Origin of the sequence: Bacteroides sp. HF-162, from assembly GCF_015679285.1 — a bacterium.
Taxonomy (GTDB): Bacteria; Bacteroidota; Bacteroidia; order Bacteroidales; family Bacteroidaceae; genus Bacteroides; species Bacteroides uniformis.
In genome coordinates, this window is sequence record NZ_CP064937.1 from 2,133,844 (window position 1) to 2,595,216 (window position 461,373).

Genomic DNA, 461,373 nt, shown 5'->3' on the forward strand with positions numbered 1-461,373 from the left:
GTGAATACGAGGGTGATTTGCTTTTTTGAGGGATCGGTGCGGATAATGCCTCCGTCCACATATACATTCTTGTCATTTGGGATACCGGCTTGCTTCATTCCATCCTTCTGCATGGCAGAGAGGTAGTACGTGAGGCAGGCGGTTCCGTCCATGGTAGGCTCATTGGTGGAATAGTCGTGGATGGCGTCGTGATATACCATCAGGTCTGGCTGGAAGCGTTCGTAGTCTTGTCCGGGAGTTCCGGGAATTCCCGTCATATTGACACCGCGCAGGCTTTCGAAGATGGTACGATAGACAGGACCGTCCACCAGTCCGCCGGTAGTATTGCCCACGCCTGCATTCAGCAGTGAGGAGTGGGGTTGCGAGGGATAGTCTCCGTAAAGGGGAAGTTCCACAATCATGCTGGTTCCCCAAGGGTTACAGCCGAACAGCCAGTCGCGCAGGGAGGCTTCCATTTCGGCGTATGTGTCATCGCCGGTGGTTTCACGGTACAGCCGGCATTGGGTTAGCATGGCGGTAGTCAGATTGTTGGAACACCAGATGTAGGGTATACCGTGCAGAAAGGGGCTTTCTACCGCTTTCTCGTACGTGCGTTCAATGCCCGTACGCATGTTGCGGATGAATTCCTTGCTGATGCGGCTGTTGTCCACTTTGGCAAGATGGTAGTGCCCCATGTTCATGAACGGATACCATTGGTAGTGGCGTGCACTGTCGGCGCCCATCCAAGGAGTCACCGGTTCGCGACGTCCGTATTCAAGGGCTTGGGCCAGGTATTTGTTGTCGCCGGTGGCTTTGTACAGTTCCATGGCTCCCAGTTCCATATCGTCCACCCAGTTGTCCTCTTCGTAAATGTAGGGAGACAAGACAGAGGCAGTCTGGCATGCTCCCGGTTTCTTTACGCCTTCCTGATAGGCGGCATCGGCCTTGGCTTCGATTTCTGCTGCAAATTTAGGATAGTAGTCTTTCAGTATCTTGGCGCCTAAAGCGAAGCAGGAGGCAAACTTGCCGGCAGTGCTTGCCACTCCGGTCGTTGCATTCTTGAACTCTCCACGTACTTGCGGTTCGCCACTGCAAAAGTAAACGGGGCGTCCTTTACCCGGTCCGTAGCCGTAATCCACCAGGTCTTTGTTAGGTAGGCGCATTCCGGCATGGTCACGGTCGTCGGCTATCTGGTTGTACAGCTCGCCCGGAGCAGGATTCATCCGGTTCAGCCAGTCCAGTCCCCACTTGATTTCGTCCACGATGTCGGGAATGCCGTTGGCTCCCGGATGTCCGGCTGCATCATAGGCGTCACCGAATGATTCCGGATTTTCCTGATAGGCAAACATCATCTGGTAGATGGCATTGGCGGAGGTGGTGGTGTATTGCAGATAGTCCGTAGCATCGTGCCAGCCTCCGCGGACGTCTATATGTTGTCCGGTTTTGGTGGGATGATAGACGATGTAGCCGTCGTGCACGTGGCAGCTGTCTTTCAGGAACGGATTATAGCCGCAGCGTTGCTGCCGCATGTAGTGCAGCAGGTAGTCTGCGGTACCGTTGTAGACTTGTGCATTGATGGGGAAACGGGGGGAGACCGCTTTGCCTGCTTTCAGATAATACGTGCCCGGTTCTGTGAAATCACTGAAGTTCAACCGGTAGGTACTCTTCATGCCTCCCATCTTGCCGGTGGCCTTGGTTGTGTTGAAGGTACGCACCACCTTTCCGGTGAAAGCGTCAATCAATGAATAATTTTCTACGTTTGTTCCTTCCTCGCTCATGAATACAGCGACTTTGACGGATTGCGGCAAATAGCCGAGTTGGTTGATTCTGATCCATTCGCCTGCTTTGCCCGGTAGGGCTACGAGAGCGAATATTACCGTTAGGAGCCAATAATTACTTTTCATAATGGGGGTTTTTAATCTAAGGTTGGGGATTATATATAAAACAAATTTTCCTTATTACAAATAAAGCATTTTCTGTCAATTTTAGGAAGATTTAGGATGAATAATTAGACGATATTAGGTGTCGTTTACACTATTTTGGTATTTTATAGACGTGAAATAAGTGTCTGGTTGAAACTAAATGTTTGTTTATCACGTAATTATTATGCTTGATGATGCTTTTTAATTTTCGTTTACCTATTTTAGTAATGCGTAAAACAAATTGGCGTGTTATTTGTTTTATGGTATTTAGACAATAAAACTAATAGACTATGGCTTATATTGATTACTATCAGGTCCTTGGAGTGGACAAAAAGGCATCTCAGGATGACATCAAGAAAGCGTTCCGCAAGTTGGCGCGCAAGTACCATCCTGACTTGAATCCGAACGATGCTACGGCCAAGGATAAGTTTCAGGCTATCAACGAGGCGAATGAGGTGCTGAGTGATCCTGAAAAGAGAAAGAAATATGATGAATATGGTGAACACTGGAAACATGCCGACGAGTTTGAGGCGCAGAAGCGGGCACAGCAGCAAGCTGGGGGCTTCGGGGGATTTGGCGGTGCCGGTTTTGGAGGTTCCGGTGCGGGATTTGGTACGGACGGAGGCGGTACGTATTGGTATTCTTCCGACGGTCAGGAATTTTCGGGCAGTAATGCCGGTGGTTTCTCAGACTTCTTCGAACAGATGTTCGGTCATCGTACGCGCAGCGGAGGCGGTGCCAATGCCGGTTTCCGCGGGCAGGATTATCATGCGGATTTGAACCTATCGCTTCGTGAGGCTGCGAAGACCCATAAACAGATATTGACGGTGAATGGTAAGCAAGTGCGTATTACCATTCCGGCCGGTGTGGCCAACGGACAGGTCATCAAACTGAAAGGCTATGGTGGCGAGGGTATCAACGGAGGTCCTGCTGGTGACTTGTACATCACGTTTGTGATTCCGGATGACTCGGTATTCAAGCGTTTGGGAGATGATTTGTATGTAGATGTGACCGTTGACCTTTATACAGCCCTGCTGGGTGGCGACCAGTTAGTGGATACTTTGGATGGTCAGGTGAAGCTGAAGGTGAAACCCGAAACCCAGAACGGGACTAAGGTACGTCTGAAGGGCAAGGGCTTTCCCGTATATAAGAAGGAGGGACAGTTTGGCGATCTCATCGTGACTTATTCCGTGAAGTTGCCGACGAATCTGACGGAACAGCAGAAAGAGATGTTCCGTAAAATTAAGGGTATGAACTAATGAAAGGAGAACGGAGTATGCAGAACGAATGGATTGTCATCAGCGAATATTGTGACAAGTGTCATATAGAGCCCACTTTTATTGATATGTTGTGCGAAAGTGGGCTGATAGATGTGGAGCAGGAAGGTGGAGAACGTTATCTTCCTTTCTCCGAGTTGCCGGATGTGGAACGGTACAGCCGTATGTACTACGACCTTTCTATCAATATGGAAGGGATTGATGCCATCCATCATCTGCTGGCAAGGATGGAAGAGATGCAGCGGGAGATACACTCGCTGCGCGGCAGGCTGAGGCTGCACGGAGAGTATTAATTTTCCTTTCGTCTCTTTGAGAGCTTTTGTCCCTTTAAGAAGGAGCAAGCAGGAAATTTTTCAGAAAAAACAAGCGGGCATCGGAGAGTTTAGCTACTCCGGTGCCCGCTATATTTGTCTTGTCAAGCAATGCGTTTATTTGCGGTAGCTTTCCAGCTCTTCTGCTTTGAACTTACGGATGAAGTTAAAGTGTTTTTCCACTTCGGCTTCTGCATAGTTCACATACACCAGAGCCGATTTGCCGAACAGTTCGGGAGCCTTTGTCGCATCCTGGATGATGAGATGCGACATGATACATACCGCAGCCATCTCATAGAGGCGACGTGCCACGAAGTCCAGTAATTCTTGGTTCTGTGCCTCTTTTACCGCATTGGTGCAGGCTTCGAACTTGTTGGTCATCTCTTTGATGCGGTCCATCAACGGTTGCATTTTTTCGCTGCACGGCACTTGCTCGTAGTCGCGCAAGGTGGCAGAGTATGAGCCGTTTGTTACATAACGGATAGCAGCTACGGTCTGCAACTGAGTAGTACCTTCGTAGATAGAAGTAATACGTGCATCACGATAGATACGTTGGCAAGCATACTCCAGCATGAAGCCTGAACCGCCGTGAATCTGAATACTGTCGTAAGCATTCTGATTGGCATATTCAGAGTTCATACCTTTAGCCAGCGGAGTGAAGGCGTCGGCAAGTTTGGCATACTTCTTTTGTTCCTGGCGTTCTTCCGGAGTCAGTTTGCGTTCGCGGGCAATGTCGTCCAGCGCTTTGTAGATGTCCACGTAGCGGGAAGTCTGGTACAGTAAGGAGCGTCCTGCATCCAGCTTAGCTTTCATAATAGCCAGCATGTCATATACAGCTGGAAATTCGATGATAGCCTTGCCGAACTGCTTGCGGTCTTTGGCATAAGCCAGACCTTCGTTGTAGGCAGCTTGTGAAAGACCTACTGACTGTGCGGCAATACCCAGACGGGCACCGTTCATCAAAGCCATAACGTATTTAATCAAACCAAGCTTGCGGTCGCCGCAGAGCTCTGCCTTTGCATTCTTGTAAACCAGTTCGCAGGTGGGAGAGCCGTGGATACCCAGCTTGTTCTCGATGCGGCGCACGTCTACACCGCCTTCATTCTTGTCGTAGATGAACATGGACAAGCCACGTCCGTCTTTCGTTCCTTCTTCTGAACGTGCCAGTACGAGGTGGAGATTGGCATCACCGTTAGTGATGAAACGCTTCACACCGTTCAGGCGCCAGCAGTTGTTGGCCTCGTCATAGGTCGCTTTCAGCATTACGCTCTGTAAGTCGGAACCGGCATCCGGTTCTGTCAGGTCCATAGACATGGTTTCTCCGGCACAGACACGTGGTATAAAACGGCTGTGCTGGTCTTCGTTACCGAATTCGTAGAGCGTTTCGATGCAGTCTTGCAGTGACCAGATGTTACCGAAACCGGCATCGGCGGCGGCAACGATTTCCGCACACATGGTGTACGGAGTAATCGGGAAGTTCAAGCCACCGAAACGGCGCGGCATGGTCATACCGTTCAAGCCAGCTTTTACCATGGCGTCGAGGTTCTGCTTAGTGCCGCTGGCATATTCCACGCGGCCGTTGGCACAGTGGGGACCTTCTTCGTCCACGCCTTCGGCATTGGGAGCAATAATCTCTCCGGTAATCTCTCCGGTGATTTCAAGTACCTTGTCAAAAGAGTCCATAGCGTCCGCATAGTCCTGCGGAGCATAGTCATACTTGTCTTTGTCTTGGTAACCGCGTTCTTTCAGTTCGCAGATACGTTCCATCATCGAGTTGTTCAGATGATACTTCAATTCGGGAACTTCGGTATAAAAATTTGCCATAATTTCTTGGTTATTTAGGTATTCTGAAGTATAGGGGCATTGTGAATTTCACTCGCTTGGCCTCTCCGTCCTGATAGCCGGGCGACCAACGGTAGACGTCGGCAATGGCCTTGAAAGCACGTATGGCTTCTTTATCGATGTCATAGCGCACGGACTGGAGGATTTTTGGATAGGTCATCTTGCCTTCTTCGTCTACAACAAACTGCAGGATTACCCTTCCTTCTGCCTTTTGCTTCCAGGCGTCTTCCGGATATTTGGTAACATTGGCCACCAGTTTCATGAGGTTCTCTATTCCTCCGGGGAAGGATGGAAATACGAAATACGGCTGATGTGCCATTTCAGTTCCGTGCTTGTCGAACATCTTTCCATCGGTGCACTGATTCTCTGAATAGTGTTCCTTTCTACGAAGTTTTCCATCGGGATAGTATTGCAGGAGTGTTCCGTCAAGTTTCCCATCACTGTAGCTCCGGGCCAGATGTATGGCACCGTCGGGATAATACACCATGGTTTGCCCCTCCAAGCGATTGTCTCTATATACTTCTGTCAGGCTGTCCTTGCCGTTTGCATAGAATGATGTATGCAAGCCTTCCCTTATCCTTTTGCGGGGATTGCTTTTGTATTCGGAGAAATGCCAGACATCCTTCTTTTGTCCTTCCAAAGCATACTCTTCCACCTTGATGCACTTTTTGTTTATCTTGGAAACAAGAGCATACCTGACTGCTTGGATGGGGTCGTCCGTCCATTGGTAATTCTTGTCCAACCAGAGTTTCTCTTGAGCGATAGCGGAAGATATACCTGAAAGAAGAACAAATATAAGAATCAGCCCTTTCATGATTACCTTTATTGTTATTTACTGTGTGATTTATAATATTTTATCATCTTCGGGATAACCTCTTCCACCGTACCGTTGATGACGTAGTCGGCAATCGTATTGATGGGAGCGTTCTCGTCATTGTTGATGGAGATGATAATACCACTTTCCTGCATACCGGCAATGTGCTGGATTTGTCCGCTGATGCCGCAAGCAATATACAGTTTGGGGCGGACAGTGACACCGGTCTGGCCAATCTGGCGGTCATGGTCGGCATAACCGGCATCGACGGCAGCACGGCTGGCGCCTACCTCAGCATGGAGTTCTTTGGCAAGCTCGAACAACATGTCAAAACCTTCCTTGCTTCCCATGCCGTAGCCTCCGGCAATCACGATGGGAGCGCCTTTCAGGTTATGTTTTGCCTTTTCTACGTGGCGGTCGATGACTTTTACCACATAGTCCGTCTCGGGCACGTACTTGGCAACGTCGTGGTTGATGACTTCGCCCTTATAGTCAGCGTCCAGTATCTCTTTCTTCATCACACCTTCGCGAACGGTTGCCATCTGCGGGCGGTGTTCGGGATTCACAATCGTGGCAACGATGTTACCGCCGAATGCGGGACGGATTTGATACAGTAGGTTCTCGTAGGTCTTACCTTCCTTCTTGTCTTCGTGGTTGCCGATTTCCAGTGAGGTACAGTCGGCGGTCAGTCCGCTGGTCAAAGCGGAAGAAACGCGCGGACCGAGGTCGCGACCGATAACGGTGGCGCCCATCAGACAGATTTGCGGCTTTTCTTCTTTGAACAAGTTGATGAGGACAGAGGAGTGGGGAAGGGAAGTATAGGGGAACAAGCCCGGAGCGTCGAATACGTGGAGTTTGTCTACTCCGTAGGGTAATACTTGCTTTTCAATGCCTGCCAGATTGCTTCCGGCAGCAACTGCCTCCAGTTGGCAGCCCAACTGATTGGCTAATTTACGACCTTTGGTCAAGAGTTCGAGACTGACGTCGGCAACTGTTGTGCCTTCTATCTCTAAATATACAACTACATTATTCATAATCTTATCCTATCGTATGGTTGGCTAACAGTTCAACAATCAAATCTTCCACATCCTTGTCGCTGCCCGTCAGCGTTTTGCTTTCTTTGGCTTGGAATGAGATGTTCTGAATGGTCTTCACCTTGGTAGGCGAGCCGCTCAGACCGCATTGTGCAAGGTCGCCGTTCACGTCGGCAACGCTCCATTCCGTGATGTTCAGATAGGGATATTTCTCGTAGAGGTCGGCGTAGGCAAGCTCAGCGCCTTCCTTGGTGATGGCAGCTTTTTCCTGGGCACCGAGGGCGCGTTTGTACTTCTGCACCAGTTTGGCATTGCGTGGGCGGCAGGGGGCGGCACTTCCGTTTACGGTGATGACGATGGGCAGGGGAGCCTCAACGGTTTCCACACCACCGTCGATATGACGTTTCACGGTAATCTTCTTGGCAGCTTTGTCCACGTTCAGAATCTCTTCTGCGTAGGTCACTTGCGTCAGTCCCAGTTTTTCGGCAACTTGCGGACCTACTTGGGCGGTATCACCGTCGATGGCCTGGCGTCCGCCGATGATGACGTCATAGTCGCCTATCTTCTTGATGGCTGTGGCAAGGGCATACGAAGTGGCAAGTGTATCGGCACCTGCAAAAGCGCGGTCAGTCAGCAGATAGCCGTTGTCGGCACCACGGTAAAGTCCTTCACGAATAACTTCGGCTGCACGTCCCGGTCCCATGGTCAGGATGGTAACGGTGGAGCCCGGATGTTCATCTTTCAGTCGGAGAGCCTGTTCAAGAGCGTTCAGATCCTCGGGGTTGAAGATGGCAGGGAGTGCCGCGCGGTTGATGGTTCCGTCGGCTTTCATGGCATCTTTCCCAACGTTGCGTGTGTCGGGAACTTGTTTTGCCAATACAACAATTTTCAAACTCATGCTATTAATTATTAGTATTAGTATTTCTTTGTATGTCAGTGCCGGGAATAGGAGTAGTAGAATCCTGCTACTGAAATTGGCCGGTTAACTCATTATCAGCCTGCAAATTTACGGAAAGAGTTGGGTTTGACAAGAAAATGGGGTGAAAAATGCACAAGTTGAGAGATTTTGCGCAAATATCAGTTGGCTCTATATCTGTAAAAAAGGTAATAAAACCGGTAATTTATCTACCTTTCCGTTCCCGTTTCCTCTGTACTTTTGCAGCGTCCGGATGAGGCCTGCACGACGGGCGGCATCGGATAAACAAGTATCGCTACTTAAATGCTATTATAGAATATGTATATTGAAAAAGTAAATTCCCCTGCTGACGTGAAAAAGTTATCAGTCAGCGAAATGAACGGATTGGGTGGAGAAATCCGCCAGGTGTTGTTAAACAAGTTGAGCTCCCACGGAGGACACGTAGGTCCCAACCTGGGAATGGTAGAAGCCACCATAGCCCTGCATTATGTGTTCGATTCACCAACGGACAAGATAGTTTATGACGTGTCCCATCAAAGTTATACCCATAAGATATTGACAGGCCGCCGGGCAGCGTTTATGAATGCGGACGAGTATGACGAAGTCTCCGGATATTCCGAACCGTCGGAAAGCGAGCACGACTTCTTCGTCATCGGGCATACCTCTACCTCCGTCAGTCTGGCAAGCGGGCTTGCCAAGGCGCGTGACTTGAAGGGGGAGACGGGTAATGTGATTGCCGTCATCGGCGATGGCTCGCTAAGTGGTGGCGAAGCCTTCGAAGGATTGAATGTAGGTGCCGAACTGGGCACGAACTTCATCGTCATTGTCAACGACAACCAGATGTCCATTGCCGAGAATCATGGCGGGCTATACCGCAATCTGCAACAGTTGCGCGAAACGGAGGGTCAGGCTCCCTGCAACTATTTTAAGGCAATGGGATATGATTATCTCTATGTGAAGGATGGCAATGACGTGGAGCAATTGATAGAGGCTTTCCGTGAAGTGAAGGACAAGAAGCATCCGGTTGTGGTACATATCAATACCTTGAAAGGTAAGGGATACAAATTGGCGGAAGAGCAGAAAGAACGTTTCCATTACAGTGTTCCGTTCGACCTTGAGACCGGCAATCTGACCGGTGAGCCTGGGAAGGGTGAAGACTATGCCGACCTTACCGCCGGTTATCTGTTGCAGGAGATGAAGAAAGACCCGACTGTGGTGGGTATCACCGCAGGTACACCTACGGTATTTGGCTTTACACCGGAGCGCCGCAAAGAGGCAGGGCGGCAGTTCATTGATATGGGCATTGCCGAAGAGCAGGCTGTTGCCATGGCTTCTGCCATTGCTGCCGGAGGTGGAAAACCGGTATTCGGGGTTTACAGCACCTTTATCCAGCGCGCCTACGACCAGTTGTCCCAGGATCTTTGCATCAACAATAATCCTGCACTGATTCTTGTCTTCTGGGGAAGCTTGTCGAGTATGAATGACGTTACCCATCTTTGTCTTTTCGATATTCCGGTTATCGGCAATATTCCGAATATGGTTTATCTGGCACCTACTTGCCGTGAGGAGTATATGGCAATGCTGGAGTGGGGCATCCGTCAGACGGAACATCCGGTTGCCATTCGCGTGCCGGCCAATGGGGTTGTCCGCAGGAATGTAGAACCAGAGAAGGATTACGGCAAGACGCTGAACCGTTATGAGGTGTCTCATCGTGGAGAGAAGGTCGCCATATTGGGACTGGGCTCTTTCTATCAGTTGGGCGAAGCTGTGGCTGCCCGGTTGAAGGAAGAGAAAGGAGTGGATGCCACGCTTGTCAATCCCCGCTACATCACGGGTGTGGACGAGGCTTTGCTCGATGACCTGAAGCTCGACCATACACTGGTCATTACTCTTGAGGACGGAGTGCTGGACGGTGGCTTTGGCGAGAAGATTGCCCGTTACTACGGTCCGTCGGATATGAAGGTACTGAACTATGGTGTGAAGAAAGAGTTTATCGACCGTTACGATGTGGAGGAACAGTTGAAGAAGAACCGGTTGACGGTTCCGCAGATTGTGGAAGATATCTGTAGGATTTGTTAAGAATTGAAAAAGGAGATGCAGTTTGATGCATCTCCTTCTTTTATTTATTTAATACCCAGTTTCTTGGCAATATCCTTAGGCAGTGCATCCTTGTGCACAATGATGTTCATTGTTTTATAGCGCACGAAAGCTTTGGAAGCATACCACAAACCTTTGTACTTTCCGGCTTCACCCCAAGAGTTCTTTACCATATAGTATTCGTTGCCTTCCTGGTCTTTGGCTATACCGTAAATCAGCATACCGTGGTCGTCAGTAGTTTCCCAGTTGTCGTATGCCAGCTGGCGCTCTTCTTGTGTGCACCACTTCTGCGGTTGAGGCTTGCTGTTCAGTTTCTTTTCTTCGGGTTTCATTTTCAGCCAGTGTGCCATGTCAGAACCGCTCAGTTCTTGCACCTTTTCTGCATCGGGCATTACGGCTATACCGTCGCGTGTGAAGCCTTGTTCGCTTACGTCACTACCCCATGCAATGGTGTAACCCTTATTGATAGCGTTGTCAAACACTTCCATCAACTCGTCGATAGGCAAGTTGTAGGAAGAAGCCCAACGCCAGTTGTCTTGTATTTCTAGGACGAACGGCTGGTAGAAGGGATGGTGGGTATAGGAAGTCAGTGAGATATAGTCATCTGCATTCAGTCCGGTAGATTCATAGAAAGACTTCGGAGTATATTCCTTGCCTTTGTAGGTGAACTTCTCGGGACGTTCGCCCAGATAAATATCGTGGATAGCGGTAATGGCTTTCTTCCAGAGCGGATTCTTGTCTTGGTCTGTTTGCAGGCTGCGGTGTTTTCCCTTGGCAATGGCTGCCACTACGGCATCAGATACGGCTGTCAATTCGGTGTGGTTGCTTAGCGTGTCGCCATACATAACGCCCGGACGCATTTCCTCTTCGGGCACCAGACCGAAAGTTTTCATACCATAAATTACATCGTAGAACGAACCGCCTTGTGAGAACGAAACGTCACCATGTGTACGCACTGCCTTGTCGGCACGGTCCAGATAGGTGTTGTGTACGATAAACATTTCAGAAAAGTCGTATTCGCCTTTGCCCATGCGGAGCAGTTCGGATTCGATGAATGCCAATCCGGAATAGCACCAGCATGTACCGGCGCGGTTCTGGTTCTTAACAGAAGTGATCGGATTTTCTTTTACGGTCGTAAAGATGAAACCTTCCTCTTTCAGAGTGTCTTGTGCTATTGTGTTTAAACTTAATAAACCCAATGCAGCCATCAGTATTGATTTCTTCATCATAATTAAAATGTTATAGATTTATTGTTGCAACTGCAAATATAGGTAGAATATCGTAAACAAAAGCTATCTTTGAAGCGTTAATTCCGACACTTATGGAGAAAATAATACGTATCGACGACCATAGCGGTCTTGTTTTGGAGGGTGGCGGTATGCGCGGCGTCTTCACTTGCGGTGTGCTCGACAACTTTATGGATCGTGGCATTCGCTTTCCCTATACCATCGGCGTCAGTGCCGGAGCCTGCAACGGACTTTCCTATATGTCCGGTCAGCGCGGGCGTGCCAAGTACAGCAATATCGACTTGTTGGAAAAATACAATTACATCGGATTGAAGTATCTGTTGAAGAAGCGGAATATCATGGATTTCGACTTGTTGTTCCAGGAGTTTCCGGAACACATACTTCCCTACGACTACGAGGCATACTTTCATTGCCCCGAACGCTATGTGATGGTAACTACCAACTGCGAGACGGGCGAAGCGAACTATTTTGAGGAGAAGCGGAGTAAGGAGCGCGTCATTGATATTGTACGTGCTTCGAGCAGTCTGCCGTTTGTCTGTCCCATTACCTACGTGGACAACATCCCGATGCTGGATGGAGGTATTGTGGACAGTATCCCTTTGATGCGTGCCCGTCAGGATGGATTTACCAATAATGTGGTAGTATTGACGCGCAATCATGGATACCGTAAGGAAATTCAGGGAACGAAGGTTCCACCTTTTATATATAAGAAATATCCGCTATTGCGTGAAGCTATCAACCGCCGCAGCATTGTCTATAATCAACAGTTGGAGCAGGTGGAACGGATGGAAGCCGCCGGGGAAATCGTTGTGATCCGTCCACAGAAGCCGGTAGTGGTAGACCGCATCGAGCGTGACATCAAGAAGCTGACGGAGCTTTATGAAGAAGGATATCGGTGTGCGGAACAGTTTGTTTTTCGTTTTTGACAGTTCTTGTTTCTTGTTCGTATAATGGATACCTTTTTTTGTGTGTCCTAATTTGCTAAAATCGTTTGTTATCGATGATGATTGTTGTTTTGTTTCTATCGGAGAACTAATCCACAGACCGTGGGAGAACGCTGTCTGGTAGGCTTGGATTGTATTATTTTAGACTGAATGTAACATTTGTAGTATGCTTTGAAACAAAAAAGATAGTCTCCTGCTGCTTGGTGGCGTATCTTTGCATGGTAGAAAAACATAATTAATTTAATACCAACGGAAACATGATTCATTTAAAAGACTTTTGGCGGACAATCAGAAGGACGCTTACCGTATTTATATTAGGAACTACCGTGGCTGTCTTCACATGCCAGGCCATAAATCCTCCTTTCGTGATTAAACATCTGGGTGACGGACAGAGTATCGTCCAAATTGACGAGCAGAAGAAGTTTTTGCTGCTGCCGGTGGAAGAGGCTTCTCCGGAGGCAAAATTGTATATGATAGCGGACAATGATGTTGTACGCAGTATGAACGTGCGATTGGCAGTCAATAAGGTTGACTATTTTGTTCCGGTCGATTTGACCGGCTTCGATAATAAACATCTCTCTTTCAACTTCCAGCTTATTCCGGATTCGGCCTTATGCTGGGAAGAAATGAAACTGTCGGATGAATTCGATGTTTCGAACCGGGAGAAATTCCGTCCGGTGTATCATTTCAGCCCGGCTTACGGTTGGATGAATGATCCTAACGGAATGTTCTACAAAGACGGGGTCTACCATTTGTTCTACCAGCATAATCCCTACGGCTCCATGTGGGGGAACATGCATTGGGGACATGCCACCAGTACGGACCTCGTCACTTGGGAGCATCACGGAGATGCCATTTCGCCCGATGCGTTGGGAACAATTTTCAGTGGCTCTTGTGTTGTCGACAAGGATAATACGGCCGGGTTCGGTGCCGGTGCCGTCATTGCTTTCTATACATCGGCAAGCGACCGCCAAGTGCAGAGCATGGCCTATAGCCTTGACAACGGAAAAACCTTCAAGAAGTATGCGCGAAATCCCATCCTGACTTCCACGCAGCGCGACTTCCGTGACCCTAAAGTCATCTGGCACGAAGATACCAAGAAATGGATCATGGTTCTTGCCGTAGGGCAGGAAATGGAGATATACTCTTCTGCCGACCTGAAGAACTGGACGCTGGAGAGCAAATTCGGTGAAGGACAAGGTGCTCACGGCGGAGTCTGGGAGTGTCCCGACCTGCTTGAACTGCCGGTTGAAGGTACGGAACTGAAGAAGTGGGTACTCGTCTGTAACCTCAATCCGGGTGGACCGTTCGGTGGCTCTGCCACACAATATTTCGTGGGGACATTTGACGGAAAGAGATTCGTGAACGAGTCTCCCGCAGTGACGAAATGGATGGACTTGGGAAAAGACCATTATGCAACTGTCACTTGGAGCAATGCTCCTGCAGGACGTGCCATTGCATTGGCATGGATGAGCAACTGGCAATATGCCAACGATGTGCCCACCCGCCAATACCGTAGTGCCAACTCCGTGCCGCGCGACCTTTCGCTCTATACCTCGGAGGGTGAAACCTATGTAAAGGTAACCCCGTCTCCCGAATTGCTGAAACTGAGGGATAAAGGCAGCAAGAAGCGTGCTTTCAAGGTAGACCGCACGTATAATCTGGACAAACTGCTGAATGACAATTCCGGAACGTATGAAATCGAAATGACCATCAAGAACAAGGATGCGGATGTGATAGGATTCCAGCTCTTTAACTCGAAAGGCGAGGAGGTGGAGATGTACTATAACCTGGCGGAAAAGACGTTCACCATGGACCGTACCAAGAGTGGTGAGGTGTCGTTCAGCAAGGACTTCCCTGCAGTGACCGTGGCTCCTGTCGAGGGTGGCAATGAAATGAAACTCCGCTTGTTCGTAGACAAGTCGAGCATTGAAGCGTTTGGCAACGACGGACGTTTTGCCATGACAAATCTTGTATTCCCGTCGGAACCTTACAACCGCATCAGTTTCTATGCTAAAGGTGGAAGCTGCAATGTCACCTCGTTTACTGTGTACAAACTCGGATTAAAATAACAGATAATAATCTTCAGCATGGAAAATACTAAGAATTCTTCCTTGGCAAAGCTCTTTCCGGTCATGCTTTGCTTCTTCGCCATGGGCTTTGTGGATTTGGTGGGCATCGCCTCCAACTACGTGAAGGCCGACTTGAACCTGACCGACTCGCAAGCCAACATATTCCCGTCTCTGGTGTTCTTCTGGTTCCTCATCTTCTCCGTACCTACGGGTATGCTGATGAACCGCATCGGACGCAAGAAGACGGTGCTTCTCAGCCTTGTCATCACGTTTGCCTCTTTGCTTCTCCCGGTTTTCGGAGACGGCTATGTGCTGATGCTGCTCTCGTTCTCATTGCTGGGCATCGGCAATGCGCTGATGCAAACGTCGCTCAACCCGTTGCTTTCCAATATCGTAAGCGGCGAGCGGCTGGCAAGTTCGCTCACCTTCGGACAGTTTGTAAAAGCCATTGCTTCGTTTCTGGCTCCATACATCGCCATGTGGGGAGCTACGCAGGCCATTCCGTCTCTGGGCATGGGCTGGAGGGTGCTGTTCCCGGTCTATATGGTCATTGCGGTGATTGCCATTCTCTGGCTGAGCGGTACTTCCATCCGCGAGGAAAAGGAAGAGGGACGCCCTTCCACCTTCGGGGAGTGCCTCGCCCTGCTGGGCAAGCCGTTTATCTTTCTCTGCTTCCTGGGCATCATGTGCCATGTGGGCATTGATGTAGGTACGAATACCACAGCGCCCAAAATCCTGATGGAGCGTCTGGGCATGACGCTGGCCGATGCCGGCTTTGCCACCAGCCTTTACTTCATTTTCCGCACGGCGGGTTGCTTTCTCGGCGCCTTCATTCTTCAGAAGATGGCTCCCCGAACCTTCTTCGGCATCAGCGTGTTATGTATGTTGGCTGCGATGGTAGGGTTGTTCGTTTTCCATGAAAAGACAATGATATACATTTGCATTGCCCTTATCGGTTTCGGCAATTCGAACATCTTTCCGGTTATCTTCTCTCAGGCGTTGCTTGCTATGCCACAAAAGAAGAACGAGGTTTCCGGTTTGATGATTATGGGGCTCTTCGGCGGTACGGTATTTCCGATAGCAATGGGCTTGGCAAGTGATGCTGTAGGACAAAGCGGTGCCGTGGCTGTGATGACGGTAGGGGTAGTGTACTTGTTCTTCTATATGCTGCGTATGAAGCGGTAATCTTTGTTCGCAGGCTGCGGACACATATCCCAAGGCTGCGGATATCTGTCCCAAGGTTGCGGATGTCTATCCCAAGCCTTGGGATAGAGATAATCCTTAGTTCTTAGAGACTTTTTAATAGATAATTGGCAACTTTTCATTCTATAGTTAGGAACTTTTTTATTAGGTTTGCAGTGGGTAGGACATTGAGTTTGCCGTGAATAAAATATATCATTCATTAAACAATATAATATTATGAATAAGATAATAGTAGGTATGGGCGAGGCTCTGTGGGACTGCCTCCCCGAAGGAAAGAAGATAGGCGGTGCTCCGGCAAACTTTGCTTACCATGCATCGCAGTTTGGTTTCGACAGCCGTGTGGTCAGTGCCGTAGGTGCCGATGCGGATGGGGACGAGATTCTGGATGTGTTCGCCCGGAAGGGGCTGCGCACGCAGATTGAGCGCGTGCCTTACCCCACGGGAACGGTGCAGGTGACGCTCGATGCCGTGGGCGTGCCGTGCTATGAGATAAAAGAAGGCGTGGCCTGGGACAACATTCCCTTTACCGACGAACTGAAGCGTCTGGCACTGAACACGCGTGCCGTATGTTTCGGCTCTTTGGCGCAACGCAGTGAAACAAGCCGCATCACCATCAACCGTTTTCTCGACACGATGCCCGATGCGGAGGGGCAACTGAAGATATTCGACATCAATCTCCGCCAAGGGTTCTATACCAAAGAGATACTCTGCGAATCCATGCGCCGCTGCAACATCCTCAAGATAAACGATGAGGAGCTGGTGACCATCAGCCGTATTTTCGGCTACCCGGGCATCGACTTGCAGGACAAATGCTGGATTCTGCTGGCTAAATATAACCTGAAAATGCTTATCTTGACTTGTGGAACGAACGGCAGCTATGTGTTCACTCCGGGAGTGGTTTCCTTCCAGGAGACGCCCAAGGTACCGGTGGCGGACACCGTTGGAGCCGGTGACTCGTTCACGGCAGCCTTCACCGCTGCCATTCTCAGCGGGAAGCAGGTGCCCGATGCCCATAAACTGGCGGTGGAAGTCTCTGCCTATGTATGTACCCAGAGCGGTGCCATGCCGGAATTGCCGGTGGCCTTGAAAGAAAGGCTGGCATAGATTTTTCTTATTCTTTTCACATTTTTCGTTATCTTTGCTCATCTGCAATCTTAAATCAGAGGAAAGTGAAGATGAGACAGCATAACCTTCGGATTTTATTCTTTCTGCTCGTGCTTTGGGGAGTGGCGGTTGCCTGCTCCCGGCGCGAGGCACGTTTCCGTATCGGCGTTTCCCAATGTAGCGAGGATGAATGGCGGCGCCAGATGAACAGTGAGATACTCCGTGAAGCCCATTTCTACGAGGATGTGGAGGTGGACATCCGTACTGCCGTCGACGATAATGACCGTCAGGCAAAAGATATTCGTGAACTGATAGCCGAAGGGGTGGACCTGCTGATTGTGGCCCCTAATGAAGCCACTCCGATAACTCCGGTTGTGGAGGAGGCATACAACCGGGGCATTCCGGTGATTGTAGTGGACCGTAAAATCCTTTCGGACAAATACACGGCCTACGTCGGTGCAGACAACTACGAGATAGGGAAAGCTGTGGGAGAGTATGTGGCCAATGTGCTGCATGGGCAGGGAGATGTGGTGGAAATCTCAGGTTTGGTGGGCTCCACACCTGCCGTAGACCGTCATCAAGGATTTGTGAAGGCTATATCCGCTTATCCCGGTATCCGGTTGCTGGCCGTTGAAGACGGTGCCTGGTTGCAACTCAAGGCCGGAGAGAAAATGGATACCCTGCTGAGCCGCTTTCCGCATATCGACCTGGTGTATGCTCAGAATGACCGTATGGCGGCCGGAGCCTATGCTGCCGCTGCCCGAGAGGGGCGGGAAAAGGATATGCGGTTCATCGGCATAGATGCCCTGCCCGGCAAGGACTATGGAGTGGAGAAAGTGCTTGCCGGCGAACTGGATGCCACGTTTATATATCCTACCGGTGGTGACCGCGTGATGCAGATTGCCATGGATATCCTGAACAAGCGTGATTTTCCCCGTGAAACTATCCTGGGCACTTCCGTCGTCGACCGCGACAATGCTCTCATCATGAAGATGCAGACCGCCCACATCGGCACCCTAGATGGAAAGATAGAAACCCTGAACGGAAAGATAAACCAGTATTTGGCCAGTTATGCCACGCAGCAGGTTGTCTTGTACGGTAGTCTGTCCGCCCTATTGTTGCTGGTCGGTTTGTTGGTGGCTGTCTACCTCTCCTTGCGTGCCAAGAACCGGTTGAACCGTGAGCTGTCCATGCAGAAAAAGAAACTGGAAGAACAGAAAACTCAGTTGATACAGCAGAAGGAACTGTTGGAAGTGCAGAAGTCGCAGTTGGAACAGCTTTCCCATGAACTGGAGGAGGCTACGCACGCCAAGCTGGTGTTCTTCACGAATATTTCACACGATTTCCGTACTCCGCTGACGCTGATAGCCGATCCCATAGAGCAGCTTCTTGCCAACCGCACCCTCGACGGACAGCCGCGCCAGCTCCTCGAGCTGATGAAAAAGAATGTGCATATCCTGCTTCGCCTGGTCAACCAGATACTTGATTTCCGGAAGGTGGAGAACGGGCGCATGGAGCTCCATCTCGAACCTTTTGATTTGCTCGACAGCTTCCGGGGCTGGAACGACTCTTTCCGCATGGCGTTGCTGAAGAAACATATTGCTTTCAGCTTTGAGGCATCTCCCGATACGGACTTCCGGATGATGGCAGATGCGGAGAAGATGGAGCGCATTTACTTCAATCTCTTCTCCAATGCCGTGAAGTATACGCCGGAGAATGGGAAAGTCATCGTACGGTTGTTAAAGTCGGAACAGAACTATAGTCTGTCCGTCTTCAATTCCGGCAGCTACATTTCTTCGACCGATGTGGAAGCTATCTTCGAGCGCTTCTATCAAGTGGACGGGCATCAGGCCGGTACTGGTATCGGACTGGCGCTGGTACGTGCCTTTGTAGAGATGCATGGCGGTAACATTGCGGCACGCAGTGACGAGAAAGGTACTACTTTCACCGTCACTTTCCCACAGCAGGATGTTTCGCAGTACCATCCCACCATAGTGACGTTGCCTGCCGAAGAGCAGGACGTGTCGTCCACCCTGATAGATACGGAAGTGAAGGCAGGCGAAGAGGTGGTTGAGGCCGATTGTCCTACTGTGCTGGTAATTGACGATAATGCGGATATCCGCAGCTATGTGAAGTCGCTGTTGTCGAACGAATTCCGTGTATTGGATGCGGCGGACGGGGCAGAGGGTATCAGGCTGGCCATGAGGTATGTGCCGGATGTGATTATCTCGGATGTAATGATGCCCGGTATGGATGGTGTGGAATGTTGCCGCCGTTTGAAGAGCGAGTTGCAGACATGCCATATCCCGGTGATTCTGCTGACGGCCTGCTCGCTGGACGAACAGCGTATCCAGGGCTATGACGGTGGTGCCGATTCTTATATTTCCAAGCCGTTCAATTCGCAGCTGCTCTTGTCTCGTGTCCGCAATCTTATTGCAAACCGCCGTCAGTTGAGGCAGTTCTTCGGAGATAACCAGACTATCGAGAAGGAAGCCATCAGTGATTTGGATAAGGGTTTCGTCTCCCGCTTCAAATCGCTTGTCGAGGAGAGGATGAAAGATGCGGAACTCAATGTGGAGGATTTGGGACGGAATATGGGTATGAGCCGTGTGCAGCTTTACCGTAAGCTGAAATCGCTGACCAACTATTCGCCGAATGAGCTGCTGCGCCAGATGAGGTTGAAAAAGGCTGCCTCACTGCTTGCCTCCTCTGATATGACAGTAGCGGAGATTGCTTATGAAGTAGGCTTTTCGTCACCTTCCTATTTCACAAAATGCTATAAGGAACAGTTTGGGGAGAGTCCTACCGAGTTTCTGAAAAGAAGGGGATAGCTATTGCCTATCCCCTTGTTCTTAATACACGTTTGTTTACTTCTGTTTGATGATACCGGAACTTATTTCAGTATTTGGGGCAGGTTTTCTCTTCCCCAGAAGTAGTAAACACAGATTCCAATCCAGCTTGTGAGCAGGATGATGATTGCGACCAAGAGCTTCTTTACTCCGTCTACCGGCCATCTCATGATTTCGAGTACAGCCTTGACTGCAAGGACCACCCCAATAACCCAAATAATAAATCCGATCATAACTTTTTGATATTTAATGTTTTTATTTAAAACAAATAGAGGCTGCATCCGGTTCGGGAACAGCCTCTATTTTCTATTTAGTAATTAAGGAATTACTCTGTAACTTCAGCGCCCCAGTTTTCTTTGGAAAGACGCTTGTAGCTGTTGTAGCGCCATTTAGCGTTTTCTTCGGCGGCCTTGAACAGCTCTTCGGCTTCCTGCGGATATTGCTTCATTACGGATGCGTAACGAACTTCACCCTTCAGGAAGTCTTGGAATCCGCTCCAATCCGGTTCCTTGCTATCCAGCGTGAACGGATTCTTGCCTTCGGCTTCCAAAGCCGGGTTGTAACGCCACAAGTGCCAGTAACCGCACTTAACGGCCTTTTCCTCTTCTGCCTGGCTCTTGCCCATGCCTGCCTTCAGACCGTGATTGATACACGGAGCGTAAGCGATGATGAGTGACGGGCCGGGATATGCTTCTGCCTCGCGGATAGCCTTCAAGGTTTGAGCCTGGTCGGCACCCATAGCGATTTGAGCAACATATACATAACCGTAAGTAGTAGCCATCAGACCGAGGTCTTTCTTACGTACGCGTTTACCGGCAGCGGCAAACTTGGCGATGGCGCCTACCGGAGTAGCCTTGGAAGACTGACCACCTGTATTGGAGTAAACCTCAGTATCCAGTACGAGGATGTTGACGTCCTTACCGCTTGCAATTACATGGTCGAGACCACCGTAACCGATGTCGTAAGAGGCACCGTCACCACCGATAATCCACTGGCTGCGTTTAACCAGGTATTGAGACAGACCGGCGATAGTCTTGCAGCTGTCGCATTTGTCTTTGGCTGCTTCTACCATCGGGATGATCTTTTCGGCCAGTTCCTTGGTCTTGTCTGCATCGTACATGTTTTCAATCCAAGCCTGGAATACTTCTTTGTATTCAGCCGGAGTTCCTTCTGCTGCGATGGCATCTTCCATAGCCTTCACGATACGAGCGCGCATCTTTTCGTTGGCAAGCTCCATACCCAAACCGAATTCGCAGAAGTCCTCGAACAATGAGTTTGCCCAAGCAGGACCGTGACCCTTTTCGTTCTTAGTATAAGGAGTAGAAGGTACTGAACCGGAGTAGATGGAAGAACATCCTGTTGCGTTGGCTACCATTTCGCGGTCACCGAACAACTGGGAAATCAGTTTAACGTACGGAGTTTCACCACAACCGGAGCAAGCGCCTGAGAACTCGAACAACGGAGTAGCGAACTGGGAGTTCTTCACGTTGGCCTTGATGTCAACCAAGTGTTGTTTGCTTTTTACGTTTTCAGCACAGTAGGTCCAGTTAGCAGCTTCCGGCAATTGGCTTTCGAGGTGTTTCATAGTCAGAGCCTTGCCACCCTTCTTCGGGTTGCCCGGACAAACATCGGCACAGTTGCCGCAACCCAGACAGTCGAGAACGTCTACTTGAATACGGAATGTCATACCGTCGAATGCTTTACCTACAGCCTTCAGTTGAGTGAAGTTGGCACCCTTCTGCTCTTCAGCATCGAGTACGAACGGACGGATGGAAGCGTGAGGACAAACGTATGCACACTTGTTACACTGGATACAGTTTTCAGCGTTCCATTCGGGAACGAATGCAGCTACACCACGTTTCTCATATTTGGCAGTACCTTGTTCCCAAGTACCGTCTTCAATACCCTTGAATGCAGATACCGGCAATAAGTCACCGTCTTGTGCGTTGATAGGACGAACCACTTCGTTGATGAATGCAGGATCGTTGTTTTCAGCCTTGGCGTCGTCTGCCAAATTGGCCCAAGCCGGGTCAACGGTCAGTTGCTTGTATTCGCCGCCACGGTCAACTGCTGCGTAGTTCTTGTTGACAACGTCTTCACCCTTCTTGCCGTAAGACTTAACGATGAACTTCTTCATCTGTTCTACAGCCAGGTCAACCGGAATAACGCCGGTGATACGGAAGAATGCGGATTGCAGGATGGTGTTGGTACGGTTGCCCAAACCGATTTCTTGTGCAATCTGAGTAGCATTGATATAGTAAACAGTGATATTGTTCTGTGCAAAGTACTTCTTCACCTTGTTAGGCAGGTTCTTGGCCAGCTCTTCGCCTTCCCAGATGGTGTTCAGCAAGAAAGAGCCGTTCTTACGCAAGCCGCGGGTTACGTCGTACATGTGCAGGTAAGCCTGAACGTGGCAAGCCACGAAGTTAGGCGTGTTTACCAGGTATGTAGAGCGGATAGGAGTATCACCGAAACGCAAGTGTGAGCAGGTGAAACCGCCTGATTTCTTGGAGTCGTAAGAGAAATAAGCCTGGCAGTGCTTGTCGGTATTGTCACCGATAATCTTCACAGAGTTCTTGTTGGCACCTACTGTACCGTCAGCGCCCAAACCGTAGAATTTGGCTTCGAACATGCCTTCGCCGCCCAATGCGATTTCTTCTTCCTGGGGCAGAGAAGTGAAGGTAACGTCGTCTACGATACCGATAGTGAAGTGGTTCTTCGGCATCGGCATAGCCAGGTTCTTGTAAACGGCGAGGATTTGCGCGGGAGTAGTGTCCTTGGATCCCAAACCGTAACGGCCGCCTACGATAACCGGAGCATTCTCTGCACCGTAGAAGCAGTCTTTTACGTCGAGGTACAACGGTTCGCCGTTAGCACCCGGTTCTTTCGTACGGTCCAGTACGGCAATCTTCTTGGCTGTCTTGGGAACGGCGGCAAGGAAGTGCTTGGCAGAGAACGGACGATACAAGTGGACGGCAACCAAACCTACCTTTTCGCCATTGGCAACGAGGTGGTCGATAGCTTCGCGGGCAGCTTCTGTTACAGAACCCATGGCGATGATAACGCGTTCTGCATCTTCTGCACCATAGTAATCGAACAAACCGTACTTGCGGCCTGTGATTTTGGAAATCTCGTTCATGTATTCCTCAACGATAGCCGGAACTGCTTCATAGTAGTTGTTGCAAGATTCACGGTGTTGGAAGAAGTGGTCAGGATTTTCGGCCATACCACGGGCAACCGGGTTCATCGGGTTCAATGCACGTGCGCGGAATTCAGCCAAAGCTTCCTGGTCGATAAGCGGAGCGAGGTCTTCGTTCTCCAGCATTTCAATCTTCTGGATTTCGTGAGAAGTACGGAAACCGTCGAAGAAGTTGACAAACGGAACACGGCTCTTGATAGTAGCCAAGTGAGCTACACCGGCCAAGTCCATAACTTCCTGTACAGAGCCTTCGGCCAACATGGCAAAACCGGTCTGACGGGTAGACATTACGTCCTGGTGGTCACCGAAGATACACAGTGCATGGCTTGCCAATGTACGTGCTGATACGTGGAATACACAAGGCAGGAATTCACCGGCAATCTTGTACATGTTAGGGATCATCAGCAACAGACCTTGTGAAGCTGTGTAAGTGGTAGTCAGCGCACCGGCTTGCAGAGAGCCGTGAACGGCACCTGCAGCACCGCCTTCTGACTGCATTTCCTGTACCAATACTGTTTCGCCGAAGATGTTCTTGCGACCTGCGGCAGCCCATTCGTCTACGTATTCAGCCATCGTAGAAGAGGGGGTGATGGGGTAGATGGCAGCTACTTCGGAGAACATATACGAGATATGTGCAGCAGCCTGGTTACCATCACAAGTAATGAATTTCTTCTGTTTAGTCATAACTAAATTGAATTATTTATTTAAGTGAAAAAATCTCTCTCTTAATACAAGAAACCGAATAACCAGAGAGGTATTTGGTTGCCTCGGCCTATTTCCGCCTTATGCAGTACATAAGTAACTCCCGGATTATTCTTTATCTTTGTTCCTTCCGGACAAATCTTGAAAGGCATCACCTCATCTACCATGAATGAGATGTTCTTGTCGCCCTTGTTCACTTTGTGGTCCTTCCACATTGTGTTGGCAAAGAAAGTGTCCAATACGTCTTGTTCTTCCACCTTGACGGGATAGATGGAATACATCAGATTTGAATTGTGCATCATTATCTTCGACGGCTTCTTGGGGAATTCTTCTCCCTTAGGATAGACCATATTGATGAGCCGTGCGTCTGCCAGATACTTGATGTAATTCATTACTGTGGCGCGGGAGGTCTGTATGTCGTTTGCCAGTTGGCTGACATTCGGCGCTTTCGGCCCGTCCACGGCCAACAAATATAGTAATTTCTTTATCTTCGAAAGGTATTTCAGCTCAATTTGTTTGATAAGCAGGATGTCTACTTCCACCATCATGTTCATCGTCTTGAGCAGATTCTCCGAAAAGTTACGCTTTTCAAGGAAGAATGGGTAGAAGCCGTGGTGCATATAGTCTTGCATGTAGTCCAATGGACGTACTTTGGAGAGGATGCCTTTGGCTATCTGTTCGTGGTTGCTCAGAATTTCTTCCAGCGGATAGGCATGGAACTTCATGCCCGTCTGCAAGTTCAGGTATTCGCGAAAGGAGAAGCCGCGCAGGTTGTAGCTTTTCACAATGTCGCGCAACTCCAGATTCTCTTCTTTCAGGCGCATTACGGAGGAACCGGTGAATACGATTTTCAAGTTGGGGAAACGGTCGTAGCATATGCGCAGCTCCTTGCTCCACTCCGGGTATTTGAATACTTGGTCTATCAACAGCACTTTTCCTCCGCGGCGCTGGAATTCGGCGGCGAACTCCACGATGCCATGTCCGGAGAAGTAGAAGTTGTTCATGTTGATGAAGAGGCAGGAGCGGTCTGTGCCGAATTTCTCTTTGGCATATTGCAGCAAGAAAGTAGTCTTACCTACGCCTCTTGTGCCTTTGATACCGATAAGACGGTCATTCCAGTCTATTTCGTCCATTAGGTCGCGGCGTACGGGGGCATTGGTATGCTCTACGAGATAAGCGTGTGTACGGTAAAATGCTTCCATGCTTTAAATTCGGTTTATCGGGCGACAAATATACGGCTTTTTTATAGATTTGCAAAGTAGAGATGGCAAAATATTATATAACTTTGCACTCTCATACAAAACGTGAGTAATTGGTTAACATTTGAAAGATGAAACTTTATGTGTTCAATCCTGATGCAGATATGGCATTGGGAAATAATGAAGAAAATTATATGGCGCCCGCTACCATCCGCCGTATGGCTGAAGACCTGGCTTTGTTACCGATTTGGTATGCCCGGCCGGGTAGTGGGGTACTGGCCCCTTCCGCCTATAATGCAGATTATCTGAAACAGATGCAACAGTTGTTCCGGCTGGATGTACATTTGGTGACAGAGCCGGAGCTGCCCGATTATGCTGATGTGCGGGTAATGCCTTGGGGATGGAATCCCGCTATCCGTAAACGGATGTTGAAAGGCGGTGTTCTGGAAAGGAATCTTCCTACGCCGGATGCTTTGGATAAATATCGTATGAAGGCTGCCCGTAGTAACGCTTTGGCTTTTCGTGCACTTTTCTATTCCAATAAAATAGATTATACTTGTGGTGACGGTTGTTGCTTGGTGGAGGCTGATGGTGGAACTACGGCTATCTCTCTGGATATTATTGGTCGTTACAAAGAGGGATGTGTGTTTAAATCACTTTGGTCGGGAAGTGGGAAGGGATTGTGTTGGTGCCGTCATGGCTTTACGAAAAATGTTTCCGATTGGTGTAGTAGGGCGCTGAAAGAAAATGGAGGTTTTGTGATGGAGCCTATATTTGATAAGGTGGAAGATTTTGCCATGGAATTTTATTCGGATGGCCGGGGAAAGCTTCTTTTTGTCGGCTATTCCCGTTTTGTTACGGATGACAAGGGGGCTTATCGTGGTAATATCCTTACTTCAGATGGGCAAGTGGAGGAATGGATTCAGCAATATGTGCCCTTTGAAGCATTTGTGCGCATACGCAATATGATGCAGAAGGCATTGGAAACGGGTTATGCTACATCTTATACGGGTTTTTTGGGTGTGGACATGATGGTCTGCCGTCAGAAGGAAGGGCATCCGTATGCCATCAACCCCCATGTCGAAATAAATCTACGGATGAATATGGGAATCGTTTCCCATGTGCTTAGTGATCATTTCATTGTCCCCGGTGGGGAGGGACATTTCTCCATCGATTGCTTTCCGACCCATGAAGCTTTGATGGAGCGGCATGAGCAGGATGCGCAAAGTTATCCGCTGGTGGTGAAGGACGGCAGGGTTGTTTCCGGCTATCTGCCTCTGGTTCCGGTCACTCCGAAGAGCCGTTACCGGGCTTTTGTCTGTGTCACTGCTGCTGAATAGCTTTGCTTTCGTTTCCGCAACGGTCTATGGCTGTCACGGCAAAATATTTTCGGGCAGTCCACGGGCGGATGGGGGCATAGGTATATTCCGTGCCTTGTACTCGTTGTGCCAGGATATTCTCCGGATTGGAGGTATCTACGGGATAGGTGTCCGAACCGTAGATTACATACATCGGAACATTCCGCTTGTCATTATCCGTGGCGGGTTGCCAGCTTAGTTTCCAATAGCCGTTTTCCGGTGTTTCCACCGTGAGTCCGGCGGGAGGTGTAGGAGCTACATTGTCTATCCACGGCATGGCGGGCTGCAGGGCCGGGGCGGTATAGAAGTCTTCTTCCAGCGCATCATAAAGCCCTTGCGTATTGTCCATCAGATACTTCACGCGGTAGTGTGCCTCGCCCGCCAGACCGTGGGCGCGGATAAAGTGCATCTGCCGTTCAATCTCGTCCAGCGTCCAGTTCCCTTCGCTGGGGTCGAGGAAGTAGATGCCCAGACCGGGAATGATTTGGCGTCCGTTACTTTGTTCCTGCCAGTCAAGGGCAAAGGGATAGAAATGATTGCCACGGAAATAGAGCATCGGATAAATCTGGTCCTGGATGCCCTCGCCCAGCCAACCCTGCACGTCCTGATAGACGGTGTGGAAGGCATTCCAGCCACGGGAAGGGTAGCGGGAAGTGTCTTTGTATTTTCCTACCGGGCAGGTGCTGACTTTTACCCAGGGTTTCATGGCTTTTACACCTTTATATATATAGCGCACTATTTCCGTCAGGTTGTCTCTGCGCCATTGGGCAAGGCTGCGTCCTTTGCTGTATTTGCGGTAGTCGTAGCTGTCGGGAAAACGGGGGGCGTTTTCCGGATAGCGCAGGTAGTCGAAGTGTACCCCGTCTACATCGTAGCGTTCCACCACTTCGCGGACAAGGCTCATCAGGTACTCTTTGGTTTGCGGATGTCCGGGATTCAAGAAGTATTCGCGTTTGTAGGGTACGCAGATGGCGCGTTTCTTTTTGGTGACGGACTCTTTACCGAGGGCTGCCACATGCTTGCGGTTGCCCAGAGGAATGGTCACCATCCAGGCATGGCACTCCATGCCGCGCTTGTGGCATTCGGCTATGGCAAAAGCCAGCGGGTCGTAGCCGGGGTCGCCGCCTACCTTTCCGGTCAGTATGGAGTTGTAGGGCTCGATGGCCGATTTGTAGAGGACATCTCCCCGTGTACGGGTCTGGAACAGTACGGTGTTGAAGTTGGCGGCTTTCAGTCTGTCCAATATTTCAATCAGTTCGGCCTGCTGCTTGCGGATGCTTTCGGGCGAAGTGGCGCGTGTCTGCGGCCAGTCCAGCCCATAGACGGCGGTTATCCAGGCGGCACGTACTTCATGTTTGGGCGGTTGTGCGGCAAGCGGCAGCAAGATGGCTATATATAGTAAAATGGAAATAATTCGTTTCATTTTTCTCTTTTCTTCTTTATTTCTATCATTTTTCTCGGCGAAGATAAGCAAAACACCCGATTATTTTGTGCTGTTTACTTGGAAACTGTTACATTTGCATAGATTAAAGATATTAACACGCCATGATTACATTTACGCTTTGCCTGCTGGCGTTGATAGCCGGCTATTTTATCTATGGACGCTTTATAGAACGCGTCTTCGGTCCCGATGACCGCAAAACACCTGCCCTTACAAGAGCCGATGGTGTGGATTACATTCCACTGCCTACTTGGAAGATTTTCATGATACAGTTTCTTAATATAGCCGGACTGGGACCTATCTTCGGCGCCATCATGGGAGCCAAGTTCGGCACGGCATCCTATCTGTGGATTGTACTTGGCAGTATCTTTGCCGGTGCAGTGCACGACTATCTTGCCGGTATGCTCTCCTTGCGGCATGACGGGGAAAGCCTGCCGGAAATCATCGGACGTTATTTGGGGTTGACCACTAAGCAGGTGATGCGTGGCTTCACCGTTGTCCTGATGATATTGGTGGGAGCTGTCTTTGTGGCAGGCCCTGCCGGACTGCTTGCCAAGCTGACCCCCGACAGCTTGGATACCACTTTCTGGATTATTGTAGTATTTGCTTATTATATTCTGGCTACCTTGTTGCCAGTAGATAAGATTATCGGCAAGATATATCCGTTGTTTGCCATAGCCTTGCTGTTTATGGCTGTCGGTATTTTGGTGATGCTCTATGTCAACCATCCCGAGTTGCCTGAAATATGGAACGGCTTGCAGAATACACATCCCAATGCGGCTTTGTTGCCTATCTTCCCTATTATGTTTGTCAGTATAGCTTGTGGTGCAATCAGTGGCTTTCATGCTACTCAAAGCCCTCTCATGGCACGCTGCATGACAAGTGAACGCCACGGACGTCCCGTCTTCTACGGAGCCATGATAACCGAAGGCATTGTAGCTTTGATTTGGGCTGCCGCCGCCACTTACTTTTTCCATCAGAATGGCATGGAAGAGACGAATGCCTCCATTATTGTAGATGCCATTACAAAAGACTGGCTGGGCGCCGTAGGTGGAGTATTGGCTATTCTGGGTGTCATTGCCGCCCCTATTACCAGTGGTGATACGGCTTTCCGTTCGGCACGTCTTATCGTGGCTGATTTCTTGGGAATGGAACAAAAATCCATGCGTAGTCGTTTATATATCTGCATACCGATGTTCCTGGTGGCCATCGGGTTGTTGCTTTACAGCCTGCGCGACAAGGATGGCTTTGATATGATTTGGCGCTATTTTGCTTGGGCCAACCAGACTTTGTCTGTTTTCACCTTGTGGGCAATTACCGTTTATCTGGTGCGTGAGAAAAAAGGGCATTATTTTTATATCACCTATTTTCCCGCATTGTTCATGACGGCTGTATGCACCACTTATATTTGCATTGCTCCCGAAGGACTCGGACTTCAGCCGCAGTATGCGCTGCCGATAGCTCTTTTGGCTGCTGTATTGGCCGGCTTCTGGTTTAATATCTGGTATTTCAAGACGACTAAAAAACTTTGGTAATGAAAAAAATAAAGAAATCTACCGGGCTTACGTTGGCCCTGCTTATTTACGTTTCTGCTACTGCCGCTTATTTCCTTCCCCGCAATACGGAAATCAGCGATACTGAGAAGTATGTCACTGTAGCTGCCTCGTATCTCATTGTATTTGTGTTGTGGCTGGTACTTCGTAAGAAGGAGGCGCTACAACGCAAACGATTCGAAGAAGACAATAAACAACATTGATTATTCACTCAAAAAACAGAACAAGATGAAAAAACTGGCATTATTCGTTTGCTTGCTTGTTGTCACAGTGGCAGCTCAGGCACAGTTTGAAAAAGGTAAGTGGATTTTGAATCCGTCCATCACCGGTTTGGAATTCTCTCATGACACGGGAACCGACAAGACAAGTTTCGGGCTTGAAGCCAAAGGAGGTGCTTTCCTGCTCGACAATGTGGCTTTGCTGGTGCATGCCGGAGCTGCTTGGAATTCCGGAGGGTCTGACCTCGATGTCTATACGTTGGGTGTAGGCGGACGTTATTATTTCGACAAGATTGGCGTGTATCTGGGTGCCGATGTCAATGTAGACCGTTGGGACTGGGGACATGATTTGGATGATACCAAGTTCTCTTTCGGTCTGGAAGCCGGTTATGCTTTTTTCCTGACGCGTACGGTGACCATCGAACCTGCCGCTTACTGGAATATTAACGACGACCGTTCTAAATTCGGCCTGAAGGTAGGTTTCGGATTCTATTTCTAATCTCATTTTGCTACTCCTCCACAGAGTTTGTTTTTGCAAAACATCTGTCATGCTATCACGCGAGGGGGGTATTCGCCTGACTACAAATGGCTTGTCGCGTGATAGATGGGTGTGATAGATAAATATTCTTACAAGTATCTATCACGCCCATTTTCGTTCCCATTCCGATTGTACTGCATACGTCTTTCATTGATGCTATTATCTTAGTTATCAGCTCTTTCTTACTGCAAAGTCCTGCCAACTTTTTGCAATGCCACTGCAAAGGTGTTGCAGCGTCACTGCAAAGGTGTTGCAGCATCACTGCAAAGGTGTTGCAGTATCACTGCAAAAGGAATGCAGTAACTTTGCAGTGGCGATACAGTGCCGATTTAGCCGTTATCTTTCCTTTTCTCATGCCGCTATTGCATGTATTCCTTCTATAGTCTTACGAAATTAGGAGTTTTCTTTTTGATTGTGATTGCAGGAATGAGTATATTTGTATCTGATGCTATGAACTTGAAATACAAAATGCCATGAACAGAGTTTGTTTTCTCCTATTGCTTTGCTGCTTGTCATCTTGCCGAATGAATAAAACGGAACGTATGGAAACGCTTGAAGATTCCGTAGGTACAGTAAGGATAGGCCAATGGATGGGAGAAAAAATAGTGAGCGATAGCCTCAAGATAGGGATTGCGGATGATGGTGACTGCTTGCAAAGGCAATTGCTTGCCATTCACGAAGAACTAGGAAAAAGATTGAATAATACACCATATATACACATTCAGAGGAATGTGACCGGATATGGGGTGGGGTTGCATTGCATCGATATAGATTTGATGGTGAATACTCCCGAGCGGCGGAAAGAGTTCCGGGAGAAAATAATGGACTCCCCCGTTTTCTGTTTTCATGGTGTAGAAGTCCCCGTCATCAACGAGAGAGTAGGCAGGAATCATATTCGTGGCATCCATATCCGTCCCGAATATCCGGTCTTTTCAACGAAAGCGACTCAGGCGACATTCATCCTCAGCAATCACAGCGGCGGAGATTTGACCTGCGGCGAGCATTATTACCTGACGTTCGAAGACGAAAAAGGTACCTGGCGGGAATTGCCGATAAACGCTGTCTTTTGGAACATCGCCTATGTGCTGCGGGATGGGGAGGAAAGGGTTATGAAAGCCTCCCTTTATCCGGATGTGCATCCCAACAAGCCGGGACGCTACCGTTACTTTTATGAGATAACCATCAGGAGGAAACCTGTCTTGATGATGGCTGAGTTCAGACTGACGGACAATGAGGAAGAATGGAGAACGGCGGAAAAGACATCTCTTCCCCCTTATGTTTCGGATGCAGGGAAGGGCGGGAGCCCACAATTGATAACGGAAGAGCCAATGGAAGAACCGGTCTATAAAGTAGTGGAAGTGATGCCCGAGTTTCCGGGAGGCATGAAAGCCTTGATGGATTTTATTCAAAAGAATGTCCGTTATCCAGAAGAAGCCCGTAAGAATGGCATTCAGGGGAGAGTTATTGTCAGCGTGGTGATTGACGGGAATGGTCGTGTGGTGGACCCCGTTATTATGCGCAGCAGGTATCCTGCCTTGGATGAGGAAGCATTACGGATTGTAGGATTGATGCCACAATGGAAGCCGGGGATGCAGCAAGGTAAAGCCGTGAAGGTGGAATTTACTTTTCCGGTTACTTTTAAATTGGAGTAGTGGCACCCGGTAAGATTAAGCACAAAGACACGGAGGCATGGAGTTTTATTCTTTTTCCTTGAATTTAATATCTCTGTGTCTCCGTGCCTCTGTGTTCTATTTAAGGAAGAGAGGGGTGTAATTTCTCTTGCAAGAACTGCCCTGTATAACTTGCCGCACACTTCGCCACTTCCTCCGGTGTACCGGTAGCTACGATGTTTCCTCCTTTGTCCCCTCCTTCGGGTCCCAGGTCTATCACATGGTCTGCACACTTCACCACATCCAGATTATGTTCGATGATGACAATGCTGTGCCCGCGGCGTATCAGGGCATCGAAGGCTTCGAGCAGTTTCTTGATGTCATGGAAGTGTAGTCCGGTAGTCGGTTCATCGAAGATGAACATGGTCGGGTCCGCTTTCTCCTGGCTGAGGTAGAAGGCGAGTTTCACGCGCTGGTTCTCTCCACCGGAGAGGGTGGAGGAGGCTTGCCCCAATTTGATATATCCCAAACCTACATCCTGCAAGGGTTGCAGCTTCTTCACAATCTTTTTCTGTCCGTGTTGCGTAAAGAATTCGATGGCTTGGTTTACGGTCATCTCCAATACGTCGTAGATATTCATGTCGTGGAACTTCACTTCCAACGTGTCTGCCTTGAAGCGTTTGCCGTGGCAGGATTCGCATTCCAGTACAAGGTCTGCCATGAATTGCATCTCCACAGTGATGGTGCCTTCACCCTTGCACTCCTCGCAACGGCCGCCTTCGCTGTTGAAGCTGAAGTATCCGGCACTGTATCCCATCTGCTTGGCAAGTGGCTGGTCTGCCCATAGTTTACGGATTTCGTCGTAGGCCTTGATGTAGGTCACGGGATTGCTTCTCGATGACTTCCCGATAGGATTCTGGTCTACAAACTCTACATTGCGCAGGTTCTGCAAATCTCCTCCGATGGAGGTGAACTCGCCCGGGCGTTCGCTGCATTCGTCCAACTCGCGTTTCAGGGCGCGGTAGAAGATGTCGCGCACCAGCGTACTCTTGCCCGAACCGCTGACACCGGTCACCACGGTCATTACATTCAGCGGGAAGCGTGCCTCCACACCTTTCAGGTTGTTTTCGCGGGCCCCCTTTATTTCTATATAGTTGTTCCACGGGCGACGGTGTTCCGGCAGTGGGATTGTCTCTTCCCCCAGCAGATAGCGCACGGTATAACTGTCACTGTTTTTCTGAAGGTCTTTCATGTCTCCCTGATAGACCACCTCTCCTCCCAAGCGGCCTGCCCGGGGACCGATGTCGATGATATAGTCGGCAGCACGGATAATCTCTTCATCGTGTTCCACTACCACTACCGTATTGCCCAACTGTTGCAGCTGGCGGAGCACGTGTATCAGTTTGTCCGTATCGCGGCTATGCAGGCCGATACTCGGTTCGTCAAGAATATACAGGCTGCCCACCAGACTACTTCCCAGCGAGGTGGCTAGGTTGATTCGCTGGCTTTCACCGCCGGAGAGCGAGTTGCTGAGGCGGTTCAGCGTGAGGTATCCCAAACCGACATCCAATAGGAACTGGATGCGGCTGTTGAGTTCTGTCAGGATGCGGCGGGCTATGTCGGCGTCATGTGGGTCTAGCTGCAGGTTGTCGAAGAAGAGCTTCAACTCAGTGATGGGCAAATCTACCAGTTCGGAGATGTTGCGTCCTCCCACGCGTACGTAGTTTGCTTCGGGTTTCAGGCGGGTGCCGTGACATTTGGGGCAGAGCGTCTTTCCGCGGTAGCGTGCCAGCATCACACGGTATTGTATCTTGTACTGGTTTTCCTGCACCATCTTGAAGAAGGCGTTGATGCCCTCAAAGTAGGGTGTCCCTTCCCACAGCATCCGGCGTTGCTCGTCGGTCAGTTCATAATAGGGAGTGAAGATGGGGAAGTCGGCTTTCTCGGCTCCGTGTATCACCATATCCCTCCATTCGCCCATCTTTTCGCCCCGCCAGCATACTACAGCGCCGTCATAGACGGACAAGGAGCGGTCGGGTATCACGAGATGCTCGTCGATGCCGATGACTTTCCCGAATCCCTCGCATACGGGGCATGCGCCGATGGGAGAGTTGAAGGAGAACATCTGGTCGTTCGGTTCTTCGAAGGTGATGCCGTCTGCTTCGAACTTGGTGCTGAAACGATAGAGGCAGGTACTCCCGTCAGGCTGGTAGAAACGCAGTAGGCAGGCACCGTCTCCTTCGTACATGGCTGTTTCGGCCGAGTCGGTGAGGCGGCTGACGGAATCCTTTTCTGAAGAGGCTGTCATACGGTCAATCAACAGAAAAACTGTGTCTCCGGCTTTCGGCTTGTATTCGTCGATGCGCATCATTTCACCATTCACTTCCAGACGGGTGAAACCTTGCTTCATGTCTATCTCCAGTTGTTGTTGCAGCGTGCGGTCTTCGCGCAGCAATATCGGGGCGAGTACGGTATATCTGGTTCCTTCCGGATATTCCAGCATGCACTTCACGATGTCTTCCGCCGAGTGCTTCTTCACTTCCAGTCCGCTGACCGGGCTGAAGGTTTTCCCTACGCGTGCGTAGAGCAACCGCAGATATTCGTATATTTCGGTGGAGGTGCCAACGGTGGACCGCGGATTGCGGCTGCTTACTTTCTGCTCAATGGCAATGGCAGGTGGAATCCCTTTGATGAAATCGCATTCAGGCTTGCTCATACGTCCCAGAAACTGGCGGGCATAACTGCTCAAGCTCTCCACGTAGCGGCGTTGCCCTTCGGCATATAATGTATCGAAAGCAAGTGAGGATTTTCCGGAACCGGACAGTCCGGTGATGACTACGAGTTTGTTACGGGGAATCTCTACGTCAATGTTCTTGAGGTTATTGACACGGGCCCCTTTTATGATAATCGATGTATTTTCTGCCATATCTGTAGGTTGGTTCGGTGGTTTACAGAATGCAAAGATAATGTTTGCTATCCGAATTGTAACAATCAGGCAAGGCAAAAGTGGATTTATTGGGGAGGAAAGATACCCTTGGTTAAGATTTGTTATACTTTCCGCTTTTTACCGGTATACTTAGGACAAAAGAATTAATTTCGCTTTTTTAATAAAAGCTATTGACCGGAATATGAGAATAAAATCCATTTTATGCCTATGTCTTTTGTCACTGATGGTGGCAGGAGGGGCATTTGCGCAAGTGCAGACCGGGTCTGCCTATCCTAAACGTGAATTTCGTGCAGCATGGATACAGTCAGTAAACGGACAGTTCCGTGGAATGCCGACCGAAAAGCTAAAGCAGAATCTGATCGGGCAGTTGAATTCCTTGCAGAAGGCAGGAATCAACGCCATAATTTTCCAGGTACGTCCCGAAGCGGATGCTCTGTATGCTTCCAGACTGGAACCGTGGAGTCGTTTCCTTACCGGAGTGCAGGGTAAAGCGCCCGAACCTTATTGGGACCCTATGCAGTTTATGATTGATGAATGCCATAAACGTGGCATGGAGTTTCATGCATGGATTAATCCGTATCGCACGAAGACGACCTTGAAGAGTGAGTTGGCTCCCAATCATGTGTACAATATCCATCCGGAATGGTTTGTCACTTATGGCGACCAGTTGTATTTTGACCCGGCACTGCCTGAGAGCCGCCGACACATCTGCATGGTGGTGAGCGACATTGTTTCCCGTTATGATGTGGATGCTATCCATATGGACGATTACTTTTATCCTTATCCCATTAAGGGAAAGGATTTCCCCGACGATGCAAGTTTTGCACGTTTTGGTGGAGGATTCAGCAATAAAGGAGACTGGCGCCGGAGCAACGTGAATGTGTTGATTAAAAAACTGCATGAAACTATCCGTGAAATCAAGCCGTGGGTGAAGTTCGGGATTTCTCCGTTTGGTATTTACCGGAACGAAAGCAGTGACCCGCTTGGCAGTAAGACCAAAGGCCTGCAAAACTACGATGACCTTTATGCGGATGTACTGCTATGGGCCCGTGAAGGTTGGATAGACTATAATATTCCGCAGATTTATTGGCATATAGGACATCCGGTTGCCGACTATGAGACACTGGTGAAGTGGTGGGCTAGGAATACGGAAAACCGTCCCTTGTTTATCGGTCAGTCCGTAATGAATACAGTGCAGAATGCTGACCCCAAGAACCCCTCAATAAATCAGCTTCCCCGCAAGATGGCCTTGCAGCGAGCTTATCAAACCATCGGTGGCAGTTGCCAGTGGCCCGCCAGTGCAGTGATTGAGAATGCGGGCAAGTATCGCGATGCTTTGATTGCCGAATATCATAAATATCCGGCATTGCCTCCCGTTTTCGATTTTATGGATAACGAAGCTCCAGGAAAGGTGCGTAAGATGAAACCGATATGGACGGAAGACGGATATATTCTTTTTTGGACAGCACCCAAGTATAAAGAGGAGATGAATCGTGCTGTCCAGTATGTAGTTTATCGTTTTGATGCCAAAGAGAAAGTGAATATAGACGATCCTTCCCATATTGTAGCCATCACGCGTGATAATTTCTATAAACTTCCTTATGAAGACGGAAAGACAAAGTACCGCTATGTGGTGACAGCCTTGGACCGTCTGCATAATGAATCGAAATCCGTTGGAAAGAAGATTAAACTTTAAAAAGAAAATTAAGGATTAGGGATTAACGTCTAATCCTTAATCCCTAATCCCTAATCCTTAATTTCCCTCCTTAATAAAGTATCAACCCTGCTATTCCACAGGCTACAATCATTCCTATCGGGTTCAGTTTATATTTTTTGGTGCCTACAAATGCCACGAGGAAAATGAGGCAGCTGATGACGAAGGAATATGTGTCTTCTTTGGGAGAACTGAAGTTTTCCGAATTCATCAATACCAGCGCGGCTGAGGCCAGCAGACCGACCACTGCCGGGCGGAGCCCGCTGAATACCGCTTCCACGGAAGGATGTTTCTGGTATTTCAGAAAGAATTTGCTGATGATCAGCATCAGTAGGAAAGAGGGGAGCACTACGGCAAAAGTGGCGGTAATAGATCCCCATACACTACCGGTGACAGTAAAACCTACATAGGTTGCCGAATTGATACCTATCGGACCGGGTGTCATTTGGCTGATTGCCACGATATCAGTAAACTCTTGAGGGGAAAGCCAGCCATGACGGGTGACTACTTCGCCTTGTATCATAGACAGCATGGCATATCCGCCGCCAAAGCCGAAAAGGCCGATTTTAAAGAATGTATAGAATAGCTGTAAGAAAATCATGGTTAGTGATTAATGATTAGTGTTATTGCACCTTTCATTTTTTAATTCTTTCATTTTTAATTCTTCGATGTTTCCGACGTCCGAAGGCATATCCCCCTGCACCTGCTGCAATGATAATCCAGATGGGGGAGAAGTCCAGCAGCCAGATGAGCAGTGCTGAAACCACCGGTATCCATATATTGTATCGGTTTATCCGGGCCGATTTGGCCATGCTGAATGTAGGGGCGGCAATCAATGCAACCACTGCCGGGCGGATGCCTTTGAATATACGTTCCACAATGGTGTTGTCCTTGAAGTTGTGAAAGAACAACGCTATGGCGAGGATGATGAGAAACGAAGGAAGTATGGTTCCCAATGCAGTGATTATGCTCCCTCGTATTCCCCGTAGCCGGTACCCTATAAAAATGGATATATTGACGGCAAGAATGCCCGGAGCGGACTGTGATATAGCAAGCAGGTCAATGAAATCTTCTTTGGCTATCCAGTTTCGTTTGGTTACGATTTCGTTTTCTATCAGTGGTACCATGGCATAACCGCCGCCGATGGTAAAGGCTCCTATCTTAAAGAATATGGAGAATGCTTCAAGATATATATTCATATTCAAAATGTTGTAATTTACTTTATTTCTTTATCATCTTTCCCTTCTTTCCCTCTCTTGGCATATTGGCTTGGGCTCATATCGAAATGTTTCTTGAATACTTCACGGAAATATTTCGCATCACTGAAACCGGTCAGCTCTGAAATCTCGGTGATGGTATGCTTTTGTTCTTTCAGAAGTTGGGCAGCATGTTTCAGTCGAATCAGCCGGATGTAGTCAGCCGGAGCTTGGTCGGTCAGTGCCTTTATTTTGTTGTAGAAGCTGGTTCTACTCATATTCAGCAGGTTGCAGAGCACGTCGACGTTGAAGCTTGGGTTGTCCATATTGTCTTCGACACTCTTTTTGACGGTTGCAATGAATTTCCAGTCCAAGTCGTTGGAGCAGTTGATGCAATCCGTATTGTTTTTCTCGTCGTTCAGGTCCAGGCTGGCATATTTGTGGCGCAACAGTGTCCGGTTAGTCAGTAAGTTGGCAATGTTTGCCCGCAATATACCGATATTGAAGGGTTTCACAATATATTCATCTGCTCCGCTTTGCAGTCCCTCGATGATATTCTTGTCGGTATTCAGTGCTGTGAGCAGGATGATGGGGATATGTGATGTCTCGATGTCGTTCTTCAGGATATGGCACAACTCGTCTCCTCTCATTTCCGGCATCATGATGTCTGAAATGACTAGGTTAGGCATATACTCCTTGACAATGATCAGTGCCTCTTTTCCATTGGAGCATACTTGTATGTTGTACTGTTCAGACAATGTTCTGCGCAGATATTCCCTTAATTCGTCATTGTCCTCTACAATAAGAATTTTCTGGTGGCTACTATTGTTTTGCGACTGTTGCTGCGTCTTGTCGTAGATGCCGCTGGAAGCAGGGGACGGTGTGGCGGAGGCATTGATGGGCACTCCGGAAGCCGAATAAACAATCCGTTCGTTTTGGGGTTGAGGGCGTTGGATTGCCTTGCGGAAATGCTTGTTCCCTTTGGGGAACGTGATTTTGATGCAAGAGCCTTTTCCTTCCATACTGCTGAAGTTGAGCTTTCCTTTATGTAAGCGTACAAGTTTCCCAACCAAGAGTAGTCCGATGCCGCTGCCGGTAACTTTGGAATTGATAGCATTGCTGCCGCGGAAATGCATCTTGAACAGCTTTTTTTGTTCCGAGGCCGGAATTCCGATACCGGTATCTTTCACCTCAATACTCCAGGTATCTTCCGTCTCGGAAGTAAAGACATGTACATTGCCGCCGTCCGGTGTATATTTCAATGCGTTGGATATGATATTCTTCAAAATGGAATCCATCTTGTCCTTGTCCAACCATACGTTCAGATAACGGAAACTGCTTTCGTAGGTCAGGTTGATGTGTTTTATGTTTGCGTATGGACGGAATGCATCGATTGTCTCCTCCATATATGTGCTCAGTTCGTATTCGGATACGTATAGACTTCCGGAATAGGTGTCTGCTCGTTCGAAATTAATAAGATTGGTGGTCAGGCGCAACAAGGCATTTACGTTTCGCAGAGCTGTGTTGATGTTGCTCTGTCCGCTGGAAGTCAGTTGTTCGCGTTCGGTGATTTCTTCCAAGGGTGCTTTGATGAGCGTCAGTGGAGTACGTATATCATGTGCCGTGTTGACGAAAAAGCGTATTTTCTCGTCGGATTCTTTCCGCTGTTTTCTCAAGGCTATGATTCGCAGGGCGATGCTTGCAATGGATATGATAATCACTGCATAGAGTATTAATGCCCAAAAACTGAGCCAGATGGGTTGTTCGATAATGATGTTCATACTACGTTCCTCCAGGACAATACGGCGGTCTTCGTTGGAGATGGCACGTACGCGGAGGGTATAGTTACCCGGACTCAGATTGGTAAAACGAATGACATTTTCCTGTCCCGGGCGGCTCCAGCCCTCATAGAATCCTTCCAGCTTCCAAGAGTACAGAATCAGGGAAGGGTAGTCATAGTTTATATCGGAAACTTGCAATGAGAAGATGTTCTGGTTGTACTTCAAACGCAAGGTTTCTGTCTCGTCTATATCCTGAATAAGTGGGGAACCTTCATCTTTGGGATAAACGGTCTGATAGAAAACCCGCAGGTCGCTGAATACCATTTTGAATTTATAGTCACGTGGCAGGACCATGTCCTTATCGAACTCTATGGCTCCGTCCGTACTGCCGAAAATGAAATTGCCGTTTCCTCTTAAGGTGCCTGAAGCTGCATTGAAATGATCTGACTTCAGTCCTTGTTCTTTGGTCCAGTTATGGAATGTCTCTTCGGCAGGATAGAAGGTGGACAGACCGTGTTCTGTACTCAGAAAGATATTTCCTTTTCCATCAGACAATAGTGTATAGATATTATTGGAAATCAAGGCACAGTTGTCTCTATGATAGTGTCTGAATGTATTTTTGGCCGTATCATATACCAGTAAACCGGCATTGTTGGTACCGATGTACAACATTCCGTCAGAGGTCTGGCATAGAGAGTAGATATAGTATGATTCTACTGGCATTCGGATATAGGTGTACTTGCCGGTTGCTTTTTCTAATAAGTATAGGCCGGTTGCAGTGCCTATCCACATATGTGTGGAGTCTTTTTCTATAATGGCGGTAATGCCGTTCAGACCGGGGAAATGCCGTATGCTTTTGCTGGAATAGTCTATTTCCTTCAAGTTATAATACCCTCCGGACCAGATGTTTCCTGAAGAGTCTTTCATGATAGAACGGATATACTTGTCCGGCCGGATATTGAGGTTGCTGAATAAGGATGGAGTGAAGAAATCTACGGACTGTTGCTTCTTGTTTATCTGATAGATGCCTGAACTGTAACCTCCGGCCCAGATGATACCAGGCTCAACCTCGCATAGTGAGATAAAGGTGTGGTTTTTACTGTGGCTTGCAGGATCGAAGGTACTGAGAAAAGAATGCCATTGGTTTGTTTTACTATTATAAAGGCTGATGCCGTTGTTGGTGGCAAACCATAAATCTCCGTCATGATCTTCGATGATGGCATTTACTTGGTCATTGATGAGTGACTGTTTATTACCGATAGAGTGTTTTATCCATTGGTAATCGGCATATCGGTTGTCGCGTACGGTGATACCGATGGGATAATTGGCTATCCAGATGCGTTGTTCGCTGTCAATGTAGATGTCGTTGATGGTATTCCCGTTCATAGAGTTGTGCCGGTTGTAGTCGGCAACAATGTATGGTACGGACTCATAAGTAGCAGCGTTCATTTTGTAGATGCCGGCTCCGTCTGTTGCAATGAGAATTTCATTGTCAGTGTAGGCACGGATGCAGTTGATGCTGACATCCATCAGGCCGGACGGTATATGCATGACTTTATGTTTGTTCAAGTCATAGACAAATATTCCTCGTTGAAAAGTACCGATAAAAACCTTACGGGACGGTTTGTGATAGTATAATTCGTTGATTTGTACCTTTAAGGTATCCAATTGGTCGCAGGGACTCAAGGTGAGTACATTGTTTTCCAATTCGGCATAATGTATGCCGATGTCGGTTCCGATAAAGAAATGAGTTGAGTCAATCTGTACGATGTTCGTGATTCGTTCTTTTATTTCATTTTGAATGAAGGTCACTTTTTGAGTATTACTGTCGTACAGATATAGGGCATCTTCATTGCAAAGCCATATTACGCTGTTGGCATCCACAAAACCATAGCTGATGGGAGTAGGACGTCCTTTTACTTCATTTTCGGGTAGCTTGTATACTAAGACAAAACGGTCGTGTCTTGTGTCGTAGCGGAACACACGTCCTTTTTTGCCTATTTCCCATATGGTTCCTTTAGGATCCACATAGAGCCAGTTCAGATTCATCATGGAATTTACTTCTTCATCTCCGTCCATCAGTTTGTAAGACTTGAAATCTTTTCCGCTATATCGGTCGATGCCGTCGTGGGTGAGAAACCACATGTAACCTTTGGGGCCCTTTTGAATGGCATATACCCGTCTGTTGCTCAAACCGTCTTCCACATCGATGTACTTGTATGTTTGCGCAATGCCTATAATTGGCAATAATAGTAGTATGTAGAAAAAGAAGTACTTTTTCATAATTGTCGAACGGTTTTTGAATGTTGTACTGAGGGAGAGTTGAAAATAAACACAAAAGTAGTGCTTTTGTTCGAGAAAAGCAAAAGGAAGGCAAAGAATGGAAAAAATGAACAAGCGCGGATTTATTTGTCAACCCGCGCTTGTCACATTTCTATTAAGAAGGAAGTTCTGTTTATTTTTTATTGGCTTCCACCCACTTGCGTGCATTGACAAACGCTTCTATCCAAGGAGTGATTTGGTCGCTGTTTACGCGGTCTGCGGGGTAGCAACCATTTTGCCAGGGGAAGATAGCACGTTCCAAGTGGGGCATCATGGCCAGATGACGTCCGTCAGCACTTGCCAATCCGGCTATGGAATAATCCGAACCGTTGGGGTTGGCAGGGTATTCGTCGTATGAGTATTTCAGCACAACGTTGTATTTGTCCTCATCGTACGGCAAAGAGAATTTGCCTTCGCCGTGGGCCACCCAGATACCCAGTTTACTGCCGCTCAAAGACCCGAGCATTACACTGCGGTTAGTGGGAACGGTAACACCGAGGTATCTGGATTCGAATTTGTGGGAATCGTTGTGCAACATCTTGCCTTTCTTTTCAAGCTCGGGATTGATAAGGTTGAGTTCCATCATAAGCTGGCAACCGTTGCAGACGCCTAGCGAAAGCGTATCCTTGCGTGCATAGTACTTATCGAGCGCTTCTTTGGCTTTCGGATTGAAAAGGAAGGCACCGGCCCAACCCTTAGCAGAACCAAGCACGTCGGAATTGGAGAAACCACCGCAGTAAACAATCATGTTTACATCTTCCAGCGTCTCGCGGCCGCTGATAAGGTCGGTCATTGTAACATCTTTCACATCGAAGCCTGCCAAATAGAGCGAGTAGGCCATTTCGCGTTCGCCGTTAGTCCCTTTTTCACGGATGATTGCAGCGCGTATACCGGAAGGTGTGCGGCGGTCCGGGGTAATGCCGTATTGTGAGAACTTGCCTTTGAAGTCCGGCATGAAGGCGAATTCCACCGGTTGCATCTTGTAGTTCTCGAAACGCTTCTTGGCACAGCCGTTCATGGACTGTTTACGATCAAGGAGATAAGAAGTGGAGTACCATACATCACGCATATAGTCGATGCCGAACTGATAAGTAGCATCGCCTTTTGATACAAGAATATGGCGTTCGTCTGTCGGTTTACCGAGTTTCACATAACCTACGCCTGCATCTTCCAGGATTTGCTTTACTGTTTCCTTATGCTTGTCACTCACCTGAATAACGATACCCGGATTCTCTGCAAACAGAATCTTGATAAGGTCTTGCTCCTTGATTTTATCCAGGTTGATTTCCATACCGCCCTCCACATTGGCAAAGCACATTTCAAGCAGTGTAGTGATAAGGCCACCGGCAGAAATATCATGTCCGGCAAGAATCAGTCCCTTGTTGACCAGCTCCTGCACGGCAAGGAAAGCATCGCGGAAGTATTCGGCATCCTGCACGCTGGGAACTTCGTCACCCACTTTGCCCAGGGTTTGGGCGAAGGCGGAACCACCGAGTTTCAGGTTGTCGAAACTGAAGTCTATATGATAAATGGTAGTTTTTTCATTGTTGACCAGCACTGGAGAAACGACCTTCTTGACATCGGAAACTTCTCCACCGGCAGAAACAATTACCGTGCCCGGAGAAATGACTTTGCTGCCGTCGGGGTATTTCTGTGTCATGGAAAGAGAGTCTTTACCAGTCGGTACATTGATTTGCAGGGAACAGCAGAAGTCGCTCAATGCCTTTACTGCCGTGTACAGACGGGCATCTTCACCTTCTTGCGAACGACAAGGCCACATCCAGTTGGCAGAAAGGGAAACGCTGTCCAGACCTTCGGCAAGCGGTGCCCAAACCAAGTTGGTCAAGGCTTCGCTGACGGAAAGAACGGAGCCGGCTGCCGGGTCGGCAAGTGCCGCCTGGGGAGCATGGCCCAGAGAGGTTGCGATACCCTTTTCGCCGCGATAGTCCAAAGCTACCACACCACAATCGCTCAGAGGCAACTGCAATTCACCCTGGCACTGCTGGCGAGCAATCTTGCCTGTTACAGAACGGTCTACCTTGTTTGTCAACCAGTCTTTACAAGCCACAGCTTCCAGTTGGAGCACATTGGTGAGGTATTCATGTAGTTGGGAAAGTTCGTATTGGGGCATTTTGTAATGACGTTCCACGGTCTTGTCCACCATATAGGTCTTGGGGGAAGAGCCGAACATCTGTTCTACGGCGAGGTCGAACGGACGTACACCGTCAGCTTGCTGGAAGGCAAAGCGATGGTCACCGGTGGTTTCACCTACTACGTACATCGGAGCGCGTTCGCGTTCGGCTACCTTGCGTACATGTTCGATGGCCTCTTCCTGAATCAGCAAGCCCATGCGTTCCTGGCTTTCGTTGGCTATGATTTCCTTGGCAGACAGCGTGGTGTCACCGATGGGTAACTTGCTCATGTCAATCAGGCCGCCGCATTCCTCTACCAATTCAGACAGACAGTTAACATGTCCGGCAGAGCCGTGGTCGTGGATGGAGACAACCGGATTGGTCTCTTCCTCACAAAGTGCGCGTACCACGTTGTAGGCACGTTTTTGCATTTCGGCGTTGGCGCGTTGCACGGCATTCAGCTCGATGCCACTGCTGTAGCGTCCGGTATCTACGGAAGATACGGAGCCGCCGCCCAGACCGATGCGGTAATTGTCTCCACCGATAACAACCACTTTGTTTCCGGCTTCCGGTGTACCTTTCAAACAGTCGCGTTGGGTACCGTAGCCTACGCCTCCAGCAAGCATAATCACTTTGTCGTAACCATAGACTTCATCATTTTCCTTATGTTCGAAAGTGAGCACGGAACCGCAGATTAGCGGTTGACCGAATTTGTTTCCGAAATCACTGGCACCATTGGAGGCCTTGATCAGTATTTGTTCGGGAGTCTGATACAGCCATTTGCGTACCGGCAGAATCTCTTCCCAAGGACGTCCTTCTTCCGTACGGGGGTAGGAGGTCATATAGACGGCTGTTCCGGCAATCGGCCAAGAGCCCTTACCGCCGCCCATACGGTCGCGGATTTCACCGCCCGTACCGGTAGATGCACCGTTGAACGGTTCTACGGTAGTGGGAAAGTTATGTGTTTCCGCTTTCAGGGAGATGACACTCTTGATGTCTTTTACTTGGAAATAGTCGGGCTTGGAGTGGTCTGCCGGAGCAAACTGTTCGATAACCGGACCTTCGGCAAAGGCCACATTGTCTTTGTAGGCAGAGATAATCTTATTGGGATTCTCTTGTGTGGTCTTCTTTATCATTTGGAAGAGTGAAGATTCCTGTTCTACTCCATCGATGATGAATGTCCCGCCGAAGATTTTGTGACGGCAGTGCTCGGAGTTGATTTGCGCAAAACCGAATACTTCGGAGTCCGTCAGAGGGCGCCCAAGATCTTTTTCTACCTTCTTGAGGTAGTCCATTTCCTCTTTGGAAAGTGCCAGCCCTTCCTTCTCATTGTATTCCTCCAGGTCTTCGATGTGTACAATCGGTTCCGGTTGCCGGTTGGTTGTAAATACATTCTGGTCCAGCCCCTTGTACATACGTTGCAGCATCGGGTCATGGTCTGCATTCTCATCTTTTACGGGGAAATACTCCTCGATGCGGATAATGCCGTCCAGTCCCATGTTCTGGGTGATTTCTACGGCGTTTGTACTCCACGGAGTAATCATCTCGCGGCGCGGGCCGACGAAATGTCCTTTCAGGTTGTCTTCACTTTCGGGGGTGGCTTCTCCAAAAAGCCAGCAGAGTTTGTCGCTGTCTGCCTGGGGGAGTTCATGATTACATTCTACGGCAATCACACTCTTGGATGGTGTTCTGAAAAAAAGAATCATAGTTATATTTACGATTTTACGATTTACGATTTTACGATTGAAGTTACTTCTTTGAATATCTTCATCTTTTCTTCTTGGGGACAAAGATACAAAAAATCGGTGGGGAGGAGAAAAAAAGGAAAACAAAAAACGCATGCAATTTTACTTGTATGCGTTTTTTATTCTGTTTTATAAAGCCGGATGTATATTATTGTATGACGATTTCATCCGTAAATAAGAATTGTTTCTTCCTTTGTATGGCGTGGAAGCGTACATACCGTGCTTCAGTAGGGGTGCCGGTCCATCCGAAATCTCTGAAAATCACGTCTTTTCCGGCATCCTCCTCGCTGCAAGTATCACTGCCCAGCAGGGAGAATTCTTTGCCGTCCACTGATGCCCACACTTCTACTTTGGCTGGAAGAAAAACCTGCGGGGTACGGATTTGCATGAAGTTGGCCATGACCCGGTGTATAGCGGTCACTTCGCCCAAGTCGATGGTGGCATCCAAATCATTGGGGCAGAATCCCTGCCAACGCCCGTCCATGTAGCTTTTACCGCCGCGAAGTCCGTCGAGGAGACCGGTGTCACCGCCGCCTTTGTATACTTCTTTATGCTGATAGTATCCGCCGCCCGGTGCATAGGTTATCTTTTTGCCTATGCCTTTGTGATAGTCGGTGCGCAGGTGAAGGCTTTTTCCGATAGGCTTTTCTCCATCGAAAAGACGTGCGGTCAGCAATATGGAGTCTTTTACGGCAAACGGTTTCTTGTATAACTTGGAAGACGCAGTCGGTTCGGAACCGTCCGTTGTGTAGCGGATGTCAATCGGATGTTTTTCGGAGGTGAGGGACAGCATGATTCTTTTCTTGGCATAGTCAACGGTCTGGCTGGTCTGCACTAGTTCCGACAAGGTGAACGGGTTGTAGCCTATTGCTTTGATATGGCGTATTTCGTTGTTGATACGTCTCTTGAAACTTTCTGAATGCTTGTTCTTCATGGGAGTCCATCCTACTTCTGCCAGAGCGATGATGCGCGGGTATATCATATATTCGGCATGTTCGTAAGTGGGTAGATATTCGGCCCATACATTGCCTTGCACGCCTAATATGTATTTGCAGATATCACTTTCCAATGAGTCGGGAGCCGGGTCGTAGGAGTAGGTCTGTCCGATGGGGACGCAGGCGCCGAACGCCAGCGGCTGTGTCTCGGGGTCATCCTGGTAGTGGTCCAGATAACAGTGGCTCTCCGGTGTCATGATGGCGTAATGCCCCATGCGGGCGGCGGCAATGCCACCTTCCGTACCCCGCCACGACATGACGGTTGCGTTGGGGGCCAGGCCTCCGTCCAGTATCTCATCCCAGCCGATGATTTCACGCCCTTTGTCGTTGAGGTACTTCTCTATGCGGGCTATCATATAGCTTTGCAGCTCACTTTCATCTTTGAGCCCTTCTTCCTTCATGCGCTTCTGGCATTTGGGACATGCTTTCCAGTGGCGTCTGCTGGCTTCATCGCCTCCAATATGGATATAACGGGAAGGGAACAGCCGTATCACTTCATCCAGCACATCTTCGAAGAACTTGAAGGTCTCTTCGTTGCCGATACAGACTTCACCGGATGTATAAGGCTCGCCGGTACAGGACAGCTGTGGATAGGCTGCCAGTACTTCTCCTGAGTGTCCCGGCATTTCTATTTCGGGGATGACAGTAACATGCCTCAAGCGGGCGTATTCTAAAACTTCGCGTACATCTGCTTCTGTATAGTAGCCTCCATAGGCTCCTTCTTCATCCTTTTCGCAGAAGCGGTGGTTATATTTCCCCCAATCCTGCAGATTGGCGGCTTTTCTCCAGGCTGCGAATTCTGTCAGGCGGGGATAGCCCGGAATCTCCAGCCGCCATCCGGCACCGTCGGTCAGATGCCAATGCAGGCGGTTAATTTTGTAGGTGGCTACCAGGTCTATTTGTTTCTTGACATAGTCCGTGTTAAAGAAGTGCCTTGAAACATCCAGGTGCAGCCCACGGTAGGGGAATCTGGGTTCGTCCTTGATGGTCGTGACTGGCAGTTCCTTCCCGTTACGGGCAAGTTGTGCCAGGGTTTGCAGTCCATAGAAGGCACCTGCTGCGGAGGAGGCCTGAATATTTACACCTTGTTTGCTGACTGTCAGGTTGTAGCCTTCGGCGGCGATTGGATTGTCCGTCTCGTCCGTTATTTCTATCGTTACAAAAGGATTCTTGTCGACAAGCTTCATGGGGATGGCAAAGTCCGGCAGATAGGCCAGCAGGTCATTCATGTCGGATTTCGCCAAATTGGTCGAGAAGGTTACCGTAGATGGCAGTTCGACTGTTTTTGACGTAGTTTGGGCATACTGCGGATATGGAATCACACCGAGTTCCTTGGGAGCTTCGCATGCCGTCAGTAGTAAGACGGTCATGGAAACGAGTGCTAGAGTTTTTTTTATTCGTTTCATTAGGGGGTATTGTTAAGTTCGGAGGTAAATATACGGAATAATATGTAAAATGGATAATCTTTACTTCTTAAAATCCTTTTCCGTCGAAAAAACGTTAACACTATTCGTTCGTCTCATAAAAAAGTCCGATATTTGCAGCCATGATTCAGATAGAGACCATATTTGACATATTGTGGAAGGGGTTCATTATCGGCGTCATTGTGTCCGCGCCATTGGGTCCTGTAGGAGTATTGTGTATTCAGCGTACTTTGAATAAAGGACGGTGGTATGGTTTCGTAACGGGGATAGGAGCTTCGCTGAGCGATATTGCATATGCCTTGCTGACGGGCTACGGGATGAGTTTCGTTTTTGATTATGTCAACAAGAACATCTTTTACCTGCAGCTTTTCGGAAGCATTCTTCTGTTGGCATTTGGCATTTATACGTTCCGCAGCAATCCGGTACAGTCCATCCGGCCGGTATCCACCAATAAGGGTTCCTATTTCCATAACTTCATAACGGCGTTTGCCGTCACACTTTCCAATCCACTGATTATTTTCCTTTTTGTAGGCCTTTTCGCCCGCTTTGCTTTTGTAAGTGAGGGCGTGCTGGTGTTTGAGGCTGTCACCGGATACCTGGCCATCGCATTGGGTGCTTTGGCTTGGTGGTTTGGCATAACCTTTTTTGTCAATAAGGTCCGTACACAATTCAACCTGCGAGGTATCTGGATACTGAACCGTATTATCGGGAGCATTGTCATTGTGGTGTCTGTGATGGGACTGGTGTTTACGCTGATGGGTGAATCGCTGTATTAATGGATAATCGATAGTGGATAAATTGATAATGAAGTCATAAATCTAAGGTTATAAATCATACATTTTATCGTGAAGATTGCGCAACAACTGAAAGAGAAGAATATAGCCGAATACCTTATATATATGTGGCAGGTGGAGGACTTGCTCCGTGCCAACGGCTGTGACATAGACCGGATACGCCAGAACATCATCTTGCGCTATCCGGAGGAGGAACGGCCTGCGCTGGAAGAATGGTATGGAAACCTGGCAGATATGATGCGTGCGGAAGGCGTAACGGAAAAAGGGCATCTGCAAATCAACCGTAATGTCATTCTGAATCTGACGGAACTGCATGGCGAATTGCTGGCTTCTACGAAATATCCGTTCTATAATGCGGCTTATTTCAAGGCACTGCCTTTTATCGTGGAACTGCGTCAGAAGAACGGCCGGAAAGAGGAGTCTGAGGTAGACACTTGTTTCGAGGCGCTTTATGGAGTGTTGCTGTTACGCTTGCAGAAGAAGGAAATCAGTCAGGGCACGGCAAAGGCTATGGAGGCCATCAGTGGTTTCATCTCGTTGCTTGCCAACTATTATGACAAGGAGAAGCGGGGAGAACTGGAGTTGATGGATAATTGATAGTGGATGATTGATAATTATGAAGGAAAATATTGTTCATCGTAACATTCTATATATAAGTGTAACTTTATTAAATGAATATTCTGATAACCGGTGCCAACGGTCAACTTGGCAATGAAATGCGAGTGTTGTCGAAAGAAAACGGACAACATGCTTATTTTTTCACTGATGTGCAGGAATTGGACATTTGCGACGAACAAGCTGTGCACAGGTTTGTGAAGGGTAACCGGATAGATGTGATTGTGAATTGCGCTGCTTATACGGCGGTGGACAAGGCGGAGGACAATCAGGAACTTTGCGACAAGCTGAACCATGTCGCTCCTGGCTATCTGGCTGCCGCTGCCGAAGCTTGCGGTGCTGCCTTGATACAAGTGTCCACCGATTATGTTTTCGACGGAACCGGACACACTCCTTATACGGAAGAGGCGTCCACTTGCCCCAATTCGGTATATGGCTCTACTAAACTGGCAGGTGAGCAGGCGGTGATGAAGCATTGCAGCCGTGCCATGATTATCCGTACAGCATGGCTCTATTCCATTTACGGGAATAATTTTGTGAAGACGATGCTTCGTCTGGGGCGTGAGCGAGAGACGCTGGGGGTTGTCTTCGACCAGATAGGTACGCCGACATATGCCAATGATTTGGCACGTGTCATTTTTGCGGCTGTCAACCGGGGGATTGTTCCCGGTATCTATCATTTCAGCAACGAGGGTGTGTGCTCGTGGTATGATTTCACTTTGGCTATCCATCGCCTGGCCGGCATAAAGACCTGCAAAGTAAATCCACTACATACGGACGAATTCCCTGCCAAGGCGCCGCGTCCGCATTATTCCGTACTGGACAAGACAAAGATAAAGAAGACATTCGGCATCGATATACCCCATTGGGAGGAGAGCCTTGCCGTTTGCATGAAGAATTTGGAAGAGTGATTATTACTGACTAATTGATATATGGCCAATAACAACGAAATAGAAAGACGGAGAACGTTTGCGATTATCGCGCATCCGGATGCCGGTAAGACGTCATTGACCGAGAAGCTGTTGCTTTTTGGTGGACAAATCCAGGTGGCGGGTGCCGTAAAGAGCAATAAGATAAAGAAGACAGCAACGTCGGACTGGATGGATATTGAAAAACAGCGTGGTATTTCCGTCACCACTTCTGTAATGGAGTTTGACTACCATGACTACAAGGTCAACATCCTCGATACTCCGGGTCACCAGGATTTTGCCGAAGATACCTACCGCACGCTGACGGCTGTGGACAGCGTTATTATCGTGGTGGACGGTGCGAAAGGTGTGGAAACGCAGACACGCAAGCTGATGGAGGTCTGCCGTATGCGTAATACGCCGGTGATTATCTTCATCAACAAGATGGACCGTGAAGCCAAAGACCCGTTCGACCTGCTGGACGAGCTGGAGGAGGAACTGCACATCCACGTGCGCCCTTTGACGTGGCCTATCGAGAGCGGTGTCCGTTTCAAGGGTGTCTACAACATCTACGAGCATAATCTTAACCTCTACCAGCCCAGTAAGCAGGTGGTGACAGAGAAGGTGGAAGTGGATATCCATACCGAGGAGCTGGACAACCGGATTGGTGCCCAGCTGGCCGACAAGCTGCGCGGAGAATTGGAACTGATAGACGGTGTTTACCCCGAATTTGATAAGGAGGAATATTTGAAAGGGGAGCTTGCTCCCGTATTCTTCGGTTCGGCACTGAATAATTTCGGTGTGCAGGAACTGCTGGATTGCTTTGTGGAGATTGCTCCCAGTCCCCGTCCCGTGAAGGCGGAAGAACGTGAGGTGGAGCCGGAAGAGCCTAAATTTACCGGATTCATCTTCAAGATAACCGCCAACATCGACCCGAATCACCGTTCATGTATCGCTTTCTGCAAAATCTGCTCCGGGAAGTTTGTACGCAATGCCCCGTACTTGCACGTACGTCATGGCAAGACGATGCGTTTCTCGTCACCTACGCAGTTCATGGCGCAGCGCAAGACGACTGTCGATGAGGCTTGGGCGGGAGATATTATCGGTCTGCCGGATAATGGTACGTTCAAGATTGGCGATACGCTGACCGAAGGCGAGGTGCTCCACTTCAAGGGACTTCCAAGTTTCTCGCCGGAGATGTTCAAGTACATTGAGAATGCCGACCCGATGAAGCAGAAACAGCTTGCCAAGGGTATCGACCAGTTGATGGACGAAGGTGTGGCTCAGTTGTTCGTCAACCAGTTTAACGGGCGTAAGATTATCGGTACGGTGGGGCAGTTGCAGTTCGAGGTCATCCAGTATCGTCTGGAGAACGAATACAGTGCGAAGTGCCGTTGGGAGCCGCTCAGTCTGTATAAGGCCTGCTGGATTGAGAGCGATGATGCGGCGGAGCTGGAAGCCTTCAAGAAGCGCAAATACCAGTACATGGCCAAAGACCGCGAGGGTAGGGATGTGTTCCTGGCCGACAGCGGATATGTGTTGCAGATGGCGCAGATGGACTTCAAGCATATCAAGTTCCACTTTACGAGTGAGTTCTAAGCTATATGATTTTGCTGACTCACGGCTGTAAATGATGCAGGTTGAAGAAAAAGAGGAGGTACAAAGTAATAAAAAACTTTGTACCTCTTTATTTATTGTGGGAAGAAAGTGTTACCTTTGTTTCTATTAATATGCATTGATTATGAAGACACTTGAAGTAAGCTCGTTCCTTACCGACTTTACACCTTACTTATTATAAACACAAAATTTCAAGATGAAACATACCTTCCTTTTTCTCCTGCTGACCTTCCTTTTAGGGCTGACAGCCTGCTCGAAACCTGCCGGTAGAACTTTGATGAACTACGAACAGGCCCTTTCTCATGCTGACTCGTTGGTGCAATGCGGTGCTGTCGACAGTGCCCGGGCCGTCCGCCTGATTTCCGGTTTGCACCGTGAATACAGTCAGATAAAGGAGCTTTCCGATGGCAGGCATGTGCGGCTGAAGCCGGTCAGTGGTTACGAACGTTTTTTCTGGGGAGTGTTTTCTGTGATTATGTTCAGCATTTCCGGTGCTATGCTGTTCAGCCTTGTCCGGTTCAAGAAAGAGCGCCACCACCGCAACTACCTTATCACCTTGAGCGAAAACGAACAGCGCTTGCGCAACAATGAACGCGAGCGCGAGGAACTGGAAGAATGCCTGAAGGAGATGTCGCTGACCGACGAAGAGCGCGAAGAAGTGCATAGCTCGCTGACGAACCTCATGGAACATGGCAGCCGTCTGGATAAGGAAAACGAGTCACTCCGCGCCCGTCTCAAGGAGTATGAAGACAACCCCCGTGCCCCGCGAACTGGAACTGTTGAGGAAAGAGGGCGAGCGTGTCCGGATGCTCGACGGGCAGGTGCAGGCGCTTGCTTCTGCCGTGATAGACGCAGACGAAGTGGTGAAGCAGTTGCGCATCCAGCCCAAATTCCTTGCGGACAGCCAGTGGAACTACTTGCAGAAGCTTACTGACAGAGTATACAAGGGCGCTTCCAAACGCCTTGTCATGCGCTTTCCCCAGCTTACGCCTGCCGACAGCCAGCTTTGCATGCTTATCCGCCTGCACTTCAGCAATGCACAGATTGCCACGCTCATTGCCGTGTCTCCCGCTTCCGTGTCCCAGCAGAAGTTTCGCCTGAAGAAACGGATGATGCAGGCAGATGGTGGACTGTTTGCTGATGGAGAGACGCTGGATACAGTAGTGTGCCATGTCTGAAATTTCGGATTGCAAGACAACAGTGACAAGGGTATGAAACTATTAGGTGGCATTAAGATAAATTAGGCCCGTAATTTCTTTACGGAAATCCTTTTCCGTATCTTCAAGTGGAATTTGTCAAGTCCGGCTAATTATGAGTTCATAAAAACGCTATCAAAGACGGTATCATAAAAAATGGTATTGTATATGGACCGAACGGATCGGGTAAAACAAACTTCAGTTTGGCCTTATTCGATATTGAGAACCATTTGTCGCCCAAATGGAAGAAGATAGATCATTATGTGAATTTTATTTATGCTGGAAAGAAGGAGGGAGTAGTCGGGTTCGAATATACATTTAGGTTTGAGAACGGGACAGTTGTCTATGCCTATTCTAAAAATGCCGGTGGTATATTAGTGTCCGAATCGCTTCGGGTGGACGATAATTTGGTTTTTGAACGGAAGAATGGTTCTTTTTGCATAAACAAGCAACAGTTTCCTATGGAAGAAACCATAGAGAATAACCTCGGAAGTAATGCAAATAACGGGTCGATAGTCAATTTCTTATAGACTTCCTACCCGTTGGGCAAAGAACACTGCTTGATTCCGATATTTTTATATGATTATTTTAGGGATATAGCCAATTTGTGTTGATTTATTAGGACAAAAAGTCGGTGATTTCCCTTGTTCTCAATCTGTTTTGCTACTAATATAACCTCGGTCTTATACTGAACCCTATTCAGTCGTATACTGAATGCCATTCAGTCTTATATTGAATCCTATTTAATCGTATACTGAATTACCCCCACTTCAGAAGGTGTTCTGGGAGGGGATGGACTGTGACGGTTTGATGGCTTGAAACGGATGCTTTTGGGATTTGAAATGTTGTTACAAAATGAAATAAGAAACTGATTGGTGACTTAAAAAATATTGTTATTCCTTGTTATTTCAATAGTTCGCTTTCTATTGGACTGCTAAAGAGTTGAATTGATTACGGATGAGAGCATAGAATCAAATTGCTCCATAATTAAAAATATCCCTCCAAAAGAAGTGAGTTTACCGGATTTTATGCTTATTTTTGTCATGCTTGTTGAGGATTTCTTGTGCTTTTTTTGCAGCACTAATTTAAGTGAATCTTCTGACATGGCAAAGTACTGGGCAATATTTTATTGCTCAGTATTTTAAATAATTGTTTTGTAAAGTGCCGCGGAACTAAGGTCTGATAGAACGAGGATGAAACATTCCAAATTAATAAACAATATAAACGAACGTGTAGTGGATGACATCAAAGGACGGTTATCCAAAGGTACTTTTGTGTCTATTGCTGCGGCTTCATTCTCCATCTATGCCTACGAAGCATTGAAAGAAGAATTGGAGCAAGTGGAACAATTGCGTTTCATTTTCACGTCTCCTACTTTCATCAAGGACAAATCAAAGAAAGAGAAACTTAAAACATTAGAAAACAATTAAGAAACAAGATATATGACTGACATATTAAAACATTTGGATTTGAACTCCGCAGACGGAACGCAACTCAATCTTGATGCGCTCTATCAGATAGCACCTTCGGCATTTACCGAAGTACGTGATGACAAGACTGGTGAAATCTCCCGAAAGGTAAACTTCGAGGTGCTTCGCCGGTTGCTTGGCGACTATGTCACAGACGGCGATGGCGAGATGTATCAGTTTACATGGGTAGGTAAGAATGCCGCTCGTGCGGAGGCTGCCAAACCAACCGATAAGACATTACGCCCGGTGGTGGAAGATTCCGTGGATTGGGACAATACGAAGAATATCTATATCGAAGGTGATAACCTGGAAGTGCTCAAACTCTTGCAACGCTCATATATGGGTAAGGTGAAGATGATTTATATCGACCCACCCTATAATACTGGCAATGACTTTGTGTATCATGACGACTTTGCTCTCACTGCTGCCGAAGAGGATTTCAAAGCCGGCAATGTGGACGAGTTGGGCTATCGCTTCAGGAAGAATTCCGATACGAATGGTAAGTTTCATTCGGATTGGTGCAGTATGATTTATAGTCGTCTGCTGGTGGCTCGTTCTCTGCTCACGGAGGATGGAGTTATCTTTATTTCGATAGGTGATGATGAGAATGCAAATCTCATCAAAATATGTGATGAAGTCTTTGGCGAGCATAATTTCATTGCTGATATTTGCCATAAGCATAGAGCCTCTGTTTCTAATGATAGAATAATATCTGAAAATCACAATCACATTGCGTTTTATGCCAAAGAAATAAATGAGGTGTTTGCTCAACAAAAGAATATAGGAGAAGACCCAGTATTAGACGGATTTGATCGAGAAGACGATAAGGGAAAATATAAATTGGCACCTGTAGATGGTCCTGGTGGAGCAAAGAAAGGTAATCCTTTTTACGAATTTATGGGTGTTGAAGGATATTGGAGATATTCAAAAGAGACCATGCAGAAACTGTATGATAATGGACTGCTTATTGTCACAGAGAACAATCTCCAGAAGAAGTATTACGAAGAACAGGCTCGACAATCAAGAAAAAAAGTTACGACTTGGTGGGATACAGATTTCTTAACTTCTTCCGCAACTTCATATCTTCAGAAATTAATGGGCTGCAAAGCATTCGACAATCCCAAAAGTATAAATCTCTTGATAAGGATGCTCAAGATGATGACTCATTTTGATAAAGATGCACTTATTCTCGATTTCTTCTCAGGCTCTGCCACCACTGCCCATGCTGTAATGCAACTCAACGCCGAAGACGGAGGTAACAGAAAATATATCTGCGTTCAGCTTCCCGAAAAAACACCAGAAGATAGCGAAGCACGTAAGGCAGGCTACGCCACTATCCCTGAGATAGCCAAAGAACGCATCCGTCGTTCCGGTGCAAAAATAAAAGCAGATTCCTCGCTTACTACCCAAAACCTCGACACTGGTTTCCGTGTCTACCGCCTTGACGAAAGCAACTACGAGAAAGTATCACTTTCACCCAAGGAATACAAGCAAGACCAGCTTGACCTCTTTGCCTATAATATCAAGCGCGATCGTACTGACCTTGACCTACTCTATGGTTCGATGTTGGCATGGGGTGTTCGCTTGGATTTGCCCTTGCAGACAGAAACCATGGACGGTTGTACCATCTATACTGTCAACGAAGGTGAACTTGTGGCTTGCTTTTCCGAGGGCATTACCGATAAGGTAGTAACTGCGATGGCCGACAAGAGTCCCTTGCGTGTACTTTTCCGTGATGCCTGCTTCAAGGAAGATGCTCAGAAAATCAATATTTATGAGCAGTTCAAGCAATCCTTGGATTGGTCGGATAATGATGCGTTTAATAATATCAGAGTAATTTGACGTGTCCATGGAAGAGAACAACAAAATACTAATCTATACAGACAATGGCGGTCTGACAAAGATAGATGTGAAACTTGAGGAAGATCCTTTATGGCTTACTCAAGCGCAGATGTGCGAGCTGTATCATACGAGTAAATCAAATGTAAGTGAGCATATTAAGCACATTTTCGAAGAAGGCGAACTACAAGAGGACTCAGTTGTTCGGAAATGCCGAACAACTGCCACAGATGGTAAGTCATACATGACAACCTTCTATAATCTTGATATGATTATCGCTTTACTTGATTTCGCAGAAAGCCAAGCCGAGAAAGAGCAACCCATGACCATGAACGATTGGGCAAACTATCTGGATCGCATACTCACCTCAACTGGAGAACAACTCCTACTGGATGGAGGCCTAGTATCCCATCAAGAAGCGATGGATCATGCCGCTACTGAGTATCGTAAATATAAACAGCGCACACTCAGCGATGTGGAGCAAGATTATTTGAACGCTATCAAGGCGATTAGTGACAAAAGTAAGAAAGGAGGCAAAAAGTGAAAATAAGATATAAACATCAACGCTTTCAAGCGGAAGCTGCCAAATGCGTGAGCGATGTGTTTCAGGGGCAACCCAAACACGATGGCAGCCGCACCTTCTTGAACAAGTTTGGTGCGCTCAACTTCGACGGTTTCGGCAATTTTCCCCTTGTACTTGACAATGAAAGCATTTGCGAGAATGTGCGTGGCATACAGATGGCAGAAGGATTGAATCCCGTGGAGCATCTGGAGGGAGACGGACGTACCTTTACCATCGAGATGGAAACAGGTACGGGTAAGACCTATACCTACATCAAGACCATGTATGAGCTGAACGCCCGCTATGGCTGGTCGAAATTTGTGATTGTAGTGCCAAGTATTGCCATCCGCGAAGGCGTGTTCAAGAGTTTTGAGAGTATGGCAGAGCACTTTGCTGGAGAATATGGTAAGCGCATGCAATACTTCATCTACAACTCGAAGCAGCTCGCTAAGATTGATGCCTTTGCTTCGGATAACGGCATTCATGCAATGATTATCAATACGCAGGCTTTCAATGCTTCGCTTAACGAGGATAAAAACAAGGAAGGTCGCGCAGGTGATTCCGCAGCCCGTATCATCTTCTCACGTCGTGATGAGTTCGGTTCGCGAAAGCCTATTGACATCTTGGCAAAAACGAATCCCATCCTAATTATTGACGAGCCGCAAAGCGTGTTGGGTACGGACAAAGGCAATGCCACACGAAAAGGTATCAAACTGTTTAACCCGCTCTTTACCTTACTTTATAGTGCCACGCACCGTGAAATATTCAACCAAGTATATCGCCTCGATGCCATCGACGCTTACAACAAGAAGCTGGTGAAAAAAATAGAGGTACGCAGTGTGCATCAAGTGGGTTCTACAGCTACCAATAGCTATGTCTATCTGGATGAAATCGTCATTAGCAAAGGCAATCCACAAGCTCGATTGGGCTTCGATGTCAAGACTGCCAATGGCACACGCCAGACCATTCGCTTGGTCGGCGAAGGGTTCGATCTTAAAGAGCAAAGCGGTGGTTTGCAGGAGTATGCCAATAACTTTAAAGTGGAATGTATAGACGGATTGACCAATACCGTGCATTTCCTCAACGGACTGACGCTTCATCCCGGTGAGGTGGTGGGCAGCGTGAATGAGGATATTCTCCGTCGCCACCAGATACGTGAAACCATCAAGACTCATTTGGAACGTGAACGCCAACTTTTTGCTCGCGGCATCAAGGTGCTTTCGCTCTTCTTTATCGATCATGTGGATAGTTACCGCATCTACGGTAAGGACACGGCAGAGAAGGGGAAATTTGCACGGATGTTTGAAGAGGAATACCAACGTGCCTTGCAAGAGCTTATGTCTACCTTTAAGGATACCGCCTACACTCGCTTCCTTTCCAATCCGAAGAATGCGCCCGAAAACATTCACGATGGTTACTTTTCTATTGATAAAAAAGGGAAGAACGTGGAATCGAAGAATAAGGAAGGCGAAAACGAAGAACGTGGTTTCGACCTTATCATGAAGGATAAGGAACGCTTACTTAGCCAAAGTTGCCCCATTCGCTTCATCTTCTCTCACTCGGCCTTGAAGGAAGGTTGGGACAATCCTAATGTGTTCCAGATTTGTACGTTGAAAGATACCTCCAACGAAATCAAGAAACGTCAGGAGGTGGGTCGTGGTATGCGCCTATGCGTCAACGATAAGGGCGAACGTCAAGATGCCGACGTATTGGGTGACCATGTGTTCGACACCAATATCCTGACCGTTATTGCCAGCGAGAGCTATGACGACTTTGCCAAGAAGCTGCAAACCGATATGGCAGAAGCCTGTGCCAGCCGTCCGGTAGTGGTGACAGCCACACTGTTTGCCGACCAACTGGCACAGACACAAGATGGATACAGCATAAAGATTACGACCGAACAGGCCGTGGAAATCCACGAAGAACTGATAGTCCAAGGTTACATCAAGAAGGGCAAGCTCACGCAAAAGTACTTTGACGAAAAGAAAGCCGATTCGCTCCAGTTTGGTGAGGTGGAAAATCTACATTCGTTTATCATCAAACAGTTGGATAAAGTGTTCAATCCCGATGCCTTCAAACCAGCCAATGGACGTAATAAAACGGAGGCTCACTTAGTGAAAGACAACTTCAACAAAAAAGAGTGGCAAGAGTTGTGGCGGCGCATCAATACACGTACTTACTATAACGTGAGTTTTGAAACGTCAAAACTCATCAAGAGTGCCATTGATGCACTCGACAAGCACCTGAATGTGACAGAAATCCGTATTGTAGTGGAGAGTGGCGGTATGGAAAGCATCCGTGACCGCGAAGAATTGGAAGCCGGAGCAGCCATGAGTGCCGCTACAGTGAAAACCATTCGGGTAACGGAAGTTATTGGAGCAGAAGTAACTTACGACTTGGTAGGTGAACTCGTGCAATCCACCGGTCTAACTCGCCGCACCATTGTAGAAATGCTGAAAGGCGTTAATCATGCGACTTTCCATCAGTTCAAGCTGAATCCAGAAGAGTTCATCATCAAAGCCGGTCGCATCATCAACGATTGTAAGGCTATCTCGCTCATCCAACACATCCAGTATGAGAAATGTGCTGGAACTTTTGGTACTGGCATCTTTGAGGAAGCTACGCTGCGTGGTACACTTGGCAAGAATGCTATCGAAAGTACCAAGTCGCTTTACGATCTTGTAGTGGTAGATAGTGAAGGTATCGAAAAGAGTTTTGCCGAGTCGCTGGAAGCTGAGGATGATGTGGTGGTATATAGCAAACTGCCCGGTGGATTCTACATCAACACTCCGATGGGCAAATATAATCCCGACTGGGCTGTAGCTTTTCGAGAAGATTCCGTGAAGCACGTCTATTTCGTGGCAGAAACCAAAGGCAACGACATCGAAGTATCACAACTTCGCCGTGCCGAGGATGCCAAGATAGAGTGCGCCCGTCGCCACTTTGCAGCTATCAGCACTGGCGATGTGGCGTATAGTGTGGTGAAAACCTACCAGGATTTGTATAATGCAGTAACAAAGTAAAATCAGCCAAACACGTAGAGAGGCACATTCTCTCTATGTGTGCATTCTTTCTTTTCACTGGCATAAACTCTAAATGATGTCATATTGCAAAGAATAGCTTATGGTAACTATCTTGTAGAGACCGGAAGATATAGGTGCCTTCATTATCAGAAGTTTGCGTGTATAGCTTGTAGAGATTATCACCTTATTCTTCTTATTTCAGCTTTATTTCCCCCTTCTTCTTGTAGAGATGTTATTTTTGTAATTGTTTGTATTTGAGTGATTTATGAAAATTGGTTGTAGATGCCATTTTCTTGTTTTCCCTTGTTTCCCGCCCTAACTTTGCAACATCGAATTTGAGAAAAGCAGACGGCTGAATCGTTGAGGCCTCACGATGAAAACTTCTGCTTCTCGGGTGAGACAAGAGAAACCGGATATACATTATTAATTAATCATTTAAAACATTACGATTATGGCATTTTTTAAAAGAGTTCAGAAAAAAGTAAACGATTTGTGGTATCCTCAATCAGTAACCTGGGGCAAGGCGGTTACTACCCGTGAAGTGGCAGACGAGCTGTCTGTTCTTTCTACCGTGACCCGTGGTGACACGTATGCGGTGATGGAGAACTTGGGGCGTGTATTGAGCAATTTCATGGGGCAGGGACGTACTGTGAAGATAAACGGTGTCGGCACCTTCTACTATACTGCCACCTCTACTAAAAGAGGAGTGTCGACGGCTGCGGAGGTAAGCGCTTCGCTGATTAACGGAGTACGTGTCCGTTTTTTGCCCGAAGTGGAGCGTAATAGTGGCCGTCAGGTGATTACCCGCAGCATGGTGAATACGAAGATTGTTTGGGAAGAGTGGGGCAAGCTTCCTTCTTCTGACAGTGGCAATCAAGGTGGCAGCAACCAGGGCGGCAACGACGGCGATCAGGGAGAGAACCCGCTGGGCTGATTTTTCCCATCCCGCCAATTGCCTCTTTTCTTGACATAAATGGGGCATTATACACTTCCCGTACCACCTCTCCGGTAGTGCGGGAAGTGACGTTTTAGCATCTTTTATTATTTTTTACCACCTTTCTTTAACGGATAATCGCTAATTTCGAACGATTTTTTTTAAATCCTACGGAATAACTAATAATTTATAATATGGAAAACTTGAACATAGCACTTCTGCTAATGGTGGTAGGTATGGCAACAGTCTTTGCTATCCTGCTGATTGTTATCTACTTAGGAAAATGTCTCATTGCACTTGTGAACAAATATGCACCCGAAGAAGTGGTACCGGCCAAAGCTGCAGCAAATGGTCCTGCACCTGTCCCCGGTAATATTCTGGCAGCTATCAGTGTAGCCGTAACAGTAGTGACACAAGGTAAGGGTAAAGTTGCTAAGGTAGAAAAAATCTGAAATAATAATCTTATATAAAAACACACCGAATAATTTAGTATGAAAAAGGAAATTAAGTTCAGCTTGGTATTCAGGGACATGTGGCAGAGTGCCGGAAAATATGTACCCCGTGTTGACCAGCTGGTGAAAGTAGCTCCCGCTATCATTGAGATGGGTTGTTTTGCGCGCGTGGAAACCAATGGCGGAGGTTTTGAACAAGTAAATCTGCTGTTTGGGGAGAATCCGAATAAAGCCGTGCGCGAATGGACGAAGCCGTTCCACGAAGCCGGTATCCAGACTCACATGTTGGACCGTGCCTTGAATGGCCTCCGCATGAGTCCCGTGCCCGCCGATGTACGCAAGCTGTTCTATAAGGTGAAGAAAGCGCAAGGTACGGACATCACGCGTACTTTTTGCGGTCTGAACGATACTCGCAATATCATTCCTTCCATTGGTTATGCACACGATGCCGGAATGATTTCCCAATGTTCGCTCTGCATCACCCATTCACCTATCCATACCGTAGAATACTACACGAACATGGCTTTGAAGCTTATCAAGGCTGGTGCCGATGAAATTTGCATCAAGGATATGGCAGGCATCGGACGTCCGGTTTCCCTGGGTAAGATTGTGGCCAATATCAAGGCGGCACATCCCGATATTCCTATCCAGTACCATAGTCATGCGGGGCCCGGCTTCAATATGGCAAGCATTCTTGAAGTGTGCGAGGCAGGTTGCGACTATATTGATGTAGGTATGGAACCGCTTTCATGGGGTACAGGACATGCAGACCTGCTCAGCGTGCAGGCTATGCTGAAAGATGCAGGCTTCCAGGTGCCCGAAATCAACATGGAGGCATATATGAAGGTACGTGCCCTCATCCAGGAATTTATGGATGATTTCCTTGGCTTGTACATCAGCCCGCGTAACCGTTTGATGAACTCCCTGCTGATTGGTCCTGGACTTCCGGGCGGCATGATGGGCAGTTTGATGGCAGACCTGGAGTCCAATTTGGAATCCATTAACAAATATAAGGCAAAACGCAACCTGCCCTTCATGAAGCAGGATGAATTGCTCATCAAGTTGTTCAACGAAGTGGCATACGTCTGGCCGCGTGTAGGTTATCCGCCATTGGTGACTCCGTTTAGCCAGTATGTCAAGAATCTCTCCATGATGAACGTCATTGCTATGGAGAAGGGCAAGGAACGCTGGGGCATGATTGCCGATGATATTTGGGATATGCTGCTGGGCAAAGCCGGTAAGTTGCCGGGTGAATTGGCTCCTGAGCTTATTGAGAAAGCAGAGCGCGAAGGACGTAAATTCTTCACCGGCAATCCGCAAGACAACTATCCCGATGCTTTGGACAAGTACCGCAAGCTGATGAAGGAAAACAAATGGGAATTGGGCGAGGACGACGAAGAGCTTTTCGAATACGCCATGCACCCGGCTCAATACGAGGCTTACAAGAGTGGCAAGGCCAAGCAGGACTTCCTGGAGGATGTGGAGAAACGCCGTGCTGAACGTGACAAATCTCCGCTGGACGATGCCAAACCCAAGACGCTCACCGTGCAGGTGGACGGTCAGGCCTACCGCGTAACGGTGGCTTATGGTGACATTGACCTGCCCGCTTCGGCTACCGAGAAGGTGACTGCTCCTCCCGTAGGCGAAGGTCAGGATATTCCGGCTCCGCTCGAAGGCAAGTTCTTCTTGACGAAGAATGCACAAGAAACCCCGTTGAAAGTGGGTGACAAGGTGAAGAGTGGCGATCTTCTCTGCTATATCGAAGCTATGAAGACATACAATGCCATCCGTGCAGACTTTGATGGAACGGTTGTTGCCATCTGTGTCAATCCGGGTGACTCTGTTTCTGAAGATGATGTATTAATGAAGATAGGATAATGGAAGATATATTTGCAAAACTCTATGATATGACGGCCTTCAGCAATATCATTGCTGATCCGTCGTTCCTCGTGATGTATGCCATCGCTTTTATCCTGCTTTATTTGGGCATCAAGAAGCACTATGAACCATTGTTGCTGGTACCCATCGCTTTCGGTGTACTCATCGCCAACTTTCCTGGCGGCGAGATGGGTGTGATTCAGGCGGATGAAAACGGAATGGTCATGGTAGGCGGGGTGATGAAGAATATCTGGGAGATGCCGTTGCACGAAATAGCGCACGACCTTGGACTGATGAACTTCATCTATTATATGCTGATTAAGACCGGATTCCTGCCACCTGTCATCTTTATGGGGGTGGGTGCGCTGACGGACTTCGGTCCGATGCTCCGTAACTTGCGTCTCTCCATATTCGGTGCGGCTGCGCAGTTAGGTATTTTCACCGTACTGCTTTGTGCTGTGATGATAGGGTTCACTCCGCAGGAAGCGGGTGCGTTGGGCATTATCGGTGGTGCCGATGGCCCTACGGCTATCTTTACTACCATCAAGCTGGCTCCCCATCTGTTGGGACCGATTGCCATTGCTGCTTATTCTTATATGGCGCTGGTACCGGTCATCATTCCGATGGTGGTGAAGTTGTTCTGTACCAAGAAGGAATTGATGATTAACATGAAGGAGCAGGAGAAGCTGTATCCTTCGAAAATCGAGATTAAGAATCTGCGTGTATTGAAGATTATCTTCCCGATTGCAGTGACTACGATTGTTGCTTTATTTGTGCCTACGGCAGTACCTTTGATTGGTATGTTGATGTTCGGTAATTTGATTAAGGAAATCGGTTCTGATACAAGCCGCTTGTTCGACGCTGCTGCTAATAGTATCATGAATGCAGCTACCATCTTTTTAGGATTGAGCGTTGGCGCCACGATGACTAGTGAGGCATTCCTGAATTGGACAACCATCGGTATTGTGATTGGCGGTTTCCTGGCATTTGCATTGTCCATTACGGGAGGTATTTTCTTTGTGAAGCTGTTCAACCTATTCAGCAAGAAGAAGATCAATCCACTGATTGGTGCTACCGGCCTGAGTGCCGTGCCCATGGCAAGCCGCGTCTGCAATGAGATTGCAACGAAATATGACCCGAAAAACCATGTGCTGAATTACTGTATGTCCAGTAATATCTCCGGTGTAATCGGGTCGGCTGTTGCGGCTGGTGTATTGATTTCATTCTTGGGATAAACCTGGTCAGTAGGGGAAAGATAAAGAAACTCCGGCATGGCTTTACAAAGCCATGCCGGAGTTTCTTTATCTTTTTCGTTGAGGGGCATTTCATTCGCTGACCACTTTCCAATATTCAGCTACCGCCATCTTTTCCGCGAGATACGCATCAATCAGGTTGGTGTGTGCTTGTGTCCATGAGAGTTGTGCGGACAGTACATCTACCATGCTGGCTTTTCCTTCATTATAAGAGAAGGTGACAAGGTCTAGATTCTCTTCGGCAAGTGTCATATTCTCCCGGGCCGTCTTGACTTGCTGTTCAGTTTCCGTTAGCTTTGTGGTGGCTGCGGAGAGCTCTTCCAGAATATTGTCCGTTACATAGCTTTGTTGCAGCTTCTGTATGCCGATATAGGCTTTCTGTTGGCGGTTTGTCTTGAAGCGGGCTCCCCAACGGAAGATGGGGATGCTGACGTTGACCCCTGCGACGGGAGTATGAGGTACATTCTGCCCCATATAGGCGATTCCCGTATCCCAACCGGTAGCGAGAAACATGCTGACTTGTGGATTGTAGCGGCTGAGGGCGGCATGCCGTTGCGCTTCACTGCGGGCGATGTTCACGGAGGTACTGGCATATTCTGCCCGGCGGGGCAGCACATCATCCAGGCCCAAAGGGATGATGGAGGCAGTCGGTATATCTATTTCGGCTATGCTGTCTATGGGAGCGTCCGGTTCCGAGCCCATAAGGATATTCAGTTTTTGCAGGGCAAGGGTATGGTTTTGGCGTGCCTTGATGTACTGTAATTCGGCCTCCTTACGCCGGGTGGAAATCATCAGCAAGTCTGTGCGGCTGATGGCGCCGTCATCGAAGCGGTCTTGGATGATGTCGTACTGCTGTTGTACAATATCCTGAAAGGTAGCCGCGGCTTTCAGACCGGCACGGGCGGCAGAGGCATTCCAATAGACGGCGTCACTTTGATAGTGTATCTGGTCGAGGGTCAGTTCTGTGGTTAGTTGCTCCAGTGCCTCTTCGGTTTGCGCCACTTTCTTTTGGGCTATTAGGGAACCTCCGGTATAAAGCGGCTGCGTCAAGGTGGCAAGTGCCTGATAGGTATAAGGGCGGTAGTCTCCTTTCGGACTGTTCCATTGGTCCAGATGATTGAGATTGGCGGTACCCTCGGCGATGATGTCAATCTGGGGCAGGAAACCGGTGGAGGCAATCTTGCGTGCCTCGGTACTGGCGAATGTTTTCAGATGCTGTTGTTTCAGAATCTGGCTGTATGCTTCTACCTTGTCGCGGTATTCTTCGCGGCTCAGATATGCTTGTTGTGCCCCGGCATTCAGTCCGGAGCACAGTAATGATAGAATAAGTATCTTTGTTTTCATCATTCAATTGGTAAACTGTAAATTGTTGAATGTTCTCTCACTTGATTTTATGAATGGCGCAATAAGCCACCGGCAGCACGAATAATGTCAATGCCGAGGCTACCAGCAAACCACCCATAATGGTTGCCGCCATGCCGCCGAACATGGCGTCGAACAATAACGGCAACATTCCCAGGATAGTGGTACCCGATGCCATAGCCACCGGGACAATACGGGTGGTCGTTGCACTGATAACGGCTTCACGCGGTGCTTTCCCGGCAGCGGTTTCCGTATCAATCTGGTCCACCAGCACGATGGCATTCTTGATATTCATTCCAATCAGCCCCAGCAAGCCGAGGATGGAGAAAAAGTCGAATGATTTTCCCAATACCACCAGTCCCAGTACAATACCTATAAAGATAAGCGGCAGCATCAGCAGGATAACAATCGGTTTCCGGTAGCTGCGGAACAGAAACAGCAAGGTGACGAACATAAGGAAGAATGTCAGCGGCAGGTTAGCTGCCAGTGCGGCATTGCTTTCTGCCTGGCTTTCCTGCTCTCCGAAGTATTTCATGGTGTAACCTTCGGGCACTTCAATCTCCTTCTGCACTTGCTTCCATATACGGTTGAAGGCGGCAATGGCATTCACACCGCGGCGTGGGTCGGCCTGCGCCATCATCACCATCTGCCGGTTGTAGTCTTTCACATTGGAGAACTTGTACTGGAAGTCGAACCGGCTGACGACTTGTTCCAGAGTGGTTGTTTCGCGTGCAGTGCCGAATACGGGGAGTGTACGCAAGTCGTTGATACGGAAAGAGTCGATGGTTTTATCCTTCAACAGAATGGGGAGTACTTGGTCTCCTTCCCTGTATTCTCCAAGTGTCATGCCGTTCGTACCGATCTGGATACTCTGTGCCATGCTTTGACGGGAGATACCCAACGGTTGTGCACGTTCCTGACTGTAAACGGGATGCCATACCGGTATCTTATTGCCCCAGGAGTTGCGCACGTTGATAAGTTCGTCGTTACGGTGCATGATGTCCAGAATCTTGTTGGTCAGCATGACCAGCGTATCCGTGTTATTGCCGATGAACCCGATTTCAATGGCGGCATCTACGGCAGGGGAGAGCTTGAACAACATGGTACGGGTGATGGCATTGGGATAGTTGGCCTTCATGTAGGCATCAAGGTTCTTTTCCTGTTCCTTGGTATATTTGCTGTCCGTTACTTCCACCAGGATATTGGCGAAGTTAGGTTTGGGGCCGACGGAAGTGGAGGCCAGATAGTAACGCAACGGTGTGCTGCCGAATGTGACGGATACCCGTTTCACTTCCGGCTGCTGCATCAGATGGGCTTCCACCTTTTTCATTTCGGTTTCTACTTCGCGGATGCTGTACCCGTCCGGATAGAATACATCTGCCCGAAAGTAGGGTTTGTCCAGAGAAGGGAAGAAGTTCTGGGGCATCAGTCCCATGACGAAAAGGGAGAGGATGAACAGTGCTGTAATGCTGCCAAGGGTCAACGCCTTCTTGCGTATCAGTGTGCCGAGGATGGAGGCGAATTTATGGTAGAAAGGCTTGTCGTATGGGTCTTTACCACCATCTTTTGCCTTTGCTTTCAGTATGAAGTTGCCGAATGTAGTGGTTTGTGTCAACGCCAGCACCCAACTTAATCCCAGGGAAATGGCCAGCACTACGAATAGCGGTTTCACGATTTCGGCTACGGAAGAGGGAGCCAGATACAGTGGCAGGAACGAACAGATGGCAATGAACGTTGCTCCCAGTAATCCCCATTGGGGACTGGTGGCACCGTCTATCAGCGCTTTCCGGCGGTCGATGCCGCGGGCAATGGCAATCTGGGCATTATCTGTCACCACGATGGCATTGTCCACCAGCATTCCCATGGCTATGATAAATCCGGCGAGGGAGGTCCGGTTCAGACCTACGCCAAGAAACGACATAATGAGCAGTGTGCCTCCGATAGAGAATATAAGGGAAGAGCCAATCAGTACTCCTGCACGCATGCCCATCACCAGCATGATGATTACAATCACAATCAGGATGGATTCTATCAGATTGATGATGAACCCGTTGTTGGCTTCTTGGGCAATCACGTTTTCGGGATACAGACTTTCCAGTTCCAGCCCCACGGGGATGAGGGGCATGAGTTCGGCAAGCCTCCGGTCTACCAGTTCACCGGTTTTTACCACATCCTTTGTAGGGTCTGTGGAGATGCCGATACCGATGGCGCGCTTTCCGTTGACGTGCATGATATTGCCGGGAGGTTCCATGTATCCCTTTTCAATGATGGCGATGTCGCCTAGCTTGACTTGTCCGCCGGAGGTAGTGATAACCTGGTTGCGGATATCATCGACAGTCGTGTAGGTACCGTTGGCCACGATGCGTAACTGTTGTTCTCCAGCACTGATTTCACCCGTATTGATAATCTGGTTCTGCGATTGCAGCAGGCTGGCCAGCTGCTTGGGGGCGATACCCATTCCTGCCAGCTTGTTTACGGAGATGAATATATGGATGACCTCTGTCTGTGTACCGAAAAGGGCTACCTTCATCACACCGTCTGCCGTGATGACTTGTGTCTTGATTCGTTCCGCCCAGTTTCTCATTTCTTCATAAGAGAAACCGTCGTCACCCACCAGGCCGTAATAGATGCCGAAAACGTCTCCAAAATCATCCGAGACGGTCGGCACAGAAGAGCCTGCGGGCAGTTGGGGCTGTATGTTGAGCACTTTGCGCCGCAGTTCGTCCCACTTCTGCGGAATGGATGCGGCAGAGAGTGACGGTTGCAGTTCGAAGGTTATCTTGGAGAGTCCGTACATAGACTCTGACTTTATCTTGTAGACGCCGCTCATCGACTGTATTTCTCGGGAGATGGGTTCGGTGACGAGCCGTTCCACTTCTGCCGGCTCCGCTCCCGGGTAGCGTGTCATGATGACTGCCGACTTGATGACGAAAGGTGCGTCTTCCTTCTTTCCCAACCTGCCGAATGACAGTATGCCGCCGATAAGCAGCACAGCCAGAAAGAAGTAGACTATCTTCGTGTTGTCTAATGAATATTTGGCTAGATTCATGTTGTTTAATTATCAATTATCAATTTTTACCTTTTCTCCTTCTGTCAGCTGGTATACTCCGGCCGTCACAACGGTTTCTCCCGGTTCCAGCCCTTTAGAGATAAGCAGGTTTGCCTCTCCCGTTGGAGAATAAACGCTCACTTCGCGACGGCTGACTTTATTACCTTCCACCACCCATACATACGTTTTCTGGTTTTCACTGTTACCGAATACGGCACTTAACGGTACATTCATCAGCTTTTCTTCCAGGAAGGGAGTGACATCCGATGCCAGCTTTATTTTGCATGTGAATCCCGGTTTTACGTCATAACGTGCACGGTCAAAGTGCGGGTCGTCAATTGTTATTGTCACCGGAATACCCGTTCCTGCTGTGGAGATGTCAAGATACTCTTCCATTCTGGCATCGAAAGCCTCTGCGGGGTAGCTATCGAACACCACCTTGAACTTTACGTCCTTGGCACGGAGCAGATAGAGATAATCATCCGGTACGGTGAACTTGACTCGTAGTTTCTGTGTATTTACCAGTAGTACAACCCCTTCTCCCGCATTGACACGCTGATAGTTCTCTACCAGCCGTTTTTCGATGGAACCGTCGAAAGGGGCTGTCAGCCGCGTATCCCGTATATTGTTGCCGGACAACTCGTAGGCGGATTTTGCTTTCTGATAGTTGGCTACGCTGATTTCGTATTCCTGCACGGAGATAGCCTGGCGGCTAAGTAGCCGTTTGTTACGTTCCACTTGTGCGGCAGCTGTTTCGTAGGCAGCTTTGTCGGCTGCATATTGCAGGGAGATGTCGCGTGGGTCGATGGCGGCAATCAGTTGCCCCTTCTTTACCCGCTGTCCCTCTACAACCGGGAGGTTGATGATTTGTCCGCTGACGCGGAAGGCAAGTCTCACATATTCCACGGCTTCCACCATTCCGGAGAAGTCTTTGTGGATAACCGACTGTGAACTGACTTGTGCAGTCTTCACCGGTCGGATAAGGGTATTGCTACCCTTTTGTTTTTGCCCGCACGACGTGATGAGCAACGTCGTGACCAGGGCGAAAAGAAACATTTTTTTCATTGGTAAACAAGTATATAGTTATTCGTTCAGGTATATATAAAAACATAAAACCGGGAAAACAACCAAATGTTCTCCCGGTTATAGGATAAATGATGATTTAATGTGCCAATATGGTTAATTACATGAGCACATTAATTTTTAATTCCGTCCCCCGTTCCAGCGTATATGGGTGTCCGTAGACTTGTATGTCCACTTTGCTGCCTGCTGTAAGCGAGATTTCGATTTCTTTTCCTACCCGTATGTGAAGTGTGTTTTTCAGATAATTCACCTTGAATGAATAGCTGTCCCATTTTTGCGGTATGACGGGGGAGAAACACAATGTCTCCTTCAGCACCTGCATACCTGCAAATCCGCGTACAATGGCCAGCCAGCTGCCGGGCATACTGGTTATGTGCAGACCTTGGTCCGCTTCGTTGTTGTAGTCGTCCAGGTCAAGCCGCGTGGCATGCAGGAAAAGCTGGTAAGCTTTTTCCACTTTGCCGATGCGTGCAGCCAGGATGGAATGGATGTGGGGAGAAAGGGAGGATTCGTGTACGGTCATCGGCTCATAGAACTCGAAATTGCGGCGGACGGTTTCCGTGTCGAAATAGAAATAATAAAGGTAAAGTCCGAGCAACACGTCGCTTTGCTTGATGTAGCAAGAGCGCAGAATGCGATCCCATGACCAATGTTGGTTGATGGGGCGTTCTTCGGCAGGAATGTTATCTGTACTTTCCAGTACTTTATCCATATAGCCGTCATTCTGGATAAAAATTCCCCGTTCCTTGTCTTCCGGCAGATACATGTGTTCGATGATGTCTCTCCACCGGGCGCTTTCCTTTACTTGGTCGAGATTGGTGATGCGGCGTATGCGGGCATATTCGTCCGGATATTGCTGTGCTATCATTTCCAGAAAACGGAGGGTCATCTTGAGGCATTGTATGCAGGAATAGTTGGTGTACCAGTTGTTGTCCACATTGTTTTCGTATTCATCCGGGCCGGTAACTCCCAGTATGACATATTTCTGTTTGGGTTGGGAGAAGGATACCCGTTGGCTCCAGAAGCGGCTGACGGCAATCATAACTTCCAGGCCATATTGGGCGATATAGTCCATATTACCCGTCAGTACTGCATGCTGAACGATGGCATAAACAATGATATTGTTGCGATGGATTTCCTCGAAGGTTATTTCCCATTCGCTGTGGCATTCCTCTCCGTTGTTGGTTACCTGCGGAAACAACGCTGCACCGTCCTTGAAACCCAGTTTGCGGGCGTTTTCTATGGCCTTGGGAAGCTGGTTGTGCCGGTATGCCAGCAAGTTCTTTGCAATCTCTTTGGGAGTGGAGAGCAGAAAAAACGGTACACAACACAATTCCGTGTTCCAATAGGTATTGCCGCCATATTTTTCTCCGGTGAATCCTTTGGGGCCGATGTTCAGGCGCGGGTCATCTCCCCGGTAAGTCTGATACAGCTGGAATATGTTGTACCGGATACCTTGCTGTGCTTCCGGGTCCCCTTCGATGACGACATCCGTTTCGTCCCAGATTTCCTGCCAGGCCCTTCGATGCTCTTCTACCAGCGTATTCCAGCCTATGTTCTTGGCTTCGCGTGCCTCGGTCATGGAGTGCTCCACCAATTCACTCCGTTCGTGGTAAAGAGAAGAAGCGATGGCGGTGTATTTGATGAGTGTCACGTTGTCTCCGGGTTTTACGTCGGCACCTACGCTGAAACCGGTCTGCTTTTCCTTTTCTATCCGTATGGGATTGGCAGTGGTTTCCTTGTTGTTTTTGAAGAATTGGTAAGTCATGGCGTAGCACACTTGTGCATCTTCCCGGCGGGTCTGTGTCCAGAGGTAGGCACAGTCGCTGGTAGAACCGGAACGCAGGATGTTCCATATTTTCAGGTTCGGCAGGTCGGCATCGTCCACGATATTCCCGTCAAGGATGGGCACGAGTGAGATTCTACCGGTATAGTTGATGGAGGACACACTGTACTTGATGAGACAGAGGTTGGGTCTTGCCATATCCGTGATGTGCTCTATATGGATGCGGAGCTGGTTTCCCCGGGGAGAGGTCACCTCCATGTCCCGGTAGGAGATACCCTCTTTCATGTCGAGGCGGCGGTTGAAGCTGTCGACATCCCAGCCTGCCAAATCGAGTTCCTCATCGATGAGGCGCAGGTTGATACGGCTCCAGTCGGCAGCCTTGGGTATGCGGGTGTAATATGGGGGAAATCCGTTCTTCCACCATCCTACGCGGGTTTTGTCCAGGAAAGTGATGCCGGCCACAAATGAACCACGGTAACTGTCACTGCTGTAAGGCTCCTCAAAATACCCCCGTTGCCCGAAACGTCCGTTTCCGAGACTGAATATACTTTCCGACATCCGTTGACGGTCGGGGTGGAATTGGTCTTCGATGATATTCCATTCATCGGTCTTGAGGTATTTCTTCATGACGACGTGTTTTCTGTAGTTATCGCCGTAAAGTTAAGCAATATGCGGAAATAAAGAAGAAAAGTAAGGACAAAAATAAAGAAAGGCAAGGAAAGACATCAAAAAGACACCGGGAAAGTATCGTTCCTTGGTACCGAACGATGCTTTCCCCGGTGTCAGGTGGAATGTTGCCCGGTGTCGGTCAATATTTCCGTCTCAGAGTACTTCGGGGGTGATTCTTAGTTTGCTTTCTCTCCTTTGGTCTCTTTGATTAAATATACACAGAAAGCACCGATTATCAGCATGACTCCTGCTAACACAAGCATATTGATTTCAGGAGGCAGTCCTCCTTTGGGAGTAAACAAGGCAAGGATGATGCCGCCCAAGGCTGCCGCTATAATCTGCGGGATACAGATAGTTCCGTTGAAAAGTCCCAGATAAGTACCCATGTGTCCTCCGCTCAGTGCGTTGGTTAGGATGGTGAACGGCAGTGCCAGCATGGCAGCCCATGCGCACCCTATCAGCAAGAAGGAAATGAAGAGCATATAAGGGTCGTGTATGAAGTAGGTGGAAATGAAACCTATACCTCCCAGAACAAGGCTGAGTGAGTAGACGCAGCGGCGGTCCTTGAACATCGGTATGCAGATGGCCCAAAGCACAGAGCCGATGGCTTGCACGGCAAACAGTACGCCTACCCAGTCGGCGGCATTCTGATATTGCAGGCTCTTGGTGTCGAGTACTATTTTGGTCACACCATCTACCAGGTGCTCTACTGTAGGAGCGTCGAAAGCATTGGCAGCGATGCTGCCGTTGGTATAAGTCCACATGAACATAAAGGCAAACCAGCAGAAGAACTGTACCAGTCCGATAGTCCAGAATGCTTTCGGAGCGTTGATGAGCAGCTTCAGCATGTTGGTCTTTTCATGTTCCTCTTCTTCGGTGATGCCGTGATACTCTGCATATTCGGCAGGCGGCATCTCTTTTACTTTGATCGAAGTGTAGATGACGCAGAAGATAAGGATGGCCGCTCCGATGTAGAATGAGTAAATAACCGAGGCGGGGATTACTCCTTGGGGAGCTGTATTGCTGATGCCAATCCATGCAAAGATGAACGGGAAGAGATAACCCACCAGGCTACCTGCATTGCATAGAAAACTCTGGATGGAGTAGGCGAGTCCTTTTTGTTTCTCATTCACCATGTCGCCCACCATCATTTTGAAGGGCTGCATGGCCATATTGATGGAGGTATCAAGGAACATCAGCGATACCAGACCGAAAATCATGGCTGTACTTACTGCCATGCCGAAGCTTCCGGCATTGGGTAGCAGGCACATGACGAGTACGGCCACCAACGAACCTATAAACAGATAAGGAATGCGCCGTCCGAAGCGTGTCCAGGTCTTGTCACTGGCGGCTCCCACAATGGGTTGTACAATGATACCTGCCAACGGCGGCAGGATCCAGAAATAACTCAAATTATGCGGGTCTGCACCCAAAGTGGAAAAGATACGGCTGATGTTTGCACTCTGCAAAGCATATGCAATCTGCACGCCGAAAAAACCAAAGCTGATGTTCCACAGCTTCCAGAAACTTAAATCGGGTTTTACTTTCATGATGGTTCAATATGTTTTATTATTTCGTTGTTCCTCTTATCACCAGATTGGTACGTACTATCTTGTTGTTGCTTTTCTCTTCTCCCTCCAGCTTTCCGATTAGAATGCTGAAAGCGCTTTTACCTACTTCCTCGCCATGTTGCTCCACAGTAGTCAGCTTCGGGTCGGTGCTTTGGGCAATGGCTCCGTCGGTGAATCCGCAGATGGATACTTCATCGGGAACTTTTATGCCGACCAGTTTGCAGGCATACAGTATGCCTGAAGCTGTCTCGTCGTTGATGGCGAAGAAACCGTCAGGGCGGTTTTCGCTTTCCAATAGGTCGGGAGTGATGGAGATGGCGCGTTCACGGGTGTCGCACAACAGAATCATGCTGTCGTCCACTGGAATTTTATACTTCTTCATGGCATCCAGGTAGCCGTTCCGGCGATTCTTGGTAATCTCCAGGTGGGGAGCCGCACTATAGAAAAGAATACGCTTGCATCCGGTCTGTATCATGTATTCCACGGCCGCAAAGGAGCCGGCATAGTCGTCCACCACCACTCGCTCGGTTTTCAACCCCGTACATATACGGTCGTAAAAGACGATGGGAATGTCGTTGTTCAGCAGCTCCTGATAATGGTCGTATTTGGAAGTATCCTTGGCAAGTGAAGCGATGACTCCGCAGACACGGGCGGCAAGGAAAGAATGCACAATCTTCACTTCCTGCTCGTACGATTCGCTGCTCTGCGCCACTATGATATTATATCCGGCATCCGCCGCTGCTTTCTCAATTCCACTCAATACGCAGGAAAAGAAGTGGTGTACCAGTTGGGGAACAATGACGCCGATGGTATTGCTGCGGCTTGCGCGGAGGTTTACAGCCAGTACATTGGGCTTATAGCTATGTTCGCGCGCATAGGCATGGACAAGATCACGAGTTTCCTTGCTGATGTCCGGATTGTCTTTCAGCGCTCTTGACACGGTAGAAGGGGAGACATTCAGCGCCCGGGCAATATCCTTGATGGTAATCTGCGGTTTATTCATGGTATAGTTTTGAGGACAAAGATAAGGTAAACTTCCCTAATCCGATTGCAAAAATAACGTAATATGGTAAATTGGGCTTATTCGTTGAGGTTTATCGGGTTGTAAGTTTGTGCAAACGATTGCAGACACCCGTATTTTGACAAATAGAGGTGATATATAGTTCTATATTCCCTAAATGCTTATATTTGCAGTATGCAATTAATGATGATAACGCCATGAAACACATGAAGTTCTTGACTTTCTTTTTTTGTATTGCCTTTGCCGTATTTGCATGCAGCAGCAATAATGAGACAGACCCCAACGCCGGTGGACTTCCCGATAAGGAGGAACCTCTGGTTACGGACTTTGCTAAAGGTGCCGACATCAGTTGGGTGACGGAGATGGAACATAAGGGTATGAAATTTTACAATACCTCCGGTGTGGAGACCGATTGTTTCCAGCTGATGAAGGATTTGGGCCTGAATGCGGTTCGACTCAGAGTATGGGTCGACCCCAAAGAACACGATAACTGGTGCAATATGGCCGATTTGGTGACGAAAGCCAAACGTGCCGCAGAGCTGGGCATGGACGTAATGGTAGACTTCCATTACAGTGACTGGTGGGCCGACCCTGGACAGCAGCATAAGCCTGCTGCATGGAAAGGACTGAACTTGGCCGACTTGAAGAAAGCCATCGCCGACCATACTGCCGATGTACTTAATGCGCTGAAAGCGGCAGGAGTTACTCCCAAGTGGGTTCAGGTAGGTAATGAAATCCGTCCGGGGATGCTTTGGGATGAAGATGCTGCGTTGAGCGGTGCGTCCTATGATGTGAGGGAATGTGATGTAAAGGGTTCCAACAGCACTTCCGAGAAAGTGAAATACCGTAAGAACTTTGCCAACCTGGATACGATGCGGTAAAGTCCGTCTTCGACGATGCCATTGTCATCGTCCATCTGGACAATGGATATGACAACGAATTGTATACCTGGTTCTTTAATGAACTGAAAGCCAATGGCGGTAAGTGGGATATGATAGGCATGTCGCTCTATCCTTACTGGACGATGCTCGAGCACAAGGAATATACAGCTGATAGAACTATTACCGAGTGCATTGCCAATATTAATAGTGTAGCCCGGAAATACAACTGTGACGTGATGGTGGTGGAAACCGGCATGGAGTGTGCCGACGACAAAGGGAATCTGGCAAGTGCTTCCGTGCTGGCAGAAGGGAAACGCCAACTGGCCCGTGTCCTGAAAGAGTGCAAGGAGAATACCGGCGGACGTTGCAAGGGCGTGTTCTACTGGGAACCGGAATGCAGGCCGAACCAATATCGGCTGGGGGCATTCACTGAAGATGGTCGCCCCACTGTGATAATGGATGCTTTTAAATAATTATATTAACAAAATCTTTTAAAGAAGAATGAGAAAGACAATACTTATCTTTTCCTGCTGCGCCAGTTTTGCCTTGGCGGCAATGGCGCAGCGTACAGAAGCATTGTTGGAAAAGAACTGGAAGTTCACCAAGGGAGATGTTCCCGAAGCAACACAAACAAATTTCGACGACAGTAAGTGGGAAACAGTGACCATTCCTCATGATTGGGCCATCTTTGGTCCGTTCGACCGCAACAACGATTTGCAGGAGGTAGCGGTTACGCAAGACCTTGAAAAGCAAGCTTCCGTAAAGACCGGGCGTACCGGAGGGTTGCCTTATGTGGGTGTCGGTTGGTATCGTACGGCTTTTGATGCTCCTGCCGACAAGCAGGTCACTCTGGTTTTCGACGGTGCTATGAGTGAGGCTCGGGTCTATGTCAATGGGAAAGAAGCTTGTTTCTGGCCTTTCGGATATAACTCTTTTCATTGCGATGTTACCGGTTTGCTGAATGCCGACGGTAAAGACAATGTGCTGGCTGTCCGTCTGGAAAACAGACCCCAGTCCTCCCGTTGGTATCCGGGGGCGGGATTGTATCGCAATGTCCGCCTGGTTACTACGGAACGTGTCCATGTTCCGGTTTGGGGTACACAGCTCACCACACCGCATGTCTCTGCTGAATACGCTTCCGTGCGTCTGCGTACTACAATACGGAATGCCGGTGATGCGGATGTTCGTATTTCTACTGATATTATTGCGCCGGACGGTAAGATAGTAGCCCGTAAGGATAATAGCCGGAAAATTAATCACGGACAGCCATTTGAGCAGAATTTTCTGATAAATGCTCCGTCTCTGTGGTCCCCTGAGACACCTTATTTATATAAGGCAGTATCTAAGATTTATGTAGATGGCAAACAGACTGACGAATATACCACGCGTTTTGGTATCCGCAGCATTGAGATTATAGCTGATAAGGGATTCTTCCTGAATGGTAAGCACCGTAAATTCCAGGGGGTATGCAATCACCACGATTTGGGCCCGTTGGGTGCGGCTGTCAATGTGGCTGCTCTTCGCCGTCAGTTGACATTATTGAAGGATATGGGATGTGATGCAATCCGTACCTCCCACAATATGCCTGCCCCCGAATTGGTGGAACTCTGTGACGAGATGGGCTTTATGATGATGTTGGAACCTTTCGATGAATGGGATATTGCCAAATGTGAGAATGGTTATCACCGCTATTTCAACGAATGGGCAGAAAAGGATATGATAAATATGCTGCATCAGTATCGGAACAATCCTTGTGTGGTAATGTGGAGTATAGGAAATGAGGTTCCTACCCAATGTAGTCCCGAGGGCTACAAAGTGGCTTCTTTCCTGCAGGATATTTGCCACCGCGAAGACCCTACACGCCCCGTTACTTGCGGTATGGACCAGGTGACTTGCGTGCTTGCCAACGGGTTTGCGGCAATGATTGATGTACCTGGCCTTAATTATCGGGCTCACCGTTATGTGGAGTCTTATGAGACTCTTCCACAGAATATAGTGCTCGGTTCGGAGACAGCTTCCACTGTAAGTTCCCGTGGTGTCTATAAATTTCCCGTACAGAAGGGGGCAAGTGTGATGTACGATGACCATCAGTGTTCCGGTTATGATGTGGAGTGTTGTTCCTGGTCGAATCTTCCCGATGAGGATTTTGCTTTGGCTGATGATTATGACTGGACAATCGGACAGTTCGTCTGGACGGGCTTTGATTATTTGGGTGAGCCTTCTCCTTATAGTACGGATTCCTGGCCCAGCCACAGCTCCGTTTTCGGTATCATAGACTTGGCAAGCCTCCCCAAAGACCGTTTCTATCTGTACCGCAGCCTATGGAACAAGCAGGCAAATACCCTGCATGTCCTTCCGCACTGGACGTGGCCGGGCAGGGAAGGGGAGAATACTCCGGTTTTTGTTTACACCAGCTATCCCAGTGCCGAACTGTTCGTCAACGGAAAGAGTTATGGCAAACAACGGAAACTTACTGCTGATGAAAGCCGTGCTTTGGAAGGTCAGGACTCCCTTGCTTTGCAGCGTCGCTATCGCTTGATGTGGATGGATGTTCCTTATGAACCGGGCGAAGTGAAAGTGGTGGCTTATGATGCTTCCGGTAAGCCTGCAGAAGAAAAGATGATTCGTACCGCTGGCAAGCCCCATCACCTGGAGCTGGTTGCCGACCGCACCCGCTTGTCTGCCGATGGTAAGGACCTGGCATATATCACAGTCCGTGTCGTGGATAAGGACGGTAATCTTTGTCCGGCAGACAGCCGCATGGTAAGCTTCTCGGTGAAGGGTGCTGGAAAATATCGCGCTGCTGCCAATGGAGATGCTACCAGCCTCGATTTGTTCCATCTGCCCAAGATGCCGGCTTTCAGCGGTCAGCTGACGGCTATTGTGCAGAGTGGCGAGCAAGCCGGTGAGATTGTGTTTGAGGCAAGGGCTAAAGGATTGAAGTCCGGAAAGCTGGTACTTTATACTTCAGAGAAATAAATAGCACTATTTGCTTCCACTCTACCACACCTGCTCTGTAACCCTTTGTTCATCGATGTTTGAGGTGCGGTGGAAGCAACAGAAAAAGGTGGAAGCAAATTTTGCTTCCACCTCTGTTTTTAGGGCCGACATGATGTTAACTTGTTGTAATGTAGTAAGTTAATATCATGTCGGCCATTTTGTTAATATCGTGTTAATGGCATATTAATATTGTGCAGACACGTTATTCATATCCTGAAAGTATGTTGCTTGGTTTATACATGTATGGCATTTCTTCAGTAAAAGCTTTGTGTTTCTTTTGTTTTGTCTTGATGTTGTGTAGTGCTTAACGGTCGTAAAGCGATTTGTTGACGGCCGTTAAGCGATCTGCCAACGGCCATCGACAAATCGCCTAACGGTCGTTAGGCGGTGAAAATATCTGTAGTTCAGTAGAATAATCATATATGTTATGTGCAAGAATGCTACATGTGTAGTGGAAAGAAACGCTGTATTATGATATATCAAGTGATTTCTCTATCTTGTGCAACCGCATGCAATCGTTTGCACTGTTCGTTTCTCACATTTTGCTCTTTCTTTATACTTTACTAAATTAATAAAGCATATTTTTGTTGCGTCATGCTTTAGGTACTTGAAAGACGTTAGAAAACAAAAGTACGAAAATTATTTTTCGAATAATATATATAGGTAATTAATATTGTTAACTTTAATTTATTAAATGCATGAAGCAAGTTAATCTTAGAATCTGTCAAACGATTCTTACCCTAATGTTGGGGTTGTTCTTGTCAGTTGGCGCTTATGCACAGAACATTACCGTGAAAGGGCATGTGAAAGATGCCACGGGATTGGAAGTGATTGGTGCAAATGTCGTAGAAAAGGGTAATACCACAAACGGTACGATAACCGATCTTGATGGTAATTTTACGCTGACAGTTCCTCAGGGAGCTACACTAACAGTTTCCTTTATTGGTTATAAAGCACAAGAGGTAGCTGCGGCTCCTTCGGTGGTTGTGACATTGCAGGATGATTCACAGTTATTGGATGCAGTTGTTGTTATTGGTTACGGTACTGTTAAGAAAAATGACTTGACTGGTTCTGTATCTACTGTTGAAGCTGACCAAATAAACAAAGGTGTAGTTACATCTCCTGCTGACTTGTTAAGAGGTAAATCTGCAGGTGTTGTCATTACTTCAGGTAGTGGTCAACCTGGTTCAGCTTCTACTATTCGTATTCGTGGTGGTTCTTCTCTGAAAGCTACGAATGATCCGTTGATTGTTATTGATGGATTACCAATCAGTAATGAAAGTATTAGTGGTATGGGAGATCCATTGGCTAGTATCAATCCTAATGACATTGAAAGTTTCACGGTTTTGAAAGATGCATCAGCCACTGCCATCTATGGTTCCCGTGCTTCCAATGGTGTTATTGTAATTACTACTAAAAAGGGTTCTAAGGGAGGAAGTGCCATACCTAAGATAAATTTAGATTTTTCCGCATCTTTGAGCCAAGTTCCTCAATATGTAGATGTAATGAGTGCAGATCAATTACGTTCTGCTGTTGAATCCTATCTCGGTAAGGAGTCTGATGCTTACAAAGCATTAGGTAAATCTGACACAGATTGGCAGAAAGAGATTTATAGACTGGCACAAACTTATGAGGCAAATTTGAGTTTTAATGGTCAATTGGGCTTAGGAAAGGTTGGAAGCATACCTTATCGTTTATCTGGTGGATACTTGAGTCAAGAAGGTGTCTTGAAACGTTCTAAAATGGATCGTGGAACAATGTCACTAAATCTTGCACCTTCTTTACTTGATAATCACTTGACAATTAACATGAATGCTAAAGGTATGATTACCAACAGCGACTTTGCCAACCAGGATGCTATAGGTGCTGCTATCCATATGGATCCTACTCAGGCGATTTATGATAATTCTGATAGAGGTAATCATGGTTATTATATGTGGCGTGGTTTAGATGGTAATTGTAATACTATGGCTACACAGAATCCAGTTGCTTTACTAAATGAGAAGAATGATATTGCTGACGCAAAACGTTTTATAGGTAATGCTCAACTTGATTATCGTTTCCATGGTTTTGAGGATTTACGTTTTAACTTGAATGTTGGTTTGGACTTTTCTAAGAGTAGTGGAACAAAAGACACTCCTGAAGGTTCTGAACAATCTTTGCATAATACAACAGAATCCGGTTCTGGACGGCATGCAAATTATGATTATATGAGACGTGACCAGACTTTGGAAAGCTACTTTAATTATAATCATGCTTTTGGTGACCATCATGTGGATGCTATGGTGGGTTATTCTTGGCAACATTTTTATAAGGCAGAGAACTCTTTAGATGTTAAACAAAATGACAGAACAGCTGTGTTGGCTCAAAAGAATTCAAGAACAGAATATTATTTGGTATCTTTCTTTGGACGTGCCAATTATACCTATTCAGACAAGTATATGTTCACCTTTACATTGCGTCGTGATGGTACTTCCCGTTTCCAGAATAATAAATGGGGTACTTTCCCATCTGTAGCTTTAGGATGGAACATTGCCAATGAGGACTTTTTGAAAGAGAATAAAATTCTTTCTAATTTGAAATTACGTTTAAGTTGGGGACAAACAGGTCAGCAAGACTTGAATGAAGGTAACTATCCTTCACTTGCGACATATTATACTAACCAATTGGGTAGCTATTACTATTTCGGTAATGAACTTATTAATCCAGTTACAGCCTTAGGATATAATGCTGACTTGAAATGGGAAACAACTACTACATGGAATGTCGGTTTGGATTATGGATTCTTGAATGGTAGAATTTCCGGAGGCATTGATTTCTACTATCGTAAAACAGATGATTTGATAAATAAAATACCGGTTTCAGCCTTATCTAACCTAACCAATTATCTGACTTCCAATATTGGTAATCTGGAGAACACGGGTGTTGAATTTGAAATCAATACTGTTCCGGTAGAGACCAAGGATTGGCACTGGGAATTAGGAGCCAATGTAGCTTGGAATAAAAATAAGATTACTAAGTTGACTGCCAGTGAAAGTGATAAATCTATGGTAGAAAGTAATGGTATCAGTGGTGGTGTTGGAAATATCCTTCAATATCAGCAGGTTGGATATCCTACAAATTCTTTCTATGTATATGAACAGGTTTATGATAAGAATGGAAAACCTATTGAGGGGGCTTATGTAGATCGTAATAAAGATGGTAAAATTGATGCAGAAGATAAATATTTCTTCCATAAGCCGGCTCCTGATGTAACGTTGGGTTTCAATACTTCTTTGCGCTATAAGAATTGGAATTTGGCAGCTTCAGCTCATGCTAATATTGGTAACTGGGTGTATGACAATGTCTCTTCAGATAATGAAATGTTGGCTGATTTGTGGACAAACAATTTTGTATCCAATCGTATGTCTTCAGCAATGAACACTAATTTCAATCAAGCTCAATATTTGTCTGATTATTATTTGCATAATGCCTCATTCTTTAAGCTGGATAATATAACATTAGGTTATACATTCAAGGATTTATTGAAGGCTAAAGATCGTAATATGAATCTGAATTTGTATTTTACAGTTCAGAATGTATGTACCTTCTCTAAGTATGACGGCATCGATCCCGAAATATCTAATGGTATAGACAATAATCTTTATCCTCGCCCAAGAACTTTCATATTGGGAGCTAAGTTTAATTTCTAAGAATAACCTAAAAGAATTGAAATTTGGTATGAAACTATATAAGAATTTGATATATGTATTGTTGCTTTCTGCTGGTTTGACTGCAACATCTTGTGTGGGTGACTTGGATGTTACTCCAATTGATCCTAGTACAAATACGTCAGATAAAGCATTGAATTCGGCTGCTGACTTTAAAGCCTTTTTGGCACAGTGTTATACTGGATTTGCTACAAGTGGATCTTATGGTCCTGATGGGGATTCTAACATTTCCGGTATGGATGGTGGGCAAAGCCAATATTTTCGTGGTTTGTTCCATTTGAATGAATATACTACGGATGAATGTGTTGTAGGCTGGAATGACCAGACTATTCAAGATTTGCATGGCTTAGCTTGGACTACTTCTGATACGTTTATCTTTGCACTTTACTCTCGTATTTTTTATCAGGTATCCATGTGCAATGAATTTATTCGTCAGGCAAATGCTTCTTCTCTTGATTTTCCGGAGAAAGCAGCATATATAGCAGAAGCTCGTGCTTTGCGTGCATTGGCTTATTACCATGCTATAGATATGTTTGGTAATGTTCCATTTGCTGATGAAACATCTTCTGTTAGTTCTGTTGCTCCACAACGTATTACACGTAGTGAATTGTTCACTTGGCTTGAAACAGAATTGAAAGATTTGATTGGTGCTAATAGTGCATTGGCTGAAGCTCGCCAGAATGAATATGGCCGTATTGATAAGGGAGGCGCCAGCATGATTTTAGCTAAATTGTATTTGAATGCTGAAGTTTATATCGGTACTGCCAAATACAATGAATGTGCTCAGATTTGTAAAGAAATTCAAGGAAAGGGTTATTCTTTGCATCCTAAATACGAAGAACTGTTTATGGCCGATAATAATGAAACAAGTACAGATGAAATTATATTTGCAGTAGAGCAAGACGGCATCAATACTCAAAGTTATGGTGTAACTAATTTCATTATATTTGCTTCTGTTGGTGGTAAGATGGATGCTGCTGCTATGGGTATTTCTTCTGGTTGGGGAGGTATTCGTGTAACTCCGGAGTTCTATGATTCGTTTGTTACGGGAGATCAAAGAGCAATGTTCTTTACGACGGAACAGCAAAAAGAAATTGATGATATTGCTAATTTTCAGCATGGCTATGCATTTACTAAATTTAAAAATGTGCGCAGTGACGGAAAGGCTACTTCCAATGTGGGATTTGTAGATACAGATTTTCCTGTATTCCGTTATGCGGATGTTTTGTTGATGTTGTCTGAATGTGCTGTGAGAGGTGCATCTACCGTTACAGTAAGTGAAGGCGCTGCTGCTTTATCATTGGTTCGTGAGAGAGCCGGGCTTTCTGCTGTATCTGCCTATACCTTGGATGATATATTGAGAGAGCGTGGATGTGAGTTATATCTTGAATGTTGGCGTCGTTCTGATTTAGTCCGTTTTGGAAAATTTACTTCTGACTCTTATGTTTGGTCTTGGAAAGGTGGCATTAAAGCTGGAAAAGGTGTAGATAGTCGTTATAATCTGTTTCCTATTCCAGAACGTGATTTGAATGCTAATCCTAATTTGATTCAGAATGAAGGTTACTAAATAAAATAGTATTGTTGATTATGAAAAAAATATATTATACACTTTTTGTTTGTTTGATGGGATTGTTGACATTCTCTTGCAGTGAAGATACTGATCCTATCCATAATAGTGAGGATACTACACCTAGTACCCTGAATGCCATCAATGATTCATATACGTTGGAAGCGACGAATTCACAATTTGCTACTTTTAAGTTTACAGCAACAAATTTTGGTATTTCAACTTCCATTCTATATGCACTGGAAGCCTCTTTGGATAATAATTTTGGTTCTGTTTCCGAGTTGGGAAGTGCTACAGATGTGGATAGTGGTATTGAAATTGCTGCAGAAAAAATGAATTCAGCAATGCTGGGATGGGATGCGGTTCCTGAAACTCCAGTGACAGTATATTTCCGCATAAAGGCTTATGTACAGAATCTTTCTTCAAAGCCTACTGCGATGGTAGCTTATTCTAATGTAATATCTTCAACCATTTCACCTTATAGTGGTGAAAGAGAGTATCCTAAAGTTTGGGTTATCGGTGATTATTGCGGTTGGAGCCATGATGCAACTCAATTCTTGTTCTGCTTTGAAGAAGATGATAAGAATTATCAAGGAATGGTTGACTTTGGAGAGAAGGCTGCAAGTGGATTTAAAATTACAGGTATTGCAGGCTGGCAAGATGATTGTAACTGGGGTACTGATAGTAGCGCTGCGGCTCCGGAGGCAGAAGCATCAACTGTCCAATTGATTAGCTCAGGTGGTTCTGGTAATATTAGTTGTTACTCTAAGCGTTTCTATCATTTAAGTTTTGACAAAACTTCTTTGGTCCTGAAAAAAGGTAATTCATTTACAACATTGAGTATTATTGGTGATGCAGGCGCTCAAGTAAGCGGTTGGGGAACAGCTGAAGTTGATATGAATTTTGATACAGCAAAACAACGTTTCTGGGCAGATGTAGAATTTGCAGAAGGTGAAGTTAAGTTCCGTGTTGATCATGATTGGGGAACAAGCTTTGGTTCTGCAACGGAAGGTAAGTTGGATAGTGGTGATAATATTAAAGTACCGGCCGGTAAATACCGTGTGTATGTAAATATGAATAATGCTAATGATATGACTTATGAACTGAATGAAAAAGATTTTGGTAAGTAAATTGTAGCATGATACGATGAGGGCTGTTTCATAGCGAGGCAGCCCTCATTTTTTCTTAATAGATAATATAACAATAGTGAGCTGTGAAAATAAGGACTTTATTTGTATTGTTTATTTTGTTGGGGCATCAATGGAGTGTTGCACAACAAACTGTTTCATCTGGAAAACTCGTGGAGTATCCTCTGTTCAAATCGGCCATTGTAGCTCCTCGTGATGTTTTTGTTTGGCTTCCTTCAGATTATTCTCCAGAAAACAGATACGATGTCATTTATATGCATGACGGACAAATGCTTTTTGATGCTGCTTCCACTTGGAATAAAGTAGAATGGGGAGTGGATGAGGTTTTGGGAGAACTGTTGGAAGAGAAAAAGATAAGGCCATGTATTGTGGTTGGTATTGCTAATATCGCTCAAAGCAGGTATGAAGATTATTTCCCACAAAAAGCTTTGAAATATCTGCCTAATGGAAACATACCTGAAAACATTCACTTTAATGCGGACAATTATCTCCGTTTTTTAGTAGAGGAAGTCAAACCCTTTATTGATAAGGAGTATTCAACTAATAAGGGAGTAGAGCATACGTTTGTAATGGGTTCCAGTATGGGTGGGTTGATTTCTCTGTATGCAATATGTGAATATCCTGAGATTTTTGGTGGAGCAGCTTGCTTGTCTACCCATCTCACCATGATTATCAGTAGTACACAGCCTACTAAGGAGCAGACTGATTTGTGGTTTTCTGCTTTTGAAAGTTATCTTGCCGATCATTTGCCGAAAGCTAATAGCAGACTGATTTATATGGATAGGGGAGACGCGACATTGGATGCTTTTTATCCTCCTTATCAAGACAAATTGGATAAGCTGATGAAAGAAAAAGGATGGACCAAGCCTATGTGGATATCCAAGGTCTTTCCGGGAGCTGCGCATATAGAAACGGATTGGATGAAGCGTTTGGAATATCCGGTGAAATTTTTGATAGGAACTGAGAGATGATGATGAAAGGAATGTATTGTTTTTGATTTATAAGTATGATTCGTAAAGTTTTTAATTGTATTTTGTTTTGCCTGTTGTTTCTTTTGTTGCCATTGAGTGCGCAGGATAAAATTCAGGAGGTTGCCCTCGCCTATTTGCATGATGAGGCGATGTCGCCTGATGACTATCTGGTAGCCAAATTCCGGAAGGCAGATATTGTGTTATTAGCAGAAGACCATGGGGTGAAAGAAAATCTGGACTTTGTTTGTAATTTGATACCTAAGTTATACGAGAATAATATTGTACTGGGTATGGAGTTTGGGGCATACGAAGATCAGCGACGGTTGGATTCTCTAATCAATGCTCCGAAGTATGATGAGCAAGTGGCTCGCGAACTGATGTTCAATTATAATACCCGATGGGCGATTACTGAATATATGGAAATTTATAGGGCTGCATGGAAATGGAACCGTTCACTGCCCAAAGATGCAAGGAAATTCCGGATATTGAATATCAGTTATCATTATAACTGGCAGAAATTCTCCGGAGTTAGAACTCCGGAAAATATGCATGAGGTATTTCCATTGGGAAATACAGAAGACTTTCGGTGTGGATTGCTGGAACGGGAAGTTCTGGCGTCAGGACAGAAGATATTAGTATTGACCGGAACTCCCCATGCTTTTACTTTTTATCATTTTCCCTACTATGATTATACGTCTCCGGGTTATGTACGTTACGAACAGAATTTTCTTGGAAATTTGTTGTACTCTAAATATGGATCGAAAGTAGTTGCAATAGCTTTGCATCAACCTTTCCCGAACCGTTTAAACCGTCAGCCGGCATTACTTTCTCCTGCTTTAGGTAGATTGGAGGCCATAATGGGGAGGATGGACAATAAACCTATAGGGTTTGATTTAAAAGGTACACCTTTAGGTAAGTTGGATGATGATAGCTATTACTCAATGGGATATAATGATTTTACGTTGGCAGACTTATTTGACGGATATATATTCCTTAAGCCGATTAGTGGATTGTCCTCTTGTAGTATAGACTATAAGTTTATGGATGATACTAATTGGAATGAGGCTGTCAGCAATAATCCGGATCCGGATTGGCATCCTCGTCCCCAAACCAGGGAACAATATTGGGAGATGATAAAAGATTTCGTGGATATCAGAAGACGGTATACAGATGTTCAATAGATGTGTTTGGGAACTATGCAAACGTTTTCGTCCTTTAACTCCACTTTTTCATTATAGTCTGTCTATCAGCTATTTTATCTTCCTTATCTTTGAATCATAATAATTTGAAAATCTAATGATATGAAGACAATAAAGCTTCTTTCTTTTTTTTTATTTTGTGTGTTATCATTCTGCTTGGTAGCTTGCAGTGATGATAATGGTACTACACCAACGCCGGAACCGGAGCCGGAGCCAACGCCGTCAGAATGGACTGTGATAACTGCAACTCCTACAGATTGGGATGGGGAGAAACGTGCGGACATCTCTTATCAGTTACTGGTCTACTCCTTTTCCGATGGCGATGGTGACGGTTATGGCGATATTAATGGCTTAATTTCTAAACTGGATTATATAGATGCTTTGGGTGTGAAGGCTATTTGGCTTTCTCCTATTCATCCATCTCCTTCGTATCATGGCTATGATGTGACAGATTATACGAGGGTGAATCAGAAGTTCGGCACGGAAAGTGATTTTGACCGATTGGTTGCCGAGGCTCATAATCGGGGCATTAAAATTTATCTGGATTATGTCTTGAACCATACGAGTGTGGAGCATCCGTGGTTTTTGGCTGCAAAATCTTCTACTGACAGTGAATATCGCAATTACTACATATTCTCTCAAGACCCGGAAGCTGACATCAAGGCGGGAAAAATTGATATGATTTCCAGTGAAGGGGGAAACGGATATAATTCGGGAGAATGGTATTCTACGACAGCTTCAACAGATGTCGTAAGCGGATGTTATAAATTTGTACTCGATTGGTCGAATGCTTCAAAACCTACGGTGACGGTGAGCGTTGCAGAAAAGGCGGATACGGATAATACAGACCAGACAACTACTGGTGCCAAGTATCTTTATTATGGTGACCCTGCTGTTTGTAAGAAATTTTATGATAAGGGAAATGGTATTTATGAATTGACAGTGGACTTCTCTTCACCTTGGGGATTCTTGATTCGTACCAGCAATACAGATTGGGGCAACCATAAATATGGTGCTGCCTCTACCAGTACTCGTCTGAAATATGGCGAACCTTTTGCTTTAAAGCAAGGTGAGGATGCAGAAGATATTATGTTTGAGTCTATGAACCTATGGTATTATCACTCTCATTTCTATACAGCCTCCTTTGCCGACCTTAATTACGGTAAATTGTCTGATTTGAAAAGTTCTCCGGCATTCAAGGCTGTGGTCGCAGCAGCTAAGGGATGGATAGACCGTGGAGTAGATGGATTCCGTCTTGATGCAGTGAAACATATCTATCATAATGCTGGAGGTTCAGAAAATCCGACTTTCTTGAGAACTTTCTATGATGAACTGAATGCTTATTATAAACAGAAGGGTAAGACGGAAGACCTTTACATCGTGGGTGAAGTTCTTTCGGGTGCTAGTGAAGTAGCCCCTTATTATCAAGGGCTTCCCGCACTGTTTGAGTTTGACTTTTGGTATCGTTTGGAGTGGGCCATTAATAACAGTACGGGTTGTTACTTTGTAAAAGATATCATGAGCTATCAACAGCTTTATGCTGCTAACCGGACAGATTACATAGAAGCTACCAAACTTTCGAACCATGATGAAGATCGTACTGCTTCCAAACTGGGTAAATCCATTGATAAGGAGAAACTGGCGGCAGCTGTCTTACTGACCGGTCCGGGCGAACCTTATATCTATTATGGTGAAGAACTGGGACTCTATGGAATGAAGGACAATGGTGACGAGTATGTGCGCGGTCCGATGTTGTGGGGAGATAATACGGTGACTGCCTATACGGATAAGATAGACAAGGGGGTAGCTTCCAGCATAAAGTCTGTGGTGGAACAGCAGAATGATGAAAGTTCTCTGTTGAATGTTTATATTCGGTTTGCCAAACTACGTAATACTTATCCTTCATTGGCTGAAGGAAAGATGTCAAAACATGGCATTTACAATGAAAATAATACCACTGCCGGTAAGACTATTGCTGCTTGGTATATGACGAAGGATACAGAGAAAATGTTGGTAATACATAACTTTGGTGTCTCTGCCACTGAAATTACACTGACGGATAAGATAGAGAAAGCCGTCGGAGTAAATGGGGATATTCAGCAGAAGAAGGACGGTGATGACATTATGGTAAAAATGGGCGCATATAGCACTGTCGTATTTAAAATATCCCAATAAAGCCGTTTTTATTCATACATCTTTATCAGCACCCGATTCAGCCAGTTCCAACGGAAACGGAACCAGCGTCGGGTGCTGCTTTGTTTTCCTCCAAAGCGGAGAACGAACTCACGGTAGCCATGTTTACGGAAGGGAAGTCCCACATCCATGAACTCTAAGTGGCGGTATCCGCGTTGTTTGGCATCATCCAGTGCTTTCCATACAGCAAGAATACCCGGATATTGCAGGGCATAAGTCTTGCGCATGCCACCGGAGAACCACAGGTAGGCGCTATCATCTGAATAAATGCATGCACTGCCACCGATAATCTTCTCTTTATAAGTGACGATGAAGATTTTGCTTTGTTGCCCTTTTGTCAATTGGTTTTCGAGATGCTGAAAGAACTTGATGCTGGGGAAGTGGCGCCGTATCTTGGAAGAATATACGTGGCGCAACATCTGGGCAAAACAGAGAATCTCCTCTTTGGTACGTGCTTCCCGCACTTGGGCACCGTTTTTGAGGCCTTTCTTTATTTGCCGGATACGTGACGGGCTGAAACGCTCTTCCACCTTTTCGACGCTGTGCAGTGAGTTGCGCACCCGTAGCCAATTGATGGCGATGTATTGGTTGGCCCGGAAAGATTTGTATCCGAACATGGCATTTTCCAGGTTGCGGAACTCGATGAGAAAAGAATCGCGCAATGCTTCATTGGTAAGCCTTTGCAACATGTCACTGAAGATAGCCTCTTTGTCTGCCTCGTTGTCGAAATATTCTCCCATACCGTACACCTCACATCTTTTGATGATGCCGGGGGGAAACATGCGGATACTTTTACGTATGGCGGCAAGCAGTTTCGCAACGGGCTTGTCATCTTCAGATGCCACAATGAGTATGGGGGTATACCCCGGAGTTTCCTCGTAGATTCGGAACAACTCCGTGGAATGGAAGGTGTTGGTCCCCGGTAGGTCAGGAACCTTGCTCCCACGGTAATATGTAGTGAGTTTGAGGGGCATTGCTTGCAAACTTAACAAAAAAACTGAAATTTCGGTTGGCATGGGTAGGCTTTTTTATTAAATTTGTCACTATAGCTGAAGTCTTACATAAAAAGAATGGATATGATTTTTAAGAAAAAGAAAACGGTTTTCGAAGAACAGCCGCTGTGCTACTGGGAAGAGTCCTCTTATATGATGGCAGTGCCTAAGGAGGGTGGAATGGATTTGTCGGTACGGCTTTTTGAGCGCGTGGCTGCTATCTCTGGAGTGGAATTGTTGAAAAAACGTTTGCCTGATGAAGACGAACCGGGATATATGGAAGTAGGATATGATGGCGAAGTGTATGAAATAGGCTTCTATGAAGGTGATTTTTCAATGCCTGATATGTTTAATCGTCGGGATTATTATTTCACTGACGAAGAACTATATGCTATTGGCAGAGCCGATAGGGCACTTACGGTGTTCATGAAGTTCGGCGTTGACGGGCAGAAGTCCTACCATCTGCAACTGAAGATTGCTGTAGCTATGGTGCCCGACCTGCTTGCCATTGTGGACGAAAGTGCCGAGAAACTGGTTTGTGCTCGGTGGGCCACTCTAGCTGCCGACTCGGCGGTAGTTCCCGGAACGAGTGTTTTGTTTACGGTACATGCTGTGACTGATGAAGGAGGCGAGGTGTGGTTGCATACGCACGGATTGAACCGTTGCGGTTTGTATGAACTTGAGATTCTGAAATCAGACAAGGAGAATTACAACAACCATTATTACTTGATTTCCACCCTTGCCAGTCATCTGCTCGATAAAGACGATAGGACTCCCGAACCAGGTGCTGGCGTATATATCGGAATGTTGAATGACCGTTTGCCGATAGTGGCCACCTACGTTTCGTGGACAAAGGCGCTGGATGAGTACCGAAGCCTCGCTCTTGGCAGTGCGGACGACCGTGAGGAAGGACACAACGGCCGCACGGCACCCGTGTTCATCTATACGAGTGAGGACGACGAGAAAAAGGGCAGACTGCGGAAGGTGTCCGAATACGATAGCATGTGGGGTGAGAATCCACTATTCTTTATTAGTACCCGTGAGACCAATCGCATGAGTGCGTTGGCTCGCGAGCGTTTCGGTCTTGTGAAATACATGGCAAAGAAGGACGAAAGCTCTATCTTGCTTAAAATTGGCTTGAAGACAGACAGTGCCGAGCAGGCTGACGACCGCGAACATATTTGGTTTAAGCTGTTGGAGTTTGATGGAGAACGCTTCAAGGGACAGCTTATACAAGAACCTTACGACGTCAGCCACATGCACGAGGGTGATGAGGCGTGGTTTACGGTAGAGGATGTGACCGACTGGATAATCTATTTAGAGGAATTTTCGGTTGCTCCGGATACCGCCTATCTGCTTGTCTGATACAAAAGGAAGCGGGGAGAAGATTGTAAGGGCTTTTATTCGCCATTCCCGGATATTTTATCTAAATTTGCCTTCGCTAAACACGAATATGTTATGGAAAGTTTCAGTGAATTGATAAAAGCCCGCCGCAGCATGCGGAAGTTTACAGAAGAAGAATTGACACAAGAACAAGTCGTTACTTTGATGAAAGCTGCTTTGATGGCACCCACGTCGAAGCGTAGTAATGCATGGCAGTTTATAGTGGTAGACGAGAAGGATAAATTGAAGGAATTGTCCTATTGCAAGGAGCAGGCATCGCAGTTCATTGCCGATGCGGCATTGGCAGTAGTGGTTGTTGCCGACCCGTTGGCAAGCGATGTGTGGATAGAGGATGCCTCCATTGCCTCCATTTACCTGCAACTTCAGGCCGAAGATATGGGACTGGGAAGCTGCTGGGTGCAGGTGCGAGAACGTTTTACGGCTTCCGGTATGCCTTCAGGCGAGTATGTGCACGAGGTGCTGGATATTCCTTTGCAGCTGCAGGTGCTCAGTGTTATTGCTATCGGTCATAAGGGGATGGAGCGTAAGCCTTTCAATGAAGACAATCTGCAGTGGGAAAAGATACATATCAATAAATACGGAGGAAAGTAACAGTGAGTGCAGCAAAAGCAAACAATAACCGTGATACGTATAAGGCCACTGCCATCACACTGATTGTATTCGGTATTCTTTATTTGGTAGACAAATTGGTGCATTTCTCTGCAATCGGCTTGCCGTGGGTGATGAATAAGGATAATTTTCTGCTGTATACCGCAGTGATTTTTTTGCTGTTCAAGCATGACAAGTCGGTGGGATTGGTATTGATAGGCTTATGGCTGATATTGAACTTCGGATTGATAACGGCTTTGCTCGGTACGATGTCGGCTTATCTGTTGCCACTGGCATTGCTGGTATTAGGGGCTATTCTGTATTGGTTGGCAACAAGATAAGTGTATGGCGGGAAGAAGTATAGAAGATACGTCTATTGCCTTTATCGGTGCCGGAAATCTGGCTACTAATCTGGCAAAGGCTCTTTATCGGAAAGGGTTTCGTATTGTGCAGGTCTACAGCCGTACAAAAGAATCGGCGCAGGGATTGGCACAGACGGTGGAAGCTGCATATACCACGGAGCTGCAGGCGGTTACGAAGGAGGCGCAGCTTTATATCGTTTCGCTGAAGGACGCGGCTTTTGTAGAATTATTACCCCAGATTGTTTCTGGAAAGGAGAATGCTTTATGGGTGCATACAGCCGGCAGTATTCCTATGAATATTTGGCAGGGGCATGTTGCGCGTTATGGAGTGCTTTATCCGATGCAGACTTTCAGTAAGCAGCGTGAAGTGGATTTTGGACAGATACCGTGTTTTGTGGAAAGCAACTCGGAAGAGGATGTGCAGCTTCTGAAGGACATTGCTTCCGCCCTATCGGAAAAAGTGTATGAAGCAAGTTCTGAGCAGCGCAAAAGTTTGCATCTGGCGGCTGTGTTTACGTGCAATTTTACCAATCACATGTATGTGTTGGCTGCTGAACTGCTGAAAAAGTACGGGTTGCCGTTCGAGGCAATGCTCCCCTTGATAGACGAGACGGCCCGCAAGGTGCATGAGCTGGAACCGCTTGCCGCACAGACAGGACCGGCTGTGCGCTATGATGAGAATGTCATTGACGAGCATCTGCGGATGCTTGCCGATGAGCCGCAAATGCTGGAACTATATCGGGAGATTAGCGAGAATATACATCGGTTGGCAATAAGATAACCGGATGCCGATGCTTGCCTCTTTTGAACTAATGTTTTGCTGCATATAGGTATATTATAATGAACAAGAAAAAAGTGCAATGAGTACCATAAACTATGATTTGAAAAAGATAAAAGCCCTTGTTTTTGATGTGGACGGTGTACTGAGTGCCAATGTTATCCCTATGAGTTCGGAGGGTGAACCTCTGCGTACGGTCAACATAAAGGATGGTTATTCCCTGCATCTGGCCGCTAAGCAAGGTGTGTTGCTGGGTATAATTACGGGTGGACGTACAGAAGCAGTCCGCAAGCGTTTTACTTCTTTAGGTTTTGAGGATGGAAATATCTATATGGGTTCTTCTGTTAAAATCCATGATTACCATGACTTCCGTGACCGTCATGGCTTGAAGGACGAGGAAATATTGTATGTAGGTGATGATATTCCCGACTTGGAGGTGATGCGTGAGTGTGGTTTGCCGTGTTGTCCTAAGGATGCTGTGCCTGAGGTAAAGGCTGTGGCTCGCTATATTTCGTATGCAGAAGGCGGTTATGGCTGTGGTCGCGACATTGTGGAACAGGTATTGAAAGTGCAAGGGCTTTGGATGGCAGATGAAAAAGCTTTTGGTTGGTAGTTGTTTCAATCGTTAAATTGTAAATCGTCAAATCGTAAATGATATGATGTTAGATAATCTGAAGAAATATAAGGTGATTCTTGCCTCTAACTCTCCGCGAAGGAAAGAATTGCTGGCTGGTTTGGGAGTGGAATATGAAGTAAGAACTTTGCCCGATGTGGACGAGTCTTATCCCGAAACGTTGCGGGGAGCGGATATTCCTCTCTACATATCCAGGGAAAAGGCAGATGCCTACCGTGATATGATGCATCCGGACGAATTGATGATTACAGCAGATACCATTGTCTGGCTGGATGGACAAGTTCTCGGAAAACCCAAGAATAGGGAAGAAGCTATGCAGATGTTGCGCGACATGTCCGGACGTACCCATGAAGTGTTTACCGGTGTATGCATCACTACCACTGAGTGGCAACGCAGTTTTGCGGCGGCAACAGAAGTGCGTTTTGCCAAACTGAACGAAGAGGAAATTGCCTATTATGTGGACAAATACCACCCCATGGATAAAGCCGGAGCTTATGGTGTACAAGAGTGGATTGGATTCATCGGGGTGGAAAACATATCCGGGAGTTACTATAATATAATGGGGCTCCCCGTACAGAGGCTGTACAGGGAGTTGTTGGAGGTCTAAACCAGATCCATCATTAGAGGGATATCTTTTTCACTGATTCCTTGTCTGACAAGTGTTTCTTTGTCTTTACCGAACATTTCTCTAAAAATCTCCTGCCCGCCATATTCCAAAGCTGCTTTACTGTAAAGTTCTGCAGCTTTTTCTATTTTGCCCGTTCTCCAAGCAACATGTCCGGCATTGAGATAGTCTGCTGCGAGTGGTTTGGAGGCGAGTATCTTTTCGTAATACTTCATTGCTTGCTCATACTTGCCGTTGACAAACGAACACCAGCCTATAGCACGCCATGCTTTGATACAATTGCTTTCGATGAAATCAAGCTTGAAGAAATATTGCAGAGCCTCTTCATATCTTTCCAGTTCGGCAAGGCAGCTTCCGGCGTAGAAAAGGATATTATGGTTTTCCGGCTGGATTGCCTCCACTTTCTTGTAGTATTCCAGTGCAGAGGCAAAGTCCCTTATCTGCCTGTAGCACGTAGCGAGATGGCGGATTGTCCAGACATGGTCGGGCTTTAGTACATCGGCTTTCAGGTAGGCGTCTATCGCTTCCTTATACCTCTTTTCCTTTTGCAGGCAATAGCCAGCCTTTTGGAAAATGTCTGCATTTGCATGGTTCAAGGCTATCAATTCCTTATAAAGCTCCAATGCTTCTGCCGGGTGTTCTTTGCGGAAGTGGAAATCGGCGATGGTAATCAGCAGCTCGGGTTTGCACAGAATATCTTTGAGTGCCGGGATACGGTGCAGGGCAATCTCTTCCTTGAAGATGTCACGGAACTCGTGTCTGCGCTGGCTTAACTTGAAGAAACGGTATAAGTCGTGGACATACTGGTTGCTGATGACATCCGGTCGTTCGGCATACTGCCGTAAAGCGGAAGATTTGCTTTCGTCCATGAGTGCATCCAAATCCTGGGAAGTCATCTGGCTGAGCATCATCGTACGCTGTGACTGTGGTATATGTGCCATTGTAAAGCAAAGGGAATACTTGTCACTATTGCAGAAGAAACCGGATTGGAGGATAAGGGAGAGGATGGCATTGTCTCCGGTAGGCTTGAATCCGAATTCCTTGATGATGCTGGAGTGATGCATGTCGAACGGATAGAACCAGTTGTACGGTTCCTTAAAGAACGGATAAGTCTTGAGTTGTGCAAACGTACTCATATAGACGTCAGCGCCTTCCAGCTGTAATTCGTTCATCTCCCGTATCTTGTCTCCCAGTCCGGAACTTTCAAAAGCTTTCTCCCAATCTGGATTAAGATCGTTTTCCTCAGGGTTCTCTTCAAAACCGAACTTCATGTTGCGCATGATGTTCACATTCCTCATCATCTCCGGAATGATTTCTTCACGCATCTTCTTGTCTATCTTTTCCGTTTCCTGGCTACGGAGCAGCTCGATGTAAATACGGTTCAGTTGCTTGCCGAAACTGCCGTCTTCGTTGAGCAGGGAAAGGCGGGCTGTCAATTCGGGATAAAGCGACAGACGGGTGGGATGAAAAAGAAGTGCGAAAGCGATACCTACCAAAGCCCGTTGGTTTACTTGCGTATTTGCATGCGTTACGGCGTCTAGCAACCATGAGAATTTGCGGGTATCGAAGCATTCCATCAGACTGAGCATGACGGCACTGGTGAACAGGCACAAATCATTGACGGGAAGCATTTCTGATTCCAGTAATCCTTTGGCTTGCTGTTCGTCTTCTGCAGACCAGTCACTGTTACTCCATGTGGAAAGGAAAAGAACCTGGGCGGTTTGTTCGTGCCGTTGCAGTACGGCGTCCATGCCTTGGTTATCCGGCATCAGCTGACAAACGGCCAGGTCATCAGGGAAAGATTCCAATACCTTCTGCAGTGCGGCAATATTGTATTCTTTGGGGAGGCGTTCCCGGTTATTGCGCAGGGAATGGTAATAGTGCGTGGAAACTCCGTCAAGGAGAGACAGACGTGCCTGGTCAGCGACTTCCCAAGTTTCGGTCAGAATCTGGCGATATAGTTTCTGTCGTTCAGGATCGTCGATTCCCTGGCGCATGTATTGCAGCATGTACTGATAGGATGTCTGAGCTTGTTCCAAGCGGTTGCGGAGTGTCCAGTCACCGCTGTTCCAAAGAAAGGCTTCCAGTTGGGATTGTGCTTCCTTCAGCCGTTGCTGCTTGAGTAGAGTAACGATATGCTGATATTGTTCTTGTATGGCTTGTTCGTTCATAAATCAGTCTCTTTTTGGGTATGTATCTTATAAAACTACAAAAAGGATGCCAAAAAGTTCATAAATTTCCATTTCCCCAGCTCAGAAACGAACTTGCAACTGTGCTTGAAGCAGGTTTGAGTTTTCTCCTTTATGGCGGTTACAGTATGTATACTGGGCTTGCAGACGGCATTTGGGATAGAACCAACACTGTACACCTGCTACATAATTGGTCTGTTTATCGGAAATAGTTTTATTTTTGTTGAAATAGTCATAAGAGGCTATTACGTCAAATTTGGGAAGCACATGGGCAGATACGGTTGCATAGTAACCGTCACTTTTAACGTGTCCGTCTTTTCCGGCCAAGTATTCTGTACGTACATCTACGGATTTTGTTTTGATGGTGGCACCTGCCGACCAGCGGTTTCGGGTGTAATTCTCTCCTATGGCTATGTCTGGATTAATGGAAGAAACGGCTACGGCGCATCCTTTCCCTTTAACAAAGGAACCGCCGACGGACAACCATTTCAATGGATGTACCATAAGGCTGCCTACAATATCTTTCTGATTGTTTTTATCTTTTAGGTTGATGCCTTGTCCGTTCATGATGGCAAGGTTATAAGTCATCAAAGAGTCGAACAAGTCTCCATAAATTAACAATCCCATATCACGACCGCTTGCAGAGCCATACAACGGATCACTGCCATTGATACCGGCCAGGTAATTGACGGCTTGAGAATAACAGTTTATTAATTCGACAAAGCAGGGAGACATTGGGTTCTCAATGGTATACATGGTTTTGAACTGTCCGATACGTGCTGTGAGTTGAGGGAGAAAGCGGTATTCCGTGTAGGCTTCCAGAATTTTTCCGGTATTGGCAAAGCTGTACATGAAGTAAGCCGACCATTTATCGGTGATTTTACCGCGCGCCATAAAGATAACTCTCTTTATATCGAAAGTATTGCTGGTACCTTCGCCCGCATCATCGTATGTATATCCCACTTGGGCATAGCCGGAGAGTGAAATGCGGTCTTTTAAAGTGTTGACTACATCATTCAGACAAGCATCTTGTGCTTTCAGGATGCATGTGGCTGATAAAAGGATGCAGGATAGTAGAATTCGTCTCATTATAGGGATGGATAGTAGTAAAAAAGGCAACCCTTTTTTCAAAGAGCTGCCTTTGGGTGTTATTTTGCTTGTTTTTATTCGTTGATAGCAGCGATACCCGGAAGGATTTTTCCTTCGATTGCTTCAAGCAATGCACCGCCACCGGTAGATACGTAAGACACGCCGCTTGCCAAGCCGAACTTGTTGACACAAGCTACAGAGTCACCGCCACCTACGAGTGAGAAAGCACCGTTCTTGGTAGCTTCTACGATAGCTTCGCCTACAGCGCGTGAACCGTGAGTGAAGTTCTCGAATTCGAATACACCCGTCGGACCGTTCCAAAGGATAGTCTTGGAGTTCTTGATGACATCTGCAAAGATCTTTTCAGTCTCAGGACCGATATCAAGACCTTCCCAGCCATCAGGAATTTCGTCAACCGGGCAGAACTTGGTGTTGGCATCGTTGGAGAAAGAATCGGCAATCTTGGCATCAACAGCCAAAACAAGGTTTACGCCTTTTTCTTTTGCTTTCTTCACCAGGTCAAGAGCCAAATCCAGTTTGTCATCTTCGCAGATAGAAATACCGATTTTGCCGCCCATGGCTTTGGTGAAAGTATAAGTCATACCGCCGGCAATAATCAGGTTGTCTACCTTGTTCAGCAGGTTTTCAATGATTTCAATCTTGGAAGAAACTTTGGAACCACCCATGATGGCAGTAAACGGACGTTGGATATCGTTCAAAACTTTATCAACAGCCTTTACTTCTTTTTCCATCAGGTAACCGAACATTTTGTTGTCCTTGTCGAAATATTTAGCGATCAATGCAGTAGAAGCGTGTGCACGGTGAGCGGTACCGAAAGCGTCGTTTACATAGCAATCTGCATAAGAAGCCAATTTCTTGGTGAATTCTTTCTGGCTTTCCTTAACAGCAGCTTTGGCAGCCTTCTTTTCTTCGTCTGTAGCATCTTCAGCCAAACCGCGGGGTTTGCCTTCCTCTTCAGCGTAGAAACGGAGGTTCTCGAGCAACAACACTTCACCCGGTTGCAGAGCAGCAGCCTTTACGGCAGCTTCTTCGCCCATACAGTCGTTAGCAAATTGCACCTCAACACCCAACAACTCTTCGAGATGCTTCAGAATGTGCTTCAAGGAGAACTTGTCAGCCGGGCCTTTCGGACGACCGAGGTGAGAACCGATAATTACACTACCGCCATCGGCCAAAATCTTCTTCAATGTAGGAAGAGCGGCACGCATACGGGTATCATCTGTAATGTTGAAGTTTTCGTCCAAGGGTACGTTGAAGTCCACACGAACGAATGCCTTTTTTCCGGCAAAGTTAAATTGATCAATTGTCATAATACTCTATTTTATTTAAAAGTGTTACTAATTTCTTTTTAGTGAGCGCAAAGTTAGCATTTATTTCTTTTTTTTGCTATGAAACCGTTGTTTATTCTTTGTCTTTGCCGCTCTCTTTGCTAACTTTATATTTCTGGCAGTAATATTTGCACATTAATTGCAAACCGCAGGTATCACATTGTGGAGTACGTGCCTGGCATACATAGCGACCGTGCAGGATAAGCCAGTGGTGAGCTATGGGGATGTCTGTTTCCGGTATATGTTTTACCAATTCTTTTTCGACACTGAACGGAGTTGTACATTTATCTGATACGAGACCCAGGCGATGGCTGACGCGGAACACGTGTGTGTCTACTGCCATAGCCGCTTTATTGAAAACAACGGATTGGATGACATTGGCTGTTTTGCGGCCTACGCCGGGCAGTTTTACCAGTTCTTCAAGGGTATCGGGTACCTCACTGTTGAATTCTTTCACCAACATCTGTGCCATGCCTACAAGATGTTTAGCTTTGTTGTTGGGATAGGAGACGCTGCGGATATACTCGTATACCACGTCGGGAGTAGTAGCGGCGAGTGCTTCGGGAGTAGGGAAGTCCCGGTAAAGGGCGGGGGTAATCATATTGACGCGTTTGTCCGTACATTGTGCAGAGAGAATAACTGCTATCAACAGCTCGAACGGATTGTCATAATGCAACTCTGTTTCGGCTACGGGAACGTTCTCCCTAAACCAAGCAAGGATTTTTTCATAACGCTCTTTCTTTCTCATCTTAATTTGTTTTTATGATAGTGAGGAGATACTTTCAGATTGAAATAGAAGATGGAGATAACCGTGAGGCAGGCTCCGAAAAAATATGCCATATCGAATGAGGTAATCTGTGCGATATAACCTCCTGCTGTCAGACCTATACCAATGCCTACATCCCATGAAGTCAGGTAGGTAGAGGTGGCTGTTCCGCGCTGGTTGTTGGGGGCCAGGTTTACGAACAGCGTATTGAAGGCGGGGAACATCGTCCCGAAGCCTACTCCCAATAGGAGGGCAACCATAAAAAACAATATGTTTGTCAGTTCCGGGACGGTCTTCATCAGTAGTCCGCAAGCGGACAATATGAAGAAACAGCTACATACCAGATATAGTCCTAAAGTTATGACTTGGGTGATACGTCCTTTATCCACTTGTTTGCCGGAGAACATACGGGACACTGCCATGCCGACGGCCATAAAAGTAAAAAACAATCCGGAATTCAAGGTAATTCCTATTTCTTTGGCATACATGGCTACATAAGTGCTTGTCATGCCATATGGTATGGAGAGCAATAGCAGTGCGATTCCTGCCGGGATACCTTTCAGCAGCACAAAGCGGTCCAATGAGATAGGTTCTCGTTTGACTGGTTGTTTGGGTGGGGTCTTGACGAGGCATGCGGCAACAAAACCGATAGTTCCTGATATGAGCGAGCAGGCAAAAATCGTTTCAAAGGAATATATGTCATGCATGAAAAGACCAATCATCGGGCCGAAGCTCATGGCTGTATTGTTCATCAGTCCATAATATCCTACGGCTTCGCCGCGACGGGACGAAGGGGTAATGTCAATCACAATTGTATTTCCCGCTACGGTCACCATTCCAAATGCAAGGCCGTGGACAACCCGCAACATGATGAATAAAGATAGGACTCCCGCTAACATGTAACCTGCGAAAATGGTGATAAAGATGAAGTATGCCACCAGATAAAGAGGCTTGCGGGCTAGCGTGTCGAGCAGGTATCCCGAAAACGGGCGTATGCAGAGCGAGGCAATGGTGTAGCATGACAAGATGACACCTACTGCTGCATTTCCGGTATGGAATACCTCAGTCAGGTAGAATGGAAGAACCGGTAGTATCAGATAAAAGGCAAAATACAAAAGGAAATTGGCAGCCAGGATAAGGCAATAGCCGGAAGTTACAAGTTTGTCTTTTGCCATAGCGAAAAATAGTGGTTAGCGATGAGTGGTTAGCGATGAGTGATTAATGATATGCTGAAAATGCGCAACTTATTAATCACTAATCACTAGCCGTTATTCACTATATTTAGTAAGCGCTCTCGAATTCTTTCAGGAAGCGTGTGTCATTTTCAGAGAACATACGAAGGTCTTTCACCTGGTATTTCAAGTTGGTGATGCGTTCTATACCCATACCCAGGGCATACCCGCTATACACTTTACTGTCTATTCCGTTCAGCTCCAATACATTCGGATCTACCATACCGCATCCCAGAATTTCTACCCAACCCGTATGTTTGCAGAAAGGACAACCCTTGCCGCCGCAGATGTTACAGCTGATGTCCATTTCGGCACTCGGCTCGGTGAAGGGGAAGTAGGAAGGACGCAGACGAATCTTGGTGTCACTGCCGAACATCTCTTGAGCAAAGAGCAATAAGGCCTGCTTCAAGTCAGTGAAAGACACATTGCGGTCTACGTATAAGGCTTCTACCTGATGGAAGAATGCGTGTGCACGGTAGCTGATGGCTTCATTACGGTATACACGTCCCGGACAAAGCACGCGGATAGGAGGCTGTGTAGTCTCCATAACACGGCTTTGCACGCTGGATGTGTGTGTGCGAAGAATGATGCTGTGCGATACGTTTTCTGTATCATTTTCGATGAAGAATGTATCCTGCATGTCGCGTGCCGGATGGTCTTCGGCAAAATTCATGGAGGAGAATACGTGCCAGTCGTCTTCCATTTCCGGTCCATCGGCGATATTGAATCCCATACGGGCAAATATATCGATGATTTCGTTTCTCACGATGGAGAGCGGATGGCGGGTTCCTAATTCTATCGGGTAGGCTGAACGGGTCAAGTCAATATCGTCACAGCCGGTATCTTGGCTTTCGAACTGTTCTTTCAAAGCGGCAATCTTTTCTTGTGCTTTGTTTTTCAGTTCGTTCAAGCGCATACCCACCTCTTTTTTCTGTTCGGCGGCTACATTGCGGAAATCTGCCATCAAGTCATTGATGGCTCCTTTTTTGCTGAGGTATTTGATGCGGAGTGCCTCTAATTCCTCGGGGTTAGCGGCTTTCAGTGCCTCTACTTCCTGCAGAAGCTGATTGATTTTAGCTATCATATCGTTGTTATCTTATTTATTTTCTAAGTTAAAAACGGTGCAAAGATACAATATTATCATTGTTTTGCCGCCAATTGGGGAAGATTATTTGGTGTCAGTGGTACAAAATTTCATGTGAAGAAGCAATGATAAAGGATTGGAGAAAAAATAATAATATATAAAAGTCTTCATATTGTTTATGGAAAAAACATAAATGAGCGTTGTTTAGTGACTTTTAAAATATACTTTTTGTATCTTTGCGCCCCGTTTACCGTTCTATGGAGGTAGAACAAACTGGCGGTTGGTATTTATTAACATACGTCAAAGAGAGAGAGTTAACGGAGTAATTGTTGCATTAAAGTTAGAGTTTGAATTGATGAAATTGAAGACAATCCTGCCAGTCGTGGCAGTTGCGGGAGTACTCATGTGTGAGCCTGCCGTATTGTTGCATGCCGGTACATCTGATTTTGCTTCTCCCGAAGCTATGGGATGGTTCCGTAAGAAAAAGAAGAGTGAAACCAAGGACAGCGTTCAATCCAAGAGCGACTACGAAAAATTGACTGGTTCCGATGCTATTGCCCGCAAGGGAATGTTCAATGTTTACCAGAAGAAGAGCGATTATTACTTTGAAGTGCCGGCAAGGCTGTTGGGACGTGATATGCTGGTAGTAAATAAATTACAACGTGTGCCTTCCGAACTGAATGAGGCGGGTGTGAACCGTGGTACGAATTACGAAAATCAGATGGTGCGTTTTGAATTGGACAAGGCTGCCAACAAGCTGTTGGTACGTCAGAGCCGTCCTCTTCCATTGGCGCCGGATGAGGATGCCATACGGCAGTCCGTACTGGATAATTATATTTCTCCGCTGATAGCCGGTTTCAAGATAGAAGCATTCAATAATGACTCTACCATGATAGTGGTCAAGGTCAACGATATTTATGATGGTACGGAGACGAGTATCAATAATGTCTTTACGAATATCAACCTGGGAACTTCGGCCATCAAGAATCTCTCCCGCATTTTATCTATCAAAGCTTTTGAGAACAATGTGGTAGCTACTTCCGAGCTGACAACTAAGGTGACTGAGGGAACAACGACTGTGTTTGTTACGGTCGAAGTCAGTTCCTCTCTGTTGCTGTTGCCGGAGAAACCGATGATGGGACGTCTGGATAGTCCGCGTGTAGGTTATTTTACTAATCCGTTATTAAATTACAGTGACGGTCAGCAGCGTGTAGACAAGAAACCGTTCATCACCCGCTGGCGTCTGGAACCGAAACCGGAAGACCGGGAGCGTTACCTTCGCGGTGAATTGGTGGAACCGGCCAAACCGATTGTGTTCTACATCGAGAACTCCACTCCCAGTCGTTGGCGGAAATATATCAAGCAGGGAATCGAGGATTGGCAGGCTGCTTTTGAACGTGCCGGATTCAAGAATGCCATCGTTGCAAGGGAGTTGACGGACAGCATGAATGTGGATAAGGATGACGTGAACTACTCCGTGCTGACCTATGCCGCCTCCACCAAAGCCAATGCCATGGGCCCCTCTATCCTCGACCCCCGTTCGGGTGAGATATTGGAAGCGGACATCATGTGGTGGCATAATGTGCTGGGCATGCTTCAGGAATGGATTACAGTGCAAACCGGTGTCGTACGTCCCGAAGCAAGAGGAGTAAGGCTGCCGGATGAACTGATGGGTGATGCCATGCGTTTTGTGGCATGCCATGAAGTGGGTCACTCGCTGGGCTTGCGTCACAATATGATTGCTTCCTGGACTTTTCCGACAGATTCCCTGCGTTCCAAAACATTTACGGACCGTATGAATACCACTTCCTCCTCTATTATGGACTATGCACGTTTCAATTATGTGGCACAGCCGGGTGACGGCGTTACGGCACTTTCTCCCCATATAGGCCCGTATGATATGTTTGCCATAGAATACGGTTATCGTTGGTATGGTAAAGAAACCCCAGAAGCAGAGAAGGACTTGCTTGCCGACTTTCTGAGCCGTCATGCAGACCGTTTATATAAATATAGTGAGGCGCAGGATGTACGTGATGCCGTAGACCCGCGTGCGCAGAATGAAGATTTGGGCGATGATGCTGTCCGCTCGTCTCTGCTGGGTATTGAGAACTTGAAGCGTATTGTTCCTCAAATCATCCAATGGACTACTACCGGCGAGAAAGGACAGACTTATGAAGAAGCTTCCCGCCTATACTATGCGGTTATCAACCAATGGAACAATTATCTTTATCATGTATTGGCAAATATCGGTGGTATCTATATAGAGAACACGGTTGTGGGAGACGGACAGAAAACCTATACCTTTGTGGAGAAAGAGAAGCAGCAAGCAGCCTTGAAGTTCCTGCTGGATGAAGTGCTGACCTATCCCAAATGGCTGTTCGACACAGAAGTGGGAGAGTACACCTACTTGCTGCGCAACACTCCGCTGGGCGTAGTGGAAAATGCACCGACACAAGTGTTGAAGAATGCCCAATCCTATATCCTTTGGGATTTGCTGGGCAACAACCGCCTGATGCGTATGTTGGAGAACGAATCGGTGAACGGCAAAAAGGCTTTCACGGTGGTAGAGCTGATGGATGGCCTGCATCGCAACATCTTTGCCACTACGGAACGCGGTGCCTTGCCGGACGTCATGACACGCGCCTTGCAGAAGAACTTCGTAGATGCACTGATTACAGCAGCTGCCGAAAGCGAAGGAGTGAAAATAAACAAAAAACTGATGGACAACCACTTCTTGCTGGACCATCAGACTGCCCTTTGCAGCTGTGACGAGCATGCCGGTAAGACTTTGGATGCCGACCGTATGGGTGCACACCGCGAACTGAACTTCTACGGTTCGCAGATAAACCGCGTATCTGATGTCATCTCCGTGAAGCGTGGTGAGTTGCTTCGCATCAAAGAATTGCTCCAAAATCGTCTGGGTGCATCGGATATAGCCACTAAATATCATTATAAGGATTTGATTTTGCGTATCAATACTGCATTAGGAGTAAAGTGATTTTTCTTTTCAATAGAGTATTAATTAATTTTATATGTAACGCATGAAAAAACGTGTATTAATCGTTTTGCTATGCTTTGTAGGAGCTTTGTCATCTGCTTTTGCTGCAGAGAAAAAAGTCCAGGGCGTAGTAATATCTTCAGAGGATAACCTACCGCTTATCGGTGCTTCCGTTTATGTGACTGCGGAAGACTTGAAAAAGGCGGGGAGTGCTCAGACTACAATGGGGGTCATCACTGATGTGGATGGTCAGTTCTCTATCGCTATACCTGCGGGGATAACCCGTTTCTTTTGTAGCTACGTGGGATATGACGTATTGGAAGTGAAGCTTGTTCCGGGAAAGGAACATTATGAAATAACACTTCATGCATCTTCCCAAATGCTCGATGCCGTTGTTGTGACGGGTTACCAGACAGTGGAGCGCCGCAAGCTGACGGCAGCGGTATCCAAACTGGATATATCGGACGAGACCATCGGTGCAGTAAAAAGTATCGACCAGGCACTTGCCGGACAAATTGCCGGACTTTCTGTCAGCCCGACTTCCGGTGCTCCGGGTGCTCCGGCAAAGATACGCATTCGCGGTACTGCTTCATTGAATGGTACACAAGACCCTTTGTGGGTGCTGGACGGCATTCCTTTGGAGGGAACGGATGTTCCCGAACCGGATGAGCTGAATGACATCACCAACATGAAGCAATCTTCCATTGCAGGCCTGAATCCGGCAGATATTGAGAATATCACCATCCTGAAGGATGCGGCAGCCACTGCCATCTATGGTGCGAGGGCAGCCAATGGCGTCATTGTGATTACAACAAAGAAGGGTAAGGTCGGTAAACCGGTTATCAATTTCTCGTCCCGGTTTACCTATACTCCTACATTGAGCCTTGACCGGTTGAACTTGCTGAACTCAGCGGAGAAAGTAGGATTGGAAATGGATATGATCCGTAATAACTATTCTCCGGACAATCATAAAGGAGGCGTATATAATATTCTTTCCAATTACAATGAGTTGTCTGCTTTTCAGAATGGAGGATGGGATGCCTTGAGCAGTGATACACAAGCTGCCATCAACCGTTTGAAGAGTGTTAATACAAACTGGGGAGATATCCTTTTCCGCGATGCTTTCAGCCAGGAATATAACTTGAGCCTTTCCGGCGGTACGGAAAGGGTTACGTATTATACCTCTTTCGGCTATTATAAAGAGGATGGAAATGTGGACGGTGTGGGTATGGACCGTTTCAACTTGGTAGGAAAGACTTCCTATAAGGTGAACAGTATACTGAAAGTGGGTGCCTCCATGTTTGCCAACCGTCGCAAAAATACCAATTATCTGACAGATGCATACGGTATGTCGAATCCCGTGTTCTATTCACGCAAGGCTAATCCGTATTTTGAACTTTATGACAAGAATGGCAACTATAATTACGACTACGATATTCAGAACAACACTGATAAGGATTTAGGATTCAACATCTTTGAAGAACGGCAGAACACGTCTAATGAAAGCGTGGTGAATTCTTTTTCATCTATATTTGATGCGGAGCTACGGTTCAATGACAAGTGGAAGCTGACTTCCCAGTTTGGCTATCAGTTGGAAAAGACTTCCAGAGAAGAAATAGCGGACTGGGAAAGCTATGCCATGCGCTATTACTATAAGTTGAGCGAATACTCCCAGGGCGGAGAAACCAAACACTTCCTGCCCGAAGGAGGTATGCAGAAGTCTTATGAAAACTCCAATTCACAGATTACTTGGAAGGCGATGGGAGAATATCGCGACAGTTTCAATGATATTCATGAACTGGAAGTGATGGCGGGTACCGAGCTGCGCAAGACCTGGTATGAAACCTTGTTCTCGGCAGGGTATGGCTTCGACCGCAAGACGTTGACGACCAAACCGGTGATTTTCCCCAACGAAAGTTACGCCACGTCTTTCCCGCTCCATCAGACAACGTATAAGGAGAATGCTTATGTATCTTTCTACTCTACGGCCTCTTACTCTTTGTTGAACCGCTACACGGTGGGAGGAAGTATCCGCTTTGACGGTTCCGACCTTTTCGGTGTGGATAAGAAGTACCGCTATCTTCCTCTTTATTCTGTCAGTGCCTTGTGGCGTCTGTCACAAGAACCGTTTATGCAGCAGGCCAAGTGGGTGGATAACCTGGTGTTCCGTGCATCTTACGGTCTGCAGGGAAATATTGACAAGAATACTTCTCCGTTCCTGTTGGGTACATATCGGTCGGAAAGTATTTTGCCCGGAGTATCGGAAGATGTAATTATTATTAATTCCGCTCCCAACAAGAAGTTGCGTTGGGAAAAGACGCAGTCTGTCAATGCCGGCTTTGATTTTTCTGTATTGAACCAGGCTATCAATCTGAGCGTGGACTATTATTATCGTAAGGGTACCGATTTGATAGCTTTGCGCATGCTTCCTCTGGAGACGGGCTTTACTTCAATGAACGTCAACTGGGCAAGTATGGAGAACAAAGGTGTGGAAATCAGCTTGTCTACCCGTAACATAACGACAAAAAACTTCTCCTGGTACACAAATTTCAATTTTGCCTATAACGGTAATAAGGTATTGCAGGAAAACATACCGGAGCAGCAGACCACTCCGGGACGTGAAGGCTATCCCGTAGGGGCAATTTTCGCACTGAAGACTGCGGGAGTGAATAAGGAAACCGGTAATATGATGTTCTATAATCCGGAGGGAGAGAAAGTGACCTTGAAGGAGCTTTACCGCCTGAAGGACGAGTGGGGGATAGGTATTGCCTCTTCCGATGTAACTGCAGCCGAAGAGAGAACCTTTTATTCGTATATCGGGAGTAGCGATGCTCCTTATACGGGAGGTTTGATTAATACCTTCAGCTATAAAAACTGGGAGCTGAATGTCAATTTCTCTTTGACGTTTGGCGGGTACGTACGTACGCAGCCCTCTTATGACATCATTAATCCGGATTATGGCAAGAACTATAATGCGGATGTGCTGAACCGCTGGACTCCGGAAAACCCGAATGCGGAGCTTCCGGCATTTATGCTGAGTGCTTCCAACCCGGAAGAGTACTCCTGGTATGATTCTAAAACCATCTGGAGGGATTTGGATATCTGGGTGAAGAAGCTGAACTACGTACGTTTGCAGAATCTGCGTCTGGGTTACCGTATCCCTGAGCTCCTGACAAAGCGTTTGGGAATGAACTCGGCAACGGTATCTATTGAAGGACGCAATCTCTTCGTGTTTGGTTCGGGATATAATAACTACATGGATCCGGAGTCGATGTACAATCCTTATGCAACTCCCGTACCCAAGTCGGTTACATTCAGTTTGAACTTGAATTTCTAACTTCAAAAGCAGAAAGAAAATGAAGAAAACAATAAGTCTGATGATAATGGCCTGCATGCTTCTGCTTGCGGCATGCGACAACTATCTGGATATACAGCCTACCGGTAGTGTCATTCCCAATTCTTTGGCTGAGTATAGAGCGTTGCTTGCCCGTTCTTATAAGGACGTGAGTAAATTCAGTGACCGGGGAATGGCTTGTTTCCGTTCCGACGAGATGCAGGTTCGGGATAATGAATATGACCAAAATTATTATATGGATATAGAGCGCTGGAACGACCTTGCTCCCAATGCCTATACCTCATCGTTTGAATGGGCCAAGTATTACAATGTGCTTTTTATTGCCAATCACGTTATTGAGAGCAGAAGTGATATTAAGGAAGGCACTGAGGAAGAGATAAATCAGCTTGTAGGAGAAGCGTATATGCTCCGTGCTTATGTACATTTCTTATTGGTAAATCTTTATGGACAGCCCTATACTAAGGAGGGAGCTTTGGATACCAAATCGGTACCGCTGAAATTGGATACGGATTTAGAGAAAGTCCTGAAACGCAATACGGTGGAAGAAGTTTATACTTCCATCCAAGCAGATATTGACGAGGCACGCAAACTGGTCATGAAGGCAGAATGGGAACAGAGATATTCATATCGTTTCAATGCGGCTTCGGTAGAGGCGTTTCAATCACGCGTATCCCTTTATAAGGGCGAGTGGCAGGCGGCTTGGGATGCTGCTGAGGCAGTGCTTGCCGTGAAGTCTGTATTGGTAGATTTGAATGATGCCGCTGCAACTCTTCCTAACAGTTATAATTCCGTGGAAAATATTACTCCACTGGAGACACCTCTGAGCAGTACAATCAATGGGGCTGCTCTGGCTACTCCGGTTTTTCTCTCCCTTTATGCTGAGAACGACCTTCGGCTGGACAAATATTTTGCTGAAACGGATGAAAAAGGTTTCCGGAAGAATAAGAAGGCGGGAAGCAATAACTACTTGTGTACTTTCCGTGTGGGTGAAATATATCTGACGGCTGCTGAGGCTGCTGCTCAACTAGGACAACTGCCTCAGGCACGTACCCGCCTGCTGGAATTGATGCGGAAACGTTATGCACCGGAGGCTTACGAAGCAAAATCTATTGCTGTCAACGCTATGGATAAGGAAGCGTTGGTACAGGAAATATTGGATGAGCGTGCCCGTGAACTTGCTTTTGAAGGACATCGTTGGTTTGACCTTCGTCGTTCCACTCGTCCACGTTTGGAGAAAGTGCTTGGTGGTACGCGTTATGTACTCGAAGAAGATGATGCCCGTTATACATTGTCCATTCCGAAAGAAGCCATAGAAGCCAATCCGGGATTGCTGAACTGATAAAGATGACCGGTAAAGATTAAACTCCCCGATTCTCGGCTGAACAGCGCAGGGAATCGGGGAGTTTTGTCTTAATGTGGATTGGATATATGTTTTTTACGTACCTTTGCACCGTTTTTGTAATAGACAATATAAGATGATACAGAATCAGAGACCTCCTATCCGTAGAATTGCTTTTCCAATTCTTATAGCATTGAGTATTTCGCATTGCTTGAACGATATGCTGCAATCGGTCATTTCGGCGATATACCCTTTGTTCAAGGAGGATTTATCCTTGAGTTTTGCCCAGATTGGTCTGATTACGTTGGTGTATCAGATGTCGGCGTCCGTGTTTCAGCCTCTAATGGGATTGTTCTTTGATAAGCGCCCCATTGCCTGGTCATTGCCAATAGGTATGTGCTTTACTTTGGTCGGCATTATGAATCTGGCTTTTGCAACTAATCTGTATTGGCTGCTGGCTTCGGTATTCATTGTGGGTATCGGTTCATCTGTACTCCATCCAGAGGCGTCGCGCATTGCCTTTCTGGCTTCTGGCGGAAAACGCGGACTGGCGCAGTCTCTGTTTCAAGTGGGTGGGAATTTGGGAGGCTCGCTTGGACCATTGCTGGTGGCTTTACTGGTAGCTCCTTATGGGAGGCGACATATTGCTTTTTTCACGGCTTTTGCCTTGATTGCCATCGTGGTGATGATTCCTATATGCCGTTGGTTCCGTTCCTACTTGAACCACATCAAGAAAAGCCCGATGCTCGTGGCAGGAAAGATAGAACGTCCCCTTTCTTCAAGGATGACGGTGTTTGCCATAAGTATTCTGCTGATACTTATCTTCTCCAAATATATCTATATGGCAAGTCTGACGAGTTACTATACATTCTATCTGATCCATAAATTTGGTGTCACTGTTCAGGACTCACAGCTCTTTTTGTTTGTCTTCCTGGTAGCCACTGCCATCGGAACATTGGTGGGAGGCCCTGTAGGTGATAGAGCTGGGCGTAAGTATGTTATCTGGGCTTCCATTCTTGGAACGGCTCCATTCAGTATGATGATGCCTCATGTAGGGCTTGCATGGACGGTAGTGCTGAGTTTCTGTGTCGGTCTGATGCTTTCTTCCGCTTTTCCTGCCATATTGCTGTATGCACAGGAATTGCTGCCTAATAAGTTGGGTTTGATTTCCGGGTTGTTCTTTGGTTTCGTTTTTGGAATTGCCGGTATCGCTTCGGCTATATTGGGAGGTATGGCAGATAAGTATGGTATAGAGGCTGTTTATAATGTATGTGCCTTTATGCCTTTGTTGGGGTTGGTGGCTTGCTTTCTGCCTAATTTGAAAAAGAGATAGAGGTTTTGTATTCCCATTGTCAGCCATGCAGAGAGAACGAAAGGTGCAGTCAATGTAGTGAGTCCTCAGTTAATTCCTACAATTTACAAGGCTACAGAGAGTAAAACGAAATACACTGCCCATATTCAGCTCATCCAATTTTGGTCTTCTAGAGCAATGGTACACAAGATAGGAGAGGAATAACTCCCCCAATATATGGTATATATTGCTGCATTCCGGGAATTTACGAGGGTGCCTGCAAGGAAAAATAGTCTGGTCATAATGTTTCCTTGAAACATCACCTGGTTTATATCCATACTGAAACATTGTAAGTAATCGATGTAGGAAGTAGAAATGAATAGCATGTTAGGCATCAGCTAACTGCACAATCCTAGCAGTAGCTATACAGAAAGGATAAAAGGAACAGTGAACCCGGGTAACACGCGTTGCATGTTGAAAAAAACGTGTATGTAGATAGATATAGATGCGTACGAGGCAATAGTTATCAGCATCAAGGATCCATTTGCATGAATGGCAGAATGTGCTTTGCTCCCCCTCCTTTTTGTGTGGCAACTCAAACGTAACTAAAGGGCTGATATCTCAAAAGAGATACCAGTTCTATTTTTGTATTAGCAAAAAGTTTTAGCGGACAGTCATGTTTAATAAATTATCTTTATTGATATTGGTTACAGTGCAGTTTGTCATTTCTCTGTTAAGCGGTAAATTGGTTTCCCCAACAAAAGACAAGACGGTATCTTTACCTTCAGTTGATTTTGCTCCCGATATCGAACTTGGCACTAAACGTACAGTCTAGTGATAGTCACCGAAGGATATTCAGATTATCGGTCTATTCTTTCAACCGGCACGAATATGCAATCCAAATTCTTAATTGCCATTGATCTTTGTCCTTGCAATTTTTATATGAAGAATCTTTTGGAAAAATGTTTTGAAGCTTGTTTTTTCGTTATCTTTGAGCACAGAAAGCTTTTGATTTGCACGAATATACACTTTATAATTACGCCATTAAAGCGACGTTTTTTTAGATAAAGCATCTTTTATCAGTCAAGAATAGTTTAGCAGGAAGTATACATAACAGTTTGAAGTATTTTGAATTGCTTCTTGTTTTTATAATTCTGTATTAAACTAATAATTGATTGTTTATGACTAGTGTAAAAGTAAAATTCAGCCCTTCATCCATTATCCTCAAAGAGGGAACGCTTCATTATCAAATAATCCATCATCGTAAGGTACGACATATCCGTACCGGTTACAAACTGTTTTCAAGTGAGTGGATTTCTGCTTCCGGTGAAATCGATGTCTCGGCAGGAAGTGGAGAAGATCGAAAAAACTATCTTATTGCGTTAAAAAAGCAAATTGATAAAGACCTTGTTAAAATAGAGAAATGCATCAACCGTTTGGTTCAGGAAGATGCTCCTTTCACTGTGGAACGCATCATAGAGCTTTACACTGTTCCTGAAGGAAATTACACTTTCCTTTTATACGGAAAAGAACTGCTGGTTGAATTGAGGAAAATAGGCAAGGTACGTACAGCGGGTACCTATCAGAGTGCCTTGAATAGCTTTGAACGTTACTTGAATAACCGTGGTGATGTCTCGTTGGATGCACTGGACTCCAATCAGATGATAGCTTATGAAAGCTGGCTCAAAGGGAATGGCATTTGTCCGAACACCAGTTCCTATTATATGCGTAATCTCAGAGCTATCTATAATCGTGCGGTAGAACAAGGTTTTGTTGCCCAACAAAATCCTTTTAAGCATGTATATACTGGCATTGATAAAACAAGGAAACGTGCTGTATCCTTAGATGTGGTTAGGGAAATACGAGACTTAAATTTGACGAAAAAATCACTGGTCTTTGCCAGGGATATCTTTTTATTCAGCTTTTATACACGTGGAATGTCCTTTGTGGATATGGCATTCTTGAAAAAGAAAGACCTGCAAAATGGGATCCTTACTTACCGGAGACATAAAACCGGTCAGCAATTGTTTATCAAATGGGAAAAACCCATGCAGGAACTCATTGATAAATACGACACCTCTGATATTCCCTACCTACTACCGATTATTCGAAATAATGGTATGGACGAATGGCATCAATACCAAAATGAAGCGCACCGTATCAACAGAAATTTGAAACACATTGGCAAACAGATGGGTTTGGGTATTCCACTTACTACTTATGTTGCCCGCCATGCATGGGCCAGTATTGCTCAAAGTAAAAATGTCTCTTTATCTGTTATCAGTGAAGCATTGGGACATGATTCGGAGCAAACCACCCGAATTTATCTTGCCTCTTTAGATGCATCTATTGTAGACACGGCAAATAGTCTCATTTTGATGTCTATATGAATAAAGTGATTTATATAATAATCATTAACGAATATGACAAAAGAATATCAAAGCCATTCAAAAAGATACATATCTTCATAAGAGAGGTCTATTTACCATGGAGAATTGGTGGAGTAAATATGCCTAAGTCATGAGAAAACAGCTTGTAAAAAGCGAAGGTGTTTTGGTAAAATGTCATAAGCACTTCAAAGTATATGCCCTCCACAAAATAAACAGTGATGCTTTTCTCCTAGAGGTGTATTGGTAATGTGTACACAAATATGGAATCAATATGAAAGCGAATAAAATCTTACTTGTATTCCTGATATTTTATGTAGGCCATATCCAGGCACAAGAGATACAGGATTCGGTAAAAATCTATTTCAGACAAGGATATTCTGTATTGGAACCATCCCATAGAAACAACAGAGAAGCGTTGGACCGGATAGCAGACAGTCTGCGGACAAGCTATGCGGACTCTGTTTACCAACTGAAACGTATCCAGGTAGTGGGTGGAGCATCACCGGAAGGCAGCATTCTCCTAAACAGACGTTTATCTGTAAAGCGAGCCAATGTGCTGTTTGACTATCTTTCACGTTATGGAGAACTACCCGACTCCTTGAAAACGAACGTGTTCCTCGGGAGAGACTGGAACGGTCTAATCCGTTTGGTGAGTGATGACTAGGAACTACCCTACCGGAAAGAAACGCTACATTTATTGCATGAATTGGCAGAGGATGCGGCAAATGACAATCTTACAAAAGGTGACCATCTGCGACGGATACAGCAACTGCATGGTGGGGCACCTTATCGGTATATGTATAAAAAATATTTTCCGGAGTTGCGCGCCTCCCGGTTATATCTATGGTATGAGAAAGTATGGAATCCTATTGCCCCCATGCCAATGCCTCCCTTCAAGCTTCCTATACCCGAACCAAAACCGACAGAACCTCTCCCCCTTGTCCCATACATACCTACGCAGCCACGTAAGCTGTATCTTGCTGTAAAGACAAATATGCTGTACGACGCATTGCTCGTACCGAATATCGGTGTGGAATTTTATCTTGGCAAAGACTGGAGTATGAGTGCTAACTGGATGTATGCCTGGTGGAAAACAGACCGGCGGCACTGGTACTGGAGAACTTATGGCGGTGACATAGCCATTCGGAAATGGTTCGGTAAGGCCGCCACGGAAAAGCCTCTTACGGGACATCATGTGGGACTCTACGGGCAGATTTTTACTTATGATTTTGAAACAGGGGGAAAAGGCTATATGGGTGGAAAACCCGGAGGAACACTCTGGGACAAAATGAACTATTCCACAGGTGTGGAATACGGCTACTCGTTGCCGGTGGCATACAGACTGAATATTGACTTCACTATCGCTGTCGGGTATTGGGGGGGGACCTATTATGAATATACCCCCATAGACAACTGCTACGTATGGCAGGCTACCAAGGAGCGGCACTGGTTCGGCCCTACTAAGGCGGAAATATCGCTGGTATGGCTGATTGGCAGGGGAAACTTCAACAAAGGGAAAGGAGGCAGACGATGAAAACCGGAATACGAATGACTGTTTACACACTGCTGACCATGATTCTTTTCTCATGCGAGCACAAGGAACTCTGTTTCCATCATCCGCATGTGGCTACGGTCAGAGTGGATTTTGATTGGAAGAACGCTCCGCAGGCCAATCCTGAGGGAATGTGCGTGTATTTCTATCCTGAAGAAGGCGGATATCCGGTTCGGTTCGATTTTGCAGGGAAAGACGGAGGACCGGTAGAGATTAAAGTAGGAAGGTACCGGATACTCTGTTACAATAATGACACGGAGTCTTTACTGTTCAGAGGAATGGAAGGATTTGACACCCATGAGGGATATACGCGGAACGGTAACGTTTTTGAGAGTATTTACGGTAACGGTGCCCATTATGCGCCTCCGGCCAAAGGTTCGGAAGACGAGCGTGTCGTCATCTGCCCTGACATGATGTGGGGAAGTAACGCCCGAAATGTGGAAATCACCGAATCAGGGCTAAGTTATGAATGTGTTCCCTTTACAGACAAAGACAAGGTCGAATGGATAGAAAGTAGCGAGCATGTCATCAAGCTTTATCCTGCCGAACTGATATGTACCTACACCTATGAGGTCCGTAATGTCAAGAACATGGAGTATATGACGCAGGCTTGCGGGTCATTGTCGAGCATGGCTCCCTCCATGCTGTTTGCCAACGAGGAACTGGACAGGGAGTGTGTCACAGTCCCCTTCGAAACAGAACTCCACCCCGAGAGTTCGAAAATGACCGGTAAGTTTTATACGTTCGGTCATCATGAAGAGAATGCCCGTCCGCACAAAATGATGTTTTATGTATGGTATTCCAATAAGGAGAAATTCTATACAACCTTTGATGTGACTGACCAAGTACATAAAGCACCGGACAGGAAGCATGTGCACATCATCATTGATAATGCGGACTTTCCGGAACCGCTTCCGGACGAGGGGGGATTTGATGTGGAGGTTGATGATTGGGTGGAAGTCGAAAACGATATCATTATGTAGTTTTTTATATCTTTTAATGTTATGCAGACGAAATCAATTCTAATGGCACTATTGGCCATGGCATTGGTAACGGCATGTACCAATGATGAAACAATAGAAATGAACCAGGGTGAAGGCATCAGTTTGAGTGCGATAGCAGGAAAGGCAATCCGTACGGGAAGCGAAGCCACCACAACCAACAGCATAGACAAATTCCATGTATTTGCCTTTACCCAAGAAGCAGAATACATGAATCACGATGTCCGGAGACAAGGGAACGTATGGTCGTATGGCGATACCAAATTCTGGCCGGAAACAGATGTGGACTTCTATTCGTATAGTCCGACGGATACGAAGAATGGTAATGTTGACATTACAGTAAATGGCGACAAGAAAATTACCGGCTATGAGGTACCCGGCGATGAGGACCTGCTTTATGCCTTGAACCTGGCTGAAAAGAAAGCCGAACATGAGGGCAAACAACCGGTTACGGTCAACTTCCGCCATGCCCTGTCACAGATTGTATTCAGAATCAAGAACACCAGTTCCAACCTGACAGTGTTCGTAGACGCAGTGAAAGTGGAGGGAATAGAGAAACAGGGTACATTCTCCTGGCCGACTTTGAGCACTACTACCCAATGGCAGGGAACTGAAAAGGATACGGAAACTGACAAGTCATGGGGAACATGGGATATCGCATATAACAAAGAGAACGCAAAGCAGAACAGCTATGCCGCTGAGATTACTCCGATTATGGAACCAGGCTTTACAGGTTCCAAAGATGCATCTGTGTGGGACTTGACTGTTAAAACAGGCAATGGCTATAAGGGACTGCTCCTTTTGCCGCAGACATTGAATCCCTGGATTACGAAGACCGGTGGAACAGATGAAAATCCGGAGTACAAAATCACGGGGACAGCACGTGTGCTTGTTAAATGCAAGCTGGTAGATACGGCATCTGATGTACAATTGTGGCCAGACAAGGACTCACAAGAGGAAACCGCATGGGTGGGCGTCTCCCTGGTAGGAGAACCTAAGGACATAAGCGGAAAAAACGAACAAGTCTGGAAGCAGGGCAAACGCTATGTTTATACCCTTATCTTTGGTGAGGGCGGCGGCTTTAACCCTGATCCCGAAAATCCGGATCCTGAACCTGTTTTGGTTCCTATCACATTCGACGTAACTGTGGATAACTTTGTTGAATATCCTCAGGACCTCGATGTAAGCGTTCCTGATTCAAACCCCGGAAAATAAACTGAACCACCGCAAACCTGTCTTTTCCATCCGTCGGGTTGCGGAAATATAACAGACCGGGCGGGGTTGAATGTTCCCCTCCCGGTCACTACTTATTCAAATAAAAAATAAATGCCTATGCGACTTAATTTTAAAAAGGATTTTCTTCTTGTTACGGCCATGCTGGTCGCTGCCGGCTGTTCCGATAGCATGACGGGAGAAAACAATCCGGAACAACAGGTGCCGATTGCCTTTGGCACACAAGTTGCCACCCGCGCCGTGGTGGAAAGTGACAAGGAGGGCATGGATAATTTCACACTGTGGGGATGGGTACGGGAAAGCGACGGGCCGAAACTGTTTTTCGATGCCGCTTCGGTTACTCCGTCGGGAAACTATGGCGAGAAACGTTTCTGGGCTGTAGGCAGGCCTTATGACTTTTATGCGGTGCATCCGGAAGAAATGAAAGAGATTGGTGTCGCTACCGAAGTTTCCTGCAACGACAAGGGCGAACTCAGGGTTACGGGTTTTGATTCTTCCGGAATGGGGAAGGATGCCGTGGATTTGATGACGGCAACAGAGACAGACGTGACTTATGAGGGTGGCGGAACGATGGCGCCTGTGCTTCTGGCATTCAAACATGAACTGGCACAGGTGAAATTAACTGTCCGTACCGGAGAGAAGCAGGCGGAAGTGTCGGACATCAGACTTTTCGGTGTGGACTATAAAGGTGACTTGCTGTGGACGCCGGAAAACTCGACATGGCAAAACCGGGTGAAATGTACGGAAGAGAAAACTCCTTTCGTACGCAGCGGGAGCGTGCGGATAGAAGCCGGAAGCAGCGCTACCGTGCTGGATGGCGTATTGCTGTTGCCGCAGCCGGTGACGGAGGATGTGGCGGTAACCTTTAAGTATGCCTATGCCGGCAAACCGCTGTCGGAGGCAAAAGAAGCGATGGTATACCTGGATGCGGCCCTGACAACGGAATGGATAAAGTCGAACACTTACCATTATAAAATAACGCTGCCTGCTGCCGATGCCGACATTACTGTCAAAGTGAACGTGGGCGATTGGGACAGCAAGGATATTTCGGCAGATTGGTAATCTCATAAACAGGAAGGAGAAGATATGAAAATCCTGAAATACTCATATATATGTATGTTTTCCGCAACGGCGGGGATAATGACGGCTTGTGCACCGGACGGGCAGGAAGGGATGTTTCCCGGAAAGGGAGAACCGGTGACGGTGAAATTTTCAATCGATACAAGGGCGGCAGAAACGGATGATTTCGACTCGCAGGTGAAGACGCTCAGGGTGTATGCTTTCCAGAATGGCAGCCCGGTGGGGTATTATTATGGCGGGGAGGATGTGCCGGCTCATACTTTTAAATGGAAATTGCCGAAAGGAGAAGTCTGGTTTTATGCAGTGGCCAACGAGCAGGAGGCCGGAGAACTGCTTTGCGAAAACAAGGGAGACATTTTTGTACTGCCCGGTGAGACTGTCGGGGGAGTACATCCGGTCGAAGGCTTGGAAGTAGTGCCGGACAGACTGGAGTCTTTGACTTTCAGCCGGCTGCCGGAAGCGGAATATGTGTCGGGCGGAACGGCAACAGACAAGGATGAAACGGGAAAAAAATACCGCTCTGCCATTGTGCCAATGACCTGTAAGTATCGTGGAACAGTTACGCACGATAATCAGGAGATAAACCTGGAACTGAAACGCAGCATAGCGAAGCTACAGCTTTACTTTGCCAAGGCGGATGTGGCAGACGCCGGAGAGGGGCAGCTCTATATGGGGCGCGGGTTGTATCTCTACAATATGCCGGAATACGGGTATCTGTTTCCGAAAGAGAAGTACGAATATACGGGAGATTTCAATTTTCTGGAGGGAGCCGGTGAAAATTCCGACTCGAAGAATCAGAAGAACGGCAAGGTAATTCTGAGTGCGGGATGGCCGGAGGAACCGGAAATCGCTCCGCAAGAAGGGACACCGGAATATGAGGAGTATGAAAAGAACTTGCAGGAGAAGACCCATATCAACGAGATTAAGGCTTTGGCACATGCCGGGAATACAGACACGAAAAACTTTCAGTGGATGCCAGCCAAACCGATTTATCTGTTTGCCAACTCCAATGAAATTGCAGACCGTTATCCTGAGAATCCGTCAGCTGAGAGTTCAAGGGGATATTATCTGAAAATACTGTCGCATGAACATAAAGTGGGAAGTGACGGTACGGAAGGACATGAGGCTGATATGCAATATGTAGCTTTGCCCGAAGTGGAAGCCAACATGAACCTGCGGCTGTTTTCCGTTATTTCCATGCACGGACACGTGGCTATGACAGCACATTGGATGATTGTTCCGTGGGAAACCGGAGGCGGAGATGTGGAATTTAATTAGGCAGACGAATAACAGACAAAAATATACAGCATGATGAAAAAAACAGTGAATCATATTCTAGTGGCGGGACTGTTGGCGCTCCTGTCGCTTGCATCTTGCACCGATGAGTTCATCGAAGGAAACTACTTGCAGGGAGTAGACCGTGACAAGCGGGTGGAGGTGAGGCTTCCGTTCGGTGTGGGACGTGGCATCACTACCACGATTACAACCCGTGCGGCAGGTGGAGAGATTGATTATGACTCCCAGCTTTCGGGCGTGATGGCTTTTGTATATGAAGCGAAGAGCGACAATCCGGAAGAAAATGAGTTGTTGGCCTATCATCTGTTCTCCAATCCGTCCAATAAGCCGCTGGAAGGTGCTACCGGCGGATGGATCGCCGATAATGACGACCCTACATGCGGTGAAATCAAGTTCTATGTTCCGGTGGGTGATGTATACATCTATCTGTTGGGCAATGCGCAAAGTTCGTTCCTTAATTTCTTTCCGGGAGTATCGGGTGGGGATGCGCTGGGCACTCAGGCGGAGTTTTTTGAAAAAGCAACCCCGAAGTGGAACGGAAATATACACAGCGTAGACGGTTATCTGCCGCTTACGGGTATGGTGAACAACAATACAGGATTATGTCATGTGAACGAACAGGGACAAATCAGTTATACGGATGAAGAGGGAAAAACTCATATACTGTTGCCGGACGGTAAACACGATGAAGACAATTCGTTTGTGCTGAAACGCCTGATGAGCAAGATTACAATGAATATCAGGGAAGGTAAAGGAGTGAAGTTTACGGCGCGAGATTACACGGTTCGCCATATACCTCATTATGTGTCGCCCACCGCACAGGCGTGGACGGAAGAAGAGCGGGACCGTATCCTGGTGGAAGATGCCAAGCCGGTGAATTTCGGTTTACTGGATTCTCTCACTTTTACTATATACCTGCCGGAGAACATACGCAAGGTAAGATCCGGCGTGGAGATTACCGAATACAGGCAGCGGGATAAGGTGGTGAAGACTGCCGACAATAAAAATACGGAAGAGACCGCTCCCGATGATTTTCATGCTGATAATGCCGATAATCACAAAGGGCACTACAAGTTTGAGTTTGCTCCGAAAGCTTCTACTTATATTGAACTGACCGGATGGTTTGAAAATGCAGACAAGACGGTTGCTGCCGATGTCCGTTATTATATCCATTTGGGTAATTTCGGGAAAGACCTCAATCACTTCAGCGTGGAGCGCGACCATCACTATACGTATAATGTAACCATCAACGGAGTGGATGATATAGTGGTGGAAGTGGAAGATGAGAACGAAAAGACTCCGGGAGCGGAAGGAGTGGTGTTCAAGCATGAGGCTTTCGCACATATCGATGCCCATTTTGACCAGGTGGAGATGAAATTCATGCGGAAAGACATTGAAAATGGTGTCTATCTGTATACCGACACACCTTTCGGGGTCATGGGGGTGATGTATTATCCTAAAGGTACCCCCGACGGAGGTGCGGAAGGCAAATGTGTATCCGTGAGCAGTTTCGGTATTACCAAAGATGTGGCACAAGGCTATCTGGCGTGGCTGGAGTTTGCGAGAGAGAAGACACCGGATAACTATTTCTATAATGGAACAAAACCGGATAAAGAAAGCCCCTATCTCCTGGAATACTATCATCCTGACAAGGTGAAAAGTGTGTTCGATGCGCTCGATGAGTTTTATGCAAGCAAGGAGGATTCGGCGTACTACACCTGCTTTGTGGATGAGAACTTTTATGAGAAACATCCCGACCCGCGTATTACGGCATCGGTGCATCTGAAAGATTTTATCAACTGCAAGGACCGTATCTTCTCGCTTGCTACGGACCTCAAGTTCAGCCAAGATGGTAAGAGCGCGGTGTCGCAGTCGGTTTATACGCTGAAACAACGTTCCATTGCCTGCTTCTATGATATGAACGATGAGACTCTCAATAAATTCGGCTTGGAGTCGGTGGAAGAGCAGACGGCCATCCTGTATGAGCCAGAATCGGACCAGAGGGAAGTTTGGGACGGCAGAAAGAATACTTGGCAAAAGCTGGATGGTCAGGTTGGAAATTGTAATATACATGGTATGGAATGGGGGCTTAAAACATCACCTTTCCTATCCGGTTTTATACTGAGGAAAGATGGAAGTCTGAAGGAATCCCGACCGATTAGCGGACAGGCCGACGATCCGGTTATCATGCTGATACGTAACCGTGATTTGAACGGCAACGGCTATCTGGACGAGGAAGAACTGCGCTGGTATGTACCTGCCATAGGGCAATTGGTGGGTATGTGGCTGGGAGAGCCTGCCATGGCAAAAGAAGCCGCCTTGTGGAAAGCGTCTTTCGATATATATATAGGAGCGGAAGGGAAAGAGATAACCGACAATCCCGTACAGGGATATACGGCCAGTACACACGGTTCTTATTCCACAATATGGTCGGAACTGGGAGGATACATAAGTCATACGTATCTGAGACACATGATTAGTGTGAGGAGCTTGGGAAGCGGAGTCGTGAGTGGCAGGATGGACAGGGAAGTTTCGTCTCCTTATTACAAATACGATGAAGCAAGCCGTACGCTGGAAGTCTTTTTGGCGGACGAAGCCATGCGCTCGTTCAGTTACCGGGAGCTTCAGCCCCATAACGAACGCGATACGCAGAACCGTCTGTACAAGAAATTCCAGCTGGCACAAGAACCCATGCTGATGGATACGATTGCGGAATTTGAGTGCACTGACCCGAGTCACCTGAGATTTGATAAAGATACTCCCAGTAAGGTAACATGGACAGGTACGACATTGAAACTTATTGAGATAGACAATGCCAAACGAGATAAGTTTACCATAGCCCAAGACTATCACGAAGCAGGAGACGGAGTGACCCCCGCCGGAGCGTGGCGCTTGCCCAATGAACGCGAACTGACATTGATTCAGCTGGCATTCAACTTCTTCCAGGATGAGGACAACCTGCCTTTCTCGCCCATGGTGAAGCCGGGAGACGAGGATGCCGTAGGTGATGCTTACGGCTGGTACAACCCACTCAGTCTGACATGCGATTTAAGTGATAAAAGGAATCATAACTTTAAGCACCGGCTTTGCGCCGTGTTCCATTGCCGTACGGCGTATTCTTACAGCCGCTATTATCCCGGTAGACACGAATATACGCCTACCGGCTACATACTGAACTATTGGAAGACCGATTCGGAAGGGGAGTTGCTGAAAATTCGCCGGGTAGAAATGCATATGATGCGCTACTATTCAGATGAGAGAGGCATGGTGGAGGAAGACAAGGAAGAACGGAAAAAATACGGCAGAGCCGGTGTGTTCTGTGTGCGCGATGTGAGATACTGATCTGTAGGAATAATCGGATAGTTTTCCTTCAAAGAATCTATTCGAAAATGCCAGAGATTGTCAAATTGCATATTTGGTAAAAGATTGTGGGTTTAAGTATGCCGATGAAACATTCCATCATCGGCATACTCATTTTTTAAAAGCATACTTTTTAGCATGATTAATTTGTAAAGTATCAATAGATACGCTACACTTTTTCTTTTCGTAGGCAAATCTTAATCCGTATCTTCGTAGCATGAAAGAAGATATACGGAAAATACGGATGCGCCAAAAATGGCTTGAGCTATATGGTTAAACGGGTTCTATGACAAAGACTGCCCTTCGGCGAGGGATTCCTGTTTCACGTTATACCCTTGGATAAATCGTGAGAAAGAACAAGGCAAGTCGGATTTGTCCGATAAGTCTAAACGTCCATCAAGACTTGCCAATGTGAAGATAACACCTGAAATTGAAACCACTATCCTTAATCTGCGTGAGACGAGAAGATGGGGGAGCGCAACGGATTGCCAACTATCTGCTTAGGAAGAGAATAAAGCTCTCAGCCATGACGGTGTGGTATGTGTTAAAAAAGCATCAAGTCAAGACTGTTGTGAAACGACGTAAAAAGTCAGCCTGTACACGATACAGTAAAGAAATTCTAGGAGAGAGGGCTCAGCTGGATGTAATGAAAGTACGAAACGGGGCATACCAGTTCACAGCCATAGATGGTTGCACCCCTTTGAGAACTATTCGTGTATATCCCAATAAAAAAGCAGAAAGTACAATTCATTTTTAAATTCATAAAACATAGAAACAAGAAAACTCTTATTCAATAAGCTGTGAACAATCAAAATATATCGCGGATTGTTTTACGCTTTTAAATTCATCGGTCGGGGAACGGCCAGCGCTCTTGTCGGGACCACCCGTCCCGACAAGAATAAAAATTCGCTAATGTAGCAAATCTGTTGTTATGGCACAGATAAAACTTACATCAATGATATTTTGATTTGGTTATTAAGGATCATATTATTATTTGATTCTAGTTTAGGAAGCAGTTTACTTACTTTGGCTTTATTCTTCTCCCATTGATTGGGGTACCTTACATCTTGTAGATGTACGCACTTGTTCGTTTTTGATTTTTACTATGAAGTAAAACATTATTGATTTTGTCTCTTTAGGTTTTACTAGGTTATGGTAGGGGGGTATCTTTTGGACAAAACATTGTTTGATTTCATTGTTTGAAATCATTGTTTCAGCTTTCTTAATAGAATCATTATTTGATGTTTCAGAATGTGCCATAATAGGGTGTTCTAGGCATATAGGCATAAAATAAGACACACAACTATTGCTGTATGTCTTACTCGTGGAGCGTATGAGACTCGAACTCATCACCTCGACACTGCCAGTGTCGCGCTCTAGCCAGATGAGCTAACGCCCCGTTGCCAACGTTTGCAGGCTTGCTTTCGTTTTTGATGGTGCAAATATAATGCATTATTCTGAAATAATTGCTATGTTTGCGAAAGAATTTGAAAAAATAAGTTATGCTGATATATAATACCACTTATCATGTAGAGGAAGGAGAAGACAAAAACTTCCTGATATGGATGCAGGAACACTATCTTCCCGAGGTAGAAAAGAACGGAACATTGTATGCTCCACGTATAGCCCGTATCTTGAGTCATATTGAAGAAGGAAGCATCTGCTATTCTGTTCAGTTTGAGGTGGAAAACTCTGCCAAACTGCATCGTTGGCATCAAGAGCAAGGAGTGAAACTGAACGAGGAATTACTGAATATCTTTAAAGATAAAGTGATTGGCTTTCCTACATTGATGGAGGTAATAGTGTGATACAACCGGTCAAAGAGAAAATAATATTGGGTATAGACCCTGGTACCACCATTATGGGGTATGGAGTATTGCGTGTGGCAGGTGTCAAGCCGGAAATGATAGCCATGGGAATTATCGACCTCCGCAAATTTGGAGACCACTATCTGAAGTTACGCCATATTCATGAACGGGTACTGAGTATCATAGAGAGTTATTTGCCTGACGAGCTCGCTATTGAGGCCCCTTTCTTCGGAAAGAATGTACAGTCCATGTTGAAGTTGGGGCGTGCGCAAGGCGTAGCAATGGCAGCTGCTTTGAGCAGGGATATTCCCATTACGGAATATGCTCCTTTAAAAATAAAGATGGCTATCACCGGAAACGGACAAGCATCCAAGGAACAGGTGGCGGACATGTTGCAGCGTATGCTGCATTTTCCTAAAGAGGATATGCCTACTTTTATGGATGCAACGGACGGGCTTGCTGCTGCCTATTGTCACTTTCTGCAGATGGGGCGTCCCACGGTGGAGAAAGGCTATCATGGCTGGAAAGACTTTATTGCCAAAAATCCGGATAAGGTGAAGAAGTGATAAGAATTGAAATGTAGAATCTAAAAATAATATCATGAAATTGAATGAACTTGCTATCATTGGAGTGGCTGCAACGACGATTGTAAGCTGCACTCCCGCGAAGACGGAGTATGCTTCGTACGAACTTTACCCTGTCCGTTCGGGTAGTCTGACAGAGATGGAATATACACCTGCTGCCACGCAATTCACATTGTGGGCACCTACGGCAGATGAAGTTCGCCTGATGTTGTTCGAAGCAGGAGATGGAGGGCATGCCTATGAAACTATTTCAATGGAACCCTCTGAAGAAGGAACTTGGAAAACTAAAGTTGAAAAGGACTTGATGGGTAAATTCTACACATTCAATGTGAAAATCAATGATAAGTGGCTGGGGGATACTCCGGGTATCAATGCCAAAGCTGTAGGGGTGAATGGAAAACGTGCCGCCATCATCGACATGAAATCCACGGACCCCGAAGGATGGGCAGATGATAAACGTCCGGCATTGGCCTCTCCTGCCGATGTGATTCTTTATGAAATGCACCATCGTGATATGTCCATCGAACCGTCGTCGGGCATTGAGCATAAAGGAAAGTTCCTGGCACTGACAGAACAAGGAACGGTAAGTCCCGACAAGCTGGCAACCGGCATTGACCATCTGAAAGAATTGGGGGTGACACATGTACATCTCCTTCCGTCTTATGACTATGCCTCCGTTGATGAGACAAAGCTGGACGAGAACAAGTATAATTGGGGATATGATCCGCAGAATTACAATGTGCCTGATGGCTCTTATTCTACCGACCCCTACAAACCGGATGTTCGTATCCGGGAATTCAAGCAGATGGTGCAGGCTTTGCACAAAGCAGGTATCCGTGTTGTTCTGGATGTGGTGTATAACCATACTTTCAATACATCCGACAGTAATTTTGAACGTACAGTGCCGGGATACTTTTACCGTCAGCGACCAGACGGAACGTATGCAGACGGTTCGGCTTGTGGCAATGAAACTGCCAGCAACCGTCCGATGATGCGTAAATACATGATAGAGTCTGTATTACATTGGATTAATGAATATCACATTGACGGATTCCGTTTTGACCTGATGGGTATTCATGACATCGAGACAATGAACGAAATCCGTAAGGCGGCAACGTCTGTAGATCCGACTATATTTATATATGGTGAAGGATGGGCGGCATCGGCTCCACAGATGGCGGAAGATTCTCTGGCAATGAAAGCCAATACTTATAAGATGCCGGGTGTTGCTGCTTTCTCTGACGAAATGCGTGATGCTTTACGCGGTCCGTTTAATGACAATCATCAAGGTGCTTTCCTTGCTGGATTGCCGGGAGGAGAGGAGAGCATAAAGTTTGGTATTGTAGGAGCCATCAGGCATCCGCAAGTAAATAATGACTCTGTGAATTATAGTAAGGCTCCGTGGGCGGAACAACCTACACAGATGATCAGCTATGTTTCCTGCCATGATGATATGTGCTTGGTGGATAGGCTGAAAGCAAGTATCCCGGGTATTACTCCCGTAGAATTGGCAAAGCTTGACAAACTGGCGCAAACAGCCGTATTCACTTCCCAAGGTGTACCGTTTATTTATGCCGGTGAGGAAGTGATGCGTGACAAGAAGGGAGTACACAATAGTTTTGAGAGTCCCGATTCCATCAATGCGATTGATTGGAGACGAAAGGCGGAGCATGCAGATGTATTTGCTTATTATAAAGGGTTGATACAGCTTCGTAAGAAGCATCCGGCTTTCCGTATGGGTGATGCGGATTTGGTGCGTAAGCATTTGGAATTTCTACCGGTTGACGGCAGCAATGTGGTGGTTTACCGTCTGAAAGAAAATGCCAACGGTGATGCATGGGGAGATATTATACTAGTCTTGAATGCCCGTAAGGAGCCTGCCAAACTTACCGTACCCGAAGGTAAATATACAGTGGTCTGCAAGGATGGCTTTATCAATGAACAAGGTTTGGGCACACTGTACGGCCCCGAAGTTGTTGTTCCGGCCCAATCGGCACTGATTATGTATAAATGATGATTGGATGATGCAACAACATACAATACACATAGCGGGGGGCGTAGTACGCAACCCGCTTGTTCGTTTGACAGAGCCTGTCACCCTTGATTTCCTGGCAGGAGAACACATTGCCATTGTAGGACCGAACGGAGCCGGAAAGAGCCTCCTGGTGGATATGCTGACGGAAAAGTATCCTTTGCGTGATGGTGAGCTTACCTATGATTTCTCTCCCTCCCTCACGAAAACTGCCTATGACAATATCAAATACATTGCTTTCCGTGATACTTACGGTTCTGCCGATGCCAATTATTACTATCAACAGCGTTGGAATGCCCACGACCAGGAGGATGCTCCGCTAGTACGCGAAGTGCTGGGAGAGGTAAAAGACGATGTCTTGAGGCGGCAGCTATTTGAACTTTTCAGCATAGAGCCGATGCTTGACAAGAAAATCATTCTTCTCAGCAGTGGGGAGCTGCGCAGGTTTCAGTTGACTAAAGCTTTACTGACTGTTCCCCGAATTCTTATCATGGACAATCCTTTCATAGGGCTGGATGCGCCTACCCGTGAACTGCTTTTTAATTTGCTGGAGCGGCTTACCCGGCTGGGCGAGTTGCAGATTGTCCTTGTGCTTTCCATGTTGGATGACATACCTTCATTTATTACACATGTTGTGCCGGTAGAGGACATGAAGGTGGGCGAAAAGATGGAACGTGAGGAGTATGTGCAGGCATTCTGTGCGGGCAATCAGATGCGTATTCAGGAAGAGGCCGGAGCGTTGGAGGAATTGCAGCGGTGTATTCTCGATTTGCCCTACGAACATGCGAATTTCACTTCGGACGAAGTGGTGAAATTGAACGGGGTTAGCATCCGTTACGATGACCGTACCATTCTGAAGGAGCTGGATTGGACAGTGATGCGTGGTGAGAAGTGGGCGCTGAGTGGCGAGAACGGTGCCGGCAAGTCTACCTTGCTTAGTTTGGTTTGTGCGGATAATCCGCAGTCATACGCCTGCGATATCAGTCTTTTCGGACGGAAGCGCGGAACGGGGGAGAGTATTTGGGAAATCAAGAAACACATCGGTTATGTCAGTCCGGAAATGCATCGTGCTTATCTGAAGAATCTGCCTGCCATAGAGATTGTCGCTTCCGGTCTGCACGACAGCATCGGATTGTATAAACGTCCTCATGCCGAACAGATGTCGGTATGTGAGTGGTGGATGGAGATTTTCGGTATTGCCGCCTTGAAAGACAATCCTTTTCTGCAACTCTCCAGCGGGGAACAGCGTCTGGCATTATTGGCACGTGCTTTTGTCAAGGACCCGGAACTGCTGATATTGGATGAACCGCTTCATGGACTCGATACATACAACCGCCGTCGGGTTAAGAAGATTATAGAGGCATTCTGCCATCGTCGGGATAAAACGATGATTATGGTAACCCACTATGAGAATGAATTGCCGCAAACAATTACTAACCGTTTATTCTTGAAGCGAAACCGCTGACCGGATAATAATTACGTCAAGCAAAGATAATAAAGGACTGGCGGGAACCATTTATGGTGTAAATCGTTATATTTGTAATATCAACCATCTAAACATTTATATCATGAAGTTTTTTATTGATACGGCAAATTTAGAACAGATTCGGGAGGCCTATGACTTGGGCGTACTCGACGGAGTTACCACTAATCCTTCGCTTATGGCAAAAGAAGGTATCAAAGGAGTGGAGAACCAGCGTAAGCACTATGTGGACATCTGTAATATTGTGCAAGGCGATGTGAGTGCCGAGGTGATAGCTACCGACTATGAAGGCATGATTAAAGAGGGTGAAGAATTGGCAGCCTTGAATCCGCATATCGTAGTGAAGGTGCCTTGCATTGCAGAAGGTATCAAGGCCGTTAAATACTTCTCGGGCAAAGGTATCCGTACAAATTGTACTCTGGTATTTTCTGTCGGTCAGGCATTGCTTGCAGCCAAGGCAGGTGCAACGTATGTTTCTCCGTTTGTGGGGCGTCTCGATGATATCTGTGAGGATGGCATTGCATTGGTTGCGAAGATTGTAGAGATGTACCGTTATTATGGATATACCACCCAGGTACTTGCCGCCTCTATCCGTCATACGGCACATATCATGCAGTGTATAGAGGTGGGTGCTGATGTGGCTACTTGTCCGCTTTCGGCCATTAAGGGTTTACTTAATCATCCGCTGACCGATTCCGGTCTGAGGAAGTTCCTTGAAGATTACAAACGCGTGAACGGATAAACTTAAAATATCCTATAAGCCTATCTTTCAATGTAATTATTGACTAATATTGGTGAGAAATAGAATAAAAAGATTTATTTTTGCGCCTTATATTTAGATATACAATAAGGCACCGATGAAAGATAGGCTCATAGGATTTATTAAGACATACTGCTTGTTTGTCTGCATTTTTGTGTTGCAGAAACCACTGTTTATGCTGTTTTACAAATCGCTGTACCCGGATGTCTCGTGTGCGGACTGGTTCAGTGTCATTTGGCATGGGTTACCTTTAGACCTATCTCTGGCTGGTTATCTGACAGCTATTCCCGGTTTTCTTTTCATAACCTCTGTATGGACACTTTCTAAATCCCTTCATCTCATCTGGTGCGGCTATTTCCTCTTCATTTCTGTTCTTCTATCCATTATTTTTACTGTAGATTTAGGATTATACGAGTATTGGGGATTTCGTTTGGATGCCACACCGTTGTTCTATTTCTTTTCTTCTCCTAAAGAAGCAGTGGCCAGCGTCAGTATCTGGATGGTGCTGGGGGGAATTGTTGCAATGGCTGTTTATGCTGTCGTGCTGTATGTTGTTTTCTACAGCATCTTGTTGCAGAAGAAACTGTTGCTGCAGATGAAACTGCCTTATCGTCGCCTGAAGGTGTCAGGTATATTGTTGCTGATGACGGGGCTGCTGTTTATTCCTATCCGTGGAGGCTTTACAGTATCTACCATGAATGTGGGGAAAGTCTATTTCAGTGCCGAGCAGCGTCTGAACCATGCAGCTATCAACCCTGCATTCAGTCTGATGGAATCTCTTGCCAAGCAGAAGGACTTTAGCAAGCAATACCGTTTTATGGAAGCTGCGGAGGCCGACCGGCTTTTTAAAGACATGCTTGAACCCGCAGTTGCCGGTGGTCAAACGGAAGAGACGGATTCTGTGCGGCAATCTGCCGATTCGCTGCATACTTTATTCAATACTCAGCGTCCCGATGTACTCTTTGTGATTCTTGAGAGTTTTTCCTCTAGGTTGATGACAGCTTTGGGAGGTGAGCCGAATATTGCCATTCATCTGGATAGCTTGAGTAAGGAAGGGGTGCTCTTTACGAACTTCTACGCCAACAGTTTTCGTACGGACCGTGGACTGGTGGCTATCTTGAGTGGCTATCCTGCCCAGCCCACTACGAGTATTATGAAGTATCCCCGTAAAACGCAGTCCATTCCTGCCATTGCAGGCAGCTTGCGGAAGGCGGGTTATGGTACCAAGTATTATTATGGCGGTGATGCCGACTTTACCAATATGCGTTCCTACCTGATGTCATCGGGCTTTGAAGATATTGTTTCCGACCAGGACTTTCCCGTAACGGAACGTTTAAGTAAGTGGGGGGCGCACGACCATCTCGTATTCAACCGTCTGCTGGAAGACTTGAAAACCGAAGCTGCCGAAGGAACTGCAGAAGAGAAAACTCCTCATTTCCGTGTCTTGCAGACCTCCAGCAGCCACGAGCCTTTTGAAGTACCTTTCCGTCGTCTGGAGAATGACCGGCTGAACGCCTTTGCCTATACGGATAGTTGTGCAGGCGATTTTGTAAGACAGTTCCGTGAGCTCCCCCAGTGGAAGAATACGGTGATTGTGTTTGTTCCAGACCATTTGGGAGCTTATCCCGAACATATCGACAATTTGTCGGTAGAACGCTACCGGATACCTCTGTTGATGGTGGGCGGTGCCGTCCGAGAGCCGAGGCGCATTGACGTCTATGGCTCGCAACATGACATTGCAGCCACGTTGCTGGCCCAATTGGCGCTGCCCCATGAAGAGTTTGTCTTCAGTAAAGATATGCTTAATCCCGCTTCCCCTCATTTCGCGTTCTTTACCGTACCCGATGCTTTCGGTATGGTGACAGCAGACAACCAGGTGATATTCAATTGCCAGGCAGGTGCTGTGGTAGTGGATGAGGGCACGGCAAAGGGAAAGAACTTGCCGTTGGGCAAAGCCTATCTGCAGAAATTGTATGACGATATAGCAAAAAGATAAAGGAAGATAATTAAAGTATAAGAGTATAAAGTATAAGAGTATAAAGTATGACAGCACTTATGGATGTCTTGCAAGGGGCGATAGATATAGACACAAACATATTCCTTTTCATCAATGGGATGCACAACACCTTTTTCGATTACTTTATGAGTGCCTACAGCGGTAAGTGGGTCTGGGTGCCGATGTATGCTGCCATTTGGTATGTGATGCTGCGCAACTTCCATTGGAAAGTGACTTTGTTCTGCATGGTCGGTCTGGCACTCGTAATTACCATTGCCGACCAGACGGGGGCAACATTGATACGCCCGTATGTGGAACGCCTTCGTCCCGCCAATCTGGAAAATCCCATATCCGATATGGTGCATATCGTAAACGGACATCGAGGAGGGCGTTATGGATTCCCCTCCTGTCATGCTGCTAATACTTTTGGCCTGGCATTCTTTGTCTGGTTTCTTTTCCGTAAACGATGGCTCACTGTGTTTATGATGGGATGGGCGTTGCTGACCTGCTATTCACGTGTCTACTTGGGAGTGCATTATCCGGGCGATCTCATCGCGGGAACATTGGTTGGATTGATTGCCGCATACATTGTATATCGCCTTTTCCTGAAAGTCAGCGGGTATAAGACCATGAAGAAAGTCCCCCATATTTATGCTCCCATATTGGTGGGCGGATTGACGATAGTTGGGATATTGATATATTCCACGGTGATGATATTGCAGGCTCAGAACTGATGATTTATCGTCACCATTGCTTCCCTCGGACGTATATTTAGTCGTGAAGTGTAGCTTTGCGTGGTGGAATACGTTGTGTAAGCATACTCTTTTTTGTTGAACAGGTTGTTGAGGCTTGCTTCCAATCTCCATTTTTTTCTTTTATAGATAAGGGATGCATCTGCGAACACGGTGTTGAGATGTGCGTCCCCTCCTAAGTCATTCCGGTAATGCTCGCCGGATAGCCGTAGGTCTACCTGCCCGATACTGAATGTGAGATGTAGCCGTTGTATGAAGTCCAGTAACGGGGTGAGACGGGTATCACTTCCTATCTTACTGCCGCCATAGCCTAATGTGGCATGATATTCCGCTTCAAAAATATCTGCGGGAGACCAGATTATTTTAGGCTCTGCTTTCAGATAATCATAACGATAGGTCTGCAGAAGACTTTGCCGGTTACCCTCGCTGTCAGCCAGGCGGGTAAGCTGTTCGCCATTGCTGCGACTGAGTAGTAGGGTGAGTGAGGTTTTCAAATGCCAGTCGTATATACCTTTGGACAAAGTACTGCTGAGATTCCAGCTATCGTTATGGTTCGGTAGTTCACGACGAGTGTAGACAATGGCATTTTCGGAAACACTCTGTTCGAAAAGAGTATTCCGGTTGCTGCGGCTGTAGGTTAGTGCGGCAGTGATGAAAAATTCCTGTACAGTGTTTTTGTACTCTCCGTAGAGATTGTAGGTTTGCGTGAGGCTGGTAGGGAAAAGTCCGTTGCCGTCTCGCCAGGTGCGGTAATCAGTTTGGTAGAGTCCCGGATACAAGTCGGAGAAGTCTTCTGCCGAGCGTTTCAGACTGCCATAAAGGGAGAACGTCCAATGATAATCCAGTTTATAGCGCAAATACATGGACGGATTGAAGAACAGGAACGAACGCTGTTGTGAGAAATACCGATCTGCTTTCAGAGGAAGCGAAAGTGTAGCCAGCCATTTTCCACGTTCCAGCTGGAAGTAGGGGGTAATATACAATGACAGATGCGAAGCATTGAAATCATTGGGCTGTCTTGTCGGAGTATATTTCAGGGTAGCCCGTTCTCCTTGTATTCCTGCCTTATATTGTTGGGTAAATCCATCATACTTTCGTAGATATGCGGCACTGTTATCTGTGTAGAAGTTGTGCTGGTTGAATTTACTTTTTCCTTCTTCGAGTAGTAAGGATGCAGGCTGGTAAGCATACTGTGTCGTCGAACGAAATTCCCAGGTTCCGCTTTCCCGGTTTCGGATAAGATTGAAGTAGTTTCCGGCACTTAGCTGTGACGTTTGCAGAGTTTGTCCCAGTTCCTCCGAACATCCGCGATTTATTTCTCCGTCTACGGTGAAGCGGTTGGATATATAATTCCGGCTGCTGTTATCTTCATAACGCAGTTCCAGATTAGCGATGTCACTTCTCAGACGATAATGGTAGGTTTCGTCTATTTGTATGGTATCTGTCGGTTGATAATAGATTTGGGTATTTCCCCGTTGCTGTCGGATTAGCTCATGAGTATATCCGGCTTGCAGGCGTAAGCTGCGGTCATCATTCCATTTGTACATACGGTTGCCGTTCAGGGTGTGGGTTTCATTGAATAATAAGCGATTCTTGTCTAATGGTGCGCTGATGCCCGGCTGGGAGAGAAAACCGGAAAGCGGAACTTGTTGCTGGCCATTTCCGGTCAGTTTGGTTTGCTCGTTGCTGAGGTCCTTGCCATTGTTATTTGTCTTGTAATTATAGACACTCTGTTTTCCTTTACCCAGTTGAAGGGCATTCAGTCTGCCTTCCCACAGGATTTTGTTGTTGTCACTCCATCCGGTTCCCAGAGTACCGTTTGCTATCCATTGATCGCGTGCTTTCGGATCCAGTTTCAGGTTCAATGCCACCTCATCGGAATTGATTTTTCCTTTCAAGGCCTTTACTGACTGATAGTTCTCCATGATTTCCGCACTCTTTACGGCTTTGGCACTCAGGTTGTTGTTGATTTGGTTATAACGTCCGCCTGTCACGTCCATTCCTTCCACAAAGTAGTGGTCGATGGCTTTCCCTTTATACTTAACCTGTCCGTTTTCATCTACATCCACGCCCGGAAGTTTCTTCAATACATCCTTTATGTGCACATCTTTAGATGAAGCAAACTGTGCCAAGTCATATCTCACCGTATCTTTTCGGGTATTGATACGTCCGGGACGTATTTGTACTTCTTTTAATACGATGGCTTCCGGTTGTAGGCTGAGATTCAGGATTCCTGCCGCATTGATATTCCGCATTTCTCTCTTATAGCCTAACAAAGAAATATTGAGTTGCAGCATTCCGCTATGCTTCCACGGCAAAGAAAATTGTCCTTTGGCATCGGTCAATGCATAGTCTATCGTTGTGTTTCCGCGTAATACACTAATCATTACAGCTTCCAGCGGTTGATCGGTTTCTGCATCTGTTATCTTGCCGCTCAACGTCTGTGCGTAGGTAGGCGACAAGAAACGAAAGAGAAACAGGAAAAATAGAATGATAGTTTTTTTATTCATACACTGCAATAATTGATTGTTTGGCAATTGAAGTTTGTTGAATTTTTTATACGATTATGGTGATTTTGTAATTTGTTGATTATCAATGCGTAAAAAGAGGATATTTAAGTATACGACTGAATGGCATTCACTATACGACTGAATAGGGTTCAGTATACGACTGAAATGCATTCAGTATGCGATAGATTTCACGAATGCTTACGGGTGTGGAGAAATATTATCGTTCCAGTGGATTATAAGGAATGTTTTTCGGGTTCTTGGTTGCATTGCCGTGTTCATCACTAACCTTGACGGTGACGTTCGGCATGCTTCCGGTGATAAATCCTACCGGATCGGCATAATAACGTTCGTGCACTTTGTTGTATGCTTTGCGGTTCATCGGTTCGTGCTTCTTTCCGTCGAAAAGTATCGGCCGATATGTGTGGCATTGCTCTACACCTGTGGCAGTGAATGAATAATGCCCTTCACTGTCTTCGGCTTTCAGTATCAGTCCGGGCAGTCCGCAAAGCTTCCACGGACCTTCGCTGACGGGTATTTCTGCAGTAAACCATGCTGTCCATGTACGGCCTTTTAATTGACATTCGGCTTTGCTGCAAAGGTAGGAGAGGACACTATCGTTTTCTGCCAGTATCTTCCACTGCGGACGTTCATCCGTTTCTTCGCAACGCAGGCGCGTCATGCCTGCCACTTCATCGAGGGTCGTTACTTTTCCGGCAGGATAACCTCTGAAGGTTTGTTCGCTCAGTTTGCTTGTTCCGTATTGTTTCAGATGTTCATTAATCGTTTCCTGCGAGGCTTTATTGGCGAAGTCTACTGCCAGTACAGAGTCGCAAACATACTTGGTGTAACTGTAGAACTTAGAGAGATTTTTACCGACTTCCAGCATCATGGTTTCTTCCGTAACATTTTCCGGCTTTTCCGTATTACTGATACAGCGCGTTTCATATTGCACAAGGATTTGTGCTTCACCGATGGTATCATTCTGTATTTTCGTTCCATCAGAAACGATGATTTGTGCCTTCGCTTGTGATGCGAACAATATAGCGAGACACAGATTGAGGAAAATAATTCTTGCACTCATAGTTTTTACATTTTTAGAGGTTTTACATATTGCTTCCAGCGATTATTGTACTGCAAAACTATGCGGATTTTGCTTCAGAAGAGGCTGAAAGTTATTACTGAAATATTACTCAATGCATAATATCTGCCTCGCACGTACCTATATTTGCAAGCTAACTTCTACCTTTGCCGGTACTAAATGAAAGTCTTTCTAACTAAGTGAGACTAAAAAAGAACAATTATGGAACAACGGATTAAGATCGTTTGGATATTCTCCATCGCATCGATACTGCTTATTACCTGCGGACAGGTCTACTGGTTGCGTAATCAGTATCAGTATATGAATGATGAACAAATCAATGGTATTTATGATTGCATCTTGCAGACCGCCCAACAGTATGACTCTATCCGTACTCCCCAACCCAAAAAGGTGCTTAGCAATACCAATATGTTCTTCTATCAGCTTAGCAAATCCATTGATTTGGAAAAGCGGACCACTATCGACGAATTAATTTGGGGTGTTCTGAAAGGGCGGGACTTGAAGAGCTTGGGCCAAAAGAATATAGAAACTCTCAAAATAGAGCAGCAGGACTCTGCCAGTACAGATGATAAAGAGAGAGAGGCAAAGCGTAGGGAATGGGCATTGGCGTTAGACACCCTTTTGCCGGAAGAGCGGCTCATTGCGAAGGATTCATTCAAAATCAATATGTCCGATAAAGATGCTCCTAATTTGAACTCTATTATTAATCTTTATCGTTTGGAGTTGGATGTGCCTTTTGCGTTGCAGCAATTTGATTCCTTGCTTGCCATACGTTTGGACAAACAAACGTTTACTACGCATCTGGTGGTTTCCGAAGATTCCATTTACCAGTGGAATGCGGAACTGAAACGGCAAGGTACATTGTTCAATCCATATATAGAAGTAATGTATCCTTATAATCCCCTGAAGCGCCAGTTTGTGCTTGTTTCCGTGAAGGTTTCACCTCATGTGGTACTTGTGCGTATGGGTTGGCAGTTAGTGGGCAGTACATGCCTGATATTTCTGCTGGGGCTTTGTCTGCTGTTTCAGATAAAAACCATCTTGAAGCAACGGCGGATAGACGAACTGCGAAAAAGCTTTGTAAACACTATGATACATGAACTGAAACGTCCCGTCCAGGCTCTGAAAATGTGTATAGCCTTTCTCAATGACAAGTCTATGCGAACAGATGAGAAAGCGATGGATGAAGTGATTCACGATTCCATGTCCGAGCTGGATAACTTGTCGGCCTATCTTTCAAAACTACGTGATATGACGCGTGCCGATGATGAACACACGCAGCTTTCCGTCCGTACATTTGATATAAAGACGAGTTTGGAAAAGCTTGTCCGGCTTTACCATGTTCCTGAGGGTAAGGATGTTGCTATTGAAACCCATTTCAGTTCGGAGACTCAGGTAACGGCAGACCCGGTGCATGTTTCTAATATTATCAGTAATTTGATAGAGAACGCCGTAAAGTATTCGGGCAAGTCTGTGCATATTGTTGTAGATTGCCTTTTGCAGGATCACCAATTGACGATACGGGTGTCTGATGATGGCATCGGCATTCCGGTTTCCGAACAGAACCGTGTATTCGATAAGTTCTATCGGGGCAGTAATCTTCCAGACCGTTCATTGCCCGGCATTGGTCTGGGGTTGAGCTATGTAAAGTTGCTGGTAGAGGCGCATCATGGGAGCATTTCTTTAAATAGTCAGGCAGGCAAGGGAACAATGATTGAAATTAATATTCCCCAATAAGTCCGTGCTAACCCGCATAATCCCTACTCTAAAATAACCAATGATATGAAAGCCTTGAAAATACTTTTTGCCGATGATGATTTGAAATATTCAATGCTGCTGAAGCGCTTTCTTGAGAAGGAAGGCTATGAAGTGACTTATGCCGGAAACGGGAAAATTGCTCTGGAACAATTTCCGCTCATAAAGCCTGATTTGGTATTGCTCGATATCAATATGCCCGGTTACAATGGCTTTGAAGTGGCTGAACGCATCCGCGAGACGGATAAACACGTCCTGATCTTTTTCCTTTCCGACCGTAGCGATAAGGCCGACCGCCTGCAAGGATTCCAACTGAAGGCGAACGATTATCTTGCCAAACCTTTCTATCCGGAAGAGCTGACAGCGCGTATCCGCGAGCGTTTCACTTCGCAGTTGTCCGGCGTGGCGGAGGATGAGATGTATGCTTTCGGCCATTCCGTATTCAATTACAGTACGAACGAGATTCGTACGGGAAATAGTAAGGTGCTGATTACTTCCCGTCAAGCCGATATCCTTCGCTTGCTGGCGCTGAATGTGAATAAGACTGTCAGTCGCGATACGTTGCTGGATGCTGTGTGGGGCACTGCCTCGTATGCCAACTCCCTTGCCTTGAATGTACAGATGTACTATCTGCGGCGGTCGCTAAAAAACGACCCGAGCGTGAAGATTGAGTCGTTGATGAAAAAAGGGTATATGCTTGCCGTTCTCTGAAAACATCTTTATCTTTGGATTGTTATACAAACAAGACACTTCAAAAAAAAGAGAGCTTATGATGAGTTTAGGAGGATGGATGAATAAAGTCCTGATAGGTTGGGGGATAGACCCGAAGTTTGCCGATATGTTTGACGAGACGATTATTGCACTGCTGATGGTGGGGCTTTCGATAGGGCTGGACTATTTGTGCCAGGCAATCTTCGTTGGCGGTATGAAGCATTATACCCGGCGCTCTCCCCATCAGTGGAATACGTTGCTGATGAAACGCAGGGTGATACACCATTTGATACATATTCTGCCCGGAATCCTCATTTACTACCTGCTGCCCATGGCCTTTGTGCGTGGAAAGGAGATGCTTGAGTTCTCACAAAAGGTGTGTGCTGTCTATATCATTGTGGCGGTGCTGCTTACTATCAATGGCTTGTTGCTGGTGATGCTCGATGTTTATAACATGAAGGACAAGCAGAAGAACCGTCCGCTGAAAGGCTTTGTGCAGGTATTGCAAGTGCTACTGTTTTTTATCGGAGGTATCATAGTGGTTTCAGTGCTGATAGGCAAGTCTCCTATGACCTTGTTTGCCGGTCTGGGCGCATCTGCGGCTGTACTGATGCTGGTATTTAAGGACAGCATTCTGGGGTTTGTGGCCGGCGTGCAGCTCTCTGCTAACGACATGTTGCGGATAGGGGACTGGATAGCGCTGCCGGGTGGCGTTGCCAATGGAGTTGTAGAGGAGATTACGCTGAACACGGTCAAGATACGCAACTGGGATGAAACCATCTCGACCGTACCGCCGTATACCCTGGTGAACAACTCCTTCCAGAACTGGCGCGGCATGCAGGAAAGTGGCGGGCGACGGGTAAACAAGAATATCTTTCTGGATATGACTACCCTGAAGTTCTGCACTCCGGAAATGCTGGATAATATCCGCAAGGAAGTCCCCTTGATGGCCGACTATCAGCCAGCAGAAGGAGAGGTGCCAACCAATGCACAGCTCTATCGTATCTACATCGAACGCTATTTGTGCAGCCTGCCGGTGGTGAACCAGGAGATGGACTTGATTATCAGCCAGAAGGAACCCACGACGTATGGGGTACCCATCCAGGTATATTTCTTCTCTCGCAACAAGGTATGGAAAGAGTACGAGCGCATTCAGTCCGACATCTTCGACCACTTGCTGGTGATGGTACAGAAGTTTGACTTGAAACTGTATCAGTATTCCGACTAATATATCAACCGGAACTCCGCATATACAGGCAAGTGGTCGCTGTATCCTCCTTGATACTTCATCCCGTAGTAGGTGCGGAAGGGTTGCTGCCCTCCGTATTTCTTGTCTCTTGTCAGTAGGAAGGGCAGGCAGAATACGTCTGTCTTCGCTTCCTCTGTATATAGCGGTGCGTGTTCTTGCAGCAACGTACCTGATACGATGATGTGGTCTAGCAGTCCCCATTCTCCTTGATACTTGTAGCTGCCGAAGTGCTTGCGTGTCTTGGCTTTTTTTGCCAGTAGATGGTAACGTTTTTGTGGACGTAGAGAGTCTTGCAATGTTGACGGTGCTGCTGCCTCCAACACCTCCTTTACCGATTTATTCTCCGGATAATCGTTGAAATCCCCTAAAAGGACAATTTGCGGATGTCGGCGTATCGTGTATAGGCTGTCTATGGCATGCTTCACCTTTCGGGCAGCCAGTAGCCGGTAAGGTTCAGACTCTCTTGCCCCTCCCGAACGGGATGGGAAGTGAGCTACCAGTACATCAAGCGTATCCCGGTTCAGCAACAATCCGCTGACGTGAAGAATGTCCCGTGTGGGACGGCTATTCTTCCGGGGCTTGTCTACGGGGAGGCTCTGATAGGAAAGCAGTTTGAAAAGATTACGTTGATACAACAGCGCTACGTCGATGCCGCGTTCGTCGGGAGATTGTGTCATCACATACCGGTAGTCTGCTTCGCGCAAGGCAGAGTAGCGGGTAAGGTCGCGCATCACACTGTCATTCTCCACCTCACACAAGGCAACAAGGGCGGGCGGCGTCCATCCTCCGGTGGCGATGATGACGCGGGCTATATTATCCAGTTTCTTTCTGTATTTAGAGTAATTCCAATGCCGGGTGGCATCCGGCAGGAACTCGTAGTCATTCTTTAGTGTGTCATGTCGGGAGTCGAATAGGTTTTCTACATTGTAGCTTACTATCCGAAACGTGAGGGTATCTTTTCCTTCTTGCCCGTACAGACTGATGTACGGGCAGAGAAGGAAGAGTATAACTCCTATCTTATGGATAACGTTCATACAAACGATTCCCGTTCCCCTTTAAGGAACGCGGGATATTTATTTCACCGGAATGTGCTTCAGTATATCCAGCAGATGGTCCCAGAACTTCTGTACGGTAGGAATCAGCATCCGTTCGTCGGGAGAGTGCACACCCTGCAGGGTAGGTCCGAAGGAAATCATGTCCAGTGCCGGGTATTTGTCAAGGAACAGTCCGCATTCCAGACCTGCATGGATAGCTTTTACCTTGGCATCTACACCGAACAAACGTTTGTAGGACTCAACAGCCACTTCCAGGATTTCTGAATGCGGGTTGGGCTTCCAGCCCGGATACCCGTCGCCGAAGGATACGGCTGCTCCACCCATTTCGAATACAGTACGCACCATATTGGCAATGTCTTGTTTGGAGGAGGCGGTAGAGCTGCGCTGGCTGGTCTCGATGCGGATGATATGGCCGGGTTTCATCTTTACGGAGGCCAGATTGGTGGAGGTTTCCACCAGCCCCGGAATGTCTTGGCTCATGGCATACACACCGTGAGGTGCGGCATAGATGGTTTGCAGCAAGCGCTTGGCGGTATCTTTGTCAATGGCTTTGGGACGGGCTGCTTCCGATTCGAGTACGAATTGGAGGTCCGGGTCAACGACGGCATATTCTGCCTCCACTTCGGCGGCAAAGACATTCAAGTCTGTGCGCAGGGCATGCTTGTCGGCATCGGGTATGGCAATTACCGCGTGTGCTTCGCGGGCAATGGCGTTGCGCAGGTTACCGCCGTCTATTTCGCAAAGGTACATGTCGTACTTCTGGGATGTCTGGCTCAGGAAGCGGTTCAGCAGCTTGTTGGCATTGCCGCGCCCCAGGTGTATGTCGCCGCCGGAGTGTCCGCCTTTCAGCCCCTTTACCTGCACTTTGCAGCAGAAATACCCTGTCGGTACGTCCACTTCCCGGTAGGTGAATTCGGCAACGGAATCTATACCTCCTGCACAGCCGATGAAGAGCTCGCCTTCATCCTCGGAATCGAGGTTCAACAGAATGTCTCCGTTCATGAAGCCTTCTTTCAGGGCGAAGGCACCGGTCAGTCCGGTCTCCTCGTCTACGGTGAAGAGGCATTCGATAGGACCGTGCTCGATGCTGTCGTCGGCAAGGATAGCCAGTTCGGTGGCTACACCGATGCCGTTGTCGGCTCCCAAGGTTGTACCTTTGGCTTTCAGCCATTCACCGTCAATTTCGGTTTCGATAGGGTCGGTCAGGAAGTCGTGCTTCACGTCGTTGTTCTTTTCACATACCATGTCGATGTGCGATTGAAGTACGACAGTCTTGCGGTTTTCCATACCCGGAGTAGCGGGTTTCTTTATCAGAACGTTTCCGGCTTCGTCCACCTTCGTTTCCAACTTATGTTTTTCTCCGAATGCTTTTAAGTAAGCAATGATTTTCTCTTCCTTCTTCGAAGGGCGCGGCACTTGGCAGATTTCCTCAAAATAGTGAAATACACCAGCCGGTTTCAAGTCTTTTTTTTCCATAATTATCTGAATTAGCGGCTGCCTTACATGTGTTTATGCAGCCTTCATTATCAATTGTCAAATATCAATTCTCCATTAAATTAACCACTTATTGCTAAATATGGTTAAATTGATTGACTATTTTATTCCCCTTTCTCTTTTTTTAGAGTAAAAAAGGCGAGTTAGTCCAACCAAAGCCCTATATTTGCACCCACAAAAATAGTAAAAACACTATTTTCATGTAACAAAATTAATGGAAATGCTTGATACAATATTGATAACTCTGTTAATAGTTGCTATTTGCATTGTTTTATTGGGTGTGAAGGTCTTTTTTGTGAAAGGCGGGAGATTCCCTAACGGGCATGTCAGTGGCAATAAGGCAATGCGCGATAGAGGTATCGGTTGCGTGCAGTCGCAGGATAGGGAAGCGCAACGCAAGTCCCGTTTTTCCATTGATGAATTGGAAAAAGCCTTAAACGATAGTATGAACTAATTTTAAAAAACAATATTTATCAATTATGAAGAGATTAAACTACCTCATGAACGGTCTGGCAGCTCTCGCACTGATCGTTTTATTTGCTCAATGTGCCGGCAATACTGATAAACAGACAACAAACGCTCCTGCACAAGCCGGCGGATTATCGGAAATGAAGATTGCTTATGTTGAAATAGATACGCTTTTGGCAAAATACAACTATTGCATAGACTTGAATGAGGCTATGGTGAAGAAGGGCGAGAATGTCCGTCTGACATTGAACCAGAAAGCCAGCGAACTGGAGAAGCAGAAGCAGGAATTCCAGACAAAGTATCAGAACAACGCTTATCTTTCTCAGGAGAGAGCGCAGCAGGAATACAACCGCATTGCAAAGTTGGAGCAGGATTTGCAGAACCTGAGCAACAAGCTGCAGTCTGAACTGATGAGTGAGAATGAAAAGAACAGCCTGCAACTGCGTGATTCTATCAACGCTTTCTTGAAGGAGTACAATAAGACAAAAGGTTACAGCATGATTATCAGCAATACGGGTTTTGACAATCTGCTCTATGCAGACAGTGTCTACAACATCACTCGTGAGATTCTGGATGGCCTGAATGCAAGATACTCTTCTCCGGTGAAGAAATAATATTTATCCTATGATATAAAAAAGGATGTACTGAAAAGTACATCCTTTTTTTATAGGCCTCTTCCCCCGCCTCCTCCCTACGGGGGAGGGGCTAGGGGAGAGGCTTTTAATAATGCTCCGATTGTACGCTTTACCCGCTCCGCAGTAGTGACGGTATGTGTATATTCATCAATATGTACCGTTCCTCCCATAGAGACGGCGGAATTATGATAGAGCATGGAGCTCTCGATATTTTCCCTGGCGGAGAAATGAAATTCGCGGATGCCGGTTTCTCGGGCAATGTGGGCTATGTTGGCTTCATTCACCCCACAGCCTGCCAATAGAATGATTCGGCCTGATGCTTGTTGTTGGAGCTCTTTCAAAAGGGGAATGCCTTGCTCTGCTGTAGATTGCTGTCCGGAAGTTAGGATGCGGTTGCATCCTAATGCGATAATATCTTCTATTGCTTTTTGTGGATTTCTGCATACATCGAAAGCACGGTGGAAGGTGACGGACATCCCTTGTGAGGCTTTCATAAGCTGCTCCATCAATGGAATGTCTACATCTCCTTCTGCCGTCAGGCAACCGAACACGACTCCGTCAGCGCCTAGGCGGCGGGCATTCTCTATGTCTTTCAGCATGATGCGCTGTTCGGTGGAGGAGTAAAGGAAGTCTCCTCCACGGGGACGGACAATGATATGCAATTTGGTCTGCTGCAATACTTCCCGTGCGATGAGGATATCGCCGTATGAGGGGGTTGTCCCTCCCTCGGGGATGCCTGCGCATAGTTCCACCCGGTCTGCTCCGCCGGCTTGTGCGGCAATACAACTCTCTACGGAGTTGGCACAAACTTCAAACTGATAATCTTTCATTTTGTAAAGTTATGGTTGTGGTGCAAAAATAAGAAAAGGGTGAATACGAATTCACCCTTTTCTGCATTTATTTTCTTTTCTGATGTTACTTTGCGTAGCTCACCGCACGTGTCTCACGGATAACGGTAATCTTCACCTGACCCGGATAAGTCATTTCGTCCTGAATCTTCTTGGCGATTTCACCGGAAAGGTTCTCCGTCTGCTTGTCGTCAATCTTGTCTGCACCGACAATGACACGCAACTCACGGCCTGCCTGGATGGCATATGTCTTTGTCACTCCCGGATAGGACATGGCCAGTTGCTCAAGGTCGTTCAGGCGCTTGATGTATGCTTCTACAATTTCGCGGCGTGCTCCCGGGCGTGCTCCTGAAATGGCATCGCATACTTGTACGATTGGGGCCAGCAGGCTGGTCATTTCCACTTCGTCGTGGTGGGCACCGATGGCGTTGCAGATGTCTGGCTTTTCCTTGAACTTTTCTGCCAGCTTCATACCATAGAGTGCATGCGGCAATTCCGGTTCCTCATCGGGTACCTTACCTATATCATGCAGCAGTCCGGCACGTTTTGCTTTCTTCGGGTTAAGTCCCAGCTCTGATGCCATCACAGCGCAAAGATTGGCTGTCTCGCGTGCATGCTGCAAAAGGTTCTGGCCGTATGAAGAACGGTATTTCATCTTACCGATAATGCGGATAAGTTCCGGATGCAGACCGTGGATGCCCAGGTCGATAGTAGTACGTTTACCGGTTTCGATGATTTCCTCTTCTACCTGCTTGCGTACTTTGGCAACTACCTCTTCGATGCGTGCCGGGTGGATACGTCCGTCTGTTACCAACTGGTGCAATGCCAGGCGTGCAATCTCACGGCGAACCGGGTCGAAAGCTGACAATACGATAGCTTCCGGAGTATCGTCTACCACAATTTCCACACCGGTGGCAGCTTCCAGGGCGCGGATGTTGCGGCCTTCGCGACCGATGATACGTCCCTTGATTTCATCTGATTCGATGTGGAATACGGTTACTGAGTTTTCAATGGCTGTTTCCGTAGCCACACGTTGGATGCTCTGTATCACGATGCGCTTGGCCTCTTTGCTTGCCGTCAGCTTGGCGTCGTCCATGATGTCGTTGATGTAGGACTGGGCTTGCGTTTTGGCTTCTTCCTTCAGGGATTCCACCATGCGCTCTTTGGCTTCTTCGGCAGAAAGTCCGGAAATGGCTTCCAGCTTTTCTATTTCCTGGCGCTGCATGTGCTCCAGTTCTTCTTTCTTCTTGTCTACGATGGACAGTTGGGCTTCCAGATTTTCTTTCACGGCTTCTGCTTCCATCTTCTTGCGCTGGATTTCTTCCTGGCGTTGGTTCAGTACCAATTCACGTTGTTTCAGCTTGTTTTCTGCCTGCTGTATCTTTTGGTTACGTTGGGCCACTTCTTTTTCCAAGTCTGCCTTCTTGTTCAGGAATTTTTCCTTTACTTCCAGCAACTTATTCTTCTTAATCACTTCCGCTTCCGCTTCCGCATCTCTCAGGATACCGTCGTATTTGTTTTTCAGCCCGTGCTTGAAGAACAAGTACGAGGCAAACCCTCCGACAATGAAGCAGGCAATGGATAATACTATTGTAACTACTGTCATTTTATTAATTTGTTTTTAGTATATAAATAAAAAAGCACTGCATAAAAGCTTGCTTTGATGAAGGGCAAACTTTTGTACAGTGCGCGAATTTCTCTCTTTTACCGACCCGACGGAGGGATTACAGCTTATTGTTCCTTGAAATAGGTCTCCAATACCTCTGTCAGTTCCTTTATTTTGCTGGTATAGGGTTCAGTATCATTACGGTCCTTCAACTGAAGGTTTTCTAAAGCGAACTGATAGGCCACCATGGCTATAATTCTCTCTAGAGACACATTCAGATAATGCTCCCGATACGCATTGAGCCTGATATCTACCTGCTTGGCGGCTTCTCTTACCATTTCCTCGTCCTCACGGTTGATTGTGAGAGGGTAGGAGGCTCCTGCCATCTGCAGGTTTATCTTTATCTTATCGTTCATACATCCTCTTCTCTTTATTCATTCAACAAAGCGATGCATTTATCGACTTCACGCACTAATTTGGACAATCGCAGTTTCGTCTCTTTCACGTCGCTGCCGTTAAGGCTGATTGTCGTAGCTGTTTTTAGGTTCGTGTAGTTAAGTTCCAGTTCCCGGTATTCAGCTTGTACCTTCCCGTATTCCTCCTCTTTGGCTTCAAGAAGTTGCTTTAGCTCAGCATTTTCGCGTTTTAATTCATCGTGCAGATAGATTAAATGCCGCAGTCTGGCTTCAAAGGTACTTAATAGCTTCTTTTCTTCGTCTGTCATCACTACACCAAAATTGTACACAAAAATACAATTTACTTGGAGATTACAAAAACTTTTCGGGGAAAATATGCTGTAGAAGTGCCGAAATAACCGAAGTGGCCTATGAAGTACTGGTTTTGAGGGATTGAAAAAGGGTGGCGGAGGCTGGCTTTTCAAGAGATGTGGATAGGTATGGAACAATTTGCTTTTTAGAAGGATTTTATTTCTTGCTTTTCGAAAGCTTAGTATCTCCGTTACTAAATAGTAATCGTCCGACGCTTGTTTAATTATCGTCCAACAACTGTCGGACGATAATTAAACAGATGTTGGGCGATAATTGAACGGTTGTTGGACGATTACTGTTTAGTAAGGCCGAAATTACTTTTTGCTGTTTTAGGCACTACTCTTTAGGTGCGGTTGGAATAGTATGTAGTAAAGGAAGGAGGAGATGCTAAGAAATAAATAAAATAATTTATATAATAATTTGGTTTATAAAATAAACCTTCTATCTTTGTATCGGAGTTCGAACCCGAAATGTGATTTTGGTATGTATAACTTAAGGAGAATGATTATGAAAACGATTGTTTGTAGAAGTATGGCGGCAGCTCTTCTTTGTGTATTTGCATTGGGGGTGTCTGCGCAAGATGTTCTGAAAGTGAAGGTGATGAACATACCTTCTGCTGTGGGAAAGATAATGATTGCCACTGACAAGGGGCAGTATGGTATGGTAGATGCCAAGGGCACGGAGGCGGTACTGGAACTGAAAGATGTGACAGTGGGTAAATATAAGCTTTATGTCTATCATGATGAAAACAACAATTATCAGTTGGATAGGGAAGACGGAATTCCATCTGAGTATTGCGCGATAGCGGATGTGGAGGTGAGCGCCGACACGAAGCAGGTGGAGATAGCACTTAAGCGGGTATTAAAAGGAAGCAACAAATAAGGCGGCAGGAAAATGGAAGAAAGAAAATTGAATGAGAAAGAGAGTTTAGAACTCATCACTCGGATGATACAGAACACGAAGGACAGAATGGCGGAAAATTCAGGGACACCTTTTTTGCTGTGGGGATATGTAACGGTAATTATCTCGTTGCTGGTTTGGTTTCTATTGAAGGAAACGGGCAATAACAATTGGCAATTCCTATGGTTCCTGCTTCCAGTCATAGCCTTTCCTGCTACGTTGTGGAGTCAGCGGAAGGCTCGGAAAATGTTGAAGACCTACATAGACCGTGTTGTGGATTATGTGTGGACGGTATTTGGACTGGGTGCTTTCTTGGTATCGTGTACCGCCATATTTGTATGGAAGATTCCTATTCTGTTTGTCATTTTGCTGATGATGGGGATGGGAACTGCCCTGACGGGACTGATTGTGAACACGAAAGTGGTTACGATAGGGGGAGTGCTGGGAGCCTTGCTCTCGTTGGGATGTTTCTATATGCCCGGCATAGACCAGATACTGTTTTTTGCATTGGCGTTCGTCTTTATGATGGTGATTCCCGGACATTACATGAACAGTGTGGCGAAGCGTCACAAACAATAAAAGAAGAGGATGATATATGTTTAAAGAACTGAACCCTTTGCTCCATAGCGAACTGCGGCTTGCGGTGATGTCGTTGCTTATTAGTGTCGAGGAGGCGGACTTTGTCTATATCCGCCAGCAGACCAAAGCTACGGCAGGAAACCTGAGCGTGCAGATAGACAAACTCAGCAAGGCGGGATATGTGGAGGTAACAAAGACTTTTAAAGGAAAGATGCCTTGTACGATTTGTAAGATCACTCCGCAAGGAGTAGACGCATTTGAGGAATATGTAGAGTCATTGAAATCTTATCTGGCAGGGAGGTTGTGAGTGTGGGTGACTTTACATTTATGGGGCAAAGATGGAAATCTTCTGAAAAAGGTTTCTATCTTTGCCTTTTTCATGAGAAGGAGAAGGGTGTGTCATCTGTGTGGCATCAACCGTTTTGCACACCCTCATGCCGGACAAAATTTAAACAGACTCTAAAAAGATAGAATGATATGAGAATTTTAGTCACTTATGCCGTACAAGGCGAATTTACTGAATTGAAATTTCCCGGACTGATAAGGGAGGAAGAGGTGCAGATAGGCTATCTCCGTACCGGTGTGGGAAAGGTGAAATCGGCTTTTTATCTTTCTGAAGCGATAAGCCATGCGCAACCGGACTTGGTGGTCAATGTAGGTACGGCAGGGACTATCCGTCATCGGGTAGGAGATATTTTCGTATGCCGTCATTTTGTGGACCGTGATATGCAGAAGCTGGTGGAGCTTGGTATGGAGTATGAGATTGATTCAATGGATTTGTTGTCCCAAAAAGGTTATTGTTTACACTGGCCGGCCGGTGGTGTATGCAATACGGGGGATACTTTCTTGACAGAACTCTCGGATGTGTCCGGTGATGTTGTGGATATGGAAGCCTATGCCCAGGCTTTGGTATGCCGTGCCAAGAATGTTCCTTTCATTTCGGTGAAGTACGTGACGGATATTATCGGGCAGAACTCCGTGAAACATTGGGAAGACAAGCTTGCCGATGCTCGGAAGGGGTTGGGAGAATTCTTCGAGAAGTTAGGAGGAGTTTAGCACATCATTTCAACGTCTTGAATGACAGTATATGCCAAGTCACCCCCACAGCGACAAGGAACAATACTATCTTTATTTCTGTTAGTGGAATCAGGAAGAAGATGCAGTAAACCATTGTTCCCCACATCAGCAGTAGAGAGATGATTTTAGCACGTAGAGGGATGGCTTTGTTCTCGCGGAAGCTGCGGATATAGGGACCGAGGCATTTGTGGTTCAGCAGCCATTGGTACAGTCTGGGTGAGCCTCTGAAGTAGAGTGCTGCCGTGAGCAGCAGGAAAGGCGTGGTGGGCAGCAACGGCAGGAAGATGCCGATGATGCCGAGTGCCAAAGAAACTGTTCCCAAAATGATGCAGACGGTTTTCATGCGGCAAATGTAGGAAAAATAATAATATAGATAATATGTATGCGAATAAAGTAAAGAAGGTTGTTGCCGTCCACGACTTGTCGGGAGTCGGACGGGTGTCTCTGACGGTGGTCATTCCCATCCTTTCGTCTATGGGCTTTCAGGTGTGTCCGTTGCCTACAGCCGTATTGTCGAGCCATACCCAGTATCCGGAGTTCTCTTTTCTGGACCTGACGGATGAAATGCCGAAGATTATTTCCGAGTGGAAGAAGCTGGAAGTACAGTTTGATGCCTTTTATACCGGCTATCTGGGTTCTCCGCGGCAGATACATATTGTTTCTGACTTTATTGATGACTTCCGCCGACCGGACGGTCTGGTTGTGGTAGACCCGGTGTTGGGCGATAACGGACGGCTTTATGCGAACTTCCACGAGTCCATGATTGATGAAATGAAACATCTCATCACCAAGGCCGATGTCGTTACTCCCAATTTGACGGAGCTGTTCTATCTGCTGGGTATTCCTTATAAGGAGATGAATACGGATGAGGAATTGAAGTCATACCTTCGCCGGCTTTCCGATTGTGGTCCCGAAGTGGTGATTATTACCAGTGTGCCCGTACGGGATGATAAGCATAAGACGTCCGTGTATGCCTATAACCGGAACGGTAACCGCTACTGGAAGGTTACGTGTCCTTACCTGCCGGCCCATTATCCCGGAACGGGGGATACGTTTACCAGTGTCATCACCGGAGCACTGTTGCAAGGCGACAGCTTGCCCATTGCCCTGGACCGTGCCACGCAGTTCATTCTGCAAGGTATCCGTGCTACTTTCGGATACGAGTACGACAACCGTGAAGGTATACAGCTTGAAAAGGTGTTGCATAATCTCGACATGCCGATTCAAATCTGTAGCTATGAATTAATTTAAACCAATCCCATCTATATGAAAAAGAAAATATTCCTGGCAGTGTTTCTCTGTTGCGGCATGTTTGCAGCAATGGCGCAGACTGCTGCCGACTCTCTTGCCATCGTTTCTGCCGATTGGCAGACTGAGCCCCTGCAGAAAGGGATGCTTTATAAAAAGGCAGTATTCAGTTCTTTGTATGGAGTTCCTCAGGAAGTGTCTATTTTTGAAATATCCCCGAAGCGCTACCGTTTCGATGTGCTCGTCCACAATCCCAAGGAGGAGACCAGTATAGCCGCCCGGCATGCAGGTGCGGTGGCGGCCATCAATGGCTCCTATTTTGATATGAAAGCCGGAAATTCCGTCTGCTATCTGCGTAAGGACGGGGTGGTGATAGATACTACCTCTACTGGGGTTCTGGCAACAGTGTCCAATGGAGCTGTACTTATAAAGAAGGGCAGGCTGGAACTGATTCCCTGGAGCAAGCAGGAAGAAAAGGCATGTACTTTGAAAAAAGGCACTGTGCTGGCTTCCGGTCCTTTGATGCTGAAGGACGGGCAAGTGTGCGACTTGTCCGGGACTAACCGGAATTTTGTAGATACCAAGCATCCCCGCAGTGCTGTGGCGCTGACAAGAGAAGGAAAAATCCTGCTTATTGTCGTTGACGGACGTCGGAAGGGAAAAGCGGAAGGCATCAATATACCCGAGCTTGCCCATATGATTCGTGTATTGGGTGGGGAGGATGCGTTGAATCTGGACGGTGGCGGTTCTTCTACGCTGTGGAGTGGGGAGTTGCCGGATAAGGGAATAGCCAATACCCCGAGTGGCAGCGCAGAGCGTAAGGTTGCCAATTCTCTTTGTGTGTACGAATAAGTTAGGGAAGTGAATGGATAAATCTTAATTTTTTGTAATTTTGCCGTCGCATCGAGGTGACATTAGATGCGGCAACTTATTATATTAATTAGCGTATTAACAATATGTACACAGTCATCAAACGCATGGAAGTGTCGGCTGCCCATAGCCTGAAACTTTCTTATCGCAGCAAGTGTGAGAATCTGCACGGTCACAACTGGATTATCACTGTCTATTGCCGTTCCAAAGAGCTGAATGCGGACGGAATGGTGGTAGACTTCAGTCACATCAAGCAGGTGGTAAAGGAACAGCTGGACCACCATAATCTTAATGAAGTGCTGTCCTTCAATCCCACAGCCGAGAACATAGCCCGTTGGATATGCGACCAGATACCCACTTGCTTCAAGGTAGAGGTGCAGGAGTCGGAATCAAACATTGCCGTCTATGAGGAAGATTAATGAGATATTCTACAGTTTGCAGGGAGAAGGATACCATACGGGTACCCCGGCTGTCTTTATCCGTTTTTCCGGTTGCAACCTGAAGTGCTCCTTCTGTGATACGCAGCATGAGGACGGCATACTGATGTCCGATGAAGATATCGTAACAGAAGTCAGTAAATACCCTGCCGCTACCGTGATATTGACCGGTGGAGAACCCTCCCTTTGGATTGACCGTGAATTTGTGGATTGTCTGCACCAGGCGGGAAAGTATGTCTGCATTGAAACAAACGGTACCCGTCCGCTGCCGGATAATATAGATTGGGTGACCTGTTCTCCCAAGCAGGGGGCAAAGCTGGAAATTACGCGTATGAATGAAGTGAAGGTAGTGTATGAAGGGCAGGATATTACTGTTTATGAGCAGCTGCCCGCCGGGCATTTCTTTCTTCAGCCTTGCTCTTGCAGCAATACGGCCGAAACGGTGGATTGCGTGATGAAGCATCCTAAGTGGAGGCTTAGTTTGCAGACACATAAGCTGATAGATATCCGGTAGGCATTTATAAAACGAATAATGGCTGTAAGCAATACTTACAGCCATTATTCGTTCATGCACGGGAGGAGAGGCTCGAACTCCCGACACCCGGTTTTGGAGACCGGTGCTCTACCAACTGAGCTACTCCCGTGTTTGCGGCTGCAAAGGTAATGCAAACTTTCAAATATGCAAGTAACGGACGTACTTATTTTCTAAAGAAAGTTGCTTACAACATCTGTAAGTCCTGATACATAATGCGATACGCTGCTGCTTTTTTTTCCAGTGCCAGCGGGTAGGCTCTTGAGGAAGAAGGCATCCGGTAGAGGCGCATCGGATGGTTTTCGAAAAGAAACTCCGTGAAGTCGCCTACTTTGGGCTTGTCGATGGAGAACTGCGTGCACAGTGTGTCCGTAGCCTTCTCGCCGGTAGTGACGATAGCCTTGCATTGCGGTATCCGGTGTAGCAGGGCAGGGACGTCCGTGGGTTGCACCACTTCCAGAAACTTATCCGAGGCGTTGTCCTGCAGGCGCCGTATGGCAGAGGCTGTGTCGAACAAGGCAATACCCTTTTCCTGCAGGAAACTGATGAGACGTTCTTTGCAGAAAGCCTTCTTCGTTTTGTCTACAAAATAATCCTTGTCATTGAAGAAAAGGAACCCGGTAATCCTCCACATGTCATTGTTCCAGTTGGGGTAGTAAAACTCCATGGACCACCGCTTTTTCTGCGGAGGAAAGCTTCCCAGCATCAGCAGACGGGCGTTGCCGGGAAGGAAGGGTTCTAAAGGGTGTTGTTCTATTTCCATACTTTCCAATTTCATTGTTCTGCCTGCAAAAGTACGGAATATATCTTGGATATGCTATCCTACAATGTCCTGATTGCTCATTCTGTCGGTGATTTGGAAGGGGAAATCAGGATATTCGTAGAGGCTGAACCGGGATTCCGTCTTGCCTTCCGTATAGTTCCAGATGGTGGCATATTCTTCGGCGTCTTCTCCCATGGCTTGCAGCTGACGGAGGTAGGAGGCTATGGACTTGTTTTCTACGATATATATTTGTCCCAGCTGGTCTATTATAGGGCTGTGGCGCCGGGTGCCGTCATGGTCGAACCGTAGGATGCGCTTGCCTTCGGGGGTGATGCCTACCATGTTGAAGGTCATGCTCTTGCCGATGGCGGGCAGATTGAGTACATTGCGGTCGGTGGCGAGGAAAGGCAGGTGGTGCGTTTTCAGGAAACGCCGGATGCAGGCTGCCGGGTCATGGACGGTTCCAAGCAGTACGGACAGATTATGGGCATCTTCCTTGGTCAGCTTCCCGAAGCGCTTTTCTTCCCGTTGCTCTTGTACGGAACGGCTGTTGGGAGTAAACACGGCATTGTTTTCTTCAAAACCTTTCACGGAGAAGGTGTAGTAGCAAACCACTCCCAACTGATTGAGCACTTGGCGCAGGCGGGTGGTATGCCCCCGGCGGGATGCAGCTACGTTGTATACCAGTTGGTTGTCAATGAGCCAGCCTGCCGCCAGCAGTTTGCGTATTCCTTCGGCAGCTTCCGGAGTGACTTCGAGCGGGGTTTGGAAATGTGTCTGGATAATGAACTGGCGGATACCGATGGTAGACGCCTTTTCCTTGAATTCCCTTAGAATCTCCACCAGCCCGTCATTGATGCGCATGGGCAGGTAGGCGGGGAGGCGTGAGCCGAGGCGTACGCGTTGCAGCTCTGCATACTTTTCTCCTTCGGGCCGTTCCTGATTGGCTTTCCGCTTGCGGACTGCCATGCGGTAGACGGCATCCAGAATATTGCCCAGCGTCTTGTTTTGGCTCATCAGTGCGTCACCGCCGGTGATGAGAATGTCCCGTAGTTGCGTGTCTTCCTCAAAATAGGCCATCAGCCGGCGCAGCTTCTTTTCCCATGTCTCCTTGGGGCGCAGGGTGTCAAACTCAAAATTGAGCCGTTTGCTTTGAAAGTCGTACATACGCTGACAAGATGCGCAGAGTCCTCCGCAGGCGCGTCCCATGGTGTCGGGGATGAGGATGGCCACTTCCGGATAACGGCGGTGGATGTTATGCCCGTCGGGCAGCAGCCAGCCGGCGGCGTTGGGTTTACCTGGTTCTACGATATCCTCCCGTTCCCAGGCACGTATCTGTCCGTAGGTTTCCACCAGTTGGGGTGAATAGAGTATATAGCTGCGCAGGGCCTCGTCGTCGTATCCGCTGCCGGTGCAGTTCAGCAGTGACAGATAATAGGGGGTGGCGAAGAAAGGCATTCCCTTCTTACGGGCTTTTGAGAGCAGGTACATGGTTTCGGCAGAAAGGGAGTTGCCGAGAAGACGGTTTAGCTCCGTAGGGCTTTTGACGGCCATGGCAAGATGGAAACGGAAGTCATTCCACCATTCGCTGACGAGGTTGAACTTCTCCTCGTAGCTGAGTCCCTCTTCGAAATGGAAGCGGGAAGCCGGGGTCTTGCGGTGCTCAATCTTCTGCACCAGTGCATGCAGGATGCGTTCCTTGTTCTTTGCACGGATATGCTGCACGTCTTCATCCAGTCCGCTGGGCCAGCGTTCGGTCAGGGTTTTGATTTTCTGTGCGGAGGGCAGGGTGGGGGCTGGTTGGTGGAGGCGTTTGAACTGCTGGAACAAGTCGATGAACAGGTCCGTTTCCGTTTCCTCTTCCCATTGTCCCGTGAGGAAGGAATGCAGCATTGATAAAGTTGATATGGGCAGCTGTTCTCCGATGGAGAGCTCGTGTACTTCCTGCCCGTCAAATTCAATCAAGAGTCGAATTTGCTTACCGGCCTCGCTGTCCACTTCCGGATGTCCGGCAATGTACTCCGTCAGGTTGGCCTTGAAGGCTTCCGTATCGTCGCTTTGAACGGCGATGCTGACCAATTCAGGGAGTTCGTGCCGATAAAGTTGTTCCAGTTGTGAGAGAGTGAGTGCAAGCATTTTCTTTTGTTTCATAAGCGGTTGTTTTTTTGAAGTTAATATTTATGATGGTTGACGCGGGGTGCGTCCTTGTGTTCCGTGAGGGGAAAATGATTTCATTTGCTAAAAATAACAAAAAAAAGCGGGAAATTTCTTTCCCGCCTTCTTGTTTCTAAAGTTCTTTAGAATTCTTTTTCTTTTATTTCTCTTCGTTGGCTTTCTGTTTCGGTTCCTTTTTGGCCAGCATCACTACGTTGTAAACGTACTCGGTCATCCATTGTTCCGAATATCCCAGACGCTCTTTGTACTGGCGTACTGCCGCTGCCGTTTTGTGTACATCGTCCTTTTTCCATACGGTTTTTGTACAGACGTCGTGTACGGTTTTTTCGGTCATGCTGCGCAGTGCTCCCTTGAAGATGGAAGGCATGCGGAATTTCCACTGCATCAGGTTTCCCATCAGCATCATCAAGTCATTGGAGAAGCCTTGATACATAAAGAGATAACCTTGTACGTCGTTCTGCGTACGGCAGTGCTTCTTGACGGAAGTATCAATTTCCTTGAAGAAGTTTTCACTGATGCCGTAGTCCTGCATCAGCATCTTGCGCGAAGCGGCCTTTTCCGCTTGTCCCAGGCGGCCTCCCTGCGTGGGGATTTTGAACAGACGCTTGAAGTTGGCTACATCCGGCACAAAGCGGATATTGGTGATGCCCAGGTTGGCGGCTATTACAGACTGGAAGTAGACGCGTGTCAGTGACACGAAGTCTTCCACATTCTTCGAAGATACTTCTCCGGTATTCTTGTTGAATAGTTTGGCAAATAAACTCATATCAAATTACGAATTACTGATTACAAATTACAAGACCGCGGGTCATCCGGCGGTTCCGGCTGCAAAAGTACGAAATAAGTTGGTTATCACCAGCACTCTATGTCTTTTTCTACCTCTTTCAGGCGGTTCTTGGTGAAAACGGGGTCTTTGATACCGGCGCTTTTCTTTGTGCGGTAGTCTTCAAGCAGCCTGAAAGCGTATTTTCCGAGCAGGCTGATGGCAATAAGATATACTTTTCCTTGGCATCGCCTTTCCCGTCTGAGTCACCCAGCAGACGTACCATTTCCTTTATCATCCGGAACTGTACAAAGCGGGTTCTCAACGTAAACCATACGGTGCATCCCAATTTAGTAAAAAACTCACATAAAAAAAGTGCTATCCTCTGTCGTTATTCAAGGCTACCTCTGTCGTTAACTGAGATAGATACCTTGCAAGTTGATGATAACAACGTAGTATGAACTCGCATGCTGCAATTTGTACCATGGACAAATCTGGAAAACCTGACGGAATCTCCTTGCCTATTTCAGCCTGAAGTGAAATTTGTGTCCTTCAAACACCGGTTCCACTATGTCGTAACGAACAAACTTTGCCAGCAGATGTTCGGCGGCGCGTCGGGAAAGATGCGCCAGGCGGCAGTAACGGTTCAGTGAAAGGCGGTCGTTTTCTTCCAGCAGATTGAGCAACAGTTGTTCCCGTTCGGTATATTCTATCAGTTCTCCTTTCGGACTTCCGCTTTGCTGCCAGACGCGCAGATGGACGGGAGTAGCCAGGATGTTTTCATCCTTGATGCGGAGATAAGCCAAGTATTTTCCTGTTTCGTCCTTGGCATATACCGGCTTCCGGTCACTTTCCTCGATTTGTACCACCAGCACACTGCGGCCTTCCACCAGATAGGTCTGCATGGTGTAGCTCACTTCGGGGCTGCAATAAAGTCCGGCAGCCGCTTCTATCATATATTGTTCTTCGTCCGAACGGACACCGGCAATTTTCCCGTTATCTTTCACTCCGATGAGCAGTTTTCCACCGTCTGTATTGGCAAAGGCTGAAAGGGTTTTGGCTATCTTGCGGGCGTCGGATATTTCGAACTTGAAATCCTGCTGTTGGTGCTCTCCTTCGGCTATGAGAGCGTGTATATATTCGGTGTCAGTAAGCGTTTTCATGCTTGCAAAAGTAGATAAAAAACGCGTAAGAGCCCCTTTTTGCGGCGATTTTACCGAATATTTCAAAAAAAATATCGTTTTTCTGCATTTATTTCAAGAAAGAATGTATTTTTGCCAGACATTATTAACGAAGTAATTTGAAAAGGATTATGAAAGAATTAGTTGAAAAAGTAGCTGCATTGTATGCAGACTTCTCAAAAGATGCAAATGCTCAGTTGGAAAACGGTAACAAGGCAGCAGGAACTCGCGCTCGTAAGGCTTCCTTGGAAATCGAAAAAGCTATGAAGGAATTCCGCAAAGCATCTTTGGAAGCTTCTAAGAAGTAAGAAAAAAAGCATATTTGATGCTGCGAAAGACTGCCACTGCTGGCGGTCTTTTTTGTTTTTGAAAAGTATTATTGCTACTTTTGACGCAGGTATTATGGATGAAAACGTTCTCAATAAATTGAAGATACTGGCAGAGTCGGCAAAGTATGACGTCTCTTGTTCCTCCAGTGGTACGGTGCGCTCCGGCAAGGCGGGTATGCTAGGGAACACTGTGGGTGGTTGGGGTATCTGTCACAGCTTTGCCGAGGACGGCCGTTGCATTTCCCTGCTTAAAGTGATGCTTACCAATTATTGCATCTACGACTGCGCCTACTGCATCAACCGCCGCAGCAACGACCTGCCGCGTGCCACGCTGTCGGTGACCGAGCTTGTGAACCTCACCATGGAGTTTTATCGCCGCAACTACATCGAAGGGCTTTTCCTGAGCAGTGGGGTGGTGCGCAATCCCGATTACACGATGGAGCGTCTGGTGCGTGTCGCCAAGGACCTCCGTACTATCCATCGTTTCAACGGATATATCCATCTGAAAAGCATTCCCGGCGCCAGCCGCGAACTGGTGAACGAGGCGGGGCTTTATGCCGACCGTCTCAGCGTCAATGTAGAAATACCGAAAGAGGAGAATCTGAAACTGCTTGCGCCGGAGAAAGACCATAAGAGTGTATATGCGCCGATGCGCTACATCCAGCAAGGGGTGCTGGAAAGTTCGGAAGAACGCAAGAAACACCGCCACGCTCCCCGTTTCGCTCCTGCCGGACAAAGCACACAGATGATAGTAGGCGCTACCGCCGAGACGGACAAGGATATTCTGTATCTTTCGTCAGCTCTCTACAAGGGGCCTACGATGCGGCGTGTCTACTATTCGGGCTATATTTCCGTCAATACCTACGATAAGCGCCTGCCGGCATTGAAACAGCCCTCTTTGGTGCGCGAAAACCGCCTTTACCAAGCTGACTGGCTGATGCGCTTCTATCAGTTCAAGGTGGAGGAAATAGTGGATGATGCCTATCCTGACCTTGATTTGGAGGTTGACCCCAAGCTGTCCTGGGCTTTGCGCCATCCCGAGCAGTTTCCGATTGATGTGAACAAGGCGGATTATGAGATGTTGCTCCGCGTGCCGGGCATCGGCGTGAAGTCTGCACGGCTGATAGTGGCTTCCCGGCGTTTCTCCAAGATAGGTTTCTACCAATTGAAGAAGATAGGGGTGGTGATGAAGAAGGCACAGTATTTCATTACCTGCTGTGAGTTGCCTATGCACACGGTCAACGAACTGACCCCACAGGGGGTACGCAGTCTGCTGCTGCCCAAGCCTGACCGTAAGAAGATGGATGAGAGACAGTTGGTACTTAATTTTGAGGAATGAATATTTTTCTGTATGACCATACGTTTGAGGGATTGCTGACTTCCGTGTTCGAAGCCTATTCCCGCCGTACCTTTCCCGATGCGCTGCTTCAGGAAGGAGAGCCGCTTCCTTTGTTCTACGACGGGCTGTTTACCGTGGTGACCGATGAGGAGAAGGCTGGTCGTGTCTGGCGGGGATTGCAGAAGAAGCTGTCGTCTACGGCACTTGCTTGTCTGGCCCAGTGCTGGCTGGCCGAGGAGCCGGAAACTCCCATGCTCCTTTTCCGCTATATTCGCAAGGCAATAGATGCTCCTCGTTCCATTGAAACAAACTTTGCCGACCTTGATGTGCTGGAGTTCTCCCGTATGTGGAAGCGGGTGGATTGGGAGCGTATACGCCTGCTTCAGTTTGTCCGTTTCCAGAAAGCTGCAGACGGTACTTTCTTTGCGGCTGTCGAGCCCGAGAAGAATGCCCTTCCCCTGGTGACGGAGCATTTCAAGGACCGTTTTTCCGACCAGCGTTGGCTGATTTATGACATCAAACGCGCCTATGGATACTATTACGACTTGAAGGAGGTGCGCCAAGTGACTTTTGGTGAGGACAGCCGCGAAGGGCATCTTGTCACCGGCATGCTCGACGAAAGTCTGATGGACAAAGACGAACGGCTTTTCCAATCTCTCTGGAAAACCTATTTTAAGGCAATCTGCATCAAGGAACGCCTCAATCCCCGGAAGCACAAGCAGGACATGCCCGTGCGCTATTGGAAATATCTGACGGAGAAACAAGTTTAATGAAGAATAAGGAATGAAGAATGAAGAAATTAGCCGCGCTGTGGTACCGAATGGTAATTCTTCATTCCTCATCCTTCATCCTTTTAGTTGATAACCCAGTGCTTGTCGTGGGGTACTGTTTTCTTGGGGTCGTAATGCATTCCGTCCTGCGTAGGTATCTTCAGTGTATAAGTACGTCCGCTTTTATTCATCAGCGAGGTGTCTCGCAGCCAGGGGTTGGCATCTTTCAGTTGGGCATAGGTGATGCCTTTCCCTTTGGCGAACTGTGCCAGGTTGGCAATGCCCGTTGTGACGGTCACTTCCGTGTAGGGGATGGGCGGATAAAGATGTTCCCGTTTCAACAGAAAACCGTACTGTTGCGGATTGCTGATGACGGCTTTGGCTGCCAGCAGGCGAAACATGTAGCGTGAAGTTTCTTCTACCAGCCATAAGTCGACAGCCTGGTCTACCATTTGCTTCTGTAGCTGTGTGGAGATGCGTCCTTGCCCGGCATTGTAGGCAGCGGCTACGCACAGCCAGTTCCCGTATTTCTGATAGGCATCTTTCAGGTACTTGCAGGCTGCTTTGGTCTCTTTCTCGATATGGTATCGTTCGTCGATGTTGCTGTTCACCTCCAGTCCGAATTCGCGTCCGGTGGCAGGCATGAACTGCCATAGGCCGGCGGCACTCGCAGGCGATTTGGCAAGCGGGTTCAGGTTGCTTTCTATCACAGCGAGGTACTTGAAGTCATCGGGAAGGCCGTTGGCTTTTAGTATAGGCTCTATGACGGGGAAGTAGCGGTTGGCACGCTTCACCATGAGCATGGTGGTGGAGTGCATGTAGGTGAAGGACATCAGTTCGCGGTCCATACGTTCGCGGTGGTCGTAGCGAAGCAGGTCAATAGCTTGTCCGGCAAAAGTGATCTTGTCCGGTACGCTGGGGGAGGTTATGCAGTAGGGAACTTCGGATTTCACGGAATCGCGTTCGGGATTCAGCGTACTGCTGCCTGCGAGGAAGGGGAGGCTGGAACCAGCGCACAGTGCAATGGCAACGGTAAGCACGATATATTTTGAGTTTTTCTTCATGTCTGTATGCCTATTTCTGTTTGGAGACGTGAAGATACGAAATCAATTCGTTATAGGCAACCTTTCCCATAGCCATCGTGGAATCATACGCCAAAAAAACACCACTACCCGGTAGCGTCCGTCAATGACAACTACCCGTCTCTTTTCTCTTAAAGCCTTGATTATGTGCTGTGCTACACGGTCTGCTTTCATCAGCATCGGGTATTTTCCGCTTTTCAGTAAATCGGTGGCAACAAATCCCGGACGGATGTCGGTGAAGTGTATATCAAGATGCTGCATCCGGGCAAGTTGTGCCAGCGCTTCGATATAGGTATTCTGGAAGCGTTTGGTGGCAGAGTAGGCCGGTGCAACGCCCAGTCCTTTGGTACCTGCAATGGAGCTGATGACGGCAATATGCCCGGAGCCTCTTGTCTTGAAATAGTTGAAGGCGGCAGTCACCATGCGGGTAAATCCCTCTACATTGGTACGTGCCGTGTTCAGTTCGATGTCCGGTTGTAAGTCCCGGTTTTGATGTCCCACGCCGGAACTGAGGAAAAACAAGTCCATGCCTCCCAGCTTTTCTATCAGGTTATGGAGGTGTAGGGGCGCGGTCTCTTCCGTAACGTCCAGTTGTTCCGTGACTATCCGGTCGGGTGCGGTGGCTTGCAGAGCATGCAATGCCTCTTTCCTTCTGCCGGCAATGCCTATATGCCAGCCTTGCTGTACAAGTATCCTGGCTACTTCTTGTCCGATGCCTGAAGTGGCACCGATGATGATGGCTTTCTGCATGATGATAGGGGATTATCCGATGACGGTTGCTACAATTCTTCTTCCTCCGCCCCGATTGCGGAACTCGCAGAGATAGATGCCTTGCCAGATACCCATGTTCAGACGCCCATTGGTGATGGGGATGGTGAGGCTGGTTCCGCTGAGGGTTGCCTTGGCATGGGCGGGCATATCGTCATCGCCTTCGCATGTATGTTGGTAATAAGGTTCTCGTTCTTTTACGAGGCGGTTGAAGATGGCTTCCATATCTGTCTGTACGTCAGGGTCTGCATTCTCGTTGATGGTGAGGCCTGCGCTTGTATGCTTGATGAACAGATGCAGGATTCCGGCAGGCGGAAGCGGCGGAAGGTTGCGTATAATCTCCTCTGTCACCAGGTGAAAGCCACGTCGGCGAGGGGTCAGGGTAAATTCTTTCTGTGTGGTCATAAATCATTGTTTTTTGTTTGTTGTTAGGAATGGCCTTGTCCGGCAGGGCAGTTCCACGGTGAATGTGCTTCCCACTCTCATTGTCGAATTTACGGTAATCACTCCGTTCATTTTCTCAATGATGGATTTGCAGATGGAGAGTCCTAATCCGGCACCTTGGGCAAAGGAGTCCACCTTTTCGAACCGTTCGAATATCATTCCCAGTTTGTCGGGGGGAATACCGCATCCAGTATCGGAAACACTGATTCTTATGCCGTCTGTGTCCGTTTCGTAGTACACTTCGATATGTCCCTGCACGGTGTTTTTTAGTGCATTCGATATGAAGTTGTTCAGTATCTGTTTGATGCGCATAGGGTCGTGCTCTATCTGGCCGGGGGCTGTCGGATGCCTGGCAAAGAGTTTCACTTTTGCCGGAACGTTCCGTTCGTACTCGGTAATACTTTCCTCGATGAGTTCTGCCGGATTGAACCATTCGGAATGGAGCTCTATATGTCCGGCCTCTATCTTGGAAAGGTCCAGAACGTCGTTGATTAGTTTGAGCAACAGTTGGTTGTTGTGGTTTATCAAAGAGATGTACTGTTCCCTTTCCTGCTCGTTTTCCACATAGTGCAGCAGGCTGGAGAAACCGATAATCGCATTTAGCGGCGTGCGGATTTCATGGCTCATATTGGCAAGGAAAGCGGATTTCAGCCGGTCTGCCTCTTCGGCCTTTTCCTTGGCTTGTATCAGCATTGCTTCCGTCTTCTTTAATTGGGTGATGTCATAATTGATGCAGATAATCTCTATGATGTTCTGTTCAGGCATGTAGCGTTCTACAATGATGTTGACGTGGGTCCACATGAAAGAACCGTCTTCTTTAAGAACACGTACTTCCCGGCTGAGCTTGTGTGCCAGTCCTCTCTTTACGTTCTGTAGGAAGTCAAGCATGATAGTACGGTCGTCTGGGTGGAGATGATTGTAGGTTCCGATGATTTCGGACAACGGTGTTTCTGTTTTCTCACCCAAGTTCTTGTACCAGCTGCGTTGGGCATAGCCTTGCTCATTAAGAAGGTCATAATTGGCATATCCCACTTTGGCATAGTCACCTATAAGCTCAAAGTGGCTCTCGAACTCTTGTATTTTGTTGTAAGCGACGGTCGTTTCCGTTTTGTCTGCGTTGATTAGCAGATAGTTGGTCAGGTTGTGATTATCGTCGTAAAGGCTTGTGACTTTGGTTACAAGGTCTATGGTGCCCGTCTTCTTCTGTGTCTTGTAGTAATTGCCTATTTTAGAGAAGTCATACCGGAAAGTGAAGTCTGCATTTTCATGTTTTCTTAACTTACTTTTCATCTCTTCCGGGAAAATCGGATTCTCGAAAATATTGATTCCAAGTAGATCTTCTTTCTGTTTGAGATGGAACATTTCCTGCTCTTTGTCATTCATATCTATCAATATTCCCTCTCGGTTATAGAGCTCAATTCCTACCGGAAGATATTTATAAATATTATGGAGGAGACGGTTACGCTCTTGTAAGGCTTGGGATGCCGATGACATGTCGGGACCGTCTTGTGTTTCGGCAATGCCGTAGATTTTGACATTATCGTTTTCGTCGGTTCTCTGTAGGCATACCTTGCTTCTTATCCACGTTGGACCCTCTACTGTGTTGAGCAGATATACAGTCTCTTGTGCCTGCCGGATATTGTTGAAGGAATGTGTGGTAGTATGCCGTTGTTCCTCTTTCAAAATACGTTTGTTGAAATCTTTAAAGCTGATGGTTCCATTCTCATCCAGTCCCAGCAACCGGGAGATATATCCGGAGCAAATGTAGCTTTCGGTCTTTAAATCAGCTTCCCACCATCCCATATTGGCATTGGTCATCATTGCTGACAGTAAGTCATAATCAAATTTAGAATTCATACCGGAATCTTTAATAGTGGTGTTTTTGTTCTGTCACAACAATTAAGATATTGACAAAGATACATTATTTCCAAATTAATATGTGATGAACGGAAATAAAAATAAGGGTTATATGTGTTTTGGGGAAATGGGAAAAAGGTACCCGAGTTTTTGTACTTGCCGGAATAAGACGTATATTTGTTGCAATTTTTACATCTTAACAAGAAAATGCCATGAAGCGTATTGGACTCTTTGTAATAGTTTTTTTCTGCATATCACTCTTACTCCATGCAAGCGGCCCGCGTGTCTTGTTTATCGGAGATTCTATCACGGACGGTAACTGGGGGAATGCCTGTGGGATGCCCAAACCGACTGCGGAGCGAAGTCTTTGGGATATGAACCATATTTATGGTAGCGGCTATATGTATTTGTGTGCAAGTCATTATCAAGGAGATTTCCCGGAAAAGGAATATGCTTTTTTTAATCGTGGCATCAGTGGAAACACTCTCAGGGATTTGGAGAAACGCTGGGAAGAGGATGTCATTGGAATGAAACCGGATGTGCTTTCCGTCTTGGTGGGGACAAACGATGTACATTACTATCTGCAGGGTGACAAAAAAGAGCCTTTTGATTTTGAAGGATGGGAGAAATGTTACCGTTCCTTGCTTGACCGTTCTTTGCAGGTCAATCCGGAATTGAAGATAGTGCTGGGCGCTCCTTTTGTTGCCAATGTCGGCAATATGCGCAAGAGTGGGGATTTTGCAGAACGTGACAGTCTGGTACGTCGCTGTGCCGCCATCGTAGAGAGGATAGCGAAAGACTATCAGACGGTATTTCTTCCTTATAATGCGATGTTCGATGAAATTCTCGGCACTGCTCCGGCTTCTCAAGGCACCTATTGGATTTGGGACGGTATCCACCCCACTCCTGCAGGGCATAAACGAATGGCTGATATGTGGATAAAGCGCGTGAATTTATAATTTATCAATAAAATAGAGAGTAATGGAAAAAGTGATTATCAACTCGTACGAGGATTTTGAAAAGCTGGTAGGCCAGCAAATCGGTGTTTCGGAATATGTAGAGCTTCCTCAGGAGCGTATCAATCTGTTTGCTGATGCGACATTGGACCATCAATGGATACATGTCGATACGGAACGTGCCAAAGTGGAAAGCCCTTTTAAGAGCACCATTGCACATGGGTATCTCACCTTGTCCATGTTGCCATATCTGTGGAATCAGATTATTGAAGTGAACAACCTGAAGATGATGATTAATTATGGTATGGACAAGATGAAGTTCGGTCAGGCGGTATTGTCCGGACAGAGCATCCGGCTGGTTGCCCATTTACAATCTCTGTCGAATCTGCGCGGCGTGGCAAAGGCGGAAATAAAGTTTGCCATCGAGATACAAGGTGAAAAGAAGAAGGCACTGGAAGGGGTAGCTATATTTTTGTATTATTTCAATTGATTATGCGTAAGATGGTATGCCCTCAATGCAAAGTGGGGGCATTTTTTGTGATGAATGGACAAGGTGAGCGCCTGCCGGTCTATATCTCTGACAAAGGCGAGATTGTGCCTAAAGACAGCACCTCTTCATTGGAAGGATACGACCTGGATACGGTTTATTGTTTGTGCTGTTCCTGGCGCGGGACTCCGAAGCGTTTGGTGAGATACTGATGGACATACTCCTGCCACAAATGGCAGAGTGCCGCTACGGGATGATATAACAGCATCCGTGGTCCGGCATACCGCATGACTTCACGCATCCGTTCTTTCATTTTGGGCTTGTAGCAGTGAATGCTGCATTGCCTGCAGGTGGATTTATTCTCACCGAAAGGACAGCGTGAAAGACGAGTGCGGGCATACCCCAGCAGTTCCTCGCATTGGGGACACAATTGCTTGTTACCTTCCTTTTTCCGGCAGTAGAGGCGGACCATCCGTTCTACTGTCCGTTTTTCCTGCTCGATACGGGACGGCATGTTTATTGTTTGGACTGCCAGCGTTTCAAGGTCGGGAAGAATTCTTTCATACCGGCAATGGCTTCCTCTTTAGTGAAATTCATTCCGGAATTCTTGTTGAATTCGTCGGTGAACTGTGCACAGTGTTCTATCATTTCGTCCATAGTGCAGTCTTGTGCAAAATTGCCGTGCTGGTAGCAATAGGTGCAATATTCCTCGTTGAGGCTACCGTCGGCATTGGTTCCGAGTACTTCTGCAGATGACAAGGGCATTCCGCAGCTTTGGCAAAGTTTAGCTTCCATAATGTGTGGAGTTAAGTGATATGCAAATATAGGATATTATTTTGGTTGAAGCGTCCTTTTCAGATAAATCATGTCTTTCAGTTGCTTGCCTCCTTCAAATATGGGGTGGTCGTAATTATCGATAAAGAAATCGGGTACCCGGTGTGAGTATGCAAATCCGCAGCTTTCATAGAAGGGGATGGTTAGCGGACTGTCTCCAGTGCCGACAAGCATAGTATGGCACCGGTCTTTATAATGTTCAAGAACGAATGCTATCAGTTGTCTTCCATATCCCTGGCGCTGGTATTCCGGATAGACAGCTATGCTCTTTATTTCGTAGATTCCTTTATCCTCGCAGGTGATTACACAAGACGCTTTGACTGTATCATTATCGGATAGGATGAACATCTCTCCCCGTTCCAGATAACGGTCAATCATGGACTCTTGTTCGTCGGCAAGCAGCAGCAGGTCAAGATATTGCTTTTTGTTGCCGGATATGGGATGTATTCTTATCATATTTCTGAATTTCTGGTGTGAAGTTAGTCATTTTCTATTGAATTACAATGGATATCTCTTTTTAACTGTTGAATGGTTGAGAGTTGCCGGTGAACAAAATCTGCCATACGCCGTTCTTCTCATAATATGATAATCTGATGAAGTTATGAGTAAGTTGAAATTCTCTTTTCTGGTTTTGATGCTGATGGTATCAGTCTCGGCTTCTGCCGATTGGGCACCTGCTGATGTACAAGCTGCACTGAAGAAAATGTATCCTACGGCAGATGATGTTGCCTGGTCGCATGATGAATCTTATTATGTGGCAGATTTCCTGATGAACGGTTTTGATACGAAAGTCTGGTTTGACGGGCAGGCGCAATGGGTAATGCAACAGACGGACTGGGAGACAATGGACGAAGTGCCCCCTGCCGTTTACAATGCTTTTGCCGCCAGTGAATATTCCGGAGGGATGGTGCAGAATGTCACTTGGGTACAGTTTCCCAAATGGCAGTCCATCGTGGCGGTAGAGGTAGGGATGGCAAATCTCCAGACGAAATATCAGATATTGTTTACCCCGACGGGCGAAATCATCCGTGCCCGTAATGTCACCTATACATACAATCCGCTCGGCGCAGCCACTTTCTTGTAACGTCTGTTCGCATACCTGCTGAATTTATCATATCTTTGCCTTCCCAAACCAGACTTTTATGGACAAAGACACTTTTCAGCAGGAGGTTTATAATGTAGTGGCCGCAATCCCTCCGGGGCGGGTGGTGACGTACGGACAGATAGCCTATCTTGTCGGAAGACCTCAATGTTCGCGCATGGTGGGACATGCTATGCACGATGTGCCCGACGGCATGTGTTTGCCCTGCCATCGGGTAGTGAACAGCCAGGGCAGGCTGGCACCGTGCTGGGCGGAACAGCGGGTTTTGCTGGAGGCAGAGGGCGTGACGTTCAGAAAGAATGGGTGTGTGGACATGAAAAAATGCCAGTGGGAATTCATGAAAGAGCAAATACAATAAGATTATGAAATTTATAGGTGCACATGTATCGGCCAGTGGGGGAGTGGAAGCGGCTCCCGTCAATGCCAGTGAGATAGGGGCAAATGCTTTTGCCTTGTTTACCAAGAACCAGCGTCAGTGGGTGGCAAGGCCGCTGACGGAGGAGAGTATCAGGGTGTTTAAGGAAAATTGCGGGAAGCTTGGCTTCGATTCCCGCTATATCCTGCCTCACGACAGTTATCTGATAAATTTAGGGCATCCCGAAGAAGAAGGGTTACAGAAAAGCCGTGCCGCTTTTCTGGATGAGATGCAGCGCTGCGAACAATTAGGGCTGAAGTTACTGAATTTTCATCCGGGCAGCCATCTGAATAAGATTTCCGTGGAAGAGTGTCTGGACAAGGTCGCTGAATCCATTAATCTTATATTGGGCAAGACGCACGATGTGGTGGCTGTCATAGAGAACACAGCCGGGCAGGGTAGCAATGTGGGAAACGAGTTCTGGCAGCTGGGACATATCATTGACCGGGTGGATGACAAGTCTCGCGTTGGAGTTTGCCTTGATACCTGCCACACGTATACAGCAGGCTATGATATAGTGAATGAGTATGACAAGGTGTTTGAGGAGTTTGACACAGCGGTAGGTTTCGGCTATCTGCGCGGTATACACCTGAATGACTCCAAGAAAGCACTCGGCTCCAGAGTAGACCGTCACGACAGCATCGGCAAGGGGCTGATAGGTATGGATTTCTTCCGGCGCTTTATGCAAGATGTGCGTTTTGACGGTATACCTATTATTTTGGAGACGCCCGATGAATCGCTTTGGGCAGAGGAGATAAAACTGTTGAGAAGCTTTGTCTCCTCTGATTGAGAGACTATGCCCTGAATACACATTCTATACGGTTGCCGTCCGGGTCGAGGACGACACTTTCAAAATATCCGTCGCCGGAGGTACGGGGCTCTCCTGCGATGGTATATCCCGCTGTGCGTAGCCGTTCTGTCTGTCGGAGGACAGCTTTCTGGCTGTCGAAGGCAAAGGCAAAGTGGGTCAGTCCCAGTCTGTTTTCCTCAATAGGGGTATTCTGTATGTCTGTACGGCTCATCAGTTCCAAATCCGTTCCTTCATCGAAGTGAAGGAAATAAGATTCGAGTCCTTTTTGGGGGTTGATGTACTTTTCATTGCTGCTCCCGTTGAAGTAACAGGTGTAGAACTCTTTCATCTCTTCCAGTCGGAAGGTCCAGATGGCGATATGATGTATTCTCATGAGTCTGATTATTATGGTTTATAGGATCATCATTTATTGTATTACTTTGCTGATTATAAATCAGCAGACGGTCAGAATTCGGCTTCTTTGGTAATCTTTAGGGTTTCTCCCGTGATAGGATGGGTAAATTCCAAATACTCGGCATGCAGATAAAGCCGTTCTGCTTTCTTCCCGTAAAGTTCATCACCGATGATGGGGCAGTGCAAGCCAAGCGGGTGTGCTGCATGTATACGTAGCTGATGGGTTCTTCCCGTGCGCGGATAGAAAGCGATACGGGTCCGCTTTCCGTCCAGACGTTCCAGAACTTGATAATCGGTGATGGCGGGCTTCCCGTGTTCGGTGTGTACCATTTGCCGTGGGCGGTCAAGTGGATTCAGGCAAAGCGGGAGGTCGACCGTACCTTTGTCCTCTGGGACGATACCTTCGAGCAGTGCGACATAACGTTTCCTGACCAGGCGGTTCTTGAATTGGGCTTGAAGGTTCTGGTGTACGCGCTTGCTCTTGGCAATGAGCATTAAACCGGAAGTGCCCATGTCGAGACGATGTACCGTCAGGGGACCGTCAGCTTCGGGATATTGCCTGCGCATCAGGCTATAGACGGAGACTGCATCTTCCTTGCCGGGAACAGACAGCATTCCTGCCGGTTTGTTGATGACCGAAAGCCATGGGTCCTCATAAACAATCTCCAAATTTTGGGAGGGTACCTGCATTCTTTTCAACATGGGGTTTTCCTCTACTTGTAGACCTTGCAGCATGTGTTGCAGTATAGGTTCGCACTTTCCTTTGCAAGCCGGATAATAGTGGCCGTGATGGCGTATCTCTGTCTTGGGGGAATCACCCCACCAGAACTCGGCCATGGCAATAGGTTTCCATCCGTGCAGATAAGCTTGTTGCAGCAGTTTGGGGGCTGCGCATTCACCCGCACCGGCAGGAGGTGTCTTGTGCACGGTCTGCCCGAATATCTCACAGAGATTCTTGACTTCTCCCCGGTAGTTCAGCATCCCGAACTGTTCGAATAGCTTTTGCTGCAATGCTGCAGAGCGGGTTTTACGTTCAGACTTCAATGCTGAAATCCGTCTTTCCCAGTCTTCTGTCTGCGTTTGTAGTGTGGTAATCCTTGCTTTCCATGAACGTTCCAGACGTTTATATTCCGCCTTTTGGAACTGGCTTTCCCGTATCAGTTCGGCTTCTTCCTGCGCATTGAGTTCTTTTTCTTTTCTGCGCTGTTCTCTGGCTGTTTTGGCTTCTTTCAACTGTGCTTTGGCTGTTGCCAGTATGTCTTCTGCCGACCGGATGGTTCGGGCAAGCTCTGCTGATAAGGCAGCATATGCTTTGTCATTTTCCAGTTGCCGGATGTTGCGGTTGATGGAAGATATGTTTTCTTCTTCTATCTTGAAAAAGCCTTGTGGCTGTAGCAAGTCATATACGGGAGGAACAAAAAAGGAGTGTAGGTTCTTTCCGGCCAATATGCCTGAGAATGCGGCTAAATATCCGGTTTCTCCATGCTCGGTCTGTACAATCAGCACCCCGAACATTTTGCCTTGGCGCAATTCGTCCTTCCATGCAGTTTGCCGGGTAAGATAGCTTTGTACTTCTTTGGTTGCCAATATACATAACGGGTGTGGAGTATAGCAGAAAGGATAGGTGAACCTTTCCGGAAGCGGAATGTCGGTTATGGGAGTAGTAAAACGGTGCAACATGATGTTGCAAAGATACTACTTTTCTCTTATAACGGCCGTTTGTACTGCAAATCTTTCTTTCGTTATTATTTTTAGAAGCGGTAGTCTTGTTCGATGTATGTCATATATTCGTCGTAACTGATGTGCCTGCCTCCCATTGTCTTGAGGTGAGAAGTTTCGAACTGGCAATCTATCATGACGCCTCCATGTTCCCTGAAGAATTGGGCAAGATGGATGAGGGCCAGCTTCGAGGCGCTGGGGACGAGTGAGAACATGCTCTCTCCAAAGAAACAACGTCCTAAGGTCACCCCGTACAGTCCGCCGACCAGTTGTTCTCCTTCCCATACTTCTACGCTGGCAGCGAGACCTTGCTCGTGAAGGTGCGTGTAGGCTTCCATCATCTTCTTTCCGAGCCAGGCTCCTTCCTGTTCCATCCGCAATTCTCCGCAGGTTTGTATGACGTCTTCGAAAGCTTCGTTGAAGGTGATTTCGTACTTTCCTTTGTTGATGAGCGTACGCATGGAGTGGGAGATATGGATTTCGTCCGGAAAGATGACGAAACGGTCCATCGGGCACCACCATTGTATCAGTTCTTCCCGAAATGCGTACCAGGGGAAGATGCCGTTGGAGTACGCCAGGATGAGGCGGTCAATGGATAGGTCACCGCCCACAGCGAGCAACCCGTCGGGGTCGCCGTAGTGAGGGTCGGGGAAAGCAAGTTTATCCGTCAGTTGAAAGACCATATCGTTATTCGGTTGCGGGTTGTAGTTTCAATGCTCCGTTTTCCACTTGCACGCGGACTTTTCCTCCTGCCTTCAATGTACCGAACAGAATTTCGCGCATCAGCAAGGGTTTCAAGTGGGCGGCTATCACGCGGTCCATCTCCCGGGCGCCGTATTCGGGAATAAAACCCCGTTGGAGCAGCCATTCGTGTGCTTCCTGGCTCAATACCATTTCCACCTGGCGGGAAGACAGCTTGCTGCCTAGTTCTCCGAGTTTCTTGTCGAGGATAAGTGATGCCATCGGGCGGTCCATGTCATGGAAGACCACCGTGGCAGAGAGGCGGTTGATGAATTCGGGCTTAAAGGTTTTCTTGACTTGTTTCAGCATGGCTTCTCCGGCGGTGACCTGACTGTTGAAGCCGATGGACGCTTGGCGGGCATATTGTGCTCCGGCATTGGAGGTCATGATGAGGACCACGTGTCGGCAGTCGGCTTTCCGCCCTTTGTTGTCGGTCAGTACGGCATAGTCCATTACTTGCAGCAGGATGTTGAATACGTCGGGATGCGCTTTTTCTATTTCATCGAGCAATAGTACGCAGTTTGGAGTCTTGCGTATGGCGTCGGTCAGCAGGCCGCCGTCCTCGTAACCCACGTAGCCGGCAGGCGAGCCAATCAGTTTGGCTACGGTATGCTTTTCGGTATATTCGCTCATGTCAAAACGTTGCAGGGCAATACCCAGCTCGGCGGCGAGCACTTTGGCAACTTCGGTCTTTCCTACTCCGGTGGGGCCTACAAAGAGCAGGCTTGCCAGCGGTTTGTTTTCGTCCAGCAGTCCGGCTTTGGACATTTGCACAGCTTCCACCACCTGACGGACGGCTTCTTCCTGCCCGTAGATGCGGGAGCTGATGCGTTCGTGCAGGCTTTCCAAGGCGACGGTGTCCTCCTCTTTCATGGCGAGGGCATTGACTTTGCAGGTACGTGCCAGTATGTCGGTTATCAGTGCCTTGTCCACGGTCTGTTCTCCGGAGTCTGCGGGGTGTATTTCCCGGTAAGCTCCTGCTTCGTCCACCAGGTCGATGGCTTTGTCGGGCAGGAAACGGTCGCTGATGTAGCGGGCGCTTGCCTTTACGGCGTAGGGGATGACGTCGGGCTCGTAGGTGACGCCGTGGTAGGTTTCGTATTTCTCTTTCAGGCCTTCTACGATATGTATGGCTTCTTCAATGCTCGGTTCCAGTATGTCTATCTGCTGGAAGCGGCGTACTAGTCCCTTGCTGCGTGCGAAGTAGCGGTTGTACTCGTCGTAGGTGGTAGAACCGATGAAACGTATTGCCCCGGTTTCCAGATAGGGTTTCAGCATGTTGGAGGCATCCATAGAGCCTTCGCCCGTGCGTCCGGCGCCTATCAGGTTGTGTATCTCGTCGATGTAGACGATGGCGTTTCCCTCACGACCGATGCCTTCCATGATACTTTTCAGCCGCTTCTCGAAATCGCCGCGATATTGTGTGCCTGCCAGTAGACTGCCCAAGTCCAGCTCATAGATGCGGAAGCCGGCAAGCCGTTCGGGGACGTTGCCCGCTTCGATACGGGCGGCAAGCCCATAGGCAAGGGCTGTTTTGCCTACACCGGGTTCGCCTACATGCAACGGGTTGTTCTTTTCTTTGCGGCAGAGCACTTGTATGGTTCGCTCCAACTCCATCTCCCTGCCGATAAGCGGGTTGTGGTCTGCCAGATGGTCGTTGAGGCAGGTCACGTAGTTACGCCACGGTTCTGTTTTCTCTTGTTCATCGGGAGATGGCGTACCGCCTGCTTCTTCTGCCAGCTCCGCTTCTTCGTAGTGGGTAATGAGCAGACTGAGGAATTCGGGCAGGTCGCCGCCGACTGCTTCCTTTAGGAAATGGCATGCCCAGGAATCTTCCAGTTGCAGCAAGCCTTGTATCAGATGAGGAACATCCAGCTCTTCGGCGCTGGAATACTCTGTCACCGTATAGGCATGTTGCAGGAGTGAGCTGAGCTGGACGGAAAGTCCCAACTCGTATTCCACATTGTCGGGGACAGTGTCCACTTCTTCCGTCAGATAGTTTTCCAGCGAGATGCTGAGCTCCACATAATTGTAGAAGGTATCTTGCAGGGTGTGGATAAAGGGTTCCTGCTCTATAATGGCGCTCAGCAGATGTTCGGGCATGATGAACTCGTGCCGGTAAGACTCGGCCTTTCTTTGTGCGGAAGCGAACGCTTGGTTTACGAATATCGTATTTTTTATATCCATATTGTTTCTTTCTTCTTATTCTTCTTCCTCCGGGGTGACGGTGAGCCGGAGGGGGAAACCTTCATTGCGTGCCATGCGGGTGGCTTTCTGTACTTTGGAGTGGGCGATGTCGTATGAGTAGATGCCCACTACCGCGGAGTTGCTCTTGTGCACCTGCAGCATCAGTGTTTCCGCTTCTACCGATGATTTGTAAAAGACGGTGGTGAGTACTTTTACCACAAACTCCATGGTGGTGAAGTCATCATTGTAGATGGTGACTTTAAAGCGTCGGGGTTCCCGTAATTCTATGCGTTCTTTTTCTTTGAAAGAAGATTGCTGTTGTTCCATTTCTTTTTAAAAACTACTGTTAAGACATTGTTCTACCGTTGTGTGGGCAACGAAAACTCCTGCCAGTCATATTCGTCTCCGTACTCGTCGGCTATGGCTATGCGTATGGTGACGTTACCCGTCTTTATCCGTTCTCCGGCACTGATGTTGGCGGTGTATTTCACACCGTTGCGCGGAGTTATTTGCTCTATCATGACCGACGGCGATATGTAAATACGCTTCATGCCCGTGGTTTCCGCCACCACCGGCACTACGTTGTAGGCTGTTTTGTTTCCTTCGTTCATGATTTCAAAAATCACTTTACAGTTTTCGCCCGAATTGATGACGTGGTTGCGGCTGTCGTCAATGAAACGTATATTCCGTATCCTCAAGTGGTCGATGGCCGATGCTTGCGGCTGTCTTCCGGATTGCGGGGGATAGGGCTGTGTCCTTTCTATCCGGTAGCTGTACTCCTCCTGCTTTTTGGGGGCTGTGGCTGCATTGGCAATGGCAGCTCCCGCAATGGTTCCTATGATGGTGCCGATGGCAGAACCCCGGTATCCTCCTCGCCAGCCTCCGTTACTGTCACCTATCAGCCCGCCGATGGCACCGCCTACATTACTTCCGATGGCAGCTCCTGCGAGCACTGCGTTAGGGTCGCCTGCAGCCATCTGGCTTGTGCCGCATCCGCTGAGGATGATGGTTGCTGCCAGGATTCCTATAAAAGACTTTTTCATGTTCATATCCTATAATTATTATGTTGGGCAGATTGTTTTATAAAAGGGCTATTCCCAGTAAATCATCTTTTTGGTCATGCCTCCGTCAATGGTTATGTTTTCGCCATTGATGAAGTCGTTTTCGTCTTGACATAGGAATACGCACATACGGGCAATATCTTCCGGTTTACCAACCCGTCCGGAGGGATGTTGCGAATGGTCTTCTGCCCGTAATTGTTCATAATCGTGTGTCTGAATCCAGCCCGGAGAGATGGAGTTGACCGTGATGTGCCACTCTGCAAGCGATAAAGCCAACGCATGCGTCAACGAATAGATGCCTCCTTTGGAAGCTGCATATCCTTCACTGCCCGGTTCACTCATCAGATAGCGCGTAGAACAGAGATTAATGATTCTTCCGTAGGTATTCGTGTTGTTTTGACTTTTGCGGTGTACTGCCAACGCATGTGAAGTAATGAACACCGGACGTAAATTCACAGACAATATTTTATCGAAAGTCTCCACACTCGTTTCTGTGATGGGAGAGAATTCACTGATGCCGGCATTGTTTATAATGATGTCAATATCCCCCCATTCCTTGAAAATATTTTGCAGGCACAGTTCCAATGCTTCTTTGCTGTTTAGGTCGACGGGATAGAATTGTGCTCCGGTGGCTTGGGCGGTTTGCTGCCCTTTCAGTTCATTCTTGTCACAAAAGGCTACTTGGTAATTAAGCTTGCAGAAAGCTTCTACAATGGCTTTGCCAATACCCCCTGCACCTCCGGTAACGAACACTTTCTTTCCACCTTTTTTGAGGGGAAGTGTCGGCTTATGTAGCGTTTGTGCCTTACCGGATTTTTTCGCTTTCTCCCAAGCTGCTTTGCGTGCCCGGTATTGCTCGTACTGATTTTCAAGATAATTATCGGCCATATATGTTTCCGGTTTTATTGTTTAACTGTCTTTTCTCCGAATAAGTTCACTATATTGATACAAGCCTTCATCTCTCTTCCTCCTTTTTTCCTTGAATTCTCTTTACTTGTTCCTCTATTTCCTCAATCGAAGGCAGTTGACTTTTAATATCTTCGGGAATCAGCTTAGACAGCTCATACTCTGATATGCCGATAGGCTGATTTGTTGATTCCAGTGCATATTGCGCCATTACTTGGTTTTTTGTCTTGCAGATAAGCAAGCCGATGGTGGGGGTATCGCCAGGTTTACATTTTAGATGGTTTACGGCACTGATATAAGTACCGAGTTGACCTATAAATTCAGGTTTGAACTTCTGCACTTTTAGCTCGATTACGCAATAACAACGCAGTTCCAAGTGGTAAAAAAGCAAGTCGGGATAGATTGTTTCATCGCCTACTTCCAAAGGCATTTGACGCCCTACGAATGCAAATCCTTTACCCAATTCTTATGCCAACAAATTTATTATGCAAAGTGACTTAAACTAAATCGCAGCTACAAAAGTAATTATAAAAATATAATCATTTATTTCTTTACATAAGAATTTCATTAATTTAAGTGCGGTGATATTGCCACAACTTAAATTAATGACGTATGAATGATCACTCAACAACTTTTGAAGCAGTCACATCCTCTATGCTGAAAATCTTAAAAGAGGATTTTTCTCGTACAGATAGTACATTGGAAGGCTATGCATGGAAATGGAATCAATTAAGGCAGTTCATGGAGAACAATGATTTGCATTCCCTCACCCCTAAAGTCTGCGATGATTTTTTATCTTCTCTTTATGGTTCTAAAGATTTAACTTCATTAAAATCTGGTGACAAGAAATTTTTATCCGCTATCTTACTCCTGAAAAATTACCTCATTACAGGCCAAGTTATTCCAAGAAAAGTTCCGGTAGAATTGAAAGGAGAGATTGGCAGTTTGATGATGCAATATATATTATCTCGAAGTCAAGAACGCTTGTCCGGACACACTATCTACAATCACAAACAAATATTCCATCGTTTCCTTGATTTTCTAACATCTGCAAAAGTAGCCTCCATAGAACAAGTTGAGATTACCCACATCATTAAATATCTTAATACCATTGGTACTAAATATAAATCTGTAGCAAGTATATCCATCCATATTCTACGTAACTTTTTCCGATATCTATATGAACACAAAATTATAGATATGGATTTAGCGGCATTTATTCCAAAAGATAATTATAAGAAACAGCCTAAGCTACCGTCAGCTTACACTTCTGAAGAAATAAAAAAGATAGTGTCTTCTGTGGATAGAAGTACGACTACAGGAAAACGTAATTACTCAATTATTCTATTAGCCACAATGCTTGGTTTGAGGGCTTCTGATATAGCAAATTTAAAGTTTGAAAATATATTGTGGGAGGATAATGCCATACGTTTAATCCAGCATAAAACAAATAAGGAATTAGAACTGCCACTTCTACCGGAAATAGGCAATGCTATTATTGAATATCTACGGTATGGACGTCCAAAGTCCCAGTCATCATATATATTTCTCTTGGCACGTTCTCCCTATACTCACATAAACCAACCGGTCATATCCCAGATAGCCAAGAAATATTTTCTTAAAGCCAACGTAAATATAAAGAACAAGCATCATGGCGCACATGCCCTTCGACATTCCTTAGCGACACTTCTTTTAGAAGAGCAGGTAAAGCTCCCTGTTATAAGCGAAGTTTTAGGGCATGAGAACACGGAATCAACAAGTTATTATCTAAGAATAGATATCCAATCACTGAAAAAATGCTCCCTTGATGTATCACCTGTATGTGAAAACTTTTATACCCAGAAAGGAGGCTATTTTTATGAATAGAAATTTTAAAGGCATTTACGCCTCATTGATAAGAGAGTTTGTGAGCTTGAAGCGCAGTATGGGATTTAAGTATATTGGGGGAGAGTTTGTCCTGACTTTATTTGATAGATTTACTATTGAAAGAAATGAGACTGCAATAGGTATTACCAAGGAGTTGTCAGATGCATGGTGCAAGGAACGTGACAATGAATCCAATAGTTACCATTATCGTAGGTGCTATATTTTAGGTGCTTTCTCTTCGTTTCTTAACAAAAAAGGAATCCGCTCATATATACCAAGAACCCCGTCATTGAGAAATACCTTTATCCCTCATATCTTTTCATCAAAAGAGATAGAACGAATTTTTACGACATGTGATAATATGCAAAGTGGAAATAATGATATGAGATCCTCTTTTTTTATAATGCCTTCACTGCTTCGCATGTTATACGGAACAGGAATACGCATAGGTGAAGCCTTGTCTCTGCTCAATGAAGATATTAATCTTGAGGAAGAATACTTCATTTTACGAGATACAAAAAACGGCAAAGACAGGATTGTCCCATTTTCCACTTCTTTAGCAGAGGTTCTTAAAGATTATGTTGTACATAGAAACAGATTACCCGTAAAGATATCAGATACTACTCCCTTTTTTATCACACTTAAAGGAAGGGCTTGTGACAGGGATAGCATATATCGTCGATTTTGCAAAATACTCATTCAAGCAAACATTCCCAAAGACCGCATACGTCTGCATGACTTGAGACATACATTTGCCGTTCACTCTCTTGCTAAAATGGCTGAAGAAGGTATGGATTTATATTGTTCTTTGCCGATCCTATCAACTTACCTTGGACATCAATCTTTGCGGGCGACGAATAACTATGTTCGGCTTACGTCAGAGATGTATCCCGAATTAATTAGAAAAATAGATATCATTGGTTTTGATATTTTCCCTAAAATGTGACATTTATGAAACCTACAAATTTTTCAAAATATCTAACAGACTTCCTTCTCCGGTATTTGCCCCATGAAAGAGGAGCAAGTACTAATACGATCCATTCATACAGGGACACATTTACCTTATATCTGGTATACATGGAAAGTAAAGGTGTAAAAGCTGAAAAACTGACAATGGAAAGTATAACAAAAGAGAATATCTTGTCCTTCCTTGATTGGTTGGAAACAAAAAGAAGTTGCTGTACATCAACACGTAATCTTCGCCTTGCTGCCATACAATCATTTTTTAAGTACCTCCAATATCAGAGTTCAGACCATCTATACGAATATCAAGAAATAATGGCTATAAATATAAAAAGAGTGTCAAGCCTATTATGAACTATCTAACGGTAGAAGAGATGAAGATTCTTCTGCAACAACCAGATACGACCAAACCTAAAGGTCGTAGGGATCTGGCGTTATTGTCACTTATGTATGATACAGCGTGTAGAGTGTCAGAAGTAATAAGCCTAACTCCGCAATGTGTTCGATTAGATGAACCATATACTGTAATAATCACGGGAAAAGGGAATAAAAATAGAGTTGTACCAATGCTTGAAGAACAGTTGGATATACTGAAAATATATATGAAAGAGAATGGATTGTTGAGATCAGAATGTCTACAACATCCGCTATTTACAAACTGTTGGGGCGAAAAGCTGACAAGAGCAGGGGTGGCGAATATACTGGATAGATACATCAAAAAGGCAAAGCTACTTCATCCCACGTTAATGAAGGGGAAAATAAGCTGTCATAGTCTTAGGCATAGTAAGGCAATGCATCTGTTACAAGCTGGGGTTAACTTAGTTTATATTAGAGATATTTTGGGGCACGTGAATGTGCAAACTACAGAAATTTATGCAAGAGCGGACTCAAAAGTGAAACGGGAGGCTATAGAAAAAGCTTATATTAAAGTTGTTCAGGAGGTGGATACTAAACCTATGTGGCAAGGAAATGAAAAGTTAATGGATTTTTTAAAGTCTTTCTGATGAAAATATTATGCAAAGTGATGGAGATAAATCTTTTTATAATTACTTTTGTAGCTGTGATTTAGTTTAAGTCACTTTGCATAATAAATTTGTTGGCATAAGAACTTTTATGCAAACCTTTACATAACATTTCAAGCAGAAAACGAGTGATATTTTGTGTCAAAACCTTTTCTAACTCTAATTCTTGAAAATCTTTGGTAATGGTCAGGAAATCGAAGTTATAGGGGTCTTTGAGTGTCTGTAGAGCTAGGTCACTTTGCGGTTTTGGTAGCAGACGACTGAAATTGTTTACCGCTTTGCCTTGCCGCTCATAGAGATTGGTATCAAGAAAGTTGAGCAAAACGGCACGACTCCAGCCGTTTTCTACAGTTTCATTCAGATAGAATAGAGCCTTATCCACTTCCTTGCATTGGGAGATGATATAGAGATGATGCCCCCAAGGGATGGAGAAAAATTTCTCTTCACCTAATTTGGAAACAACTTGTTGCCAAATTGTATATGGCTCATTATAAAATAGATACCACTGCTTTATACTGCGTATGTTTCTATATGAGAACCCTTTCATATCAGGAAATTCTGCCATCAGCTCACGACTCAACTCTTCGAGAAATCCGCTTCCCCAAGTCATTTCTTTCTGCCGTTCTATAATTTCTGCCCCCAGTTGCCAGTAAAGGTGAAGCAGTTCGCTGTTCACGCGTACAGCCGCTTTAATCTGTGCACTACGAATGTCTTGTTTTAGGTGGTTTACCCAATCCTTGAACGGTTGATTTATAGATAGTGCTGTTTTCATATTTTTATTTTCTTCATCGTCATATTCGATGTTTCTATTTCACAAAGTTAAGAAAAAGAATTTATTTCAACTGTAATCCTTTCCGTCTTTTCTACCTCTCCACTTTTACCACACAATATACCATCTCCCCCTCTCTTTCCTTTACCTCATCCCGTGTTGCTGCAATATCCTTCCGAACACGTTCACCCGTTTTGCAGAGAATAGGTATCGCACTATGTCGCTGTATTTCCTCCTATATTTTCGCAGGCGATAATTATTCCCCTTGTAGGGCTTCAAAAGGGAATCCGCCTGTTTCCCTAAGGAGAACGGTTTGTTTCAATATGGAGAACAGTTTGTTTCATTAGTAGGAAACAGTTTGTTCCGTTAAAGAAAACAGTTTGTTTTATTGAGTGCGAACAGTTTGTTTCATAGTATGTGAACACTTTGTTTCTTACTGTTGTAACAAAGTGTTCACCGTTGTGAACTAAAGTGTTATCTATATTTTCAGTGATAAAATGACATGAAAAGGGGGCTGAAGATTACCTTTCTACCATTTGTATTCCTCGCTGTAAGAGTCGAAAGCCGGTTCTCCCGGAATGTTGTATTGGTGGAAAGTTCTGCGGATATAGTTCTGGTCTTCGGGGGAAAGGTAAGATTCTTCCCGGTAGAAGCGGTAGTATTTTCCGCGGCCGAAATGGGCTATCAACTGGCTTTTCAGAGGTTGGAGATTCTTGTAGGGAACTTCATCGAGCAAGTGGCTGATTCCCCATGCAACATGTATCTTTTGTGTCGATTGGAAATAGGCGCATTGGCTGCTATCCTCTGGAATACACAGTGGATTGATGATGCGGATGGACGGGTACTCGGGGGTATCGCGAAGGGCGGCTAAGCGATGCAGGCAGTTGTCGGCTTTCGGGCATTGGTTGTTGAAACAGCGTGAGTAGTTGGCAGGTGCTAAAGGTTTCTCGGAAGAATGTTTCATGTTTATATATACTTTGATGAAGCGACAAAGATAGCACTAACTTTTTGATATAGCCTTCTGTTCTCTTGTTTGAAATGCCCCCTCATTGAAAAAACAGCAGCCGGAACCACTGAATTCAGTAATTCCGGCTGTACCGTTCTTTCTTATAAGTATGGATGGACTATTTCACCTGGATGATGTCATAATTCAAGTCACTCACAGCTTCCTGCAGGCTGTCGTTGACAAGGCGCAAGGTAGTGTCGTTCACTACTACGAAGTACACCGGAGTGTCGCCGTCGTCTGGAGTCAGTTTAATGGCTGTTTTCTTCTTGTTATTGACGTCTTTCTGGATAACTTCTTTCTTTCCTTTGGAAGTAAAGCTTTTGTTCTTTCCGGGGCCTTCGGCATCCAAATAAGTTGTTACCAACGTATAACCGCTTTCTCCATCAGGACCTACGCTGTCCACGCTCAATACATACTGGATGCCCGGACCGTCGGCAGCAGGAAGAATTCCCTCGTATACGGCTACGGCAGACGAGTCATTGCCGGCAACAGCCATTACCCCTTCGTCCACGGCAACAGCATCATTGTTCTGGGTTCCTTTTGATTGGCAGGATACCAATGCAGCGGCAAAGGCTGCAATCATCATTACTTTTTTCATTGCTTTAATGGTTTAAATTAATTATAAAGACGCAATAGCGTTCGTTATTCATCTTCTTCTTTCTTGATGACAAGCAGTTTGTCCACTCGTCCGCGGTCCATATCCACTACTTCGAAGTCCAGGTTTTTGTAGCTGAACAAGTCTCCGGCTTTCGGCACCCGTCCTATCAAGAACATGGCAAGACCGCTCAAGGTGGTGAAGTCTTCTTCTTTTAGGTCATCATAGTTCATAATGTCCATTGCCTCCATAAAGTCATCCAGATTCATGGAAGCCTCCACCAGCATGGAACCGTCTTGACGGACAACGATTTCCTCTTCTTCCGTTTCATTCTCTTCGAGGATGTCTCCGAAGATACTTTCCGTCAAATCGTGCAGGGTGATAATCCCTTCTGTATTTCCATACTCGTCTACAACAACTCCGAACTTGTTTTTGTTCTTCTTAAACAGCTCTAAAACTTTCTTTGCATACAAACTTTCCGGAATAAATAGGGCAGGGCGGGCAATATTGCGTAAGTTGAAGGGTTGTTCGCCGCCCATCATCAAGATGATGTCCTTTACGGAAACCACGCCGATAATCTCATCTTTCCCCCGTTCCACCAGAAGATATTTGCTGAAGTGTTCTTCATGGATGATACGCAGCACCTCTTCCGGTGTGTCTGTGGGGTGGAGCACAACGATGTCGCGGCGATAGGTCATCAGGTCATTCGCTCTTTTGTCCGAGAAGCGGAACACGTCACGCAACATTTCTGTCTCGTCTTTGTCGATGACGCCTTGTTCCGAGCTTTGGTGGAGGATCATCTTCAGTTCGTCTTGTGTCATTTGGCGTTCCTCGCCGCTGTTCAGTCCGATGAGTTTGTTCATCAGTTTGGTGGAAGCGCTCAGCAGGCATACAAACGGATAGGAGATCTTGGTCAGCACAATCATGAAAGGGCTGAGCATGGTGGCCCATCGTTCTGGGTTATTCAAGGCGATGGATTTGGGTACCAGTTCACCTATGATGAGTGACAGATAGGTGATGATGGCTACTACGGTAATCATGGCAAGAGTCTTGGCATAGGCGGCTGCTCCCGGAATGATGGCGAACAGCGGTTCTACGTCATCAGCGATGGTGGCACCGCCATAGGCACCGGATACGATACCGATAAGAGTAATACCGATTTGGATGGTGGAGAGGAACTTTTCGGGTTCTTCCAGTTGTTTCAATACTCCTTTGGCTCTTTTGTTCCCTTTTCCGACAAGAGTTTCAAGGCGTGCTTTACTTGAGGAGACTAAGGCGATTTCATACATGGCAAAAATACCGTTCAGGATAAGTAAAAGTAGAATGATAATAAATTCCATAGTGGATTTTGAATAGTTTGTGAGGCAAAGATAATGATTTTTCAGTATTTATTGTTAATATTGCCATCCGTTAGAAAAAATAAACAATAAATAGATGAAAAAAAGAATTACTGCCTTGGGGCTTTTGTGGTGTCTGTCTGCCGTGATGTTGCAGGCGGCACGTGTAGACACGGTGCTGGTGAGAAGTGTAGCCATGAATAAGGATGTAAAAGTTGTGTATGTATTGCCTGATAAGGCTATCGGCAAGCAGGCTTGTCCGGTGGTTTATCTGTTGCACGGTTATGGCGGCAATGCGCGGAGCTGGATGCAGCTGAAGCCGGAATTGCCGCAGATGGCGGATGAGAAAGGAATCATATTTGTATGTCCGGACGGCAAGAACAGTTGGTATTGGGACAGTCCGGAGAATCCTGCCTACCGTTATGAGACTTTTGTCACCTCGGAATTGGTGAAGTATACAGATGGGAACTATGCTACCATTCCCGATAGAAAGGCGCGTGCCATCAGTGGATTGAGTATGGGCGGTCACGGTGCTTTGTGGAGTGCTATCCGCCATAAGGATGTGTTCGGTGCGGCGGGCAGTATGAGTGGAGGAGTGGATATACGGCCGTTCCCCCAGAATTGGGAAATGAGCAAGCAGTTGGGAGAGTTTGCTGCCAACAAGGCATCTTGGGATGCACATACGGTGGTCAACCAGTTGGATAAGATTGTAAATGGAGACTTGGCGCTAATCATCGACTGCGGTGAGGCCGATTTCTTTCTTGAAGTGAACAAGGACCTGCACAACCGGCTGCTGGCAAGGAAGATAGACCATGACTTTATCACCCGTCCCGGTGGACATACCGGAACGTATTGGAACAACTCCATAGACTATCACGTCCTTTTCTTCGACAAGTTCTTTAAGAAGTAAGTAACTTGTTATTCGATGGTATAGTTCACGGCGCGTGTGTAGTCCTGCTCGTAGCCGTTCCTTATATGCCTGACGACTGCATGGCAGGAAGTGACGATACCCCGGTTATCCAACGTATAAGTATAGGTGGTGGTCTCTTCACTTTCTCCGTTGCTGTCCGGGATGAGTTGGGTAATCAGGTAGTTTGCAGGTTCTCCCAATATCTTCCCGTATATGGCAACCGCATGCATGGAAAGCGGATACATGTCCGTAATGAATAGGCTTGGTATTTCGGAGATATTTGCAATTTCATCGCCTGAGGGTGTGGTAGCCGTACTGTTGTGCTCAAAAGCATCTACCTTTTGCTGTATGCGTAATGCCCGGAAGTTGTTGTAGTCTATTGTAATGGATGAGTATTCTTTTCCGTTGTCCAGCCTTTCTGTGATGTTTTCCAGATAGTATTTGTCTTCGGTGTTGATGAGGTAGGAGAAGGTGTAAGTACGGGTATTTCCTGCCATATCCTGACTGGTACAAGTGGTGGCATAACCTTTGTCATTCAGCGTGTAGGTTGATACTGTACCTGCTTCGTCGGTTATCACGGCTTGATGGTCCTTGTATTCGACGGTAGTGGTATTCTCTATCTCGAAGAGTTCGTCTCCTGCCGTAAAGCTCTGTTTGCCGGTGTAGCCGGTCAGCCTGCCTGCACTGTTGTAAAGGTAGGTGTGGGTGGCAGTAACCGGTTGCGCATCGCTCTCTATCACTTCTTTGAGTTCGATTTTGGAGAAAGGAGTGGTGGGGTAGGTTGACGGCTCCGGTTCTGGCGTATCACTGCCATTGTTATCATCGCTGCAAGCTGCCAGTCCGCCGAGCAACAGCAGGCTGAGCATGATTCCCGAAAATCGGGTGATGATTGTAACTCTTCTGTTTAGTTTCATCCTATTTGTCTTTTTATTTGATACGTACGGCATGGCTTGCCCGACGTTCAATGGAGTTTGCGAGAGTGGTCACTCTTAAAGAACGGGTATCTTCTTGTGCGGGCGGTTGTATGCTTCCGTCGATGGCGCCGAGTGCAGTGCTCAATAAGGCTTCGTTGGTATCTCCAAAGGGCAGGAAACGTGACATGTCGCTCATCTCATTCACTACATATCCCGAGTAGGCCGGTTGGAATCCGGATTCATAATCAGATTTCCCTTCCGAATTGTATATCTTGCAGACGATGGGATTCATCGTTATCATCAGTTCGGGGCTGGAGAAATTCCTGGAACCTACATTCTTGCCTACGGTAGTACCGCCGATGATGACAACATCCATATACGGGTCGAGGCAGTTAATCACCATTTCGGAGGCGGAGGCAGTCTGGCTGCTGGTAAGTACGTAGAGAGTATTCAGGTTTAGGTTTGCTCCGTTTCCGATGAGTCCGGAGTTCAGGGTGAACGGTACTATCTGCGGATTGAAGCGGTTGTTGAATTCCAGGTACCCCAACTCTTGTCCCAAGGCGGAGGAAGGTGCAAGCATGGTACACAGCAATTCTGCGCAACTCAGTAATCCGCCGTTGTTGTAGCGTAAGTCAAGGATGAATTCGTTGACTTGCTGTGATGCGAAATATTGGAATGCGCTGCGCAGGTCGTTGTCATATTCATTGCTGTTGTCCGTGGGGCCGGAACTGAAGTGGTTGTAGACCAGATAACCTATTTTCTTGCTGCCTGATGTATATACATTCTTATAGTGCACCGGGTTGTCGTTGACGGGACGCGCCGATGCTATCTGCCTGGGTTTGTCGTAAGCAACAATGGCATTTTTCTCCACGTCGTAATAACCTACTGTCAGCTCCATGGCACTACTTCCATACAGTTTCTTATAATTCTGTTCGGTAATAAAGTTCCCGTCCATCTTCATAATCCAGTCACCCCGTTTCAGCCCGATTTCTGAGGCCGGGCTTCCGTCGGCAACGTAAAGAATCTGTGCAACAATGGCATTATCTTCTCCTTCTACTTCTATCTGATTGGTAGTGAACTGGAATCCGTAGCTGTAATCCGTATAGGGGATGCTGCGGGTAGTGGTGAAGCTGACCAGACTGTCGATGGTGGAGAATTTGTCCTCTTCGGATTTGAGCGAGGCAAAGAAAGTGAAAGGGGCTTGGAAATAGTTCAGGTCGTTGGTATGGGGGATAGCGTCTACCCAATAGTACCACACACGCATGGTGTCGTCAATCCAGCGGTCTGTCTGGGTCTGTCCGGCATACTCTTTCCAGCGGTCCACTCCGCAGGAAGTCAGATAAATGGGAAGAATCAGGGTTCCCAATATGAGTATCAGTATATTTTTTGCTTTCATGGGGGCAAAGATAGTGCAAATTGAGTGCAGAACTTTCATGCTTGCATGAAAAAGTTTTGCCGAAATGCAGCTTATCTTATCTAAAGATAGAAAATAGCTTGCTTATCTACCACAATTGTGGTATAAAATTCCCTAACCTGTGTCATTGTCTGCCCCGGCTTATCGCTCTATCTTTGCAACATCCGAATGAAAAACGATTTATTTACCTAAAATACGAACGACAATGGAAACAAAGAAATTGCACTTTGAGACTCTACAACTTCACGTTGGACAAGAACAACCTGACCCGGCCACTGATGCCCGCGCCGTACCTATCTATCAGACAACTTCGTATGTATTCCATAATTCGGCCCATGCGGCAGCCCGCTTTGGCCTGCAGGACCCGGGGAATATTTACGGGCGGTTGACGAATTCCACACAGGATGTGTTTGAGAAACGTGTGGCTGCTCTGGAAGGCGGTGTTGCCGGATTGGCCGTAGCCTCGGGTGCGGCAGCCATCACTTATGCCTTTGAAAATATCACCCGTGTAGGAGACCATATCGTGGCGGCTAAGACCATCTACGGCGGAACGTATAATCTGCTGGCCCACACATTGCCTGCCTATGGGGTTACCACTACTTTTGTAGACCCGGACCATCCTGACAATTTCGAGAAAGCGATTCAGGAGAATACCAAGGCGGTATTCATTGAAACGCTGGGCAATCCGAATTGCAACATCATTGACATCGATGCCGTTGCTGAAATAGCACACCGTCATCGGATTCCTCTGATTATAGATAATACCTTCGGTACTCCTTACCTGATTCGTCCTATAGAGCATGGGGCAGACATTGTAGTCCATTCGGCAACGAAGTTTATCGGAGGGCATGGTACGTCCTTGGGGGGGATTATTGTAGATAGCGGCAAGTTCGACTGGGTGGCTTCGGGGAAGTTTCCTCAACTGACGGAACCGGACCCGAGTTATCATGGAGTACGTTTTGTCGACGCTGCCGGTCCTGCTGCCTATGCCATCCGTATCCGTGCCGTATTGTTGCGTGATACCGGTGCTGCAATCAGTCCTTTCAATGCTTTTATTCTGTTGCAAGGGCTTGAGACGTTGTCACTTCGTGTGGAACGTCATGTGGAGAATGCTTTGAAAGTGGTTGAATTTCTGCAGAAGCATCCCAAAGTGGCTGCCGTGAATCACCCGTCTCTGCCCGAGCATCCTGACCATGCACTTTACGGGAAATATTTCCCGAACGGAGGTGGTTCTATCTTTACGTTTGAGGTGCGGGGCGGTGTGAAGGAAGCGCAGACGTTTATTGACAGTTTGCAGATATTTTCGTTACTTGCCAATGTGGCTGATGTGAAATCTCTGGTTATTCATCCTGCCACCACTACCCACTCCCAATTAAGTGCACGGGAATTGGAGGAACAAGGCATCAAACCAGGTACGGTCCGTCTCTCCATCGGGACAGAACATATCGATGATTTGCTGGAGGACTTGTCTCAGGCGTTTGACAGAATTTAAAAGGATAACATTAAATGAATATTGCCGTATTACTGTCGGGAGGTGTGGATAGTTCCGTTGTCGTGCATCTCCTTTGTGAACAAGGTTATCGTCCTTCTCTTTTTTACATCAAGATAGGGAGGGATGATGCCGATTATATGGACTGCTCTGCGGAAGAGGATATGGAGATGGCTTCTGCCATTGCCCGTCGCTATGGATTGTCATTGGAAGTAGTGGACCTGCACCGGGAGTATTGGGACCGGGTGGTGGCTTATGCCATTGATAAAATAAAACGTGGCTTGACTCCCAATCCGGATGTGATGTGCAACAAGCTGATAAAGTTCGGATGCTTCGAGCAACGTGTGGGAAAGGGGTTTGATTTTACGGCAACTGGGCACTATGCCACTACGGTGTTGAAGGATGGAAGGACATGGCTCGGTACCGCCGCCGATTCCGTGAAAGACCAGACCGACTTTCTGGCACAAATAGATTATCTGCAAGTTTCCAAACTGATGTTTCCATTGGGCGGGCTGATGAAGCATGAGGTTCGTGACATAGCCCTGCGTGCCGGATTGCCCAGTGCCAAACGTCGTGACAGTCAGGGTATATGCTTTTTGGGGAAGATTGATTATAATGATTTTGTACGTCGTTTTCTTGGCGAAAGGGAAGGGGATATTGTGGAGTTGGAAACGGGCAGGAAGTTGGGCAGGCATCGGGGCTATTGGTTTCATACCATTGGCCAGCGCAAAGGATTGGGATTGAGTGGAGGACCGTGGTTTGTTGTTCGCAAGGATATTGAAGGGAATGTGATTTATGTATCACGAGGATACCATACGGCGTTGCAATACGGCAATGAATTCCATATGCACGATTTCCATTTCATCACGGATAACCCCTGGAAGGAAGCAGAGAGAGAGGCGGAGGTGACTTTCAAGATACGCCATACGCCGGAGTTCGTCAAAGGCAGGCTGCAAAAGAAGGCGGAGGGCTACTGCATAATATCGGAAGAGAAGCTGCAAGGCATTGCTCCGGGCCAGTTCGGAGTGGTGTATGATGCCGCTGCCCGGTTGTGTATCGGGAGTGGGGAGATTTATATATAATATTCCACCAAGTCCACGATGCCTGCCTTCATGGCATATTTGGTAGCCTCGTGCGCATTGTTTACACCCAGTTTCCGGAAGATATTCTTTCTGTGGCTGTTTACCGTATGGAAGCTGAGGTTTCTTTCGGCGGCTATTTCTTTGGTTGTTTTCCCCAGGGCTATCTCTTTCAGGATGCTCCGTTCGGCAGTAGTCAGTAAATCGTCTTTGATGGCAGGATGGGTGGGGGAGGAGGAACCGTTGCCCGCAAGTAGCAGGTTGCTGACGTGATTACAGATGAATCGTTCTTTGCGTGAAGCGCATTGTAGTGCGGTCAGTATCTCTTCTTTGGAATTATCCTTCAGCACTACGCCGAATGCCATGCTGCTGAACAATACCTGGCGCAGGAACGGTAGGCTCAATTCGTCGGAAAAGAGTAACCAATCGGCTTCCTTGAAGCGTTCGTGAAGTACCATTAGCTCTTCGGCTCCCGAAAAATCAAAAAGGGTATAGTCCAGAATGACAACGGCGGTGGGATGCAGGCGTAGTTGCTGTATCAGTTCTGCCTTGTTGTCGGCTTCCAGCAGCAGGGAGGTGTCTTTCTGTCTGCCCAATAGGAACATCATGCCTGCTTTGGTGATATCTTGATTGTCTGCAATGATAAATTCTCTCATGACATTTGGTATATAAAAAACTCCGCTACAAATGTACACTTTTTAGTGTGATTTGTGGCGGAGTGGGAATATATATATTTATATAAGGGTTTTACCAGGAACGTCCCTTGAATATGTTGGATTGTTCCAGCGGAACCAGGTTCCCGCTCAAAGTCATGGTGTTGGAGTTGAAGTTCGGGCTGATGGTTACAGTTGCGTTGTTCCCGCCATTGGTCAGCGTAAGGAATATCTGGGCGGAAATGCCGATACCCTGGATGCTGAAGTTGCAATTCACGTTGCCCCGTTTGTCGGTAGTCATCTGGATGTCTGATACAGTTCCGTCCACTGTTACACCGCCAATGCCATTAGGACCCGGGTATGCGGTGTTGAAGGCTACCTGCACGGTGCCGCGTCCTTGGTTTACCAATACGAAGTTGGTGTTGGAGTTTACAAATGCGGTCTGTCCGTTGCGGAACATCACCTGGTCTGCCTCCATTACGAACTGGTGAGCTTTCAAGGCCGCCATTGCGTCATCATATGAAATGGCATCCTGTGCTTGTTCTTCAGCTTTCAGGCGTGCACGTTCTGCGTCTCTCTGGGCTTTACGGTCTGCGCGCTTTTCAGCTCTACTCTCTTGTGCATACATGGTCGTTGCTGCCATGCTTACCAATACTACTGCTGCTAATGCAATAAACTTTTTCATAATCGAATTTTTTTTGTTTAGGTTTAAATAAATTGTTCGTTATAAGTTTATTGCAAGAACAATGCCTATCCAGGATTGTTCACCGGTTTTTTAATTATTTTATATCCGATAGCAGCAATAAAGATACTCATTACCGGACTGATAAGGTTGAAGAAGCAATAGGGAAGGTAGGTCAGTGTGGGTACACTCAAAATGGTAGCTTGCGTCATGCCGCAGGTGTTCCATGGGATAAGCGGGGAGGTAACGGTAACGGCATCTTCCGTGGTACGGCTAAGTAGCCGGCTTTCGTAGCCTTTCTTTGCGTAAACGTTGCTGAACATGTTTCCGGTGAGGATAATGCTGATGTACTGGTCTGCCGTGGCAAGGTTCAGGAACAATCCGGAACATACGGTGGATGCTACCATGCTGGCTGTATTCTTCATGAAGCGGACGAATAGGGAAGTGATGCTTCCCAGCATGCCGCTTGCCGTCATGGCTCCGCCGAAACACATGGCGCAGATGATGAGCCAGATGGTATTCATCATTCCTGCCATACCTCGTGTGGCAATCAATTCTGTCAACATGTCACTGTCAGTTTGTAGACTGGTACTGCCATAGAATGTCATCATTATCCCTTTGAACATATTTCCACCTTCCGCTATCTCATTCAGTAGTCCCGGTTGGAAGATGAAGGCGAATATCCCTGCCAGCAGAGTGGAGAGAAAGAGTGTGATGATGGAAGGCACTCTCCGGGCAATCAGTATTCCCGTAATCACGGGAACAGTCAGTAACCAGAAAGTAATGTGGAATTTGGCGTCCAGTGCTGCCGTAAATTCCGCGATCTGTTGTGTATTGTTTGTTTCGTGTGTGAGCCCCATTACTGTAAAGATGACAAGGGTGATAAGGAGAGAAGGGACGGTGGTAATCATCATATAGCGGATATGGCTGAATAGCGGTGTGTCCGTTACGGATGAGGCAAGGACTGTGGTATCCGATAACGGTGAAATTTTGTCTCCGAAATAAGCTCCTGAAATGATGGCACCGGCTATCCATCCCTCTTCAAAACCTTGTGCCTTACCTATGCCCAAAAGGGCGATACCGATGGTGGCGATAGTGGTCCATGAACTTCCCGTCATTACTGATACCAATGCACAAATAATGCAGGTAGAAGCAAGGAAGAAATTCGGATGGATAATTTGCATACCATAATATATAAGGGTAGGTACCACCCCACTTATCATCCATGTGCCGCTCAAAGCACCGATAATCAATAGAATAATGATAGCTGTGGCAACACCTGAAATGTTGTTGGTGATGGCAAGTTCATAATCTTTCCAAGGGATGCGGTAGAAAGCCATGCCGATAAAGACACACATGCCAGTGGTGGCAAGCAGGGAAATCTGGCTTCCTCCACTCAAGGCGTCACTTCCGAAAGTATGGATGGTGGCAAACAGCATTCCTACGAGAAAAGCGATGGGAAATAGAGAAACGAGTGGAGAGGGTATTTTCTTTGCTGAATTCATTGGGTTGTTTTTGACTATGCTTGGTTGACAAATCTATTATCAATCTGCCGTTTATAGTTTGATGCGGCAAAGGTATAACAATTCTGTTTAATATCTTTCTTATCCTCTGTATGACAAATAAAAATTATCAAATCTTTGCGTTTGCTTGGAAAAATGATAGTATCCTTGTTATTTCTTGCTGTAAAGGGTGATGGACAACGATATTATTGTCAAAATAACGCCGGTGCCGACCACGCCACTCCATCCCCAAGTCTGCCAACTACTTCCTGCAAGGAAGGTACCCAAAGAGCCGCCGATAAAGTAAGTGGTCATGAAAATCGTATTTACCCGATTGGAGGCAGATGGGCAGATGTCGAAAATACTGGTCTGGTTGCTGAGTTGGATACATTGCATGCCTATGTCTATAAGAATGACACCGGTAATGATACCTGCATAGTTGTTTCCGCAGAAAAAGAGCGAGCCCCATGCAAGCAGAATCATTCCGCAACCGATAAAGTTGAAATTGCGTATGCCTACCTTTTTTACATATTTTCCTACAAAAGATGCGGTTAAGGCTCCGGCAATACCGCAGAGCCCTAGTATGCCGATGACGTCGCTGGATGCATGGAACGGGGCTTCTCCCATTTTGAATGCAAGGCAGGACCACATGGCAAGGAATGAGCCAAAGGCCAGTCCCGCACGTATCGAGTAGATTCGTAGAGAGGGGTATTCTCTTACTAATGAGAAAAGAGACTTCATCAGCCCGGAATATTTGCCTTGGAAAGTCGGTTGTATGTCTGGTAGTACCTTTAATACAATGATGGCGCATAGTAACATCATTCCGGCGGCGATGAAGTACATTTCACGCCAGCCAAGCACTTCACCCACAAATCCGCTGACAACACGTGATGCAAGTATTCCAGTCAGTAATCCTGAGATGACGACACCTACATTCCGTCCCTTGTTTTCGGGGTGTGAGAATTGCGAGGCAATCGGTACAAATATTTGGGGTATCATGGAGCAGATGCCGGTGATGAGTGATGCTGCCCAGATGATGTAGATGTTCGGTGCCAGGGCAATGGCTAGAAGGGAAAATATGAGTAGGAAGAAATTCGTCAGGATGATATTCTTGCGTCTATAGAGGTCTCCTAATGGAACGATGAACAATAATCCCAGCGCATATCCGATTTGTGTAACCATGGCAATGAGGTTCGTTTTGAATTCAGAAACTCTCAATTCATGCCGCATGATATTAAGCAGGGGTTGGTTGTAATATAAGTTGGCTACGGACACGCCAGCTACGATGGCAAGTGTCCAGAGTATATGTGCCGGTAATCCTCCGTTTTCTTTCAAGTCTCGTTTCATGCTGCAAAGATAATGTCTTTCTGTTTCATGGGCAAGATATGTGAGTATGATAAGAATATGTGTGAAGTGGTATCATCTTTTTAATCTTTCCGTTTGTTATACTATTATTTTGTTTGAAAATAATTGATTGGGGTTATCTTGGATAAGCAGAATATTGTATTGGTACTTAAAAATACGTTGGGTATGGAAAATGAATGGTTTAGAGAGTTGCTGGGTATGAAATGCAGGTGGACGGAATGTAGGCTCTGCTAGCAAACGAGGGTTGGTAAGGTGAATTTGATGATTCAAGGAGCCTGCCGTTCCCCCATTAGACCGCCTCCTGATGACATACTTGGGATTATCCTGCTATTGACTGAAAACTCGGGTATATATTAGTAGGAATCATTATTACTTAAATTTATAATAGTATGAAACATTTATCGATAATAATAATAGTAGTGTCATTATTCATTTTCCTGCTGTCCATCGGCGTATATCATAAGGTTCCCTGGTCTGTTCTGCCAATAGTGGCTAGTGGAATCTGTATATTATGTTGGCTTTTGTTCCATTTGCTCTGTATCAGTGAAGAAAGAGATTTACTGAAAGAGGGAAATCAGTATTTCATTGATACCTTTCAAAACATACGTAATCCCATTTCTTTGATTAAGACACCGTTAGAGGCAGTTACGAAGGAGACTGTCCGGAAGACATAAAGAAGGAACTGGCTGTTGCACTTCATCATATAGGCGGGTTGGAGCAGCACTTGATAGCGTTAATGGAGTTGAAACGACTATTTGGCAATTCTAGTAGCCTGGTAGTTGCAGAACATGAAATCGGCGCATTTATGAGGAAGAAAGTGTCTTTTTTACAGTCTCATGTGGCCGGGTTGCAGATGAAGCTGGATTTGGTTCCGGATTTTGACTATGCAAGCGCTTGGTTTGATCCGGGAAAGATATCTCCGGTTGACCGGTTTGTATTGAGTGCCATCGAGTGTTCTCTGCCGGAAACGCACCTCTCGATGCAGGTTTTGTTGAAGGGGGATTACTGGGCAATCAAGATTAAGGACACAGGCAACAAGCGATTTTTGAAATGTTGCAGATGGTACTCGTCGCGGCTTCCTATTCTGCGACCTCTGCATGGCAAGTAGTATGGCATGGGCGGTGTGTTTTTTGACAAGTTGATGAATATGTGTGACGGGAAAATACTGACTTTGGAAAAGGAGGCTCTGTTTCGATTTCCCATAAGATGTTCGTGTGCGGTTTCGGGGGTGTATACATTCTTAAATATTCCGGACACTTTTCAGGTGAATGAGTCGGAAATGGTTTTCCATGGTTTCTCGAAGAAAAAAATATGGATTAGACCTTTAGTGATACTTGCGGATAATGACAAGGGATTCAGGGATTATCTTGAGAAACGTTTATCGGAATGTTTTGTAGTGAGGAGCTTTGATGACGGTCAGGAAGCATTGGAGGTAATATGTGAAGAGTATCTGGATTTGGTGATTTTTGAATGAAGTGAAGCTTTACATTATGGAGAATATGGATAAAGAGGATTTGACAGTAGATGATATTGCCTCCAGGATGTGCATGAGCCGGATAACCTTTTATAATAAGTGGAAGTTGTTGATGGGAGAAGCACCCAAATATTTGATTTCGAGAATCAGGATGGAGAAGGCACGGGAACTTTTGGAAAGCGGAAAATTTTCTGTGACCGTGGTTGCTGAAATGGTGGGTATGCGAAATCTGAAAAACTTCAGTATAAGGAGTATTTTGGAAAAACACCGAAGGAGTTTATGAAAAAAGTATGATATTTACTTGAAAAAAACTTTCATAGAAAGGCTGTCACATATTAGATAATGGACAGCCTTTGTTTTGAAATGGGAGATAGGAAAACTGGACATCCTAAGCTAGCTATAAAGGAAAATCTCTCATCGTTTTCGCTTTGGGGATAACTGGGTATATATGATTAGCTTTACTTGCTGATGCAAAATTTGAAAATTAAATAGTCATATTGTTGTATGATAGATAGTTATTACATAAAATACACTCTTTTAAGCAACAAACAAGCAACAAAACTTCTCTAAATTGCATAGATGATATTTTGTTTCTGAAGATATTCATTGCCTTCTCAATCTTTTATCAACTAAAGCCAGATATTTTAACCCCGTTTGATCTATTATATTTTCAGGTTTTTCAATTTTACATGCTGAATGGATAGCATTTAGGAAGCCGGGGATACCTAAAACAGGACTGGCTAGTAATCCTATTCCTGCGGAAATAGTTCCACATATTGTTCCAAAAATGATATCACCTATATGGCTTTCATTCATCCTTGCGGATAGTTCTTCTTTAGCCATTTTCATATCCTCAAGAGTTATTTTGAATAATGGTGATTCCGGAGTAATTGTTGGATTTAGAACTAATAGTTCTACTTTGTTACTGAATGCTTTTAATAAATCACGGTACTTATCTTTAAATTTTCTAAGATTGATCAAATCTATTTGTTTAGGATATGGTATCAGATTCTTGAGTATCAAATCTCTCTTATATTGTCTTGTTCGTAATTCAATATCTTGGTTTCGTATGTATGTTGTAGCGAAGCTATAGTCAATTTTGTCTGTAGTTGGCTGGAAATCAATTTTATTGGCAATTACTGAGGTCAAAAAAGTCATAAGTTCATTGGCAGTTTTCTTTTCTACATTATACCAATTGTTATCTATCCTTTCTGCCAATCCCATTTGAGTGAGCTCATGAAAAATCTCAAAATCAAACTTATCTACGTGTAATTTATTACCATTTTTTTTCAATGAAAATTTCTCAGGATGAATATGGCTAGTCCCGAATTTGTTATGTGAAAATCTTCGTCTTTGTATGATATCTCGGTTCTGAGTTAAATATTCCATAAACATTTTTGAAACTTCCCAAGGATGTTCAAGAACATCCATAGGATTAATTGGGTGGATTAGTTCATTTTGAATTACCTCCCGCATAAAAGGCTCATATTGTTCTGGTTCATAGAAATATTGAGTCGGTACTATAGAACTAATATTGTCATAGTAAAGCAGAGCTCGTATAGCCCAATCAGTGTTAGGCAGATTTATGTATGGATAGTATAACAGATTGTTCATGGTTTTCAGAATTATTTATGTACAAATATAACAAAATATGATAATTAGTTTACTTTTTTACAATGCGATTACATTTGTTTTGTTGCTCAAATATTTCTAAGTAACAAAATAAGATTGTATATTATTGTTGTTTGGCGTTAATTAGTCGATTTATACCTATTTATACTCCTGGATGGTTTTGATTTTAAAAGGTGTAAGTGGTCGATTGTTAGTGTATTATGTAGCTTATTTACCGATGCAGCATATTATATTGGCTGATTATCAGTAGTTTACAGCTTAAAAGATAGACCGCTCAAAAATTTACTTGTTTTTTCGTCAAAAATCGAAGATTTAACACTTTTCTTCGTTGCCAATCTCAAAACAGAGGGAAAATGGGGAAAATTACCCTCTTTTGCCCCGAAACCTCCGGTTCGCAAAGATAAGGCATATCGGGGATAAATTCGCCGATTCGGGCTGCAAAATGAAAGACGGATTCACGGATTTTTGGATTGCCTTTTGTGGCTTGGCAAGGAGTGAATCTTGTTTTGCTTTGAGTTGTATTTTGCTCAATCTACACACTTAGGTTACTCATATTTTGCAGCCAAAAGAGAAAGTCTGTAGGTCTGGTTCGGCTTGGTCTTGGCGAAGCCATTTCTTTTTCTCCCTTTGTTAGCTTTACTTTAATGCACGTATATATGAATACGGAGATAAAGTAAAGTTGGTTTCGGTGATTTATGCTGTGATTCGCTTGAAAAAATGTCGTATAATGGGAGTGATTCGTTGGAAAAGGTGTAACGAATCCGATTTATTCGCTTGAAAAAGTGTAGAGCTGTTATATTGTGCTTGTCTGAGCCTTCATAATTTACAACTCAAAATCTCTGTAAATTATACCTTATCTGATATAATATCGAATATTTGTACCAACTTTATACCCGGAAAGGTATAAAGAGATTCTGCGTCATCAAACTGAATAACATTCAAAGGTATAATTCTATGGATATATTAAGTCTCACCAAAGTAACATCATCGTTCATCCTAACTTTAATAGAAAGAGACGATGGACAAAAGAAACAAATTTTGGAGACGCCAACAAATGGCTCGTGTGTTTAAGGCTCGCATGATTCTTTATGCCGCTTATGGTCATTGCATCATTCGTGAGGATGGAAGCTATTATGAGCATCCCCGTTGGTTTGAATTGGCAAAAGAGAAATGGGCACAAGTTTACAAAACAACAGGTACTCCGTGTAGCTGTTGGATGTGCAGGGGATTCGAATATGACCGCAAGGAGTATAAGAAAGAGACTCGGCGGATTATTCGGGAATCAATGGAGTGAGCTAAATGATAAGGAACTGAATCTGTGTATTAATTGCATAGGTTCAGTTTTTATTATGCGGCATATAGGCAAAAGGTTACGTGGATTTTCTCAGAAAGCGATGTGTGATATGGAATTTATTTGCTAATTTTGCGCTGAGTTTGAAACGATATAAAAACTAACAATGCAAAGAAATAGAATGAACATATTATCGAAGGTCACAATTTGGGGTAACAAACGCCCTGAATCTGTATTGTGTGTTCATGTCTTTGGCATTGAACCTTGTATTATAAATACTTTCCAACGAAGAACATAGCATGGTGTAGTTTATTCTACCCCTGATTGAAAATATAAACTGAATAGTTGGAGAGTCTTTACCGAACTTTCCAACTATTTTGTTTTTATACCCATTTGTGACAGTTATCTTACGATGCTTTTCTGTCATTTCCGTCTGATGGGTGATTGACAAACAGATTATTAACGTGCAGTGATGCACATAAATTGAGAAGAAATGAATTATAAATTTGATGGCAGTAAAGTATTTTTTACATCTGATACCCACTTTTATCACGGAAATATCATTCGTTTCTGCAACAGACCTTTTGAGGATGTGGAAATGATGAATGAAACGATTATCTCCAATTGGAATAATACAGTTGGCTTGGATGATACTGTTTTTCACTTGGGTGATTTCTGTCTGGGCGGTTCAGCTGAATGGACTAAAATTCTTGATAGATTGAATGGCAAGATATATCTGATTCTCGGCAACCATGATTTAAAGAACTTGAGGCAGGGGTATGTCGATAGGTTTGAGCATGTGACCATGCAGATGCATATAGAAGTGGATAAACAGAAGATATATTTGAATCACTATCCGTTTCTGTGCTTTGATGGCGGCTATAAAGATGTATGGCAACTGTTCGGCCATGTGCATACGAGGAAGAATAACACTGGAATTGATGCAGCCCGGCTTCAGTATCTCTATCCTACACAATATGACGTAGGTGTTGATAACAACAACTTTATGCCGGTTTCATTTGCACAGATGAAGATAATTATTGAAAAACAAGTTGAACAATTAAAAATGAAAGAGCAATGAAGATACAATACATGAGCGATTTACATCTGGAGTTCAGGGAGAACAGCAGATATTTAAAGCATAATGAATTACCTGTTACCGGTGACGTGCTGGTTTTGGCTGGAGATATATTCTATCTTAGGGATAGGATAGCTCCTATGATGAAATTCTGGAAATGGGCTTCGGATAATTACAGGCAGGTTCTGATTGTTCCCGGCAATCACGAATACTATAATTATTCGGACGTGATGGAACGAGGGCTGCAATGGAAGTGGATGTTCCGTGAGAATGTAGGGTTCTATCAGAATCAGGTAATCCGTATCGATGATACCGATTTTGTCCTGAGTACGCTATGGTCACGGATTAACCCGAATGACGAGTATTTCGTGTGGAAAGGTATGAATGACTTTCGCCAAATCAAATTTGACGGAAAATTGCTACAGGTAGAGGAATTCAATCGGATGCATGAGACCTGTATTGATTTTATCCGGAAAAGTGTCGAAGAGAGCACGGCTGGTCATATTGTGGTGGTTACTCATCATTTGCCTACTTTGGAGGTGATTGATCCACAGCACAAGAACTCCGTACTGAATAGTGCATTTGCTAGCGAATATGGTGATTGGATTGCCAACAGTCGGATAGATATTTGGATTTATGGACATTCACATACCAATATAGACACAGAGATTGGTAGTACAAAAGTAATCTGTAATCAGATGGGATATATTTTTGCGAATGAGCACATTGTGAATGGGTTTGATCCGAAAAAGCATGTTGAAATTTAATGAGCATTAAGCAATGGATGAAAGAATAATAGATAGAAAACTCTTTATTGATTTGGCAAATGAGGTTGGCTTGAACGCTTCGCATATAGAAGCAATGGGTGAAATGCGTCATTGTGAAATCACAGTTAGCGGCAATATGCTGGAACGTCTAGTTGAAATTCAGCATCAGTTCGAGCGATTTGCCGTAATGGGAGATGATGAGTACCGTGGCTTCTACATTGAGGTGCCACGCCCCACTTCTGAGGAATGGGGTGATGTCGAGGAACTGATTGCTTCGGGAGAGTATCAAAGCAAAGATGCGTTCCTTGCGGACTGGCTCGCATTCAATCCAACGGAAACGCAGTGGTTTCATATCGCCTCTTATAGATACGAAGAGTTCCGGTCGATTCGCATTACAGACCGAAAACATACGCATTTCGTCATAACGAATCGCTCCTCTTGTGCCGAAGGAGAATCAGATAACGGATGGTATCAGGATTCCCTTGCCCGACTTTTCTGCTATTTGCAGAGGCTGGTTGATGTTATTGTTGCAAATCCTGATGGGTTCAACGACTATGTGGCGCACAATCTGCCGTGCCAGCAACGGATTGGGCGGATTGCACGAAAGGAACTCAATAGGATAGCTCCGAGCTTTAAGATTAATGTGGAAGATCGGGAAACAGCGATAAAGGCTTTGGAGGATTCTGCGAAGGAACATTCCGCACTTCATCTGAAGACTATGACCATTCGGCAATATTGCACATATTATCGTATCGCTAACGAGGCTTATGAGGCATACTACCGGAAGCGAAGTATTGGAAATCGTCTCTACGAAGAACAACCGAATATCCCGGAAGAACTGCGAGATGTAGTCTATTACAAACGAGTGAAATTCGTAGATGTAGATAAACTCTATGACATTGACAGCCCGGAGGATTTTATACGGTTTGCAACAGACCACTATGGCGAGTTGGGGTTTTCGCGCTTGAACATCATTGCATCGAAGGTGCCACAGCAGGGTTGGATGATAGTTGTTTCTAATAGCTACTCGGCAAATGTCGAGCTGGCCATTGAGGTTGCCACTGCTCTATATAAGGTCGGAGTGCCATTATTGATTCGTGATGCCGAGAAACTTTTGAGGATTCTGCGCGAAGAAGATTATGTGCGGTTAATTCCTAATACGTACCATAACTATATGGATTATCAGGAAGAAGGTACTGTTTACGAACTGCCGTGGGAATACGAATGCTCAGACGATAGTGAATCGGATTTGACTTTGGAGCAATACAATGCGATTGTTTCTCTTGCGGAATGGCAGGATGAAGAATTGGTGAAACCCATCGAGTGATGCTTAAATTGAAGAAGCTGGCTTTTATCTTGACTATAATCATAGATAAAGGTAGAAGTCTGCTTCTTTGAAATCTCTATTTTGGTAGCAAAATCAGTATTTAATAGTCGTATCTTTTGAATTTGTGATTTTTGCGTCCGCAATATATCATTAAATAGGTAAAAAGTAATATCTTTGCATATTATATGATAAGTTGATTATGGCTAAAAATACAATGGGAACCAAGTTGCCCCGAAAGTTGGAGCAGAAAATGTCAGTTGTGGGAGAGCAGATTAAACTGGCTCGCTTGCGCAGGAATTTGAGCGTAGCTCAGGTGGCAGAACGTGCCACCTGTTCTCCGTTGACTGTGTCCCGAATAGAGAAAGGTGCGCCGACTGTGGCAATCGGAATTTATTTGCGAGTGCTCTATGCTCTGCAACTGGACGATGATATTCTGTGGCTAGCCAAAGAAGATAAATTGGGAAAAGCCTTGCAGGATTTGAGTTTGAAGACAAGGGAACGTGCCTCAAAAAAGGAGTAAACGATGAAGATGTTATATGTTTATGCCGATTTTGACTGGCTCAACGAGACAGAACTCGTTGGCGAGTTAGGCTATGAATCTCTTCGTGGCTCGGACAGCTATTGCTTTACCTTCAGCGATGAATGGCTGAAGAAACACGGAGATTTATTTCTGAGTGATGACCTCAATAATTATCCGGGACAGCAATATACGCAACCGGAGAAAGATATATTCGGATGTTTCTCGGATGCTTTGCCGGATCGTTGGGGACGAACGCTGTTGTTGCGACGTGAGCAGATTGCTGCGATGGAAGAGGGGCGACCGGTACGGAGACTATCTTCTTTCGATTTTTTGACTAGTATCGATGACTTTTCCCGAATGGGTGCTTTCCGTTTCAAGGAGTTAAAAGACGGAGGATTTATAAATGTAAGTGAGTTGTTGAAAATCCCACCTCTGGCGGATATAAGGGAGTTGATTGCGGCCAGTGCGGAAATTGAGAAAAGTGAAGAGGGGAATGTCCTGCCTGACAGGAAATGGGTTGCCCAACTCGTGCAGCCCGGTTCTTCATTGGGAGGTGCAAGACCTAAAGCCAGTGTGATAGACACGGATAAAACGCTTTATATAGCCAAGTTCCCTTCTCGCAAGGATGATTATGATGCCGGACTTTGGGAGCATTTCAGTCACCTTCTTGCTGCAAAAGCCGGTATAAATGCCGCAAAGACCAAAGTGCTGGCAACCGGAAAGAAATATCACACGTTGCTTTCTCAACGCTTCGACAGAACCCAAGAGGGGAAACGGATTCACTTTGCTTCTGCAATGACTTTATTGGGACTCAATGACGGTGACAATGCAACTACAGGGCATGGTTATCTGGATATAGTCGATTTCATAATCCAGAACTGCACGAATGTGGAAGAGAATCTGCAGGAACTCTATCGCCGTGTGGCTTTCAATATCTGCATTGGTAATAGCGATGATCATTTCCGTAATCATGGTTTTCTTTTGACTGCAAAAGGTTGGACGCTTTCTCCTGCATATGACATGAACCCTACTTTGAATGAGTATCAGAGTCTGCTTGTCTCATCAACCTCCAATAAGGCAGAACTGGGTATTTTGCTGGATGCTTGCGAAGACTATATGCTAAACCGTACAACAGCAGAAAAGATTGTTGTTGAGGTAACTGAAGCTATAAAAGGATGGCGAGAATTGGCAACACGATTGGGGATTTCCAAGAGAGAGATGGATATGTTTGCCGGAGTGTTGGATGAGCGATGTAAGATGGAGTAGTTTCAGTTAGATGAGTTTATAATTGTAATAATGATTTTGTATAACAATAATTTAACATTGTAAAAAGATTAAAAAAATGAAACATATATCTGTTCGAGTACCTTGGCACGACAATGGTTGGAATTCGCATGTATGTGCAAATCCTCGTTGTAATACATTCTGTAAACAACTACCTAATATTGTCAACTCAAAAGTAGATTGTGAGCAGTTGTCGTGTGGAATCGGCTGGTCTAAATTAACTACAAAAGAACGTCCTGCTTGTGCTGGAGAGAATGGGGGATTCATGAATTACAAGGCTTATGAGCGTGAATTTATTCACATATATGCTTGGAATTCAGACAATCCACATTCTAAGTTATTACCTACAAAAGTAATGATACCAGCTTATTCAGCTCTTGGAATACCATTCCGTTACTTGAATATGGATGCACAGAAAGACCTTAGCAAGGAGCATCCTGAATTTCGCCCTGCCGAAAGTGCACCTTTCGGTTCGGCTTGGGTTTATAATCCTGAGCGATTGTATGATGTGCTTAAATGGTTCAGCTCAGAGATAACCGAGGAATCGATATGCGTCTTTTATTGTAAGAAAGGCAATCCGATTGACGATGAAGGTTTACGAATGATTGTGGGAATGGGGGATATAGTAAAAAATTGTGGTGTTCAAGACTACGAAACAACTGCCGATTATACATATCCCTTATGGGAGATAATGTTCTCTCATTCCATTCGCCCAGACCTGAAAGAATCTCGCGGCTTCATTCTCCCCTATAAAGAATATCTGGAGTTGGATGAGAATATATTCCAAGGGAAGGGTCTGTCAAAGATACAGGCTCTTGATGAGATCAAATTATCGCTGGATAAATTTGACAGTAGCGGAAAGATATTTGATGAACTATCATATGGTTGTGATTTTATAAGCAATCATTCAATGCTATTGATTCTTGAAGCTGCTCGGCGTTCGTTGGAGGCAGTAATTCGACATGGCTTGGCTGGCTCAATCGAGGGATGGCAATGTCAACTCAGGTGGATTGATGCCCGTATTGAGCATGTCAAGAAACAAATCACTCCCTTCCCTTCATTCGCTTCAGCACTTAAAGCGCTGGGAATAGATTATGGCAATCTGATTGAAAGCGACCTGCGAAAAAAAGGATGTGGACCGAAAGACAATCCCTGGGGGCATTTTGAAAAGTTGCTAAATAAGGAAATCAAAGTTGATAGTGCTGTTTACAACTCGTCTCTTCCTACGTATCGAATAAGTTGGGAGGGCCAAACAAGTAATGTACGTGAGCGTCTTATCACTTTATCCAGATTTGAACTTGAATCCGATGTTATTGAGCATTTTATAGATGATGTAGAGTCTGATATACTAAGCAATCCATACCTCATCAGCGAATGGTGCGCTCGGAATTTTATAGAGAAAGTTTCAACGCGTACAATTGATCTTGGAGCCTTCCCCGACCCAACAATTCAGGGTGATAATGTTCCAGTGCCTCCGTTCGCAGCGGAGTCCATTTTGGATACTCGACGCCTTAGATCATTAGTCGTTGAAAGGCTTTATTCCGTTCTAACAGATGGTGATACCCTTGTGTCAATAAAAGAGATGGAGGACTATCTGCGCGACATAATGACGGAAGAAGACAAAGCTCGCCTCCCGAAAAACATACTTCTCACACATCGCCAGTTTTTTGAAGTATCCTTCGATTATGTTCCTGATGAGAACCCTACTGCTATCCAACTCAAGGAATATTATCAAATGGAGGAGTTTCTTCGGAAAGTGCTACGAGAAAGAGCAAAGAGAGATGTTAAGAAGCCTACCGGTGAGGACTGGCTATCCCTCGCTATGTCAGACAAGAATTATGATCCTACAAACGAGCGCAGTCAACAGGCTACTGAACAGCAGGCCAAAGCTCTTGAAATGATGGACAAAAAGCGCCTTTCAGTTCTCACGGGAGGCGCAGGTACCGGTAAGACTACCGTAGTGAGATCCTTTCTCTGTTCTGACAAGATAAAAGCAGAAGGCGTTCTGCTGCTGGCTCCCACTGGAAAGGCGAGAGTAAGGCTCAGTAATATGGCCGAAAATGTGAGTTCAAAAACCGTAGCTCAGTTTCTTGCCAGTCTCGGCGCCTTCGATTTTGAAAACATGAAACCGCGTCTAACTGAAGACTCGCGCAAATACTCACGTGCTAAGAATATAATCATTGATGAATGTTCGATGCTAACTACCGACACGTTTCATGCGCTTATTATGTCGCTTGACCTGAAGTTCATAAACCGAATAATACTTATCGGAGACCCCTATCAGCTACCTCCGATAGGTCCGGGCAGGGCTTTCTCGGATTTATGCCATTATCTTAATTGTGATGACGCGGACGCCAATCTGAAATCTGCCATTACCTATCTCCGCACCGTTGTGCGCACAATAGCCAGTGGAGATTCAGATGTCTTGACTTTGGCCTCTTGGTTCAGTGGAAACAAACCGGAGAAATTTGCCGATGAAATATTTTGGAAAATCGAAAGCAAGAATCTCAAAGGCGATCTTTCAGTTTATTACTGGAACGATGAAAAGGATCTGCCTCAAATCCTTAGGGATGCAATTTGCAAGGAACTCGCTTGTTCCGATGTCGAACTGCCAGAATCCTTGAAGCAAAAAAATAGGTATTGACGACTTAAAATCGCTTGAGTCAGATCCGGCAGCGCTCGAAAATCTTCAGATTCTTGCTCCAGTAATAAATCTCGCATGGGGTACATATCAACTGAATTCCTATCTTCAGTCATGGGTTGGAAATAATATCAATCGCAAAGGGGATTATCAGGAAATCGGAACCCAGAAGATATATAAGAATGATAAAGTCATTCAACTTCAAAATATATTACGAGAATCCTATCCATCAAAAGAAAAATATCCTCTCTCCAATGGCCAGATAGGCTTTGTTAAGTCTATAAATAAAGGACATATCAATGTTATGTATGTTGGCATACCTCATGAAACCTTCGGCTTCAGGGGAGATAAAGGGGAAGACCAGGATGCTGCTATTGAGCTTGCATACGCTATTACAATCCATAAAAGCCAGGGCAGCGATTTTGATACGGTTTTTGTGGTATTGCCCAAAACCGGCCGCATTTTAAGTCGTGAGTTGATATATACAGCTCTTACCAGAGCAAAGAAGCGTGTAGTCCTGCTTGTTCAAGATTCTATTGGTTGGTTGAGAGAATTTACTAAACCACAAGCCTCAGTGCTCGCACGACGAAATACCAATCTATTTGACTATTCCGTTCGAGCCGAACGTCTTAATATTCCTTATGTTGAGGGCCTGATTCATGGAACAGCCAAGAAAGGTCTGTTTGTGCGTAGCAAGTCAGAAGTTGTAATTGTAAACCAATTGGTAAATGCTGGGGTGGAATTTGAGTACGAGCAACTACTGGAAGAAAATGGCCACCGATGCATTCCCGACTTTTCCTTTGAAACCCCATGGGGTGATAGAATCATCTGGGAACATCTGGGAATGCTTGTCGTTCCGGAATACAAGGCTTCATGGGAGCGTAAACTAAAATTCTACGAGGAAATAGGTTATACCCTCGGAGGAAATCTTTTCACGACTTGCGATCATGAAAATGGTGCAATAATGACCGAAGAGGTGGAAGACGTCATCAGAAAAATCAAGGAGCAGTTATGAATCAGGAGGAGGAATTATATTTCAAGGTACTCAGTAAACAAGGTCGGGAGGCTTGGACAATCTTCAAGAATCCTATGTATCGTGGAGCATTGGAAATCGCCCAGAATCTTTATAAAGACAAAGCACATTTTGTGTATGAGTTACTTCATAATGCCGATAACCAAGGCGCTACCCATGTCTCAATGAGGACAAGAAGCCGGAACAAGTTGAATTTGATGTGATGGCAGAATCGCTCGATAAAAAGTATCTGCTGGTTGACGAATGCAAATGGACAACCCAAGAGAATGGCAAACAACTGACAGGCGAACTTCTCCGTAAAGCTAATTTGTTACTATTTATCAAGAACTACACCATCGTTCCGGTGCTGTTTCTTAAGAGTGCTCTGAAAGATGATGCTGGGAATGCAATGTTGCCAGAAGATGTTATTGAGTTAATGAAATAAAAGGATATAACAATTCACGACTTAAAGATGCTAGATTTTAGAAAACAATTTCAGGAAATTATAGAGCAATCCTATATTCCGTTCAATATAGATAAAGCTGCAACTTCAGATGTATGGAGTAATATTTACAAATTGATACTTCCTAATATTCCAGAAAAACTTTTTAGATATCGTAAAATAGACGATAAAGGTTATACTATTGAATCATTAAAATCCGGAACTATTTCATTATGCCATGCAGGAATGTTTCCGGATAAGTATGATTCATATTTATATATAGATCAAGACAAAATTCGCGAAGATTTAAAAAAGGCATTAAAGGATGCATTGCGCATAACATTGTCGCATATAACCCAGAAATCCTCTGATATAAGGGCAGAAAAGGCAACGCAAATATGTTACTACAGAGAGTGTGGATATACGGATGAACAAATTATAGATAAAATATTGACAGATGAATATATGGATTTTTGTAACAACATTGGGTCTGCGATAAAAAAGCAAGAGTCGCGTTTTAGAAATCCGAGAAATAGTGCAAAAATAGCATGTTTTACAGAAAGTGTACAGTCAAAATATATGTGGGATAGATATGCTGATGGGTATAAGGGATTTGCATTAGAATACGATCTTAGAAAATGTATTTTTAAATATAACTCATTGGGAATGGATGTAAATCTCTTTCCTGTGATTTATACTGAATTAAGACCTGACGTTACATTGGATGAGGGAAATATTCATACTTACGAGTATTTTAAGCAAGTTGGAGATAAAAATTGGTTGAACTTTTTGTCTTCCATGATATCAGTCAATCAATTATATTGGTATCGATCTTATCTTTATAAGGACCAAAAAGAATACGAACATGAACATGAATGGAGAATGCTGTATTATAACTTAGAGGATGAGAATAATTATGCATCAATTCCAGATGTCGGATGTTTGAATGCAATTTATTATGGTCCAGATATAATCCCAAAGGATAAGGATGAATTACATCTGATTGCAGTTGAAAAAGGACTGAAAGAGTATGATGTTGCTCTTGATGCTGGTAGCCGTAGATATGATTTAAGGATAACAGCAATTAAATAGGAATATTCTTTGCTCAAAAAAAAAATCAATCAACAACCTGAAAGTTGTGTCATCTCGATTATTTATACTACCTTTGCCTACAGAGTAAGGCAAAGGTATTTTTTGATGTATACAATGGCTGAAAAACAGATAGACACGGTTTTAGGATTGGTTGAAGGAACGGAGGAGAATAAAGACGAAAAGTGGATGTGTCATTCGCAAGCTATCGCTGCAACTATGTCAAACCGAATGGAGGAACTTGGTATGACACAACGAGCGTTGGCCGAGAAGATGAATTGCACTCAGCAATATGTCTCCAAGGTGCTGAAAGGTCGCGAGAATCTGTCATTAGAAACCTTGTGCAAGATAGAAAATGCATTAGGCATCAGAATACTGCAAGCCGGAATAGATAAGTAATAACACCATAACAGGGCGCAAGAATATGTCAATACAGAGCGAAGCGGCGTTGGAAGCCGGACTGATAGCCACACTTCGGCAAATGGACTACGAGTATGTTCAGATTACCGAAGAAGATAATCTTTATGCCAATTTCAAGCGGCAGTTGGAAATTCACAACAAGAAACAACTGGCGGAAGTTGGCCGTAACTCATTTACGGATGAAGAGTTCGAGAAGATATTAATCTATCTGGAAGGTGGTACTCGCTTTGAAAAAGCAAAGAAGCTTCGCGACCTATATCCTCTTGATACGGCTAACGGACAGCGCATTTGGGTAGAGTTTCTTAATCGTACCCAATGGTGTCAGAACGAATTTCAGGTTTCGAGCCAAATTACGGTGGAGGGACGAAAGAAGTGTCGCTATGATGTGACGATTCTTATCAATGGTCTCCCTTTAGTTCAGATTGAATTGAAACGTCGGGGAGTAGAACTCAAACAGGCATACAATCAGATTCAACGCTATCATAAGACATCCTTTCATGGGTTGTTCGATTATATTCAGTTGTTTGTCATCTCCAATGGTGTGAACACTCGTTATTTCGCCAATAATCCCAATGGCGGATATAAATTTACATTCAACTGGACGGATGCGGCAAACCTGCCATTCAATGAACTGGATAAGTTTGCTGTGTTTTTCTTGGAAAAGTGTACGCTCGGTAAGATTATCGGAAAGTACATCGTATTACATGAAGGTGATAAATGCTTGATGGTGTTGCGCCCATACCAGTTCTATGCAGTAGAAAAGATATTGGATCGAGTGCAGAACTCCAATGATAACGGTTATATTTGGCATACAACAGGGGCAGGAAAGACTTTGACTTCATTCAAAACTGCGCAACTCGTTTCGGAGTTAGATGATGTAGATAAGGTAATGTTCGTTGTCGACCGCCATGACCTTGATACACAAACACAGTCGGAATATGAAGCCTTTGAACCGGGAGCCGTTGACGGTACGGACAATACGGACGAGTTGGTAAAACGTCTGCATAGCAACTCCAAGATTATCATTACCACTATTCAGAAACTCAATGCAGCCGTAAGCAAGACATGGTATAGCAGCAAAATAGATTCGATACGCCATTCTCGTATCGTGATGATATTCGATGAGTGCCATCGTAGCCATTTCGGGGAGAGTCATAAGAAGATTATGCAATTCTTCGATAATGCCCAGATATTCGGATTTACCGGAACTCCAATATTTACAGAGAATGCAGTTGATGGTCATACGACCAAAGAGGTGTTCGGCAACTGCCTGCATCGCTATCTGATTAAGGATGCCATTGCTGATGAGAATGTTCTCGGTTTTCTTGTGGAATACTATCATGGCAGTGAGGAGGTGCAGAACGGCAGTACCAATCGCATGACGGAAATAGCCCAATTCATCCTTAATAATTTCAATAAGTCAACATTTGACGGAGAGTTCGATGCGCTGTTTGCCGTGCAGTCAGTGCCGATGCTTATCCGTTATTACAAGATATTCAAGGAACTGAATCCTAAGATTCGTATAGGTGCAGTATTTACCTATGCAGCCAATGGAAGTCAGGATGATGAACTGACAGGAATGGGTACAGGTTCTTATCTGAATGACAGTGCAGGCGAAGTCGATGAGCTGCAAGCCATCATGGATGACTATAACGAAATGTTCGGCACATCGTTTACGACTGAGAACTTCCGTGCATATTACGATGACATCAACCTGCGCATGAAAAAGAAGCGAGCCGATATGAAGCCGCTTGATCTTTGCCTTGTTGTCGGAATGTTCCTTACCGGTTTTGACAGCAAGAAACTTAATACGCTCTATGTAGATAAGAACATGGAATACCACGGCTTGTTGCAGGCATTTAGCCGGACGAACCGTGTGCTGAACGAAAAGAAACGCTTCGGAAAGATTGTATGTTTCCGTGATTTGAAGAGCAATGTGGATGCTGCTATCAAATTATTCAGTAACAGCAACAATCCGGAAGAAATAGTGCGACCTCCGTTTGAAGAAATCAAACAGGAATACAAGGAACTTGCATCCGATTTTCTGAAGAAATACCCGGACACAAACTGCATAGACCTTTTGCAGAGCGAAACGGCTAAGAAAGAGTTTGTTTTGGCATTTCGTGATATTATCCGTAAACACGCAGAGATTCAAATATATGAGGATTATAGCGAAGAAGCTGATGATCTCGGCATGACGGAACAGCAGTTTATGGATTTCAGGAGTAAGTATCTTGATATCCATGATACTTTTGCACTCGTTGATCCAGCTCCGTCTTCCAAACCGGATGATAATACAGATACTTCGGATGATGGAGACCTCGGCGATGTGGATTTCTGCCTTGAGCTTTTGCATAGCGACGTTATCAATGTGGCATATATCCTTGAACTCATTGCAGAACTTGACCCATATAGTGCCGATTATGCGGAACGCCGTCAGAATATCATTGACACGATGATTAAGGACGCTGAAATGCGCAGCAAAGCCAAACTTATCGATGGCTTCATTCAAAAGAATGTGGATGACGATAAGGAAAACTTCATGATGCAGCGAGGCAAGGTTGACGGTACAAGCGATTTGGAAGAACGGTTGAACCGCTATATTGCCGTTGAGCGAGAAAATGCCGTCAACTCATTGGCTGAGGAAGAGGATATATCGTCATCGGTATTGAATCACTTCCTTAAAGAATATGATTACCTGCAAAAAGAGCAGCCAGAAATCATACAAAAAGCATTGAAAGAGAAGCATCTCGGCCTGATAAAAACGAGAAAGGCGTTGACAAGGATTTTAGACAGATTGCGTAATATCATACGCACTTTCAGTTGGGATTAAAAGGAATACAGATATGGTAAAGACAAATGAACCAGGATATGTGTATATCTTGACTAATCCAAGTTTTCGTGAGGATTGGGTCAAGATCGGTAAAAGTGCGCGACCTGTTGATATACGTTCCAAGGAACTTGATAATACGGCAGTTCCGTTGCCTTTTGAGATTTATGCAACCATTCAGACTGTCAAATATAACGATGTTGAAAAACATGTACACAAGACCATCGACCGGTTGACGGATTTGCGTATTCGCCAGAATCGGGAGTTTTTCAATGTGCCGCCGCAAATAGCTTTGGATATATTCAATGACATAGCCAAGATGATTGATGATGCGGTTGTCACGGTCTATGTAGATAATAAACCGGTTTGTCATAATGAAAAAGAATCGTTGTCTGTAATGCAGAAACGAACCGTAAAACGAGGACGTTTCAAATTCAGCATGGTCGGTATTAAAATAGGCGAATGCGTTACCTTTATTCCTACGAATACAGAAGTCAAGGTGGCAAGCGATGATTCCGTTGAATATGAAGGGCGTATTTATAAATTGTCCCCTTTTGTCGGTACGTTTATGCCAGAAGAGAAACGGAATACATCAGGTGCATATCAAGGGGCAAAATATTTCTCATATAAAGGGAAAGTGCTGGATGACCTGAGAAGTATAATAGAGAGCAATATACCATTGCCGGAAAGTGATGTAATACAGAATAATATAGAGTAATAAAGATATGAGCGAAGAACTGCAACAGAAACTCCGTGACCAGCTTTGGGAGGTCGCAAACCGTTTGCGCGGCAATATGTCGGCAAGCGATTTCATGTATTTTACCTTGGGCTTCATTTTCTACAAATATCTGTCGGAGAAGATAGAAACGTATGCTAACAGTGCTTTGGAGGATGATGAAGTTACATTCAAGAAATTATGGGAAATGCCCGATTCGGATGCTGCGGAATTGCAGGAAGAGGTCAAGAACCAGTGCTTGGAAAATATAGGCTACTTCATTGAACCGAAATTCTTGTTTTCTTCCGTAATCGAAGCTATCAAGCGGAAAGAAAATATACTTCCGATGCTGGAGCGTTCATTGAAACGCATTGAGGATAGTACGCTCGGACGTGACAGTGAAGAGGATTTCGGTGGTCTGTTTTCGGATATTGACCTTGCTTCCCCTAAGCTCGGAAAGACAGCAGATGACAAGAATACGCTTGTTAGCAATGTTCTGCTTGCACTCGATGACATAAAGTTTGGTGTGGAGGCATCGCAGGAGATTGACATTTTGGGCGATGCTTATGAGTATATGATTAGCCAGTTTGCTGCCGGTGCAGGCAAGAAAGCAGGTGAGTTCTATACTCCGCAAGAGGTCAGCCGTATATTGGCGGAGATTGTTACTCTTGGACATAACCGTTTGCGTAATGTTTACGACCCTACCTGCGGTAGTGGTTCACTGTTGCTCCGTGCTGCAAGTATTGGCAAGGCAGCATATATCTACGGACAGGAGAAGAATCCGACAACCTACAACCTTGCCCGAATGAATATGTTGCTGCATGGCATCCGCTTCAGCAGCTTCAAAATAGAGAATGGCGATACACTTGAATGGGATGCATTCGATGATATGCAGTTTGATGCGGTGGTTGCAAATCCTCCTTTCTCTGCCGAATGGAGTGCCGCCGACAAATTTAACAACGACGACCGTTTCAGTAAAGCAGGACGGCTTGCCCCTAAGAAAACAGCCGACTATGCTTTTATCCTGCACATGGTTCATCATCTCAATGAAGGTGGTACGATGGCTTGCGTTGCTCCGCACGGAGTTCTGTTCCGAGGGAATGCAGAGGGTGTTATACGCCGCTTCCTGATAGAGAAGAAAAACTATATCGATGCTATTATCGGTTTGCCAGCCAATATATTCTATGGTACAAGTATTCCGACCTGTATTCTCGTATTGAAGAAATGCCGTAAGGAAGACGATAATATCTTGTTCATTGATGCCAGCAAAGAGTTTGAAAAGGTCAAGACCCAGAACAAACTCCGGCCTCAGCATATACAGAAGATTGTAGAAACCTACCGTGACCGCAAGGAAATTGAAAAGTACAGTCATCTTGCTACGTTGCAGGAGGTTGCCGAAAATGACTATAATCTGAATATTCCTCGCTATGTCGATACTTTTGAGGAAGAAGAGCCTATCGACATCAAAGCTGTGATGGCTGAAATAAAGGAATTGGAAGCCAAGCGAGCCGAACTGGATAAGGAGATAGAGATCTATTTGAAAGAATTGGGGCTGGTTGAATAATTACACTATGGCAGAGATAGACAACATCCCCGAAATGCGTCCATCATTCGGCAATATACGCCGTCAGGATGAGGGCGGAAACGAATACTGGAGTTCTCGCGACCTGTGCGCTGCTATGGGCTATTCGGCTTATTGGAAATTCCAAAGAGTCATAGACAAGGCTATCAAGGTGGCAGGTGAAAAAGGAATGAATGTAGACGACCATTTCAACCAAGCGGTTGATATGGTAAGGATTGGAAGCGGTTCATTCCGTAAGGTCAATATCTTCCGTCTGTCTCGTATGGCATGTATGATTGTTGCCGAAAATGCCGATGTCAAAAAAGTGTTGGTACAACAAGCTCGCGATTATTTTACTCGAACAATTTCGACAAACGAATTGATGCAAAATTCGTTGAGTTCTAACATTTTGCTGTATAAAACGGCGCAAGGCGAGGCACGAATAGAAGTGATATTCAACAGTGAAACATTTTGGATGTCACAAAAGCGTATGGCCGATTTGTTCGGGGTGGATGTACGGACTGTCAACTATCATCTTGGTCAGATTTACGAAACAGGCGAGCTTACAAAAGAGGCAACTATCCGAAAAATTGGGATAGTTCAATCAGAGGGAAAAAGGGATGTGGAACGTACACCTCTGTTCTATAATTTGGATGCTATTATTGCGGTAGGTTATCGTGTCAATAGCTATCAAGCCACCCAGTTTCGTATCTGGGCTACATCTGTATTGAAGGAGTTTATTATTAAAGGATATGCGCTTGATGATGAACGTTTGAAGCAGGGAAAACACTTTGGCAAAGATTATTTTGACGATTTACTGGAGCGTATTCGTGAGATACGTACCTCAGAGCGCAGATACTACCAAAAGATAACAGACATCTATGCCGAATGCAGTGCGGATTACGACCCGAAGTCGGATTGTACCAAATTGTTCTTCAAGATGGTGCAAAACATGATGCACTTGGCTGTAACTCATCGTACTGCTGCCGAAATAGTATATGAACGTGCCGACTCGGAAATGCCGCACATGGGACTGACCACTTGGAAAAAAGCTCCCAATGGCAGAGTACAGAAATCTGATACGATTGTAGCAAAGAACTACTTGTCTGACAAAGAGGTTTCAGAACTCAACGGCGTAACTAACGCATTTCTTGAATTTGCAGAACAGCGTGCTCAACGCCATATCATTACAACGATGGCAGACTGGAAGCAGCGTCTTGAACAGTTTCTTGCTACAATGGACTATCAAGCACAAGATTCAGCCGGTAAAGTTTCTCAAGAAGAGGCACGAGAGAAGGCGTATTGTGAGTATGAAAAATATAAAGTGATTCAAGACCGTTCGTTTATCTCCGATTTCGACCGGTTTAATGATGGTGACAAATTGTTGCCGTTTGATATCAATCCCGATAAAGAATAATGATTATGGCAGATAATAACGAAAATAAAGTCCTCAATGTTCCCCATTTGAGATTTCCAGAGTTTAGTGGAGAGTGGGAAATGGCATCACTTCAAGATATAGCCGCTATAAATCCAAAATCAGACCAGCTTCAGAACACTTTTATTTATATAGATTTGGAAGCCGTCGAAAAAGGTGAGTTGAGAAAAATACAAGAAATAATGCGAGAAGAAGCACCAAGTAGAGCACAGCGCGTTATAAATAACAATGATATTCTGTTTCAATGTGTGCGTCCCTATCAGAAAAACAACTATATTCATAAAATTTTAAATACGAGTAATCAACAATGGGTTGCTTCTACTGGATATGCTCAAATTAGGACAACAGAATCACCAAACTATATTTATCATCTATTGAATACAGACGGATTCAATAGAAAAGTAATGGTTCGTTGCACAGGCTCAAGTTATCCTGCTATTAATAGTGAGGATTTAGCAACAATTCGTTTTTATTATACGCCTGACAAAAAAGAGCAATTTAAAATATCTCGATTATTAGACTTGATAGACGAGCGCATCGCTACCCAAAACAAAATCATTGAGAAACTTCAATCCTTAATCAGAGGAATTATGGTTGAACTGCAAAAGCGAGGACTGTCAAATGGGACTTGGAAGAAGGTTCTCCTTTCCAATGTTCTTACCGAAAGAAATGAATTGAATAAGAGCCTTTACCCAGTTTATTCCGTGTCTGTTATTCAAGGGATTGTAAATCAAATGGAATATCTTGGTCGCTCGTTCGCTGCCAGTGATACATCAAAATATCATGTGGTACATTATGGTGATTTGGTATATACGAAAAGTCCAACAGGTTCATTTCCTTACGGAATTATAAAGCAAAGTTACAATCAAAACGAAGTCGCTGTGTCACCTCTATATGGAGTTTATGAGCCTAAAACATTTTCAACGGGTGTGTTCTTGCATGAGTATTTCAAGAGTGAATTGAATACTCTGAACTATCTTCACCCTCTCGTTCAGAAAGGAGCAAAGAACACAATAAATATTGCCAACCAACGCTTCTTAGAGAGCTATGTCGCTATTCCCAGTAATGCTAACGAACTGTTAGCAATATCAAAATTGTTATGCTCGTTAAATACAAAACTGGAATTTCTGCAAAACATACTAAAACAATCTCAAGGACAAAAGCAGTATCTACTTCGTCAGATGTTCATATAAACATCTGACGAAGCAAGTATTGCTTCTGCAAATTATAGTTTACCAGAGCATTCTGTTCTGCTAATAGTTTACTATCTATTGTAGATAACAACTTGGTATATTTAAATTGCTCTGAATGTGACGGACAAAAGACTTTTGCTTTTCCATAGTCCTTGAAATATATGTGAGGTATCGCCATACCAGTTTTATAAGGTTCAAAGTTGAAGACCGTCAGCAAATAATAAAGGTATTGGAGAGAATAACCTTCTTTGGCTTGTAAGGTGTTCAATGTGCCTGCCGCAGAGCACTTGCCTGCCACGTAAAAAACAGTTCCAACTCCTGAACCATCTTTGATAATATAAATGGCTTCATTGAGGGTTGCGTAACAATCAAGGTATCCAACTATGCCATTAGCACCATATACAGGATATGTACCACTTTCTAAGACCTCACTTTCTTGTAAAGTTGAGGAATTGCAAATCATGCAATCCGACAAACGTACATTTGGCTTCCCCCTATGCACCATATTCTGTGCAATTCCTCTGATTAAGGATTATGAAGTCTATAGGTCTGCGATTTCAGAAAGACTTTTCAATGCCATAAAAGGTGATGTTGTTGTATTGGAAGATATAGGTGATGTAGTTAAAGGCAAACAAATCAATGGTGAATTTCTTTCAGAAAGTGGCAAGTATTATGTTATGAATGGAGGAATAGAGCCATCTGGATTTTATAACGATTATAATGTAGAAGCTAACACCATCTCAATAAGTGAGGGTGGCAACTCTTGCGGTTATGTACAATTCAACGCCTGTCCTTTTTGGAGTGGCGGACATTGCTACACAATTCAAAATACTACGGATAATGTAAAAACGGAATACCTGTACCAATTTCTAAAATCAAAGGAGAGTGAAATAATGAAACTTCGTATAGGTTCTGGATTGCCAAACATTCAGAAAAAGGATTTGGCAAAATTTAAAATAACTATACCGAACATCTCTGAACAAAAAGTAATTTCGGCTTTTCTCTCTTCATTTGAAAGAAAAGCCGATGTCGAGATGAATTTTGTAAACTTGTTGCTTGAAGAAAAGCAATATTTACTCCGTCAGATGTTTATATGAACATTTGGTGAAGCAAATAAGTCTTCTGTTGCTGGACGAATTGCAAGATTTTCATTTCCAAATCAATCTTTTGCGCCAATTTTGACAGATGGAGATCAACTTGTTTTTGTTTCTCGATTGATGGTATCACAATTGGAATGTTGCAAAGCTCCTCATAAGAAAGGCAAAGCCTTACACTTCCTTCCAATCTCTTTTGTATGTGATAGAAGAAATTTCTGGATTCAAAGAAAAGTTCAAGATATTCTGGCAGTAAGCAGTCCTTTGTACGAAAACAAATGTACATTGGACTGACAATGCCAGTCTCAAATTTTGTAAGGCGAGCAATTGATCCCACGTTTATTCTTGCAGGGTTATAAGCAAAGTCATTCTTTTCTACAATTTTGTAATTTGATGTGTCGTCACTTGCAACATTCCTATCTTCAAATTGTTCGCTTTGCTTTATAAATCCTTGGCGATTACTAACTGATAATACATTGCATAGATGATTATCCTTGTTTCGTTTTGATATTTGTACAATAGCACCCCCTATATGGGAATGGTAGCTATCTTTGGGGCTATATTCTATTTCAATAATCGCAGACTTTAGCTTTTTCAAATCCTCAATGATTTTGTTTTGGGTGACGATACGTTCATCGAGCAATGTCAGAAGATTTGAAATTTTATTTTGTTCATCCTTATTCTTGGGTATAAACACTCTTATCTTTTGGAGTTCATCGGATGTGATACCTTTGATAGATGTTCCCTGTACTTCTCTTGATTTTCGCTTCATTGTGCGAAGTAAATTATACGAAAGAAATACTGGATGACATTTTATATCTATAATATTACAGAAATCTTGGCTAGTGCATAAAGATGTATGTGATAATGCTACTTTTCCAACACCTACTCTTGATACGATAAGAATGACTGGCGCAGGACAATATTTTGTAGCAGATTTTTCGATAGCATCTTCTGTAATATAACGGGATATAGATATATTATTAATATTATCCTCTTTAATATCAGATGATGAAATCCATGGAATTGAACCTGTCCAAAAGGATAAGTTTGAAGAAGATGGAGTACCTCCACCTATGAATTTACCTAATTCAACTAATTTAAAAGAATCCCACTCTCCACTAAACTCCGGAAATCTCAAATGGGGAACATTACCTATTATATTTCTCTAATTATTAGAACCAATTAAATTCAAGATTATGAATCAGAAGACAATTAGAGAAATTTCGGACGCATGGCGAGAGAACAAGCGACCGTATGTGAAACAATCGACATTGGCAGCCTACATGTTGATTCTTGAAAATCACATTTTGCCAAAGTTTGGTGAGAGTAACGAACTTCATGAAAATGATGTACAAGGCTTTGTGCTTGAAAAGTTGGAAGGCGGATTGAGCATGAAATCTGTTAAGGACATTCTTGTTGTCCTAAAGATGGTTATGAAATTCGGGGTGAAAAACGAATGGATGAACTATTACGAATGGGATATTAAGTACCCAACAGACGTTGCTGGTAAAAAGTTGGAGGTCTTGTCCGTGGCAAATCATAAAAAGATTCTGAACTATATTCAGAGCCACTTTTCCTTTCCGGGACTTGGTATCTATATCAGCCTTAGTACCGGTCTGCGTATAGGGGAGATCTGTGCTTTGAAATGGAGCGACATCAATGTATATGACGGGATTCTAACCGTTAACCGGACGATAGAACGCATCTATATCATAGAAGGAGAGAGAAAACATACAGAGCTGGTCATCAACACGCCAAAGACAAAAAACTCTTGCCGTGAAATCCCGATAAACAAAGAATTGCTTACTATGTTAAAGCCTTTGAAAAAAGTAATTAATGACGATTATTACATTCTTACTAATGATGAGCGTCCGACAGAGCCACGCACATATCGCAACTACTATAAAAGGCTTATGGAGAAACTTGATATTCCCAAGCTGAAGTATCATGGACTGCGTCATAGCTTCGCGACTCGCTGTATAGAAGTCGGTTGTGACTATAAGACCGTTAGTGTATTACTGGGACATTCCAACATTTCGACTACACTGGACTTATATGTTCACCCCAATATGGAACAGAAAAAGCGATGCATAGCTAAGGTGTTCAAGTCACTTGGTAAATAGAGTTATATACAGAGCGAGGAAATTTAGTATCGCAATTTCTTCGCTCTATTTAATTATCACATTTTACTTAATCTGTTTCATCTACAGTGTCAAGTTTAGTTGATATTTTACTCAAGGTTTTCGATATTTCTTCAAGAGAAACTTGAACTGTTTTGTGTGGAGAGACAGAATGGGGTTTGACAAGACCTGCGACCAAATCTTGAGCTGCATCTTCCAATGGACTTTGTACGAGTATGTTAATGCGGTTGACAAAAGTTTTGATGGGAATGATGGAGTTTAAACGATATTTGTCATTATAGCTAACTTCCGTAATTATATTGAAATCCTTATCTTTCCATTTTTGATTAATATCTTCACACCATCCAATAAGGCAGTTCCAAGATTTGCCAGAAGAGATATATACAGGGTTCTGTGAAGTATTGGTGTACATGTTGCGGAATTTATCATCAAGATTGTTGATTAGGTCATCTCCAAAGCTTATTATCACGTTAGATGCGTCAAATTGGCTCGGATTGGATATTTGCAGAATAAAGGCTTTTTTATTTACAATGATTCGGCAGACGAGATGAGGTCGATGTTCCTCCTCCCACTGGCGTTTGATTTCATTTAGTTGGGCTTGATTTTGTTTTAGAGTTAAAAATGTTACAGCAATCATAGCGAATGATGCAATGGCTCCGATGTAAGAAGCCCAAAAGGAAAGCCATGTCTGCGAATCGCCAATAATCGGGAAGTGAGAAGGTATTTGAAGAACAAAATAATAGGGATTATTAGTAGTAATCCTATAAATAATAAGAAGGATAGATATTTCTTGTTGTATAATTTCATTTCATGTCATGTTAGATGTACTCGACAAAGATAAAGAATTATCTTCAATTGTATTCTTACTCATGTAAATTCCTATCTATCAATTAATCTTTTCAGGATTTTCGATAGCAGAATCGTTATTACCATTCCAATCACAGCTGATACTGTACACCATAAAACAGCCTTCCAAATCAATGCCGAGTGCAAAATCTCCGTATTGACCACTATGATGCTAGCGAAAAAAGAAAATAGGACAACCAGTATGATAATCAAGATATAGAATATCGTGTATGGTATGAAAATATGGCTGTCAACCTTACGGATTTTTCGCTCAGTTTCATTACATTTGTCTTGAATTTGGTGAAGGAACTTATCAAGGACAGTTTGCCCGAATTTTTCCGCCTGTTCCTGCGTCCCTTGTGCAATAGCCACTTTGTACTCTCGTAGAAATTCGAGCAGATTGTCCAGATTTGTAATTATATAATGCACGTTGTCATTCAGGCTGGCAAGTTCCTTGATGTTCTCTTTGAGTAGCCGTTTCTCTTCCTCCAGATATTCATTCTTTGGAGTGGCTTTTATGGATTCCGCTTCATTCATTTCAGCGGAAAAATCGAATTTCTTTTTCATGTTCGGCTTCATAGGCTTATCGTTTTAATCCTGTTTTCGTTTTCTTTCCTAACGAACGGTTGGCAACACGAGCGCATCTGCGAGCCCATTGCAAATCGTCTTCGTCCTTGTCTCTCCACGGAAGGTCGCTTTGCGAACCTCCGCCACCACCTCCAGTTACAACATTCTGCGTATCAAGTAGCCCAACAAAAATAGCTACCGCTATATCAGTAAGCTCTTGACAGTTGGCAACAAACCTGTAATCGAACTCGTCATTGAAACAGTCAAGCACTTTTCCCGGAATATAGAATCGGTATTCCTTGCCTTCATGGTTAAGGGTATAGGGAATCATGTCTGAACGGTCTGCGCGATATTGGGTGTAGTCAATAGGGACAGCCTTATGTTCTGCTGGTTGTTGGACGACTTGGGGAGTATTGTTCTTAATGGTTGTGGTCGGCTGGTGGTGCAGTTTCTTCCATGTTGTAGGAAGTTTCGAGATCATAAGATTTCTGCCGACTCCCAATTCTGAAGCCTTGTATTTGGTATTCCCATGCACGAGTGCATAACCACGGAGAATACCTTGCTTGTCCTCTCGTTCATGCACGGTATAGCCTTTCTGTGCAAGGGCATTCTTATACTCATCCCATGACCATGACGGCATCGCTCTCAACACCTCCATACAGTCCTTGTTCACCTGTGGGATGTTGCGATTTCGGATTTGTGCCGCAGTCGTCCAGCCACGTTTCTTTGCCACTCGCTCTGCTGCACGTTGCGCCCGGAGATGAATATTGTGGTCATTGTTGATATTTCCATCTTCATCCAAACGGCAAACCGCAGCATGGAGGTGGGGGACTTCACCTTTGGATTCCGTATGCAACCAAACCGAGTATTTGCTATTAGCCAAATTGGTTTGGCAAGAACGGACTTTTCCGTTCTTACCGGTAATCACTTGTTTGTCGAACTCCTCTGCGAAGTCGTGCCAGAGTTTTTGCCAGTCCTCGATGTCATAGAATCGGGTATGTTCGGGTGATGGACTCAGCTCGATTCTGATAACGGAGTTCTTTATCGGTCGATGCTGGGATAGGGTCAACTGCATGGAGTTCCATATCCCCATAGCATCCGGTTCTGAGGACAACAGATTGTCCAATACCCGATAGATTTTCTCCGGATGCTTCTTATGCTGTGATTCGCCGGTAATGTAACGGAGGTCGTTTATGCCGTGCGATATGGCTTTGGCTTTCGCAATCATTCTTCTTCGGATTTAGGGGTGGACGGAATTTTGTTCTTCTCTTTTACAGCATTCAGGAACTGGCAGATATTTTCAGCCACATTACCTAATTCTTTCAGCCAGCCCACCATAAACGGAACCTGATTGAACATTGCCATGCGCTGCTTTGTGGACATTCCGTGTAGGGCGGAGGTGTATTTTACGAGGTCTGACCGACAATCGTCCAGATTCTGTAACAGTACCGCTTCTTCTTTCGTGAGCCTTGCTTTTGGCTTGAAGTTATACGCACGTGATAATATATAGTCACTTACAGTCATGCCGCATTGTCCGGCCAGTGATTTTATATGCTCCTTCTGAGTAGGAGTGACTTTTGCTCCGATGAAGACACTTCTGGTTTCTTTCGAGGAGTCCGATGTATTTTCAATATCTTCTTTCATCTGAATCATTTTATAATGGTTGAATAGGTGCGAGCTTGCGAGTACCGCACCAGCAAGGGAACTGAGCAGGCGAGAGCGCCAATGTACAACCGTAACGCAGTGAGGTTATACCTTGGCATATCTCGCAACAGTTACCTGTTGATGCTTCACGGCAAGCCATATCGGATGCGTATAGTGAACTGGCACTCGGATAGGAAACATAGAATGAAATGAGCCTCTAAAAGAGGGGAGAATATGAATATCTCACATGATGTCTTCCTGCCGACTTTACTTTATTCTTATGTATACGCCCCGACAATAAAGTAAAGTTGAACTCAATAATGGTATTCTGGATTGAAGGCATAATCTTTCCCTTCTTTTATAACCATTTGTTTGTCGCTTAGCAATGTTGCGACCTTTACCGCCTTGTTATAACCGAGTTTTATACCCTGCAATCCGTAACCCTCTTTCAAGCGTTCTATATAATCATCGTAATTGCTGATGTTGCCATTGGCAAAAACGGTATCCAATGCTGGACGATGTACATTCTTTGGAATCTCCTTGTCTGGATCGAACGGTCCTTTGGTTGGTCGTCCGGTCTTCTTCTCTTTGGGCAGATAGGACTCTACCGGTTCGGGCATGGCTTCCTCGTTTATGCGGAAGGCGAAAGGCTCAAACTCACGGTCACGGATATGGACGGCTTCGACCACGCTTACAGCTTTGTCCTCTTTGTCCACTTCGACCTGCATGATGGTTTCCGCTTTATTGTTTAGTTCCGTGCCGATGTGACCACGGGCATGTTCATCATTCTTGTTCTGATGCAAGACGGTATGGATATGGATTTGCCTGTCATCCGTCCACTGCATGAATTTGGAGATGATGTCGGTGGATTCGCTGGAGGAGTTGATGTCGTAAAGGAAATCACGAATGCCATCTATGATGACCAATCCCAAATCCGGTATTGTGCCAATGGCCTGTTCAACTATCGCTAGACGTAGTTTAGGGGAAAACTTGCGCAGAGCCAGCATAATCAGATTATCCGGATTCTTGTATTCCGGCAAGTCGGCCAAACGTAATATGCGTTTCAATACTTGTTGGCAATGATACCGCCCCTGCTCTGTGTCTATGTATAGAATCTTCCGCTTGTTCTCAGGGAACATAGACCGGTAATGAAGTACGGTGCTGCCACTCAATGCCGATGCGACAATGGCTGAAACGTTGAAAGTTTTCTTGCTTTTGGCTTTTCCGATGGAAGCACTGAAGTTTCCCAATGTTCCGATAATGGTATCGTCCACCATCAGAACCATCGGGGAGTGTTCGTATGTACTTGTTACGCTTATTGTAGACTCCGCCATGTAAGCGGCCAATTCTTCCGGAGAAAGAATAATAGTGTCTGTCTTTTCCATCGCTACCAGTTTTTAGGGTTCGGTTTACGGCGATGGGAGGCGAGCAAGGACTCATTCTCGTCCTCGAAACTTTGCGGAGCCGGATTCTTCCGGGAAGATTCCAGCCATCTATCCAGTTCGTCACGATAGATGTAGAGATGCTTTCCTTGTTTTATAACCGGAATATCGTCCTTCTTGACCTTGTAATAAAAGGTCGACAACGGCATTTTAAGATAGTTGCAAGCCTCCTGTACGGTCATGGGGACGTGTGTGTTCTCTTTGGTTTCGTACTGCTTTGAAAGTTTCTCCGTAAGCAGGTTTTCCATACTTGCGATTCTGTCGCATAGTTCGCCTACCACAGTCGGCAGGTCGTTGAATGTCAGTTGGTCTTTTTCCATATTATGACTATTTTAATCATTTAACATGCTGCGAACCAACTCAATGAAACCTTGCAGAACAATACAGACCGGATTAATTATTTCGTCTGCATACTTTTTTTATTGCGAGTCATCATTATCTGCATCTAAATGGAAGCGATAATCGCCTTTATCGGGTACATCAATAGGAATCTGGCTTGGAACATTATCCCGTAAATTGAGCCTGAGATATTCAAGGGTCGCATTTACAAGTTCGTATGGAAATGATTTCTTGATAAAAACTGCTCTTTTCGCTAAGGGCACTCCCAAGCGTTCACCGACATTCCATGCCAAATGGCGAAGTCCCGGCGACCTCAGCGGATTGTCTATATTGGAACGAATCGGTTTATATGACTCAGATTGATCGTAAGCCATATGCTCTATATTGGAAATGAGGGTGGCAATATCCTCTTTGGAGAGATAGGGGGCAGTCTTGACGGTTACATATTCCCGAATCACATCCATGATTTCCGCTTGCCTTTCAATCTCTTTCTTTTTGAGTTCCACCAATATGGAATCATATTTATTCAAATGAGAATCTTGCGGACAATCAGAGTTTACAGTATCTTGATTCGACTGTTGGGACGGAGGACATTTCTGTTCAAGCAAATCCATCGGTTGCTCGATGGGCAGTGTTTCAGTAGCATCCGTAGGTTCTATGGCGTTCTCTGATTTTACAATAGGGGTATATGGTTCGCCCAAAGAGAAGTTGATAGGATTTTTTGTCAGCCATTTATAGAAAAATTTGTGCAGGAGCCCGCACAATATGATAGCTATTACCAGTCCAAGGATGACAGGAGTCGTTATACGCATGATATTGATGTCATGGCAAAGGAAAAGATAAGTATCTATGGCCGCATAAATGATAACGGACAGTGCGAGGATAAAACTTATCTTTTTAGTCTGAATTTGTTTTTTATTCGTCATGGTCTGCAAGTATTTGGAATCGTTTTGCGCTAAAGATATAATCGATATTCCAGATAGTTGCAATAAAGAGACTGATAGTTACCAGGTATCATCCTAAATATCACGGTCAGAGTATGATTTTTCACCTAAAATCATACTCTGACCGCAGAAATCGAGGACGAAACGGCTGTCAGTCTTTCCTTGTCAAAGTAATCTTTTTGCTGGCTTCACGCTTGTTGGCATCCACGACTTTGATATACCTTTGCGTAGTGGTTATACTCTTGTGAGCCATTATGCTTTGTATGGTGCGGATGTCCGTTCCTGCCGCAGCTTGCAGCGTGGCGAATGTTCTCCGATACGAGTGGAAAGTTATGTTTTTAGTAATTTCGGCAGAGCGAATCCACTCTTTCATGGGTGCTTGTGTCCAACTGCGCATAAGTCCCTTGAATACCAAACCTTTCTTTTCAGAACTATAGCCTATCAATCCCAATGCCTCCTCGCTGATGGGAATGATGTCTTCCGCTTTGTTCTTTTGTGTAATGATGTGTACGCATTTCCCTCCGGCTGAATAGTCTACAATATCTTCCCAACATAAGGCAAGAATATCACTGATACGTAAACTGGTCATACATGAAAACAGCGATGCTATTTTCAGAATGGGTTTCTTGCACGGTGTTTCAGCCAGTTTATACAGTTCTTCTACAGACAGATACTCTTTGACCACATCTTCCGTTTCAATCTTATCCAAGAAATCATTGACGTTGGTCTTTATCATTCCATTGCGGTAGAGGATTTTCAGGAAGCCCCTGAAAGTCGACCAATATCCCGATGCGGAGTTCCGTGTGATAGGGCCGTTACGTCTCAGTTTCTTGGCCGTGAGCAGATATTCCCGAAACTTGTTACAGAGGTCGATGTCAATCTCTTCAAAGGTGCATTTACCATGTACGAAGTTACTGAAATGCAGATAGACAAACTCCCATTTCTGGTCATGCTTACGGAGCTGCTTGCGATAATACTCCAGAAAGTCTGCCTTGAGTTTGTACTTGTCAAAGAAGTCATACCGTTCATTGACTACCGACTCGAACCTGCGGCAACGGATGGCTTCGGCTTTCTCGGTCATTACCTCGTTGAAATTCTGTTCACGTTTGTTTCTCGGATTGGCATAGATATAAATACCAAGCGATTCATGACGGATAACTTTCATTGTCTCTTTGTCTCGATACCCCGGATAATAATCCAGATAGAAAGACATCATCCTGCCTTTTAGCGGACGTGTCCTTAATGTCACGGTCTTGCATTCATGCATAATGTTATATTTTTATGGTTATTATTAATTCGTCGGCGAAACTCTATAATGTAATCATGCAGATTACCTACAGCAGGGATTAATTTTTGAATAATTTACGGATAGTCATAAATTAGACTATTTGCGGACACCCATTACCCGGTCAAACTCCACTTTCAGGAATCTGACGAACCGTCCGTTCTTCTCACGGTTGATCTGATGGAATTGCAGAATACCGTAAACCGAATCACGAGAGAGCTTGAATTTCTCCATTGCCTCCTTGACGGTATAGTATTCCGCCTTGCTCTCCTGTTCGGAACTCTTCGAGAGGTCGAAGTGGAGCTTGGAGTAGAATATCTGCCCATGCTCCTTCTTGGATGGAATGTTGTTCCGATACACCTGCGAACGGATGGCGACACGTGTCATGCCGTACTTCTCTTGAATCTCTTCCGGTGTGTACCATTCAGTAAGGTCGGAATCCACCTCGTATTTGGCAAAGGCGGCATTGATATGTTTCTTGCTGTAATAGTTGAACTGGCGGATTCTCACTTTCGGCACTTTATGTTGCCGTGTGTAAGTCCACACCCATTTGGCGTTGACCTTATATTTCTCTGCAATTTCTTCAGCAGTGTAATACTCGGTGATGTCGAAGTCGTTTTTTGCAACCAGTCGTTCGTAAGGTTTGCTTTTGAGCATTAACTCTATGTCTGCACGCCTTACCAAAGCCATTCTTCCGCTAATTCGGGATGCTCTAAGTTTATCCTCTTTGACTAATTTATAAATGTACTGACGGCTCACGCCCATCAATCGAGCAGCCTGCGAGAAAGTGAAATATTCTTGCTTCTCCAAACTGGAGCGCAGCTCCTGCATTTCCTGAATGTGGCGCAGTTCCATTTTGCGCTCCTTGATACGATGTTTGTAACCTCGCTTCGAGCATTGAGGGCTACAATAACAGGTCGTTGTTTTCTGTGCAATGAACGGTTTGCCGCACCATTGACAAATTCTCTTTACTTCCATATTTTCTATATCATTTTCTCTGTTTTTTAATTTCCCTTTTTGTCTACACATGTAAACCATTGTCAACACACGTCAACTAATGCGTTACTGTGACATTCGGGCTAACCGTGAATTTCCGTCGCGGTAGAAATATGATAGAAAAATATGGATAAAAACCGTTACTTCCAAATACGGACTGGAAAGTGTTAAAACAGGAAAGTTGCTGATATACAGCGACTTTGTTCTGAATGATTATGGTTAGTTACGGCTGTTTCCAAGCCATCACTTGCCAACGCAAAAATGTTCAAAAATATTCCCAAGTACCATGTCGTTCGTAACTTCCCCCGCAATATCGCTTAGATGGAAAATACATTCGCGGATATCTTGTGAAACAAAATCTCCGGATAGATTTTCTGCTATCCCTTGTTGGACCCGGTGGATGGCTTCCAAGGCATGGGTCAAAGCCTCGTAGTGGCGTATATTCGTGACAATGACATCGTTTTGGGTAACCGTGGGCAGGTTAGCGGCAGAGATTAGCATTTGCTGAAGCTTGTCGAGGTTGGTACGCCCTTTGGCAGAGATGGAGATGCATTGCACATTAGTAGCGGCCAGGGTGAAACTGGGGGTGAGGATGGTTGAGGCATCCTGCACCAGATCGGCCTTGTTGAATACGAGAATGAGCCGTTTCCCTTCGCAACGGGGAAGTATCTGGGCAGTTAGTTGTGGTATCCGTGAGACGGCATTCGTGGCATCAACTACCCAGAGCACGATTTCCGCCTGCTCCAATTTCTGGAAGGTTCGCTCAATTCCTAGGCTCTCGATGGTGTCGCTCGTTTCGCGTATGCCTGCCGTATCAATAAACCGGAAAGTTATCCCGCCAAGATTGACTGTGTCTTCTATCACATCTCGGGTTGTCCCGTGTATGTCGCTTACAATGGCTCGTTCCTCGTTTAGTAGTGCATTCAGCAGGGTGGATTTACCAGCATTCGTTTCGCCGATGATGGCTACGGGCACACCGTTCTTGATGGCATTGCCTACACTGAAGGATTGCACTAGACGGGAAATTACCTGCTCTATGCCGTCTGCCAGGAGACATAGCTCGGAGCGGTCGGCAAATTCCAGTTCTTCATGGTCGCTGAAGTCCAGTTCCAGTTCTATAAGTGATGTGAAGTGCAACAATTGGTTGCGTAGTGAGGTCAGCTCTTTACTGAACCCGCCGCGCATCTGGCTCATGGCGAGGCGGTGAGTGGCGGCAGAGGTGGAGGCGATGAGGTCGGCCACGGCTTCGGCTTGGCTTAGGTCCATTTTGCCACCCAAGAAGGCTCGTTGCGTGTACTCACCGGGAGCGGCCAGGCGGCAACCATTGCCGATGAGCAGTTGCAACACCTTCTGAAGAATATAGCTCGAACCGTGGCACATGATTTCTGTGCTATCCTCGCCTGTATACGAGTGGGGGGCACGGAATAAGCTGACAAGTACTTCGTCTATGATGTTTTCTTCTTCATGGATATGACCGAAGGTAAGTGTATATGGCTTGGCATCCTTCAGCTTCTTCCCCTTCCGGGCAGGGGTAAATATGCGGGATGTTATCTCTATGGCATCCGGTCCGGAGACACGGATGCATCCTATGGCTCCCCCTTGGGCGGTGGCTATGGCACAAATGGTATCTTGGTTCATTTTATCCGGCTTATTTTTATTCAGCAAAGATAATGGTTTCTTTACAAAAAAGAGAGATGACGATTCAACTTATGGGCTTTTATTGTAACTTTGTACAAATCGATAATGGATAGATGCTTATAAAGCCTAATCCGTCTCTGTGCCCATTGTGGTCATAGCAGAACATTGCTGCTATACAGACCAGCAACGGGCACGTCAAGCAGGATGTGATGAAGTCTTTACTAAACCTTACTCCCTGGACTGGCTGAAAGAGAGGGTGAACTTAGATACGGTCGAGTACTGTTTTGATAAGAGTATCTATCGTATTCTTGTATCCCGTGTTCGCTTCTTTTATCAGGCGGTTGGCAATGACCATGCATACTGTCATGGCCTTGTGCCCCATCAGACGGCTCAAGCCTGCCAGGGCAGAACTTTCCATCTCGAAGTTGGTGATGCGGTAGCTGTTGTATTCAAATTTTTCAATCTTTTCATTCTGATGCGGGTCGGCAAGCGGCACGCGTAACTCGCGTCCTTGAGGTCCGAAGAAGCCCCCGGCGGCAATCGTTACGCCACGTACCATGTCGTCTTGTGCGATGCGGTCTATCAGTTCAGCACTTGCATCAATGACGTAGGGGGCAGGGGCACACATGTTGCCGGACCATCCCATATGGTTGAGGAAGGCACGTTCCATGGGCAGGTCGCACACGGAGTTGCGTCCTGCATAGAAGTTGAGCAGACCGTCGAAACCAATGGATTTTTCAGAACATACGAATGTACCCACCGGAGTGTAGGGTTGCAAGCCTCCGCAGGTGCCGATACGTACCAGCTCAAGGCTACGTAGGCAGGGCTTTTCTTCGCGCGTCTCGAAGTCGATGTTTGCCAGGGCATCCAGTTCATTCATCACGATATCGATGTTGTCACATCCGATACCGGTGGAAACCACCGTAATACGTTTCCCTCGGTAAGTACCGGTGATAGTCTTGAACTCGCGGCTTTCCACTTCACATTCCTTGTTCTCGAAATGGGAGGCAACCAGTGCCACCCGTCCGGGGTCGCCTACCAAGATGACTTTGTCTGCCAGCCATTCGGGCTTTACGTGAAGATGAAATACAGAACCGTCTTCATTGATGATCAGTTCGGAAGAGGCGAAATATTTTTTCATTTGATAGAGTTTTTAATCTTTATGTTTATAAATAGAAACGCCGGGAGCCGATTCTTGTTCACCGGTTTCGGCGTTTCTGTCAGTTACTTTTCGAGTTATTTGCTCAACGGCTGGCTGGTATTGCCCGTCGTCGGTTTGGCAATGTTTTCGCGCATGGAAGTGTCAGCTTCTATATTCTTCATCCGGTAATAGTCCATGATACCCAGATTGCCGTTGCGGAATGCTTCGGCCATGGCTTTGGGTACTTCCGCTTCTGCCTCGATAACTTTGGCACGGGCTTCCTGGGCCTTTGCCTTCATTTCCTGCTCTGTGGCTACGGCCATGGCGCGGCGTTCCTCTGCCTTGGCTTGAGCAATGTTCTTGTCGGCATTGGCTTGGTCTATCTGCAGGGCAGCACCGATATTCTTACCTATGTCAATATCAGCAATGTCAATGGACAGAATTTCGAATGCCGTTCCGGCATCCAACCCCTTGCGTAATACCAGTTTGGAGATAGAATCCGGATTCTCTAATACAGACTTATGGTTCTCTGACGAACCGATGGAGGAGACAATGCCTTCGCCTACACGGGCCAGAATCGTGTCTTCTCCGGCACCTCCCACCAATTGGCGGATATTGGCGCGCACCGTTACACGGGCTTTGGCAATCAGCTGGATACCGTCTTTGGCAACAGCTGTCACAGGAGGGGTGTCGATTACTTTGGGGTTAACGGACATCTGTACGGCTTCGAATACGTCACGACCGGCAAGGTCGATGGCGGTTGCCATCTGGAACGGCAACTCGATATTGGCTTTAGAGGCAGATACCAATGCGTGTACCACCCGTTCTACGTGGCCTCCGGCAAGGTAGTGCGCTTCCAGTTCGTCACGTGTGATGTTTTGCAATCCTGCTTTGTGAGCTTCAATCATGCCGGGCACAATGATATAAGGAGGAACATTACGGATGCGCATCAGGAAAAGTTGTACCAGCGAGATATTTACTCCCGATACTTTGGCGGACAGCCACAAGAAGAACGGTACATAATGGAAGAAAAGTACCAGGAAGATAATGCCTCCTATAATGAGGAAGGCGGTTAAATACATTGTGCTTGGATCCATGAGATTAAATATTAATTGTTAGTTATAAATAGGTTGATTTCAGAAATTTCACTGCTTGAGCCGCTCCACTAAGAGGACTCCGTCCGCAATACGGTCTACGATAATCGGAGTCTTTTCGTTTAGGAAGCCGTCTGATGACTTTACTTCCACGATGTCTCCGTTGATTTCGGCATAGCCGATGAGGGCCAGGCGGGTAGTGGTGATGCCTACATCGCCTACCTTGACTTTTTCCTCTGCACTACGGTCTACTTTGGAGGTGATGTTTTTTTTCAATGCAATTTTGTCGAGTGTCTTGGAGCGCATGAACCATACCAACGAGCCGATACAAGCCAGGGCAGATATGATAAGCGTAATGACACCTGCCGTGGTGCCCATATAGGCAAAGGCATAGTAGTTGGCAAAGATGATGCAACCTCCTGCCAGAAAACCGGCAATACTGATGCCCGGAATTACGAATAATTCCACTAAGAACAAGATTATTGCTCCTATAATCAATGAGGCGATAATGAGTATATCCATAGTTGTCTTTATTTGGTGGCTTGCTTTTCCTGGTTGCGCACTTGAATGGCAGTCTGCTCCATCTCAGTGGACAATTGCCGTACACGTTGCTCCAGGTCGAGGATGGCGGCAGACATCTTGTCCTTTTCTTGCTTGTTGGCTCGGGAGTATTCCGAACGCATATCTTCCAGTTTCTCCTGCAGTTGTTTGTAGCTCTGCTCCAGCTGATTGTATTTGCCATACGAGGCTTTGGCCTGCGGGGAGCGGAAATCGTCCAGCTGGTAGTAGGTGGAGTGGTCGTCAATGACGAATTGAAAATCGTGCTTCTTGGTAGTCCGCGGCTTTGCGTTGGCAGCGGTCCGAAGTCTTTCTCGGGCGGCCTCTACCGCATCGGTGTCCGTCCATGTGTCCTTGATAGAGTGAAGTTGCGCCAATGATATCATCTTGTCCGGGTCCATCCCTTCGTAGTTGTACACTTGTTTGGATGAGTTGGGAATGAATACATAGATGCACACTTTGCCTTCGGGCTGGTAACGGTCGGAGGCAAACCATCCCAAGGCGTTGAATTCGTCGATGACGTACATATAGTCGTTGTAGGGCGAATTGAACGGCATGCCCACATTTTCCGGCATCAGATAGGAGTCGGTATTCGTATTGTAACGGGTGACGAAAATGTCATATTCTCCCATCGAGCCAGGGCCATCCGAAGCATAGTAGATAGTGATACCGTCTGTAAGTACATAGGGATAATCTGCATTCATGGCCTCGTTGATGCTTCCGGGCAACAAGCTGCCATCGCTCCATTTGTCCAGCAACTTGTTGCGCGAAAGGATACTGAGGGTGCTGTCCGGTTGCATTTCGCTATAATATAGCTTGTTGCCCAGCTCCGTTTCGTATACCGTTCCGCCTTCCTTACCGGAATCTTTGAAATAGGCGTCGTACATGAACAGCTTGCCCGATTCGGGGCTGATTTTGTATGCATCCAGGAAATTTTCCTTGTCTACCACAAAGCTGTCGATGAAGCAAACCTCTTCCACACCTTTCAGCATGCGCAAGTTGGATTTGCTTTTTTCCAATAATTGTTCGGCCTCTTCGGTGGAGCGTTTTCTCTTTCTCAGGTCGGAAATGTAGGTCTCATAAGTTTCGATGGCATCTTCGAACCGATATAAATCATTGTATGCCCGGGCCAAATAGAGTTGCCCGCTGGGGACACGTCTTTTGACGGCGTTTTCCAGGTGTTTCAAGGCTTCTGCGGGGTCGCCGGTTTCCAAGCAACATACACCGTACCATAGGTTGTAATTTCCATTGCCAGGTTGTGTCTTGACGAACTTTTTGAAGGCGGGCTTGGCCTCTTCGTATTCTCCCTTCTCGTACAAGGCTTTGGCTTCTGCCAGGCTTTGTGCAGAAATTGTTATGCTTAAAAGGCTGAATAGAAAGAAAAGGATATATTTTTTATTCATATTGATACATGTTTTATTCATATTGATACATGCTGATTTGTTCAGAAGGTCAAAAATACAAATTTATCGTGAATAAAGCTGGTTTCCGTAATTCTATTTTGTTAATTCTTCTTTAAATCGTTCTTTTGCCTTACTTTTGCAGCCGGAAGAGCTATAACTTATAACTCATAACTCGTATCAATGGCACAATTTGCTGAAGAAGAAAAGATGTTGCGCCGCATAGACAAGCGGTTTAGCAAAGGTGTGGTGGAATATGGACTGATAGAGGACGGCGATAAGATTCTTATCGGGCTTTCGGGAGGCAAGGACTCTTTGGCGCTGGTGGAGTTGTTGGCACGGCGTGCCCGTATCTATAAACCCCGTTTTTCCATTGTCGCCGTACATGTAGTGATGAAGAATATACCTTATCAGAGCGATGTAGACTATCTGAGGGAGTATGTAGAGTCGTGGGGAGTGCCTTTTGTTCTCTTTGAAACGGAGTTTGATGCCACGACAGATACCCGCAAGTCTCCTTGTTTTCTTTGCTCTTGGAATAGGCGGAAGGCATTGTTTACCGTAGCCAAGGAGCAGGGATGTAATAAAATTGCGTTAGGCCATCACATGGATGATATTCTGGAAACTTTGCTGATGAATATCACCTATCAGGGAGCGTTCAGCTCCATGCCTCCCCGATTGGTGATGAAGAAGTTTGATATGACGATTATCCGTCCGATGTGTCTGGTTCATGAGGCGGATTTGATGGAGTTGGCGCAAGTGAGGGGGTATCGTAAGCAGGTGAAGAATTGTCCGTATGAGTCACAATCCAGCCGTAGTACAATGAAAGGCATTCTGAAACAGTTGGAGGAAATGAATCCTGAGGCACGCTATAGTCTATGGGGGAGTATGACGAATGTGCAGGAGGAATTGCTGCCTGCAATCATAAAACATTAACCATTAATTATTAAAAAATATATGAAAGCATTTTATACCATTTTGCTATTGATTGTATCTAATATTTTCATGACGTTTGCCTGGTATGGGCATCTGAAGCTACAAGAGACAAAAGTCATCTCCAACTGGCCGTTGTATGCCGTGGTGCTGTTTTCTTGGGTAATAGCTCTGGCTGAGTATTCTTGCCAGGTTCCGGCCAATCGGATAGGCTTTTTAGGCAATGGAGGCCCGTTCTCATTGATGCAACTCAAAGTGATTCAGGAAGTAATCACTTTGATAATCTTTACGGTGTTCACAACAGTTCTTTTCAAGGGAGAAACGCTGCATTGGAATCATTTTGCCGCTTTTGTATGTCTGGTACTGGCGGTATATTTTGTATTTTATAAATGATGGGTTAATCGCATTTGCGCATTATTTCATATACTTCTCCATCCCTTTTGTTAAGAACGTTTGAAGCTTTCCTTCTTCATCCGTATAAATGAAGCAGGCGTCGATATCCGGATGTGCATCCGCCACGCGTTCTGCTTCTTCCAGCCCCATCACCATGAATGCCGTGGCATAGGCGTCTGCACTCATGCAATCTTTGGCGATGACGGTGGCTGACAAGATGCTGTGCTGTACCGGATAGCCGGTACGCGGGTCGATGGTATGCGCATATTTCTTTCCGTCTTTATAGTAGTAGTTGCGATAATTGCCCGATGTAGCCATGCCTAAATCTGTGACTTGCAGCACTGCTTGCAATTCTTGGTTCACTGCCAGTGAGTCGTCTATCGGCTTGTTCAAACCGATGCGCCAAAGTCCATTTTGAGGGTTTTGCCCGTGAACAACTACTTCTCCGCCTATATCGACCATGAAGTTGCGGATACCCTTCTTCTTCAGAAGTTGGGCTATGACATCTACTGCATATCCTTTTGCCACAGCGCTGCACGAGAGCATTATACGCGGGTCTGTTTTCACCACTTTCCCTTCATCGGACAATTTTACTTTTTCGTATCCTGTCATCTCCAGCAGGCTGTCTATCATGGCAGAGTCGGGGAAGTTACCCTTCTTGAACCCAAATCCCCAGGCATTGGCAAGAGGGGCAACGGTGATATCGAAGGCACCATCGGTCTCCCGGGAGATTTCCATGCTACGTCGGAAGACGTTGGTAAAGAATGTGTCGGGCACAATGTCCTCGTTGCGGTTGATGCGCGTAATGGTCGCCGTATCATTGAAAGGGGACAAGGAACCGTCGAAACGTTTGAGTTCCGCTTCTATCTCCGCCTTCAGATTCTGGTCACATTGATAAGTCACTTTATATACCGTACCGAATATCAGTCCGTTATCCGTTTGATAAGGAGTGACTTGGTTGTGGCGGGCAAGTATCCAGATGGTGCCCAGTACCAGTAGGGCAATCCATAAAAAATTCCGTTGTACTTTCTTTTCCATATCCTATCTGATTTTTTACTTTTTAATTAAAAGAAGAGATGCTCTATCAATATCTTGGTACCGATGATAATGAGGATAATCCCTCCCCAAAGTTCGGCGCGCAGTCTGCGGGCTATGCCACATCCGAAACGGATGCCGAACATCAGGCCGACCATCGACAAGGCGAATGATACAAAACCGATAATCCCGATGGGGGAAAGAATAGCCGAGAATTGCTTGATACCGAGGAATGCAAACGAAACACCTACCGCCAATGCATCGATGCTGGTTGCCACGGCCAGAGCGAGCACCACCTTCAGGCTGGTAGGGTCATACTCGTGCTTGCAACCTTCGTCCTTGAAGGATTCCATTATCATACGTCCGCCCAGGAAGGCAAGGATACCGAATGCAATCCAATGGTCGATACTTTCTATCAGGTGGCTGAAAAAACTGGCACCTATCCATCCCAGCAAAGGCATCAAAGCCTGGAAAAAGCCGAAGCTGACGGCCATCACCAGCATAGGGCGCAGCCGGACGCGTTTCAATATAATTCCGCTGGCTATAGAAACGGCGAAACAATCCATCGCAAGTCCTACGGCCAGTAGCCAAATCTCTAACCCTGTCATAAGTTGCTTAAAGAGGTAGTTTATAAGTTATCGTATAGGTTACTCCCATCGTGTTGGAGCCATATTTCCCGAAACCGGGCACATACCACGGGTCACCGTATTCATCGGCCGAGGCGGACAATTTGAACTTGAAGCGTAGTGACCAGCCCATGTACAATGCCTTCCAGACGTGCGCCCGGATACCGACACAAAATTCCGCCCATTGCATGGAGCCTTTCATTCCTTTATGGTTATAGGGCAGGCTGCCTCCCCATATCTCGTCGTCCAGATTCGGATTGCCTACGATGCCACCATATATCGGGTCGTCTAGTCCCAAGGCGTCTACATCATACTTGAAGCTACTAACACCGTAACGCAAGCCTACGAGTAGCATGTGTCCGTGCTGCTTCTTGTATAGCGTGTTATAGTCCATTCCTATGCGGAAGTAGGGGGCATTGCTTTTGTAGTGTATGCCTTTGTCACTCCAGGTGTCCGTGGAGCCATATCCCAGTTCGGCAATAGGGAAGAAGCGGTTCTTGAGGTTTACGTCCACGGCCACTTCGGAACTCAGGAAATCTCCTCCAAATACGGAGCTTCCGATTCCCCACAAGTCCAAGCCGACGGACGTGCCGTTGTATAACGGATAGTGCACTTCTTCTTTCGCGTCCTTCTTCTCCTTCTTGGGAGGTGCTCCCTGGGGGGGAGCGGTAGGATTCCCGTTCTGCGCCCGTAGGGGGAGGAACATCAGCAGGCAGAGTGCCAGACTAATAGAATAACTTAAGATTTTCCTTTCCATAGATGCCTGCTTCATTGTCTTTGATGTATATCGAGTCCAGAGAGATGCGGGTGCACGTTACGTCTGTGATGGCCTGCTTCATCTGATAGCCGCAATCCATTGATAGGAAATAGGGGGTGTTGGTGTGGCGTATCACCATCGTGTCACTCTTGGTCCGGCTGTACTTGAATATCAGCTTGGTGGAATCCTCCGTATAGCGCAGTGGCAGGGAGATGTCGTGTACCTTCTTCTGGTTGTTGATGATGATGGAGTCGGTGCCGTATGCTGTCACGGTGAGCGAGTCGAGCGTGTCGTTCTCCACGTATTGGGTTTCGGGGTCTACTCTATAAAGAATGCAATTCACCATGGAGCGTGCTGTCATGGAACAGTCGGCCTCTTCCGAGCAGGAGATAGCTATGCTTACTATCGGACAAAGGATAGCTCCGAGTATGACAAGTCTGACTAATTTTTTCATCGTTAAATGGTTTTCTCTATTTGATATTTGTTTCGTTCCGGGGCATTACGTGAAATCAGCTCTCCGAGGAATCCTGCCACGAATAGTTGTGTGCCGATAATCATGGAGGTCAACGAGAGGTAGAAGTAGGGAGAGTCCGTTACAAGACGGTAGGGCATGCCATGGTGCATGTAGTACAACTTGCTGACACCCACTATGACCACGGCTATGAAGCCGAAGATGAACATCAATGAACCCAGCAATCCGAAAAAATGCATGGGCTTGATGCCGAACCGGGAAAGGAACCAAAGGGAAAGCAAGTCCAGATACCCGTTTACAAATCGGTTCAGCCCGAACTTGGTCTTTCCGTATTTGCGTGCCTGGTGGTGCACCACTTTCTCGCCGATTTTCTTGAAGCCGGCGTTCTTGGCCAGGTAGGGGATGTAGCGGTGCATTTCGCCGTATACCTCTATATTCTTGACAACCTCTTTGCGATATGCCTTCAGTCCGCAATTAAAGTCGTGCAGGTTTTTGATGCCCGATACTTTGCGGGCGGTGGCATTGAACAATTTGGTGGGGAGGGTCTTCGACAACGGGTCGTAACGTTTCTGCTTCCAGCCCGATACGAGGTCGTAGCCCTCCTGGGTAATCATGCGGTAGAGTTCGGGTATTTCGTCGGGACTGTCCTGCAGGTCGGCGTCCATGGTTATCACGACGTCGCCTTGTGCTTGTTCGAAACCACAGAACAATGCCGGCGACTTCCCGTAGTTGCGGCGGAACTTAATGCCCCGTACCTTGTCCGGAGCTTGTGCCTGCAATTGCTCGATAACCTGCCACGAACGGTCGGTACTTCCGTCGTTAACGAAAATCACTTCGTATGAAAAGCCGTTGGCATTCATCACCCGCTCAATCCATGCGAACAATTCGGGGAGTGATTCTTCTTCATTATATAGTGGTACGACAACTGAAATATCCATTGATGTATGATTTTTCTATTTTACAATTGAAATAACAATTCTTTTTGCTGTTCCGTCACTCTGCCGGAGCGTCGTCTTTCTTGCGTCTCATCACGAACAAGGCGGTGGGGAAAGCCAGTATCGAACCCCAAAATACATTGGACGATATCATCTGTAGCGTAATGTCGATAGGGCTGAGTAGTCGGGCTGTCTCCAAAGCTTCCTGATAGGTGGCGATGTACGAATCCATTCCCGGCATGTTGCTTTGGGCAAGCGTGTCTACCATCGTTTCGCACGTGTTTATCACATATCCGTGGTCTATGAACCTGAAGTAGATGTAGTGTGCCACGGCGGCAAGCAGCGCGGCAAACATATACATGAAAACGGTGAATATCCATGCATGCAGGAAGCTGATGCCGCCTCCGCATACCTGATTACGATACATCCGTGCATAATAATATCCCATAAAAGGTACGCATAGCGTGAGTCCCATGAAAAGGAAAAGTAAAAAAGGAACCGACAGCCCCACAGGAAAGAGTATGAACTTCAATATCCAGAAACCTCCCATATAGGTACCGAACAGCATTGCGTATCGTTGCATGTAACCTCTATTTTCTGCCATCTTTCTTAGAAATAATGTGCAAAGGTACAAATATAGTTGGATTCAAGGGCAAGCCGATGTGTAGATTTTAAATAAATTAGAGGATTCTTTGCGGGGCAAAAAGAAAAAAGCAGGTAACACTTTCGTATCATCTGCTTTTCTTTCGAGCCTCTTGTCGGATTCGAACCAACGACCCCGAGATTACAAATCACGTGCTCTGGCCAACTGAGCTAAAGAGGCGGGTGGGTAAGCTTGCTATATCGCGCCGCTACAACCAACTACCTTTGCTGCGATCAAGCCCTGGAGGATTCGAAGGGAGCTGGCCGTATAGGACTTACCCGTTTTCGTTTTGCGGTTGCAAAGGTAGGCATTATTTTGAAATCTGCAATAGCTTGCGGCGATTTTTTTATTTATTTTTTTAGATTCTCTATTCTATCCCTCTTCACGGCTCCTTATACAGACACTTTGGAGGGGAGGTACGGATTCTTTCCGGCATTACGATGGACAAATATTCCTTTTACTAAAAAGTATTCGTCCGACATGTGTAACCTTATCGTCCGACAGTTGTTGAATTATCGTCCGACAGCTGTCGGACGATAATTCAACAACTGTCGGACGAATACTTCTTAGTATACCGGAATCTAAAGTATAGTAATGCAAAAGATTGCCATTCGAGAAGAAAATAATAATCGGGGACGAAAAAACTGATAGGCTATTGTGCGCTACCTTGAAAATAAGCATTATTTTTGTGCAACTAACTATATAGTCATTATACACATGAACAAACACATATTGTCATTCTACTTTTTTTTCTGCCTTTTTCTTTTTCTCCCTTTGGTCGAAGCAATTGCCGGCTGGAATAGCTTTATCGTCAATTTTGATAAAAGTGTTTATGGCAAGGGGACCCAGACTTGGCAGATAGCACCCTATGATGACAAGTGGGTATATTTCGCCAACAAGAACGGTATGGTGCAATTTGATGGCAATGTCTGGAATGTATTTCCATTGAACAATGCTTCCGATGTGCGTTCCGTTCTGGCTTCTGCTACCCAAAAAAGAATTTATGTGGGGGGCATCAATGAGTTCGGCTATTATGAACCGGATGCGGACGGTTCTTTGGCCTATCATTGCATGTCCGATACTTTGGAGAGTTCCGTTCGTTTTCTTGGAAACGTGTGGGGCATCCATGAGACTGACAATATTTTGTATTTCCAAGGGGACGGGTGTGTGGTGAAGTACCTGAACGGAAAATATACCGCCATTGAAATGAATGCCAAGATAGATTGTTCCAATATGGTCAATGGTATTCTTTACATCGGTACGGACAGAGGTGTATGGCTTTTGGTTGGAAACACTTTTTTCCCTCTTCAGGGTGCCGATGCGTTAGCTTCCAAACGTATTCGTGGCATTATACCTTATAAGAAAGGTGTTCTGGTGGTGACTGCATACAACGGACTTTACTATTGTGACGGGCGTACGATGGAACCGTTCATCACCGGTGCCGAAGAGTTTATGCGTGAGAATGAAGTCTTTTGCGTGGCCAAAAAGGATGATAAGATTGCCTTGGGAACCATTCATAAAGGATTGGTACTGGTGGATTGCAGCACCATGCAACTGAAATATTTCAATGAGAACAACGGCTTGCGTAACAATACGGTGCTTTCTGTCTCCTTCGATACGACCGGAAACCTCTGGGCCGGTCTGGATAGCGGCATTGACTACGTCTGTCTGAGTTCTCCTTTTACGAATCTCTATTCCTATCCCTATTCCTACGGCACGGGATATACGGCGGCTGTAGAAGGCGGCTATCTTTATTTAGGTACCAATCGGGGTTTGTATTACACCTCTTATCCGGTACAGATGAACGGTGATTTGCCGGATATCCGTCCGATGCCCCAATCCAGCGGACAGGTCTGGAACCTTTGCCGTATAGGTGATGAACTCTTCTGTCTGCACGACCGTGGTATTTTCCTTATCAATGGCACTTCCGTAAAACGCGTGACGGATATTGCCGGCGCCTGGTGTTGCCAACTTGTGGCAGGACGTACGGACCTTATGTATGTCGGGGTATATAACGGTATTTATTTGGTTGGGAAAAAGAATGGAGAATGGCAGGTGGTTGGCAAGATTGAGGGTATGAACGATTCTTGCCGTCTTTTTGAGCAGGAAAGCGATAAGGTGATTTGGGTGTACAATACAGATCATGTTACCCGTGTGGATTTGGATAATGATTTGACAAAAGCTGTCCGTATAAAGGAATATAGCGCGAAGGATGGTTTTCCGGTAGGACGTGATATGTATATAGCGAAGATAGAAGACCGGGTGTATTTTGCCACTCCCCGGGGAATCTATAAGCATAATCCTCATAAAGATGTCATGGAGCCTTGTCCGGATATGAACAACCTTTTGAATGGCACCGCGGCCTATTCGCGTATCTTGGAGTATCACGATAAGTTGATTAGTTTGAGCCCTCACGAAATCTGTATTGCCAATCTGGGTACCTATAAGCGGGGGGCGAATACAAGCATTAATCCCATCCAGCAATCGCTGATTGAACTGGTACCCGGTTTTGAAACGATTATTCCTCTTTCAGATTCGCTGATGGTGGTTCCTAATGAAGGAGGTTTCGCTTTATTCAGCATCCCGGCCGTAAGAGAGCGTCAAGATCGTAGCCACTCCTTATATATAAGGAACATGTATCTGTCTTATCCCAAGGATTCATTGGTATATACCGCAAACTTTTTAGGAGAGAAGCCGGTTCCGGTGATAGCTTATTCCATGAATTCCGTTCGTTTTGACTATGCCCTTTCTTTTTTTTCGGTAGGGGATGATATCCGTTTTCAATATCGTTTGAATAAGGGAGGCTGGTCCGATTTCACAACGGTACGCACCAAGGAGTATAGCAGCTTGTCGGAAGGGGAATATACGTTTGAAGTCAAGGCGGTCTTTCCTGACGGTACGACATCATCGGATACAATCGCCTTCCGTATACTTCCACCGTGGTATCGCAGTGCTGCTGCATACGTTTGTTATATCATCTTGGCTTTGCTTGCCTTATGGTATGTCTATCGCTGGGATGATGTCCGTGTGAAGCGGAAGAAACAGCAGGCGGTGGTCGAGAAGGACAAAGAGTTGCACGATATGGAAAGGGAGTACGAAGAGGAGAAAGCTCGTCAGGAAAAGCAGATTATGCAGCTGGAGAAAGAAAAATTGGAATACGATTTGCAACATAAGAGCCAGGAAATGGCCAATCTGATGATAAACTTTGTCCGTAAGAATGAAATGCTGACTGAAATCAAGTCGGAGATACTTAAAGTATCCGCCTTGCTGAAGGGTGAGGGGGCTCGTGAAGGGAAACAGCAACTTATACTTATCAATAATAAAATAGACGGTAATATACAGAGTGATGAGGTCTTGAAGCGTATTGAAGACCAGTTTGACTTGATACATAACAATTTTATGAAACGTCTTCATGCCAAGCATCCGGAACTTTCCCACAACGAACGCATGATGTGCGCTTATCTAAAGATGAATCTTTCCACGAAAGAAATAGCTCCTCTGTTGAATATTTCGGTTCGTGGAGTTGAAACAATCCGTTATCGTCTTCGTAAGAAGTTCGCTTTAGAGAGAGAGGATAGTTTGACGGATTATTTAAGCAATAAACTGTAGCCTTTAGATATTAACTTCCTTTAAAAGAAGGAAGTGCATGAAAGGGAGGAATGTTAAATTTCTCCCTTTTGTGTTCTATAACATGTTGTGACGTAATACTTGAAAGTATATATTAACTATTGATTATTAATAAGTTATTTATTAATGACGTATTGATAACGTATTTGAATTTTGTATTTGACGTATTTAAGAATGATTGTTTCTTGTTTGTTTTATTGCCTTTTACTCTATGTTTGCACTGTTCGATTGAGGACAAAACCGAGAAACGTTAATCTTAATTTAGTAAAACTTATGAAAAAGTTATTATCAGTTTTATTTCTGTTAAGCTTTACCTTGGCTTCTGTATATGCCCAAAATATACAGGTAAAAGGTACAGTGGTAAGCGGTTCGGATAATGAACCGTTGCCTGGAGTAAATGTGGTAGTTAAAGGTACTACCAATGGTGGAATTACTGATTTGGACGGTAATTTTACATTGTCGGTTCCTGCCGACGCAACACTTTCTATTACTTATATTGGTTTTAAGTCACAAGAAGTTGCGATAAATGGAAAAACTTCCTTGAAAATAGTTCTTCAGGAAGATTCAGAAACGCTGGACGAAGTAGTAGTGGTGGGATATGGTGTTCAGAAAAAAAGTGTGGTAACAGCATCTATTGCCAAAGTTAGTAGTGAGGATTTGGAAAACAAATCTCCGGTGCGTATGGATAATGCATTGAAAGGTTTGGCTGCAGGTGTGGATGTAACTTCTGCTTCTGGTCAGCCGGGTGATTCTCCTCGTGTACGTGTACGTGGTATTGGTACTATTAACAATAGTGATCCCCTTTACATTGTAGACGGTATGCCTATTGGTGGTGGTCTTGATTTTGTAAATCCTAATGATATCGAGTCTATCGAAGTCTTGAAAGATGCTGCTTCTGGTGCTATTTATGGTGCACGTGCTGCTAATGGCGTTATTCTAGTAACTACCAAGAAAGGTAAGATGGGTAAGGCACAGATTAATTACAATTTTTCTTATGGTTGGCAGAGCGCATGGAAGAAACGTGATGTAACTAGTGCGACAGACTATGCTATCCTTCAGAATGAAGCCAATGTGAATGGTGGTCAGGCTCCAATTTATGCAGATCCTTATAATTTGATTGATGCTAATGGAAATTCTATCAAAGGGTTTGGCACTGATTGGCAAGATCTTGTTTTCTATGACAATGCTCCGGTAGTGAATCATGATGTGACAGTTAGTGGTGCATCAGAAAAAGTAAATTATTATTTATCTTTGGGGTATTATTCACAAGATGGTATTGTTGGTGGTAATCACGGACATTCTAATTATGACCGTTTGACTGTTCGTTCCAATACTCAATATAATCTAATTGATGCATCTAAAGAACGCGGTTTCCTTAATAAATTGGATTTAGGTGTAAATTTGGCTTATATGCGTACGCATTCAACAGGTGTTGGCACTAACTCTGAATTCGGTTCAATTTTGGGTTCGGCTCTTTATCTGTCTCCTATTTTGACCCCTACATTGACTGGTGATGCAGCTGAAAAGATGATTGAAACTTATAAAGATTTTGATTTGCCTCGTGATGCAAATGGTGATCCTTATACAGTACCTGGCTACGGAGGAGCTTATCAAGAAATGAATAATCCGCTGGCTATGATGACGTTGACTCCTACAAAGAATTGGTCACATAAGTTTGTTCCAAAGTTTTCTATTGATCTCCAATTGTGGGATAATTTGAAGTATCACTTCAATTATAGTGCTGATATGGGATTTTGGGGTAATGAAGGGGCTACCAAGAGTAAGTATTATCTCTCTGCTAATAATAAGGCAACACATACTAGTGCATCTTCATTCAAGGCACAGAATGTGACATGGCAGATTGAAAATACATTGACTTATGATAAAACTATTGGCAAACATACATTTGGTGTTGTATTGGGACAGTCTGCCCTTAAATATAAAGGAGACCAACTTGGTGGTAACCGCTGGAATCTGGTGAATCCTAATAAACCTTCTATTGATTATGCTACAGGGAATGTTGAATATACAAAGGATGAAAATGGTAATATTACTGGTGCTACAGTTCAGTATGGCGTTTATGGAGGTCCTTATACAGAACATAGAATGTCATCTATGTTTGCTCGTTTGAGTTATAACTATAATGAACGCTATATGATTCAGGCTACAATCCGTCGTGATGGTTCAAGTCGTTTTGGTATTAATAATAAATATGGTACATTCCCTTCAGTATCTGTGGGATGGAATGTGACAAATGAAGAATTTATGGCTGATACGCGAGAATGGTTGTCTAACTTAAAGGTTCGTGCTAGTTGGGGTAAGAATGGTAATGATAACATAGCCGAATTTGGTTATACTTCATTGACAGCCATGGGTAATAATGTTCTTTTGGGTAAAGATGCCATCAAATGGAATGGTTCTAAAGCGCAACGTTTGGCAAATCCTGATTTGAAATGGGAAGAGAGTGAGCAAACTGACTTAGGTATTGATTTGGGATTCTTTAATAATGCTTTAACGTTCAGTGCCGACTATTACATAAAGAAAACCAATGGTATGATTATTACGATGCCTATCCCGAGTTATGTAGGTGAAACTAAACCTCTTGGTAACGTAGGTGATATGGAAAATAGTGGCTTTGAGTTTGAACTTGGCTATAAATGGAATATTGCTGATGCTAAATTTGCAGTAAAGGGAAATGCTACTTATCTTAAAAATGAATTGAAGAATTTGGGTAATGATACTGGCTATATGGATTTAGATGGTATTCAAGGATTCTCTGGCGGCGGTACACGCGGCTCTAACGGACAACCTTTCCCCTATTTCTATGGTTACAAGACTGACGGTGTTTTCCAGAATATGGATGAAGTTCGTGCTTATGTCAATAAAGATGGTAAAATGATTATGCCGGATGCGGTTCCTGGTGATACACGTTTTGTGGATGTAAATGGTGATGGCAGCATCTCGGCAGATGACCGTACTAACATTGGTAATGGTACTCCGGATTGGACTTATGGTTTGAATCTCAATGCTGATTGGAAAGGCTTTGATTTTAATATTTTCTTCCAAGGTGTGGCTGGTGCTGATGTGTTTGATGGCACTTATCGTACAGATGTTGCTTCTGGTAACTATCCTTCTTGGATGTTGGGACGTTGGACTGGTGAAGGTACTTCTAATAAGTATCCTCGTCTGGCTGTCGGTAATGCAACGAACTGGATGGTATCTGATCTTTATGTTTGTGATGGTTCATATCTTCGTCTTAAGAATATTACTTTGGGATATACATTGCCTAAGACTCTTACTCGCAAACTCACTATTGAACGTCTGCGCGTATATGTACAAGCTGAAAATCTTGTGACTTGGACCAAATATTGGGGATTTGACCCTGAAATTTCTTCAGGTGCAACTTCTCTTGGTGTTGACCGTGGTATTTATCCGCAGGCTCGTACATATACAGTAGGTGTAAATGTTTCTTTCTAATTTAAAAACATAAGAATTATATGAAAACAAATAAAATATTAGCAATAGGCTTACTTGCTGCCGCTACAGTGTTGATTACCAGTTGCAGTGACAGTTTTCTTGAGGTGGAAAATCCGACAGGTGAACCATTGGAAGATTATTATACTACGGACGAGCATATTCAGGAAGCTCTGATTGCCGCCTATGACCCTCTCCATTGGCCAGATTGGGGATTGGGACAGTACAATGCCTTGAATATTGACGGTGAAATTATGGGCGATAATTTTTGGGTAGGTGGTGCAACCAAGACCGATATGCAGAATTGGCATATGTTATTTAATTATGAAGCTAATGAAAATAATACACTTGGCTCTCTTTGGACTGTGGATTATTCTGGCATCAAACGTTGTAATGACTTACTGAAATATCTTGATTGGGGTACTGATGTTACTGAGGCCAATCGTAAACTCTATGAGATGCAAGCCCGTTTACTACGTGTTTTCTATTATAATATGTTGTGGCATTATTTTGGTAATGTACCTTTCTATTTGGAGAATCTTTCCGAACCTCCTTATACGGCTCCGCAATATACTGCCGATCAGGTTTATGCTGAGTTGATTGTGGAACTTGAAGCTGTAATTGACTCTAAGGTGCTACCTTTGAAATATTATAAAACAATCAAAGATGGTAAAGAAGTTGATGACGAAGGTCAGTTGGGACGTGTCACTCAAGCTATGGCTTATATGATATATGCTGAAATGGTAATGTATCAGAATGATGAAAGTCGTTTTTCAAAAGCTTTAGGTTATATGAAGGAGCTTATTGATAGTCCTAGCTTTAGATTGAATCCTAGTTTTGCCAACATCTGGGAAACGGAAGGTGAATGGTGTGACGAATCTATCTGGGAAATTAATTATGAGCAAACTAATAACGAACGTGGCTGGGGAAGTCCGTTAGCTGTTGGTGGCACAGTGCTTCCTACTTTGATTTCTCCTAACTCTTTCCCTGGTGATGATGGTTGGTCAAAGGGTAATGATGGTTGGGGATTTATGCCCATGCGTCTTGAAACTTATCAAATGTTTAGTGAACAAGACAAACGTCGTGATGCAACTTGCTGGGTGATTGCCGAATATGTAGAATATACGAAACGTTATCAAGATACTCATATTTGGTTGCAAAAATATCGTCCGTATGATAAGAACTTCAAGCAGTCTTCCGGTGACCAGAATTTGAACTATAATAACAACTATCGTTATTATCGTTATGCTGAAACATTGCTCAATGCTGCAGAACTTTCTCTTCGTACAGGTGGAAGTAGTACTGGGGAGGCTAAGACATGGTTGAACGAAGTTCGTACCCGTGCCGGTTTGGCTGAACTTGCGAGTGTCACAGTTGACGATGTCCTCACAGAGCGTCATTTGGAATTTGTTGGCGAAGGTAAACGCTATTTTGATTTGGTACGTGCTGAAGGAATTAGTGGAGCATCATCTAAAAACAAGGCTACTACTGCACTTGTCCCAGATGAATATGGCTACCGTACCAATTCTTGGACTGCCAAGAAGAAATACATTCCTATTGCACAAAGTGAGTTGGATTCTGACCCTGCTTTGGTTCAGAATGCTTATAAATAGTTTACCATAACTCCATTAACAAATAATTGATATGAAAAATATATTTAAATATATAGCAGGCGTGTTGGTTGCTGGTTTTGCAATGACTTCATGTTCGCCTGAAGATTTTACGGGAGCCAATGGCAATATCCCACAAGCATCGGATTATACTGATAACTTTAAAGTTACTGTAGATCAGACAACCAATTATGCAAACTTTGAATTTACTTCTGCTCCTGGAGTGTCTCCGATTTGGATAATTGACGGCGCTTATCAAGCCTCATATGGCTTTTCTAAATATTATCGTAAAAAAGGTTCATATACAGTAGAATGTAAAGTAAAGAACGCAAATGGCATCAGTGATGGTTCGATAACTAAAACCTTTGAAATAGAGAAGACTATTATGAACGGTTTTGGTGGTTTTGTGGAAGATAGTGAATTTAACATGTTTAAGGGAGTAACTTTCAATGTGGCATCTTTCTACTATGCTCCAGGATGGGGGCAGATTGCAGATCCAAAATATACTTATCAGAATGGTGCATTTGTTGTTTCCTTACCGGAAGCTACTACCGATCAGTGGCAAGCTCAGATGCATGTGGAATTGGATAAGGCAATTGCTTTGTCTGTGGATAAAACCTATGATTTTTCAGTGATAATTACTTCTACTACCAAACATCCGGGCGTGACGGTTAAAGTACAGCAGAAGGGGGATGACAATACGTTTATCAATATGCAGCGTGTGGCTTTAGATGCTAATGAGCCCAAATGTATATGGTTCAGTAACGTACCCGGTGTGAATATTACCGACTTGAAGTTTGCACTTGATTTTGGTGGTAATGAAGCTAATACGGATATTACTTTGGAAAGCTTTGTCTTGAAAGACCATGCTAATGATGACGGTACGGAAATTCCTGAAGTACAAGAGCCTGAACCTTCTTGGGTAAAGGTGGATAGTGAAGACAATCTTTGGAACGGGGCAACCTTTACCAATACTTTCTTCTATGCAAACCCGGATTGGAGTGCTAGACCTAATCCTGATTTGGTGGTGGATGGAAATGCTTATACACTCACTTTCCCTGATGCTACTGAAGCACAATGGCAGAACCAGTTCTCGTTTGTTACAGATTTGTCAGCCGATACAGAAACTGCCTATGATTTCTGTGTCACTCTAAATCCTAGTACTGATTTGAAGGGAGTGACAGTAAAACTGGTTCAGACTGATGAACCTGATGTCAAACATGATGACAATTTCTTCTTTGCAGAACAGACGGATTTGTTGGGTAATGAAGATAATAAATTTTGGGTTGCAAATAAAAAGGCGCCTAAAGATATGCATGCTATATCTTTAGTCTTGGATTTTGGTGGAAATCCTGCTGACACAAAAGTGACTATTAAGGATATTATTTTCCAGACTCATAGAGATTGAAGACTAGTATTGGATAGGATATTGGTCTACTAAAAAACAGTGAATTATAAAAGGGGGGGAAGGATGTGTGTTATCTTGGCAATTGCTGGAATTTCATCCTTTCCCTTTTTCTCTACTTATGTTATAAAGAAATATATATGAAATACTATTGTCTATTATCTATTCTTTTGTTTTCGTTGATTGCTTGTGGCAGTAACGATGGCAAGGAACCGCAATCCGAGGATGTTACCATTAAATGTTCTCCTGAAAAGATAGAGGCTGTTGCACAAGCTAGCCAATATGTGGTGAATGTGGTTTGTTCCGGTAAAGAGTGGACAGCTTTTGCCTCTGATGATTGCAGTTCATGGGTCAAAGTAAATGTAATAGGTTCTTCTTCTAGCCAAGGCACAGCGACAGTTATAGTCAGTGCTCATACGGGTACTACTTCTCGTACTGGTACAGTGGTGGTTAAATCTGGTGCTACTCGTGTATCTATTCCTCTTACGCAAGCGGCTCCTTTATCAGTGTCACAGACTGAGTTGTATTCTAATTCTGTAGGAGAAAATTTTGTCTTATCTGTTATTGCTTCTGGCGAATGGAATGTGAAATCCAATGATAGTTGGATTAGCGCAGAAAAAAACGGTGAGGAGATTGTTGTGACCACTTTAGCTAATGATGCAAAGATTTCCCGTACGGGCACAGTTGAGGTTGTGGCTGGTGCAGAGAAAGCAACGGTAACAGTTATTCAAGAATCGGCTGAAGATCTGGATATCAATATTCCTGAGGGGTATCGGTTGGTTTGGCATGATGAATTTAATGAGGGTATATCTCTCGGCAATGACTGGACACACGAAGTTCAAGGAGCAGGGTGGGTAAACAATGAACTTCAGAATTACGTTAATGGTTCCGCTGACGGAAAGCGTGTGACAGAACTTGTGGACGGTAAGTTGAATATAAATTGTTTCAAAGGCTCCGATGGTAAAATTTACTCTGGTCGTGTGTATGCTAAAGTGAATACTGGTTGGAAATACGGTTACTTTGAAGCACGTATCATGTTGCCTGAAGGCAAGGGGACGTGGCCGGCTTTTTGGATGATGCCAGTTGATAATGACTGGAATACTAATCCATGGCCCATGTGTGGTGAAATAGACATTATGGAGGAAGTGGGAGTCGTGCCCAACGAAGTCTCTTCGTCTATCCATACGCAAGATTATAATCATACTATAGGTACGCAGAAAACACATGCCATGACTATAGAACAGGCAGAAGGAGAATTTCATCTCTATGCTTTAGAGTGGACAGAAGATGCCATCACTACATACGTGGATGGCAAGGTACAGTTGGCTGTTACCAAACAACAATTGGGAGCTGGTCATAATCAATGGCCTTTCCATTATGCTTTCTATCCCATTCTGAATCTGGCTTGGGGCGGTGATTGGGGTGGAATGAACGGTGTGGATGAATCTGCTCTTCCTGTAACGATGAAGGTGGATTATGTACGTGTATTTCAGAAGAAGTAGAACTGTTTTTTAATGAAGTTTGAAAATGAAGGTTAAATGCTTTTTTTATTTATAACATAGCATACCTTATGCTTTAGAACAATTGATAATGAAAAAAGAAAAAATATTTATTTTTATCTGTTTAGTTTTGTTGTCTGCCTGTTCTTCTTCTTCTTTAGACGGCATTGTAATAGAGAAAGCGGCAGACGGTTATAAACTTTCCATTGACGGAAGAGAAACCTATATTAAAGGCGTAGGCGGCACATATCGGTTAGACATTGCCGCCCAGAGTGGTGCCAATGCCTTCAGAACCTGGGGAGGTAATGTGGAGGAGATAAAGAAAAACCTGGCATTGGCTTCAGAGCACAACATGTACGTAATGCAGGGAATAGGCATGACCAAAGACTCCATACGCTATTACGATGATGAATATAAGAACAAGATGCGCGAAGAAGTCCGCTTGTTGGCAGAAACGTTCAAGAATGATACGAGTTTGCTGGCTTGGGGTATTGGCAATGAAATTGAGTTGGGAAATGCCAATATAGCTGCCGCATGGAATTTTGTGGAAGAACTGGCACAGCTGATTAAGTCGATAGACAAGCGTCATCTGGTTTCGACAGTGATTTCCTACAATCCGTCGGCATTGGACTCTGTGGCAAAGTATGCTCCGTCTCTCGATTATGTGGGCATCAATGTATATGGTCCGATGGGAGAGGTGCAGGCTGTTGTTGACCGGTCGGACTACAAGGGTGCATTTATGATTACCGAGTGGGGACCGACCGGTTGGTGGGAAACAGCGTCAACCGAGTGGAAGGCACCCATAGAGCAAACCAGTGAAGAAAAACGGCAGGTATACGAAGAGCGTTATACGCAATATATTTCTGCCAATACCCGTTGCTTGGGCTCTTTTGTATTCTTGTGGGGACAAAAAGAAGAACGTACGCCTACTTGGTTCAGTATGTTTGTAGAAGACACGGTGGATATGCTGCCTCTGAAAGGAGAAAAGACTCCTATGGTGGAGGCTATGCAAAGAGTGTGGACCGGCAAGGAATTGGATGAAACGGCTCCGATAGTTCGGGGCATGACTATCAATGGTAAAAGTGCCATTGATAATGTCCGTATCAAAGCAGGTACTTTATTTAAAGCGGAGGTTTCCGTCACAGATAAGGAGAATGATTCTTTGACTTATGTGTGGGAAGTACTGAAAGAGGCTACAGTCTTGGGTTTTGGAGGTTCTTATGAACCACGTCCGGAAAGAATGGGTGACGTGGCCGTGTCAGACAAGAATGTGTATGAGACTATGATTAAAGTTCCCGGGGAATATCGTTTGTACGTATATATACTTGATAATACGGGTTTTGTCTCTACAGCAAATGTTCCATTTCAAGTAATAGATTAAAGATGAAAACAATGAAAATGCTCTCTGCTTGTTTATTGCTGCTTCCTTTTATATCTTGTACTCAAGTGCAGGATACAAAAAATGACGCAGTCATCGAGCAGAAAATAGAAGCGCTGTTGTCCCGTATGACATTGGAAGAAAAAATTGGGCAGATGAACCAGATTTCTTCTTATGGTAACATAGAGGATATGAGCGGATTGATAAAGAAAGGTGAAGTCGGGTCTATCCTGAATGAAGTAGATCCGGTGCGTGTCAATGCCTTGCAGCGTGTGGCAATGGAGGAGTCCCGCTTGGGCATCCCCTTGCTGATGGCGCGTGATGTGATCCATGGTTTCAAGACCATATTTCCTATTCCCTTGGGACAAGCGGCATCTTTCAACCCGCAGGTGGCTAAGGATGGTGCACGGGTAGCGGCTGTGGAGGCTTCTGCCGTGGGTATCCGCTGGACATTTGCACCGATGATAGATGTGGCTCGCGATCCCCGTTGGGGGCGTATGGCCGAAGGATGTGGCGAAGATACTTATTTGACTTCAGTGATGGGTGTTGCTATGGTCGAAGGTTTCCAGGGAGATTCGCTGAACAGTCCGACTTCCATAGCCGCATGTCCTAAACATTTTGTAGGTTATGGTGCTGCCGAGGGCGGGCGTGATTATAATTCCACTTTCATTCCGGAGCGTCGTTTGAGGGATGTATACCTTCCTCCTTTTGAAGCTGTAGCCAAGGCAGGAGCAGCTACTTTCATGACTTCGTTCAATGACAATGATGGAGCACCGTCTACCGGAAACACTTTTATTTTGAAAGATGTGCTTCGTGGTGAATGGGGATTTGATGGAATAGTAGTGTCAGACTGGGCTTCGGTAGCCGAAATGATGGCACATGGCTTTGCTGCCGATTTTAAAGAGGCAGCAATGAAGGCGGTGAATGCCGGTGTGGATATGGAGATGGTCAGCTATACGTTTGTCAAGGAACTGCCGGAGTTGATAAAAGAAGGAAAAGTCAAGGAATCTGCTATAGATGATGCAGTGCGGAATATTCTGCGCGTCAAGTACCGTTTAGGATTGTTTGATAACCCTTATGTAGATGAGAAACGTATAGAGGAACTTTATGCTCCTTCTCATCTGGAGGCTGCCAAGAAAGCTGCTGTGGAATCGGCCATCTTGCTGAAGAACGAAAAGGAGACATTGCCTCTGCAATCTTCGGTAAAGACGGTTGCTGTGGTAGGTCCGATGGCAAATGCACCTTATGACCAATTGGGTACCTGGATATTTGATGGTGACAAGACAAAAACCGTGACACCGTTGAAGGCTATCAAGGAACTGGTGGGGGACAAAGTGCAGGTGATATACGAGCCCGGTCTGACTTATAGCCGTGACAAGAATATGGCAGGTGTTGCCAAAGCCGCTGCTGCCGCTGCACGTGCTGATGTTATTTTGGCGTTTGTAGGCGAAGAGGCTATTCTTTCAGGAGAGGCGCATTGTCTGGCCGACTTGAACCTGCAAGGTGCGCAAAGCGAACTGATTGCCGCTTTGGCGAAAACAGGAAAACCGGTGGTTACTGTCGTAATGGCAGGGCGTCCGTTGACCATAGGAAAGGAAGTCGAACTCTCGTCTGCTGTACTTTATTCGTTCCATCCCGGAACTATGGGAGGACCGGCATTGGCCGACTTGTTGTGGGGCAAGGCTGTGCCAAGTGGCAAGACTCCGGTGACGTTCCCGAAGATGGTAGGACAAATACCGGTTTATTATGCTCATAACAGTTCCGGACGTCCGGCTACGCGGAATGAGGTTTTGCTGAATGACATTCCGTTGGAAGCGGGGCAGACTTCGTTGGGATGTACCTCTTTCTATATGGATGCTGGTTTCGATCCGCTGTATCCTTTTGGCTACGGTCTGTCGTATACGACGTTCAAATATGATAATGTGAAACTCTCGTCAGCCAATCTGAAGAAGGAAGATGTGCTGACTGTGACTTTCGACCTTGAGAATACCGGAAAGTATGAAGGTACTGAGGTAGCCCAGCTTTACGTGCAGGACAAGTTCGCTTCGGTGACCCGTCCGGTGAGGGAGCTGAAACGCTTTGCTCGCATCACATTGAAGCCGGGCGAGAAGAAAAATGTATCGTTTGAACTTCCGATAAGTGAACTTGCTTTCTGGAATATAGATATGGTGAAGACGGTGGAAGTCGGAGACTTTGCTCTTTGGGTGGCACCGGATAGCCAAAGTGGAGAAGCAGTTTTCTTTAAGGTAGTAGATTGATTGTTGATTTAAGGTTAAAAAGAGAAGGGGCGGACTGTGACGGTTCGCCCCTTCTTACATTTAATAAATGCTTTTTTCTTTATAAGCTCTGTCTTCCGGTAAAGAAAGACACCGGCAAATCACTCATCACCTATCACTTTCTTATATCCATACACCGCATTGCTTCCCAGCTCTTCTTCGATACGAAGAAGTTGGTTGTATTTTGCCATACGGTCTGAACGGCTCAGTGAACCGGTCTTGATTTGTCCACTGTTGGTAGCTACGGCTATGTCTGCGATAGTCGAATCTTCCGTTTCACCGGAACGATGGGAAGTTACGGTAGTATATCCGTGGCGGTGTGCCATTTCGATGGCGTTCAGTGTTTCGGTCAACGAACCTATCTGGTTTACTTTAATCAATATGGAGTTGGCGCAACCTTTTTCGATACCCATTGCAAGGAAGTCCACATTGGTGACGAACAAATCGTCTCCTACCAACTGGCAACGGTTACCGATACGGTCGGTCAGTTTTTTCCAGCCGTCCCAGTCGTTTTCGCTCATGCCGTCTTCGATAGAGTCGATGGGATACTTGTTGATTAACTCTTCCAGATAGTCAATCTGTTCGTCGGCTGTACGCTTCTTTCCTTTTTCGCCTTCGAATTTAGTATAATCGTAGATGCCGTCATGGTAGAACTCGGAAGAAGCGCAGTCCATGGCAATCATTACATCTTTGCCCGGTTCGTATCCGGCAGCCTTGATGGCGGCAATGATGGAGTTCAAGGCATCTTCTGTACCCTCCAGATTAGGAGCAAAACCTCCTTCATCGCCTACTGCTGTGCTGAGGCCACGGTCTTTCAGGACTTTCTTCAGTGCATGGAACACTTCGGCACCCATACGCAGACCTTCGCGGAAGGAAGTAGCACCTACGGGGCGTATCATGAATTCCTGGAAAGCAATGGGAGCGTCACTGTGCGAACCGCCGTTGATGATGTTCATCATCGGTACGGGCATCACATAGGTATTTGTACCACCGATATATCGGTAGAGTGGGATGTCGAGGTAAGCGGCGGCAGCCTTGGCCACGGCAAGAGATACGCCGAGGATGGCATTGGCACCCAGATTGGCTTTCGTTTTGGTTCCGTCCAGTGCAAGCATGGCATGGTCGATACCCATCTGGTCGAGGGCGGACATACCGATGAGCTTGGGAGCAATGATATTATTGATATTGTTCACGGCTTTCAGGACACCTTTGCCTCCGTAACGTTTTTTGTCACCGTCACGCAGTTCCAATGCTTCGTGTTCTCCCGTGGATGCTCCTGACGGGACAGATGCACGGCCTATGAAGCCGGATTCCAAGGTTACGTCTACTTCTACAGTTGGGTTACCTCTTGAATCGAGGATTTCACGTCCGATAATCTTCTCTATTTTCATATTCAGTCAATTTTAATTATAAACTATCTTACTAACAATTGAAAATAGGGAATTGTTTTTCGTTTTTAATCCTTTATTGTAATGCTGAGAAGTGTAGTCAGGTCCATGGTTTGGGAAGTATTGGCGATGGTTCCCCGTATGTCAAGTAGATTAAGGCGTATACCTCTTATGTGAGAGTCGCTTAGGTCGATACCTCTTAGGGGGCTTTTGTCCCTCTAAGGTAGGAGGAATGATGCGTACGGGAGGCATGACAAAAGGTTTACTGGGTTTCATAGGGGGTGTTTGGAGTTATATACAGCGTCCGAAGGTACCGCCGGCGAAAGCAGCAAGGACTCCTAATGTGATACTTAACAAGGTATATAAGGCAAACATTCCGTAGAATCCTTGCTTTATCAGAATCAGTCCGTCATTGCTGAAAGTGGAGAAGGTGGTGAATCCTCCGCACAGACCTGTAGTCAGCAACAGCCGTATTTCGGTAGAAAGGTTGAAACGGGCAGATAAGGTATAAAATAGCCCGATGAGGAAACTTCCGAGGATATTGACTGTGAACGTAGCCCATGGGAAAGAGTAGGGGACGATGCGCTCGTGGAGCATCATCTGTACGCAGTAGCGCAGTACGCTGCCGGTACCGCCGCCAAGGAATATAGCTATCAGTATTTTGTCCATAGGATGTATAGGTATGGTTTTTGATTGCAAAGGTAATCACTTTTTGTATGCCAGGCTATATGGTAAAGTCTGTCTTTTGTATCTATGGCACCGAAATTTGTTGTTCGCGTTCTATATCTTGCATCTTGAAATATGGGTGGGCTGGAGGCAACCCGGAAAATTCAGGAGTTCAATGGTGTTATTTCGGTTGTAGCGCTTACGGCTAATGTTTTTGTTCAAGGGAAACTGGCTTTCATGCAAACGTTTGCCGACAAATCATCATAATTTTAATTTAATTGCGTCAGAGCGTATTTCTTTCCTGCTTATATTTGCATTTGGAACATAATTTTATAAATATAGCATGAGAAACATGAAAGCAATCTGTACAAAATTAGCCTGCTTCCTGCTCGTTTTGTTGGTGAGCGGCGTAGCAATGGCAGAGAGTATTACCTCTCCCAACGGACAACTTCAATTGAATTTTTCGGTAAATGCGCAAGGCGAACCCGTTTACGAACTTTCTTACAAAGGAAAGCCGGTGATTAACCCTTCTAAATTAGGACTCGAACTGAAGAACGACCCCGGTCTGATGAATGGCTTTACGCTGGCGGATGCAAAGACTTCCACTTTCGACGAGACTTGGGAACCGGTATGGGGGGAAGTAAAGCAAATCCGTAACCACTACAATGAGCTGGCTGTGACGCTCAACCAAAAGGCGCAGGATAGGAACATCATTATCCGCTTCCGTTTGTTCGACGATGGTATGGGCTTCCGCTATGAATTCCCTTTGCAGAAGAATCTGAACTATTTCGTGATTAAGGAGGAGCGTACTCAGTTTGCCATGACTGGCGACCACACAGCCTTCTGGATTCCGGGCGACTACGATACGCAGGAATATGATTACACAGAATCCAAACTTTCTGAAATTCGCGGGTTGATGAAAGGGGCCATTACGCCTAACTCTTCACAAACCCCGTTTTCGCCCACCGGTGTTCAGACTTCTTTGCAGATGAAGACTGCTGATGGCTTGTACATCAACTTGCACGAAGCTGCTTTGGTGGATTACTCTTGCATGCACTTGAACCTGGATGATAAGAATTTTGTTTTTGAATCTTGGCTTACTCCCGATGCAGTAGGCGATAAAGGTTATCTGCAAGCTCCCTGCACGTCACCGTGGCGTACGGTTATCGTAAGCGACGATGCTCGTGACATCCTTGCCTCTAAAATCACGCTGAACTTGAACGAACCTTGTGCTTACGAGGACGTTTCCTGGATTAAGCCCGTGAAATACGTAGGTGTATGGTGGGAAATGATTGCAGGTAAGAGCACCTGGGCATATACAGACGACCTTCCCTCCATCAAACTGGGTGAAGTGGACTACTCCAAAATGAAGCCCAATGGCCGTCACGGTGCCACTAACGAAAATGTAAAAAAGTACATCGACTTCGCAGCCGAGCACGGTCTGGACCAAGTATTGGTAGAAGGCTGGAATGAAGGCTGGGAAGACTGGTTTGGCAAATCCAAGGATTATGTATTCGATTTTGTGACCCCTTATCCCGATTTCGACGTGAAGATGCTGAATGAATATGCCAAGAGCAAAGGCGTGAAGCTGATGATGCATCATGAGACATCCGGTTCGGTGCGCAACTACGAACGTCACATGGACAAGGCCTATCAGTTTATGGTGGATAATGGCTACAATGCCGTGAAGAGCGGATATGTAGGTAATATGATTCCCCGTGGTGAACATCATTATGGGCAATGGCTGAACAACCACTACCTCTATGCCGTGAAGAAGGCAGCCAACTACAAAATTTGTGTAAATGCGCACGAAGCTGTACGCCCTACCGGTTTGTGCCGTACTTATCCTAACTTGATTGGCAACGAATCTGCACGAGGAACTGAATATGAGGCATTCGGCGGTAGCAAACCGTTCCATACCACATTGCTTCCATTCAACCGCTTGATTGGCGGTCCGATGGATTATACACCGGGTATCTTCGATACCAAACTTGACTTTATGGGCGATTTGCCCCACGGACAAGTGCAGACTACACTTGCTAAGCAACTCGCTCTGTATGTAACTTTATACAGCCCGTTGCAGATGGCTGCCGACTTGGTTGAGAACTACGAAAAGCACATGGATGCTTTCCAATTCATCAAGGATGTGGCAGTAGACTGGGACGACAGCAAGTACATTGAAGCAGAACCGGGTGATTACATTACCGTGGCCCGTAAGGCAAAAGGAACCGGCAACTGGTTTGTTGGAGGTATTACAGACGAGAATGCACGTACAGCCAACTTTACGCTCGACTTCCTTGAACCGGGCAAGCAATACGTAGCCACTCTCTATGCCGACGGTAAAGATGCTGATTACAAGGAGAACCCTACTTCTTATCAGATAAAGAAGGGTATCGTAACCAGCAAGACCAAAATGTCCGTGAAGGAAGCGCGTAGCGGTGGTTTTGCATTGAGCTTGATTGAAGCGACTCCGGCTGACAAGAAAGCTGTGAAGAAGTGGAGATAATTTAGGGTAGAAAGAGTTTTTATTAGGCATTAGTGAGGCCCCGCAGAAGTCCAATCTTTGCGGGGCTTTTTTTGTGTTAGGGTAAGCTCATTCTTATACCGTAAAAATAGCATCAAGACCCGAGTTTTTGGTAAGTCCGTTCTTTGGGGAAACCTTTATTTTTGCACTCAGATAACAGATTGCATAATCATTAAAAATCAGAGATATGAATACGGATAAGAAAATCAGTCGTCGGGAGGCTTTAAAGCGTATGGGATTTGCCGTGATGAGCGGTGCTATCGCATCTTCCGGCCTACTCTCGTTGGCATCCTGCGAAACAAAAAGGAGTAAGCGTATCATCTTTTATTTTACCGGAACGGGTAACAGTCTTTACATCGCCCGTCAGTTGGCTGGAGAGAACGCAGAATTGTTGAGTATCCCTCAGATGGTGAAACGGGGGAAGTATGAATTTGAGGCAGATGAAATCGGCATCGTTTATCCCATCTACGGTCATATGCCTCCCTATATGGTACGGCAGTTCATTCAGAAAGCAAAACTGAAGGCAGAATACAAGTTTGCTGTCCTCACCTATGGTGCAAGGAAGTGCGATGCGGTAGAGATTTGGGACCGTATATCCCGTAAAGCCGACAATGCGTTCGACTATATCAACACTATCATCATGGTGGATAACTGGCTACCCAACTTCGACATGAACGAGCAACTCAAGATAGACAAGCACATCCCCGAGAACTTGCAGAAGATAACGGCAGATATCAACAGTCGGCAGCATTGGCACGAACCGGTGACGGAGGAGGAACGGCAACAGCACCAAGGTTTTATGCAGCGGAGTGGACTCGACCCCGAGGTGGGCTTCCTGATGAAAAGCGAGAAGTTCTTTACCGTGACTGATGCTTGTATTGACTGTGGCATCTGCACCTACGTTTGTCCGCGCGGCAATTATGAGCTGACGTCGAGAGGAGTGAAGACGTCCGGTGACTGCGAGTTCTGTTTTGCCTGCATACAGAATTGTCCGCAGAAGGCTATTCAGTTCATAAAGCAGGAAGATGGCTCTTTTCCTGACGGAACGGAGAAGAACCCCAATGCCCGCTATCGTAATGAGCATATTTCGCTAATAGATCTGAAACGGGCAAACAATCAAAAACTATAATCATTAACCTCTGTATTTTGTCGGATTTACACCCAGATGTTGTTGTACGTAACGGCTAAAATAAGCAGGAGAGGAAAAACCGAACATATCGGAAATACGGACGAACGTTAGTGATTTGTCGCGCAGCAAACGCGAGATGTCGAGTGTGGTATAACGGTTTATCCAGTAGTTTGCTGTATAACCGCTTACTTTCTTGGAAACTTCCGAAAGATATTTGGAGGTGACACATAGGCAGTCGGCATAATAGGTCACTTCACGATGCTCGCGGAAAGTTCCGTTCTCCAGCATGTTGAGGAAATGGCTCATGATGGAAGCATTTTGTACAGAGATATTGTCCTCGCCATATAGATGGGAGTGGAAATCGAAGAAGTCGAGTATCAACATCTGTGTGGAGGCGATAAGCATATCGCGATGGAAATGATGGTCTGTATTCCGGAGTCTGTATTCCACTTGTTCAAAATCCCGGAGACATAGCTCTTGCTGTTCGGTAGTCAGGGACATGATAGGATTGAGAAATAGGGAAAGTTGCCCTTTCATGCCGTAGTTGTTCTGTGGTGTACTCAGCACCACAAAGCCCGATGCGATATAGATGACCTTTACGCGAAAATCTTCTGAAGGTTGAATTTTCTCTACCAGTTTTCCTTTGCGGACAATCATCAGGTCGCCGGCACGTAGCTCGCGCTCCTCTCCATTGTACTTCAATCGGCAGATTCCTGACAGACAGAGGGCGTGTGCAAGATAGCCACTGTATGCGTCCGTCCCCAGACCTTGAAGAGTATCGGCTATTATAATATTTGCGGTTTCTCCCATTATACAGTTGTTTGGTTTCGATCACAAAAGTATATGTTTCCAATAATATAACTTCTATTGTGGGCAAGAAATATATTGCCTTTTTTATTCATTTCAAATCTGCCCGAATTTCGCAAATTCTTCATACCTTTGCATCCGTTAATTTTAGAAACCAATAACAAAACAGAACTTATGGGAGGTTTTTTCGGAACAGTCGCCAAGGCAACAAGCTGTGTGGCAGATTTGTTTTACGGCACAGATTATAATTCACATTTAGGGACAAAACGTGGTGGGTTGGCTACATACGATGCAGAAACGGAGCAGTTTACCCGTTCCATTCACAATCTGGAAAGCACTTATTTCCGCACGAAGTTTGAGGATGAACTGGATAAGTTCAAAGGAAATTCCGGAATAGGAATCATCAGTGACACAGACCCTCAACCCCTTATCCTTAACTCCCACCTCGGTCGCTTTGCCATTGTAACGGTAGCCAAAATAGTAAATCTGCAAGAACTGGAAACAAAACTGTTGGCCCAAAACATGCACTTCGCCGAACTCAGTTCGGGCAAAACCAATCAGACGGAACTTATCGCCCTCCTTATTATACAAGGAAAGACATTTGTCGAAGGAATTGAAAATGTGTATAAGCATATCAAAGGTTCCTGCTCCATGCTGTTATTGACGGAAGACGGCATCATTGCCGCTCGCGACCGCTGGGGACGTACTCCGATTGTGATTGGCAAGAAAGACGGAGCGTATGCCGCCACAAGTGAGTCGAGCAGCTTTCCGAATCTTGGTTATGAGATAGACCGTTATTTGGGACCCGGAGAGATTGTTCGCCTGCGTGCCGATGGTGTGGAACAGATGCGCAAGCCTGATGAGGGAATGCAGATTTGTTCCTTCCTATGGGTATATTACGGTTTCCCCACTTCCTGCTACGAAGGTAAGAATGTGGAGGAAGTGCGTTTTGCCTCCGGTTTCAAGATGGCACAGACAGATAAGTCAGAGGTGGATTGTGCCTGCGGTATTCCTGATTCGGGTGTAGGTATGGCGCTTGGGTATGCCGAAGGTAAAGGAGTTCCTTATCATCGTGCCATTTCCAAATATACTCCGACTTGGCCTCGTAGTTTTACTCCCAGCAAGCAGGAATTGCGTTCGCTGGTGGCAAAGATGAAGCTGATTCCCAATCGTGCCATGCTCGAGGGTAAGCGTCTGCTGTTCTGTGATGACTCTATTGTCCGGGGGACCCAGTTGCACGACAATGTGAAGGTGCTGTATGAGTATGGTGCCAAGGAGGTGCATATCCGGATTGCTTGTCCTCCATTGATATATAGCTGCCCGTTTGTAGGATTCACGGCTTCCAAAAGCGACATGGAACTGATTACCCGTCGTGTCATCAAGGAACTGGAGGGTGACGAGAATAAGAATCTCGATAAGTATGCCACTACCGGCTCACCCGAATACGAAAAGATGGTGGACGTTATCCGCGAGCGTTTCGGACTTTCATCCTTGAAGTTCAATACGTTGGAAACTCTGGTTGAGGCTATCGGATTGCCTAAGTGTAAGATATGTACGCATTGTTTTGATGGTAGCAGCCATTTTTGATTGACATTTTGTCCTTAAGAAATAAAAAAGAGGCGTGAATTGCTTGGCAGTTCACGCCCCTTTTTTTATCTTTACAGCACAAAATAGTGGTTAATGATTAGTGATTAATGATTAATGCCATTCGGATAATGCTTTTCGCCAATTACTAATCACTGACCATTAATCACTAACCATTAATCACTAATCATTATTCATCATGACTTTAGTAGAACGTTTTTTAAAGTACGTAAGCTTCGATACTCAGTCCAGTGAAGAGACTGAGATTACTCCGAGTACTCCGGGGCAAATGGTGTTTGCCCGGTATCTGAAAGAAGAATTGGAAACTTTGGGTCTGGAAGAAATCACGTTGGACGAAAATGGTTATCTGTTCGCCACTCTTCCTGCCAATACAGACAAGCCGTTGCCCGTCATCGGCTTTATTGCCCACATGGATACAAGCCCCGATATGAGTGGCAAGAATGTTTCTCCGCGTATCGTGCAGAATTATGACGGTAAGGACATTGTTCTTTGCGCCGAAGAGAATGTGGTTCTTTCTCCTGCCCAGTTCCCCGAACTGCTCGACCATCAAGGGGAAGATTTGATTGTGACCGACGGCAAGACCTTGCTTGGTGCCGATGATAAAGCCGGTATTGCCGAAATTGTATCGGCGGTGGTATATCTGAAGGAGCACCCCGAAATCAAGCACGGTAAAATCCGTATCGGCTTTAATCCGGATGAGGAAATCGGTCTGGGTGCCCATAAGTTCAATGTAGCGCAGTTCGGCTGCGAATGGGCCTATACCATGGATGGCGGAGAAGTGGGTGAACTTGAATTCGAGAACTTCAATGCGGCCTCTGCCAAGATAAGCTTCAAGGGACGGAATGTGCATCCGGGCTATGCCAAGAATAAGATGATTAACTCTATCCGCGTTGCCAACCGTTTCATGTCCATGCTTCCGGCTGACGAGGCTCCGGAGCATACCGAAGGTTACGAAGGTTTCTATCATCTGATAGGTATTACCGGCGAGGTGGAGCAGACAACAGTCTCTTACATTATCCGTGACCACGACCGCACCCGCTTCGAAGAGCGCAAGAAGGAGATGGAACGTCTTGTGGCAAAAATCAATGAAGAATACGGTCCGGGTACCGCTACTCTGGAACTTCGCGACCAATACTATAATATGCGCGAGCAGATTGAACCGGTGATGCATATCATCGACACCGCTTTTGCCGCCATGAAGGCGGTAGGTGTAGAGCCTCGTGTAAAAGCCATTCGCGGAGGTACGGACGGCGCCCAGCTCTCTTTCAAGGGCCTGCCTTGTCCCAATATCTTTGCCGGTGGCTTGAACTTCCACGGCCGCTATGAGTTCGTGCCTATCCAGAACATGGAGAAAGCCATGAACGTCATCGTCAAGATTGCCGAGCTCGTAGCAAGCAAATAGATAATTCATAACTCATAACTCTAATAGTTCCATGAAAACCACTCCGTTTACCGAAAAACACATCTCGCTGGGTGCCAAGATGCACGAGTTTGCGGGATATAATATGCCTATCGAGTATTCCGGCATCATTGACGAGCATCTTACAGTATGTCAGGGTGTCGGTGTATTCGACGTCTCACACATGGGAGAATTTTGGGTGAAAGGTCCCCATGCTTTGGACTTTCTGCAGAAAGTGACTTCCAATAACATAGCTGCCCTCACACCGGGGAAAGTACAGTATACCTGCTTCCCAAATGAAAATGGAGGCATTGTGGACGACCTTCTGGTCTATCATTATGAGCCGGAGAAATACCTGCTTGTCGTGAATGCGTCGAACATTGAGAAAGACTGGAACTGGTGTGTGTCTCATAACACGGAAGGCGCTGAATTGGAAAATGCTTCCGAGCACATGGCACAGCTTGCTGTGCAAGGACCGAAGGCTATTCAGGCTTTGCAGAAGCTGACTTCCATTAATCTTTCCGACCTTCCTTACTATACTTTTACCCACGGTGAGTTTGCCGGAGAAAAGGATGTCATTATCTCCAATACCGGATATACCGGTGCGGGTGGTTTTGAGCTTTACTTCTATCCGGAGGCTGCCATGAAGATTTGGGATGCCGTGTTCGAGGCAGGCGCGGAGTTCGGCATTAAGCCAGTTGGTCTGGGTGCACGTGATACGCTTCGTCTGGAAATGGGCTTCTGTTTGTATGGCAATGATTTGGATGACACCACTTCGCCCATTGAAGCGGGTTTAGGATGGATTACCAAGTTTGTGGAGGGAAAGAACTTCACCAATCGCCCGATGCTGGAAAAACAGAAAGCGGAAGGCACTACCCGTAAGTTGGTGGGATTTGAGATGATAGACCGCGGTATCCCCCGTCATGGTTACGAGCTGTATAGTACAGACGGTATTGCCATCGGTGTGGTTACCTCCGGAACTATGTCGCCTACCCGTAAGATTGGTATCGGAATGGGGTATATCAGACCCGAATACAGCAAGGTCGGTACGGAAATCTGCATTGACATGCGGGGACGTAAGCTGAAAGCTGTGGTTGTGAAGCCGCCGTTCCGCAAATAGTAGTTTGAATAAATGACTGAGAATGAAGAATTTGGCTGCGCAATGATGCCGCATGACAAATTCTTCATTCTTTATTCTTAGTTATTCCTTTCTCTATATTCTGCTTATCCTATCCAGCATTTGGTTTGCCCAACCTATCTCTTTATTGGTCCATTCCTTTTCGGTTCCTTCTATGCCCTGGCCTTCGTAGGCCGAAAGCAAGATGATGTATTCTTTCAGTATATCGGTGGCTTGGGCTTGTTTGTTCATGCGCATCAATAATAGTATTTTTTGTTTATATATGTCCAGATTGGGGCTTGTTCCTGCCATCTCCTGGGCTTTATCAAGCATGGCGAGGCAGCGGTTGTTCACTTCTTCCGTATTAGACAGTGCCATTTCCGCTTTTACCAGGATGATGTAGTCATTGTCCGTGGCTAGTCTGTTGTCAATGTTCTTGCGTATCAGCCGGGCAGTTTCCTTATAGCGCTTGTTGGCGTAGTTCATACTTGCGTTGAAAGAAACGACATCGCTGGTAGTCCGTAGGTAGGGGCGGGCACTCAAGCTATGGGATTCACCGGCCTTTTCTATACGCTTTTGCAGGTCGCCGATGCTGCCGTAGCGAGGAATGTCCTTGTTGCGCTGGTGCAGGTTGTAATACCCTATAATTTTACTGAGGGCCGATGCGATTCCGTCGGGATTATAGCCCTTGAATGCCAGAAGTTGGCGCGCAAGGCGGTCTGAAGAGATTTCCTGGGAAGTTTTGTATTTCATCCCCAACCGGTCCGTTGCCGGAATGCTCAAAAGGGAAGCGATGGCTCCGATATCTGCCACCAGACTGACGGCATAAGCATCTTCATTATCGTCCCAGTAGGCCACATCGAGGGCTGCGCTGGCGGTAGTGGCAAAGACATCTGCCCAGAAAGCCGCACGCTTGGCACGCCGTTCGGCACGGTAAATGTTGTTTACCTGATGGTCGAGGACGAAATGCCCCAGCTCACATGCGATGACGGCAGCCAGTTCGTCTTCGGAATCAAGAGTGCAGAGGAGGCCCGTACTGATAACCATGGAGCCGTTGGGAAGCATGAAGGCATCTGGTTCGGGCGACTGGATGATACGTATGTTCAGGCTCTCTCCACGATTGCTGTCAATGGTGGTGGCATTCAGTTTGGAGAATATTCCTTGTACGTACGAGGTTATGTAGTCGTCCTGATAGGCTATCTCGTTCAGTTTATCGAGATAGTCCAGGCATTCTTCGTCGATTTCCTGGCGCAGTTTGTGCTTGTAACCGCGGTCGTTGAAATATTCGTAAAGATGATTCTTCAGGTATATTTGCTGCCAGAATTCCCGGTCCGTTTCCGGAGCGGATATGGCAATGATACCCATCTCATCCGAAGGAATGGTCTCTTGTATGCCGTTCACTTCGACGGCATAGTAAATGTTGTCGCTGTTTTCACCGGGATTGTTCATTTTGACAACCCGGCGGATAATGACCGGGGTACCGGCGGGAGATTGCTGGTACTCTTTTGTCAATTCTCCTTTGATGGCGATGTTTCCGCTTAAGTCCTTGTGCTTGGGTTTGGCAAATCCTGCCGTTGTGACAAGGATTGTCAGGATGAATAGGGTGGTGAGTCGTTTCATGATTATGGTATGTTTTCGGTTTCGATGATACAAAAATAGGAAAGTGTTTTTCCCCTTTCTTGTTTTTTCCCCTATTCTGTGATAGGAGATTCCCTATTTATCGCTCAGCGGGAGGCAGAAACAAAAAAGGGAACCTTTCAGTGAAAGACTCCCTTTTTTCAGTTTGCTTGAAAACTGATTATTTCTTACGGTTACCGTAGCGGCTCATGAACTTATCAACACGACCGGCGGTGTCAACCAGCTTAGACTTACCTGTGTAGAACGGGTGAGAGGTGCTGGAGATTTCCAGCTTTACCAGCGGATAAGTTTCACCTTCGAATTCGATAGTCTCTTTCGTGTTGCAAGTGGAACGAGACAAGAATACATCACCATTTGACATATCTTTAAATACTACCGGACGGTAATTTTCAGGATGAATACCTTTTTTCATTTTGATATTTTCTTTTAAAAATTTATATTCTGTTACTATTTTGGTAATAAATAGTGTAATGGTCTTCTTTTCAGAGCGCAAAGATAGTGCAAGTTGGAGACTCTACAAAATAAATTCAGATTTATTTTTATTTAGTAGGTTTATCGCATTTTATTTCTGATTTTTGCAGGACTTAATCTTGTGAATTTATGAGGAAACTACTTGTCTTATGCTCTTTCTGGCTGTGCGTGGCAACGCTGGGGGCACAAAATGCGGAACGGAAACTGTATAGTGTTGCGTTCTACAATCTTGAGAACTTATTTGATACGATTCATGATGCAGGTAAGAATGACTATGAGTTCCTGCCTGACGGCAGTTACCAGTGGACGGCAAAGAAGTATGAGTCCAAGCTGCAGAACCTTTCCAAAGTGTTGGGGTCCCTTTCGCGTGATTTAGTGCCGGAAGGTCCGGCATTCATCGGTGTGGCAGAGGCAGAGAACAGCCGGGTGCTGGAAGACCTCGTGAAGCAGCCGGCCATTTCCAATTATGAGTTCGTGCATTATGAAGGACCGGACAGACGGGGTATAGACTGTGCCTTGCTGTACGACCCGAAGCAGTTCAGCGTTACCCACTCGAAGTTGGTGCTTTCTACTCCTTTTGAGGGGGATACGGTGCACTTGACGCGCGGCTTCCTGATTGTGGACGGACAACTGGCGGGAGAGCGTGTCTGCGTGATAGTGAACCACTGGCCCTCCCGTGGGGCGAAGTCACCGGTGCGTGTGCATGCAGCCAGGCAAGTAAAGGCCTTGAAGGACTCTCTGATGCGTAGCGACAAGAAGCTGAAGCTCATCGTGATGGGGGATATGAATGACGACCCGATGGATGAAAGCATGGAGGTGCTGGGTGCACGCAAATATCCGAAGCAGGTGAAGAAAGGCGAATTCTACAATCCCTGGTGGGAGACACTGGAAGACAAGGGAGTGGGGACATTGCTCTATCGGGGCAAGTGGAACTTGTTTGACCAGATTGTCATTTCGAAACCGTTGCTGAAGGCTAAGAAAGGGTTGCGCTATGACCACAATGAAGTTTTCATCCGCGATTATCTGATTCAGCAGGATGGCAAATACAAAGGTTCCCCCTTGCGTACGCATGGAGGCAGGACTTGGCTGAACGGCTACAGTGACCATTTGCCGACCATCATCTATCTGAAAAATTAGTATTACATAATAATGTGTAAACAGATGCCGGAGAGCAAACATGTTCTCCGGCTTTTTTGTTGATAGAAGTATAGATGGCAAAAGTATGGCTGGCAGAGATAAATGCAAAGAGTTTGTAATATAGAGATTACAATAATCTGTTAAATGAAGCCAATAGCTTTAAAATAGAATGGATTTGGTAGGATGAGCCGGATATTTTATTCCTCTCAAGTTCTTTACTTTAAAGGATAATGATTACTTTTGCGTAGAATTTTAATTCACTAACAATAAAATTTAAACAAAATGGTTAATTACAAAGATTTAGGACTGGTAAACACAAGAGAGATGTTTGCTAAGGCTATCAAAGGTGGATATGCTATTCCGGCATTCAACTTCAACAATATGGAACAGATGCAGGCTATCATCAAGGCTGCAGTTGAAACAAAGTCTCCGGTTATTCTTCAGGTATCTAAGGGTGCCCGTCAGTATGCCAACGCTACGCTGTTGCGTTACATGGCTCAGGGTGCTGTTGAGTACGCTAAGGAATTGGGTTGCAAACATCCTGAAATTGTTCTTCACCTCGACCATGGAGATACATTCGAAACTTGCAAGAGCTGTATCGACTCCGGTTTCTCTTCAGTAATGATTGACGGTTCACACCTTCCGTACGAAGAAAACGTTGCACTGACTAAGAAGGTAGTTGATTATGCTCATCAGTTCGACGTAACTGTAGAAGGCGAACTCGGTGTATTGGCCGGTGTAGAAGATGAAGTTTCTGCAGAACACCATACATATACTAATCCTGAAGAAGTTATTGACTTCGCTACCCGTACAGGTTGCGATTCACTGGCTATCTCAATCGGTACTTCTCATGGTGCATACAAGTTCAAACCCGAACAATGCCACGTTGACCCTGCTACCGGTCGTCTGGTTCCTCCTCCTCTGGAATTTGCCGTTCTGGATGCAGTAATGGAGAAACTCCCGGGATTCCCCATCGTTCTTCACGGTTCTTCTTCAGTTCCTCAGGAAGAAGTTGATACTATCAACAAGTATGGTGGCAAATTGGAAGCTGCTATCGGTATCCCCGAAGAGCAGTTGCGTAAGGCTGCCAAGTCTGCAGTTTGCAAAATCAACATCGACTCTGACTCACGTCTGGCTATGACAGCTGCTATCCGCAAGACATTTGCTGAAAAACCGGCAGAATTCGACCCGCGTAAGTATCTGGGCCCGGCTCGTGACAATATGGAAAAACTGTACAAGCATAAAATCATCAACGTGCTTGGTTCAGAGAACAAATTGGCTCAACTGGACTAATCGAAAGATAATCCGAATATAGTGTCAGCCCTTGCAATATTGATGTTGCAAGGGCTGATTTATATATAGGCCGGTGTTGTGGGATGGTTAAGTTCACCGGTTATTTCAGAAGCGGATGTTTCAACGTGTACAACAGTCTGTTTCCTTTAACAAAACAGTCTGTTTCCCTTAACTGAACAGTTTGTTTCAATAAAGAGAACACTTTGTTCCAATATGCAAAAACACTTCGTTCCAATACGTAAGAACACTTTGTTTCTACATATCCGAACACTTTGTTTCTCTATACTGGAACAAGGTGTTCACCGTTATGAACTAACAGATTAGCTATATTTGAGACCGGTGAAAAGCATATCCCCGTGACACCTATTCCATACTAAAAATCCCTTGCAGATGGCTGGCAGGAGAAGTGTCTGCCAGCTATCTGCAAGGGAGATTTGCAAGAATGAGCTCTCTGTGTGGAGTACGCGTTATAATTCTATCACTAATGATTCTCTGGGGCCCATCTTCAGCTCTTCACCGAAGGTGATGGCCTTGCCGCTAAGAATATCTTTTCCCTGCTTGCTGTTTTTCAGGATTTCCTTGTAGAATTTCAAAGGAACGGTGGTCTCTGCATCTGTACCGTTCAGCATCACGAATATCGTCTTGCCTTCGTACTGGCGTGCGTAGGCATAAACACCATTCTGTACCATGAACTGCACCATGCTGCCTTTGGCAATCACATCGTTTCCTTTGCGCCAGTTCAGGAGGGTCTTGTAGAAGTCGTAACACTCGTTCTGTATCTTGGTACGTCCGGCTGGGGTCAGTGCGTTTGTTGCGTCACCGGTCCATCCGCCGGGGAAGTCTTTGCGGACATAGCCGTCGCTCTTGCTCTTCACGCCATTCATCATGATTTCCGTTCCGTAGTAGAGTTGCGGAATGCGGCGGGTGGTAAGCAGCAGGGTAGAGGCTTGCTTCAGCATCGGAAGGTTGTTGCCTTCGCCCAGGAAGCGGTCGGTGTCGTGGTTTTCGATGAATGCCAGTACGGAAGCGGGGTTGGGGTAGAGGAAGTCGTATACGAAGTTATTGTATATGCGGTCCAGTCCCTTGAACCAAGTTTCGGTCTGTTCATTCTTGGCGGTGTTTATCTTGTCAAAGAAGCTGAAGTCCATAACGGTCTTGAGGTTACTGTTCTTGGGGGCTGATAGCTTGGAATCCTTCTGCCACCAGGCGGTGTAGGCGGGTTCGGTAACCCAGGTCTCGCCCACGGTGTTGTAGTTGGGATATTCTTCGTTGAGCTCTTTCATCCAGTTGCTCATGGCATCATAGTCGGCATACGGGTAAGTGTCCATGCGGATGCCGTCGATGTTGGCGAATTCAATCCACCAGAAACTGTTCTGTACCAGGTAGCGGTAAACGTGAGGGTTCTTCTGGTTGAGGTCGGGCATGGAAGGTACGAACCAGCCGTCGTTCATCTGGTCGGCATCGTACTGGGAAGTATAAGGGTCTACGTGCGGGGTCAGTTTGAAGGAAGTCTGCACGAAGTTGTTTTCGTGGTCGGGGTTGTTGAACCAGTCTTTGGAGGGCATGTCCTTAATCCATACATGCTCTACACCGCAGTGGTTGAAAATCATGTCCATTACGATTTTGATGTCGCGTGCATGGGCTTTTTCAATCAGTTGCTTGTATTCTTCGTTGGTACCGAAGCGCGGGTCTACCTTGTAGTAGTCTGTGGTGGCATAGCCGTGATAGGAACCGCCGGTCATGTTGTTTTCCAGTACCGGAGTAAACCAGAGAGCTGTGACGCCGAGGTCGGAGAAGTAGTCGAGGTGCTGTTCAATACCGGCAAGGTCACCGCCGTGGCGGGCGTTGGGATCGTTACGGTCTACCTTGTATTCGGCCATGCCTGCAATCTGGTCATTGTCCGGGTTCCCGTTGGCAAAACGGTCGGGCATCAGCAGGTACAGTGCGTCGGAGGCGTCGAAACCTTTATGTTCGCAACCTTTCTTGTTGCGTGCCTTCAGTTCATATTCCTTTACGAGTTTCTTTTTTCCTTCAGTGAAGGTGAGGTTGAATTTGCCGGGTTTTACATCCTTGTCCAGTTTCAGATAGACCAGGAGGTAGTTGTTGCTTTCCAGCTTGACGGTGCTGCTCAATGAGACGCCGGGATAATTGACGGATACTGCTGCGTTGCCGATGCCTTCGCCATAGACCATCAACTGGAGTTCCGGGTTCTGCATGCCGGTGTACCAAAACGGAGGGTCGATTTTGTTCACATTCATAGCTGCATACGTACTGAGGGAGAGTAAGAGTGTTCCCAAGATTAAGAATACTTTTTTCATGATAGTAACTTTACGGTTAATTTTTGCGCTAATTTAAAACAAATAACGGAGAAAGTTAATCTTTCTCCGTTACTGTACCTTATTATATTATGCAAACGTTTTCATTGGGGCTATTTGATGGGGGTTACGCTGGCGGTATCGACCTTTCCCTTGAAGAAGTCCTCTTTCTTGCGCTTTTCTCTGATGTCCTTCAGCCAGTTTTCGGCGGCATTGTATCGGTTGTCTTCTCCGATGATGGGAACTCCGTCCGCATCTACTTCCTGCACTTTGTCCTTGCTGTTTTTCGGACGGGTTTTCAGGTAGGCCGTTAGGTATCTCTCTGCTTTGGACGCATCTTTCAGATAGTAATAATAGATAAAGGCTGCGTCGTAGAGCAGTTTGTGTTTCTGCCGGTCGTATTTTTCGTATTGCGTCAGAAGGGTATTTGCCTGGTCGGTGTATTGAAATGCCATCTTGTAGCAGTCCGCAAGCCCCACATATAGGCGGGACATGACACTGTCGCTGGGCATGGCGAGGCTTACGGCAGTTTCCAGATAAGTCACTCCATCCTCTTTCCATGATGTCTTGGAGCAGGCGCGTCCCAGATAATAGAGAACGTTGATGTTGGTATTGTCATCTTTGAGAGCTCTTTCCAGCAGGTCGTGTGCAGGGTAGAAGTCTTCGAGGGCATAGTAGCTGATTCCGGCGTAGAAGCAGGTTTGGAAGGAGCTGTCCTTTTCCTGCAACAGTTGTTCATATCTCTCTATTGCTTTGGGGTAATCTTTGTTCAGGCAATAGGCTTGGGCATTGATGCGGTTCACAAGGACGTTGGTGGAGTCTATGGAACGGTATTTCTCCGTTATGTTTATGGCGTCTTCATACTGATGGCCTGCTACATAGATGTTGCCGAGTTTGGCAGCAGACAGGTAATCATTGGGATACCTTTTCTGTATGTCCAGGTAGGCATCTATCACATGCATGATTTCTGTGTTGTCATAGACTTGCCCCATACTTTCGGCTCTAAGGTGTAGTACATAGGTGGAACTGTCCCTTTCTGCCAGCAGGTTGCTTTCCTTTAGAGACTCACGGTATCTCTTCATGTTCATCAGCAGACTGATATACTGGATGCGTGCGTATTTATTGTCCGGGTTTATGTGGAGCGCATTCTGGTAGTAATCCAGCGCCTCGCTATATTTGGCAAGTGATTTACAGCATTCGGCAGCTTCAATGTATGCCCGGGGATTGAGAGAATCCTGAGCTACGACTTCCTGAAATACGCTCAGAGCTTCAAGGTTATTGCCCAGCCCTTTCAGCGCTTTCCCTTTTTGGTAGAGTAGGGGGACGGTCGGGGTTTCTTGATCGATCAGCATCAAGGCTGTTTCATAATCGTAGTTGGCCATCGCCTCTTGAATGGGATTTGTGGTCTGTGCCGCCAGAAGCGAACAGCATGCACTGAAACATAAGGAGATAAAAAGCTTTCGCATACAGTATATCATTTATATGAGGTTAAACTGACTGCAAGTTACTAAAAAGAATGTATTTACGAAATAATCGTAATCTGTTTTAGATAGATTAACGAAAAAGCCCCTCCAAAAATGAAGGGGCTCTAAAATAGTTCAGAATTCAAGCCGGATAACGGAATGAATAAATGTATTACATTAAGAATCCCAGCAGGATACCTGCTGCTACAGCGGAACCGATTACACCGGCAACGTTCGGGCCCATGGCATGCATCAGCAGATAGTTGGTAGGATCGTATTCCAGACCTACTACTTGGGAGATACGTGCAGAGTCGGGTACGGCAGATACACCGGCATTACCGATCAACGGATTAATCTTGTTGCCTTTCTTCAGGAAGAGGTTGAAAATCTTCACGAAGATGACACCGGATGCTGTGGCAATGACAAATGATAAGGCGCCCAGACCGAATATCTTGATTGAATCAAGGGTTAAGAACTCGGATGCTTGCGTAGAAGCACCTACTGTCAAACCAAGCAGAATAGTAATGGTATCAATCAGCGGACCACTGGCTGTGTTTGCCAGACGACGTGTAACTCCACTTTCTTTCAGTAAATTACCGAAGAACAGCATACCCAGCAAAGGCAGACCGGATGGTACAAGGAATGTGGTTAGTAACAAACCGATAATCGGGAACATTACTTTTTCCGTATGTGAAACCACACGGGGAGGTTTCATACGGATAAGACGTTCATTTTTACTGGTCAGCCAACGCATAATAGGCGGCTGTATCACCGGTACTAATGCCATATATGAATAGGCTGATACCGCAATGGCACCCATTAAGTTAGGAGCCAGTTTGGAAGAGAGGAAGATGGCAGTCGGACCATCGGCACCACCAATGATACCGATTGCACCAGCCTGCATCGGGTCAAATCCTATGGCAAGGGCAATCATATAAGCACCGAATATACCGAATTGGGCTGCTGCACCAACCAACATTAATTTGGGGTTCGATATCAAAGCGGAGAAATCCGTCATGGCACCGATCCCCAGGAATATGAGTGGCGGGTACCAACCGGAGGTTACTCCCTGGTACAGAATATTAAGTACGGAACCTTCTTCATAGATACCGACTTTCAATCCAGCCTCCATATTGAAAGGTATATTACCAATCAGCATACCGAAACCGATAGGAATTAATAGCATCGGCTCAAATTCCTTGGCTACAGCCAAGTATATGAAAAACAAACCTACCAGAAGCATTACCACATGTCCTACCGTTGCATTGGCAAAACCGGTATAAGTCCAGAAGTCGGCAAGGTTGTTTCCTAAAAATGTGATAAATTCTCCCATATTATTCAATAATTACGAGGTCAGTACCTTCGAGAACAGAGTCCCCTTTGTTTACATTGATGGCTGTAATCTTACCGTCTTTATCAGCATTGATATTGTTTTCCATCTTCATGGCTTCCAGAATGATGATAACTTGTCCCTTCTTTACTGTATCGCCGACATTTACTTTGATATCGAGGATTACACCGGGAAGCGGAGATTTTACACCTGACTTGCCGGTAGAAGCAGCGGCCGGTTTTACTACCGGAGTAGCAGGAGCAGCAGGAGCGGATGTGGCTGCCGGACGTGCTACCGGTTTAACGACTACCTTCGGTGCTTTTTCCATTTCAACTTTGTAGGGAGTACCGTTCACTTCTACGTGAGCGATGTTGTCTTCAATATCTCCAATGGCAACTTTATATATGTTACCGTTAATTTTATATTTATATTCTTTCATCGTTTTATTTTATTATGGGTGACTTACTTTTTGTGAGGAGTCTCACGCAACGTATAAATCTTTGAACTCCACGGTGAGTAACTGCGTTTTACACGGGTAATGGTAAGTATCGTGTCTTCCACATCGTGTACATCGCTTTGGAATTCGTGCATGGCCATTGAAATGGCAGCAAAAACTTCTCCCGGAGCCTGCCCCAGTTGTTTCTCTTTTGCTTCTTGTTTATCAGTAATACCTTTAGCTTTCATGGCATTGCGTTTGCTGAGGTTAACTGATATTTTACCTATAATCTTGAAGGAGATATAGAGTAATATCAGCCCGCAGAATACAACGCTCATGGCAGAAATAGCCATACCGATACCTACGCTGTCATGCTCTTCGAATTTTTCCATTTTGGCATTGCTGTCGATAGTCTTGTTGTTGGTACTCGGAGTGACATATTTATCTTCGCTTCCACCCTTTACTTCCCATTGGTCGGCTGCATCACTGACACGGGCATAGGATTGGTTGGCTTTTAAAGTACCGGCAGGCACTATGACTTGATCAAGCAATTTCTTGCCGGAATCATACAACCCAATCCAGTTGGCATTTGTGGCATCCAGTTTGAAGTTCGTATGAAATGTACCGCGTCTTGGTTCTCCATCAGCCCAGAAAAGTGCATGCTGACGTGGTTTTATGAGTGTCAGAACGTCACCTTTGGGAATGAAATAACTGGCAGTATCACCCGGCTGGCTGCTGAATTTCAGATAGCAACCTGCAAGGTCGGCGCTGCCGTATGATCTGTTGAATATTTCAATCCATGCGCTGTGCACACCGTAGTCATCCTGATAGTTGCTCTCGTTGTTGACCAGCACTTCATTCAGCAGCAGTTTGTTGTTCGATTTCTGTTCTTTGCAAGAAGAGCAAAAGCCCAACACCAGCATCAATGAAAGGAATATTCCGATTTTTGTTTTATTCATAATCGTTCTTGTTTTAGTGTGAAAAGCTTGATTACAAGGGAATATTACCATGCTTCTTAGCCGGGTTAGTCAATTTTTTGGTTTGCAACTGTTGCAGGGCACGGATGATGCGGAAACGTGTGTTACGCGGTTCGATAACATCATCAATGTAGCCATATTTAGCTGCATTATAAGGATTGGCAAACAACTTGGTGTATTCAGCCTCTTTTTCAGCCAGGAATTGAGCCGGATTTTCCTGCTCTTTGGCTTCGCGGGCATATAATACTTCTACGGCACCTGCACCACCCATTACAGCGATTTCAGCAGTAGGCCAAGCATAATTCATGTCGCCACGCAGCTGCTTACAGCTCATCACGATGTGCGAACCACCGTAGGATTTACGCAGTGTGATGGTAACCTTGGGTACAGTAGCTTCACCGTATGCATACAGCAGTTTGGCACCGTGCAGGATGACGCCGTTGTACTCCTGGCCGGTTCCCGGAAGGAATCCCGGTACGTCTACCAATGATACGATAGGAATATTGAAGGCGTCGCAGAAACGGACGAAGCGTGCGCCCTTGCGGGATGCGTTGCTGTCGAGCACACCTGCCAGATACTTCGGCTGGTTGGCAACGATACCTACGGACTGTCCGTTGAAACGTGCGAAACCGATAATGATATTCTTTGAATAATCTTTTTGGATTTCGAGGAACTCACCATTATCTATGATAGCGCCAATTACCTCGTACATATCGTACGGCTTGTTCGGGTTATCAGGAATGATGTCGTTCAGGGAATCTTCCAGACGGTCGATAGGGTCTGTACAGTCTACATAGGGAGCTTCTTCCAGGTTGTTCTGGGGAATGTAGCTCAACAGTTTGCGGATAAGAGCCAAACCTTCTTCTTCTGTCTGTGCAGTAAAATGAGTAACACCAGATTTGGTGGAGTGAACGCTCGCGCCACCCAGGTTTTCCTGGCTTACGTCTTCTCCGGTTACAGTCTTTACTACCTTCGGACCGGTAAGGAACATGTAGGATGTACCTTCCATCATCAGCGTAAAGTCAGTCAATGCAGGAGAGTAAACGGCACCACCGGCACAAGGACCGAAAATACCGGAAATCTGCGGAATGACACCCGAAGCAAGTATGTTACGTTGGAAGATTTCAGCGTAGCCAGCCAAGGCATTAATACCTTCCTGAATACGTGCACCGCCCGAGTCGTTGATACCGATACACGGAGCACCCATTTTCATGGCTTGGTCCATAATCTTACAGATTTTCAGAGACATGGTTTCGGACAGTGAACCGGCAGAAACTGTGAAGTCCTGTGCGAAGACATAAACCAGACGGCCCTCGATTGTACCGCAACCGGTTACCACACCGTCACCGGGGTAGTGTTTCTTTTCCATGCCGAAGTTCGTGCATCTATGTTCTACGAACATGTCCATTTCTTCGAAACTGCCTTCGTCAAGAAGCATGGCTATACGCTCACGAGCTGTATATTTACCCTTCTCGTGTTGCTTTGCAATCGCTTTTTCACCACCACCGAGACGTGCTGCAGCGCGGCGGTCTATAAGCTCTTTAATCTTTTCAAGTTGATTACTCATGAATTTATATTCTTTAAGTGTTTATACAATTTATGATTTGATGATTTTACAGTCTTGCTTATTCCGGTTTCTCGCAAAGCTCGGTCAGGACACCGAGAGTTGACTTCGGATGCAGGAATGCAATGTTCAGACCTTCTGCACCTTTGCGGGGAGCTTTGTCTATAAGGCGGATACCTTTTTCTTCGACTTCTGCAAGCGCACCGGCCACTCCGTCTTCAACGGCAAATGCCAGATGATGCATGCCACCGTTACCGTTGTTCTTTTCGATGAACTTGGCAATTGTGCTTTCGGGAGAAGTAGGTTCCAACAATTCGATCTTTACATCGCCCACTTTCAGGAAAGCGGTTCTAACTTTCTGATCTTCCACGGTTTCGATGTTGTAGCATTTCAAACCTAAAACGTTTTCGTAGTACGGAAGGGCTTCTTCAATGCTCTTAACGGCAATGCCCAGATGCTCAATGTGTGAAATCTTCATAACTATATAAATTAATGTTAGTATTGTATCCTTTTTAATAAAGGTATAAAGCAGCACAAAGAAAGAGAATTCTTCCTTAATAAAGAAATTTTTCATCAATTAATTCATGGATAATTGAACTTTAGAAGGATTTTTTCAGACTTTAGATAGAGACCGGTTGTTTTCCTAATATCGTCCGCTAACGGACATCCCCACTGTCCGAAAATGAACACTTACCCCTCTATGAAACCTTCCCGGCCACTTGGCACACTCTTTGCTTTTCTGTTTGCGACAATTTTAAAGATTGAACATGAAAAAGAATATTTTACTTGCAGTTTGTTTTTTGATGCCGTTGGCAACCATGGCGCAGAATGATACTTTGGGACATGAACGCAATATTACGCTGTCGGAGGCCATTGTACTGGCCCGTACGCAGTCTGTGGATGCTGCTGTGGCATTGAATGAATTGAAAACCGCGTATTGGGAATACCGTACATTCCGTGCGGACTTGTTGCCGGAAGTGAATTTCACCGGTACACTACCCAACTATAACAAGTCCTACAGTACCTACCAGAATTCCGACGGCTCCTATAGCTTTGTCCGCAACAATACACTGGGGCTGTCCGGCCAGCTTTCGGTAGACCAGAACATTTGGTTTACGGGGGGTAAGCTGTCACTGACTTCTTCGCTGGATTATCTCAAACAACTGGGTTCCGGAGGAGCGAAGCAGTTCATGTCAGTCCCCGTGAGTCTGGAGTTGACGCAACCGGTCTTCGGAGTGAATACCTTGAAGTGGAACCGCCGTATAGAGCCCGTACGCTATGCCGAGGCAAAGGCCGAGTTCATTTCAGCTACGGAAGAGGTGACGATGAAAACCATCACTTATTTCTTTGAGTTGCTGCTGGCCAAAGAATCGCTCGCTACCGCCATGCAGAACAAGACGAATGCCGACCGCCTTTATGAAGTGGCCATAGCCAAACGTAAGATGGGACAGATATCCGAGAATGATTTGCTGCAGCTTAAACTGAATTCATTGCAGGGCAAGGCGGACGTGACTGAGGCAGAGAGCAACCTGAATGCAAAAATGTTCCAGCTCCGTTCTTTCCTCGGGGTGTCCGAGCAGGAAAGCTTGAACCCGGTGTTGCCCGCCACTGTTCCTGATATAAAGATGGACTATGACCGCGTGCTGAACAAGGCACTGGAACGCAACTCCTTTGCACAGAACATTCGCCGCCGCCAGCTCGAAGCTGATTATGAAGTGGCAACGGCACGCGGAAACTTGCGCAGCATCGACCTCTTTGCCAGTGTGGGCTATACGGGGCAGAACCATGAATTCTCTTCAGCCTACCGGGACTTGCTTGACAATCAGATTGTGCAGGTAGGCGTCAAGATTCCTATCCTTGACTGGGGCAAGCGCCGCGGCAAGGTAAGGGTGGCAAAGAGCAACCGTGAAGTGGTCTTGTCCAGAATCCGTCAGGAACAGATGGACTTTAACCAGGACATCTTTTTGCTGGTGGCTAACTTCAACAACCAGGCGCAACAGCTGGACATAGCCGAAGAGGCGGATGTCATTGCTGAGAAGCGTTACAAGACTAGTGTAGAGACCTTTATGATAGGTAAAATCAGCACCCTGGACCTGAACGATGCACAGAACTCTAAAGACGAAGCCCGTCAAAAGCATATTTCAGAGCTGTACTACTATTGGTATTACTTCTATCAGCTCCGCAGCTTGACCCTTTGGGATTTTGAACGCGATACGGAATTGGAAGCTGATTTTGAAGAGGTGGTAAGAGGATAAGTCGACGGGTTGCAAGTGATAAGTTATGAATTATTTGCCGGTAAAAGTACCGTATATGCGATATTATAGGTAAATAACTTATAACTTATCATTCATAACTCTGCTTTTTTACTTATTTTTGCGGGAAACAAACTACAATTTTTATGATACTGATAATAGACGACGATAGTGCTGTGCGCTCTTCCCTCAGCTTTATGCTGAAGCGTGCCGGATATGAGGTGAAAACGGCTCCGGGTCCTCGCGAAGCTATGGATATAGTTAGGGCCGAAGCTCCCGCTTTGATTTTGATGGATATGAACTTCACTCTTTCCACTACCGGAGAAGAGGGACTTACCTTATTGAAGCAGGTAAAGGTGTTCCGTCCCGATGTGCCCGTTATTTTGATGACGGCATGGGGAAGTATCCAGCTTGCCGTGCAGGGTATGCAGGCCGGCGCATTCGATTTCATAACTAAGCCTTGGAACAATGCTGCTCTTTTGCAGCGCATCGAGACGGCCCTTGAGCTTACGGCCGCCCCGAAAGAGGTGCCGGAAGAGCAGACTACCGCATTGAATCGCAGCCATATTATAGGTAAGTCCAAAGGGCTGATGGAAGTGCTGAACACAGTGGCTCGCATAGCCCGTACCAATGCTTCGGTGCTGATTACGGGCGAAAGCGGAACGGGCAAGGAGCTGATTGCCGAAGCCATCCATATCAACAGCCAACGCGTGAAGCAGCCCTTTGTCAAGGTGAACCTCGGCGGTATCTCGCAGAGCTTGTTCGAGAGCGAGATGTTCGGCCATAAGAAAGGGGCGTTTACCGATGCCAGCGCCGACCGTATAGGGCGTTTTGAAATGGCAAATAAAGGTACTATCTTCCTCGACGAGATTGGTGACCTCGACCCTTCCTGCCAGGTGAAACTGCTGCGCGTGCTTCAAGACCAGACATTCGAAGTGCTGGGCGATAGCCGTCCCCGCAAAGTCGATGTGCGCGTTGTGTCCGCCACTAATGCAGACCTCCGCAAGATGGTGTCCGAACGTACTTTCCGTGAAGACCTTTTTTACCGTATCAACCTGATTACCGTAAAACTGCCCTCCTTGCGGGAGCGCCGTGAAGATATTCCTTTGCTGGCACGTCACTTTGCCGACCGTCAGGCAGAGGTGAACGGCTTGCCGCGTACGGATTTCTCGGCCGACGCTCTGAATTTCCTTTCCCGCCTGCCTTATCCGGGCAACATTCGTGAGTTGAAGAATCTGGTGGAGCGTACCATTCTGGTCAGCGGCAAGCCGGTGCTGGATGCCGCGGATTTCGATGCCCAATATCTGCGTCACGACGAACCGGCCAAAGCTGCCGAAGGTAGTTCTTTTGCAGGTATGACCTTGGATGAAATAGAGCGGCAGACTATCTTGCAGGCGTTGGAACAGCATAAAGGGAATCTCAGTCAAGTGGCAGTGTCATTAGGCATCAGCCGCGCTGCGCTTTACAGACGTTTAGAAAAATATAATATTCAAGTCCCGTGCGCATAAAATTCTTTTTCTTCATACTTGTCCTTTTTCTGCTCGGTCTGGGTGGAATGCTGGTATATTTGCTGAGTGGGAAGCCGCTTTTGTATCTGTATGTATTGGAGGGGATCATCGGGTTTATCCTTATCTATCTGATAGTATTCTATAATAAGATAGTGAAGCCGATGAACACCATAGGCAGCGGTATGGAGTTGCTGCGCGAGCAGGATTTCAGTAGTCGTCTCAGCCGGGTAGGGCAGTACGAAGCAGACCGCATTGTGAATATCTTTAACCGAATGATGGAGCAGCTCAAGAATGAACGGTTGCGCATGCGCGAGCAGAATCACTTCTTGGATTTGTTGATTCAGGCATCTCCAATGGGGGTTGTTATCCTGACAATGGACGATGAAGTGTCGCAACTGAATCCGATGGCGGTAAAGATGCTCGGTGTCCGTATGGAGGAGGCGATGGCAAAGCGGCTGGACCAGATGGACTCCCCGTTGGCTGCCGAACTTTCGTCCATTCCCAAAGACGAGACGGCAGTGGTCCGTCTCAATGACGCGAATATTTATAAATGCACCCATTCTTCTTTTATTGACAGAGGGTTCAAACATCCTTTTTTCTTGATAGAGCGTATGACAGAAGAAGTGATGCGTGCCGAGAAGCGTGCCTATGAAAAGGTAATCCGCATGATAGCTCATGAAGTGAACAATACCACTGCGGGCATCACTTCCACACTCGATACAGTGGAGCAGGCACTTTCTACAGAAGATGATATGGAGGACATCTGCGACGTGATGCGCGTCTGTACGGAGCGTTGTTTCTCGATGAGCCGTTTCATTACCCGTTTTGCAGATGTGGTAAAGATACCCGAACCTACCCTGGCACCCGTCCAGCTGAATGAGTTGGTGTCCATGTGCAAGCGTTTCATGGAAGGAATGTGCAATGACCGCAATATAGAGCTACGTCTGGAATGCGACCCGGAGGTGGGAATGGTGCGTATGGATGCTTCTCTTTTTGAGCAGGTGCTTGTGAATATCATCAAGAATGCCGCCGAAAGTATAGAGGGGGACGCCGGAGAAAACGGACAGCAAGGTGAGATAATAGTAAGGACCACTGCCCCCGCTTCTGTCGAAGTCGTTGACAATGGTCCGGGGATAAGTAAAGAGACCGAAGCTAAACTCTTCAGTCCCTTCTTTTCCACCAAGCCGAACGGGCAGGGAATTGGCCTGGTGTTTATCCGGGAAGTTTTGAGCCGTCATGGTTGCACGTTCTCCCTACGTACCTACAACGATGGATTGACCCGCTTCCGTATACTATTTAATTGAAATTTGAAAGTTTTACCTTTCACCTTTCAATTTTCAATTTTTACCTTTCGCCTTTCCATTTTTAAAGAATTCTTTTGCATACTCCTCCAGTATCTTTTTGATGCCTTGGCCGATGGTTGCATAGTCTTTCTCGTCCAGATTGGCGAGTGAGGCGCGCACGCTCCATTCGGGGCCGTCAAAACCACCGCCGTTCAGCAGCACCAGAGAGGTTTCTTTGGCAAGGCGGAAGACTACGTTCAGCGGGCTGTAGGTGCGTTTCAGATATTCTACAAAGTCGTCCCCATAGAACTTCTTTGCCCAAACCAGCATGTCGATTTCTGTATAATAACCTACGCGCAACGGGTCTTCCGTCAGCGTGAAACCGGTATTCTCCCAAAGGGCATGCAATCGGCGGTGGATAATCTCCTGCATCTTTTGCTTGTATTTGTTTTCCTTGTCCAGCAGGGCAAAGGCGGCGAAAAGGCCCATCTGCATCTGTTGTGGCAATGACAGTCCGGCGGTATGGTTCAGTGCCACCTGACGGCTGTCGGCAACCATACGGTCGATAAACTTCAGTCTTTCAGGTTCCAGAGTGAGGGTGGAGTAGCGGTGGTGCAGAATCTCCCGTTTCTCTTTCGGCAGTTTGGCTATCAGCTTGTCGAACAGGTTGAATTCGTGCAGGGCAATGACCGCATTGCGCCATCCGGTGGCACCGAAGTATTTGGAGAATGAATAGACGCAAAGCGTATTGTAGGGAATTTCTGCCATGAACGAACGGAAGTGCGGACTGAATGTACCGTATACGTCGTCTGTAATAATCATCAGATTAGGGTTGTCATTTCTGACGATGCTCACGATGCGCGCCATTGTATCCGGACTGAGTGTGTAGCTGGGCGGATTACTGGGATTGGTGACAAAGAGGGCCTTGATTTTAGGGCTTTTCAAGCGGTCTATGTCTTCGTCGCTGTACTGCCAGAGGTGCATCCCTTCGCTATTCATGCGGTTGGCATGTATTTTGGTCACTCGAAACTGGTAGCGGCTGAGTTGTGGGATTTCAATATAGGGGGTAAAGGCAGGAACCATGAGGACGATGCCGTCCCCTTTGTTCAGCAGGAAGTTTTCCTGCAGGGAGTCGAAGATGTAGCACATGGCGGCTGTTCCACCTTCGGTGGCAAACAGGTCATAGGCACCCCGGGGAGGACGGTTGTCGCACATCTCTTGCGAAAGGTAATCTTGCACAAGGATTTCCGTAAAATGAAGGATGCGGTCGGGCACGGGATACTGATCGCCTACAATGCTTTCGGCCCATTCGTGTACAAGGCTGTCGGGGTCGGCGGCATGCTGCATCAGCAGGTAGTTGTAGGTTTGTTCCAGCAATTTGGCGCCCGGTACGTTATTGTTCTTTTTCAGGAAGGCTTCGAAGTGGGAGGCAATGCCTTTTTTTTCGGGGATGCCTGCAATGCCCTCGGGCAAATCCATGATGCGACGGCACTCTTCCAAGCCGAAGCTTCCCAATAGGAAAAAGGCCTCGCGTGGAGCGGTTGCAATCCAGTTGGGGTTGCCGCGCCCTGCGTTCAGCATGGTACGGGCGGTTTTCTTCAGACTTTCGTCTGCCATGTCTATCAGGCGGTTCTTCAGTTCGAAAGGACTGATAGATTCCATTTTCTTTTCTAAAAGTTTTGTATCCATAAGCTCAAGTTTAGGTTCGTTATTTATTGTTTTCAGTCATTCGGTGAATAATCTTTGTTCATGTGGCATACTATTTCTTTCCTTGCTTGAAATTAATCGTCCGATATATGTTTCCTTTTCGTCCGACAGTTGTTGAATCATCGTCCGACAACTGTTGAATTATCGTCCGACAGCTGTCGGATGAATAGCTATTAGTGAATGGGTATATAGTCGCTTGCATTTCCGGCAATAATTCTTTGAATGCTCTGGATTAGTAAGCATTGGTACAGAATCGTCTTATATTAGCAAAACGATGACTACACCCCATATTATTAATAAGGTATTGCCCACGGCATAGGTCACGGTGTATCCCAGAGCAGGCGTTTCGCTCTCAACGGCATCCTGCACCGCGCCTAAAGCGGCCGTAGTGGTACGTGCCCCTGCGCAGACGCCCAAAGCCAGTGCCGGATGGAACTTGAAAACATACCTTGCCAGCAGCAAGCCGATAATCAGCGGCAGGGTGGTGGCTGCTGCTCCCACCAGAAACAGGCTGATACCTACGTCGTGGAAGCCCTGCACGAAACTGGGACCTGCCGAAATGCCCACTACCGCGATGAACATGTTCAGACCGACATTGTTCAACACCCATTGTGAAGGTTCGGGAATGCGCCCGAAGGTGGGGTGCTTACTGCGGAGCCAGCCGAAGAACAAGCCCGCAATCAATGCGCCGCCGCTTGTGCTCAAGCTGATGGGGATGCCGCCGATATGGACGGAAAGTGCTCCGAACAAACCTCCGACAAGGATACCCAGGCCTACGAATATCATATCCGTCTGGTTGGTAGGACGGTCTATATACCCTAGACGTTTGGCTGCTGCTTCCACTTCCTGCCTGGTACCTACCACTTCGATGACGTCGCCGGCATCTACTACCGTTTGTGCCAGCACGGGAATGGATATTCCGGCGCGCTTGATGCTCCGGATACTGACACCGTGCATGAACTTTTCCCTTCGGATAGCTGCAACCGTCTTGCCGGCAACCGTCTTGCGTGTGATTGTAACCGGTAACTTTTCCGCAGGAAAATCCAGGAGCTGGGCATCTTGTACTTCCGGCCCTATCCAGCTTTCTTCGCCTATGATATATTCACGGCGTCCGCTTAGCACTACTTCGTCTCCCGGCTCTATCCGTAGGTTCATGCTGACTTCCACCACAATTCCGGATTTGCGGAGGCGTTCCACAAATAGACGTTTGTCGTGCTGCCGGAAGTAGACTTCCAGGTCAATCACCCGCTTTCCATTCTTGAACCATTCGTTTTCGACCCGGTAGGCACGGAAAGTGACGGGGCGTGCCGCCGGCATGAATCCCGGTTCGTCAGCCAGAGAGCTGCCCATCTTCGCCTCCAGTTCCTTGCAGGCGGCTTTCACCTTTTCCAGCCCGCCCAGCATCTTGGGACCGATGGATGATAGGACCCATGCCGAGCCTGCAGTACCGAAAATGTAGGTGACGGCGTAGGATACGGGAATGATGTTGACGTAACTTTGTCGTTGGGCCTCGTCCAGTCCCATATTGGCCATGGTGTCTTCTGCCACTCCGATGACGGCGGAGATGGTTTGCGAACCGGCCAGCAGTCCGGCAGCTTCACCGGCATTGTAGCCCATCATCAGGGCCAGCAGCCAGGTCACTAACAGTACGGATATACACATCAGTACGGCAAAGCCCACTTGGGGCAATCCGTCCTTTTTCAGTCCGCGGAAGAACTGGGGACCCACTTTATAGCCCACGGCAAAAAGGAAAAGCAGAAAAAATACCGACTTTATCGGACCCGGTACGGCTATATTCAGTTGCCCTACCAGTACGCCTACAAGCAGTACACTGGTCACTGTGCCCAGCGTAAACTTACCGATACGCAGTTTCCCCAGCCAGAATCCCAGGAATATAGTGAGGAAAATGGCAAGTTCGGGGCGTTCCCTGAGCTGGTTGAAAATCCATTCCATAATCAAGTTGTTTAGGTTATATATTGGTTGTTCCGATGCTTTCTGGAGCGTCGTTTCGCTATACAACGGCTTTTAACGGGAAGTGTTTTATACAAAAGGAGTTTTTTAGAACATTTATTCCGTAAAACCGAACTTTAAGAAAAAGTTTTCTTCCGTACCTTTGTCATCCAAATTAGGTAAAACAAGGTATGAAGTTGTTTTTTAGGGTATTTCTGCTTATCCAGCTGGTTACTCTTCCATTGAGGGCACAATATATGGTGCAAGGCGTTGTCACCGATTCGTTGACGAAGGAGCCATTGCCTTATACGTCAGTTTATCTGAAAGGAACTACGGAGGGAGGGATGACGGACAATAACGGCCGTTTTTCCTTCAAGACCTATCGCCCGGAGGCCACGCTGGTCATTTCGGCCGTGGGATATAATGAATATGTCCGGTTGATTCATCCCGCAAAGTCGTCTAAGTTCAATATAGTCCTTTCGCCAGCCACTTATGCACTGGATGAAGTGGTGGTGAAGCCGAAGCGTGAACGGTATAAGAAAAAGGATAATCCCGCAGTGGAGTTTGTACGCAAGATGATAGAGCATCGGGATGACTATTCGCCCGACGAACGCGACTTCTGGAAACGTGACCGCTATGAAAAGATGACTTTTGCCATCAATAACTTCGACAGCTTGAAGCAACAGAAGTGGCTTTACCGTAAGTTCAAGTTTCTGACGGATTATGTCGATACCTCTGCCGTTACCGGCAGGCCGGTACTGGCCATTTCCAACCGTGAGTTGCTTGCCACAGATTATTACCGCAAGTCTCCGCATAGCCGGAAACAGTGGGTCACCGCCCGCAGGCAGGCAGGAGTGGACGAAATGCTTTCCCAGCAGGGTATGGAGCAGGCTATCAGTGTCACCATGACCGATGTAGACCTTTATGAGAACAACATTACCTTGTTCACCAATAAGTTTGTCAGCCCGCTTTCCTCCCTTGGGCCGTCTTTCTACAAATATTATCTGATGGATACGCTTACCGTTGCCGGAAAGCCTTGTGTTGACTTGACATTTGTTCCTTTCAACTCCGAGTCGTTCGGTTTTACGGGACATTTGTACGTCATGCTGGACAGCACCTATTTTGTAAGGCGTGCCGTCATGAACTTTCCTCAGAAAATCAATCTGAACTTTGTGGACTACATGAAGATTGAACAGAATTTTGACCGCGCGGAGGACGGTACGAGGCAGTTGCTCAATGAGAGTATCACTACGGAATTCAAGTTGGTGGACAATAGTGACGGTATTTATGCCAAGCGGGATGTGTATTACAGAAACTATCAGTATGAACCGGATGACAAGGCTCTGCAGGCTTTCCGAAAACCGGAAAAGGTGATTGAAGAGGCATCGGCTTCCGGCTATTCGGAAGCATATTGGGATGCCAACCGCCAGGTGGAGGTCAGCAAGAAAGAGACTTCGGTGGACAAGATGATGGCCCAGTTGCGCAGCTATCCCGTTTATTTCTGGACGGAGAAAGTGCTGAAGGTGCTGTTCACGGGGTATATTCCCGCTCCGAAGGAAAAAGAACCTTTGTTCTATATCGGTATGATGAATACCACCATCAGCGGAAATACACTGGAAGGAGTGCGCTTGCGTGCCGGCGGTATGACGACGGCATGGCTCAATCCGTATCTGTTCGGCAGGGGGTATATGGCATACGGTTTTCGCGACCATCGTGTAAAAGGACTTGCCGAACTGGAATATTCTTTTCATAAGAAGAAGGAATATGCCAATGAATTTCCTATACATTCGTTGAAGCTCCGTTACTTGTCAGATGTCAATCAATATGGACAACACTATCTTTATACCAGTCAGGATAATGTTTTTCTTGCCTTGAAACGTCAGAAGGATGACCGTATCGGTTATCAGCGGAAAGCGGAGCTGACCTATACCAATGAGTTCCATTCCGGCTTTTCCGTACAGATGACGGCGCGCCTGCGTAAAGATGAATCATCCCGTCTGATTCCTTTCATCAAGCAGGATGACCGTAATACGTATGTAAAAAGTATTTCGACCAGTGAGCTGGAATTGAAGCTGCGCTATGCTCCCAACGAAAAATTCTTCCAGACCCAATGGAACCGTTTCCCTGTTTCGCTGGATGCTCCGGTCTTTTCGCTTACGCATACCATGGCTGCCAAAGGGGTACTGGGAGGAGACTATACCTATCACTATACGGAAGCGGGTTTTCAAAAGCGTTTCTGGTTCTCGGCATTCGGTTATACGGACGTTATCCTGAAAGTCGGAAAAGTTTGGAATAAGGTTCCTTTTCCTCTGCTTATCATTCCCAATGCGAACCTGTCCTATACCATACAGCCTGAGTCTTATTCATTGATGAATGCCATGGAATTCATGAACGATGAATACGCTTCCTGGGATGTGACCTATTACTTGAACGGCTGGCTCTTCAACCGTATTCCTTTGTTGAAAAAGTTGAAATGGCGTGAAGTGCTTTCCTGCCGCGGTTTGTATGGGAATTTGAGCGATAAGAATAATCCGGCTTTTCAGCAGGATTTGTTCCGTTTTCCTGCCGGGAGTACCACCATGGGGCATACGCCCTACGTAGAGGCAGGCGTAGGCATTGAAAATATTTTCAAGGTGTTGCGTGTCGATTATGTATGGCGTCTGACTTACCGAAATTTACCGGATATAGACAAATCCGGGCTCAGAATCAGTCTGCACATGACATTTTAACTTAAATCTTACTAATAGGACATTAAATCGGATAAAATGACTAATCCCAATTGAGTAAAATACCCTAAATTTGAGCAATTTTTTAAACTCTAAATAATACAATGGCAATGAAAGAAAACATTAAGCCGGCAACCGGACGCCTGGGCGTGCTGGTAGTCGGAGTAGGTGGTGCGGTTGCAACCACCATGATTACCGGTACATTAGCTGCTCGCAAGGGCTTGGCAAAAGCTATAGGCTCAATTACACAAATGGCTGCTATGCGCATGCAGGATGGCAAAGAAAAACTTATCAAAGACATAGTGCCTTTGGCTGATTTGAATGATATCGTTTTCGGCGGTTGGGACATTTTCCCGGACAACGCCTACGAAGCTGCTATGTATGCCGAGGTTTTGAAAGAGAAGGACTTGAATCTGGTAAAAGATGAACTGCAAGCCATCAAGCCGATGCCTGCTGCATTCGACCACAATTTCGCAAAACGTTTGAACGGTACGCACATTAAGAAGGCAGCTACCCGCTGGGAAATGACAGAGCAGTTGCGCGAGGATATCCGTAACTTCAAGGCAGCCAATAACTGCGAGCGTATTGTTGTGCTGTGGGCTGCAAGTACCGAAATATATATTCCGCTGTCCAAGGAGCACGAATCTCTCGCTGCTTTGGAACAGGCAATGAAGGAAAACAATACTGAAGTAATCTCTCCGAGTATGTGCTATGCATACGCTGCCATTGCAGAAGGCGCTCCGTTTATTATGGGTGCTCCTAATCTGTGTGTGGATACTCCGGCTATGTGGGAATTCTCCAAGAAAATGAATGTGCCCATTTCCGGTAAGGACTTCAAGAGTGGCCAGACTTTGATGAAGACGGTGCTTGCTCCGATGTTCAAGACCCGTATGTTGGGTGTAAGTGGCTGGTTCTCTACGAATATTCTGGGTAACCGTGACGGCGAGGTACTCGACCAACCGGAGAACTTCAAGACAAAAGAGGTCAGCAAGCTGTCTGTTATCGACAATATCTTCGAACCTGAGAAATATCCTGACTTGTACGGTGATGTTTATCATAAGGTACGCATCAACTACTATCCTCCCCGTAAGGATAACAAGGAAGCATGGGACAACATCGATATTTTCGGCTGGATGGGCTATCCGATGGAAATCAAGGTTAACTTCTTGTGCCGTGACTCCATTCTTGCTGCTCCCATCGCGCTCGACTTGGTTATTTTCAGTGATTTGGCATTGCGTGCAGGCATGTGCGGCATCCAGACGTGGCTGTCCTTCTTCTGCAAGAGTCCGATGCACGATTTCGAGCATGAGCCGGTACACGATTTGTTCCAGCAATGGCGCATGGTGAAAGAGACTCTCCGCAATATGGTGGGTGAGACAGCACCGAGTTATCTGGACTAAAAAAACAGTGATAAGGTGATAAAAATAAGGTGGTAAGGTGATAGAGTGATAGCACTTTACCACTTTATCACTTTTATTACTTTATTGCATTTATCATTTTACCGTTTTTATCGCATTTATCACCTCATTACTTTTTTGATGAAGAAACCCTCCCTCCTCCCAGTTATTATCGGTACGGGCTTTGGCTCGGGCTTTTCTCCTTTTGCACCCGGCACTGCGGGAGCTTTGCTGGCTACGCTTATCTGGTTCGGGTTGTCTTATCTGATTTCAAGTGTCTGCCTTTTGTGGTTGACAGTGGCATTGATTTTGGTATTTACACTTGCCGGTATCTGGGCTGCCAACCGCCTGGAGGCATCTTGGGGCGAAGACCCTTCGCGCGTGGTGGTCGATGAAATGGTTGGCGTGTGGATTGCCTTGCTTGCGGCGCCCGCCGGACATGTATGGTATGCATTGGGAGCATTTGTCTTGTTCCGTTTGTTTGATATATTCAAGCCCTTGGGCATTCGCCGTATGGAAAGTCTGCCGGGTGGAATCGGGGTAATGATGGACGATATTCTGTCCGGAGTCTACGGATTTATAATTTTGATTGTGGCAAGATGGATAATCAGTTGAAATCAAATGGCAAAGGTGTGTCGTGGCGCCATTCTGTCTGGATCTTCTTCAAGGCCCAGATTTCTGCGCAATTCGCAAGCTTTGTCGATTTTCTGGTGACTATCCTTCTGGTGAAGGCTTTTGCTGTTTTTTATCTTTATGCCACATTCACGGGTTCCGTAGTAGGAGGCATTGTAAACTGTGCCATTAATTACGGATGGGTGTTCCATGCCGAAGACTGTAAGAAAACGCATGTTGCCGTGAAATATCTCTTTGTCTGGGGAGGCAGCATTATACTGAATACCTGGGGCACTTTTGCACTGACCGAGTGGCTTACGGGCATGACATGGGTCAATGGGCTGTTGGGATATTATATAGACAATGTATTTATTCTGTCAAAGATAATAGTAGCAGTGCTGGTAGCTTTTTTTTGGAACTACCATCTGCAACGTTTTTTCGTTTATCGTAATCACAATATAAAAGGCTTTCTGAAACATTATTTAGAGAACAAAAAAGACGAATATGAATTATAGAGATTGGTTGCAGCAGGTGATATACAAGATTATCAATCCTGTGGTGCATGGTATGATTAGAATTGGCATTACGCCTAACTTTATTACGACTACGGGGCTGGTGCTGAATATCGTGGCGGCTGCCTTGTTTGTGTATGCCGGGGTGTACAAGAGTGGTGAACTGGCCTATGTAGGCTGGGGAGGCGGTATTGTGCTCTTTGCCGGGTTGTTTGACATGATGGACGGACGTGTGGCACGCGTGGGTAAAATGAGTTCTACTTTCGGTGCGCTCTACGACTCCGTACTCGACCGTTACAGCGAGCTCGTGACATTGTTCGGCATCTTCTATTACCTGATGCTGCAAGGCTATTTGTGGGGCTCCATCATTACATTCATTGCGCTGATAGGTTCGCTGATGGTGAGTTACGTGCGTGCCCGTGCCGAAGGTTTGGGGCTGGAGTGTAAAGTCGGTTTCATGCAGCGTCCCGAACGCGTTGTGCTGACTGCCCTCGGTGCCATGTTCTGCGGTATCTTTGGTGATTGTACCTTGTTCGACCCGATGCTGATACTGATTGTGCCTATGGCAGTGATTGCAATATTGGCGAATTTGACGGCATTTGCCCGCTTGGCGCATTGCTATAAAATACTGAAAGACAAGGAATGAAAAATAGTTTGTTTCCCTCTGTGAGAGAGGCAGTGCTGGTGATTGTCATCACAGCGTTTTTCCTGATTCTGACAGCGGTCTGTATCGGGCTTCGTCCGGAACATTTCCTGATGGGGGGTGTATTTCTGTTATTGTTCTTTGCCGGACAGACAACCCGTAAGTTGGCAGTGGCGCTGTTGCCGTTTTTCATATTCGGCATTTCGTATGACTGGATGCGCGTATATCCCAATTACCAGGTGAATCCCATTGATGTAAAAGGACTTTATGAGGCAGAAAAATCCCTTTTTGGCTTGTCTGTAGACGGTGCTGTCCTTATCCCTTGTGAGTATTTTGCTTTGAACCATTGTCCAGTTGCCGATTTCTTTGCCGGGATATTCTATCTCTGTTGGGTACCGGTTCCCATTGCATTCGGGGTGTGGCTCTATCTGAAGGGTGACCGTAAGGTATATCTTCGTTTTGCGATGGTGTTCCTGCTGGTTAATCTCATCGGTTTTGCCGGCTATTACATCCATCCCGCTGCTCCGCCCTGGTATGCCATGAATTATGGTTTCGAGCCGATACTCGACACTCCGGGCAATGTGGCCGGCTTAGGACGTTTTGACGAATTGCTGGGATGCTCCATCTTCAACTCCATTTACGGAAGGAATGCCAATGTATTTGCAGCAGTGCCCTCGCTCCATGCCGCCTATATGGTGGTGGCTTTGGCCTACGCGGTTATGGACCGCAGCAAAAAGTGGTTGATAGCGTTGTTTGCGGTGATTATGGTCGGTATTTGGTGGACGGCTGTCTATTCGGGACACCATTATCTGATTGATGTGATGCTGGGCATCTCTTGTGCATTGCTGGGTATTTTTGTTTTTGAGAAAGGACTGATGAAGTGGGGAGCGTTCGGACGCTTCTTTGAAAGATACAGTCGATACATTAAATAAGGTATACAATGAATAATTTTGTTTTTTATAGTCCTACAGAGTTTGTCTTTGGCAAGAATACTGAAGTGCAAGTCGGTGCATTGGCGCGTAAGTATGGTGCACAAAAAGTGATGATAGTATATGGAGGCGGTTCTGTTGTACGGAGTGGTCTGCTGGATAGAGTGAAGCAATCCTTGCAGGAAGCCGGTGTGGCTTATTGCGAAATGGGAAGTGTCCAGCCCAATCCCATTGACGGGAAGGTATACGAAGGTATTCAGCTTTGCCGTCGTGAGCAGGTGGATATGATGCTTCCTGTGGGAGGTGGTTCGGTCATAGATACGGCAAAGGCCATTGCTGCCGGAGTCCTCTATGATGGTGACTTTTGGGATTTCTTTATCGGTCGTGCCAAGGTGGAGAAAGCGTTGAAAGTAGCCGTGGTGCTGACTATCCCGGCTGCCGGAAGCGAAGGTTCGGGCAATACGGTAATTACCAAGACAGAGACACTCCAAAAACTGGGGCTCTGTGCCCCCGAGCATTTGCGTCCCGTATTTTCCATCATGAATCCTGAACTGACCTACACTCTCCCAGCTTATCAGACGGCTTGTGGTATTGCCGACATGATGGCTCACATCATGGAGCGTTATTTCACAAATACACCGGATGTGGAAATCAGCGACCGGCTTTGCGAAGGCACCTTGACAGCTATCATTAAAGAAGCTTACCGGGTGAAACAGCAACCGGACAACTATGCCGCGCGTGCCAACATTATGTGGTGTGGCACTGTGGCGCATAACGGAACTTGTGGGGTAGGGCGTGAGGAAGACTGGGCATCCCATGCACTGGAACATGAAATCAGTGCTATCTATAATGTAGCCCACGGTGCCGGCTTAGCTGTAATCTTCCCTGCCTGGATGGCTTTTATGGCAGAACATAATCCGGCAAAGATAGCCCAGTTTGCCCATCGTGTTTTTGATATACCCAAGTCCGAAGATTTGGAAGAGATGGCTTTGGCAGGTGCTGCCCGACTGAAACACTTTTTCCGTTACATGGGCTTGCCGGTTGGCTTTAAGGAGTTGGGTATCGAGCATCCCGATATAGACCGTATGCTCGTCAGTCTGCGGCGCAATAAAGGCGAACTGCTTGGCAACTACGTGAAGCTGACCATGACTGATTGCAGGGAAATCTATCGTTTGGCTTTATAACGAAAGGCATGTTTGGGGAGAGCTCCCCAAAAGCAAGAGCTAAAAAAGACGGCGAAGATAAATACCCTTCGCCGTCTTTTTTATTTGATTTCGATTTCTTCCTTCATGTCTATCTCTTCCCCTTGCAGGTCGTAGAATACATATTCCAGGAATGCTAATTTCTGGTTTGGAATAATCTTGATACCGAATCCGTACTTCATCTGCCACTTCCGTTTCAGGGAGACGAGTCCCTGATTGACGTAGGCTGCGATGTACGGGTGGATGTGTAACGAGAATTTCTTTATCTTCAATTTGTTGACCAGGTAGTCAATCTTACTCTCTAAGGTGTCCGTAAAGAGGATGGACGATTTGATGGTGCCTTTACCGAAGCAGGTGGGGCAGGTTTCCGTCGTATTTACATCCATAGCCGGGCGTACACGCTGGCGTGTAATCTGCATCAGTCCGAATTTACTGAGCGGCAGGATGTTGTGACGTGCTCTGTCTTTCTGCATGTTGGCACACATACGTTCGTAAAGCTTCTGTCGGTTTTCGGCTTCATTCATGTCGATGAAGTCCACCACGATGATACCACCCATATCCCTTAGTCTGAGCTGGCGTGCCAGTTCGTCGGCTGCGCCCAGATTCACTTCCAGTGCGTTGGCCTCCTGCCCGTTGGCATTCTTGGTGCGGTTACCGCTGTTCACGTCTACTACGTGAAGCGCCTCAGTATGCTCAATAATCAGGTAGGCACCACTTTTGTATGAAATGGTCTTGCCGAATGATGACTTGATTTGTTTGGTGATACCAAAATTGTCGTAAATGGGGAGTTGACCTTTGTACAGCTTCACGATTCCTGCCCGTTCAGGGGCGATGAGGGTTACGTAATCCTTGATTTCGTGGTACACAGCCTCGTTGTTCACGTGGATGTTTTCGAAGGAAGGATTGAACAAGTCGCGCAACAGTCCTACGGCACGGCTGGTTTCTTCGTAAATCAGTGTCGGAAATTTGGTGGCCTTCTGTACTTTTGTAATGGCATCTTCCCAATGTTTCAGTAATACTTTAAGCTCTCCGTCGAGTTCGGCAACACGTTTTCCTTCGGCTACGGTGCGGACGATGACGCCGAAGTTTTTCGGCTTGATACTCATCAGCAGTTGCTTGAGGCGTGCGCGCTCTTCGCTCGATTTAATTTTTTGTGATACGGAAACCTTGTCATTGAAGGGAATCAGCACGAGGTATCTTCCGGCAAAGGAAAGTTCGGAAGTCAGTCGCGGCCCTTTGGTAGAGATAGGTTCCTTGACAATTTGCACCACTACTTCTTGTCCCACCTTGAGTGTGTTGGAAACCGTTCCGTCCTTTTCAAGGTCGGGAAGTATGGTTGCTTTGGTAATGGGATTCAGCTTCTTCTTGTCGCTTAAAGTTTGCTTTACGTACTTCTCTAACGAGTTAAATTGAGGACCTAGGTCCAGATAATGAAGAAAAGCATCTTTCTCGTAACCCACGTCCACGAAGCAGGCATTCAGGCCGGGCATCAATTTTTTGACGCGTCCCAAATACATGTTGCCCACCGAGAAGGAGATGTTTCTTCCTTCGCTCTGGAGTTCCACCAGCTGCTTGTCTTCAAGCAGTGCAATGGATACCTCTTTGGGCTGTACGTCTACAACGAGTTCGCTTGTCACAATAATTGGCTTTTAAATGATTCTATTTACTACTTAAACAAAGAACAAACCCGCGAGACATTTTGCTTCACAAGTTTGTTCTTTATTTTGTCCTTCAGACTAAAAATTACTTTTTGCTTTTATGTCTGTTCTTTCTTAGTCTTTTTTTACGCTTGTGCGTAGACATTTTATGTCTTTTTTTCTTCTTTCCGCTTGGCATAGCTTCAAAATTTTTATGGGTTAATACTATTGTTTATTATTTCTTCACTGAGAGGGTGAACGTTTTTGCAGGCTTAAATGCCGGAATGTTATGTTCCGGAATGATTATTGTAGTGTTCTTGGAGATGTTGCGTGCAGTTTTCTGAGCTCTTTTCTTCACTACAAAACTACCAAACCCGCGGAGGTAAACATTTTCATCTTTGGATAAAGATGCCTTTACTGCGTCCATGAATGCTTCAACGGTTGTAAGTACGGTTGTCTTATCAATTCCGGTGTTCTTTGTAATTTCGTTTACAATATCAGCTTTAGTCATTTTTCTTTAAAAAAAATATTATTACTATAGTTTTCCTAATTTTTTGGACTGCAAATATATAGCTTTTCCGTGGCTCTAAAAAATATATTTCGGACAATTTTCTAAAAAAGTCTTGGCATTAAGCTTTGTTAGGCTGAAAATGAAGTATTTTTGCAGCATGAATATTTTTAGCGGAACATTGTTGGATTGGTATGCGGAGAACAAACGCGACCTTCCGTGGCGAAATACCACGGACCCTTATCTGATATGGATTTCTGAAATCATCTTACAACAGACAAGAGTGGCGCAGGGTTATGAGTACTTTTTGCGTTTCATAAAACGCTTCCCGGATGTGGTGTCGCTGGCTGCTGCGTCCGAGGACGAAGTGATGAAATATTGGCAGGGCCTGGGGTACTATTCCCGTGCCCGCAACCTGCATGCCGCAGCCAAAAGCATGAAGGGTACATTTCCAAAAAACTATGCAGAGGTGCGTGCTTTGAAGGGGGTAGGGGATTATACGGCAGCGGCCATCTGTTCTTTTGCCTATGACATGCCTTATGCGGTGGTAGACGGGAATGTATATCGGGTGCTTTCCCGCTATTTCGGCATTGATATTCCCATTGATTCTACCGAAGGGAAAAAAACTTTTACTGCTTTGGCGAGAGAGATGCTCGATAAATCCCGACCGGCAGATTATAACCAAGCGATTATGGACTTCGGAGCCGTGCAGTGTATGCCGCAGTCGCCCAACTGTCTGTTCTGTCCTTTGTCTGGTAGCTGCAGAGCCTTGTTGGAAGGCAAAGTGCAGCAACTGCCCGTGAAGCAGCACAGAACAAAGACTACCAACCGCTATTTTAATTATATATATGTACGTATGGGTGCGCATACTTTGATACATAAGAGGACGGAGAACGATATCTGGAAAAATCTCTTTGAATTGCCTCTAATCGAAACGGAAAAAGATTTATCCGAAGAGGAGTTCCTGGCATGTCCGCAGTTTCATGCACTGTTTGCAGAGGGAGAGGTGCGGATGGTCCGTACACTACTTCGGGGAGTGAAGCATGTATTGTCCCACAGAGTGATTTATACCAATTTCTATGAGGTCACTCTACCCGATAATTCGGGTTCTTTTTCAGGTTACCAGCAGGTTGCGGTCGAAGATTTGGACCGTTATGCGGTGCCTCGGCTGATACATGCTTTCTTGGAGAAATATATATAAAAGTTGTCTGTATTCTTGCATGGTGTGGATATTCTCGTTAATTTTGGCAGCAAATTAATAAAATAGAAGCTTATGTCAGTAAACAAGGTGATATTGTTAGGAAATGTGGGCAGAGACCCGGAAGTGAGATACCTTGACAGTGGGGTGGCGGTAGCTACTTTTTCTTTGGCTACTACAGAAAGAGGATACACTTTGCAGAATGGAACCCAGGTTCCCGACCGCACTGAGTGGCATAATATTGTGCTTTGGCGTGGACTGGCAGAAACTGCCGAAAAATATGTGCATAAAGGAGATAAACTTTACATTGAAGGCAAAATTCGCACTCGCTCGTATGATGACCAGACAGGAGCTAAGCGCTATGTGACTGAAGTTTTTGCAGATACAATGGAAATGTTGACACCTAAAAGTGCATCGGCATCGGGCAATGCGCCGTTTGCGCCGCAAGCCGGAGCGACAGCCCAGCCGCAACAACCGGTACAACCGCAGGCTGCCCCTGCACAAGATAACCCGACGGACGATCTACCGTTCTGATTGTTTAACTAAAACCAAAATCTTTGGACCCAGACGCTTATTTATGCCAGTTGGCAGATGTTTTTAACGGTATATCCGTACAGACTCCTTCTATTTCGGCCATTGTAGCCATTGTGTTGGCAGGTTTGCTTTTGCTCGTTTCCGGCTTTGCATCAGCTTCCGAAATAGCCTTTTTTTCTCTTTCTCCGTCAGACTTAAATGTAATAGCGGAGAGAAAGCATCCTTCGGATGAGAAAATCAGTAATTTGCTGGATAACAGTGAACGTTTGTTGGCGACGATTCTGATTACAAACAACTTCGTGAATGTAACCATAATCATGCTCTGTAACTTCTTTTTTATGAATGTGTTCCAATTTCATTCTCCCATTGCAGAGTTCCTCATTCTGACAGTAGTCCTTACGTTTTTGCTGTTGCTTTTCGGTGAAATCATGCCTAAGATATATTCGGCTCAGAAAACGCTGGTTTTCTGCCGTTTTGCTGCTCCCGGCATCACGTTTTGCCGTTCCGTATTCTATCCGATGGCATCTATGCTGGTACGTTCCACTTCTTTCCTGAACAAGCATGTGGTCCGCAAGAACCATAATATATCGGTCGATGAACTTTCACATGCACTAGAATTGACCGATAAGGCGGAACTTTCGGAGGAGAACAATATTCTGGAAGGTATCATCCGCTTTGGTGGAGAGACAGCCAAGGAGGTTATGACTTCCCGCCTCGATGTGGTGGATCTGGATATTCGTACCCCTTTCAAGGATGTGGTGAAGTGCATTGTAGAGAATGTCTACTCCCGTATTCCCATCTATGCGGATAACCGTGACAATATCAAGGGGGTGCTTTATATCAAGGATTTGCTTCCCCATCTGAACAAAGGGGATAATTTCCGCTGGCAGTCGCTTATCCGGCCCGCCTATTTTGTGCCCGAAACCAAGATGATTGATGATTTGCTGCGCGATTTTCAGGCAAACAAGATTCATATAGCCATTGTGGTCGATGAGTTCGGCGGTACGTCGGGCATTGTCACCATGGAGGACATTATTGAGGAGATTGTGGGCGAAATTCATGACGAATACGATGATGAAGAACGTACATATGCCGTACTGAATGACCACACTTGGGTATTTGAAGCCAAGACCCAGCTGACCGATTTCTATAAAATAACGAAGATAGACGAGGAAACGTTCGATGAGGTGGCAGGGGATGCCGATACGCTTGCCGGACTTCTGCTGGAGCTGAAGGGGGAATTTCCTGCTCTCCATGAAAAGGTGACCTACGGCCGTTATGAGTTTGAGGTGCTGGAGATGGACAACCGCCGTATCCTGAAAGTGAAGTTTACAGTAAATGCCTCAACTCCTCTAATCCCTAATCCTTAATCCTTGCCTCATGCCCCTCTTCTTACAACATACCGCTCTTCCCTGCCGATGGGGAATTTGGAAAACGGAGGAATCTCCGGAGGAATTGCTGGCCATGCTTCCTCATCAGGAAGTATACCGGGAAGGTATGCGGCGTTTCACCGCAGCACACCGCCGTTTGGAGTGGCTGGCTGTCCGTGTATTGCTTTACACGCTGTCGGGAGAAGAGAAAGAGATTGCCTATCATCCCAGTGGGAAACCTTATTTGGCAGATGCTTCCGCCTCTCTCAGTATTTCGCATACGAAAGGCTATGTGGCTGTTGTTTTGGGATTGCCGGGTCGGGAAGTGGGCATTGACATTGAGCAGTATGGTGAACGGGTAAGGAAGGTGGCGCATAAATTCATGCGCGAAGATGAACAGCCATCCGTGTTTCGCGGAACCGACACTTGGTCACTGTTGCTGCACTGGTCGGCCAAGGAGACCATGTTTAAATGCCTGAATGCTTCCGAGGTTGATTTTCGTGGGCACATGCGCATTCTGCCTTTTGCTGTAAATGAAAGCGGCGTATTCTCCGCCGAAGAGTATCGTACGGTGGAGAAACGCCGGTTCACTATTCATTATTATTTGTTTCCGGATTTTGTCTTGACATTGAGTCTGTAAATTTCTTACAGCCTTTCCAGTTGTACCGTAAAATGTCTCATCAACGGAGCTTCCCAAGTGATGCGAACTCCGCGGGTAATACTTTCCCGCTTGTCATATACATTTTTTAAAGCGGCTGCTACCACATCCATGTGGTTGTCGGTGTACACGCGGCGAGGGATGGCAAGCCGGAGCAAATCCAAGCCGTTGAAGCGGTTTTCGCGGGTTACCGGGTCGCGGTCTGCCAGCAGATAGCCGATTTCACAACCGCGTATGCCTGCTTCTAGATAGAGTTCGGCGGTCAGTGTCTGTGCCGGAAACTCTTCTTTGGGCACGTGTGTCAGCACTTTGGGGGCATCCACAAATATGGCATGGCCGCCTGCGGGACGTTGGTAAGGTATCCCGTACTCATCCAGTTTCATGGCTAGATAGCCCACCTGGTGAATGCGGGTTTCCAGATTGTCAAATTCAGTATTTTCATCCAGGCCGATGGCAAGGGCGTTCATGTCACGTCCGTTCATGCCGCCGTAAGTGAGGTAGCCTTCAAATTGTACGCAGAAGCCTTTGGCACCTTCATACCAGTCTCTCCGGCGGGTGGCTATGAATCCGCCCATGTTGACAATACCGTCTTTTTTGGCACTCATCGTCATACCGTCGGCAAGGTCAAACATCTCGTGGGTGATTTCCTTTATGCTCTTATTGCGGTAACCTTCTTCTCTCATTTTGATAAAGTAGGCATTTTCCGCAAAGCGTGCCGAGTCAAAGAGAACGGGCTTGCCGTACTTGTCGGCAATGGCGCGGACTTCGCGCAGGTTCTGCATGGAAACCGGCTGGCCGCCTGCAGTGTTGTTGGTTATGGTGACGATGACGAACGGTATCCGTTCGCTATGTTCCTGTAATGCTTTTTCCAGTTTTTTAGGGTCTACATTGCCTTTGAAGGGAATTTCCAGCTGTGTCTGTTTGGCTTCGTCTATGGTGCAGTCCAGAGCCAATGCCCGGCGTCCCTCGATATGTCCTTTGGTGGTGTCGAAATGGGAGTTTCCCGGCACAATGTCGCCCTCGTGCACCAGATAGGAGAAGAGTACATTTTCGGCAGCGCGTCCCTGGTGGGTGGGGATAATGTATTCAAATCCGGTGAGGCGGGTGATGACTTCCTTCAGTTTGAAGAATGAGGTGGCTCCGGCATAGCTTTCGTCACCCAGCATCATGCCTGCCCATTGGCGGTCGCTCATGGCGCCGGTGCCTGAGTCGGTGATGAGGTCGATATAAACTTGTTCCGATTTGAGTTGGAATACGTTGTAGTGGGCTTCTTTCAGCCATTGTTCGCGTTCCTGGCGGGTACTTTTACGGATAGGTTCCACCATTTTGATTTTCCATGCTTCGGCAAATGGTAATTCCATAGACTCTGTATCTTTAATAATTTGACAATAGGTTAACGGATAAACCGATTATTTCGGTTTAATGTGCCGAATTTAGGTAAAATCTATGTAATAATCAATTTAAATATGACTTTTTGTAATGTAAATGTCCGGACGAAATCACTTCGGCCGGACATCATCAAATAAACTTGGCAGAGTTTATTACCTTCTTTACTTTCTCTGAATTAGGTTTGATGAATGAAATGATGGACGGTTTGTCCGGCTCATTAGACTCAACGCTTTTTCCTCGAAAGCAATGATAAAGTATGCATGGCAGGTCTTCTGACTTGTTTCTGTTGCAGGCGCCTTCCCGGAAGAGTATTCCAGTGGCATAGAGTAATTGTCTGCAACGTTGCACGAAACTTACAGCAGCGGGACTGTCCAGGATTTACACCTGATTCCCTTTTAATCGCTTTCCCTGAAGGGGGGGGAGCGAACCAATGCATGACAAAGATACGGATTCTTTTTGAGAAAACAATTCTATGAGTGATAAATTTTCTTCCCCGCTCTCTTTCTTTTTGCCGACAAATTGGCAAGGTTTTGCCATCCTCTTGGCAAGACTTTGTCACCGCGTTGGCAAAACTTTGCCATAGGCATGGCAAAAGTTTGCCAAAAGCATGGCAATAGGTTGGCAAAATTACTCTCTGATTGATAGTGACTTAAGGCGATTTAAGCAATCCGTCATGTCGGTAAGGTGAAAAGATACCAATACAAGCCACACTTGCCACAAGAACCTTCTCCAGAGGTATGCAAAGCATTTTGTTTGGTGTGGTAAAACGGGCTGTTATCTCTCTTTTGCCAGTGTGAATACAAACTCCAGCCCTCCGCCTTGGTTGTTTTTGGCAGAGATGGTGCCTCCGTGAATAAGGACTGCATTCTTCACTATGGCGAGCCCCAAGCCGGTGCCGCCCAACTTGCGCGAGCGTCCTTTGTCTACACGGTAGAAGCGTTCGAACAAACGGTTCAGATGTTCGGGAGAAACGCCGATGCCGGTATCGGCAAAACTGAAATAGTAGTAATTCTCGTCTTCGCGGAAACAACTGATGTTGATGTGTATGTTGGTGCCGGCATAAGCGATGGCGTTGTCCATGAGATTGCGGAAGATGGAGTAGAGTAGAGAGTAGTTGCCCCGCAACTGTATCTTCGATTTTAGGGAATTGACAACGGTGATTTGCTTCTGTTCCAGTTCCAGGGACACTTCGTTGACGATGTTTGAAACCAGCATGCTGATGTCCACCTTTTCCATATCGATCATGTTGGCGGCTTCGTCCATGCGGGTCAGTACGGATATGTCGCGCAGCAGGCGGCTCAGGCGGTTGCTTTGCGCGTAGCAGCGTTCCATGAAGATTTGCATCTTTTCGGGCGCGATGTTCTCGTTGTTCACGATGGTTTCCAGATAGCCTTGTATGCTGCTTACGGGGGTTTTCAGCTCATGGGCGATGTTTTGGGTCAATTGCCGTTTTAGCTGTATCTGCTCCTCTTCCTGGGTGATGTCGTTGATGGAAATCTCAAAGCTGAGGTCTTGGAAGATGATGCACTCCACGATGAAGATGCGTCCGTTCTTGTTGATGTGAACGGACATTCTTCGTTCTTCGTTATAGGAAGGGCGTTTCTGTGCCTTGTTGATGAAATCTGTTATCTTCTGGAATTCGCAGATGGAGAATATTTCTTCGGTAGTCTGCAGGTTGGAGTCTGAAATCAGATTGCCGTATTGGGTGAACAGATTGTTTACCAGTATCTCCTTTTTGTCTCTGTTGAATACGCCCAGTCCTTCGCGGGAGGTCTGCAAATGGGTGATGAGTTTTTCGCGCTCAATGTAAAGCGCCTCTTTGGTTTCGCGCAGGCGCTTATATATTTGTATGATGTGCTGCGAAATCTCTCCAAGTTCATTGTGCGGGAAGGCGGTTTGTATGTCCATGTCTATGGGTTCGTTCTTGTCGGCTCTTTTGGCAAACTCACGCAGGTGGTTGATGGCACTGCCAAGTTTGGAGGTGAATTTATAAAAGATGAATATCAGCAGCAGTGATACAATGACCGTGAACCAGATGTAATGTGGGTCGGCAGCCAGATTGTTCATCAGGTTGACGTTGTAGGGGAGAGCTGAGCGGATGATGCAGTCTTTGTAGACGGTGGCAGAATAGAAATAGGTTCTGCCGGTGGTTTCGGAGATGCGCCGCAGGTCGTAGCCTTTGCCGGCTTTCAGTGCCTTCTGCACTTCGGGGCGCTTGATGTGGTTGTCCAGTTCATGGCTGCCGTTCTGGGAACTGTCGAACAATACGTTACCTTGAAGGTCTACCACGGTGACGCGCAGTTCCTTGTTTACATGCTTGGAGATATAGCTGTCCAGCATGGAAGTCCATAGGCTGTCGGGGAGATAGCGCAGTTCCTGGTGTAGTCTGTCATTATAGTCTTGCAGCTGCGTGTCCAGTAGCTCCACTTTATATTCCTTTTCCCGCTGATACTGGTAGGCGATGAAGCATGCGGCGAATATGAGGAACAGTGAAATGACCGAAAGGAAAAGCTTCCGGCTGAAGGACAGAAAGTGTCTGTCGTTATTCGGCTTCGAAACAATATCCATATCCCAAGCGTGTTACGATGCATTTGCCATAAACTCCGATTTTCTTGCGTAGGCGTGTGATGTTTACGTCGATGGTACGGTCCAGCACATATACTTCATCACTCCAGATGCGGTTCAGTATATCCTCGCGCGAGAATACGCGTCCTTTATTCTGCAAAAGCAGCAATAAGATTTCAAACTCTTTTTTGGTGAGCGGTGCCTCTTCACCGTCAATGCAGACTTTCTTCTTGATGACGTTCAGCACCAGCGTCTTGTAGACAATCTGTTCCGGTGCATGCTCTGTCTCTCCTTGCTGGGTGCGTCTCAGTACGGCTTTGACACGTGCCGCTACTTCGCGCAGCGAGAAGGGTTTGGATATATAGTCGTCCGCTCCCAGGTTGAAGCCAGTCACGGTGTCATTTTCCGTATCTTTGGCGGTAATGAAGATGATGGGTATCTGGGCCGTCTTCTTGTCCTTCTTCAGCATACTTGCCATTTTGAAGCCGGAAATTTCTCCCATCATCACGTCCAGCAGTAGTAGGTTGTAGCTGCCAATGTCCATTCTCAGAGCTTCTTCGGCAGAGTTCGCCGTGTCCACTTCGTAGCCTTCGTTTTCGAGGTTGAACTTCAGAATTTCACATAAGTCTTCTTCATCGTCCACTACTAAAATCCGGTAATTGTTCATTGCTTTGTTGTTTATGTATGACAGGAATAAAACAATTTTCTTGTCACAAAGTTAAACTTTATTTCTTTTTATCGGCAAAAATAGTGCAAACCGAATGCAGAATTTTCATGTTTACATGAAAAGTTGTGCCGAGATGCAGGCCATTTCTGCTTTCTGGGTACAAAAGTGAGGCTAATTTGTTACGGAATGATGAAACAAGTGTTACATTTGGGTTACATTAAATTCCCGTTTATCTAAAAGCCCCGTCACATTAAAATATTATCTTTGCTTCGTAAATACTGAATTGTATGAAAGAACTTATGTATATCAGGAGTTTCTCTAAGAGACATTTGTCGGTTATTATGGGAACTCTACTTTTAGTGATAATCGGCTCTGTCTGGCTGAATACGGCTCCTTTCCGCTCGGGATTTGAGATTACGGATGAACTGGGCGGTAATATATTCCCTTCCAGTATCCTTTCGGTGGCTACTACCGATGCTCAGGTCATAGTGCCGGTAGACTCCATGTATGTAGGTAATCCGAAGTCCTGCATCGCTGTCCGTGTCCGTTCGAGGAATGCTTATAGCCGGGTGCGGGTAGAGGTTGCAGAGACTCCGTTCTTTTCCCGTTCCGTGTCGGAGTTTGTGCTGGCAAAACCGCGTACGGAGTATATTATCTATCCTGATATCATATGGAATTACGAGGCTCTGAAGAATAACAACCAAGCGGAACCCATCAGTGTGGCCGTTATGGTAGAGATGAACGGCAAGGATTTGGGGCAGAGGGTGCGTACTTTTTCCGTTCGCAGCATTAATGAATGTCTGTTGGGGTATGTCACGAATGGTACAAAGTTCCATGATACCGGCATCTTTTTTGCAGCTTATGTGAATGAGGAGAATCCTATGATTGACAAGCTGTTGCGTGAAGCGCTGGATACGCGTATCGTCAACCGGTTTTTGGGTTATCAGGGAGGTGCCGAAGTGGTGGACAAGCAGGTTTATGCCTTGTGGAATGTGTTGCAAAAGCGCAAGTTCCGTTATAGTTCGGTGTCCAATACGAGCCTTTCCAGCAACGTGGTTTTTTCACAGCGTGTGCGCACGTTCGATGATGCTTTGGAGTCCTCGCAAATCAACTGTGTGGATGGGAGTGTCCTTTTTGCTTCTTTACTCCGTGCCATAAATATAGAACCTATATTGGTACGCACTCCAGGACATATGTTTGTAGGATACTACACAGATTTTAGTCATAAAGACATGAATTTCCTTGAAACGACCATGATTGGTGATGTGAATTTGGATGATTTCTTTCCGGACGAACAGTTGGATTCGACAATGGTGGGAAAGTCGCAGAACCAGATGTCGCGCATTACCTTTGACAAGTCCAAGGAGTATGCCAATAAGAAGTATACCCAAAATAAAGAAGGTATTCATTCCGGTAAACTGAACTATATGTTTCTGGAAATATCCAAAGAGGTGAGGAGGAGAATACAACCGATAGGGAAATGAGGCGTAGAGTAGAATACAAACAGCTGATTCTCACGAACCGGCTGTTCCAATCATCGTCTATGAATGAAGACCGTTAAGGGTCTTCGATGTGCCTTAAGTTATTCTTCTTCTTCGATGTCCCACCATACCGGTACAGAGGCCATATGTCATCAAACATTGCCTTGGGATTTGAAGCTTCCATATTCTTAGCGTTGAAATTTACCTCATGCTAACGATGGGCCATGCGACGCCACCAATAGTGCTCGCTCGTTTTTGATGCACCGGGGAACTTTTGGATTATGTCTGTCACAGTACCGGTACCTTTTACCAGCACACTGGCACCGATGATTGGTTCGCCCGCTGCATCTAAAACTTTACCTGTGATTTTCTTGGCTTGCTGAGTACTTTGGGAACTAAGTTTTATACTTAATATTACTATCTCTCACTAGTAAATTACCTTTCTTGCTAATTATAAATTATTGAAAATAAGAATGATAAATATGTACACAACCTTTTTACATATAACTTGCACATAATAAAGCTTATGTCGAATGGCTATTTTCCAAAACATTGTTTCAAGCTACTCTTTCAAATGAATACTGACCAACAGCAACTTTCGCTATTTACAATTTATATATATTAGCATTATGCTAAAAAGAAAAATGTTAATATAACTTACAAGTAAAACTTACTGCTATTAATAGTCTAACACTATTTTTTGATGAACTTATGAATCATTTTACCTTTTTTGCTTTTGAAATCTTTGTTCATGTTGGTATTTCCACATAATCAAGTTTTTTTTAGTGAAAATAATTACACATATACTTTAATGTGTAAATCAAATATCTTATAATATTAGTATATATTATTAATTCGTACACTATATTCTTTATTTTAATATTGTTAAGTTGTATTATTTGTAAATATAGCATCAATATGATCTAAAGTTAATATAATTAATAAATACTTAAAACTTTGCAAAACTATAAATGCAAGCGTTTTAATATTAATTTAATAATTTTTAATTTGATTGATGGTAAAATTTCTAAATTAATTCATATGTTTGCAAATAAATCCAAATAATAGAGCTTATGAAAAGAAATTATTGCTTATCATTAGTGTTGCTTGCATTGTTTGGGACAGCTATGCCTTTTGCAGCCAACGCAGCTGTTGAAAGTGTACTTAGTTCCCAAAGTACTCAGCAAGCCAAGAAAATCACAGGTAAAGTTTTAGATGCAGCGGGCGAACCAATCATCGGTGCCAGCGTGCTGGTAAAAGGTTCTGGTACCGGTGCCGTGACGGACGTTGACGGAAAATTCTCTGTAGAAGCGCCGGCGGGTAGCACATTGGAGATATCCTTTATTGGATATAAAACTGCTATGCTTAAAGTGACAAATGCTTCTTCGTATTCAGTGACTTTGCAAGATGATTCGCAAACATTGGATGAAGTGGTAGTGACAGCTATGGGTATTAAGAAAGACCGGAAATCTTTGGGATATGCCATTGATGATGTAGATGCGGAAGAGCTTATGAAAAATAAAAGTGTGAATCCGATTAACTCTTTGGCTGGTAAAATTGCTGGTGTTAATATTACGCAAGGAGGTGGTGCTGCCGGTGCCGGTTCTCAAATCATTCTTCGTGGTGGGACTTCGCTTGAACGTGACAATCAACCAGTATTTGTTGTTGATGGTGTAATCTATGATAACTCTACTACAGTAGTTGGTAACTCTGCTTTTGATGGTAGTTTATCGACAGCTTCTACCAATTCTAATCGTGTAATGGATATAAACCCTGAGGATATTGAAAACATGTCAGTTCTTAAAGGTCCGGCTGCTGCTGCTCTTTACGGTTCACGTGCTGCTGCAGGTGTTGTAATTATTACAACCAAAAAAGGAAAGGAGGGAGCCGTTGAGGTGAATTTCTCCACTAAGTATATCACGCAATGGGCTACTTCTCTTCCTAAAACACAACGGAAATATGGAAGAGGGTTTGCTGAAGATCAGTACACCGATGGAAAATATACTGGAACGACTTATAATGATTTTAGTTATAATTCATGGGGAGCACCTATTGACAATGGGGCAGCAACCTATGATAATATAGATGACTTTTTTCAACAAGGTGGTGCATGGGATACCAATATAAGCGTGGCTGGTGGTTCTAAAAATAGTAATTTTTATCTTTCAGGCTCTTATTATAATCAAGATGGTATAATTCCTAATACTGGTTATGAGAAAGCAACGTTCCGTTTTAATGGTGAACAAAAGTGGAGAATGCTCACATTCGGTGCAAATGTAGCATATTCTCAAGCAAACACTGATAAAACATTGACCTCTGCTGGGTTATATGGTTCAAGTGGTTCTGGTACCATGACGGGGGTATACCGTTGGTCTCCTACTGATGATATGAAACACTACTTGAATGAAGACGGTACTCGCTATCGTATGTTTGGAGATCGTCTTGATGTTGTTGATGAACGCGATAATCCATACTGGATTCTTAATAAGAATAAGTTGAAAGATAATACTGAGCGTTTCACGGGTAATTTTAGTATCAAGGCTGATATTGCAGATTGGTGGTGGATTAGTTATCGTATGGGCATTGACTCTTACACTACAGATGATTCAAAGACTCTTGCTGCTGGTGGAGTATATAAATTGGCATGGCAAAAAGGTATGTATAGCGAAAATTCTTATCGGTATAAATATCTTTCTACGAATTTAATGATGAATTTCAATAAACAGTTTGGAGACTTTAACTTTAACTTGATGCTTGGTACATCTACTGACGATACTCGGACTTGGACTAACTATAGAATGGCTTGGAACTTTGAAATTCCTGATTTTTACGCATTTGACAATGCAACGAATGATAACCGGGATTTTTCAAGTTCACGTTCTCAAAAACGCCTTATTGGTACATTTGGTGAATTCCGTGCTGATTGGAAGAATACAGTGTTTTTGACAGTATCAGGACGTAACGATTGGTCTTCTACATTACCAATTGAGAATCGTTCTTATTTTTATCCTTCGGTAAGTGGCAGTATTGTGTTTACAGAATTTCTTCCTAAAATAGATTGGTTATCATTCGGCAAAGTACGTGCGAGCTGGGCGCGTGTAGGCAAAGATACGAGTCCGTATTCGTTGGAAACAGCATTGTGGCCCAGTCAGTCATTCCTTGGTGGCCTTACTGGGGTAAGTAATTATTGGACTGCTGGTAATGCTGCATTAAAACCCGAGATTACGGAATCTACTGAATTGGGTATTGAATTGCGCTTTTTTAATAATCGTCTGAAGTTGGATTACGCCTACTATACCAATAATTCGTATAATCAGATTATGTCACCTCGTCTGTCAAATGCAACTGGTTATATTCTCCGTTCTGTTAATGCAGGTGACGTTTATAATAAAGGCATGGAGTTAAGTATTGGCGGTACACCTATTCAAACTAAGGATTGGACATGGGAATCAACTATTAATGTCAGTGGTAATCGTGGTACAGTGAAAAATCTGCTTGAAGGTGTAGAAATTCTTTATGTGACCGATGTACAAGTTGGTAATGCTAAAGCGGCTTCTTTCCCTAATGGTAATTTTATGGCAATTTCCGGTAGTGAATGGAAACGTGATGACCAAGGTCGAGTTGTATTAGACAAGAATGGGCTTCCGACTAAAGGAACTAATGCCAATCTTGAAATAGGTAATCGTGAACCTACATTCTCTGGTGGATGGAATAATACTATTACTTATAAAGGGGTGTCATTGAATATGTTGTGGGATTTTCGTGTAGGTGGGCATGTTTATAATGGAACGGAATATGCTATGACGCTTGCGGGTGTGAGTGAGTTCTCTGCCAACCGGGAAAAAATAGAGGTTTCAGGTGTAAATACAAATGGTGAATTTGTAACGAATACTTTCGAAGCTAATAAAACATATACTTATAATGGTAAAGAAACCAGCGGTAAAACAATTATAGCTAATTATTATCAGGATATTTATCCTAATGAAACAGCAAACTTCATGACAAAGGTGAATGCACTTCGTCTTCGTACTATTTCACTCTCATATAATTTGCCAAAAACGTTACTTGCCAAAACAAAAGTTATAAAACGTGCCTCAATTACGGCAACGGCTAATAATCTTCTTCTTTTCACTAATTATAACGGTGATCCGGAAGTTGCAGCAGCTGGATCGGGTGCAGTAGGCTCATCCTCAGTAGGTATTGATTATTGTGGAGTTCCTGCGACAGCAAGTTTTGCTTTTGGTGTTAATCTGACTTTCTAAATATTGTTTAACTGTATGAAAATTGAATAATATGAAACTATACAAGAAAATAATTCTCGGAGTTGCAGCTTGTGTCGCGCTCTCCGCATGTGATGACTGGTTGGATGTCAACACCAATCCAAATACTCCTATATCTACTGATGCTGAGTTCCATCAGCGTTTACCTTGGATGCAATTTTATATGGAACATATTTACCATATTGTAGCCTCGAATACTAGTTTTTATTGTGGTCATTTCTATCGTAACAATGCACGCGAAGGAGGGGCGGCTAAATGGCAACTTGATTCTTCAACTCGTGCTGCTAATGCGCAACAGTGGTTTTTTACTCAGGTAGGTGTGAATTGTAATGATTTATATAATCAGGCAATGGAGGCTGGTGCTTACCACTATGCAGGTGCAGCCAAATTTTTTCGTGCTTATGGTTTTATGATGCTTACTGATTTATTTGGAGAAATCCCTTATAATGATGCATTTGGAGAAAATCCTTCTCCTGTTTATGATAATGGTAAAACAATATTCCTTGGTTGTATAACTGATATTGATGAAGCTATTGAGTTATTTTCTAAACAACAAGAGGCAATAAATAATGTTACACCAGTGGATTTGGTAGAAGGCGATTCTTGGAATGGTGGTGATGCAGATAAATGGCTGAAAATGTGTTATCTTCTTAAAGCACGCTGGCTGAATCATTTAGTCAAGAAAGAGGCTGGAAATTATAAAGATGGCAAATATGATGCTCCGGAAATTCTGAATTGTTTAGCTAAAGCTCAACAAAGTAATGCTGATAATACTGTTATAAAACATACGGATACTAATACACCTTCTCATGATGTATTGGGCTGGAATGAGCCGATAGATTATTCTGCTCTCTATTCTTGTATTGGTATGAATAGTAATATTTATATAACTAAATGCTATTATGATAATTTGACTAACTTTGATGGAAAGGGAATAGAAGATCCACGTGCTGATAAGTTTATCCCTTGGACTCGTTCTATGAAAGGTCCTGCAACCCCTATTGATATAAAATGGTCAGAGGACGGTTTGTGGCGTCGTTCTATGGGGGTTGATATGCAAACTGATATTTTAAGTCAATCAGGTCCATATGCTTTGTCATTTGATGTAACTACCCAGAGTTGGTATTGTGATAGCCCAACTCGTAAAGGAGATACTATTTATGTGTGGACAACTTGTGGTGGTACGGGATACGCAGGCGGTGTAGATATCCTTTATCGTCGTAATAAATCTTATGACACTTCTGCGCTGAGCGGAGTGTTTTATGCCCGTCCAACAAGTCCATCCCTTATGGCATCGTATTCCGAAGCTTGTTTTATCAAAGCAGAGACGCTTTTCCGTCAAGGCGATAAATCGGGAGCATTTATTGCCTATAAAGAAGGTGTTAAAGCAAGTATTGATTTTGTTAATGATCAGATTGGCGTGTGGACTTCAGAGGATGGAAAATTGGAGTCTTGCCCCTCGTTTACTCATATTGAACAAACTGATATTGATAATTTCTTGAATAATGCACTAGGAAATTCTTCAGATATTACTCTCGGTAAAATTTTGACTCAGAAGATGTTGGCAATGCCATATTCTAATGAGAATTGGAATGATATGCGTCGTTGTGATTATGATACGAATATATTCATGAATTGGGATAAATCGTATTATTATAGGAATACTCCAGCAGGATTTACTTACTGCCCGGAAGATAAGTCGCCTCGTCGTTGGAAGCAAGCTTCTTATGAGCTGACATATAATACCACTAATCTAGCAGCCATTGGTGCCCAAGTTCCAGGAGCTGCTGAGCTTGGTGAAGGATGGTATAATAATAATCTTATTTGTACATTGCCTGTGTGGTGGGATTCAAATCAGGAATAAAAAGAAAGTTCAATTACGGTTGGCATTATCGGGATGGCAAACCTATTCAGCCATCTATTTATAGAATGTTAATTTAATATTCTTAAAATCTTAGGATTGTATGTATTCCATTGATTATCTTTGCATCCGAATTAGAAATTTAATGGATTTCATTTTGACTTTAGTTTAATTGAATAAAGATATTGAAGGCTCTAATGGTCTTCATTCATAGATGATGATTGGAACAGCCGGTTCGTGAGAATCGGCTGTTTTTTGTTTCGTTTGTTTGCATATCAACGGCGGTAATGTTACTTTTGCTCTAAAAGCGAAGATAGGCTGCACCTCAGCATAAAAAATGAACAAGTTCATTTTATTTTGCATTCGGTTTACACTATCTTTGCGAAAAATAGCTAAGATGGTATGAACTGTCTTTGCAAAGATTAGTCTATATATGGAACAAAGCAAGAAATTTATCTCTCCGGGAGCATGGTTTTCCATGACTTACCCGGCAGACTGGAATGAATTCGAAGATGGGGAAGGTTCTTTCCTTTTCTATAATCCCAATGAGTGGACCGGTAATTTTCGCATTTCGGCTTTCAAAGGGAATGCTACATATGGCAAGGACTCCGTGAAGCAAGAGTTGCGGGAAAACTCCGCTGCCACTCCGGTCAGGATAGGCCGGATGGAATGTGCATATAGTAAGGAGATGTTCGAGGAAGAAGGTGCGTACTATACTTCTCATTTATGGATAACGGGTGCGGATGAAGTTGCCTTTGAATGTTCGTTTACGGTGAAGAAGGGAGAGTCGGTTGCAGAAGCGGAGAAGATTATCGCTTCGCTGGAAACGCGTAAGGATGGGATGAAGTATCCGGCGGAGATAATTCCGGTGCGGCTTTCGGAAATCTATCAGATTAACGAAGCATACGAGTGGGTGGATACTACTGTAAAGGAGTTACTGAAGAAGGATTTTCAAGGAGCGGAGGAAGACATTGCCAAGATGCAGCAGATGATGGAAGAAAGCAACATCAGCCCTAAAAAGAAAGATGCGTGGCTGGCTTTTGGCATTGTGCTTTGTGTTATTTTCGCCAATGAAGTGGATGGTATGGAATGGCGTACCTTGGTGGATGGAAACCGGGAAGCGCCCATATTGCTGAATACGTCTACCGGTGAATGGATAGACCCCATGAAGCTGGTTTGGAGCAAAGTAAAGGCAGGAGGTAAAGTGAATCTGCCGGAGGTATACAGCTCCTTGTTCTAAGGTCCGGTCATCTTGGTACTGTGAGTTTCAACTTTCAATTTTCATTTTTCAACTATTAAAGCATTGGCAGCAGTAAATTCAATTCTTCAGGTGGAAAACCTGACCAAGTCGTTCGGTGACTTGGTACTATTCGAAAATATCTCTTTGGGCTTGTCCGAGGGACAGCGTGTCGGACTGATAGCCAAGAACGGCAGTGGCAAGACAACGTTGCTCAATATCCTTTCTGGCAAGGAAGGGTATGACAGTGGCACCATTTCCTTCCGTCGTGACTTGCGTGTGGGTTATCTGGAACAAGATCCGCAGTACCCAGAAGAGCTGACCGTGCTCGAAGCGTGCTTTCATCATGGCAACAGTACTGTCGAGTTAATCAAGGAGTATGAACGTTGCATGGAGACGGAGGGGCATCCCGGTTTGGACGAAATTCTGGTGCGTATGGACCATGAAAAGGCTTGGGAGTACGAACAGAAGGCAAAGCAGATTCTATCCCAACTCAAGATACGTGATTTCAGTCAGCACGTAAAATACCTGTCCGGTGGGCAGTTGAAGCGTGTGGCACTTGCCAATACTCTTATCACTGAACCCGATTTGTTGATATTGGACGAGCCTACCAACCACCTCGACCTCGATATGACGGAGTGGTTGGAGGAATATCTCCGCCGGAACAACCTCAGCTTGCTGATGGTGACGCATGACCGTTATTTCCTCGACCGTGTATGTTCCGAAATCGTAGAGATAGACAACCGGCAGATTTATCAGTATAAAGGCAATTACAGCTATTATCTGGAGAAGCGCCAAGAGCGTATCGAGGCAAAGACTGTGGAGATAGAGCGTGCCAACAACCTCTACCGCACAGAGTTGGAATGGATGCGCCGCATGCCGCAAGCCCGCGGACACAAGGCGCGTTATCGGGAGGATGCCTTTTACGAGTTGGAGAAGGTGGCTAAGCAGCGTTTCAACAACGACAACGTCAAACTGGATGTCAAGGCTTCTTACATAGGCAGCAAGATATTCGAAGCAGACCATCTGTACAAATCCTTTGGTGACTTGAAGATTCTGGATGATTTCTCCTACATCTTCTCCCGTTACGAAAAAATGGGTATCGTTGGGAACAATGGTACGGGCAAGTCGACCTTCATCAAGATACTGATGGGGTTGGAGCAGGCAGACAGCGGCACGCTGGATATTGGCGAGACAGTCCGTTTCGGTTACTACTCGCAGGACGGCTTGCAGTTTGACGAACAGATGAAAGTGATTGATGTAGTGCAGGACATTGCCGAAGTCATAGAACTGGGTAACGGCAAGAAGCTGACGGCATCGCAATTCTTGCAACATTTCCTATTTACTCCCGAGACACAGCACAGCTATGTCTACAAGTTGAGTGGGGGAGAACGCCGCCGCCTCTATCTGTGTACGGTCCTGATGCGCAATCCCAACTTTCTGGTGCTGGATGAGCCGACCAATGACCTTGATATTGTGACACTGAATGTGCTGGAGGAGTATTTGCAGAACTTCAAAGGGTGTGTGATGGTGGTGAGCCACGACCGCTATTTCATGGATAAAGTGGTAGACCATCTGTTGGTGTTCAACGGACAAGGAGACATCCGGGACTTCCCTGGCAACTATACACAATACCGCGACTGGAAAGATGCGAAAGCTCATCAGGAGAAGGAGAAAGAGAAGGAAGTTACCAAGGCTCAGGAGGATAAGACGGCGAAGGTGCGTCTGAACGATAAGCGTCGTATGTCTTTCAAGGAAAAGCGCGAGTTTGAGCAATTGGAACAGGAGATAGCCGATCTGGAAACTGAAAAGAAAGTGATTGAAGAAGCTCTGTGCAGCGGCACCTTGTCTGTGGACGAACTGACGGAGAAGTCGAAGCGTTTGCCGGAACTGTCGGACTTGATTGACGAAAAGACATTGCGCTGGCTGGAGTTGAGCGAGATAGAATCGAACTGAAGTCCGGAATTAAAAATTAAGAATTGAAATTATAGAATTAGGAAAGTGGGAAATCTGACGAACTATCATAGCCATAGCCTTTTTTGTGACGGACGTGCCGGCATGGAGGACTTTGTGCGTTTTGCATTGAGTGAAGGTTTTACATCTTATGGCTTTTCATCGCATGCTCCATTGCCTTTTTCTACGGCATGGACTATGGAGTGGGATAGGATGGACGATTATCTGTCTGAATTCCACCGTCTGAAGGAGAAGTATGCCGGACGTATCGAACTGTATATCGGTTTGGAGATTGATTATCTGAATGAAGCGAGCAATCCGTCCATCGCCCGTTTCAGGGAGTTGCCGTTGGACTACCGTATCGGTTCTGTACATCTTCTCTACAATGACAAAGGGGAAGTGGTGGATGTAGATGTATCTGCGGATACCTTTAAGACCATTGTAGACGGACATTTTTGCGGTGATTTGGAGCATGTGGTCCGTCTCTATTACGGCCGGTTGACGAGGATGCTCGAGCTGGGAGGTTTCGATATTGTGGGCCATGCCGATAAGATGCACTACAATGCAGCATGCTATCGCCCGGGATTGCTGGACGAGCCTTGGTATGATGAGCTGGTTAGGGCGTATTTCGCAGATATTGCCCGTCGCGGCTATCAGGTAGAGGTCAATACCAAAGCCTATCATGACTTGGGCACTTTCTATCCCAATGAGCGGTGTTTCTCCTACCTGCATGATTTGGGTGTACGTGTGCAGGTGAACAGTGATTCACACTATCCGGAACGGATAAGCAACGGACGTCCCGAAGCTTTGCGTGCCTTGAGGAAAGCTGGATATGAATCGGTGATGGAACTACACGGAGGAGAATGGAAAGAGATGCCTATCGTGTTTTGAGTGAATAGGATACAAAAACTCCTGACTTGCCTTTTTGTAAAGATAGTCAGGAGTTTTTCTTTCTATTATGAACTATTCTGTTTTCAGTAAAAAGTCATCAATCGCCTTTTTGTAGGTAGCCTTATCGGCTGCTCCGCGGAAGAGCTGAGGCTCTCCATTCATAGGGATGAATACAAAAAGGGGGATGCTTGTTGCATTGAACAACGCTGCCAATTCTTTTTCTTTATCCACATTGACTTTGTAGACAACGATTTTATCGGCATACTCTTTGGCCAGTTCCTTCATAATGGGAGCCACCATGCGGCAAGGTCCGCACCAGTCGGCATATAAGTCTATGATGGCAGGCTTGCTTCCCTTGTATTTCCAGTCCTGGGATTTCTCATAGTCGAACACATTCTTGATAAACATGGCTTTGTTCATGACGACAACCTCTCCGCTTGTTTGAGCGTAGGCCAGCATGCTGGAAAACACAAGGACAACTATTGTTATAATCTTCTTCATTTCTTCTTGTTAAGAGTTTTGTTCTATAACGGCTTTCAAATCCTTACCGCTGATGACACCCGAGTGGCGCCATACGGCTTCGCCTTTCTTAAATACGATAAATGTCGGTACTGCTTGTATACGGTAGCGGGCAGCAAGTTCTTCGTGCTGGTCTACATCTATTTTGGCGATACGGGCGGCATCTCCTATTTCGTTTTTGAGTTCTTCCAGTACCGGATGCATCGCCTTGCATGGGCCACACCAGGTTGCAAAGAAATCAACTAAAACGGGCTTTTCTGATTGTATCAATTCTTCAAACTTTTCCATAATTTTTTCCTTTCTGTTTTTATTTATTTGTAATGATAACAAAATAGGAGGAGGATTTGTTCGCTAAATCATTATTTAATCGTCATCTCTTCAATGAGATGCGAAGCTCCCGCGTATTTGTCGATGATGAACAAGGTGTAGCGGATGTCTACACATGCTGCTCGTTGGGAGGACGGACGGAAGGCAATGTCGCCAGTCAGACCTTCGTAATTGCGGTCAAAGCCGGTACCTATCAGTTCTCCTTTGGCATTGAACACGGGGCTGCCGGAGTTTCCACCGGTATTGTCTGTGTTGACAATGAAGCAGATGGGCATTTCGCCGTTCGGCATGGCATAACGTCCGAAATCCTTTGCCTGGTACAGCTGTTTCAGTTTGGCGGGGACTACAAACTCCCAATTGTCGGGGTCTTCCTTCTCCATGGCTCCTTTCAGAGTGGTGTAGTAATCATATTTCACACCGTCTGCCGGAGCGTAGGGGAGTACTTGACCGTAGGTCAGGCGCAAGGTGGAGTTGGCATCCGGATAGATGGGCTGACCATTGGCAAGTTTCATGTCCATCATGCCCTTTACCCATACCTTGTGGGCGGCATTGTAGTTTTTATTGGCATCCATCATGGCAATGGAGGTCTGAAGCAGGCCGTCCGTGATGGAATATTTCAGCAAGACCATCCAGTCTGTATTAATCTTGTAGAGGCTGGGCTTGCGGATGAACTTGGCAAAGTTCTCCTTGTTGCCGAAGATGGAATGTTCAAAGCAGGCGTCGATGAAAGCGTCGCTGTTGCCCTTGAAACGCTTGTCTATGATTTGGAAAATACCGATGCGTTGTTCGGCAGGGATATACTTCATGTAGGTTTTTAGCATTTCCTTGCCAACGATACGTTCCACTTCGGGGAAGGGGACAGAGGCGAAGTAGCGGTCGGCTGCCTTCTGAAGGCTGTCTTTAGCTGCTGCAATCTGTTTCTTGTCCTTGTTCTTCAAGGCAGACACCAGTCTTGCGGTACTGGGGATACGCATGAAATCGAGTCCCGTCACCAGTGCTTCCTGAATGGCTTGCTGGTGGTAGAGGGCTGGACGGCGTTGCTTTACGATGGCGCGTATCTGGTCGAATGCCTGCTGATAGCTATTGTCGTTCAGCGAGCGTCCGCGTGCCAGGAGTGCCTCTTGCTGTGCACGTTTGGTGTCCAATACTTTCAGACGGACGAGGCCTTCGTTCATACCGATGGCATTTTTCCAGTAGTTGGCAGAAGATGCATACTTGCTGGCATAGTGGATGCGTACGGCATCGTCTTGCAGCATCTGCTTCATCAGAGCTTTCTGGCGTACGTCACGCACGTGGTGGCGCATGAAGTTGGTGGTTTGCATGCGTTCCTCTACTTCGTCGGAAATCATGTAGCGCCAGTTGCGTCCGGGGAAGCCCATGACGAAGGTAAAGTCGCCCTCGCGATAGCCGTCGAGGCTGATGGTGAGGTGTTTCTTCACTTTCAGGGGGACGTTGTCTTTGCTGTAAGCGGCGGGTTTCCCGTCTTTGTCGGCATAGATGCGGAAGATGGAGAAATCTCCCGTGTGGCGGGGCCACATCCAGTTGTCGGTGTCTGCACCGAACTTGCCGATGGAGGAGGGGGGAGCGCCTACCATGCGGATGTCGCTATAAGTGGTTTTTACGAATAGATAGTATCTGTTGCCACCGTAGAAGGCTTTCAGTTCCAGTTTGCGGCCGGGTGTCAGGGTGATGCCTTCGGACTTGGCGAAGCGGTCGGCTACTGTTTTCAGGTATTTGGGAGACAGATAATTGGTGCCGTTCGGGTCGTCGTCGGTTTTCAGTTGTTCGTTTACGTAGTCTGTCACGTCCAGTATCCGGTCGACGTAGGTGACGGTGAGTCCCTTGCAGGGAAGCTCCTCTTCGCGGGACATGGCCCAGAAACCGTCGGTCAGGTAGTCATGTTCCACCGAGCTATGTTGCTGTATGGCGCTATAGCCGCAGTGGTGGTTGGTCAGTACCAGGCCTTCGGCAGAGATGACTTCGCCGGTACAGCCGCCGCCAAAATGTACCACGGCATCCTTCAGGGCAATGCCGTCGGGATTGTAGATTTGGTTGGCGGGGATGAGCAGGCCGAGTTCCGTCATGGCTACTTCGTTCTGCTTTTGTAGGTCGGTGAGCATCCACATACCTTCGTCGGCGTGTGCGGCAAGGACAGAAGATGTAATGAATAATGATAATAGGATTCTTTTCATGGTGATGTGCGTTAGAAGAGCATCTGAGAGGGGGGCTATTCAGTATACGACTGAATAGGGTTAAGTATGCGACTGAATGGCATTCAGTCGTATAGTGAATGCCATTCAGTATGGGAGGTAATCTCTCAGAGGCTTTTATTTATTCTACGATGTGCATTTCGTTTATCAAATGTCCGCAGTTGCCCAGCTTGTCGAGGATGAAGAGCACGTAGCGGATGTCCAGTGCAATGCAACGCTGCAGGTCATTGTTGAAGTTGATGTCACCGCTCAGAGACTCCCAGTTGCCGTCGAAAGCAGTACCGATGAGCTGTCCTTCGCCATTGATGACGGGGCTGCCGGAGTTGCCGCCGGTGATGTCGTTCGTCGTGAGGAAGCAAACCGGCATGGTGCCGTCTGCCATGGCGTAGCGTCCGAAGTCTTTCTTCTGAATCAGTTCTTTCAGCTTGGCGGGTACTACGAATTCACGGTCTTCGGGATTCTCTTTTTCAAGGATACCGTCGGTAGTGGTATAGTAGTCGTAGTGTACAGCATCGCGCGGGCTGTATGATTTTACATTACCATAGGTCAGACGCATGGTGAAGTTGGCATCCGGATAGGAGGGGACGGGCTGTTTCATTTCACCCAAGCCACGGATGTAGGCCTTGTGGAGCAGTTCCATTCCGCTTTCCAGTTCCATGTATTGCTTTCCGAGTTCCTGCAGCTTTTCGTTCTTGGAGCGCGAGTAAGCCGTAGCAGGGTCTTTCTCAATGGCTTTCACGGTGGGCTTTGCCAGGAATTTATCCAGGTTCTTGCGGTTGGAGAGGATGGAGTTGTCGTAAATGTTGTCTACGTATGCGTCGTAGTCGCCCTTGAACTCTCCGTTGATGGTTTGGTAGAAGGAGGGCAGCTCGTTGGCGTTCAGTGCCTTGGCAAGGGCGGGCAGGATGGCTTTGGCTACGGCGCGGTCCACTTCGTGGTCGTAGTCTTTATTGTGGATGCCATCGTAGGCATTTTCCAACTGCTTCTTCGAAGCTTGCAGCAATGAGTCGTTCTTCTCTTCGAGCGCTTTCTTTATGTTATCCATAATAAGGTAGGTACTGCCGAATTCGATAGCACCGCGCAATGCTTCGTTGGTATAGTAGAGCTGGCGCAGCGTGGGGGTGCTTTTCTCGATGATGGCATCAATTTTCTCTACCACACCCTCGTATTCGGGTTTTCCTTGGGCAAAGGCGGCATACTTTTTCTCGATTTCGGCTTTGGCGCTCAACACGTCATTGTCGATGATTGCCTTGTTCATACCAATGGAGTTTTTCCAGTAGTTACTGCTTCCGGCAAACTTGCTGGCATACTGGATGCGGGTCTTGTCACTGGCATCCATATACTTGCGCAGCACTTCGAGGCGTACGCCGCGCATGTCAATCATTGCCTGGTTCACGGCGTTCATGCGTTGCTTCACTTCGCTCTGGGTGAGGTAACGTTCTGTGCTGCCGGGAAAGCCCATAATCATGGCGTAGTCACCCTCGTTCAGGCCTTTGATGGAGATGGGCAAGAACTTCGGCGTTTTCAGGGGTACATTGCTTTCACTGTATTCTGCAGGCTCTCCGTTGGCATCGGCATAGATGCGGAACATGGAGAAGTCGCCCGTGTGGCGCGGCCACATCCAGTTGTCGGTTTCACCGCCAAACTTACCTACCGAGGAGGGAGGAGCGGCAACCATACGCACGTCGCTGTATACCTTATAATAGAACATATAGAATTTGTTTCCTGCATAGAAGGGGAGTGCGCGCACTTCAATGCCCGGTTTACCCTTCAAATCGCTCTTTTCCAGTTCTTCCTTTGCCAGTTTGCTGAGGAACGGGGAAGTCAGTGCATCGATTTCCGTCACTTCGCCTGCCTTTATTTTAGCGTTGACAAGGTCGGTGATGTCTACAATGCGGTGCACGAAACGGAATTTCAATCCCGGGGTGGGCAGTTCTTCACTACGGTTCATGGCCCAGAAACCATCTGTCAGATAATCGTGTTCCACGCTGCTGTGCTGCTGTATGGCACCGTATCCGCAATGGTGATTGGTCAGAATCAGTCCTTCCGGAGAGATGATTTCGCCGGTACAGCCGCCGCCAAAGATACCTACGGCATCTTTCAGTGATACGCCGTTGGGATTGTAGAGGTCGTCAGCCTCCAGCTTCAGTCCTTGTTTCTTCATCATGTCGATGGAGTTCTGCTGTTTCATCAGTTGCAGTAACCACATTCCTTCGTCTGCACGCGCAGAGCAGACTGTCAGTGCGGCAATGGCCGCAAGCAAACCTTTCTTAAATGTAATCTTCATATAATCAATTATTAAGTAATGTCTTTGAATTTCATTGTTATCGCTTGTGGGCTTATGGCTTGATGGCATTGTTTCTTATTGCTTCCATAATGTTTGCAGGCGGACGCTGGTTCATCAGTTCGTTCTTCATAAAGTCCATGTATGGGGCTGCGTGACTGAAGAACTTATGATATCCTGCACAAAGGTAATTCAGTCCCGGCTCCCCGTCGGCTGTACATACAAAACGGTTCTTTGGGCATTCGCCGTTGCAGGCAAACAGCCATTCACACTCCCTGCATTGGGTGGGGAGCGATTGTTGCTTCATCAGTCCGAAGGCTTGTTGCCGTTCGCCGTACATCATCTCCACCAGTGTATTCTGATGGATGTTGCCCAGTTTATATTCGGGGAAAACAAAATGGTCGCAGGTATATACGTCTCCGTTGAACTCCATAACACCTGCATGGCCGCACGTCTTTGCCATGGAACATACACCCGGCTGTTCGCCTATCCAGTTGGCAAGGGTAGAGTCGAACAGCTGTATGTAGTAAGTCCCCACGTCCTGCTTTACCCATTCGTCGAACAAGGCGCATAGGAAGTCTCCCCATTGTTCCGGCGTGACGGAGAAGTCTGCCAGCTGCGTGCTCTTTTCTTTGTCTGCCAGGGAGGCAAGATGGCGTCCGTCCCCATGAGGAGCAATGCGCTCCACGATGGGGGCAAACTGGATGTAATGGCATCCTATCTCCTTGAAAAAATTATAGAAGTCCAGCGGATAGTCGGCGTTGTAGTCATTGACCACTGCCATTCCGTTCCATTCCACACCGTGCTTTTTCAGCAGGTTGATGCCCTGCATCACCTTGACAAAAGAGGGCTTGCCCTGCTTGTTCTTCCGGTATTCGTCATGGAACTCTTGCGGTCCGTCTATGGAGACGCCCACCAACCAGTTGTTTTCTTTGAAAAACCGGCACCATTCATCGGTGAGCAACGTGCCGTTGGTCTGTATGCAGTTGTCGATGGTGCGTCCGTTGGCATATTTCCTTTGCAGCTCCATGGCCCGTTTGTAGAAAGACAGCGGACGCATCAGTGTCTCTCCGCCATGCCAGGTGAACAGAACCTGGGGCATGGTCTGTGAGTTGATGTACTCCTCGATAAACTTTTCCAGAAGTTCATCACTCATTACATGCTTGGGGTTGTCTCTATATAGTTTGGATTTCTCCAGATAATAGCAATAATCGCATGCCAGATTGCATACCGCACCTACCGGTTTCAGCATTACATAGAGCGGTTTGGCAAAAGGTGCATAGGTTGACATGTATATTTTCTCTATTTTTATCATTTATAATTGTGCAAAAATACGTAAACCGAATGAAAAATCCTTTCTTTCTATCCGGTTTATAAGGAATATTAATACCTTTGCTGGGTGTAATTCAAAAATCGTTTCTTGCATGATTAGAATGAGTGTGAACCGCATTTTACCCTTTTTGCTCCTGCTTGTGCTCTTTACTTCTTGCAACCGCAAGTATAAGATAGAGGGCAGTTCTTCGGTAACCAGCCTTGACGGAAAGATGTTGTTTCTCAAGACGCTTCGGAACGGGCAATGGGTGAATGTTGACTCGGCAGAGGTTATCCATGGGCATTTCAAGATGAAAGGCCGGACCGATTCCGTGATGATGGTGACTCTTTATATGGATCAAGAGGGTATTATGCCTTTGGTGCTGGAAGATGGTAAAATCGTAGTTTCCATCTCCAATACCCAGTTGATTGCCAAAGGAACCTCTTTGAATGACAAGTTGTACGAGTTTATAGACAAACGCAATTCCCTAGAGGTAAAGATAGAGGAGCTGGAACGCAAAGAGGCGCGTATGGTGCTGGACGGTGCCAATCTGGATGATGTGCATGGACAGTTGGCAAAGGAAGGCGAAACACTTGTGAAGGAGATGAACGACTACGTCCGTCAGTTCATTGTAGATAACTTTGAGAACGTGCTGGGTCCCAGTGTATTCATGATGATGTGCAGCACACTGCCCTATCCGGTGATGACTCCGCAGATTGAGGACATCATGAGAACTGCTCCCTTGTCTTTTAAAGAGAATACTTTGGTGAAAGATTTCCTTACAAAGGCGAAGGAGAACATGCAGCTGATTGAAGAGCAGAAGCGCATGAAGCAAAATGCTTCTGTAGGAGGACAGAAATAAATAGGAATGAGTTGATAATGATAAACGGGAATGCCTGAATATCTTGATAGGATATTCAGGCATTCCCGTTTATCATTATGTTTTTATCTGTCTTGGTCTTCGTTCTTCACCATCCCTTTATACTTTTCCGGCAATGCACTCTCCACTGCCGCATAAGCCTCGTTCATACTTGCTTTGATGTTTTCTGCCCCTTTCCCTTTGGGAGGAATAGGTTCATGGATGGTCAGTATCATCCGGTGGCGGTGTATCCACTTTCCGGTGCGTGGAAGAATCTCGAACGAGCCGTCTATCGTGACGGGTACTACTTCCAGTTGCAGTTCATCCGCCAGCTGGAAAGCACCTCTCTTGAAGTAGCCCATGTGTCCCGTGAAGGTACGTGCTCCTTCGGGAAATACTACCAGTGATACGCCGTCTTTCAAAGATGATTCTGCCTGCCGCATGGTGGCAAGCACCTTCTTGGGACTGGAACGGTCGACGAAGATATGTCCTGCGCTTTCGCATGCCTTACCGACAAACGGGATTTTGCGCAGGCTCTTCTTCATCATCCATTTGAAGTTCCGTCCCAGGAATCCGTATATCAGGAATATGTCGAAGGCGCCTTGGTGATTGGGCACAAACACGTAAGAAGTACGTTTGTGTATTTTCTCCCTTCCATGCACCTCCACCGGAATAAGCAGTATATAGCAGATGAGCTGTGACCAGATTTTACCGGGATAGTACCCCCAGGTATGCGCCCCCCCTATCAGCGAACCGATAATGGTGACCAATGCTGTAAGGATAGTCAGTACCAATAAAATAGGCAACGCAAAGCAAACCTGATAAGTGATATAAAGTATCTTCATAGGTGTCGGATTTTTTATTGCTACAAAGATATACCTTTTTCTTATTTCGTCACTCTTTCTCTCTTACTAATTTTAGTACTGTAATTTCCGGCCATGCCCCGAACCGGAACGGCAGTCCCACATAGCCGATGCCAATATTTACGTACAAAGCCCTTTTGCCTTCGTAGTACATTCCTCTCCATTCCGGATAGATAAGTTCGGCAAGGGAGTGTCCGAACAAGATGCCTTGCATGGCGTGGGTATGTCCTGCAAGCATCAGTGAAATATCCGATTGGGGCAGTACCTCGCGCCTCCAGTGGGTAGGGTTATGGCTGAGCAATATTTGGAACATCCCTTCCGTACCCTGCATGGCTTGCGGTAAGTCTGCAAATTGGGAGAAAGGAGGCTCGCCATCGTTTTCCACACCGATGAGGGCTATGCTGTCACCTTTGTGATAAAGGATGTCATGCTCATTGTTCAGCAGTTTCCATCCCATTGCTTTCTGCTGCCGGATTAAATAGTCCAGATTGGCGATTTCTGCTTTCGGGCTTTGCCAGTGATAGTATGAGCCATAGTCATGGTTACCGAGGATGGAGTATACTCCGTCCGGTGCGTACAGTTGGGAGAGTATTTCTTGGAAACCATCCAGTTCATGGCTCTGCTGGTTCACGAGGTCACCGGTGAAGACAATCAGGTCCGGCTTCTGTCCGTTGACTGAATCGACCAATTGTTTGATGGGTTCCGGATTGCCCTGCCAACTGCCGATGTGTATGTCCGATATCTGCACGATGCGGTAGCCGTCGAAACCTTCCGGAATATTGGCAGAACGATATTCTACTTCTTTCGTATCGAAACGGGTGATGCCTGCAAAAGTTCCGTAGAGGATATTGAAGAAGCTGACGACAGCTAAAACCAGTCCTATAGCGGTGAACGGGCTGCGGGGACAACGACGGATGATGAAGTGCGCCAGTACTCCCACCAGAGAGCAAAGCATGAATATGGTTTTTGGAAAGACAAACAGCATGATGGTAATTGCCAGTCTGCCTATAGCCTGCGTATGGTTTGACATCGCATTGTCGCCCGTAAGGAACATGAAGTAAACATAGCCTGCCGCCAGCAATAAGGTGGGAAGCCAATAGAGGCTGCGTAGAAATGTCTTTCTGGTTTTTCTTACTACATAAACCAAGTAAATGTAAAGGTCGGGGATGAGAAGGAAAAGGATGAAAACAAGAGTTACTCGGTGCATATATCTTTCAATTCTTCAATGTTCTTTTTAATATTGTCCAGATGTTTATAAATCACTTTTTTGTAGAGAATATAGATAATCAACGCATCAAATACTACAAAGAGGGTAATCAGTATGGCTTGCACGCCAACGGACATCAGATGATATTCCATCACCCAATAATTGAGGATATTGAAAAGGATAATCCAGATGGAGATGCCCATCACCTCATATTTGGTCCATTGGCGGAAAGTGGTCATACGGCGGCTGACTTCGGCAACACTCATTTCTTCAATATGTGTATTCTTATTCCAACGGTATGTTTTCCAGTCCCACCACATGCCTGCGAGAATGCTGATGGCAATGAACCCTAAAAAGGGAACAATCTTTTCTTGTAGTTGTTCGTTGAAACCGAAGGTGGGCAGTAGCAGCCATATAAGAAGAAGGGTAGCCAGACATATCGTTCCTATTCCGATAGAGAAGCGTTGTATGACTACGAGGCGTCCCAGACTTTTGCGGGTATTTGCCTTGTAGCCGGCAATCAGTTCTGTAATCTGCTGTTCATCAGCAATCGGTTCTTTCTGCAACTGTTCATTCAGTGCGTTCCATGATTTCTTCAGTTCATCCAGTTCCATATATCTATTCCTCCTTATTCATTCTTTTCAATTTGTCTTTGATGCGGCTGAGCTTGGTGGCAACGTTTGTCAAAGTCAGCCCGGTGATTTCGGCAATTTCTTCGTAGCTTTTCTCTTCCAGATAGAGCAGGATGATGGATTTTTCCAATTGTCCCAGCCGGTTTATCATCCGGTAGAGTTGCCGTAGCATGGCTTGTGTCTCGTCGGTTTCTTCAGTCCGGTCGGCTTCTTGGTTGAGGGTAACGATTTCGGGGATGTTCTTTTCTTTGCGGATAAAGCTGATGCACGTGTTCAGTGCGATGCGGTAAATCCATGTTGAAATCTTGCACTCCCGCCGGAACTTGGGAAATGCTTTCCATAAGTTGAGTACCACTTCCTGATATAAGTCGTTGAGGGTAGCGTTGGGCGTGGTGTACAGATAGCACACCTTATATATCACGCGCTCATACTCTCGTACCACGGATACAAACTCTTGTTCTGCATTTTCCATCTTTTTGCTTCTTTCGAGTTGCTTTGCACTGTTAGTCGCGGAAAGGGGCGATAAATCACAGTTCAAAAGGATTATTTTTTATGGCACATAGGTGACACAGATTAAACAGATGACCACAGATGAGAAATTCATGATGAACAAAATTATCAGTGAAAATCTGTTTAATCTGTGTCGTCTGTGTAACTCCTTTTTTAATGTACCGAATTATCAGCATTATGATACGCTTTCTATATTTCCTGCCAGAAACTTCCGCATATTCCCTATTGGCATTCCCCGGCGGCGGGCGTAGTCTTCCAGCTGGTCCTCTCCAATCTTGCCCACTGCAAAGTATCGGGATGCGGGATGTGCCAGCATCATGCCGCAGACGGAGGAGTGAGGGTGCATGGCTCCATGTTCAGTCAGCGTGATGCCTATCTGTTTCATGCCGAGCAGTTCGTCCAGCAAGAAATTCACGGATTGGTCGGGTAGGGAGGGGTATCCCACAGCGGGGCGGATGCCTTGGTACTTCTCGACCAGCAAATCCGGAATGGACAAGGATTCGTCGGGGGCATAGCCCCAAGCCTCCTTGCGGACATATTCGTGCATCTTTTCTGTGGCGGCTTCGGCGAGGCGGTCGTTCAAGGTTTGTACAAGGAGATGTTTGTAAGGGTCGTTCTTGTAAGTCTCTTCGGCCTCTTCACTGATGGTAGAGGCGAAAAGCCCTACGATGTCGGGTGTGTCCGAAGAGAGGGGACGTACAAAATCACTCAGACAGAGAAATGGACCGCCATCGGGTTGTGGTGTCTGCTGTCGGAGCAGAGGGAAGGTTGTTCCTTCTATCAAGAGGTTATCTCCATCTGCATTTGCCTGGCAAAGCCTGAAGATGCAATGGATGGAGATTGTTTCGTCCAGTCGGTCGAGCATTCTATTGGCTTCCTTGAAGAGCTGCATGGCTTCGGAAGCTTTGGTACGTTCCTCCTCGGGAAAGGTCGTCAGCCAAAGTGCACGGCAGGAATCGCAGCCATGGATGTTGGCAATAGCCGCAAAGCGAGGCTGGAAGCCCCAGGCATGGAAGAAATAAATCCAGTTGATGTAAGGGGTTACTTCATGAATCCGATACGAAAGCAATTCATGCCCCGGTGCCAGTATTGTCCTTTTCATCCCATTTAATCCCTAATCCTTAATTCCTAGCCTTCACTCCCCAAATCTCAGTTCCTCGCCACGATAAGCGTCGTCCACCATACCGTCAGTATAAACGGGATGTCCGTTGGCAAAAGTCCTTTCCACTTTCCAGTTGAAGGTATGTCCTTCCAATGGGCTCCAGCCGCATTTGCTCAAAACTTTGTCGGCTGTCACTTCCCACGGGGTATCGGGGCGTACCAGCACAAGGTCTGCCCGGTAACCTTCACGGATATAGCCGCGCTCGTTGATGTGGTAGATTTGTGCGGGAGCATGGCACATTTTTTCAACGATGGTCTCGAGAGTGAATATTCCCTCATCTACCAGTTGCAGCATGCTGACAAGCGAAAACTGTATCATCGGCATGCCGGACATGGCTTTCAAAGCACCCCCTTCTTTCTCGGCGAGCAGATGGGGGGCATGGTCGGTGGCTATTACGTCTATCAGGCCGGAGTTGACGGCTGCACGCAGGGCATCGCGGTCGGCTTGCTTCTTAATGGCAGGATTACACTTGATACGTGTACCCAACGTGCGATAGTCACTGAGCGTGAAGAGGAGATGGGCAACGCATGCTTCGGCGGTGATATGCTTCTCGGAAAGTGAATAGTCATTGAATAATTGCAGTTCCTTAGCTGTGGACACATGCAGGATATGCAACCGTGCTCCGGCAATTCTTGCCAGCCGTACTGCCAGTTCAGAGGATGCATAGCATGCTGCCGAAGAGCGGATGTAGGGATGCTTGCCTATGGGAATATCATTCTCTCCGGCAAACATTTCCTTATACTTGGCAATATTGTTCTTGATGGTTTCCTGGTCTTCGCAGTGGGCGGCAATCAGCATGTCTGTACCATTGAAAATATTTAGCAGGCTGTTCATCTTGTCTACCAGCATGTTTCCGGTACTGGAACCCATGAATAGCTTGATACCGCAGACACGGTGCTTGTCCAGCTTGCCGAATTCGCTGTAGTTGTTGTTTGTTGCACCGAAGTAGCAGGAATGGTTTACGATACACTTTTCGTTCAGTAAATCGAGCTTGGCGTTCAAAGCATCCAGTGTAGTGGTCACTGGATTTGTATTGGGCATATCCATGATGGAGGTCACACCACCTGCGGCAGCCGCACGGCTTTCGGTGAGGATGTCCGCTTTGTGGGTTAGCCCGGGATCGCGAAAATGTACATGGTCATCGATGATGCCCGGCAACAGATAGCATCCGGTGGCATCTATGGTTTCATCACAAGGGGCAGAGAGAGGTTTCCAGTTGGTCAGTACCTCTGCAATGCGCCCGTCTTCTATCACTACGGAACCTTTCACGGATTGTCCTTCGTTGACAATCGTAGCGTTATGTATCAATGTTCTTTTCATATCTTCCTAATATTTATAGTAAACCCCTATCACTCTATCACCCATCACTTCATCTCCTTATCTACAGTAGGATATTTATGAAACCAACTGTTCCATTTCAACCGAATCACTCCGAATACGGCTTCACCAAAAATACTGCTGTTCATTTTGGAAGTGCCCAGTTCGCGATTGATGAAGATGACAGGCACTTCCTTTACCTTGAAGCCGCATTTGTAGGCGGTGAATTTCATTTCTATCTGGAAGGCGTATCCTTTGAAGCGGATACCGTCCAGATTGATAGTCTCCAATACCCGGCGGCGGTAACATACAAATCCGGCTGTAGTATCGTGGATGGGCAGCCCCGTGATGAAGCGTACATATTTGGAGGCAAAATAAGACATCAGTACACGTCCCATGGGCCAGTTCACTACGTTCACACCACTCACATAACGTGAACCGATGGCTACATCGGCACCCTCTTCGGAGCAGGCCCGGTAGAGACGGGGCAGGTCTTGGGGATTGTGGCTGAAGTCGGCATCCATTTCGAATACATACTCATAGTCTCGTTGCAATGCCCACTTAAAGCCGGCTATATAGGCTGTTCCCAATCCCAGCTTTCCTTTGCGCTCCACCATGAAGAGGCGTTTGGGGAACTCTTTCTGTAAGGTTCTGACGATATCTGCCGTTCCGTCGGGCGAACCGTCTTCAATGACAAGGATGTGAAAACCATGTTCCAGAGCAAAAACGGCACGGATGATATTTTCTATATTCTCCCGTTCATTGTAGGTGGGGATGATGACAATGCTGTCTGATATTTGCATACTTATAGGTAATGGGGGTTATAACTGGGAACAAATGTAATACATTTCTTTTTTATCTGGCAGCATTTTCACACAAATCTTGATTTTGCAAAGTTCTGGCGCCACGACTCTTTCATTTATGTAGCTCCTTCTAACTCCTGACTATGAGGAATGCAGGTTAAATCAAAGAACCGTATGCTTGACTTTGAACTTTAGCCTCAATCTTTAGCTATTCCCGTTTCAATCATTAACAGAAAACATTCATACTATTAAAGAAAAACTTTCGAAGTATAAAGGATAAAGTGGGTAGATATAGGGAGAAAAAGTGCTCTTCAGTCTTGGTCTGTCTATCCCAAGCCTTGGGATAGACAGACCAACCCCTGGGATACATGTCCGCAGGCTGGGGATAAACTTTGTGTAACATAACTCCTGAATAGGGATTGTGCAGGCTGTGTTATTCATAATTGGAGGAAAAGAAGTTTCATTGCCTTCCCCGATAAATAGGGCGATACAGAAAAAAGGTGAAGGATGTGCAGGCTGACAGCAGAAAGATTATTTCAGAGAACATAGTTGCCGACAGGTCAAAGCTAAAGATTATTTGTGTATTTTTGCACCGAATTTATTTCGGTAGGATACCTTATGAGAGGCAATACCGGGGGAAAAAGCGCAAAGCAATGAATATAACTGAACTGCAACAATCTTATGCTTCCCATCCCAATGTAGAGGGGGTGTGCAGGCTTCTGAAAGATAACTCTGTCCGTCACCTATATTGCGGAGGTTTATATGCCTCTGCCGCTTCTTTGTTTTCGTCTGTATTGGTTCAGCGGGCTACTTGTCCGCTCGTTTTCATTCTGGGCGATATGGAGGAAGCCGGTTATTTCTATCATGATTTGACGCAGATATTGGGGACGGAGCAGGTATTGTTTTTTCCTTCTTCGTTCCGTCGCGCCATCAAGTACGGGCAGAAGGATGCGGCAAACGAAATTCTCCGTACAGAAGTGCTGAGTCGCCTGCAAAAAGGAGAAGAGGGGCTTTGCGTGGTGACCTATCCGGATGCGCTGGCCGAAAAGGTGGTCTCTCGTAAGGAACTGGGGGAGAATACACTGAAACTGCATGCAGGCGAGAGGGGGGATATGGACTTTGTGACGGACGTATTGCGCAGCTACGGTTTCGAATATGTGGATTACGTTTACGAGCCGGGGCAGTATGCCGTTCGTGGCAGTATTATCGACGTCTTTTCCTTCTCTTCCGAATATCCCTTCCGTATAGACTTCTTCGGCGATGAGGTGGAAAGCATCCGTACCTTCGAGGTGGAAACACAGCTCTCGAAGGAGAGGAAAGAAAGCATCGTGATAGTTCCCGACTTGAGCCATAGCCTGGAAAAAAGGGGAAGCGGCGGCATGGTGTCGTTCCTCGATTTCCTTCCGTCGGACAGCTTGCTTGCCATGCGCGATTTCCTCTGGCTACGCGAACGCATCCAGACCGTGCACGACGAATCGCTCACCCCACAGGCCATCGCTGCCCGTGAGTCGGAGGAGAATGGAGCCATCACGCTGGAAGGCAAGCTGATTGATGGTGGCGAGTTCACCCTGCGCGCCCTCGATTTCCGCCGGATGGAGTTTGGCAACAAGCCCACCGGAACACCGGATGCCACCGTCTCGTTCCATACTACGGTACAGCCTATCTTCCATAAAAACTTCGACATGGTGGCGGAGAGTTTCCGCGAATACCTCTCCCGTCACTACACCATCTACATATGCAGCGACAGCCTGAAACAGACCGACCGCATCCGTGCCATCTTTGAGGACCGTGGAGACAACATATCCTTTACCGCCGTAGAACGGACACTGCACGAAGGCTTTGCCGACGACACTTTACGTATCTGTATCTTTACCGATCATCAGCTGTTCGACCGCTTTCACAAGTATAACTTGAAGAGCGACAAGGCGCGCAGCGGCAAGGTGGCCTTGAGCCTGAAGGAGCTGAACCAATTCACCCCCGGCGACTATGTGGTGCATACCGACCACGGTGTGGGGCGTTTTGCCGGACTGGTACGTATCCCCAACGGTGACACCACGCAGGAGGTGATGAAGATTGTCTATCAGAATGAAGATGTGGTGTTTGTCTCCATCCACTCTCTGCACAAGGTTTCCAAGTACAAGGGAAAGGAGGGTGAAGCGCCCCACCTCAACAAGCTCGGCACCGGAGCCTGGGAGAAGCTGAAAGACCGCACCAAGACGAAGATAAAGGATATTGCCCGCGACTTGATAAAACTCTACTCGCAACGCCGCGAGGAGAAGGGTTTCCAATACAGTCCCGACAGCTTCCTGCAACGGGAGTTAGAAGCCTCCTTCATCTATGAGGATACCCCCGACCAAAGCAAGGCTACTTCCGACGTGAAGGCTGACATGGAGAGTGCCCGCCCGATGGACCGCCTTGTGTGCGGTGACGTGGGTTTCGGCAAGACGGAGGTGGCTGTTCGTGCCGCTTTCAAGGCTGTGGCGGACAATAAGCAAGTGGCTGTACTAGTGCCCACTACCGTACTTGCCTATCAGCATTTCCAGACCTTCAAGGAGCGATTGAAAGGCTTGCCTTGCCGGGTGGAGTATCTGAGTCGTGCCCGCACCGCTGCTCAGGCAAAGGCTGTAGTGAAAGGGCTTGCCGAAGGGGAAGTGAATATTCTTATCGGTACCCACCGTATCCTGGGAAAAGACGTTAAGTTCAAAGACCTTGGTTTGTTGATTATTGATGAGGAGCAGAAGTTCGGCGTCTCCGTCAAGGAGAAACTTCGCCAATTGAAGGTGAATGTGGATACGCTGACCATGACGGCTACACCCATTCCCCGTACCTTGCAGTTTTCGCTGATGGGTGCGCGCGACTTGAGCGTCATCCAGACACCGCCACCCAACCGTTATCCCATCCAGACGGAAGTGCACACCTTCAACGAGGAAATCATTGCCGACGCCGTCAATTTCGAGATGAGCCGTAACGGGCAGGTATTCTTCGTGAATAACCGTATTTCCAATCTGTTTGAGTTGAAGGCCATGATAGAGCGGCACATTCCCGATTGCCGTGTCTGTATCGGACACGGACAGATGGAGCCTGCCGAACTGGAGAAGATAATCTTTGATTTCGTCAATTACGATTACGATGTGCTGCTTGCCACTACCATCATCGAAAGTGGCATCGACATACCCAATGCCAATACCATTATCATCAACCAGGCGCAGAACTTCGGCCTCAGTGATTTGCACCAGATGCGCGGACGTGTGGGGCGGAGCAATAAAAAAGCTTTCTGTTACCTGCTGGCACCACCTTTGTCCTCCCTTACTCCCGAAGCAAAGCGGCGTCTGCAAGCCATCGAAAACTTCTCCGACCTGGGCAGTGGCATCCACATTGCTATGCAAGACCTTGACATCCGTGGTGCAGGCAATATGCTCGGTGCCGAACAGAGCGGTTTCATTGCTGACTTGGGCTACGAGACTTATCAAAAGATTCTCTCCGAAGCTGTGCATGAACTGAAGACCGACGAGTTTGCCGACCTTTATGCCGAAGAACTGAAAGCAGACGGAGGCGTCATCAGTGGAGAACAGTTTGTCGACGAATGCCAGGTGGAAAGCGACCTTGAACTTCTGTTGCCTGCCGATTACGTGACTGGCAGCAGCGAGCGTATGTTGCTCTACCGAGAGTTGGACGGATTGACACTCGACAAGGATGTGGATGCTTTCCGTTCCCGCCTCGAAGACCGCTTCGGCCCGATTCCTCCCGAAACGGAAGAACTGCTGCGCATCGTTCCCTTGCGACGCCTGGCTGCCCGCCTCGGCGTGGAGAAAGTCTTTCTGAAAGGTGGGCGCATGTCCCTGTTCTTCGTCTCCAATCCGGACAGCCCGTACTATCAGAGCCAGGCTTTCGGTAAGGTCATTGCCTACATGATGAAATATACCCGTCGTTGCGACCTGCGCGAGCAGAACAACAAACGGAGTATGCTGGTGAAGGATGTCAGGACGGTGGAAGAAGCTGTCTGTGTGTTGCAGGAGGTAGTGGCAATGCAGGTGGAGGAGTAACTGTTGCCACTCCTGCCACTAACGTCCGAACTGCAAGGAGAATCCCAAATTGAAGAAAGTGATGTTGTTTTTGAACCAGCTATGATCTACTCCGTCATCATAGCCGTCCGTGTTGTAAAGTCGTGCATCGGGGTTGGCAAACCAGTCTGCTGTTAGGAAATCACAGCGAATCATACCCGAGAGTTTACAGCTGATGCGGAACTCATAGCCTGCAGCGAAAGTTATTCCACAATATCCTTTATGGAAAAGGTGTCCGTTCCGTTCACCGCGTTTATATGTCCGTTCTTGATAGTTCATATACCCGATGCCGAATGATAGGAACAGTCCTTGATTACCGTTGCTCCACAAGGGACGGTATGTGATGTTGGGGCGTATGCAGTGCAGATGTGCCTTATCCGACAGGCGGGCCATGCGCAGATAGTCATATTGAAGTCCCATGGCAAATAGGGGCGTGATGTAGTAGCGGCCTTCTGTCATGAGGTCATATCCCACCCGGTTGCCGTTCTTGCTGAAGAAGTCGTTGCGGTTTCCTTCTACATGGGGCAAGGAAACACCGCCACCAAGGATGATGCTGTAATTTTGCGGTAGGCATTCGCTTTGTGCCAGCATCCCTGTCACTCCGATGGAGAGTAGGGATAGACAGAGGAGGAATCGTTTCATGCAGTTGCTGTGAGTTTCTTGGAAATATCGTATTTTTATCGTTTCCCGTATAGCTTGTCTATCAAATCCGTCCGTCCTATCCGCCGCAGTTCGTTTATGATGTTCCTGCGCTCTTCGGGTTTGTACCAGAAGAAGAATTGGCGTTGAGCCAGTTTCTCGCGCTGCGTTTTGGCACTGAATACCGGTTCCAGCGTATAAGGATGGAAGCCCGTGTACCATGCTTCGGTGGCAACGGTCATGGGAGTAGGGGTAAAGTCTTGCACTTGCTCCAGATGGAAGTCCAGTCGCTTGGTGATGACGGCAAGCTCCGCCATATCCTCTTCCTTGCATCCGGGATGACTGCTGATGAAATAAGGGATGAGTTGTTGGCGCAGTCCTTCTTCACGGTTAATTCTGTCGAATATCTTCTTGAACTCACCGAACTGGCTGAACGGAGGCTTGCGCATGATGTTGAGCACGCGGTCTGACGTATGCTCCGGTGCTACCTTCAGGCGACCGCTGACATGGCGGGCAATGAGCTCGCGGGTATATTCCTGCGTACTTTTGTTAGTGTTCGGGTCCTTGCTCTGGTGCAGCAGCAGGTCATAGCGTACACCGCTGCCGATGAACGACTTCTTGATGCCGGGCAGGGCATCTACGGCATGATAGATGTCAAGCAGCGGACGGTGGTCTGTATTCAGATTGGGGCATACCTTGGGGTAGATGCACGACGGACGCTTACATTTCCTGCAGACGGCCTCATCCCGTCCCTTCATGCGGTACATATTGGCCGACGGGCCTCCCAAGTCACTTAAGTAACCCTTAAAGTCGGGCAGCTCCATGATAGCTTTCACCTCTTTCAGAACGCTTTCCTTGCTACGGCTTACGATGAACTTGCCCTGATGCGCGGAGATGGTGCAGAAGGCACACCCTCCGAAACATCCGCGATGCAGGTTGACGGAGAACTTTATCATGTCGTATGCCGGAATACGTTTTCCCTTGTACTTGGGGTGGGGCAGGCGCGTATAAGGCAAGTCGAAAGAATGGTCGAGCTCTGCCTCCGTCAGGGGAGGATAGGGGGGATTGACTACCACTGTCTGTTTGCCGACCTTTTGTAACATGCGGGATGCTGTATATTTGTTGCTTTCCTCCTCGATATGACGGAAGTTGGCAGCTTCTTTCTTTTTATCCTTCAGACATTCTTCGTGGGAAAAGAGGGTAATATCTCCTTCTTCTGCAGCTACCTCCTTGTCGAGATAGACCATTTGCGGAATATCGGCAATGAGCTGTTTGAAGCCTTTGGTGTCCATTATTTGTTGGCATTTCAGCCTATTCGCAAGTTCCACCACCGGTTTCTCTCCCATGCCGTAGATGAGTGAATCGGCACCGCTGTCGAGGAGGATACTGGGGCGTACACGGTCTTGCCAATAGTCGTAGTGCGTCAAACGGCGCATACTTGCCTCGATGCCACCTAGTATGACGGGGACATCGGGAAATAGTTGTTTCAATATCCGGGTATATACAATGGAAGGATATTCGGGGCGCATATCCGGACGTGCGTCCGGTGTATATGCGTCATCACTGCGCAAGCGTTTGTTAGCAGTGTATTTATTGACCATCGAATCCATGCAGCCGGGACTGATGCCGAAAAACAGACGGGGGCGTCCCAGTTTCTTGAAGTCGCGTAAGTCGTCGCGCCAGTTCGGTTGGGGGACAATGGCTACGCGTAGTCCTTCCTCTTCGAGGATACGACCTATGACGGCGGCTCCAAAAGACGGATGGTCCACGTAGGCATCACCGCTGAAAAGTATTACATCTAATTCGTCCCAACCACGCAGTTCCACTTCTTTCTTGGTGGTGGGAAGCCAGTCTGTAAGGCGATATTCTTTCATTAATACATTGTAAACTGTAATGTCATTCGTTCTCCGTCGTAAATCTCACGGAAACCTATCTGCTGCTCGGAAAGATACTCTTTCATGTCATTGAAGGCAGTGGCGTTGTCCATGATGATTTCCAGCTTCTCGCCTTTCCCGGCCTTGCACATGGCTTTTATGGCAGGGATTAGAGGGCTGTAATGCTGTTGTCCGCAGGTATCGATGGTTTTCATTTATTCTTCTTCTATTTCTATAGTGCCTTGTTGGGAAAGCCATTGCAGATAGAGCTTAATGAGTTGCTGCAGTCCGAAGGCCTTCATGTTGTTGTGATAGATAACGTCGATGCAGAGGTCGAGTAGGTCTTTGCTATCTTCCTCTTGTGCGGCGATGAGGGAGCGAATGTTCAGTTTCAACTTGTCGAGCACTGTTTCGTCTACAATGCCGTTGCTGTCGATGAGATGGCGGAAGAGTCCGTACTTCTCAATGGTGGCAAGGTTTTCTTCTGAAACTTCTAAGCTGCGGGTTCCGCTGGGGTTGGCTTGTATGGTGTACATGATGTTTAATGTTTAGTGTTTAATGATTAATAGAAGCAAAGATAGTTTTTTCACCACAGATTACACAGATTTCTACAGATTATTTATAGGGATTGCTGTTTTTCTCTGTGTTGCTCTGCCTAATCTGTGGTGAGAAAGCGAAGTATCGAGGCCATAATTGCATTTCTGGACGTTTCTTCCCTGATACTTTCAAAAGGGAATCCCATGATGAAGGTGCGGTAATCGCTGCCTTGATAGGCCACGGCGGCAGATGCGTTGCCGGTGGCATAGGTCATGACTGGAAAAGCGGGAGACATGGGCAGGATGCAATCAGGGGAAGTGACCGGATAGTCCTGCTCATTCGGCAGTCGGGGAAGGGTGAAAGTACGCCCCAGCCCTTGGACAGCGATTTTATCCCCGTCTGTTTTCAAGGAATTTCCATACCGGTACTTCAGAATATTCTGGATAAAATCCCTATTACCCTGCGAATTGTCCATGTCGCTGCCCACATAGGCGCCGCTGACTAGGAGATTGCCTCCCGACCGGCAATACGAAGCCAATATGCGCTGCATGGATGAGGAGAATGTCTTGTAGTATGTATTGCGTGCCGGATTGCTGGAATTGTCTTCTTTTTCCAGCCCGAGGATATAGTCTACTATCGGATAGTCCTCTAAAGAGAGGATGCCTTTTTCCACAGCCTCATCGCTGCATGAGACGAAGCTGTAGTTACCGGCGGCTTGTATGGCCTTGCCGTGTATAAAGGGGTAATTGAAAGTATTTCCGATAATTTTCATACCTTCGTATTCCTCTCTACTCTCTCCCAGGCGTTTTCCCGCTTCCTTCCGGTTGAAGTTCTGCTGGGTACCGCAGAGGGAGATGTCATAGAGATAGGGAACGCCGGGATCTTGCGATAGGTCGAAACCTACAGTCTCGGGAGTGTCTATGACGGCCGGCCCACTGATACGGTCGAATCCGTTGACGATAAGTATCTGTCCTTTTTCCCGTTTGGCTTTATAGGCAGCAAGGATTTCCGAAGGGAAGCTTTCGCCGCCCCGATTCACGGCGGTTACTTTGAAGGAATAGACGATGCCCGGTTCTATTTTTACGGTATGGAACGGAGAACTGACACGTACGCCATTGTCAAATCCTCCACGTCCGATACGTGTATATACAATGTATTCGCGTGGTTTGGCAGTCGGTTCCAACGGGTCTTCCTTGCCTTGCCAGGAGAGCTCTAAAGTATTTTTCTTTTTACCGAAGCGGATGGCAAAGTGGCTGACGGGAAGCGGCTGGACCATGTACTCTTTCCCGTGCTGGTTGCATATATATTGCAGAATGGCTTTATAGAGTGCACGTCCGACGGTGAACTTGAAGTTGGGGTCATGCCCCAGACGCATATCTGCGAAGTTCTGGTGAGACAACAGTTCTACGATGGTGGAAGGAACGGCGGGCAGGCGCGTTTCACTATAGTTGCGGTTCCATAGGCTGCGACGTGTCCAGTCTACGTTGAAGGTGGAGCGGATGTCACGCTGCAACTGCGTCAGTAGGACGTCCGAGAGGTCGCGGGAGGCATGGCGGTCTGTACCGGCATTCAGCCTGCCGTTGTTGAAGTTGGTGGTATAAATGCCTAGAGTGCCTATAATCTCATTTTCCTTGCTGAAACCGGCATCGCTGTGCAGGGCCATACTCATTTCAATGGGGATGCCCAAGCCTTCTTCTGCCGGGTTGAATACTGATTTCCCGGCAAGATAATTCACCGTACGGGAACGTGCGTTGATGTCATCGTTCATATCATTCTTCCCCTCGTAGCCTCCATAAACAGAGTAAGGCATGCCTGCCCATTGGGCAGAGTAGCGTGCGCCTTCCAGGTATCTGGGCAAGCCACTGGTTTGTCCTCCGCGGGCAATGTTGCCCATGCCTCCTCCAAAGCGGACGGCATCGGCACAGACCACGCCTTTCTCCTTGCTTTCGTTGCTCAATACCACCATGCCATAGTCATTCCGGCCTTTGTCGAAAGTGAATGTGCCGAGGTACACCCATGTGCCGCCTCCTATTTGCTGGTTCACCTTGAATTCTGTGACGCCTCCGTTGTGGAATACAAGGTATTTGGCATCGCTTACGCTGCCCGGCAGAGTCTGATAAGATACGTATACGGCATATTCTCCCGTTTCCGGAATATCGGGCACCCATTCGGCAAAAGCCTTGTCTTTCTTCTTTTCAGTTTTGGCAAAGCGTGCCGTACCGGTGAGGAAAGGGTTTTCATTGTCCTGATAGATTCGTTTCCGTTGGGCAAATCCGGGTTGGGAGGTCTGTTCCCAACGTGCTTTCCGGCTTTTCACGTCCAGATAGAGGGAACCTTGTCCTCCATCTCTGCTTAGGCTACCGTCATTGTCTACGATGACTTCCCGCTTTTGTGTGTCCCTTTCGCGGGGAGTGAATACATTGGCTCCTGCATTCTCCAGCATGGGCAGGAGGTAGGGCAGGATGAACGACTGGGTGAACTGGTCTTCCGTGGTGCAGAACAGCCTCGGGCGTTGCCATCCCCATTTGTTCTTGTCATTGATGTAATATTTCCCGTGGCTTTGCCAAAGGGCAATGTGATTTCCTTCCAGTCCTCGGGTGATTTCGTAGGGGCGTGAAGTACGGGTTACCCAAGGTATACCTTTGTATTCCAAGTGACTGAACGTACGTGCCTTGTCTTTCTTCCCTTTCCGGTAGAGGTTGGGGATAAGCTCTTCAATGTTTTTCCCATCAGCAAAGACGGTGAGGTCGAAGTTGTTTACTGGTCCTGGTAGGATTTGTCCCAGATGGCGGTAAATGGCATCGACGGTTTCAGGCCGTAGAGGCTGGTAGGCAAAGCGCTCGTTTGCATAGACAAGTAATTTCTTCTTCCGGAAGTCAATGCGGAAACTGTCTAGCTTGCAGGTACCGATGTTGGTCGTATGGGTGGTGTATTCCTTAAAGAATGTCTGGAGGCGTTCTTCCACATTCTGCTCTAGTTCTTGTGCCGGAAGGAGGATTCCATATAAGAGCCATATGCCGGTTAGGATAAGTTTTTTCATATTGATGAAATAATGAAGTTGTCAATATCTGCTTTTATCAGACAGTGATGCGTGCAAAAGTACATAAAAGAAAGCTTCGTTGACGATTGCGGTTATTTTCTTTTTATTATTTTTGCAGACATATATAATATGTAAACCTTATGAAGACACTTTTGAAAAGCAGTATTGCCTTCCTTTTGCTTCTGGTACCGGTTTTGGCCTTCGGGCAGCAGGTTCTCCAAATCATGAATGTCGGTGCACGCCAGACAACGTCCCTTGACGGACAATGGAAAACGATTGTAGATCCCTTTGAAAACGGTTATTATGACTATCGTTTGAAGCCTTATGACGGCGGTTATGCCCAAGACAAGACTTATTCTGATAAGACCCAACTTCAAGAGTATGATTTTGAAACGGATAAACTGCTGTTTGTTCCCGGTGACTGGAATACACAACGGCCTCAGTTGTACTATTATGAAGGCACTGTGTGGTATCGAAAGCATTTTGAATACTCCCTGCAACCGGGCAAACGTCTTTTCCTCAACTTTGGAGCTGTTAATTATGAAGCCATTGTATGGCTGAACGGCAAACGTCTGGGCAGGCATATCGGTGGCTTTACTCCTTTTAATTTTGAAATTACCGGCCTTTTGAGGGAAGGTACCAATAGCCTCGTGGTGAAAGTCGATAACAAACGCCATCCCGAAGCTGTGCCTACGGTCAATGCCGACTGGTGGAATTTCGGTGGCATCACCCGGCCGGTTACCTTGATTGAAACGCCTTCGACTTACATACGTGATTATTACGTACAATTGAAGAAGAATGATAAAGATACGGTTGAAGGCTGGGTACAACTGGATGGTTCTGCCAAAGAGCAAAAGATAGTGCTGGATATTCCGGAACTGAAAGTGAAGAAAGAGGTTGTAACGGACTCCAACGGTTATGCTTCGTTCCAGGTAAAGGCCAAACCGGTCTTGTGGACTCCGGAAAAACCTAAGCTGTATGTGGTGAATCTGTCTTCCGAAACAGATAAAGTCTCTGATGAGATCGGCTTCCGGACTATCCGTACAGAGGGAACTAAAATACTGTTGAACGATGAAGAGATATTCTGCAGAGGTATCAGTATCCACGAGGAGACTCCCTACTATAGCGGGCGTGCCTATTCAAGAGACCATGCCCGTACTTTACTGAGTTGGGCAAAGGAGCTTGGATGCAATTTTGTCCGCCTGGCCCATTATCCCCACAATGAAGAGATGGTGCGTGAGGCAGAGCGCATGGGATTTCTGGTATGGTCGGAGATTCCGGTGTATTGGACTATTCATTGGGAGAATAAGGATACCTATCAGAATGCGGAACAGCAGTTGTGTGATATGATTGCACGTGACAAGAATCGATGTAACGTTATCATCTGGTCTATAGCCAATGAAACGCCTCTTAGTGAACCGCGCCTGGCATTCCTTACCAAGCTGGCAAACAAGGTCAGGAGTTTGGATAATGTCCGCTTGGTTGGTGCGGCGATGGAGAAGGAAGAAGTTCGTCCGGGCGTTATGACTGTGAATGACCCGTTGGGAGAACTCCTTGACATTATCAGCTTTAATGAATATGTGGGTTGGTATGACGGCGATTCGGAAAAATGTGACCGTGTGAACTGGGTGTTCGATGCCCGGAAACCGGTCTTTATCAGCGAACTTGGAGGAGGTGCTTTGTATGGACGGCACGGTTCCAGGAAAGAACGGTTTACGGAGGAGTATCAGGAAGATTTGTATATCCGCCACGTGAATATGTTGAAGCGTATTCCGGGACTGGCCGGTACTACACCGTGGATACTGAAGGATTTCCGCTCTCCGAGGCGTCATGTACCCGAAATACAAGATGATTTTAATCGCAAAGGGCTGGTGTCTGATAAAGGACAGAAGAAAAAAGCTTTCTTTGTTTTGCAGAAATGGTACAGAGAATTGGAAGAGAGTTATAAATAGGATTTGTCCGATACATATTAAAAAAAGAGGCTGTCTCCATAATGAAAATTTGGAGACAGTCTCTTTTTATTTTTTTATATTTCATCCGTTTATAGCGGAATGTATTCCACGAAGGCCTCCATCGCTTCATAGGAAGCAAGTCCGAGGCTGTCGTACAAGGCGGCTGTTCCGCGGTTGCGGTCTTCACTGCGTTGCCAGAACAGACGTTCGTCATTGCCCAGGAACGGTGCACTTTCCATTTGTGACTGATGCTTCAGGATAGAGTTACGCTTGGCACGCAGTTCCTCCGGGCTGATGGGCACAGCCATTTCGATATTTTCGATTTCCCATTCTGCCCATGCACCGCGGTACATCCAGATGCGGCATTCCTTCAACCATTTGGCACCTTCTTCTTTTTCCAGGTCGATGGCGGCAAATACGGCGTCCGTACAAACACGGTGTGTTCCGTGCGGGTCGGCCAGGTCACCGGCAACGAAAATCTGATGGGGTTTCACTTCACGCAACAAGTTGCGTACGATTTCCACGTCTGCTTCGCTGATAGGATTCTTCTGTATCTTGCCCGTTTCGTAGAACGGCAGGTCGAGGAAGTGGCAGTGATCCAAAGGTATGTTATTGTATGTACATGCGGTACGTGCTTCGCCACGACGAATCAGCCCCTTGATGGTCAGGATGTCGCGTGTATCCATGTCACCGTCTTTCTTCTCCTTCAGATACTTGCGGATTTCGGCATATTTGTCGTTGATAACCTGGTCCTCGCTGTTGTTGAAGATTTGGTTGAACCCGTTGATGAAGTGCAGGAAACGGATAACTTCTTCATCGCCTACGGCAATGTTACCGGAAGTTTCGTAAGCCACATGCACGTCATGTTTCTGTTCTACCAGACGACGGATGGTACCTCCCATAGAGATAACGTCGTCATCGGGATGCGGAGAGAATACGACCACGCGTTTGGGATAGGGCTTTGCACGTTCGGGGCGATAGGTGTCGTCTGCGTTCGGCTTGCCGCCCGGCCATCCGGTGATGGTATGCTGCAGGTCATTGAATATCTTGATGTTCACGTTATAGGCTGAACCGAACAATGCCAGCAATTCACTCAAACCGTTTTCGTTGTAGTCCTTGTTGGTCAGCTTCAGAATGGGTTTTCCGGTGAGTTGGCATAGCCAGACGATGGCGCTGCGGATGAGCTTGTCGTTCCATTCGCAGGAAGTTACCAGCCAGGGGCGTTGGATACGTGTCAAGTTGGCGGCGGCAGACAAGTCGATAGCTACATGTGCATTGTTGTGGGTCTGTAGATAAGATGCAGGGATAGTATCTGTTACCGGACCTTCAACGCATTCTTTCACCTTTTGTGCTTTCTCCTCACCCCATGCCAGTAGATATATTTTCTTTGCCGAGAGGATGGTGGCTACTCCCATGGTGATGGAGCTGATGGGGGTATTTTCAATGCTACCGAACATTTTGGAAGCTTCATTGCGGGAATCGCTGTCCAGCAATATCAGACGGGTGGTAGAGTTCTGGCGTGAACCCGGTTCGTTGAAACCGATGTTACCTACACGACCAATGCCCAGCAAAGCGATATCTAAGCCACCGAAACTTTCAATGCGCTGCTCGTAAAGACGGCAATATTCAAAGATGGTGTCTTTGGCGATGGTGCTGTCGGGGGTGAAAACATTCTGTTTGTCAATGTCCACATGGTCTATCAGCATTTCCTTCAATGCGTTGAAGTTACTGTTGATGGCATTGGGAGCTAATGGATAATATTCGTAGAGGTTGAATATGACTACGTTGCGGAAACTTAATCCCTCTTCCTGGTGCATACGTACCAAGTTTGCATATACATTGCGCGGAGAGTTACCGCCTGCCAGTGCCAAGACACAGAAACGTCCCGCCTTTTGCTTGTCACGGATTAACTGTGCAATGTCAAGGGCAATTTGGTTGGCGCCTTCTTCTGCAGACTCATAAATATCTGTAGGGATTTTTTCCAGTCGGGTCAATACCGACCGTTCAAATGCATTCTCAGGTCTGTAGTACCTGGGGGAGACTCTGTTGAGAGTGATTTGAGAGCTTAGATTGGTTTTCATAAAATTTATTATTAATAAATGATTAAGTATTGTACTGTTCTTTCAATCAACAAATATACGAAAAACAATGTTCATCCGCATATTGCTGAAGATTAATTAAGAAATACTGTTCGTCCCATATCTCATATGGGGTTTGACAGCCGTACGGAAAGTGTCTTCGGTACATTCCATAAAGTCATGGCCAATCGCCACCGTGAGTATGGATTTTACGTTGGGTCAACATAGGATTTAGGGGTTAGAATTATTAAATTAATCATGTTGTCGCTTTGACATTGTTTCGAAGGACAAAAATAGGTACTTTTTGGAGAAGATGTACTCTTTCTTTGGGGTATTTTCATTAAATACTCTAAAAAAGCGGATTGGGTGCATTTTGTATAATGTCTCGTTCGTTTGGGGTATAAGTGAGGATAATCATATAAAAATAGACCATTCATTGCACTTTTTGTCGTTTGGGTTTGTTATATTTGTGTGTGTTTATAAACTCTAAAATATTAATGTATGAAAAGCTGGAAAGTAGAAGCAGCCATCATAGCTGTGGGGTTGCTTTTGTTGGGAATCATGGTAAAAGGCGGTATCAACAATTTTGTGAATAAGGATCGTGTAGTCAGTGTGAAAGGGTTGGCTGAGATGGAAGTACCTGCCGACAAAGTAGTCTGGCCTCTTGTCTACAAAGACATAGGTAATGATCCTGCACTGCTTTATGCCAATATGGAGAAGAAAAACGCTGCCATCGTGGGTTTCCTTGAAAACAACGGCATTGAGAAGGAGGAAATAAGTATTGCACCACCCGAAGTGATTGACATGCAGGCCGAACGTTATGTTGACCGCAACGTGGCTTATCGTTATAATGCCACGTCTGTCATCACTGTCACTTCCAAGAATGTGGATAGGGTACGTAAACTCATGTCCGGGCAAGCAGAACTCTTGAAGCAGGGCATTGCCATCACGGGAGGGGATTATAAATATAACGTGTCTTATGAATTTACCGGTCTCAATGAAGTGAAACCCAAAATGATAGAAGAAGCTACCAAAAATGCCCGTGCCGCAGCCGAGAAATTTGCTAAGGATTCGGACAGTGAACTGGGAAAAATCCGCAATGCCTCGCAAGGGCAGTTTTCCATCAGTGACCGCGATGCTTATACTCCTTATATAAAAAGCGTACGTGTAGTGACTACTGTGAACTATTATTTGAAGAAATAACGAACTCGTCCGCATCTTTCCAAGCGGGAAACTTTAACCTGAACTCCTGCAGGGAGGAAAGGCTGAGGGAGGCGGTGGCAGTTGTCTCTTCGTTGTCGGGTACAGTGGCAAGCACTTCCCCCTTCGGAGAGTAGACCACACTGCCTCCGCTGTGTGGAATGTCTCTGCCGTCTCTGCCGATACGGTTGACACCGCAGACATAACTGATATTTTCCAAAGCACGTGCTTGCAACAGAATGTCCCAGACTTTCCGGCGGGAAACGGGCCAGTTGGCAACATAAATAAGAAGGTCGTATTCGCTGTGCTTATTGCGGCTCCAAACTGGGAAGCGGAGGTCATAACATACAAGCAACAGTATGTTCCAGCCGCGATACTGGATAATGGGACGTTGGCAGCCGGAAGTGAAATGCTCTGTTTCGTGTCCCATCCGGAAGAGGTGTCGTTTGTCGTAATAGTAGGCATTGCCTTCGGGCGTAAGGAAGAATGCACGGTTGTAGTAGGAGGGATTTCCTCCTTTCGAGGCTGTTTCGCAGGCAATATAGCTGCCTGTAAGAGCGAGTTGGTATTCTTCAGACCATCGGCGCAGAGTCGTGATGGTTTCTCCCGTTGTAGGTTCGGCCAAGCTGCTGGTGTCCATACTGAAGCCAGTGGAGAATGTTTCCGGTAAAACAACAATCTCCGTTGTTCCACGAAGAGTTTCTAACTTCTCGCGGAGACGACGGAGATTTTCTTGTTTATTTTCCCAGACAATGTCTGTTTGCAGAATGCTTATTCGCATGGCATTAATGCTTAATACCTGATTAGATATTTCCTAAATCAAAATTTTCGGGATTTTTTCCTTTAAAGTTCTTGAAGTACAGTTTTATCTCGCGCATATCCTTTTCTATGTCTCCGGTAGGCATGACAGCTTTGGTAGAGGAGATGGTCTTGGAAGGATAATCAATCCCGATAAGCATAATGGGTACTTGTGCTTTCAGTGCTATGTAATAAAAGCCTTTCTTCCAGTTTGGATTGGCTTTACGGGTTCCTTCGGGAGTGATGGCCAGATGGAAATGCTTACTGGCGGCAAACCTTTCTGTCATTTGGTCTACCAAGGAAGACTTGCGCCCCCGGTTCACCGGAATGCCGCCAACGGCTTTGAATATCACTCCAAGAGGAAAAAAGAACCATTCCTTTTTCATCATGAAGCTGGTTTTACGGCCGATGGCACCATAAAACAATTTACCGATAAATAAGTCCCAATTGGAAGTATGGGGTGCCGCACAAATTACACATTTGTCGTAGTTGGGCACCGTCACATTTGTCTTCCAGCCCAGCAGACGATAATAAATGAAGCTATAAAAGGCTTTCTTCATCTTATTTCAGTTTGCCCATTGCATTAATAATCTCGTCTACTTTTGCATTGAAGTCAGTACGAAGTTTTTTGTAGAAACCTTTTACATTTCCTGGTTCGGTATGGCTGATGCGGCTTATGAATTCATCTTGCATTTTTAGAATTTCAGCCATCAGTGTATCGGCTTTTTGTTTGTCTGTTCCAGGTACATATAAGCTATTTACAAGACACTCTGTGAATAATTCACCCGCAATATAGTTTATATTCTTTTTTAGTTCTTTTCTACTTGCCATAATCTTTACGTTTAAAATGAATAATCTGAGTTATTTTCGGTAAAGATAATGTTTTTCTTTGTTAGTGTAGAGGAAAAAAGGGTTTTTATGTGTTTTTAATTTATTACTTTTGTGGAATAATTCTACAAACTGTGGATGTATTCCACAAGGTAAAATGGAAGATGCCCCCATGAATAAAGAATTACTATCTTATCTTCTGTCTGATATATAGCTTATTAGATGTAACTGATAAGATAGTGGTGGATTGGCATCGAATTTGCTTTGATAGAAGGAAATAGGGTTAAATTTAATAGACAAACAAGCATGAAACAGTTTTTTACGAAAAAAGAATTAAAGCTGAAGAAGAAGAGGCTACTGATGATGGTTGCCTGCATGACGGTATTGTTGGCTGGTTATTTTATTCTGACTTGGCCTAAGAAGGTTGAACCGGAAGCTCCTACCGTAATCGTAGAATCTGCAGAAAAAGGAGATGTAGAGATATATGGTGAGTACGTGGGACGTATTCGTGCCCAGCAGTTTGTAGAGGTACGTGCGCGTGTGGAAGGGTATTTGGAGAATATGCTTTTTGCAGAAGGAACATATGTCACCAAGAACCAGGTGCTTTTTGTAATAAACCAGGACCAGTATAGGGCAAAGGCTGACAAAGTCCGTGCACAGTTAAAGAAGGATGAGGCGCAGGCATTGAAGGCAAAACGTGATTTGGAGCGTATCCGCCCCCTTTATGCGCAGAACGCTGCCAGCCAGCTGGATTTAGACAATGCCCAGGCTGCTTATGAGACTGCAGAAGCCTCGGTAGCGATGAGCCAGGCCGATTTGGATCAAGCTGAATTGGAATTGGGGTATACATTGGTCCGTTCTCCGCTATCGGGACATATCAGTGAAAGAAATGTGGATTTGGGAACATTGGTCGGACCGGGAGGTAAGTCCTTGCTGGCTACGATTGTGAAAAGCGATACAGTGCTGGTAGACTTCAGTATGACGGCATTGGATTACCTGAAAAGCAAGGAACGGAATATCGATATAGGGCGTCAGGACTCGACGCGTTCCTGGCAGCCGAACATTACGATTACTTTGGCGGATAATACTATTTATCCTTATAAGGGGTATGTGGACTTTGCCGAACCTCAGGTGGACCCGCAGACGGGAACATTCTCCGTACGTGCAGAAATGCCGAATCCTGACAGAGTGTTGTTGCCGGGGCAGTTTACAAAGGTGAAGCTGTTGCTGGATGTACGTGAGGGTGCTGTCGCCGTTCCTCAAAAGGCAGTTACCATTGAGAAAGGTGGTGCATATATTTTTGTGATGCGCCGGGACTCTACGGTTGAAAAGCGTTTCATTGAGTTGGGACCTGAATTTGGCAACAATTGGGTGGTTGAACGTGGTCTGGCTGCCGGAGAACAAATTGTGACGGAAGGTTTCCACAAGCTGACTCCGGGTATGAAAGTACGTGCCCAGGTTGCCGTTCCTAAAAAGGAGGAAGAACAGACGAGTGATTCTCTGAACAAGCAGGTTGTTTCCGAAACGAAGCAGACTACTCCGACTGAGAATAAATCAAAGGACAACAACCCTTCAAAGTAATGATGTTATGAAAGTAAGTTTCTTTATAGACCGCCCGGTATTCTCGGCGGTGATATCGATTGTGATTGTAATTGTCGGTATCATTGGCCTGACCATGCTGCCGGTAGACCAATATCCACAGATAACGCCTCCAGTAGTGAAAATCAGTGCTTCCTATCCGGGAGCTAGTGCATTGACTGTTTCGCAGGCGGTGGCAACCCCTATCGAGCAGGAGATAAACGGTACTCCCGGTATGCTATATATGGAGTCCAACAGTTCCAATTCTGGAGGATTTTCGGCTACGGTCACTTTCGACGTGTCTGCCGATCCGGATTTGGCTGCCGTAGAAATACAGAATCGTGTGAAACTGGCGGAGAGCCGTTTGCCGGCCGAAGTGATTCAAAACGGTATTTCTGTGGAAAAGCAGGCTCCCAGCCAGTTGATGACCATCTGTCTGACTTCCAGTGACCCGAAGTTCGACGAAATTTATTTGAGTAACTTTGCTACTATCAATGTACTCGACTTGTTGCGCCGTATCCCCGGTGTTGGACGTGTTTCCAACATTGGCAGTCGCTACTATGCCATGCAGATATGGGCGTTGCCCGACAAACTTGCCAACTTCGGACTGACGGTGCAGGATTTGCAGAATGCCCTGAAGGACCAGAACCGTGAGTCTGCTGCGGGTGTTTTGGGACAACAGCCGGTGAATGGGCTCGACATTACTATCCCTATCACTACCCAGGGACGCTTAAGTTCGGTAAAGCAGTTTGAGGATATTGTGGTCCGTGCCAATGCCAACGGTTCCATTATTCGTCTGCGCGATGTGGCTCGTGTTTCATTGGAAGCATCTTCATATAGTACGGAGAGTGGAATCAACGGTGAGAATGCTGCTGTTCTCGGTATTTATATGCTTCCCGGGGCCAATGCAATGGAAGTTGCAAAAAGCGTGAAGGCTGCTATGGAGGAAATCAGTGCAAATTTCCCTGAGGGGATGAGTTATGAGATTCCCTTCGACATGACGACTTATATTTCCGAATCCATTCACGAGGTATACAAGACGTTGTTCGAAGCGCTGATTCTGGTGGTACTGGTCGTATTTCTTTCCTTGCAAAGTTGGCGTGCGACGGTGATACCGATTGTTGCGGTACCTATTTCCCTGATTGGTACCTTCGGTTTCATGCTTATTTTCGGTTTCTCTCTGAACATACTGACTTTGCTTGGATTGATTCTCGCTATCGGTATTGTGGTGGATGATGCCATTGTGGTGGTGGAGAACGTAGAGCATCTTATGGAGACGGAGAAATTGAGCCCGTATGAAGCTACCAAAAAGGCGATGAACGGATTGGCAAGTGCCTTGATTGCTACATCATTGGTGCTCTGTGCCGTATTTGTACCGGTAAGTTTCTTGAGTGGAATCACCGGACAGTTATACCGTCAGTTTACCATTACTATCGCCGTTTCTGTGTTGCTTTCTACGGTAGTGGCCCTGACACTTAGTCCCGTCATGTGCTCGCTCATATTGAAACCCGACAATGGAAAGAAAAAGAACATAGTTTTCCGCAAAATCAATGAATGGCTGAACTTGGGCAATCACAAATATGTGGCTGTCATTAATCGGGTCATCAAGAATCCCCGCCGCTTAATGAGTGCGTTCGGGCTGGTACTGGTTGCTATTTTCATTATCCACCGGTTGGTGCCTACCAGCTTCCTGCCGGTAGAAGACCAGGGCTATTTTAAGATAGAGTTGGAGTTGCCGGAAGGTGCTACTTTGGAGCGAACCCGTGTGGTGACGGATCGTGCTGTGCAATACTTGGAGAAGAATCCCTATGTGGCCTATGTGCAGAACGTGACAGGTAGCAGTCCCCGTGTGGGTAGTAACCAGGCGCGCAGTGAGCTGACGGTTATCCTGAAACCGTGGGAAGAACGTAAGGGAATTTCCATCGATAAGATAATGGAGAATGTGGAGAAGGATTTGAAGGAATATCCCGAATGCAGGGTTTATCTTTCCACGCCTCCGGTCATTCCGGGATTGGGTACTTCGGGAGGTTTCGAAATGCAGCTTGAGGCGCGTGGAGAAGCAACGTTTGACAACCTGGTGCAGGCGGCAGATACACTGATGTATTATGCCCAGAAACATAAGGAGCTGACGGGGCTTTCATCATCCTTGCAGTCTGAAATACCGCAGCTTTATTTTGATGTGGACCGTGATAAGGTGAAAATGCTGGGTGTGCCCCTGGCGGATGTATTCTCTACCATGAAGGCTTATACCGGTTCTGTATATGTGAATGACTTCAATATGTTCAACCGTATATATAAGGTGTATATTCAGGCTGAGGCTCCTTATCGTGAGCATAAGGATAATATCAACTTGTTCTTTGTAAAGGCAAAGGACGGAGCGATGGTGCCGCTTACTTCCTTGGGAAATGCCTCTTATACCACCGGTCCGGGCAGTATCAAGCGTTTCAATATGTTTACTACTGCCGTCATCCGCGGTTCTGCGGCACAAGGTTACAGTTCCGGTCAGGCAATGGAGATTATGGAGCAGATTGCGCGTGACCACTTGCCAGACAATATTGGTCTGGAGTGGAGTGGCCTTTCCTATCAGGAAAAGAAAGCGGGAGGACAGACGGGCCTTGTGCTTACGCTGGTATTCCTTTTCGTATTCCTCTTTTTGGCTGCGCAATATGAAAGTTGGACGGTGCCTATCGCTGTATTGCTTTCACTGCCGGTTGCCGCTTTGGGTGCCTATCTGGGCGTTGTGATATGCGGATTGGAGAATGATATTTATTTTCAGATTGGCTTGGTGATGCTGGTGGGACTTGCGGCAAAGAATGCCATTTTGATTGTGGAGTTTGCCAAGGTGCAGGTCGACAAGGGAGGAGACTTGATACAGTCTGCCATCCATGCTGCCCAACTCCGTTTCCGCCCTATTCTGATGACTTCCCTCGCTTTTGTATTGGGAATGCTTCCTATGGTATTGGCAAGCGGACCTGGCTCGGCAAGCCGTCAGGCCATCGGTACGGGTGTTTTCTTCGGAATGATATTTGCCATTGTATTCGGTATTGTGCTTGTACCGTTCTTCTTTGTCCTGGTATACAAGACAAAAGCAAAAGTGCAGCATAAGATTAAGAAAGACTGATTTTAAAGACAACATTTATGAAAAGAAAGAACATATATATTATTTTGTTGCTGAGTATGTTTGCCCTTACCTCATGCAAGGTGGGCAAGAGCTATGTGCGTCCGGAGATGGCATTGCCAGATAGCCTGGCACAGCAGCAGGATAGCATGAGCATAGCCGATGAACAGTGGCAGGCGGTTTATACGGACAGCACGCTGCGTGGTTTGATAGACCGTGCTCTGGAATATAACAAAGACATGCTGATCGCAGCTTCCCGTGTCAAGGAGATGGCTGCCCAAAAACGTATCAGTGTTGCCAACCTTCTGCCGCAGCTCACCGGAAAAGTGGAGGCTGAGCGTGAGGTGGAGAATTACGGTGGTCATAGCCGTGATGTAGGCAATTCTTACGAAGCCAAGGCATTGCTCTCTTGGGAACTGGACCTTTGGGGAAACTTGAGATGGAAGAAGGTGGCTGCTGTGGCCGAATATCTGCAAAGTGTGGAGGCGCAGCGTGCGTTGCGCATGACTATCGTTGCGGAAGTGGCGCAGGCGTATTATGAGCTGGTAGCCCTTGATACGGAACTGGAGATTGTACGCCAGACACAAAAGGCGCGCGAAGAGGGAGTGCGCTTGGCCCGTATTCGTTTTGAAGGCGGGCTGACCTCGGAGACCTCTTATCAGCAGGCTCAAGTGGAGTTAGCCCGTACGGCTACGCTTGTTCCGGATTTGGAGCGCCGTATCTCTCTGAAAGAAAATGATATCTCTTTCCTTGTGGGGGAATTTCCTACCCGTATCAAGCGTGTCAATTTTCTGCAGGAACTGGATGTGCCGGAGTCCTTACCGGTAGGTCTGCCTTCGGATTTGTTGGAACGTCGCCCCGATGTCCGTGCGGCAGAGCAGCAGTTGAAGGCTGAACATGCCAAAGTGAAAGTTGCTTATACCAATATGTTCCCCCGTCTGGCCCTGACCGGACAATTTGGATTGGAAAGTGATGTGTTGTCCAATTTTCTGGAATCCCCCTATTCCTTATTGAATGGGGCGGTCTTGGCACCGCTTTTCGGTTGGGGAAAGAACCGTGCTGCACTGAAAGCGCAGAAGGCTTCTTTTGAAGCCGAAGTGCATAGTTATGAAAAGACTGTGCTGAATGCTTTTAAGGAAGCGAAGAATGCCATTGTGGATTTCAATAAGATAAAGGAGGTCTACCAACTGCGTGCCAAACTTGAACGCTCTGCCAAGGGATATGTGGATTTGGCACAGTTGCAATACATCAACGGCGTCATCAATTATATGGATGTGCTCGACGCCCAGCGTGGTTATTTTGATGCCCAAATAGGGGTAAGCAATGCCATCCGCGACGAACTTATTGCCATGGTAAATGTCTATAAGGCATTGGGGGGCGGCTGGCAAACCGAATGACGTGTGATTAAAGAAAACTGTAAGGGCGTGTATATACTATCAAATATTTCGGTACATACACGCCCTTTTTCTATAATTGGCTTATTTCATCTGGGATTCTGTATTTAGAGTCTCCTTGTTTTCTTTCTTTTTCTTTGCCTTTTCTACTTCAAGAGCTACGTTTACGGCATTCATGCCTTTAAGGCCACGTTCAAGGTCGAACGTCACAATATTGCCTTCTGTTATATCTGTCAGCACATTATTAATGTGGAAAAAGTATTTTTCGACTCCGGATAAGTCCTTGATGAAGCCGAAGCCTTTCGATTCATTGAAAAATTCGATACGTCCTCTGCGGATGACCGGTTCTTCCTTGTCTTTTTTGGGAGTTGATATGACGATTTCTTCCAGCTTTATTTCTTCTTTAGGAGTGTTTTCTGCCGGAGGAGTAGAGGTTATCATGCCGTTTTCGTCAACATAGGCAATCATATCTTCAAAGCTGCTCGCTTTGTTGGATAGCTTTTTTTCTTCTTTCTTTTTCTGTTTTTCAGCCCGTCGGGCGAGTCTTTTCTTCTCATTTTCACGCTTGTCTGCGGAGATGGATTTGGCCATGTATTTTTATTTTTTTAGTTATAAAAAAAGCAGGGGGCATTGCTACAACACCTCCTGCTTCTGTCAGTAGTTAAGAATATTAATATCTTCTAGAGTTGTAACCGCCTCTTCTGTCGCGATTGCCGCCATTGGAAGGTCTTTCTTCGCGGGGGCGTGCCACGTTTACCGAGATTTGTTTGTGGTCAAATTCAGCACCGTTCAATTCGTCAATGGCTTTCTGGCCTGCTGTATCGTCCGGCATTTCTACGAAACCAAAACCTCTGGATCTTCTTGTTTCTCTGTCTGTAATGATTCTTGCAGAAGAAACTTCTCCGTACTCTGAAAATAAATCGTTTAAGTCAGCGTCTGTTGTGCTGAAATTTAAACCTGAAATGTAAATGTTCATTTGAAATTTTAATTAATTGTAATTATTAAATTGGAGTATGGAGAATAATTATGGAAGAGACCGCCTAATAATAGTTGTATATTAAAAGAAGAACAATGCGATAACGACTCGTAACTCAAACTTTGCGACAAAGATAACACAATAAATCAGTTAATTGCTTTCTTCTCCTTTTTATTTTAGGATAAAAAACGATAAATGTCATTTTATACATTATTTCGGCTTCTCGTTTGCATATCTTACGAAAAAAAGCGAAATTTGCGACGCTTTTAAACGGAACTTTACTAACACCTTTAAATAATTAAGAGAAATGACTAAAAGTGCATTGCAAATTGCAAGGGCTGCCTATCAGCCCAAACTTCCGAAAGCGCTGAAAGGAACTGTTAAGGCTGCAGAAGGCGCAGCTACTCAGTCTGTTGCTGACCAGGAAGAAATCAAGAAATTGTTCCCCAACACGTACGGAATGCCTTTGATTAAGTTTGAAACTACCGATGAGGCGGTTGACTTCCCCGCAATGAACGTGGGTGTTATCCTTTCCGGTGGACAGGCTCCCGGCGGCCACAATGTGATTTCCGGTATTTTCGACGGTATCAAGAAGCTGAACAAAGACAGCAAATTGTATGGCTTTATTCTGGGTCCTGGCGGCTTGGTTGACCATAATTATATGGAACTGACTGCTGACATCATTGATGAATACCGCAATACGGGTGGTTTTGACATCATAGGTTCGGGCCGTACAAAGCTGGAAAAGGAAGAACAGTTTGAGAAAGGTTATGAAATCCTGAAGGAACTCGGCATCAAGGCACTGGTAATCATCGGTGGCGATGACTCCAACACCAATGCTTGCGTACTGGCTGAATACTATGCTGCCAAGAATTATGGTGTGCAGGTAATCGGTTGTCCCAAGACCATCGACGGTGACTTGAAGAATGATATGATTGAAACTTCTTTTGGTTTCGATACAGCTTGCAAGACTTACTCTGAAGTAATCGGCAACATCCAACGTGACTGTAACTCTGCCCGTAAATACTGGCACTTTATCAAGTTGATGGGACGTTCTGCTTCTCATATTGCTTTGGAATGTGCATTGCAGGTACAGCCCAATATGTGTATCATCTCTGAAGAGGTTGAAGCGAAGGATATGTCTTTGGACGATATTGTGACCAACATTGCCAAGGTCGTTGCCGAACGTGCAGCTCAGGGTAACAACTTCGGTACGGTTCTTATCCCCGAAGGATTGGTTGAATTCATCCCGGCCATGAAGCGTCTGATTGCTGAGTTGAACGACTTCCTTGCTGCCAATGCAGAAGAGTTTGCTCAAATTAAGAAATCTCACCAACGCGATTATATCATTCGTAAACTCTCTCCGGAGAATGCTGCCATCTACGCAAGCTTGCCCGAAGGCGTGGCTCGCCAGTTGTCTTTGGACCGCGACCCGCACGGAAACGTACAGGTATCTCTGATTGAAACAGAAAAGTTGCTGTCCGAAATGGTTGGCACTAAGCTGGCTCAGTGGAAAGAAGAGGGCAAGTTCGTAGGCAAGTTTGCTGCACAGCACCACTTCTTCGGTTACGAAGGACGTTGCGCTGCTCCGTCTAACTTCGACGCTGACTACTGCTACTCTTTGGGTTATGCAGCATCTGCATTGATTGCTAACGGAAAGACCGGTTACATGTCTTCTGTACGCAACACGACTGCTCCTGCCGAAGAATGGATTGCAGGCGGTGTGCCCATCACTATGATGATGAACATGGAACGTCGCCACGGTGAAATGAAGCCGGTTATCCAGAAGGCTCTGGTGAAGCTGGACGGTGCTCCGTTCAAGGCATTCGCGGCTCAGCGCGACCGTTGGGCTATGGAAACAGACTATGTTTATCCGGGTCCTATCCAGTACTTCGGTCCGACAGAAGTTTGCGACCAGGCTACGAAAACTTTGCAGCTGGAGCAGGCTAAATAAGTTGACGCATCAACAAGTTGACAATAAAACGGAGGGGCGGTTCATTCCGCCCTTTCTTTTCATTTACTCATGGCAACCAAGACCTCCACAAATACCCGGCGTAAAACTACTGCCGCACGTCGTTCTTCCTCTCCGCGGAGCAAGAAGAAAACGCAGCCGCGTACCATGCCCGTATGGTTGCGCAATCTTTTGGCGGTCTGTATCATTCTTGTTTTTTCTACCGGCTTTTACTGGTTTTTCATTCGTCCTTATGCTTATCGCTGGAAGCCTTGTTATGGCCAGAAAGGTTACGGTGTATGTATGCCTTGCAACTATGAGGTGCATGGCATAGACATATCCCATTATCAGGGAGAGATAGACTGGGAACTCCTGACACATAATAGAGAAGCCAAATTTCCTATCCATTTTATTTTTCTGAAAGCTACCGAGGGTGGCGACCATGGTGATGATACGTTTACGCAGAACTTCGGCCAGGCGCGTAAATACGGTTTTATCCGTGGTGCCTATCATTATTTTATCCCTAAGACCGATGCCCACAAGCAAGCCGATTTCTTTATCCGTACCGTGCAGCTGGCAAAGGGAGACCTGCCTCCCGTACTCGATGTGGAGACTACCGGCAAGCAGTCACCGCAGGAACTTAAAACGGCGGTCAAGACTTGGCTGGATAGGGTAGAGGCGCATTACGGCGTAAAGCCTATTCTTTATACTTCCTATAAATTCAAGAAACGCTATCTCAGCGATTCCATTTTCAATGCTTATCCTTATTGGATAGCTCATTATTATGTAGATTCCGTGCGCTATGAGGGCAAGTGGCACTTTTGGCAGCACACGGATGTAGGCACTGTGCCCGGTATCGAAGAAGAGGTGGATTTGAACGTCTTTAATGGTACAATGGAGGAACTTTTGGAGCTTACGTTGAAAACTCCTTGTATAGAGCGCTAAAGGTCAACTTTAGCTTCCTGATATTGACCTTTAGCTTCTTAGTATAGACCTTTATTATTTCTGGAATTTCACCGCTGCCCATCGGTTCTTCTCACGGTGGTGGACAAAGTGCAGCCCGTTGCGTTCGGCTTCTTCGCGGATGACGGGAATGTCATCTATGTAGAAACCGCTCATCAACAGCTCCGCACCGGGATTCATGCGGGCTATGTAGTGCTTCATATCTGCCAGGAGGATATTGCGGTTGATGTTGGCGATAACCATATCAAACGGACCTTTGCTTTCCAGAGAGGAGGCATCACCTTGGGATACGGCAATGTTATCCACTCCATTCAATTCTATATTTTCGAGGGAGTTGCGCACGCACCATTCATCTATATCGATAGCTGTACAAGGAGAGGCTCCACGCATGCGTGCCAATATGGCAAGGATGGAAGTTCCGCAACCCATATCGAGCAGTGATTTGCCTTGCAGGTCACTGTCCAGCAGTTCGCCGATGATGAGGCTGGTGGTCTCGTGGTGTCCCGTGCCGAATGCCATCTGCGGATTGATGACGATGTCATATTCAGCCTGGGGAACATCATTGTGGAAAGTGCTGTGGATGACACAGCGGTCTCCGATGACGATGGGCTGGAAGAAGTTCTTTTCCCATTCTTCGTTCCAGTCTTTATCTTCGGCTTCCACATAACTGTATTCTATTTGTGTGTCGGGCAGGGGAAAGTCGGCAAGTGCCTCTTTGAGGGCGGTTTCGCTATAAAGTTCTTTCTGTATGTAAGCGGTGATGCCGTCGGTCTGCTCGACAAAACTTTCAAAGCCGGCTTCACCCAAGACGCCGGAAAGCACATCGTTGACTATTTCTGTACACGGAACGGTGCGGAATGTAAATTCTAAATATTTCATCGGAATATGATTGTTTGTTAAATACAGAATATGATTCTTAGAAGCAAACCTGTTTCTGCGTATATTTGTTTATCTTTTTGCAAAGATAATGCAAACCGGGGGTAGAATAAAACGGACGTGCTCTTTTTTTATCCGGCAGGGCCTTTGATTTATTGAATGATAGGGTATTTAGGGAATTCCCTATAAATCTTTGGGGAAAATCTGCTGTATGGGATAAAATCCGGCGTTATCTTTGTGACGTGAAGAAATAGATAAACGTAAAATCCATAAACCAAACTAATATGAAAAAGATTGTTTTTTTATCGCTTTTTGCCTTGTGCCTCCCATGGACACTGGTGGCACAAAGTATAGATGACGACCTGTACTACACTCCTTCCAAGAATAAGGAAGAGAAAAAAGAAGAAGTGAAGCGGGAGAAGAAAGTAGCTGCTCCCGTAGAAGAGATTGTAGTAAAGTCGAATGCGCCGACCACTATTTATTCATCGCCGGGAAGCACTACTGTTGTAGTAAAAGACCGTAAGGGGAAAATCCGCAATGTGGACGAATATAACCGTCGTTACGATTCCCGCGACAATGATTTCGTGATGGAGAACGATACCCTTTACATCAATGAAAAAGAAGATGACGGCCTGGACGGCGAATGGGTGAACGGTGAGTTCGAGGGTTCGCAGGATGATTACGAGTATGCTACCCGTATTATCCGTTTCCGCAATCCCCGTTATGCCATCAGCATCAGCAGCCCACTGTATTGGGATGTGGTCTATGGTTTGAATTCCTGGGATTGGAACGTGTACACCGATGGTCTGTATGCATACGCTTTCCCGACATTTACCAATCGTTTGTGGTGGGACTGGCGCTATAACTCTTATGGTTGGGGCGGCTATCCTTACTATGGCTGGGGATGGAACAGCTGGTACGGTCCGAGTTGGAGTTTCAGCTGGGGCGGCTGGTACGGCGGTGGTTGGTGGGGACACCATCATCATTACCACCACCACTATTATCCTGGATGGTATCATGGAGGCGGTGGTCATTGGGGAAATGCATATACCAATAGACGTTCATTTGGAAGTTCTCGTGGAAATAGGGTCTCTGCCTATGGAGGAAGTACAACAACTAGACGTTCTTCTTATGTGAATGGTGGGCAAACAGTGCGTCGCAGTGGGGCTGCTGCAACGGGACAAGTTAGACGTGGAAGTACCGACACTAATCGCAGAGTAGTAGGGACAAGGTCATCTGCTGCTACACGTTCCAGCGCTACTCGCTCCAGTGCTACGCGTTCGGATGCCGCTACGAGTAGACGCTCTACTTATACTCGCCCAAGTAGTACACGTAGTAGTTCTTATGGTAGTAGTCGTTCTACTGTAGAGGGAGTGCGACGTAATACTTCTACAGCAGGCGGTCGTTCCTCGGTAGGGACATCTTCGCGAAGTACTACCCGTAGCTCGGCAACTTATAATCGTGGCTCAAGTACTGCTCCTGTACGTAGTAATTTCAATAATAATCGCAGTAGTCGTTCTTATAATAATAGTGGCAGTAATAGTCGTTCCTCTTCCAGCTTTTCTTCTGGAGGTGGCTCTCGTTCTTCGGGTGGAAGTTATTCAACTGGTGGAGGATCTTCTCGTTCAAGTGGTGGAAGTTCCAGAAGGAGATAAAGAACTTACTGATTAATTCTAAAAAGTGGATTTATGAAAAAAAATATAATGATGATGGCACTTGCTATGTTTACAGCTGTGAGTGTCAGTGCACAGACTATTTATAATGCAGCTAATATTGCAAATAAAGATTTGAATGGGACTGCTCGTTTTGTAGGAATGGGAGGTGCTATGGGAGCATTGGGAGGAGATATTACCACTATGGGAACCAATCCTGCGGGCATAGGTATATATCGTAGTAATGATGCTGCTGTTTCCTTTGGATTTTCTTCATATGGAACTGAAAGTAACTATATGGGTAATAAAATGAGTTCGGATAAGACACGGGCAGATTTCAATAATGCAGGTTTTGTGTTTTCCACAAAGGTAGGAAATGTAACTCCTTTGCGATACGTGAACTTTGGATTCAACTACCAGCGTGTAAAATCTTTTTACAATAACATGCAGATGGAAGGTAATCTTGGTGATTTCTCTCAAACTATTTATATGGCTAATCAGGCATCAGGTGCAGGTGGTATTAAAGATTGGCCTGATAATCCTTATCGGGATAATAATATAGGTTGGCTTTCTGCTATGGGATATAATGGCTATTTGATTACAGACTTGATTTCGCAAGGAGATTTAGATAAATTGTTGGCCTCAAACCCGAATTATTCTAACTATGTACCTTATATGAAAGATGGTGTACAAGTTCAAAATGTGGATGGAGAATTGATGTACCGCACTCCGGGCGAATATGTAGGTATGTATACCGGAGCAGATGCTAAGTTTCATTCTGAGGAACGTGGAGGAATTGATCAGTTTGACTTTAATGTTGCTTTTAACTTTAACGACCGTATCTATTTTGGATTAACTGTTGGAGCTTATGCATTGGATTATAGCAAATATTGTTTCTATGATGAAAATTATGGTGGAGGTGAAGGCTATAATTTGCAGACATGGAGTAAAATCAATGGAGCGGGATTTGATGTGAAGTTGGGAGCTATCGTACGTCCGTTTGAGTATTCTCCATTACGTATAGGGTTCTCGGTACACACACCGGTATTCTATAGCTTGGATTATAAAACCAATGCACGTTTGGAGTCTGATGTATGGAATGATTTGAATGTGACGAATGAAGTGGGTACTCCGAGCAATGAGATAGGACATTATGATGAAGATACTTATGATATTCTTAATGGCGACATGGTGAGCAAATTTCAACTTCGTACTCCGTGGACTTATAATCTCAGTTTAGGATATACTGTGGGTAATAATTTAGCGTTGGGAGCTGAATATGAATATAAGGATTATTCCTCTATTCAGTTCAGAGATGATGCCGGTTATGCAGACTCTTTCGATTATGAGAATTCTACTACAGATATGTTAAAAGGTGTTAGTACCATTCGTTTGGGAGCCGAGTATAAGGTGATTCCTCAGTTTGCTTTGCGCGCTGGTTATAATTATCAGTCTTCTATTTTCAAGGATGACGCTTTTAAGAATCTCCCACTAAACTCCATTCAGACGGATACTGACTTTGTTAACAGTGAATCGTTGAGTAACTATACATTGGGTATAGGTTATCGCGGTTCTATGTTCTATGCTGATTTAGCTTATAAGTATACTACTTATGATGCGAAGTTCTATCCATTTGATACATTTGATGGGAATAGTTTGGTACAAGCAACCAAAGTAACCAATACCCGTAGCCAAGTGCTCCTCACTCTAGGCATACGTTTTTAGAAGAATAATTTTTCATTGCAGATAACCTTTCATTGTCAATACCTTAGGGTATAAAAGAACTCCCCGGAATGTACAAATACATTTCGGGGAGTCTTGTGTTATAGAGGAGGGGTTACAAATACCATGCCACGCCAAATGAATAGGGAGACACTTCCGGTCCCTTGTTTTTTTGGAATAATCCGTATGTGGAATAGCGCAGGTAAATGCCGATATTACCGTAACCGGCTTGTGCCAGCAGATTTATGCCGACGGGCTGTGCATACATACCTTTTCCTACGGTTTTCTTCTTGCCTCCATTGATGTGTGAGAATGACTTCACGCCGTGGCGTATCTCAAATTCGGGACCGGCATTGAAGAACACTTTGTGTCTTCCTACTCTTTGTTGCCATTCCATCAATAAGGGTACGCGGAAGAAGAAATGGCGCAGACGGCTTTTGCTGTAGCTGGTCTCTTCATTCCCTGCGGTGAAAATACTGGTTCCATTTTCCTTTAGTAAAGCATAGTTACCGTCGATATTGAAAGAACGGTATCCCCAGCTGACTCCCAGGTTGATTCCCCAATGCGGGTTCTTCTTGAAGTTGTGATATACGGAGAGGATGTTGAAGCCGAATTCCCATGATTTGGACAAGTCGAGTCCCATCTTGTCACTTGCTCCGAAGAAGAGGAAGTCGTTAGCCAGCCGGCTGTAGCCAATATACAGACCGGAACAGTGCGGTTCGTAAGCATTGTACCTTCTCTTTTTGGGGATGAATGGCAGGGCATCGAGGAAAGTACGCTTGTCTGCATCCACCTTCTCGAGATAGACCCCTTCATAAATTTGCACTTCTTTTTTCTCGCCGTCTTCCAGCTGCTCTTCGTACACCTTGATGCGCATGTCTCCTTTTCCTTTCCGGATGATGATGGAGTCGCCTTGTGTCTGTACTGTAGCTTTCTGTTCAGGGTCAGTCTGTTGTTGTGCTGCCATGCGGCCGGCCGGCACAGCAAGCAGGCAGGCCAAAATCATAATTCTGGTTTTCATATCGTATATTGTTTTTAGTGTTATTCCGATTTGTAAAGCATATCCATCATTTCCTTTTCACTGAGCAGGCCCTCTATGTAAATCAAAGTGCCCATGGAGTCTTTTCCTATCTTGAAAATGAGGTAGCGGTTCAGTTTCTTTCCATTGCGTTCCACCTCTTTCAGTTGGTAATAGGCACTGCGCAGCACACCGCTTTCCATTACCTCCTGCGCCTTCTTTGCGTTGTCTTGCTTGTCGTGTACAATGGCCTGCTGAATTTCCCGGCGATAGGGGGATACATTCTTGAACACAAGGCTCTTGTAGGTAGTCATGCGGTAAGATTTCAGGATGCTTCCGTTCAGCTCTACCCTGGTCACGTCCTTTTGTTCGCCATACTTGTTGAACAGGTCGGCTATTTGCAGTCCCTCTTGTGCATGTACAAAGGCTGGCAGGCAAATCAGCAGGAAAAAGAGGCACAGAATACGTATGCAAATCAGTGTAGATGTTTTCATAACCTTGTAATATTAGTGTTGAAACAGTAAGTTGCTTAAATCTTCATCCGTGAAGCTGGCATTCTGCAGGGCTTCCAGTGCTTTGGCTTCCACCAGTTTCTCGTCTGTATACCGCTGGCCGTCGATGACGACATAATTTTCGGGAACACCGGAAAGCGGAAATATAATTTTGGCTACCCCGAGAAGCAGGAGCAATCCGGCGGCAATGCCGCTGACAGCATAGAATGTGCGATAGAGACGGGAAGGCTTCCGCTGTGCGGGTACTTCCTTTGCCGATTCTGTTGTTACGGATTTTTCCTCTGTCGGTTCCGCCATTGAAGTTGCTTCCCGGTTCAGATAAGCGAATAGGGGGCGGTACATTTGCAGGTGCTCCGGCACTTCCTCTTCTGTAAAGAAACGGCGCAGTTCACGTTCTTCTTCGCAGGAAGTTTCCCCTTCGAAATATTTATCCAGCAGTTCATCTATCTTCATGGTTCCTTTCTCCTTTCTTTTCTTTTTTGTATGGTTCGCAGGTAAACGTCTCTCACTTTCTTCCGGGCTCTTGACAGATTGCTGCGGATGGCTTCCGGTCCGCATCCCGTGATTTCGGCGATTTCGTCCGTTTCGTATCCTTCGATGTCCTTCATCTGCATGATGGTGCGTTGAAGATTGGGCAGCGAGTGGATGATTTCGTGCATCAAGCGGATTTCATCTTTGATTTCCAACAGCCGTTCCGGTGTTCCGGTGGGGGATGCCGCCTGCACAATGTCGAGAGATAGGTTGTCGTTGCATTTGCAGCGCCACATATCTATACAGATGTTGTGCGTCAACGTCATGGCAAATGCTTCGATGTTCCGGTATTGCTCCAATTCAAGCCTTTTGTTCCATAGCCTGAGCAGCACCTCCTGGACAGCATCTTCTGCATCCTCCGGTTCGTCGGTCAACTTCCGTGCGTAGTTCAGTAGCTTGGCACGGAGGGGAAGAACGGTTATTTTGAATTCTTTGAGTTCCATTTACACAGATAAGACGAATGGGAATTACAAACGTGACATTGAAAAGTGAAAAAAGTTAGAATAAAAAAAGGGACTTACTAAAATTAGCAGTCCCTTTTCATCACATTACTATAAAAGTATCGGATTATTTCTTGAAATAGCGGTTGTACAGACCTTCGAAACCTTTACCGTGACGGGCTTCGTCCTTAGCCATTTCGTGAACGGTATCATGGATAGCGTCGAGGTTCAAAGCCTTAGCGCGAGTGGCGATACGCTTCTTGTCTTCGCAAGCACCAGATTCAGCGTTCATTCTCTTTTCGAGGTTAGTCTTGGTGTCCCATACGCAGTCACCCAGCAATTCAGCGAATTTAGCAGCGTGTTCTGCTTCTTCCCATGCGTAGCGCTTGAAAGCGTCAGCAACTTCGGGATAACCTTCACGGTCTGCCTGGCGGCTCATTGCCAAATACATACCAACTTCTGTACATTCGCCCATGAAGTGGTTGTTCAGGTCCTTAATCATTTCGTCATCGCAACCTTTGGCTACACCGATTACGTGTTCGTCGGCAAATACCAAGGGGCCGTCAGCTGTTGCTTCTTCAACTTCTACGAACTTGCTTGCAGGAGCTTTACACAATGGGCACTTTTCGGGAGCTGCATCTCCTTCGTATACGTAACCGCATACAGTACATCTAAACTTTTTCATTTTCTCTCAGATTTTAATTAGTTGAATTAGTTATTCTTAAATGTTCTTTTTCCATGCAATGTTTACAGATTCCTTTGTAATAGTAGTGAATTTCCTGTACATCATGTCCGTCCATATCCATGTCGACTACCTTCTTGATGCTATTATTGCACATCAAGTCATAAATCTTTCCACAACGTTTACACAAAAAGTGACCGTGCGGACTGGTATCGGCGTCATAACACGTATTGCGCTCGTCAATGGTCAGAGTCAGTGCGGCACCTTGCTCGCTTAGTAGTTTCAAGGTATTGTATACCGTTGTCTTCGACAGTGTCGGTATGGAGGGAGACAATGCCGTATATATTTCATCCACCGTGGGATGCGTACGATGCTCCATCAGGTAGTTCATAATGGCTATGCGCTGCACTGAAGGCTTAATGTTATGATTCTGCAATCGTTTTACTACATCCATGCCAACTTGATATTCAAACTTGTAATTATTACATTTTTAATTCTTTTGCAAAGGTAAGAAGTTCCTATAATTCTCCAAAAGATTTCCGGAAAATTTTTAGTTGCGGTCATTAAAATTGTTTATATGTGTTCCTCTTCTTGTAGGTAGGTTGCCGTATTTTTGTCATAAAAGCGAAGATAGGATGCACCCGGCTTTAGTCAGTTTCTCGTGCCGATATAGAGAAAACGTTTTTCTCTTATCTCTCTTAATCAGAATTTTGCCGTATCTTTGCATCGAATAAATAATATAACATCCTTATGAATTACGGATATGTAAAAGTAGCGGCGGCTGTGCCCCGTGTCAAGGTGGCTGACTGTAAGTTCAATGCCTCAGAGATTGAAAAAGAGACTATTATAGCCGACGGGAAAGGTGTGCAAATCATAGCTTTTCCGGAGTTATGCATTACCGGATATACCTGTGGCGACCTCTTTGTCCAGCAACTTCTGCTCGAAGAGGCGGAAATGGGGCTGATACAGATTCTGAACAATACGCGCCAGATGGATATTATTTCGATATTGGGCATGCCCGTTGCACTGAACGGTGTGTTGCTGAATGCGGCGGTTGTCATTCAGAAGGGGAAAGTGCTGGGCATTGTTCCGAAGACTTATCTTCCCAATTATAAGGAATTTTATGAGAAACGCTGGTTTACTTCCGCTTGTGATGTGGCGGAAAACAGTGTGCGCCTTTGCGGGCAGATTGTTCCGATGGGGAGAAACCTGCTGTTCGAAACAGCGGATACCACTTTCGGAGTGGAGATATGCGAGGATTTGTGGGCGCCCATACCGCCTAGCTCGACGCTGGCACTGCAAGGTGCGGAAATCTTGTTCAATCTTTCGGCTGACAATGAAGGCATTGGCAAGCACAATTATTTGCGCTCGCTCATCAGCCAGCAGTCAGCACGTTGCATTGCCGGTTATGTGTTCAGCTCATGCGGTTTCGGAGAATCCACTACGGATGTGGTGTTTGCCGGTAACGGGTTGATTTATGAGAACGGGACTCTGCTGGCGGCAAACGAACGTTTTTCTTTCGACGGGCAGGTGGTTGTCAGCGAAATTGACGTGGAACACTTGCGCATGGAGCGCCGGGTGAATACGACTTTTGCCGCCTGCCATGCAAATTGTGCTTCGGAGCTTCCGGTACGAATCTCTACGGAGTATGTCAACAGCAAGGATTTGAATCTGACGCGTACTTTTGAACCGCATCCGTTTGTCCCACAGGGGGCGGCGCTGGACGAGCGTTGTGAAGAGATATTTTCCATTCAGGTGTCCGGACTGGCGCAGCGGCTGGTGCATACCAAGGCGAAGAGTGCCGTTATCGGCATCTCGGGCGGACTGGACTCTACGCTGGCGTTGCTGGTTTGCGTAAAGACTTTCGATAAGTTGGGATGGTCCCGCCAGGGCATCATCGGCATCACTATGCCGGGCTTCGGGACGACCGACCGCACTCATACGAATGCCATTGACTTGATGAATTCCCTCGGTGTGACCGTCCGCGAAGTCAGTATCAAGGAGGCCTGCGTACAGCATTTCAAGGATATAGACCATGACATCCATGTGCACGACGTGGTTTACGAGAACGCGCAGGCACGGGAGCGTACCCAAATCCTGATGGATATTGCCAACCAGACCTGGGGAATGGTTGTCGGTACGGGCGACCTTTCGGAACTTGCTTTAGGATGGGCCACTTACAACGGCGATCACATGTCGATGTACGGTGTGAATGCCAGCGTCCCCAAGACTCTGGTGAAGCACTTGGTGAAATGGGTGGCGGAGCATGATATGGACGATGCTTCACGTGCTACCTTACTCGACATTGTGGATACTCCCATCAGCCCGGAACTGATTCCGGCAGATGAGAACGGTAATATCCAGCAGATTACCGAGGACTTGGTGGGTCCGTATGAGCTTCACGACTTCTTCCTTTATTACTTCCTGCGTTGCGGTTTCCGTCCTTCCAAGATATTTTTCCTGGCAGCACGCACATTCAAGGGGATGTATGATGAAGAAACCATCAAAAAATGGTTGCAGACTTTCTGCCGTCGTTTCTTCAACCAGCAGTTCAAGCGCTCCTGCTTGCCGGATGGTCCGAAGGTGGGCAGTATCTCTCTGAGCCCGCGCGGCGATTGGAGAATGCCGAGCGATGCTTCGTCGGAGATGTGGCTAAGGGAGGTGGAAGGACTCTAATTCTTTACTTCGGGTATGCCGTAATATCGATATGGGTATTTGATGACTGCATCTTGTTTGCATTCTTGCTGCATGTGTTTTGCAGTGCGACTGCAAACGTGTTGCAGTATCACTGCATAACTGTTGCAGTCGTACTGCATATCGGTGTGCAGCGCCACTGCAACGGCTTTGCAGTATCACTGCAAAATGTATGCAGAATTTTGCAGTAATAAGCTGTTGATTAATAAGTAGTTGTAAAAGTAGGGATATGCTGCGTGTATGGAAAAGTGCAGCTTAGTTTCGTTTCCCGTAGTATCGTTTGTAGATTTTCTTGTATTCCTTTCCCTTTTTGAAACTATCCAGCCATGTGTTGAGGCTGTCCAGCAGGATAGGGGACTGTTTGCTTACCCCCCAGGAATAGAATTGCGTGAAGCTGATGGCGGTATTGATGTCTATTTGAGGAATACTGTCGGCTGCGGTACGGGCAATGCTTTCGTCGCATACGGCATAGTCGATGTCTCCGTGGGCTACCAAGGCAATCAGTTGTTCGGGACCGTACTTTTCTATCTCCTCAACGTAGATGGTGTCGCCTATTTCATTTCCCAGGTTGCGGATGCGTAGTATGGAAGGGGAGCCTTTCACTACGTGCAGTGTCTTGCCCGCCAGGTCCAGTTGGCTTTTGATGAACAGTGATGAGTCGGGAATATTCTCGAGCTTGCGCTGCACCAGCACTTGCTTGTTCAATACGATGGGGGTGGTAAGCAGTAAGGAGTCTTTCAGCTCGCTGGTGGCAAGGATGCCGTAGGCAATCACGTCATGTTTCCCATCGGCCAGGCCTTCCAGCCGCTTGTTGAAGCTCATTTCCGGTGATATGGCAGCCTGCAGTCCGTGGTCGCGTGCAAAAGCTTCTATCAGCTCGTAGTGGAAACCGGACAAGGTGTCATCATCCACATAGAAGCTGATGGAGTTGTATTCCGTCGAAGCATGTATGATGCCTTCGGCAGCTATTTCGGCATAGTCGCGCGGATGACCTTTCGGCTTTTCTTCTTTCTTGATGAGATAGTGGGCTATGAGAGCCGCTGTAATCCCCAGAAATGCGTATTTGAGCAGTCTGCTTTTCGTCATACGCCCATCTGTTAGTCATAGAAGTTCCATGAGACACCAATCTTGAACAGGCGCGGATTGATGGGGTAGTGCGGCACCAGGAAGGAATTGGCACTTCCCATACCTGCGTTGACATGATACATCATGGCAAAGATACGCGTCCGCTTCAAGTGCAGGTTGGCATATACGTTTACGATGGGGTAACCGCCTATTTCCACCAAGTCGTCCGTAGGTTGCAGATGGAATTGCTGGACGCCGGGTGCATAGGCGGGTGCGTTGTACTTGGTGAAGTAACGGACATCGGCACCCAACTGAACGGTCAGCACCTTCTTGGCGAGTTTGGCCAGTATGTAGAAGTTATGGTAGAGCGAGAGTTGGGGCAATGGAAGTACTGTTTCATTGCTCGTCTTCTGCCAGGTCACTTCGTTGTCCAGGTGGAAGATACCGAGGCGGAAGTCTTGTTTCAGCGTAGCAGACAGCACTTGTATGTTGCCTCCGTTCTGTTCGGGCAGGGCGCTTTGGTTGAAGTAGGTGTAGTTCTTGATATTCTCTACACCGGCACGGAGATTGGTTCCCCAACGAGAAATGTTCAGTTCGCCTTCCACACGCGTGCGGAATTCTTTGTCCATGTTGTCATTGTCCCAGTTGTAGTGGTTGGAGTGATAATGGCGCATATAGAAGGAAGGAAGCGTGTTGCTCACATAACCGCGGGCGTAGAAGTTCACCGTATCTTTCCATAGACGGAAGTTCAGGTCCAGATTGGCGTTGACACGGAACTGCCCGATGGCTTTGTCTACCAAGCCCACTTCACCGTTTACGTTGTAGTGTAGCAGTTTGCCTTCGCGCTTGGCGAGTTCGCCACCCAGAAAGATTTCCTGCTCGGTGTAGCGGATGCGGCGCATGTCGGTAAGCGTGTCCGTGTTCATCAGGTCGTACCGGCTAAACTTGTGGGAGATATAAGCCGTAAGTCCGGCTTTGGCATATTTGTTGAAGCCCTCCAGCAAGGCTATTCCGAACACGTTCTTTACACTGAATGCAGTGGTAGAGTCGTTACTGTAATTCTTGTAAAGTTTGTAGTCTTCCGGGAAGAATCCTTCGGGCTCGCTTCCCGAACGGAATTGGTGCCGCGACCGTTCTACTTTCAGGGTATGGATAAAGCTGGTGACGGGGACGAACTCTTCTTCGAAAAGTGAGTCGTTGTCTGCGGTAGAAACAGACGGCAAGCTGTCATTGACGGCTGCAAGTGTGCCGACCGATTTTGATGCTATGCTGTCGTTTGGCAATGCTATGTCGTTGTTCGAAGCGGATATTTTGGCTTCGGAGGACGGGGAGGAAGAAGCTTGGGGTGCGGATTCCGTCGGTTTGCCTTCCTGTGTGCTCCGTACTTTCCGCGTAAAACCAAGACGATAGCGCTGTGTCAGATAGATATAAAAATCCTTGTTGCGGTTGGAACTCCGTTCCAATTTGACCGGTATAGTGGTGGATTCATACTCTTTCTTTCCTCCAGACATGTTTTCGGGACGGGTGATATATTGGTCGTCTGCAATACCGCCGTTTTCGTTCATTTTCAGGAAGAAATTGTTGTAGACTGCTTGTACCTGATATTTTTCACCGATATAGCTACCGAACAGACCTGCATTGAAGTGCGAGGTGGACTGGTTCTGGTAATAACCGCGCCCGTACAGATAGTCGATGTTAAAGCCAAATGCCAGCTGTTTGTTGACGTTGACGGAGAAGTAGGACTTGAAGCGTTCTTCACCGTTCACTTTGTTGCCGGCCTTGTAGTAGGTAAGATTGGTGTAAGGCACGTTGCTGTTAGTGAAAAGCACCTGGTCGGGACGTATGAAAAAACTCGAAAAGGGAGCCATGAAGATGGTGGGTTCGCTTTCCTCTCGTTCGAAGAACAGACGTGAGAGGCGTGGAGAACCTAAATTCCCCAAGTAATTGTAGTGGCCGAACATTCCTTCCACCAGATTGGTGCTCTGGAAGTTGAGGCTGGCTGTATCGGCAGGTATGATGGTACGGTTGCCTAGTGTCTCACTTAGTTTCCACATGTAAAGCTTTGGCGGAAGACTTTGAATCTCAGTATTGGTACTGTCTTCCAGATTGTCCGGCTGGGTATTCGGGTCAATCTGGTTACCGAACCGGTCGCGATTGTTCATTGGGTTTAAGGTGTTTTGCGCCATAGCCCCCCATATCCCTATAACGGACAGAAATATATATGTCAGTACAATTCGTCTCATAATTAGGCGCAAAGATACAATAAAAAATTATTTGCTTACTGAATTCAGCCTTTTTTGCTTCTTTTAAAATGTCTTGTTTTCTGTTTTGCCCTATACTGCTTCCGGTTCTCTGCCCTTGAATCCATGCTTTGGGGGCTTGAAATGAAATAAGCCCTTGCAATAAATCAATATCACAAGGGCTTATCCGCTTTCCTTTATCTCTTATTCTGGCGTAAAGTTTCTCCTCTTATGGGGGAGTGGCTTTACACAGCCTTTCATTTCATTTCCTGAATAAGTTCCATTCCTTTTTTGATAGCTTCTTCGTTCATCGGTATCAAGTGATGGTGGCGTTCGGGCAGTGTCTTCTTCAATCCTCTGAGTACACTGTCCAGTGTAACCATCGGCTTGATTTTCAATAATCCACCCAATACAATCATGTTGAACGCCTTGGCATTGTTCATTTCATTGGCGGCATCCATGGCGTTGATGCGGTAAACGTGGATGTCCTTGCGCGTCGGCGGGTTGATGATGCCGTAACCGTCGTAGATGAGTACGCCTCCGGGTTTTACCTTGCTTTCGAATTTCTCCAGTGACGGCTGGTTCAGGATGATGGCAGCATCGTACTTGCTCAAGATGGGTGAGGATATTTTCTCGTCACTCACGATGACTGTTACGTTGGCTGTACCACCACGTTGTTCCGGTCCGTAAGCCGGCATCCAAGTCACCTCTTTGCCTTCCATCAATCCGGAATATGCCAAAATCTTTCCCATGGACAATACACCTTGTCCACCGAAGCCTGCTATAATGATTTCTTCTTTCATTGTTCTTCTGTCTTTAGCATGATTATTTATCTTTCAGGTCGCCCAGCGGATAGAAGGGGAACATGTTCTCTACCATCCATTCATTGGATTTCGCAGGAGACATCTTCCAGCCGGAGTTACAGGTGGAGACGATTTCCACAAGGTTGGAACCTTTGCCTGCCATAGAGTTCTCGAATGCTTTGCGGATGGCCTTTTTCGCTTTGCGGATGGCAGGAACAGACTGTACGCTTTGGCGTGTCACATAAGCGGTGCCTTCCAGTTGTGCAGCAATATCGGCCATCTTCAGCGGATAGCCGTGCAGATGCACGTCGCGTCCGTAGGGGCAGGTAGCAGTCTTCATGCCTACAAGGGTAGTGGGAGCCATTTGTCCCCCGGTCATACCATAGATGGCATTGTTGATGAAGATGATGGTGATGTTTTCACCGCGGTTCAAGGCGTGGATGGTTTCGGCAGTACCGATACAAGCCAAGTCGCCGTCTCCTTGGTAAGTGAACACCAGGCGGTCCGGCCAAAGGCGCTTGATGGCAGTGGCAAGTGCGGGCGCACGTCCGTGGGCGGCTTCCTGCCAGTCGATGTCTATATAATTATAGATGAACACGGCACATCCCACGGGGGAGATACCTATTGCTTTGTCTTCCAGTCCCATTTCTTCGATAACCTCGGCTACGAGTTTATGAACTACGCCGTGGCTGCATCCCGGGCAGTAGTGCATGGGATTGTCGTTCATCAGAGTCGGTTTCTTGGCAACCAGATTCTCGGGCTTTATAATATCTTCTTTTGTCATAATCACTTCTCCTTATCTGTTGGTGAACCGTATGAAAAACTCCATCAGCTTGACGAATATCGCCGCGCCGCAGACGTAGATGAACAGCTTGAAGTCATCTTTTGCAGCAAAATATATAATGATAGCTGCTAGGGCGAGTACCATGAAGAGAATGTTCAGTACGTTTCTTATTTTATCAGGATTCATTTCTTAATCAGTTTTTCTTTCAATGCATCTACTATCTCATCCGGATCGGGAACAATGCCGCCGAGACGTCCGAAATGTTCCACTTTCACTTTACCGTTCACGGCAAGGCGGACATCTTCTACCATCTGTCCGGCATTCAATTCTGTAACGAGCATGCCTTTCACCTTGTCGGCGTACGCGGCAATGGCTTTGGTCGGGAACGGCCACAACGTGATGGGGCGGAGCATACCTACCTTGATTCCTTCTTCGCGCGCCAGCTCCATTGCTTTCTGTCCGATGCGTGCCATGGAGCCGAAGGCTACAATCAGGTAGTCGGCATCATCGCAATGAATTTCCTCGAAGCGAACCTCATTCTCTTCTATCTGCTTGTATTTGGCCTGGAAACGGATGTTGTTCTTTTCCATTTCTTCCGGTTTCAGTTCCAATGAGGTGATGATGTTGGGCTTGCGGCCGTTGGTTCTGCCGGTAGTGGCCCATGGGCATTGTTCGATGACTTCCGCATCGGTGCGGCGTGGCTTTTGTGCCGGGAGCACCACTTTTTCCATCATCTGGCCGATGACACCGTCGGCAAGGATGATTGCCGGGTTGCGGTATTTGAAGGCAAGTTCGAATGCCAGTCCTACGAAATCTGCCATTTCCTGTACGGAAGCCGGAGCAAGGGCAATCAGACGATAGTCACCGTGGCCGCCTCCTTTTACTGTCTGGAAATAGTCGGCCTGGCTCGGTTGGATGGTTCCCAGACCGGGACCGCCGCGCATAACGTTTACAATCAAGCAAGGCAGCTCGGCACCTGCCAGATAAGAGATACCTTCCTGCTTCAGGCTGACACCGGGGCTGGAGGAGGAGGTCATGACCATTTTACCACTTCCGGCACCGCCGTACACCATATTGATAGCTGCCACTTCACTTTCTGCCTGAAGAACCACCATGCCGGTCGTTTCCCAAGGTTTCAGTTCGGCAAGAGTTTCCAATACCTCTGATTGCGGAGTAATGGGATATCCGAAGTATCCGTCTGCACCGCAACGGATGGCTGCGTGGGCGATGGCTTCGTTTCCTTTCATTAATACAACTTCTTCTGCCATATTCTACTGATTTACAGATTTATTCTACTTTTATTTTATATACTGAGATACATCCGTCCGGACATACTGTGGCGCACGAGGCGCAGCCGTTACAAGTATCTTTCAATATCTGGTGGGCATAGTTATACCCTTTCACATTCACCTCCTTGGTGAGGGCTATTACGTTGAGCGGACATGCTACCACACACAAGTTGCAGCCTTTGCAACGTTCGGTGTCTACTACGATTGCTCCTTTGATTTTTGCCATAATTTACGTTCTTTATTTATTGATTGTACATATCCTTGTTGTAGAAGTTCAGGATGTCCATAGCCATTTGATAGGCATGCTGTGCCGGGCTTTCGGGGTTCAGGTCGATGGCATACTGATAGTTGTTCAGCGCTTGTTGCCAGTTGCCTTGTTTCCGATAGGCATTTCCCCGCAGGTAGTAAGCTTCGTCTTTGCCGGGAAAGTCTGTTTGCAGTATTTCGTCAAGCTGCTGAATGGCTTGTTCTACATTTCCCTGGTTGATAAGCTCTTTTATGGTATTCAGTCGTTCCATATCTAAAAAATATCCGGGTTATCGAACCACAAAGATAGTTTTTATTTGAAGATAATGAGCATCTTCATTGTGAAAAATAAGAAAAAGGGGCAAATAAAAAGCCCGAAGTTTCTCACGATTCTATCAGAATGTCAGAACTTCGGGCAGATATCATAAAGAATATGGTTCTACTGCTTTACAAGTGTACCGGTATCTTGTCCACTCTTCGTTGGTGGCGTCCGCCTTCGAATGGTGTACTGAAGAATTCCTTCATAATCATGTCGGCTTCTTCGGTACTGATGAATCGCCCTGGCATGACGAGTACATTGGCATCGTTGTGCTGGCGTGCCAAATGGGCTATTTCTGCCGTCCAGCAGAGAGCGGCGCGGATACCCTGATGCTTGTTCAGCGTCATACTGATACCTTCACCGCTTCCGCAGATGGCAATTCCCGGATAGCACTCTCCGGCTTCAACGGCCAGTGCCAACGGATGTGCAAAGTCGGGATAGTCGCAACTCTCGGTTGAGTAGGTCCCGAAGTCCTTGTAAGCCCAGCCTTTGGCTTCCAACCAGCCGCGGACATATTCCTTCAATTCGAAGCCTGCATGGTCGGAACAGATTCCTATTGTTTTCATGATGGTCAGTTAATATACCGATGTGCCAATGTGCTGATGCCTGCAGTTGTGGGGCGCGGGCAATCAGCACATCAGCACATCGGATAATGATTATAACATTGCTTTTACTTGCTTGTAAACGTTCTCTGCGGTGAAACCGAGCTTTTCGTCCAGCACTTTATAAGGTGCCGAGAATCCGAATGATTCCAATCCCCATACTTTACCGCGGGGACCTACCAGCCCTTGCAGTGTGACGGGCAGACCGGCTGTCAGGCCGAATACCTTGGCACCACACGGGATAATGCCTTCCTGATATCCCGGAGCTTGGCTACGGAACAGGCCTTCGGAAGGGACGGACACGATACGCACCTTGATGGCATCCTTGCGCAGCAATTCAGCGCCGGCTACCAATGTGGCAACTTCCGAGCCTGAAGCAACGAGGATTACATTCGGATTTTCATCGGAGCCGGCTACGATATAAGCGCCTTTGGCAGCTTGTTCGTAATCGTTGCCTTCGGGCAGGTTGGCGATGTTCTGGCGGGAGAAAATCAAACCGGTTGGGGTTTTGGTATTTTCCATTGCCAGCTTCCATGCTACAGTTGTTTCTTCTGCATCTGCCGGGCGGAGCACCAACATGGAATTGTGTCCCTTGTGGTTTTTCAGCTTTTCCATCAGGCGGATTTGAGCTTCCTGTTCTACCGGTTCGTGGGTAGGGCCGTCTTCACCTACACGGAAAGCATCGTGCGTCCAGATGAACTTCACGGGAACTTCCATCAGGGCTGCCATACGTATGGCAGGTTTCATGTAGTCTGAGAATACGAAGAATGTTCCGCAAGCGGGGATTACACCGCCGTGCAGTGCCATACCGATACAGCAGCAAGCCATAGTCAGCTCGGCAACACCGGCCTGGAAGAATGCACCGCTGAAGTCACCTTTCTTGAAGGCATGTGTTTTCTTGAGGAATCCGTCTGTCTTGTCGGAATTGGAAAGGTCGGCAGAAGCAACAATCATATTTTCTACTTGAGTGGCGAGAGCACCGAGTACAGTGGCGGATGCTGCGCGGGTGGCAACGCCTGCTTTCTGTTCGATGGCGGCCCAATTCACTTCGGGAGTCTTGCCGGAGAAGAACATTTCCAGTTTGGCAGCCTTTTCCGGATTGGCTTTTGCCCATGCGGCTTTGGCTGCATATTTTTCAGTCATGATTTTCTTCAGCTCAGCTGCACGCTTGGCATATAGTTCGGCCACTTCGGGGAAGATGACAAACGGATTTGTCGGGTCACCACCTAAATTCTTGATGGTGTTTACATAAGCGTCGCCGCCCAGAGGAGCACCGTGTGTGGCACAATCGGCCTCGTAGCTGCTGCCGTCTGCCTTGCGGGCACCTTTACCCATTACGGTATGGCCGATAATCAGCGTCGGACGCTCTTTCTCAGCTTTGGCTTCGTTCAGTGCACCGCGGATGGCATCGGGATCGTTACCATTGATTTTAATGACTTTCCAGCCCCAAGCTTCGTATTTCTTGCCGGTATCTTCGATGGTCACATCCTTTGTTTCGGTAGAAAGCTGAATGTCGTTAGCATCATAGAACATGATGAGATTATCCAACCCTAATGCTCCGGCGATACGGCCTGAGCCTTGGGAGATTTCTTCCTGGATGCCACCGTCCGAGATGTAGGCGTAGATGGTCTGTGGCATCACTTCCTCGAAACGTGCCTTCATGAACTTGGCTGCAATGGCTGCACCGACAGCAAAGGTGTGTCCCTGGCCGAGCGGACCGGAAGTGTTTTCGATGCCGCGCATGATGTCACGTTCGGGATGTCCCGGAGTGGGGCTTCCCCATTGGCGGAACTCTTTCAGTTCGTCCAGCGTGAACTTGCCGGTCAGGGCCAATGTAGAGTAAAGCATCGGTGACATGTGTCCCGGGTCAAGGAAGAAACGGTCACGACCTTCCCAAGCCGGATTTTCAGGGTCATATACCAGGAACTCTGAGAAGAGTACATTTACAAAGTCAGCACCACCCATGGCACCGCCCGGATGCCCGGAGTTGGCTTTCTCAACCATGGATGCAGCAAGGATACGGATATTGTCCGCCGCACGGTTCATAAGTTTGTTGTCGTTCATATTGAATCTAATTAATTTTGAATATTATCAATGGATTATTGGGGCCTTGTAGGTTTTCCAAGGGCAAAGATAACTCTTTATGCGTAATTCACAACACTCGAAGAGTGTCTTTTTTATCAGTATTACTGCCTTTTTGCTGCTAAAATGATACTAAACGTATTTAGCTGATTTTGTGCGGTGCACGGTAGTTTTACTGTAATTCAATAGTAACGATTGATTTGGCCGGAAGTTTAATCTTGAGAATATCTTTATTAATTTTTACCTCTTTGAACGGAACGGGTTTCACATTGTCGGGATTTTCAAATGAATTGTAGTCCGTCAGATTGGTGGAAGTCAATATTTCACCAACTGCTTTCTTGGCTTTCGTTCCAGACAGATTGATGGTCACTTCCTGTGCATTGTCTGCATCTACGTTGGACATGGAAATGTGTATCTTGCCGTTTTGATCTTTGGAGGCGGTAGCACTGACCATTGGTATTCTGCGGTTGTCGCGTACATCCATCATGTCGCAGTTCAGCTCAAGAGGGATGTACGTGGCATCTTGGTGTACATTGTACATTTTGAATACATAATAAGTGGGGGTGAGTACCATGTTTTTTCCGCTGGTCAGAATCATGGATTGCAATACATTGACGATTTGGGCAATGTTTGCCATTTTCAGACGGTCGGTATATTTATGGAAGATGTCGAAGCTGAGGGAGGCGACAAAAGCATCACGCAATGTATTCTGCTGGTACAGATGTCCGGGATTGGTACCCGGTTCAGTGTCCCACCAGGTTCCCCATTCGTCAAGCATAAGAGCCACGTTCTTTTGAGGGTCGTATTTATCCATAATGGTGCAATGCTTCTTGATGACATCTTCTATTTCGCGGCATTTGCCCAGTGTCCAGTAATAATCGTCTTTACTGAATCGGGTGGCGGCGCCTTTACTGCCGTTCCATCCGCTGACGGTATAGTAGTGCAAGGAAAGACCGTGCATACGGCCGCCTACGCGGTCCATCAGCACTTTGGTCCAGTTATAGTCGTAGTCGCTGGCACCGCTGGCTATCTTGAAAAGGCTATTGCCGTCATAGTTGCGGCAGTAGGTGGAATAGCGGCGGTAGAGGTCGGCATAATATTCGGGACGCATGCTTCCACCGCAACCCCAGCTTTCGTTACCCACGCCGAGGTATTTTACTTTCCAGGCTTTGTCGCGACCGTTCTGGCGGCGCAGGCGTGCCATGGGGGAGTCTCCTTCGGAGGTCATGTATTCCACCCATTTGGCAAGTTCTTCTACGGTACCACTGCCTACGTTTCCACTGATATAGGGTTCACATCCCAGCATTTCGCAGAGATTGAGGAACTCATGGGTTCCGAAACTGTTGTCTTCGATAGTGCCTCCCCAGTTGTTGTTCACCATTTTGGGGCGGTTTTCTTTAGGGCCGATACCGTCCATCCAGTGGTATTCATCGGCAAAGCAGCCTCCTGGCCAGCGAAGGACGGGTACACGGAGCTCCTTTAGTGCATTGAATACGTCGGTGCGATAACCGTTGATGTTGGGAATATCGGAGTTTTCACCTACCCAAAGTCCACCATAGATACAAGTTCCCAAATGCTCTGCAAATTGGCCGTAGATTTCTTTGGGAATGATTTGCTCGCTCTGGTCTGTGTGTAAAGTAATAGTGGCACTTTTCTGTGCGAAGAGTGACAACGAGGTGGAGAGAAATATGCTACTGATAAATAACTTTGTGTTCATAGTTTTTTAGTGTTATTAAATACTTAGTTCTTGAATCTTACTGCTGCTTCTTCGATGGGCAAACCAGCTTTATAGTTTTCGATGTAGGTGTTGAATCCGCTTACATCTTCGGCTGTCGGTGAGATTTCAATACCGGCATTTCCGGTGAATACATGCTTGTCCAGGAAGTCGGCAAGGGATTGGTCGTTTCCGTTGTTTGCAAGGTAGGAAGCGAGGAGGGCAATACCCCAGGCACCACCTTCGCCGGCTGTTTCCATAACGGAAATGGGTGAATTGATGGCAGCTGCCAGTATTCTCTGGCCTACTCCTTTGGTTTTGAAGAGTCCTCCGTGACCGGTGATTCTGTCTACTCTGATTTTCTCTTCATTGAAAAGGATGTCGTTGCCGATTTTGAGAACTCCCACTGAAGCATACAGATGGGTGCGCATGAAGTTGGCAAGGTTGAACTTGTCGTTTGCCGAACGTACAAACAGTGGACGTCCGTCTGCCAGTCCCGTTATAGGTTCGCCTGATATGTAGTTGTATGAGATGAGGCCTCCGCAGTCTGCATTGCCTATCAGAGCGTGGTTATAGAGCTTTCCGTAGATTTCGTCCATATCTACGGGGATACCCATCAGTTCCTGGTATTCTTTGAAAATATTGATCCAGGCATTGAGGTCGGAAGTGCAGTTGTTGCAATGCACCATAGCTACGAGGCTTCCGTCGGGGGTGGTTACCATGTCAATCATTTCGTAGGGCTTGGACAATTCTTTCTCCAATACAATCATTGAGAAAGAGGAGGTGCCTGCCGATACGTTTCCAGTGCGCTGCTTTACGGCGTTGGTGGCAACCATGCCGGTTCCAGCGTCACCTTCGGGCGGACAGACGGGAATTCCTGCTTTCAGATGTCCCGATACGTCGAGGCGACTGGCTCCTTCGGGAGTAAGGAAGCCTGCGTTTTCACCGGCCGACAATACCTTCGGCAGAATATCCCGAAGCTTCCAGTCGTATCCTTTCGGAGCAATAAGTCTGTCGAACTTATCCACCATTTCAGAAGAATAGTTTTTGGTGATGGGATCGATAGGGAGCATACCGGAGGCATCTCCTATGCCCAGTACCTTTTGACCGGTTATTTGCCAGTGGACAAAACCTGCAAGGGTGGTCAGGTAATTGATGGATGGAACGTGTTCTTCATTATCCAGGATGGCTTGGTAGAGGTGGGAAATGCTCCAACGCAGAGGGATGTTGTAGGCAAATAGTTCGGATAGGGCTGCGGCAGCCTGGCCGGTATTGGTATTTCTCCAGGTACGAAAGGGTACAAGGATTTCTTCTTTTTCGTTGAATGCCATATAGCCGTGCATCATAGCACTGACACCGATGGCTGCCAGGGTTTCTATCTCTGTATCGTGAAGGCTCTTTACATTAGCACGAAGGTCTGCGTAGCAATCCTGCAACCCATACCAGACAGCTTCGACGCTATATGTCCACAGTCCGTCGACTAACTGATTCTCCCAAGTATGGCTTCCCTGGGCGATGGGTTTGTTTTCCTGGTCAATCAAAACCGCCTTGATTCGTGTGGAACCGAGTTCTATGCCAAGGATGGCCTTACCTGCCTCAATGGTTGATTTTGCATCTAATTTCATGGTATTAATGATAAATTACGGATTTATAGTACGATTATAAACTACGGATTACTGATTGCAAACTACTGGTTACGTTTGTGGTACGCGTAATTAGTAATCCGTAATGATTATCAGCAAAGTGCCTTGTTCAGCATATAGTAGACTTCATTCATGCGCAGTTCTTTTTTGAACTCGCTGATGGTGGTATTTTCATCGATGACCACCATTTCGATGCCGGTCATTTCGGCAAAGTCTTCCCAATATTCCACCGTCAGGTCGTAGGAGAAGCTGGTATGATGTGTACCTCCGGCCAGAATCCAGGCTGCAGCGCCCACCTCGAGGTTGGGCATTGGAATCCACAGTGCGCTGGCAACGGGCAACTTGGGCAGAGGCTTACTCTTGATGCATTCTACTTTGTTCACAATGAGGCGGAAGCGATTGCCCAGGTCTACGATGGTAGCGGCTACACCTTCACCTTGCTTGCTGGTAAATACCAGGCGGGCTGTTTCGCTGTCGATACCGATGCTCAGACGGTGCACTTCCAGTTTCGGCTTCTGTTCGGCAATCAGTGGACAAACTTCCAACATGTGTGCCTGCAGGATGGCGCTCTTTTCTCCGTCGAAGTTCAGTGTATAGTCTTCGAGGAAGGAGCACCCCTTCGGCATGCCTTGACTCATCACCCAAGTGGTACGGTACAGTGCCGCAGTTTTCCAGTCGCCTTCGGCACCGAAGCCGTAACCTTCCGCCATCAGTCGCTGTGAGGCCAGTCCGGGGATTTGGTCAAAGTCACCCAAATCGTTGAAGTTGGTGGTGAAGCCTTTGGCACCCGTGTCTTTCAGCACGCGACGAATGGCGATTTCGGCCTTGGCGGAGTTCCATACTTTGGTGTAGGCTTCCGTACGTGCGTCTTCCAGTTCGGGAGCGTGGTCGTAGAGCTTGAAGTATTCTGCTACGAGTGCCTTCACGTCCTCGTCGCTGACAGCATTGTAGTATGCCATCACATCATTGATGGGATAGTAGTCCACATGATAGCCCAATACTTGTTCGGCGCTGACCTTGTCACCGTCTGTCACAGCCACGTTGTTCATCTGGTCGCCGAAGCGGATGATGAGCATATCCTGCGCATCAGCCCATGCGGCAGCTACGCGCATCCATGCGGCAATCTGGTTTTGGGCTTTTTCGTCCTGCCAGTGGCCTACTACCACTTTGCGGTTCTTTCGCATGCGTGTCACGATGTGTCCGAACTCGCGGTCGCCGTGAGCCGATTGGTTCAGGTTCATAAAATCCATGTCCATCGTCTCCCAGGGAATTTCCTTGTTGAACTGTGTATGGAAGTGTAGTAATGGCTTCTTCAGTTCCTGCAAACCGTGAATCCACATTTTGGCAGGAGAGAAGGTGTGCATCCAGGTGATGACTCCGATACACTTATCGTCGTTGTTGGCGGCTTTGAAGGTAGCGGTTACTTCTTTGGATGAATTGACCGTACCTTTATATACTACCTTTACGGGCAGTTTCCCGGAATCATTCAGACCTTTCACCATTTCATTACTATGTGCGTCTACTGCGATAACTGCGTCACCTCCGTACAAGAGCTGTGCTCCGGTTACGAACCATACTTCATATTGTTCAAATGCGTTCATACGATTTATTTTTATAGTTTATATTTAAAGAATGATAGTTATTTCTGTCCATAATAAGCGTTAGGACCGTGCTTGCGGCTGAAATGTTTTTCTATCAGCAGCGGATTCATGGTCAGATTGGGGTTCACGGCATAGGCTATACTTGCCATTTTTGCCACCTGTTCCATCACTACGGCATTATGTACCGCCTCGTGTGCGTCTTTTCCCCACGAGAAAGGACCGTGGTTCTTTACCAATACTCCGGGAGTATGTACCGGGTTCAGCCCCTCAAAGCGTTTTACGATAACATTTCCCGTTTCCAGTTCATATGCTCCTTCCACTTCCTCCTTCGTCATGTCTGCTGTGCAGGGTATGGCGTCGTGGAAGTAATCGGCATGTGTAGTCCCGATATTCGGTATGTCACATCCGGCTTGTGCCCAGGCTGTGGCGTAAGTAGAGTGCGTGTGCACCACACCGCCGATTTCGGGGAATGCTTTATAGAGAACCAGGTGGGTCGGCGTGTCTGAAGAGGGCTTTAACCGTCCTTCCACGACCTTGCCGTCAAGATTCACTACCACCATATCCTCTGCCTTCATTTCATCGTAACTCACCCCACTGGGCTTGATAACTACCAGACCGGATTCGCGGTCAATGCCCGATACATTGCCCCATGTGAAGATAACCAATCCGTGCTTCACCAGTTCAAGGTTAGCATGGAATACTTTGTCTTTCAGTGCTTCCAGCATATTATTTAAATTACTAATTACAAGTTGTTGAATATTAGGTTTTCAGAGCTTAAATTTCGGAGCTTTGCGGTATGCCTTCTCATTAAACTGATATAAAGCAGCTCCACGTTTGGACCCCGTTTTGTCTATTTTGTCAGTTTTTTCTATATAGTCCATTTCTGCTATGCGTTTTCGGAAGTTTCGTTTGTCAATGCTCTCGCCGTATATAGCTTCGTATAAGCTTTGCAGTTGTGACAGCGTGAACAGTTTAGGTAGTAGATTAAAGCCGATTGGTTCGGTGGACGCTTTTTGTTGCATCAACTTCCGAGCTTTCTCCACCATTTGCGGATGATCAAAGATTAGCGCTGGCAGTTCATTGATATTTACCCAGAAAGCATTGTGTTGCTGTACGGATTCTTTGTCGTATTCGTTGATGTTGATGAGCGCATAGTAAGCAATGGAGACTACGCGTTCTCCTGGGTCACGATCTATGGCTCCGAAAGCTTGGACTTGTTCCATATATACATCTTCCAGTCCGGTTAGTTCATTCAGGACTCGTTTGGCTGCATCATCCACGCTTTCGTCTTCCTGCACGAATCCACCCATCAGCGACCATTCGCCCATTGCCGGTTCAAAGTTACGCTTCAGCAACAGCAGGTTCAATTCTCCTTCATTGAAACCGAAAATAATGCAGTCGATACTTACATAAAGTTTCGGATTTGAACTATAGTAATTACTCATATCTTAATTTTTGTTTAAGGGGTATGCTGCATGGATATATATCATGGCAACATACCGATTTACCAGAAATACCAATAAAAAGCAGCAGTAATACCCAGGATGATAAGGGTATGAATGATATCCCATTTATTCCAACTCGCACGTGTAGCTGCTTTTTGTTCGGGAGTTGAAATTCCGAATACCAGCCCTTGAATCTTTTCAGCGCTTGGGGCAGCTGTAAACATGCTGACTGCGATAACCACTACGATGCAGAACAAGAACATCCATCCGCAGAAAAACAGCCAGTTCATATCATAGAACAGATACTTGAAGGTACTGCTTGACACATCTCCTACATTGCTGTAATATACTTTTGCCCCCAGACGGGTTAAACCGATAATCATTCCGGCAATCAGTCCCCACATACCGCCTTGTGCAGAGGTGCGTTTCCAGCAGATCCCCAAGAGGAAGGCTGCGGCAATGCCTGGTGCTAATACAGATTGTACATCTTGTAAGTAGGTGTAAAGGACATCGCCTACACTGCGCATAATGGGAATCCAGAGTATACCCAATATCACAATCGCAACAGTTGCCATCTGTCCAATTCCTACCAGCTTTTTCTCAGAAGTGTTCGGCTTGAAACGTTTGTAGAAGTCAATGGTGAAAAGCATAGCAGATGAGTTGAACAAAGATGCGAGAGAACTCATCAATGCTGCAAGAATACCGCAAACAACCAAACCTTTGACTCCTGCAGGAAGTAATTTTGCTACTAGAGTTGGAAAAGCAGCATCTGCATTGGCATTTCCGTTTGCCAGCATAGGTAGAAAACCTTCTCCCCCGGTTCCGAGATATTTTTGGTGTAATGCGAAAGCAATCATGCCTGGGATAAGGAATAAGAATACGGGCAATAATTTCAGGTAAGCTCCGAAGATGGTACCGCGCCGTGCTTCCTTTTCATTCTTTCCGGAAAGTACGCGTTGCACGATGAACTGGTCTGTACACCAATACCAGAATCCGATAATGGCTGAACCAATCAGTGCACCCAACCAAGGGAAGTTAGGGTCGTTATTACTGCGTATAAGTTCTGTCATTGTGTTGCCATAATCGTTCACTGTGGCTGCACCGCAGATTCTCATCATCTCATCCCAGCCTCCCAATTCTTTGAAGCCGAGTACCAGGATTATCAGTGAACCTAACAGCAAGATGGGGGTCTGCAGGATGGAGGTATAAAGTACCGACTTCATTCCTCCGAAGATTGTGTAGAGCGCAGTCAGTATAACCAGACCGATGGCGGCAATCCAAAAGAAGTCGATCCCCCAAAGTTCTTTTATACCGAATACTTGTTGGAATACCAATCCTCCTGCATAAACCGTCACGGCAACTTTTGTCAGTACATAGCTGATTAAAGATATTACAGACAATATTGTACGTGATTGTGGATTATAGCGGCGTTCTAGGAATTCAGGCATCGTGAATACCATGCTTCGCGAATAGAACGGTACGAATACCCAGCCTAAGATAAGGATCATCCAACCTTGTATTTCCCAATGTGCCATCGCCATACCGCTGGAAGCACCGGCACCGGCTAGTCCGATTAAATGTTCGGAACCGATGTTGGATGCAAAGATAGATGCACCGATAGCAAGCCATGTGGCATCACGACCGCCTAAAAAATAGTCTGCTGAGTCATTCTGTTTCTGTTTGACAACCCAGACAATAATTCCAATTAAAGCCAGGAAAAAGATTCCAATGACTAGCCAATCTAATGTTTCCACGATAATAAATGATTTATAAGGTTACTGTTATTTTTCTACGGAAAATTTGAAGACACATTCACTGTTGTAAATTTGTCCGGGTTCCAGTACGACAGAAGGCCATTGGGCTTTGTTGGGGCTATCCGGATAATGTTGTGTCTCGAGGCATACGGAAGCGCGTTGGTTGTAAGTAATGCCTTTTTTACCTTTTACGGTGCCGTCCAGGAAATTCCCGGTATATACTTGTATGCCTGGCTCATTGGTATAAACTTCCAGAGTGATGCCGCTTATAGGCGATGTCAGTTTAGCTGCCACTTGGGATAGGTCACCTTTAGTATTCAGTACCCAATTATGGTCATATCCGTTTCCGTTCTTTATTTGTTCAAAGTCCGTCCGGTTGATGTCTTGTGCTACACTCTTGGGAGTGGTAAAGTCCATTGGTGTTTCTTTGACGGAGATGATGTCACCCGTTGTCATGAAAGTACTGTCTACCGGAGTATAGTTGTCTGCATTGATGTATAAGATGTGGTCTGTTGCTGCCTTTGAAGGATCACCAGATAAATTGAAGTAAGAATGGTTAGTCATATTGATGACCGTCTTTTGGTCTGTTGTTGCACTGTATTTTATATCAATGGCATTGTCATCCGTTAACTTGAAAAGTACTTTTGCCGTAACGTTGCCCGGGAAATTCTCGTCTCCATCCGGTGAAATGCGGGTGAGCTCCAGAGTTGTGCTGTCAATGGGATTGGCACTGTATACTTGGTACTGCCATCCTTTGGGACCACCGTGCAGGCAATGTCCGAAATTGTTCTGTGCTAACTGTATGGTATCTCCATCAAGAACGATTTTCCCTTGATTAATCCGGTTGGCGTAGCGGCCGATAGAAGCACCAAAGTCACTTGGAATGTTGATGTAATCGGCAATGCTGTCAAAGCCCAATACTACATCTTGCATAGCTCCGTTTTTGTCGGGCACCATAATGGATACAATACGTCCTCCAAAGTTTGTGATGCATACTTCCATGCCCGCTTTATTCTTCAGCGTATAAAGATGTGTTTGGGCGTCATTGACCGTTGTTTGGAATTTTACTGGATCAAGACCGGACAGCGTAAGCGTTGTTTCTGTCTTTTGATTGCACGCAGCTAGCATCATTGCGGCAATTCCTGCAAGTAGAACATGTCTTTTCATGGTTTTGTATTTAATGTAAATGAGATGATTATCTTCTTTTGGTGTAAAAATAACACCTTTCTTTAGTGTAGGCTGTACACTTTTATATGTTATGCAACATAAGTGTCAAAAAACATATCTGTGTCAACTGGCTGTACAGATAGGCACGTCTGGAATAAACTTCTCGGATGATTTTGTTTTTTTAGAGTGGAAAACGGTGGAATAGGGGGGGGAAGAAAAAGGCGCTTCCCATTGCTGGGAAACGCCTTTTATTTGAATACTGATGTCTGTTATTCTAATCTACGGGCACCGTCGCTGATGACTACATCATATACTTTCGGGCTTCTGCCGAACTTCTTCTTGAATTCATCTTTTGCTTTTTCGATGAATGTGCTGTACAATTCATCCTTTACCAGATTGATTGTACATCCACCGAATCCACCGCCCATGACACGTGAACCGGTAACTCCACAATCGAATGCAAGGTCATTCAGAAAATCGAGTTCTTCGCAGCTTACTTCGTACAACTTACTCATGCCCTGATGTGTTTCATACATCTTTTGGCCTACAGTTTCATAGTCGCCTTTTTCCAGGGCATCGCAAACGTCAAGTACGCGTTGAATCTCTTCGATGACATATTCTGCACGCATATAGTCTTCTGCGCTGATGTCGGCTTTGGCTTCTTCCAGCATGCCCATGGTAACGTCGCGCAGGAACTCTACGTGTGGATGCTTCTTCTGGACAGCAGCAACAGCGGCTTCGCAGCTTTGACGGCGTTTGTTGTATGCTGAAGATGCAAGTTCGTGTTTCACTACAGAATCTACAAGAACCAGACGATAGCCTTGCGGGTCGAATGGAAAATACTGATATTCCAGTGAACGGCAATCCAGGCGGATGAGGCTTCCTTTCTTTCCGAATACGGAAGCAAATTGGTCCATAATACCACAGTTTACGCCACAATAGTTGTGTTCTGTAGATTGTCCCACTTTTGCCAATTCAAATTTGTCTATTTTGTTGTCACCGAACAAGTCGTTCAAAGCATAGGCATAGGTACTTTCCAAAGCTGCTGAAGAGGACATTCCTGCACCTAGGGGCACATCGCCTGCAAAAGCAGTATTGAAGCCTTTTACATCTACACCGCGTTTCATCATTTCCCGGCACACGCCAAAGATATATCTTGCCCAGCTTGCGCGGGGGGCATCTTCTTCATTCAAACCAAATTCCACATAATCTTTCAGGTCGATGGAATAAGCTTTTACTGTGTTTGTGCCGTTGGGTTTTATTTCTGCAATCATTCCTTTGTCGATTGCTCCGGGGAATACAAAACCACCGTTATAGTCTGTATGCTCACCGATAAGGTTGATGCGCCCCGGAGAAGCATAAACAGCTCCCGTTGTTCCGTCAAAGTGCTTGATGAAACGGCTTCTTACGTATTCTATATCCATGATATTTATATTTTATAAGGTGAATAAATAAATTACCTATATTTTCTTGTTAATCAACCTTGATGTCCTTATTAACATTTTTGCAGCCTACCAAACCGTAGAACAACAGATAGCCAAGGGCTGCGATGATAACCCAGTAACTCGGCATGAAACCTGCAATGTCGGCCACCAAACCTTGGATAACGGGCAAGATACCGCCGCCGCATACCAATACCATGAACAGACCGGAAGCGGCTGCCAGATATTTACCCAATCCTTCTACGGCCAGATTAAAGATGCCACCCCACATGATGGAAGTACACAGACCTACCAGTACCAGATACATTGCATTGATAGGTACTTCTGCAAATCCGAAAGAGAGACCTCCCGTAGCGCTTTGTTGGAGTACTGGCAGATTGACAAGCGAACCGGTAGATGAGAAGATGGCAAGGAATACCAAAAGTAAACCTAATGCGGAAGTAAAGGTAAGCATTGCCTTACTGGAGATTTTTGCACCCAATGAAGCACCGGCCAGACGTCCAATCAGCATGAGGAACCAATATGTACCTACAACAAAACCGGAAATAGTGGAAGAAATGCCGGCTCCTCCCTTTTCAATAGGGTCGGTTAAGAACAAATTCAAGGTGCCCGGTACACCAACTTCAACACCTACATATACAAAGATTGCTATAGCTCCCAAAATGAAGTGGCGGAATTTTAAAGCGCCTGACATCAACTTACCGATAGGTTCTGTTGAAGTTGCAGCATTGGGTTCCGGTATGGGCACAATCAGAAGAACGAAGAACGCGATGGCAAATACAGCCATTGCCGTGTACATTACAGGGAATATCTGAGAGATGGTAGCTTTTTCAATGGAACCGGCAATCAGGATACCTACGAACATCGGAGTAATGGTGGCCATTACGGAGTTGAAAGAGCCGCCCACTTGGATAAGCTGGTTTCCTTTGTTACCTTCACCGCCGAGCTTGTTCAGCATCGGGTTGACCACTGTATTAAGCAAACACATGGAGAAACCGGCGATGAAAGCGCCAATCAAATATACGGCAAAAGCCATATCAGGGCTTGAATGACCGGATAAATATTGGATACCTACACCGATAAAGCCTACAGCTACTGCTATCAATGCCGTTTTTTTATACCCTACCCGTTGTAGTAAGATGCCGCTTGGTATTCCCATCACTGCATATGCAATAAAGTTACCAAAGTTACCCAACATTCCTAAAGCGTTGGATACTGAAAACTGATTTTTCAGTACGATTCCCATAGGGGCAGCAAGGTTGGTAACAAATGAAATCATACCAAAAAGGAAGATCATCGTGATAATTGCGATGAGTTTACCATTCTGTTTTTGTTGTGTCATGGTTTTGTAAAATTAATAAGTTTATAAATTGGATTAGTTATTTCATTCTTGTACACCAAACTTGTAGATTGTCACTTGCTGGTACTCATCACCCGGTAGCAATACTGCCGACGGAAAATGGGGCTTGTTGGGTGTATCGGGAAAACACTGGGCCTCAAAGCAGACTGCACTTCTTGCAGGGAAAGTGGCTCCATGTGCACCTTCAAAGCCTCCGAGCCAGTTTCCAGTGTAGAGCTGGACGCCATTTTCAGTGGTATATACTTCCATGGTTCGTCCGCTGTTGGGCTCCATGCAGGTGGCTGCAAGGCTCAACTCTCCACTTTCAGTCTTGTTCAGTACATAGCAATGGTCATATCCTGCGCCATTCACAATTTGTGTATGCTTCTCATCAATTCGTTCACCAAGAGTATGGGGAGTACGGAAATCCATTGGAGTACCTTCTACTTTCAATATCTCTCCGGTAGGAATGGATACTTCATTGATGGGTACATAAAAATCTGCGTTGATGGTAACGATATTGTTTAAGACTGTAGGAGAGGGATTGGCTATACCGGCAAGATTGAAGAAACCGTGATTGGTCAGATTGACGATGGTGGCTTTATCGGTAGTAGCCCGGTATTCGATGACCAGAGCATTGGTCTCATCCTCCAGGCGATAAGTCATTTCTACTTCGAGATTTCCGGGGAAGCCCTCTTCGCCGTCAGCGGATGTGTAGTTGAAGATGACTGTTGATTGCTCTGGCTGGACGGCATCCCATACACGGGTATGGAAGCCAGTCGGACCACCGTGCAATGAATTGGGACCGTTGTTGATTGCCAATTGGTGCTCTTCGCCGTATAAAGTAAACTTTCCTTTGGCTATCCGGTTGCCGTAGCGTCCGATGGTAGTGTTTAGAAAAGGTTCCGGACTGTTGATTACATGTTCAATACTGTCGTGTCCTAATACAACATTGGCATATTTGCCATTTTTGTCGGGTACCATGATGGAAAGTATTGCACAACCGTAATTAGTAACTGCAACTTCCATTCCCTGGGCATTCTTCAGGATAAACAAATCTGTCTTTTTGTTATTTATATCCTTTTGAAAGTCTTTTGGGCTTAAACCGGACAAATTACTTTCTGTTGGAGTAGTGTTTATCATATCCATGGTATTAATTAAATTTCTTGCAAATAAAAAGAAATTCTTTTGTTCCCCCAAGCAATTGGAAGGAAATGTGGAGAACATTTTAGGAAAGTTTAGCGTTTAACAAATGGAATACAAATTGATATTTTTTGTATGTTTGCTCCCGAAATCTAAAAAATCACATCATTAACAGAAAGTTCTAATAAAAACAACGAATGTATCCTCTAAAATTTGAGCCTATTCTGAAGCAGACGCTTTGGGGAGGCGACAAGATTATTCCATTCAAACATTTGAATGATACCCTTGCTAATGTAGGCGAGAGTTGGGAAGTGTCGGCAGTAGAAGGTAGTGAGTCTATAGTGGCCAATGGTGCTGACAAAGGATTAACGCTGCCGGATATGGTCAGAAAGTATAAGGAAGACCTGGTAGGAGAAGCTAACTATGCACGTTTCGGAAATAAGTTTCCTTTGTTGATAAAGTTTATTGATGCCAAGTTGGACTTGTCGATTCAGGTACACCCGGGTGACGAGTTGGCTAAGAAACGTCATAACAGTTTTGGTAAAAATGAAATGTGGTATGTTGTTGCTGCTGACCAGGGTGCCAAGCTGATTTCCGGTTTTGCAGAGCAGATTACTCCGAAAGAATATAAGGAACGAGTGTATAATGGTACGTTTGCGGATGTTCTGCAGACTTGTGCCATCAAACCGGGCGATGTGTTTTATGTGCCTGCAGGTCGTGTACATGGAATCGGTGCGGGAGCTTTTGTAGCAGAAATACAGCAAACGTCGGATATCACTTACCGTATTTTTGATTACAATCGTAAGGATAAGGACGGTAAATCAAGAGAACTGCATACAAGCCAGGCTATTGATGCCATTAATTTTGCAGATGTGCAGGACGATTTTCGTACGGAATACGATCAGGTGCAGAATGAACCGGTAGAAATGGTGGCAAGCCCGTATTTCACGACTTCAATCTATGACATGACGGAAGAAATCACTTGTGACTATTCTGAACTGGATTCTTTTGTTATCTTTATTTGTGTGGAGGGCGCATGTCGCATAATAGATAATGAAAAGAATGAAGTTGCCGTACGGGCGGGGGAGACGGTATTGCTTCCGGCTGCAACCCAAGAAGTGACGATTATACCTGAAGGAGCAGTGAAGTTGCTTGAAACGTACGTATAAAAGTGCTCAGACTATATCGGATAAAAAAAGAGGGGATGACTGTTATGGTCATCCCCTCTTTTTTTATCCGATATTCTATCTCTTTCTTCCAAATATTTTTCTGAATTTCTTCATCACCTTTACCCCCAATACTATACCGTCAAAAACAGCCATACCGGTGTTGAATGCTCTCATCATGGCATTTGCCTTGTTGGTAGCTGGTTCCAGCGGAGCAAAAATTTCTTGTGTAAGCCCAGTCATGATTTCTTTCTGGAGTCGTATTTCTTGTAGCAGCATGGCTTTTTTCTGGGCGATGCTTTCTAAAGTGACGGGAGTGGTATTGGTCGTATTATCCATGAATATTTCGAATTAATTGTCTAAGAATAATTCTGCGATAAGTTTTACTGTCGGGTCAATAATGAGTTTTTTGCGGAATAGGACAAGCAGAGCGATGAGTAGGATATGGAAGCACGTGATAAGTGCAAAACTCATCATTAGCCCACCTACCAGCGGAGCTAAGATATAGACCAGCGTAAACGACAGATGAAACAGAACCACTACGCCGAGTATAACGACCAATAGCACCAATAAAAGCGTAGAAAGCAGTTTGGACAGTTTTTCGGTGACTTCCAGTTTGGTGTATTCTTTTTGCAGCTCCAGGTATTTCTTGAATTCAATGAAGAGCTGCTGCATATTTTCTATACTTTTGTCGTCTGCAAACATAGTGGTTCTGCTTTTTACCTTATTCCGTTACCTCGCCTTTGATTTCCGCAGCAATTTCATCTACCAAGTCTTCCATTTCGCTTCGGTTCAGACGAATCCCTTTCTTACGGAGAATTTCTGCGATTTTGTTACGGGTGTCTTCTCCTTTTTCAGGAGCAAATAAGATACCGAGGGCTGCACCTACTGCGGCGCCACCCAGGAAAGCTGCTAAAACATTTAATCCTTTCATAATGATATTCCTTTCTTTTTTGAGGTTCGTACGACAAAACTAACAATTTTTTTTGAAACTTTGTTCGGAATATCAGTTTTTTTATGATTGTCCTTATCTTCCAACTCCTTTTTGGGTGTTGTTTTGCGAGGTTTGCTTTTTTCTTCTCCAAAAGTCTCCATTCGTACGGCTCCCGCGATAGATTTTGTTTTCCTTGGTTTTAGCTTTAATTTCTTCAGTCTTGATTTCTTGGGCTTTTAAGCCATCGGCGGTGACAAAAGGGTGTTCTTTTATTACTGGGATGCTTTTCCCTATCAATTTTTGGATATCTTTCAGGTAAGGCAGTTCTTCCGATTCGCAAAAAGAGAGAGCAATACCGTCGTGGCCGGCACGTCCGGTTCGTCCGATACGGTGTACGTATGTTTCCGGAATGTTGGGCAACTCGTAGTTGATGACGTGTGATAGTTGGTCCACGTCGATGCCTCGTGCTGCAATATCGGTTGCTATCAGTACGCGCAGTTCATGGTTCTTAAAGCCGGTCAGTGCTCGCTGTCGGGCATTCTGCGACTTGTTTCCATGTATGGCTTCGGCTCTTATTCCGGACTTGCTGAGGATACGTGCAAGTTTGTCTGCTCCATATTTAGTTCTGGTGAAGATAAGTACGGACTCGATAGCCGGATTCTTCAGCAGATGAATGAGTAAGTCTTTTTTCTCTTTTTTCTCAACGAAATAGACTGATTGGGAGATTGTGTCAACCGTAGACGATGCAGGGGTGACTTCCACTTTCTCGGGGTGCGTCAGCATGGAGTTTGCCAAGGTCTCTATTTCCGGAGGCATTGTGGCCGAAAAGAAGAGAGTCTGCCGTTTTGCGGGCAATAACTTTAATATGCGCCGGATATCATGTATGAATCCCATGTCCAGCATCCGGTCTGCTTCGTCCAATACGAAGAACTCGAGCGCTTTTAGGTTAATGAAACCTTGGTTGACCAGGTCTTGCAGTCGTCCGGGAGTTGCAACCAGTATTTGTACTCCACGTTTCAGTTCATCTGTCTGTGGCTTTTGTCCTACACCGCCGAAGATGACGGCATGTCTCAATCCGGTATACTTACCATATGCACTGAAGCATTCTCCTATCTGTATGGCCAGCTCGCGGGTCGGCGTCAGAATGAGTGCTTTGATACTTTTGCGGTTATCCGTTTTATATAACTTTTGCAAGATAGGGATGGAAAATGCGGCGGTTTTGCCTGTTCCGGTTTGAGCACATCCTAATAAGTCTTTTCCTTGAAGTAATATAGGGATCGATTTTTCCTGGATTGGGGTAGGGGTGGAATACCCCTCTTCTTGAAGAGCCTTCAATATAGGTTCTATCAAATTCAAATTTTCAAATGTCATGTAATCAATTAAGTGAGCCTCATGCTCTGTTTATATTTGGCAAATATACGTCAAGTCTTCCGGGAAATCTCTTTTTATGGAGTGGTTTAATTATATTTAACTAAGGATGCTGAGGTATAATCGCATGTTATGGTGTACTTTTGTTCCATATTTAGATAGTGGCATGGAAAAATGATGAAATTGCATTTAAAATACCTTTGGATTGTATTGGTGACTTGTACCTTGACTGCTTGCATGAATGGTGGGGGTGACTTGGCGGGTAAGTGGCAGTTGCGTCAGTACCAATATGCCGACGGTACATCAGAGAAAGTGGACAGTGTATTTTATAATTTTCAAAAAGGAAGTTTTTCTGCCATATGTTTGTTGAAAGATGGGGGGGCGACTACGTTTTTTGGAAATTATTCTTTGAAAGGTGCTGAAATTTCCATTATTTTGTTGCCTGAAAGTGTTAACGATAAAAACTATGATACTTATTTCGGGTGGCCGGAAGGAAAACGTATCTTTAAAGTAGAAGATTTATCCTACTCTTCATTGCGTTTGGAATATGAGGGTACGAAATCTGTATTTCGGAAATTTTGAGATAAAGATAAGAATAGACGATTTTACTAATAAAAACAATAGAAAAGATGAAAAAATTAGCCGTATTGGGAATGGGAGTATGTATAGCTCTGGCATTCTCTTCTTGTAAATCAAGTGAAAGTGCTTATAAGAAAGCATATGAAAAGGCAAAACAGCAGGAATTGGCCGAGCCGCAGACAACTGCCCCTGTTGAAGAGGTGGCTCCAGTAGTTACCGCTCCGGTAGAAGTAAAGGTAGTGGAAAGTGCACCTGCCGACATGCGTCAGGAAAAGGTGACTGTGGTATCAGGTGGTACCAGCTTGAAAACCTTTAGTGTAGTTTGCGGAGCTTATAGCGTGAAAGCTAATGCGGAAGGTGTGAAGCAGACATTGGTGAATGAAGGTTATACTGCAATGGTGGTTTACAATGCAGAAAGAAATCTGTATCGTGTAGTTATCGGTACATTCGATGACAGAGCATCCGCCGAGAATCTGCGTGACTCTTTCAAAGCTAAACATCCTTCGAATGATGACTTCCAGAAGGCATGGTTGCTGTACAGCATCAATTAATAGAATTCTTTTTGGTAATTCATAACAGAAAGGAATGTATGTTTCCTTTCAAGATGAGGCAGTAACTGCGAAGTTACTGCCTTTTTCATGATATGCCGAAAGAATGTGAAGGCTGGCGCTGTCATGTGTTTGGTTTGGCAAAACAAAGTGTTTCCTTTAACGGAACAGTTTGTTTCATTAAAGAGAACACTTTGTTTCTCTTAACAAAACATCTCGTCCTATTGCATAAAAACAAAATGTTTTTATATACTGAAACAACTTGTTTTCCTATGCTGAAACAAAGTGTTCAGTGCTGTGAACTAATGAACTAACTGAGGAAAGGCTCTGATAAACTCATGTTGTCACAGTTTCTTTATTTCCTTCTCCTTCGTGAATACTTCACTCTATTTTTCTGTTCCGGATTGATTTTCCTGATTGTGAAAAGTGCTTATAATATTCTCTCTTTCGTTTAAAAGAAGTTATAAAACAAGAGGTGGAAACTTTTGGACCTAAAAAAGTTTTTAATTTTGTGCTTTATCTTTGAGAAGAATATAGTATGGAACGACGATATATACTGAATGCGATTGATGCCGCTTTGCAGGCTGGCGAGAAAATTCTTTCCATTTACGATGATCCGGCATCGGATTTTCAGGTAGAAAAAAAAGCGGATAATTCTCCTCTTACTATTGCCGACCGTAAAGCTCATGAAACTATCTGCCGTTTTTTGGCTGATACACCTTTCCCTCTGCTAAGCGAGGAAGGTAAACATTTGCCTTTTTCAGAGCGTAGAAATTGGGAAACCTTATGGATTGTAGACCCTTTGGACGGTACGAAGGAGTTCATCAAGAGGAACGGTGAGTTTACGGTGAATATAGCTTTGGTGCATCACTCGGTACCGGTAATGGGAGTTATTTATGTGCCGGTAAAAAAGGAGCTCTATTTTGGAGTGCATGATTCGGGTGCTTATAAGCTATCCGGTATTACTGCGCGTAATGGAATGTCCTGGGATGAATTGATTGCGAAAGCTGTCCGGCTGCCGGAAACAGGTATGCACGAACGATTTGTCATTGTGGCTTCCCGTTCGCATCTGACGCCCGAGACAGAAGATTATATCGAGAAGATGAAATGCAGCCATGCGGAAGTTGAGCTTATATCAAGTGGAAGTTCCATCAAGATTTGTCTGGTAGCTGAAGGTAAGGCTGATGTATATCCTCGTTTTGCCCTTACGATGGAATGGGATACGGCGGCTGGGCATGCTATTGCACGTGCTGCCGGAATGGAAATTTATCAGGTGGGGAAGGAAGAACCTTTGCAATATAATAAGGAGGATTTGCTGAATCCGTGGTTTATCGTAGAGCCCAAGCATACTGAAATAAAATAACGACTGTATGACATTTGAGATATTGTTTGTACTATTGGCATTGTTGGGTATGGTGATTGCCTTGGTTCTGGATAAAATGCGTCCGGGCATGGTGCTCTTTTCTGTCGTAGTATTGTTCTTGTGTGCAGGCATCCTTACTCCTAAGGAGATGTTGGAAGGGTTCAGTAATAAGGGGATGATGACTGTTGCCATGCTGTTTCTTGTCAGTGAAGGCATCAGGCAGTCGGGTGCTTTGGGGCAAATAATCAAGAAGCTGCTTCCGCAGGGTAAGACTACAGTCTTTAAAGCGCAGTTCCGCATGTTGCCCACCATTGCCTTCATTTCAGCTTTTCTAAACAATACTCCGGTGGTTGTTATCTTTGCTCCCATTATCAAGCGTTGGGCTGAATCGGTAAAATTGCCTGCTACCAAGTTTCTTATACCTCTTTCATACGTTACAATACTTGGTGGTATCTGTACATTAATAGGCACATCAACCAATCTGGTGGTGCATGGCATGATATTGGAAGCCGGATATGAAGGTTTCACTATGTTCGAGTTGGGCAAAGTAGGAATTTTCGTCGCGATTGCGGGTATCCTTTATCTGTTCGCTTTCTCCTCAAGGCTTTTGCCGGATGTTCGTACGGATGCGGTAAAGCTGGATGAGGAGCCGGAGGAGCATGGAGATTTGCATCGGGTGGAGGCTGTACTCGGCGCCCGTTTTCCCGGTATCAACAAGAAACTTGGTGATTTTAATTTCAAGCGGCATTATGGGGCCGAAGTGAAGGAGATTAAGCGTAGCGGTCAGAGCATTGCCGGAAATCTGGAAAATGAATATCTCCGCGAAGGGGACACGCTGGTGGTGATGGCTGATGACTCTTTTATAAAGACCTGGGGGGAATCTTCGGTGTTCGTGTTGCTGGCCAATGGCAAGGATACGGAACCGGTGCCCGGAAAGGGAAAGCGCTGGTTTGCCTTGGCTTTGCTGATATTGATGATAGTGGGGGCAACGGTCGGTGAACTTCCGGCTGTCAAGGAAGCTTTCCCGGAAATCAAGCTGGATATGTTTTTCTTCGTTTCCATTACTACTATCATTATGGCCTGGACAAAGATATTCCCGGCCCGCAAGTATACCAAATATATATCTTGGGATATTCTGATAACGATTGCTTGTGCTTTTGCTATCAGCAAGGCGATGGTGAATTCCGGAGTGGCAGACGCTGTGGCGCATTTCATTATAGGCATGAGCCATCATTATGGCCCCCACGTGTTGCTGGCTGCTGTGTTTATCATAACGAACTTGTTTACAGAACTGATTACGAACAATGCGGCCGCGGCACTCGCTTTCCCGTTGGCACTTTCCATCTCTTCACAGATGGGAGTCAGTCCGATGCCTTTCTTCGTTGTAATTTGTATGGCGGCTTCTGCCAGCTTCTCCACTCCTATAGGGTATCAGACTAATTTGATTGTACAAGGTATCGGTAACTATAAGTTCACGGATTTTGTACGCATCGGGTTACCTTTGAATATCATTACTTTCCTGATATCCATTTTCTTGATTCCTTTAATTTGGCCATTTTAAAAAAAGAAGAAATAATAACATATGGAAGAAAACAACCACATATATCCGATATTTGACAAAATGCTGATGCGGAAAGACAAAGAAGACTTGTTGAAGCAGCACAGCGTGATGGTTTGGTTTACCGGTTTGAGCGGCTCCGGCAAAAGTACGATAGCCATTGCCTTGGAGCGCGAACTTCATAAAAGAGGATTGCTTTGCCGTATCCTGGATGGTGACAACATCCGCAGTGGCATCAACAATAACCTCGGTTTTACGGAGGCCGACCGTGTGGAGAATATCCGGCGTATAGCCGAAGTTTCCAAACTCTTTCTTGATACGGGTGTTATAACAATCGCGGCTTTTATCAGTCCTAATAACGATATTCGTGAAATGGCGGCTGATATTATCGGACAAGACGATTTTCTGGAAGTTTATGTCAGTACCCCGCTTGAAGAGTGTGAACGCCGTGACGTGAAGGGACTTTATGCCAAGGCACGTAAGGGAGAAATCAAGAATTTTACAGGTATTTCCGCGCCTTTTGAGGAACCGGCTCATCCGGCTCTGACGTTGGATACCTCTGTTCTCAGCCTGGAAGAATCGGTCAATAAACTGTTGGAACTCATTTTACCAAGAATTCAGAAGAAATAAGATATAATGAAAGAAGAATATAAATTGAGCCATTTGAAGGAACTCGAAGCAGAGTCCATTCATATTATCCGTGAAGTGGCAGCGGAGTTTGAGAATCCGGTGATGCTGTATAGTATCGGCAAGGATTCTTCGGTTATGGTGCGCTTGGCCGAAAAGGCGTTTGCTCCCGGCAAAGTGCCGTTCCCGTTGATGCACATCGATTCCAAGTGGAAGTTTAAGGAGATGATACAGTTCCGTGACGAGTATGCCAAGAAGTATGGTTGGAACCTGATAGTGGAAAGCAATATGGAAGCTTTCAATGCAGGTGTCGGACCTTTTACGCATGGCAGCAAGGTGCATACGGACCTGATGAAAACGCAGGCTTTGCTCCACGCATTGGATAAGTATAAGTTTGATGCGGCATTCGGTGGCGCTCGCCGCGATGAGGAGAAGTCACGCGCCAAAGAGCGTATTTTCTCCTTCCGTGACAAGTTCCATCAATGGGACCCCAAAAACCAGCGTCCCGAATTGTGGGATATTTATAATGCCCGGGTACATAAAGGAGAGAGTATCCGAGTATTTCCGTTAAGTAATTGGACGGAGCTGGACATCTGGCAATATATACGTTTGGAAAATATTCCTATTGTGCCGTTGTATTTTGCCAAGGAACGTCCTTGTGTGGAGATTGACGGAAATCTGATAATGGCGGATGACGACCGCTTGCCTGAACAGTACCGCGACCAGATAAAGATGCGTATGGTGCGTTTCCGTACGCTGGGTTGCTGGCCGTTGACCGGTGCTGTGGAAAGCGATGCCGATACCATCGAGAAGATTGTCGAGGAAATGATGACCACCACCAAGAGTGAACGGACGACCCGTGTCATTGACTTCGACCAAGACGCAAGCATGGAGCAGAAGAAGCGCGAGGGATACTTCTAAAGGAATTAAAAATTAAGAATTAAAAATTAAATCATTAAGGATGAACGATTCTACACTTGATATAAAGGCTTTTCTTGATAAGGATGAGCAGAAAGACTTATTGCGCTTACTGACTGCCGGTTCTGTGGATGACGGAAAATCCACATTGATAGGCCGTCTGTTGTTCGACAGCAAGAAACTATATGAGGATCAGCTGGACGCACTGGAACGCGACAGCAAGCGCATGGGAAATGCCGGCGACCACATTGACTACGCCCTTTTGCTGGACGGCTTGAAGGCAGAGCGCGAACAAGGCATCACCATCGACGTGGCATACCGCTACTTCTCGACCAACAACCGTAAGTTTATCATTGCCGACACTCCGGGACACGAGCAGTACACACGCAACATGATTACCGGAGGCTCTACGGCTAACCTGGCAATTATTCTGGTGGATGCACGTATGGGTGTCATTACGCAGACGCGCCGGCATACTTTCCTGGTGTCGTTGCTTGGCATCAAGCATGTGGTGCTTGCTGTCAATAAGATGGACCTGGTGGATTTCTCCGAAGAACGTTTTAATGAGATAGTCGATGAATATCGGAAGTTTATAGCTCCATTGGGTATTCCTGACGTAAACTGCATTCCGCTGTCAGCTTTGGACGGGGACAATGTAGTGGAGAAATCGGAACGTACTCCTTGGTATGAGGGTATTTCACTTCTTGACTTTCTGGAGACGGTACATATTGACAACGATCATAATTTGAAGGATTTTCGTTTCCCGGTTCAATACGTCTTGCGCCCCAATCTTGATTTCCGTGGTTTTTGCGGCAAGGTGGCTTCGGGTATTGTTCGTAAGGGAGATGAAGTGATGGCATTGCCTTCCGGTAAGAAGTCGCATATCAAGAGTATAGTTACATACGATGGAGAGTTGGATTACGCCTTTCCGCCCCAGTCCGTCACCTTGACTTTGGAGGACGAAATAGATGTGTCGAGAGGGGAAATGCTGGTACATCCGGATAACCTGCCCGTCATGGACCGCAATTTTGAAACGATGCTGGTTTGGATGGATGAAGAGCCGATGGATATCAACAAATCATTCTTCATCAAACAGACCACCAATATAAGCCGTACCCGCATCGACAGCATCAAGTATAAAGTGGATGTCAATACGATGGAGCATCTTTCCATTGACAACGGAAAGTTGAGCAAGGAAACATTGCCGATGCAGCTCAATCAGATTGCGCGCGTGGTGCTGACCACTGCCAAAGAGCTTTTCTTTGACCCTTATCGGCAGAATAAGGCTACCGGTTCGTTCATCCTGATAGACCCGATAACCAACAATACCAGTGCTGTAGGTATGATTATCGATAGGGTGGAGGATAAGGAGATGCACTTGTCCGAAGATCTGCCTATACTGAATTTGCCTAAGCTGGGTATAGCTCCCGAACATTACGAAGCCATAGAAAAGGCTGTGAAGGAGTTGGAGCGCCAAGGCATTGCAGTGGTTGTGGAAAAAGAATAAACAGCTTTTTGATAGAGTGGGAGAGAAACTGTAATATATTAATATATAGACTATAATGGGACTATTAGAATTCAACAAGCTTCCTATAAACACATTGGTAGGCGCAGATTGGAAAACATTCAAGGATATAACGGGCGGTCGTGACATCGGTGCTGCCTACAAAGGCAAGTATCGGCTGACAAAAGCTGTCTGCCGCCTGCTGTCCACTTTGGCTCCTCTGCAGGACAGATGTTATGAAAAGCTCCTGGCAGATAAGCCCCTGGAGCATGATCCGGTATTCATTTTGGGACATTGGCGTAGCGGGACTACGTTTGTGCATAATGTTTTCTCCTGCGACAAGCATTTCGGCTACAACACGACATACCAGACTGTATTTCCGCATCTCATGATGTGGGGGCAGCCTTTCTTTAAGAAGAACATGAGCTGGCTGATGCCGGACAAACGCCCCACGGACAATATGGAGCTTGCCGTCGACCTTCCGCAAGAAGAGGAGTTTGCTTTGGCAAATATGATGCCCTACACCTATTATAATTTCTGGTTCCTGCCCGAATATCAGCAAGAGTATGCCGATAAATATCTGCTGTTTGATGATATTACAGAGAAAGAACTGAAAGTGTTTGAGGAGACTTTCGTCAAATTGATAAAAATCTCTCTTTGGAATACGAAGGGAACTCAGTTTCTTAGTAAGAATCCGCCTCATACGGGACGTGTGAAAGAGCTTGTCAAGATGTTCCCCAATGCTAAGTTTATCTATCTGATGCGTAATCCTTATACTGTTTTCGAAAGCACACGTAGTTTCTTTACTAACACCATTCAGCCGTTGAAGTTGCAGGATATCAGTAATGAGGAGCTTGAGAAGAATATTTTGTCCATTTATGCCAAACTGTATCATAAGTACGAAGCGGACAAGACATGCATTCCTAAAGGAAACTTGATAGAGGTGAAGTTTGAGGACTTCGAAGCGGATGCAATGGGAATGACTGAACATATCTACAAGGCTTTGTCCATTCCGGGCTTTGCAGAGGCACGTGCCGATATTGAAAAGTATGTAGGCGGAAAGAAAGGATATAAGAAGAATAAATACAAGTATGATGAGCGTACAGTGCAGTTGGTTCAGGATAACTGGAATTTTGCGCTGGAACAGTGGAAGTACGATTTATAATGATTGTCAATTATTAATGAGAGAAATGATTCAAAAGAAAGTTCGTATATTGGGAATGCTGTCTGCCATGCTCTGTTGCGGAGCAGTTTCTGCACAGCAGCACGAGGTAGAGATGATTCCTTTCGGAAATATGGATCAATGGATTGACCGCCAAATCAAGGAATCCGGTATTATTGGCGGTGCCACGAAGAATGTATATGCCATCGGGCCTACTGCTACTGTCACCGAGACCAAGGCATACAAGAATATGGGAGGTTCGCCGTGGGCGACATCCAATGTGATGGCCCGGGTAGCCGGTATCACGAAAACCAATACTTCTGTTTTCCCGGAAAAGCGAGGGGATGGTTTCTGTGCCCGTATGGACACCCGTATGGAGAGTGTGAAGGTTTTTGGAATAGTGGATATCACGGTGCTGGCTGCCGGCTCCATGTTTCTGGGTGAGGTGCACGAACCTATCAAGGGGACCAAGAATCCGCAGAAAATGCTGAATTCCGGCATACCGTTTACAAAGAAACCTATCGCCATACAGTTTGATTATAAAGTAAAGATGTCCGACCGCGAGAAGCGTATCCGTGCAACGGGCTTTAGCCGTATCACAGATGTTGAGGGAAAGGACTTCCCGGAAGTGAATCTGTTTCTGCAAAAGCGTTGGGAAGATGAGAAGGGAAATATCTATGCCAAGCGTGTAGGAACGATGGTCGTACGATATTATACTACTACCGATTGGCATAATAATGCCACTTATTCCATCATGTACGGTGATATCACCGGTGACCCTGCATACAAGGCCCACATGATGCGTCTTCAGGTTGAAGAACGCTATGCAGTTAACAGTAAAGGAGAGAGTGTGCCTATTAAGGAGGTTGCCTGGGGGACGAAGGACGATGTGCCCACTCATTTGCTGTTGCAATTCACCTCTAGTCATGGTGGTGCTTATATAGGTTCTCCTGGCAATTCGCTATGGATTGACAATGTAAAATTGGTCTATTAGAATAAAAGCAGTTAAAGTTGATGTCATACTTTAGCTGCTTTTTTTATGGAGTCAACGAGACTTTGACTTACTTCTTATTTCAAATGAATTTTGTATGTCAGCCCTCCCGTGAAATATTTCATCCTCTGCATTTCGACCTGCACATGCAGATGCTTGAACAGCAGATAAGTGGCTCCCAAAGCAAAGTCCTTGGAGTCGTACTCCGCTATCACCCTCAACTGCGGATGGAAGGTGGGATTGTAGGTGACACCCAGTGCAAAGCCATTCAGTTTGTACTCCTTGCGGTTGTTGTAAAGGTAGGAAAGATGGACACCGATCTCCTCCTTACCCACAACGGGTATATGCTTGGAGGCGGCAATATAGAAACGGCTGTAATAGCCGTTACCTTCCGTGGTGCCTACCTGGCCGCCGCCGGAGGAAGTGAACGGGTCGGACGTCCCCAGCACGACAGCCGGCATGTATTTCCAGAACTGCCCCTCCTTCAACACACGCAGACGGGCGGAAAAGTAGCGGTCCTGGTTCGTGAACCCGCTATACCCGTATGGCTTCAATCCCAACGCCTCCGCCTTGAAGAGCGTACACGTGTAGGCCACTTCCAGAAAGGGGAAGATGGTGACGTTCAGGAAATAGTTGTAGGTATGATAGTACCAGGTGGGCGGTGTGAGCTCCTTGTTCAGGAAGTTGCCGCCGACCATGAAAGTCTTGTCGCGCTGCATCTCTGCAGAGGGCGCATGCAACAGCCCGGTTGTACCATACGTCAACTGGGAAAAGGCCGAAAGGGAAAGGCTGCAAAACAGAACGATAAAGAATAGCTTAAACTTCATCATCACATATAAATTCAGTCGCTGATAAAAAATGGGTTGCTTTATAACATACATCGGACATAGTACCAAAAAAAGGCGTCTGAGTCCCAGACGCCTTCATTTTTAGAGTCTATTTGTCACTTGGAGTGTATTATTCCAGGATAACTACGCGGTTCAGGAAGTTCTTGCCGAACATGTTTTCAGTACCACCGAATCCTACGAGTTCAAGCTGGTCCTTGTCAACACCCTGAGCAATCAAAGCGTCGTAAACAACCTGGGCACGCTTTTCGGACAGCTTCTGGTTCCAAGAAGCGCTACCGGTAGCCTTGTCAGCATAACCTGCAACTTTGTACTTCTTGTCCGGATTAGCCTTCAGAATCTTGGCAGCCAGTTCGATGTTAACCTTGCCATAGTCGTCCAGACGGGCGCTGCCAATCTTGAAGAAGATGGCACGCGGACCGGCAACTTCAACTTCCTTGGTCACTTCCTTAACTTCAGGTTTAGCGTTGGCCAGTGCATTCTTGCAGTTAGCCAGGTCAGCCTGAGCCTGAGCCAGTTCACTTCTATATCTGTTGATTTCCGCATTGACTGCGTCTTCGTCAATCTTAGAAACCGGAACGAACTTCTTACCGCCGAAGATGTAGCTAACACCTGCGGTCAGCATACCTGTACCTTCAGCCTTGCGATGGCTGCTGATATTACCGAAAATGGACGGAGCGATGGCACCGCGAGCTTCTACGTCAATGGCCCACTTGGTGTTGATATTGAACTTCAAGCCCAAACCGGCAGAAGCACCTACACGTGCTCTAGCCTTTTCATCTCCATCAGGAATCATTGTTCCATCGTTTTGAATCAGCACATTTGCTGACTTTGCAACAGTTACTTGAGGACCCAAGAATCCATAAACTTCAAAGAAACGGTTAGGATTAACGCCTGCGAACAATGTAGAAAGATTGATCATTGCATCAATGTTACCACCAAAGTACGTCTTATTGTGTTCCCAATATGAGTTATCCAGACACAAGTGCTGAGTAACGCCATTGAACTGGGCACGTACACCCCATGTCGGAGTAATCAACTTACCAACTGATACGCTGAAATGCGGAGCCAATTTATTGAAACCATCATTGTTGATAGCGTGGACACCACCACCTACACTCACGAAAATATTATCGCTCCATTTCGGAGTGTAGTAGTTCGTTTTTTCTTGTGCATTCAGATTTGCTGCACAAGCGCCTGCTAATAATAAGGAGGCTATTACTAATTTACTTTTCATTATTCTTTTAGTTTAAAATTAAAATAATAACTAAAACTATTATTATTCAGTAGCACCGTCACCACCACCGGCATTGTTACCATTGCCATGACCGTGACCATGACCATGTTCAGTTGAAGTAAAGACTGGATCTACAACAGTCTTAACTACCTTCTTAATCTTTACATTAGGAATAGTGTACAGTTTGCCATCCACCACTGTAGAGATTGTATTATCAGAAGTTTCGTATTCTGTAGTAGTCTTCAAAGTTACAATAGTATAAGCAGGAACTGTTACTTTCTTAGTATAAGTTACATCTGTGATACCCGGGCTATATGATTTAACCAATGCTTTCAACACCTTTTTTACTTCATCATCAGACAATCCTCTAGTTATAGGCATAGCATCAATCGATGCATTTACAGCAGCAATATTAGTAACTTCTTGTCCAACTTTTGCTGTATATGGCAGATCCATTTCTTTTTCTTTACTACTTGTATTTTCACCACCTTTTTGTTCTCCTCCAACTTCACTAGGGGTAATAGTTTCCTCATCCTGATCAACAACAACATCTTCAGCAGCATTCAGTTCTTGTTGCAAGAAAATACTTACCGGAATCAAAGCAAATTGTCCTTTATTCAAAGCAGGAACAGTAGCTTGGCCTTCTCCAGACAGATACTCGTCTTTTGTAGCTGCAAAAGTTCTTGTTGCAGCAGCAATCTTTCCATCTGAACCAGCTTCAATTACGAAAGGATTGCTAGTAATAGCAGCACCATTTTCTGTAATGCTTGCACCATTTATGATAGAACCATCTGATAAATCATATACAGTAATAGCAACAGTAGCACTTGCAGGGTCCAATTCTACAGGCGCAACATTGAATTCTTCTTTTTCGCAGCTTGTGAACATCACACTTGTCAAAGCCACTGCCGCCAATGCTAATTTAGCATTTACGCCACTTAAAAAAATTTTCTTTTTCATCTCAATTAATTAATTAAAAATTTAACAATTCTGACTTAATAAAATATGGGTTAAAACTATTTCTTTCCATTATATTATCACTTGCTTCTGCCTTATAGTCCTTATAATAATACCTTTCATTACCCGCATTATAAGCAATGCCCATGTTAGTAGAAGTATTCACACGTGGGATATGCCCCCTTCTTTTATATTTGTAAGGAGGCAATGCCACTTGAAACCGAAATCCTCCATTTGCTTTGGCATGCTCCGCCTTCATCGCATAAAAGCCTATCGAACAATAGCGGAAATGACGGATCATTTCAAACCGAACCCCCTTTTCCTTCAACAAATACTGTTCAGCCTTCAGTGTGAACAGTGTATTAAATCGTGGCCAATAGAAATTTCCACCCAAAGACCACGTCATACGCCATAATGAAGGATCATATTGGAACCTAAATCCGTCCCAACGTCCAGCTCCCGTATATCCTATTCTTGCCAACAAAGAAAAACGTTCATCTTTAAAGGGGCGAAAGAAATCTACATCAGCACCATATCGGTTACCACTAAAATAGCCTACAGAGAATTTACCAAAAACATTATAAGGCAACCTGAAACGTTGTGAAAGAGTTAGGAAACCCGGATGAACCTTTCCTTCCCGAGCTCCATATCCATCATTATAAACCGGTATCTTCACTTGTGCTGTGGCTTTCATCCCCTTCCATAACGAAATTTCTATTGCAGGGCTCAAATCAAATAGAATTTGATAAATCTGCGTAATAATCACGTTCTTGAAAGAGAATTCCGGATACACCAATACATCAATCTTGAACAAAGAACTATTTTTCAACTTTATTTTTCGTGCATTTTTCCAAGTATCACCCAATTCATAGCTTACATTCCAGTCATCACGTTCTGCTTGGAGCACCGAATCTCCCTTTATGGGATGATAATAAAGAGAAATCTGGGGTACATTATTATCCAGAACTATTATGCGGCATGACTTTTCTTCCGGTACACCTGCTAATAAATGGGCTTTCTATCTAAAACACAGACGATCCTTGGCTTCTCTCTCTTTGTTTGTCTGCTGTTGCATAGGGGATTAATGACGCCTAACGGCCATGAACAACTCTGCTAATGGTCGTCAAGCGATTGCTTTATGGCCGTAAGCAGGGTTGTTCATGACTGTTAGGCGTCACTAACCCCAAGACTTTTCGGATGAAGTACGTAGCCTACATCTATTGTGGATAGGGCGCAAATGTATTGTACAACAACTTAAAGGACATTAGACGGCATTATTCATAGCCATGAGTTAGAAATCATCCGCTTGAATGGCTCACTCTACCGGTACCTTTCATAGTCCCTGCGGAATGATGCGTCCTACCGCCCAACTCGATATCCACCGATTTCGTAGAAGAGCAAGCTCGAAAATGCAGGAAAAACGAACTGATTGATTTATGTAGCTCTTACGTAATATTATGCTAGTAAACAGGTGGTTACTGCAAAACCTCGGCGTTTCAGGCAGGTGGAAGCAAAATTTGCTTCCACCTTTTCGGCTTGCTTCCACCGCAGGGCAAATGCCGATGGATAGGGGAATGCAGAAGGTGGGTGGAAGTGTAGAAGCAAAGTGATGGAAAATAAATTTCCAGAGAAAGTTTCCGCCGCCATAGCAATAGCCACACTCTTGATAGTTTAATTGTTACTGGCTTATTATTATATTTGTTCTTTCAGTAACGCTGTGCCCTATACTGTAAATGTTTGATAGTTAATAAGGTAATTATAAAAAAAGACAAGAGTGATAGAACATGAAAGCAATTTGTAGGATTGATTTTTGTTACTGCTTTGTTACTACTAATAATAAACTGTATGTTTTTATTTAAAGAATATGAAAAAGCAATTGAATTTAAAAGAGCCAATAAAGGTGAGAACAAAAAAATTGGTTAATGGATGCCAATCCATATATCTGGATATTTATATGAATGGAAGGCGGCAATACGAATTCTTAAAGTTGTATATTATCCCTGAACATAATCAAGCTGATAAAAAAAGAAATGTCGAGACGCTAAATTTGGCAAATGCGATAAAGGCTCAGAAGATTTTGGAAATATATAATCAAACTTACGGATTTAATCATAACAGATTGTCCAATATGAAGCTGACTGGCTATATGAAATTAATAGCAGAACAAAGTGTGAACAATAGAGTACGGAAAAGTGCCATACATGCCGTTGTATGCCATTTGGAAAGATATACTCCGAATGGAATATTGCTAAGGAAGGTGGACAAGACTTATTTGTTGGGTTTTATAGATTACTTGAAGAAAACAAAACAAGAACATTGTAAGAAGGAAAAGACATTGCATGTTAACACCCAATTCTATTATTTGAAAACGCTGCGCTACTGCTTGAATAGGGCCGTCTCTGAAGATTATATAACTGTTAATCCGATGAATAAGATAAAGAACGAGGACAAACCAAAACGTAATCGAACAGAAAGGGATTATCTTACTATAAAGGAATTGACCAGATTGGTTCATACTCCTTTTTATAATACCTTATTAAGGAAAGCATTTTTATTCAGCTGTTTTTGTGGGTTGAGGCATTGTGATATTATTGCATTGAGATGGGAAGATATACGCTATGATGAAAATGGCAATGCACTATTGAGTATTATTCAGAAGAAGACGAAAGAAGCCATATCGCTTCCACTCTGTTCGGAAGCCATAAAACATCTGCCAGACAGAGGAAATGCACCAGAAACGGAAAAGGTGTTTGCCGGATTGGTCTCACTGGGGAGAAGTAATGCAATTTTACATAAATGGGTTGAACAAGCTGGGATATCAAAGCATGTAACATTTCATACAGCGAAACACAATGCTTTTGCTATCTAACTGAAAATTAAATAGTTCTCTTGTTATTTTTATTTAATAGGTAACTATTTAGAAACGAGCGAAATTCAGCGGCTTGTTTCATCTTGCATACATTCAAAGGACGTTTTTGTTATGCAAAAATAAGGTTTTCAAGTGAGAAAAACAAAATATCCTTAGGCTTTATCTCCTAAAAACTACCAGTAATGGGGGGCTGGAAAACAATCCTCCTTTTGAAGATATTTCTCTTCTTTTATGTACATATCCGCGTATGCTTTGCGGAACAAATGTCTTTTTCTATTATTAATATTCATCATTTCCTTTTTTGCCAAACGCATCTTACTATCAGGTCTGTCCTTTTTTCTATAGTTGTGTCCCTGGCATAAGACTGTCCTGCCGGGTTACGGGTATGGAAGTGTTCCTCTTCCCCTTTGTCTGGCGGTTGCATCTCAAAGGTTCATCCCGGGCAAGGCAGCCGGTAACACAAGCAGGGCGGTCCGTCGGAGTCCACGTAATAATTTCACATTTTCTGTGTTTCTTTCTGTAAGGCTTCCTTCAGCGTCTGCTTGTCCAGTGTTTTCTGTTTCGACATGAGCAGCTGCAGGGCGCAACGGCGCACCACGTTGGTTATGGAAAGAAAGGTAAAAATAATAAAAGAATTGATTCGCTTCAATAAAAATCCAGTTTTTTTCATATCGGACATTATACCTTTGTTGTTTCGGGTATATTAAAAGGCGTGCCATAAGAAACTTTACAAAAGTATTAGGACACAAAATCAATCTTTTCTATGCAGATATATGCTGAACTGATTAACCCAAAGGTCGGAGAAGATACGGACAAAATTTTCGATAAGATTAGTTTCATATATCGCTTAGCTAATTAGAAATGTATTCTACATAGAGATACACTTGGCACAAAAAACATCGTAAGATATATAACTTGATGCAATCCTTTCCGCACAGCCATGCAAGCGTCGGAACAAACAGGCGGGATATTTGACGTAACTTGTGCACCGCTTATCAACCTGTGGGGATTTGGCTTTACAAAGTTTGACAGCATCACTCCGCAACTCGTAGACAGTATCCGCCACTTTGTAGGCTTCCGAAAAGTGCGTTTACAGGGCAACCGTGTGATGAAAGACGATCCCCGCATCCTGCTCAATTTCTCGGTGCTCGGCGGCGGTACTATCTGTAACATAATCGCGTGTTTGTTCGACCGCAAAGGCATATCGAACTATATGATAGACATCGGCGGCGAAATGATAGCGAAAGGAAAGAACCCGCAAGGGTGGAATTGGTGCATTGGCATTGTCAGACCGAAGGATGACAGTACCGGAACAAACTCCGAGCTTGAACAAATTGTGCAACTGTCGGAACGGCTGGGACTCGCAACTTCCGGCAACTACCGTAATTTCTATCTGAAAGATGGAAGGAAATACGCTCATGCCATCAATCCGATAACAGGATATCCGGTTCAAAAGGATATATTGAGTGCTACAATTATTGCCCATCAGTGCATGCTTGCTGATGCCTATGCAACGGCCTTTATGACGTTGGGGAGCCGCAAAGCCCGTCAGTTGTAGAAAGAGCATCCGGAAATTGACAATTTCATTATCTATACGGACAGTTGCGGAAACTACCGGACAGAGTACTCGCCGCGAATGAAAAGGTATCTGGCAGATTAATGTTTTCTATATTCCTGCGGAGTAGAGCCGGTGAACCGTTTAAAGAATTGGGTGAAGAACGCCGTATTTTCAAATCCCAGCGAATGGGCTATCTCCTTTACGAACATATACGCAATTACTTCGGCGTGAAAGTGACAAAGGGAGTCGCTTTCCAGTTTATGGTGAACAACCTGTTGAGCAAGGAGTGCGGCTATCGTTCGATAACATTCATGGTGAAATTGGATATTACTTTTTAACAGTAGAAGGATAATAACCAGGAGCCGTAATGGAGAGATTACTTTCGTTACGACTCCTTTCGCATGCCGTCTGCATGATTTTAACGTCTCAACTCTCTTATTCACAGTCGTTAGACCATGTGTAGCCATGTGTATCGCATTCCACATCATTGTAGAAAAAATGCCCATCAGACATTTGCATTATGCAATATGAATAATTCATAAGGGTCTGTTTTACAGCAATATGATAAATATCCATTTATTTGGCACGGTGATTGTCTATTCTTTAGCGTAAGACGATAAGATGTTTAACAATTTAATAATTAGCATTATGAAAAAGGTATTGTTTGCAGTAGCACTGGTAATGGGATTAGGTAGTTCAGTAGCATTCGCTAACAACATGGCATCAGATGTTGAAATCGTTGCAATGGTGAACGAGTTTAAACCGATTGATATAAAGGAACTCCCGCAGGCAGTTCAGGACGCCATCAAGAAAGACTATGCTGAATCCACCATTAAGGAAGCAGCCGTAGAAGTGGCAGAAGATGGCGTAAAGACTTATAAAGTAACTTTGGTTGATGCCGTCGGAACCGAAAGCGTTGTGTTTTTCAACGAAAAAGGTGAAATGCTGAAATAATTCTGAATGGTTATTTAGGATAACAGTTACATTTGCACATAAAATAAACAAGGCTGTCTCAAATAAACTTTGGGATGGCCTTTTTTGTGTCTGCAAAAAATCGGGTAAGCCCTAACTTCGCTCAGCCAGAACTTGCCCATCTCCCTAATTTTTTGTATCTTAGGGCATCAAGTAAGATATCCCAAAGATAATGTTTAAAAGTTACACATCCAACGATAATCTGCTTTTACCTCCATGTTTAGGCGATTTTATTCCCCGGAACGATCCGGTCCGGGTTGTTCACCGCATCATTGAACAGATAAACCTTGAAGCACTTTACCGTAAGTATTCCCCTAAAGGCTGTTCTGCGTACCACCCACGCATGATGCTTCAGATTCTTGTCTATGCATTTGCGTAATATCTATTCCAGCCGTCGCATAGAAGAGTTCTGTCGTAATGACATACGCTTCATGTGGCTTACCGGCAATGTAACTCCTGACCATAATACCATCAACCGTTTCCGCAGCAGCCGGCTAAAGGATGTGCTGAAGACGATATTTGCAACCATTGTAAAGTTTCTCGTGGCGGAAGGTTTTGTAAGTCTGGATGTGGCCTGTACTGACGGGACGAAGATGGAGGTGAACGCCAACCGTTATACGTTCGTCTGGGGGGCAAATCTATACATACCCGCATATCCAGAATCGCGGAACAGCTTGAGGAGATATGGCAATACGCCGAGTCCCTCACCAAGCAGGAACTGCGTGATTCCGCTCCGGTTGCCTATCAGGATATCACCCCGGAGAAAGTGGAAAAGGCACTCGGGCAGATAGATGATGCCCTGAATGGAGTGGATGCTGACAAGAAGATGAAAGCGAAGGTAAGACGTGTAAGGAAGTCATGGCCTGAACAGCTCAAGAAATATGAATCGCAGGGAAAGATACTTGACGGACGTAACAGCTACTCAAAGACAGACAATGATGCTACTTTCATGCGCATGAAAGATGACCATATGAAGAACAGACAACTCAAACCCGGATACAATCCCCAGTTCAGTACCAATAAACAGTTCATTCTGAACTATACCATCCATCAGTGTTGGGCGATACCTCCACCTATCCTCTGCATATGGATGATTTCCATTCCCTCTACGGCAGATACCCTGACGTGTCTGTCTGTGATGCCGGATACGGAAGTGAAGAGAACTATCTGTATGCTTTCAGACATGGCATTGAAACCTTTATAAAGTACAATTATTTTCATAACGAAGAAACCGACGGCATGTATTGTCCTACGGGACAGAGAATGGAAAGACTCTCCGATGCAAGGCGGGTAACAAACAACGGTTTTGTGCAGACCATATCAAGATACAAGGCACGTAACTATAAGGACTGCCCGTTAAGATGCCGGTGCTACAGAAGCCGCTCGGAAAGGATTGTACAGGTAAATCACCGTCTGAGGAAAATCAAGGAAAGAGAACGTGAAAAGCTACTCTCTGATGAAGGTCTGAAATATCGCAGTCAGCGACCACAGGATGTGGAAGCCGTATTTGGAAACCTCAAGAACAACAAGCACTTCAAGAGGTTCCATCTTCGTGGATTTAAGAAGGTTGAAATTGAGTTCGCCCTGCTAGCCATAGCATATAATCTTGCAAAAGTAGCCTCTTAGGAGGCTTATGGCAACGAAAAAGCAGTTTGAAAGGATGAAATCTTCAAAAGTAAGTTTGTAAACACCTCTTTTGAGACAGCCTCTCCTTTTTTAGTAAATTTGTATCTGTCTAATTTTTAAGCCCCTATATCCATACTCAATCTAACCAAACATCGCATGAAGTGGTACTGCTTCATCCAAATGCAACTGATAGGCACGTTCGTACATTATTTTGTGCTTGATTGTATCGTTATATCCATTGCAGCCATTATCTGTAGTCCATTTGTATCCATGACCCATTACAGACAGGCGTTGTTCAGTATGACTTATTTTTCCTCCCTGGTGTTTTTTATGGAGTATGCATTGTGCATTTTGCGGCACCGGCCAAATATCCGGATAGAGGCATAAACCGTGCACGATGGAAATATATTTTTTCATTCTACGGTTTGTGGGCTCCGTGACCATTTTCCCTTATATGTTAACCTATATGTATTGGGATACGAATATTGTCCATGCCATTATCCTCCTTTACATTTTTATTATTGTCAAATAGATAAGATACTCACGGAAGAGTGGGTTATGGCCTATACTGCCTGCGGCATCATGGTCTGTTTTTCTGCTTGTACTATATAGAGCTTAATGTACAGCTTGAGGATTTCAAAAAAATTGTGACGGGCTTTGGCAGGCAGTAATTCTAAGACTTTTAATGAAGAAAAATTAAGCCACCCCTTAAAAAAGGAGATATTTCCTTTGAAAGAATTCATTTCTTTTATTACATTTGTATTAGTCTTTTAAAAATAGAAGATTTATAGTAAAGCGTTAAGGCATTATCCAAGTTCAGGAAATCCCCAATTTCGAAACAACAATTGGATAATACATTGGACGCTCCACGTACTATTTATATAGATTTTTGTTATATATAGGCGTGGGGCTTTGTGTATTATATGTTGTTGAGTATGGGGATACTTCTGAACGGTAATACCAAAGTTCCCACGCTTGACTTTATATAAACACAACTCCACGGAACAGGGTTGGCTTATTATAAACATTATGAAAGCAACTTGTTTTAAAAGCGAGACAACTGTCTCCAACGACTTCCCCCCTTCGTTTGTTACTGTCTTTTGTGGAATATTCTATCCTTTCATTTCCATCCTGTCTTTTTCGGGACATACCGTTCATTATCATAATCATACAAATTACATGCCAAGACACTTTTCTGCCTTCTCCTTCTATGGTACTAGATAATAGTAACTCCCCCTGTCACACAGAGGAAGAACTTTGGTTGCAGGTACTTTCTCTATCAAGAGAGTTGCAGGACTGTAAAGCTAGTCTGCACCATAATACTTTGGACTGTATTTCCGATAAGATTGAAGGAATAGAAAGAGAACTGGATATCTTATTGGATATTCTGCAAGGAAGACAAGACAAAAAGACACCATAGCACTATTTTTTGTGACAATTTGTCTATGCGGATAAGTATCCTATTATTTAAGCCTCGTTTAAGAATTCCGTTTTATGGGTTACCCACAATCGAATGGAATTTTTATATACAGGGAATAACACATAATATTAGTAATGGATTTTCAATATTCAGAGTGATAATGGATAAACGAATAGAAAACGCCATGAATGAGTTGATCAATACAGAAATATGGTCAACCGGTTTATACCTGTCATTGCAGGTCTATTTTGAAGATGAACGGCTTCCAATACTTAGCTCCTGGCTAAACTCCCAAGCACAGGACAATATGAACAAGGTTTATCAGATGATGAATCGGATATGCCATGATGGAGGATGTGTTGCAATCAATGAAATGAAACGGGATACACATGAATGGACAACGCCATTGAATGCCCTGAATGAATTGCTTGAACACGAGCAGTACATATCATGTCAGGTAAACACATTTCTCATATTATGCCGGAATGTGAACATGTCCTTCCATTCTTTCATCAGCGGGCTGTATGCAGACCGTATATATGTAAGTACGGTATTTATGGAATTATTACGTATCCTCGCCAAGGAAAACGAACGGAGACTACCTTATTTTTGACGGTATGGATTTAAGATTGATATTCTGCAAAATTTAATATTGCAGAATGCTATCTGGTATGTTTTTTGCGATATAATAATCGACAATAAAATATATGTCATCATGGATATATTTGTATATATAACATTGTGTTTCACTTCGCTATTCACCTTGATGGACCCGCTTGGAGTGATGCCGGTATTCCTGCAAATGACTGATGGAATGGATACGAAAGAACGCAGATGTATCGCCTTGAAAGCATGTACCATTGCATTTATCATATTAGTCCTTTTTACATTATCGGGCAGGTTCCTGTTTCATTTTTTCGGCATCTCAACAGACGGATTCCGGATTGTGGGAGGTATCATCATCTTTAAAATCGGATATGATATGTTGCAGGCACATTTCACCCATGTGAAACTGAATGAAACTGAACGAAAAGAATATTCCAAAGATATAACCATCACACCTCTTGCCATTCCGATGTTATGCGGTCCGGGAGCGATTTCCAGTGGAATAACATTGATGGAAGATGCTTCGGAATATACTTTCAAAATAGTATTGCTTGGCGTAATCGCTTTGGTCTGCATTCTTTCATTCTTTATTCTGTGCGCGTCCACCCAGCTTTTAAAAATCTTGGGAGAGACGGGAAACAATGTAATGATGAGACTGATGGGACTTATTCTGATGGTGATCGCCGTGGAATGTTTTATCAGCGGGATACGTCCGGTATTAATTGAAATTTTGAAACAAGCCCATGCTTGTTCTTAAAGAAGAGAGATAATTTGGATTTATTATTAACATTAAAAGTTTGATTCGTCATGACTGAAAAATTGCAAAATGCCCTGAATGAGCAAATCACAGCAGAATTATGGTCTGCCAACCTGTATTTATCGATGTCTTTTTATCTGGAAAGAGAGGGCTTTTCCGGAATGGCTCGCTGGATGCAGAAACAATCTGCAGAAGAGATCGGGCATGCATATGCCATTGCTGAGTACATGATTAAGCGTGAGGCAACCCCGAAAGTGGACAAGGTCGATGTGGTTCCACAAGGTTGGGGTAACCTTGTTGAAGTATTCGAACATGCTTTGGAGCATGAAAAACATGTTTCCAAACTGATTGATGAATTGGTACAGGTAGCATCCGAAGAGAAAGACAATGCCACTCAGAACTTCTTGTGGCAATTTGTTCGTGAGCAGGTAGAAGAAGAAGCGAATGTACTCAATATTGTTAGTCGGCTAAGGAAAGCCGGAGACAGTGCTATCCTTTTTATGGATGCAAAACTGGGTGAACGGGAGTCATAAACCAGAATAATCAATAAAAATAAATAAGATGAAAATAGTAGATTTATTGGGAGGACAGGCTGAGTACTACCTGAACCATACATGTAAGACGATAGACAAACAACTTATCCATATTCCGGGACCGGATATGATAGATAAGGTATGGATGAATTCCGACAGGAATATACGCACCTTGGAGAGCCTACAAGCCCTGTACGGGCACGGGCGTTTGGCCAATACCGGGTATGTCTCCATCCTGCCGGTGGATCAGGGGATAGAACATTCTGCAGGAGCGTCTTTCGCCCCCAATCCGCTTTATTTCGATCCCGAAAACATCATAAAGCTGGCCATTGAAGGAGGATGCAACGCCGTGGCATCCACATTCGGAGTTCTGGGAGCTGTGGCACGTAAGTACGCCCATAAGATTCCTTTCATCGTGAAGTTGAACCATAACGAGCTGTTGACTTATCCGAACAGCTACGACCAGGTAATGTTCGGTACGGTAAAAGAGGCATGGAACATGGGTGCTGTAGCTGTCGGCGCTACCATTTATTTCGGTTCGGAACAAAGCCGCCGCCAGATAGTAGAAGTGTCACAGGCTTTTGAATATGCCCACGAACTGGGAATGGCTACTATTTTATGGTGCTATTTGAGAAACAGCAGCTTCAAAAAGGATGAAACCGACTATCATGCCGCTGCCGATTTAACAGGACAAGCCAACCATATCGGGGTTACCATCAAAGCCGATATCGTGAAGCAGAAGCTCCCATCCAATAACGGCGGTTTCAAGGCTATCGGATTCGGAAAGACAAACGAGCGTATGTATTCGGAACTGACCACTGACCATCCGATAGACCTTTGTCGTTATCAGGTGGCGAATGGCTATATGGGACGTGTCGGATTGATCAACTCGGGCGGGGAATCCCATGGGGAATCCGACCTGCATGATGCCGTCGTAACGGCAGTAGTAAACAAGCGTGCAGGTGGTATGGGGCTGATCAGCGGTCGTAAGGCTTTCCAGAAACCGATGAAAGACGGAGTTCAACTTCTGAACACCATTCAGGACGTATATCTGGATTCTTCAATAACCATTGCATAAAGGAGAAGTATCCATGAAAAGAATAGTGTTATTACGTCATGGCGAAAGCCTATGGAACAAAGAAAACCGTTTTACCGGATGGACGGACGTGGATTTAAGCGAGAAAGGAGTCGAAGAAGCCTGCAAGGCAGGCGATGCATTACGGGAGGCCGGATTTTCTTTTGAGGCAGCTTACACTTCTTACTTGAAACGTGCCGTAAAAACGTTGAACTGTGTCCTGGACCGGCTGGATGAAGACTGGATTCCGGTTGAAAAGACCTGGCGGCTGAACGAGAAGCATTACGGCATGCTTCAAGGACTGAATAAGAGTGAGACGACGGTCCAATATGGTGAAGAACAAGTACACATCTGGCGAAGAAGCTATGACGTGGCTCCCGCTCCGGTAGGCAAAGATGATCCCCGTAATCCGGGCATGGATATCCGCTATGCCGGTGTGCCAGATAGGGAACTTCCCCGTACGGAATCCCTGAAAGATGCTATTGGGCGTGTCATGCCTTACTGGGAATGCATCATCTTTCCCGCATTGATGTATAAGGACAGCCTGCTGGTAGTCGCCCATGGCAACAGCCTGCGCGGAATCATCAAGCATCTCAAAGGGATTTCCGATACGGATATTTCCAACCTGAACCTGCCTACGGCGGTTCCTTATGTCTTTGAATTTGACGACAGACTGGTTCTTGTCAAGGACTACTACCTTGGAAACCCGGAAGAGATACGGAAACGGACAAAGGCTGTAGCCGAACAAGGTATGATCAGACGATAAAAGTCAGTCAATCAGACTGGATTGTATTGTCTTTTTGAATATTTTATTTATTAACAATTAAAAAAGGAGGTAAAAATGGTACCTGTAAAAACAAACTCAAACTGGTTGCCGAGTATTTTTAACGATTTCTTCGAGAATGAGTGGCTGGCAAAAACGGGAGTTACGGCTCCTGCCATCAATGTCATTGAGAATGACAAGGACTACAAGGTTGAAATGGCGGCTCCCGGAATGACAAAGGATGATTTCAAGGTGAATGTTGACGAGAACAACAACCTGACAATCTGCATGGAAAAGAAAGAAGAGAAGAAGGAGGAGAAGAAAGACAAGAAGTATCTCCGCCGCGAATTCTCATATTCCAAGTTCCAGCAGACCATCCTGCTGCCTGAAAATGTGGAGAAGGATAAGATCTCCGCAAAAGTCGAACACGGGATTCTGTCCATTGAAATCCCGAAAATGAAGGAGGAAGAAAAACAAAAAACTTTCAAGGCTATCGAGGTTAAATAATTCCAGATCTGGAATGTCGTAAGGTCGGACAGGCTTTTCTTGTTCGGAAAAGCCGTCCGACCTTTAACAGACACTTCCGGAACAGGGAACCGGCACAACCGATGAAGGAATTCAATTTTGAAAAAGAACTACTTGGCGTACAGGACGAACTGTTCCGTTTTGCGTACAAACTGACAGCTAACAGGGAGAAGGCGGAAGACCTGTTGCAGGATACCCTGCTCAAGGCAATGCTTCACAAAGAAAGTTACAACAAGAACACGAATTTCAAAGGGTGGCTGTTTATCATCATGCGCAACACGTTTATCAACGGTTACCGGGCGGAGGTCGGTCATACCCGCCTGTACATATCCTCCGATCCTGCATATTATTCGCGGATCATGGACGAGTCCCGTACAGAGGAGGTGGACAAGAACTATGACCTGGAAAAGATACGTAATGCCATCAAAAGTGTACCGGAGTCACATTTCATACCTTTTGAGATGTACCTGTCAGGATTCAAATACCGTGAGATAGCGGAAAGAACCGGCGTGAGTTTGGGAACTATAAAGAGCCGTATTTTTCACTGCCGGAAAAAACTGAAAGCTATATTGGCAGAATGAAACAAAACAAGAACTGAGATAGATGAAAAAAGATGAATATATAGGAATTCTGACTTCCGGAGGGGACGCTTCCGGAATGAACGCGGCTATCCGTGCCGTGACCCGCGCCGCTATTTTTAACGGATTTAAAGTGAAAGGAATTTATAGAGGTTACGAGGGGCTGATTGCCGGTGAAGTGAAAGAACTCACTACGGAAGACGTAAGCAGCATTATCCAGAGGGGAGGTACCATACTGAAAACAGCCCGCTCCGAGACTTTCATCACTCCCGAAGGACGCAAGAAAGCTTATGAGATCATACAGAAAGAGAACATCAATGCATTGATAATTATCGGTGGAGACGGTTCCCTGACGGGAGCCCGGATCTTTGCGGAGGAGTATGATGTGACGTGCATAGGATTGCCCGGCACCATTGACAATGATCTGTACGGCACCGATTTTACCATAGGATATGATACGGCCCTGAACACCATCGTGGAGTGTGTGGACAAAATCCGGGATACGGCCACCTCGCACGACCGCATTTTCTTTGTCGAGGTGATGGGGCGTGATGCGGGCTTCCTGGCACAAAACAGCGCAATAGCTTCCGGTGCTGAAGCGGCCATCATTCCGGAAGACCGGACGGACGTGGACCAGTTGGAAACATTCATCGGACGTGGATTCAGAAAGACGAAAAACAGCAGCATCGTAATTGTGACCGAAAGTCCTGAAAACAAGAATGGAGGTGCCATGTATTACGCCGACCGGGTAAAGAAGGAATATCCCGGATATGATGTCAGGGTTTCTATCCTGGGCCATCTGCAACGGGGTGGCGCTCCGAGTGCCAATGACCGCATACTGGCAAGCCGGCTGGGTGAAGCCGCAATCCAGGTCTTAATGGAAGGCCAGCGAAATGTTATGATAGGCATACGGAACAACGAGATTGTTTATGTTCCTTTTGTCCAGGCAATCAAAAAGGACAAGCCTATTGACAAAAGCCTGATCCGGGTCCTTAACGAATTATCGATCTAAAATAACCGTTAATATGTCAGAAGTTGCTCCTTTAATATCGGATCTTGCCATAATTCTGATTATTGCCGGTATTGTAACCGTCATTTTCAAGTGGCTGAAGCAACCGGTCATATTGGGCTACATTGTAGCCGGTATTATGGCGGGTCCTTCCGTTTCCCTGGTCCCGACTGTTTCCGATCCTGCCAATATCAAAATATGGGCGGACATCGGTGTCATTTTTCTGCTGTTCGCGATGGGACTGGACTTTTCGTTCAAGAAATTGATAAATGTGGGCATTACGGCTATCGTTGCCACTGTCACTATTGTATGTGGCATGATGTTCATAGGCTATACAGCGGGGAATGCAATGGGGTTCTCCCACATGAGCAGTATTTTTCTGGGTGGAATGTTGTCCATGTCGTCCACGGCCATCGTATTCAAGGCCTTCAATGACATGGGACTTCTCCAACAGAAATTCACCGGCATTGTCTTGGGGATTCTTGTCATCGAAGATCTGGTGGCGGTAGTGATGATGGTTATTCTTTCCACGTTGGCGGTAGGCAAACATTTTGAAGGGAAGGAGATGCTGGAAAGTATATTGAAGCTGGCCGCTTTCCTGATTTTCTGGTCGGCATTGGGTATCTATCTGATACCTACCCTGCTGAAGAAGATACGCCGTTTCACCAGCAACGAGATTTTATTGATAACCTCTCTGGGACTTTGCCTGGGAATGGTGATGATTGCGACAAAAGCGGGATTTTCTGCCGCATTGGGAGCCTTTGTCATGGGGTCCCTGCTGGCAGAGACCGTTGAAGCGGAAAAAATCGCACATATCGTACAGCCGGTAAAAGACCTGTTCGCTTCCATATTTTTCGTGTCGGTGGGAATGATGATCGATCCTGCCATGATGTGGGAATATGCCGTCCCTATTCTTATCCTGACATTGCTGGTACTGTCCGGTCAGGTCCTGTTCGGGAGCTTTGGTGTCCTGCTTTCCGGCCAGCCGTTGAAAATTGCCATACAGTCCGGCTTTTCACTGACACAGGTCGGTGAGTTCGCATTCATCATCGCATCTTTAGGCGTCAGTCTGAATGTCACGGACAAGTATCTCTATCCGGTCATAGTGGCCGTATCTGTCATAACGACTTTTCTTACCCCCTATATGATACGGCTTTCGGAACCGGCATACCGGTTTATAGACATCCACATGCCTGGATTCCTGAAAGATTATCTCGTACACTATACGTCCGGGGCAATGACTGTAAAACACCAGGGCACTTGGCATAAACTGATCCGGTCTATGCTGGTGTCTGTCACACTCTATCTGGTCGTATGCGTTTTTTTCATCACTTTATATTTTTCCTATGTGCATCCTTTGATTAGGAAAAGTCTGCCGGGAATGGAAGGGAACTTGTTGGGCTTCATCATCATCTTTCTTGTCATATCCCCGTTTCTATGGGCCATCATCATGAAAAAGAACAATTCAGCCGAGTTCCGTAAACTCTGGACGGACAACAAGTTCAACAGAGGGCCTTTGGTATCAATCGTACTTGTCAAAATACTGATTTGCACGATTATCATGATGAGTATCATTACCCATCTTTTCAATGTTGCCTTGGGAGCCGGGCTGGTAGTTTCTTCCCTTATCATTGCCGTCATTTATTTCTCCAAGCGGATCAAGAAACGGTCGCTGACTATAGAGAGACAATTTATGGCAAACTTTCAAGGGACGGATGGGAATGGACTTTCTACAGAAAGTGATACAGGCTCCACCCTTGGCAGCAATATCCCGTTCAAGGAATTACATTTGGCGGATTTCACAGTATCCCCTGATTCCATATATGTGGGCAGAACATTAAAAGAAAGCAGCCTGCGCACCTTGTTTCAGATAAATGTGATTTCAATCACCCGTGGAGAAAAACGCCTGGATATACCACAAGGGGAAGAGCATCTCTATCCATATGACAAGGTTACGGTCGTAGGTACGGACCGGCAGTTGGAAAGCTTCCGGACATCCATGGAGCAAAAGAAGGTAGAAAGGAACGGGAACGGAACATCCTCGCAGGATGAGATGGAAATAGGGCAATTTCCTGTCGAAGGAGGTTCACCATTGATCGGAAAGACGATCCGGGAGGCAGACATATCGGATAGCATCATTATCGGAATAGAGAGAAGTACCGTGAATATTATGAATCCAGACCCTGATACAATTTTCAAGGAGAATGATACGGTATGGATTGTCGGTAAACGAAAAATAATAAAAGGATTGAATAAAGATTAGAACTTATTTAATTTAATATAAAATGTCATGGAATATTCAAGTTATAATGTAAATACCCCTCAATGGAGGGAGATTACAGTAGGTTCACATCTTCCTGCAGAACTGCGGAAGCTTGCAGAAATCGCACATAATCTCTGGTGGACATGGAATGATGACGTAAAGAAACTGTATTGTGATTTGGACCCGGGACTTTGGAAAGAGGTGGAACAGAATCCGGTATTGTTTCTGGAGCGGATAAATTATGAAAAGCTGGTAGCGCTGGCACATGATGAGAACTTTGTCTATAAAATGGATGCCGTCTATTCCGCCTTCAAAAAATACATCGATGTGGAACCGGACCACCAGCGCCCGTCAATAGCTTATTTCAGCATGGAATACGGCTTGGATGAAGTTCTTAAGATATATTCCGGTGGTTTGGGAATGTTGGCGGGGGATTACCTGAAAGAGGCGTCGGACAGCAATGTGGACCTTTGTGCCATAGGACTTTTGTACCGTTACGGTTATTTTGACCAGTCGCTTTCCATGGACGGCCAGCAGACAGTCAATTATAAAGCGCAGAATTTCGGGCAGCTCCCGATTGAAAAGGTAATGCAACCGGATGGGAAACAACTGGTAATCCACGTCCCCTATGCCGACAGTTTTGTGGTACATGCCAATGTTTGGAAAGCCAGTGTGGGGCGTATCCCCCTTTATCTGCTGGATACGGACAATGAACTCAACAGCGAGTTTGACCGCCCTATCACTCACCATCTGTATGGAGGTGACTGGGAGAATCGGCTAAAACAGGAAATTCTGCTTGGCATAGGCGGGATGATGACGCTGAAAGCTTTGGGTATAACGAAGGATGTATATCACTGTAATGAGGGGCATGCCGCATTGATCAATATCCAGCGGCTTTGTGATTACATAAATGGCGGCTTGAATTTTGGGCAGGCCATGGAGCTGGTACGTGCTTCCTCACTTTATACCGTACATACTCCCGTACCCGCTGGTCATGATTATTTTGACGAAGGGCTTTTCAATAAATATATGAAGGGATATCCTGGCAAGTTGGGTATAACCTGGGATAACCTGATGGATCTCGGGCGTCACAATCCGGGAGACAAGGAGGAACGTTTCTGCATGTCTGTCTTCGCCTGCAAGACCTGCCAGGAGGTAAACGGCGTCAGCAAGTTACATAAATCGGTATCCCAGCAAATGTTTGCGCCGATCTGGAAGGGATACTTCCCGGAAGAGAACCATGTGGGTTATGTAACCAACGGGGTACATCTGCCTACCTGGTGTGCGGCAGAATGGAAAAAGCTTTTCAAGGACAATTTTGATGAGAACTTTTTCTGTGACCAGTCCAATCAGAAAATCTGGGAGGCTGTCTATGGCATCCCAGATGAAGAGATATGGAATACCCGGTTAAAACAGAAAGCAAAATTGCTGGACTATATCAAAAGCAAATGCAGCAAGGACTGGCTCAGGAGTCAGGTTGATCCGGCATTGAGCGTTTCCATTTTTGAGAGATTCAATCCCGATGCCCTTCTAATAGGTTTCGGACGCCGTTTTGCTACATATAAGAGGGCTCATCTTCTGTTCACGGATATAGACCGACTTGCTAGGATCGTGAATAATCCGAAATATCCGGTACAGTTCATCTTTGCAGGCAAAGCCCATCCCAATGACGGTGCCGGGCAGGGACTGATCAAGCAAATCGTGGAAATATCCCGGCGCCCGGAATTTTTAGGTAAAATCATATTCTTGGAGAATTACGACATGGACCTGGCGCGCCATCTTATCTCGGGTGTGGATATCTGGATGAATACCCCTACGCGGTTGGCAGAAGCTTCGGGTACGTCGGGCGAGAAGGCATTGATGAACGGTGTGCTTAATTTCTCCGTGCTGGACGGTTGGTGGTATGAAGGATACCGCAAGGATGCCGGATGGGCACTGACCGATAAAAGTACTTATCAGAATGAACAGTACCAAAACCAGCTGGATGCCGAAGCCATCTATTATTTGTTGGAGCATGACATCCTGCCACTATATTACGAGCATGGGGGGAAGAACTATTCGGAAAACTGGGTCAAGTATATCAAGAACTCAATCGCACAAATCGCTCCCCATTTTACCATGAAAAGACAGTTGGACGACTACTATGACAGGTTCTATAACAAGCTGTCAGAGCATTTCCATATTCTGGCAGCCGACAACTTTGCGAAGGCGAAAATGATGGCTGACTGGAAAGCAAACGTCCGGAGCAGATGGGATGCCATAGAAATCAAATCCATAGAGGCTGGGAATGGGCTGAATGCCACGGTTGAAGCCGGAAAGGAATATGAGGTGACGGTTGTCGTTGATGAGAAAGGCCTGGATGACGCAATCGGAATAGAATCGGTCATTATCAGGCATGAAGGCGGTCAGGATCACATATATGAGGTAATTCCCCTTTCGTCAGTTTCCAAGAATGGGAATTTATATACCTTTAAGGCGACATCCGGCATTTTCAACGCCGGAAGCTTCAAGCAGGCCTTCCGTATGTATCCCAAGAATGCTTTGTTACCTCACCGGCAAGATTTCTGTTATGTACGATGGTTTTAATGAACAGTAAAAGGATATGCAAAAACAACGTATGAGCGGGCAAAATCAAAAAACAGATAAACGGATAGCATGGCCGATCATCATCATGAACTTCACGGGAGTGTATGACTACGAGGCGTTTGCCCGGAACAATAAGTTTATATGGCTGGACTGTCGTCATCTTTATGGTACAGAGGGCTACTGTGACAGGGATGGTACTTTGGCTTTGAAGCGGATGATTGCTGATTATCCGGCGGAGGGAGTCCATTTCATCGATTCAGGCAATTATCATTATTTGACTAAATTCTGGACAGACAAACTCGAAACTCCGTTTTCGCTGATTGTGTTCGACCACCATCCCGATATGCAGCCACCGTTGTTTGACAACATACTTTCTTGCGGAAGTTGGGTAAAGGATATATTGGACCATAACAACAACTGCAAGAAAGTAATTATCGTAGGTGCTTCAGACAAACTGATACAGGCTGTGCCGAAAGGATATGAAAGACAAGTCCGGTTTTACAGTGAAACTACGCTCATGCACGAAGAGGGTTGGCAGGACTTTTCTTCCGGACATATCAACGGGCCGGTTTACATTTCCATAGACAAGGATGTCTTGAATCCGGCTTCGGCAGCAACAAACTGGGATCAAGGTTCTCTCAGCTTATGGGAATTGGAGAAACTGCTGGCTGTTATTCTTCAGAAAGAACAGGTAGTGGGCATTGACATCTGTGGGGAATGCTCCACAACACTCAATCTTTTTGAAGAAAAACGGGAAACCATCATGGATAGCCGGGCAAACAAAGAATTGCTCAGACTTATCCGGTCATCCTCCGGCCTTCAATAGAATTAGTTTTTTCTTGTTATTATAATTTATCATATAAAAATAATTTAGCTTTATGAAAACAATTGTTCGAAGAATTGGGCTTGTTGCACACGATGCAATGAAAAAAGACATGATAGAGTGGGTTCTCTGGAACTCGGAACGTCTGATAGGACATAAATTCTATTGTACGGGTACAACCGGTACACTAATTAAAAAAGCCCTTGAAGAAAAACATCCTGAAATCAAATGGGATATCACAATCCTGAAATCTGGTCCTTTAGGAGGTGACCAGCAAATTGGTTCGCGGATCGTAGAAGGAGAAATAGACTATCTGTTCTTTTTTACAGATCCGATGACACTACAGCCGCACGATACGGATGTGAAAGCATTGACCAGACTGGCTGGAGTTGAAAATATTGTTTTCTGCTGTAACCGTTCGACTGCGGACCACATTATTACGAGTCCTTTATTCACTGACCCAACTTACGAACGTATTCATCCGGATTATACCAATTACACGCAGCGTTTTGAAAACAAGGGAATCATATCTGAAGCAGTGGAGCAAGTGAAAAAGCGGAGGAATAAAAGTGAGAATAACATTTCCAAATGAACTGTAATAAGTAGTAGCATATTTATAAGGCTATCTAAGAAACAAGTTGTTTACATCTTTCAGAACTGGTATCTACTGAATGGTAATCTGCTTCCACCAACCAGAAGGGTTGGTGGAAAGAAACCACTTATAAAATATTTCGCTTCCTTTATGCATCCCAGTCGAAAAAGGACAAGGGCATTGCGGGTGTACATCACTCCTTTCACCTTCTTGTTTAGTCCTTCCAGCAAAGTCTTGCTACCAGTTTTTTCTGGAACTACCTTGTGAAAAATTATGCGAAAATCGCCTTTCTGTGCCCGGATTCATCCGCAGGATCCCATGCCAAAGGGACATGGAACATGCCGGTAGCTTATCCCCCACGACTCCGGAGCATCAGGGGGTAGGGACGGTTTGGCGGCAGGTTGCCGTTAAACCGTACGATTTTCGTTTAACGAAAACACAACTTGCTGTCCGCAGGAGCGGACCATGTTTCTCCAATAATTATTGTGTATCAGACCATTGTGTGGCTATTTTCCTGTGGTTTGTGGGGCTTTTCCATCAGATATTTGCCGGCTGTTCTCCCCATTAAAGGATAGATATATCTCCATGACCATGTGACTTACGCCCATAATTCGGGGATAAGGAGGCGAATATACGGAAAATCTGCCCTTTACATGCCCTATTGTCCATTAATGGATTGCTACTTCTACACTTCTGCAAATGGAGAATAACAGGTAGCCGTATACGCCTTATTGTTTTTCTTCATCGTCTCCATTAACGGATTGCTACTTCTACACTTCTGCAAATGGAGAATAACAGGTAGCCGTATACGCCTTATTGTTTTTTCATCGTCTCCATTAATGGATTGAAACTTCTACACATCTGTAAATGGAGAATAACAGGTAGCCGTATACGCCTTATTGTTTTTCTTCATCGTCTCCATTAATGGATTGATATTTATACACTTCTGCAAATGGAGATTTTGAGATATCTATATCCGGAAGGATGCGTGCTCCCTTCGCTCCCGGCTATCCCTATTTTGATATCCGGCTATATCGCAATTCTGTGATAGCATTATCCGGATAGCGTATCATACGGCTATATACAAATATGGCTACACTATAATTCATGGTTGTGATGGAGATGGCTTTTCCTATCCGGTAACAGACCATGATGCCACGAGGAAAAAAGCGACAGCCGCAGAGAAAAAACGGATGGCAGGAACCATTATGAAATCTGGTAAATAGAAAATCCGGTACATGCGAATTCAGGCGATCATCCTGGATGGTAACCTGTCAAAGAGGCTTTTGAGACATTTGAAATACCGATAATAAAAAAAACGAGATCAGGTATTTGGGCGGATGGCGGCAGGATTGCCGCCTCCGGCCCTTCCGAGTTTGTACGCGTCCTGCGTGAGGGCAGCTGGTTTGACAGCGGGTGCACCGACGGGGAGTACATGGTGAATTTCTCCGGGCGGTACAGGGAACTGCACGGGGTGACGGTGAGGACCGACACGCCGGAGCATTTCATGGACGACCTGAAAAAGTACGGTTACATCAAGGGCTGAACAGTCCGTTCCTTTATTATTACACTCCCTGCCGGTTTGGGGTCGCTTCACTTCCGGTGGGGATTTTTCTTTTTTCATCGCCGTGACGCACCCGTCCTTCAGGTTTTCCAAAGGGGGTCGTGAAAACCGACCGGCTACGGAGTATTTTTCCTTCCCATATGACAAAAACCGACTATCCATGACTATTCCTGCCAGTGTACCGGTCGCACTTGCCTCTCATGGTTTCTTCCCTTATATTCGCACTGACATTTAAACAAGTTGAAAAATATGGAAATATGCTACATCGAGGCCGGTGTCCTTGAGAGGATGCTGGCACGCGCCGAGAACCTGTCCGCACATGTGGACAGACTGTATGAGAGAAACCGCTGTAAGGAACCCGGAGAGTGACTGGACGGCCAGGATGTCTGCCTGCGCCTTGACATCTCGCCACGTACCCTGCAGACACTCCGCGATACCGGACGGCTGGCGTTCACCCGCCTCCAGCGCAAGTTCTATTACAAGCCAGAGGATGTGGAGAAGCTGATGGCCTACGTCGGCATCAGACGCAAGGAGAAGGCAATGAGAGAAGGAAGGAAGAACGGAAACCTTTAAAGAGCGGAAGAGATGGAAGGCATTATCGACAAGGAGAACGAACGTGTCCGCAGGTTCTTTGCCCTGCTGGACAACATGGAGAAAAAAGTGGAGCATCTTGCCCGTGACAACCGTCCTCCCTTCAACGGGGAACGGTTCCTGACTGACAGAGAGCTTTCCGGAACGTTGAGGATCAGCCGCAGGTGCCTGCAGGATTACAGGGACCAAGGGCGGATTCCCTATATCCAGCTTGGCGGGAAGATCCTGTACAGGCAGTCGGACATCGAGAAGCTGTTGGAGGAGAACTATCACGCAGCATTGGTATAATATCGTATTCAAGTTTAAGGATTGCCGCCGGAATCGTAAATACAATTCCGGCGGCATTTTTTTATTTAGCCTGCGGCTTCCTTGCCGGCCGCAGGCTTTCTTCTTTCCATCAGCCGGTCCATGTCCGAGGATATCTTCCGGTCGGTGACCTGGGCGTAGACCTGCGTGCTGTCGATATTCGTATGGCCCATTATCCTGGCGATGCTCTCTATCGGAATGCCCGCGGTCAGTGTCAGGGTCCCGAACGAATGCCGGGCCATGTGGTAGGACAGGTTCTCTTTCATGCCTAATGCCACGCCCATTCCATGTACCTCGTACCAGAGGACATCGCGGACCGGCAGCGGGAATACCGGCCTGTCGTCATCCGTGGTGTTGTAAAGATCCAGTATCTGTCCGGCTATGGGATGCAGCGGGATGAACGCCTCCACGTCCGTTTTGGCGCGGCGGATGCGGATATACCTTCTTCCTTCCGAGGTCGTTCCGATGTGACGGGGATGGAGAGCCCTCGTATCCGCGTAAGCCAGACCGGTCAGCGAGGAGAAGATGAACGTCCTGCGCGCCAGCTCCATCATCGGGTCGGGCAGCGGGGTTTCCATCATCCGCTTCAGTTCACTGCGGCTGATATGCCTTAGTTTAGGTGCTTCTTTCCTCTCGTATGCCACGTCCTCTATCGGGTTGGCACGCAATACTTCCCGGTCCACGGCGATGTAGATGAGCCGGTTGAGCCAGCACAGGCAGTGGTTCACGTGTCCGTTCCTGTGTCCCAGCTCCTTCTTGAGAAAGACCTTGAACGATTCGGCGAACTCTTCGGTGATGTCCGAAAAGGCGATGTCCTTCATCCCACGGGATTCGATGAACTGCCTGAGGTTAAGCTGCGTGGTCTTCGACTGGCGGTAGGTGGAGGTGGAATTGATCTCCTTGGAGCGGACCCTAAGCCGTTCGCGTTCCACCTCTCCGGCCTGCAGGAGGTATTCCGGCACGGAATTGGCACCGGATACGGTGGTCTTGAGCAGCTCGGCCGTGACCACTCCCTGGTTCCTCAGCAGGTTCCCGTACGCCTCTTCCAGCCGGCTTCGGAAGGCGGCAAGGCGGTTGTTCTCCCTGGCTGTTTTGATTTCACACTTCTTGCTGTCCCAGTCTCCGGGTTTGCAATAGATGCCTGTCGTGACAGCCGATTTCTTTCCGTCGATGCTGATCCGGCAGAGGACGGCGGTCGTGCCGTCCGATTTCACCTTGTTACGGTTGATGTAGAATAAGAGCTTGAATGTACTGCGCATGATAATGATTGTTTAGGGATTAAAGGATAAGTTTCAAATCGCGAGTTGCCTCGACGAACCTGTCCATGTCCTCGAACAGCTTCTTCGGGGTTACGCGCGCGTATATCTGGGTGGTCTTTATGTTGGAGTGTCCCAGCATTTTGCAGATGGTCTCTATCGGCACTCCCTCCTCGAGCGTGACCAGCGAGGCGAAAGAATGCCGTCCCATGTGGTAGACAAGGTCCTGGCTCAGCCCTGCCATCAGGCGCAGGGATTTCATATTGGCCCTGAGCGTGTGGTAGTCCCGGCGGGAAAAGAGTCTCGCGGGTATCGTCCCGGTATTTCTCAATCAACGCGACGGCTTCCGGAAGCAGCTTGACACGTCCGAGGTAGTCGGTTTTCTTTCGCTGGTATTTCAGCCAGAGGCTGCCCTCGTCATCCCGGAAGAGGTTCTTCCGGGTGATGCTTACCGCATCGGCATAGGCGGTGCCGGTGTAACAGGCGAAGAGGAAGAGGTCCCGGGTGATGACATGTGACCTGCGTTTTTCCGGTATCTCCAGATCACGCAGCTTCTCGAAATTCTCACGGCTGAGTGCTTTCGGTGTTGTCTCCTTCTGCTTGGGCAGCTTGAAGTGGCAGAAATGGTATTTCTCCGAGTGGCCCTCCTTGTAGGCGATGCGGCAGATCTTTTTCAGGATGGACAGGTAATGGCGCACCGTCTCCATCGCCAGTCTCTTCTTTTCCAGGCAGAAATCCTGATAGTCACGGATGAACTGCTCGTTGAGCTGTCCGAAGGCGAGGTCCGAGACCTTGAATTCCGTTTTGATGAATTCGGCAAGAGTGCGCCGGGTGTACACGTAGGTCGACATTGTCGTCGGCGCACGGTCCACGCCGACACGGGTCTTCATCTCCTCGTTGTGCCGGTCGAGAAGTTTGAGCAGGGTCATCTGCATGCCCGCGTTACCCTGGAACATGTCCCTGACCGCGGCGGCATCGAAATCCTTTTTCCTTTCCATGAGGGAATTGAAGGCCGAGTGTACGGCAAGCAGCAGCCTCTCTATCTTTTCATTGGTCTCCACCGCTTCCCGGCTCTTGCCATTCAATCGGCTCTCACGCGCGTTCCATAGCCCGGGGGTACAGGAGAGCTTGCAGCTGAACTGCACCATCGTGCGGTTGAGGGTGATCCGTCCCATGATCGGGGCCTTGCCGGTCTTGTCCGGCTCGCTCTTTTTCAGGTAGAGCAGCACCTTGAATTTTTCCACTTTCATAACGCTCTTTTTTAGGTTGTAAAAATACTCCTTTGAAAAGCGTCCTTTGGCATGCAAAACATTGATAAACAGTGAATACAAATCCGCTTTGTTCCTATCGGTAAAAATTCGGTTACCTGCCGTTGTTTCCGAAACAGGCGGCTAACAGTCTGGTAACTGAAACGTCGCAATATTTTGTTTTCTTTTGCAGGTATGTCTGTTCTGCAATTCTTGCAAAATGCTTAATTATAAACGTTTTACGTTTAATTCTCGTCATTCTGTTTTTTATTGCATTTCTAAATATTACTTATACAGCGCGCCACACACATGCAACAATGATGCTGACACTGGGAGTAGATTTATATACGGTCTCCAAACTATTGGGACATACCAATATACAAACAACACAAATTTATGCAAAGCTTGTAGATGAAAGTAAAAAGAAAGCTATTGATTTAATTCCTAATATATCATAGGGGTTGGTTAAATGCGAAGTGCAATTTGTCATTCTCTTTAATTCTTGCAGATATTTCTTCTATTTATCCTTTTTCAGAGAAAAGTGAATTAGCAAAAACATCTGAAAAATGACTATTTGGCACAAAAAACAACATTCTGTATAGTAATTATGCACAGCTATATTAAGGATTTTAAGATAGCTAATATACTTCATATAAACATTCTGAGTATTTGTTGGGGGCTTTTGAAGAAAAAACAACATTATTTCATTTTTTCATATAAAAATCTTTGGTATTATTAAAAATGTGTCTATTTTTGCAGCATATTTTGTGTTATACGAACACAAAAAATGGTTGAAAAAGATGAGGTATAAAAACTCTAACATAAGAAAGTGCCTAAATACTAAAACAATAGCACTGTGTGCAGCGTTCTTTTTATACTGTTTGCTCCCTTTAAAAGGGATTTGCCAAACGGGGGAAAGTACTGTAGATGCTTTAGTGGAAATGGGATTTGAAAATGTTGGATGGACAGAAGATGGCAATGAACGTGTGTATGTTCTGCAGAACTCTGCATATCGTTTGCAAGGCGTAGGCATAGGCAAAGCGGTGGATGTTATTCAAAAGATGGGTTTACCGGAAGAAAAGTCATGCCGGATAATAGTTCTGGACAATAATGTACCTCAGATTTCTCTTTATTATCATCCCATAAAGGGGGATTCGGTGCTCCAAGCAGAACGTGATGACTGGAATGTAAGCTATGAATTGGGTGATACTTGGAAAAATGCACGGAAAATAAAGTTGAAAAATAGTTCTTTGTTCAAGATTGATGTATTGGTGTATCCTCAATTAGCTTTCAAGAATCTGGTGATTACACAGATTTACCAGGTCTTGTTTGATTTGAGTCCTGCGATAGAAGTTTCGTTATGGAAAGGTATGAAATTAACGGCACAGTTGAAAATACCGGTTTATAATGATGGGTATGGAAGGTTTGAAGATAAAGTTCATCCAGGACATATTACAATTTCACAGCGTTTTAGATTACCGTATAATGTGTTTGGTAAAGTGACTGTGGGATGTTTTAGTGCTGACCAATATGGAGTGGACGCCGAATTTTATCGCCCTTTTAAGGATGAACGCTTTTCCTTAATGGCTCGGATTGGGTATACAGGAATGGGATATTGGAGCGGATTTCGCTATGTATATGATCCTTCGACAGCACTTGTTACTTGGTCTTTGGGCGGTAGCTTTTATTGGCCGCAATTTAACACTCAGTTTAATCTGAAAGCAGAACAGTATTTATTGAAGGAGAAAGGTGTTAAATTTGAAATGATTCGTCATTTTCGCTATTGTTCGATTGGTTTCTATGCAATGAAAGCAGAACATGCAAAGATGAATGGAGGCTTCCGATTTCAAGTGGCATTACCTCCTTATAAATATAAAAGGAAAGGATATATACCTCGTGTGAATACCTCTGCTAATATGGGCATTGTTTATAATGCAGGTAATGAAAGGTACTATTATAGACAGTATAAAGCGGAAGTTAGTGACAATATAATGGAAGAAAATAGTTTTAACCCATATTTTATTAAGTCAGAATTGTTAAATTTTTAATTAATTAATTGAGATGAAAAAGATTAAATTCTTAAACGGCATAAGTGCAGTATTTGCGTTAGCCGTAGTAGCTTTAGCTACAACTTTAACTTCTTGTGAGAAGGAAGAGTTCAACGTTAATGTAACTCCTACTAATGCACAAGCTGTTATTAGTCCGATTGTGCTTGCTATAGAGGATGGTGTTACTACAGATGTAACTGGCCAAGCCACTATCGCACCTGCAGAGTTGACATTTACTGGTAATCCTACTCTGGCTGCTAAGAGTGTTGATGTTACAGCTTCTTATAATGGTTTGAGTGCAACTGTTACAGTTAAGGTTCCTGCTTTGCAAGCTGGGCAATTTGCTACTCTGACTCCGACTATCATTCTTCAGGAAGAAGATGCTGAGACTAAGATTGTAGCAGTACCCACTACATCTACAGATGAAAAAACAAAAGAAAAAGTGTGGGATAATTATGAACTTTATTGGTATTCTATCCCTTCATTTACTTATGTAGAAAAGAGCGGTGCCAAAGTTGTAGAAGGTTCAAAAAAAATCAACACAGACGATCTTATTGAACGTGCTGCTATTGAATCTTTCTTCAATACGCTTGAAAATACCTATACGGAACATATTGAATCAACAAAAGATGGTGAATATTCTGTTTATGCTAACTCAAGAACAACGGCTTCTATAACTTATACAATTGTAACGACTGAGTATAATGTTGTGAAACAAGCTGTGACTAAGGCTGATGCTTTGGGTTCTATTAAGGTTGATGATTATACTACTTCTAAATTGAGTGTCTCTGAAAATCAGGATATTCCTGGTCACGGTCATAGCCACGGTCATGGTCATGGTCATGGTGAAGGCAATGCCGGTGGTGGTGTTGGTGAACTTGATTAATAGAAGTTTTAGTTGTTATTTATCTTAAACTCAAGAGAAAATGAAAAGTAAATTAATGATAGCCTCCTTACTATTGGCAGGCGCTTGTGCAGCAAATCTGAATGCACAGGAAAAAACGAACTACTACACTCCGAAATGGAGCGATAATATTTTTGTCAGTGTAGGTGGTGGTATCCACGCCATCAACAATGACGGTTTCAATAAGATTGCTCCGCATTTCAGCGTGTCAGTTGGTAAGCTGATTACTCCGACTTGGGGGGTACGTGCTCAGGTAAACGGTATTACTCAGCATTTGTGTTTGGATGATGCATACTGGGAACACAACAAGACTTATGTAGGTGGTAACATTGATGCAATGATCAATCTTTCTACATTGTTTGCCGGTGCTAATCCTAACCGTTTCTTCGAAGTTTACGGTTTCTTGGGACCTCAAATTTCTGTAGCAAAATCTCAAAATGTGGATGTTACAATTAGTGCTGATGGTACTTCGCAGTCTATGGCTCCTGCCGGTGAAGCAGAAATGCGTGCACGTATCGGCGCTTCTGCCGGTTTGGGCTTGAAGTTCAATATCAACACCAAGTGGGCCATTGACGTAGAAGCTCGCGGTGCCATCGCTCCGTCCATTTTCGGTAATATCAGCAGCCATCGCAAGGCTGAAGGTACAGGTATGCTGACCGCAGGTGTTAGCTACATCTTCGGCGGTAAGAAGTTCGTTCCGGTTTCTAAGATTGACGAAGACGCAGTCAATGCGGAAATCAACAGATATAGAAGTGAACTGGCTCAGGCTCAGGCTGACCTGGCTAACTGCAAGAATGCACTGGCCAACGCTAAACCTGAAGTTAAGGAAGTGACCAAGGAAGTTGAAGTTGCCGGTCCGCGTGCCATCTTCTTCAAGATTGGCAGCGCCCGTCTGGACGACTATGGCAAGGTTAACATCGAACTGGCTGCCAAGATTCTGAAGGCTAATCCGGACAAGAAGTACAAAGTTGCAGGTTATGCTGACAAGGCTACCGGTAGCGCTTCTTGGAACCAGAAGCTGTCCGAAAAGCGTGCCCAGGTTGTTTACGACGCTTTGATTGCTCAGGGTGTTGACAAGGACCAGCTTGAACTCGTAGGATTCGGTGGTACTGAAAACATGTTCGGCAAGAACTTCCTGAACCGCGTAGTTATCCTGGAATAATACACTCCAAGTGACAAATAGACTCTAAAAATGAAGGCGTCTGGGACTCAGACGCCTTTTTTTGGTACTATGTCCGATGTATGTTATAAAGCAACCCATTTTTTATCAGCGACTGAATTTATATGTGATGATGAAGTTTAAGCTATTCTTTATCGTTCTGTTTTGCAGCCTTTCCCTTTCGGCCTTTTCCCAGTTGACGTATGGTACAACCGGGCTGTTGCATGCGCCCTCTGCAGAGATGCAGCGCGACAAGACTTTCATGGTCGGCGGCAACTTCCTGAACAAGGAGCTCACACCGCCCACCTGGTACTATCATACCTACAACTATTTCCTGAACGTCACCATCTTCCCCTTTCTGGAAGTGGCCTACACGTGTACGCTCTTCAAGGCGGAGGCGTTGGGATTGAAGCCATACGGGTATAGCGGGTTCACGAACCAGGACCGCTACTTTTCCGCCCGTCTGCGTGTGTTGAAGGAGGGGCAGTTCTGGAAATACATGCCGGCTGTCGTGCTGGGGACGTCCGACCCGTTCACTTCCTCCGGTGGTGGCCAGGTAGGCACCACGGAAGGTAACGGCTATTACAGCCGTTTCTATATTGCCGCCTCCAAGCATATACCCGTTGTGGGTAAGGAGGAGATCGGTGTCCATCTTTCCTACCTTTACAACAACCGCAAGGAGTACAAACTGAATGGCTTTGCACTGGGTGTCACCTACAATCCCTCCTTCCATCCGCAGTTGAGGGTGATAGCGGAGTACGACTCCAAGGACTTTGCTTTGGGAGCCACTTATCTGCTGTTCAAGCATCTGCATGTGCAGGTCGAAATGCAGAGGATGAAATATTTCACGGGAGGGCTGACATACAAAATTCATTTGAAATAATTAATGAAAAAACCAGCGGAGGGATGTTTGATACTATCAGACATCCCTTTTTTCTGTATTATATATGTAAGATTAACGGCGGAATTCAAATTTTAATCGTAATTTTGTAGCCCATTATGAGTAGAATAATAGCCATAGACTACGGTCGAAAACGTACGGGAATAGCCGTGAGTGATACATTGCAGATGATTGCGAATGGACTGACAACTGTGCCTACACACCAATTGTTGCAGTTTCTTCTTGATTATGTGGCTAAGGAGCCGGTAGAGCGTATCTTGGTAGGCCTTCCTAAGCAGATGAATAATGAGGCTTCGGAAAACATGAAGAATATCGAACCTTTTGTCCGTTCGCTGAAGAAGAAACTGCCTGACATGCCGGTTGAATATGTAGACGAGCGTTTTACTTCTGTTCTGGCTCATCGGACGATGCTTGAGGCTGGATTGAAAAAGAAAGACCGCCAAAATAAAGCACTGGTGGATGAAATCAGTGCAACTATTATTCTGCAAACTTATTTGGAGAACAAACGTTTCTCCTTTTTATAATGTATAGAAAATAATTTGTAATTAGTAATTTGTAGTAAAGGAAATGATTTTACCCATTTATGTGTACGGTCAGCCCGTATTGAGAAAGGTAGCAGAGGATATTGCCCCGGACTATCCGAATTTGAAAGAGCTTATTGAGAATATGTTTGAAACGATGGACCATGCCGAAGGCGTAGGACTTGCAGCACCGCAGATTGGGCTTCCCATCCGCGTGGTGGTAATCGATTTGGATGTACTTTCCGAAGATATGCCAGAATATAAAGATTTCCGCAAGGCGTATATCAATGCCCATATTTTGGAGGTGTCCGGTGAGGAGGTTTCTATGGACGAGGGGTGCTTGAGCCTTCCCGGTATTCATGAGTCGGTGAAGCGTGGCAACAAAATACGTGTGCAGTACCTGGACGAGAATCTGGAACCGCACGATGAGATTATCGAAGGCTACCTGGCACGCGTGATGCAGCACGAGTTCGACCATCTGGAAGGAAAGATGTTCATCGACCATTTGTCTCCGTTGCGCAAGCAGATGATTAAAGGAAAACTGAATGCCATGTTGAAGGGCAAGGCACACTGCACTTATAAGGTGAAAACCGTAAAGAAATAAGTCAACCATATAATATGGTATAAAAGGCTCAAAAAATATAAAAAGTGTTCCGCTAATCCCGACAAGTAAACGAAAAACGTTACTTTTGTTTCGTTTACAAGCATTTATAAAACAAGATGATAAGAAAAATACTGACAGCTATTTTGCTGTTACCCACATTGTTGTATGCGCAAATCAATACGGAACGGGTGATGACCATTGCTCGGAATGCATTGTATTTTGAGGATTACGTGCTTTCTATCCAATATTTTAATCAGGTAATCAACGCGAAACCTTATTTATATGAGCCTTATTTCTTCCGTGGACTGGCAAAAATCAATTTGGATGACTATCAGGGAGCGGAGAGTGATTGTGATGCTGCGATTCAAAGAAATCCTTTTGTGGTAGGTGCTTACCAGATCAGAGGATTGGCACGTATCCGTCAGAACAAGTTTGACGAGGCGATTGAAGATTATAAAACCGCTATCAAATACGATCCGGAGAATGTGGTGCTTTGGCATAATCTTTCTCTTTGCCATATTCAGAAAGAAGATTATGAGGCAGCTAAGGAAGATTTGGGTACGCTTCTGACAATTGCCCCCAAATATACGCGTGCCTATCTGATGCGCGGGGAAGTCTCCCTGAAACAGAACGATACGATACAAGCTTTGCGTGATTTTGACAAAGCTATTGATATGGACCGTTATGACCCGGACGGATGGGGGGCAAGAGCCATTGTACGTCTCCAGCAGGGAAAGTATAAAGAGGCTGAAGCTGATTTGGACCAGTCTATCCATCTGAGTGCAAAGAATGCCGGTAACTATATCAACCGTGCCTTGGCGCGTTTCCATCAGAATAATTTGAGAGGCGCCATGAGTGACTATGATTTGGCTTTGGATATTGATCCGAATAATTTTCTCGGGCACTACAACCGCGGTCTGCTGCGTGCCCAGGTAGGCGATGACAACCGGGCGATAGAGGATTTTGATTTTGTGTTGAAGATGGAACCGGATAATATGATGGCCACTTTCAATCGTGGTTTGTTACGTGCGCAGACGGGGGATTACCGGGGAGCTATCAGTGACTATTCCAAAGTGATTGCAGAATATCCTAACTTTATGGCCGGCTATTATCAGCGTGCCGAAGCCCGTAAAAAGATTGGCGACCGTAAAGGAGCCGAGCAGGATGAGTTCAAAATCATGAAGATGCAGATAGACAAGCGTAACGGTGTTTCTTCCGGTGACAAAAAGGAAGGTGGCGACAGTAAGGATGTTGCGGATAATTCTTCGGGGAACTCCAATGGAGATGGCGGGAAGACCCGTAAGAAATCCGACAAGAATATGGAAAATTATCGGAAAATTGTAATAGCGGACGATTCGGAAGTTGACCAGCGTTATAAGAGCGATTATCGTGGACGTGTACAAGACCGGAATGTGACCATCAAGCTTGAGCCGATGTATGCTTTGACTTATTATGAGAAACTGAGCGATGTGAAGCGTATCGTACATTATCATAAGTATATTGAGGAACTGAACCATTCGAAACTGTTCCCGAAGCCACTGCGCATCACCAATATGGAAGCTCCGCTGACGGAGGAACAAGTACGCTTCCACTTTGCTTTGATAGACGCTCATACGTCTGATGTGGTGGCTGACGAGAAGAACGCCAAGAAACGTTTCATGAGAGGTCTGGACTTCTATCTGGTTCAGGATTTTGCCAGTTCCATAGATGACTTTACAAAGAGTATCTTGTTGGACGACACTTTCTTTCCGGCATACTTTATGCGTGCTTTGGTGCGTTATAAGCAACTGGAATATAAAAAGGCCGAAGCCACAATGAGTGAAGGCGCCACTTCGGGTACAACGGAAATGAAGAAGCCTGAAGTGACGGCCATCGATTATGAAGTTGTGAAGAATGACCTGGACCACGTTATCCAATTGGCTCCTGATTTTGTTTATGGCTATTATAACCGTGGCAATGTGTCTTCGTTGCTGAAGGATTACCGTGCCGCCTTGGCGGATTATGACAAGGCGATTGAGCTGAGCCCCGATTTTGCTGAAGCATACTTTAACCGTGGGTTGACGCACATCTTCCTGGGGAATAACAAACAAGGTATTGCTGATTTGAGTAAAGCCGGAGAGTTGGGCATTGTGTCGGCCTATAATATCATAAAGAGGTTTACAGATACACGGGAATAACATTTTTTTGCTAAAAAATAGAATATCAAAAAGAATTAGCTATTTTTGCGTTCTGAAAAATGAAATATACATATAAACTATGATAAAGATAACATTTCCAGACGGCTCTGTTCGTGAATATAACGAAGGAGTAACGGGACTGCAGATTGCAGAAAGCATCAGTTCGCGATTGGCACAAGACGTGCTGGCTTGTGGCGTGAACGGAGAAATTTATGATTTGGGGCGTCCTATCATGCAAGACGCTGAAGTGGTTCTTTATAAATGGGAGGATGAGCAGGGTAAGCATGCCTTTTGGCATACCAGTGCCCATCTGCTGGCCGAAGCTTTGCAGGAACTCTATCCGGGCATCCAGTTCGGTATAGGTCCTGCTATCGAAAACGGTTTCTACTATGATGTGGATCCGGGTGAAACGACTATCAAGGAAGCTGACCTGCCGGCCATTGAGAAAAAGATGGCTGAACTGGTGGCTAAGAAAGAAGCGGTTGTCAGACAAGACATTGCCAAGGCAGATGCTTTGAAGATATTTGGTGACCGTGGAGAAACTTATAAATGCGAGCTGATTTCCGAATTGGAAGACGGTCACATCACAACTTATACGCAGGGTGCATTTACCGACTTGTGCCGTGGCCCTCACTTGATGACCACAGCTCCTATCAAGGCTATTAAACTGACTTCCGTTGCCGGTGCTTACTGGCGTGGACAAGAAGACCGTAAGATGATGACCCGTATCTATGGCATCACTTTCCCTAAGAAGAAGATGCTGGATGAGTATCTTGTTCTGCTGGAAGAGGCAAAGAAGCGCGATCACCGTAAAATCGGTAAGGAGATGGACTTGTTCATGTTCTCCGACACCGTAGGTAAGGGACTCCCGATGTGGCTGCCCAAAGGTACTGCACTGCGTATCCGCTTGCAGGACTTCTTACGTCGCATCCAGGCCCGTTACGATTATCAGGAAGTAATGTGTCCGCCCATCGGCAACAAATTGCTTTACATCACTTCCGGACACTATGCAAAATATGGTAAGGACTCCTTTCAGCCCATACATACACCGGAAGAAGGGGAAGAGTACTTCTTGAAACCGATGAACTGCCCTCACCACTGTATGATTTACAAGAACTCACCCCGTTCTTACAAAGACCTGCCTTTGCGTTTGGCAGAGTTCGGTACGGTTTGCCGTTACGAGCAGAGTGGTGAGCTGCACGGGCTGACACGTGTACGTAGCTTTACGCAGGATGATGCGCACATCTTCTGTCGTCCGGACCAGGTGAAGGATGAGTTCCTCCGTGTAATGGACATTATCTCCATCGTGTTCGAATCTATGGACTTCGAGAACTTCGAGGCACAGATTTCCTTGCGCGACAAGGTGAACCGCGAAAAATATATCGGTAGTGACGAGAACTGGGAAAAAGCAGAACGTGCCATTATCGAAGCTTGTGAAGAAAAGGGGTTGAAGGCAAAAATAGAATATGGAGAAGCTGCTTTCTATGGTCCTAAACTGGATTTCATGGTGAAGGATGCCATTGGTCGCCGTTGGCAGCTGGGTACCATCCAGGTGGACTACAACCTGCCGGAACGTTTCCAACTGGAATATACCGGTGCCGACAATCAGAAGCACCGTCCCGTAATGGTTCACCGTGCTCCGTTCGGCTCCATGGAACGTTTCGTGGCTGTGCTTATTGAGCATACAGCTGGTAAATTCCCGTTGTGGCTGACTCCTGATCAGGTCGCTATTCTGCCTATCAGCGAGAAGTTCAACGACTATGCGCATGAAGTGAAACAATACTTGAAGCGATATGACATCCGTGCCATTGTGGATGAACGCAATGAAAAGATTGGTCGTAAGATTCGTGACAATGAGATGAAGCGTATTCCGTACATGCTGGTTGTAGGTGAAAAGGAGGCTGAAAACAAGGAAGTTGCTGTCCGCAAGCAGGGAGAAGGTGATAAGGGAACCATGAAATTTGAAGAATTTGCCAAAAAAATGAACGAAGAAGTTCAGAATATGATAAATAAATGGTAACTTTGCGCCCAATTGTAGAAGCATAGCATATATTAGATGTTCTAAAGATCGCTTTTACTTAACATAAAACATTAATTTGGGAATAGTAAATAAGAAACAAACTGGAAGTAAACGTTATTTAATGAAGAATGACAGCTTAAAAGGGCAACATCGGATTAACGAACAAATCCGGGCCAAAGAAGTCCGCATAGTGGGCGATGAAGTAGAACCAAAAGTGTATCCGATAGCGCAGGCTTTAAGACTTGCTGAAGAACATGAAGCGGATCTCGTGGAGATTTCTCCAAATGCACAACCCCCTGTTTGTCGTATTATTGATTATTCTAAATTTCTTTATCAGTTAAAGAAGCGTCAGAAAGAGCAAAAGGCAAAGCAGGTGAAGGTAAACGTGAAGGAAATACGTTTTGGACCTCAGACTGATGACCATGACTATAATTTCAAGTTGAAGCATGCCAAAGGCTTTTTGGAAGATGGCGATAAGGTGAAAGCCTACGTATTCTTTAAAGGTCGTTCTATCTTGTTCAAAGAGCAAGGAGAAGTGCTGCTGCTCCGTTTTGCCAATGACTTGGAAGATTATGCGAAGGTAGACCAGATGCCGGTTCTGGAAGGAAAGAGAATGACAATCCAGCTCTCTCCGAAGAAAGCGGCGGCATCGAAGAAGAGCGTGGCTCCCAAGCCTGCAGAAGATGCGCCAAAGGCCGCGTCGGCTGAAACCGAAGGAGAATAAAGAATGAGTAACGCCATAGGTATAGTGCGTTGCCATATAATTTAATAATTAAAAAGTTAAAAAAGATGCCAAAGATGAAGACTAACTCCGGTTCTAAAAAGAGATTTACTCTTACCGGAACAGGTAAAATCAAAAGAAAGCACGCTTTTCATAGTCACATCCTGACTAAGAAAACTAAGAAGCAGAAAAGAAACTTGTGCTACTCTACACTTGTAAGTACAACAGATGTAAGCCAGGTGAAAGAGCTTTTAGCAATGAAGTAATTGAAAAGCGTACAAAAGTATTAAAGTTATTAACCGAATGCATTAGCTTTAAGTCCGCTGCGTGAAGTAACGGCGCTAACATTCAAAAACAAGTAAAACTATGCCAAGATCAGTAAATCATGTTGCTTCTAAAGCAAGAAGAAAGAAAATTTTGAAATTGACCAGAGGTTACTTTGGTGCAAGAAAGAACGTTTGGACCGTTGCCAAGAATACTTGGGAGAAAGGTTTGACTTATGCGTTCCGTGACCGTAAGAACAAGAAGAGAAACTTCCGCGCTTTGTGGATTCAGCGTATCAATGCTGCCGCTCGTCTGGAAGGTATGTCTTACTCTAAGCTGATGGGCGCTTTGCACAAAGCCGGTATCGAAATCAACCGCAAGGTGTTGGCTGATTTAGCGATGAACCATCCGGAAGCTTTCAAGGCTATCGTTGCTAAAGCAAAGGCTGCATAAAAACAGTTAGCAGATAAATTACGAGGTGCTGATTACTCTTTTGGTAGTCAGCACTTTTTGTTTTCTGATAGTCTTGGGAGGGGTTAAAACATTAAAAGGACTTGAAACAATTTGCTGATTTTACTTGTTTCTTTCATAGAAACTCATTACCTTTGTTATAGAAAAAATAGCCGCATTGATTGGATCGGGAAACTCATCAATTTTTATGAAATACCGAGACAAGCTTCGCTTCTCAATGGCGGGCCACGCCCTTCGGGGTAACTCTTGAGTCGGTGGATTACAAAGAGGAGGAGCACTCAAATCATGTCATACGGAGTTTCATCACATCATCGGTGCGGCTTTCTATAAAAGAGGAACGGTAATCTGTCTGGATAACCGTTCCTCTTTCTTTTTATGCGGATGTGGGTGATTGTGAAACAAATGATACGTGATGCTGAAACAGATGATGTATCAAGGGAAGATAGATGATACGTTTATACAAAACAGACCATCTGTATCGGGTGAACAGATGGTCTGTTTTGAAAAGAGGTTTTTACGGTTTATTTGTTGTTCCTCAGGTCTTTTACCCTGACGGCTTTTCCTTCGCTCTGCGGTAGGGAGCCTTTCTTCACCAACCGCAATTTCGGGGTTACCAGAATCTCGTCTTTCAACTGACGGGTGATTGCTTTGCGAATCTTCTCCAGCTCGATATAGTTATCGGTAGAGAGGTCGCTGAGTTCAACTTCTACAATCATTTCATCTTGATTATTAACCGTTTCAAGTGTGATGAGGTAATTACTGCCCAATTCGGGGAATTGTACCAGCACCTTTTCCACCTGCATGGGGAAGATGTTGACTCCCTTGATGATGAACATGTCGTCACTACGGCCTTTGATGCGGTCTATACGGATGTGGGTACGTCCGCAAGGGCACTTGCCAGGCAGAATGCGGGTAAGGTCGCGCGTGCGATAACGGATAAGCGGCATCATTTCTCTGTCTAAGGTTGTCAGTACCAGTTCGCCGATTTCACCTTCCGGTACGGGGTCGCCGGTTTCCGGATTAATGATTTCGACCAGGTAGCAATCTTCCCAGAAGTGCATGCCGTCTTGTTCGGTACATTCGAAGGCTACGCCGGGACCGTTCATTTCAGCCATACCGAAGCTGTTGTAGGCTTTGACACCAAGCATGCGCTCAATCTTTCTACGTTGCTCGTCTGTGTGGGGTTCGGCACCGATAACAAGCGTTTTCAAGCTTGTACTGGTAGGGTCTATACCTTCTTCCTGGAATACTTCGGCCAGACGGATGGCATAGCTGGGAATGGCATGTAGGGCAGTAGTCTTGAAATCGGTGATGAACTTAATCTGGCGCTTGCTGTTGCCGGCAGCGGCAGGAACAGTCAGTGCACCCAGACGTTCGGCTCCATACTGAAAGCCCAGTCCTCCGGTGAACATACCGTAGCCGGAGCTGTTTTGGAAAACATCCGTCTTACGGATGCCTACCATATAGAGGCAGCGTGCCACTAAGTTTGCCCAAGAGTCCAAATCGTGTTGGGAGTGTACGATGACCGTCGGCGTGCCCGTAGTGCCACTGGAAGAATGGATACGTACTCCGTCCTCACGCATATCGCCTGCTACTAATCCAAAAGGATAATTGGCGCGCATATCAGCCTTGGTGGTAAACGGTATCTTACGTATGTCTTCTATAGACCGGATGCTGCCGGCAGTGATGCCATGCTCTTGGAATACTTTTTTATAGTAGGGAGAGTTGGCGGCAATGCTGACAGTCTTTTTTAACCGTTGCAGTTGTAGTTCGCGCAACTGCTCACGGGGCATCGTTTCAATCTCTTCTTCCCAGTATTTGTTATTCATGGTATGTTGAAATTTAGAGTCAATTATAGTTTACATCAGTTTTTCAGCAATCTCTTTGCCGGCAGCCAACGCTTTGAGGTTCAACTCTACAATGGCGTCTCCCTTGCGTTGGAAGATTTCGCGGATGCTGTCTTGCACCTTTGCATAGTCAATGCCGAGAAAGGGGATGGTGGCGCCCAGCAGTACGATGTTCGCTACGCGGGGAGAGCCGACTTCTTTTGCCACCTCGTTTACGTTCAGCATGATTTTATGCGGCAGCTTGTTGATTTCGGCCTTGATGTCTTCTTCTGCCGGATAGTTGGGAATGTTGATGAAGGGAGCTTCATTGGTCACCAGCCAACCCTCAGGGCTGAGGAAGGGGAGGTAGCGCAACGCCTCCATCGGTTCCAAGGAGATGATGAGGTCGCATTTTCCTGTGGGGATAAGGTCCGAGGCGATGGGTTGGTCGCTGATGCGCAAGTTGGACTGCACGTCACCGCCTCGCTGGCTCATGCCGTGTACTTCTGCCTGCTTCATGTAGAGTCCGCCCTTGAGGGCTGCTTTGCCGATTACGGTGGCGATGGAGAGGATACCTTGTCCTCCTACGCCGGAAAGTATGATGTCTTTTTTCATGGCTTTACTTGTTTCTTTTTTTGCGTGCTAATGTTTGGATACATTCTCTGCGGGGGATGATGACGGATACGCCGTGGTATTCGATTTCTTCCCGGATGATTTGCTTCATCTCTTCGTAGTTCTTCTTCAAAGGAACTACGACGCGGATGTGTTCGGGAGCTACACCGATGCCGGCGCAGATGGCTTCCAAACGTCCGGTGCCGGCAGAGTCTTGTCCTCCGGTCATGGCGGTGGTTTCGTTGTCGGAGATGACGATGGTGACGTCGGCGTTTTCGTTGACGCAATCCAGCAGTCCTGTCATGCCCGAGTGGGTGAAGGTGGAGTCGCCGATAACGGCTACGGCAGGATGCAGACCGGCATCCGAAGCACCCTTCGCCATGGTGATGGAGGCGCCCATATCCACGCAAGAGTTAATGGCGTTGAACGGAGCGTTGGCTCCCAGCGTGTAGCAACCAATGTCGCTGAACACCTTATAAGTGGGATATTCTTCTTTCAATACTTGGGTCAGCACCGTGTACATGTCGCGATGGCCGCAACCCTCGCACAAAGCGGGCGGGCGCATCTCTACCAGAGAAGGAACGCTGAATTCAGCCTTGTTCTCTTTGCCTACGGCATGTGCCACGCTGTCCGGGTTCAGCTCTCCGTCTTGTGAAAGAGTGCCGTCCAAACGGCCTTTTACTTTGATGCCGATGCCCAGATAGCCTTTCAGCTGTTTTTCTACGAACGGTTGTCCGTCTTCCAGTACCAGAATCTCGTCACATGCTTCTACCAGCTGCATCAGCTGTTTCTTGGGCAACGGGTATTGTCCGATTTTCAGTACCGGATATTCGCAGCCTTCGGGATAGTTTTCCATCAGGTAGTTGTAGCCGATGCCGCATGCCACGATACCCAGCTTTTTGTTGGGACCGTCGGTATATTTGTTGTAAGCGGAGTTTTCAGAAGCTTTGATAAATTCGTCCTGGCGTTGCAGCAATGCTTTGTAACGTTTGCGTGCATTACCCGGCAGGAGGATGAACTGACGTGGGTCTTCGCTGAAGGAAATCTCATTCTGCGGTTGTTGCTCCTTGCGCTCTACACCGGAACGGGAGTGTGCCAGGCGCGTAACCATGCGCATCAGGATGGGTTCGCCGGTCTGTTCGGAGAAGCTGAATCCGTTGTATACCATGTCGTATGCTTCCTGCTGGTTGCTTGGTTCGTACATCGGGATGAGGGAGAAGTCGCCATAGAAACGGCTGTCCTGCTCGTTCTGCGAGGAATGCATGCTGGGATCGTCGGCAGCTATGACTATCAGACCACCTTTTACGCCGGTAATGGCAGAGTTGATGAAACAGTCGGCAGCCACGTTCATACCCACGTGCTTCATGCACACTAGTGAACGCTTGCCTGCAAAGGACATGCCCAGGGCAGCCTCCATCGCAGTTTTTTCGTTAGAGCACCAGCGGTTATGAATGTTCTTTTCAGCAGTAACCGGTGCCATCTGAATATATTCGGTGATTTCCGTAGAAGGAGTGCCGGGATAGGCATATACGCCCGAAAGTCCGGCATCTAATGCAGCTTGTGCAATGGCTTCATCGCCAAGTAAGAGTTGCTTGCTCATATCTGAATATTTAAGTGTTAGTCATGGATTAATATTTGACGCAAATATAGGATTTTGCTTTTATTTTATCAGCAGATTACTTGAAAATCTTTCTTTCGTTTAATGCATCCCAATATCTTCTTGCATTTTTCATGTGCTCGGCATAATTGGATGCAAAGTTATGGGTGCCCGAGAAGTCCTCTTTGGCACACATGTAGAGGTAGTTGTGTTTCGTATAATTCAGCACGGCATCCAGCCCGCTGGGTGAGGGGATGCGTATGGGGCCGGGAGGCAATCCGGTATTGAGGTAGGTGTTGTAGGGGGATTCTACCGCCAGATGGCCATTCGTAATTCTCCGCAAGCCGAAGGCCTGCAAGGCAAATTTGATGGTAGGGTCGGCTTGCAGGGGCATGCCGGCGTGCAGGCGGTTGATATATAACCCTGCTACCATCGGTTTTTCAGGATTGTTGTTTGTCTCTTCCTCGACGATGGAGGCAAGGGTGCAGATTTCCGTCGGGGTCATTCCGATGGCGGTGGCTTTGCCTAGGCGTTCCTGGTTCCAGAACCTTTGGTGCTCTTTCTGCATTCTTTCGAAGAACTCTTCCACACTCATGTCCCAATAGACTTGGTAGGTTTCGGGGATGAAGAGGCAGGGCAAGGTCTCTTTGGTGTATCCCAGTTTTTGTTGGAATGCGGAGTCGTTCATCAGTCCGGCTATTTCGGCGGAGTCTATCATGAGCTGTTTGCTTATGCTGCGTGCCAGGCGGTCCAGCGTGCGTACGCTGCCGACGGTGAGGTTCATAGGTTCTTGATATCCGCGGTACAGACGGCTGAATACGTGATATACGTTTTCTCTCGGCCGGATAGCGTAGCGTCCGGTGTGTATGTTTTCGGAATATTTCTTGTATTGGGCCATCCAGCGGAAGCCGGTGAAGCTTCGGGGATGGCCTTGTTGTTTCACCTTATTATATATGGAGTCAGCGGTGTCGTCGCGGTCTATATAGATATAGACTGTCTTTTGCGGATGGAATTGCGGGGCAAACAGATAGTAGTATACTGTTCCTGCACAAGCTGCTCCAATAAGAATTAGTGTAACGAATGTTCCGATAATGATTTTCTTCTTTTTCTTTTCCATTTTGTTTTACTGCATCTTTAGTCGGGCAAAGTTAGTAAAAAATGGAGTGAAAATCATCAAGTCATATCAGTTAATTCGATAGCTGACAAAGGCTATGCGTTTGCTGTCCGGTGCCCATGAGTTGACATTGATGGTGCCTTGTCCGCCGAAAATCTTTAACAAAGTTTTGGGTTCTCCACCGTTTGCGGGCATTAGGCGCAGTTCTACGTTCTTGTTTGCCAGATGCTCTCCCGGTTCCAGGTCACCTTTGTAGTAGGTGATGAATACAACGGATTTTCCGTCGGGAGAGATGTGGGGGAACCAGGAGTTGCGGGTTTCGTCAAAGGTCATCTGGGTCTGTTCGGAGCCGTCTGCCTTCATGCGCCAGACTTGCATGAGTCCGGTGCGTACGGAGTTGAACCAGATGTATTGTCCACAGGGGGAATATTCCGGTCCGTCATCCAGACCCTCGGCAGTGGTCAGGCGGGTTTCTTCACCTCCTTCCACGGGGATGGTATAAATATCATAGTTGCCGTTTCGTTCGGCGCAATAGGCAAGTTCTTTACCGTCGGGACTCCAACCGTGGAGGTAGCTGGGAGCCATAGGCGTTATTAAACGGGGAGTGCCGCCCGTGATGGGAAGTGTATAAATGCGCGATTTATAGTCCTCTTTCGTCCCGTGGCTGATGGCTATCTGCTGTCCGTCGGCCGAGAGGACGTGGTCGTTGTTGCAGTTTTGGGCAAATCCGGTGTTTATCAGTTCCGGTTTGGCAGGCGAGGTGGGGGAAAGGCGGTAAAGCTTTCCTTCGCTGTTGTATAGTAGCCATTGCCCGTCGGGCGTCCAATTGGGGGCTTCAATCCGGTAGGGAAATTCTTTGACGACGGTCCGGTTACCATTGGTTACATCCAGTATTTCGAGGACGCTGGTAATCTCGTTTTTTTGTTGAGCGGTTGCGGTCAGTGCAACAGTTGCAAAGAAGGGGATTAAATAGGGTTTCATGTTTATATCGTATTTAATAAATCTCCGCAAGATACATTTTTTATTGGAAACTACATAGTCGGAGCATTTTTTTCATTAAAATCTGTAGTGCTGACCGAATGCGTAGTGCTTATCATATAAATAATTATTGCAATGAATATTTTTGAGGGCTACGGTAGATTATGCTTTTCAAAATCTCTCAAATATCCATTCATCTACCTTCAGTTCTTTGCCTTTAAATACGAAATAAAGGTTGTGAATACCGTCTTTGTCTGTGTTTATCTTTGTAGAGACAGTCTGTAAAGAGTCTGAATTGAAGGAGGTGGAAGCCAGTACTTCACCATCGGGGCGGTCAAGGTGCACTTCCAGAGTGCCGTGTCCTGCTGCTGTGGCACGGAATAGAGAGGGAAAGCCGGAGAAGAATACGCCACGTACGGATATAACTGATTTCTTTTGTTCACTGCCCACTGCAAGCATGTTGCCGGGGGTGGCTGTAGGCTCAAAGTGTATGCCTAGCGTAGCGGCTGTTGTTTCTGCTTGCTGATGAATGAACGGGTTCACTGGCTTTATCTGGTCCACACCCTTCAGTGTGGCTTCTCCCATTTCCAGCTTCACGTTTTTTTCGTCTACCTTCAGCTTGTTGACGCAAAGGCTGCGGAAACCGCCATTGGTGCCTTTGTGTTCTTGCAAGCACATGTTGTGATAAAATAGGTAATAGTCTCCTTTGTATTTTTGCAGATGGGTATGATTGTTGCTGAACCCCATACCATAGTCTCCGGGATTCTTGAAATAATTGTCCACATACTTCCAGCTGTCGGTGTCGAGAGGCGTGTGTGAAGTCATGTACGACATGCAGCAGATGCTGGGTTTGTCCACTCCCTCGTGAGGCCATTCGGTGCGCTTGTTCCAGTCGGTATTGTAGGTATAAATCCATGTGCCGTTCCAGTAGTTCAGCTCATTGGCTTCGAAGTGATAGGGAGCTTTTATCTCTACTATCTCGCTGTCCAGACTAATCAGGTCTTTGCCCAAGCGGACAATGCGGGCATCTCCAGGCATGTAGTCGGTGCCGACTTCCCCCTTTCCGCCTCCACCGAATGATAACCATCCTATACCTTCGTCATCTATCACGGCACCCGGGTCGAAGGGAGCTTTGCAGTGGCCTAATCCTTGGGTGAACTGGCTCACCAGCATACGCCCCAGCGGGTCGGTCCACGGGCCTACGGGAGAGGTGGAGGTTAGTACGCCTACGCCCGCACCGCTGTTGGAGTAGTAGAGGTAGAAGTGGGTTTTACCGTCCGATTCTATCCGCGATACAATGGATGGAGCCCATGAGGCTATACCCCATGGTGAGAGGGCCTTTACGTCAATCAGTCCGTGATAAGTCCAGTTTACCATGTCATCGGTAGACAACATAACCAGCGAATGGATGTATTGGTATGTGTTTTTGCCATCTTTCCCCACACTGTCCAGTTGCTGGGTGTCATTGGTTCCATACACATAGAGCCTTCCGTTGTATTCCATCGATGTCGGGTCGGCCACAAAAATGAAATCCGACAGTGGGTTGGCGTTTCCACTGAAGAATTTGGGTGATTCTACCGGATGCGTGTCTTTCTTTCCTGAAGTGGAAAGCGCCCACATATCGTTTCCTGCGGACATAGCCGCCAGCAGCAAAGCTGCTGTAAATAACTTGATTCTTTTCATTTTCTTATAGTATATTATAGAAATCTATGGTAACCTTTTGATTTTAGCTTGTGTTTTTTCGTCATCTCAATACTTCATTTAAGATTGAAAAATTTGGTTATTGAAAAGTTGCCACAAATATTGGGAATTACTATATATAATATAGGTGTATTATGTTTTTAATAGTGTATCTATATGTTTCAAGTTATCATTTTAGACTGTGGATGTAATCAGATGGTGCTGTTTTAAACCTATTTTGAGATAATCATGCGGCTATAGATTAAACTGTTTGAAAGGGCATTGTGTTTTATGCAAATATACTCGTAGAAGAGCGTTTTTTATTTTAGAAAAGAAAAAGCACTGATTATCTGGAATAATCAGTGCTTTAATATTGAGCCGCTAGCCAGACTTGAACTGGCGACCTACGCGTTACGAATGCGTTGCTCTACCAACTGAGCTATAGCGGCAATAAACTTTTGTTTACGGGGTGCAAAGGTACATCTTTATTTGAAAAGGCAAAAAGAATCCTTGTTTTTTTTAGAAATATTTTAGTAGAATAATTTTCTGTTTGAATGTTCTGAACTTTATTGCCTTAAAAATTGGATAATAAAACGAAAAGAAGCATCTTTGTCGTAGGTCCTATAGCAAAAAGTCTGATACTGATTATGAATTTTAGAACATATTATAAATATCTTTCTTCACGCATAGCGTCCAAATGGGTGGTGTTGTCGGTAGATGTAATTATCGTTGTGATTTCCATACTTTCTGCATGTTTTTTGCAATATAGGCTTTCGTCCGTATCTTATGAAATTTCTTTGTATGTATGGCTGACCATTTGGGCTGTATTGTGTAATGTCTGTTTCTTTCATATTTTCCGTACTTATGTAGGTGTCATCCGTTTTTCTTCTTTTGTAGATATTTATCGTGTGTTTTGGAGCCTTACGATAAGCTATGTTGTACTGTTTTTGGGGAATTTCTGTTGGTCTGTTTTGGGGCTTGAAGAAACTTTGCCGAACAGCATTCTGTTTATGGCATATATGTTTACTTTCTCTCTGATGGTTTGTATGCGCATTGCTGTGAAGATGCTTTATGAAGCTATTGCTTTTGATGCACGTCATTGCGTGAATGTTTTTATTTATGGATTCCATGGGACTGGAGTCGATGTTGCAAAATCCTTGAGAGTTAGTCGTAATAATCATTATCGCCTGCGTGGCTTTATTTCGGACGAACTTGATATGATAGGTAAACATACGATGGGATGCAGGGTATATCCCAATGATGAACAGCTGTTTGATCGTCTAAAGAAAAAGAAAGTGGATACAATCATTATCTCTCCAAGCAAGGTATCGGATTTGGAAAATTCCGGAATGCTGGATAAACTGTTCTCTCATGATATTCATGTAATGACCGTTCCTCCCTTAAGCGATTGTATGGATGATGGACTGATAAAGGACATTCAAATAGAAGATTGGCTTCGTGGAGAACCGGTACAAGTTGACATGCGTAAAATTGCGGCCCATATTGAGGGGCGTAGAGTAATGGTTACGGGAGCAGCGGGAGCTGTAGGAAGGGAAATCGTCCGCCAGTTGGCTACACTGAATCCTTATCAGTTGATTCTGGTAGATCAGGCAGAGTCCCCATTGTATGATGTACAGTTGGAATTGTCTGATCATTGGAAGAATCTGGAGGTCCGCGTATTGGTTGCAGATGTTGCTAACCGTACGCGTATGGAGGCTATATTTGAAGGAACACGTCCTCAACTTGTTTTTCATTCTGCTGCTTATAAACATGTACAACTGATGGATGATTTTGTGTCAGAGGCAATTCAAACGAATATATCGGGAACAGTGAATATTGCGGACCTGGCGGTAAAGTATAGAGTGTCCCGTATGGTTATGATGTCTGTAACTAATGCACGTCATCCGGAGAATGCTATGGAATATAGTAAGCGTGTGGCGGAAATGTATGTGCAGTCATCTTATTGCAGGTTGAAACGCGACAAAGGGGAAACTGATATGTTCATAGTACGTTTGAGTGAGATGTATCCGATGAATGCGCATTGTTTGATGACCTTGTCTGAAGCTTGTATGCTCACCCTGGAAGTGGGAGTCATGGGGGATGGAGGAGAAGTGTACATTGTAGGAGGGCCTGGGGATGGGCTTTTGGATTCTGTAATCAGTGAAAAGATAAAGCGTGAAAAGGCATCTGTTGATGATTATGAACATGTGCGGGAAGAAGTGCTGGCCTTGGTGCAACATAGTTATACCGAAAAAAAGGCTATTTTGATTGGACTAATGAAAAAAATAGTGCCAATTTTCTCACTTTCTTCTACCCAAGGAAAAGACGTGAAAATGACAGCTTTTTAATGCTTTTTCTGAAACTTAGAAGTGGAATAAATGTATATTATAAAATAATATATTACCTTTGTGCCCGATTTATATTTATTACAAGAACTCAAAAGATTAATCAGAATATTTTATGCGTAGATTAATAACACTATTCTTTTTGGTATTTACTTTGTCAGGAGTAGCTTTTGCTCAGCAGATGTCAGATGATCAGGTTGTTCAGTATGTAAAAAGCGCTCAGCAGATGGGTAAAAATCAAAAGCAGATTACTACTGAATTAATGCGGCGGGGAGTGACAAGGGAACAAGTTGAAAGAATTCAGAAAAAGTATGAACATTCTAAATCTGGAAGTCCGCAGAGCAATACCCAAGATGAGAAACGTTCTCGTCAACGTGGTGAAATGAGTGGCGTAGTCAAAGGGTTGCGTACAACTTCGGAAACGTATTCTGCCAGGCAAACGGATGTTGCAGGGGATTCTTTACAAATGATGGATAATCGTTCCTTGTCTCAAGAGAAAGGGGCGGGGGATCCGACTTCGCAAATTTATGGTCATAATATTTTTACTAACGATAATTTGACTTTCGAACCTAATGTGAATGTTGCTACTCCCGAGAATTATCGTCTGGGACCTGGTGATGAGGTGATTATTGATGTGTGGGGAGCTTCTGAAACAACAATCCGACAAACAATATCTCCGGAAGGAAGTATTCTTGTGAATAATTTAGGACCGGTTTATCTGAGTGGTAAAACAGTAAGTGAAGCCAATAATTATTTGAAACAAGAATTTGCCAGAATATATTCTGGAGTAACTGGAAATGTTCCCTCTACCCAAGTTAAATTGACATTAGGAGAAATACGTTCTATTCAAGTAAACGTTATGGGTGAAGTTATGGTGCCCGGAACTTATACCCTCTCATCATTTGCTTCCGTATTCCATGCTTTATATCGTGCAGGTGGTGTGAATCCGATTGGTAGTTTACGCAGTATTAAAGTGATTCGCAATGGAAATACAATAGCAGATTTGGATGTTTACGATTTACTTATGAAAGGAAAAATGAAGGATGACATCCGTCTGCAGGATGGTGATGTAATTCTTGTGGATCCTTACCAGTCATTGGTACAGATATTGGGTAAGGTAAAACGTCCGATGTTTTATGAAATGAAACCCACTGAAACCGTAGGCACATTATTGAAGTATTCAGGTGGTTTTACGGGTGATGCTTATAAAAAAGCATTACGTATAATCCGTAAAAGTGGACGTGAGCATCAAATTTATAATGTGGATGAGATGGATTATTCTGTATTCCGCGTAGATGACGGTGATAAGATAACGGTTGATTCCGTTTTACAACGTTTTGAGAATCGTGTGGAAGTCCGCGGTGCTGTATATCGTGAAGGCTTGTATCAGTTGGACGGTACGATGAATACAGTGAAACAGCTGATTAAGAAAGCAGAAGGACTTCGCGGAGATGCATTCTTAAACCGTGCTATAATCGATCGTGAGCTTGAAGACTTGTCGCATGAGATTATACAAGTAGATGTGAAAGGTTTGCTGAACGGGACGGCTGCAGATATTCCTTTGCAGAAGAATGATATTTTATATATCCCAAGTATTCATGATTTGAAGGAAGAAGCTACACTTACCATCCATGGTGAAGTTGCCAATCCGGGTACATATCTCTATTCTGATAAAATGACAGTAGAGGATTTGGTGTTGCAGGCTGGTGGCTTGTTGGAGGCAGCGGCTACGACGAAAGTTGAAGTGGCACGGCGTATGAAAGATACGAAGAGTACATCTTTCAGTACTACAGTAGGCCAGAATTTCTCTTTTGATTTGAAAGATGGCTTATTGGTGGGAGAAGGAAGCCAGGATTTCCATCTTGAACCTTTTGATGAAGTTTATATTCGTAAGAGTCCGTCTTATTTTAAACAACAGAATGTTATGGTGGGAGGAGAAGTTCTTTTTAGCGGTAATTATGCACTATCGAAAAAAAATGAACGTTTGAGTGACTTGATAGCTAAGGCTGGTGGAGTGACTCCCGATGCTTATGTAAAAGGAGCGCGTCTTATTCGTAGGATGACCGAAGAAGAATTTCGCCGTAAAGAAGATGCCCTGCGTATGGCGCAAGCGGGAGGTGGAGATTCCATATCTGTAAAAAAATTGGATTTGTCTGATACCTATTCTGTAGGTATAAATCTGGGAGAGGCTTTGAAGAATCCCGGTTCAGATGCTGATATGGTGCTTCGTGAGGGAGATGTGTTATTTGTTCCGGAGTACGTAAGTACAGTGAAAATCAACGGTGCTGTAATGTATCCGAATACAGTTTTATATAAAAAGGGTGAAAGCTTGAAATATTACATCAATCAAGCTGGTGGTTTTGGTAATGATGCCAAGAAACGTAAGGTCTATGTAATATACATGAATGGTACAGTTTCTCGTTTAAAAGCAGGGAACAAGAAAGCCATTGAACCTGGTTGTGAAATAATTGTTCCAAGTAAAGAACAGAAAAAGAAGATGACTACTGCTGAAATTCTGGGAATGGGAAGTACGACAGCTTCTATTGCAGCGATGATTGCGACTATGGTTAATCTCTTTAAGTAATTTGAATTATGAGCGAAGAAAGAATACAAAACATAACCTCTCCACAACCTGAGGAACAAGAAATAGATTTGATAGAACTGGCCCAGAAAGTATGGGCTAGTCGCAAATTGGTTTTTAAGGCGTGTGGTATCGCTGCTCTTGTAGGACTGGTTGTTGCATTTAGTATTCCTAAGGAGTACTCTACAAGTGTGACATTGGCTCCGGAGAGTGGTGGCAAATCTGGTGGTGGAAGTATGGGAGCCCTTGCAGCCATGGCGGGTATCAATTTGGGCACTTCTTCTGGTGAGGATGCTTTGTCACCCGAACTTTATCCTGATATTGTAAGTTCTACTCCTTTTCTGATTGAACTGTTCGATGTTAAAGTCAAGGATCAGAAAGCAAAAGTAGACACGACTTTATATGCTTATTTGAAAGAAGAACAGCGTTCTCCTTGGTGGAGTGCAATTTTCTCCGCTCCTTTTAAAGTGTTAGGATGGACATTGTCTTTGTTTAAGGATGAACCGGAAGAGGGGGACGCAAAGCTGGATCCTTTTCGTCTTACTAGAGATGAGTCTGCCATTGCAGATGCTTTAAGTAAACGTATCTCTGTTTCCGTAGACAAAAAGACAGGTGTGACAACCTTGTCTGTTACTATGCAGGATCCTTTGATATCTGCTTCGCTGACGGATACCGTGATGCATTGCCTGCAGAACTACATCACAGATTATCGGACTAATAAGGCTCGTCATGATTTGGCATTTACCGAAAAACTTTATGGAGAAGCAAAGGCCAGTTATGAGGATGCCCAGAAGAAATACGCAAATTTTGTAGATGCAAACCAGAATATAATATTACTGAGTTATCGCGCAGAGCAAGAGCGTTTACAGAATGAAATGAATTTAGCCTATCAAGTATATACACAAGTGTCTCAACAATTGCAGATGGCAAGAGCTAAGGTGCAGGAGATTACACCGGTATATACGGTTGTCCAGCCGGCTACGGTACCTTTGAAGCCTGCAAAGCCCAATAAATTGATGATTTTGATCGGCTTCATGTTCTTGGCAGGTGTCGGCAGTGTGGGATGGATATTATTTGTAAAAGATTTATTAAAGGGATGGAAAAAGCAAACAATATGATGACGGATAATGATATGATGTGCTGGCATGCATTGTACACAGCACCTAAGTCTGAACATAAGTTGATGCAGCGTTTGAATGCTGCGGGATATACTACATATTGCCCGATGCAGGCTGTGTTTGTAAAATGGAAAGGGCATACCCGGAAGGTGATTACCCCTCTTTTTTCCGGATGCTTGTTTGTTGCTGGTAATGTGGCGGAAGTTGCCTCATTGGCTTCCTCGCAGAAGGCTGCTATATTACTAGATAAAGAAGGAAAAAGTTTGTCTATTGAAGCGGGTAAAGCAGAACTTCCTGCCAAGTTTGCTCAATTGCTGAGGTTATGATGAAGCTGATAACAGAAGAGCTGCTGGATACCGTTACTTCACAAGCCAAGGAGAATTCCCGTTTACGTATGAATTATAATTTTCATGCGTCTATGGATGCCCCTATTCATCGGTTGCTGAATGCTTTGGAGCCAGGAACTTATCTTCCTCCTCACCGTCATACAGATAAGGAAGAAACTTATCTGGTTTTGCGTGGAAGTCTGCTGGCATTTTTTTATGATGATGCCGGTAATGTAACAGATAAGGTATGCCTCAATCCTTCGGAAGGTAAATATGGTCTGGAGATTCCTTCTAATACGTGGCATAGTATTATTGCCTTGGAGTCAGGCACCGTTATTTTTGAAATTAAAAAAGGCCCATATCAGCCTCTACCCTCAGAGGATTTGGCTTCATGGGCTCCTCAGACTTCTGATGTGGAGGGAATAAAGGCTTTTATGAAGCGGATGTTGGAACTTTAATATTTTTTTGATAAAACAAAGAAGCCTCCCGATATTTTATTGTATATCGGGAGGCTTCTTTATGTACCATGTTATTAGTCAAACAGGCTCTTGAACTTCTTGAATATTTTCTCCTTAATCGAAGTGTTTGGCTTGAAGTTATCAGATTCTTCCATTTCCTCCAATGTTTTCTTCTCATCCTTGCTCAGCGTTTCGGGTACATATACGCTGACATTTACTAGCAAATCTCCCGTGCCGTATCCATTCACGTTGGGCAAACCTTTGCCGCGCAGGCGGAGTACTTTTCCCGGTTGCGTACCTGAGTCAATTTTTACTTTCACCTTTCCATCAATCGTGGGAATTTCTACTGCACCACCCAAGGCTGCTGTCGGGAAGCTGAGGAGCAGGTTGTAAATCAAGTCATTTTCGTCGCGTATCAGGTTCGGGTCTTGTTCTTCTTCTACAAGAATCAGCAGGTCTCCCGGCATACCGTTGTGCTTGCCTGCATTTCCTTTTCCTCCCATAGAGAGCTGCATACCTTCTGCGACACCTTTCGGGATTTTTACGGTTACTACTTCTTCACCGTATACAATACCTTCACCGGCACATTCCTTACACTTGTTTTTGATGATTTTGCCTTCACCGCCACAAGTTGGGCAAGTGGTTCTTGTTTGCATGGTGCCGAGTATGGTTTGCTGGTTACGGATTACCGTGCCGCTACCGTTACAGGTCGGGCAGGTTTCGGCGCCGCCGTCGCCTTCGGCTCCCGTGCCATGACAGTGGGTACAAGGCACGTATTTCTTCAGCTTGAATTTCTTTTCCACACCGGTAGAGATCTCCTTGAGGTTCAGTTTTACCTTGACGCGCAAGTCCGAACCACGGTAACGGCGTTGTTGTGTGCCGCCACTTCCGCCGAAACCTCCAAAACCGCCAAAACCTCCTCCACTGTGTCCACCAAAGATATCACCGAACATGGAGAAGATGTCGTCCATGGACATGCCTCCACTGAAGCCGCCGAACGGACCACCATTACCGGCGGCACCACCCAGTCCGGCATGGCCAAACTGATCGTAGCGGGCACGCTTGTCCGGATTGCTTAGTACGTCGTATGCCTCTGCCGCTTCCTTGAATTTCTCTTCGGCTGTTTTGTCGCCCGGATTCTTGTCCGGATGATATTGGATGGCTTTTTTGCGATAGGCTTTCTTTATTTCTTCTACCGTTGCTGTCTTTTCGACTTCCAATACTTCGTAGTAATCTCTTTTTTCCATACAGTTTTATGTTATTCTCCGACTACCACTTTGGCATGACGGATCACTTTGTCGTTTAGGATGTAACCGGTTTGTACGCAGTCCAGAATTTTGCCTTTCAGTGCTTCATTGGGTGCCGGAATCACGGCGATGGCTTCGTGATAGTCTGTGTCGAGCGGTTGTTCCTTTGTCTCTATCACCTTAACGCCGTTTTGTCCCAATACAGACATGAATTTGTTGTAGATAAGTTCAACGCCTTCTTTTACGGCAGCTACATCGGTAGCTGTCTCCATGTTTTTGAGGGCGCGTTCAAAGTCATCCACAATGGGTAGGATACTGCTGATACTCTTTTCACCACCGTTCAGGATGAGTTCTGCCTTCTCCTTCATGGTACGTTTGCGGTAATTGTCAAACTCGGCAGACAAGCGCAGATATTTGTCTTTCTGCTCTTCAATCTGTTCATTGGCCTTTTCCAGTTCCTGAGCGAGCTTTTCTTCTTCTGTTAGGGGAGCTTCGTTTTCTTGTGAAACTTCTTGTCCTACGGTTTCTTCGTCACATTCGTTAGGAGTAGCTTGAGTTTTCAGCTCCTCTTCCTGGTTGTTTTCTTTTTCTTTCGGATTCATATTGTTATGCTTATTATTCTTGTAAAATGATTTTGCTTTCATTGCTGTTAAGGGTTTAAGTTAATACGATATCAGTGCTCCAGCAAAAACTTTGCCAAAACGGATGTTTTTGCCGAAAACGCTGCAAAGGTAATACTTTTATGTCAGATTGACAGCGCTTCTCTGTGTCTATTCATGGAAAAATAACTATCTTTGCACTCGCAATTCGCAGACTAATAGGTATTAAATAGTAAATTGTAAATAAATAAATCGTAAATATAAAGATGATTACAGTCTCTAATGTCTCAGTACAGTTTGGTAAAAGAGTGTTGTTCAATGACGTAAACCTGAAGTTTACAAGTGGTAACTGTTACGGTATCATCGGTGCCAACGGTGCCGGAAAATCTACTTTCCTGAAAACGATTTCCGGGGAGCTGGACCCTACGACGGGTTCCATCATGCTGGCTCCGGGAGAGCGTCTTTCCGTTTTGAGCCAGGACCACTTTAAGTGGGATGCTTTTACGGTAATGGACACGGTGATGATGGGACACACGGTGTTGTGGGACATCATGAAGCAGCGTGAAGTGCTGTATGCCAAAGAGGATTTCACAGACGAGGATGGACTGAAGGTTTCCGAATTGGAAGAGAAATTTGCCGAGCTGGACGGCTGGAATGCCGAAAGCGATGCTGCCGCCTTGTTGAGTGGTTTGGGTATCAAGGAGGACAAGCATTATCTGTTGATGGGTGAGTTGAACAACAAGGAAAAGGTGCGTGTCATGCTGGCGCAAGCTCTCTATGGAAATCCTGATAACTTGCTGCTGGACGAGCCTACCAATGACTTGGATATGGAGACCGTGACTTGGCTGGAAGAGTACCTCTCCAACTTTGAGCATACGGTGCTGGTGGTAAGCCACGACCGTCACTTCCTCGACTCCGTTTGTACGCATACGGTGGACATCGACTACGGAAAGATTAACCTCTTTGCCGGTAACTATAGCTTCTGGTACGAGTCCAGCCAGCTGGCGCTCCGTCAGCAGCAGAACCAGAAGGCAAAGGCCGAGGAGAAGAAGAAAGAGCTGGAAGAGTTTATCCGCCGATTCAGTGCCAATGTGGCAAAGAGCAAGCAGACTACCAGCCGCAAGAAGATGTTGGAGAAACTGAATGTAGAAGAAATCAAGCCGTCATCACGTAAGTATCCGGGCATTATCTTTACGCCCGAACGCGAACCGGGTAATCAGATTCTGGAAGTTTCCGGTTTGACGAAAACGCTGGAAGATGGTACGGTGCTGTTCCGCGACGTCAACTTCAATGTAGAGAAGGGAGACAAGATTGTATTCCTTTCGCACGACCCGCGTGCCATGACCGCCCTGTTCGAGATTATCAACGAGAATATGAAACCGGATGCGGGTACCTTCAACTGGGGTGTGACTATCACCACCGCTTACCTGCCGCTGGACAATACTGCATTCTTTAATACAGACCTGAATCTGGTGGACTGGTTGAGCCAGTTCGGCGAAGGCAATGAAGTCTACATGAAGAGTTTTCTGGGACGTATGCTGTTCTCCGGTGAGGAGGTGCTGAAGAAAGCAAGCGTATTGTCGGGAGGTGA

378 protein-coding genes, 4 tRNA genes, 11 pseudogenes and 1 riboswitch (2 of these 394 cut by a window edge) are annotated in these 461,373 nt (G+C 45.9%); of the genes and pseudogenes, 207 read left to right on the forward strand and 186 right to left on the reverse strand.

What is annotated here, in order from left to right:
• Positions 1-1,883, reverse strand: partial view of a glycoside hydrolase family 9 protein gene (locus ITJ87_RS08600; protein ID WP_117965130.1) — the 5' portion only. 628 nt of this gene lie to the left of the window's left edge; the window shows 1,883 of its 2,511 coding nt (coding positions 1-1,883); its start codon is at positions 1,881-1,883; its stop codon lies off the left edge, out of view.
• Between the two features lie 308 nt (positions 1,884-2,191).
• Here ITJ87_RS08600 and ITJ87_RS08605 point away from each other — a divergent pair, with 308 nt between their 5' ends.
• Both ITJ87_RS08605 and ITJ87_RS08610 read left to right on the forward strand, forming a co-directional pair.
• Positions 2,192-3,160 carry a DnaJ C-terminal domain-containing protein gene (locus tag ITJ87_RS08605; protein ID WP_117965128.1) on the forward strand — a complete coding sequence of 323 codons (969 nt, stop codon included), beginning with the start codon at positions 2,192-2,194 and terminating at the stop codon, positions 3,158-3,160.
• A 17-nt stretch (positions 3,161-3,177) separates the two neighbouring features.
• Positions 3,178-3,471 carry a chaperone modulator CbpM gene (locus ITJ87_RS08610; RefSeq protein WP_009036538.1) on the forward strand — a complete coding sequence of 98 codons (294 nt, stop codon included), beginning with the start codon at positions 3,178-3,180 and terminating at the stop codon, positions 3,469-3,471.
• A 135-nt stretch (positions 3,472-3,606) separates the two neighbouring features.
• Here the strand turns inward: ITJ87_RS08610 and ITJ87_RS08615 are convergent, their stop codons facing one another.
• The 4 genes from ITJ87_RS08615 to ITJ87_RS08630 are packed head-to-tail and all read right to left on the reverse strand — an operon-like array spanning position 3,607 to position 8,077.
• On the reverse strand, positions 3,607-5,313 hold the full coding sequence (locus tag ITJ87_RS08615; protein WP_117965126.1) for an acyl-CoA dehydrogenase family protein: 1,707 nt from the start codon (positions 5,311-5,313) through the stop codon (positions 3,607-3,609).
• 10 nt (positions 5,314-5,323) lie between these two features.
• Entirely contained in the window at positions 5,324-6,145 is an 822-nt protein-coding gene (locus ITJ87_RS08620; protein WP_117965124.1) for an energy transducer TonB, read from the reverse strand.
• Positions 6,146-6,159: 14 nt separating this feature from the next.
• Positions 6,160-7,179: an electron transfer flavoprotein subunit alpha/FixB family protein gene (locus ITJ87_RS08625; protein WP_117965122.1), complete on the reverse strand. Its 1,020-nt coding sequence runs from the start codon at positions 7,177-7,179 to the stop codon at positions 6,160-6,162.
• Between the two features lie 4 nt (positions 7,180-7,183).
• Complete coding sequence (locus ITJ87_RS08630; protein WP_117601570.1) at positions 7,184-8,077, reverse strand: electron transfer flavoprotein subunit beta/FixA family protein; 894 nt, start codon at positions 8,075-8,077, stop codon at positions 7,184-7,186.
• A gap of 336 nt (positions 8,078-8,413) precedes the next feature.
• On the opposite strand from ITJ87_RS08630, the gene ITJ87_RS08635 reads away from it, so the two are divergent.
• Complete coding sequence (locus ITJ87_RS08635) at positions 8,414-10,174, forward strand: 1-deoxy-D-xylulose-5-phosphate synthase (RefSeq protein ID WP_117965120.1); 1,761 nt, start codon at positions 8,414-8,416, stop codon at positions 10,172-10,174.
• A gap of 44 nt (positions 10,175-10,218) precedes the next feature.
• Here ITJ87_RS08635 and ITJ87_RS08640 read toward each other — a convergent pair whose 3' ends face one another.
• Positions 10,219-11,418, reverse strand: coding sequence for an aminopeptidase C (locus tag ITJ87_RS08640; protein WP_061411214.1), 1,200 nt, complete (start codon positions 11,416-11,418; stop codon positions 10,219-10,221).
• Between the two features lie 95 nt (positions 11,419-11,513).
• Here ITJ87_RS08640 and ITJ87_RS08645 point away from each other — a divergent pair, with 95 nt between their 5' ends.
• The 5 genes from ITJ87_RS08645 (at position 11,514) to ITJ87_RS08665 (ending at position 19,593) form a co-directional block, all read left to right on the forward strand.
• Positions 11,514-12,365 carry a patatin family protein gene (locus ITJ87_RS08645; protein ID WP_117965118.1) on the forward strand — a complete coding sequence of 284 codons (852 nt, stop codon included), beginning with the start codon at positions 11,514-11,516 and terminating at the stop codon, positions 12,363-12,365.
• Between the two features lie 275 nt (positions 12,366-12,640).
• The gene (locus tag ITJ87_RS08650; RefSeq protein ID WP_117965116.1) at positions 12,641-14,455 is read left to right on the forward strand and encodes a GH32 C-terminal domain-containing protein; all 1,815 of its coding nucleotides are present in this window, start codon (positions 12,641-12,643) and stop codon (positions 14,453-14,455) included.
• Positions 14,456-14,473: 18 nt separating this feature from the next.
• Positions 14,474-15,640, forward strand: a complete 1,167-nt coding sequence (locus ITJ87_RS08655; RefSeq protein ID WP_008663952.1) for an MFS transporter — start codon at positions 14,474-14,476, stop codon at positions 15,638-15,640.
• Between the two features lie 234 nt (positions 15,641-15,874).
• Entirely contained in the window at positions 15,875-16,762 is an 888-nt protein-coding gene (locus ITJ87_RS08660) for a carbohydrate kinase (RefSeq protein ID WP_005826288.1), read from the forward strand.
• 71 nt (positions 16,763-16,833) lie between these two features.
• Positions 16,834-19,593: a substrate-binding domain-containing protein gene (locus ITJ87_RS08665; RefSeq protein ID WP_117965114.1), complete on the forward strand. Its 2,760-nt coding sequence runs from the start codon at positions 16,834-16,836 to the stop codon at positions 19,591-19,593.
• Between the two features lie 62 nt (positions 19,594-19,655).
• Here the strand turns inward: ITJ87_RS08665 and ITJ87_RS08670 are convergent, their stop codons facing one another.
• From ITJ87_RS08670 to ITJ87_RS08680, 3 genes are all read right to left on the reverse strand, one after another.
• Positions 19,656-19,844, reverse strand: a complete 189-nt coding sequence (locus tag ITJ87_RS08670; RefSeq protein WP_117601458.1) for a hypothetical protein — start codon at positions 19,842-19,844, stop codon at positions 19,656-19,658.
• A gap of 92 nt (positions 19,845-19,936) precedes the next feature.
• Positions 19,937-23,494 carry a pyruvate:ferredoxin (flavodoxin) oxidoreductase gene (gene nifJ / locus ITJ87_RS08675; protein ID WP_117601443.1) on the reverse strand — a complete coding sequence of 1,186 codons (3,558 nt, stop codon included), beginning with the start codon at positions 23,492-23,494 and terminating at the stop codon, positions 19,937-19,939.
• A 41-nt stretch (positions 23,495-23,535) separates the two neighbouring features.
• Positions 23,536-24,714 (reverse strand): ATP-binding protein, encoded by a 1,179-nt coding sequence (locus ITJ87_RS08680; protein WP_117965112.1) that lies wholly within the window; start codon positions 24,712-24,714, stop codon positions 23,536-23,538.
• A 128-nt stretch (positions 24,715-24,842) separates the two neighbouring features.
• On the opposite strand from ITJ87_RS08680, the gene ITJ87_RS08685 reads away from it, so the two are divergent.
• Positions 24,843-26,051, forward strand: a complete 1,209-nt coding sequence (locus ITJ87_RS08685) for a hypothetical protein (RefSeq protein ID WP_117965110.1) — start codon at positions 24,843-24,845, stop codon at positions 26,049-26,051.
• Here the strand turns inward: ITJ87_RS08685 and ITJ87_RS08690 are convergent.
• Complete coding sequence (locus ITJ87_RS08690) at positions 26,035-27,492, reverse strand: glycoside hydrolase family 10 protein (protein ID WP_226791125.1); 1,458 nt, start codon at positions 27,490-27,492, stop codon at positions 26,035-26,037. The genes ITJ87_RS08685 and ITJ87_RS08690 overlap by 17 nt on opposite strands.
• A gap of 122 nt (positions 27,493-27,614) precedes the next feature.
• Here ITJ87_RS08690 and ITJ87_RS08695 point away from each other — a divergent pair, with 122 nt between their 5' ends.
• From ITJ87_RS08695 to ITJ87_RS08710, 4 genes are all read left to right on the forward strand, one after another.
• On the forward strand, positions 27,615-29,045 hold the full coding sequence (locus ITJ87_RS08695; protein ID WP_117601447.1) for a carbon starvation protein A: 1,431 nt from the start codon (positions 27,615-27,617) through the stop codon (positions 29,043-29,045).
• A complete protein-coding gene (locus ITJ87_RS08700; RefSeq protein WP_005826297.1) occupies positions 29,045-29,266 on the forward strand; it encodes a hypothetical protein in 222 nt (73 codons plus the stop codon). The genes ITJ87_RS08695 and ITJ87_RS08700 overlap by 1 nt, the downstream gene beginning before the upstream one ends.
• Before the next feature lie 25 nt (positions 29,267-29,291).
• On the forward strand, positions 29,292-29,780 hold the full coding sequence (locus tag ITJ87_RS08705) for an outer membrane beta-barrel protein (RefSeq protein WP_117601448.1): 489 nt from the start codon (positions 29,292-29,294) through the stop codon (positions 29,778-29,780).
• Positions 29,781-30,292: 512 nt separating this feature from the next.
• Positions 30,293-31,471 carry an energy transducer TonB gene (locus ITJ87_RS08710; RefSeq protein WP_117965104.1) on the forward strand — a complete coding sequence of 393 codons (1,179 nt, stop codon included), beginning with the start codon at positions 30,293-30,295 and terminating at the stop codon, positions 31,469-31,471.
• A gap of 100 nt (positions 31,472-31,571) precedes the next feature.
• On the opposite strand, the gene uvrA is transcribed toward ITJ87_RS08710, so the two are convergent.
• Positions 31,572-34,355, reverse strand: a complete 2,784-nt coding sequence (gene uvrA, locus ITJ87_RS08715; protein WP_117965102.1) for an excinuclease ABC subunit UvrA — start codon at positions 34,353-34,355, stop codon at positions 31,572-31,574.
• Positions 34,356-34,557: 202 nt separating this feature from the next.
• Between uvrA and ITJ87_RS08720 the strand changes: the two genes are divergently transcribed.
• A complete protein-coding gene (locus ITJ87_RS08720; RefSeq protein ID WP_117965100.1) occupies positions 34,558-36,072 on the forward strand; it encodes a glycoside hydrolase family 10 protein in 1,515 nt (504 codons plus the stop codon).
• A gap of 70 nt (positions 36,073-36,142) precedes the next feature.
• Here the strand turns inward: ITJ87_RS08720 and ITJ87_RS08725 are convergent, their stop codons facing one another.
• The 5 genes from ITJ87_RS08725 to ITJ87_RS08745 form a co-directional block, all read right to left on the reverse strand.
• Positions 36,143-36,691 carry a chromate transporter gene (locus tag ITJ87_RS08725; protein ID WP_117965098.1) on the reverse strand — a complete coding sequence of 183 codons (549 nt, stop codon included), beginning with the start codon at positions 36,689-36,691 and terminating at the stop codon, positions 36,143-36,145.
• Positions 36,692-36,725: 34 nt separating this feature from the next.
• Positions 36,726-37,289 carry a chromate transporter gene (locus ITJ87_RS08730; RefSeq protein ID WP_117965096.1) on the reverse strand — a complete coding sequence of 188 codons (564 nt, stop codon included), beginning with the start codon at positions 37,287-37,289 and terminating at the stop codon, positions 36,726-36,728.
• Positions 37,290-37,306: 17 nt separating this feature from the next.
• Positions 37,307-41,350, reverse strand: coding sequence for a two-component regulator propeller domain-containing protein (locus ITJ87_RS08735; protein ID WP_117965094.1), 4,044 nt, complete (start codon positions 41,348-41,350; stop codon positions 37,307-37,309).
• 172 nt (positions 41,351-41,522) lie between these two features.
• A complete protein-coding gene (gene purL, locus ITJ87_RS08740) occupies positions 41,523-45,227 on the reverse strand; it encodes a phosphoribosylformylglycinamidine synthase (protein ID WP_035449569.1) in 3,705 nt (1,234 codons plus the stop codon).
• A 187-nt stretch (positions 45,228-45,414) separates the two neighbouring features.
• Positions 45,415-47,667, reverse strand: coding sequence for a family 20 glycosylhydrolase (locus tag ITJ87_RS08745; RefSeq protein WP_117965092.1), 2,253 nt, complete (start codon positions 47,665-47,667; stop codon positions 45,415-45,417).
• A 140-nt stretch (positions 47,668-47,807) separates the two neighbouring features.
• On the opposite strand from ITJ87_RS08745, the gene ITJ87_RS08750 reads away from it, so the two are divergent.
• The 15 genes and pseudogenes from ITJ87_RS08750 to ITJ87_RS08815 all read left to right on the forward strand — a co-directional run bounded on the left by ITJ87_RS08750 (position 47,808) and on the right by ITJ87_RS08815 (position 64,207).
• Positions 47,808-48,461 (forward strand): LysE family translocator, encoded by a 654-nt coding sequence (locus ITJ87_RS08750; RefSeq protein ID WP_035449560.1) that lies wholly within the window; start codon positions 47,808-47,810, stop codon positions 48,459-48,461.
• 69 nt (positions 48,462-48,530) lie between these two features.
• Positions 48,531-49,076, forward strand: a complete 546-nt coding sequence (locus ITJ87_RS08755; protein ID WP_035449558.1) for a DUF4924 family protein — start codon at positions 48,531-48,533, stop codon at positions 49,074-49,076.
• Positions 49,077-49,150: 74 nt separating this feature from the next.
• Positions 49,151-50,005, forward strand: coding sequence for a dTDP-4-dehydrorhamnose reductase (gene rfbD / locus ITJ87_RS08760; protein ID WP_035449557.1), 855 nt, complete (start codon positions 49,151-49,153; stop codon positions 50,003-50,005).
• 21 nt (positions 50,006-50,026) lie between these two features.
• Complete coding sequence (locus tag ITJ87_RS08765; protein WP_035449555.1) at positions 50,027-51,601, forward strand: peptide chain release factor 3; 1,575 nt, start codon at positions 50,027-50,029, stop codon at positions 51,599-51,601.
• A gap of 214 nt (positions 51,602-51,815) precedes the next feature.
• A complete protein-coding gene (locus tag ITJ87_RS08770; RefSeq protein ID WP_370540410.1) occupies positions 51,816-52,553 on the forward strand; it encodes a hypothetical protein in 738 nt (245 codons plus the stop codon).
• A complete protein-coding gene (locus ITJ87_RS18975; protein ID WP_370540411.1) occupies positions 52,480-52,797 on the forward strand; it encodes a helix-turn-helix transcriptional regulator in 318 nt (105 codons plus the stop codon). Before ITJ87_RS08770 ends, ITJ87_RS18975 begins: the two co-directional genes overlap by 74 nt.
• Positions 52,798-53,018: 221 nt before the next feature.
• Positions 53,019-53,345, forward strand: a complete 327-nt coding sequence (locus tag ITJ87_RS08775) for a hypothetical protein (RefSeq protein WP_181980933.1) — start codon at positions 53,019-53,021, stop codon at positions 53,343-53,345.
• A gap of 663 nt (positions 53,346-54,008) precedes the next feature.
• Positions 54,009-54,221 (forward strand): annotated as a pseudogene (locus ITJ87_RS08780) (type III restriction endonuclease subunit R); the annotation flags it as partial.
• 36 nt (positions 54,222-54,257) lie between these two features.
• Positions 54,258-56,126 (forward strand): site-specific DNA-methyltransferase, encoded by a 1,869-nt coding sequence (locus ITJ87_RS08785; RefSeq protein ID WP_117601162.1) that lies wholly within the window; start codon positions 54,258-54,260, stop codon positions 56,124-56,126.
• Between the two features lie 7 nt (positions 56,127-56,133).
• Positions 56,134-56,667 carry a RhuM family protein gene (gene rhuM, locus ITJ87_RS08790; protein ID WP_117966268.1) on the forward strand — a complete coding sequence of 178 codons (534 nt, stop codon included), beginning with the start codon at positions 56,134-56,136 and terminating at the stop codon, positions 56,665-56,667.
• Entirely contained in the window at positions 56,664-59,708 is a 3,045-nt protein-coding gene (locus ITJ87_RS08795; protein WP_195690889.1) for a DEAD/DEAH box helicase family protein, read from the forward strand. Before rhuM (ITJ87_RS08790) ends, ITJ87_RS08795 begins: the two co-directional genes overlap by 4 nt.
• Positions 59,709-60,159: 451 nt before the next feature.
• Positions 60,160-60,642: an HU family DNA-binding protein gene (locus ITJ87_RS08800; RefSeq protein WP_035449543.1), complete on the forward strand. Its 483-nt coding sequence runs from the start codon at positions 60,160-60,162 to the stop codon at positions 60,640-60,642.
• A gap of 194 nt (positions 60,643-60,836) precedes the next feature.
• Complete coding sequence (locus tag ITJ87_RS08805; protein WP_117966265.1) at positions 60,837-61,094, forward strand: OadG family protein; 258 nt, start codon at positions 60,837-60,839, stop codon at positions 61,092-61,094.
• A 39-nt stretch (positions 61,095-61,133) separates the two neighbouring features.
• The gene (locus tag ITJ87_RS08810; RefSeq protein ID WP_117601165.1) at positions 61,134-62,972 is read left to right on the forward strand and encodes a biotin/lipoyl-containing protein; all 1,839 of its coding nucleotides are present in this window, start codon (positions 61,134-61,136) and stop codon (positions 62,970-62,972) included.
• Positions 62,972-64,207 (forward strand): sodium ion-translocating decarboxylase subunit beta, encoded by a 1,236-nt coding sequence (locus ITJ87_RS08815; protein ID WP_117601166.1) that lies wholly within the window; start codon positions 62,972-62,974, stop codon positions 64,205-64,207. Before ITJ87_RS08810 ends, ITJ87_RS08815 begins: the two co-directional genes overlap by 1 nt.
• A gap of 90 nt (positions 64,208-64,297) precedes the next feature.
• Here ITJ87_RS08815 and ITJ87_RS08820 read toward each other — a convergent pair whose 3' ends face one another.
• From ITJ87_RS08820 to ITJ87_RS08845, 6 genes are all read right to left on the reverse strand, one after another.
• Positions 64,298-65,572, reverse strand: coding sequence for a TolC family protein (locus tag ITJ87_RS08820; protein WP_117966263.1), 1,275 nt, complete (start codon positions 65,570-65,572; stop codon positions 64,298-64,300).
• Between the two features lie 34 nt (positions 65,573-65,606).
• The gene (locus ITJ87_RS08825) at positions 65,607-68,636 is read right to left on the reverse strand and encodes an efflux RND transporter permease subunit (RefSeq protein WP_117966261.1); all 3,030 of its coding nucleotides are present in this window, start codon (positions 68,634-68,636) and stop codon (positions 65,607-65,609) included.
• 12 nt (positions 68,637-68,648) lie between these two features.
• Positions 68,649-69,701, reverse strand: a complete 1,053-nt coding sequence (locus tag ITJ87_RS08830) for an efflux RND transporter periplasmic adaptor subunit (protein ID WP_117966259.1) — start codon at positions 69,699-69,701, stop codon at positions 68,649-68,651.
• A gap of 118 nt (positions 69,702-69,819) precedes the next feature.
• Positions 69,820-72,132, reverse strand: a complete 2,313-nt coding sequence (locus ITJ87_RS08835; RefSeq protein WP_117601170.1) for a family 65 glycosyl hydrolase domain-containing protein — start codon at positions 72,130-72,132, stop codon at positions 69,820-69,822.
• Between the two features lie 218 nt (positions 72,133-72,350).
• On the reverse strand, positions 72,351-73,724 hold the full coding sequence (locus ITJ87_RS08840; protein ID WP_117966256.1) for an MFS transporter: 1,374 nt from the start codon (positions 73,722-73,724) through the stop codon (positions 72,351-72,353).
• Between the two features lie 19 nt (positions 73,725-73,743).
• Positions 73,744-74,748 carry a LacI family DNA-binding transcriptional regulator gene (locus tag ITJ87_RS08845; protein WP_117601172.1) on the reverse strand — a complete coding sequence of 335 codons (1,005 nt, stop codon included), beginning with the start codon at positions 74,746-74,748 and terminating at the stop codon, positions 73,744-73,746.
• Positions 74,749-74,963: 215 nt separating this feature from the next.
• Here ITJ87_RS08845 and ITJ87_RS08850 point away from each other — a divergent pair.
• The 8 genes and pseudogenes from ITJ87_RS08850 (at position 74,964) to ITJ87_RS08885 (ending at position 89,417) form a co-directional block, all read left to right on the forward strand.
• Positions 74,964-76,120: pseudogene (locus ITJ87_RS08850) on the forward strand (arabinogalactan endo-beta-1,4-galactanase).
• A 28-nt stretch (positions 76,121-76,148) separates the two neighbouring features.
• Positions 76,149-78,626 (forward strand): glycoside hydrolase family 2 TIM barrel-domain containing protein, encoded by a 2,478-nt coding sequence (locus ITJ87_RS08855; RefSeq protein WP_117966253.1) that lies wholly within the window; start codon positions 76,149-76,151, stop codon positions 78,624-78,626.
• A 719-nt stretch (positions 78,627-79,345) separates the two neighbouring features.
• Positions 79,346-82,339 (forward strand): TonB-dependent receptor, encoded by a 2,994-nt coding sequence (locus ITJ87_RS08860; RefSeq protein WP_117966250.1) that lies wholly within the window; start codon positions 79,346-79,348, stop codon positions 82,337-82,339.
• A gap of 16 nt (positions 82,340-82,355) precedes the next feature.
• Positions 82,356-83,924 (forward strand): RagB/SusD family nutrient uptake outer membrane protein, encoded by a 1,569-nt coding sequence (locus tag ITJ87_RS08865; RefSeq protein WP_220186790.1) that lies wholly within the window; start codon positions 82,356-82,358, stop codon positions 83,922-83,924.
• A 20-nt stretch (positions 83,925-83,944) separates the two neighbouring features.
• Positions 83,945-85,054: a SusE domain-containing protein gene (locus tag ITJ87_RS08870; protein WP_117966244.1), complete on the forward strand. Its 1,110-nt coding sequence runs from the start codon at positions 83,945-83,947 to the stop codon at positions 85,052-85,054.
• A gap of 83 nt (positions 85,055-85,137) precedes the next feature.
• Positions 85,138-86,043, forward strand: a complete 906-nt coding sequence (locus tag ITJ87_RS08875; protein WP_117966241.1) for an alpha/beta hydrolase — start codon at positions 85,138-85,140, stop codon at positions 86,041-86,043.
• Positions 86,044-86,078: 35 nt separating this feature from the next.
• Positions 86,079-87,224, forward strand: coding sequence for a ChaN family lipoprotein (locus ITJ87_RS08880; protein WP_165853593.1), 1,146 nt, complete (start codon positions 86,079-86,081; stop codon positions 87,222-87,224).
• 120 nt (positions 87,225-87,344) lie between these two features.
• On the forward strand, positions 87,345-89,417 hold the full coding sequence (locus tag ITJ87_RS08885) for an alpha-amylase family glycosyl hydrolase (RefSeq protein WP_117601180.1): 2,073 nt from the start codon (positions 87,345-87,347) through the stop codon (positions 89,415-89,417).
• 8 nt (positions 89,418-89,425) lie between these two features.
• Here ITJ87_RS08885 and ITJ87_RS08890 read toward each other — a convergent pair whose 3' ends face one another.
• Positions 89,426-90,409 (reverse strand): GNAT family N-acetyltransferase, encoded by a 984-nt coding sequence (locus tag ITJ87_RS08890; RefSeq protein WP_117966283.1) that lies wholly within the window; start codon positions 90,407-90,409, stop codon positions 89,426-89,428.
• Positions 90,410-90,511: 102 nt separating this feature from the next.
• Between ITJ87_RS08890 and ITJ87_RS08895 the strand changes: the two genes are divergently transcribed.
• The 6 genes from ITJ87_RS08895 to ITJ87_RS08920 all read left to right on the forward strand — a co-directional run bounded on the left by ITJ87_RS08895 (position 90,512) and on the right by ITJ87_RS08920 (position 94,800).
• Positions 90,512-91,792 carry a DUF4026 domain-containing protein gene (locus ITJ87_RS08895; RefSeq protein WP_181980932.1) on the forward strand — a complete coding sequence of 427 codons (1,281 nt, stop codon included), beginning with the start codon at positions 90,512-90,514 and terminating at the stop codon, positions 91,790-91,792.
• 93 nt (positions 91,793-91,885) lie between these two features.
• A complete protein-coding gene (locus tag ITJ87_RS08900) occupies positions 91,886-92,422 on the forward strand; it encodes a nitroreductase family protein (RefSeq protein ID WP_005826354.1) in 537 nt (178 codons plus the stop codon).
• Positions 92,423-92,424: 2 nt separating this feature from the next.
• Positions 92,425-92,760 (forward strand): hypothetical protein, encoded by a 336-nt coding sequence (locus tag ITJ87_RS08905; protein ID WP_022401668.1) that lies wholly within the window; start codon positions 92,425-92,427, stop codon positions 92,758-92,760.
• A 4-nt stretch (positions 92,761-92,764) separates the two neighbouring features.
• Entirely contained in the window at positions 92,765-93,562 is a 798-nt protein-coding gene (locus ITJ87_RS08910) for a Rossmann-like and DUF2520 domain-containing protein (RefSeq protein WP_117749326.1), read from the forward strand.
• A gap of 79 nt (positions 93,563-93,641) precedes the next feature.
• Positions 93,642-94,172: an HAD family hydrolase gene (locus ITJ87_RS08915; RefSeq protein ID WP_005826358.1), complete on the forward strand. Its 531-nt coding sequence runs from the start codon at positions 93,642-93,644 to the stop codon at positions 94,170-94,172.
• A gap of 46 nt (positions 94,173-94,218) precedes the next feature.
• The gene (locus tag ITJ87_RS08920) at positions 94,219-94,800 is read left to right on the forward strand and encodes a Maf-like protein (protein ID WP_008663872.1); all 582 of its coding nucleotides are present in this window, start codon (positions 94,219-94,221) and stop codon (positions 94,798-94,800) included.
• Here the strand turns inward: ITJ87_RS08920 and ITJ87_RS08925 are convergent.
• The 6 genes from ITJ87_RS08925 to pheS all read right to left on the reverse strand — a co-directional run bounded on the left by ITJ87_RS08925 (position 94,797) and on the right by pheS (position 102,527).
• Complete coding sequence (locus ITJ87_RS08925) at positions 94,797-96,989, reverse strand: tetratricopeptide repeat protein (RefSeq protein ID WP_005826360.1); 2,193 nt, start codon at positions 96,987-96,989, stop codon at positions 94,797-94,799. The two genes, ITJ87_RS08920 and ITJ87_RS08925, sit on opposite strands and share 4 nt — an antisense overlap.
• A gap of 81 nt (positions 96,990-97,070) precedes the next feature.
• Positions 97,071-98,096 (reverse strand): porin, encoded by a 1,026-nt coding sequence (locus ITJ87_RS08930; protein ID WP_195690888.1) that lies wholly within the window; start codon positions 98,094-98,096, stop codon positions 97,071-97,073.
• Between the two features lie 74 nt (positions 98,097-98,170).
• Positions 98,171-99,430: a phosphoglycerate kinase gene (gene pgk / locus ITJ87_RS08935; protein ID WP_085929901.1), complete on the reverse strand. Its 1,260-nt coding sequence runs from the start codon at positions 99,428-99,430 to the stop codon at positions 98,171-98,173.
• Between the two features lie 88 nt (positions 99,431-99,518).
• Positions 99,519-100,193, reverse strand: a complete 675-nt coding sequence (gene nth, locus ITJ87_RS08940) for an endonuclease III (RefSeq protein ID WP_005826369.1) — start codon at positions 100,191-100,193, stop codon at positions 99,519-99,521.
• Positions 100,190-101,386 (reverse strand): MFS transporter, encoded by a 1,197-nt coding sequence (locus ITJ87_RS08945; RefSeq protein WP_005826370.1) that lies wholly within the window; start codon positions 101,384-101,386, stop codon positions 100,190-100,192. The genes nth and ITJ87_RS08945 overlap by 4 nt, the downstream gene beginning before the upstream one ends.
• Before the next feature lie 106 nt (positions 101,387-101,492).
• Positions 101,493-102,527, reverse strand: coding sequence for a phenylalanine--tRNA ligase subunit alpha (pheS, locus tag ITJ87_RS08950; protein WP_117966232.1), 1,035 nt, complete (start codon positions 102,525-102,527; stop codon positions 101,493-101,495).
• Between the two features lie 355 nt (positions 102,528-102,882).
• On the opposite strand from pheS, the gene ITJ87_RS08955 reads away from it, so the two are divergent.
• From ITJ87_RS08955 to ITJ87_RS09005, 11 genes and pseudogenes are all read left to right on the forward strand, one after another.
• Entirely contained in the window at positions 102,883-105,525 is a 2,643-nt protein-coding gene (locus ITJ87_RS08955; RefSeq protein WP_034525498.1) for a zinc-dependent metalloprotease, read from the forward strand.
• A 43-nt stretch (positions 105,526-105,568) separates the two neighbouring features.
• On the forward strand, positions 105,569-108,862 hold the full coding sequence (locus ITJ87_RS08960) for a SusC/RagA family TonB-linked outer membrane protein (RefSeq protein WP_005826375.1): 3,294 nt from the start codon (positions 105,569-105,571) through the stop codon (positions 108,860-108,862).
• Positions 108,863-108,881: 19 nt separating this feature from the next.
• Positions 108,882-110,219, forward strand: coding sequence for a RagB/SusD family nutrient uptake outer membrane protein (locus ITJ87_RS08965; RefSeq protein WP_117966229.1), 1,338 nt, complete (start codon positions 108,882-108,884; stop codon positions 110,217-110,219).
• Between the two features lie 136 nt (positions 110,220-110,355).
• Positions 110,356-111,552 (forward strand): MFS transporter, encoded by a 1,197-nt coding sequence (locus ITJ87_RS08970; protein ID WP_117966226.1) that lies wholly within the window; start codon positions 110,356-110,358, stop codon positions 111,550-111,552.
• Positions 111,553-112,691: 1,139 nt separating this feature from the next.
• Positions 112,692-113,900, forward strand: coding sequence for a site-specific integrase (locus tag ITJ87_RS08975; protein WP_117966224.1), 1,209 nt, complete (start codon positions 112,692-112,694; stop codon positions 113,898-113,900).
• Between the two features lie 271 nt (positions 113,901-114,171).
• Positions 114,172-115,434, forward strand: a pseudogene (locus tag ITJ87_RS08980) (DUF3575 domain-containing protein).
• A gap of 14 nt (positions 115,435-115,448) precedes the next feature.
• Entirely contained in the window at positions 115,449-116,435 is a 987-nt protein-coding gene (locus ITJ87_RS08985; protein ID WP_226791129.1) for a DUF5119 domain-containing protein, read from the forward strand.
• 21 nt (positions 116,436-116,456) lie between these two features.
• Entirely contained in the window at positions 116,457-117,668 is a 1,212-nt protein-coding gene (locus ITJ87_RS08990) for a fimbrillin family protein (RefSeq protein ID WP_117966221.1), read from the forward strand.
• Between the two features lie 117 nt (positions 117,669-117,785).
• Positions 117,786-118,748: a fimbrillin family protein gene (locus ITJ87_RS08995; protein ID WP_117601193.1), complete on the forward strand. Its 963-nt coding sequence runs from the start codon at positions 117,786-117,788 to the stop codon at positions 118,746-118,748.
• A 24-nt stretch (positions 118,749-118,772) separates the two neighbouring features.
• Positions 118,773-120,044, forward strand: a complete 1,272-nt coding sequence (locus tag ITJ87_RS09000; protein WP_117966218.1) for a FimB/Mfa2 family fimbrial subunit — start codon at positions 118,773-118,775, stop codon at positions 120,042-120,044.
• Between the two features lie 30 nt (positions 120,045-120,074).
• The gene (locus tag ITJ87_RS09005) at positions 120,075-123,404 is read left to right on the forward strand and encodes a DUF4906 domain-containing protein (RefSeq protein ID WP_226791131.1); all 3,330 of its coding nucleotides are present in this window, start codon (positions 120,075-120,077) and stop codon (positions 123,402-123,404) included.
• Between the two features lie 1,050 nt (positions 123,405-124,454).
• Here the strand turns inward: ITJ87_RS09005 and ITJ87_RS09010 are convergent.
• Both ITJ87_RS09010 and ITJ87_RS09015 read right to left on the reverse strand, forming a co-directional pair.
• Positions 124,455-124,682, reverse strand: a complete 228-nt coding sequence (locus tag ITJ87_RS09010) for a hypothetical protein (RefSeq protein ID WP_117601196.1) — start codon at positions 124,680-124,682, stop codon at positions 124,455-124,457.
• Between the two features lie 65 nt (positions 124,683-124,747).
• Positions 124,748-124,821 (reverse strand) — tRNA-Ala (locus tag ITJ87_RS09015).
• Positions 124,822-124,924: 103 nt separating this feature from the next.
• On the opposite strand from ITJ87_RS09015, the gene ITJ87_RS09020 reads away from it, so the two are divergent.
• The 7 genes from ITJ87_RS09020 (at position 124,925) to ITJ87_RS09050 (ending at position 132,819) form a co-directional block, all read left to right on the forward strand.
• Positions 124,925-125,230, forward strand: coding sequence for a DUF4286 family protein (locus ITJ87_RS09020; protein WP_005826379.1), 306 nt, complete (start codon positions 124,925-124,927; stop codon positions 125,228-125,230).
• Positions 125,227-125,796, forward strand: a complete 570-nt coding sequence (gene ruvC / locus ITJ87_RS09025; protein WP_005826381.1) for a crossover junction endodeoxyribonuclease RuvC — start codon at positions 125,227-125,229, stop codon at positions 125,794-125,796. The genes ITJ87_RS09020 and ruvC overlap by 4 nt, the downstream gene beginning before the upstream one ends.
• 34 nt (positions 125,797-125,830) lie before the next feature.
• Entirely contained in the window at positions 125,831-127,828 is a 1,998-nt protein-coding gene (gene pulA, locus ITJ87_RS09030; RefSeq protein ID WP_035449519.1) for a type I pullulanase, read from the forward strand.
• A 10-nt stretch (positions 127,829-127,838) separates the two neighbouring features.
• Positions 127,839-129,311: an ATP-binding cassette domain-containing protein gene (locus tag ITJ87_RS09035; RefSeq protein ID WP_117966277.1), complete on the forward strand. Its 1,473-nt coding sequence runs from the start codon at positions 127,839-127,841 to the stop codon at positions 129,309-129,311.
• A 103-nt stretch (positions 129,312-129,414) separates the two neighbouring features.
• A complete protein-coding gene (gene fsa / locus ITJ87_RS09040) occupies positions 129,415-130,071 on the forward strand; it encodes a fructose-6-phosphate aldolase (RefSeq protein ID WP_005835793.1) in 657 nt (218 codons plus the stop codon).
• Between the two features lie 115 nt (positions 130,072-130,186).
• On the forward strand, positions 130,187-132,085 hold the full coding sequence (locus ITJ87_RS09045) for an LTA synthase family protein (protein ID WP_117966216.1): 1,899 nt from the start codon (positions 130,187-130,189) through the stop codon (positions 132,083-132,085).
• A gap of 47 nt (positions 132,086-132,132) precedes the next feature.
• Positions 132,133-132,819 (forward strand): phosphatase PAP2 family protein, encoded by a 687-nt coding sequence (locus ITJ87_RS09050; protein WP_022401654.1) that lies wholly within the window; start codon positions 132,133-132,135, stop codon positions 132,817-132,819.
• Here the strand turns inward: ITJ87_RS09050 and ITJ87_RS09055 are convergent.
• Positions 132,810-135,347, reverse strand: a complete 2,538-nt coding sequence (locus tag ITJ87_RS09055; RefSeq protein WP_117966274.1) for a carboxypeptidase-like regulatory domain-containing protein — start codon at positions 135,345-135,347, stop codon at positions 132,810-132,812. The two genes, ITJ87_RS09050 and ITJ87_RS09055, sit on opposite strands and share 10 nt — an antisense overlap.
• Positions 135,348-135,564: 217 nt before the next feature.
• A complete protein-coding gene (locus tag ITJ87_RS09060; RefSeq protein ID WP_117966213.1) occupies positions 135,565-136,428 on the reverse strand; it encodes a GLPGLI family protein in 864 nt (287 codons plus the stop codon).
• 219 nt (positions 136,429-136,647) lie between these two features.
• Between ITJ87_RS09060 and ITJ87_RS09065 the strand changes: the two genes are divergently transcribed.
• The 3 genes from ITJ87_RS09065 to ITJ87_RS09075 are packed head-to-tail and all read left to right on the forward strand — an operon-like array spanning position 136,648 to position 140,140.
• Positions 136,648-138,183, forward strand: coding sequence for a sensor histidine kinase KdpD (locus tag ITJ87_RS09065; protein ID WP_196096214.1), 1,536 nt, complete (start codon positions 136,648-136,650; stop codon positions 138,181-138,183).
• A gap of 45 nt (positions 138,184-138,228) precedes the next feature.
• On the forward strand, positions 138,229-138,912 hold the full coding sequence (locus ITJ87_RS09070; protein WP_117966207.1) for a response regulator transcription factor: 684 nt from the start codon (positions 138,229-138,231) through the stop codon (positions 138,910-138,912).
• Between the two features lie 58 nt (positions 138,913-138,970).
• On the forward strand, positions 138,971-140,140 hold the full coding sequence (locus ITJ87_RS09075) for a mechanosensitive ion channel family protein (protein WP_016273209.1): 1,170 nt from the start codon (positions 138,971-138,973) through the stop codon (positions 140,138-140,140).
• Here the strand turns inward: ITJ87_RS09075 and ITJ87_RS09080 are convergent.
• Together ITJ87_RS09080 and ITJ87_RS09085 are read right to left on the reverse strand one after the other, a co-directional pair.
• Complete coding sequence (locus tag ITJ87_RS09080; protein ID WP_117966204.1) at positions 140,137-141,195, reverse strand: endonuclease/exonuclease/phosphatase family protein; 1,059 nt, start codon at positions 141,193-141,195, stop codon at positions 140,137-140,139. The genes ITJ87_RS09075 and ITJ87_RS09080 overlap by 4 nt on opposite strands.
• Positions 141,196-141,234: 39 nt before the next feature.
• On the reverse strand, positions 141,235-142,692 hold the full coding sequence (locus tag ITJ87_RS09085; RefSeq protein ID WP_117966201.1) for an aminoacyl-histidine dipeptidase: 1,458 nt from the start codon (positions 142,690-142,692) through the stop codon (positions 141,235-141,237).
• A 238-nt stretch (positions 142,693-142,930) separates the two neighbouring features.
• On the opposite strand from ITJ87_RS09085, the gene ITJ87_RS09090 reads away from it, so the two are divergent.
• Both ITJ87_RS09090 and ITJ87_RS09095 read left to right on the forward strand, forming a co-directional pair.
• Complete coding sequence (locus ITJ87_RS09090) at positions 142,931-143,164, forward strand: hypothetical protein (protein WP_005835814.1); 234 nt, start codon at positions 142,931-142,933, stop codon at positions 143,162-143,164.
• 25 nt (positions 143,165-143,189) lie between these two features.
• The gene (locus ITJ87_RS09095; RefSeq protein WP_009036606.1) at positions 143,190-143,792 is read left to right on the forward strand and encodes an OmpH family outer membrane protein; all 603 of its coding nucleotides are present in this window, start codon (positions 143,190-143,192) and stop codon (positions 143,790-143,792) included.
• 77 nt (positions 143,793-143,869) lie between these two features.
• Here the strand turns inward: ITJ87_RS09095 and ITJ87_RS09100 are convergent, their stop codons facing one another.
• From ITJ87_RS09100 to ITJ87_RS09115, 4 genes are all read right to left on the reverse strand, one after another.
• The gene (locus ITJ87_RS09100; protein WP_057256369.1) at positions 143,870-144,643 is read right to left on the reverse strand and encodes a copper homeostasis protein CutC; all 774 of its coding nucleotides are present in this window, start codon (positions 144,641-144,643) and stop codon (positions 143,870-143,872) included.
• Positions 144,644-144,728: 85 nt separating this feature from the next.
• Entirely contained in the window at positions 144,729-146,267 is a 1,539-nt protein-coding gene (rny, locus tag ITJ87_RS09105) for a ribonuclease Y (protein WP_005835816.1), read from the reverse strand.
• 125 nt (positions 146,268-146,392) lie between these two features.
• Positions 146,393-146,683, reverse strand: coding sequence for a cell division protein ZapA (locus ITJ87_RS09110; protein ID WP_117600675.1), 291 nt, complete (start codon positions 146,681-146,683; stop codon positions 146,393-146,395).
• Between the two features lie 14 nt (positions 146,684-146,697).
• Positions 146,698-147,012: a hypothetical protein gene (locus ITJ87_RS09115; RefSeq protein WP_005835817.1), complete on the reverse strand. Its 315-nt coding sequence runs from the start codon at positions 147,010-147,012 to the stop codon at positions 146,698-146,700.
• Positions 147,013-147,541: 529 nt separating this feature from the next.
• On the opposite strand from ITJ87_RS09115, the gene ITJ87_RS09120 reads away from it, so the two are divergent.
• The 4 genes from ITJ87_RS09120 (at position 147,542) to ITJ87_RS09135 (ending at position 149,569) form a co-directional block, all read left to right on the forward strand.
• Positions 147,542-147,916, forward strand: coding sequence for a DUF2141 domain-containing protein (locus tag ITJ87_RS09120; RefSeq protein WP_034525507.1), 375 nt, complete (start codon positions 147,542-147,544; stop codon positions 147,914-147,916).
• Between the two features lie 12 nt (positions 147,917-147,928).
• Positions 147,929-148,513 (forward strand): hypothetical protein, encoded by a 585-nt coding sequence (locus tag ITJ87_RS09125; RefSeq protein WP_005826414.1) that lies wholly within the window; start codon positions 147,929-147,931, stop codon positions 148,511-148,513.
• 16 nt (positions 148,514-148,529) lie between these two features.
• Positions 148,530-148,820, forward strand: a complete 291-nt coding sequence (locus tag ITJ87_RS09130; RefSeq protein ID WP_005826416.1) for a transcriptional regulator — start codon at positions 148,530-148,532, stop codon at positions 148,818-148,820.
• 170 nt (positions 148,821-148,990) lie between these two features.
• Positions 148,991-149,569 (forward strand): nucleosidase, encoded by a 579-nt coding sequence (locus ITJ87_RS09135; protein ID WP_117974522.1) that lies wholly within the window; start codon positions 148,991-148,993, stop codon positions 149,567-149,569.
• A 4-nt stretch (positions 149,570-149,573) separates the two neighbouring features.
• Here ITJ87_RS09135 and ITJ87_RS09140 read toward each other — a convergent pair whose 3' ends face one another.
• A complete protein-coding gene (locus tag ITJ87_RS09140) occupies positions 149,574-149,933 on the reverse strand; it encodes a YbaN family protein (protein ID WP_044468343.1) in 360 nt (119 codons plus the stop codon).
• A gap of 35 nt (positions 149,934-149,968) precedes the next feature.
• Between ITJ87_RS09140 and ITJ87_RS09145 the strand changes: the two genes are divergently transcribed.
• The 4 genes from ITJ87_RS09145 (at position 149,969) to ITJ87_RS09160 (ending at position 152,659) form a co-directional block, all read left to right on the forward strand.
• Entirely contained in the window at positions 149,969-150,841 is an 873-nt protein-coding gene (locus tag ITJ87_RS09145) for a pyridoxamine kinase (RefSeq protein WP_022401645.1), read from the forward strand.
• Positions 150,842-150,856: 15 nt separating this feature from the next.
• Positions 150,857-151,690, forward strand: a complete 834-nt coding sequence (locus ITJ87_RS09150; protein ID WP_008663824.1) for a phosphodiester glycosidase family protein — start codon at positions 150,857-150,859, stop codon at positions 151,688-151,690.
• 104 nt (positions 151,691-151,794) lie between these two features.
• Positions 151,795-152,127 carry a 6-carboxytetrahydropterin synthase QueD gene (gene queD / locus ITJ87_RS09155; protein ID WP_005826426.1) on the forward strand — a complete coding sequence of 111 codons (333 nt, stop codon included), beginning with the start codon at positions 151,795-151,797 and terminating at the stop codon, positions 152,125-152,127.
• Positions 152,114-152,659 carry a radical SAM protein gene (locus ITJ87_RS09160; protein ID WP_117600677.1) on the forward strand — a complete coding sequence of 182 codons (546 nt, stop codon included), beginning with the start codon at positions 152,114-152,116 and terminating at the stop codon, positions 152,657-152,659. The genes queD and ITJ87_RS09160 overlap by 14 nt, the downstream gene beginning before the upstream one ends.
• Positions 152,660-152,716: 57 nt before the next feature.
• Here the strand turns inward: ITJ87_RS09160 and ITJ87_RS09165 are convergent.
• The 6 genes and pseudogenes from ITJ87_RS09165 to ITJ87_RS09190 all read right to left on the reverse strand — a co-directional run bounded on the left by ITJ87_RS09165 (position 152,717) and on the right by ITJ87_RS09190 (position 157,541).
• A tRNA-Trp gene (locus ITJ87_RS09165) sits at positions 152,717-152,789 on the reverse strand.
• Positions 152,790-152,864: 75 nt separating this feature from the next.
• A complete protein-coding gene (locus tag ITJ87_RS09170) occupies positions 152,865-153,440 on the reverse strand; it encodes a uracil-DNA glycosylase family protein (RefSeq protein ID WP_016273281.1) in 576 nt (191 codons plus the stop codon).
• A 54-nt stretch (positions 153,441-153,494) separates the two neighbouring features.
• A complete protein-coding gene (locus tag ITJ87_RS09175; protein WP_117966198.1) occupies positions 153,495-155,591 on the reverse strand; it encodes a KamA family radical SAM protein in 2,097 nt (698 codons plus the stop codon).
• A 163-nt stretch (positions 155,592-155,754) separates the two neighbouring features.
• Positions 155,755-156,381, reverse strand: coding sequence for a hypothetical protein (locus ITJ87_RS09180; RefSeq protein WP_005826441.1), 627 nt, complete (start codon positions 156,379-156,381; stop codon positions 155,755-155,757).
• An 86-nt stretch (positions 156,382-156,467) separates the two neighbouring features.
• Positions 156,468-156,608 (reverse strand): annotated as a pseudogene (locus ITJ87_RS09185) (sodium:alanine symporter); the annotation flags it as partial.
• A 291-nt stretch (positions 156,609-156,899) separates the two neighbouring features.
• A complete protein-coding gene (locus ITJ87_RS09190; RefSeq protein ID WP_117966195.1) occupies positions 156,900-157,541 on the reverse strand; it encodes a helix-turn-helix domain-containing protein in 642 nt (213 codons plus the stop codon).
• A gap of 149 nt (positions 157,542-157,690) precedes the next feature.
• On the opposite strand from ITJ87_RS09190, the gene ITJ87_RS09195 reads away from it, so the two are divergent.
• The 3 genes from ITJ87_RS09195 to ITJ87_RS09205 all read left to right on the forward strand — a co-directional run bounded on the left by ITJ87_RS09195 (position 157,691) and on the right by ITJ87_RS09205 (position 159,997).
• The gene (locus ITJ87_RS09195) at positions 157,691-157,867 is read left to right on the forward strand and encodes a histone H1 (protein ID WP_005826447.1); all 177 of its coding nucleotides are present in this window, start codon (positions 157,691-157,693) and stop codon (positions 157,865-157,867) included.
• A gap of 94 nt (positions 157,868-157,961) precedes the next feature.
• Complete coding sequence (locus tag ITJ87_RS09200) at positions 157,962-159,227, forward strand: putative DNA modification/repair radical SAM protein (RefSeq protein ID WP_117966271.1); 1,266 nt, start codon at positions 157,962-157,964, stop codon at positions 159,225-159,227.
• Positions 159,224-159,997, forward strand: a complete 774-nt coding sequence (locus tag ITJ87_RS09205) for a TIGR03915 family putative DNA repair protein (RefSeq protein ID WP_117966192.1) — start codon at positions 159,224-159,226, stop codon at positions 159,995-159,997. The genes ITJ87_RS09200 and ITJ87_RS09205 overlap by 4 nt, the downstream gene beginning before the upstream one ends.
• An 83-nt stretch (positions 159,998-160,080) precedes the next feature.
• On the opposite strand, the gene ITJ87_RS09210 is transcribed toward ITJ87_RS09205, so the two are convergent.
• Genes ITJ87_RS09210 through ITJ87_RS09225 form a run of 4 tightly spaced genes read right to left on the reverse strand, consistent with a single transcriptional unit; the run spans position 160,081 to position 164,148 of the window.
• Positions 160,081-161,061, reverse strand: coding sequence for a lytic transglycosylase domain-containing protein (locus ITJ87_RS09210; protein ID WP_117966189.1), 981 nt, complete (start codon positions 161,059-161,061; stop codon positions 160,081-160,083).
• A 42-nt stretch (positions 161,062-161,103) separates the two neighbouring features.
• Positions 161,104-161,829 (reverse strand): SDR family oxidoreductase, encoded by a 726-nt coding sequence (locus ITJ87_RS09215; protein WP_117966186.1) that lies wholly within the window; start codon positions 161,827-161,829, stop codon positions 161,104-161,106.
• A 12-nt stretch (positions 161,830-161,841) separates the two neighbouring features.
• Positions 161,842-162,252, reverse strand: a complete 411-nt coding sequence (locus tag ITJ87_RS09220) for a secondary thiamine-phosphate synthase enzyme YjbQ (RefSeq protein ID WP_117966183.1) — start codon at positions 162,250-162,252, stop codon at positions 161,842-161,844.
• Between the two features lie 3 nt (positions 162,253-162,255).
• On the reverse strand, positions 162,256-164,148 hold the full coding sequence (locus tag ITJ87_RS09225) for a PAS domain-containing sensor histidine kinase (protein WP_117966180.1): 1,893 nt from the start codon (positions 164,146-164,148) through the stop codon (positions 162,256-162,258).
• A 212-nt stretch (positions 164,149-164,360) separates the two neighbouring features.
• On the opposite strand from ITJ87_RS09225, the gene ITJ87_RS09230 reads away from it, so the two are divergent.
• From ITJ87_RS09230 to ITJ87_RS18665, 3 genes are read left to right on the forward strand one after another with little or no spacing between them, the layout of a single operon-like run.
• Complete coding sequence (locus tag ITJ87_RS09230; RefSeq protein WP_117966178.1) at positions 164,361-165,107, forward strand: SGNH/GDSL hydrolase family protein; 747 nt, start codon at positions 164,361-164,363, stop codon at positions 165,105-165,107.
• A 22-nt stretch (positions 165,108-165,129) separates the two neighbouring features.
• Positions 165,130-165,594 carry a MaoC family dehydratase gene (locus ITJ87_RS09235; RefSeq protein ID WP_005826461.1) on the forward strand — a complete coding sequence of 155 codons (465 nt, stop codon included), beginning with the start codon at positions 165,130-165,132 and terminating at the stop codon, positions 165,592-165,594.
• 2 nt (positions 165,595-165,596) lie between these two features.
• A complete protein-coding gene (locus tag ITJ87_RS18665; RefSeq protein WP_009036627.1) occupies positions 165,597-165,803 on the forward strand; it encodes a hypothetical protein in 207 nt (68 codons plus the stop codon).
• On the opposite strand, the gene ITJ87_RS09240 is transcribed toward ITJ87_RS18665, so the two are convergent.
• The 3 genes from ITJ87_RS09240 to ITJ87_RS09250 are packed head-to-tail and all read right to left on the reverse strand — an operon-like array spanning position 165,749 to position 166,881.
• Positions 165,749-166,105 carry a nitrous oxide-stimulated promoter family protein gene (locus tag ITJ87_RS09240; RefSeq protein WP_117600686.1) on the reverse strand — a complete coding sequence of 119 codons (357 nt, stop codon included), beginning with the start codon at positions 166,103-166,105 and terminating at the stop codon, positions 165,749-165,751. The genes ITJ87_RS18665 and ITJ87_RS09240 overlap by 55 nt on opposite strands.
• A gap of 2 nt (positions 166,106-166,107) precedes the next feature.
• Entirely contained in the window at positions 166,108-166,386 is a 279-nt protein-coding gene (locus ITJ87_RS09245) for a zinc ribbon domain-containing protein (protein ID WP_117600687.1), read from the reverse strand.
• A gap of 36 nt (positions 166,387-166,422) precedes the next feature.
• On the reverse strand, positions 166,423-166,881 hold the full coding sequence (locus ITJ87_RS09250; protein ID WP_005835863.1) for a GNAT family N-acetyltransferase: 459 nt from the start codon (positions 166,879-166,881) through the stop codon (positions 166,423-166,425).
• 145 nt (positions 166,882-167,026) lie between these two features.
• Here ITJ87_RS09250 and ITJ87_RS09255 point away from each other — a divergent pair, with 145 nt between their 5' ends.
• Genes ITJ87_RS09255 through nfo form a run of 3 tightly spaced genes read left to right on the forward strand, consistent with a single transcriptional unit; the run spans position 167,027 to position 168,732 of the window.
• A complete protein-coding gene (locus ITJ87_RS09255; RefSeq protein WP_005835865.1) occupies positions 167,027-167,509 on the forward strand; it encodes a PepSY-like domain-containing protein in 483 nt (160 codons plus the stop codon).
• Between the two features lie 58 nt (positions 167,510-167,567).
• Positions 167,568-167,885 (forward strand): MGMT family protein, encoded by a 318-nt coding sequence (locus tag ITJ87_RS09260; RefSeq protein ID WP_117966833.1) that lies wholly within the window; start codon positions 167,568-167,570, stop codon positions 167,883-167,885.
• 4 nt (positions 167,886-167,889) lie between these two features.
• Positions 167,890-168,732: a deoxyribonuclease IV gene (nfo, locus tag ITJ87_RS09265; protein WP_005835868.1), complete on the forward strand. Its 843-nt coding sequence runs from the start codon at positions 167,890-167,892 to the stop codon at positions 168,730-168,732.
• Between the two features lie 4 nt (positions 168,733-168,736).
• On the opposite strand, the gene ITJ87_RS09270 is transcribed toward nfo, so the two are convergent.
• The 8 genes and pseudogenes from ITJ87_RS09270 to ITJ87_RS09305 form a co-directional block, all read right to left on the reverse strand.
• A complete protein-coding gene (locus ITJ87_RS09270; RefSeq protein WP_117966829.1) occupies positions 168,737-169,126 on the reverse strand; it encodes a VOC family protein in 390 nt (129 codons plus the stop codon).
• 71 nt (positions 169,127-169,197) lie between these two features.
• On the reverse strand, positions 169,198-170,826 hold the full coding sequence (locus ITJ87_RS09275) for an RluA family pseudouridine synthase (RefSeq protein ID WP_181980931.1): 1,629 nt from the start codon (positions 170,824-170,826) through the stop codon (positions 169,198-169,200).
• A gap of 71 nt (positions 170,827-170,897) precedes the next feature.
• Positions 170,898-171,548 carry a leucyl/phenylalanyl-tRNA--protein transferase gene (gene aat / locus ITJ87_RS09280; protein ID WP_117966826.1) on the reverse strand — a complete coding sequence of 217 codons (651 nt, stop codon included), beginning with the start codon at positions 171,546-171,548 and terminating at the stop codon, positions 170,898-170,900.
• Between the two features lie 4 nt (positions 171,549-171,552).
• A complete protein-coding gene (locus ITJ87_RS09285) occupies positions 171,553-173,793 on the reverse strand; it encodes an AAA family ATPase (protein ID WP_117966823.1) in 2,241 nt (746 codons plus the stop codon).
• A gap of 15 nt (positions 173,794-173,808) precedes the next feature.
• Positions 173,809-174,120, reverse strand: coding sequence for an ATP-dependent Clp protease adaptor ClpS (locus ITJ87_RS09290; RefSeq protein WP_008663802.1), 312 nt, complete (start codon positions 174,118-174,120; stop codon positions 173,809-173,811).
• A 32-nt stretch (positions 174,121-174,152) separates the two neighbouring features.
• Positions 174,153-174,842, reverse strand: a complete 690-nt coding sequence (locus tag ITJ87_RS09295; protein WP_117749306.1) for a glycine zipper family protein — start codon at positions 174,840-174,842, stop codon at positions 174,153-174,155.
• A 42-nt stretch (positions 174,843-174,884) separates the two neighbouring features.
• Positions 174,885-175,742, reverse strand: a complete 858-nt coding sequence (locus ITJ87_RS09300) for an SDR family NAD(P)-dependent oxidoreductase (RefSeq protein ID WP_057252729.1) — start codon at positions 175,740-175,742, stop codon at positions 174,885-174,887.
• Positions 175,743-175,809: 67 nt separating this feature from the next.
• Positions 175,810-176,226, reverse strand: a pseudogene (locus ITJ87_RS09305) (PDDEXK nuclease domain-containing protein); the annotation flags it as partial.
• Positions 176,227-176,372: 146 nt separating this feature from the next.
• Here ITJ87_RS09305 and ITJ87_RS09310 point away from each other — a divergent pair.
• From ITJ87_RS09310 to ITJ87_RS09320, 3 genes and pseudogenes are all read left to right on the forward strand, one after another.
• Complete coding sequence (locus tag ITJ87_RS09310; RefSeq protein WP_008024682.1) at positions 176,373-177,626, forward strand: site-specific integrase; 1,254 nt, start codon at positions 176,373-176,375, stop codon at positions 177,624-177,626.
• Entirely contained in the window at positions 177,619-178,572 is a 954-nt protein-coding gene (locus ITJ87_RS09315) for a tyrosine-type recombinase/integrase (RefSeq protein ID WP_229091420.1), read from the forward strand. Before ITJ87_RS09310 ends, ITJ87_RS09315 begins: the two co-directional genes overlap by 8 nt.
• A 5-nt stretch (positions 178,573-178,577) precedes the next feature.
• Positions 178,578-179,593 (forward strand): annotated as a pseudogene (locus ITJ87_RS09320) (tyrosine-type recombinase/integrase).
• Between the two features lie 61 nt (positions 179,594-179,654).
• Here ITJ87_RS09320 and ITJ87_RS09325 read toward each other — a convergent pair.
• From ITJ87_RS09325 to ITJ87_RS09340, 4 genes are all read right to left on the reverse strand, one after another.
• Positions 179,655-180,383, reverse strand: coding sequence for a PDDEXK nuclease domain-containing protein (locus ITJ87_RS09325; RefSeq protein ID WP_230391772.1), 729 nt, complete (start codon positions 180,381-180,383; stop codon positions 179,655-179,657).
• A 526-nt stretch (positions 180,384-180,909) separates the two neighbouring features.
• The gene (locus ITJ87_RS09330; protein ID WP_008663796.1) at positions 180,910-181,344 is read right to left on the reverse strand and encodes a DUF6078 family protein; all 435 of its coding nucleotides are present in this window, start codon (positions 181,342-181,344) and stop codon (positions 180,910-180,912) included.
• Positions 181,345-181,504: 160 nt separating this feature from the next.
• Entirely contained in the window at positions 181,505-181,984 is a 480-nt protein-coding gene (locus tag ITJ87_RS09335) for a copper resistance protein NlpE N-terminal domain-containing protein (RefSeq protein ID WP_117600695.1), read from the reverse strand.
• A gap of 44 nt (positions 181,985-182,028) precedes the next feature.
• Positions 182,029-183,321 carry a hemolysin family protein gene (locus tag ITJ87_RS09340; RefSeq protein WP_117966817.1) on the reverse strand — a complete coding sequence of 431 codons (1,293 nt, stop codon included), beginning with the start codon at positions 183,319-183,321 and terminating at the stop codon, positions 182,029-182,031.
• 94 nt (positions 183,322-183,415) lie between these two features.
• On the opposite strand from ITJ87_RS09340, the gene ITJ87_RS09345 reads away from it, so the two are divergent.
• Positions 183,416-184,228, forward strand: a complete 813-nt coding sequence (locus tag ITJ87_RS09345) for an alpha/beta hydrolase family protein (protein ID WP_117600697.1) — start codon at positions 183,416-183,418, stop codon at positions 184,226-184,228.
• Between the two features lie 8 nt (positions 184,229-184,236).
• Here the strand turns inward: ITJ87_RS09345 and ITJ87_RS09350 are convergent, their stop codons facing one another.
• A complete protein-coding gene (locus ITJ87_RS09350) occupies positions 184,237-185,142 on the reverse strand; it encodes a DUF4595 domain-containing protein (RefSeq protein ID WP_117600759.1) in 906 nt (301 codons plus the stop codon).
• 13 nt (positions 185,143-185,155) lie between these two features.
• Positions 185,156-186,577: a S41 family peptidase gene (locus tag ITJ87_RS09355; protein WP_117966814.1), complete on the reverse strand. Its 1,422-nt coding sequence runs from the start codon at positions 186,575-186,577 to the stop codon at positions 185,156-185,158.
• A 184-nt stretch (positions 186,578-186,761) separates the two neighbouring features.
• On the opposite strand from ITJ87_RS09355, the gene ITJ87_RS09360 reads away from it, so the two are divergent.
• Positions 186,762-188,048: an O-acetylhomoserine aminocarboxypropyltransferase/cysteine synthase family protein gene (locus ITJ87_RS09360; RefSeq protein WP_117966811.1), complete on the forward strand. Its 1,287-nt coding sequence runs from the start codon at positions 186,762-186,764 to the stop codon at positions 188,046-188,048.
• A gap of 14 nt (positions 188,049-188,062) precedes the next feature.
• Positions 188,063-189,127: a tRNA 2-thiouridine(34) synthase MnmA gene (gene mnmA, locus ITJ87_RS09365; protein WP_117966808.1), complete on the forward strand. Its 1,065-nt coding sequence runs from the start codon at positions 188,063-188,065 to the stop codon at positions 189,125-189,127.
• Here the strand turns inward: mnmA and ITJ87_RS09370 are convergent.
• The 4 genes from ITJ87_RS09370 to ITJ87_RS09385 form a co-directional block, all read right to left on the reverse strand.
• A complete protein-coding gene (locus tag ITJ87_RS09370) occupies positions 189,118-189,780 on the reverse strand; it encodes a response regulator transcription factor (protein WP_117600701.1) in 663 nt (220 codons plus the stop codon). The two genes, mnmA and ITJ87_RS09370, sit on opposite strands and share 10 nt — an antisense overlap.
• 91 nt (positions 189,781-189,871) lie before the next feature.
• A complete protein-coding gene (locus ITJ87_RS09375) occupies positions 189,872-190,462 on the reverse strand; it encodes a DUF4251 domain-containing protein (RefSeq protein WP_117966805.1) in 591 nt (196 codons plus the stop codon).
• Between the two features lie 65 nt (positions 190,463-190,527).
• The gene (nhaC, locus tag ITJ87_RS09380) at positions 190,528-191,964 is read right to left on the reverse strand and encodes a Na+/H+ antiporter NhaC (protein WP_117966802.1); all 1,437 of its coding nucleotides are present in this window, start codon (positions 191,962-191,964) and stop codon (positions 190,528-190,530) included.
• 168 nt (positions 191,965-192,132) lie between these two features.
• Positions 192,133-193,308, reverse strand: a complete 1,176-nt coding sequence (locus ITJ87_RS09385) for an MFS transporter (protein WP_117966799.1) — start codon at positions 193,306-193,308, stop codon at positions 192,133-192,135.
• 823 nt (positions 193,309-194,131) lie between these two features.
• On the opposite strand from ITJ87_RS09385, the gene ITJ87_RS18670 reads away from it, so the two are divergent.
• Both ITJ87_RS18670 and ITJ87_RS18675 read left to right on the forward strand, forming a co-directional pair.
• Positions 194,132-194,434, forward strand: coding sequence for a hypothetical protein (locus ITJ87_RS18670; protein ID WP_226791135.1), 303 nt, complete (start codon positions 194,132-194,134; stop codon positions 194,432-194,434).
• 382 nt (positions 194,435-194,816) lie between these two features.
• Positions 194,817-195,083, forward strand: a complete 267-nt coding sequence (locus ITJ87_RS18675; RefSeq protein WP_226791137.1) for a helix-turn-helix domain-containing protein — start codon at positions 194,817-194,819, stop codon at positions 195,081-195,083.
• 320 nt (positions 195,084-195,403) lie between these two features.
• On the opposite strand, the gene ITJ87_RS09395 is transcribed toward ITJ87_RS18675, so the two are convergent.
• Positions 195,404-196,414: a kinase gene (locus ITJ87_RS09395; RefSeq protein ID WP_117966796.1), complete on the reverse strand. Its 1,011-nt coding sequence runs from the start codon at positions 196,412-196,414 to the stop codon at positions 195,404-195,406.
• Positions 196,415-197,450: 1,036 nt separating this feature from the next.
• Between ITJ87_RS09395 and ITJ87_RS09400 the strand changes: the two genes are divergently transcribed.
• The 17 genes and pseudogenes from ITJ87_RS09400 (at position 197,451) to ITJ87_RS09475 (ending at position 216,037) form a co-directional block, all read left to right on the forward strand.
• Entirely contained in the window at positions 197,451-197,726 is a 276-nt protein-coding gene (locus ITJ87_RS09400; RefSeq protein WP_021862420.1) for a hypothetical protein, read from the forward strand.
• Positions 197,727-198,216: 490 nt separating this feature from the next.
• On the forward strand, positions 198,217-198,804 hold the full coding sequence (locus tag ITJ87_RS09405) for a metallophosphoesterase (RefSeq protein ID WP_021862421.1): 588 nt from the start codon (positions 198,217-198,219) through the stop codon (positions 198,802-198,804).
• Positions 198,801-199,568: a metallophosphoesterase gene (locus ITJ87_RS09410; RefSeq protein ID WP_024987109.1), complete on the forward strand. Its 768-nt coding sequence runs from the start codon at positions 198,801-198,803 to the stop codon at positions 199,566-199,568. The genes ITJ87_RS09405 and ITJ87_RS09410 overlap by 4 nt, the downstream gene beginning before the upstream one ends.
• A 13-nt stretch (positions 199,569-199,581) precedes the next feature.
• The gene (locus ITJ87_RS09415) at positions 199,582-200,895 is read left to right on the forward strand and encodes a hypothetical protein (RefSeq protein WP_141412036.1); all 1,314 of its coding nucleotides are present in this window, start codon (positions 199,582-199,584) and stop codon (positions 200,893-200,895) included.
• A gap of 199 nt (positions 200,896-201,094) precedes the next feature.
• Entirely contained in the window at positions 201,095-201,415 is a 321-nt protein-coding gene (locus ITJ87_RS09420) for a helix-turn-helix domain-containing protein (protein ID WP_021646388.1), read from the forward strand.
• A 3-nt stretch (positions 201,416-201,418) separates the two neighbouring features.
• Positions 201,419-202,681, forward strand: a complete 1,263-nt coding sequence (locus ITJ87_RS09425; RefSeq protein ID WP_141412035.1) for a type II toxin-antitoxin system HipA family toxin — start codon at positions 201,419-201,421, stop codon at positions 202,679-202,681.
• Between the two features lie 76 nt (positions 202,682-202,757).
• Positions 202,758-205,343, forward strand: a complete 2,586-nt coding sequence (locus tag ITJ87_RS09430; RefSeq protein ID WP_230391773.1) for an AAA family ATPase — start codon at positions 202,758-202,760, stop codon at positions 205,341-205,343.
• A gap of 301 nt (positions 205,344-205,644) precedes the next feature.
• The gene (locus ITJ87_RS18680; protein WP_230391774.1) at positions 205,645-206,355 is read left to right on the forward strand and encodes a helicase C-terminal domain-containing protein; all 711 of its coding nucleotides are present in this window, start codon (positions 205,645-205,647) and stop codon (positions 206,353-206,355) included.
• The gene (locus ITJ87_RS09435) at positions 206,352-206,576 is read left to right on the forward strand and encodes a hypothetical protein (protein WP_118433757.1); all 225 of its coding nucleotides are present in this window, start codon (positions 206,352-206,354) and stop codon (positions 206,574-206,576) included. The genes ITJ87_RS18680 and ITJ87_RS09435 overlap by 4 nt, the downstream gene beginning before the upstream one ends.
• A pseudogene (locus tag ITJ87_RS09440) lies at positions 206,534-206,797 on the forward strand (ATP-binding protein); the annotation flags it as partial. The gene ITJ87_RS09435 and the pseudogene ITJ87_RS09440, both read left to right, overlap by 43 nt.
• 27 nt (positions 206,798-206,824) lie before the next feature.
• Positions 206,825-207,886 carry a DUF2971 domain-containing protein gene (locus tag ITJ87_RS09445; protein ID WP_032591964.1) on the forward strand — a complete coding sequence of 354 codons (1,062 nt, stop codon included), beginning with the start codon at positions 206,825-206,827 and terminating at the stop codon, positions 207,884-207,886.
• A gap of 114 nt (positions 207,887-208,000) precedes the next feature.
• The gene (locus ITJ87_RS09450; protein ID WP_032577722.1) at positions 208,001-208,282 is read left to right on the forward strand and encodes a helix-turn-helix domain-containing protein; all 282 of its coding nucleotides are present in this window, start codon (positions 208,001-208,003) and stop codon (positions 208,280-208,282) included.
• Between the two features lie 25 nt (positions 208,283-208,307).
• Entirely contained in the window at positions 208,308-211,136 is a 2,829-nt protein-coding gene (locus ITJ87_RS09455; RefSeq protein ID WP_118433759.1) for a type I restriction endonuclease subunit R, read from the forward strand.
• Between the two features lie 13 nt (positions 211,137-211,149).
• On the forward strand, positions 211,150-211,851 hold the full coding sequence (locus tag ITJ87_RS09460; protein ID WP_118433761.1) for a GIY-YIG nuclease family protein: 702 nt from the start codon (positions 211,150-211,152) through the stop codon (positions 211,849-211,851).
• Between the two features lie 7 nt (positions 211,852-211,858).
• On the forward strand, positions 211,859-213,412 hold the full coding sequence (locus tag ITJ87_RS09465; protein WP_141412032.1) for a type I restriction-modification system subunit M: 1,554 nt from the start codon (positions 211,859-211,861) through the stop codon (positions 213,410-213,412).
• Positions 213,413-213,419: 7 nt separating this feature from the next.
• The gene (gene rhuM / locus ITJ87_RS09470) at positions 213,420-214,826 is read left to right on the forward strand and encodes a RhuM family protein (RefSeq protein ID WP_162502258.1); all 1,407 of its coding nucleotides are present in this window, start codon (positions 213,420-213,422) and stop codon (positions 214,824-214,826) included.
• Between the two features lie 80 nt (positions 214,827-214,906).
• Positions 214,907-216,037 (forward strand): restriction endonuclease subunit S, encoded by a 1,131-nt coding sequence (locus ITJ87_RS09475; RefSeq protein WP_196096329.1) that lies wholly within the window; start codon positions 214,907-214,909, stop codon positions 216,035-216,037.
• On the opposite strand, the gene ITJ87_RS09480 is transcribed toward ITJ87_RS09475, so the two are convergent.
• Complete coding sequence (locus ITJ87_RS09480) at positions 216,030-216,500, reverse strand: restriction endonuclease subunit S (protein WP_192919023.1); 471 nt, start codon at positions 216,498-216,500, stop codon at positions 216,030-216,032. The genes ITJ87_RS09475 and ITJ87_RS09480 overlap by 8 nt on opposite strands.
• On the opposite strand from ITJ87_RS09480, the gene ITJ87_RS09485 reads away from it, so the two are divergent.
• Complete coding sequence (locus ITJ87_RS09485) at positions 216,499-217,134, forward strand: restriction endonuclease subunit S (protein WP_149952633.1); 636 nt, start codon at positions 216,499-216,501, stop codon at positions 217,132-217,134. The genes ITJ87_RS09480 and ITJ87_RS09485 overlap by 2 nt on opposite strands.
• On the opposite strand, the gene ITJ87_RS09490 is transcribed toward ITJ87_RS09485, so the two are convergent.
• Positions 217,127-218,272, reverse strand: coding sequence for a restriction endonuclease subunit S (locus ITJ87_RS09490; protein WP_230391775.1), 1,146 nt, complete (start codon positions 218,270-218,272; stop codon positions 217,127-217,129). The genes ITJ87_RS09485 and ITJ87_RS09490 overlap by 8 nt on opposite strands.
• A gap of 58 nt (positions 218,273-218,330) precedes the next feature.
• Here ITJ87_RS09490 and ITJ87_RS09495 point away from each other — a divergent pair, with 58 nt between their 5' ends.
• Entirely contained in the window at positions 218,331-219,257 is a 927-nt protein-coding gene (locus ITJ87_RS09495) for a site-specific integrase (protein ID WP_117513486.1), read from the forward strand.
• Positions 219,258-219,324: 67 nt separating this feature from the next.
• Here the strand turns inward: ITJ87_RS09495 and ITJ87_RS09500 are convergent, their stop codons facing one another.
• From ITJ87_RS09500 to ITJ87_RS09565, 14 genes are all read right to left on the reverse strand, one after another.
• Complete coding sequence (locus tag ITJ87_RS09500) at positions 219,325-219,912, reverse strand: hypothetical protein (protein ID WP_195427057.1); 588 nt, start codon at positions 219,910-219,912, stop codon at positions 219,325-219,327.
• Positions 219,913-220,154: 242 nt separating this feature from the next.
• Entirely contained in the window at positions 220,155-220,700 is a 546-nt protein-coding gene (locus ITJ87_RS09505; protein ID WP_225550585.1) for a hypothetical protein, read from the reverse strand.
• A gap of 4 nt (positions 220,701-220,704) precedes the next feature.
• Positions 220,705-221,916, reverse strand: coding sequence for a relaxase (locus tag ITJ87_RS09510; RefSeq protein WP_141412029.1), 1,212 nt, complete (start codon positions 221,914-221,916; stop codon positions 220,705-220,707).
• Positions 221,913-222,332 carry a hypothetical protein gene (locus ITJ87_RS09515; protein ID WP_060385806.1) on the reverse strand — a complete coding sequence of 140 codons (420 nt, stop codon included), beginning with the start codon at positions 222,330-222,332 and terminating at the stop codon, positions 221,913-221,915. The genes ITJ87_RS09510 and ITJ87_RS09515 overlap by 4 nt, the downstream gene beginning before the upstream one ends.
• Positions 222,333-222,646: 314 nt before the next feature.
• Positions 222,647-223,717 (reverse strand): AAA family ATPase, encoded by a 1,071-nt coding sequence (locus ITJ87_RS09520; protein ID WP_117513479.1) that lies wholly within the window; start codon positions 223,715-223,717, stop codon positions 222,647-222,649.
• Between the two features lie 2 nt (positions 223,718-223,719).
• Positions 223,720-224,094: a helix-turn-helix domain-containing protein gene (locus tag ITJ87_RS09525; protein ID WP_117513477.1), complete on the reverse strand. Its 375-nt coding sequence runs from the start codon at positions 224,092-224,094 to the stop codon at positions 223,720-223,722.
• A 99-nt stretch (positions 224,095-224,193) separates the two neighbouring features.
• The gene (locus tag ITJ87_RS09530; protein ID WP_117513475.1) at positions 224,194-225,039 is read right to left on the reverse strand and encodes a hypothetical protein; all 846 of its coding nucleotides are present in this window, start codon (positions 225,037-225,039) and stop codon (positions 224,194-224,196) included.
• A 169-nt stretch (positions 225,040-225,208) separates the two neighbouring features.
• Complete coding sequence (locus tag ITJ87_RS09535) at positions 225,209-226,324, reverse strand: site-specific integrase (RefSeq protein WP_117513473.1); 1,116 nt, start codon at positions 226,322-226,324, stop codon at positions 225,209-225,211.
• 117 nt (positions 226,325-226,441) lie between these two features.
• Positions 226,442-227,320, reverse strand: a complete 879-nt coding sequence (locus tag ITJ87_RS09540) for a helix-turn-helix domain-containing protein (protein ID WP_117513472.1) — start codon at positions 227,318-227,320, stop codon at positions 226,442-226,444.
• A gap of 261 nt (positions 227,321-227,581) precedes the next feature.
• Complete coding sequence (gene mnmE / locus ITJ87_RS09545) at positions 227,582-228,976, reverse strand: tRNA uridine-5-carboxymethylaminomethyl(34) synthesis GTPase MnmE (RefSeq protein WP_196096216.1); 1,395 nt, start codon at positions 228,974-228,976, stop codon at positions 227,582-227,584.
• Positions 228,977-229,238: 262 nt separating this feature from the next.
• Positions 229,239-230,117 carry a nucleoside phosphorylase gene (locus tag ITJ87_RS09550; protein ID WP_117600718.1) on the reverse strand — a complete coding sequence of 293 codons (879 nt, stop codon included), beginning with the start codon at positions 230,115-230,117 and terminating at the stop codon, positions 229,239-229,241.
• A gap of 95 nt (positions 230,118-230,212) precedes the next feature.
• Positions 230,213-231,214 carry a flotillin-like protein FloA gene (gene floA / locus ITJ87_RS09555; RefSeq protein ID WP_005826863.1) on the reverse strand — a complete coding sequence of 334 codons (1,002 nt, stop codon included), beginning with the start codon at positions 231,212-231,214 and terminating at the stop codon, positions 230,213-230,215.
• Between the two features lie 48 nt (positions 231,215-231,262).
• Positions 231,263-231,733, reverse strand: a complete 471-nt coding sequence (locus ITJ87_RS09560) for an NfeD family protein (RefSeq protein ID WP_117600719.1) — start codon at positions 231,731-231,733, stop codon at positions 231,263-231,265.
• An 8-nt stretch (positions 231,734-231,741) separates the two neighbouring features.
• On the reverse strand, positions 231,742-233,172 hold the full coding sequence (locus ITJ87_RS09565; protein WP_117600762.1) for a M48 family metallopeptidase: 1,431 nt from the start codon (positions 233,170-233,172) through the stop codon (positions 231,742-231,744).
• Between the two features lie 180 nt (positions 233,173-233,352).
• Between ITJ87_RS09565 and ITJ87_RS09570 the strand changes: the two genes are divergently transcribed.
• Together ITJ87_RS09570 and ITJ87_RS09575 are read left to right on the forward strand one after the other, a co-directional pair.
• Entirely contained in the window at positions 233,353-234,102 is a 750-nt protein-coding gene (locus tag ITJ87_RS09570) for an ATP-binding protein (protein ID WP_117600720.1), read from the forward strand.
• A 21-nt stretch (positions 234,103-234,123) separates the two neighbouring features.
• Entirely contained in the window at positions 234,124-234,492 is a 369-nt protein-coding gene (locus ITJ87_RS09575; RefSeq protein ID WP_005826856.1) for a DMT family protein, read from the forward strand.
• Between the two features lie 21 nt (positions 234,493-234,513).
• On the opposite strand, the gene ITJ87_RS09580 is transcribed toward ITJ87_RS09575, so the two are convergent.
• The 7 genes from ITJ87_RS09580 to ITJ87_RS09610 all read right to left on the reverse strand — a co-directional run bounded on the left by ITJ87_RS09580 (position 234,514) and on the right by ITJ87_RS09610 (position 239,140).
• Entirely contained in the window at positions 234,514-235,530 is a 1,017-nt protein-coding gene (locus tag ITJ87_RS09580) for an FAD:protein FMN transferase (protein ID WP_117600721.1), read from the reverse strand.
• Positions 235,531-235,556: 26 nt separating this feature from the next.
• Complete coding sequence (locus ITJ87_RS09585; protein WP_117600722.1) at positions 235,557-236,135, reverse strand: manganese efflux pump MntP family protein; 579 nt, start codon at positions 236,133-236,135, stop codon at positions 235,557-235,559.
• A gap of 7 nt (positions 236,136-236,142) precedes the next feature.
• Positions 236,143-236,910 (reverse strand): DUF6048 family protein, encoded by a 768-nt coding sequence (locus tag ITJ87_RS09590; protein ID WP_117600723.1) that lies wholly within the window; start codon positions 236,908-236,910, stop codon positions 236,143-236,145.
• A complete protein-coding gene (locus ITJ87_RS09595; RefSeq protein ID WP_057088046.1) occupies positions 236,879-237,364 on the reverse strand; it encodes a DUF6452 family protein in 486 nt (161 codons plus the stop codon). Before ITJ87_RS09595 ends, ITJ87_RS09590 begins: the two co-directional genes overlap by 32 nt.
• Before the next feature lie 2 nt (positions 237,365-237,366).
• Entirely contained in the window at positions 237,367-238,320 is a 954-nt protein-coding gene (locus tag ITJ87_RS09600; RefSeq protein WP_016273343.1) for a glycosyltransferase family 2 protein, read from the reverse strand.
• 55 nt (positions 238,321-238,375) lie between these two features.
• Entirely contained in the window at positions 238,376-238,921 is a 546-nt protein-coding gene (locus ITJ87_RS09605) for a DUF4199 domain-containing protein (protein WP_025831900.1), read from the reverse strand.
• 145 nt (positions 238,922-239,066) lie between these two features.
• Positions 239,067-239,140, reverse strand: a tRNA-Thr gene (locus ITJ87_RS09610).
• A 537-nt stretch (positions 239,141-239,677) separates the two neighbouring features.
• Here ITJ87_RS09610 and ITJ87_RS09615 point away from each other — a divergent pair.
• The 7 genes from ITJ87_RS09615 to bglX all read left to right on the forward strand — a co-directional run bounded on the left by ITJ87_RS09615 (position 239,678) and on the right by bglX (position 254,211).
• Positions 239,678-242,569 carry a triple tyrosine motif-containing protein gene (locus ITJ87_RS09615; RefSeq protein ID WP_117600724.1) on the forward strand — a complete coding sequence of 964 codons (2,892 nt, stop codon included), beginning with the start codon at positions 239,678-239,680 and terminating at the stop codon, positions 242,567-242,569.
• A gap of 291 nt (positions 242,570-242,860) precedes the next feature.
• The gene (locus ITJ87_RS09620) at positions 242,861-246,064 is read left to right on the forward strand and encodes a TonB-dependent receptor (protein ID WP_117600725.1); all 3,204 of its coding nucleotides are present in this window, start codon (positions 242,861-242,863) and stop codon (positions 246,062-246,064) included.
• Positions 246,065-246,084: 20 nt separating this feature from the next.
• Positions 246,085-247,674 carry a RagB/SusD family nutrient uptake outer membrane protein gene (locus tag ITJ87_RS09625; RefSeq protein ID WP_117600726.1) on the forward strand — a complete coding sequence of 530 codons (1,590 nt, stop codon included), beginning with the start codon at positions 246,085-246,087 and terminating at the stop codon, positions 247,672-247,674.
• 31 nt (positions 247,675-247,705) lie between these two features.
• On the forward strand, positions 247,706-249,079 hold the full coding sequence (locus tag ITJ87_RS09630) for a hypothetical protein (RefSeq protein WP_117600727.1): 1,374 nt from the start codon (positions 247,706-247,708) through the stop codon (positions 249,077-249,079).
• 137 nt (positions 249,080-249,216) lie between these two features.
• Entirely contained in the window at positions 249,217-250,578 is a 1,362-nt protein-coding gene (locus tag ITJ87_RS09635; protein WP_117965513.1) for a family 16 glycosylhydrolase, read from the forward strand.
• 88 nt (positions 250,579-250,666) lie between these two features.
• Entirely contained in the window at positions 250,667-251,956 is a 1,290-nt protein-coding gene (locus ITJ87_RS09640) for a glycoside hydrolase family 2 TIM barrel-domain containing protein (RefSeq protein WP_117965511.1), read from the forward strand.
• Between the two features lie 2 nt (positions 251,957-251,958).
• Positions 251,959-254,211: a beta-glucosidase BglX gene (gene bglX / locus ITJ87_RS09645; protein WP_117600730.1), complete on the forward strand. Its 2,253-nt coding sequence runs from the start codon at positions 251,959-251,961 to the stop codon at positions 254,209-254,211.
• 119 nt (positions 254,212-254,330) lie between these two features.
• Here the strand turns inward: bglX and eno are convergent, their stop codons facing one another.
• Positions 254,331-255,620, reverse strand: a complete 1,290-nt coding sequence (gene eno, locus ITJ87_RS09650) for a phosphopyruvate hydratase (RefSeq protein WP_117600731.1) — start codon at positions 255,618-255,620, stop codon at positions 254,331-254,333.
• A gap of 288 nt (positions 255,621-255,908) precedes the next feature.
• Positions 255,909-256,286 (reverse strand): fluoride efflux transporter CrcB, encoded by a 378-nt coding sequence (crcB, locus tag ITJ87_RS09655; protein ID WP_117600732.1) that lies wholly within the window; start codon positions 256,284-256,286, stop codon positions 255,909-255,911.
• Positions 256,287-256,626: 340 nt separating this feature from the next.
• Between crcB and ITJ87_RS09660 the strand changes: the two genes are divergently transcribed.
• Together ITJ87_RS09660 and ITJ87_RS09665 are read left to right on the forward strand one after the other, a co-directional pair.
• Positions 256,627-258,789: a glycoside hydrolase family 97 protein gene (locus tag ITJ87_RS09660; RefSeq protein WP_196096218.1), complete on the forward strand. Its 2,163-nt coding sequence runs from the start codon at positions 256,627-256,629 to the stop codon at positions 258,787-258,789.
• A 205-nt stretch (positions 258,790-258,994) separates the two neighbouring features.
• A complete protein-coding gene (locus tag ITJ87_RS09665; protein WP_022402055.1) occupies positions 258,995-259,936 on the forward strand; it encodes an EFR1 family ferrodoxin in 942 nt (313 codons plus the stop codon).
• Positions 259,937-259,939: 3 nt separating this feature from the next.
• Here ITJ87_RS09665 and ITJ87_RS09670 read toward each other — a convergent pair whose 3' ends face one another.
• Positions 259,940-260,746, reverse strand: a complete 807-nt coding sequence (locus ITJ87_RS09670; RefSeq protein WP_117965509.1) for a helix-turn-helix domain-containing protein — start codon at positions 260,744-260,746, stop codon at positions 259,940-259,942.
• 171 nt (positions 260,747-260,917) lie between these two features.
• On the opposite strand from ITJ87_RS09670, the gene ITJ87_RS09675 reads away from it, so the two are divergent.
• The 3 genes from ITJ87_RS09675 (at position 260,918) to gcvT (ending at position 264,867) form a co-directional block, all read left to right on the forward strand.
• Positions 260,918-262,330: an amidophosphoribosyltransferase gene (locus ITJ87_RS09675; RefSeq protein ID WP_005826808.1), complete on the forward strand. Its 1,413-nt coding sequence runs from the start codon at positions 260,918-260,920 to the stop codon at positions 262,328-262,330.
• 196 nt (positions 262,331-262,526) lie between these two features.
• Positions 262,527-263,750: a peptidase T gene (pepT, locus tag ITJ87_RS09680; protein WP_005826807.1), complete on the forward strand. Its 1,224-nt coding sequence runs from the start codon at positions 262,527-262,529 to the stop codon at positions 263,748-263,750.
• A 31-nt stretch (positions 263,751-263,781) separates the two neighbouring features.
• On the forward strand, positions 263,782-264,867 hold the full coding sequence (gene gcvT, locus ITJ87_RS09685; protein WP_195690923.1) for a glycine cleavage system aminomethyltransferase GcvT: 1,086 nt from the start codon (positions 263,782-263,784) through the stop codon (positions 264,865-264,867).
• Positions 264,868-264,960: 93 nt separating this feature from the next.
• On the opposite strand, the gene ITJ87_RS09690 is transcribed toward gcvT, so the two are convergent.
• Both ITJ87_RS09690 and ITJ87_RS09695 read right to left on the reverse strand, forming a co-directional pair.
• A complete protein-coding gene (locus ITJ87_RS09690; protein WP_117965507.1) occupies positions 264,961-266,484 on the reverse strand; it encodes a M48 family metallopeptidase in 1,524 nt (507 codons plus the stop codon).
• 178 nt (positions 266,485-266,662) lie between these two features.
• Positions 266,663-266,914, reverse strand: a complete 252-nt coding sequence (locus ITJ87_RS09695) for a type B 50S ribosomal protein L31 (RefSeq protein WP_005835945.1) — start codon at positions 266,912-266,914, stop codon at positions 266,663-266,665.
• A gap of 188 nt (positions 266,915-267,102) precedes the next feature.
• Here ITJ87_RS09695 and ITJ87_RS09700 point away from each other — a divergent pair, with 188 nt between their 5' ends.
• Complete coding sequence (locus ITJ87_RS09700) at positions 267,103-268,110, forward strand: endonuclease (protein WP_005835947.1); 1,008 nt, start codon at positions 267,103-267,105, stop codon at positions 268,108-268,110.
• Between the two features lie 282 nt (positions 268,111-268,392).
• Positions 268,393-269,403, forward strand: coding sequence for a class II fructose-bisphosphate aldolase (locus tag ITJ87_RS09705; protein WP_005826798.1), 1,011 nt, complete (start codon positions 268,393-268,395; stop codon positions 269,401-269,403).
• Between the two features lie 467 nt (positions 269,404-269,870).
• Here the strand turns inward: ITJ87_RS09705 and ITJ87_RS09710 are convergent, their stop codons facing one another.
• The 7 genes from ITJ87_RS09710 to mce all read right to left on the reverse strand — a co-directional run bounded on the left by ITJ87_RS09710 (position 269,871) and on the right by mce (position 277,966).
• The gene (locus tag ITJ87_RS09710; protein WP_117965505.1) at positions 269,871-271,721 is read right to left on the reverse strand and encodes a glycoside hydrolase family 13 protein; all 1,851 of its coding nucleotides are present in this window, start codon (positions 271,719-271,721) and stop codon (positions 269,871-269,873) included.
• Between the two features lie 110 nt (positions 271,722-271,831).
• Entirely contained in the window at positions 271,832-273,184 is a 1,353-nt protein-coding gene (locus ITJ87_RS09715; protein WP_016273361.1) for a lipopolysaccharide assembly protein LapB, read from the reverse strand.
• A 169-nt stretch (positions 273,185-273,353) separates the two neighbouring features.
• Positions 273,354-274,514: a sodium ion-translocating decarboxylase subunit beta gene (locus ITJ87_RS09720; RefSeq protein ID WP_005826789.1), complete on the reverse strand. Its 1,161-nt coding sequence runs from the start codon at positions 274,512-274,514 to the stop codon at positions 273,354-273,356.
• 1 nt (position 274,515) lies between these two features.
• Positions 274,516-274,950 (reverse strand): biotin/lipoyl-containing protein, encoded by a 435-nt coding sequence (locus ITJ87_RS09725; protein ID WP_117965503.1) that lies wholly within the window; start codon positions 274,948-274,950, stop codon positions 274,516-274,518.
• A gap of 23 nt (positions 274,951-274,973) precedes the next feature.
• Positions 274,974-275,906: an OadG family transporter subunit gene (locus tag ITJ87_RS09730; protein ID WP_008663742.1), complete on the reverse strand. Its 933-nt coding sequence runs from the start codon at positions 275,904-275,906 to the stop codon at positions 274,974-274,976.
• A gap of 31 nt (positions 275,907-275,937) precedes the next feature.
• Positions 275,938-277,491 carry an acyl-CoA carboxylase subunit beta gene (locus ITJ87_RS09735; protein WP_117965501.1) on the reverse strand — a complete coding sequence of 518 codons (1,554 nt, stop codon included), beginning with the start codon at positions 277,489-277,491 and terminating at the stop codon, positions 275,938-275,940.
• Between the two features lie 58 nt (positions 277,492-277,549).
• Entirely contained in the window at positions 277,550-277,966 is a 417-nt protein-coding gene (mce, locus tag ITJ87_RS09740; RefSeq protein WP_009036790.1) for a methylmalonyl-CoA epimerase, read from the reverse strand.
• Positions 277,967-278,255: 289 nt separating this feature from the next.
• On the opposite strand from mce, the gene ITJ87_RS09745 reads away from it, so the two are divergent.
• The 3 genes from ITJ87_RS09745 to ITJ87_RS09755 all read left to right on the forward strand — a co-directional run bounded on the left by ITJ87_RS09745 (position 278,256) and on the right by ITJ87_RS09755 (position 282,552).
• Positions 278,256-279,743, forward strand: coding sequence for a TolC family protein (locus tag ITJ87_RS09745; protein WP_117965499.1), 1,488 nt, complete (start codon positions 278,256-278,258; stop codon positions 279,741-279,743).
• A 143-nt stretch (positions 279,744-279,886) separates the two neighbouring features.
• On the forward strand, positions 279,887-281,248 hold the full coding sequence (locus ITJ87_RS09750; protein WP_057088062.1) for a sigma-54 dependent transcriptional regulator: 1,362 nt from the start codon (positions 279,887-279,889) through the stop codon (positions 281,246-281,248).
• A complete protein-coding gene (locus ITJ87_RS09755; RefSeq protein ID WP_057088064.1) occupies positions 281,239-282,552 on the forward strand; it encodes a PAS domain-containing sensor histidine kinase in 1,314 nt (437 codons plus the stop codon). The genes ITJ87_RS09750 and ITJ87_RS09755 overlap by 10 nt, the downstream gene beginning before the upstream one ends.
• Before the next feature lie 33 nt (positions 282,553-282,585).
• Here the strand turns inward: ITJ87_RS09755 and aspD are convergent, their stop codons facing one another.
• The gene (gene aspD, locus ITJ87_RS09760) at positions 282,586-284,220 is read right to left on the reverse strand and encodes an aspartate 4-decarboxylase (protein WP_117965497.1); all 1,635 of its coding nucleotides are present in this window, start codon (positions 284,218-284,220) and stop codon (positions 282,586-282,588) included.
• 276 nt (positions 284,221-284,496) lie between these two features.
• Entirely contained in the window at positions 284,497-286,191 is a 1,695-nt protein-coding gene (aspT, locus tag ITJ87_RS09765) for an aspartate-alanine antiporter (protein ID WP_117965495.1), read from the reverse strand.
• Between the two features lie 188 nt (positions 286,192-286,379).
• On the opposite strand from aspT, the gene ITJ87_RS09770 reads away from it, so the two are divergent.
• The 7 genes from ITJ87_RS09770 (at position 286,380) to ITJ87_RS09800 (ending at position 294,191) form a co-directional block, all read left to right on the forward strand.
• A complete protein-coding gene (locus ITJ87_RS09770; RefSeq protein WP_117965494.1) occupies positions 286,380-288,917 on the forward strand; it encodes a DUF5686 and carboxypeptidase-like regulatory domain-containing protein in 2,538 nt (845 codons plus the stop codon).
• Between the two features lie 107 nt (positions 288,918-289,024).
• Entirely contained in the window at positions 289,025-290,314 is a 1,290-nt protein-coding gene (locus ITJ87_RS09775) for an inositol-3-phosphate synthase (RefSeq protein ID WP_117965522.1), read from the forward strand.
• 138 nt (positions 290,315-290,452) lie between these two features.
• A complete protein-coding gene (locus ITJ87_RS09780) occupies positions 290,453-290,926 on the forward strand; it encodes a phosphatidylglycerophosphatase A (protein WP_117965520.1) in 474 nt (157 codons plus the stop codon).
• Positions 290,911-291,438, forward strand: a complete 528-nt coding sequence (locus tag ITJ87_RS09785) for a GtrA family protein (RefSeq protein WP_005826761.1) — start codon at positions 290,911-290,913, stop codon at positions 291,436-291,438. The genes ITJ87_RS09780 and ITJ87_RS09785 overlap by 16 nt, the downstream gene beginning before the upstream one ends.
• Positions 291,428-292,081 carry a CDP-alcohol phosphatidyltransferase family protein gene (locus ITJ87_RS09790; RefSeq protein WP_117965492.1) on the forward strand — a complete coding sequence of 218 codons (654 nt, stop codon included), beginning with the start codon at positions 291,428-291,430 and terminating at the stop codon, positions 292,079-292,081. The genes ITJ87_RS09785 and ITJ87_RS09790 overlap by 11 nt, the downstream gene beginning before the upstream one ends.
• On the forward strand, positions 292,078-293,010 hold the full coding sequence (locus tag ITJ87_RS09795; RefSeq protein WP_117965490.1) for a phosphatase PAP2 family protein: 933 nt from the start codon (positions 292,078-292,080) through the stop codon (positions 293,008-293,010). The genes ITJ87_RS09790 and ITJ87_RS09795 overlap by 4 nt, the downstream gene beginning before the upstream one ends.
• Positions 293,011-293,018: 8 nt before the next feature.
• Positions 293,019-294,191 carry an iron-containing alcohol dehydrogenase gene (locus ITJ87_RS09800; protein ID WP_117965488.1) on the forward strand — a complete coding sequence of 391 codons (1,173 nt, stop codon included), beginning with the start codon at positions 293,019-293,021 and terminating at the stop codon, positions 294,189-294,191.
• Between the two features lie 80 nt (positions 294,192-294,271).
• Here the strand turns inward: ITJ87_RS09800 and ITJ87_RS09805 are convergent, their stop codons facing one another.
• Positions 294,272-295,846 (reverse strand): Rne/Rng family ribonuclease, encoded by a 1,575-nt coding sequence (locus tag ITJ87_RS09805; RefSeq protein ID WP_005826752.1) that lies wholly within the window; start codon positions 295,844-295,846, stop codon positions 294,272-294,274.
• A gap of 235 nt (positions 295,847-296,081) precedes the next feature.
• Positions 296,082-296,357, reverse strand: a complete 276-nt coding sequence (locus tag ITJ87_RS09810; protein ID WP_005826750.1) for an HU family DNA-binding protein — start codon at positions 296,355-296,357, stop codon at positions 296,082-296,084.
• A 157-nt stretch (positions 296,358-296,514) separates the two neighbouring features.
• On the opposite strand from ITJ87_RS09810, the gene mutY reads away from it, so the two are divergent.
• The 4 genes from mutY (at position 296,515) to ITJ87_RS09830 (ending at position 300,096) form a co-directional block, all read left to right on the forward strand.
• Positions 296,515-297,555, forward strand: a complete 1,041-nt coding sequence (mutY, locus tag ITJ87_RS09815; protein WP_117965518.1) for an A/G-specific adenine glycosylase — start codon at positions 296,515-296,517, stop codon at positions 297,553-297,555.
• Positions 297,556-297,627: 72 nt separating this feature from the next.
• Entirely contained in the window at positions 297,628-298,086 is a 459-nt protein-coding gene (locus ITJ87_RS09820) for a single-stranded DNA-binding protein (RefSeq protein WP_117965486.1), read from the forward strand.
• Between the two features lie 23 nt (positions 298,087-298,109).
• Entirely contained in the window at positions 298,110-299,456 is a 1,347-nt protein-coding gene (gene gldE, locus ITJ87_RS09825) for a gliding motility-associated protein GldE (RefSeq protein WP_117962591.1), read from the forward strand.
• A 10-nt stretch (positions 299,457-299,466) separates the two neighbouring features.
• Positions 299,467-300,096 (forward strand): 4'-phosphopantetheinyl transferase superfamily protein, encoded by a 630-nt coding sequence (locus ITJ87_RS09830; protein ID WP_117962593.1) that lies wholly within the window; start codon positions 299,467-299,469, stop codon positions 300,094-300,096.
• 5 nt (positions 300,097-300,101) lie between these two features.
• Here the strand turns inward: ITJ87_RS09830 and ITJ87_RS09835 are convergent, their stop codons facing one another.
• The 3 genes from ITJ87_RS09835 to ITJ87_RS09845 form a co-directional block, all read right to left on the reverse strand.
• The gene (locus ITJ87_RS09835) at positions 300,102-301,475 is read right to left on the reverse strand and encodes a tryptophanase (protein WP_117965484.1); all 1,374 of its coding nucleotides are present in this window, start codon (positions 301,473-301,475) and stop codon (positions 300,102-300,104) included.
• 272 nt (positions 301,476-301,747) lie between these two features.
• A riboswitch (cobalamin riboswitch) is annotated at positions 301,748-301,950 on the reverse strand.
• Between the two features lie 327 nt (positions 301,951-302,277).
• Complete coding sequence (locus ITJ87_RS09840) at positions 302,278-304,071, reverse strand: ATP-binding protein (RefSeq protein WP_117965482.1); 1,794 nt, start codon at positions 304,069-304,071, stop codon at positions 302,278-302,280.
• Complete coding sequence (locus tag ITJ87_RS09845; RefSeq protein WP_005826729.1) at positions 304,046-304,735, reverse strand: response regulator transcription factor; 690 nt, start codon at positions 304,733-304,735, stop codon at positions 304,046-304,048. Before ITJ87_RS09845 ends, ITJ87_RS09840 begins: the two co-directional genes overlap by 26 nt.
• Before the next feature lie 287 nt (positions 304,736-305,022).
• Here ITJ87_RS09845 and ITJ87_RS09850 point away from each other — a divergent pair, with 287 nt between their 5' ends.
• From ITJ87_RS09850 to ITJ87_RS09875, 6 genes are all read left to right on the forward strand, one after another.
• The gene (locus ITJ87_RS09850; RefSeq protein WP_117974457.1) at positions 305,023-306,219 is read left to right on the forward strand and encodes a hypothetical protein; all 1,197 of its coding nucleotides are present in this window, start codon (positions 305,023-305,025) and stop codon (positions 306,217-306,219) included.
• 1,070 nt (positions 306,220-307,289) lie between these two features.
• Positions 307,290-310,478: a SusC/RagA family TonB-linked outer membrane protein gene (locus ITJ87_RS09855; protein ID WP_117600744.1), complete on the forward strand. Its 3,189-nt coding sequence runs from the start codon at positions 307,290-307,292 to the stop codon at positions 310,476-310,478.
• A gap of 31 nt (positions 310,479-310,509) precedes the next feature.
• Positions 310,510-312,360, forward strand: coding sequence for a SusD/RagB family nutrient-binding outer membrane lipoprotein (locus ITJ87_RS09860; protein WP_117600745.1), 1,851 nt, complete (start codon positions 310,510-310,512; stop codon positions 312,358-312,360).
• Positions 312,361-312,790: 430 nt separating this feature from the next.
• Positions 312,791-313,597 (forward strand): DUF3805 domain-containing protein, encoded by an 807-nt coding sequence (locus tag ITJ87_RS09865; RefSeq protein WP_117600746.1) that lies wholly within the window; start codon positions 312,791-312,793, stop codon positions 313,595-313,597.
• A 63-nt stretch (positions 313,598-313,660) separates the two neighbouring features.
• A complete protein-coding gene (locus tag ITJ87_RS09870) occupies positions 313,661-315,550 on the forward strand; it encodes an ABC-F family ATP-binding cassette domain-containing protein (RefSeq protein WP_117600747.1) in 1,890 nt (629 codons plus the stop codon).
• 45 nt (positions 315,551-315,595) lie between these two features.
• Positions 315,596-316,438 (forward strand): histidinol-phosphatase, encoded by an 843-nt coding sequence (locus ITJ87_RS09875; RefSeq protein ID WP_117965478.1) that lies wholly within the window; start codon positions 315,596-315,598, stop codon positions 316,436-316,438.
• Positions 316,439-316,510: 72 nt separating this feature from the next.
• Here ITJ87_RS09875 and ITJ87_RS09880 read toward each other — a convergent pair whose 3' ends face one another.
• The 5 genes from ITJ87_RS09880 to ITJ87_RS09900 all read right to left on the reverse strand — a co-directional run bounded on the left by ITJ87_RS09880 (position 316,511) and on the right by ITJ87_RS09900 (position 323,069).
• On the reverse strand, positions 316,511-316,939 hold the full coding sequence (locus tag ITJ87_RS09880) for a co-chaperone YbbN (RefSeq protein ID WP_117965476.1): 429 nt from the start codon (positions 316,937-316,939) through the stop codon (positions 316,511-316,513).
• A gap of 9 nt (positions 316,940-316,948) precedes the next feature.
• On the reverse strand, positions 316,949-317,245 hold the full coding sequence (gene trxA, locus ITJ87_RS09885) for a thioredoxin (protein ID WP_005826711.1): 297 nt from the start codon (positions 317,243-317,245) through the stop codon (positions 316,949-316,951).
• Between the two features lie 71 nt (positions 317,246-317,316).
• Complete coding sequence (locus tag ITJ87_RS09890) at positions 317,317-319,476, reverse strand: S46 family peptidase (protein WP_117965474.1); 2,160 nt, start codon at positions 319,474-319,476, stop codon at positions 317,317-317,319.
• 139 nt (positions 319,477-319,615) lie between these two features.
• Positions 319,616-321,781: a S46 family peptidase gene (locus ITJ87_RS09895; protein WP_117965472.1), complete on the reverse strand. Its 2,166-nt coding sequence runs from the start codon at positions 321,779-321,781 to the stop codon at positions 319,616-319,618.
• A 52-nt stretch (positions 321,782-321,833) separates the two neighbouring features.
• Positions 321,834-323,069 carry an anaerobic sulfatase-maturation protein gene (locus tag ITJ87_RS09900; RefSeq protein ID WP_117965517.1) on the reverse strand — a complete coding sequence of 412 codons (1,236 nt, stop codon included), beginning with the start codon at positions 323,067-323,069 and terminating at the stop codon, positions 321,834-321,836.
• A 133-nt stretch (positions 323,070-323,202) separates the two neighbouring features.
• Here ITJ87_RS09900 and ITJ87_RS09905 point away from each other — a divergent pair, with 133 nt between their 5' ends.
• The gene (locus ITJ87_RS09905; protein ID WP_117600751.1) at positions 323,203-323,952 is read left to right on the forward strand and encodes a DUF4369 domain-containing protein; all 750 of its coding nucleotides are present in this window, start codon (positions 323,203-323,205) and stop codon (positions 323,950-323,952) included.
• Positions 323,953-324,035: 83 nt separating this feature from the next.
• On the opposite strand, the gene ITJ87_RS09910 is transcribed toward ITJ87_RS09905, so the two are convergent.
• The 7 genes from ITJ87_RS09910 to ITJ87_RS09940 form a co-directional block, all read right to left on the reverse strand.
• Positions 324,036-324,794, reverse strand: a complete 759-nt coding sequence (locus ITJ87_RS09910; protein WP_009036804.1) for a 1-acyl-sn-glycerol-3-phosphate acyltransferase — start codon at positions 324,792-324,794, stop codon at positions 324,036-324,038.
• 49 nt (positions 324,795-324,843) lie between these two features.
• Complete coding sequence (locus ITJ87_RS09915; RefSeq protein ID WP_117600752.1) at positions 324,844-326,019, reverse strand: metallophosphoesterase; 1,176 nt, start codon at positions 326,017-326,019, stop codon at positions 324,844-324,846.
• Complete coding sequence (locus tag ITJ87_RS09920; RefSeq protein WP_005836003.1) at positions 326,007-326,633, reverse strand: hypothetical protein; 627 nt, start codon at positions 326,631-326,633, stop codon at positions 326,007-326,009. Before ITJ87_RS09920 ends, ITJ87_RS09915 begins: the two co-directional genes overlap by 13 nt.
• A 4-nt stretch (positions 326,634-326,637) precedes the next feature.
• Entirely contained in the window at positions 326,638-327,123 is a 486-nt protein-coding gene (locus tag ITJ87_RS09925; RefSeq protein ID WP_057088092.1) for an RNA polymerase sigma factor, read from the reverse strand.
• Positions 327,124-327,336: 213 nt separating this feature from the next.
• Positions 327,337-328,263 (reverse strand): vitamin B12 dependent-methionine synthase activation domain-containing protein, encoded by a 927-nt coding sequence (locus ITJ87_RS09930; protein ID WP_117887543.1) that lies wholly within the window; start codon positions 328,261-328,263, stop codon positions 327,337-327,339.
• A gap of 33 nt (positions 328,264-328,296) precedes the next feature.
• Positions 328,297-329,643, reverse strand: a complete 1,347-nt coding sequence (locus ITJ87_RS09935; protein WP_117887544.1) for a dihydroorotase — start codon at positions 329,641-329,643, stop codon at positions 328,297-328,299.
• Between the two features lie 44 nt (positions 329,644-329,687).
• Positions 329,688-330,443: a polyprenol monophosphomannose synthase gene (locus tag ITJ87_RS09940; RefSeq protein WP_117600756.1), complete on the reverse strand. Its 756-nt coding sequence runs from the start codon at positions 330,441-330,443 to the stop codon at positions 329,688-329,690.
• A 653-nt stretch (positions 330,444-331,096) separates the two neighbouring features.
• On the opposite strand from ITJ87_RS09940, the gene mfd reads away from it, so the two are divergent.
• A complete protein-coding gene (gene mfd / locus ITJ87_RS09945; RefSeq protein ID WP_117887545.1) occupies positions 331,097-334,486 on the forward strand; it encodes a transcription-repair coupling factor in 3,390 nt (1,129 codons plus the stop codon).
• 18 nt (positions 334,487-334,504) lie between these two features.
• Here mfd and ITJ87_RS09950 read toward each other — a convergent pair whose 3' ends face one another.
• From ITJ87_RS09950 to ITJ87_RS09970, 5 genes are all read right to left on the reverse strand, one after another.
• Positions 334,505-335,146 carry a hypothetical protein gene (locus tag ITJ87_RS09950; protein WP_117887546.1) on the reverse strand — a complete coding sequence of 214 codons (642 nt, stop codon included), beginning with the start codon at positions 335,144-335,146 and terminating at the stop codon, positions 334,505-334,507.
• 35 nt (positions 335,147-335,181) lie between these two features.
• Positions 335,182-337,017: a YgiQ family radical SAM protein gene (locus ITJ87_RS09955; RefSeq protein ID WP_117600953.1), complete on the reverse strand. Its 1,836-nt coding sequence runs from the start codon at positions 337,015-337,017 to the stop codon at positions 335,182-335,184.
• A complete protein-coding gene (locus ITJ87_RS09960; protein ID WP_117600952.1) occupies positions 337,017-337,232 on the reverse strand; it encodes a sulfurtransferase TusA family protein in 216 nt (71 codons plus the stop codon). Before ITJ87_RS09960 ends, ITJ87_RS09955 begins: the two co-directional genes overlap by 1 nt.
• Positions 337,233-337,553, reverse strand: a complete 321-nt coding sequence (locus ITJ87_RS09965) for a hypothetical protein (RefSeq protein WP_117600951.1) — start codon at positions 337,551-337,553, stop codon at positions 337,233-337,235.
• A gap of 119 nt (positions 337,554-337,672) precedes the next feature.
• On the reverse strand, positions 337,673-340,594 hold the full coding sequence (locus tag ITJ87_RS09970; RefSeq protein WP_117965470.1) for a xanthan lyase: 2,922 nt from the start codon (positions 340,592-340,594) through the stop codon (positions 337,673-337,675).
• Positions 340,595-340,734: 140 nt separating this feature from the next.
• Here ITJ87_RS09970 and ITJ87_RS09975 point away from each other — a divergent pair, with 140 nt between their 5' ends.
• Positions 340,735-342,546: a glycoside hydrolase family 2 protein gene (locus ITJ87_RS09975; RefSeq protein ID WP_117600949.1), complete on the forward strand. Its 1,812-nt coding sequence runs from the start codon at positions 340,735-340,737 to the stop codon at positions 342,544-342,546.
• An 89-nt stretch (positions 342,547-342,635) separates the two neighbouring features.
• Here the strand turns inward: ITJ87_RS09975 and ITJ87_RS09980 are convergent, their stop codons facing one another.
• Positions 342,636-344,627, reverse strand: a complete 1,992-nt coding sequence (locus ITJ87_RS09980) for a glucosamine-6-phosphate deaminase (RefSeq protein ID WP_117600948.1) — start codon at positions 344,625-344,627, stop codon at positions 342,636-342,638.
• A 498-nt stretch (positions 344,628-345,125) separates the two neighbouring features.
• Here ITJ87_RS09980 and ITJ87_RS09985 point away from each other — a divergent pair, with 498 nt between their 5' ends.
• On the forward strand, positions 345,126-345,827 hold the full coding sequence (locus ITJ87_RS09985; RefSeq protein WP_117600947.1) for an SIMPL domain-containing protein: 702 nt from the start codon (positions 345,126-345,128) through the stop codon (positions 345,825-345,827).
• Here ITJ87_RS09985 and ITJ87_RS09990 read toward each other — a convergent pair.
• Genes ITJ87_RS09990 through ITJ87_RS10000 form a run of 3 tightly spaced genes read right to left on the reverse strand, consistent with a single transcriptional unit; the run spans position 345,799 to position 347,453 of the window.
• Positions 345,799-346,605: an amidohydrolase gene (locus tag ITJ87_RS09990; protein ID WP_117600946.1), complete on the reverse strand. Its 807-nt coding sequence runs from the start codon at positions 346,603-346,605 to the stop codon at positions 345,799-345,801. The two genes, ITJ87_RS09985 and ITJ87_RS09990, sit on opposite strands and share 29 nt — an antisense overlap.
• Before the next feature lie 22 nt (positions 346,606-346,627).
• The gene (locus ITJ87_RS09995) at positions 346,628-347,182 is read right to left on the reverse strand and encodes a 1-acyl-sn-glycerol-3-phosphate acyltransferase (RefSeq protein WP_117965468.1); all 555 of its coding nucleotides are present in this window, start codon (positions 347,180-347,182) and stop codon (positions 346,628-346,630) included.
• A 1-nt stretch (position 347,183) separates the two neighbouring features.
• Entirely contained in the window at positions 347,184-347,453 is a 270-nt protein-coding gene (locus ITJ87_RS10000) for a hypothetical protein (RefSeq protein WP_117600944.1), read from the reverse strand.
• A gap of 303 nt (positions 347,454-347,756) precedes the next feature.
• Between ITJ87_RS10000 and ITJ87_RS10005 the strand changes: the two genes are divergently transcribed.
• From ITJ87_RS10005 to ITJ87_RS10015, 3 genes are read left to right on the forward strand one after another with little or no spacing between them, the layout of a single operon-like run.
• Complete coding sequence (locus ITJ87_RS10005) at positions 347,757-349,031, forward strand: efflux RND transporter periplasmic adaptor subunit (protein WP_117600943.1); 1,275 nt, start codon at positions 347,757-347,759, stop codon at positions 349,029-349,031.
• Positions 349,032-349,038: 7 nt separating this feature from the next.
• Positions 349,039-352,149 (forward strand): efflux RND transporter permease subunit, encoded by a 3,111-nt coding sequence (locus ITJ87_RS10010; RefSeq protein WP_117965466.1) that lies wholly within the window; start codon positions 349,039-349,041, stop codon positions 352,147-352,149.
• 17 nt (positions 352,150-352,166) lie between these two features.
• Positions 352,167-353,543 carry an efflux transporter outer membrane subunit gene (locus ITJ87_RS10015; protein WP_117600941.1) on the forward strand — a complete coding sequence of 459 codons (1,377 nt, stop codon included), beginning with the start codon at positions 352,167-352,169 and terminating at the stop codon, positions 353,541-353,543.
• Positions 353,544-353,624: 81 nt separating this feature from the next.
• Here the strand turns inward: ITJ87_RS10015 and ITJ87_RS10020 are convergent, their stop codons facing one another.
• Positions 353,625-354,131 carry a cold-shock protein gene (locus tag ITJ87_RS10020; RefSeq protein WP_117965465.1) on the reverse strand — a complete coding sequence of 169 codons (507 nt, stop codon included), beginning with the start codon at positions 354,129-354,131 and terminating at the stop codon, positions 353,625-353,627.
• Between the two features lie 79 nt (positions 354,132-354,210).
• Positions 354,211-354,516: an RNA-binding protein gene (locus tag ITJ87_RS10025; protein WP_117600939.1), complete on the reverse strand. Its 306-nt coding sequence runs from the start codon at positions 354,514-354,516 to the stop codon at positions 354,211-354,213.
• Positions 354,517-354,823: 307 nt separating this feature from the next.
• Here ITJ87_RS10025 and ITJ87_RS10030 point away from each other — a divergent pair, with 307 nt between their 5' ends.
• Together ITJ87_RS10030 and ITJ87_RS10035 are read left to right on the forward strand one after the other, a co-directional pair.
• Positions 354,824-356,470 (forward strand): diphosphate--fructose-6-phosphate 1-phosphotransferase, encoded by a 1,647-nt coding sequence (locus ITJ87_RS10030; protein WP_117600938.1) that lies wholly within the window; start codon positions 354,824-354,826, stop codon positions 356,468-356,470.
• Between the two features lie 69 nt (positions 356,471-356,539).
• Positions 356,540-357,412, forward strand: coding sequence for a glycoside hydrolase family 25 protein (locus ITJ87_RS10035; protein ID WP_171030441.1), 873 nt, complete (start codon positions 356,540-356,542; stop codon positions 357,410-357,412).
• A gap of 54 nt (positions 357,413-357,466) precedes the next feature.
• Here the strand turns inward: ITJ87_RS10035 and prmA are convergent, their stop codons facing one another.
• Positions 357,467-358,309 carry a 50S ribosomal protein L11 methyltransferase gene (prmA, locus tag ITJ87_RS10040; protein WP_117600937.1) on the reverse strand — a complete coding sequence of 281 codons (843 nt, stop codon included), beginning with the start codon at positions 358,307-358,309 and terminating at the stop codon, positions 357,467-357,469.
• Positions 358,310-358,590: 281 nt separating this feature from the next.
• Between prmA and ITJ87_RS10045 the strand changes: the two genes are divergently transcribed.
• Positions 358,591-359,961, forward strand: a complete 1,371-nt coding sequence (locus tag ITJ87_RS10045; protein WP_117600936.1) for a hypothetical protein — start codon at positions 358,591-358,593, stop codon at positions 359,959-359,961.
• A 33-nt stretch (positions 359,962-359,994) separates the two neighbouring features.
• Positions 359,995-361,683 (forward strand): OmpP1/FadL family transporter, encoded by a 1,689-nt coding sequence (locus tag ITJ87_RS10050; protein ID WP_117600935.1) that lies wholly within the window; start codon positions 359,995-359,997, stop codon positions 361,681-361,683.
• 112 nt (positions 361,684-361,795) lie between these two features.
• On the opposite strand, the gene ITJ87_RS10055 is transcribed toward ITJ87_RS10050, so the two are convergent.
• The 6 genes from ITJ87_RS10055 to ITJ87_RS10080 all read right to left on the reverse strand — a co-directional run bounded on the left by ITJ87_RS10055 (position 361,796) and on the right by ITJ87_RS10080 (position 365,317).
• The gene (locus ITJ87_RS10055; RefSeq protein ID WP_117965463.1) at positions 361,796-362,701 is read right to left on the reverse strand and encodes a hypothetical protein; all 906 of its coding nucleotides are present in this window, start codon (positions 362,699-362,701) and stop codon (positions 361,796-361,798) included.
• 20 nt (positions 362,702-362,721) lie between these two features.
• Complete coding sequence (locus ITJ87_RS10060) at positions 362,722-363,192, reverse strand: DUF4252 domain-containing protein (protein ID WP_117965461.1); 471 nt, start codon at positions 363,190-363,192, stop codon at positions 362,722-362,724.
• Positions 363,193-363,204: 12 nt separating this feature from the next.
• Complete coding sequence (locus ITJ87_RS10065; protein ID WP_117965459.1) at positions 363,205-363,663, reverse strand: hypothetical protein; 459 nt, start codon at positions 363,661-363,663, stop codon at positions 363,205-363,207.
• The gene (locus ITJ87_RS10070; RefSeq protein ID WP_117965457.1) at positions 363,660-364,184 is read right to left on the reverse strand and encodes an RNA polymerase sigma factor; all 525 of its coding nucleotides are present in this window, start codon (positions 364,182-364,184) and stop codon (positions 363,660-363,662) included. Before ITJ87_RS10070 ends, ITJ87_RS10065 begins: the two co-directional genes overlap by 4 nt.
• 124 nt (positions 364,185-364,308) lie before the next feature.
• Complete coding sequence (locus ITJ87_RS10075) at positions 364,309-364,866, reverse strand: NADH peroxidase (protein ID WP_117887551.1); 558 nt, start codon at positions 364,864-364,866, stop codon at positions 364,309-364,311.
• Between the two features lie 13 nt (positions 364,867-364,879).
• Positions 364,880-365,317 carry a Fur family transcriptional regulator gene (locus ITJ87_RS10080; RefSeq protein WP_117965455.1) on the reverse strand — a complete coding sequence of 146 codons (438 nt, stop codon included), beginning with the start codon at positions 365,315-365,317 and terminating at the stop codon, positions 364,880-364,882.
• Between the two features lie 296 nt (positions 365,318-365,613).
• On the opposite strand from ITJ87_RS10080, the gene ITJ87_RS10085 reads away from it, so the two are divergent.
• Complete coding sequence (locus ITJ87_RS10085) at positions 365,614-367,539, forward strand: NAD(+) synthase (protein ID WP_117965453.1); 1,926 nt, start codon at positions 365,614-365,616, stop codon at positions 367,537-367,539.
• A 273-nt stretch (positions 367,540-367,812) separates the two neighbouring features.
• On the opposite strand, the gene ITJ87_RS10090 is transcribed toward ITJ87_RS10085, so the two are convergent.
• The 20 genes from ITJ87_RS10090 to ITJ87_RS10185 all read right to left on the reverse strand — a co-directional run bounded on the left by ITJ87_RS10090 (position 367,813) and on the right by ITJ87_RS10185 (position 390,235).
• A complete protein-coding gene (locus tag ITJ87_RS10090; RefSeq protein WP_117965451.1) occupies positions 367,813-368,643 on the reverse strand; it encodes a transporter substrate-binding domain-containing protein in 831 nt (276 codons plus the stop codon).
• 11 nt (positions 368,644-368,654) lie between these two features.
• Entirely contained in the window at positions 368,655-370,865 is a 2,211-nt protein-coding gene (locus ITJ87_RS10095) for a putative porin (protein ID WP_117878056.1), read from the reverse strand.
• 254 nt (positions 370,866-371,119) lie between these two features.
• Positions 371,120-371,665: a 2-oxoacid:acceptor oxidoreductase family protein gene (locus ITJ87_RS10100; RefSeq protein ID WP_005826606.1), complete on the reverse strand. Its 546-nt coding sequence runs from the start codon at positions 371,663-371,665 to the stop codon at positions 371,120-371,122.
• Positions 371,666-371,687: 22 nt separating this feature from the next.
• Entirely contained in the window at positions 371,688-372,449 is a 762-nt protein-coding gene (locus ITJ87_RS10105) for a thiamine pyrophosphate-dependent enzyme (RefSeq protein WP_117600927.1), read from the reverse strand.
• Positions 372,450-372,461: 12 nt separating this feature from the next.
• The gene (locus ITJ87_RS10110; protein WP_005826603.1) at positions 372,462-372,635 is read right to left on the reverse strand and encodes a hypothetical protein; all 174 of its coding nucleotides are present in this window, start codon (positions 372,633-372,635) and stop codon (positions 372,462-372,464) included.
• A complete protein-coding gene (locus ITJ87_RS10115) occupies positions 372,632-373,717 on the reverse strand; it encodes a 3-methyl-2-oxobutanoate dehydrogenase subunit VorB (protein ID WP_117600926.1) in 1,086 nt (361 codons plus the stop codon). Before ITJ87_RS10115 ends, ITJ87_RS10110 begins: the two co-directional genes overlap by 4 nt.
• 19 nt (positions 373,718-373,736) lie before the next feature.
• The gene (locus ITJ87_RS10120; protein WP_117965450.1) at positions 373,737-373,964 is read right to left on the reverse strand and encodes a ferredoxin family protein; all 228 of its coding nucleotides are present in this window, start codon (positions 373,962-373,964) and stop codon (positions 373,737-373,739) included.
• A 16-nt stretch (positions 373,965-373,980) separates the two neighbouring features.
• Positions 373,981-374,256, reverse strand: a complete 276-nt coding sequence (locus tag ITJ87_RS10125) for a tetratricopeptide repeat protein (protein WP_005826598.1) — start codon at positions 374,254-374,256, stop codon at positions 373,981-373,983.
• 175 nt (positions 374,257-374,431) lie between these two features.
• A complete protein-coding gene (gene rpiB, locus ITJ87_RS10130) occupies positions 374,432-374,869 on the reverse strand; it encodes a ribose 5-phosphate isomerase B (RefSeq protein WP_117600925.1) in 438 nt (145 codons plus the stop codon).
• Positions 374,870-374,959: 90 nt separating this feature from the next.
• On the reverse strand, positions 374,960-376,969 hold the full coding sequence (locus ITJ87_RS10135) for a transketolase (protein WP_117965448.1): 2,010 nt from the start codon (positions 376,967-376,969) through the stop codon (positions 374,960-374,962).
• A 190-nt stretch (positions 376,970-377,159) separates the two neighbouring features.
• A complete protein-coding gene (locus ITJ87_RS10140; RefSeq protein ID WP_117965446.1) occupies positions 377,160-378,704 on the reverse strand; it encodes an alpha-N-arabinofuranosidase in 1,545 nt (514 codons plus the stop codon).
• Between the two features lie 23 nt (positions 378,705-378,727).
• Positions 378,728-380,326: a xylulokinase gene (locus ITJ87_RS10145; RefSeq protein WP_117965444.1), complete on the reverse strand. Its 1,599-nt coding sequence runs from the start codon at positions 380,324-380,326 to the stop codon at positions 378,728-378,730.
• Between the two features lie 110 nt (positions 380,327-380,436).
• A complete protein-coding gene (araA, locus tag ITJ87_RS10150) occupies positions 380,437-381,945 on the reverse strand; it encodes an L-arabinose isomerase (protein ID WP_117965442.1) in 1,509 nt (502 codons plus the stop codon).
• Between the two features lie 38 nt (positions 381,946-381,983).
• A complete protein-coding gene (locus ITJ87_RS10155; protein ID WP_005826585.1) occupies positions 381,984-382,670 on the reverse strand; it encodes an L-ribulose-5-phosphate 4-epimerase in 687 nt (228 codons plus the stop codon).
• A 42-nt stretch (positions 382,671-382,712) separates the two neighbouring features.
• A complete protein-coding gene (locus tag ITJ87_RS10160; RefSeq protein WP_117600921.1) occupies positions 382,713-383,390 on the reverse strand; it encodes an NUDIX domain-containing protein in 678 nt (225 codons plus the stop codon).
• A 59-nt stretch (positions 383,391-383,449) separates the two neighbouring features.
• Positions 383,450-385,144 carry a sodium:solute symporter gene (locus tag ITJ87_RS10165; RefSeq protein ID WP_117965440.1) on the reverse strand — a complete coding sequence of 565 codons (1,695 nt, stop codon included), beginning with the start codon at positions 385,142-385,144 and terminating at the stop codon, positions 383,450-383,452.
• A 27-nt stretch (positions 385,145-385,171) separates the two neighbouring features.
• The gene (locus ITJ87_RS10170; RefSeq protein WP_117965438.1) at positions 385,172-386,311 is read right to left on the reverse strand and encodes an aldose epimerase family protein; all 1,140 of its coding nucleotides are present in this window, start codon (positions 386,309-386,311) and stop codon (positions 385,172-385,174) included.
• A 269-nt stretch (positions 386,312-386,580) separates the two neighbouring features.
• Entirely contained in the window at positions 386,581-387,735 is a 1,155-nt protein-coding gene (galK, locus tag ITJ87_RS10175; protein WP_117600918.1) for a galactokinase, read from the reverse strand.
• A gap of 49 nt (positions 387,736-387,784) precedes the next feature.
• On the reverse strand, positions 387,785-389,095 hold the full coding sequence (locus tag ITJ87_RS10180) for a sugar MFS transporter (protein WP_005826573.1): 1,311 nt from the start codon (positions 389,093-389,095) through the stop codon (positions 387,785-387,787).
• A 42-nt stretch (positions 389,096-389,137) separates the two neighbouring features.
• Entirely contained in the window at positions 389,138-390,235 is a 1,098-nt protein-coding gene (locus ITJ87_RS10185) for an aldose epimerase family protein (protein WP_117965515.1), read from the reverse strand.
• A 197-nt stretch (positions 390,236-390,432) separates the two neighbouring features.
• On the opposite strand from ITJ87_RS10185, the gene ITJ87_RS10190 reads away from it, so the two are divergent.
• The gene (locus ITJ87_RS10190; protein WP_117965436.1) at positions 390,433-391,404 is read left to right on the forward strand and encodes a type I phosphomannose isomerase catalytic subunit; all 972 of its coding nucleotides are present in this window, start codon (positions 390,433-390,435) and stop codon (positions 391,402-391,404) included.
• A 75-nt stretch (positions 391,405-391,479) separates the two neighbouring features.
• Here the strand turns inward: ITJ87_RS10190 and ITJ87_RS10195 are convergent, their stop codons facing one another.
• From ITJ87_RS10195 to ITJ87_RS10210, 4 genes are all read right to left on the reverse strand, one after another.
• Positions 391,480-391,740, reverse strand: coding sequence for a hypothetical protein (locus ITJ87_RS10195; protein WP_005826570.1), 261 nt, complete (start codon positions 391,738-391,740; stop codon positions 391,480-391,482).
• A 12-nt stretch (positions 391,741-391,752) separates the two neighbouring features.
• Entirely contained in the window at positions 391,753-392,106 is a 354-nt protein-coding gene (locus ITJ87_RS10200) for a phage holin family protein (protein WP_117965434.1), read from the reverse strand.
• Positions 392,107-392,125: 19 nt separating this feature from the next.
• Positions 392,126-392,335 (reverse strand): YtxH domain-containing protein, encoded by a 210-nt coding sequence (locus ITJ87_RS10205; protein WP_005826568.1) that lies wholly within the window; start codon positions 392,333-392,335, stop codon positions 392,126-392,128.
• A 93-nt stretch (positions 392,336-392,428) separates the two neighbouring features.
• Positions 392,429-393,706, reverse strand: a complete 1,278-nt coding sequence (locus tag ITJ87_RS10210; protein WP_117600916.1) for a DEAD/DEAH box helicase — start codon at positions 393,704-393,706, stop codon at positions 392,429-392,431.
• A 174-nt stretch (positions 393,707-393,880) separates the two neighbouring features.
• Between ITJ87_RS10210 and ITJ87_RS10215 the strand changes: the two genes are divergently transcribed.
• The 9 genes from ITJ87_RS10215 to ITJ87_RS10255 all read left to right on the forward strand — a co-directional run bounded on the left by ITJ87_RS10215 (position 393,881) and on the right by ITJ87_RS10255 (position 402,956).
• Entirely contained in the window at positions 393,881-394,285 is a 405-nt protein-coding gene (locus tag ITJ87_RS10215) for a lipocalin-like domain-containing protein (RefSeq protein ID WP_171030443.1), read from the forward strand.
• Positions 394,286-394,332: 47 nt separating this feature from the next.
• Positions 394,333-394,833, forward strand: a complete 501-nt coding sequence (locus ITJ87_RS10220; protein ID WP_117600914.1) for an SPOR domain-containing protein — start codon at positions 394,333-394,335, stop codon at positions 394,831-394,833.
• Positions 394,834-395,368: 535 nt separating this feature from the next.
• Positions 395,369-396,193, forward strand: a complete 825-nt coding sequence (gene cysQ, locus ITJ87_RS10225) for a 3'(2'),5'-bisphosphate nucleotidase CysQ (RefSeq protein WP_117965432.1) — start codon at positions 395,369-395,371, stop codon at positions 396,191-396,193.
• Between the two features lie 7 nt (positions 396,194-396,200).
• Entirely contained in the window at positions 396,201-397,754 is a 1,554-nt protein-coding gene (locus tag ITJ87_RS10230; RefSeq protein WP_117965430.1) for an SLC13 family permease, read from the forward strand.
• A 21-nt stretch (positions 397,755-397,775) separates the two neighbouring features.
• Complete coding sequence (gene cysC / locus ITJ87_RS10235; RefSeq protein WP_005836053.1) at positions 397,776-398,381, forward strand: adenylyl-sulfate kinase; 606 nt, start codon at positions 397,776-397,778, stop codon at positions 398,379-398,381.
• 6 nt (positions 398,382-398,387) lie between these two features.
• Positions 398,388-399,299, forward strand: a complete 912-nt coding sequence (cysD, locus tag ITJ87_RS10240; protein ID WP_005826557.1) for a sulfate adenylyltransferase subunit CysD — start codon at positions 398,388-398,390, stop codon at positions 399,297-399,299.
• Positions 399,300-399,339: 40 nt separating this feature from the next.
• On the forward strand, positions 399,340-400,803 hold the full coding sequence (gene cysN, locus ITJ87_RS10245; protein WP_117965428.1) for a sulfate adenylyltransferase subunit CysN: 1,464 nt from the start codon (positions 399,340-399,342) through the stop codon (positions 400,801-400,803).
• A gap of 55 nt (positions 400,804-400,858) precedes the next feature.
• On the forward strand, positions 400,859-401,965 hold the full coding sequence (locus ITJ87_RS10250) for a sulfotransferase (RefSeq protein ID WP_117965426.1): 1,107 nt from the start codon (positions 400,859-400,861) through the stop codon (positions 401,963-401,965).
• Between the two features lie 25 nt (positions 401,966-401,990).
• Positions 401,991-402,956, forward strand: a complete 966-nt coding sequence (locus ITJ87_RS10255; protein ID WP_034525516.1) for a PCMD domain-containing protein — start codon at positions 401,991-401,993, stop codon at positions 402,954-402,956.
• 74 nt (positions 402,957-403,030) lie between these two features.
• On the opposite strand, the gene ITJ87_RS10260 is transcribed toward ITJ87_RS10255, so the two are convergent.
• The 4 genes and pseudogenes from ITJ87_RS10260 to ITJ87_RS10275 all read right to left on the reverse strand — a co-directional run.
• The gene (locus tag ITJ87_RS10260; RefSeq protein WP_057256766.1) at positions 403,031-403,783 is read right to left on the reverse strand and encodes a YjbH domain-containing protein; all 753 of its coding nucleotides are present in this window, start codon (positions 403,781-403,783) and stop codon (positions 403,031-403,033) included.
• Positions 403,784-403,910: 127 nt separating this feature from the next.
• Positions 403,911-405,035: an OmpA family protein gene (locus ITJ87_RS10265; RefSeq protein ID WP_196096220.1), complete on the reverse strand. Its 1,125-nt coding sequence runs from the start codon at positions 405,033-405,035 to the stop codon at positions 403,911-403,913.
• Positions 405,036-405,077: 42 nt separating this feature from the next.
• Positions 405,078-405,995 carry a DUF3869 domain-containing protein gene (locus ITJ87_RS10270; RefSeq protein WP_117967090.1) on the reverse strand — a complete coding sequence of 306 codons (918 nt, stop codon included), beginning with the start codon at positions 405,993-405,995 and terminating at the stop codon, positions 405,078-405,080.
• Between the two features lie 13 nt (positions 405,996-406,008).
• Positions 406,009-406,992: pseudogene (locus ITJ87_RS10275) on the reverse strand (hypothetical protein); the annotation flags it as partial.
• Positions 406,993-407,856: 864 nt separating this feature from the next.
• Between ITJ87_RS10275 and ITJ87_RS10280 the strand changes: the two are divergent.
• Positions 407,857-408,861, forward strand: coding sequence for a site-specific integrase (locus ITJ87_RS10280; protein ID WP_229135121.1), 1,005 nt, complete (start codon positions 407,857-407,859; stop codon positions 408,859-408,861).
• A 496-nt stretch (positions 408,862-409,357) separates the two neighbouring features.
• Here the strand turns inward: ITJ87_RS10280 and ITJ87_RS10285 are convergent, their stop codons facing one another.
• The gene (locus tag ITJ87_RS10285) at positions 409,358-409,510 is read right to left on the reverse strand and encodes a hypothetical protein (RefSeq protein WP_226791237.1); all 153 of its coding nucleotides are present in this window, start codon (positions 409,508-409,510) and stop codon (positions 409,358-409,360) included.
• An 18-nt stretch (positions 409,511-409,528) separates the two neighbouring features.
• On the opposite strand from ITJ87_RS10285, the pseudogene ITJ87_RS18685 reads away from it, so the two are divergent.
• Together ITJ87_RS18685 and ITJ87_RS10290 are read left to right on the forward strand one after the other, a co-directional pair.
• Positions 409,529-409,720 (forward strand): annotated as a pseudogene (locus ITJ87_RS18685) (site-specific integrase); the annotation flags it as partial.
• Between the two features lie 81 nt (positions 409,721-409,801).
• Positions 409,802-410,419 (forward strand): FAD:protein FMN transferase, encoded by a 618-nt coding sequence (locus tag ITJ87_RS10290; protein ID WP_005825771.1) that lies wholly within the window; start codon positions 409,802-409,804, stop codon positions 410,417-410,419.
• Positions 410,420-410,517: 98 nt separating this feature from the next.
• Here ITJ87_RS10290 and ITJ87_RS18690 read toward each other — a convergent pair whose 3' ends face one another.
• On the reverse strand, positions 410,518-410,628 hold the full coding sequence (locus ITJ87_RS18690; RefSeq protein ID WP_229031962.1) for a helix-turn-helix domain-containing protein: 111 nt from the start codon (positions 410,626-410,628) through the stop codon (positions 410,518-410,520).
• Positions 410,629-411,067: 439 nt separating this feature from the next.
• On the opposite strand from ITJ87_RS18690, the gene ITJ87_RS10300 reads away from it, so the two are divergent.
• Both ITJ87_RS10300 and ITJ87_RS10305 read left to right on the forward strand, forming a co-directional pair.
• Positions 411,068-411,373 (forward strand): hypothetical protein, encoded by a 306-nt coding sequence (locus ITJ87_RS10300; RefSeq protein WP_005859437.1) that lies wholly within the window; start codon positions 411,068-411,070, stop codon positions 411,371-411,373.
• Between the two features lie 190 nt (positions 411,374-411,563).
• Positions 411,564-413,017 (forward strand): annotated as a pseudogene (locus tag ITJ87_RS10305) (IS1182 family transposase).
• Positions 413,018-413,158: 141 nt separating this feature from the next.
• On the opposite strand, the gene ITJ87_RS10310 reads toward ITJ87_RS10305, so the two are convergent.
• Positions 413,159-413,434 (reverse strand): hypothetical protein, encoded by a 276-nt coding sequence (locus ITJ87_RS10310; RefSeq protein ID WP_151881457.1) that lies wholly within the window; start codon positions 413,432-413,434, stop codon positions 413,159-413,161.
• Between the two features lie 793 nt (positions 413,435-414,227).
• Between ITJ87_RS10310 and ITJ87_RS18980 the strand changes: the two genes are divergently transcribed.
• The 16 genes from ITJ87_RS18980 (at position 414,228) to ITJ87_RS10385 (ending at position 428,990) form a co-directional block, all read left to right on the forward strand.
• Positions 414,228-414,437, forward strand: a complete 210-nt coding sequence (locus ITJ87_RS18980; protein ID WP_005654431.1) for a hypothetical protein — start codon at positions 414,228-414,230, stop codon at positions 414,435-414,437.
• A gap of 184 nt (positions 414,438-414,621) precedes the next feature.
• Entirely contained in the window at positions 414,622-415,050 is a 429-nt protein-coding gene (locus tag ITJ87_RS10315) for a ferritin-like domain-containing protein (RefSeq protein WP_005851954.1), read from the forward strand.
• Between the two features lie 102 nt (positions 415,051-415,152).
• Positions 415,153-415,800, forward strand: coding sequence for a MarC family protein (locus ITJ87_RS10320; protein WP_005851956.1), 648 nt, complete (start codon positions 415,153-415,155; stop codon positions 415,798-415,800).
• Between the two features lie 50 nt (positions 415,801-415,850).
• On the forward strand, positions 415,851-416,333 hold the full coding sequence (locus tag ITJ87_RS10325; protein WP_005825794.1) for a ferritin: 483 nt from the start codon (positions 415,851-415,853) through the stop codon (positions 416,331-416,333).
• 28 nt (positions 416,334-416,361) lie between these two features.
• Positions 416,362-417,411 carry a class I fructose-bisphosphate aldolase gene (locus tag ITJ87_RS10330; protein ID WP_005825795.1) on the forward strand — a complete coding sequence of 350 codons (1,050 nt, stop codon included), beginning with the start codon at positions 416,362-416,364 and terminating at the stop codon, positions 417,409-417,411.
• A 13-nt stretch (positions 417,412-417,424) separates the two neighbouring features.
• Positions 417,425-418,174, forward strand: a complete 750-nt coding sequence (gene gpmA, locus ITJ87_RS10335) for a 2,3-diphosphoglycerate-dependent phosphoglycerate mutase (RefSeq protein WP_005825796.1) — start codon at positions 417,425-417,427, stop codon at positions 418,172-418,174.
• Positions 418,175-418,249: 75 nt separating this feature from the next.
• Positions 418,250-418,678: an Hsp20/alpha crystallin family protein gene (locus ITJ87_RS10340; protein ID WP_005825798.1), complete on the forward strand. Its 429-nt coding sequence runs from the start codon at positions 418,250-418,252 to the stop codon at positions 418,676-418,678.
• A 101-nt stretch (positions 418,679-418,779) separates the two neighbouring features.
• Positions 418,780-419,277 carry an RNA polymerase sigma factor gene (locus ITJ87_RS10345; RefSeq protein WP_005825799.1) on the forward strand — a complete coding sequence of 166 codons (498 nt, stop codon included), beginning with the start codon at positions 418,780-418,782 and terminating at the stop codon, positions 419,275-419,277.
• Positions 419,278-419,299: 22 nt separating this feature from the next.
• On the forward strand, positions 419,300-420,286 hold the full coding sequence (pfkA, locus tag ITJ87_RS10350) for a 6-phosphofructokinase (protein ID WP_195690956.1): 987 nt from the start codon (positions 419,300-419,302) through the stop codon (positions 420,284-420,286).
• A gap of 13 nt (positions 420,287-420,299) precedes the next feature.
• Positions 420,300-422,546: a cation:proton antiporter gene (locus tag ITJ87_RS10355; RefSeq protein WP_005825801.1), complete on the forward strand. Its 2,247-nt coding sequence runs from the start codon at positions 420,300-420,302 to the stop codon at positions 422,544-422,546.
• Between the two features lie 27 nt (positions 422,547-422,573).
• On the forward strand, positions 422,574-425,132 hold the full coding sequence (gene glgP / locus ITJ87_RS10360) for an alpha-glucan family phosphorylase (RefSeq protein WP_005654457.1): 2,559 nt from the start codon (positions 422,574-422,576) through the stop codon (positions 425,130-425,132).
• Between the two features lie 16 nt (positions 425,133-425,148).
• Entirely contained in the window at positions 425,149-425,958 is an 810-nt protein-coding gene (locus ITJ87_RS10365) for an arginase family protein (protein ID WP_005825802.1), read from the forward strand.
• A gap of 52 nt (positions 425,959-426,010) precedes the next feature.
• Positions 426,011-426,547, forward strand: a complete 537-nt coding sequence (locus ITJ87_RS10370; RefSeq protein ID WP_005654459.1) for a methylglyoxal synthase — start codon at positions 426,011-426,013, stop codon at positions 426,545-426,547.
• Positions 426,548-427,877: 1,330 nt separating this feature from the next.
• Entirely contained in the window at positions 427,878-428,093 is a 216-nt protein-coding gene (locus tag ITJ87_RS10375; RefSeq protein WP_181980959.1) for a hypothetical protein, read from the forward strand.
• Positions 428,094-428,480: 387 nt separating this feature from the next.
• Positions 428,481-428,684 (forward strand): helix-turn-helix domain-containing protein, encoded by a 204-nt coding sequence (locus ITJ87_RS10380; RefSeq protein WP_074668675.1) that lies wholly within the window; start codon positions 428,481-428,483, stop codon positions 428,682-428,684.
• 12 nt (positions 428,685-428,696) lie between these two features.
• Positions 428,697-428,990, forward strand: a complete 294-nt coding sequence (locus tag ITJ87_RS10385; RefSeq protein WP_083790987.1) for a helix-turn-helix domain-containing protein — start codon at positions 428,697-428,699, stop codon at positions 428,988-428,990.
• 65 nt (positions 428,991-429,055) lie between these two features.
• Here the strand turns inward: ITJ87_RS10385 and ITJ87_RS10390 are convergent, their stop codons facing one another.
• Entirely contained in the window at positions 429,056-430,267 is a 1,212-nt protein-coding gene (locus ITJ87_RS10390; protein ID WP_005825818.1) for a site-specific integrase, read from the reverse strand.
• A 19-nt stretch (positions 430,268-430,286) separates the two neighbouring features.
• A pseudogene (locus tag ITJ87_RS10395) lies at positions 430,287-431,514 on the reverse strand (tyrosine-type recombinase/integrase).
• Between the two features lie 206 nt (positions 431,515-431,720).
• Here ITJ87_RS10395 and ITJ87_RS10400 point away from each other — a divergent pair.
• The 12 genes from ITJ87_RS10400 to rplT all read left to right on the forward strand — a co-directional run bounded on the left by ITJ87_RS10400 (position 431,721) and on the right by rplT (position 443,283).
• Entirely contained in the window at positions 431,721-431,969 is a 249-nt protein-coding gene (locus ITJ87_RS10400; protein WP_310591873.1) for a tyrosine-type recombinase/integrase, read from the forward strand.
• 342 nt (positions 431,970-432,311) lie between these two features.
• On the forward strand, positions 432,312-433,559 hold the full coding sequence (locus ITJ87_RS10405; RefSeq protein WP_005836064.1) for a hypothetical protein: 1,248 nt from the start codon (positions 432,312-432,314) through the stop codon (positions 433,557-433,559).
• Positions 433,560-433,572: 13 nt separating this feature from the next.
• Positions 433,573-434,445 carry a DUF3869 domain-containing protein gene (locus ITJ87_RS10410; protein WP_117967199.1) on the forward strand — a complete coding sequence of 291 codons (873 nt, stop codon included), beginning with the start codon at positions 433,573-433,575 and terminating at the stop codon, positions 434,443-434,445.
• Between the two features lie 40 nt (positions 434,446-434,485).
• Positions 434,486-435,625 carry an OmpA family protein gene (locus ITJ87_RS10415; RefSeq protein ID WP_005836065.1) on the forward strand — a complete coding sequence of 380 codons (1,140 nt, stop codon included), beginning with the start codon at positions 434,486-434,488 and terminating at the stop codon, positions 435,623-435,625.
• A gap of 127 nt (positions 435,626-435,752) precedes the next feature.
• Positions 435,753-436,505, forward strand: a complete 753-nt coding sequence (locus tag ITJ87_RS10420) for a YjbH domain-containing protein (protein ID WP_034523133.1) — start codon at positions 435,753-435,755, stop codon at positions 436,503-436,505.
• 116 nt (positions 436,506-436,621) lie between these two features.
• Positions 436,622-437,047 (forward strand): Holliday junction resolvase RuvX, encoded by a 426-nt coding sequence (ruvX, locus tag ITJ87_RS10425; protein ID WP_005827870.1) that lies wholly within the window; start codon positions 436,622-436,624, stop codon positions 437,045-437,047.
• A gap of 43 nt (positions 437,048-437,090) precedes the next feature.
• On the forward strand, positions 437,091-437,648 hold the full coding sequence (gene def / locus ITJ87_RS10430) for a peptide deformylase (RefSeq protein ID WP_022402114.1): 558 nt from the start codon (positions 437,091-437,093) through the stop codon (positions 437,646-437,648).
• Positions 437,649-437,764: 116 nt separating this feature from the next.
• On the forward strand, positions 437,765-439,825 hold the full coding sequence (locus ITJ87_RS10435; RefSeq protein WP_117601460.1) for a tetratricopeptide repeat protein: 2,061 nt from the start codon (positions 437,765-437,767) through the stop codon (positions 439,823-439,825).
• Between the two features lie 79 nt (positions 439,826-439,904).
• Positions 439,905-441,845 carry a threonine--tRNA ligase gene (gene thrS, locus ITJ87_RS10440; protein ID WP_117966626.1) on the forward strand — a complete coding sequence of 647 codons (1,941 nt, stop codon included), beginning with the start codon at positions 439,905-439,907 and terminating at the stop codon, positions 441,843-441,845.
• Positions 441,846-441,966: 121 nt separating this feature from the next.
• A complete protein-coding gene (gene infC / locus ITJ87_RS10445; protein WP_117601461.1) occupies positions 441,967-442,569 on the forward strand; it encodes a translation initiation factor IF-3 in 603 nt (200 codons plus the stop codon).
• Between the two features lie 65 nt (positions 442,570-442,634).
• Entirely contained in the window at positions 442,635-442,832 is a 198-nt protein-coding gene (gene rpmI / locus ITJ87_RS10450; RefSeq protein WP_005827880.1) for a 50S ribosomal protein L35, read from the forward strand.
• A gap of 100 nt (positions 442,833-442,932) precedes the next feature.
• Positions 442,933-443,283: a 50S ribosomal protein L20 gene (gene rplT, locus ITJ87_RS10455; protein ID WP_004289896.1), complete on the forward strand. Its 351-nt coding sequence runs from the start codon at positions 442,933-442,935 to the stop codon at positions 443,281-443,283.
• Positions 443,284-443,822: 539 nt separating this feature from the next.
• Here rplT and ITJ87_RS10460 read toward each other — a convergent pair.
• The 7 genes from ITJ87_RS10460 to ITJ87_RS10490 all read right to left on the reverse strand — a co-directional run bounded on the left by ITJ87_RS10460 (position 443,823) and on the right by ITJ87_RS10490 (position 451,557).
• Positions 443,823-445,130, reverse strand: a complete 1,308-nt coding sequence (locus ITJ87_RS10460; protein WP_117966623.1) for a phenylacetate--CoA ligase family protein — start codon at positions 445,128-445,130, stop codon at positions 443,823-443,825.
• 30 nt (positions 445,131-445,160) lie between these two features.
• On the reverse strand, positions 445,161-445,742 hold the full coding sequence (locus ITJ87_RS10465; protein WP_117601463.1) for an indolepyruvate oxidoreductase subunit beta: 582 nt from the start codon (positions 445,740-445,742) through the stop codon (positions 445,161-445,163).
• Between the two features lie 4 nt (positions 445,743-445,746).
• Complete coding sequence (locus ITJ87_RS10470; protein WP_117966620.1) at positions 445,747-447,339, reverse strand: thiamine pyrophosphate-dependent enzyme; 1,593 nt, start codon at positions 447,337-447,339, stop codon at positions 445,747-445,749.
• Between the two features lie 76 nt (positions 447,340-447,415).
• Positions 447,416-448,453, reverse strand: a complete 1,038-nt coding sequence (mltG, locus tag ITJ87_RS10475; protein WP_117966617.1) for an endolytic transglycosylase MltG — start codon at positions 448,451-448,453, stop codon at positions 447,416-447,418.
• 66 nt (positions 448,454-448,519) lie between these two features.
• A complete protein-coding gene (locus tag ITJ87_RS10480; protein WP_117601466.1) occupies positions 448,520-449,431 on the reverse strand; it encodes a TolB family protein in 912 nt (303 codons plus the stop codon).
• Between the two features lie 168 nt (positions 449,432-449,599).
• The gene (locus ITJ87_RS10485) at positions 449,600-451,111 is read right to left on the reverse strand and encodes a glycoside hydrolase family 43 protein (RefSeq protein WP_117601467.1); all 1,512 of its coding nucleotides are present in this window, start codon (positions 451,109-451,111) and stop codon (positions 449,600-449,602) included.
• A 373-nt stretch (positions 451,112-451,484) separates the two neighbouring features.
• Positions 451,485-451,557 (reverse strand) — tRNA-Thr (locus ITJ87_RS10490).
• Positions 451,558-451,755: 198 nt separating this feature from the next.
• Between ITJ87_RS10490 and ITJ87_RS10495 the strand changes: the two genes are divergently transcribed.
• From ITJ87_RS10495 to ITJ87_RS10515, 5 genes are all read left to right on the forward strand, one after another.
• The gene (locus ITJ87_RS10495) at positions 451,756-453,456 is read left to right on the forward strand and encodes an SDR family NAD(P)-dependent oxidoreductase (RefSeq protein ID WP_117966615.1); all 1,701 of its coding nucleotides are present in this window, start codon (positions 451,756-451,758) and stop codon (positions 453,454-453,456) included.
• Between the two features lie 112 nt (positions 453,457-453,568).
• Entirely contained in the window at positions 453,569-456,037 is a 2,469-nt protein-coding gene (locus tag ITJ87_RS10500) for an SLBB domain-containing protein (RefSeq protein ID WP_117966612.1), read from the forward strand.
• A gap of 8 nt (positions 456,038-456,045) precedes the next feature.
• Positions 456,046-457,152, forward strand: a complete 1,107-nt coding sequence (locus ITJ87_RS10505; RefSeq protein ID WP_005836078.1) for a Wzz/FepE/Etk N-terminal domain-containing protein — start codon at positions 456,046-456,048, stop codon at positions 457,150-457,152.
• On the forward strand, positions 457,131-457,478 hold the full coding sequence (locus ITJ87_RS10510) for a UpxY family transcription antiterminator (protein ID WP_005836079.1): 348 nt from the start codon (positions 457,131-457,133) through the stop codon (positions 457,476-457,478). The genes ITJ87_RS10505 and ITJ87_RS10510 overlap by 22 nt, the downstream gene beginning before the upstream one ends.
• The gene (locus tag ITJ87_RS10515; protein WP_034523374.1) at positions 457,478-457,936 is read left to right on the forward strand and encodes a WbuC family cupin fold metalloprotein; all 459 of its coding nucleotides are present in this window, start codon (positions 457,478-457,480) and stop codon (positions 457,934-457,936) included. Before ITJ87_RS10510 ends, ITJ87_RS10515 begins: the two co-directional genes overlap by 1 nt.
• A gap of 74 nt (positions 457,937-458,010) precedes the next feature.
• Here ITJ87_RS10515 and dnaJ read toward each other — a convergent pair whose 3' ends face one another.
• A complete protein-coding gene (gene dnaJ, locus ITJ87_RS10520; protein ID WP_117966609.1) occupies positions 458,011-459,183 on the reverse strand; it encodes a molecular chaperone DnaJ in 1,173 nt (390 codons plus the stop codon).
• An 11-nt stretch (positions 459,184-459,194) separates the two neighbouring features.
• Positions 459,195-459,827, reverse strand: coding sequence for a nucleotide exchange factor GrpE (locus ITJ87_RS10525; protein ID WP_117601472.1), 633 nt, complete (start codon positions 459,825-459,827; stop codon positions 459,195-459,197).
• 221 nt (positions 459,828-460,048) lie between these two features.
• Between ITJ87_RS10525 and ITJ87_RS10530 the strand changes: the two genes are divergently transcribed.
• A protein-coding gene (locus ITJ87_RS10530; RefSeq protein ID WP_005827934.1) for an ABC-F family ATP-binding cassette domain-containing protein crosses the window boundary here: on the forward strand, positions 460,049-461,373 show its 5' portion. The gene runs 295 nt beyond the window's last position; 1,325 of the gene's 1,620 nt are visible here — the first part of the coding sequence; the start codon lies at positions 460,049-460,051; its stop codon lies off the right edge, out of view.

Bases quoted from the DNA above. Each gene is read 5' to 3' on its own strand.
- ITJ87_RS09315 (WP_229091420.1), top strand. From the start codon at position 177,619: ATGAATAGAAATTTTAAAGGCATTTACGCCTCATTGATAAGAGAGTTT.
- ITJ87_RS09570 (WP_117600720.1), top strand. From the start codon at position 233,353: ATGGCACAATTTGCTGAAGAAGAAAAGATGTTGCGCCGCATAGACAAG.
- ITJ87_RS09065 (WP_196096214.1), top strand. From the start codon at position 136,648: ATGGAACAACGGATTAAGATCGTTTGGATATTCTCCATCGCATCGATA.
- gpmA (WP_005825796.1), top strand. From the start codon at position 417,425: ATGAAAAGAATAGTGTTATTACGTCATGGCGAAAGCCTATGGAACAAA.
- ITJ87_RS09935 (WP_117887544.1), bottom strand. From the start codon at position 329,643: ATGAAAAGAACATTGATACATAACGCTACGATTGTCAACGAAGGACAA.
- mltG (WP_117966617.1), bottom strand. From the start codon at position 448,453: ATGGAAAAGAAAAAGAAGAAAATCATTATCGGAACATTCGTTACACTA.
- ITJ87_RS10060 (WP_117965461.1), bottom strand. From the start codon at position 363,192: ATGAAAACATCTACACTGATTTGCATACGTATTCTGTGCCTCTTTTTC.
- ITJ87_RS08730 (WP_117965096.1), bottom strand. From the start codon at position 37,289: ATGAATATATATCTTGAAGCATTCTCCATATTCTTTAAGATAGGAGCC.
- ITJ87_RS08705 (WP_117601448.1), top strand. From the start codon at position 29,292: ATGAAAAAACTGGCATTATTCGTTTGCTTGCTTGTTGTCACAGTGGCA.
- ITJ87_RS08985 (WP_226791129.1), top strand. From the start codon at position 115,449: ATGACTGTTTACACACTGCTGACCATGATTCTTTTCTCATGCGAGCAC.
- ITJ87_RS09235 (WP_005826461.1), top strand. From the start codon at position 165,130: ATGGAAAAAGTGATTATCAACTCGTACGAGGATTTTGAAAAGCTGGTA.
- ITJ87_RS08885 (WP_117601180.1), top strand. From the start codon at position 87,345: ATGAAGACAATAAAGCTTCTTTCTTTTTTTTTATTTTGTGTGTTATCA.
- ITJ87_RS09370 (WP_117600701.1), bottom strand. From the start codon at position 189,780: ATGAGAGAATTTATCATTGCAGACAATCAAGATATCACCAAAGCAGGC.
- ITJ87_RS08725 (WP_117965098.1), bottom strand. From the start codon at position 36,691: ATGATTTTCTTACAGCTATTCTATACATTCTTTAAAATCGGCCTTTTC.
- purL (WP_035449569.1), bottom strand. From the start codon at position 45,227: ATGATTCTTTTTTTCAGAACACCATCCAAGAGTGTGATTGCCGTAGAA.
- ITJ87_RS09100 (WP_057256369.1), bottom strand. From the start codon at position 144,643: ATGAAAGATTATCAGTTTGAAGTTTGTGCCAACTCCGTAGAGAGTTGT.
- ITJ87_RS09500 (WP_195427057.1), bottom strand. From the start codon at position 219,912: ATGATTGCTGTAACATTTTTAACTCTAAAACAAAATCAAGCCCAACTA.
- ITJ87_RS08975 (WP_117966224.1), top strand. From the start codon at position 112,692: ATGACTAGTGTAAAAGTAAAATTCAGCCCTTCATCCATTATCCTCAAA.
- ITJ87_RS09700 (WP_005835947.1), top strand. From the start codon at position 267,103: ATGAGGAAACTACTTGTCTTATGCTCTTTCTGGCTGTGCGTGGCAACG.
- ITJ87_RS08920 (WP_008663872.1), top strand. From the start codon at position 94,219: ATGTTAGATAATCTGAAGAAATATAAGGTGATTCTTGCCTCTAACTCT.
- ITJ87_RS09215 (WP_117966186.1), bottom strand. From the start codon at position 161,829: ATGCAGAAAGCCATCATCATCGGTGCCACTTCAGGCATCGGACAAGAA.
- ITJ87_RS18690 (WP_229031962.1), bottom strand. From the start codon at position 410,628: ATGTTCGTAAAGGAGATAGCCCATTCGCTGGGATTTGAAAATACGGCG.
- ITJ87_RS09915 (WP_117600752.1), bottom strand. From the start codon at position 326,019: ATGCACCGAGTAACTCTTGTTTTCATCCTTTTCCTTCTCATCCCCGAC.
- ITJ87_RS10320 (WP_005851956.1), top strand. From the start codon at position 415,153: ATGGATATATTTGTATATATAACATTGTGTTTCACTTCGCTATTCACC.
- ITJ87_RS18675 (WP_226791137.1), top strand. From the start codon at position 194,817: ATGGAGAATATGGATAAAGAGGATTTGACAGTAGATGATATTGCCTCC.
- ITJ87_RS08835 (WP_117601170.1), bottom strand. From the start codon at position 72,132: ATGAAGAAATACCTCAAGACCGATGAATGGAATATCATCGAAGACCAA.
- ITJ87_RS09350 (WP_117600759.1), bottom strand. From the start codon at position 185,142: ATGAAACTAAACAGAAGAGTTACAATCATCACCCGATTTTCGGGAATC.
- ITJ87_RS10140 (WP_117965446.1), bottom strand. From the start codon at position 378,704: ATGAACACAAAGTTATTTATCAGTAGCATATTTCTCTCCACCTCGTTG.
- ITJ87_RS09400 (WP_021862420.1), top strand. From the start codon at position 197,451: ATGGACAAAAGAAACAAATTTTGGAGACGCCAACAAATGGCTCGTGTG.
- ITJ87_RS09775 (WP_117965522.1), top strand. From the start codon at position 289,025: ATGAAAGAAAACATTAAGCCGGCAACCGGACGCCTGGGCGTGCTGGTA.
- mutY (WP_117965518.1), top strand. From the start codon at position 296,515: ATGAATATTTTTAGCGGAACATTGTTGGATTGGTATGCGGAGAACAAA.
- ITJ87_RS09410 (WP_024987109.1), top strand. From the start codon at position 198,801: ATGAAGATACAATACATGAGCGATTTACATCTGGAGTTCAGGGAGAAC.
- ITJ87_RS09895 (WP_117965472.1), bottom strand. From the start codon at position 321,781: ATGAAGATTACATTTAAGAAAGGTTTGCTTGCGGCCATTGCCGCACTG.
- ITJ87_RS10070 (WP_117965457.1), bottom strand. From the start codon at position 364,184: ATGGAACTCAAAGAATTCAAAATAACCGTTCTTCCCCTCCGTGCCAAG.
- ITJ87_RS18665 (WP_009036627.1), top strand. From the start codon at position 165,597: ATGCGTAAGATGGTATGCCCTCAATGCAAAGTGGGGGCATTTTTTGTG.
- ITJ87_RS09730 (WP_008663742.1), bottom strand. From the start codon at position 275,906: ATGAATAAAACAAAAATCGGAATATTCCTTTCATTGATGCTGGTGTTG.
- ITJ87_RS10300 (WP_005859437.1), top strand. From the start codon at position 411,068: ATGAAAAAGGTATTGTTTGCAGTAGCACTGGTAATGGGATTAGGTAGT.
- ITJ87_RS09750 (WP_057088062.1), top strand. From the start codon at position 279,887: ATGATACTGATAATAGACGACGATAGTGCTGTGCGCTCTTCCCTCAGC.
- ITJ87_RS10515 (WP_034523374.1), top strand. From the start codon at position 457,478: ATGAAGCTGATAACAGAAGAGCTGCTGGATACCGTTACTTCACAAGCC.
- ITJ87_RS18670 (WP_226791135.1), top strand. From the start codon at position 194,132: ATGAGGAAGAAAGTGTCTTTTTTACAGTCTCATGTGGCCGGGTTGCAG.
- ITJ87_RS09770 (WP_117965494.1), top strand. From the start codon at position 286,380: ATGAAGTTGTTTTTTAGGGTATTTCTGCTTATCCAGCTGGTTACTCTT.
- def (WP_022402114.1), top strand. From the start codon at position 437,091: ATGATTTTACCCATTTATGTGTACGGTCAGCCCGTATTGAGAAAGGTA.
- ITJ87_RS09310 (WP_008024682.1), top strand. From the start codon at position 176,373: ATGAATGATCACTCAACAACTTTTGAAGCAGTCACATCCTCTATGCTG.
- ITJ87_RS09820 (WP_117965486.1), top strand. From the start codon at position 297,628: ATGTCAGTAAACAAGGTGATATTGTTAGGAAATGTGGGCAGAGACCCG.
- ITJ87_RS09725 (WP_117965503.1), bottom strand. From the start codon at position 274,950: ATGAAAGAATATAAATATAAAATTAACGGTAACATATATAAAGTTGCC.
- ITJ87_RS10525 (WP_117601472.1), bottom strand. From the start codon at position 459,827: ATGAAAGCAAAATCATTTTACAAGAATAATAAGCATAACAATATGAAT.
- ITJ87_RS08855 (WP_117966253.1), top strand. From the start codon at position 76,149: ATGAGAAAGACAATACTTATCTTTTCCTGCTGCGCCAGTTTTGCCTTG.
- ITJ87_RS10410 (WP_117967199.1), top strand. From the start codon at position 433,573: ATGAAAAAGATTAAATTCTTAAACGGCATAAGTGCAGTATTTGCGTTA.
- ITJ87_RS09445 (WP_032591964.1), top strand. From the start codon at position 206,825: ATGCTAGATTTTAGAAAACAATTTCAGGAAATTATAGAGCAATCCTAT.
- ITJ87_RS10145 (WP_117965444.1), bottom strand. From the start codon at position 380,326: ATGAAATTAGATGCAAAATCAACCATTGAGGCAGGTAAGGCCATCCTT.
- ITJ87_RS08965 (WP_117966229.1), top strand. From the start codon at position 108,882: ATGAAGAAAACAATAAGTCTGATGATAATGGCCTGCATGCTTCTGCTT.
- ITJ87_RS10160 (WP_117600921.1), bottom strand. From the start codon at position 383,390: ATGAGTAATTACTATAGTTCAAATCCGAAACTTTATGTAAGTATCGAC.
- ITJ87_RS08895 (WP_181980932.1), top strand. From the start codon at position 90,512: ATGATTTTTAAGAAAAAGAAAACGGTTTTCGAAGAACAGCCGCTGTGC.
- ITJ87_RS08785 (WP_117601162.1), top strand. From the start codon at position 54,258: ATGACTGACATATTAAAACATTTGGATTTGAACTCCGCAGACGGAACG.
- ITJ87_RS08615 (WP_117965126.1), bottom strand. From the start codon at position 5,313: ATGGCAAATTTTTATACCGAAGTTCCCGAATTGAAGTATCATCTGAAC.
- ITJ87_RS09480 (WP_192919023.1), bottom strand. From the start codon at position 216,500: ATGATTTGCAATTCCTCAACTTTACAAGAAAGTGAGGTCTTAGAAAGT.
- ITJ87_RS10010 (WP_117965466.1), top strand. From the start codon at position 349,039: ATGAAAGTAAGTTTCTTTATAGACCGCCCGGTATTCTCGGCGGTGATA.
- ITJ87_RS10270 (WP_117967090.1), bottom strand. From the start codon at position 405,995: ATGAAAAAGAAAATTTTTTTAAGTGGCGTAAATGCTAAATTAGCATTG.
- ITJ87_RS09270 (WP_117966829.1), bottom strand. From the start codon at position 169,126: ATGAGAATACATCATATCGCCATCTGGACCTTCCGACTGGAAGAGATG.
- glgP (WP_005654457.1), top strand. From the start codon at position 422,574: ATGGAATATTCAAGTTATAATGTAAATACCCCTCAATGGAGGGAGATT.
- ITJ87_RS09790 (WP_117965492.1), top strand. From the start codon at position 291,428: ATGAATTATAGAGATTGGTTGCAGCAGGTGATATACAAGATTATCAAT.
- ITJ87_RS10220 (WP_117600914.1), top strand. From the start codon at position 394,333: ATGAAAAAATTAGCCGTATTGGGAATGGGAGTATGTATAGCTCTGGCA.
- ITJ87_RS08660 (WP_005826288.1), top strand. From the start codon at position 15,875: ATGAATAAGATAATAGTAGGTATGGGCGAGGCTCTGTGGGACTGCCTC.
- ITJ87_RS09985 (WP_117600947.1), top strand. From the start codon at position 345,126: ATGAAAAGCTGGAAAGTAGAAGCAGCCATCATAGCTGTGGGGTTGCTT.
- ITJ87_RS10000 (WP_117600944.1), bottom strand. From the start codon at position 347,453: ATGGCAAGTAGAAAAGAACTAAAAAAGAATATAAACTATATTGCGGGT.
- ITJ87_RS08800 (WP_035449543.1), top strand. From the start codon at position 60,160: ATGGCATTTTTTAAAAGAGTTCAGAAAAAAGTAAACGATTTGTGGTAT.
- ITJ87_RS09860 (WP_117600745.1), top strand. From the start codon at position 310,510: ATGAAACTATACAAGAAAATAATTCTCGGAGTTGCAGCTTGTGTCGCG.
- ITJ87_RS09045 (WP_117966216.1), top strand. From the start codon at position 130,187: ATGAAAGATAGGCTCATAGGATTTATTAAGACATACTGCTTGTTTGTC.
- ITJ87_RS09880 (WP_117965476.1), bottom strand. From the start codon at position 316,939: ATGAAGAAGATTATAACAATAGTTGTCCTTGTGTTTTCCAGCATGCTG.
- ITJ87_RS10120 (WP_117965450.1), bottom strand. From the start codon at position 373,964: ATGGCAAAAATCAAAGGAGCAATCGTAGTAGACACCGAACGTTGCAAA.
- ITJ87_RS10370 (WP_005654459.1), top strand. From the start codon at position 426,011: ATGAAAACAATTGTTCGAAGAATTGGGCTTGTTGCACACGATGCAATG.
- ITJ87_RS09800 (WP_117965488.1), top strand. From the start codon at position 293,019: ATGAATAATTTTGTTTTTTATAGTCCTACAGAGTTTGTCTTTGGCAAG.
- ITJ87_RS09055 (WP_117966274.1), bottom strand. From the start codon at position 135,347: ATGAATAAAAAAACTATCATTCTATTTTTCCTGTTTCTCTTTCGTTTC.
- ITJ87_RS09080 (WP_117966204.1), bottom strand. From the start codon at position 141,195: ATGAACGTTATCCATAAGATAGGAGTTATACTCTTCCTTCTCTGCCCG.
- rpmI (WP_005827880.1), top strand. From the start codon at position 442,635: ATGCCAAAGATGAAGACTAACTCCGGTTCTAAAAAGAGATTTACTCTT.
- ITJ87_RS09465 (WP_141412032.1), top strand. From the start codon at position 211,859: ATGAGCGAAGAACTGCAACAGAAACTCCGTGACCAGCTTTGGGAGGTC.
- ITJ87_RS10250 (WP_117965426.1), top strand. From the start codon at position 400,859: ATGGGACTATTAGAATTCAACAAGCTTCCTATAAACACATTGGTAGGC.
- ITJ87_RS10100 (WP_005826606.1), bottom strand. From the start codon at position 371,665: ATGAAAGAAGAAATCATTATAGCAGGCTTCGGTGGACAAGGTGTATTG.
- ITJ87_RS09630 (WP_117600727.1), top strand. From the start codon at position 247,706: ATGAAAAATATATTTAAATATATAGCAGGCGTGTTGGTTGCTGGTTTT.
- ITJ87_RS09205 (WP_117966192.1), top strand. From the start codon at position 159,224: ATGAATATTTTTCTGTATGACCATACGTTTGAGGGATTGCTGACTTCC.
- ITJ87_RS10280 (WP_229135121.1), top strand. From the start codon at position 407,857: ATGAAAAAGCAATTGAATTTAAAAGAGCCAATAAAGGTGAGAACAAAA.
- ITJ87_RS10195 (WP_005826570.1), bottom strand. From the start codon at position 391,740: ATGGATAATACGACCAATACCACTCCCGTCACTTTAGAAAGCATCGCC.
- ITJ87_RS10085 (WP_117965453.1), top strand. From the start codon at position 365,614: ATGAATTACGGATATGTAAAAGTAGCGGCGGCTGTGCCCCGTGTCAAG.
- ITJ87_RS09520 (WP_117513479.1), bottom strand. From the start codon at position 223,717: ATGGAAAAGACAGACACTATTATTCTTTCTCCGGAAGAATTGGCCGCT.
- ITJ87_RS09960 (WP_117600952.1), bottom strand. From the start codon at position 337,232: ATGAAAACCATCGATACCTGCGGACAACAGCATTACAGCCCTCTAATC.
- ITJ87_RS08845 (WP_117601172.1), bottom strand. From the start codon at position 74,748: ATGAATAAACCGCAGATTACCATCAAGGATATTGCCCGGGCGCTGAAT.
- ITJ87_RS10210 (WP_117600916.1), bottom strand. From the start codon at position 393,706: ATGACATTTGAAAATTTGAATTTGATAGAACCTATATTGAAGGCTCTT.
- ITJ87_RS09970 (WP_117965470.1), bottom strand. From the start codon at position 340,594: ATGAAAAAACTTATCCTAACCGGCATATGGCTCTTATATGGAATCCTC.
- ITJ87_RS10405 (WP_005836064.1), top strand. From the start codon at position 432,312: ATGAGGTATAAAAACTCTAACATAAGAAAGTGCCTAAATACTAAAACA.
- ITJ87_RS10190 (WP_117965436.1), top strand. From the start codon at position 390,433: ATGTATCCTCTAAAATTTGAGCCTATTCTGAAGCAGACGCTTTGGGGA.
- ITJ87_RS09085 (WP_117966201.1), bottom strand. From the start codon at position 142,692: ATGGAAAAAAAAGACTTGAAACCGGCTGGTGTATTTCACTATTTTGAG.
- ITJ87_RS08670 (WP_117601458.1), bottom strand. From the start codon at position 19,844: ATGATCGGATTTATTATTTGGGTTATTGGGGTGGTCCTTGCAGTCAAG.
- ITJ87_RS09710 (WP_117965505.1), bottom strand. From the start codon at position 271,721: ATGAAAAAAGTATTCTTAATCTTGGGAACACTCTTACTCTCCCTCAGT.
- ITJ87_RS10260 (WP_057256766.1), bottom strand. From the start codon at position 403,783: ATGATGAAGTTTAAGCTATTCTTTATCGTTCTGTTTTGCAGCCTTTCC.
- ITJ87_RS09180 (WP_005826441.1), bottom strand. From the start codon at position 156,381: ATGAGTTTATTTGCCAAACTATTCAACAAGAATACCGGAGAAGTATCT.
- rfbD (WP_035449557.1), top strand. From the start codon at position 49,151: ATGAATATTCTGATAACCGGTGCCAACGGTCAACTTGGCAATGAAATG.
- ITJ87_RS09745 (WP_117965499.1), top strand. From the start codon at position 278,256: ATGAAAAAGAATATTTTACTTGCAGTTTGTTTTTTGATGCCGTTGGCA.
- ITJ87_RS10325 (WP_005825794.1), top strand. From the start codon at position 415,851: ATGACTGAAAAATTGCAAAATGCCCTGAATGAGCAAATCACAGCAGAA.
- ITJ87_RS09485 (WP_149952633.1), top strand. From the start codon at position 216,499: ATGCAATCCGACAAACGTACATTTGGCTTCCCCCTATGCACCATATTC.
- ITJ87_RS08925 (WP_005826360.1), bottom strand. From the start codon at position 96,989: ATGAACGAACAAGCCATACAAGAACAATATCAGCATATCGTTACTCTA.
- bglX (WP_117600730.1), top strand. From the start codon at position 251,959: ATGAAAACAATGAAAATGCTCTCTGCTTGTTTATTGCTGCTTCCTTTT.
- ITJ87_RS09540 (WP_117513472.1), bottom strand. From the start codon at position 227,320: ATGGAAGTAAAGAGAATTTGTCAATGGTGCGGCAAACCGTTCATTGCA.
- ITJ87_RS09495 (WP_117513486.1), top strand. From the start codon at position 218,331: ATGAATCAGAAGACAATTAGAGAAATTTCGGACGCATGGCGAGAGAAC.
- ITJ87_RS09620 (WP_117600725.1), top strand. From the start codon at position 242,861: ATGAAAAAGTTATTATCAGTTTTATTTCTGTTAAGCTTTACCTTGGCT.
- ITJ87_RS10420 (WP_034523133.1), top strand. From the start codon at position 435,753: ATGATGAAGTTTAAGCTATTCTTTATCGTTCTGTTTTGCAGCCTTTCC.
- ITJ87_RS09995 (WP_117965468.1), bottom strand. From the start codon at position 347,182: ATGAAGAAAGCCTTTTATAGCTTCATTTATTATCGTCTGCTGGGCTGG.
- ITJ87_RS10015 (WP_117600941.1), top strand. From the start codon at position 352,167: ATGAAAAGAAAGAACATATATATTATTTTGTTGCTGAGTATGTTTGCC.
- ITJ87_RS09595 (WP_057088046.1), bottom strand. From the start codon at position 237,364: ATGAAAAAATTAGTCAGACTTGTCATACTCGGAGCTATCCTTTGTCCG.
- mce (WP_009036790.1), bottom strand. From the start codon at position 277,966: ATGAAGATTTCACACATTGAGCATCTGGGCATTGCCGTTAAGAGCATT.
- ITJ87_RS09210 (WP_117966189.1), bottom strand. From the start codon at position 161,061: ATGAAGAAAAACTCAAAATATATCGTGCTTACCGTTGCCATTGCACTG.
- crcB (WP_117600732.1), bottom strand. From the start codon at position 256,286: ATGGACAAAATACTGATAGCTATATTCCTTGGCGGCGGTACCGGCAGC.
- ITJ87_RS09705 (WP_005826798.1), top strand. From the start codon at position 268,393: ATGGTTAATTACAAAGATTTAGGACTGGTAAACACAAGAGAGATGTTT.
- ITJ87_RS10505 (WP_005836078.1), top strand. From the start codon at position 456,046: ATGAGCGAAGAAAGAATACAAAACATAACCTCTCCACAACCTGAGGAA.
- ITJ87_RS09640 (WP_117965511.1), top strand. From the start codon at position 250,667: ATGAAAAAAGAAAAAATATTTATTTTTATCTGTTTAGTTTTGTTGTCT.
- ITJ87_RS10110 (WP_005826603.1), bottom strand. From the start codon at position 372,635: ATGAATCCTGATAAAATAAGAAACGTACTGAACATTCTCTTCATGGTA.
- ITJ87_RS10030 (WP_117600938.1), top strand. From the start codon at position 354,824: ATGACTAAAAGTGCATTGCAAATTGCAAGGGCTGCCTATCAGCCCAAA.
- ITJ87_RS08765 (WP_035449555.1), top strand. From the start codon at position 50,027: ATGGCCAATAACAACGAAATAGAAAGACGGAGAACGTTTGCGATTATC.
- ITJ87_RS08645 (WP_117965118.1), top strand. From the start codon at position 11,514: ATGGAGAAAATAATACGTATCGACGACCATAGCGGTCTTGTTTTGGAG.
- ITJ87_RS08690 (WP_226791125.1), bottom strand. From the start codon at position 27,492: ATGAAACGAATTATTTCCATTTTACTATATATAGCCATCTTGCTGCCG.
- ITJ87_RS08655 (WP_008663952.1), top strand. From the start codon at position 14,474: ATGGAAAATACTAAGAATTCTTCCTTGGCAAAGCTCTTTCCGGTCATG.
- ITJ87_RS08680 (WP_117965112.1), bottom strand. From the start codon at position 24,714: ATGGAAGCATTTTACCGTACACACGCTTATCTCGTAGAGCATACCAAT.
- ITJ87_RS08970 (WP_117966226.1), top strand. From the start codon at position 110,356: ATGATACAGAATCAGAGACCTCCTATCCGTAGAATTGCTTTTCCAATT.
- ITJ87_RS09240 (WP_117600686.1), bottom strand. From the start codon at position 166,105: ATGCCGTCCCGTATCGAGCAGGAAAAACGGACAGTAGAACGGATGGTC.
- ITJ87_RS08770 (WP_370540410.1), top strand. From the start codon at position 51,816: ATGAAACATACCTTCCTTTTTCTCCTGCTGACCTTCCTTTTAGGGCTG.
- pfkA (WP_195690956.1), top strand. From the start codon at position 419,300: ATGAAAAAAGATGAATATATAGGAATTCTGACTTCCGGAGGGGACGCT.
- ITJ87_RS10390 (WP_005825818.1), bottom strand. From the start codon at position 430,267: ATGCGCAGTACATTCAAGCTCTTATTCTACATCAACCGTAACAAGGTG.
- ITJ87_RS08955 (WP_034525498.1), top strand. From the start codon at position 102,883: ATGAAATTGAAGACAATCCTGCCAGTCGTGGCAGTTGCGGGAGTACTC.
- ITJ87_RS10095 (WP_117878056.1), bottom strand. From the start codon at position 370,865: ATGAGACGAATTGTACTGACATATATATTTCTGTCCGTTATAGGGATA.
- ITJ87_RS10265 (WP_196096220.1), bottom strand. From the start codon at position 405,035: ATGAAAAGTAAATTAGTAATAGCCTCCTTATTATTAGCAGGCGCTTGT.
- aat (WP_117966826.1), bottom strand. From the start codon at position 171,548: ATGGTCTTTCAACTGACGGATAAACTTGCTTTCCCCGACCCTCACTAC.
- ITJ87_RS09130 (WP_005826416.1), top strand. From the start codon at position 148,530: ATGTTTAAAGAACTGAACCCTTTGCTCCATAGCGAACTGCGGCTTGCG.
- ITJ87_RS10185 (WP_117965515.1), bottom strand. From the start codon at position 390,235: ATGATAAACACTACTCCAACAGAAAGTAATTTGTCCGGTTTAAGCCCA.
- ITJ87_RS09425 (WP_141412035.1), top strand. From the start codon at position 201,419: ATGAAGATGTTATATGTTTATGCCGATTTTGACTGGCTCAACGAGACA.
- ITJ87_RS08695 (WP_117601447.1), top strand. From the start codon at position 27,615: ATGATTACATTTACGCTTTGCCTGCTGGCGTTGATAGCCGGCTATTTT.
- ITJ87_RS09385 (WP_117966799.1), bottom strand. From the start codon at position 193,308: ATGAAACGAGACTTGAAAGAAAACGGAGGATTACCGGCACATATACTC.
- ITJ87_RS09140 (WP_044468343.1), bottom strand. From the start codon at position 149,933: ATGAAAACCGTCTGCATCATTTTGGGAACAGTTTCTTTGGCACTCGGC.
- ITJ87_RS08710 (WP_117965104.1), top strand. From the start codon at position 30,293: ATGAACAGAGTTTGTTTTCTCCTATTGCTTTGCTGCTTGTCATCTTGC.
- ITJ87_RS08640 (WP_061411214.1), bottom strand. From the start codon at position 11,418: ATGAAGAAATCAATACTGATGGCTGCATTGGGTTTATTAAGTTTAAAC.
- ITJ87_RS09865 (WP_117600746.1), top strand. From the start codon at position 312,791: ATGGAACAAAGCAAGAAATTTATCTCTCCGGGAGCATGGTTTTCCATG.
- ITJ87_RS10170 (WP_117965438.1), bottom strand. From the start codon at position 386,311: ATGAAAAGACATGTTCTACTTGCAGGAATTGCCGCAATGATGCTAGCT.
- ITJ87_RS09070 (WP_117966207.1), top strand. From the start codon at position 138,229: ATGAAAGCCTTGAAAATACTTTTTGCCGATGATGATTTGAAATATTCA.
- cysC (WP_005836053.1), top strand. From the start codon at position 397,776: ATGGAAGAAAACAACCACATATATCCGATATTTGACAAAATGCTGATG.
- ITJ87_RS10080 (WP_117965455.1), bottom strand. From the start codon at position 365,317: ATGGATGTAGTAAAACGATTGCAGAATCATAACATTAAGCCTTCAGTG.
- ITJ87_RS09780 (WP_117965520.1), top strand. From the start codon at position 290,453: ATGAAGAAACCCTCCCTCCTCCCAGTTATTATCGGTACGGGCTTTGGC.
- nhaC (WP_117966802.1), bottom strand. From the start codon at position 191,964: ATGAATTCAGCAAAGAAAATACCCTCTCCACTCGTTTCTCTATTTCCC.
- galK (WP_117600918.1), bottom strand. From the start codon at position 387,735: ATGGATATAGAATACGTAAGAAGCCGTTTCATCAAGCACTTTGACGGA.
- ITJ87_RS09605 (WP_025831900.1), bottom strand. From the start codon at position 238,921: ATGGCAGAAAATAGAGGTTACATGCAACGATACGCAATGCTGTTCGGT.
- ITJ87_RS08620 (WP_117965124.1), bottom strand. From the start codon at position 6,145: ATGAAAGGGCTGATTCTTATATTTGTTCTTCTTTCAGGTATATCTTCC.
- ITJ87_RS10330 (WP_005825795.1), top strand. From the start codon at position 416,362: ATGAAAATAGTAGATTTATTGGGAGGACAGGCTGAGTACTACCTGAAC.
- ITJ87_RS09830 (WP_117962593.1), top strand. From the start codon at position 299,467: ATGCCCCTCTTCTTACAACATACCGCTCTTCCCTGCCGATGGGGAATT.
- ITJ87_RS08830 (WP_117966259.1), bottom strand. From the start codon at position 69,701: ATGAAAAAAATGTTTCTTTTCGCCCTGGTCACGACGTTGCTCATCACG.
- ITJ87_RS08650 (WP_117965116.1), top strand. From the start codon at position 12,641: ATGATTCATTTAAAAGACTTTTGGCGGACAATCAGAAGGACGCTTACC.
- ITJ87_RS09600 (WP_016273343.1), bottom strand. From the start codon at position 238,320: ATGGATATTTCAGTTGTCGTACCACTATATAATGAAGAAGAATCACTC.
- ITJ87_RS09785 (WP_005826761.1), top strand. From the start codon at position 290,911: ATGGATAATCAGTTGAAATCAAATGGCAAAGGTGTGTCGTGGCGCCAT.
- ITJ87_RS09255 (WP_005835865.1), top strand. From the start codon at position 167,027: ATGAGTAAGTTGAAATTCTCTTTTCTGGTTTTGATGCTGATGGTATCA.
- ITJ87_RS09735 (WP_117965501.1), bottom strand. From the start codon at position 277,491: ATGAGTAATCAACTTGAAAAGATTAAAGAGCTTATAGACCGCCGCGCT.
- ITJ87_RS09300 (WP_057252729.1), bottom strand. From the start codon at position 175,742: ATGGCCGATAATTATCTTGAAAATCAGTACGAGCAATACCGGGCACGC.
- floA (WP_005826863.1), bottom strand. From the start codon at position 231,214: ATGGATCCAAGCACAATGTATTTAACCGCCTTCCTCATTATAGGAGGC.
- ITJ87_RS09690 (WP_117965507.1), bottom strand. From the start codon at position 266,484: ATGAAACGACTCACCACCCTATTCATCCTGACAATCCTTGTCACAACG.
- ITJ87_RS09325 (WP_230391772.1), bottom strand. From the start codon at position 180,383: ATGAAAACAGCACTATCTATAAATCAACCGTTCAAGGATTGGGTAAAC.
- ITJ87_RS10500 (WP_117966612.1), top strand. From the start codon at position 453,569: ATGCGTAGATTAATAACACTATTCTTTTTGGTATTTACTTTGTCAGGA.
- ITJ87_RS10460 (WP_117966623.1), bottom strand. From the start codon at position 445,130: ATGAATAACAAATACTGGGAAGAAGAGATTGAAACGATGCCCCGTGAG.
- ITJ87_RS08960 (WP_005826375.1), top strand. From the start codon at position 105,569: ATGAAAAAACGTGTATTAATCGTTTTGCTATGCTTTGTAGGAGCTTTG.
- ITJ87_RS09585 (WP_117600722.1), bottom strand. From the start codon at position 236,135: ATGACAGGGTTAGAGATTTGGCTACTGGCCGTAGGACTTGCGATGGAT.
- ITJ87_RS09290 (WP_008663802.1), bottom strand. From the start codon at position 174,120: ATGGAACAACAGCAATCTTCTTTCAAAGAAAAAGAACGCATAGAATTA.
- ITJ87_RS09505 (WP_225550585.1), bottom strand. From the start codon at position 220,700: ATGAAGCCGAACATGAAAAAGAAATTCGATTTTTCCGCTGAAATGAAT.
- ITJ87_RS09355 (WP_117966814.1), bottom strand. From the start codon at position 186,577: ATGAAAGTTCTGCACTCAATTTGCACTATCTTTGCCCCCATGAAAGCA.
- ITJ87_RS10345 (WP_005825799.1), top strand. From the start codon at position 418,780: ATGAAGGAATTCAATTTTGAAAAAGAACTACTTGGCGTACAGGACGAA.
- ITJ87_RS08915 (WP_005826358.1), top strand. From the start codon at position 93,642: ATGAGTACCATAAACTATGATTTGAAAAAGATAAAAGCCCTTGTTTTT.
- cysD (WP_005826557.1), top strand. From the start codon at position 398,388: ATGAAAGAAGAATATAAATTGAGCCATTTGAAGGAACTCGAAGCAGAG.
- ITJ87_RS09415 (WP_141412036.1), top strand. From the start codon at position 199,582: ATGGATGAAAGAATAATAGATAGAAAACTCTTTATTGATTTGGCAAAT.
- ITJ87_RS09560 (WP_117600719.1), bottom strand. From the start codon at position 231,733: ATGGATATACTCATTATCGCCTCATTGATTATAGGAGCAATAATCTTG.
- ITJ87_RS08810 (WP_117601165.1), top strand. From the start codon at position 61,134: ATGAAAAAGGAAATTAAGTTCAGCTTGGTATTCAGGGACATGTGGCAG.
- ITJ87_RS10355 (WP_005825801.1), top strand. From the start codon at position 420,300: ATGTCAGAAGTTGCTCCTTTAATATCGGATCTTGCCATAATTCTGATT.
- fsa (WP_005835793.1), top strand. From the start codon at position 129,415: ATGAAGTTTTTTATTGATACGGCAAATTTAGAACAGATTCGGGAGGCC.
- ITJ87_RS09295 (WP_117749306.1), bottom strand. From the start codon at position 174,842: ATGAACATGAAAAAGTCTTTTATAGGAATCCTGGCAGCAACCATCATC.
- ITJ87_RS09145 (WP_022401645.1), top strand. From the start codon at position 149,969: ATGTATGCGAATAAAGTAAAGAAGGTTGTTGCCGTCCACGACTTGTCG.
- ITJ87_RS09275 (WP_181980931.1), bottom strand. From the start codon at position 170,826: ATGTTGCACCGTTTTACTACTCCCATAACCGACATTCCGCTTCCGGAA.
- rpiB (WP_117600925.1), bottom strand. From the start codon at position 374,869: ATGAAAACAATAGGAATCTGTTCCGACCATGCAGGCTTCGAATTGAAG.
- queD (WP_005826426.1), top strand. From the start codon at position 151,795: ATGTACACAGTCATCAAACGCATGGAAGTGTCGGCTGCCCATAGCCTG.
- nifJ (WP_117601443.1), bottom strand. From the start codon at position 23,494: ATGACTAAACAGAAGAAATTCATTACTTGTGATGGTAACCAGGCTGCT.
- ITJ87_RS09515 (WP_060385806.1), bottom strand. From the start codon at position 222,332: ATGAAAGAAGATATTGAAAATACATCGGACTCCTCGAAAGAAACCAGA.
- ITJ87_RS09120 (WP_034525507.1), top strand. From the start codon at position 147,542: ATGAAAACGATTGTTTGTAGAAGTATGGCGGCAGCTCTTCTTTGTGTA.
- ITJ87_RS09010 (WP_117601196.1), bottom strand. From the start codon at position 124,682: ATGGCACATTCTGAAACATCAAATAATGATTCTATTAAGAAAGCTGAA.
- ITJ87_RS09220 (WP_117966183.1), bottom strand. From the start codon at position 162,252: ATGACCACACAGAAAGAATTTACCCTGACCCCTCGCCGACGTGGCTTT.
- ITJ87_RS10180 (WP_005826573.1), bottom strand. From the start codon at position 389,095: ATGACACAACAAAAACAGAATGGTAAACTCATCGCAATTATCACGATG.
- ITJ87_RS09810 (WP_005826750.1), bottom strand. From the start codon at position 296,357: ATGACTAAAGCTGATATTGTAAACGAAATTACAAAGAACACCGGAATT.
- ITJ87_RS10155 (WP_005826585.1), bottom strand. From the start codon at position 382,670: ATGCTGGAAGCACTGAAAGACAAAGTATTCCATGCTAACCTTGAACTG.
- mnmA (WP_117966808.1), top strand. From the start codon at position 188,063: ATGAATATTGCCGTATTACTGTCGGGAGGTGTGGATAGTTCCGTTGTC.
- ITJ87_RS10415 (WP_005836065.1), top strand. From the start codon at position 434,486: ATGAAAAGTAAATTAATGATAGCCTCCTTACTATTGGCAGGCGCTTGT.
- ITJ87_RS09430 (WP_230391773.1), top strand. From the start codon at position 202,758: ATGAAACATATATCTGTTCGAGTACCTTGGCACGACAATGGTTGGAAT.
- ITJ87_RS10485 (WP_117601467.1), bottom strand. From the start codon at position 451,111: ATGAAAAGAATCAAGTTATTTACAGCAGCTTTGCTGCTGGCGGCTATG.
- ITJ87_RS10050 (WP_117600935.1), top strand. From the start codon at position 359,995: ATGAAAAAAAATATAATGATGATGGCACTTGCTATGTTTACAGCTGTG.
- ITJ87_RS10045 (WP_117600936.1), top strand. From the start codon at position 358,591: ATGAAAAAGATTGTTTTTTTATCGCTTTTTGCCTTGTGCCTCCCATGG.
- ITJ87_RS08860 (WP_117966250.1), top strand. From the start codon at position 79,346: ATGAAGCAAGTTAATCTTAGAATCTGTCAAACGATTCTTACCCTAATG.
- ITJ87_RS09720 (WP_005826789.1), bottom strand. From the start codon at position 274,514: ATGGGAGAATTTATCACATTTTTAGGAAACAACCTTGCCGACTTCTGG.
- ITJ87_RS09335 (WP_117600695.1), bottom strand. From the start codon at position 181,984: ATGAAAAAAGTAATGATGATTGCAGCCTTTGCCGCTGCATTGGTATCC.
- ITJ87_RS09965 (WP_117600951.1), bottom strand. From the start codon at position 337,553: ATGTACACCATACAAGCCAACCCCAGCGGAACCCGCAGCTTAGAAGTT.
- ITJ87_RS18980 (WP_005654431.1), top strand. From the start codon at position 414,228: ATGGTACTAGATAATAGTAACTCCCCCTGTCACACAGAGGAAGAACTT.
- ITJ87_RS10510 (WP_005836079.1), top strand. From the start codon at position 457,131: ATGGAAAAAGCAAACAATATGATGACGGATAATGATATGATGTGCTGG.
- ITJ87_RS09855 (WP_117600744.1), top strand. From the start codon at position 307,290: ATGAAAAGAAATTATTGCTTATCATTAGTGTTGCTTGCATTGTTTGGG.
- ITJ87_RS09955 (WP_117600953.1), bottom strand. From the start codon at position 337,017: ATGAAAGAATATCGCCTTACAGACTGGCTTCCCACCACCAAGAAAGAA.
- rplT (WP_004289896.1), top strand. From the start codon at position 442,933: ATGCCAAGATCAGTAAATCATGTTGCTTCTAAAGCAAGAAGAAAGAAA.
- ITJ87_RS09525 (WP_117513477.1), bottom strand. From the start codon at position 224,094: ATGGAAAAAGACCAACTGACATTCAACGACCTGCCGACTGTGGTAGGC.
- ITJ87_RS09160 (WP_117600677.1), top strand. From the start codon at position 152,114: ATGAGGAAGATTAATGAGATATTCTACAGTTTGCAGGGAGAAGGATAC.
- ITJ87_RS09460 (WP_118433761.1), top strand. From the start codon at position 211,150: ATGGTAAAGACAAATGAACCAGGATATGTGTATATCTTGACTAATCCA.
- ITJ87_RS09695 (WP_005835945.1), bottom strand. From the start codon at position 266,914: ATGAAAAAAGGTATTCATCCTGAAAATTACCGTCCGGTAGTATTTAAA.
- ITJ87_RS10065 (WP_117965459.1), bottom strand. From the start codon at position 363,663: ATGAAGATAGATGAACTGCTGGATAAATATTTCGAAGGGGAAACTTCC.
- ITJ87_RS09200 (WP_117966271.1), top strand. From the start codon at position 157,962: ATGGATGAAAACGTTCTCAATAAATTGAAGATACTGGCAGAGTCGGCA.
- ITJ87_RS09420 (WP_021646388.1), top strand. From the start codon at position 201,095: ATGGCTAAAAATACAATGGGAACCAAGTTGCCCCGAAAGTTGGAGCAG.
- ITJ87_RS09075 (WP_016273209.1), top strand. From the start codon at position 138,971: ATGATGAGTTTAGGAGGATGGATGAATAAAGTCCTGATAGGTTGGGGG.
- ITJ87_RS09590 (WP_117600723.1), bottom strand. From the start codon at position 236,910: ATGGAAAGGAAAATCTTAAGTTATTCTATTAGTCTGGCACTCTGCCTG.
- ITJ87_RS10020 (WP_117965465.1), bottom strand. From the start codon at position 354,131: ATGGCCAAATCCATCTCCGCAGACAAGCGTGAAAATGAGAAGAAAAGA.
- ITJ87_RS09050 (WP_022401654.1), top strand. From the start codon at position 132,133: ATGACAGCACTTATGGATGTCTTGCAAGGGGCGATAGATATAGACACA.
- ITJ87_RS08995 (WP_117601193.1), top strand. From the start codon at position 117,786: ATGCGACTTAATTTTAAAAAGGATTTTCTTCTTGTTACGGCCATGCTG.
- ITJ87_RS10310 (WP_151881457.1), bottom strand. From the start codon at position 413,434: ATGAAAAAATATATTTCCATCGTGCACGGTTTATGCCTCTATCCGGAT.
- ITJ87_RS09535 (WP_117513473.1), bottom strand. From the start codon at position 226,324: ATGCATGAATGCAAGACCGTGACATTAAGGACACGTCCGCTAAAAGGC.
- ITJ87_RS09060 (WP_117966213.1), bottom strand. From the start codon at position 136,428: ATGAGTGCAAGAATTATTTTCCTCAATCTGTGTCTCGCTATATTGTTC.
- ITJ87_RS09125 (WP_005826414.1), top strand. From the start codon at position 147,929: ATGGAAGAAAGAAAATTGAATGAGAAAGAGAGTTTAGAACTCATCACT.
- ITJ87_RS09230 (WP_117966178.1), top strand. From the start codon at position 164,361: ATGAAGCGTATTGGACTCTTTGTAATAGTTTTTTTCTGCATATCACTC.
- ITJ87_RS10365 (WP_005825802.1), top strand. From the start codon at position 425,149: ATGCAAAAACAACGTATGAGCGGGCAAAATCAAAAAACAGATAAACGG.
- ITJ87_RS08685 (WP_117965110.1), top strand. From the start codon at position 24,843: ATGAAACTTTATGTGTTCAATCCTGATGCAGATATGGCATTGGGAAAT.
- ITJ87_RS10090 (WP_117965451.1), bottom strand. From the start codon at position 368,643: ATGACGAAAAGCAGACTGCTCAAATACGCATTTCTGGGGATTACAGCG.
- ITJ87_RS08750 (WP_035449560.1), top strand. From the start codon at position 47,808: ATGATTCAGATAGAGACCATATTTGACATATTGTGGAAGGGGTTCATT.
- ITJ87_RS09035 (WP_117966277.1), top strand. From the start codon at position 127,839: ATGCAACAACATACAATACACATAGCGGGGGGCGTAGTACGCAACCCG.
- ITJ87_RS10480 (WP_117601466.1), bottom strand. From the start codon at position 449,431: ATGAAACCCTATTTAATCCCCTTCTTTGCAACTGTTGCACTGACCGCA.
- ITJ87_RS08805 (WP_117966265.1), top strand. From the start codon at position 60,837: ATGGAAAACTTGAACATAGCACTTCTGCTAATGGTGGTAGGTATGGCA.
- pepT (WP_005826807.1), top strand. From the start codon at position 262,527: ATGACTTTAGTAGAACGTTTTTTAAAGTACGTAAGCTTCGATACTCAG.
- mfd (WP_117887545.1), top strand. From the start codon at position 331,097: ATGAATATAACTGAACTGCAACAATCTTATGCTTCCCATCCCAATGTA.
- ITJ87_RS09905 (WP_117600751.1), top strand. From the start codon at position 323,203: ATGATTAGAATGAGTGTGAACCGCATTTTACCCTTTTTGCTCCTGCTT.
- ITJ87_RS10115 (WP_117600926.1), bottom strand. From the start codon at position 373,717: ATGGCAGAAGAAGTTGTATTAATGAAAGGAAACGAAGCCATCGCCCAC.
- ITJ87_RS08840 (WP_117966256.1), bottom strand. From the start codon at position 73,724: ATGAAAGTAAAACCCGATTTAAGTTTCTGGAAGCTGTGGAACATCAGC.
- ITJ87_RS09930 (WP_117887543.1), bottom strand. From the start codon at position 328,263: ATGAAAAGGACAATACTGGCACCGGGGCATGAATTGCTTTCGTATCGG.
- thrS (WP_117966626.1), top strand. From the start codon at position 439,905: ATGATAAAGATAACATTTCCAGACGGCTCTGTTCGTGAATATAACGAA.
- ITJ87_RS09005 (WP_226791131.1), top strand. From the start codon at position 120,075: ATGATGAAAAAAACAGTGAATCATATTCTAGTGGCGGGACTGTTGGCG.
- ITJ87_RS09980 (WP_117600948.1), bottom strand. From the start codon at position 344,627: ATGAAAACCAATCTAAGCTCTCAAATCACTCTCAACAGAGTCTCCCCC.
- dnaJ (WP_117966609.1), bottom strand. From the start codon at position 459,183: ATGGAAAAAAGAGATTACTACGAAGTATTGGAAGTCGAAAAGACAGCA.
- ITJ87_RS09435 (WP_118433757.1), top strand. From the start codon at position 206,352: ATGAATCAGGAGGAGGAATTATATTTCAAGGTACTCAGTAAACAAGGT.
- araA (WP_117965442.1), bottom strand. From the start codon at position 381,945: ATGAACGCATTTGAACAATATGAAGTATGGTTCGTAACCGGAGCACAG.
- ITJ87_RS09625 (WP_117600726.1), top strand. From the start codon at position 246,085: ATGAAAACAAATAAAATATTAGCAATAGGCTTACTTGCTGCCGCTACA.
- ITJ87_RS09670 (WP_117965509.1), bottom strand. From the start codon at position 260,746: ATGGGAGAAACCGCAAATATTATAATAGCCGATACTCTTCAAGGTCTG.
- ITJ87_RS10495 (WP_117966615.1), top strand. From the start codon at position 451,756: ATGAATTTTAGAACATATTATAAATATCTTTCTTCACGCATAGCGTCC.
- ITJ87_RS09835 (WP_117965484.1), bottom strand. From the start codon at position 301,475: ATGGAATTACCATTTGCCGAAGCATGGAAAATCAAAATGGTGGAACCT.
- ITJ87_RS09095 (WP_009036606.1), top strand. From the start codon at position 143,190: ATGAAGAGATTAAACTACCTCATGAACGGTCTGGCAGCTCTCGCACTG.
- ITJ87_RS10075 (WP_117887551.1), bottom strand. From the start codon at position 364,866: ATGAAAAAGTTTAGATGTACTGTATGCGGTTACGTATACGAAGGAGAT.
- ITJ87_RS18680 (WP_230391774.1), top strand. From the start codon at position 205,645: ATGTATGTTGGCATACCTCATGAAACCTTCGGCTTCAGGGGAGATAAA.
- rhuM (WP_117966268.1), top strand. From the start codon at position 56,134: ATGGAAGAGAACAACAAAATACTAATCTATACAGACAATGGCGGTCTG.
- ITJ87_RS08605 (WP_117965128.1), top strand. From the start codon at position 2,192: ATGGCTTATATTGATTACTATCAGGTCCTTGGAGTGGACAAAAAGGCA.
- ITJ87_RS08880 (WP_165853593.1), top strand. From the start codon at position 86,079: ATGATTCGTAAAGTTTTTAATTGTATTTTGTTTTGCCTGTTGTTTCTT.
- trxA (WP_005826711.1), bottom strand. From the start codon at position 317,245: ATGGAAAAGTTTGAAGAATTGATACAATCAGAAAAGCCCGTTTTAGTT.
- gcvT (WP_195690923.1), top strand. From the start codon at position 263,782: ATGAAAACCACTCCGTTTACCGAAAAACACATCTCGCTGGGTGCCAAG.
- ITJ87_RS09840 (WP_117965482.1), bottom strand. From the start codon at position 304,071: ATGGATATTGTTTCGAAGCCGAATAACGACAGACACTTTCTGTCCTTC.
- infC (WP_117601461.1), top strand. From the start codon at position 441,967: ATGAAGAATGACAGCTTAAAAGGGCAACATCGGATTAACGAACAAATC.
- ITJ87_RS09940 (WP_117600756.1), bottom strand. From the start codon at position 330,443: ATGCAAATATCAGACAGCATTGTCATCATCCCCACCTACAATGAACGG.
- eno (WP_117600731.1), bottom strand. From the start codon at position 255,620: ATGAAAATAGAGAAGATTATCGGACGTGAAATCCTCGATTCAAGAGGT.
- ITJ87_RS09285 (WP_117966823.1), bottom strand. From the start codon at position 173,793: ATGGATATAAAAAATACGATATTCGTAAACCAAGCGTTCGCTTCCGCA.
- ITJ87_RS09360 (WP_117966811.1), top strand. From the start codon at position 186,762: ATGGAAACAAAGAAATTGCACTTTGAGACTCTACAACTTCACGTTGGA.
- ITJ87_RS08825 (WP_117966261.1), bottom strand. From the start codon at position 68,636: ATGAATCTAGCCAAATATTCATTAGACAACACGAAGATAGTCTACTTC.
- ITJ87_RS09510 (WP_141412029.1), bottom strand. From the start codon at position 221,916: ATGATTGCGAAAGCCAAAGCCATATCGCACGGCATAAACGACCTCCGT.
- ITJ87_RS09345 (WP_117600697.1), top strand. From the start codon at position 183,416: ATGAAAAAAAGAATTACTGCCTTGGGGCTTTTGTGGTGTCTGTCTGCC.
- ITJ87_RS09890 (WP_117965474.1), bottom strand. From the start codon at position 319,476: ATGAAAAGAATCCTATTATCATTATTCATTACATCTTCTGTCCTTGCC.
- ITJ87_RS09245 (WP_117600687.1), bottom strand. From the start codon at position 166,386: ATGGAAGCTAAACTTTGCCAAAGCTGCGGAATGCCCTTGTCATCTGCA.
- ITJ87_RS10200 (WP_117965434.1), bottom strand. From the start codon at position 392,106: ATGTTTGCAGACGACAAAAGTATAGAAAATATGCAGCAGCTCTTCATT.
- ITJ87_RS10205 (WP_005826568.1), bottom strand. From the start codon at position 392,335: ATGAAAGGATTAAATGTTTTAGCAGCTTTCCTGGGTGGCGCCGCAGTA.
- ITJ87_RS09920 (WP_005836003.1), bottom strand. From the start codon at position 326,633: ATGGAACTGGATGAACTGAAGAAATCATGGAACGCACTGAATGAACAG.
- ITJ87_RS09330 (WP_008663796.1), bottom strand. From the start codon at position 181,344: ATGAAACATTCTTCCGAGAAACCTTTAGCACCTGCCAACTACTCACGC.
- ITJ87_RS09405 (WP_021862421.1), top strand. From the start codon at position 198,217: ATGAATTATAAATTTGATGGCAGTAAAGTATTTTTTACATCTGATACC.
- ITJ87_RS08990 (WP_117966221.1), top strand. From the start codon at position 116,457: ATGCAGACGAAATCAATTCTAATGGCACTATTGGCCATGGCATTGGTA.
- ITJ87_RS08890 (WP_117966283.1), bottom strand. From the start codon at position 90,409: ATGCCCCTCAAACTCACTACATATTACCGTGGGAGCAAGGTTCCTGAC.
- ITJ87_RS10135 (WP_117965448.1), bottom strand. From the start codon at position 376,969: ATGAACGACAACAAACTTATGAACCGTGCGGCGGACAATATCCGTATC.
- ITJ87_RS08745 (WP_117965092.1), bottom strand. From the start codon at position 47,667: ATGAAACGAATAAAAAAAACTCTAGCACTCGTTTCCATGACCGTCTTA.
- aspT (WP_117965495.1), bottom strand. From the start codon at position 286,191: ATGGAATGGATTTTCAACCAGCTCAGGGAACGCCCCGAACTTGCCATT.
- ITJ87_RS08735 (WP_117965094.1), bottom strand. From the start codon at position 41,350: ATGAAAAAGTACTTCTTTTTCTACATACTACTATTATTGCCAATTATA.
- ITJ87_RS10125 (WP_005826598.1), bottom strand. From the start codon at position 374,256: ATGGAACGACTGAATACCATAAAAGAGCTTATCAACCAGGGAAATGTA.
- ITJ87_RS10315 (WP_005851954.1), top strand. From the start codon at position 414,622: ATGAATGAGTTGATCAATACAGAAATATGGTCAACCGGTTTATACCTG.
- cysQ (WP_117965432.1), top strand. From the start codon at position 395,369: ATGGAACGACGATATATACTGAATGCGATTGATGCCGCTTTGCAGGCT.
- ITJ87_RS09635 (WP_117965513.1), top strand. From the start codon at position 249,217: ATGAAATACTATTGTCTATTATCTATTCTTTTGTTTTCGTTGATTGCT.
- ITJ87_RS08900 (WP_005826354.1), top strand. From the start codon at position 91,886: ATGGAAAGTTTCAGTGAATTGATAAAAGCCCGCCGCAGCATGCGGAAG.
- pheS (WP_117966232.1), bottom strand. From the start codon at position 102,527: ATGATAGCTAAAATCAATCAGCTTCTGCAGGAAGTAGAGGCACTGAAA.
- ITJ87_RS09795 (WP_117965490.1), top strand. From the start codon at position 292,078: ATGAAAAATAGTTTGTTTCCCTCTGTGAGAGAGGCAGTGCTGGTGATT.
- ITJ87_RS09260 (WP_117966833.1), top strand. From the start codon at position 167,568: ATGGACAAAGACACTTTTCAGCAGGAGGTTTATAATGTAGTGGCCGCA.
- mnmE (WP_196096216.1), bottom strand. From the start codon at position 228,976: ATGAACCAAGATACCATTTGTGCCATAGCCACCGCCCAAGGGGGAGCC.
- ITJ87_RS10340 (WP_005825798.1), top strand. From the start codon at position 418,250: ATGGTACCTGTAAAAACAAACTCAAACTGGTTGCCGAGTATTTTTAAC.
- ITJ87_RS09190 (WP_117966195.1), bottom strand. From the start codon at position 157,541: ATGAAAACGCTTACTGACACCGAATATATACACGCTCTCATAGCCGAA.
- ITJ87_RS10005 (WP_117600943.1), top strand. From the start codon at position 347,757: ATGAAACAGTTTTTTACGAAAAAAGAATTAAAGCTGAAGAAGAAGAGG.
- ITJ87_RS09170 (WP_016273281.1), bottom strand. From the start codon at position 153,440: ATGGAAATAGAACAACACCCTTTAGAACCCTTCCTTCCCGGCAACGCC.
- ITJ87_RS09090 (WP_005835814.1), top strand. From the start codon at position 142,931: ATGCTTGATACAATATTGATAACTCTGTTAATAGTTGCTATTTGCATT.
- ITJ87_RS10215 (WP_171030443.1), top strand. From the start codon at position 393,881: ATGAAATTGCATTTAAAATACCTTTGGATTGTATTGGTGACTTGTACC.
- ITJ87_RS09925 (WP_057088092.1), bottom strand. From the start codon at position 327,123: ATGGAAAATGCAGAACAAGAGTTTGTATCCGTGGTACGAGAGTATGAG.
- ITJ87_RS09975 (WP_117600949.1), top strand. From the start codon at position 340,735: ATGAAGACACTTTTGAAAAGCAGTATTGCCTTCCTTTTGCTTCTGGTA.
- ruvX (WP_005827870.1), top strand. From the start codon at position 436,622: ATGAGTAGAATAATAGCCATAGACTACGGTCGAAAACGTACGGGAATA.
- ITJ87_RS09665 (WP_022402055.1), top strand. From the start codon at position 258,995: ATGAATACGGATAAGAAAATCAGTCGTCGGGAGGCTTTAAAGCGTATG.
- ITJ87_RS09000 (WP_117966218.1), top strand. From the start codon at position 118,773: ATGAAAATCCTGAAATACTCATATATATGTATGTTTTCCGCAACGGCG.
- ITJ87_RS09615 (WP_117600724.1), top strand. From the start codon at position 239,678: ATGAACAAACACATATTGTCATTCTACTTTTTTTTCTGCCTTTTTCTT.
- ITJ87_RS09455 (WP_118433759.1), top strand. From the start codon at position 208,308: ATGTCAATACAGAGCGAAGCGGCGTTGGAAGCCGGACTGATAGCCACA.
- ITJ87_RS08870 (WP_117966244.1), top strand. From the start codon at position 83,945: ATGAAAAAAATATATTATACACTTTTTGTTTGTTTGATGGGATTGTTG.
- ITJ87_RS10230 (WP_117965430.1), top strand. From the start codon at position 396,201: ATGACATTTGAGATATTGTTTGTACTATTGGCATTGTTGGGTATGGTG.
- ITJ87_RS09225 (WP_117966180.1), bottom strand. From the start codon at position 164,148: ATGAATTCTAAATTTGATTATGACTTACTGTCAGCAATGATGACCAAT.
- ITJ87_RS08630 (WP_117601570.1), bottom strand. From the start codon at position 8,077: ATGAGTTTGAAAATTGTTGTATTGGCAAAACAAGTTCCCGACACACGC.
- uvrA (WP_117965102.1), bottom strand. From the start codon at position 34,355: ATGGCAGAAAATACATCGATTATCATAAAAGGGGCCCGTGTCAATAAC.
- ITJ87_RS10105 (WP_117600927.1), bottom strand. From the start codon at position 372,449: ATGACAAAAGAAGATATTATAAAGCCCGAGAATCTGGTTGCCAAGAAA.
- ITJ87_RS09950 (WP_117887546.1), bottom strand. From the start codon at position 335,146: ATGAAACGATTCCTCCTCTGTCTATCCCTACTCTCCATCGGAGTGACA.
- ITJ87_RS08815 (WP_117601166.1), top strand. From the start codon at position 62,972: ATGGAAGATATATTTGCAAAACTCTATGATATGACGGCCTTCAGCAAT.
- ITJ87_RS09250 (WP_005835863.1), bottom strand. From the start codon at position 166,881: ATGATAAGAATACATCCCATATCCGGCAACAAAAAGCAATATCTTGAC.
- ITJ87_RS09990 (WP_117600946.1), bottom strand. From the start codon at position 346,605: ATGCGAATAAGCATTCTGCAAACAGACATTGTCTGGGAAAATAAACAA.
- ITJ87_RS09150 (WP_008663824.1), top strand. From the start codon at position 150,857: ATGAAAAAGAAAATATTCCTGGCAGTGTTTCTCTGTTGCGGCATGTTT.
- ITJ87_RS09475 (WP_196096329.1), top strand. From the start codon at position 214,907: ATGGCATCACTTCAAGATATAGCCGCTATAAATCCAAAATCAGACCAG.
- pulA (WP_035449519.1), top strand. From the start codon at position 125,831: ATGAAATTGAATGAACTTGCTATCATTGGAGTGGCTGCAACGACGATT.
- ITJ87_RS10385 (WP_083790987.1), top strand. From the start codon at position 428,697: ATGGAAGGCATTATCGACAAGGAGAACGAACGTGTCCGCAGGTTCTTT.
- ITJ87_RS08910 (WP_117749326.1), top strand. From the start codon at position 92,765: ATGGCGGGAAGAAGTATAGAAGATACGTCTATTGCCTTTATCGGTGCC.
- ITJ87_RS08700 (WP_005826297.1), top strand. From the start codon at position 29,045: ATGAAAAAAATAAAGAAATCTACCGGGCTTACGTTGGCCCTGCTTATT.
- ITJ87_RS09565 (WP_117600762.1), bottom strand. From the start codon at position 233,172: ATGAATAAAAAATATATCCTTTTCTTTCTATTCAGCCTTTTAAGCATA.
- nfo (WP_005835868.1), top strand. From the start codon at position 167,890: ATGAAATTTATAGGTGCACATGTATCGGCCAGTGGGGGAGTGGAAGCG.
- ITJ87_RS09375 (WP_117966805.1), bottom strand. From the start codon at position 190,462: ATGAAAAAGTTTATTGCATTAGCAGCAGTAGTATTGGTAAGCATGGCA.
- aspD (WP_117965497.1), bottom strand. From the start codon at position 284,220: ATGGATACAAAACTTTTAGAAAAGAAAATGGAATCTATCAGTCCTTTC.
- ITJ87_RS09450 (WP_032577722.1), top strand. From the start codon at position 208,001: ATGGCTGAAAAACAGATAGACACGGTTTTAGGATTGGTTGAAGGAACG.
- ITJ87_RS10255 (WP_034525516.1), top strand. From the start codon at position 401,991: ATGATTCAAAAGAAAGTTCGTATATTGGGAATGCTGTCTGCCATGCTC.
- ITJ87_RS09135 (WP_117974522.1), top strand. From the start codon at position 148,991: ATGAGAATTTTAGTCACTTATGCCGTACAAGGCGAATTTACTGAATTG.
- nth (WP_005826369.1), bottom strand. From the start codon at position 100,193: ATGAGAAAGAAAGAGCGTTATGAAAAAATCCTTGCTTGGTTTAGGGAG.
- ITJ87_RS09675 (WP_005826808.1), top strand. From the start codon at position 260,918: ATGGGAGGTTTTTTCGGAACAGTCGCCAAGGCAACAAGCTGTGTGGCA.
- ITJ87_RS09580 (WP_117600721.1), bottom strand. From the start codon at position 235,530: ATGGAAAAGAAAGTACAACGGAATTTTTTATGGATTGCCCTACTGGTA.
- rny (WP_005835816.1), bottom strand. From the start codon at position 146,267: ATGACAGTAGTTACAATAGTATTATCCATTGCCTGCTTCATTGTCGGA.
- ITJ87_RS10470 (WP_117966620.1), bottom strand. From the start codon at position 447,339: ATGAGCAAGCAACTCTTACTTGGCGATGAAGCCATTGCACAAGCTGCA.
- ITJ87_RS08610 (WP_009036538.1), top strand. From the start codon at position 3,178: ATGCAGAACGAATGGATTGTCATCAGCGAATATTGTGACAAGTGTCAT.
- ITJ87_RS09195 (WP_005826447.1), top strand. From the start codon at position 157,691: ATGAAAGAATTAGTTGAAAAAGTAGCTGCATTGTATGCAGACTTCTCA.
- ITJ87_RS09910 (WP_009036804.1), bottom strand. From the start codon at position 324,794: ATGAAGATACTTTATATCACTTATCAGGTTTGCTTTGCGTTGCCTATT.
- ITJ87_RS09395 (WP_117966796.1), bottom strand. From the start codon at position 196,414: ATGAACAATCTGTTATACTATCCATACATAAATCTGCCTAACACTGAT.
- ITJ87_RS10465 (WP_117601463.1), bottom strand. From the start codon at position 445,742: ATGAAAAAAGACATCATACTTTCCGGCGTAGGAGGACAAGGTATCCTC.
- ITJ87_RS09900 (WP_117965517.1), bottom strand. From the start codon at position 323,069: ATGTCAACCTATGCACCTTTTGCCAAACCGCTCTATGTAATGCTGAAA.
- rhuM (WP_162502258.1), top strand. From the start codon at position 213,420: ATGGCAGAGATAGACAACATCCCCGAAATGCGTCCATCATTCGGCAAT.
- ITJ87_RS10055 (WP_117965463.1), bottom strand. From the start codon at position 362,701: ATGAAAACCAGAATTATGATTTTGGCCTGCCTGCTTGCTGTGCCGGCC.
- prmA (WP_117600937.1), bottom strand. From the start codon at position 358,309: ATGAAATATTTAGAATTTACATTCCGCACCGTTCCGTGTACAGAAATA.
- ITJ87_RS09110 (WP_117600675.1), bottom strand. From the start codon at position 146,683: ATGAACGATAAGATAAAGATAAACCTGCAGATGGCAGGAGCCTCCTAC.
- ITJ87_RS10025 (WP_117600939.1), bottom strand. From the start codon at position 354,516: ATGAACATTTACATTTCAGGTTTAAATTTCAGCACAACAGACGCTGAC.
- ITJ87_RS10435 (WP_117601460.1), top strand. From the start codon at position 437,765: ATGATAAGAAAAATACTGACAGCTATTTTGCTGTTACCCACATTGTTG.
- ITJ87_RS09575 (WP_005826856.1), top strand. From the start codon at position 234,124: ATGAAAGCATTTTATACCATTTTGCTATTGATTGTATCTAATATTTTC.
- ITJ87_RS09660 (WP_196096218.1), top strand. From the start codon at position 256,627: ATGAGAAACATGAAAGCAATCTGTACAAAATTAGCCTGCTTCCTGCTC.
- ITJ87_RS08720 (WP_117965100.1), top strand. From the start codon at position 34,558: ATGAGAATAAAATCCATTTTATGCCTATGTCTTTTGTCACTGATGGTG.
- ITJ87_RS09020 (WP_005826379.1), top strand. From the start codon at position 124,925: ATGCTGATATATAATACCACTTATCATGTAGAGGAAGGAGAAGACAAA.
- ITJ87_RS08635 (WP_117965120.1), top strand. From the start codon at position 8,414: ATGTATATTGAAAAAGTAAATTCCCCTGCTGACGTGAAAAAGTTATCA.
- cysN (WP_117965428.1), top strand. From the start codon at position 399,340: ATGAACGATTCTACACTTGATATAAAGGCTTTTCTTGATAAGGATGAG.
- ITJ87_RS08945 (WP_005826370.1), bottom strand. From the start codon at position 101,386: ATGGCAAAAGACAAACTTGTAACTTCCGGCTATTGCCTTATCCTGGCT.
- ITJ87_RS09340 (WP_117966817.1), bottom strand. From the start codon at position 183,321: ATGGAATTTATTATCATTCTACTTTTACTTATCCTGAACGGTATTTTT.
- ITJ87_RS08930 (WP_195690888.1), bottom strand. From the start codon at position 98,096: ATGAGACGAATTCTACTATCCTGCATCCTTTTATCAGCCACATGCATC.
- ITJ87_RS09175 (WP_117966198.1), bottom strand. From the start codon at position 155,591: ATGAAACAAAAGAAAATGCTTGCACTCACTCTCTCACAACTGGAACAA.
- ITJ87_RS09850 (WP_117974457.1), top strand. From the start codon at position 305,023: ATGAAAGAACTTATGTATATCAGGAGTTTCTCTAAGAGACATTTGTCG.
- ITJ87_RS09845 (WP_005826729.1), bottom strand. From the start codon at position 304,735: ATGAACAATTACCGGATTTTAGTAGTGGACGATGAAGAAGACTTATGT.
- ITJ87_RS08665 (WP_117965114.1), top strand. From the start codon at position 16,834: ATGAGACAGCATAACCTTCGGATTTTATTCTTTCTGCTCGTGCTTTGG.
- ITJ87_RS09550 (WP_117600718.1), bottom strand. From the start codon at position 230,117: ATGAAAAAATATTTCGCCTCTTCCGAACTGATCATCAATGAAGACGGT.
- ITJ87_RS08820 (WP_117966263.1), bottom strand. From the start codon at position 65,572: ATGATGAAAACAAAGATACTTATTCTATCATTACTGTGCTCCGGACTG.
- ITJ87_RS09715 (WP_016273361.1), bottom strand. From the start codon at position 273,184: ATGCGAAAGCTTTTTATCTCCTTATGTTTCAGTGCATGCTGTTCGCTT.
- ITJ87_RS08625 (WP_117965122.1), bottom strand. From the start codon at position 7,179: ATGAATAATGTAGTTGTATATTTAGAGATAGAAGGCACAACAGTTGCC.
- ITJ87_RS09530 (WP_117513475.1), bottom strand. From the start codon at position 225,039: ATGACGAATAAAAAACAAATTCAGACTAAAAAGATAAGTTTTATCCTC.
- ITJ87_RS10035 (WP_171030441.1), top strand. From the start codon at position 356,540: ATGGCAACCAAGACCTCCACAAATACCCGGCGTAAAACTACTGCCGCA.
- ITJ87_RS10290 (WP_005825771.1), top strand. From the start codon at position 409,802: ATGCAAGCGTCGGAACAAACAGGCGGGATATTTGACGTAACTTGTGCA.